General features: G+C 55.1%; 388 protein-coding genes, 2 tRNA genes, 1 other RNA gene and 1 CRISPR repeat array (1 of these 392 only partly in view). Of the genes, 194 read left to right on the forward strand and 197 right to left on the reverse strand.

What is annotated here, in order from left to right:
• The 4 genes from EQG79_RS09940 to EQG79_RS09955 form a co-directional block, all read left to right on the forward strand.
• Positions 1 to 2,736 carry the 3' portion of an Ig-like domain-containing protein gene (locus tag EQG79_RS09940; RefSeq protein ID WP_129601388.1) on the forward strand. Its footprint begins 798 nt before the window's first position, so the window shows 2,736 of its 3,534 coding nt (coding positions 799-3,534); the start codon falls outside the window, past its left edge; it ends in the stop codon at positions 2,734 to 2,736.
• 73 nt (positions 2,737 to 2,809) lie between these two features.
• A complete protein-coding gene (locus EQG79_RS09945) occupies positions 2,810 to 3,673 on the forward strand; it encodes a hypothetical protein (protein WP_077922650.1) in 864 nt (287 codons plus the stop codon).
• An 8-nt stretch (positions 3,674 to 3,681) separates the two neighbouring features.
• Positions 3,682 to 4,617 (forward strand): hypothetical protein, encoded by a 936-nt coding sequence (locus tag EQG79_RS09950; protein WP_129601389.1) that lies wholly within the window; start codon positions 3,682 to 3,684, stop codon positions 4,615 to 4,617.
• Positions 4,618 to 4,654: 37 nt separating this feature from the next.
• Positions 4,655 to 5,746 carry a type I restriction enzyme HsdR N-terminal domain-containing protein gene (locus EQG79_RS09955; RefSeq protein ID WP_129601390.1) on the forward strand — a complete coding sequence of 364 codons (1,092 nt, stop codon included), beginning with the start codon at positions 4,655 to 4,657 and terminating at the stop codon, positions 5,744 to 5,746.
• Between the two features lie 717 nt (positions 5,747 to 6,463).
• Here the strand turns inward: EQG79_RS09955 and EQG79_RS09960 are convergent.
• From EQG79_RS09960 to map, 4 genes are all read right to left on the reverse strand, one after another.
• Positions 6,464 to 6,685 carry a hypothetical protein gene (locus EQG79_RS09960; RefSeq protein WP_129601391.1) on the reverse strand — a complete coding sequence of 74 codons (222 nt, stop codon included), beginning with the start codon at positions 6,683 to 6,685 and terminating at the stop codon, positions 6,464 to 6,466.
• 356 nt (positions 6,686 to 7,041) lie between these two features.
• Positions 7,042 to 8,652, reverse strand: coding sequence for a serine hydrolase domain-containing protein (locus tag EQG79_RS09965; protein ID WP_240699324.1), 1,611 nt, complete (start codon positions 8,650 to 8,652; stop codon positions 7,042 to 7,044).
• 128 nt (positions 8,653 to 8,780) lie between these two features.
• Positions 8,781 to 9,590 (reverse strand): helix-turn-helix transcriptional regulator, encoded by an 810-nt coding sequence (locus EQG79_RS09970; RefSeq protein ID WP_129601393.1) that lies wholly within the window; start codon positions 9,588 to 9,590, stop codon positions 8,781 to 8,783.
• 223 nt (positions 9,591 to 9,813) lie between these two features.
• Positions 9,814 to 10,575 (reverse strand): type I methionyl aminopeptidase, encoded by a 762-nt coding sequence (map, locus tag EQG79_RS09975; protein WP_129601394.1) that lies wholly within the window; start codon positions 10,573 to 10,575, stop codon positions 9,814 to 9,816.
• A 648-nt stretch (positions 10,576 to 11,223) separates the two neighbouring features.
• Here map and EQG79_RS09980 point away from each other — a divergent pair.
• Positions 11,224 to 12,387: a hypothetical protein gene (locus EQG79_RS09980; RefSeq protein WP_129601395.1), complete on the forward strand. Its 1,164-nt coding sequence runs from the start codon at positions 11,224 to 11,226 to the stop codon at positions 12,385 to 12,387.
• The gene (locus tag EQG79_RS09985; RefSeq protein ID WP_129601396.1) at positions 12,380 to 12,784 is read left to right on the forward strand and encodes a hypothetical protein; all 405 of its coding nucleotides are present in this window, start codon (positions 12,380 to 12,382) and stop codon (positions 12,782 to 12,784) included. Before EQG79_RS09980 ends, EQG79_RS09985 begins: the two co-directional genes overlap by 8 nt.
• Before the next feature lie 98 nt (positions 12,785 to 12,882).
• Here EQG79_RS09985 and EQG79_RS09990 read toward each other — a convergent pair whose 3' ends face one another.
• The 5 genes from EQG79_RS09990 to rpoN all read right to left on the reverse strand — a co-directional run bounded on the left by EQG79_RS09990 (position 12,883) and on the right by rpoN (position 16,488).
• Positions 12,883 to 13,134: a site-specific integrase gene (locus tag EQG79_RS09990; RefSeq protein ID WP_206445582.1), complete on the reverse strand. Its 252-nt coding sequence runs from the start codon at positions 13,132 to 13,134 to the stop codon at positions 12,883 to 12,885.
• A gap of 190 nt (positions 13,135 to 13,324) precedes the next feature.
• A tRNA-Arg gene (locus tag EQG79_RS09995) sits at positions 13,325 to 13,401 on the reverse strand.
• 53 nt (positions 13,402 to 13,454) lie between these two features.
• Positions 13,455 to 14,252, reverse strand: coding sequence for an enoyl-CoA hydratase/isomerase family protein (locus EQG79_RS10000; RefSeq protein WP_077922660.1), 798 nt, complete (start codon positions 14,250 to 14,252; stop codon positions 13,455 to 13,457).
• Between the two features lie 27 nt (positions 14,253 to 14,279).
• On the reverse strand, positions 14,280 to 14,918 hold the full coding sequence (locus EQG79_RS10005) for a hypothetical protein (RefSeq protein ID WP_317126246.1): 639 nt from the start codon (positions 14,916 to 14,918) through the stop codon (positions 14,280 to 14,282).
• Between the two features lie 115 nt (positions 14,919 to 15,033).
• A complete protein-coding gene (rpoN, locus tag EQG79_RS10010) occupies positions 15,034 to 16,488 on the reverse strand; it encodes an RNA polymerase factor sigma-54 (RefSeq protein WP_077922661.1) in 1,455 nt (484 codons plus the stop codon).
• A 279-nt stretch (positions 16,489 to 16,767) separates the two neighbouring features.
• Here rpoN and EQG79_RS10015 point away from each other — a divergent pair, with 279 nt between their 5' ends.
• A complete protein-coding gene (locus EQG79_RS10015; RefSeq protein ID WP_129601398.1) occupies positions 16,768 to 18,237 on the forward strand; it encodes a nicotinate phosphoribosyltransferase in 1,470 nt (489 codons plus the stop codon).
• A gap of 20 nt (positions 18,238 to 18,257) precedes the next feature.
• On the opposite strand, the gene EQG79_RS10020 is transcribed toward EQG79_RS10015, so the two are convergent.
• The 4 genes from EQG79_RS10020 to EQG79_RS10035 all read right to left on the reverse strand — a co-directional run bounded on the left by EQG79_RS10020 (position 18,258) and on the right by EQG79_RS10035 (position 23,240).
• Entirely contained in the window at positions 18,258 to 19,340 is a 1,083-nt protein-coding gene (locus tag EQG79_RS10020) for a mevalonate kinase family protein (RefSeq protein ID WP_129601399.1), read from the reverse strand.
• A gap of 24 nt (positions 19,341 to 19,364) precedes the next feature.
• Positions 19,365 to 20,582, reverse strand: coding sequence for a sugar MFS transporter (locus tag EQG79_RS10025; protein ID WP_129601400.1), 1,218 nt, complete (start codon positions 20,580 to 20,582; stop codon positions 19,365 to 19,367).
• Between the two features lie 97 nt (positions 20,583 to 20,679).
• Positions 20,680 to 22,053, reverse strand: coding sequence for a Gfo/Idh/MocA family protein (locus EQG79_RS10030; RefSeq protein WP_129601401.1), 1,374 nt, complete (start codon positions 22,051 to 22,053; stop codon positions 20,680 to 20,682).
• An 80-nt stretch (positions 22,054 to 22,133) separates the two neighbouring features.
• Positions 22,134 to 23,240 (reverse strand): MBL fold metallo-hydrolase, encoded by a 1,107-nt coding sequence (locus EQG79_RS10035; RefSeq protein WP_129601402.1) that lies wholly within the window; start codon positions 23,238 to 23,240, stop codon positions 22,134 to 22,136.
• A 260-nt stretch (positions 23,241 to 23,500) separates the two neighbouring features.
• Here EQG79_RS10035 and EQG79_RS10040 point away from each other — a divergent pair, with 260 nt between their 5' ends.
• The 3 genes from EQG79_RS10040 (at position 23,501) to EQG79_RS10050 (ending at position 25,454) form a co-directional block, all read left to right on the forward strand.
• Complete coding sequence (locus EQG79_RS10040; RefSeq protein WP_129601403.1) at positions 23,501 to 23,932, forward strand: 6-pyruvoyl trahydropterin synthase family protein; 432 nt, start codon at positions 23,501 to 23,503, stop codon at positions 23,930 to 23,932.
• Positions 23,895 to 24,683 (forward strand): GTP cyclohydrolase I FolE, encoded by a 789-nt coding sequence (folE, locus tag EQG79_RS10045; protein ID WP_077922667.1) that lies wholly within the window; start codon positions 23,895 to 23,897, stop codon positions 24,681 to 24,683. The genes EQG79_RS10040 and folE overlap by 38 nt, the downstream gene beginning before the upstream one ends.
• A 69-nt stretch (positions 24,684 to 24,752) precedes the next feature.
• Positions 24,753 to 25,454 (forward strand): SDR family NAD(P)-dependent oxidoreductase, encoded by a 702-nt coding sequence (locus EQG79_RS10050; RefSeq protein ID WP_129601404.1) that lies wholly within the window; start codon positions 24,753 to 24,755, stop codon positions 25,452 to 25,454.
• Between the two features lie 65 nt (positions 25,455 to 25,519).
• Here the strand turns inward: EQG79_RS10050 and EQG79_RS10055 are convergent, their stop codons facing one another.
• The 11 genes from EQG79_RS10055 to EQG79_RS10105 form a co-directional block, all read right to left on the reverse strand.
• Positions 25,520 to 26,317, reverse strand: coding sequence for an MBL fold metallo-hydrolase (locus EQG79_RS10055; protein ID WP_077922669.1), 798 nt, complete (start codon positions 26,315 to 26,317; stop codon positions 25,520 to 25,522).
• Positions 26,318 to 26,463: 146 nt separating this feature from the next.
• The gene (locus EQG79_RS10060; protein WP_129601405.1) at positions 26,464 to 28,413 is read right to left on the reverse strand and encodes a heparinase II/III domain-containing protein; all 1,950 of its coding nucleotides are present in this window, start codon (positions 28,411 to 28,413) and stop codon (positions 26,464 to 26,466) included.
• 69 nt (positions 28,414 to 28,482) lie between these two features.
• On the reverse strand, positions 28,483 to 29,682 hold the full coding sequence (locus EQG79_RS10065) for an alginate lyase family protein (RefSeq protein WP_129601406.1): 1,200 nt from the start codon (positions 29,680 to 29,682) through the stop codon (positions 28,483 to 28,485).
• 66 nt (positions 29,683 to 29,748) lie between these two features.
• Positions 29,749 to 30,744, reverse strand: coding sequence for a DUF4466 family protein (locus EQG79_RS10070; protein WP_129601407.1), 996 nt, complete (start codon positions 30,742 to 30,744; stop codon positions 29,749 to 29,751).
• A gap of 6 nt (positions 30,745 to 30,750) precedes the next feature.
• Entirely contained in the window at positions 30,751 to 31,146 is a 396-nt protein-coding gene (locus tag EQG79_RS10075) for a hypothetical protein (RefSeq protein ID WP_077922673.1), read from the reverse strand.
• A 67-nt stretch (positions 31,147 to 31,213) separates the two neighbouring features.
• A complete protein-coding gene (locus EQG79_RS10080; RefSeq protein WP_129601408.1) occupies positions 31,214 to 32,962 on the reverse strand; it encodes a RagB/SusD family nutrient uptake outer membrane protein in 1,749 nt (582 codons plus the stop codon).
• Positions 32,963 to 32,982: 20 nt separating this feature from the next.
• The gene (locus EQG79_RS10085; RefSeq protein ID WP_129601409.1) at positions 32,983 to 36,135 is read right to left on the reverse strand and encodes a SusC/RagA family TonB-linked outer membrane protein; all 3,153 of its coding nucleotides are present in this window, start codon (positions 36,133 to 36,135) and stop codon (positions 32,983 to 32,985) included.
• 170 nt (positions 36,136 to 36,305) lie between these two features.
• On the reverse strand, positions 36,306 to 37,499 hold the full coding sequence (locus tag EQG79_RS10090; RefSeq protein ID WP_077922676.1) for a glycoside hydrolase family 88 protein: 1,194 nt from the start codon (positions 37,497 to 37,499) through the stop codon (positions 36,306 to 36,308).
• Entirely contained in the window at positions 37,496 to 38,347 is an 852-nt protein-coding gene (gene kduI / locus EQG79_RS10095) for a 5-dehydro-4-deoxy-D-glucuronate isomerase (protein WP_129601410.1), read from the reverse strand. The genes EQG79_RS10090 and kduI overlap by 4 nt, the downstream gene beginning before the upstream one ends.
• 506 nt (positions 38,348 to 38,853) lie before the next feature.
• Entirely contained in the window at positions 38,854 to 40,452 is a 1,599-nt protein-coding gene (locus tag EQG79_RS10100) for an aldehyde dehydrogenase (NADP(+)) (protein ID WP_129601411.1), read from the reverse strand.
• Between the two features lie 60 nt (positions 40,453 to 40,512).
• On the reverse strand, positions 40,513 to 41,454 hold the full coding sequence (locus EQG79_RS10105) for a sugar phosphate isomerase/epimerase family protein (RefSeq protein WP_129601412.1): 942 nt from the start codon (positions 41,452 to 41,454) through the stop codon (positions 40,513 to 40,515).
• Positions 41,455 to 41,569: 115 nt separating this feature from the next.
• Between EQG79_RS10105 and EQG79_RS10110 the strand changes: the two genes are divergently transcribed.
• The 3 genes from EQG79_RS10110 to EQG79_RS10120 all read left to right on the forward strand — a co-directional run bounded on the left by EQG79_RS10110 (position 41,570) and on the right by EQG79_RS10120 (position 44,495).
• Positions 41,570 to 42,517: a threonine ammonia-lyase gene (locus EQG79_RS10110; RefSeq protein ID WP_129601413.1), complete on the forward strand. Its 948-nt coding sequence runs from the start codon at positions 41,570 to 41,572 to the stop codon at positions 42,515 to 42,517.
• Entirely contained in the window at positions 42,517 to 42,957 is a 441-nt protein-coding gene (locus EQG79_RS10115; RefSeq protein ID WP_129601414.1) for a GNAT family N-acetyltransferase, read from the forward strand. The genes EQG79_RS10110 and EQG79_RS10115 overlap by 1 nt, the downstream gene beginning before the upstream one ends.
• A 215-nt stretch (positions 42,958 to 43,172) precedes the next feature.
• The gene (locus EQG79_RS10120) at positions 43,173 to 44,495 is read left to right on the forward strand and encodes a PQQ-dependent sugar dehydrogenase (RefSeq protein WP_129601415.1); all 1,323 of its coding nucleotides are present in this window, start codon (positions 43,173 to 43,175) and stop codon (positions 44,493 to 44,495) included.
• A 76-nt stretch (positions 44,496 to 44,571) separates the two neighbouring features.
• Here the strand turns inward: EQG79_RS10120 and EQG79_RS10125 are convergent, their stop codons facing one another.
• Together EQG79_RS10125 and EQG79_RS10130 are read right to left on the reverse strand one after the other, a co-directional pair.
• Positions 44,572 to 46,251 carry a hypothetical protein gene (locus tag EQG79_RS10125; protein ID WP_129601416.1) on the reverse strand — a complete coding sequence of 560 codons (1,680 nt, stop codon included), beginning with the start codon at positions 46,249 to 46,251 and terminating at the stop codon, positions 44,572 to 44,574.
• Positions 46,248 to 46,850, reverse strand: a complete 603-nt coding sequence (locus EQG79_RS10130; protein ID WP_077922684.1) for an RNA polymerase sigma factor — start codon at positions 46,848 to 46,850, stop codon at positions 46,248 to 46,250. Before EQG79_RS10130 ends, EQG79_RS10125 begins: the two co-directional genes overlap by 4 nt.
• Before the next feature lie 174 nt (positions 46,851 to 47,024).
• Between EQG79_RS10130 and EQG79_RS10135 the strand changes: the two genes are divergently transcribed.
• Entirely contained in the window at positions 47,025 to 47,741 is a 717-nt protein-coding gene (locus EQG79_RS10135) for an SGNH/GDSL hydrolase family protein (protein WP_129601417.1), read from the forward strand.
• A 75-nt stretch (positions 47,742 to 47,816) separates the two neighbouring features.
• Here the strand turns inward: EQG79_RS10135 and EQG79_RS10140 are convergent, their stop codons facing one another.
• Together EQG79_RS10140 and EQG79_RS10145 are read right to left on the reverse strand one after the other, a co-directional pair.
• Positions 47,817 to 50,963, reverse strand: a complete 3,147-nt coding sequence (locus tag EQG79_RS10140) for an efflux RND transporter permease subunit (protein WP_077922686.1) — start codon at positions 50,961 to 50,963, stop codon at positions 47,817 to 47,819.
• 66 nt (positions 50,964 to 51,029) lie between these two features.
• Entirely contained in the window at positions 51,030 to 52,199 is a 1,170-nt protein-coding gene (locus EQG79_RS10145; RefSeq protein WP_077922687.1) for an efflux RND transporter periplasmic adaptor subunit, read from the reverse strand.
• A gap of 74 nt (positions 52,200 to 52,273) precedes the next feature.
• Here EQG79_RS10145 and EQG79_RS10150 point away from each other — a divergent pair, with 74 nt between their 5' ends.
• Positions 52,274 to 52,654, forward strand: coding sequence for a DUF1801 domain-containing protein (locus EQG79_RS10150; RefSeq protein WP_129601418.1), 381 nt, complete (start codon positions 52,274 to 52,276; stop codon positions 52,652 to 52,654).
• Here the strand turns inward: EQG79_RS10150 and EQG79_RS10155 are convergent.
• Positions 52,628 to 53,314, reverse strand: a complete 687-nt coding sequence (locus tag EQG79_RS10155) for a TetR/AcrR family transcriptional regulator (protein WP_077922689.1) — start codon at positions 53,312 to 53,314, stop codon at positions 52,628 to 52,630. The genes EQG79_RS10150 and EQG79_RS10155 overlap by 27 nt on opposite strands.
• Before the next feature lie 151 nt (positions 53,315 to 53,465).
• Between EQG79_RS10155 and EQG79_RS10160 the strand changes: the two genes are divergently transcribed.
• The 4 genes from EQG79_RS10160 to EQG79_RS10175 all read left to right on the forward strand — a co-directional run bounded on the left by EQG79_RS10160 (position 53,466) and on the right by EQG79_RS10175 (position 58,231).
• Positions 53,466 to 54,284 carry a hypothetical protein gene (locus tag EQG79_RS10160; protein ID WP_129601419.1) on the forward strand — a complete coding sequence of 273 codons (819 nt, stop codon included), beginning with the start codon at positions 53,466 to 53,468 and terminating at the stop codon, positions 54,282 to 54,284.
• A gap of 20 nt (positions 54,285 to 54,304) precedes the next feature.
• Positions 54,305 to 55,306, forward strand: coding sequence for an ABC transporter transmembrane domain-containing protein (locus tag EQG79_RS10165; RefSeq protein WP_077922691.1), 1,002 nt, complete (start codon positions 54,305 to 54,307; stop codon positions 55,304 to 55,306).
• Positions 55,307 to 55,424: 118 nt separating this feature from the next.
• Entirely contained in the window at positions 55,425 to 56,783 is a 1,359-nt protein-coding gene (locus tag EQG79_RS10170) for an HlyD family secretion protein (protein WP_077922692.1), read from the forward strand.
• Entirely contained in the window at positions 56,780 to 58,231 is a 1,452-nt protein-coding gene (locus tag EQG79_RS10175; RefSeq protein WP_236648831.1) for a TolC family protein, read from the forward strand. Before EQG79_RS10170 ends, EQG79_RS10175 begins: the two co-directional genes overlap by 4 nt.
• On the opposite strand, the gene EQG79_RS10180 is transcribed toward EQG79_RS10175, so the two are convergent.
• The gene (locus EQG79_RS10180) at positions 58,232 to 58,861 is read right to left on the reverse strand and encodes an NUDIX hydrolase (RefSeq protein ID WP_077922694.1); all 630 of its coding nucleotides are present in this window, start codon (positions 58,859 to 58,861) and stop codon (positions 58,232 to 58,234) included.
• A 75-nt stretch (positions 58,862 to 58,936) separates the two neighbouring features.
• Positions 58,937 to 60,520, reverse strand: a complete 1,584-nt coding sequence (locus EQG79_RS10185; RefSeq protein ID WP_129601420.1) for an NAD(P)/FAD-dependent oxidoreductase — start codon at positions 60,518 to 60,520, stop codon at positions 58,937 to 58,939.
• Between the two features lie 217 nt (positions 60,521 to 60,737).
• Between EQG79_RS10185 and EQG79_RS10190 the strand changes: the two genes are divergently transcribed.
• The 3 genes from EQG79_RS10190 to EQG79_RS10200 all read left to right on the forward strand — a co-directional run bounded on the left by EQG79_RS10190 (position 60,738) and on the right by EQG79_RS10200 (position 63,614).
• The gene (locus tag EQG79_RS10190; RefSeq protein WP_129601421.1) at positions 60,738 to 61,166 is read left to right on the forward strand and encodes a hypothetical protein; all 429 of its coding nucleotides are present in this window, start codon (positions 60,738 to 60,740) and stop codon (positions 61,164 to 61,166) included.
• Between the two features lie 667 nt (positions 61,167 to 61,833).
• On the forward strand, positions 61,834 to 63,279 hold the full coding sequence (locus EQG79_RS10195; protein WP_129601422.1) for an NADP-dependent isocitrate dehydrogenase: 1,446 nt from the start codon (positions 61,834 to 61,836) through the stop codon (positions 63,277 to 63,279).
• Between the two features lie 53 nt (positions 63,280 to 63,332).
• Positions 63,333 to 63,614, forward strand: a complete 282-nt coding sequence (locus EQG79_RS10200; protein WP_077922698.1) for a hypothetical protein — start codon at positions 63,333 to 63,335, stop codon at positions 63,612 to 63,614.
• On the opposite strand, the gene EQG79_RS10205 is transcribed toward EQG79_RS10200, so the two are convergent.
• The 7 genes from EQG79_RS10205 to EQG79_RS10235 all read right to left on the reverse strand — a co-directional run bounded on the left by EQG79_RS10205 (position 63,564) and on the right by EQG79_RS10235 (position 72,786).
• Positions 63,564 to 64,955, reverse strand: coding sequence for a sensor histidine kinase (locus tag EQG79_RS10205; RefSeq protein ID WP_449448561.1), 1,392 nt, complete (start codon positions 64,953 to 64,955; stop codon positions 63,564 to 63,566). The two genes, EQG79_RS10200 and EQG79_RS10205, sit on opposite strands and share 51 nt — an antisense overlap.
• A gap of 115 nt (positions 64,956 to 65,070) precedes the next feature.
• Positions 65,071 to 65,748: a response regulator gene (locus EQG79_RS10210; protein WP_077922700.1), complete on the reverse strand. Its 678-nt coding sequence runs from the start codon at positions 65,746 to 65,748 to the stop codon at positions 65,071 to 65,073.
• A 357-nt stretch (positions 65,749 to 66,105) separates the two neighbouring features.
• Positions 66,106 to 69,219, reverse strand: coding sequence for an efflux RND transporter permease subunit (locus EQG79_RS10215; protein WP_129601424.1), 3,114 nt, complete (start codon positions 69,217 to 69,219; stop codon positions 66,106 to 66,108).
• A 42-nt stretch (positions 69,220 to 69,261) separates the two neighbouring features.
• Complete coding sequence (locus EQG79_RS10220; protein WP_077922701.1) at positions 69,262 to 70,509, reverse strand: efflux RND transporter periplasmic adaptor subunit; 1,248 nt, start codon at positions 70,507 to 70,509, stop codon at positions 69,262 to 69,264.
• 36 nt (positions 70,510 to 70,545) lie between these two features.
• Positions 70,546 to 71,886: a TolC family protein gene (locus tag EQG79_RS10225; protein WP_129601425.1), complete on the reverse strand. Its 1,341-nt coding sequence runs from the start codon at positions 71,884 to 71,886 to the stop codon at positions 70,546 to 70,548.
• A gap of 250 nt (positions 71,887 to 72,136) precedes the next feature.
• Positions 72,137 to 72,505, reverse strand: coding sequence for a YtxH domain-containing protein (locus tag EQG79_RS10230; RefSeq protein WP_077922703.1), 369 nt, complete (start codon positions 72,503 to 72,505; stop codon positions 72,137 to 72,139).
• Between the two features lie 32 nt (positions 72,506 to 72,537).
• On the reverse strand, positions 72,538 to 72,786 hold the full coding sequence (locus EQG79_RS10235; protein ID WP_077922704.1) for a YtxH domain-containing protein: 249 nt from the start codon (positions 72,784 to 72,786) through the stop codon (positions 72,538 to 72,540).
• A 215-nt stretch (positions 72,787 to 73,001) separates the two neighbouring features.
• Here EQG79_RS10235 and EQG79_RS10240 point away from each other — a divergent pair, with 215 nt between their 5' ends.
• Entirely contained in the window at positions 73,002 to 74,075 is a 1,074-nt protein-coding gene (locus tag EQG79_RS10240; protein WP_129601426.1) for an endonuclease/exonuclease/phosphatase family protein, read from the forward strand.
• A gap of 223 nt (positions 74,076 to 74,298) precedes the next feature.
• Here EQG79_RS10240 and EQG79_RS10245 read toward each other — a convergent pair whose 3' ends face one another.
• Complete coding sequence (locus EQG79_RS10245; protein WP_129601427.1) at positions 74,299 to 74,460, reverse strand: lmo0937 family membrane protein; 162 nt, start codon at positions 74,458 to 74,460, stop codon at positions 74,299 to 74,301.
• A 478-nt stretch (positions 74,461 to 74,938) separates the two neighbouring features.
• Between EQG79_RS10245 and EQG79_RS10250 the strand changes: the two genes are divergently transcribed.
• Both EQG79_RS10250 and EQG79_RS10255 read left to right on the forward strand, forming a co-directional pair.
• Positions 74,939 to 75,313 (forward strand): response regulator transcription factor, encoded by a 375-nt coding sequence (locus EQG79_RS10250; protein WP_077922706.1) that lies wholly within the window; start codon positions 74,939 to 74,941, stop codon positions 75,311 to 75,313.
• Positions 75,314 to 75,401: 88 nt separating this feature from the next.
• Positions 75,402 to 76,862, forward strand: coding sequence for a sigma-54-dependent transcriptional regulator (locus EQG79_RS10255; RefSeq protein ID WP_129601428.1), 1,461 nt, complete (start codon positions 75,402 to 75,404; stop codon positions 76,860 to 76,862).
• Between the two features lie 71 nt (positions 76,863 to 76,933).
• On the opposite strand, the gene EQG79_RS10260 is transcribed toward EQG79_RS10255, so the two are convergent.
• Positions 76,934 to 77,578, reverse strand: a complete 645-nt coding sequence (locus EQG79_RS10260; RefSeq protein ID WP_077922708.1) for a porin family protein — start codon at positions 77,576 to 77,578, stop codon at positions 76,934 to 76,936.
• Between the two features lie 570 nt (positions 77,579 to 78,148).
• Here EQG79_RS10260 and EQG79_RS10265 point away from each other — a divergent pair.
• Together EQG79_RS10265 and EQG79_RS10270 are read left to right on the forward strand one after the other, a co-directional pair.
• Complete coding sequence (locus EQG79_RS10265) at positions 78,149 to 78,568, forward strand: response regulator (RefSeq protein ID WP_077922867.1); 420 nt, start codon at positions 78,149 to 78,151, stop codon at positions 78,566 to 78,568.
• An 88-nt stretch (positions 78,569 to 78,656) separates the two neighbouring features.
• Positions 78,657 to 80,135 (forward strand): hybrid sensor histidine kinase/response regulator, encoded by a 1,479-nt coding sequence (locus EQG79_RS10270; protein ID WP_077922709.1) that lies wholly within the window; start codon positions 78,657 to 78,659, stop codon positions 80,133 to 80,135.
• A gap of 501 nt (positions 80,136 to 80,636) precedes the next feature.
• Here the strand turns inward: EQG79_RS10270 and EQG79_RS10275 are convergent.
• A complete protein-coding gene (locus EQG79_RS10275; RefSeq protein WP_099084981.1) occupies positions 80,637 to 81,353 on the reverse strand; it encodes a hypothetical protein in 717 nt (238 codons plus the stop codon).
• Between the two features lie 1,275 nt (positions 81,354 to 82,628).
• Here EQG79_RS10275 and EQG79_RS10280 point away from each other — a divergent pair.
• The 6 genes from EQG79_RS10280 to EQG79_RS10305 all read left to right on the forward strand — a co-directional run bounded on the left by EQG79_RS10280 (position 82,629) and on the right by EQG79_RS10305 (position 87,484).
• A complete protein-coding gene (locus EQG79_RS10280) occupies positions 82,629 to 82,844 on the forward strand; it encodes a DUF2188 domain-containing protein (protein WP_240699325.1) in 216 nt (71 codons plus the stop codon).
• Between the two features lie 30 nt (positions 82,845 to 82,874).
• A complete protein-coding gene (locus EQG79_RS10285; RefSeq protein WP_077922712.1) occupies positions 82,875 to 83,285 on the forward strand; it encodes a four-helix bundle copper-binding protein in 411 nt (136 codons plus the stop codon).
• Positions 83,286 to 83,381: 96 nt separating this feature from the next.
• Entirely contained in the window at positions 83,382 to 83,885 is a 504-nt protein-coding gene (locus tag EQG79_RS10290) for a pyridoxamine 5'-phosphate oxidase family protein (protein WP_077922713.1), read from the forward strand.
• A gap of 82 nt (positions 83,886 to 83,967) precedes the next feature.
• Positions 83,968 to 84,693, forward strand: a complete 726-nt coding sequence (locus EQG79_RS10295) for a DUF3891 family protein (RefSeq protein ID WP_077922714.1) — start codon at positions 83,968 to 83,970, stop codon at positions 84,691 to 84,693.
• A gap of 115 nt (positions 84,694 to 84,808) precedes the next feature.
• Positions 84,809 to 86,176, forward strand: coding sequence for a Gfo/Idh/MocA family protein (locus EQG79_RS10300; protein WP_077922715.1), 1,368 nt, complete (start codon positions 84,809 to 84,811; stop codon positions 86,174 to 86,176).
• Positions 86,177 to 86,329: 153 nt separating this feature from the next.
• The gene (locus EQG79_RS10305; protein WP_129601429.1) at positions 86,330 to 87,484 is read left to right on the forward strand and encodes a glycosyltransferase family 61 protein; all 1,155 of its coding nucleotides are present in this window, start codon (positions 86,330 to 86,332) and stop codon (positions 87,482 to 87,484) included.
• 54 nt (positions 87,485 to 87,538) lie between these two features.
• Here the strand turns inward: EQG79_RS10305 and glgX are convergent, their stop codons facing one another.
• The 5 genes from glgX to EQG79_RS10330 all read right to left on the reverse strand — a co-directional run bounded on the left by glgX (position 87,539) and on the right by EQG79_RS10330 (position 91,794).
• Positions 87,539 to 89,662: a glycogen debranching protein GlgX gene (gene glgX, locus EQG79_RS10310; RefSeq protein WP_129601430.1), complete on the reverse strand. Its 2,124-nt coding sequence runs from the start codon at positions 89,660 to 89,662 to the stop codon at positions 87,539 to 87,541.
• Positions 89,663 to 89,862: 200 nt separating this feature from the next.
• Positions 89,863 to 90,318, reverse strand: coding sequence for a ferritin-like domain-containing protein (locus EQG79_RS10315; RefSeq protein ID WP_077922718.1), 456 nt, complete (start codon positions 90,316 to 90,318; stop codon positions 89,863 to 89,865).
• A gap of 147 nt (positions 90,319 to 90,465) precedes the next feature.
• The gene (locus EQG79_RS10320) at positions 90,466 to 90,816 is read right to left on the reverse strand and encodes a DUF3140 domain-containing protein (RefSeq protein ID WP_077922719.1); all 351 of its coding nucleotides are present in this window, start codon (positions 90,814 to 90,816) and stop codon (positions 90,466 to 90,468) included.
• 3 nt (positions 90,817 to 90,819) lie between these two features.
• The gene (locus tag EQG79_RS10325) at positions 90,820 to 91,035 is read right to left on the reverse strand and encodes a hypervirulence associated TUDOR domain-containing protein (RefSeq protein WP_077922720.1); all 216 of its coding nucleotides are present in this window, start codon (positions 91,033 to 91,035) and stop codon (positions 90,820 to 90,822) included.
• 42 nt (positions 91,036 to 91,077) lie between these two features.
• Complete coding sequence (locus EQG79_RS10330) at positions 91,078 to 91,794, reverse strand: OmpA family protein (RefSeq protein ID WP_077922721.1); 717 nt, start codon at positions 91,792 to 91,794, stop codon at positions 91,078 to 91,080.
• 294 nt (positions 91,795 to 92,088) lie between these two features.
• Here EQG79_RS10330 and EQG79_RS10335 point away from each other — a divergent pair, with 294 nt between their 5' ends.
• Positions 92,089 to 93,264 (forward strand): alpha/beta hydrolase family protein, encoded by a 1,176-nt coding sequence (locus EQG79_RS10335; protein WP_240699343.1) that lies wholly within the window; start codon positions 92,089 to 92,091, stop codon positions 93,262 to 93,264.
• Here the strand turns inward: EQG79_RS10335 and EQG79_RS10340 are convergent.
• The 4 genes from EQG79_RS10340 to EQG79_RS10355 are packed head-to-tail and all read right to left on the reverse strand — an operon-like array spanning position 93,258 to position 97,336.
• Entirely contained in the window at positions 93,258 to 94,205 is a 948-nt protein-coding gene (locus tag EQG79_RS10340) for a TolB family protein (protein ID WP_129601432.1), read from the reverse strand. The genes EQG79_RS10335 and EQG79_RS10340 overlap by 7 nt on opposite strands.
• Before the next feature lie 33 nt (positions 94,206 to 94,238).
• Positions 94,239 to 95,333 carry a hypothetical protein gene (locus EQG79_RS10345; protein ID WP_129601433.1) on the reverse strand — a complete coding sequence of 365 codons (1,095 nt, stop codon included), beginning with the start codon at positions 95,331 to 95,333 and terminating at the stop codon, positions 94,239 to 94,241.
• A 33-nt stretch (positions 95,334 to 95,366) separates the two neighbouring features.
• Complete coding sequence (locus EQG79_RS10350) at positions 95,367 to 96,044, reverse strand: response regulator transcription factor (protein ID WP_077922725.1); 678 nt, start codon at positions 96,042 to 96,044, stop codon at positions 95,367 to 95,369.
• Positions 96,041 to 97,336: a sensor histidine kinase gene (locus tag EQG79_RS10355; protein ID WP_129601434.1), complete on the reverse strand. Its 1,296-nt coding sequence runs from the start codon at positions 97,334 to 97,336 to the stop codon at positions 96,041 to 96,043. The genes EQG79_RS10350 and EQG79_RS10355 overlap by 4 nt, the downstream gene beginning before the upstream one ends.
• A gap of 196 nt (positions 97,337 to 97,532) precedes the next feature.
• Here EQG79_RS10355 and EQG79_RS10360 point away from each other — a divergent pair, with 196 nt between their 5' ends.
• Complete coding sequence (locus tag EQG79_RS10360; RefSeq protein ID WP_129601435.1) at positions 97,533 to 97,919, forward strand: DUF1573 domain-containing protein; 387 nt, start codon at positions 97,533 to 97,535, stop codon at positions 97,917 to 97,919.
• Positions 97,920 to 98,010: 91 nt separating this feature from the next.
• Here EQG79_RS10360 and EQG79_RS10365 read toward each other — a convergent pair whose 3' ends face one another.
• On the reverse strand, positions 98,011 to 100,980 hold the full coding sequence (locus EQG79_RS10365; RefSeq protein WP_129601436.1) for a S9 family peptidase: 2,970 nt from the start codon (positions 100,978 to 100,980) through the stop codon (positions 98,011 to 98,013).
• Positions 100,981 to 101,040: 60 nt separating this feature from the next.
• Complete coding sequence (locus tag EQG79_RS10370; RefSeq protein ID WP_077922729.1) at positions 101,041 to 102,099, reverse strand: glycoside hydrolase family 130 protein; 1,059 nt, start codon at positions 102,097 to 102,099, stop codon at positions 101,041 to 101,043.
• Between the two features lie 208 nt (positions 102,100 to 102,307).
• Here EQG79_RS10370 and EQG79_RS10375 point away from each other — a divergent pair, with 208 nt between their 5' ends.
• Both EQG79_RS10375 and EQG79_RS10380 read left to right on the forward strand, forming a co-directional pair.
• Entirely contained in the window at positions 102,308 to 102,556 is a 249-nt protein-coding gene (locus tag EQG79_RS10375; RefSeq protein ID WP_077922730.1) for an adhesin, read from the forward strand.
• 35 nt (positions 102,557 to 102,591) lie between these two features.
• A complete protein-coding gene (locus EQG79_RS10380; RefSeq protein ID WP_077922731.1) occupies positions 102,592 to 102,774 on the forward strand; it encodes a hypothetical protein in 183 nt (60 codons plus the stop codon).
• Positions 102,775 to 102,825: 51 nt separating this feature from the next.
• Here the strand turns inward: EQG79_RS10380 and EQG79_RS10385 are convergent, their stop codons facing one another.
• Both EQG79_RS10385 and EQG79_RS10390 read right to left on the reverse strand, forming a co-directional pair.
• Positions 102,826 to 104,091 carry a chorismate-binding protein gene (locus EQG79_RS10385; RefSeq protein WP_077922732.1) on the reverse strand — a complete coding sequence of 422 codons (1,266 nt, stop codon included), beginning with the start codon at positions 104,089 to 104,091 and terminating at the stop codon, positions 102,826 to 102,828.
• 97 nt (positions 104,092 to 104,188) lie between these two features.
• Positions 104,189 to 104,605, reverse strand: coding sequence for a hotdog fold thioesterase (locus EQG79_RS10390; protein WP_077922733.1), 417 nt, complete (start codon positions 104,603 to 104,605; stop codon positions 104,189 to 104,191).
• 59 nt (positions 104,606 to 104,664) lie between these two features.
• On the opposite strand from EQG79_RS10390, the gene EQG79_RS10395 reads away from it, so the two are divergent.
• The 4 genes from EQG79_RS10395 (at position 104,665) to EQG79_RS10410 (ending at position 108,213) form a co-directional block, all read left to right on the forward strand.
• Positions 104,665 to 105,303: a histidine phosphatase family protein gene (locus EQG79_RS10395; RefSeq protein WP_077922734.1), complete on the forward strand. Its 639-nt coding sequence runs from the start codon at positions 104,665 to 104,667 to the stop codon at positions 105,301 to 105,303.
• Positions 105,304 to 105,440: 137 nt separating this feature from the next.
• Positions 105,441 to 106,538, forward strand: coding sequence for a sensor histidine kinase (locus EQG79_RS10400; protein WP_077922735.1), 1,098 nt, complete (start codon positions 105,441 to 105,443; stop codon positions 106,536 to 106,538).
• Positions 106,539 to 106,590: 52 nt separating this feature from the next.
• Positions 106,591 to 107,331, forward strand: a complete 741-nt coding sequence (locus tag EQG79_RS10405; protein WP_077922736.1) for a LytR/AlgR family response regulator transcription factor — start codon at positions 106,591 to 106,593, stop codon at positions 107,329 to 107,331.
• A gap of 84 nt (positions 107,332 to 107,415) precedes the next feature.
• Positions 107,416 to 108,213: a DUF3298 and DUF4163 domain-containing protein gene (locus EQG79_RS10410; protein ID WP_077922737.1), complete on the forward strand. Its 798-nt coding sequence runs from the start codon at positions 107,416 to 107,418 to the stop codon at positions 108,211 to 108,213.
• A gap of 70 nt (positions 108,214 to 108,283) precedes the next feature.
• Here EQG79_RS10410 and rho read toward each other — a convergent pair whose 3' ends face one another.
• Positions 108,284 to 110,527 (reverse strand): transcription termination factor Rho, encoded by a 2,244-nt coding sequence (gene rho / locus EQG79_RS10415; RefSeq protein WP_129601437.1) that lies wholly within the window; start codon positions 110,525 to 110,527, stop codon positions 108,284 to 108,286.
• A gap of 543 nt (positions 110,528 to 111,070) precedes the next feature.
• Between rho and EQG79_RS10420 the strand changes: the two genes are divergently transcribed.
• From EQG79_RS10420 to lptC, 3 genes are read left to right on the forward strand one after another with little or no spacing between them, the layout of a single operon-like run.
• Positions 111,071 to 111,820, forward strand: a complete 750-nt coding sequence (locus tag EQG79_RS10420) for a type III pantothenate kinase (RefSeq protein ID WP_129601438.1) — start codon at positions 111,071 to 111,073, stop codon at positions 111,818 to 111,820.
• Positions 111,804 to 113,120, forward strand: coding sequence for a hypothetical protein (locus EQG79_RS10425; protein WP_236648833.1), 1,317 nt, complete (start codon positions 111,804 to 111,806; stop codon positions 113,118 to 113,120). Before EQG79_RS10420 ends, EQG79_RS10425 begins: the two co-directional genes overlap by 17 nt.
• A gap of 6 nt (positions 113,121 to 113,126) precedes the next feature.
• Positions 113,127 to 113,741, forward strand: coding sequence for an LPS export ABC transporter periplasmic protein LptC (gene lptC, locus EQG79_RS10430; protein ID WP_236648834.1), 615 nt, complete (start codon positions 113,127 to 113,129; stop codon positions 113,739 to 113,741).
• Here lptC and EQG79_RS10435 read toward each other — a convergent pair.
• The 10 genes from EQG79_RS10435 to EQG79_RS10480 all read right to left on the reverse strand — a co-directional run bounded on the left by EQG79_RS10435 (position 113,738) and on the right by EQG79_RS10480 (position 123,554).
• Positions 113,738 to 114,193, reverse strand: a complete 456-nt coding sequence (locus EQG79_RS10435; protein ID WP_077922741.1) for a c-type cytochrome — start codon at positions 114,191 to 114,193, stop codon at positions 113,738 to 113,740. The genes lptC and EQG79_RS10435 overlap by 4 nt on opposite strands.
• Positions 114,190 to 114,819: an SCO family protein gene (locus tag EQG79_RS10440; RefSeq protein WP_129601439.1), complete on the reverse strand. Its 630-nt coding sequence runs from the start codon at positions 114,817 to 114,819 to the stop codon at positions 114,190 to 114,192. Before EQG79_RS10440 ends, EQG79_RS10435 begins: the two co-directional genes overlap by 4 nt.
• A gap of 4 nt (positions 114,820 to 114,823) precedes the next feature.
• Positions 114,824 to 115,279 (reverse strand): viral A-type inclusion protein, encoded by a 456-nt coding sequence (locus tag EQG79_RS10445; RefSeq protein WP_077922743.1) that lies wholly within the window; start codon positions 115,277 to 115,279, stop codon positions 114,824 to 114,826.
• A 93-nt stretch (positions 115,280 to 115,372) separates the two neighbouring features.
• Positions 115,373 to 117,046 carry a DNA repair protein RecN gene (recN, locus tag EQG79_RS10450; protein ID WP_129601440.1) on the reverse strand — a complete coding sequence of 558 codons (1,674 nt, stop codon included), beginning with the start codon at positions 117,044 to 117,046 and terminating at the stop codon, positions 115,373 to 115,375.
• A 152-nt stretch (positions 117,047 to 117,198) separates the two neighbouring features.
• Positions 117,199 to 118,113, reverse strand: coding sequence for a type IX secretion system protein PorD (porD, locus tag EQG79_RS10455; RefSeq protein ID WP_077922745.1), 915 nt, complete (start codon positions 118,111 to 118,113; stop codon positions 117,199 to 117,201).
• A gap of 61 nt (positions 118,114 to 118,174) precedes the next feature.
• Positions 118,175 to 119,404, reverse strand: coding sequence for a bifunctional phosphopantothenoylcysteine decarboxylase/phosphopantothenate--cysteine ligase CoaBC (gene coaBC / locus EQG79_RS10460; RefSeq protein WP_129601441.1), 1,230 nt, complete (start codon positions 119,402 to 119,404; stop codon positions 118,175 to 118,177).
• Positions 119,405 to 119,520: 116 nt separating this feature from the next.
• Positions 119,521 to 119,832, reverse strand: a complete 312-nt coding sequence (locus EQG79_RS10465) for a DNA-directed RNA polymerase subunit omega (RefSeq protein WP_077922747.1) — start codon at positions 119,830 to 119,832, stop codon at positions 119,521 to 119,523.
• Positions 119,833 to 119,921: 89 nt separating this feature from the next.
• On the reverse strand, positions 119,922 to 120,827 hold the full coding sequence (locus EQG79_RS10470) for an outer membrane protein assembly factor BamD (protein WP_077922748.1): 906 nt from the start codon (positions 120,825 to 120,827) through the stop codon (positions 119,922 to 119,924).
• A 154-nt stretch (positions 120,828 to 120,981) separates the two neighbouring features.
• Positions 120,982 to 121,638 (reverse strand): T9SS type A sorting domain-containing protein, encoded by a 657-nt coding sequence (locus EQG79_RS10475; protein ID WP_129601442.1) that lies wholly within the window; start codon positions 121,636 to 121,638, stop codon positions 120,982 to 120,984.
• Positions 121,639 to 121,733: 95 nt separating this feature from the next.
• The gene (locus EQG79_RS10480) at positions 121,734 to 123,554 is read right to left on the reverse strand and encodes an OstA-like protein (RefSeq protein ID WP_129601443.1); all 1,821 of its coding nucleotides are present in this window, start codon (positions 123,552 to 123,554) and stop codon (positions 121,734 to 121,736) included.
• A 42-nt stretch (positions 123,555 to 123,596) separates the two neighbouring features.
• Between EQG79_RS10480 and tilS the strand changes: the two genes are divergently transcribed.
• The 3 genes from tilS (at position 123,597) to EQG79_RS10495 (ending at position 128,278) form a co-directional block, all read left to right on the forward strand.
• Complete coding sequence (gene tilS, locus EQG79_RS10485) at positions 123,597 to 124,955, forward strand: tRNA lysidine(34) synthetase TilS (RefSeq protein ID WP_129601444.1); 1,359 nt, start codon at positions 123,597 to 123,599, stop codon at positions 124,953 to 124,955.
• Between the two features lie 156 nt (positions 124,956 to 125,111).
• Positions 125,112 to 127,403 (forward strand): OmpA family protein, encoded by a 2,292-nt coding sequence (locus EQG79_RS10490; RefSeq protein ID WP_129601445.1) that lies wholly within the window; start codon positions 125,112 to 125,114, stop codon positions 127,401 to 127,403.
• Between the two features lie 143 nt (positions 127,404 to 127,546).
• The gene (locus tag EQG79_RS10495; RefSeq protein ID WP_129601446.1) at positions 127,547 to 128,278 is read left to right on the forward strand and encodes an SDR family NAD(P)-dependent oxidoreductase; all 732 of its coding nucleotides are present in this window, start codon (positions 127,547 to 127,549) and stop codon (positions 128,276 to 128,278) included.
• Here the strand turns inward: EQG79_RS10495 and EQG79_RS10500 are convergent.
• From EQG79_RS10500 to EQG79_RS10520, 5 genes are all read right to left on the reverse strand, one after another.
• Positions 128,275 to 128,790, reverse strand: coding sequence for a DinB family protein (locus EQG79_RS10500; RefSeq protein ID WP_129601583.1), 516 nt, complete (start codon positions 128,788 to 128,790; stop codon positions 128,275 to 128,277). The genes EQG79_RS10495 and EQG79_RS10500 overlap by 4 nt on opposite strands.
• Before the next feature lie 33 nt (positions 128,791 to 128,823).
• Positions 128,824 to 129,609: a glucose 1-dehydrogenase gene (locus EQG79_RS10505; protein WP_129601447.1), complete on the reverse strand. Its 786-nt coding sequence runs from the start codon at positions 129,607 to 129,609 to the stop codon at positions 128,824 to 128,826.
• Between the two features lie 35 nt (positions 129,610 to 129,644).
• A complete protein-coding gene (locus EQG79_RS10510; protein WP_077922755.1) occupies positions 129,645 to 130,856 on the reverse strand; it encodes a hypothetical protein in 1,212 nt (403 codons plus the stop codon).
• 75 nt (positions 130,857 to 130,931) lie between these two features.
• Positions 130,932 to 131,756, reverse strand: coding sequence for a type 1 glutamine amidotransferase (locus EQG79_RS10515; RefSeq protein ID WP_129601448.1), 825 nt, complete (start codon positions 131,754 to 131,756; stop codon positions 130,932 to 130,934).
• A gap of 112 nt (positions 131,757 to 131,868) precedes the next feature.
• Entirely contained in the window at positions 131,869 to 132,969 is a 1,101-nt protein-coding gene (locus tag EQG79_RS10520; protein ID WP_077922757.1) for a carboxylate-amine ligase, read from the reverse strand.
• A gap of 120 nt (positions 132,970 to 133,089) precedes the next feature.
• Between EQG79_RS10520 and EQG79_RS10525 the strand changes: the two genes are divergently transcribed.
• Positions 133,090 to 133,353 carry a hypothetical protein gene (locus EQG79_RS10525; protein ID WP_077922758.1) on the forward strand — a complete coding sequence of 88 codons (264 nt, stop codon included), beginning with the start codon at positions 133,090 to 133,092 and terminating at the stop codon, positions 133,351 to 133,353.
• A gap of 92 nt (positions 133,354 to 133,445) precedes the next feature.
• On the opposite strand, the gene mtaB is transcribed toward EQG79_RS10525, so the two are convergent.
• Positions 133,446 to 134,774 carry a tRNA (N(6)-L-threonylcarbamoyladenosine(37)-C(2))-methylthiotransferase MtaB gene (gene mtaB / locus EQG79_RS10530; RefSeq protein WP_129601449.1) on the reverse strand — a complete coding sequence of 443 codons (1,329 nt, stop codon included), beginning with the start codon at positions 134,772 to 134,774 and terminating at the stop codon, positions 133,446 to 133,448.
• 391 nt (positions 134,775 to 135,165) lie between these two features.
• Here mtaB and EQG79_RS10535 point away from each other — a divergent pair, with 391 nt between their 5' ends.
• From EQG79_RS10535 to EQG79_RS10550, 4 genes are all read left to right on the forward strand, one after another.
• On the forward strand, positions 135,166 to 136,203 hold the full coding sequence (locus EQG79_RS10535; protein ID WP_077922759.1) for a glutamine synthetase beta-grasp domain-containing protein: 1,038 nt from the start codon (positions 135,166 to 135,168) through the stop codon (positions 136,201 to 136,203).
• A 132-nt stretch (positions 136,204 to 136,335) separates the two neighbouring features.
• Entirely contained in the window at positions 136,336 to 138,525 is a 2,190-nt protein-coding gene (locus tag EQG79_RS10540) for a glutamine synthetase III family protein (RefSeq protein WP_077922760.1), read from the forward strand.
• Between the two features lie 74 nt (positions 138,526 to 138,599).
• Positions 138,600 to 138,797: a hypothetical protein gene (locus EQG79_RS10545; protein ID WP_129601450.1), complete on the forward strand. Its 198-nt coding sequence runs from the start codon at positions 138,600 to 138,602 to the stop codon at positions 138,795 to 138,797.
• Positions 138,788 to 139,267 carry a DUF6036 family nucleotidyltransferase gene (locus EQG79_RS10550; protein WP_129601451.1) on the forward strand — a complete coding sequence of 160 codons (480 nt, stop codon included), beginning with the start codon at positions 138,788 to 138,790 and terminating at the stop codon, positions 139,265 to 139,267. The genes EQG79_RS10545 and EQG79_RS10550 overlap by 10 nt, the downstream gene beginning before the upstream one ends.
• Before the next feature lie 9 nt (positions 139,268 to 139,276).
• Here the strand turns inward: EQG79_RS10550 and EQG79_RS10555 are convergent, their stop codons facing one another.
• The 4 genes from EQG79_RS10555 to EQG79_RS10570 all read right to left on the reverse strand — a co-directional run bounded on the left by EQG79_RS10555 (position 139,277) and on the right by EQG79_RS10570 (position 142,659).
• Positions 139,277 to 140,596, reverse strand: coding sequence for a cation:dicarboxylate symporter family transporter (locus EQG79_RS10555; RefSeq protein WP_129601452.1), 1,320 nt, complete (start codon positions 140,594 to 140,596; stop codon positions 139,277 to 139,279).
• A gap of 112 nt (positions 140,597 to 140,708) precedes the next feature.
• Complete coding sequence (locus EQG79_RS10560) at positions 140,709 to 141,125, reverse strand: OsmC family protein (RefSeq protein ID WP_077922764.1); 417 nt, start codon at positions 141,123 to 141,125, stop codon at positions 140,709 to 140,711.
• 92 nt (positions 141,126 to 141,217) lie between these two features.
• Positions 141,218 to 141,838, reverse strand: a complete 621-nt coding sequence (locus EQG79_RS10565) for an NADPH-dependent F420 reductase (RefSeq protein WP_129601453.1) — start codon at positions 141,836 to 141,838, stop codon at positions 141,218 to 141,220.
• A gap of 50 nt (positions 141,839 to 141,888) precedes the next feature.
• Positions 141,889 to 142,659 carry a type 1 glutamine amidotransferase domain-containing protein gene (locus tag EQG79_RS10570; protein WP_129601454.1) on the reverse strand — a complete coding sequence of 257 codons (771 nt, stop codon included), beginning with the start codon at positions 142,657 to 142,659 and terminating at the stop codon, positions 141,889 to 141,891.
• A 333-nt stretch (positions 142,660 to 142,992) separates the two neighbouring features.
• On the opposite strand from EQG79_RS10570, the gene EQG79_RS10575 reads away from it, so the two are divergent.
• From EQG79_RS10575 to bioB, 20 genes are all read left to right on the forward strand, one after another.
• On the forward strand, positions 142,993 to 143,367 hold the full coding sequence (locus tag EQG79_RS10575) for a winged helix-turn-helix transcriptional regulator (protein ID WP_077922871.1): 375 nt from the start codon (positions 142,993 to 142,995) through the stop codon (positions 143,365 to 143,367).
• Positions 143,368 to 143,377: 10 nt separating this feature from the next.
• Positions 143,378 to 144,556 carry a M28 family metallopeptidase gene (locus EQG79_RS10580; RefSeq protein WP_129601455.1) on the forward strand — a complete coding sequence of 393 codons (1,179 nt, stop codon included), beginning with the start codon at positions 143,378 to 143,380 and terminating at the stop codon, positions 144,554 to 144,556.
• A gap of 102 nt (positions 144,557 to 144,658) precedes the next feature.
• Positions 144,659 to 145,219: a hypothetical protein gene (locus EQG79_RS10585; protein ID WP_129601456.1), complete on the forward strand. Its 561-nt coding sequence runs from the start codon at positions 144,659 to 144,661 to the stop codon at positions 145,217 to 145,219.
• Positions 145,220 to 145,302: 83 nt separating this feature from the next.
• Entirely contained in the window at positions 145,303 to 146,151 is an 849-nt protein-coding gene (locus tag EQG79_RS10590) for an AAA family ATPase (RefSeq protein WP_077922769.1), read from the forward strand.
• An 85-nt stretch (positions 146,152 to 146,236) separates the two neighbouring features.
• Positions 146,237 to 147,442, forward strand: coding sequence for a vWA domain-containing protein (locus EQG79_RS10595; RefSeq protein ID WP_129601457.1), 1,206 nt, complete (start codon positions 146,237 to 146,239; stop codon positions 147,440 to 147,442).
• A gap of 8 nt (positions 147,443 to 147,450) precedes the next feature.
• Positions 147,451 to 147,921 carry a pyrophosphohydrolase domain-containing protein gene (locus EQG79_RS10600; RefSeq protein ID WP_129601458.1) on the forward strand — a complete coding sequence of 157 codons (471 nt, stop codon included), beginning with the start codon at positions 147,451 to 147,453 and terminating at the stop codon, positions 147,919 to 147,921.
• Between the two features lie 48 nt (positions 147,922 to 147,969).
• Positions 147,970 to 149,232 (forward strand): peptidase T, encoded by a 1,263-nt coding sequence (gene pepT, locus EQG79_RS10605; protein WP_129601459.1) that lies wholly within the window; start codon positions 147,970 to 147,972, stop codon positions 149,230 to 149,232.
• 276 nt (positions 149,233 to 149,508) lie between these two features.
• Positions 149,509 to 151,938, forward strand: a complete 2,430-nt coding sequence (locus EQG79_RS10610; RefSeq protein ID WP_129601460.1) for a TonB-dependent receptor domain-containing protein — start codon at positions 149,509 to 149,511, stop codon at positions 151,936 to 151,938.
• A 136-nt stretch (positions 151,939 to 152,074) separates the two neighbouring features.
• On the forward strand, positions 152,075 to 152,419 hold the full coding sequence (locus EQG79_RS10615; protein ID WP_129601461.1) for a hypothetical protein: 345 nt from the start codon (positions 152,075 to 152,077) through the stop codon (positions 152,417 to 152,419).
• 14 nt (positions 152,420 to 152,433) lie between these two features.
• Positions 152,434 to 153,063, forward strand: coding sequence for a hypothetical protein (locus EQG79_RS10620; protein WP_077922775.1), 630 nt, complete (start codon positions 152,434 to 152,436; stop codon positions 153,061 to 153,063).
• Between the two features lie 112 nt (positions 153,064 to 153,175).
• On the forward strand, positions 153,176 to 154,399 hold the full coding sequence (locus EQG79_RS10625; RefSeq protein ID WP_129601462.1) for a helix-turn-helix domain-containing protein: 1,224 nt from the start codon (positions 153,176 to 153,178) through the stop codon (positions 154,397 to 154,399).
• 100 nt (positions 154,400 to 154,499) lie between these two features.
• Entirely contained in the window at positions 154,500 to 155,468 is a 969-nt protein-coding gene (locus tag EQG79_RS10630; RefSeq protein ID WP_129601463.1) for an MBL fold metallo-hydrolase, read from the forward strand.
• Between the two features lie 521 nt (positions 155,469 to 155,989).
• Positions 155,990 to 156,628 (forward strand): ribonuclease H1 domain-containing protein, encoded by a 639-nt coding sequence (locus tag EQG79_RS10635; protein WP_077922778.1) that lies wholly within the window; start codon positions 155,990 to 155,992, stop codon positions 156,626 to 156,628.
• Positions 156,628 to 157,332, forward strand: a complete 705-nt coding sequence (locus EQG79_RS10640; protein ID WP_129601464.1) for a tRNA1(Val) (adenine(37)-N6)-methyltransferase — start codon at positions 156,628 to 156,630, stop codon at positions 157,330 to 157,332. Before EQG79_RS10635 ends, EQG79_RS10640 begins: the two co-directional genes overlap by 1 nt.
• 52 nt (positions 157,333 to 157,384) lie before the next feature.
• Positions 157,385 to 158,365: a glycosyltransferase family 2 protein gene (locus EQG79_RS10645; RefSeq protein WP_129601465.1), complete on the forward strand. Its 981-nt coding sequence runs from the start codon at positions 157,385 to 157,387 to the stop codon at positions 158,363 to 158,365.
• Positions 158,366 to 158,624: 259 nt separating this feature from the next.
• Positions 158,625 to 159,236, forward strand: a complete 612-nt coding sequence (locus EQG79_RS10650) for an inorganic pyrophosphatase (RefSeq protein ID WP_077922781.1) — start codon at positions 158,625 to 158,627, stop codon at positions 159,234 to 159,236.
• Positions 159,237 to 159,430: 194 nt separating this feature from the next.
• The gene (sppA, locus tag EQG79_RS10655; RefSeq protein WP_129601466.1) at positions 159,431 to 161,197 is read left to right on the forward strand and encodes a signal peptide peptidase SppA; all 1,767 of its coding nucleotides are present in this window, start codon (positions 159,431 to 159,433) and stop codon (positions 161,195 to 161,197) included.
• A gap of 90 nt (positions 161,198 to 161,287) precedes the next feature.
• Positions 161,288 to 162,466 carry a helix-turn-helix transcriptional regulator gene (locus EQG79_RS10660; RefSeq protein WP_129601467.1) on the forward strand — a complete coding sequence of 393 codons (1,179 nt, stop codon included), beginning with the start codon at positions 161,288 to 161,290 and terminating at the stop codon, positions 162,464 to 162,466.
• A 109-nt stretch (positions 162,467 to 162,575) separates the two neighbouring features.
• The gene (locus EQG79_RS10665) at positions 162,576 to 163,769 is read left to right on the forward strand and encodes an acyltransferase family protein (protein WP_077922784.1); all 1,194 of its coding nucleotides are present in this window, start codon (positions 162,576 to 162,578) and stop codon (positions 163,767 to 163,769) included.
• A gap of 58 nt (positions 163,770 to 163,827) precedes the next feature.
• Positions 163,828 to 164,829, forward strand: coding sequence for a biotin synthase BioB (gene bioB / locus EQG79_RS10670; RefSeq protein ID WP_077922785.1), 1,002 nt, complete (start codon positions 163,828 to 163,830; stop codon positions 164,827 to 164,829).
• Between the two features lie 71 nt (positions 164,830 to 164,900).
• On the opposite strand, the gene EQG79_RS10675 is transcribed toward bioB, so the two are convergent.
• A complete protein-coding gene (locus tag EQG79_RS10675) occupies positions 164,901 to 165,701 on the reverse strand; it encodes a hypothetical protein (protein WP_077922786.1) in 801 nt (266 codons plus the stop codon).
• 154 nt (positions 165,702 to 165,855) lie between these two features.
• On the opposite strand from EQG79_RS10675, the gene EQG79_RS10680 reads away from it, so the two are divergent.
• Positions 165,856 to 166,632, forward strand: coding sequence for a UDP-2,3-diacylglucosamine diphosphatase (locus tag EQG79_RS10680; protein ID WP_077922787.1), 777 nt, complete (start codon positions 165,856 to 165,858; stop codon positions 166,630 to 166,632).
• 10 nt (positions 166,633 to 166,642) lie between these two features.
• On the opposite strand, the gene EQG79_RS10685 is transcribed toward EQG79_RS10680, so the two are convergent.
• The 4 genes from EQG79_RS10685 to EQG79_RS10700 all read right to left on the reverse strand — a co-directional run bounded on the left by EQG79_RS10685 (position 166,643) and on the right by EQG79_RS10700 (position 169,477).
• Positions 166,643 to 167,365: a carboxypeptidase-like regulatory domain-containing protein gene (locus EQG79_RS10685; RefSeq protein ID WP_077922872.1), complete on the reverse strand. Its 723-nt coding sequence runs from the start codon at positions 167,363 to 167,365 to the stop codon at positions 166,643 to 166,645.
• 85 nt (positions 167,366 to 167,450) lie between these two features.
• Complete coding sequence (locus EQG79_RS10690) at positions 167,451 to 168,284, reverse strand: phosphatidate cytidylyltransferase (RefSeq protein ID WP_129601468.1); 834 nt, start codon at positions 168,282 to 168,284, stop codon at positions 167,451 to 167,453.
• Positions 168,265 to 168,483, reverse strand: a complete 219-nt coding sequence (locus tag EQG79_RS10695; protein ID WP_077922789.1) for a putative signal transducing protein — start codon at positions 168,481 to 168,483, stop codon at positions 168,265 to 168,267. Before EQG79_RS10695 ends, EQG79_RS10690 begins: the two co-directional genes overlap by 20 nt.
• A 37-nt stretch (positions 168,484 to 168,520) precedes the next feature.
• Complete coding sequence (locus tag EQG79_RS10700) at positions 168,521 to 169,477, reverse strand: CPBP family intramembrane glutamic endopeptidase (RefSeq protein WP_394343303.1); 957 nt, start codon at positions 169,475 to 169,477, stop codon at positions 168,521 to 168,523.
• A gap of 139 nt (positions 169,478 to 169,616) precedes the next feature.
• Between EQG79_RS10700 and dusB the strand changes: the two genes are divergently transcribed.
• The 5 genes from dusB (at position 169,617) to frr (ending at position 173,676) form a co-directional block, all read left to right on the forward strand.
• The gene (dusB, locus tag EQG79_RS10705) at positions 169,617 to 170,606 is read left to right on the forward strand and encodes a tRNA dihydrouridine synthase DusB (RefSeq protein WP_077922791.1); all 990 of its coding nucleotides are present in this window, start codon (positions 169,617 to 169,619) and stop codon (positions 170,604 to 170,606) included.
• A gap of 73 nt (positions 170,607 to 170,679) precedes the next feature.
• Positions 170,680 to 171,588 carry a DMT family transporter gene (locus tag EQG79_RS10710; RefSeq protein WP_129601469.1) on the forward strand — a complete coding sequence of 303 codons (909 nt, stop codon included), beginning with the start codon at positions 170,680 to 170,682 and terminating at the stop codon, positions 171,586 to 171,588.
• A gap of 57 nt (positions 171,589 to 171,645) precedes the next feature.
• A complete protein-coding gene (locus tag EQG79_RS10715) occupies positions 171,646 to 172,143 on the forward strand; it encodes an acetyl-CoA carboxylase biotin carboxyl carrier protein subunit (protein ID WP_129601470.1) in 498 nt (165 codons plus the stop codon).
• A gap of 125 nt (positions 172,144 to 172,268) precedes the next feature.
• A complete protein-coding gene (gene pyrH / locus EQG79_RS10720; protein WP_077922794.1) occupies positions 172,269 to 172,991 on the forward strand; it encodes a UMP kinase in 723 nt (240 codons plus the stop codon).
• A gap of 124 nt (positions 172,992 to 173,115) precedes the next feature.
• Complete coding sequence (frr, locus tag EQG79_RS10725; protein WP_077922795.1) at positions 173,116 to 173,676, forward strand: ribosome recycling factor; 561 nt, start codon at positions 173,116 to 173,118, stop codon at positions 173,674 to 173,676.
• A gap of 111 nt (positions 173,677 to 173,787) precedes the next feature.
• On the opposite strand, the gene EQG79_RS10730 is transcribed toward frr, so the two are convergent.
• Positions 173,788 to 174,042 carry a hypothetical protein gene (locus EQG79_RS10730; protein ID WP_129601471.1) on the reverse strand — a complete coding sequence of 85 codons (255 nt, stop codon included), beginning with the start codon at positions 174,040 to 174,042 and terminating at the stop codon, positions 173,788 to 173,790.
• 136 nt (positions 174,043 to 174,178) lie between these two features.
• Between EQG79_RS10730 and EQG79_RS10735 the strand changes: the two genes are divergently transcribed.
• The gene (locus tag EQG79_RS10735; protein ID WP_129601472.1) at positions 174,179 to 176,767 is read left to right on the forward strand and encodes a hypothetical protein; all 2,589 of its coding nucleotides are present in this window, start codon (positions 174,179 to 174,181) and stop codon (positions 176,765 to 176,767) included.
• Positions 176,768 to 176,860: 93 nt separating this feature from the next.
• Here EQG79_RS10735 and EQG79_RS10740 read toward each other — a convergent pair whose 3' ends face one another.
• Complete coding sequence (locus EQG79_RS10740; RefSeq protein ID WP_077922798.1) at positions 176,861 to 176,983, reverse strand: 30S ribosomal protein THX; 123 nt, start codon at positions 176,981 to 176,983, stop codon at positions 176,861 to 176,863.
• Between the two features lie 114 nt (positions 176,984 to 177,097).
• Here EQG79_RS10740 and EQG79_RS10745 point away from each other — a divergent pair, with 114 nt between their 5' ends.
• A complete protein-coding gene (locus tag EQG79_RS10745; protein WP_129601473.1) occupies positions 177,098 to 178,471 on the forward strand; it encodes an ethanolamine ammonia-lyase subunit EutB in 1,374 nt (457 codons plus the stop codon).
• A gap of 7 nt (positions 178,472 to 178,478) precedes the next feature.
• Here EQG79_RS10745 and EQG79_RS10750 read toward each other — a convergent pair whose 3' ends face one another.
• Complete coding sequence (locus tag EQG79_RS10750; RefSeq protein ID WP_077922800.1) at positions 178,479 to 179,453, reverse strand: glycoside hydrolase family 43 protein; 975 nt, start codon at positions 179,451 to 179,453, stop codon at positions 178,479 to 178,481.
• Between the two features lie 271 nt (positions 179,454 to 179,724).
• Here EQG79_RS10750 and eutC point away from each other — a divergent pair, with 271 nt between their 5' ends.
• Positions 179,725 to 180,531, forward strand: a complete 807-nt coding sequence (gene eutC / locus EQG79_RS10755; protein ID WP_129601474.1) for an ethanolamine ammonia-lyase subunit EutC — start codon at positions 179,725 to 179,727, stop codon at positions 180,529 to 180,531.
• Here the strand turns inward: eutC and dprA are convergent.
• Positions 180,464 to 181,576 (reverse strand): DNA-processing protein DprA, encoded by a 1,113-nt coding sequence (gene dprA, locus EQG79_RS10760; protein WP_129601585.1) that lies wholly within the window; start codon positions 181,574 to 181,576, stop codon positions 180,464 to 180,466. The two genes, eutC and dprA, sit on opposite strands and share 68 nt — an antisense overlap.
• Before the next feature lie 265 nt (positions 181,577 to 181,841).
• Here dprA and EQG79_RS10765 point away from each other — a divergent pair, with 265 nt between their 5' ends.
• Both EQG79_RS10765 and EQG79_RS10770 read left to right on the forward strand, forming a co-directional pair.
• Positions 181,842 to 183,269 carry a hypothetical protein gene (locus EQG79_RS10765; protein WP_240699327.1) on the forward strand — a complete coding sequence of 476 codons (1,428 nt, stop codon included), beginning with the start codon at positions 181,842 to 181,844 and terminating at the stop codon, positions 183,267 to 183,269.
• Between the two features lie 87 nt (positions 183,270 to 183,356).
• Entirely contained in the window at positions 183,357 to 185,195 is a 1,839-nt protein-coding gene (locus EQG79_RS10770) for a cytochrome c peroxidase (RefSeq protein ID WP_129601476.1), read from the forward strand.
• A gap of 359 nt (positions 185,196 to 185,554) precedes the next feature.
• Here EQG79_RS10770 and EQG79_RS10775 read toward each other — a convergent pair whose 3' ends face one another.
• The gene (locus tag EQG79_RS10775) at positions 185,555 to 185,917 is read right to left on the reverse strand and encodes a MerR family transcriptional regulator (protein ID WP_077922805.1); all 363 of its coding nucleotides are present in this window, start codon (positions 185,915 to 185,917) and stop codon (positions 185,555 to 185,557) included.
• 135 nt (positions 185,918 to 186,052) lie between these two features.
• Here EQG79_RS10775 and alaS point away from each other — a divergent pair, with 135 nt between their 5' ends.
• From alaS to EQG79_RS10795, 4 genes are all read left to right on the forward strand, one after another.
• Positions 186,053 to 188,737, forward strand: a complete 2,685-nt coding sequence (gene alaS / locus EQG79_RS10780; protein ID WP_129601477.1) for an alanine--tRNA ligase — start codon at positions 186,053 to 186,055, stop codon at positions 188,735 to 188,737.
• Positions 188,738 to 188,857: 120 nt separating this feature from the next.
• Entirely contained in the window at positions 188,858 to 189,256 is a 399-nt protein-coding gene (locus EQG79_RS10785) for a Dabb family protein (RefSeq protein ID WP_077922806.1), read from the forward strand.
• Positions 189,257 to 189,270: 14 nt separating this feature from the next.
• Positions 189,271 to 190,089 (forward strand): glutamate racemase, encoded by an 819-nt coding sequence (murI, locus tag EQG79_RS10790; protein ID WP_077922807.1) that lies wholly within the window; start codon positions 189,271 to 189,273, stop codon positions 190,087 to 190,089.
• 39 nt (positions 190,090 to 190,128) lie between these two features.
• Positions 190,129 to 191,661, forward strand: coding sequence for a S10 family peptidase (locus EQG79_RS10795; protein ID WP_129601478.1), 1,533 nt, complete (start codon positions 190,129 to 190,131; stop codon positions 191,659 to 191,661).
• A gap of 10 nt (positions 191,662 to 191,671) precedes the next feature.
• Here EQG79_RS10795 and EQG79_RS10800 read toward each other — a convergent pair whose 3' ends face one another.
• Complete coding sequence (locus EQG79_RS10800; protein WP_240699328.1) at positions 191,672 to 192,352, reverse strand: DUF2461 domain-containing protein; 681 nt, start codon at positions 192,350 to 192,352, stop codon at positions 191,672 to 191,674.
• A gap of 189 nt (positions 192,353 to 192,541) precedes the next feature.
• Between EQG79_RS10800 and EQG79_RS10805 the strand changes: the two genes are divergently transcribed.
• Positions 192,542 to 194,173, forward strand: coding sequence for an ABC-F family ATP-binding cassette domain-containing protein (locus EQG79_RS10805; protein ID WP_077922810.1), 1,632 nt, complete (start codon positions 192,542 to 192,544; stop codon positions 194,171 to 194,173).
• 458 nt (positions 194,174 to 194,631) lie between these two features.
• Positions 194,632 to 195,120 carry a response regulator gene (locus EQG79_RS10810; protein ID WP_077922811.1) on the forward strand — a complete coding sequence of 163 codons (489 nt, stop codon included), beginning with the start codon at positions 194,632 to 194,634 and terminating at the stop codon, positions 195,118 to 195,120.
• Between the two features lie 32 nt (positions 195,121 to 195,152).
• Here the strand turns inward: EQG79_RS10810 and EQG79_RS10815 are convergent, their stop codons facing one another.
• The 4 genes from EQG79_RS10815 to pyrE form a co-directional block, all read right to left on the reverse strand.
• Positions 195,153 to 195,962 (reverse strand): response regulator transcription factor, encoded by an 810-nt coding sequence (locus EQG79_RS10815; protein ID WP_077922812.1) that lies wholly within the window; start codon positions 195,960 to 195,962, stop codon positions 195,153 to 195,155.
• A 94-nt stretch (positions 195,963 to 196,056) separates the two neighbouring features.
• Positions 196,057 to 196,491, reverse strand: coding sequence for a (4Fe-4S)-binding protein (locus EQG79_RS10820; protein WP_077922813.1), 435 nt, complete (start codon positions 196,489 to 196,491; stop codon positions 196,057 to 196,059).
• Positions 196,492 to 196,570: 79 nt separating this feature from the next.
• On the reverse strand, positions 196,571 to 196,969 hold the full coding sequence (locus EQG79_RS10825; protein WP_129601480.1) for an OsmC family protein: 399 nt from the start codon (positions 196,967 to 196,969) through the stop codon (positions 196,571 to 196,573).
• Between the two features lie 3 nt (positions 196,970 to 196,972).
• The gene (pyrE, locus tag EQG79_RS10830; RefSeq protein WP_077922873.1) at positions 196,973 to 197,611 is read right to left on the reverse strand and encodes an orotate phosphoribosyltransferase; all 639 of its coding nucleotides are present in this window, start codon (positions 197,609 to 197,611) and stop codon (positions 196,973 to 196,975) included.
• Positions 197,612 to 197,798: 187 nt separating this feature from the next.
• On the opposite strand from pyrE, the gene EQG79_RS10835 reads away from it, so the two are divergent.
• On the forward strand, positions 197,799 to 199,733 hold the full coding sequence (locus EQG79_RS10835) for a PAS domain-containing sensor histidine kinase (protein ID WP_077922815.1): 1,935 nt from the start codon (positions 197,799 to 197,801) through the stop codon (positions 199,731 to 199,733).
• A gap of 5 nt (positions 199,734 to 199,738) precedes the next feature.
• Here the strand turns inward: EQG79_RS10835 and EQG79_RS10840 are convergent, their stop codons facing one another.
• The 7 genes from EQG79_RS10840 to EQG79_RS10870 all read right to left on the reverse strand — a co-directional run bounded on the left by EQG79_RS10840 (position 199,739) and on the right by EQG79_RS10870 (position 206,292).
• Positions 199,739 to 201,016 carry a hemolysin family protein gene (locus tag EQG79_RS10840; protein WP_077922816.1) on the reverse strand — a complete coding sequence of 426 codons (1,278 nt, stop codon included), beginning with the start codon at positions 201,014 to 201,016 and terminating at the stop codon, positions 199,739 to 199,741.
• A 65-nt stretch (positions 201,017 to 201,081) separates the two neighbouring features.
• Positions 201,082 to 201,315, reverse strand: coding sequence for a hypothetical protein (locus tag EQG79_RS10845; RefSeq protein ID WP_077922817.1), 234 nt, complete (start codon positions 201,313 to 201,315; stop codon positions 201,082 to 201,084).
• A 1-nt stretch (position 201,316) separates the two neighbouring features.
• Positions 201,317 to 203,980, reverse strand: a complete 2,664-nt coding sequence (ccsA, locus tag EQG79_RS10850; protein WP_077922818.1) for a cytochrome c biogenesis protein CcsA — start codon at positions 203,978 to 203,980, stop codon at positions 201,317 to 201,319.
• A gap of 65 nt (positions 203,981 to 204,045) precedes the next feature.
• Positions 204,046 to 204,483 (reverse strand): cytochrome c maturation protein CcmE domain-containing protein, encoded by a 438-nt coding sequence (locus tag EQG79_RS10855; protein ID WP_077922819.1) that lies wholly within the window; start codon positions 204,481 to 204,483, stop codon positions 204,046 to 204,048.
• 53 nt (positions 204,484 to 204,536) lie between these two features.
• Positions 204,537 to 204,803 (reverse strand): CcmD family protein, encoded by a 267-nt coding sequence (locus EQG79_RS10860; RefSeq protein ID WP_129601481.1) that lies wholly within the window; start codon positions 204,801 to 204,803, stop codon positions 204,537 to 204,539.
• 68 nt (positions 204,804 to 204,871) lie between these two features.
• The gene (gene ccsA / locus EQG79_RS10865; RefSeq protein ID WP_077922821.1) at positions 204,872 to 205,531 is read right to left on the reverse strand and encodes a cytochrome c biogenesis protein CcsA; all 660 of its coding nucleotides are present in this window, start codon (positions 205,529 to 205,531) and stop codon (positions 204,872 to 204,874) included.
• Positions 205,532 to 205,617: 86 nt separating this feature from the next.
• The gene (locus EQG79_RS10870) at positions 205,618 to 206,292 is read right to left on the reverse strand and encodes a heme exporter protein CcmB (protein ID WP_077922822.1); all 675 of its coding nucleotides are present in this window, start codon (positions 206,290 to 206,292) and stop codon (positions 205,618 to 205,620) included.
• 121 nt (positions 206,293 to 206,413) lie between these two features.
• On the opposite strand from EQG79_RS10870, the gene EQG79_RS10875 reads away from it, so the two are divergent.
• The 3 genes from EQG79_RS10875 (at position 206,414) to feoB (ending at position 209,688) form a co-directional block, all read left to right on the forward strand.
• Positions 206,414 to 207,187, forward strand: coding sequence for a sulfite exporter TauE/SafE family protein (locus tag EQG79_RS10875; RefSeq protein WP_240699329.1), 774 nt, complete (start codon positions 206,414 to 206,416; stop codon positions 207,185 to 207,187).
• 78 nt (positions 207,188 to 207,265) lie between these two features.
• Positions 207,266 to 207,493, forward strand: a complete 228-nt coding sequence (locus tag EQG79_RS10880) for a FeoA family protein (RefSeq protein ID WP_077922823.1) — start codon at positions 207,266 to 207,268, stop codon at positions 207,491 to 207,493.
• A gap of 77 nt (positions 207,494 to 207,570) precedes the next feature.
• Positions 207,571 to 209,688 carry a ferrous iron transport protein B gene (feoB, locus tag EQG79_RS10885; protein WP_077922824.1) on the forward strand — a complete coding sequence of 706 codons (2,118 nt, stop codon included), beginning with the start codon at positions 207,571 to 207,573 and terminating at the stop codon, positions 209,686 to 209,688.
• Between the two features lie 71 nt (positions 209,689 to 209,759).
• On the opposite strand, the gene EQG79_RS30960 is transcribed toward feoB, so the two are convergent.
• Together EQG79_RS30960 and EQG79_RS10890 are read right to left on the reverse strand one after the other, a co-directional pair.
• Positions 209,760 to 209,924 carry a hypothetical protein gene (locus EQG79_RS30960; protein ID WP_165358875.1) on the reverse strand — a complete coding sequence of 55 codons (165 nt, stop codon included), beginning with the start codon at positions 209,922 to 209,924 and terminating at the stop codon, positions 209,760 to 209,762.
• A gap of 239 nt (positions 209,925 to 210,163) precedes the next feature.
• Positions 210,164 to 211,666 (reverse strand): NAD(P)H-hydrate dehydratase, encoded by a 1,503-nt coding sequence (locus EQG79_RS10890; RefSeq protein WP_077922825.1) that lies wholly within the window; start codon positions 211,664 to 211,666, stop codon positions 210,164 to 210,166.
• Between the two features lie 116 nt (positions 211,667 to 211,782).
• Between EQG79_RS10890 and rplS the strand changes: the two genes are divergently transcribed.
• A complete protein-coding gene (gene rplS, locus EQG79_RS10895) occupies positions 211,783 to 212,157 on the forward strand; it encodes a 50S ribosomal protein L19 (protein WP_077922826.1) in 375 nt (124 codons plus the stop codon).
• A 69-nt stretch (positions 212,158 to 212,226) separates the two neighbouring features.
• A complete protein-coding gene (dapF, locus tag EQG79_RS10900) occupies positions 212,227 to 213,000 on the forward strand; it encodes a diaminopimelate epimerase (protein ID WP_129601482.1) in 774 nt (257 codons plus the stop codon).
• Between the two features lie 4 nt (positions 213,001 to 213,004).
• Here the strand turns inward: dapF and EQG79_RS10905 are convergent, their stop codons facing one another.
• Positions 213,005 to 213,313, reverse strand: coding sequence for a rhodanese-like domain-containing protein (locus EQG79_RS10905; RefSeq protein WP_077922828.1), 309 nt, complete (start codon positions 213,311 to 213,313; stop codon positions 213,005 to 213,007).
• Between the two features lie 247 nt (positions 213,314 to 213,560).
• Here EQG79_RS10905 and htpG point away from each other — a divergent pair, with 247 nt between their 5' ends.
• On the forward strand, positions 213,561 to 215,390 hold the full coding sequence (gene htpG, locus EQG79_RS10910; protein WP_077922829.1) for a molecular chaperone HtpG: 1,830 nt from the start codon (positions 213,561 to 213,563) through the stop codon (positions 215,388 to 215,390).
• Between the two features lie 81 nt (positions 215,391 to 215,471).
• On the opposite strand, the gene EQG79_RS10915 is transcribed toward htpG, so the two are convergent.
• On the reverse strand, positions 215,472 to 216,050 hold the full coding sequence (locus EQG79_RS10915; protein ID WP_077922830.1) for a DUF4126 domain-containing protein: 579 nt from the start codon (positions 216,048 to 216,050) through the stop codon (positions 215,472 to 215,474).
• Positions 216,051 to 216,150: 100 nt separating this feature from the next.
• Positions 216,151 to 217,644 carry an ATP-dependent DNA helicase gene (locus tag EQG79_RS10920; RefSeq protein WP_077922831.1) on the reverse strand — a complete coding sequence of 498 codons (1,494 nt, stop codon included), beginning with the start codon at positions 217,642 to 217,644 and terminating at the stop codon, positions 216,151 to 216,153.
• Positions 217,645 to 217,702: 58 nt separating this feature from the next.
• Here EQG79_RS10920 and EQG79_RS10925 point away from each other — a divergent pair, with 58 nt between their 5' ends.
• From EQG79_RS10925 to coaD, 4 genes are all read left to right on the forward strand, one after another.
• Positions 217,703 to 218,140, forward strand: a complete 438-nt coding sequence (locus EQG79_RS10925; RefSeq protein ID WP_077922832.1) for a CBS domain-containing protein — start codon at positions 217,703 to 217,705, stop codon at positions 218,138 to 218,140.
• A 142-nt stretch (positions 218,141 to 218,282) separates the two neighbouring features.
• Entirely contained in the window at positions 218,283 to 218,813 is a 531-nt protein-coding gene (locus EQG79_RS10930; protein ID WP_077922833.1) for an NUDIX domain-containing protein, read from the forward strand.
• Positions 218,814 to 218,903: 90 nt separating this feature from the next.
• Complete coding sequence (locus EQG79_RS10935) at positions 218,904 to 219,782, forward strand: DUF3822 family protein (protein WP_129601587.1); 879 nt, start codon at positions 218,904 to 218,906, stop codon at positions 219,780 to 219,782.
• Between the two features lie 62 nt (positions 219,783 to 219,844).
• A complete protein-coding gene (gene coaD / locus EQG79_RS10940; protein WP_129601483.1) occupies positions 219,845 to 220,309 on the forward strand; it encodes a pantetheine-phosphate adenylyltransferase in 465 nt (154 codons plus the stop codon).
• Positions 220,310 to 220,317: 8 nt separating this feature from the next.
• Here coaD and EQG79_RS10945 read toward each other — a convergent pair whose 3' ends face one another.
• A complete protein-coding gene (locus tag EQG79_RS10945; RefSeq protein ID WP_129601484.1) occupies positions 220,318 to 221,052 on the reverse strand; it encodes an NUDIX hydrolase in 735 nt (244 codons plus the stop codon).
• A 115-nt stretch (positions 221,053 to 221,167) separates the two neighbouring features.
• Here EQG79_RS10945 and EQG79_RS10950 point away from each other — a divergent pair, with 115 nt between their 5' ends.
• Both EQG79_RS10950 and EQG79_RS10955 read left to right on the forward strand, forming a co-directional pair.
• Positions 221,168 to 222,457: a hemolysin family protein gene (locus EQG79_RS10950; RefSeq protein ID WP_077922837.1), complete on the forward strand. Its 1,290-nt coding sequence runs from the start codon at positions 221,168 to 221,170 to the stop codon at positions 222,455 to 222,457.
• Positions 222,458 to 222,521: 64 nt separating this feature from the next.
• Positions 222,522 to 222,851 (forward strand): hypothetical protein, encoded by a 330-nt coding sequence (locus tag EQG79_RS10955; protein WP_129601485.1) that lies wholly within the window; start codon positions 222,522 to 222,524, stop codon positions 222,849 to 222,851.
• 43 nt (positions 222,852 to 222,894) lie between these two features.
• On the opposite strand, the gene EQG79_RS10960 is transcribed toward EQG79_RS10955, so the two are convergent.
• A complete protein-coding gene (locus EQG79_RS10960; RefSeq protein WP_129601486.1) occupies positions 222,895 to 224,670 on the reverse strand; it encodes an ABC transporter ATP-binding protein in 1,776 nt (591 codons plus the stop codon).
• Between the two features lie 154 nt (positions 224,671 to 224,824).
• Between EQG79_RS10960 and EQG79_RS10965 the strand changes: the two genes are divergently transcribed.
• Positions 224,825 to 226,081: a DUF2264 domain-containing protein gene (locus EQG79_RS10965; RefSeq protein ID WP_129601487.1), complete on the forward strand. Its 1,257-nt coding sequence runs from the start codon at positions 224,825 to 224,827 to the stop codon at positions 226,079 to 226,081.
• 58 nt (positions 226,082 to 226,139) lie between these two features.
• Positions 226,140 to 226,601, forward strand: a complete 462-nt coding sequence (locus EQG79_RS10970) for a hypothetical protein (protein ID WP_129601488.1) — start codon at positions 226,140 to 226,142, stop codon at positions 226,599 to 226,601.
• A gap of 42 nt (positions 226,602 to 226,643) precedes the next feature.
• Here the strand turns inward: EQG79_RS10970 and metG are convergent, their stop codons facing one another.
• Complete coding sequence (gene metG / locus EQG79_RS10975; RefSeq protein WP_129601489.1) at positions 226,644 to 228,710, reverse strand: methionine--tRNA ligase; 2,067 nt, start codon at positions 228,708 to 228,710, stop codon at positions 226,644 to 226,646.
• Positions 228,711 to 228,856: 146 nt separating this feature from the next.
• On the opposite strand from metG, the gene EQG79_RS10980 reads away from it, so the two are divergent.
• The 4 genes from EQG79_RS10980 (at position 228,857) to EQG79_RS10995 (ending at position 232,989) form a co-directional block, all read left to right on the forward strand.
• Positions 228,857 to 229,921: an AAA family ATPase gene (locus EQG79_RS10980; RefSeq protein ID WP_129601490.1), complete on the forward strand. Its 1,065-nt coding sequence runs from the start codon at positions 228,857 to 228,859 to the stop codon at positions 229,919 to 229,921.
• A complete protein-coding gene (locus tag EQG79_RS10985; RefSeq protein ID WP_077922842.1) occupies positions 229,914 to 230,432 on the forward strand; it encodes a hypothetical protein in 519 nt (172 codons plus the stop codon). The genes EQG79_RS10980 and EQG79_RS10985 overlap by 8 nt, the downstream gene beginning before the upstream one ends.
• Positions 230,410 to 231,426 (forward strand): NAD-dependent epimerase/dehydratase family protein, encoded by a 1,017-nt coding sequence (locus EQG79_RS10990; RefSeq protein ID WP_129601491.1) that lies wholly within the window; start codon positions 230,410 to 230,412, stop codon positions 231,424 to 231,426. The genes EQG79_RS10985 and EQG79_RS10990 overlap by 23 nt, the downstream gene beginning before the upstream one ends.
• A 159-nt stretch (positions 231,427 to 231,585) precedes the next feature.
• Positions 231,586 to 232,989 carry a tetratricopeptide repeat protein gene (locus EQG79_RS10995; RefSeq protein WP_077922844.1) on the forward strand — a complete coding sequence of 468 codons (1,404 nt, stop codon included), beginning with the start codon at positions 231,586 to 231,588 and terminating at the stop codon, positions 232,987 to 232,989.
• Between the two features lie 53 nt (positions 232,990 to 233,042).
• Here the strand turns inward: EQG79_RS10995 and EQG79_RS11000 are convergent, their stop codons facing one another.
• On the reverse strand, positions 233,043 to 233,888 hold the full coding sequence (locus EQG79_RS11000) for a DUF2490 domain-containing protein (protein ID WP_077922845.1): 846 nt from the start codon (positions 233,886 to 233,888) through the stop codon (positions 233,043 to 233,045).
• Between the two features lie 113 nt (positions 233,889 to 234,001).
• Complete coding sequence (locus EQG79_RS11005) at positions 234,002 to 234,967, reverse strand: mechanosensitive ion channel family protein (RefSeq protein ID WP_394343304.1); 966 nt, start codon at positions 234,965 to 234,967, stop codon at positions 234,002 to 234,004.
• Positions 234,968 to 235,027: 60 nt separating this feature from the next.
• Between EQG79_RS11005 and EQG79_RS11010 the strand changes: the two genes are divergently transcribed.
• Positions 235,028 to 236,194: a cysteine desulfurase family protein gene (locus EQG79_RS11010; protein WP_077922847.1), complete on the forward strand. Its 1,167-nt coding sequence runs from the start codon at positions 235,028 to 235,030 to the stop codon at positions 236,192 to 236,194.
• 82 nt (positions 236,195 to 236,276) lie between these two features.
• Here the strand turns inward: EQG79_RS11010 and EQG79_RS11015 are convergent, their stop codons facing one another.
• Together EQG79_RS11015 and EQG79_RS11025 are read right to left on the reverse strand one after the other, a co-directional pair.
• On the reverse strand, positions 236,277 to 236,879 hold the full coding sequence (locus tag EQG79_RS11015; RefSeq protein WP_077922848.1) for an NAD(P)H-dependent oxidoreductase: 603 nt from the start codon (positions 236,877 to 236,879) through the stop codon (positions 236,277 to 236,279).
• A gap of 427 nt (positions 236,880 to 237,306) precedes the next feature.
• Positions 237,307 to 238,434: a trans-sulfuration enzyme family protein gene (locus EQG79_RS11025; RefSeq protein WP_077922850.1), complete on the reverse strand. Its 1,128-nt coding sequence runs from the start codon at positions 238,432 to 238,434 to the stop codon at positions 237,307 to 237,309.
• Between the two features lie 155 nt (positions 238,435 to 238,589).
• Here EQG79_RS11025 and EQG79_RS11030 point away from each other — a divergent pair, with 155 nt between their 5' ends.
• The 4 genes from EQG79_RS11030 (at position 238,590) to EQG79_RS11045 (ending at position 243,622) form a co-directional block, all read left to right on the forward strand.
• Complete coding sequence (locus tag EQG79_RS11030) at positions 238,590 to 240,236, forward strand: DUF1800 domain-containing protein (protein WP_129601492.1); 1,647 nt, start codon at positions 238,590 to 238,592, stop codon at positions 240,234 to 240,236.
• Positions 240,237 to 240,252: 16 nt separating this feature from the next.
• On the forward strand, positions 240,253 to 241,758 hold the full coding sequence (locus EQG79_RS11035; protein WP_077922852.1) for a DUF1501 domain-containing protein: 1,506 nt from the start codon (positions 240,253 to 240,255) through the stop codon (positions 241,756 to 241,758).
• Positions 241,759 to 241,812: 54 nt separating this feature from the next.
• Positions 241,813 to 242,652 (forward strand): crotonase/enoyl-CoA hydratase family protein, encoded by an 840-nt coding sequence (locus EQG79_RS11040; RefSeq protein ID WP_129601493.1) that lies wholly within the window; start codon positions 241,813 to 241,815, stop codon positions 242,650 to 242,652.
• Between the two features lie 70 nt (positions 242,653 to 242,722).
• Positions 242,723 to 243,622: an SDR family oxidoreductase gene (locus EQG79_RS11045; RefSeq protein ID WP_240699330.1), complete on the forward strand. Its 900-nt coding sequence runs from the start codon at positions 242,723 to 242,725 to the stop codon at positions 243,620 to 243,622.
• Between the two features lie 111 nt (positions 243,623 to 243,733).
• Here the strand turns inward: EQG79_RS11045 and EQG79_RS11050 are convergent, their stop codons facing one another.
• A complete protein-coding gene (locus tag EQG79_RS11050; protein ID WP_129601494.1) occupies positions 243,734 to 245,632 on the reverse strand; it encodes a TlpA disulfide reductase family protein in 1,899 nt (632 codons plus the stop codon).
• Between the two features lie 49 nt (positions 245,633 to 245,681).
• The gene (locus tag EQG79_RS11055) at positions 245,682 to 247,145 is read right to left on the reverse strand and encodes a sodium:solute symporter (protein WP_077922856.1); all 1,464 of its coding nucleotides are present in this window, start codon (positions 247,143 to 247,145) and stop codon (positions 245,682 to 245,684) included.
• A 170-nt stretch (positions 247,146 to 247,315) separates the two neighbouring features.
• Between EQG79_RS11055 and EQG79_RS11060 the strand changes: the two genes are divergently transcribed.
• The 3 genes from EQG79_RS11060 (at position 247,316) to EQG79_RS11070 (ending at position 249,139) form a co-directional block, all read left to right on the forward strand.
• Positions 247,316 to 247,594 carry an ATP-dependent Clp protease adaptor ClpS gene (locus tag EQG79_RS11060; RefSeq protein ID WP_077922857.1) on the forward strand — a complete coding sequence of 93 codons (279 nt, stop codon included), beginning with the start codon at positions 247,316 to 247,318 and terminating at the stop codon, positions 247,592 to 247,594.
• Between the two features lie 92 nt (positions 247,595 to 247,686).
• Positions 247,687 to 248,298, forward strand: a complete 612-nt coding sequence (recR, locus tag EQG79_RS11065; RefSeq protein WP_129601495.1) for a recombination mediator RecR — start codon at positions 247,687 to 247,689, stop codon at positions 248,296 to 248,298.
• Positions 248,299 to 248,437: 139 nt separating this feature from the next.
• A complete protein-coding gene (locus EQG79_RS11070) occupies positions 248,438 to 249,139 on the forward strand; it encodes a superoxide dismutase (protein ID WP_077922859.1) in 702 nt (233 codons plus the stop codon).
• Between the two features lie 62 nt (positions 249,140 to 249,201).
• Here the strand turns inward: EQG79_RS11070 and EQG79_RS11075 are convergent, their stop codons facing one another.
• Positions 249,202 to 250,776 carry a sensor histidine kinase gene (locus tag EQG79_RS11075; protein ID WP_077922860.1) on the reverse strand — a complete coding sequence of 525 codons (1,575 nt, stop codon included), beginning with the start codon at positions 250,774 to 250,776 and terminating at the stop codon, positions 249,202 to 249,204.
• 180 nt (positions 250,777 to 250,956) lie between these two features.
• Here EQG79_RS11075 and EQG79_RS11080 point away from each other — a divergent pair, with 180 nt between their 5' ends.
• Positions 250,957 to 251,913 (forward strand): isopenicillin N synthase family dioxygenase, encoded by a 957-nt coding sequence (locus tag EQG79_RS11080; RefSeq protein ID WP_129601496.1) that lies wholly within the window; start codon positions 250,957 to 250,959, stop codon positions 251,911 to 251,913.
• Positions 251,914 to 252,007: 94 nt separating this feature from the next.
• Positions 252,008 to 253,210, forward strand: a complete 1,203-nt coding sequence (gene chrA, locus EQG79_RS11085) for a chromate efflux transporter (protein WP_077922862.1) — start codon at positions 252,008 to 252,010, stop codon at positions 253,208 to 253,210.
• A 15-nt stretch (positions 253,211 to 253,225) separates the two neighbouring features.
• On the opposite strand, the gene EQG79_RS11090 is transcribed toward chrA, so the two are convergent.
• The 8 genes from EQG79_RS11090 to EQG79_RS11125 all read right to left on the reverse strand — a co-directional run bounded on the left by EQG79_RS11090 (position 253,226) and on the right by EQG79_RS11125 (position 266,103).
• The gene (locus EQG79_RS11090) at positions 253,226 to 256,714 is read right to left on the reverse strand and encodes a putative Ig domain-containing protein (RefSeq protein ID WP_129601497.1); all 3,489 of its coding nucleotides are present in this window, start codon (positions 256,712 to 256,714) and stop codon (positions 253,226 to 253,228) included.
• 733 nt (positions 256,715 to 257,447) lie between these two features.
• Entirely contained in the window at positions 257,448 to 258,803 is a 1,356-nt protein-coding gene (locus EQG79_RS11095; RefSeq protein WP_129601498.1) for an AAA family ATPase, read from the reverse strand.
• Positions 258,804 to 258,907: 104 nt separating this feature from the next.
• Positions 258,908 to 260,239, reverse strand: a complete 1,332-nt coding sequence (gene eat, locus EQG79_RS11100) for an ethanolamine permease (protein ID WP_129601499.1) — start codon at positions 260,237 to 260,239, stop codon at positions 258,908 to 258,910.
• A 4-nt stretch (positions 260,240 to 260,243) separates the two neighbouring features.
• Positions 260,244 to 260,969, reverse strand: coding sequence for a hypothetical protein (locus tag EQG79_RS11105; protein ID WP_077923450.1), 726 nt, complete (start codon positions 260,967 to 260,969; stop codon positions 260,244 to 260,246).
• A gap of 299 nt (positions 260,970 to 261,268) precedes the next feature.
• Positions 261,269 to 262,558 carry an adenylosuccinate synthase gene (locus tag EQG79_RS11110; protein ID WP_077923449.1) on the reverse strand — a complete coding sequence of 430 codons (1,290 nt, stop codon included), beginning with the start codon at positions 262,556 to 262,558 and terminating at the stop codon, positions 261,269 to 261,271.
• Between the two features lie 75 nt (positions 262,559 to 262,633).
• The gene (locus EQG79_RS11115; RefSeq protein WP_129601500.1) at positions 262,634 to 263,116 is read right to left on the reverse strand and encodes a DUF3291 domain-containing protein; all 483 of its coding nucleotides are present in this window, start codon (positions 263,114 to 263,116) and stop codon (positions 262,634 to 262,636) included.
• 49 nt (positions 263,117 to 263,165) lie between these two features.
• Positions 263,166 to 263,711 (reverse strand): Fur family transcriptional regulator, encoded by a 546-nt coding sequence (locus EQG79_RS11120; RefSeq protein WP_129601501.1) that lies wholly within the window; start codon positions 263,709 to 263,711, stop codon positions 263,166 to 263,168.
• Between the two features lie 121 nt (positions 263,712 to 263,832).
• The gene (locus EQG79_RS11125) at positions 263,833 to 266,103 is read right to left on the reverse strand and encodes a RelA/SpoT family protein (protein WP_077923446.1); all 2,271 of its coding nucleotides are present in this window, start codon (positions 266,101 to 266,103) and stop codon (positions 263,833 to 263,835) included.
• 222 nt (positions 266,104 to 266,325) lie between these two features.
• Between EQG79_RS11125 and EQG79_RS11130 the strand changes: the two genes are divergently transcribed.
• Positions 266,326 to 266,407: transfer RNA gene (locus tag EQG79_RS11130), tRNA-Leu, on the forward strand.
• Positions 266,408 to 266,510: 103 nt separating this feature from the next.
• Positions 266,511 to 267,872, forward strand: a complete 1,362-nt coding sequence (gene tig / locus EQG79_RS11135) for a trigger factor (RefSeq protein ID WP_129601502.1) — start codon at positions 266,511 to 266,513, stop codon at positions 267,870 to 267,872.
• Between the two features lie 90 nt (positions 267,873 to 267,962).
• On the opposite strand, the gene EQG79_RS11140 is transcribed toward tig, so the two are convergent.
• The 6 genes from EQG79_RS11140 to mltG all read right to left on the reverse strand — a co-directional run bounded on the left by EQG79_RS11140 (position 267,963) and on the right by mltG (position 273,690).
• Entirely contained in the window at positions 267,963 to 268,982 is a 1,020-nt protein-coding gene (locus tag EQG79_RS11140; protein WP_170315651.1) for a hypothetical protein, read from the reverse strand.
• 105 nt (positions 268,983 to 269,087) lie between these two features.
• A complete protein-coding gene (locus EQG79_RS11145; RefSeq protein ID WP_077923444.1) occupies positions 269,088 to 269,708 on the reverse strand; it encodes an L-threonylcarbamoyladenylate synthase in 621 nt (206 codons plus the stop codon).
• Positions 269,709 to 269,827: 119 nt separating this feature from the next.
• On the reverse strand, positions 269,828 to 270,853 hold the full coding sequence (locus EQG79_RS11150; protein WP_236648892.1) for a glycosyltransferase family 2 protein: 1,026 nt from the start codon (positions 270,851 to 270,853) through the stop codon (positions 269,828 to 269,830).
• Positions 270,854 to 271,109: 256 nt separating this feature from the next.
• Positions 271,110 to 272,063, reverse strand: a complete 954-nt coding sequence (locus tag EQG79_RS11155; protein WP_077923442.1) for a YihY/virulence factor BrkB family protein — start codon at positions 272,061 to 272,063, stop codon at positions 271,110 to 271,112.
• A 99-nt stretch (positions 272,064 to 272,162) separates the two neighbouring features.
• On the reverse strand, positions 272,163 to 272,576 hold the full coding sequence (locus EQG79_RS11160) for an acyl-CoA thioesterase (RefSeq protein WP_077923441.1): 414 nt from the start codon (positions 272,574 to 272,576) through the stop codon (positions 272,163 to 272,165).
• Positions 272,577 to 272,652: 76 nt separating this feature from the next.
• Positions 272,653 to 273,690 (reverse strand): endolytic transglycosylase MltG, encoded by a 1,038-nt coding sequence (mltG, locus tag EQG79_RS11165; protein ID WP_077923440.1) that lies wholly within the window; start codon positions 273,688 to 273,690, stop codon positions 272,653 to 272,655.
• Between the two features lie 61 nt (positions 273,691 to 273,751).
• Here mltG and EQG79_RS11170 point away from each other — a divergent pair, with 61 nt between their 5' ends.
• The 6 genes from EQG79_RS11170 (at position 273,752) to EQG79_RS11195 (ending at position 278,076) form a co-directional block, all read left to right on the forward strand.
• Positions 273,752 to 274,252, forward strand: a complete 501-nt coding sequence (locus EQG79_RS11170; RefSeq protein WP_236648891.1) for a YybH family protein — start codon at positions 273,752 to 273,754, stop codon at positions 274,250 to 274,252.
• A 110-nt stretch (positions 274,253 to 274,362) separates the two neighbouring features.
• A complete protein-coding gene (locus EQG79_RS11175) occupies positions 274,363 to 275,580 on the forward strand; it encodes an MFS transporter (RefSeq protein ID WP_129601503.1) in 1,218 nt (405 codons plus the stop codon).
• A complete protein-coding gene (locus EQG79_RS11180) occupies positions 275,580 to 275,984 on the forward strand; it encodes a hypothetical protein (protein WP_317126247.1) in 405 nt (134 codons plus the stop codon). Before EQG79_RS11175 ends, EQG79_RS11180 begins: the two co-directional genes overlap by 1 nt.
• Before the next feature lie 264 nt (positions 275,985 to 276,248).
• Positions 276,249 to 276,815, forward strand: a complete 567-nt coding sequence (locus tag EQG79_RS11185) for a carboxymuconolactone decarboxylase family protein (RefSeq protein WP_077923436.1) — start codon at positions 276,249 to 276,251, stop codon at positions 276,813 to 276,815.
• A gap of 9 nt (positions 276,816 to 276,824) precedes the next feature.
• Complete coding sequence (locus EQG79_RS11190; protein ID WP_077923435.1) at positions 276,825 to 277,682, forward strand: hypothetical protein; 858 nt, start codon at positions 276,825 to 276,827, stop codon at positions 277,680 to 277,682.
• Positions 277,683 to 277,698: 16 nt separating this feature from the next.
• Positions 277,699 to 278,076, forward strand: a complete 378-nt coding sequence (locus tag EQG79_RS11195; RefSeq protein WP_077923434.1) for a response regulator — start codon at positions 277,699 to 277,701, stop codon at positions 278,074 to 278,076.
• Between the two features lie 81 nt (positions 278,077 to 278,157).
• Here EQG79_RS11195 and hslU read toward each other — a convergent pair whose 3' ends face one another.
• Both hslU and EQG79_RS11205 read right to left on the reverse strand, forming a co-directional pair.
• On the reverse strand, positions 278,158 to 279,549 hold the full coding sequence (gene hslU, locus EQG79_RS11200; protein WP_077923433.1) for an ATP-dependent protease ATPase subunit HslU: 1,392 nt from the start codon (positions 279,547 to 279,549) through the stop codon (positions 278,158 to 278,160).
• Positions 279,550 to 279,718: 169 nt separating this feature from the next.
• On the reverse strand, positions 279,719 to 280,924 hold the full coding sequence (locus tag EQG79_RS11205) for an aminotransferase class V-fold PLP-dependent enzyme (RefSeq protein WP_129601505.1): 1,206 nt from the start codon (positions 280,922 to 280,924) through the stop codon (positions 279,719 to 279,721).
• Between the two features lie 106 nt (positions 280,925 to 281,030).
• Between EQG79_RS11205 and EQG79_RS11210 the strand changes: the two genes are divergently transcribed.
• Entirely contained in the window at positions 281,031 to 281,582 is a 552-nt protein-coding gene (locus tag EQG79_RS11210) for a hypothetical protein (RefSeq protein WP_129601506.1), read from the forward strand.
• An 88-nt stretch (positions 281,583 to 281,670) separates the two neighbouring features.
• Here EQG79_RS11210 and EQG79_RS11215 read toward each other — a convergent pair whose 3' ends face one another.
• Both EQG79_RS11215 and xerD read right to left on the reverse strand, forming a co-directional pair.
• Entirely contained in the window at positions 281,671 to 282,237 is a 567-nt protein-coding gene (locus EQG79_RS11215; RefSeq protein WP_129601507.1) for a pentapeptide repeat-containing protein, read from the reverse strand.
• A 69-nt stretch (positions 282,238 to 282,306) separates the two neighbouring features.
• Complete coding sequence (xerD, locus tag EQG79_RS11220; RefSeq protein WP_077923429.1) at positions 282,307 to 283,212, reverse strand: site-specific tyrosine recombinase XerD; 906 nt, start codon at positions 283,210 to 283,212, stop codon at positions 282,307 to 282,309.
• Positions 283,213 to 283,310: 98 nt separating this feature from the next.
• On the opposite strand from xerD, the gene aroQ reads away from it, so the two are divergent.
• Entirely contained in the window at positions 283,311 to 283,733 is a 423-nt protein-coding gene (aroQ, locus tag EQG79_RS11225) for a type II 3-dehydroquinate dehydratase (protein WP_077923428.1), read from the forward strand.
• Between the two features lie 26 nt (positions 283,734 to 283,759).
• Here the strand turns inward: aroQ and EQG79_RS11230 are convergent, their stop codons facing one another.
• The gene (locus EQG79_RS11230; RefSeq protein ID WP_077923427.1) at positions 283,760 to 284,092 is read right to left on the reverse strand and encodes a hypothetical protein; all 333 of its coding nucleotides are present in this window, start codon (positions 284,090 to 284,092) and stop codon (positions 283,760 to 283,762) included.
• A gap of 274 nt (positions 284,093 to 284,366) precedes the next feature.
• Between EQG79_RS11230 and ispG the strand changes: the two genes are divergently transcribed.
• The 4 genes from ispG to EQG79_RS11250 all read left to right on the forward strand — a co-directional run bounded on the left by ispG (position 284,367) and on the right by EQG79_RS11250 (position 287,656).
• The gene (ispG, locus tag EQG79_RS11235) at positions 284,367 to 286,400 is read left to right on the forward strand and encodes a (E)-4-hydroxy-3-methylbut-2-enyl-diphosphate synthase (RefSeq protein WP_129601589.1); all 2,034 of its coding nucleotides are present in this window, start codon (positions 284,367 to 284,369) and stop codon (positions 286,398 to 286,400) included.
• A 78-nt stretch (positions 286,401 to 286,478) separates the two neighbouring features.
• Positions 286,479 to 286,667 (forward strand): DUF6728 family protein, encoded by a 189-nt coding sequence (locus EQG79_RS11240; RefSeq protein WP_077923462.1) that lies wholly within the window; start codon positions 286,479 to 286,481, stop codon positions 286,665 to 286,667.
• An 18-nt stretch (positions 286,668 to 286,685) separates the two neighbouring features.
• Positions 286,686 to 287,036 (forward strand): MmcQ/YjbR family DNA-binding protein, encoded by a 351-nt coding sequence (locus tag EQG79_RS11245; protein WP_077923426.1) that lies wholly within the window; start codon positions 286,686 to 286,688, stop codon positions 287,034 to 287,036.
• A 65-nt stretch (positions 287,037 to 287,101) separates the two neighbouring features.
• The gene (locus tag EQG79_RS11250) at positions 287,102 to 287,656 is read left to right on the forward strand and encodes a tetratricopeptide repeat protein (protein WP_077923425.1); all 555 of its coding nucleotides are present in this window, start codon (positions 287,102 to 287,104) and stop codon (positions 287,654 to 287,656) included.
• Between the two features lie 11 nt (positions 287,657 to 287,667).
• Here the strand turns inward: EQG79_RS11250 and EQG79_RS11255 are convergent, their stop codons facing one another.
• The 8 genes from EQG79_RS11255 to EQG79_RS11290 form a co-directional block, all read right to left on the reverse strand.
• On the reverse strand, positions 287,668 to 289,329 hold the full coding sequence (locus tag EQG79_RS11255) for an FAD-dependent oxidoreductase (RefSeq protein ID WP_077923424.1): 1,662 nt from the start codon (positions 289,327 to 289,329) through the stop codon (positions 287,668 to 287,670).
• A gap of 24 nt (positions 289,330 to 289,353) precedes the next feature.
• Entirely contained in the window at positions 289,354 to 290,784 is a 1,431-nt protein-coding gene (locus tag EQG79_RS11260; RefSeq protein ID WP_129601508.1) for a RagB/SusD family nutrient uptake outer membrane protein, read from the reverse strand.
• Between the two features lie 20 nt (positions 290,785 to 290,804).
• A complete protein-coding gene (locus tag EQG79_RS11265) occupies positions 290,805 to 294,227 on the reverse strand; it encodes a TonB-dependent receptor (RefSeq protein WP_129601509.1) in 3,423 nt (1,140 codons plus the stop codon).
• A gap of 38 nt (positions 294,228 to 294,265) precedes the next feature.
• Entirely contained in the window at positions 294,266 to 295,267 is a 1,002-nt protein-coding gene (locus tag EQG79_RS11270) for a FecR family protein (protein WP_129601510.1), read from the reverse strand.
• A 12-nt stretch (positions 295,268 to 295,279) separates the two neighbouring features.
• Positions 295,280 to 295,837 (reverse strand): RNA polymerase sigma-70 factor, encoded by a 558-nt coding sequence (locus tag EQG79_RS11275; protein WP_129601511.1) that lies wholly within the window; start codon positions 295,835 to 295,837, stop codon positions 295,280 to 295,282.
• Between the two features lie 153 nt (positions 295,838 to 295,990).
• On the reverse strand, positions 295,991 to 297,148 hold the full coding sequence (locus EQG79_RS11280; protein WP_077923461.1) for a thioredoxin family protein: 1,158 nt from the start codon (positions 297,146 to 297,148) through the stop codon (positions 295,991 to 295,993).
• A gap of 72 nt (positions 297,149 to 297,220) precedes the next feature.
• Positions 297,221 to 297,571 carry a gliding motility protein GldC gene (gldC, locus tag EQG79_RS11285; RefSeq protein ID WP_077923419.1) on the reverse strand — a complete coding sequence of 117 codons (351 nt, stop codon included), beginning with the start codon at positions 297,569 to 297,571 and terminating at the stop codon, positions 297,221 to 297,223.
• Between the two features lie 20 nt (positions 297,572 to 297,591).
• Positions 297,592 to 298,362, reverse strand: a complete 771-nt coding sequence (locus EQG79_RS11290) for a DUF4197 domain-containing protein (protein WP_077923460.1) — start codon at positions 298,360 to 298,362, stop codon at positions 297,592 to 297,594.
• A 145-nt stretch (positions 298,363 to 298,507) separates the two neighbouring features.
• Between EQG79_RS11290 and EQG79_RS11295 the strand changes: the two genes are divergently transcribed.
• From EQG79_RS11295 to EQG79_RS11305, 3 genes are read left to right on the forward strand one after another with little or no spacing between them, the layout of a single operon-like run.
• Complete coding sequence (locus EQG79_RS11295) at positions 298,508 to 299,761, forward strand: competence/damage-inducible protein A (RefSeq protein ID WP_077923418.1); 1,254 nt, start codon at positions 298,508 to 298,510, stop codon at positions 299,759 to 299,761.
• 52 nt (positions 299,762 to 299,813) lie between these two features.
• A complete protein-coding gene (locus tag EQG79_RS11300) occupies positions 299,814 to 301,316 on the forward strand; it encodes a dihydrolipoamide acetyltransferase family protein (RefSeq protein ID WP_129601512.1) in 1,503 nt (500 codons plus the stop codon).
• A complete protein-coding gene (locus EQG79_RS11305; RefSeq protein ID WP_077923416.1) occupies positions 301,313 to 301,840 on the forward strand; it encodes a 5' nucleotidase, NT5C type in 528 nt (175 codons plus the stop codon). The genes EQG79_RS11300 and EQG79_RS11305 overlap by 4 nt, the downstream gene beginning before the upstream one ends.
• Positions 301,841 to 301,906: 66 nt before the next feature.
• Here the strand turns inward: EQG79_RS11305 and EQG79_RS11310 are convergent, their stop codons facing one another.
• The 6 genes from EQG79_RS11310 to EQG79_RS11335 all read right to left on the reverse strand — a co-directional run bounded on the left by EQG79_RS11310 (position 301,907) and on the right by EQG79_RS11335 (position 306,749).
• Positions 301,907 to 302,719, reverse strand: coding sequence for an acyl-CoA desaturase (locus tag EQG79_RS11310; protein ID WP_077923415.1), 813 nt, complete (start codon positions 302,717 to 302,719; stop codon positions 301,907 to 301,909).
• A 108-nt stretch (positions 302,720 to 302,827) separates the two neighbouring features.
• Entirely contained in the window at positions 302,828 to 303,487 is a 660-nt protein-coding gene (locus tag EQG79_RS11315) for a DUF4159 domain-containing protein (protein ID WP_077923414.1), read from the reverse strand.
• 36 nt (positions 303,488 to 303,523) lie between these two features.
• On the reverse strand, positions 303,524 to 304,216 hold the full coding sequence (locus EQG79_RS11320) for an RsmE family RNA methyltransferase (RefSeq protein WP_129601514.1): 693 nt from the start codon (positions 304,214 to 304,216) through the stop codon (positions 303,524 to 303,526).
• A gap of 8 nt (positions 304,217 to 304,224) precedes the next feature.
• Positions 304,225 to 304,800 (reverse strand): MarC family protein, encoded by a 576-nt coding sequence (locus tag EQG79_RS11325; protein ID WP_129601515.1) that lies wholly within the window; start codon positions 304,798 to 304,800, stop codon positions 304,225 to 304,227.
• A 22-nt stretch (positions 304,801 to 304,822) separates the two neighbouring features.
• The gene (locus EQG79_RS11330) at positions 304,823 to 305,848 is read right to left on the reverse strand and encodes an aminotransferase class V-fold PLP-dependent enzyme (protein ID WP_129601516.1); all 1,026 of its coding nucleotides are present in this window, start codon (positions 305,846 to 305,848) and stop codon (positions 304,823 to 304,825) included.
• Positions 305,849 to 305,876: 28 nt separating this feature from the next.
• Positions 305,877 to 306,749 carry a lysophospholipid acyltransferase family protein gene (locus tag EQG79_RS11335; protein ID WP_129601517.1) on the reverse strand — a complete coding sequence of 291 codons (873 nt, stop codon included), beginning with the start codon at positions 306,747 to 306,749 and terminating at the stop codon, positions 305,877 to 305,879.
• Positions 306,750 to 306,871: 122 nt separating this feature from the next.
• Here EQG79_RS11335 and EQG79_RS11340 point away from each other — a divergent pair, with 122 nt between their 5' ends.
• Positions 306,872 to 307,513 (forward strand): WbqC family protein, encoded by a 642-nt coding sequence (locus EQG79_RS11340; RefSeq protein WP_262708615.1) that lies wholly within the window; start codon positions 306,872 to 306,874, stop codon positions 307,511 to 307,513.
• 155 nt (positions 307,514 to 307,668) lie between these two features.
• Positions 307,669 to 310,200, forward strand: a complete 2,532-nt coding sequence (locus tag EQG79_RS11345) for an ATP-dependent Clp protease ATP-binding subunit (RefSeq protein ID WP_077923409.1) — start codon at positions 307,669 to 307,671, stop codon at positions 310,198 to 310,200.
• 63 nt (positions 310,201 to 310,263) lie between these two features.
• On the opposite strand, the gene EQG79_RS11350 is transcribed toward EQG79_RS11345, so the two are convergent.
• Positions 310,264 to 311,013, reverse strand: a complete 750-nt coding sequence (locus EQG79_RS11350) for a phosphatidylinositol-specific phospholipase C/glycerophosphodiester phosphodiesterase family protein (protein WP_129601518.1) — start codon at positions 311,011 to 311,013, stop codon at positions 310,264 to 310,266.
• Positions 311,014 to 311,231: 218 nt separating this feature from the next.
• Here EQG79_RS11350 and fabG point away from each other — a divergent pair, with 218 nt between their 5' ends.
• Together fabG and EQG79_RS11360 are read left to right on the forward strand one after the other, a co-directional pair.
• A complete protein-coding gene (gene fabG / locus EQG79_RS11355; protein WP_077923407.1) occupies positions 311,232 to 311,978 on the forward strand; it encodes a 3-oxoacyl-[acyl-carrier-protein] reductase in 747 nt (248 codons plus the stop codon).
• A gap of 75 nt (positions 311,979 to 312,053) precedes the next feature.
• A complete protein-coding gene (locus tag EQG79_RS11360; protein ID WP_129601519.1) occupies positions 312,054 to 314,183 on the forward strand; it encodes a VWA domain-containing protein in 2,130 nt (709 codons plus the stop codon).
• A gap of 60 nt (positions 314,184 to 314,243) precedes the next feature.
• Here the strand turns inward: EQG79_RS11360 and EQG79_RS11365 are convergent, their stop codons facing one another.
• The gene (locus EQG79_RS11365; protein ID WP_129601520.1) at positions 314,244 to 316,691 is read right to left on the reverse strand and encodes a helix-turn-helix domain-containing protein; all 2,448 of its coding nucleotides are present in this window, start codon (positions 316,689 to 316,691) and stop codon (positions 314,244 to 314,246) included.
• Between the two features lie 260 nt (positions 316,692 to 316,951).
• Between EQG79_RS11365 and EQG79_RS11370 the strand changes: the two genes are divergently transcribed.
• The 7 genes from EQG79_RS11370 to EQG79_RS11400 all read left to right on the forward strand — a co-directional run bounded on the left by EQG79_RS11370 (position 316,952) and on the right by EQG79_RS11400 (position 322,483).
• Positions 316,952 to 318,007: a Smr/MutS family protein gene (locus EQG79_RS11370; RefSeq protein WP_129601521.1), complete on the forward strand. Its 1,056-nt coding sequence runs from the start codon at positions 316,952 to 316,954 to the stop codon at positions 318,005 to 318,007.
• Positions 317,979 to 319,403: a DUF4403 family protein gene (locus tag EQG79_RS11375; protein WP_240699333.1), complete on the forward strand. Its 1,425-nt coding sequence runs from the start codon at positions 317,979 to 317,981 to the stop codon at positions 319,401 to 319,403. Before EQG79_RS11370 ends, EQG79_RS11375 begins: the two co-directional genes overlap by 29 nt.
• Positions 319,404 to 319,445: 42 nt before the next feature.
• An RNA gene (gene rnpB / locus EQG79_RS11380) (RNase P RNA component class A) lies at positions 319,446 to 319,829 on the forward strand.
• Between the two features lie 169 nt (positions 319,830 to 319,998).
• Positions 319,999 to 320,568, forward strand: a complete 570-nt coding sequence (locus EQG79_RS11385) for a 30S ribosomal protein S16 (RefSeq protein WP_077923402.1) — start codon at positions 319,999 to 320,001, stop codon at positions 320,566 to 320,568.
• Positions 320,569 to 320,678: 110 nt separating this feature from the next.
• Positions 320,679 to 321,263: a ribosome maturation factor RimM gene (gene rimM / locus EQG79_RS11390; protein WP_077923401.1), complete on the forward strand. Its 585-nt coding sequence runs from the start codon at positions 320,679 to 320,681 to the stop codon at positions 321,261 to 321,263.
• The gene (trmD, locus tag EQG79_RS11395) at positions 321,253 to 321,930 is read left to right on the forward strand and encodes a tRNA (guanosine(37)-N1)-methyltransferase TrmD (protein WP_077923400.1); all 678 of its coding nucleotides are present in this window, start codon (positions 321,253 to 321,255) and stop codon (positions 321,928 to 321,930) included. Before rimM ends, trmD begins: the two co-directional genes overlap by 11 nt.
• A gap of 136 nt (positions 321,931 to 322,066) precedes the next feature.
• Entirely contained in the window at positions 322,067 to 322,483 is a 417-nt protein-coding gene (locus tag EQG79_RS11400; protein ID WP_077923399.1) for a response regulator, read from the forward strand.
• Here the strand turns inward: EQG79_RS11400 and EQG79_RS11405 are convergent.
• From EQG79_RS11405 to EQG79_RS11415, 3 genes are all read right to left on the reverse strand, one after another.
• A complete protein-coding gene (locus tag EQG79_RS11405; protein WP_129601523.1) occupies positions 322,480 to 324,693 on the reverse strand; it encodes a transglycosylase domain-containing protein in 2,214 nt (737 codons plus the stop codon). The genes EQG79_RS11400 and EQG79_RS11405 overlap by 4 nt on opposite strands.
• Before the next feature lie 183 nt (positions 324,694 to 324,876).
• Positions 324,877 to 325,329 (reverse strand): GNAT family N-acetyltransferase, encoded by a 453-nt coding sequence (locus EQG79_RS11410; protein ID WP_129601524.1) that lies wholly within the window; start codon positions 325,327 to 325,329, stop codon positions 324,877 to 324,879.
• Positions 325,330 to 325,396: 67 nt separating this feature from the next.
• Positions 325,397 to 326,434, reverse strand: a complete 1,038-nt coding sequence (locus EQG79_RS11415) for an RluA family pseudouridine synthase (protein ID WP_129601525.1) — start codon at positions 326,432 to 326,434, stop codon at positions 325,397 to 325,399.
• A gap of 56 nt (positions 326,435 to 326,490) precedes the next feature.
• Here EQG79_RS11415 and EQG79_RS11420 point away from each other — a divergent pair, with 56 nt between their 5' ends.
• Positions 326,491 to 327,438, forward strand: a complete 948-nt coding sequence (locus EQG79_RS11420) for a 1-aminocyclopropane-1-carboxylate deaminase/D-cysteine desulfhydrase (RefSeq protein WP_129601526.1) — start codon at positions 326,491 to 326,493, stop codon at positions 327,436 to 327,438.
• A 25-nt stretch (positions 327,439 to 327,463) separates the two neighbouring features.
• Here the strand turns inward: EQG79_RS11420 and EQG79_RS11425 are convergent, their stop codons facing one another.
• Positions 327,464 to 329,551: a PAS domain-containing sensor histidine kinase gene (locus EQG79_RS11425; protein ID WP_129601527.1), complete on the reverse strand. Its 2,088-nt coding sequence runs from the start codon at positions 329,549 to 329,551 to the stop codon at positions 327,464 to 327,466.
• A gap of 344 nt (positions 329,552 to 329,895) precedes the next feature.
• Between EQG79_RS11425 and EQG79_RS11430 the strand changes: the two genes are divergently transcribed.
• Positions 329,896 to 331,308, forward strand: a complete 1,413-nt coding sequence (locus tag EQG79_RS11430) for a BNR-4 repeat-containing protein (RefSeq protein WP_240699334.1) — start codon at positions 329,896 to 329,898, stop codon at positions 331,306 to 331,308.
• A 462-nt stretch (positions 331,309 to 331,770) separates the two neighbouring features.
• Here the strand turns inward: EQG79_RS11430 and EQG79_RS11435 are convergent, their stop codons facing one another.
• Both EQG79_RS11435 and EQG79_RS11440 read right to left on the reverse strand, forming a co-directional pair.
• Positions 331,771 to 332,727 (reverse strand): L-threonylcarbamoyladenylate synthase, encoded by a 957-nt coding sequence (locus tag EQG79_RS11435; protein ID WP_129601529.1) that lies wholly within the window; start codon positions 332,725 to 332,727, stop codon positions 331,771 to 331,773.
• A gap of 92 nt (positions 332,728 to 332,819) precedes the next feature.
• Positions 332,820 to 333,287: an FKBP-type peptidyl-prolyl cis-trans isomerase gene (locus EQG79_RS11440; protein WP_077923392.1), complete on the reverse strand. Its 468-nt coding sequence runs from the start codon at positions 333,285 to 333,287 to the stop codon at positions 332,820 to 332,822.
• Between the two features lie 500 nt (positions 333,288 to 333,787).
• Between EQG79_RS11440 and EQG79_RS31470 the strand changes: the two genes are divergently transcribed.
• The 8 genes from EQG79_RS31470 to EQG79_RS11475 all read left to right on the forward strand — a co-directional run bounded on the left by EQG79_RS31470 (position 333,788) and on the right by EQG79_RS11475 (position 346,924).
• The gene (locus EQG79_RS31470) at positions 333,788 to 333,913 is read left to right on the forward strand and encodes a hypothetical protein (RefSeq protein ID WP_255376586.1); all 126 of its coding nucleotides are present in this window, start codon (positions 333,788 to 333,790) and stop codon (positions 333,911 to 333,913) included.
• A 139-nt stretch (positions 333,914 to 334,052) separates the two neighbouring features.
• Complete coding sequence (locus tag EQG79_RS11445) at positions 334,053 to 336,461, forward strand: gliding motility-associated C-terminal domain-containing protein (RefSeq protein ID WP_240699335.1); 2,409 nt, start codon at positions 334,053 to 334,055, stop codon at positions 336,459 to 336,461.
• Positions 336,462 to 336,686: 225 nt separating this feature from the next.
• On the forward strand, positions 336,687 to 337,292 hold the full coding sequence (locus EQG79_RS11450) for a fasciclin domain-containing protein (RefSeq protein WP_077923391.1): 606 nt from the start codon (positions 336,687 to 336,689) through the stop codon (positions 337,290 to 337,292).
• Positions 337,293 to 337,690: 398 nt separating this feature from the next.
• Positions 337,691 to 340,744, forward strand: coding sequence for a SusC/RagA family TonB-linked outer membrane protein (locus tag EQG79_RS11455; protein ID WP_129601530.1), 3,054 nt, complete (start codon positions 337,691 to 337,693; stop codon positions 340,742 to 340,744).
• An 82-nt stretch (positions 340,745 to 340,826) separates the two neighbouring features.
• Positions 340,827 to 342,503 (forward strand): RagB/SusD family nutrient uptake outer membrane protein, encoded by a 1,677-nt coding sequence (locus EQG79_RS11460; protein ID WP_077923389.1) that lies wholly within the window; start codon positions 340,827 to 340,829, stop codon positions 342,501 to 342,503.
• Between the two features lie 135 nt (positions 342,504 to 342,638).
• Complete coding sequence (locus tag EQG79_RS11465) at positions 342,639 to 345,290, forward strand: YncE family protein (RefSeq protein ID WP_129601531.1); 2,652 nt, start codon at positions 342,639 to 342,641, stop codon at positions 345,288 to 345,290.
• A gap of 59 nt (positions 345,291 to 345,349) precedes the next feature.
• The gene (locus EQG79_RS11470) at positions 345,350 to 345,589 is read left to right on the forward strand and encodes a hypothetical protein (RefSeq protein WP_077923387.1); all 240 of its coding nucleotides are present in this window, start codon (positions 345,350 to 345,352) and stop codon (positions 345,587 to 345,589) included.
• Between the two features lie 120 nt (positions 345,590 to 345,709).
• Positions 345,710 to 346,924, forward strand: coding sequence for a L,D-transpeptidase family protein (locus EQG79_RS11475; RefSeq protein ID WP_129601532.1), 1,215 nt, complete (start codon positions 345,710 to 345,712; stop codon positions 346,922 to 346,924).
• On the opposite strand, the gene EQG79_RS11480 is transcribed toward EQG79_RS11475, so the two are convergent.
• Positions 346,894 to 347,622: a murein L,D-transpeptidase catalytic domain family protein gene (locus EQG79_RS11480; protein ID WP_129601533.1), complete on the reverse strand. Its 729-nt coding sequence runs from the start codon at positions 347,620 to 347,622 to the stop codon at positions 346,894 to 346,896. The two genes, EQG79_RS11475 and EQG79_RS11480, sit on opposite strands and share 31 nt — an antisense overlap.
• Before the next feature lie 109 nt (positions 347,623 to 347,731).
• Between EQG79_RS11480 and EQG79_RS11485 the strand changes: the two genes are divergently transcribed.
• Positions 347,732 to 348,472: an EcsC family protein gene (locus tag EQG79_RS11485; RefSeq protein WP_077923385.1), complete on the forward strand. Its 741-nt coding sequence runs from the start codon at positions 347,732 to 347,734 to the stop codon at positions 348,470 to 348,472.
• A gap of 13 nt (positions 348,473 to 348,485) precedes the next feature.
• On the opposite strand, the gene EQG79_RS11490 is transcribed toward EQG79_RS11485, so the two are convergent.
• From EQG79_RS11490 to EQG79_RS11500, 3 genes are all read right to left on the reverse strand, one after another.
• Positions 348,486 to 350,663: a glycoside hydrolase family 20 zincin-like fold domain-containing protein gene (locus tag EQG79_RS11490; protein ID WP_129601534.1), complete on the reverse strand. Its 2,178-nt coding sequence runs from the start codon at positions 350,661 to 350,663 to the stop codon at positions 348,486 to 348,488.
• A gap of 134 nt (positions 350,664 to 350,797) precedes the next feature.
• Entirely contained in the window at positions 350,798 to 351,880 is a 1,083-nt protein-coding gene (locus tag EQG79_RS11495) for a serine hydrolase domain-containing protein (RefSeq protein ID WP_129601535.1), read from the reverse strand.
• Between the two features lie 38 nt (positions 351,881 to 351,918).
• On the reverse strand, positions 351,919 to 352,581 hold the full coding sequence (locus EQG79_RS11500) for an outer membrane beta-barrel protein (protein WP_165358876.1): 663 nt from the start codon (positions 352,579 to 352,581) through the stop codon (positions 351,919 to 351,921).
• Positions 352,582 to 352,678: 97 nt separating this feature from the next.
• Between EQG79_RS11500 and EQG79_RS11505 the strand changes: the two genes are divergently transcribed.
• Positions 352,679 to 353,590, forward strand: a complete 912-nt coding sequence (locus tag EQG79_RS11505; protein ID WP_129601537.1) for an EamA/RhaT family transporter — start codon at positions 352,679 to 352,681, stop codon at positions 353,588 to 353,590.
• Between the two features lie 3 nt (positions 353,591 to 353,593).
• Here EQG79_RS11505 and EQG79_RS11510 read toward each other — a convergent pair whose 3' ends face one another.
• The 5 genes from EQG79_RS11510 to EQG79_RS11530 form a co-directional block, all read right to left on the reverse strand.
• A complete protein-coding gene (locus EQG79_RS11510; protein ID WP_077923380.1) occupies positions 353,594 to 354,604 on the reverse strand; it encodes an MlaD family protein in 1,011 nt (336 codons plus the stop codon).
• Between the two features lie 118 nt (positions 354,605 to 354,722).
• Positions 354,723 to 355,469: an ABC transporter ATP-binding protein gene (locus EQG79_RS11515; RefSeq protein WP_077923379.1), complete on the reverse strand. Its 747-nt coding sequence runs from the start codon at positions 355,467 to 355,469 to the stop codon at positions 354,723 to 354,725.
• 92 nt (positions 355,470 to 355,561) lie between these two features.
• On the reverse strand, positions 355,562 to 356,374 hold the full coding sequence (locus tag EQG79_RS11520) for an MlaE family ABC transporter permease (RefSeq protein ID WP_077923378.1): 813 nt from the start codon (positions 356,372 to 356,374) through the stop codon (positions 355,562 to 355,564).
• 390 nt (positions 356,375 to 356,764) lie between these two features.
• A complete protein-coding gene (locus EQG79_RS11525) occupies positions 356,765 to 357,523 on the reverse strand; it encodes a lytic transglycosylase domain-containing protein (protein ID WP_077923377.1) in 759 nt (252 codons plus the stop codon).
• Between the two features lie 144 nt (positions 357,524 to 357,667).
• A complete protein-coding gene (locus tag EQG79_RS11530; RefSeq protein WP_129601538.1) occupies positions 357,668 to 358,597 on the reverse strand; it encodes a YEATS-associated helix-containing protein in 930 nt (309 codons plus the stop codon).
• Between the two features lie 155 nt (positions 358,598 to 358,752).
• Between EQG79_RS11530 and EQG79_RS11535 the strand changes: the two genes are divergently transcribed.
• Both EQG79_RS11535 and EQG79_RS11540 read left to right on the forward strand, forming a co-directional pair.
• On the forward strand, positions 358,753 to 359,595 hold the full coding sequence (locus EQG79_RS11535; RefSeq protein ID WP_129601539.1) for a CvfB family protein: 843 nt from the start codon (positions 358,753 to 358,755) through the stop codon (positions 359,593 to 359,595).
• A gap of 366 nt (positions 359,596 to 359,961) precedes the next feature.
• Positions 359,962 to 361,353, forward strand: a complete 1,392-nt coding sequence (locus EQG79_RS11540) for a DUF4932 domain-containing protein (protein ID WP_077923374.1) — start codon at positions 359,962 to 359,964, stop codon at positions 361,351 to 361,353.
• Between the two features lie 6 nt (positions 361,354 to 361,359).
• Here EQG79_RS11540 and EQG79_RS11545 read toward each other — a convergent pair whose 3' ends face one another.
• Together EQG79_RS11545 and EQG79_RS30965 are read right to left on the reverse strand one after the other, a co-directional pair.
• A complete protein-coding gene (locus tag EQG79_RS11545; protein WP_129601540.1) occupies positions 361,360 to 362,121 on the reverse strand; it encodes a hypothetical protein in 762 nt (253 codons plus the stop codon).
• Between the two features lie 22 nt (positions 362,122 to 362,143).
• Positions 362,144 to 362,302, reverse strand: a complete 159-nt coding sequence (locus tag EQG79_RS30965) for a hypothetical protein (RefSeq protein WP_161492805.1) — start codon at positions 362,300 to 362,302, stop codon at positions 362,144 to 362,146.
• A 289-nt stretch (positions 362,303 to 362,591) separates the two neighbouring features.
• Between EQG79_RS30965 and EQG79_RS11550 the strand changes: the two genes are divergently transcribed.
• Positions 362,592 to 363,224: an HAD-IA family hydrolase gene (locus EQG79_RS11550; RefSeq protein ID WP_077923371.1), complete on the forward strand. Its 633-nt coding sequence runs from the start codon at positions 362,592 to 362,594 to the stop codon at positions 363,222 to 363,224.
• A 30-nt stretch (positions 363,225 to 363,254) separates the two neighbouring features.
• On the opposite strand, the gene EQG79_RS11555 is transcribed toward EQG79_RS11550, so the two are convergent.
• Both EQG79_RS11555 and EQG79_RS11560 read right to left on the reverse strand, forming a co-directional pair.
• On the reverse strand, positions 363,255 to 363,548 hold the full coding sequence (locus EQG79_RS11555) for a zinc-binding dehydrogenase (protein WP_129601541.1): 294 nt from the start codon (positions 363,546 to 363,548) through the stop codon (positions 363,255 to 363,257).
• A gap of 157 nt (positions 363,549 to 363,705) precedes the next feature.
• Positions 363,706 to 364,065, reverse strand: coding sequence for a winged helix-turn-helix transcriptional regulator (locus EQG79_RS11560; protein WP_077923369.1), 360 nt, complete (start codon positions 364,063 to 364,065; stop codon positions 363,706 to 363,708).
• A 128-nt stretch (positions 364,066 to 364,193) separates the two neighbouring features.
• Here EQG79_RS11560 and EQG79_RS11565 point away from each other — a divergent pair, with 128 nt between their 5' ends.
• From EQG79_RS11565 to EQG79_RS11575, 3 genes are all read left to right on the forward strand, one after another.
• The gene (locus tag EQG79_RS11565) at positions 364,194 to 364,982 is read left to right on the forward strand and encodes an SDR family oxidoreductase (RefSeq protein WP_129601542.1); all 789 of its coding nucleotides are present in this window, start codon (positions 364,194 to 364,196) and stop codon (positions 364,980 to 364,982) included.
• Between the two features lie 63 nt (positions 364,983 to 365,045).
• Entirely contained in the window at positions 365,046 to 365,369 is a 324-nt protein-coding gene (locus EQG79_RS11570) for a nuclear transport factor 2 family protein (protein ID WP_129601543.1), read from the forward strand.
• 247 nt (positions 365,370 to 365,616) lie between these two features.
• On the forward strand, positions 365,617 to 366,399 hold the full coding sequence (locus EQG79_RS11575) for a hypothetical protein (protein WP_240699337.1): 783 nt from the start codon (positions 365,617 to 365,619) through the stop codon (positions 366,397 to 366,399).
• 67 nt (positions 366,400 to 366,466) lie between these two features.
• On the opposite strand, the gene EQG79_RS11580 is transcribed toward EQG79_RS11575, so the two are convergent.
• On the reverse strand, positions 366,467 to 367,312 hold the full coding sequence (locus tag EQG79_RS11580; protein ID WP_077923365.1) for a DUF1206 domain-containing protein: 846 nt from the start codon (positions 367,310 to 367,312) through the stop codon (positions 366,467 to 366,469).
• Positions 367,313 to 368,027: 715 nt separating this feature from the next.
• Between EQG79_RS11580 and EQG79_RS11585 the strand changes: the two genes are divergently transcribed.
• Together EQG79_RS11585 and EQG79_RS11590 are read left to right on the forward strand one after the other, a co-directional pair.
• On the forward strand, positions 368,028 to 368,363 hold the full coding sequence (locus tag EQG79_RS11585; RefSeq protein WP_077923364.1) for a PadR family transcriptional regulator: 336 nt from the start codon (positions 368,028 to 368,030) through the stop codon (positions 368,361 to 368,363).
• A gap of 3 nt (positions 368,364 to 368,366) precedes the next feature.
• On the forward strand, positions 368,367 to 371,042 hold the full coding sequence (locus EQG79_RS11590) for a permease prefix domain 2-containing transporter (RefSeq protein ID WP_240699338.1): 2,676 nt from the start codon (positions 368,367 to 368,369) through the stop codon (positions 371,040 to 371,042).
• 252 nt (positions 371,043 to 371,294) lie between these two features.
• On the opposite strand, the gene EQG79_RS11595 is transcribed toward EQG79_RS11590, so the two are convergent.
• The 11 genes from EQG79_RS11595 to EQG79_RS11645 all read right to left on the reverse strand — a co-directional run bounded on the left by EQG79_RS11595 (position 371,295) and on the right by EQG79_RS11645 (position 383,923).
• Positions 371,295 to 372,293: an ABC transporter substrate-binding protein gene (locus EQG79_RS11595; protein ID WP_129601545.1), complete on the reverse strand. Its 999-nt coding sequence runs from the start codon at positions 372,291 to 372,293 to the stop codon at positions 371,295 to 371,297.
• A gap of 42 nt (positions 372,294 to 372,335) precedes the next feature.
• The gene (locus EQG79_RS11600) at positions 372,336 to 373,655 is read right to left on the reverse strand and encodes a sulfatase-like hydrolase/transferase (protein ID WP_077923362.1); all 1,320 of its coding nucleotides are present in this window, start codon (positions 373,653 to 373,655) and stop codon (positions 372,336 to 372,338) included.
• 517 nt (positions 373,656 to 374,172) lie between these two features.
• Positions 374,173 to 374,685 carry an SgcJ/EcaC family oxidoreductase gene (locus EQG79_RS11605; RefSeq protein WP_161492803.1) on the reverse strand — a complete coding sequence of 171 codons (513 nt, stop codon included), beginning with the start codon at positions 374,683 to 374,685 and terminating at the stop codon, positions 374,173 to 374,175.
• 53 nt (positions 374,686 to 374,738) lie between these two features.
• A complete protein-coding gene (locus tag EQG79_RS11610) occupies positions 374,739 to 375,953 on the reverse strand; it encodes an amidohydrolase family protein (RefSeq protein WP_236648884.1) in 1,215 nt (404 codons plus the stop codon).
• 10 nt (positions 375,954 to 375,963) lie between these two features.
• On the reverse strand, positions 375,964 to 376,704 hold the full coding sequence (locus tag EQG79_RS11615; protein ID WP_077923360.1) for a LytR/AlgR family response regulator transcription factor: 741 nt from the start codon (positions 376,702 to 376,704) through the stop codon (positions 375,964 to 375,966).
• Positions 376,705 to 376,709: 5 nt separating this feature from the next.
• The gene (locus tag EQG79_RS11620) at positions 376,710 to 378,815 is read right to left on the reverse strand and encodes a sensor histidine kinase (protein WP_077923359.1); all 2,106 of its coding nucleotides are present in this window, start codon (positions 378,813 to 378,815) and stop codon (positions 376,710 to 376,712) included.
• A gap of 135 nt (positions 378,816 to 378,950) precedes the next feature.
• The gene (locus tag EQG79_RS11625; protein ID WP_129601546.1) at positions 378,951 to 379,436 is read right to left on the reverse strand and encodes a hypothetical protein; all 486 of its coding nucleotides are present in this window, start codon (positions 379,434 to 379,436) and stop codon (positions 378,951 to 378,953) included.
• Between the two features lie 409 nt (positions 379,437 to 379,845).
• Positions 379,846 to 381,444, reverse strand: coding sequence for a hydrolase (locus tag EQG79_RS11630; protein WP_077923357.1), 1,599 nt, complete (start codon positions 381,442 to 381,444; stop codon positions 379,846 to 379,848).
• Positions 381,445 to 381,584: 140 nt separating this feature from the next.
• A complete protein-coding gene (locus EQG79_RS11635; protein WP_077923356.1) occupies positions 381,585 to 382,205 on the reverse strand; it encodes a methyltransferase domain-containing protein in 621 nt (206 codons plus the stop codon).
• Between the two features lie 388 nt (positions 382,206 to 382,593).
• On the reverse strand, positions 382,594 to 382,947 hold the full coding sequence (locus EQG79_RS11640; RefSeq protein ID WP_206445583.1) for a SnoaL-like domain-containing protein: 354 nt from the start codon (positions 382,945 to 382,947) through the stop codon (positions 382,594 to 382,596).
• A 73-nt stretch (positions 382,948 to 383,020) separates the two neighbouring features.
• Positions 383,021 to 383,923, reverse strand: coding sequence for a helix-turn-helix domain-containing protein (locus tag EQG79_RS11645; RefSeq protein ID WP_236648883.1), 903 nt, complete (start codon positions 383,921 to 383,923; stop codon positions 383,021 to 383,023).
• 475 nt (positions 383,924 to 384,398) lie between these two features.
• Here EQG79_RS11645 and EQG79_RS11650 point away from each other — a divergent pair, with 475 nt between their 5' ends.
• Positions 384,399 to 386,105 carry an IlvD/Edd family dehydratase gene (locus EQG79_RS11650; RefSeq protein WP_077923355.1) on the forward strand — a complete coding sequence of 569 codons (1,707 nt, stop codon included), beginning with the start codon at positions 384,399 to 384,401 and terminating at the stop codon, positions 386,103 to 386,105.
• 7 nt (positions 386,106 to 386,112) lie between these two features.
• Positions 386,113 to 386,907, forward strand: a complete 795-nt coding sequence (locus EQG79_RS11655; protein WP_129601547.1) for an SDR family NAD(P)-dependent oxidoreductase — start codon at positions 386,113 to 386,115, stop codon at positions 386,905 to 386,907.
• Here EQG79_RS11655 and EQG79_RS11660 read toward each other — a convergent pair.
• The 5 genes from EQG79_RS11660 to EQG79_RS11680 form a co-directional block, all read right to left on the reverse strand.
• On the reverse strand, positions 386,904 to 387,509 hold the full coding sequence (locus EQG79_RS11660; protein ID WP_129601548.1) for a DJ-1/PfpI family protein: 606 nt from the start codon (positions 387,507 to 387,509) through the stop codon (positions 386,904 to 386,906). The genes EQG79_RS11655 and EQG79_RS11660 overlap by 4 nt on opposite strands.
• Positions 387,510 to 387,527: 18 nt before the next feature.
• Positions 387,528 to 388,451: an EamA family transporter gene (locus EQG79_RS11665; protein ID WP_077923352.1), complete on the reverse strand. Its 924-nt coding sequence runs from the start codon at positions 388,449 to 388,451 to the stop codon at positions 387,528 to 387,530.
• A 119-nt stretch (positions 388,452 to 388,570) separates the two neighbouring features.
• The gene (locus tag EQG79_RS11670; RefSeq protein ID WP_129601549.1) at positions 388,571 to 390,001 is read right to left on the reverse strand and encodes a leucine-rich repeat domain-containing protein; all 1,431 of its coding nucleotides are present in this window, start codon (positions 389,999 to 390,001) and stop codon (positions 388,571 to 388,573) included.
• A gap of 164 nt (positions 390,002 to 390,165) precedes the next feature.
• Positions 390,166 to 392,982: a M16 family metallopeptidase gene (locus tag EQG79_RS11675; RefSeq protein ID WP_129601550.1), complete on the reverse strand. Its 2,817-nt coding sequence runs from the start codon at positions 392,980 to 392,982 to the stop codon at positions 390,166 to 390,168.
• Positions 392,983 to 393,107: 125 nt separating this feature from the next.
• A complete protein-coding gene (locus EQG79_RS11680; protein ID WP_077923349.1) occupies positions 393,108 to 393,872 on the reverse strand; it encodes a LytR/AlgR family response regulator transcription factor in 765 nt (254 codons plus the stop codon).
• Positions 393,873 to 394,349: 477 nt separating this feature from the next.
• Here EQG79_RS11680 and EQG79_RS11685 point away from each other — a divergent pair, with 477 nt between their 5' ends.
• The 5 genes from EQG79_RS11685 (at position 394,350) to EQG79_RS11705 (ending at position 396,733) form a co-directional block, all read left to right on the forward strand.
• Entirely contained in the window at positions 394,350 to 394,583 is a 234-nt protein-coding gene (locus EQG79_RS11685) for a hypothetical protein (protein ID WP_129601551.1), read from the forward strand.
• A 124-nt stretch (positions 394,584 to 394,707) separates the two neighbouring features.
• Entirely contained in the window at positions 394,708 to 395,235 is a 528-nt protein-coding gene (locus tag EQG79_RS11690; protein ID WP_129601552.1) for a DUF2975 domain-containing protein, read from the forward strand.
• A gap of 3 nt (positions 395,236 to 395,238) precedes the next feature.
• The gene (locus tag EQG79_RS11695) at positions 395,239 to 395,487 is read left to right on the forward strand and encodes a helix-turn-helix domain-containing protein (RefSeq protein ID WP_129601553.1); all 249 of its coding nucleotides are present in this window, start codon (positions 395,239 to 395,241) and stop codon (positions 395,485 to 395,487) included.
• Positions 395,453 to 395,860, forward strand: coding sequence for a hypothetical protein (locus EQG79_RS11700; RefSeq protein ID WP_077923346.1), 408 nt, complete (start codon positions 395,453 to 395,455; stop codon positions 395,858 to 395,860). The genes EQG79_RS11695 and EQG79_RS11700 overlap by 35 nt, the downstream gene beginning before the upstream one ends.
• A gap of 642 nt (positions 395,861 to 396,502) precedes the next feature.
• Complete coding sequence (locus EQG79_RS11705) at positions 396,503 to 396,733, forward strand: Kazal-type serine protease inhibitor family protein (protein WP_129601554.1); 231 nt, start codon at positions 396,503 to 396,505, stop codon at positions 396,731 to 396,733.
• A 43-nt stretch (positions 396,734 to 396,776) separates the two neighbouring features.
• Positions 396,777 to 397,554: direct repeats of the CRISPR family, unit length 37 nt; unit sequence GTTTCAATCCTTCTTTAACTGGATCAACCTTTCGAAG.
• 300 nt (positions 397,555 to 397,854) lie between these two features.
• On the opposite strand, the gene EQG79_RS11710 is transcribed toward EQG79_RS11705, so the two are convergent.
• The 12 genes from EQG79_RS11710 to EQG79_RS11765 all read right to left on the reverse strand — a co-directional run bounded on the left by EQG79_RS11710 (position 397,855) and on the right by EQG79_RS11765 (position 410,153).
• A complete protein-coding gene (locus EQG79_RS11710; RefSeq protein ID WP_129601555.1) occupies positions 397,855 to 400,731 on the reverse strand; it encodes a TonB-dependent receptor in 2,877 nt (958 codons plus the stop codon).
• A 67-nt stretch (positions 400,732 to 400,798) separates the two neighbouring features.
• Complete coding sequence (locus EQG79_RS11715) at positions 400,799 to 401,188, reverse strand: hypothetical protein (RefSeq protein ID WP_129601556.1); 390 nt, start codon at positions 401,186 to 401,188, stop codon at positions 400,799 to 400,801.
• 168 nt (positions 401,189 to 401,356) lie between these two features.
• Entirely contained in the window at positions 401,357 to 401,878 is a 522-nt protein-coding gene (locus EQG79_RS11720; protein WP_077921148.1) for a Spy/CpxP family protein refolding chaperone, read from the reverse strand.
• On the reverse strand, positions 401,871 to 402,242 hold the full coding sequence (locus EQG79_RS31280) for a hypothetical protein (protein WP_240699339.1): 372 nt from the start codon (positions 402,240 to 402,242) through the stop codon (positions 401,871 to 401,873). The genes EQG79_RS11720 and EQG79_RS31280 overlap by 8 nt, the downstream gene beginning before the upstream one ends.
• Positions 402,239 to 402,817 (reverse strand): RNA polymerase sigma factor, encoded by a 579-nt coding sequence (locus tag EQG79_RS11730; RefSeq protein WP_077921147.1) that lies wholly within the window; start codon positions 402,815 to 402,817, stop codon positions 402,239 to 402,241. Before EQG79_RS11730 ends, EQG79_RS31280 begins: the two co-directional genes overlap by 4 nt.
• Before the next feature lie 168 nt (positions 402,818 to 402,985).
• Positions 402,986 to 404,005 (reverse strand): sensor histidine kinase, encoded by a 1,020-nt coding sequence (locus EQG79_RS11735; protein WP_129601557.1) that lies wholly within the window; start codon positions 404,003 to 404,005, stop codon positions 402,986 to 402,988.
• Positions 403,977 to 404,678 (reverse strand): ABC transporter ATP-binding protein, encoded by a 702-nt coding sequence (locus EQG79_RS11740; protein ID WP_129601558.1) that lies wholly within the window; start codon positions 404,676 to 404,678, stop codon positions 403,977 to 403,979. The genes EQG79_RS11735 and EQG79_RS11740 overlap by 29 nt, the downstream gene beginning before the upstream one ends.
• A gap of 108 nt (positions 404,679 to 404,786) precedes the next feature.
• On the reverse strand, positions 404,787 to 406,037 hold the full coding sequence (locus tag EQG79_RS11745; RefSeq protein ID WP_129601559.1) for an ABC transporter permease: 1,251 nt from the start codon (positions 406,035 to 406,037) through the stop codon (positions 404,787 to 404,789).
• Positions 406,038 to 406,111: 74 nt separating this feature from the next.
• Entirely contained in the window at positions 406,112 to 407,206 is a 1,095-nt protein-coding gene (locus EQG79_RS11750) for an efflux RND transporter periplasmic adaptor subunit (protein WP_129601560.1), read from the reverse strand.
• Positions 407,207 to 407,281: 75 nt separating this feature from the next.
• Positions 407,282 to 408,601 carry a TolC family protein gene (locus EQG79_RS11755; protein WP_129601561.1) on the reverse strand — a complete coding sequence of 440 codons (1,320 nt, stop codon included), beginning with the start codon at positions 408,599 to 408,601 and terminating at the stop codon, positions 407,282 to 407,284.
• 156 nt (positions 408,602 to 408,757) lie between these two features.
• Positions 408,758 to 408,943, reverse strand: coding sequence for a CsbD family protein (locus tag EQG79_RS11760; protein WP_077921142.1), 186 nt, complete (start codon positions 408,941 to 408,943; stop codon positions 408,758 to 408,760).
• Between the two features lie 58 nt (positions 408,944 to 409,001).
• Entirely contained in the window at positions 409,002 to 410,153 is a 1,152-nt protein-coding gene (locus EQG79_RS11765) for a flavin-containing monooxygenase (RefSeq protein ID WP_129601562.1), read from the reverse strand.
• Between the two features lie 308 nt (positions 410,154 to 410,461).
• Between EQG79_RS11765 and EQG79_RS11770 the strand changes: the two genes are divergently transcribed.
• The 11 genes from EQG79_RS11770 (at position 410,462) to EQG79_RS11820 (ending at position 426,621) form a co-directional block, all read left to right on the forward strand.
• Positions 410,462 to 411,499, forward strand: a complete 1,038-nt coding sequence (locus tag EQG79_RS11770) for a LacI family DNA-binding transcriptional regulator (protein WP_077921140.1) — start codon at positions 410,462 to 410,464, stop codon at positions 411,497 to 411,499.
• Between the two features lie 68 nt (positions 411,500 to 411,567).
• Complete coding sequence (locus EQG79_RS11775) at positions 411,568 to 412,812, forward strand: mandelate racemase/muconate lactonizing enzyme family protein (RefSeq protein WP_077921139.1); 1,245 nt, start codon at positions 411,568 to 411,570, stop codon at positions 412,810 to 412,812.
• A gap of 53 nt (positions 412,813 to 412,865) precedes the next feature.
• Positions 412,866 to 416,000, forward strand: a complete 3,135-nt coding sequence (locus EQG79_RS11780; protein ID WP_129601563.1) for a SusC/RagA family TonB-linked outer membrane protein — start codon at positions 412,866 to 412,868, stop codon at positions 415,998 to 416,000.
• 69 nt (positions 416,001 to 416,069) lie between these two features.
• Positions 416,070 to 417,605: a SusD/RagB family nutrient-binding outer membrane lipoprotein gene (locus EQG79_RS11785; protein WP_129601564.1), complete on the forward strand. Its 1,536-nt coding sequence runs from the start codon at positions 416,070 to 416,072 to the stop codon at positions 417,603 to 417,605.
• A gap of 108 nt (positions 417,606 to 417,713) precedes the next feature.
• Entirely contained in the window at positions 417,714 to 419,069 is a 1,356-nt protein-coding gene (locus EQG79_RS11790) for an enolase C-terminal domain-like protein (RefSeq protein WP_129601565.1), read from the forward strand.
• A gap of 26 nt (positions 419,070 to 419,095) precedes the next feature.
• Positions 419,096 to 420,343, forward strand: a complete 1,248-nt coding sequence (dgoD, locus tag EQG79_RS11795) for a galactonate dehydratase (RefSeq protein ID WP_129601566.1) — start codon at positions 419,096 to 419,098, stop codon at positions 420,341 to 420,343.
• Positions 420,343 to 421,338 (forward strand): hypothetical protein, encoded by a 996-nt coding sequence (locus EQG79_RS11800; RefSeq protein ID WP_236648715.1) that lies wholly within the window; start codon positions 420,343 to 420,345, stop codon positions 421,336 to 421,338. Before dgoD ends, EQG79_RS11800 begins: the two co-directional genes overlap by 1 nt.
• A complete protein-coding gene (locus EQG79_RS11805) occupies positions 421,335 to 423,572 on the forward strand; it encodes an outer membrane protein assembly factor BamB family protein (RefSeq protein ID WP_077921134.1) in 2,238 nt (745 codons plus the stop codon). The genes EQG79_RS11800 and EQG79_RS11805 overlap by 4 nt, the downstream gene beginning before the upstream one ends.
• 47 nt (positions 423,573 to 423,619) lie before the next feature.
• Positions 423,620 to 424,630 carry a 2-dehydro-3-deoxygalactonokinase gene (locus tag EQG79_RS11810; protein WP_129601567.1) on the forward strand — a complete coding sequence of 337 codons (1,011 nt, stop codon included), beginning with the start codon at positions 423,620 to 423,622 and terminating at the stop codon, positions 424,628 to 424,630.
• Complete coding sequence (locus EQG79_RS11815; RefSeq protein WP_129601568.1) at positions 424,627 to 425,271, forward strand: bifunctional 4-hydroxy-2-oxoglutarate aldolase/2-dehydro-3-deoxy-phosphogluconate aldolase; 645 nt, start codon at positions 424,627 to 424,629, stop codon at positions 425,269 to 425,271. Before EQG79_RS11810 ends, EQG79_RS11815 begins: the two co-directional genes overlap by 4 nt.
• A 27-nt stretch (positions 425,272 to 425,298) precedes the next feature.
• Positions 425,299 to 426,621: an MFS transporter gene (locus EQG79_RS11820; protein ID WP_129601569.1), complete on the forward strand. Its 1,323-nt coding sequence runs from the start codon at positions 425,299 to 425,301 to the stop codon at positions 426,619 to 426,621.
• 65 nt (positions 426,622 to 426,686) lie between these two features.
• On the opposite strand, the gene EQG79_RS11825 is transcribed toward EQG79_RS11820, so the two are convergent.
• Positions 426,687 to 427,136 carry a DUF2147 domain-containing protein gene (locus tag EQG79_RS11825; RefSeq protein WP_077921130.1) on the reverse strand — a complete coding sequence of 150 codons (450 nt, stop codon included), beginning with the start codon at positions 427,134 to 427,136 and terminating at the stop codon, positions 426,687 to 426,689.
• 209 nt (positions 427,137 to 427,345) lie between these two features.
• Between EQG79_RS11825 and EQG79_RS11830 the strand changes: the two genes are divergently transcribed.
• The 3 genes from EQG79_RS11830 (at position 427,346) to EQG79_RS11840 (ending at position 430,855) form a co-directional block, all read left to right on the forward strand.
• Positions 427,346 to 427,855, forward strand: a complete 510-nt coding sequence (locus EQG79_RS11830) for an acyl-CoA thioesterase (protein WP_129601570.1) — start codon at positions 427,346 to 427,348, stop codon at positions 427,853 to 427,855.
• A gap of 199 nt (positions 427,856 to 428,054) precedes the next feature.
• Positions 428,055 to 428,516 carry a hypothetical protein gene (locus EQG79_RS11835; RefSeq protein WP_077921170.1) on the forward strand — a complete coding sequence of 154 codons (462 nt, stop codon included), beginning with the start codon at positions 428,055 to 428,057 and terminating at the stop codon, positions 428,514 to 428,516.
• 299 nt (positions 428,517 to 428,815) lie between these two features.
• Entirely contained in the window at positions 428,816 to 430,855 is a 2,040-nt protein-coding gene (locus tag EQG79_RS11840) for a M3 family metallopeptidase (protein ID WP_240699344.1), read from the forward strand.
• A gap of 93 nt (positions 430,856 to 430,948) precedes the next feature.
• Here EQG79_RS11840 and EQG79_RS11845 read toward each other — a convergent pair whose 3' ends face one another.
• Positions 430,949 to 431,494, reverse strand: a complete 546-nt coding sequence (locus EQG79_RS11845) for a YceI family protein (RefSeq protein WP_077921128.1) — start codon at positions 431,492 to 431,494, stop codon at positions 430,949 to 430,951.
• A gap of 242 nt (positions 431,495 to 431,736) precedes the next feature.
• Between EQG79_RS11845 and EQG79_RS11850 the strand changes: the two genes are divergently transcribed.
• The 7 genes from EQG79_RS11850 to EQG79_RS11880 all read left to right on the forward strand — a co-directional run bounded on the left by EQG79_RS11850 (position 431,737) and on the right by EQG79_RS11880 (position 438,125).
• Entirely contained in the window at positions 431,737 to 432,252 is a 516-nt protein-coding gene (locus tag EQG79_RS11850) for a DUF4494 domain-containing protein (protein ID WP_129601572.1), read from the forward strand.
• A 122-nt stretch (positions 432,253 to 432,374) separates the two neighbouring features.
• A complete protein-coding gene (locus tag EQG79_RS11855; RefSeq protein ID WP_129601573.1) occupies positions 432,375 to 432,827 on the forward strand; it encodes an HYC_CC_PP family protein in 453 nt (150 codons plus the stop codon).
• 81 nt (positions 432,828 to 432,908) lie between these two features.
• Positions 432,909 to 435,179, forward strand: coding sequence for a TonB-dependent receptor (locus tag EQG79_RS11860; RefSeq protein WP_129601574.1), 2,271 nt, complete (start codon positions 432,909 to 432,911; stop codon positions 435,177 to 435,179).
• Between the two features lie 6 nt (positions 435,180 to 435,185).
• A complete protein-coding gene (locus tag EQG79_RS11865) occupies positions 435,186 to 435,752 on the forward strand; it encodes an AraC family transcriptional regulator (protein ID WP_077921124.1) in 567 nt (188 codons plus the stop codon).
• Between the two features lie 90 nt (positions 435,753 to 435,842).
• Entirely contained in the window at positions 435,843 to 436,199 is a 357-nt protein-coding gene (locus tag EQG79_RS11870; protein ID WP_077921123.1) for a four-helix bundle copper-binding protein, read from the forward strand.
• A gap of 59 nt (positions 436,200 to 436,258) precedes the next feature.
• Positions 436,259 to 437,719 carry a hypothetical protein gene (locus EQG79_RS11875; RefSeq protein WP_129601595.1) on the forward strand — a complete coding sequence of 487 codons (1,461 nt, stop codon included), beginning with the start codon at positions 436,259 to 436,261 and terminating at the stop codon, positions 437,717 to 437,719.
• A gap of 37 nt (positions 437,720 to 437,756) precedes the next feature.
• On the forward strand, positions 437,757 to 438,125 hold the full coding sequence (locus tag EQG79_RS11880) for a heavy-metal-associated domain-containing protein (protein ID WP_129601596.1): 369 nt from the start codon (positions 437,757 to 437,759) through the stop codon (positions 438,123 to 438,125).
• Positions 438,126 to 438,264 lie beyond the last annotated feature (139 nt).

A 438,264-nucleotide genomic window follows, 5' to 3' on the forward strand; every position in this document is an offset into this window, starting at 1 on the left:
TTTCCGCAGGGGAACCAGTTCAGGGTGCGGCTACTTACCTTGAATGGGACGCCTGTACAGGATTTCACCGAAACCAGTGCCACGTCGCCAATCCGGGTTACAATACCGGCTTCCCTGGCTGGTGGCGCGTATCAGCTTCTCGTTTTTAGCACGTCGACCTCTACTGTCAGTGCTCCCAATCTTATCAACATACGGGCCAGGCCAACGCTTATGCTATCGGGGGGCGGCAGCATCAACGCAGGTGCCAGAGCAACCGTGCAGATGACGTTTACAGGTACACCGCCCTGGTCCGTTGGCTTCGTTGATTACAGTCCTGACCTGGCACCCACCTATGTACGAACGCTTTCTTTTTCCAGCAGCAATGGTACCATCAACCCGACGCTTTTTTCCAGTTCGACAATTGACCGGCAATTCATAAAAGAGTTTAGCGATAACGGATGTGGTACCAGTGATGCCATAACCGGCTCGGCATTCGTTTCCGTAACACCCATAACGGTGACGACCAGCAGCCTGTCAGAAGCGTATTGTCCTGGTTCCGCTATATCCGTTCCGTTTACCGTAAGCAGCCCATTGCCAGCCGACGCGGTATACCGGCTACAGATTTCCGATAGCAATGGCAATTTTCAGAATGCCCAATTTATTAGTGTGGGCGCCCGCACCAGTCCCCTGAGTGCAACCATTCCTCAGTCGCTACCGGCTGGCACGGGGTATAAACTGCGTGTTGTGCTGCTGGAGCCGACAGTGCCAGGCGCTGTTGATTACACAAAAGCCACAAATCCAGTGCCCGGATCACTGATTGTCAGCCGACCCAATGCCCCCGGTGTGACGGATGTGTCGTTCTGTCAGGGGGCTTCGCTAAGTCAGCTCACAGCTACCGGTACGTCGTTGACCTGGTACAGCAGCGGAGGGACTTCACGGCTGGCAGGGGCGCCAATTCCACCCAATGACCGATCGAGTCAGTATCAGGTAAGCCAAACCATAAACGGATGCGAAAGTGCGTTGGCAACGATCACGGTATCGATCAAAGCGCTGCCTCCGGCGCCAACCGTAAGCAGTGTGGCCATATGCCAGGGCGGGTCGGGGCAATTTTCCACGTCGATTCCGGGGGCGCTGTGGTACACTTCCGGAACCGGTGGTACCCCAGCCCCGCAGCCCCCGCTGCTGAACAGCCAAAATCCCGGTAGTCAGACGGTCTATGTAAGTCAGACTATCAACGGGTGCGAAAGCCCCCGGACGGCTGTCGTGGCTATCGTTTACCCAATTCCGCCTGCACCCGCTGTTCAGAACCCAAAAGAGGTATGCCAGTATGCCACGGCGAGTCCACTCGCGGCTACCGGCCAGGACCTGACCTGGTATGATCAGTCCGGTAAGCTGGCCGGAGTACCCGTACCCGAAACCTCCACGGCTGGTAGTAAATCCTATTCGGTTACTCAGCGCATAAACGGTTGCGAAAGCCCCCGATCTCTCGTTGAGCAGGTGGTGCGGGCTGCGCCGGTCAATCCGGTTGCCAGTTCGATACGCCTTTGTGTTGGCGAAAATCCACGTTCGCTTACGGCTACTGGCACTGCCATCCGGTGGTACAGCAATGGCACGGGCGGCACGGGCTCGCCGGCTCCGCCAGGCTATTTTACGGACGTAGCCAATGTGTTTACGTTCTATGTAACCCAGACTGACAACAACGGCTGCGAAAGCCAGCGTCAGCCGGTATCGGTATCCGTGGTGGCACCGCCTTCGGCCCCGACTGTCACGGCCAACCAAACGGTATGTCAGTTTGCCAGGGTAAATCCACTGTCTGCCCTTCCTGCCAGCGACTTAATCTGGCAGGGGCCGGGTATTGCAGGAACAACCGGTGTGGCGCCTACTCCTTCTACAACTGAACCCGCCACCTTCACCTATTCAGTAGCCCAGCGGGCCGGGAGCTGCATAAGCGCCTATACCACCATCCTGTTTACCGTTCGGAAGACGCCCGAGGCTCCTAAGGTAAATTCACCGGCGGCCTTCTGTATCGGACAAAGCAGTGCAACCCTTTCGGCGACAGGAGAGGGGCAGCTCCGCTGGTATACCAACGCTGGACGCATTGGCCCATCCCTGCCACAGGTATTGGTAAACACCCAACAGGCCAGTACAACAACCTACTACGTCACCCAAACGGATGCTTTCAACTGCGAAAGCCCTGGTAGTGCCCTAACCGTTCGGGTGTCTGCCAAAGCCACCGCCCTCCTGACCGGCGACAGCGTAATCTATGCCGGTGACAGTACCGCAATCCGGGTGCGGCTTACGGGCGATGGTCCCTGGTCGTTCACGAACTGGAATAGCAACGCTATCAACAGCAGCGACTCTATCTACGTCAAGTGGGAAAAGCCAATGAGTACTCGTACGTACACGATCACCAACTTAACCAGTGCCTGCGGAAAGGGAGATATCCTGAACAGCTATCGGCTTTCGGTCATGACGCCCCTGTCGAATCAGGCTTCACTGGAGCCGCTGGACGTCAATGCGTACCCGAACCCAACTACGGGTAGTGTAACAGTAAGCTGGAGCGCGGCTATGAAACAGGAGATACGCCTGCAAATGATCAACGCCCAGGGTCAGCTGATCAGGCAGATAACGCGACAGGCTACCAGCGTATCGCAAACAGAACCGTTTCCGCTCGGGAGCCAGCCCGCCGGTACGTATATACTGCGCGTCATTACGCCCAAAAATGGGATAGTTACGCGGGTCATTGTCAAGCAATAAGAGCTCGACTGTTTTTAATGCTGCCTGATTGTCAATTTACCTGTAAATACCAATCAATAAAACCTCCACAAATATGTTAAGCTTTAAGCAATTTGACTTCCCACCTGGTCAGGATTTTGTGCCATCAAAAGAAACGAAAAATTTTTGGCTGTACACAAAGAAAAGTAAACGTACATTCAGTGGTGTCGTACTTCCGGGTTTGTTCGAAACAGTTGGGTATCCCACACAAATGCTGGCTTTTTTTGCTATACTTCTCCTGGAGATAGTGCCAACAATTTATGGAATAGATCAGGGGGTTTTGTGGCAGGCAATTCTTGCCGCTATTTTTATAGATATATTCCTCGCTGTAGTTTCCCATATATGGCATGATAGCATATGTCGCTATCGAAATGAATTGGTGAACACAGATGAGCCTGTACTCAAAGAAGCATTGAGAAGAAAGATAAATCGTTGTCTTTGGTATACATATTTTTTCTATGTTTTGATTTTAATATCAGGTATTCTGAAGTTCTATTTTTTTTATGACGCGTATATGACTCCAGATGCTATAGCTGGCGCAGTTCTGGTATGTTATTTTTTAGGCGCTTTACTTCACGTAGCCTATACGGGTTATTTTCTGTACACGTCCCGATTCAATTACAAAATTCAGTCGGAGTATAGCCGGTATGTAGAGTCGGGTGGTGTAAAATTTAAAGACCAAACTGGTAAAGTTCCACAACCCCTCTTTCAGGATGGTAATACATTTCAGGTAGAACCAACGTCCTCAGGCAATCATCATATTTTCCAGGATGAAAACGGACGTCCTTTCTTGGAGACCAGTGGGGTGCTGACTGATAACGAATTAGCGAACCTAATTGTCAGACAGTCATACAATGTACAGGGGCTGGTAGCCCGAGTCGGGTTGAAGCGTCAAATGGAAATTTTACAGACCAATTAACTTTCAATATGAAAAAATTTACGAATCTGTTGTTGCTATGCCTTGTCGTAATGTTCCTGTCCGATGGCTGTAAAGGTGATCGTACAGGGCAGGGACCAGATAGAAGTGGACTGAAAATAATAATGATGGATTCTCTGTCTGTGCAGGAAGAAGACGATGGCAGACGATTACCTGAAAATATCCGTGATTTATGTTCCGTGCTAATTTCGGAGACTAAAGACTGCGATCGAATTTTCATTCTCGATCCAGTGATTACACGCCTGGACTTGAATAAAACTCTCTCTCTCAAGACAGCTATAGAGAAGGGAGGGGCAAAGAATGTTGAAAATCCTAATGTAATTGGTAAACTCATACAAAAAAACTTTGACGAGATAGAGGTTCCGCGAGAGTTTACTATGCGTCAGGCTAGCAACATTAATGCGGGAGCATTGATCAAAAAACTTTCTACAACTGAGTCTGTCAACGACTCAATTCTGATAGTGAATGAAAATTCTTCTCTGGATAAATATGAGTTGAACGGAAAGCAGTATAAAGTATTTACGAGTATGGAAGAAGTACGAACTAAAATCAGTTCTCTCCTCTGCCAGAACGATAAGACTAATTTTACTATTTTTATTAATCCCCCAATATTAAATACTGGTAATTCAGTTGTAGTGGAACCTGTCGAACCGAGATTACATTCTCCCAAATCCGCGTCTCCTCGTTTTACAAAAAGACGAATCAGCTCAGGCGGAGGGGACCTGGTGATGGTAAAAGGTAGTGAAGGGTGTGATGTATGCACCCGTTACTACAGCGCGGTCGATAATGCAGGGCGCATCCGGCAGATTACAGAGAAGAATTCAACGAACTGCTGCCCCTGTGGGAAGGATATCGTACTGAGAGGAAGAACATACCGTATGAACTGCGATGATGCAGGTAGTAACAGGCTTGAATCTGTAGACTAAAACTTATAAGTAACTCCACACCAAAATCCTTATAAAAATGGATTTCAAAGATCAGATTAAACAGCTGGGCGACCGGGTTGCCCGGCTGAAAGACTCTATCCAGACCGAAGAAGCCACTAAAACAGCGTTGATTCTGCCCTTTTTGCAAACGCTGGGGTATGATGTATTTAACCCCCTGGAAATTGTACCGGAATTTATCAGTGATATCGGTACCAAAAAAGGCGAGAAAGTCGACTATGCGGTTATGCGGGAGAGTACCGACGGCAAACCAGCAGAGCCCTGTATGCTGATTGAATGTAAGCACTGGAAACAGGCGCTTACCCTGCATGATAATCAGCTACTACGTTATTTTCACGTTACGAAAGCCCGGTTCGGCGTGCTGACCAATGGCATCGTTTATCGGTTCTACACAGACCTGCAGGAGCCGAATAAAATGGACGAATCGCCATTTCTGGAAATTAATCTGCTGGATCTGCGCGACAATCAGATTGAGGAACTCAAGAAGTTTCATAAATCGTATTTCGACGTTGAAACGATTATCTCTACAGCCAGCGAACTGAAGTATACCGGCGAACTGAAAGGCCTTATTCAGCAGGAAATGGCCAGCCCCTCAGATGCTTTGGTGCGGCACCTGGCCAGACAGGTATATGGCGGTACACTTACGGCTAAAATGATGGAGTATTTTACGAATCTGGTTCGCAAATCATTTCAGCACACGTTTTCGGACCAGATCACCGACCGGTTAAAAACGGCTCTGGGTCAGGAGGAAATAGCGGTTTCGCAACCTGTTTCTCTCGAAGTTAGTAGTACGGTTGTTCCAGACGAAAAGAAAGGACCAATGGTCGTAACAACGCAGGAGGAACTGGAAGGATTTTATATCGTGAGAGCCATTCTCCGAAGTAATATCGATGCCAATCGAATCGTCCACCGCGATGCCCAGTCCTATTTTGCCATTCTGCTCGACGACAATAACCGAAAGCCGATCTGTCGGCTACACCTGAACGGAAGTAAGAAATCGATTACTCTGTTCGATGAAAACAAAGCTGAACAACGTCATGAGATCAGCAGCATAAATGATATTTTTCTACATAGCGATGCGCTGCTAAAGTCCCTGTCGGCCTATGAGTAGGCAATGACCTGATCTCTTAGTCTGATTTCCACACCAAAAATCGTCAGCCATGGTTCGATTAATTGTTGTTCTTGGCCTGCTTGTTTCTGGAAACCTGTCATTGGCACAGGTTCGCGTGCGTGGGTACTATCGGGAGAACGGCACTTACGTACCACCCCGTGAGCGTACCCGGCCAAATCATACTAGTACCGATAACTACAGCTATCCGGGTAATTACAATCCGAATACGGGGCGTATTACGGGAGGTCCGTCATCAACCTCCTACGCAACGGCTCCAGTCGTACCCGCCAGTCCCGGGTATTCTACCTCTGGTTCTACGAAAGAACCTATACCCGCGAGGCCAGTAGATGACGGTCAGCTATACGCCGAAACAGAAGCTAATGCTGCCTTAAGAGACAGGGCGAGTTATAAGGCTCAATCCATCTATGTGATCCCTAAAGGAGCCGTTGTTAAGATAGACCTGTACGACGACTATTATTATCGGGCCGAAGTCAATGGCCGTAGCGGTTATATCTGTATCTGTCAGGTAAAGAAAACGGTCAGGAAGTTATGACCAGAGTGGCTTAACCTTAGCTATAGTCTGTTTCAGAAGTGTCATAAAACAATGCATCCCGTAACCGATGCAACCACAGACTAAACACGCAGGCCGCCTGGTATAGCCAGCAAAAAAGCCGGTCCCAGCTGGGACCGGCTTTTGGCCATTCAGTATACAGACTATTACGCGAAACGCAGGAATCGTTTCATGCAGGAGTAGCAGATGTAGTATTTGGTGGGTAAGTAGCCGAGTAACGTTCGGACAAGGGCGGGTCTGGGAATACGCTCGATCGAATGCGTTTCGCCACAAGCCGGACAGCGGCTTTTGAAGACAGGGCGATAGTACAGCAACGGCAATACGAAGACCGCCAATGCGACCGCACCGGCTAAAAAGATAAGACTCATAAGGTGAATAGTGTTTGAGGAAGAACTAGACAAATATAAGTTTTATAATTAGCTGATATGCAATCTATTGGTTAATATTCTTTGAATATTATAAACATATTGGCTAATAATTCACATGTAGTTACATGCAAATCAAATCTTACTATTCTGTAGGTTATACTCAGCCTGTAATTTGGTTATTACTACTCAACTTAACACATATAGTATGTATTGATAGGGCAGGGCTGTATGTCAATCAGGCTAGCGAAACAGCTACAAAATGAGGCTGAAACAGACGCTCAATACGCTGGTTCATGAGCCAGTTTCCGGTCTATACCGACCATGTTATGTCCGGGCTGGCTGCGCATCTGCCGGCATCAGTGCAGCACAGCGGGTAGGATAAACTCTTCCATCATTCGGTCTACCTGCGGGTGCGCGTAGGGGGCGTTGTAGGCGGTGGCGGTGACGACCACGACCAGCGGCAGATCGGTGAACACGTAGATTTTGTTACCCCCGTTTCCGGTGCAGTAGTACGTCTCGTAGGCTTTACCCCCGACGGTGAAGGTCCGGTTCCAGAACAGATACCCGTAATACTCGTTGGTTCGACCGGGAATCGCTTTCCGCCGGGTAAAGGTTTTGGCGACCCACTCGGCGGGTATGAGCTGCTGGCCATTCCACCGGCCACCGTTTTTGTATAGCTGACCGTACTTGGCAAAGTCGAGGGTGTTCATCTGAATACCCCCTGCCGTATTAACCACCTGCTGGGGCGTGTATTGCCAGCTGTACTCCCGGATGCCCAGGGGCGAGAATAGCTTTTGCTTCGAATAACGATCCAGACCGCCCGGTACTACCTTGTGCAGCACATCGCCCAGAACCACTACCCCGGCCGTGAAATAGTGCCAGTCGCCCCGAAATTTCGATGGGGTAACAGGCAGGTCGAGCGCAAACGTCACCCAGTTGGGCGTTGGGTACATGTTCTCTTCGTTACCCGGTGAGTCCATCTCGTTATCGTTGCCGTCGAAAGCCGAACTCATCATCAGCAGGTCGGCGAGGGTGGTGCGGGCTTTATCGGTCGAATAATGTTGGTAGGCTTTCAGGTCGTAAAAGTTGGCCAGGGGCTGCTGCTCGTGTTTCAGGTGTCCCTCGGCGAGCGCCATTCCGGTCAGGGTCGATGCGAAAGATTTTCCCACCGAGCGGACATCGTGGCGGGTCGTTCGGCTGGCTCCGTTGAAGTACTCCTCGAGCAGGAGTTTCCCGTTCTTCACGACGACGACGCTGGTAATATGCCGGAATACGCCTGCCTCGATGTTTGCTTTCAGGGTTTTGATGCGACGCGTATCCAGCGAGTCGGTAGCTACCGGGAGCCCGGCATAGGGTTCGGGTACGGCCAGCCGGATACGGGTCAGGTCAATAACCGGCTTTCGTTTCACGAGCAGGGTCAGCTCGCCAGTGGCTATCGGCTGGCCTGTTTTCACGCCAGCCAGGTTTACGTACGGACGGATCACCAGCCGAAACTGGTGCCTGCCGTCGGACAAGGCACTGTCTCCGCCGTTCTGCATAAACCGGTTCCAGGCCGACTGGCTCCACCAGCGACCCTCGCGTTCGTTATCGACCAGGGGTTTGCTCAGGATCGTTTCCTCATTTTTTATCCGGGCATAGGGCGCGCCCGGGTGCAGGTTGGTCTGGTAGATGAGCCGGTTATCGACGTAGAAGGCAAACTGGTAGTTTCCCACTTTGGTGAGGGAGTCTGCGCTGAGGGTAGGGGCCAGCGGATGCAGGTAATTGGTCAGGGAGCTGGCCATGAAAACCGTCATGAACAGATTGCTCCGGTTGGTAAACTCGTGGGTTTTCAGAAAGTCCGCTGGCTTCAGGGCCGCGACCGGTATGTCGGTGGCTGTAAAAACGATCGTGCCCACCTGAGCCTGATGAAGCCCCGGGGCAATTCCCTGGTCGTTGACAAATGAACCCGGCTGGGCCTGTAAGCCCAAATATGTAAGCAGAAATAAAGGCAGCAGCCAACCGTATCGACCCGACATAATGCGTTGTGAGGATAAACAATGCCCCAAAGGTGGGCAAACCGGCCGTCTGGAAATAGAACAGAATTAACCTGCCCGGTCTAGCGTGCCAAAAGCTTTCGGTAATGGGAGGGCGTAAGCCTGTACTGCTGCCGGAACGACCGGATAAAATGACTCTGGTCGGAAAACCCGCAGGCTAGTGCTACGTCGGTCAGGGCAATGTCCGGCATGAGCAGTAGCGGCATCGCCTGCTGAAGCCGGATCGCACGCAGGTAGTCCCCAAAATGGCAGTGGAAATAACGGGGAAACTGGCGACAGAGGTAAACGGGATGCAGGCCCGTATGGGCTGCCAGCTGCGCCAGTGTCCACGGTTCATGGGGAGCGTCGTGGAGTAAATCCCGGAGCTGACCCACCCAGGCCGGTTTCTGGCGATCGAATCTGACCGGTGCTGACTCGATCTCGCTGAGAAGCTGTACCAGCAACGCATCGACAGCCAGCTTTTCATGGCCGTCCTGCAACTTCGTTTCGGTAACGATGGCGTACATGAGCGCTTTCAGCCCCGGATCGGGCAGGTTGAGGCTACCCTGTACACGGGACGTATCCAGCCCGTGGGCGTTGAACCAGTCGGGCGTGATTTCGACATGGAAGCCGCGCGTATATCCCTTAGGCTTGGTATTGTAGTGGGCCTCCTGCCAGTGGTGGAACAGCAGGCTACCGGCGGTGCAGTGGTACGTGTCGGTACGGTTGCCTTCCAGCACCCGACCCGCCAGAACAAAGGTAAAGTAGGCGTTTTCGTGGTAATGCCAGTCGACCCGATCGTGGGTGTATTCGGTATCGGTCAGCGTCAGGTCGCCCAGCGTCACCAGTTGGTTCGTCAGGCCGTAATACTGTCCATTCCGCAACGCGCTCATAGGAGGCTGACAGGGAAATAGGATCGAATACGCCCCATTGTCGCTGCTAAGGTACACGGAACGGACCAATAACCGCAGTTTAGGAAGACAACCCGACCGACCAACAACCCTATGCCGTACTCAGTAAGGCTGATAAGGTCGCTGCCCGCACAACGCTCCCTGTCGACAAACGCAGTTGGGGGTATTGTACGGGCAGTGGGGTAGCCCGAAGAAACCGCCGAACTCAATTCCACAACTGGTTGGCCGCCGTCAGGATGATTGGCTCTTTATCCGTCACGACGATGGTCTGCTCGTGCTGTACGGCCAGACTATTCCTGGCGATCAGGGTCCAGCCATCGCCTTTCTCGTGGGCATACGACGCTTTGGTAGACAAAAACGTCTCGATCGCCACCACGGAATGCTTTTTGAAATGTGCTTTATTGGCCCGGTCATAGTAGCACAGGATTTCGTGGGGCTCTTCGTGCAGGCTCCGGCCGATGCCGTGCCCGGACAGGTTCTTGATGACCCGGTATCCGCTTCGTTTCGCTTCCGTTTCGATCAAGCGACCGATCTCCGCGATCCGCACCCCACCCCGGATCCGGCTAATGGCTTTGGCCAGAATCCGTTTGGAGGCTTCGACCAGATGACCGTGCTGATGAATATCCCGCCCCAGCACAAACGAGCCACCGTTGTCGGACCAGTAGCCATTCAGCTCGGCCGATACATCGATATTGATCAGATCCCCTTCCCGAAGAATCCGTTTCGCGGAAGGGATACCGTGGCAAACTTCATCGTTTAAGCTGATACAGGTCCAGCCTGGAAAGCCATAGGTCAGTTTCGGTGCTGAACGCGCCCCGTACGATTCCAGCAGTTGCCGCCCGTACTGGTCCAGCTCCAGCGTCGACATGCCCGGTTGGGCGTATTCCTGCATGCGTTTAAGCGTTGAGCCAACCACCTGGCTAATCTGCTGCATGCCTATCCATTCTTCCTCGGAGGTCAATGACATAACGTTCGGTTAAAAAGTCAATTTCTGGCGAAAGTAAGCCCTGCAGCCCGTTTTCACACCAGGTAAAAAACGCCGACGCATCAGTAAGGCCGACCAGCCATAGTCAGGACAAAATGAGAGCGCCACTAAACGAACGCGACCATTGGCGTTAGAATTCCGTTGTCAGGTTCCTAGTGGCAGATCGTTGAAGGTCTTACACACCTGATGATTTTCGATTGGGAGTCGAAGTAGAAGCGATGTAAGGCGGGCAGCTAGTAGGTCAAAATAACGACCGGCCAGCTAATGAAATATGCATGCAGAACGGATCGTAGGCAGAGCTAACCATTCGAAGACGTGGAAAGTGGAAATTTTTAAAATGCTAAAGGGCGGGGTCGATAATGTAAAAAGGGGTGTTTTTAATTAAATATCTATACTTCAACCATTTATGCTAAATAGAGGGCGCAACCTCCTTGGATGGCTATTTACGAACTAATGATATGATAAACTAGTTAGAATGAGCACGGATTATACTTTGTTGAAATATAGAATGTCCTAGTGTCAACAGGGATGGAATGAGGGACAAATTGAAAATGGTTTCTTATTTCGTTTCATTAGTTATGCTAAAGAAATTAGTGATTATCTGTAATTTATTGCTGAAATAGCCCTTTCATGGATCATACAATAGATTTTTTATCTCCCAGATTAGAAGGCAAAAGGTTTGATGACCACACTCTTCCTGTAAATATATTGGAAGATTTTAGCGCTTTGGAGGAGCTGATTTTTGAACTGTCAAAAAAAATTTATTTAGAGGAGAATCCACATAGAAAGCGCGTACCCAAAGGATTCAATGATGAAGTTAGTTTGAAACTTGCAGGAGTTGGAGAAGGTAGTGCCATCCCAAGGCTTGTACTTGTCTATACCTTAGCTTATTCTTCTTTTTTTACTGAATTTTTTCCAAAAAGTGAGCAATATTCTGTTACTAATTTAGAATCTGTAAAATACTTGGAAAAGGCTAGGGATAGAGTAATTGAATTGATAAGTAATGCACAGTCAGGTGAAAAAAATAAAGATATATTGGATCAAAAATATTTGAACTATTTTAATAGGATTGGGAAAAATTTACAGGATGGTGAGACAATGGCTTTTCCAAAAGCCGTTGGTGGTAGTGCTGTTTTAGATAAAGAAATTCGTAAAAAAATTCTTTTATCTAGAAAGGAAAACATTGAATATTCTGACTACATTTCTGTAAATGCATATATTACAGAGTTTGATAAGAAACAAAATTCGTTTACTCTTGATATAGGCGGTAATAACGTCGTCTGTAATATAAATGAAGATTATTATGAGATAGTACATCAAGTATTTAATGAGTACGAAAAAAATACTCAGGTTGCAATTAAAGCGACTGGTATATATAATCAACAAGATAGGTTGATTAGGGTTGAAAACATCGAGTCTATGGATATTTTAGATCCATTTGATGTAAAAGTGAGAATCGCTCAATTAGTTAATTTGGGTGAAAATTGGTACAACGGTACTGGGAAAGCCCCTGATAAAGTGGCTCTTAAGCAGTTTGAGGAGTATTTTAGTAATTATTTTGGTAGTGATCTGCCATTACCATCAATATTCCCAACGATAGAAGGTAACATACAATTAGAGTGGACTAATAGTGATCGAGCTATTATATTGGAATTAGATCTAGATAATTTCCTTGCTAATCTGATTGTTACTCTTTTGAAATCCAATTCGTATATCGAAAGGGAGTTCTTTTTAAGTACATTGGCTGGATGGGAAGAATTAAACTCACTAATATCGAAGATTAACTATGAATAGGGACACACTATTGCACAGACAAGTTCATCCAAGTTGGGTACAGAATGATGTAGTTTCTGTGCAAGTCTTTACACAAGAAATGCAAGTATCGTCATTGGCATTTACACCATCTACTAAAGATGAAAATAAATTATCTGTTTATAATGGGGAGAAATTTACAGCAGAGCAATCATTCAACCATTATGTTGCGAATCACACATCTTTCGGTGTACTTTCTGTTACTAAGGGTGAATGCGAGTCTGTAGATTTATTATCTGTTACAGAAGATAATTTTCCATTTAATGGCCACTCATATATTGATTTTACAAGTGTAGAAAGTAAAAATCAAAAAAAAATCAGAGGACAAAAATTGAAAAGTCTAGCAGTGAGTAGAGGGTGGACTCACAGGAGAAGATGAATATAGCTTATAGAGCTATATATGCTTTTATAGTTAATATCTCTGTGCTATATGAAAAGGGTAGTACTGATTTAACTCAGCTACTACCCTTTTATTCTTTAGATGAAATCAACCTCTTTTGCTATTCTCTCCTCATTGGCTTTTCCGTAATAGCGAATGTGCTTAGTAGTTGTATAGCCGAGCATAGCGGCCACGCTTTCCTCAGATACACCCAGTTCATTAAGCATAAGGTTGGTGAAGGTTTTGCAGGCCACCTTAACGGTGAGTTTGGTTTTGAAAGCTGCCAGGTGCTGAATTTGCTTCAAACAGTCATTAAAGCTGGAGTTACTAGTTTTGGGCAGGTTCTCCACCCTGCCATGTTTGGCAATCAGCGCCAGCGCTTTATCCGATCCTGTGTTGGCTTCGTCACGCAGATAGACGTATGCGCTTATGAATTGATGGGGGAGATAGCTACTTGTCGTTGTTGGCTATTCTATTGGCTAGCCAAAACAAAAACGGGTTAAGCGTATGGCCTAACCCGTTGTAATGAAGTGTATTAACTGGTGCACTCGTAGGGATTCGAACCCCAAACCTCCTGATCCGTAGTCAGGTGCTCTATCCAATTGAGCTACGAATGCATTTCCCGTTGATTGGGAGTGCAAAAGTAGGGAGAAAAAAGGCGTCTGTCAACCTATCGGCCCGAAAAATTTGCTTTCCGCTTCATCAGAAAGGCACCAATCCCCTCGGCAGCATCGGCCGAGCGACCCAATGCGTCCTGATTTTCAGCTTCCTGCTCCAGCTGGTGGTCGAGGTCCGAATACAGCGATTGATTCAAAACTTTTTTTAACGCCCCGATCGCGCGGGTAGGGGCGGTGGCGTAATAGCCGACCACCTCCGCTACGGCTGCGTCGAGGCTGGCCGGGGGAACCGAGCGGCTGACCAGCCCGATCTGGGCCGCTTCGGGGCCGTAAACGCGTCGGCCGGTGCTGCTCAGTTCAAAAGCCCGCTGCGGGCCCACCAGACGCGGCAGAAAGAACGTAGAACCGGCGTCGGGCATGAGGCCTATGTTGATGAAGATCTGGCTGAAATAAGCCTCGTCGGTGCAGATAACGACGTCGCAGGCCAAGGCCAGCGAACAGCCCGCCCCGGCCGCTACGCCGTTGATACGCCCCACAACGGGTTTAGGCAGGTTGCGGATGGCCCGGATCATGGGATGATAGCCGTTCCGCAGCGACTCGCCCAGGTTCATCGTTCCGCCCGAGGCTGCCGCGCTGGCAAAGCCTTCTTTCAGGTCGGCGCCGGAGCAGAAGGCTTTGTCGCCCGCGCCGGTCAGCACCACGACCCGTACGCGGTCGTCGGCACCGGCGGCTTCCATGGCGCTAGTGATATCCCGGATCAGGCCGGGGCTAAGGGCGTTGTAGACCTGGGGCCGGTTGAGGGTAATGCGGCAAACGCCGTCGGCCAGTTCGTAGAGCAGTGTATCGTACATGATCGGTAAGGGTTAGTCAGGGCAACACTAGATAAACCAGAATACGGCCAGCAGGCTGATGGCTACTCCCAGCGCCAGCCCGGCCAGGATCTGCCCCGGCGTATGGGCGTTGAGCTTGAGCCGCGCACTGCCCACAAGGCCCGCCAGCAGCACCAGCAGCAGCAGCGGAAAAAACAGATCGGTCAGGCTGAACTTCAGCATCAGCCCGCCAATGCCGCCCAGTACGCCCCCCAGCCCGACGCCGTGGGCGCTGATTTGCCAGTACAGACTGATCAGCCCGACCAGCAGAATCGATACGGCAATACTGCCCAGCAGAATTGCTATTTCGGGCGCTACCGTCGAGACGAGCTGCATCCGGAAGGCAAACAGATAAGCGACAAAGGTGTAGATGAGCGCCGTCAGAAAATAGGGCAGCCGACGGTCGGCCAGGGTTTCGAGTTGCAGGCTGCTAACGTAACCCGTACGAACCAGATAAACGATCAGCAGCGAGGGCACCGCAAAGGTGCCGATGAAGATCAGCACCAGCAGGCTGAGCCGCAGGGCCGGAGAAAACGCATCCATACCGACTACACCGGGTGCCTGAAACAGCAACAGGCCGAACAGCAGTGTCGGCATGAGCAGGGGGTGCAGCAGAATCGAGAGGAAGCGGGCGAACGAGGTTGTCAATGAATAACGATGAATGATGGATGATGAATTCGTTTTGGGGAGCCTGCGGCTGGGTTGCAAAGTTAACCGTCCTGGCTGTTGTCACTCATCATCCATCCTCCATAATTCGGTGTTCCTATAACTGTTTTCGCAGGCGGGCTACGGGAATGTTGAGCTGCTCGCGGTATTTGGCCACGGTACGGCGGGCAATGTTGTAGCCGCGGTCGTTCAGAATCTTCTCGAGCTTATCGTCCGAGAGCGGGTTCATCTTGGGTTCGCTGTCGATGAGGTCTTTCAGGATGTTCTTCACCTCGCGGCTGCTGACATCCTCCCCCGTATCGGTCGAGATTCCTTCCGAGAAGAAATACTTGAGCGGATAAATGCCGAACTCGGTCTGTACGGCCTTGCTGTTGGCGACCCGCGACACGGTCGATACGTCCATGTCGATGAGGGTGGCAATATCTTTCAGGATCATGGGCCGCAGCTTCGACTCGTCGCCGGTCAGGAAGAAGTCGTACTGGAACCGCACGATGGCGTTCATGGTCTTGAGCAGGGTCTGCTGCCGCTGTTTGATGGCGTCGATGAACCACTTGGCCGCGTCGAGTTTCTGCTTCACGAACGAGACCGTTTCGCGCAGGGATTTGTTTTGCTTGCTGCTCTTGTCGTAGGTATCGAGCATGTCGGCAAACGACCGGCTGATGCGCAGTTCGGGCGCATTCTTGGAGTTCAGCGTCAGTTCGAGCTTGCCGTTGCTGTTGGTCAGGATAAAGTCCGGAATGAGGTACTGCACGTTGCCGGCTTCGCCTTCTACCGACCCCGGCTTGGGGTTGAGCTTGATGATTACATCGACGACCCGTTTCAGCGATTCGTCGCTGATGTTGAGCCGTCGCTGAATTTTGTCGTAGTGTTTCTTCGAGAACTCATCGAAAAAATCTTCGATGATGCGGATGGCCAGTACGTTGTAGGGGTCCGACTGATCTTTGCGCCGGAGTTGCAGCAGCAGACATTCCTGCAGCGAGCGGGCGGCAATACCCGGCGGGTCGAAGGTCTGGATCTTATGCAGCACTTCCTGAATTTCTTCGGCGTCGGTGAACACGTTCTGCGAAAAGGCCAGATCGTTCACGATGGCCTGCATAGATCGTCGGATGTAGCCGTCGGCCTCGATACTGCCAATCAGCTGCAGACCGATGATCCGCTGTTCCTCGCTGAGCGAGAGGTACCCGAACTGCTGAAGCAGCGAGTCGGTCAGGCTCGAGCTGGTGGCCAGCGGCATGTCGCGCTCTTCTTCGCTGTAGTTGCCGTCGCCCTGCATCTTGTAGCCGGCATAATCTTCACCCTGCAGGTAGCTGTCGATATCGAGATCGTCGGTGCGGTCTTTATACTCGTCGTCGCCGAAGTCATCGTCGAACGGATCGTCCTCTTTCTGATCGAATTCGTCGTCCATGCCCTCTTCCAGCGCCGGGTTGATTTCCAACTCCTCTTCGATGCGGGTATCCAGTTCGGCAGTAGGAATCTGCAACAGCTTTATGAACTGAATCTGCTGGGGCGATAACTTCTGCTGAAGAGACTGGGAAAGGCTTAACTTCTGCATGGTAGTGATGTTTCAAATCGGGTAGGGGTGTCAACAGGGATTGGCGGCTCCAGTCGGCAAAATGCCCCTCACAATTATCAGACCAATTTAGTTATGATTTTGTTTAGGGCCACAAAAAAAATACAATAACTCGTTCAGAATTAATGATTTGCCCAAAAAAAGTACTTCGTTAACGGCCCCGGAGAGTAGGTAAATTGTTGATAAATAGTTAGTTAGCCGGGCCCTTTCGGGGGCAGCCCGAGAGAATAAAACTGGTACCATTTTTTATACCTTAGCGGCATGACAAACAAGCTATACGACACCTCACTGAGTCTGCTTACCGATCTCTACCAGGTCACCATGGCCTATGGGTACTGGAAATCAGGCACTGCCGAAAAAGAAGCGGTCTTCAATCTGTACTTCCGGAAAAACCCGTTCGGCGGAGGCTATACGATAGCCTGTGGACTTAGTAATGTAATCGGCTACATCGAACAGTTCAGCTTTTCGCGCAAAGACCTGCGGTATCTCCGTACCCTCACCGGCAACGACGGGCAGCCCTTATTCGAGGAGGCTTTTATCGAGTACCTGGCCGCGCTGAAGCTGAGCTGCACCATCGATGCCATCCCCGAGGGAACGGTCGTATTTCCCAACGAGCCGCTGGTGCGGGTACGCGGGCCCATCCTGCAGTGTCAGCTGCTCGAAACGCCCCTCCTGAACCTAGTCAACTTCGAGTCGCTGATTGCTACCAAATCGGCACGGCTCCGGCTGGTTGCCGAGTCGGACACGCTGCTGGAGTTCGGCCTCCGCCGGGCACAGGGGATCGATGGTGGCATGACGGCCAGCCGGGCGGCCTATATCGGTGGCTGCGACGCTACCTCGAACGTGCTGGCGGGCAAACTCTACGACATTCCGGTTCGGGGTACCCACGCCCACAGCTGGGTCATGTCCTTCGACGATGAGCAGCAGGCGTTCGATACCTACGCGCAGGTGCTGCCCAACAACGTTACCCTGCTCGTTGACACCTACGATACCTTGGACGGGGTGCGGCTTGCCATCGAAACGGGGCATAAACTCCGGGCCCGGGGCTACCGGCTGGCCGGCATCCGGCTCGACTCCGGCGATCTGGCCTACCTCAGCATCGAAGCCCGCAAACTGCTCGATGAGGCTGGTTTTACCGATACCAGCATCGTGGCCAGCAACGACCTCGACGAGACGATCATCACCAGTCTGAAGCAGCAGGGGGCTAAAATTACGGTTTGGGGCGTCGGCACCAAACTGGTTACAGCCTTCGATCAGCCAGCGCTGGGGGGCGTCTATAAGCTGGCCGCGCTCCGCACGGGGGATGCCCACAAGCCCTGGGACTACAAGATCAAACTGTCGGAGCAGGCCATCAAAACCTCGACTCCGGGCATTCAGCAGGTGCGCCGGTACCGCGACGAGCGGGGCTTTCTGGCCGATATGATTTTCGATGAGACGCTGAACGGTACCCACCAGCCTACTACCATGATCGACCCGCTCGACTTCACCAAACGTCGGCGCTTCGACGCGCATGCGGCTTTCGAGGATCTGCTGGTGCCCATCTTTGCGGCCGGCCAGTGCGTGTACGATAAACCCGATATCCACGCCATCCGGGCGCGGGTGCAGGCGCAGCTGGCCGCGCTTCACCCCGGCGTTAAACGACTCGTCAACCCGCATACCTACCCCGTCGGACTGGAACGACACCTGCACGACCTCAAAACCGCGCTTATTCTCGAACGACGAGGGGAGTAAATGCCAGGTTTATTGAAGGGCTACAACGTATGATGCGTGCCGTTGTCGACGTGTACCACATAGGCCCGGCCACCGGCCTGCTCGATGGCGTCGGCTACCGCGATGGGGTTTTCGGGTGCGTAGGCAAACATGCAGCCACCACCGCCCGACCCGTTGATCTTGCCACCCAGCGCGCCGGCTGCGAGGGCAGCGTCGAGCATCCGGTCTATTTTAGGGGTGCTGATACGCTGGGCGTCGCGGAGGTTGGCGTGGTGGTCGGTCAGGAGCTGGCCGAACCGCCGGTGGTCGAGCGCATCGGCCTGTAACACCGTCAGCGCATCGCGCAGGATGTCGCGGTTGGAAAGGTTGCCTTTCAGCAGGATGTACTCGTCTTTGGTCAGGCTGTCTTTGAACTCGGTCGCGTCGGTCAGGGTCGAGTGGTGCAGCGAGAAGTCGGGGTTCACCGTTCTGATGCGGGCCAGGATGTCGAGCATACCGTACTTGACCCGGCTCAGAATCCCGATCGTATCTTTCGGCTCCTGCGAATCGCCCAGTACGAAGGTGCCGAGCTGGGACGCCGGGCTGCGGGGCTCCAGGCTGACCAGCCGGATCTGCGGCTGCGATTCGAGGTAGATCACCTGCCCAACGGCCGTGGCGAAATGGTCCATCATACCGCCGGGTTCACCGAATTCAAGCACTTCGGCTGCGTAGGCCAGCTCGGCCAGCTGCGTGGGCGGCAGGGAACGCGGCTGGTCGGCCAGCTGGGTCAGCACATCGAGCCAGGTCACCAGCAGCGCCGACGAACTCGACGTGCCGGCGTTGATGGGAATGGTACCGTGAACCTCGCCCAGAACCCCCCGCGAAAAGGTAAAACCCTCGCGCAGCAGCACGTTGACCGCCGACCGAAAATAATCCCGATCCTGCGGATACGTCAGCGGAGAGCCGTCGAACGGAATCGTTACCGTACTGCCGATGTCGGGCAGGTTGAGCCGGAACCCCGTTTCGGGGGTAGAGGTGGCCTCGATCTGAATCCGGCGCGAGATGGCGGCCGCTATGACGGGTAACCCTAGATAATCCTGATGTTCGCCGAACAGGCAGATACGGCCGGGGGTAGAACTGGTCATCGGAACAAAAAAGCAGACAGGGACTTACCAGCTCGTTTTTTTGTAGCCTGACACGGCATAGTACAGGATGAAGCCGAAGAGGGGCAGCAGCATGGCATAGGCCAGCTGCGGGCTGTACGTATCGGTCAGATACCCGTGGAGCAAAGGCAGCAGCGCCCCGCCCGAAATGCCCATGATCAGCAGGGCCGAGCCGAGTTTGGTGAAGCGGCCCAGGCGGTTGAGCGCCAGCGGCCAGAGCGCCGGCCAGATCGGGGCGAGACCAAAACCCAGCAGCGCTACGCACAGGACCGAGGTAAAACCGCTGGTCAGCAGGGTAGCTACCGTCAGCACCAGCCCGTAAGCGGCTCCGAACCGCAGTGCCGTTTGCTGCGAGATCACTTTGGGGATCAGCACGATACCCAGCACGTAGCCCGCCAGCAGGCCGTACAGCGTATAGGTCGTGAAATATTTGGCTTCGTCGTTATCAAAACCCAGCGCTTTACCGTAGTTGATGATGGTATCGCCCGCAATGACCTCGGCACCCACGTAACAGAACAGAGCCGCTACGCCCAGCACCAGGTTCGGGAACTGCCAGACGCTGGTATGCGCCACCGTATCGGCAGGCGCGTCGTCTTGCTCTTCCGATACGTCGGGCAGGTTCGAGAACCGAATCAGGCCCGCCAGCACTACCAGTACGCCCGTCAGAATCAGATAGGGCGACACCACTTTTTCGAGCGAAGCAGCCCCCGATACGGCATTGGCTCCCGTCAGCAGCAGCCCGCCAAACACGAACTGGCTGATGATACCGGCCAGCTTATTGGCAATACCCATGAAGCTGATGCGCTGGGCGGCACTTTCGCGCGGACCCAGAATGGTAGCGTAGGGGTTAGAGGCCGTTTGCAGCACCGTTAGCCCAATGCCGATCAGAAATAGACCGACCAGAAAAAGCGGGTACGATACGGCTTTGGCCGCCGGCACGAAAATAAGCGTACCGACCGCCATCACCAGCAAACCCAGCGACATGCCACTTTTAAAACCCGTTCGCTTCAACACCGCCGATGACGGAATGGCCATGAGCGTATAGGAGATAAAGAACGCAAAGGCAACCAGGTTGGAACCAACGGTGCTGAGGTCGAAGGCCTGCTTGAAAAACGCAATCAGGACGCTGTTGACCCAGGTCACGAAGCCGAATATGAAAAAGAGGGCACCGATGATGAGCAGGGGGCCGGTGTAATTCTGGGGTTTGGAAGGGGCAGTTACCATGTCTGGGAGAGCAACAAAAAACGATGGGCTAATGAACAGAAAACGACCGGTGTCGAAGAGACGGCAGGCATTCGCTAGCCAATATTATAAAATTTTTTCAAAAATTGTCGTTTAACCCGAAAATCGGTGGGTTGGTCTTCCATTTGCCCCGGGTGAAGTCGGGAATATCGACCGCTTTGCTGTTACCGGCAATGCTTTGTTCGGACAGGGGGCTGATGGCGCTCCAGACGGCCGCGTCATAGACGTCGATCGGAACGGGGCCTTTGGCTTTGACGGCTTCGATAAACGCCCGCAAGACGAAAAAGTCGATGCCGCCATGTCCGGCTTTGTCGGCGGTTTGGGCGTGCCGTTTCCAGAGGGGGTGGTCGTATTTCTCCTGATAGGCGGCAAAAGGCTCCCAGGTGTGGGCTTTGGGCGAGGTACCTTCGAGGTAGATCATATCGTTATCGTCCATCCAGATGCCCTGCGTGCCCTGCGCCCGGAAGCCGAGCGAGTAGGGGCGGGGTGAGTTGGTGTCGTGCATGATCACGATGTTTTCGCCGTTGGCGCACTCGATCATGGTCGTTACTACATCGCCGAGTTTGAAGTTGACTTTGGCGTTGGGGTGGTCGGCTCCGCCCTTGTCGACAACGTACTTATGCAGCCCGCGGCTTTTGGTCGCCATACTCGTTAGCCGGACAAAGCGGTTGCCCCGGTTGATGTTGAGCCAGTGGGCCACCGGACCGAGGCCGTGGGTTGGGTACAGATCCCCGTTGCGGTCTACGGAGTGCTGGGTGCGCCAGCGGGCTTCCGAAAAGCCTTTTTCGCCAAACTCGACCCCACCGCCATAGGCTTTTTTGCCGTCGTTGAACTTCACTTCGCGCAGGTCGTGCTGATAGCCGCAGTGGGCGTAGGTCATTTCACCGAACAGGCCCTGCCGGATCATGTTGAGTACCGCCAGCACGTCGCGCCGGTAGCAGACGTTCTCCAGAATCATGCAGGGCATCTTCGTTTTCTCGGAGGTGTTGACCAGATCCCACGATTCCTGAAGGGTTACCGTTGCCGACACTTCAACCGCTGCGTACTTCCCGGCTTTCATGGTCGCTACGGCCATGGGTACGTGCCATTCCCAGGGGGTGGCAATCACGACGCCGTCGAGGTCGTCGCGTTTGAGCATCTGCAGAAAGGCTTCGCTGCCTTTGGTATAAGCTTCGGGCAGCGGTCGGCCCGCTTTCTGGATCATGGCGTTGGTGCGGGCAATGCTGTCCGGGTCAACGTCGCAGATGGCCGGAATGACAACGTCGTCGCGATACAGTGCCTGTTCTACATGACTGCGTCCGCGCAGGCCTACGCCAATGAAGCCAAGCCGGACTTTGGTGTCGGCCGGCGCAGCCTGTCCGGCGCGGCTGGTCAGTACCGTCGGGAAAATAGATGCGGCTGTACCGGTGAGGGCGGCCGTACGGATAAACTGGCGTCGGGTGGTGGCGGTCATGGGGATTAGGTTAGGACTACTTCAGGAATCACGACCGGAAATATACGGATTATCACCAAACCGGATGCCGCTGCCGGTGACTAGAAATTCCACCAGACCTCGGTCGGGTAGGCCACACCCAGTACCACCGGCTCACCAATTCGGGGGGTCGTTACGGGAAGCCCCACCGCGCGGGCGCGTTCGGTAAACCGTTGTATGGGCTCGTTCCAGGGGTGGTAGGCCAGCGCGAACTTACTCCAGTGAACGGGTAAAACGGTTTTAGCCTTCAGATCCTGACCGGCCTTCACGACCTCTTCGGGAAACATGTGAATATTGGGCCAGTCGCGGCCGTACTGACCGCATTCCAGAATAGCCAGATCGAACGGGCCGTAGGTAGCGCCTATTTTGGCAAACTGCTCGTCGTAGCCCGAGTCGCCCCCCAGAAACAGCCGGTAGCCGTGCAGGTCGAGGACGAACGATGTCCAGAAGGTTTTGCCGCGGGTCAGGCCCCGTCCCGAGAAGTGCCGCGCCGGGGTAGACGTGAGCCGGATGCTATCGGCCACGGCCTGCGTTTCCCACCAGTCGAACTCAACGATGCGGTCGGCTGGCACGCCCCAGCGTTCGAGGTGGGCACCAACGCCCAGGGCGGTATAGAACCGTTTAACTTTTGGGATGAGCCGGGTAATGGTCTGGTAATCGAGGTGATCGTAATGATCGTGCGACAGCACCAGCATGTCGATGGCGGGCATATCGTCGGCGCTGTAGGCATCCGAACCCGGAAACGACCGGCCGAAATACCCGATGGGCGACGCGCTGCCGCTCAGGACCGGATCGACCAGAATCGTAACTCCTTTGGACTTGATGAGGTAGGACGAATGCCCGAACCAGACCAGGCTGGGGGTGTCGTCGGGTAAACTGGTCAGGGAGGTACGGACGGTAGGGATGGGCCGGGGCGGTTCGTTGGTGGCGGGCTTGTTCAGGAAGTCGCTCATCATGGCGATGTAGGAGGCTCCTTCGCGCATCATGGCCGTAGGGGCGATATTCTGGAAAGCACCGTCGCGGTAGTTGGGCGACTGGCTGATGCGCTCCAGCCGGGCGTCGGCTGGATTCAGGCCAAAAACGGGCTGCTGGAGAAAGATATACCCCCCGATGGCCAGGGTTGCCAGAATAATAAGGGTGATGAGCATGGTGGATTTAAGCGATTTCATGTTAGGCAAACCATGTGGGGTCGGCTTCCGTTCGGCACCCGGGGGAACAAACCGTTTAGAGCGGGCGTTATACAAATGAACCTGCCTATGCTTGTTTAGCTTTTTTAAAGAAAGGTTGAACAAGATCCGGTGAAAACGGGTTAAATAGGTATCATTCGCACACGAAAGAGCGGGTTTTCTTCAACGCTCTGCTGTCTGCCTGTGTTGTACACATACTTTGTAACGACAGGTTGATCGAACCATTTTTCGATTACTAGTTTATGGAAACCTCCCGGGCCGATGCCCTGCGGGTGGCTGTGTTTCGGAAAGAGCACTTTAACGCGGCCCATCGTCTGAATAACCCCAACTGGTCAGACGAAAAAAACGCCCGCGTTTACGGCAAGTGCAACAATCCCAATTATCACGGACACAATTACGAGCTGATTGTTCAGGTTACGGGGCCCATCGATCCCGAAACCGGCTATGTCATCGACATGAAAGTGCTCGGTGACCTGATCAAGACGCACGTTACCGACCGCTTCGATCACAAAAATCTCAACCTCGACACCGATGAGTTCGCCGACCTGAACCCGTCGGCCGAAAACATTGCCATCGTTATTTACACAATTTTACGCAACCAGCTGAGCCAGGACCTGGCCCTCAAAATCAGACTTTATGAAACGGAACGGAACTTCGTCGAGTACCCCGCTTAACGGACAGGCTATGAACGGCGTTTCGCTGAACGGAAACCCCATGAACGGTAAACACATGAACGGTAACGGCCTGAATGGTCATCATCACGACGAACTGATTGATGAAATCGGCGACGAACACGGCGCTGCTTCGATTGATACACCCATGCGGCCCGACGCCTTCGATCTGGACGACGATACCAAAATCGACCTGATTGAAGAGCACTTCCGCGAGATCATGAGTATTCTGGGCCTCGACCTGACCGACGACAGCCTCAAAGGATCGCCCCGGCGGGTGGCCAAGATGTACGTCAAGGAAATCTTCCGCGGCCTGGACCCGGCCAACAAACCCGCACCGACCCTGTTCGAGAACAAGTTCCGGTACAACGAGATGCTGGTCGAGAAAGACATTCTGGTGCAGACCTACTGCGAGCACCATTTCGTGCCGATCATTGGTAAGGCACACGTGGCCTATATCTCCAGCGGCAAGGTTATCGGCCTCTCCAAGCTGAACCGGATCGTAGAATATTACAGCAAGCGTCCCCAGGTGCAGGAGCGCCTGACGGTTCAGATCGCCGACGAGCTGAAGAAGGTGCTCGAGACCGAAGACGTAGCGGTCATCATCGACGCCAAACACCTCTGCGTGTCGACGCGGGGCGTACACGACGTCAATAGCTCGACCATCACGGCTGCCTACGGGGGCAAGTTCGATGAAGAGGCTACCCGTCAGGAATTGTTGCGCTACATTGGTACCTCGAACGTAACTATCTAACCGGTTTGCGGTTTTACAGGGTACAGTCTGGCGTCAGCCAGCGTAGCTGTAAAACCGCAACCTTTTTTTATGCAAGGCAAAAACATCCTCATTGTCGGGGCGAGTTCGGGCATCGGTCACGCGCTGGCCCGGCAGCTTCAGGAGCAGGGCGCAACCCTGTTCACCGCTGGCCGAACCCAGCCCGAAGGCATCCAGTCGACCCACATGACGTGGGACGTAACCCAGGCCCCGGCGACCGATGCGCTCAACCAGTTGCCCGATACCCTGCATGGGCTGGTCTACTGCCCCGGAACCATCAACCTGAAACCATTTCAGCGGCTCACCCTGGACGATTATTCCAATGATCTGCAGGTAAACGTGCTGGGCGCGGTGTCGGCCATTCATACGGCCTATGCCGCTATCAAGAAGTCGAAGTCGGCCAGTATCGTGCTGTTCAGTACGGTAGCGGCCAAGCTGGGGATGGGTATGCACTCGTCGGTTTCGGTCGCCAAATCGGCGGTGGAAGGACTGACCAAGTCGCTGGCGGCCGAACTGGCTCCGTTTAATGTTCGGGTCAATGCCGTAGCGCCTTCACTGACCGATACGCCGATGGCCAAATTTCTGCTCGCTGACGATACCAAGCGCGACGCGGCCAACAAACGGCATCCGCTCAACCGATACGGCTCTCCGGAGGATATTGCCACCATGGCCGCCTATCTGCTCACCGACCAGGCCAGCTGGATTACCGGGCAGATCATTGGGGTCGATGGCGGTATGGGCAGCCTGAAATAAACCTACTCCTCCATTGTAAAGCCGTCTTGCCGGGGCTGATGCCCGGCAAGACGGCTTTTTTGCGTTTAGGCAGGCACCTCCGTCTCGGCTGGAACGGGGGCTTTGATGGTATAAACGGGCGTAGCCGCATAGCGGGGCGCAACGATGACTTCAGTGCTATCCCGGTGCGGGGCAAACTGGGAGGCTACCAGGTCGGGACAGTTGTTTTCTTTGGAGAGGTGAGCCAGCAGGACGTGACTCATATGAGCCGGTTTATGCGCTCTGAACAACGCCAGCGCCTGCTGATTGGAGAGGTGCCCTTTGCCGCCCCGGATGCGCTGCTTCAGAAAATACGGGTATCGACCGTTTTCGAGCATCTCCTCGTCGTAATTGGCTTCCAGAAAAGCGGCATGACACTGGCTGAAATGCTCGATCAGCGACTCACAGGGGTACCCCAGATCCGTGAACACCCCCACGTTGGTCCCTTTATAGCGAACCAGGAAACTGTGCGGGTCGGCGGCATCGTGCAACTTCAGGAAGGCCGACACGCATAAATCGCCGATCCAGACCGGGCTGTCGCTGCGCAGCGGCCTGAGCGGATACGCCTGTGAAGCCAGCCGGGAGTTTTGCAGGGTTCTGGCGGTGATGTATACGGGAAGCTGGTACTTTTTAGCCAGTTGCGGAATGCCGCTGACGTGGTCGGTATGTTCGTGGGAAACGAAAATGGCCTTTACGGTATGTATGGATAAGCCCAGCTGGTCGAGCCGACGTTCGATCTGGCGGCAGGAAATGCCCACATCGATCAGGACGGCTTCGGTGTCGTTGCCAACGTAGTAGCAGTTTCCGTTACTGCCTGAATTAAGCGAGGTGATGTAAAGCGACATGCCGGTACGGAGGGATAAAACGAAACAACAAAAATAGGCAGGAAGAGGTTGCCGACGGCGGCAGTACCGGCCTAATTACGCAAAAATAAACCGGCCTGCATCGCTACAGGCCGGCTGGTCGGAAAAAATCGAGCTACGGAAGCGGGTTATCTGGCCGCCACGGTAAACAGGAAGGTGTCTGCGGGTTTGGGAGCCACCACGGTACAGTTGATCCGGTAAATGGTATCGCCCCATTTGCTGACAATACCCCGGTCTTCGGGCGCGTCGAGCTTTACTTTCTCGACGGCTACCTGCATCTGCTTCGGATTGTAGGTCACCACAAAGTCTTTGGCCGGCTGATCGTTGGGCTGGTAATGAACGAGCAACTCGCCGGGTTTCAGCACCTCCGCCGGGTAACAGGTCATCAGATGCTGGGTGAGTGAACTGGCTTTATCCAGGCTGATCACGTCTGTGATCTGAACGTTTTTACCCCGGTTGAGCCGAATCGTCCGCTGCCAGCTTTTCACCCCCGCATCGGCCGGGTAGGCCTTCGCAATATCGACGCCAAACTGGGTGGTGGCGTTACCGGCTTTGTAGGTTACCTGGCTGGCTTTGTAAGTCATGCCCGGCGGCTGGGTCTTGCCGTTGATGGTGGGCAGGTTGTGGTAGTCGGAGCAGTTGTACCAGATCTCATACCGCTTGTCGCTGAAGGTTTTGCGGGTGTAGGTACCCCGACCCACGTCGATCAGCAGCGGCTGACCGTTGTAATAGACCACGTAGTTGCCGATGTCGTTGTGGTTATGGCTTTCGTCGTTGTGCCCGCCTTTGGCCGCTACGTAGAACCCGTCGGTGGTGCCGGCTTTGTCGCGGGCGGCAAAGACCTGCAGGTCGGGTAACCAGACGTTCTGAGGCAGGGGCAATCCCTGGGCGGCTTTCTGAAACTCGTCCTGCATAAACAGGGAATAGAAGTGGCGGAAGTAATGAAACTTGCCGACAGCGCCCGTCTCCGGTTTGCGGTAGTAGGCACCGAACCGCATCATGTCGGGGTCGTTGATGGCTTTGCCGTATCGGTAAATCATCGTCGCGGCCATACCGGGCTGCGGATCGGCGTCGGCAAAGTTCAGGAAGTAGCGGTCGCTGATCTGGGCGCGGTAGATAAACCGGCCCATGTTTCTGACCTTCTCGTCGGCATAGACATAGGCAAAGGCATCGTTACTGGCAGTGTTCAGCAGCGCAATGTTATCATAGAGCGACGCGGCAGCGGCTCCCCAGTAGCTGGGCCCCTCGTCGCAGCCGCCATCCTGCGGATACGGGTTCAGGAATTCGTCCAGCACGTCGAGGAGCTTATGCACGGATGCCGCTCGTTTGTCGTCGTCTTTTTCCAGCAGCAGCACCGCGTTGAGCCAGTTGGAGCAGATCCAGGGGTTCCAGTTGTTGGGCGCGCGACCCGCAGCGGTCTTGGTCATCCAGCCGTGGGGCTGCGTCATCAGAGGCTGAAAAATCCGGTTATTGGTTTCCGTATAGATCCGTTTGCGGATCTGGGGCGAAACGGCATCCAGCTTGTCGCCGAGGTAATAGTCGACCCAGGCCAGGTAGGTGGCGGTTTCGGCCGCAAACAGGTCGACAAACGGTTTCGATACATCCATCAGCCCGGCATACGAGCGGGAGCGCGGCAGGTGGGCCGGCACGCCCCAGAACGACTCTTCACAAATGGACCAGACGCCGTCGATGATGGGGTCAACAAACCGGCCTTTGTTTTCGTAGATCTCGGCCAGCAGCAGTGTACCCAGCACCTCGCGCTTTTCAAAACTGACGTTCTGGTACTGATCCCGGTCGCCGGTGCGTTCGATGAGCAGCGATTTGGTGGCCGGAATATACGGCCAGGTGTAGGTCAGGTACGTTTCGGCTTTTTTGACATAGGCCTGCATCATGGCCTGATCGGCTTTGGCCCAGCCCGCCCGGTCGTCGCGTTTGGGAAAAGGGGTCCATCTGGCCTGCGGGATCAGGACGCTCTTCAACTGCTCTTTCGTGAATTTACCGCTCAGCAAATCAGCCTGCTGCCCGAAGGCCGCCAGACTGACGAGCAGGGCAACGCATACTCCAGCTACGTGTTTCATAGAATTGGGTCAGGGTGTGGCGGGTGGGTCATCCACCGGCCTAAGAAAAGGCAGCGACTATAGCCGCTGCTAGAATAACGAATGGGTCAGGGCAAACACGCTGGTGTCGCGGGCTGCAGCTGTTGATTGGCCGTACTTCTGACCGGCAACGGCCTGCAGGGGAGCAAACTCCTCTACGTGCAGGGCCTTGATCTGCTGAAAGGTCCAGGGCTTTTCCTGGCGGGCGTAGGGCACCAGCCATTCATACGCCTTTCGGATGCTTTTGCCGTCGGGGGTCTGGTAGTTCCAGAGGTCGACGCCTACGGTTTCGGCCAGTTGCGCCAGGGTGAAAAAGCCTTTCAGGTTCATGATCGAGTAGTTCCAGGACAGCGTACGGGCCAGTTCATGCGGCTGGCTACCGTCTGGTTTGAGCTGCGTCTGAATCCGCTTCATGGTCTTCTGTTCGAGCATCTGCCGGGCCAGCGCCCGGTTGTCCAGAAAAAGCGCGAACGCTACCGTCTGTACGTCATAATAAGTGCCGTGGTTGTTATGCTCATCTTCTTCATCCTTGCCGATGGGGCTGGTCAGCATCCAGTCCATGAACTGCTGCACCCAGCCCTGAAGCGCCCGATGATCTTGTTTTGACCAGGCTTTCGATCCCTGCAGCAGCTGAACGGCATCGGTCAGGTTGGCCAGCCCCCGGCTGTCGATCAGTCCGATGCCCCGGCCTTCGGTAATTCCCGGAATAGCCTGGCCGTAGTTCAGGTTCGGGTTCATTTTGGTAGCCGGGTCCAGGAACCAGATCCTCAGCCGCTCGGCCGCGCGACGGGCGTAAGTCTCATTGTCTGAATAATAGTACGCCAGTGCCAGCGTCTGCACGTCGTCGCAGAGGTTCTTGAGGTAGGTCTCGTCCACAATGGCCGACCGCTCCGGGTTGATCTGGCCGTCTTTGCGGATGTACGGTAATCCGTTGGGTTTGGTCGTGTCGGGCCACCAGTAGGGTCCCACGCTCATGTAATCGTGTTTGTTGCCGCTGGGGGGCGTTTTGCTCTTTTCCATGACCGAGTGAGCCGGTCGGGTCAGCACCTGGTCGGCAGCGGTCAGCAAGGCCTGCCGGGCCGCCGTCATCGCCGGGTCACCCTGCCGGATCTTCTGTTTGCTGGCCTGTAGCAGCGTAGCATCCAGCAGGAACGTGGCCGGTTTTCTGACGGGTTGCGCCACCGAGTCAAAAACCAGGGCTATACCAATCAGGCAGCCGCAAAGTGCCAGTCGTTGAGTCAGCTTGTTCATCGATTCGTGGGGGAGGGGAACCAGTACAACCCGTACCGTCTCGACAACGGTACGGGTGTAGGCCGGTTAGTTCAGCTTGAGCCGTTTGATGCTCACCGTCATGGTTTTGGCGGTGTTGTTGACCCCGTTTACATAGACGTAGGCCGCGTAGGCGCCGTCAGCCGTTTTCACGAAGGCGCCCTGATCCGCAGCCATGCCATAGGCGTAGTCTGCTACGTTGGTGAAGGTGGTCCGCTCCAGATCGATATCGTCGATATAGACGTCGAAACCGGCGGTGCCGCGCAGCTGGGCATCCTTCACGTCGACCCGCTTGTCGATGGCCGTACGGGGTTTAGCCAGTCCGGTTGGCAGGACGACGTCCTTGAGGTAATCGGCGTTCGAAGGCGCTACCAGCGCATGGCCGAAGGCATAGTTGCCCGCGCCGAGGGTTGGCCGGTAGATGTAGACCAGATCGATTTTGCTGGCCAGGTTGTTCTGCTCCACTTCGGCTTTGGTGTAGGCCGTCATATCGGCCAGCGAGATGTAGGCTTTGGCGCCGTCGGCCAGTACGATAGACCGTTTCATGTCCATGCGGCTGATGCGGTAGGTCGGCGACTGGATGCTGACTTCCTTGCCGGTGGAGGAGGTGACGCTGAACCGAAACGAAACATCCTTGCCCTGCGACGCTGCCGTAGGGTAGTAATAGTACCGCAGGGTGATGGCCTTGTTGGTAGCTACGTCCAGGATATTGGCGGTCGATACGGGGCCTTTGGTCGCGGTGTCGCCCGCCGTCGCCAGCGGTTCATCGACGCCGGTGCTGCGGTTGGTGTACCAGGAAAACCGGTCGAAACCGGTGCCGGTGCCGCCGGGCAGGGTCGCTTCGGCCCGAACGGTTTTCAGGTCACCTTCGAGGGTACCGATGGCGTAGGCAAACTCGATCCGGTCGCCCACCACGGCGGGTCCCGTCGTTTTTTTGAGCAGGTCGTTTCTTAGAGGCCCTTCGTCCGGGCTTACGCTAGGCTGGCAGCCAACCGTCAGTAAGGCAGCAACAACCGGGATCAGCGGAAATAGATAGTGGCGCATGGGCAGTTATTGTTGAAGGGTGACCGTTACTGTGTAGGTTTTGCGTACCTGCCGGTTGCCCGACACGACTGTATAGGTCTGCGGCTGGCGGAAGTCCGTCCAGATACCCATGGTGGGTTCTACGATGGCATCGGTCACGACACTGCAATACGGTTTGACGCGCTGCATGTTGGTGCCGAACCGCGCCACGGCCGTCACGGTCAGCGCCGTCGTGTCGATCTTGGTCTGGCCGCTGACCAGCACGGTCCGGTGGTCGGAGCCGAGCAGGTCGAAAAAGGTAACGTAGCACTGCGACCGGCCGGTAATCAGCAGACCGGTGTCATCAATGGGATCGTTGCTGCAGGAAAGCAGGCCTATAACGGCCAGCATACAGAGGAGTTTGGAAAACAAAGACTGGTTCATCGAACAGGGTATTTATGGGCCAAAGCCGGGTTGCCCAACCAGCAGATGGCGCTGGCAGGCCCGGGGCTTATAGCCAGGGTTCGTTCTGAATAATGTTCGGGTTTACTTCAATTTCGCTGGTCGGAATCTGGAAGATATAATACCGCTGGTAGGCGCGCAGGTCGGCATTCACAAATTCATCGCGGACGCGGGTGCCCTGGCTGTCGAAGAGGACCTGCCCGGCTGGCATCGGCCAGATTTCTTCGGCTTTTCTCCACCGGCGGATGTCGAAGAAGCGGTGACCTTCGCCCACCAGCTCAACGATCCGCTCCTGTTCGATGGCTTTGAAGAATTCGGCCTGGGTGGCAAACTTAGCCTGGTTCAGCGCGGGCAGGTTACCCCGTCGACGGATGCGGTTGAGCAGGGTAAAGAGCTCGGGCGTAGGGCCACCGTTGATCTCGTTAACGGCTTCGGCATACATCAGCCACACGTCGGGCAGGCGCATGAGGTAGATATCCTGCGGACCGTCGCTGCGGCCGATACCGCCCGTCTGGCGTACCCATTTCCGGAAGATATACCCGGCCGGGGCGCCGTCGTAGTTGATATACGTAACCCCGTCGCGGCTGCCGAAGCGGAACGGAATGCTGTCGAGCGCGTTGAGGCCGTCGGTCGAGAGCCGAACCATTTTCTGCTCGTCCCACAGCATCGTAGCCCGCATCCGGTAATCGCGACCAACGTAGGACCGGGGATTCGTGGCGCTATTGACGAGGGTAGTGTTGCGGCTCAGCACGAGCGGGGGCGCAAAGTCGCCGGTGCTCACCAGCTGATACCGGTTGGCCAGCCGGTAGGTGGGGGCTACCCAGCACTGGGCGTTGCCGGTGTTGCGGGTGCCGAAGTCGCGCATCAGCTCTTCGCCCTGCCCCAGCAGCGGCCCGCCAAACTGAACCGAGAAAAGAATCTCGGGATCGTATTCGTTGAAATACTGGAACAGGTGCCAGTAGTTGGGGTTATCGATCGGGCCGGGTTCGCCATTCCGGAACAGCGGAATATTCTTGTCGATAATCTTCTTGAACTCAGCCGCTGCCGCCGTGTAATGCTTCTGGGCTTCGGCGGTTTTTCCCTCGTTTTTCATCCAGCAGGCCCAGTACAGGTTGACTTTGCCGCTGAAGGCCAGAGCCGCCCGCTGCGAGGCCCGTCCCTGGTTATCGCCGGTGTAGGTTTCGGGCAGTACCGAAGCCGCATAGCTCAGGTCGGCCAGGATCGAATCTTTCACGGCCGCCCGCGGGGTGCGGGTGAGGGTATAGGCTTCGGCGTTGCCGTCGAGTCGCTTCGTGAAATACGGCACATCACCCCATAGATCGATCAGCCGGAAGTAGTTGAGCGCCCGGATGAAGCGTACCTCGCCCGTCAGCCGGTTCATCAGGGCCTGGTCTGTGGGCGACTGTAAGGTAGCCCGCAGGGTGCCGATGTTGGCCAGCACGTAGTTGGCCCGGTTAATGGCCCGGTAGCAGTCGCCCCACAAAAAGCCGAAGTTGCCACCGTTGGTGGCGTTGGTAGCCGAGCCGATGCCGCCGGGGTTAAACGCGCCCTGGTTGTTGCTGGTGCCGCGGGTATGCACAAATTCACCGGCTCCGTCGAAGTAATAATCGCGGTCAAACGTGGTTCGGTTGGCTTCGTAAACGCCGTTGACGGCAAAGATGGCGTCGTCGGCTGTTTTCCAGAACAGGTCAGACGACAGCTGCGTGGTAGGTACCTGGTCGAGCAGGTCTTCCGTGCAGGAGGCCGCCGTCATCAGGGCTACGCCCAGCAGACAATATAGTTTGGTAAGTCGTTTCATGAGAATGAGTCGGAGAGAGACTACAGATTAAGGTTCAGACCGAACGAGAACGAGCGCAGCAGCGGGAACGGATCGTCCTGGTTGTCGACGCCGGCTACGCTGGTGCTCTTCTCGGGATCGACACCCCGGTATTTGGTGAAGGTCAGCAGGTTCTCGGCCGTGGCGTAGATCCGCAGGCGGCTTACGCCGAAGCGGCTCGTTACCTTGGCCGGGATGTTGTAGCCAGCCTGGATGTTTTTCAGCCGCAGGTAGCTGAAACTATCCAGCCAGAACGTCGATTCGGCCTGGTTGTTGGCTCCTGAACCGCTGACCAGCCGCGGCAGCGAAGCCGACCGGTTATCCAGGTTCCAGGTGTCGTTCCAGTGGAAATCCTGGAAGGCGTTACGCGTAGAGGGTACGTTGACGTTGTTGAACGGCTCGAGCCAGAAGTCTTTCCGGCCCGTTGCGGCCTGCCACAGTACGCTGACGTCGAAGCCGCGCCAGTTGCCGAACAGGTTAAGCCCGTAGGTGCCGATGGGCTGGTCGCGGTTAAACTGCGGCTGTGCTTTGCGGTCTTCGTCGTTGACCTGACCATCGCCGTTGAGGTCTTTGTAGAGAATATCGCCCGGCGAGAAGTACTGGCCCTGGTAAGGAGCATTGGCGATGTCTTCCCAGCTCTGGGCAATGCCCGTCGCTACGCGGCTGTAGGCAAAGTGGTAGGGCATGTTGAGGTACGTAAAGCCCTTGCCCAGAAACTCGTTCCACTGGAGCAGCTTGTTGCGGTTGAACGCCAGGTTCAGGTTGGCGCCCACGTTGGCGTCGCGGACTTTGGCGCGGTAGGTCAGGTTCACCTCCAGACCGCGGTTGCGCAGCTCGCCAATGTTGACGCGGGGCGCTGCATACCCCGACAGAAACGCCGACAGGGTAGATGGCCGGATCATGCCGGTCGTAAGCTTCTGGTAAAAATCGATCTCACTCGACAGCCGTCCGCCGAAGAAAACCAGGTCGAGCCCCAGGTTGGTCACGTTCGTTTCCTCCCAGGAGAAGTCTTCGTTGATGATCTTGGCCGAGCTGAAACCCTTAACGATTTTGCCGTTCAGGATGTAGTTGGTCAGGTTGAAGATGTCGCGCTGCTCATACCGGCCCACGCCCGAGTTATTCCCGAGCTTACCGATCGAGGCCCGCACCTTACCCGATGAGAGGAAGTTGGAGAACCGCTTGAAAAACGGCTCTTCCGAAAAGCGCCATCCGGCCGAGGCCGACGGGAAGAAGCCGTACTGAAAACCCGGCAGAAACTTGCTGGAGCCGTCGTAACGCGCGTTGACTTCGAACAGATACCGATCGTTGACGACGTAGTTGACCCGGCCAATACCCGACCGCAGCCCTTCGGCATCGGAGTTGCCACCGGCGGCCTGGGTCGTGGTCAGGGCTGCGTCGATCTCGCTCAGCAGCGGGTTGATCCGGTCCTGACGGCTGGCCGACAGGTTGCGGTTGAACCAGTATTCTTCCGTATACGCGCCCAGCAGGCTGAGCTGGTGGTTGCCGAACAGGGTTTTGTTGTAAGTCACCCGACCCTGCAGCAGCGTTTTGTAGCCGGAGTTGACCGCATTGCTGATGCCGGCGCTGGGGGCTACCAGGTTCCGCGCAATCAGTCCCGTCTGGAAGTTATACTCGTCGGTGGGGTCAGAATAGCTCTTGACGAACTGGTTGTAGTACCGCAGGCCGTAGTCGCCCCGTACGGTCAGGCCCTCAATTGGGTTCCACTCGCCGTAGAGGTTGGCGTTCAGTTCCTGCCGGTCGTTCTGGTTGTGGTTCACCTCAAACTGAGAGAGCATATTCCGGGCAAAGGCATCTTCACCGTACGCCATGATACCGCCATACTGGCCGGTGTTCGGGTTCTTCGGCAGTATACCCGCCACCGCGTACCGGATGTCATAGCCGGCCGTTCCGTTGTAGGTGATAAATCCTTCCTGGTTGGCGTACTCCTGCTTGGACCACTGACCATCCATCCGGATACCGACTTTGATGTTGTCCCGGACTTTGTAGTCGAGGTTGAAACGGGTGTTATACCGGCGGTAGTTGTGGTTGATCAGCACCCCCAATTCATCGAAAATACCCGCCGACAGGTAGAAGTTAGCCCGGTCTGTACCGCCCGAGGCCGACAGGTTGTGGGTCTGAATCCGGCCGTTGTCGCGCAGAATGACGTCCCACCAGTTGGTGCTGGGGTATTTGATCGGATCGACCATACTCTTCGACAGCCAGTCTTCTACCGTGCCGTAGCGATAGGTCGTCGACGAGGCTCCGGCGCCGGACGCCCGCAGGTGCATGGTCAGCGACCGGGCGTAGTCGTCGAAGTAATTGTAGAAGTTGGTAGGCTGCGACAGGCCGTAGGTGCCCGTGTAGCTGATCTGCGCTTTCTTGTTCTGCGAACCGTTTTTGGTGGTGATCAGCACCACGCCATTGGCCGCCCGCGAGCCGTAGACCGAGGCCGAAGCCGCGTCTTTCAGTACCGAGATGCTGGCCACGTCGTTCATGTCGATCCGGTTGATGTCGACATCGGGAATACCGTCGACGACGATCAGCGGACCGGCGTTGTTGACCGTACCCAACCCCCGGATCACCAGTGCGGCTCCACTGCGACCCGCCTGCCCCGTCGACTGCTGAACGGCGAGGCCCGGAATCAGCCCCGAAAGGCCCGACGATACGTTGGCCAGCGAGCGGCTGGCGATTTTTTCATCGATGGTGATGGCGGCAACCGCCCCCGTCAGGTTCTCTTTTTTCTGGGTACCGTATCCAACAACGACTACCTCGTTCAGGGTCTTGATGTCGGGCGCCATGGCCACATCGAGGGTGGTTTCGCTGGTGATGGCTACCTCTTTGGGGAGGTACCCGATGGCCGACACCACGAGTGTACCGCCACCGGTAGGTACGTTGATCGTGAATTTGCCATCGGCATCGGATGTCGTTCCCGTTTTGGCGTCGTTTTTCAACACCACCGTTGCACCGGGGAGGCCGGTTCCTTTTTCGTCGAGCACCCGACCGCTGAACCGGTAGGAGCCCACGGGGCGGGTGGCAGGCGTTTGCCCGCTTCCCGGCGTCACGGCCTGCCCGAGGGCGGCTCCGGTGACCAGCGCTACGGCTAGCCAGCCGTGCATCATCGGCCGTATGACGTGAGTAGATAGAGGTTTATACATGAGCAAGAATCACAGGTTAATTGGTTTACAGGCAATGGGGTAATCAATCTAATCGGGAGCAGGCCGCTGGGAGAAGTCGTTTATAAGCGGGTGCCAACCCGTAAAACGGGCGGGCACCAACGTATGGCGGCTTACTGAATGAGTATCGATTCGTGTCTGGTTAGGCGGGGTTAACTGCGTTTTTTGCGCAGCGCATCGTAGCGCAGCAATGCTTCCAGGTAGTAGTAGTCGGCGTAGACCAGCGGCACGTCGATCTCGCTCTTGCCGGGTTTGTGACCCACACTGTGCTTCAGGATAAAATGGTTGTTCTCGCCCACTTTAGCCCGGTAGGCAGGTCCCGACAGGCTTTCCAGCATCTGCACCGCCGACTGGTAGTATTTTTTGGCCGAGGGGCCGCCATAGGTGCTTAGCTCCAGCAGGGCCGAAGACGCAATAGCGCCGGCCGATGCGTCGCGCTCTTCGTTCGGGATGCCCGGCGCGTTGAAGTCCCAATACGGAATTTTATCGGCGGGCAGGTTGGGGTGGTTCAGGAAAAAGTCGGCAATGCGCTGGGCCTGCTGCAGGTACGTTTTGTCTTTGGTTTCGCGGTACATGGTCGTATAGCCGTACAGCGCCCAGGCCTGGCCCCGCGCCCAGGCCGACTCGTCGGCATAGCCCTGGTGGGTTCGGCGGGCCAGCACCTTGCCACCGTCGCCGTAGCAGATGACGTGGTAGCTGCTGGCATCGGGCCGGAAGTGGTTTTTCAGGGTCTGGTTCGCATGGGTAACGCTGAGGTCCCGAAGTCGTTTGTCTCCCGACTCGCGGGCGGCCCAGAACAGGAACTCCAGGTTCATCATGTTATCGATGATGACGGGATAGTCGTACTTTTCGCCGGCCTTATCCTTGAAGCTGTTCCACGATTTGATGACCCCGTAATCGGGCCGGAACCGGGTCGAGAGCGACTGCGCACCCGTCAGCATGATGGTGCGGTACTGCGGATTTTTGGTGAGCCGGTACCCGTTTCCGAAGGGGCAGTAGAGCATGAAGCCCAGATCGTGGGTGCCGGTGTTGTGCTGCTCTTTGGCAACGGCCATGGTCCATTTGTGGGCCGCGTCTTTCCACTTCGGGTCGCCGGTCTGCTCGAACAGGTACCAGAGCGATCCGCCGAAGAAACCGCTGCACCACCAGCTCGATTTCATATCGCGCGGGCTGCCGTCGGGGTTGGTCGACTGCGGAAACTTGGTCGTGTCGGGATGCGACTGCAACATGCCCTCGTATTGCTGAGCCGCGAAGGCAAAAGCACCCTTGACGTCGATGGGCGTCTGGGCCGGCGCCAGTTGGGTCAGTAAAACCAGGCCAAGTATAGAAATAGAACGTTTGATCATCGTAGTGCTGAAATAGGTGAGAAGTCCATGTCGGCGAAGTCTTTGTTTTCGCCGGCCATACCCCAGATAAAGGAATAGGAAGAGGTGCCGCAACCCGAGTGAATGGACCAGGGCGGAGAAATAATGGCCTGGTGGTTGGCCACGACGAGATGGCGGGTCTGGTCGGGCGGACCCATAAGGTGAAAGACGCGATGGTCGGGGTGCAGGTCGAAATAGCAGTAGGCCTCCATACGCCGGTCGTGTACGTGCGCGGGCATCGTGTTCCAGACACTACCCGGTTCCAGGACCGTAAGGCCCATCACGAGCTGGCAGCTGGCTAGTCCGGCGGCATGGATGTATTTGTAGATGGTCCGTTCGTTGGCCGTTTCCCGGGCCCCGAGCCGGGTGGGGCTGGCGTCTTCTTTGGCCAGTTTAGCCGTCGGGTGGGCGTAATGGGCCGGGGCCGACATCAGAAAAAAGCGGGCCGGCTCACCGGCATCAAAGCTCTGGAACGTCACCGACCGGCTTCCCTGGCCCACGTACAAGGCGTCGAGCGCCGTCAGGGAATAGGAAGTACCATCGACTACAACCGAGCCGGGGCCGCCTACGTTGATGATGCCCAGTTCGCGACGCTCCAGGAAAAACGAGGTTTTAAGATTGTCGTAGGGAGGAAGCTCGATCGAATCGTAGATCGGTAGCACGCCACCAACGATCACCCGATCGTAATGAGTGTATACCGTCTGGATGCTGTCGGGCTCGAACAGGGATTCGACCAGAAAATGATCGCGCAATTTCTCCGTGGTGAAATGTTGCATTTCACCCAGGCCAACCGCGTGGAGAATGGGCATTACGGTAGTGTCTGTTATCATGCGAAAACGAGTACGTGTTTGAGATTAGCTGGAATAGATACGGACTGGAATGGTCTCTTTACAAGAAGCTTAATTAGGTATATGGCAGGCGTACTGTGTTGGAAAAGTGATAAATGAGCCTGGGTGGAGAGCGGTTGTTTCTAACAAAAAAGAAAGGTTGACTGTACAGGTCATTTAGCTTTTTCAAGGAAATTATACGCTTGAGGTAAGCTTGTCAATAGCCAACATATCCAGAAAGTGAACATTCTTCCCGCAAACGTTGCCGCAAACGTTTGCGGGAAGAATTATTTTTTGAAAACATTACACTTTACGGGTACAGGCTAAACGGAGTAGCCTAATCGCTTTTTTGGTATGGCAAGGAACGTTAGGGCGCTTTATATAAATTTAATACTATTTGGGGATCCGATAAAAAAGCCGCAGCGCCTGTCTGGTTGGGTAGACAGGCGCTGCGACTTTGGACGGAATAAGGTATAGATAAACCTGCTGCGAATGCAGACTGGCGACGTTTAATCTTTGGTCAAGACACCATCAACATTCCGCCAGATGCCGAGCGGATTGCCGTTTTGTAAGGCGGGCGGCAGGAGCGCATCCGGAAAACTCTGGTACGAGACCGGACGGACCCAGCGCAGAATGGCCGCGGTGCCCACCGACGTCGTACGACTGTCGCTGGTGGCCGGAAAGGGGCCTCCATGGGTCATGGCTTCGCAGACCTCTACGCCGGTAGGAAATCCGCCAAACAGCACCCGACCCGCCTTTTCCTGTAACCGGCCGATCCAGTCGTACGCCGACTGCTGTAACTCGTCGGGCGTAGCGTATAAGGTTGCTGTCAGCTGCCCTTCCAGCGAATCGATGCAATCGGCCAGTTCGGCTTCGGTCTGGCAAATAACCACCAGCGAGCTGGGTCCGAAAATCTCGTGGCTGAGGTCCGTATTCGACATGAACAGGGGAGCGGTGGTGGTCAGCACCGTAGGCCGGCCTTCGGTGCGGCTCTCATCGGCATCCGTTTCTGCTTCGGCCAGTAGATGAACGCCGGGCAACACCCGAATTTGCTGAACCCCTTTCTGATAGGCTTGCTGAATACCGGCGTTGAGCATGGTTGCGGGCGCAGTAGCCCGTATTTTCTCAGCTACGGTTTCCAGAAAGGCGTTGGTCAGGCTTTCTCCACCGTCGAGCATGAAAACCAGCCCCGGATTGGTGCAAAACTGCCCGACCCCCAGCGTGACGGAGGCTGCCAGCCCGGCTGCTACTTTCGTGGGGTCCTCGGCAATGGAGCCCGGCAGAACGATTAGCGGGTTGACTGCGCTCATTTCGGCATAGACCGGAATGGGTTCGGGGCGTTCCTGAGCTACCCGCAAAAGAGCTAAACCGCCCCGGCGCGATCCGGTGAAGCCAACGGCTTTTATGGCAGGGTGAGCAACCAGGCGCTGGGCTACTTCGTTGTCGGCATGGAGCAGCGAGAACACCCCGTCGGGCATACCGGTTTTCTGAGCTGCCGTAGCTATAGCTGACCCTACCATAGAGGAGGTACCCGGATGCGACGGGTGGGCTTTGCAGACAACCGGACAGCCAGCCGCCAGGGCCGATGCGGTATCGCCCCCGGCTACCGAAAAAGCCAGCGGGAAGTTACTCGCTCCAAACACGACCACCGGTCCGAGCGGCACCAGCATCCGGCGCAGGTCGGGCCGGGGAAGGGGTTGCCGGTCGGGAAGAGCCGGATTGATGCGGGCGTCGACCCAGGAGCCTTCCCGAAGCAGGTTGGCGAAGAGCCGGAGCTGGCCGGTGGTACGGCCGCGCTCGCCCGCAATCCGGCCGGTGGGCAGGCCGCTTTCCAGCACAGCCCGTTCGATCAGGGCATCGCCCAGGTTTTCGATTTCGGCTGCAATGGCGTCGAGGAAATCGGCCCGCTGCTGCGGACTGAGTTTCTGGTAGGGAGCAAAAGCGGCCTGTGCTTTCTGAACGGCGATGTCGGCCTGTTCAGCGGTCACGTTGGTGAACTCGTCGGGTAAGAGGTCGCCCTGGGCCGGGGCGTAGGCCTGGAATGAATCCCCTTCGCCAATGACGGATTCGTGGCCAATGAGGTTTGTGGTAAGCGGTTGCGCTATCATGGATTGGTTGTATCTGATTCGGGTGAACCGGCTGGCTGGGCTACCGGTCATTCAGTATGATCAGGCCAGTGGCCCGACGCGTTCCAGCAGGGCTTTGGATTTGCGGATGCCTTCGTATTCGTCGAGGTTTGCCCCTTCATACTCAATACCCACAATACCCCGGAAACCACTGTCTTTGACGATCTTCATCATCCGGGCAAAATCGACCAGGGTGTCATTGCCCTGCGCATCGAAGTCGTGGGTCTTGGCCGATACGCCTTTCGCAAACGGCATCATCTCTTTGGTTCCTTTGTAGCGGTCATATTCTTCAACGCAGGCGCCCCCCCATTCGGTGCCGTTATCGGCCCGGCGCAGGCAGAAATTGCCAAAATCGGGCAGCGTACCGACATTTTTCATGTTGACCTGCTTCATAACGGTGGTCAACCACTCACCGTTGGAGGAATGGCCGCCGTGATTCTCGACAATGACGTTGATATTCATGGTTTTGGCAAACTCACCCAGCTTGCCCAGTCCATCGACCGCGCTTTTCATCACATCGGCCGCTGAGCCAATGCCGTGGGCGTTGACTCGGATGGTCTTACAGCCGAGGTATTTGGCGCATTCGACCCATTTTTTGTGGTTGTCGACCGCCGTTTGCCGCTTGGCTGCGTCGAGGTCGCCCAGTCCACCCTCACCGTCGATCATGATGAGGTGATTGCTGACGCCGTTGTCTTTGCGGCGCGTCAGCAGATCGTTGAGATACGTTTTGTCCTGAGCCTTGTCCTTAAAGAACTGGTTCACGTACTCAACAATACTGATGTCGAATTCTTTACGGGCAATAGCCGGAAAATCGAGGTTGGTAATTTTCTTGGCGAAGAGGGTTTTATGCAGCGACCATTCGGCCAGCGAGATCTCGAAGAACATCTTTTTCTTCATGGGTCCAGCAACGAGTTCGGGCAGAAAAGCCATTCCGGCTGCGAATCCGGCGGCTTGCTGAATAAATTGACGGCGATTGGTAGTCATAACAGGCCAGGTTTGGAGATTAGCGTTTGAAGTCTGTAGTTCGTAGTTTACAGGACCAGGTTCGGCCGCTAAACTACAAACTTCAAACGTCAAACTACGAACAATATACCCATCTATGCTTTCCTTCGAGACGATTGCCGAGGCCCATGACCGCATCAGACCCTATATCCACCGCACGCCGGTGCTGACCAACCAGACCATTAATGAACGGGCCGGCGCCGACTTGTATTTCAAGTGCGAAAATTTCCAGAAAATAGGTGCTTTCAAGGCGCGTGGGGGCACAAACGCGGTGCTACAGGTAGCTCAAAACCGCGAAGGCACCGCCATCACCACCCATTCGTCGGGCAACCACGCCCAGGCTGTTGCCTACGCGGCCCGACAGGTTGGTCTGCCTGCCTACATCGTGATGCCCCGCAACGCTCCGCAGGTCAAAAAAGACGCGGTCCGGGGCTATGGCGCCGAAGTAATCGAGTGTGAGCCAACGCTCGATGCCCGCGAACAGGGCGTGCGGGATATCATAGCCCGTACCGGTGCCGTACTGGTGCATCCGTTCGACGACGATCGGGTTATTGCCGGGCAGGCTACGGCGGCCAAAGAGCTGATCGAAGATGCGGGGCAGACCACTCCGTTTCAGGTGATCATGGCGCCGGTGGGCGGGGGCGGGTTGCTGAGCGGCACGGCGCTGGCCACGCACTACCTGTCTCCGGGCAGCCGCGTTGTGGCGGGAGAGCCGGCCGGCGCTGCCGATGCGGTGCTGTCGTTTCAGTCCGGAAAGGTCGAGAAGGCTCCGTTTATCGATACGATTGCCGATGGGTTGCTGACCAGCCTAAGCGAGCGGACGTTATCCATTATACGTGCGCATGTATCGGAGATTCTGACCGTGTCCGACGCGGAGATTGTGGCAGCTATGCGGCTGGTCTGGGAGCGGATGAAGATCATCATCGAGCCCTCGTGTGCGGTGCCGCTGGCAGTCGTGCTAAAACACCCCGATCGGTTTGCAGGCCAGAAAATTGGCATCATCCTGACCGGTGGTAATGTGGACCTGGGTAAACTGCCTTTCTGATGCTTACGATCCAGTCCATAGCCTACGAGCAGACCTACCCGCTCCGCCACGAAGTGCTCTGGCCCGACAAACCCATCGAGTACGTTCAGATCGATAACGATGCCGACGGCTACCACTACGGGGCCTTTCTGGCCGATGAGCTGGTCGCGGTTATTTCGTTGTTTATCGAACCCGGCGAGGGCGGTCCCGTTCGGGCACGGTTTCGCAAATTTGCAACCCGGCCCGACCGGCAGCGGCAGGGAATCGGAACCCAGCTGATGAACCACGTCATTGCCGAAGCCCGGCGCCTGGGAGCAGAGACCCTCTGGTGCGACGCGCGACTCGATGCGGCCGACTTTTACCAGCGTTTTGGTATGGAACCCTACGGCGAAGGTTTTTACAAGGGTGCAATCCCGTACAACAAGTTTTCGCTGATGCTGTACCCGGCGCTCAACCCCTGAAACGGGAACAGGCTGACTTATCTGCCGAACAGCGCAGGATTCCCGGCCGAAAACGGGGGTAAAAACCCAGAATCCGTAACCGGGCCGCTGTATTAATGGTTACTATAGAATGAGTCGGGTAGCAGACATGCCGGTAACTGATCGCCTGCGGGCCCTGGTTAGTTGATCCTATGCTGTCACATGGCTCGTCATCCGTTAATACGTCTTGCTCAACAATGAAAACAACACCCATTTTAATGCTGGGGTTAGCCTCAGCCCTGCTGGCCTGTGGTCAGAAAAAAGAAGAAAACGCGGCTGCCGGGGCCGATACGGTATCCACGGCCAGCACGGACCTGAAACTTCCGGCGCCGTACGCCACTAAATCGGCGGCTCATTTCAGCAACGTGGTTGGCTGGTCGGAAGGCCAGATGCCCAAAGCACCCGCTGGCTTCACCGTGTTAGAATATGCTCGTGATTTCGATAGCCCACGCTGGATCTATGTGGCACCTAATGGCGACATCTTCGTGGCCGAGTCGAAGACGGAGCGTAAGGGAATCAAAACGAAGGTCGTAAACGCCGTTTCGGGGAAAAACAAGTCCGAGCCCGGTGGAGAAAGCCCCAACCGAATCACGATCCTGCGCGATACCAATAAAGATGGTAAGCCCGATCTGCGTCAGGCGTTCGTAACGGGCCTCAACCAGCCATTTGGTATGCTGGTGCTGGGCGACAAATTCTACGTAGCCAATACCGATGGGCTGCTGATGTTCCCGTACAAGGCCGGGCAAACTACCCTGACCGGTCAAGGCAAAAAGATACTGGAGCTACCCGCCGGCGGTTATAACAACCACTGGACGCGCAACCTGCTGGCCAGCCCCGATGGCAAGAAGATTTACATATCCGTCGGATCGGGTAGTAACGTAGGTGAAAACGGGATGGAACATGAGGTTCGGCGGGCCAATATTCTGGAGATCAACCCAGACGGCTCAGGGGAGCGTATCTACGCCAGCGGTCTGCGGAACCCGGTTGGTATGGACTGGCAGCCGGGCAACGGCAGTCCGGTACTGTTTACGGCCGTGAACGAGCGCGATGAACTGGGCGACGATCTGGTGCCTGATTACCTGACGAGCGTAAAAGCCGGTGCTTTTTATGGCTGGCCCTACAGTTACTTCGGCGCCAACGAAGACCCCCGCCGGAAAGGCGAACGGCCCGACCTGGTCGAGAAAACGGTCGTTCCCGATGTACCGCTGGGCTCGCACACAGCTTCATTGGGACTGGCATTCTATGACCAGAAAGCTTTCCCGGAACGCTATCACAACGGCGCTTTCATTGGGCAGCATGGCTCCTGGAACCGCTCTGAGTTTTCGGGTTACAAGGTTGTATTCGTTCCCTTCGAAAATGGGAAGCCGGGTAAGCCCGAAGATTTCCTGACGGGTTTCGTGGCCGGTAAAGACAAAGATGTATATGGCCGTCCGGTTGGGGTTAGTGTACTACCCGACGGGTCGATGCTCGTTGCCGACGATGCCGCCGGCCGCATCTGGCGGGTTGCCGCCGGCCAGTAGGTACTGGCTCATCAGACAAACAGACCGGCCTGTCGACATACTTAATGTCGACAGGCCGGTCTGTTTGTGGGGTATGTCAAAGCTGATAGAACAGGCGGAGCCGCGCGCCGAAGGCGGGTTCGCTGGTCCAGTTCATAGTAGCCTGCAACGGTTTGGTTAACAACAGCCCCCCTTGCGCTGCCCAGTGGCCCTGCTGCCATTCAAGGGTGGCGCTGGCCGTATAGGAGCTGATCAGATCGACGGGCAATTTCTTTGTGAACTCGACGGACTCGAAGCCATTGTAGCCCCCAAACATGGGTTTCGGATAGCTGAACGAAACGTGAGCTGTACTCGTCAGATTTAGATAGGTACCCAGCGCCGGGGTCAGCGACAGGTGCTGATTCAGCGGTACCCGATAGCCAATCTGCAATGGAATCTGATACCGGGTGGTTTTCAGGCTGATGCTGTAGATCTCGCGTTTAGGGTCAAAACCCGGCGGGGGAGCGTACTCGTACCGGAAATTACGGCGCGTCCGGTACTTGAAATCTTCGTCGTTGGCGTAGGAACCTACTTTGTAAGTAGACTGCGCCAAACCAAGGCTCAGGGCCCAGCGGTTGGCGAAGATAAACTCCGACACGGCCCCCAGACTGAAGAGCTGTGGCTGAAGATCCATCCCCACACCCAGCCGAACGTTGACCGCTATTGGATCGATGCGCTGGCTCTCCGGCGCCTGAGCCACTGCCGGTCCCGCTGGCTGGGTTATGGCCGGACGCGTACGCTTGAGCCGACGGCTGAGGAGCCCATTCCAGTCGACCGGTTCCTGTGTAAGAGGGCGGGTATTGACCGGCTGGTAGGCCGTCTCGACGGGAGCCACTGGATCCCCTTCGGCCGACTGGTTCGTGGCTAATGACCCGCCTGGTTCAGCCGTGTTTGTAGCCGCCACCCCGGTCGTGCCCGGTAGGTCGGTCCGGCTGCCGTCGGAGCCGTCGGCTGAAGAGGCAGGGTTTTGGGCTGGCGACGAGTTTGCCGACGGACGGGCAGACGCTCGTTCCTGGCTGTTTTTACGTTTGGTGGTTAACAGGGTACGTGTAGACGTTGGGTCATACGGGGGTAGGTTAGATTGATCGTTGGTTGACGGGGTCGGTCGATTTTCTGAGCCGCCTACTTCCTGCCGGGCAAGCGGGTCGGCAGACGGGGACTCGGGGGGCAGCGAAGGCGTCGATTGGGGCCGCGATCGGTCAATACCGGCATACCGCTCCGTACCCGGCTGGCTTCGGCCGGCGGGCAGTTCGGTGCCTGGCTGCGCAGGCACCGGCACGTAACGGGTAATGTATACCGTGTCGATCCGTGAGAGAACCGACGAGTGGGCAGACTCACGTTTCGATACAGTGGGGTCGGCGGGCTGGGACTGCGATGCGGTAGGGGGAGCCGCCAGTTTGTCTACAGGCAGGCCCGAGCCGGGTTGCGGCTGCCGGATAGCAGGGGTCGGCGACTGGCGCAGTTGCGAAACCGCCTGCCGAAGCTGATTAATTTCAGCATGTTGCCAGACACTCAGGGCCAGCAATACAATAGAGCTGATACTGGCCGCGGCTACCAGCCAGGGACGGGCATACCAGCCCGCGCCATGCAGGGGCTGAACGGTGCCGGAGCCGCCCGGGTCCGATAAGCCGGCCTGTTGCAGCGATGCCTGCATGCGCTGCCAGTCTTTATCTTGAAACTCCGGACGAATACTTTCCAGTTTTCGCCGGATTAGTTCGGTGAATCGGTCAGTTCTCATGAGATCGTATAAGGAGCCTGCGGATTGTTTTTTTCATGGAATGGATAAGCCTGCCGGATCATGTCCTGCAGTTTGTACCGGGCGCGGGCAAAATTGGAGCGCACCGTAGCTTCGTTCTGGTTCAGTATGCCAGCTATTTCGTGCAGGCTGTATCCATCTACTACGTGCATCATAAACACGGTTCGGTGGGTGGGGGTTAACTTCTGAACCAGGGCCAGAATCTCGTCGGCGGCCATCTGATCGACCACATCGTCGTCGAAGGCTACCTGTTCGCTGGTTTCGAGGGATGAATGCTGGTCAAAACGCTGGTTTTTGCGGTAATGGCTGATGGCCGTATTGACCATGATTGTACGAAGCCAGGCTTTGAAAGGCAGCGTCTCATCGAAATTGTCGAGGTGTTGAAAGGCCTTCAGGAAGCCTTCATTCAGCACATCTTCGGCTTCTTCCGTACTGGAGGTGTAGCGCAGGCAGATACTTTTAGCGTAGCCGAAGAACTGTTTAAAGAGCGTCCGCTGCGCCCGTGGATCTTTGGCGCGACAGGCCCGAATGACGCTCAGCAGGTCATTATCGGAGAACGAGGACGATTTTCTGAAGAACAAAGTCAAACCAGGTTATCGTGGACGCAAGGGGGATATCAACAGCAATACGCACCTGGCCGGTGAAGCGTTGCACGGTACTGAATTTTTGTCTTTTTTTTTTACCGGATGCCACGTTTTATCCGCTCATCACGTACGGGCGGGTAACGAAATTACTCACTTTGTTATTGTGCGCTAATGAATGTGTTGGTGATTGGTGATGAACACACCTACGGCTATGGACTGCGTTCGGGACAGCTCAGCTACATAAACCAGTTTATCCGGTTGATGGGGCGCTTGGGCAAAGGCGACTCTATATCGGTAGAGGCCTACGCGCATCTTACCATGCCCAGACTGCTGAATGCGCTGAGCCAGCTGCCACTCGGCCGGTATGATCTGATCATACTCCAGCTCGACGAATCGATGCGCCGGGCAGTCGTCGACGAGCCGGGTGAAGCGGGGCAGGCGACCTCCTGTCTGCCAACCTTATACCCACCTGCTTCCCGAAAGCGGTCGCGCTGGAAAAGTGAGCTTCGGGCGTTGGGTAGAAATTTACTGTCCGACGGGCTGAATCGGCTGCGTCGCAGACCGACGGGGCTTTCCAGGTTGCTGACGTTGCTGAAGCCTTACCGGCATACGGTTGTCTTACTGACCCCTTTTCCGCACCAGCAGAGGCTTGTCAACTGGGGGCGCCAGCGGCTGCGACACCGGATGGTTGAACAGGCCAGTCGGGCTGCGTTCAGCCTGTTCGATACAAGCCAGATACTAGGGACAGGAGATGAGTACTTTCTGACTGATGACCCGGAGCATCTGAACGCAGTCAGTCACGAACTGCTGGGCCAGGCCCTGTTCGATTTTTACCAGTCGGCCCCGGCTATCGTTACCATCCAGACGTTTCGGCGTAATAAGCAGTAACCAGGTAAACGGTTTGTACGAGCAAGGGCGCCGGACTGTGGAGTCCGGCGCCCTTGCTCGTATCGGAAGAAGGCACTAGAGCCGTACGGCCATTTCTTCTGGCTTCGTCGTATCGCCGGTTGGGCGACCTTCGGGCTGGGGTAGCGGCCGCTTTTCGCCGTCGGCACCCGTTCCGTCTTTCCGGCGCGAGAGATAGGTGTAAATAACCGGTACAACATACAGGGTCAGCACCAGCGAGAACAACAGCCCACCTACAATAACGATCCCGAGCGGTACCCGGCTTTTGGATGCGGAGCCGAGCGCCAGCGCGAGCGGCAAGGCGCCAAAGGCAGCCACGAGGGTTGTCATCAGAATGGGCCGCAGACGCATGGCCGCTGATTCTGTGGCAGCCTCAAACTTGTTCTTGCCGACTAGCCGCTGTTCGTTCGCGAACTCAACAATCAGGATACCGTTCTTGGTAACCAGCCCCACCAGCATAATGATACCGATCTGGCTGAAGATATTCAGCGTCTGGTTAAACATCCAGAGCGAGAACACGGCCCCGGCCAGCGCCAGCGGCACGGTGATCATGATGATAAACGGATCAACGAACGAGTCGAACTGGGCGGCCAGTACCAGATACACCAGCACCAGCGCCAGGGCAAAGGCGAAAAGGGTGTTGGACGAGCTCTCGGCATAATCGCGCGAAGGGCCTGACAGGGCCGTCTGGAAGCTCTCGTCGAGGGTGCGGGCCGCAATGGCCTGCATGGCCGCTACGCCATCGCCAACGGTTTTGCCGGGGGCGAGTCCGGCCGATACGGTCGCCGATTTGAAGCGGTTGTAGTGATATACCTGCGGGGGACTGCTGACTTCCTGGAACCGAACGAGGTTATCGAGCTGAATCAGCTCACCCTGATTGGTACGAACGTAGAACGAAGCCAGATCGACGGGGGCGTCGCGGTCAGCGCGGTCAACCTGCCCGATCACCTGATACTGTTTACCGTTCATCAGGAAGTAGGCCAGGCGCCGGTTGCTGAGCGCCAGCTGAAGCGTTTGCGCCACATCCTGAACCGAAACCCCCAGATTGGTCGCTTTTTCGCGGTCGATACTGATGTTCAGCTCGGGTTTGTTAAACTTCAGATCGACATCGGAGTTCTGGAACGTTGGGTCTTTCTGAACCTCATCGAGGAACGTGGGCAGTTTCTCACGCAGTTTCTCGAAGTTGAGGTTCTGAATAACGAACTGCACCGGTAAGCCACCACCCCGGCCTACCTGAATCGTCTGATCCTGGGTGGCAAAGATGCGGGCCTCGCTAAACCGTTTGGTTCCTTTGTTGAGGAAATCGACAATTTCCTGCTGGGAGCGTTTCCGCTCGGTAGGGTCGACCATGTTTACCATCACAAACGAGCTGTTGACGGCCCCGGCGCCTGAGAATCCAGGCGCTACCACGCTAAAGGCCAGTTTCGTTTCCGGCACCGAATCCAGCACGAACTGCATGATCCGGTCGGTGGTGTTGGCCTGAGCCTCGAAACTGGTTCCCTCGGGCGAGGTAATCGACAAGCGCGTGCGGCTACGGTCTTCCAGCGGAGCCAGCTCCGACTTCAGGAGAGAACCCAGCCCGAAGATGAGCAGCAGACAGGCGCCAATCATGACGAAGGCCCAGCCCCGTTTGCCCATAAACGTCGTCAGCGAGCTGCGGTACGACTGATCGAGCCACTGGAAGAAAGGTTCGGTCTTCTTATAGAACCAGGAATCTTTGCCGTGATTCTTGCTGGTCAGTTTCACGCTGAGAACGGGGGTGAGGGTCAGCGAGACGAAGGCCGAAATCAGAACGGCGCCGGCTACGACAATGCCGAACTCGCGGAAAAGCCGACCCACGAACCCTTCCAGGAAGATAATGGGCAGAAACACAATGGCCAGCGTAATCGACGTGGCCAGTACCGCGAAGAATATCTCGTTGGACCCTTCTTTGGCGGCCTGCTTGGTCTCCATACCATCTTCAATCTTCTTGAAGATGTTCTCCGTAACAACGATACCGTCATCCACCACCAGACCGGTGGCCAGAACGATGGCCAGCAACGTCAGTACGTTAATGCTGAAGTCGGCCATGTACATGATGAAGAAAGCCCCGATCAGTGATACCGGTATGTCGATCAGCGGACGGAACGCAATCAGCCAGTCGCGGAAAAAGAAGTAGATGACCAGAACGACCAGGACGAACGAGATCAGCAGGGTTTCGCCCACTTCTTCGATCGCGCGCCGGATAAACGTAGACCGGTCAATACCCAGGCTCACGATAATATCGTCGGGCAGGTCTTTCTTGATCTGGTCGAACCGCTTGTAAAACTCATCGGCAATGCTGACGTAGTTAGCACCCGGCTGCGGAATCAGCACGAGAATAACGCCGACAGCGCCGTTCTGCTTCGAGCTGGTTTCTTCGTTTTCGGCCCCGAGTGTAGCGTAACCCACGTCTTTGAAGCGAATGATCTGATTGCTGGTCTGCCGAAGGATGAGGTTATTGAAATCATCTTCCGAGACAAGGCGACCCACTGCTTTTACGGTTAGCTCGGTGCTGTTGCCGTATACTTTACCGCTGGGCAGCTCAACGTTCTGGGCGTTCAGAGCGGTCTGTATATCCTGGGTAGTCAGTCGATAGGCCGACAGTTTGATAGGGTCGATCCAGAGCCGCATCGCCTGGCGCTTGAGGCCGTAGATGTTGGCCTGGCTCACCCCGGGAATGGTCTGAAGCCGCTCCTGAAGTACGTTTTCGGCGTAGTCGGACAGCTGCGTCGGGTTGCGCGTCGTACTCTGCACCGTCATGAAAATGATCGGGTCGGAGTTGGCGTCGGCCTTGGTCACGACCGGGGGAGCGTCGATATCCTGAGGAAGCTGACGCTGCGCCTGGGCCACTTTGTCGCGAACATCGTTAGCGGCCTGTTCCAGATCGGCGTCCAGGTTGAACTCGACGGTGATGGTGCTGGCACCCAGGGCGGAGTTCGACGAGATGGTCCGTATGCCTTCGATGCTGTTCAGCGACTTCTCGATCGGCTCGGTAATCTGCGACTCGATGATATCGGGGTTGGCACCGGTATAGTTGGTCCGCACCGAAATAACGGGCGGGTCAATGGCCGGATATTCCCGAACGCCGAGAAACGTAAAGCCAATAATGCCGAACAGCACAATGACGATCGACATCACCATGGCAAAAACGGGCCGGTTCAGACTAAGTTCAGGAAGACTCATTTGTGGTTGAGATTATGGTTTTGGTCTTCTGGTTTTGAATTGGGTGCACTGGGTTCAGGGTCTGGTTTACCGCGTTGCCACTTTCGGAGCGGTATTGGCAGTCTTGGCCGAACTAGTACTAGGCAGGGTGATGACACGCCCGATCTTAACCGGCGTATCCTGCTTCAAAAACAACAAGCCGGTCGTTGCTACCGTATCGCCCGCCGACAGACCCGACAGAATCTGGATGGCCCCGGCCGTGCGTAATCCGGTCGTGACATCCTTAAACTGGGCTTTTCCATCTTTCACAACCACAACCTGGTTGGTTCGCGTTTGCGGGATGATGGCCTGCGTTGGTACGACCAGACTTTTCTCATTCTGAATGGTTAAGGTAACCCGGGCAAACGTTCCTGGTCGATACGCCAGCGTGGTATTGCTGACGCGGGCCCTAATACGCAGGTTCCGGGTTTGCTCTTCCACGCCTGGCTCAATGGCATATACGATGCCCTGGCTGGGTTGTCTGGCTCCGTCTACTAAAAACGAAATAGCGCTGCCAACCCGTACGGCAGAGCCGTATTTTTCAGGAATTGAAAAGTCAAGTTTCAGCGATGATACCTGCTGGAGACGGGCAATCAGGGTGTTGGGCGTAACCACCGCGCCGGAACTGACGTTCCGCAACCCGATCACGCCCGAAAAAGGCGCCCGAATCTCGGTCCGCTGCAGGTTGGCTTTGACCAGTTCAATATCGGCCAGCGACGACCGCAGGTTGGTGGTTACGATGTCGTACTCCTGCTGGCTGATGCCACCCCGGTCCAGTAACTGCTTGTTTCGTTCTTCAGTACGCCGGGCGTTGTCGGCCTGAGCCTGTAGTTTCTGTAGCTGGGCGCGCAGATCAGCGTCGAAGAGTTTTACCAGTAAGGCACCTTTGGCTACGGGTTGGCCCTCGCGGATGTTGAGCTGGGTAATACGGGCCGACAGTTCGGGGTAGATGTCAACCTGTTCGGCAGCGAGCAACGATCCGCTCGATACCACATCTTCGCGCAGGTTCTGGGCAACAACAATGAATCCATTTACGGCGGGGGTAGGGCCTCGTCCGGGGCCGCCCGGGCCGCCTTTGCCGCCATCTTTACCACCACCGGCTCCGCCACCCCCCGGCGCTCCCGATGTGGCTCCGGGAGCCGGGTGTAATACCTTGTTATACACGATAATCCCGCCGAGTACCAGGACGACGAGGCCGATAGCAATCCATCTTTTCACAGGCTAACGTTTTGCAGGGAGGAACTTGATTTTAACGGCACAATGCGCGTTTTTGTTTCTTAACCTACAAAGCTATGACCGTAGATGATTATATCAATCAACAGCCTGCCGATCTACAGCGAATTTTACGCTGGCTTCGGAAAATAATCGTGTCGTCAGACCCGTCTATCCGCGAAAAGATAGCCTGGCAGATCCCTGTCTTTACGTTCCGGCAGGTGAACGTAATGTACCTGAATGTAGTACGTGGCCGACGCGGCCTTCCGCCCGATGTCATTATCGAACTGGCCTTCATGGCCGGGCACCACCTGCCCGATGAGTTGGGTATGCTGATGAGCGCAGGCCGTAAACAGGTTAGGTCGCTGCCGATCCGTGGCGTTGACGACCCGGAGGCTGATATCGTACGGACCTATATACAGGAAGCCCTGCTGTTAATCGAGAATCGGCATGGCGAGTGATGAGAACAACAGGTGCCGCACAAAGGCCAGCAGTTTGCTTTGGTCTTTAGGCTGGCCGAAGTCGGTGAGGGAGGGCAGGTTTTCCATAAAGAACGCCTGGTGGTGGATAGTCTCGATCAGCGAACTGGCCCGCGACCGGGCGTAGGGGTAGCCGGGGCGTAGTTCGAGAATGATACCCGCAATACGACCGACCAGGTCTTTGTACGGTTTGAACAACTGCTGCCGGTTGTCTTCCGTGACGTGTCGGGTCAGGTAGGCTTTGCTGGCTTCGCAGATTACGATATTATGCAGCGCCCGCAGGTCGATGTCGTCGGTAAGGGGGTTTTCAAGATCGGTCAGCAGCAACAGATGCAGGAGTCGCTCCAGCTTTTCGTGAGGATCGGCCAGGTTATTGGTCCGGAAGACCAGCTGGAAGTCGAGCCACTGCCAGTACCAGGCAACCAGGTAAACCAGCAACCGATGTTTGTTCTCGAAATAGCGATAGATACTGGCTTCTTTGGTGCCCATGCGATCGGCCAGCTTCCGGAAGGTGGCATCTTCAAAGCCAATTTCGTCGAACAGTAAGATGCCCTGCCGGACAATCCGCCGACCTAATTCAGACCCTTCCGGATCACGCAAGAAAAGCCGCTCGTTCATGCGGACGTGTACTGAATACTCCATTGATCCGGCTATTTAACCACCTGGACTAAAAATTAAAAGCAAAGTAAGCAGATAACCCTGAATAAGAGTTATGTTTGCAAGGTAGATAGTAATACTATCAAAATAGATATAATTGCTATCTTTTTAAGTAGTTACATACACAAATCTAACCATGAACCGTTTAATTAATCGAACATATATTATCCTGTGTCAAATCAGAAACTGGATTGGTACCAGCCTGCTCTATATATTCTCGGATACGGCCGCAGAGGCCCAGTCGCTGATTGCCGGTATTCCGAGTGCCGATGTAGCTCGCAGAGGTCATGTTGAATATACGCACGAAAGTCAGTGGGCGTCTGAAGCTGGCAAGCTGAAATGGAACAGCTTCAACTTTCTGACCTACGGCATCGCCAAACGGACAGAACTAGCTGTTTCTGTTGTAAATGTGGGGTCGCCGGGAACCGAAAACGTAGCGGTAGGGATTGGTTATAAAACCATCATACCTTTGCAACAGGGAGAGGATGCCGGCATGTTTCGTGAACGAAAGCTGTCGATCGGGCAAATGGCTTATGTGGCGGTAGGACCTGAACGAAACATTGTTCGCGATCGGGTAGGTGGGTGGCTATACAGTCACGTCAGTACCCGTCTGTCACCGACGCGAACCCGTTTAACAGCGGGCATGAGTTATGGCTCATCGCACGTGTTCGGTTTCCGGAGAGCCAGGATGCAAGGGGTAGGTGGGTTGCCGGAAACCAGCCCCCAGCGGATTCCGTTGACACCCCTGAGCTTTATAGGCGGTATTGAACAGCCCATAACCCGCCACGTTGGTCTGCTGGCTGACTGGATTTCGGGGCGTCACGACATTGCCGCTCTCATCACCGGGGTGCAGCTCAACATTGGTCACCAGGTGCTGATTCTGGCTTACAAACGGGCTAACGATCAGGTTTCAGACACAAATGCATTAGTAACTGAAGTGATGATTCACTTCTAAAACCCAACAGAAATTAAACAATGGCAACTTCAACGTCATCTGATCCAACACCAACACCAACACAACGACTGATCCGGCTGCTCAGTAATGATAAAAAAGACATTGGCTACATCTACCTGTACGCGCTGGTTACGGGACTGATCAGTCTGTCGCTGCCGCTGGGTATCCAGGCCGTATTCAACCTGGTATCGGGCGGGTTAGTCTTCAGTTCGGTTTATTTGCTGATAGGCCTCGTTATTCTGGGGGTACTGTTGTCTGGTTTACTGCTCGTGAGCCAGATGATGCTGGTCGAAGTGCTGCAGCAGCGGGTGTTCGCCAAGGCGGCCTTCGAATTTACCTACCGACTGCCCCGCATCCAGCCCGACGCGTTTGCAGGGTATTATCCGCCCGAGCTGATGAACCGTTTTTTCGATGTGCTGACCATCCAGAAAGGGATGCCCAAGCTGTTGATCGACCTGACAGCTGCTGCGGTGCAGATTCTGTTCGGTATCATTCTGCTGTCGGCCTACCACCCGGTCTTTCTGGCTTTTGGTTTGTTCACCATGCTGGCTATCGTCGGCATTTGCTGGATATACGGGCCGGTCGGGTTGAAAACCAGCCTGAACGAGTCGAAATACAAGTACAAGGTAGTGGCCTGGCTCGAAGATGTAGCCCGTGATCTGCCCATTCACCGGCACCGGACCGATTCGCTGGAAACCATCGACCGGATGGATGAACTGGTGGCGAGCTACGTGACTTACCGGAATCAGCATTTTAGCGTACTGCGCCGGTTCTTTTACAGTGGTGTCGCATTCAAGACCATCGTAACCGGGGGGCTGCTGATTCTGGGGACTACCCTGGTAGTTGGCCGCGAAATGTCGCTTGGGCAGTTTGTTGCCGCCGAGTTGGTGATCGTTCTGATTACGAGCTCGGTCGATAAACTCATGTCAGGCATCGATACCGTATTCGACATGCTGACGGCCGTCGAAAAAATTGGTTACGTAACCGATCTTCCTTTATCTGATTTACACCTTACCGATTAATGAAAACGAAGCAGGGCCGCAGAACGGGGTCAATCAGGTCCCATGAAGTAGCTTGGGATTTTCCCACGACGATTATCGTTACTGGCTTGGTACTCATTATACACTACGTACAGACACTATGCTAAACATATCGAATCAACGGGTCGATGAAGAACTCTTCAACCACTATCCGCTCAAAACGCTGCGTACCCTGCCCCATACGGACGCCGGCCGCCGGTTAGGCCGTTGGATGGCGTTTATTCTGCTGGTCGGCCTGGCTGTCATGTTTCTGCCCTGGCAGCAGAATATCAACGGAGAAGGTAAGCTAACGGCCCTGACGCCAAAAGATCGTCCGCAGACGGTACAGAATGCCATTGCAGGCCGGATTGAACGCTGGAACGTGCAGGAAGGCCAGTACGTCAAGGCGGGGGATACGCTGCTGGTGATCTCCGAGATCAAGGACGAATACTTTGATCCCAACCTGCCCCAGCGGCTCGACGAGCAACTGGGTGCCAAACAGGGAACCAGTGATGCGACCGTCGCCAAAATTCAGGCGCTCGACAACCAGATTACAGCGCTTCGGGCGGGCCTGAAAGTGAAGCTGGAGGCTGCGCGCAACAAGGTCAAGCAAAGTGAGTTCAAGGTACAGGCCGATCGGGCCGACCTGACGGCCATTCGTAAAAACTACCAGATTGCGCTCGACCGGCTCGATCGTTTCGAGAAAGGGTATAAAAACGGGCTGTTTTCGCTGACCGATCTTGAGTCGCGCCGACTGAAGGTGCAGGAAGACTATGCTAAGGTTGTTTCGCAGGAGAACAAGCTAAATGTCTCGCAGCAGGAGCTCGTCAACGCGCGGCTGGACCTGACAACCATTGAGGCCGATTATCAGGAGAAGCTGGCCAAGGCCGAATCGGACCGAAGTTCGGCTGTGTCCTACCTGGCCGAAGCCGGGGGCGAAATATCCAAACTACGGAATAAAATCAGTAGTGTCGACGTACGCCGGGGACTGTACATTGTGCGGGCCCCGCAGAACGGCTACGTGGTGCGCTCACTGAAGGCTGGTATAGGCGAGACCATCAAAGAAGGCGAATCCATTGCTACCCTCCAGCCGGACAACCCGGCGCTGGCTGTTGAGCTATACGTGCGGGCTATGGACGTACCCCTGATTCAGCGGGGCCGCACCGTTCGGTTACAGTTCGATGGCTGGCCGGCGATTCAGTTCTCGGGCTGGCCGGCCGTAGCGGTTGGTACGTTTGGTGGCGAAGTGGTCGTGATTGATGCCGTCAGTAGTGTAGGCGGGAAATACCGACTGCTGGTCAGCCCCAAAGTACAGAAGGGCGATCAGCCCTGGCCAAGTCAGCTGCGGGTCGGATCGGGCGTGTATGGTTGGGTCATGCTCGACGACGTACCAGTCTGGTACGAACTCTGGCGTCAGTTAAACGGCTTCCCGCCCAGTTTGCAGGAAGAACCCACCGAGGAGAAAGGAGCTAAAAAATGATGCGTTTGACGTTTCGCTGGCAGTCTTCGGTATTCCGAAGGCTGATGCTGGTGGCCGGTGTCGTGTTCCTGTCAACGGTCCAGGCCGTCTGTCAGCCCGACACAACCGTTTTTCCGGCTCAGGCCTTTTACGAACTTATTCGGCTCCACCACCCCATTGTTAAACAGGCTGGCTTGTTTGGTCAGGAAGCCGAACAGGTACTGATGCAGGCCAGAGGGGCTTTTGACCCGAAATTGAGTACCTATTATGACCGGAAAGAATTTGCCCGGACCCTGTATTACGACCACTGGCAAAATAAGCTGTCGGTTCCCCTGTGGGTGAGCGGCATCGATCTGAACGTGTCGTATGATCGCAACAACGGGAAGTACATCAACCCGCAGGAAACCACCCCGCCATCGGGACTGGCGGGTGTAGGACTGGCGATGCCGATCGGGCAGGCGATGCTGATCGATGCCCGGCGCAACGCCGTTCGTCAGGCCCGGCTGCTCATAAACCTGGCCGAAGCCGATCGGGTCAAGCAGGTCAACAAAACCCTCTTCGACGCGGCTAAAACCTATTGGGAGTGGTTCCTGGCTCATCGGCAACGGCGGTTACTCGTTGAGGGCTATGACCTGGCCGACCGCCGGTTCCGGGCGTTGCGCGAACGGGCACTCCTGGGCGATGCGGCCATGATCGATACGACCGAAGCGCTGATTACCGTGCAGGACCGACTGGTGCAGCGGCAGCAGGCCGAACTGGACGAGCAGAATGCCCGCCTGCGCGTAAATACGTTTCTCTGGAATGCCGAAGGACAACCGGTCGAGTTGCCGGTTACGGCCATTCCGCAGGAGCCCTCGCTGGCCTCTCCGGACGAAAATCTACTCCAGGCGCTACTGGATCAGGCTGCGCAACGCCATCCGGAGCTGCTGAAACTTGACATCAAGAACCAGCAACTAACCCTGGAGGAGCGTTTCCGCCGGGCCATGATTCAGCCCCAGATTCAGCTGAACGCCATGCTGCTCAGCGAAACGCCCCGCATCGATCTGCCCTATAACTGGAGTAGCTATTACGCCTTGCGGCCTCAGAACTATAAAGTAGGCCTCGACTTCGTATTCCCGTTGTTTCTGCGGAAAGAGCGTGGTAAACTGCGCGAAGTGCAGGTGAAAAACCAGCAGGTTGTCCTGGAGCGCCAGCAGACCGGCCGCGATATTACCAATACGGTGCAGTCGGCGTATAACCAGCTGCAAACGCTGCAGCAGCAGATTGCCGTTCAGCAGCAGGTGATTGCCAACCAGCAGCGATTGCTGGAGGCTGAGCAGCAGAAATTCGAGATTGGCGAGAGCAGCCTTTTCCTGGTCAACTCCCGCGAGACCAAGCAGATCGACCTGCGCGTAAAGGGCGAGGAGTTGAAAACGAAGTATCAGAAAGCCATCGCCGAGCTGTATTTCGTAGCCGGAACGACCCAGTAATCAGGCACTCATGACGGTCAGCAGTTCGCTGATCATCATGGCCGTAGCGCCCCAAACCCGGTAGCCCTGTATCTGGTAGAAAGGCGCATCGACCAGCACCCCCCGAACTTCGATCTGGCTATCCCCGACAATGGTTTCGTCGAGAAGGGTAGCCAGATCAACTTCTACCACCGCTTCCACTTCCCGCGGGTCAGGGTAAAACTCGGGCCGGTGGGGGAGGATGCCTACAACGGGTTGTACGTAGAAGTTGCTGGGGGGGATAAACAGCTCGGTCAGCAACCCCAGCACTTTTACGTCCGAAACCCGGATACCAATCTCTTCCTGAGCTTCGCGCAGGGCCGTACGGGTCAGATTTTCGTCGATGCGCTCCATTCGACCACCCGGAAACGCCATCTGGCCGGCATGAACGCCATCGTACTGGGGGCGCAGGATGAGGGGTAAATAAATAGAATTCTGATAGGGATAAAAACAGATCAGCACCGCGCTCCGCCGGGTACGCTCGTTGGGTTTGATACCGAGCCGAAAGCGGGAGGATGACGCCATCTTGGCGTGAGCCGCTTCGCCGGGTAAAGGTTCCCGCAGTCGTTGCCGAAGGTGTTCGGTAAAGGTATGAAACGTGGTGTCGATCATGTATCTCTGCGGATTACAGCGTTTCGTATTCGGTGGATCAGCTGGCTAACCCACCGTAAACATAAGTCCGTAACCCTATTTATATAGCTTTACTAACTGCTCCGCACACCGTTCGCCATCCATAGCGGCCGAAACGATACCGCCTGCGTAGCCAGCGCCTTCGCCACACGGAAACAGGCGCCGGACATCGACGTGCTCGCAGGAGTCGCGATCGCGGGGAATCCGTACGGGCGACGATGTACGACTTTCAACACCAATAACCTGCCCGTTGTTACTCAGATAGCCGCGCATTTTCCGGCCAAAATCGCGTAGTCCCTGCCGAAGGGGCTGCGCAATATGATCGGGCAGCACGTCTGCCATATCGACCGAAGCCAGACCGGGCTGGTAACTCGTTGGTAGCAGCATGTCGGACACGTGCCCATCTACGAAGTCGGCTACCCGCTGAGCCGGTGCGGTTTGCGATGGTACTCCTTCCGACCGGCTACCCATCCGGCAGGCCCAGCGTTCGAGTTCCTGCTGCAGGGCCAGCCCGGCCAGCGGTCCTTCGTCGTCGTAGGGCTTCAGATCGGCTTCGGTGATGGCGACGACTAAGCCCGAATTGGCATATTTCGAGTCCCGGCGCGAGGGCGACATGCCGTTGACGACCAACTCGCCGGGGGCTGTGGCGGCCGGTACGATAAATCCACCCGGACACATACAAAACGAAAAAACGCCCCGTTCTACCCCGCCATAGCGCGTCTGGGTAACCAGGCTGTACGATGCTGCCGGCAGGTAGTCGCCCCGCTCGGGCCGGTGGTACTGGAACTGGTCGATCAGCGACTGCTGGTGTTCAATCCGCACGCCCATGGCAAATGGTTTGGCTTCGATCCGGACGTCACGCTGCTGCAACAGGTAAAAGATATCCCGGGCCGAATGCCCCGTTGCCAGAATAACCCCGATGCCGTGGAGGTCCTGTCCGTCGGCGGTCACCACGCCACGCAACTCGCCCCCGCTCAGCATGAGATCCGTTACTTTGGTGTCGAAGCGGACCTCGCCCCCGGCGCGGAGAATGGTTTCGCGCAGATCGGCCACCACGTTGGGTAGTTTGTTGGTACCAATGTGCGGATGCGCATCGACCAATATCTGATCCGTTGCGCCGTGCGCGACAAATATTTCGAGTATCCGCCGAACATCGCCCCGTTTGGTTGAGCGGGTGTATAGTTTGCCATCGGAATACGTACCGGCACCTCCTTCGCCAAAACAATAGTTCGACTCGGGGTTGACGATATGGTCTTTGTTGATAGCCGCCAGATCCCGACGGCGGGCGCGTACGTCGCTGCCCCGTTCCAGCACGATGGGTTTTATACCCAGCTCAATCAGGCGTAGCGCAGCGAACAAGCCGGCTGGTCCGGCCCCGACCACAATAGCCTGGGGTGCCTGGCTAACGTCGTGTTGAGGCTTCTGGTACTGAATCAGGGGAGGAGGAGTTACACCGACGTACACCTCGGCGTCGACGTGAACCCGAACCTGCCAGCCGCGGGCATCGACCGATTGCCGGCGTTTGCGCACATGGGCAGGTACATCGGCAGGAAGTCGAAGCGCCCGAAATGCCTGCTCCTGAAAAAGTTGATCGTCGAAAGCCTGTTCCGGATCGAGCGTTAGCGAAAGCTGATGAATCATACGATGAGAAGGCCGGTGTTTATCCGGCAGGAATTGACAAAACTACGCACAAAAAAGGCTGTTGACGGATAACAGGGGCCATTTTGTTTGGGTTCGTTACCGGTAAATTACTTATACAGCACTGGCTGTAAGAAGCGGCCAGGCAGGGCATTCGCGCACTTTTTTAAACTACTGTAAAATGGTAGAGTTATATACGTCAACACGATCGACTCAACGTATGAAACAGATACTTGCCACCTTCGCCTGCGCCTGGTTGATAACCGGGGCGGCTCTGGCCCAGCAGCGCACTAATTCTACCGCTACCCAATCATCAGGAACAACAACCAATGTCGGCACTGGCAATACGCTCGAGCAGAACAGCGCGGGCAGTGTAACCACCGGAGCAGCTACCAATGGCTCTGCCAACTCGACCCCGCCCAATTCGGCCAGTACGAACACCAGCAACGGGGCAACGGCGACATCGGGGCTAAATAACACCCTGGAGCAGAACAGTGCGGCAACCGTTACATCGGCCAACGGCCCTACAACAACCACGACGGATGCGCGCAGTAGCACCATGACGGGTGGTACGTCGACCAAAGCCCGCACTAAAAAAGAGAATCTGGTAAACCTGAAGCCTAATAAAGACCCGAAGAAAGACCAGTAAAACGGTTTTATAGGGCCATCAATCACGGAATCGACATGAACAACTCCTGATCATAGCCGTCTTAGCCGCCCTGCCAACGCTGGTCAACGCCCAGCGGGAAAGTGTAAAAAGCGGTAACAAATACAACAGCGCAGCGGCCCGGGTTCCTGACGCGGAGAAAGAGCGGGTTGCGGCCGAGAAGTTTAACGGTCAGAAACCCGATCGGCCGCAGAAGCCCAAACCCAAATCGGGCAAGCTGCCTGTACAAGGCCCTACGGAGAACGGAGGCCGGGTAAAGAATCCGACTACTAAAAGCGGGAATCGCTAGTTCCATGGCCTGATGCGAAACGGTATACAACAACCTCTCGGAAGACTGAGAGAAGGCCCCGCTTCCTTACCAAGTTGTAACAGCAGCAGAGAAATTGAGCGCACCTGACGATAAGCAAAGCTGCTAATTCTCTTGCGATAGGCCATATACCTAACGAAAAAGGCTTCTGCTATTTACAGAAGCCTTTTTCGTTGAGCCAGTGAGACGAATCAGCTGACTGGCGGCTAGCTTGGCAAGAGGGCACTAGGTGCTATAAGCAGACATTCTGTGCCAAGCTAGATTAGCTAAACAAATATTACTGATAGTATTACTATCATATTGGTTATTTTTGCTTTCCTTTGTGCGGTAATTTATACGCACATGGAAAAAACACCTATCACAGTTGCTTACGGGGACGGTATTGGTCCCGAAATCATGCAGGCTACCCTCGATATCTTACAGGCTGGCGGTGCTCAGCTCGATATCGAGACGATTGAGATTGGCGAGAAAGTGTATCTCAGCGGCAACTCCGCTGGTATAGCTCCTGAGGCCTGGGAGTCGCTTCGGCGCACGAAGGTTTTTTTGAAAGCACCGATTACAACACCCCAGGGCGGAGGCTTCAAAAGCCTGAACGTAACGACGCGTAAAGTGCTGGGTCTGTTTGCCAATGTTCGGCCCTGTGTGGCCTATTCCCCCTTTGTCAGCACCAAGCATCCGGCTATGGATGTGGTTATCGTGCGGGAAAACGAAGAAGATCTGTACGCGGGCATCGAACACCAGCAAACGCAGGAAGTGGTGCAGTGCCTGAAGCTCATCTCACGGCCCGGCACTGAAAAAATCATTCGTTATGCGTTCGAGTATGCCCGCGCCTACGGCCGTAAGAAGGTGACCTGTTTCAGCAAAGACAACATCATGAAGCAGACCGATGGCCTGTTCCATAAGGTTTTTGACGAAGTAGCGGCCGAGTATCCGGAGCTGGAAAACGAACACTGGATCGTTGACATCGGAGCGGCTAAACTGGCCGACACACCGGAAGTATTCGATGTGATTGTCATGCCGAATCTCTACGGGGATATACTATCAGACGTGGCTGCCCAGATTGCGGGCTCGGTCGGTCTGGCCGGTAGCGCGAACATTGGGCAGGAAGTGGCCATGTTCGAAGCTATACACGGATCGGCTCCCCGTCGGGCGGGTCAGAACCTGGCCAACCCATCGGGGCTGTTACTCGGCTCGATCATGATGCTGGTTCATATTGGCCAGAACGAAGCGGCTGAGCGCGTACATAACGCCTGGCTCAAAACGCTGGAAGATGGCATTCATACCTACGATATCTTCGACGCCAGCGTCAGCACCGAAAAAGTAGGTACCCGCGAATTTGCGCAGGCTGTTATTGCCCGGTTGGGCCAAAAACCCCAGCAGCTAACCCCGGTTAGTTACGCGCAGGCTAAAAACGTGAGTTTCAACGTGACGCCGAAACCCCAGGCGCCCGTAGCTATCGAAACGGTGGGCGTCGATATCTTCCTTCGCCATACGGATCGGGATCCGAACAAACTCGGTCAGGCCCTCAAAACACATAAAGCGGGCGCTATGAGCCTGTCGATGATCACCAACCGGGGGGTTAAAGTATGGCCGGATGGGTTTGCGGAGACGTTCTGTACGGACCACTGGCGGTGTCGTTTTAAATCGGAGGCTCTGGATCCGTCGTCGTATCAGGACATTCTGGCGCTGCAGCAATCCATCACGGAGGCTGGTTTCGAGATCATCAAAACCGAGAACCTCTGCACCTTCGATGGGCAACCCGTTTTCTCGGCCGGACAGGGAGCATAGCCAGCATCTGGCTGCTAATTAAATACCCAGGTACCCTAATAACAGACACGATCATGACAGATCAACACGATTTTCAGCTCATCAACGGCCGATTCAGTAGCAATGAGGCCGAGTTATTGATCAGTGAACTGGCTCAGGCCAAAATACAGCACCACATGCGTCGGATTGCCTGGCACGATTATGCCGAAGAGGACATCAAGGCCCTGGAGGTCCGCATCCGCGAAATAGAAACCGACCTGCGCGAAACAATCCGGCTTATCAAGACAACCGCCGGGCCTGAGGGGTCAGTGGATATCGAGGGAGTTATCCGAATGCGTTTCGTTCGTCAGGTGTAGTGCCGATTGGCGCAGGGCCGCGTTGGTCTGAGTCGGTAAACTGATCCGGAAGGTAGTCCCCTTATTTAAGGCAGACTCTACCTCGATCCGACCCTGATGGAGGTCAATGATGCGCCGGGTCAAGGCCAGTCCAATGCCGTGCCCACGGATGGTCAGTACGTTCTCAGAGCGGAAAAACGGCTCGAAGATATGTTGAATGTCGCCGGGTGGAATTCCCTGTCCATGATCACTGATGGTCAGGTGAATTTCGCCCGGCTCGAAAGCAATTCGTACCGATACCTGCTCGTCGGCTGAATACTTGCATCCGTTTTCGAGCAGGTTCTGAAGCGCCGTCTGTAGCAGCGACTCCTCGCCCATGATCACCAGGTCTTCTTCCTGATCGGGCAGGTTTTCGAAGTCGATGTCGATCTGATAGGAAGGCTTTTTCTGGGTCATCTGGCTCTGGGCCTGCCACAATAGCTCATCGATCCGGACGGGCTGGTAACGCAACATAACCGCGTCGGCGTTGGCCTGGGCCAGTTCAAGGAGGCCATTGACCAGCCGGATCATGTTCTGTACCTCGTCGAGCAAACCGTCCAGCGCGGCTTCATAATCCGGTGTGGTTCGGGGTTGCAGCCGGGTCACCTCAATCTGGCCCATCATGACCGTTAATGGAGTCCGGAGTTCGTGCGACGCATGTGAAACAAAACTTTTCTGGGTAACGAAGGCTACTTCAAGGCGACTCAGGAGGGCGTTGAAGGTACGGGCCAGCGCAGCAAGCTCATCTCGCTGACGACCAACGCGGAGCCGCTCATGAATGTTGGTGGCGGAGATGGAGTTGACCTGGGCAATAAGTTCAGCAACGGGTCGGAGCGCATCGGTAGCAAACAGATAACCGGCAATGCCGGCGATGATCAGGCTGAGCAGCCACCCTACCACCAGCAAATCGCGCAATCGGTCGAGTTTGCTAAAGCCGTAGCGATCATTGGCCGAGACAAAAATAACGAACGACTGACCTCGGCTATTCTGCGACCGTACGCCAACGGCTTCTATATCGCCCTGTCGGAGGTACTGGGGTTGTCGGGTCGTAATCCGGCGCAGGAGGCCGGGCGAAACCGGAAAACGGGGGCGCTGGGTACCTTTGCTGTATAGAACCAGACCCTGGTCGTTGTAAATAGTGATCTGCTCGTCGATCATGAACGATAGATCTGTACGGGGAATTTCGCCAACATCTTCCCGTAACTGTATGGTGGTAAATGCGCGTTCCTCGAGTCGCTGCTGAAACTCCTGTTGTCGAAACTGATCGTAGAAATAATAGACTGACCCCGTAAACAGCAGCATGATTAACGCGACCAGAAGCACGAAAAGCAGTGTTAGGCGAGTCCGTATATTCATGGGAATAAAGGCGGGGCAGGGGGAAGTAGCGAAAGAACTGGTGAGTAGACTGGTGCGGCTTTCCTACCCTGGTTCTCCTCTGTTACTCCTCTTTGAGCATGTAGCCCATACCAATTACAGTATGAATTAACTTATGGGGGAAGTCTTTGTCAACTTTTTTGCGTAAAAAGTTAACGTAAACATCGATTACATTCGTGCCGGTATCGAAATGGATATCCCAGACTTTCTCGGCAATATCGACTCTGGAAACCACCCGGCCCCGGTTCCGCATCAGGTAATCGAGTAGGCCAAATTCCTTAGCCGTCAGCTCAATACGTTTGTTGCCCCGGCGTGCTACCTTCTCGTTCAGGTCCAGCTCCAGATCCCCTACTTTCAACACGTTTGATTGGGTGCCGGGATCGGTAGCCCGTTTGGTCAGGGCGCGCAGGCGAGCCATCAGTTCCCGAAATTCGAACGGCTTGACCAGGTAGTCGTCGGCCCCGGACTCGAAGCCCGTCAATTTATCATCTACCGAACTCATGGCAGTCAGCATCAGAACCGGCGTCCTGACCTGCTCCTGCCGCAGGGCCTGAACAACGTCATACCCATTCATTTTGGGCAGGTTAACATCCATTACAATAACGTCATACGTATTGTTCAGGGCCATATTTCGACCTACTTGTCCGTCGTAGGCAATGTCTACCTCACAGGATTGCTCTTCCAGTCCTTTTTTTACGAACGAGGCCAACTTTGGCTCGTCCTCAACCATCAGAATCTTCATATCGGCAACATACGCACCTATTTTGTTATTTAAAAATGGCAAACGGTTTTATTTTGAGGTGACGAGTGCAAAAAAACAAATACCCCCAGAAACAAAAAAGCCGCTCCGAAAATCGGGGCGGCTTTCCGCTTCTATCCACACCATTTCAAGACAGGTAACCGATGGTCACCACGTCTTGATGTTCAACCTTCCCTTTGTAAAGGATTGTTATGCTAAAGTAAGCAAATTTCTTCGTAGCGCAAGATCGGTTTGGACATTTTGATTCTGCGTAATGCCCTCAACTACGTTGCGATTTAACTAGTAAACGCTACTACAGCGGTTAAAATTATCTAGCGTAGTAACTTTTGATTTCGGATCCTATAAAGGCTGAAACTGACGCCGGTAGAAGGCATAAAAAATCAGCGGAAAAACGAACAGCGTTAGCAGGGTAGCCGAAATAAGCCCGCCAATAACGACGATAGCGAGCGGTCGGGCCGTTTCTGAGCCGATTCCGTGCGATACGGCCGCTGGGATCAGACCAATGCCTGCCATCATGGCCGTCATTACAACGGGGCGTATCCGGGAAATAACCCCCTCCCGGATAGAGGTATTCAGCGACAGGTTGTTTCGGAGGTTCTTCTTGAAGACAGTGATCAAAATGACGCCATTCTGAATACAGATGCCAAACAAGGCAATGAAGCCGATACCGGCCGATATGCTGAAATTGACATGCGTCACGAGCAGCGCTGCAATACCACCGATAACCGCAAACGGTACGTTGACCAACACCAGTCCGGCGTCTTTCCCGTTGCCGAACAACACAAACAGGATCAGGAAGATACCCAGCAGGCTAATCGGTACTACCTGCTCCAGCCGGTTCGTAGCCCGCTGCTGGTTCTCAAAATCGCCCGCCCATTTAATCGTATAACCGGCTGGTAATGATACGTGGGCGGCTACTTTCTGACGGGCCTCGGCAACGGCGCTGCCCATGTCGCGTCCGCGCACCGAGAATTTAACGGCGCCGTACCGCTGGCCCCCTTCTCTGAAGATAAGGACGGGCCCTGTCTGGGTCGTTACCTTCCCAAGTTCCTGGATAGGAATCATGGCCGTCGACGCGCCCGAGCCGGACTGAGTCGGTACCATAAGCCGCCCAATTTCCTGTTCGTTGGAGCGGAACGGGCGGTCGTACCGGATGCGCAGATCGAACTTCCGCTCGCCCTCATAGATCTGGGTAGCTGCTTTCCCACCAATAGCCATCTCAATGACAGCTTCAGCCTCGGCTTTGTCGACCCCGTAGAGGGCCAGTTTACGTTCATCCAGCTCGACCCGCATTTCGGGCTGCCCAGTTGTCCGAATCACTCCCAGGTCTTCAATGCCCTGAACGGTGGCCAGCTGTTGCTGCACCTCCTGCGACTTACGTTCCAGGATGGTCTGATCCGGACCGAATATTTTAACGGCAATCGAGCCTTTCACGCCCGAAACAGCCTCTTCTACGTTGTCCATAATTGGCTGCGAAAAACCGAAATTAACGCCCGGAAAAACGCGCAGTTTTTCCTGCATCTTATCAATTAATTCTTCTTTGGTCAGCCCGCTTTTCCATTCATCCTGCGGGTAGATATCGACCAGAAACTCGATGTTGTAAAAGCCGGTGGGGTCGGTTCCGTCGTTGGGTCGGCCGGTCTGCGAAATCACCCCTTTCACTTCCGGAAACTGCTCGAATACATGCCGCATCTGAATACTTTGCTTCACCGACTCCGGCAGCGAAATACTCATGGGCATGGTGGCCCGCACGTAGATGGACCCTTCGTTCAGCTCGGGCAGAAACTCAGTACCCAGCAGGCTGAAACCCGACAAACCGATCACAACCACAAAAGCGGTAACCAGCAGGCTCAGCTTCTTGTGCGCAAAGGTGAAGCCGAACGCCTGGGTGGCATAACGGGTGACAAGATTGACGAACGGGTTGTGCTTCTCACGAACGTTTTTCTTCAGCAGCAGGCTGGCCAGCACCGGCACCAGGGTCAGGGTGAAAAAGAGCGCGCCGAGCAGCGCAAAGCCCAGGGTCCAGGCCAGCGGGCTGAACAGTTTACCTTCTACTTTCTGAAACGAAAAGATGGGGAGCAGGCAGGTTATGATGATAAGCTTGGAGAAAAATATGGCTTTCCCCATTTCGGTGCCCGTTTTGCGAAGCACGCCGAGTTTGGCCAGGCGGTTGAAGCGCGCCATGCCCTGCTCATGGGCCAGCTGATCCAGGGTAACAAAAATACCCTCGACCATGACCACCGCTCCGTCGACGATGATACCGAAGTCGATGGCGCCCATCGACAGCAGATTGGCCGACATACCCTTTAGCCGAAGACACACAAACGCAAACAGCAGCGCCAGCGGAATGACGATAGAAACGGTAATCGTAGTGCGCCAGTCGGCCATAAACAGGAAGACAATGACCGTAACGAATACAATGCCTTCGAGCAGGTTGTGCGTAACGGTATGGGTGGCAAAATGAATGAGCGACTCCCGATTATAGAATGTGTTAATTTGTACGTCGGAAGGCAGGATGCTGGTGTTGAGCTCGTTGATTTTGGCTTTTACCCGGTCAATGACTTCGCTGGGGTTCTCGCCCTTGCGCATGACCACGATACACTCTACCACATCGTCGCGTTTGTCGCGTCCGGCCTGACCCAGGCGGGGGAGGGCCGACTCCGATACCTGCGCTACGTTTCGTACGGTGATAGGGGTTCCGTTGACGTTTTTGATGGCAATGTTCTGGATATCATCCTGGTTTCGCAACAGACCAATACCCCGAACCACGTAGGCTTCGGCGTTTTTTTCGATGACATCTCCACCAACGTTGACGTTCGAGTTGGCCACGGCCTGATACAGCTCGAGAGGGGTAATGTGATAATCGATCAGCCGACGCGGGTCGACCGATATTTCGTAGGTTTTTACCTCGCCCCCAAAGCTGACCACATCGGCTACGCCCGGCACGCCCTTCAGCTGCCGGTCAATGACCCAGTCCTGAATGGTTTTTAGCTCGCGGGCGGTGCGGGTGGGTGACTGGAGCGTGTACCGGAAAATCTCACCGGTGGGGCCGTAGGGAGGCTGTACGTCGGGGCGGACGCCTTCGGGCAGGTCGACGCTACCGAGCAGGTTGTTGACCTGCTGGCGCGCAAAGGCATCATCGGCTCCGTCGTCGAACATGATCTTGACAACCGATAAGCCGAAAAGAGAAGTCGAGCGGATATCGGTGCGTTTCTGAACCGGGTTGAGCCCAATCTCGATCGGAATGGTTACGAATTTCTCGACCTCTTCGGCCGAGCGGCCGGGCCATTGAGTAATGAGGGTAATCTGCGTATTGGTAACGTCGGGGAAAGCCTCGATGGGCGTATTCTGATAGCTGATGATACCCGCTATCACCGCCAGGGCCGTCAGGAAAAAAACAAAGAATCTGTTTTTCAGCGAGAACGACAGGATGGATCGAATGAACGTATTCATAGCCAGTGGGCTAAGAGGTGGGAGGCAAGAAGAAAGGCTGGGTTAATTGCCCAGTGCGCTGTAAATCAGGAGTTGATTGGTAGTGACTACCCGATCGCCCACGGCCAGACCACCCGACAGGTAAGTGGTTGACCCGATGGTTTTGTAAATCGAAATCTCGCGCACGATTGGCTGATTATGCCGGTTGACGGCCACTACGAAATTGCGGTTTTTGTCGAACACCACGGCGCTTGCCGGAATAGCTACCCGCTGGTCATGACCGGCATAGGTAACGTTTACGTTGGCAAACATCTCGGGTTTAAGCGGATAAGGGTTCGGGCCTGTCGGCTGGTTATCGAGCGTGACCCGGATTTTCATCGTTTTGCTCTCCGGGTCGAGCATGTTGAAAATCTTGTCGATTCGCCCCCGAAACACTTTGTCAGGATAGGAGAGGGTCGTAATCGTTGCCCTGTCTCCTTCGTGCACGTTAGCCAGATCGGATTCGTAGACGTTGGCCAGTACCCAGACGTGGTCGAGGTTCGAAATGGTGAACAGGTTCTCGGGGTCATCGGACCGAATTTCCAGGCCGGGTGATGCTGTTTTTTCGACGATAAACCCGCTCATGGGCGCTTTCACGACGTATACTGACCCATTGCCACCCAGAATATGCCGTCGTTCGGCTACCCGGTTTACCTCGCCCCTGGCGGCCTGAAGCTGTTGCTGGCTGGCCACGAGTTCGCGCTGGGAGCTGAGGCCGGCCTGCGCCATATCTTCGGTTACCTGCAGGTTTTTCTGCGCCACTGATAACTGGCCACGAGCCGTAACGCCCTGCTGCTCCAGGTCGGCCAGGTCGCCGGATCGGATCACGGCCAGGGTTTGACCTTTTCGGACAAAATCGCCCAGATCTGCTTTGATCGCGTCAACGTGACCACCAACCAGTGGGAATACTTTGACGACCTGATCCTGATTGACCGTAACCTTACCGGTCAGGTTAAGTTCGTTCCGGGTGGTTTCGAGCTGGGCGGTATCGAAGGTGGCGCTGGCCAGCAGATTGGTTTTGGGGGTAACGGAGGTGGCTTGGGCCGGCGAATCGGAATGACCACAGCTGCTGAGGGCGCCTATGAGCAGGAGACCCGCCAGACTCGCCAGGCCTTTGGAGCCAGGTATCCGGTTCGTCTGATGAGCTAGCCGTACAATCAGGCCAAACGAAAAACGGGTAGCCATGGCCGATTTGGGATCGGCTGTTACGCCGAGCCGGTCAGACAGGCGTAGCGGTCGGCTACAGGGAAGAATAGTGGGGTGTCGTTTCATATCGAATGTCTGTCTTACCTATTCCTGTGTGTTCAGTCAATGCCGAAACGGATTGGTGCCGATGGCGTAGTCCAGTTCCTCGAGGCTTTGCATGCGGTCGTTCTGGAGCTGCGTAACCTGGATCTGGGTGTTTTTGTACGAATCGAAGAAGTCGAGAAACTCAACGACGTCAATATTCTGCTTGCGGTAGTTGATCGTCACGCCGTTGATCAGCCTGCCAAAGTCGCCGGTAAACTGGTTGTCGAAGGTGCGATAGAGCTGCTCGGTCTGTCTGGCTTTGTCGTAGGCCCGCTGTACCTCGCCGTCGACCTGGGCCCGGTAGGCGTTCGACAGGTACTGGCTGCTTTGCGTCCGGATCTGAGCGGCCTGAATATTTCCCTGGTTTCGGTTCAGGACGGGCAGTGAGATACCCACACCTACGCCAACGTAGTTGGGAATGTAGCCAGCGTTTCGGTCATACGTACCCTGTAGGGTCAGGTCCGGTACGGCCAGCGCTTTCTGAAGGGCCAGGTTCTGCTGCTCCTGCCTGGCCAGATCGCGGTAACTTTTCGCGTCGTAGCGATAATGCTCTGCCAGCTGATACAGGGTGTCCAGATTCAGCTGCGATACGTTGAACTGGCTCACCGAGTCGGTTGATACCACCGGGCGGATCACGGTAGCCGGTTTGATGTTTACCAGAATAGCCAGGTCAGACTGAGAGTCAGTAACCTGGCGGAGACGCTGCTGACGTTCGGTGGTCAGGTTGAAGAGGTAGGCTTTCAGGCGGGTCAGGTCCTTGAGCGGAACGTTCCCTTTGTCGAACTGCTGCTGGTAGAGCTGAACCGTTTGCTGCAGGGTGGCGATTTCTTCATCGTATACAGCCAGTAATTGCTGACCGTAGTACAGATCAAGGAAACTGGTATGCAGCTGATAGGTTAACGTACGGAGGAGGTCATAAAAACGGTCAGCAGCCAGGTCGGTACCGGTTTTGGCCAGAGCCAGCTGCTTATTCCGTTTCCCGGCCAGCCTGATCAGCTGCTGAACCTGGATTACCTGCTGGGAGTTTGCTTTGCCGAAGGGTAGTGCTTCATGCGTCAGCTGGTTGTACGGCATCGTCTCGACGTAGACCGACGGATTTACCCGCAGCTGAGCCTGTAACTCATACGCCTTGTTTTCGGGAATCCCCAGCTGGGCAGCCAGCAGGCTCAGATTATGGGCCCTAAACTGATCGTCGGCCTGTTGCAACGTGAGTTGTACTGTATCAGAAGCGGGGAGTTGAGGAGGAGCGATCGTCTGCGCCACGAGAACGTGGATGCTGCTGGCTGCAAACACCAGCCAGCAAGCTAGCCACTGTTTGCGCGCCCGAAGCCGGACATATAGGGATGATCTACAAAACATAGCGTTAGTGCTGGTGTGTTTCGTAGCAAATGTCACGGGGCTGTATTAAGGCCCTCTTAAACAAAAATTAAAAGGCTGTTAAATAATGTGACCCGCTGGGGGCCGCATTTGTCATGTCGGGCTATGGCTGCGACCGATCTGGTTCCCAGCGCCCGGTTCTGATAGCCAGAGGCTATAAAGCAAGCGGCCTGCCGGGAATTTCCCGGCAGGCCGCTTTTTCAATAACGTTGAGTAAATCAGGAAGGTGATATTAGTTCACCTTGAAAGAGTCTTTTGTATTCTCGATACCAGACTGAGCATCGTCGGCCAGTTCATCCACTTTGTCGTTGTACTGGCTTTTTACTTTCTCCTTGTTGTATTCTGCCTCAGCCTGACCTTTGTACTGGTTCAGTTGATCTTTGGCTTTATCGGCATACTGGTTTACCTGCGTCTTAGCCTGTTCGTAGCCTTCTTTTACCTGAGCTACGCCTTTTTCCCACTGGTCTTTCAGATCGCCACTGCGTTTGTTGGCTTCTTCGGTCAGTTTCTCGCGGGTTTCTTTACCGCTGCGGGGCGCTGTGAGGATACCGATAACTACGCCAGTAATGATGCCTGTTAAAAAATCACGTGTACTTCTCATTGCTTTATTTGTTTTAGGTGATTGGTAGATGATTACTTCGCTTTCCGTTTTGCCTGAGCGACCAGGTCCTGCGTTTTAGACGAAGCGGAGTCAACGTAATCGTTGTACTGCTCTTTGATACTGTCTAAGCCAGACTGAAGCTGATCCTGCAAATCCTTGAAGAAAGAATCTGACTCAGAAGAGATTTTCCGACGAGTATTCTTGCCACTCTCCGGCGCCAGCAGAATGCCTACTACAGCACCAACCGCGAGGCCTATCAGTATTCCGGGTAACGATTTCATTGGCTGTATCTTTAGTGAATGAAACAAATACGCTAAATCACTAGAAAATTTTGTACCACATTGCCGTAAATATAGTAAATAGCTCACTGACAGTATATTAAATAACTACCGTCGTTGAGTATACGGTAGGGTGTTTGAGGAGTATTTTCTACAAGGGCGTCCACGATTTACGCAATTTGGAAAACAACACCCCCATACTTGCCAGTTAGAGAACCATGACCACCACTACACTCGTCCTGCTTGTCTACACCGGTTTTTTGGTGCTGGCTTCATTCATCCACCTCATCCGGCTCGACTACTGGTGGGTTCGTATCTGGGACTTTCCTCACCTGCAGCTTACAGCCCTCACGGTGCTGGGTCTGGTTGCCTGGCTGCTGGCCGATCAGTCGACCCAGTGGCCTCTGACCATTGCCCCAGTGGGTCTGCTGGCCGCCAGCATTTACCAGGGCTGGCTGATTCGGCCATATACGCCCCTCGCTAAAAAGCAGGTCAGGGCGGTAAGGCGTAAGGGCGGGGGGAGCCAGGTGGAAGAAAATACGCTGCGGCTGCTGACGGCGAACGTGTTCATGGAGAACACACACGTACCAGATGTAAAGCGATTGATCGAGAAACACCAGCCTGATGTTGTGCTGTTACTGGAAACCAACGAAGCCTGGCGCCAGCAGCTGGAGGCTATTGAACAGAACTACCCGCATCGGCTGCTGTGTCCCCTCGAGAATACGTATGGTATGTTGCTGTATTCACGGCTGCCGCTGCATAACCCGCAGATCCGGTTTCTGATTCAGGACGATATTCCGTCCATGTACGTGCAGCTGGAGCTTCCGTCGGGGCAGCAAATTCATTTTTATGGTGTTCATCCCATGCCTCCCAGCCCTACGGAACACTACCGGTCTACCGAGCGGGATGCGGAGCTGCTGCTGGTGGGTAAAGAATGTCGTAAGCATACAGGGCCAATCGTCGTAGCCGGCGATCTGAACGACGTGGCCTGGTCACATACGACCCGGCTGTTTCAGCGCGTCAGCGGGCTGCTGGACCCGCGGGTAGGGCGAGGTCTGTATAGTACGTTTCATGCGCATTACTTTTTTCTGCGCTGGCCGCTCGATCACGTTTTCGTCTCGCATCATTTCCGGCTCAAGCAGTTGCGCCGGCTACCCAACTGTGGGTCCGACCATTTTCCCATCCTGGTATCGCTTACGTACCAGCCTGATCCGGCCACAGCTACCGAAGAACCGAAACCTGAGGGCGATGACCTGAAAGAAGCACGTGACATCATTGACCGCGCTACCTAATCTGGTCATTGATCATGCCGAGATTAGTTCACGTGGATTGCTCGGGCAGGGATAAAAAAAAATCCCTGCGCTCAACTTGGCGCAGGGATTCCGTACCCACCGTAACTTGTACTTAACCTAAAATGAAACCACCTAAACCTAAACGTTTCAACGTATTAGGAATTCTGTGACCCCAACCCGTAGCTGGCTACCAGGTCGGTATATTTTTAAGGAAACCAAATCTTCACACCCCTCGTCCCTGAATCAGGCGCAGAACAATTGCAATGATTGCAATTACCAGCAAAACGTGGATCAGATTGCCCAGACCAAAGCTGCCGAATCCGATAAAGCCAAGTAGCCAGATAATAATCAGGACTACGGCAATTGTATAAAGAAGGTTTCCCATAACGTTTCGTGAGTAAATCAGAAATTAATATCTCGCACTTGTCATTCCCTCTAGAAAATTCTGTGCCAGCACCGCCCGTTCGCAGCATAAAGTAGAGCCGAAATGGCCTACATGCTTGAAAATGAGTTACTAGGTAGTAAACTTAGCCGTTAACAAGGTCAAATGAGTATAATAATGTCTACCGAAGAAGTGTGGAAAAAAATACACACCTGTAGAACAATCGGGGAAAATAAGCGCACATTGCCACAGTGCGTTACCTCATATGTTATAAGTAGTATTACCTGAAAGAATAAGTTGCTGCAGGTAATAGGCTTGTTAATCAGCCATTAACGCAGAAATCGAATGAAATTAATGGGCGTGCTATCGTTTCGGCACTAAATTTTATATAAAGAGTAGCATAGAAGTTCATAAAATGCTACGTACCGTGGTAAGCACAATGACAGGAGCCAGTGTGGGCCAGCAATACCGACCAGCCGTAATGAATGCAGTGAGTAACGCCAAACGCGTGTTAATAGTCGACGACGAAGCCGACATCTGTTTGTTACTGTCCGGTTTACTTCGTCGGTTGGGTTACCAACCGACCTGTGCCCACTTCATAGAAGAAGGCAGACAGTGCCTGAGCGCACAGCAGTTTGACGCTGTGTTTTTAGACCTAAACCTGCCCGATGGGTTGGGGTTTGATCTGCTGCCGTCTATCAAGCAGGAGCAGGCTGACACCAAGATTATCATGATCAGCGCCTTTGACGGACAGGCCGAACGCAGACGCGCTACCGAGCAGGGAGCCGACTATTTTATAGGCAAACCGTTTACCAGAAGGTCGGTTGAAATGGCTTTGCAAACCATTCAGGTTTGAGTAACTTTGTTCAAGCAGCCAACAACGCTTCGTTATTTCCTGTTAACATAGTTAGCCTTGGGCTGTCTGAGTAAGCTACTGCCTCTTCATGGAGAAAATATTAATCATTGACGATAACAACGACATATGCCTGCTGCTGGAACGGTTTCTTGGCAAACAGGGATATAAAACAGCGTCGGTGCAACGGGGAGAGGACGGGCTCGTTCTGCTTCGTAAGGAATCGTTCGAACTAGTCATCTGCGATTTCAAGCTACCGGATATCGATGGACTGGAGATGCTGCGCCGAATCAAGGTCATGCACCCAACCACGGCCGTGATCATCATTACCGGTTATTCTGACGTACGGGTGGCTGTGCAGACGGTGAAGCACGGTGCCTATGATTACGTAACCAAGCCGCTCTACCCTGACGAAATTCTTTACACCATCAAAGGCGCGCTGGAACGTCGCAGTCAGTCGCTCACCCAGCCAGCTACAACAACCGCCAGTCCGGCAAAAGCTACTTCCACCAGAGCTGCTGGTAATAAAGGCTCGCTGGCCCCTGATGGTAAACGGTTCATCTTCGGCAAAAGCCGGGTAGCCGAACAACTCCAGAAACATATTGATCTCATTGCCCCCACAGACATGTCGGTTATTATTACCGGCGAGACAGGTACAGGCAAAGAGTTTGTAGCCAACGCCATTCACCTCAAAAGCAAACGGGCCGACAAATCCTTCGTGGCTATCGACTGCGGAGCGTTGAGCAAGGAACTGGCCGGCAGCGAATTGTTTGGCCACGTAAAGGGTGCGTTTACCGGGGCCATGTCCGATAAAGCCGGGAGCTTCGAGTTCGCCAACGGCGGAACCTTATTCCTCGATGAGATCGGCAACCTGTCCTACGACAACCAGATCAAGTTGCTTCGGGTGTTGCAGGAGCGTAAGATTCGGCGCATTGGTAGCAACCAGGATATTGCCGTCGATGTGCGGATTATCGTAGCCACGAATGAAGACCTGCGCGAAGCCGTTCGCCAGGGGCGCTTTCGCGAGGATATTTACCACCGGATCGACGAGTTCGAAATTCATCTGTCGCCCCTGCGCGAACGCAAGGCCGATATTATGATCTTTGCCGAACACTTTCTGGAACTGGCCAACCGGCAGCTCGAAAAGGATATTCTTGGCTTCGATGATGAAGCGAAGGAGAAACTGAAAGAGTACTACTGGCACGGAAACCTTCGCGAACTGCAGAACGTGGTAAAACGGGCTGTACTGCTGACATCGGGAGATTATGTGGAGGCCGATGTACTCCCCCATGAAATAATCACCCCTCAGTATTTTGCCCCCGACGATACCGCAGGCAACGTTCAGGTTTCGTTTGATCCGGCCCGACCGGGTGTGCCCGTTATGAGTCAGTCGGCCGCCAATCTGAAATCAGTGTCGGAAAACGCCGAGCGGGTCGCCATCCTGAAGGTACTTGAGAAAACCGGCTACAATAAAACCAAAGCCGCTGAAGTGCTCAACATCGATCGCAAAACGCTTTACAACAAACTCAAAGCATACGATATTCATCTCTAGCATATAGAGTGTATAAACATAAGAAAGGCCGCCTGAATCAGATTCAGGCGGCCTTTCTTATGGGCAGTTTCTTAGTTGATGCTTACACCTACCGACAGTAACCCTACGCTGTTTTTGGCATTACCCAGCAACGTACGGGCGGCTCCGCTGTTCGCAATCCGCTGTAACCCCTGCTCATAGCGAGCGCCGATAAAGGCTTTACCGAAGTAGATGTTGAGTCCGCCAGCGATACCGTAATCGACCTTGTTGAAGTTATCGCGGTTGATCGCGCTACTGCCGCTCCCGAAATCGCCGTTCGAGTTGATGTTCGAGTTCAGTAGATAGGCTGCGTAAGGGCCGGCCTGGAGTTCAACGGCCTGGCCCAGTTTGAACGTCAGTAATACGGGCAGCTCAGCGTAGTTAAGTCTGAATGTATTACGTCCGTTAAAACCCAGCAGGTTGTAATCGGCAGAAGCACCTTTGGTCGAGTAGAGCAATTCAGGCTGAATGGCCAGAAATTCGCCAAGGGGTGCCTGCGCAAACAAGCCTGCGTGGAATCCGATACGCTCATTTTTGTTGCTGACACCCTGGTTATCGTAAAAAAGTGAGCTTGCGTTCAGCCCCCCTTTGATACCTGTTCTGACCCGGCCCTGGGCGAGGGCGTCAGATGAAGGAAAAACAAGGCTGCCTACAGCCAGGGCTGCAGTAGCTACCAGTAGGTTCATCGACTTTTTCATAACGATCTAGTGATTTACGTGAAGAGCAGGTCCACCATTAACTCAGTTGCACCGACTCATGACGGCTAATATGTCAAAATCGTGCCAAAAGTCTTCTGAATGCATTTGAAGGGCCTATCGTGTTGCATTTTACCACTTTATCGGAGTAGATCGGAAAAAGAGCGGAGCGAAGTACTGACAGCTGTTGCGTAATAATCTCCCCATTTTGTAGAACATAGACAATCCTATTTTGAAATCAGAAAGCACACATCTGTTCATGAGTATCCCTATTCTATATACGTAAAAAGCTGTCAATCAGGCTAAGTCTGCTGATTCGGTATAAATACTATCCTATGGCAGGATAGGTTACGTTATTTTAATGGATAGTCACTGCCGGGAGTTGGGCAATTTTGCTTAGTTTTGACAAGTATAATGCCGATTGCCAGGCATTATGCGGTACATGTATTATACGTTATCTGGCTGTTGATAGCGCGTATGAAGCTGTTACATTTGTCTGGGCGTATTCTACCTCTTTTTAGAACTACCGTAACGAACTACTTTACCGAATCTATGCACCGTAAGCCTACCAGTATGACTATTCTGATTGCTGACGATGACCATGATGATCGCTTGTTTATGGAGCAGGCGCTGCGTCAGAATGGATTTTCTCAAACGATACAGTTTGTTGAGGACGGTGAAGAGTTGATGGAGTACCTGCGCCACGAAGGTCGCTTCCTCGACCAGAACGTACCCTGGCCCAATCTGCTCATTCTTGATCTGAATATGCCTCGTAAGAACGGATTTCAGGCGCTGGAAGAAATTAAAGACGATCCTAAATTACGTCGCCTGCCGGTAGTTGTGATGACTACTTCGTCGGCCGACGAGGATGTGGTGAAAACGTATAACCTGGGCGTTAACTCATTTGTCACCAAGCCCTTTAACTTCAGCCGCCTGGTTGAGATGGTTGGAGCGCTGAAGACGTACTGGATGGACACGGTTAAGCTACCCTGACAGCTTGGGGCTATCCAGGAGGTCAGCTATTTGGATTGTATATTGTATGAAATTAACACAAACTGGTTCCTGTTAACTACTCACTGTTATGATGCCGGTTGTTGCTCCCCTCGACGTTACCGAAAAGAAGAATGTGATCCGGGTTCTCCTGGTTGAAGATGATGAGGATGATTACATGCTGACCAAGGCCCTGGTTTCGGCCCGGGAAAATGCAAACATCAAACTCGACTGGGTAGAAAGTTATGACCGGGCACTGTTAGCTATAGAAGCCAATGAGCATGATGTGTATCTGGTCGATTACCGATTGGGCCATCATACGGGCATTGATCTCATCCAGGAAGCCTTTCGCGCCGGCTGCCGTGCCCCCATGATTCTGCTTACCGGGCAGGATGACCTGACGGTCGATCAGTCGGCTCTTGAGCTGGGTGCGGCCGATTACCTGGTAAAGGGACGCATCGACGCTCAGTTGTTGGGGCGTAGTATTCGATACGCCCTTCGCCAGGCCAGCGTTCTGGCCGAAGTAGCCCAGAAAGAAAACAAATACCGGTCGTTATTCGAACGGTCTATCGATGCCATCTTCGTGGCAAACAATGAGTTGCGCTTCCGGGATGCGAACCCGTCGGTAGAACGACTGCTGGGGTACAGCCGTGACGAACTGCGGCTGCTCAATCCCGCGCGGCTCTTTGCCGACCTGAACCACCTGCGCGAGCTGCGATTCAACGTTCGGGAGCATGGCCAGATCAAAGATTATGAAACAACCCTCATCAACCGAAACGGTCGTAAGCGCATCTGCCTGATTTCGGTCTGGGCGGTAGAAGATGTGGTTGGCAAACCCGAGTGGTATCAGGGTATAGTACGCGATATCACCGAGCAGAAGCGGGCGCAGCAGGATCTCATCCTGGCAGAAAAGCTTACCATGACGGGTAAGATTGCCCGGAGCATTGCCCACGAAGTTCGCAACCCGCTGACCAACCTGAGCCTGGCTCTGGAGCAGCTCAAAGATGAACTGGATACCGACAATGAGTACGTAACTATGTTCACCGATATCATCGGGCGTAACGTTGATCGGATTGGCCAGTTGATTACCGAGATGCTCAACTCCTCCAAACCCCGCGAGCTGGACCGTAAAAAGCAGGACTTCAACGCCGTTGTCAAAGCCACACTGCAGCTCATTGCCGACCGGATCAAGCTGAAACGGATGCGTCTGGAGGTATCGCTCGCCCCCGATGATTGCACAGCCCTGCTCGACCGGGATCAGGTAAAAACGGCGCTGCTCAACATACTCGTCAACGCCGTAGAGGCCATGGAAGAAGGCAAAGGTATTCTGTCCATCAAAACGAGTTGTATTGAAGACAACTGGGTTTGTGTGGAAGTGGCCGATAACGGGGGAGGCATCAGCGATGCTGACCGGCAGCGGCTCTTCGATCCGTTCTTTACGGGAAAGTCGGGCGGCATGGGGCTGGGCCTGACCGCTACGCAGAACATCATCAACAGTCACAAAGGCACCATAGAGGTAGATAGCCAGGTAGGGCAGGGAACCACCTTCCGACTGCTCTTCCCGAAGTAAACCGTCGGCAAACCGTTCTGAAGTAGATACTGATCTCTTCAACAGAAGCCGCCCGTCAATTCCCCCGGGCGGAGTCGGCTTGTGGCAGTAACCCAGCGATGATACTCGCGCCCGGTCCGGGGTATTCAGGCGATGATCTAATACTACAGTGTGCTATTCCCATTTGGGATACCAGTTGCGGTTCGACTGAGTCGGTGGGGGCTACCAACAACCTGGGAGGAGAGGGTGACGTGACTTAATCACGTTATAGCTGACTACAACCAATCCTGCCCCTTTATCAGCGAAGACGAAGGGGGGCGAGCCATGCTTAGTTATTGATTCTTGATGCGTTGGCGGGAGTGGGGTAGTGAAAACAGGGCCGGTGGTCTGTTACCAACCGATCGTTTAGCCGTAGACACAGAAAAAGGCCACTTCTCAGTTGGCCTCAGATCTGGTATTTTCCTCGTGTTCGTTGTGCGGAAAAAACTGTTTATGAGACGAAAGGTCAATTAACCGAAATTATTATTTGAAGTCAGATAACTCTCCTCCCATTTGGCTCATGCTCATTGGCTTACGCTTGGCATCTAGCCTGAATAAAGTATCTGATAACGCTTTTGCCGTTAAACTCGTTGCCGTGAGTTGAATCTTCCAGCCGCGTTCATCCAGCATAAATTGCAGGGGAGTACCCGGCAGTTTACTGACCGAATTAAAAAGGGTACCCAACGTAATATCAATTGCTCTGGTGATAACGGCCTCCGGCAATGTCTGATTCGAACCTCCTTTAAGTGCTACTTTTTCGGCCGGTAGATTAAGCCAGGTTGTCTTTTGAAGTACTCGATCAACCGTGTAGAACTCCATGCCCTGAAGAGCCTGCTCCGCTAAAAGCTGTTTTTCCTCCTCGTGAGTCATAAACAGGGCAATACTATCGAGCATCCTGTTGATGGGTTTGGTGGACTCGGTATATAGATAAGCCCCCTTATCATTACGGATATAAATATCTTTCATGATGTCAGTTGAATCGAATTTATTGACTCGCCAAATTTCGATCCGCAGGGCATTCCCCTTTTTGTACACAATCGTTTGAGTAGGAAAGAGGGGAGGGCCACCAGGTTCTGCCTGGGTAATCGTATCCGCTTTATAGCTGATTACTCCTTCCAGGAAGGGCCTTTGAGCCAACAGGCTGGACAAAAGGCAGAGAACAAGCAGGCAACTAAGGACGATACGTTTTACAAAATTCATGATCTGTTACTCGCTGGCTAAAAGAACTTATGGTAGAAGATTACACGGAGAGTTACCTGCAGGCGGTTTCTGAGATAGCGGTGATTGTTATAAAAGAAGGCGGGTGACAAAGAACATATGCCTTTTGAGGATAGCCTCCTTCCCGATATTGAAAGTAAAAGGTAGAATCGTTTTGAGTTAATACCGCGCCAGACGACCCCTTAAAAGTAAGGCTGTCAAGATTCGCTACCACACAATTCGGACGTAAACCATATAATGAACTTCGCCACTCTTGGCCAATAGGCGTGCCATCTACGATTTGAATCACTACCCCCTCGCAATAGCTGGTAATGTAACGGCCTCTAACGCATAACTGATTAACAGAGGAAGGGTCATGACAACTTAGTAAGGCAAGTAATGTGACACTGGCTACGATTCGCATAAGCTACGTTTTAGACGTAGACCTGAAGATGTAGTCGAGAGTTGGAAACATGCTTTTTTATTAATGAATGATCAAACATTCTTGTAAATGTAGTAACCAATTCCCAAAGTTGATACACTGTATATACACTAAATGGGAGCTACTCTGGGTTGGGCGAACAGTCGACTCAGCAGCGCCTTACTAAACCCTTTAAAGGTTGTTTGGGAAAGAGTGATTAAGACGCTAAAGCCATGAGGGCACCGGATCTTAAACCCCCACCCCCCTTAAGAGCTTGTTTGGGGAAGGAATTGATGTGAATTCCACTAGCCTGAGGGGCTACCGTTTCACCCCCCAGCCCCCTAAAGGGGGAGCCCATTCGGCGAAGCTAACTCCCCCTTTAGGGGGCTGGGGGGTGAAACGGTAGCCATTCGGGCCGACTAGCGTCCACAAGTATCTTTCCTAAACTCAGGGGCCAGGTGTAATCTGACATCCCTAAACAGGCTCTTAATGGTCAACTCGACAAACTAAGGCACACCGTTTTCGCCAGCGCCCTTGCTGACGGAGGGGCGGCAAATGGTTCTGCGCCGTTAAAACCAGTCCGGAATCACCCGCATGGCGCACCTGAGTGATGCCAGTATGCCTTCTGGACAGGTGGGTTTTCTGCTGATAAACATTGGGTAATTTAATACACACTGACCCGGCAGAATATACACAGTTACTATATCCCTGATACTGTCTGGAGCGAAAAATGAGTTAATCTATATTTTGTAAACTACTGACCTTTAATAGTTTGTATTGCTCTATTAAGCCTGAAGACCGGCTGGTTCATGTCGTGGCATGATATAGGCATTCTGTTCTGTGAAAAGGTAACTAACATGATGTGGACCGCTACTCACTTCCCAGCCGCAATGCGCTCGCTTAACCCCGGTACCCGGGCGAAAGCTATTGAGATTGCCAACCAGCTTTTGGAACAGGGACAGCTGGATAAACAACAGGTTATTCTGACCAGTGTGAGCGAGGCCCGTCGTCTGGCCCGCCGGCTGCACAGTGATAACGATTCACTGGTGCAGGGCACTCATTCATTCGTTTAGCGACCCTAACCTCAATATAGTCATTGCGTTATGATCTGGAAGAAGAACATCTACGACACCCTTACTGGCTGTGCTACCCTCTGTGATTCATTTGCAACCGAATGCTCACGGCATGAAGACATTGAAAACTGGTACCGGAGCATTTTCCTGAATCTTGATTGCGCCGACATGTGCCGTCAGCTGGCCATGCTTTACGTGCGCGGTTCAGAAAATACTCGTCTGCTGGCCAGCGCCTGCATTGAGGTTTGTGAGAAATGCGCCCAGGAAGTACTCCAGTTTGAAAACGATCGCTGCCAGCAGGTGTACGCCATGTGTCAGCAAACGATTCACTGCTGCGTGAGCATACTGGAGATGAGCGGCCAGACCAGTGCGGTACATCCGGCCACAACCCCCATGTCGCTCTTCTACGGAATCGACCTGCGCGAAACATTATATAACTAATTCGAGTCATATAGGGTAGATAGCAGGCGCTTTACCCGTCAACGCCGGACTCTGAGGAGCCGACGACGCTACCTGATATGACAACCTATTCGCGTTATGGAAACGAAACCACAGAAAAACGATCAACTGGAGAAAGTACGTAAGATGGTTGGCAACATTCGGATTGCCATGATGACAACCGTCGATGAAGAAGGTCATCTGCAAAGTAGGCCAATGGCTGTTTTACAAATGGATGAAGACGGCACACTCTGGTTCTTTACCCAAAAAACGTCGCCCAAAGTAGATCAGATCGAGCAGCACGACAAGCAGGTCAACATTGCCTTTGCCGACGTTAGTGATGCCGATTACGTATCTATCTCGGGTACAGCCGAAGAGCTTCACGACCAGGCCAAGATCGACGAGCTCTGGAATCCGCAGGCTAAAGCCTGGTTTCCCAACGGCAAAGACGATCCGAATCTGACGCTGCTCAAGGTGCATACCCGTATGGCCGAGTATTGGGATTCTAACGACAGCACCATGGTCCGGCTGTTTCAGCAAGCCTCGGCTGCGCTGACGGGAACGACACCCAAAATGGGCGAAAACGAAAAAGTATACAATTAACAGTAACAAAGCGAGCCGAACGGCTGGCCGAAGCAACTGCTTCAGTCGGTCGTTCGGCTCGCTTTGTGTTACTACCAGGAAGATGATCGTTACTCAGACTGACGAAGGTTGGCGAATTATTAACCAGCAGGCGCACGGGCTGCTGGCTGTACAGGCGGCTATGCACTGGCAGGACGCGAAACGCCCCATCTATTGGGTAGAGACCCTTATTGCCCTGACTGAGCACGACGACGGGCAGGACCCCTGGCAGGGCCGTAACCACCTGACCACGGCTGGCGCCCCTCTCCATTTTCAAATTCTCCAGTACTCGGTAGACCAGTGTCGGAGTATGATCCAGATTGGCCTGCAGAAGAGCCGCTGGAATGCCCTGATGCTGTCGATGCATACGTCTTTCCTGTACGAACCCAAACGGGGGACGGATGCTGCCCTGGACGAGTTCCTGGACCAGCAGGTTGATAACCAGAAAAAGTGGCGCAGGCAGTGCGGAGCCAGTAAAGACGAAGCCCGGTATGCCTACGATTTTGTGCAGTGGTGCGATGCGCTGTCGCTGGTGCTTTGTCTGGATCAGGTGCCGCCCGAAGGCCGACGTTTAGAGGTAAGCGTAGGCCCCGATGGCGTATCGTATTACATCTCACAGCGCCCCGACGAATCGCTTTGCCTCGATCCCTGGCCCTTCGATCAGCCGGAGCTAACGGTACACGTCGAAACCTTCCCGCTGAAGCAACTGGTATTCAGCTCGGACGAAGAGCTGTACAACGCTATTCAGGATGCGCCCGTGGCAGTGAAAACCTGGACGTTCAGGCAGTAATCGACCAATGCAGAGCGAGTCTGTCGTTTAAAGAGGACGTAAATCTGATATTTACCGGCCGATGCCTTAACTTGGGAACGCTATTCCTAAGTCACACTTTTACGTTCGTTCAATAATGCAAACGGTCACGATAAACCGCCGTCGTTTCCTGCAGGGTACGTCAGCGTCGCTTGCTCTTACTACACTGGGTGCCAATAGCCTGGCTTTCTCGACCCCTCCCAAAACGTACCGCGTAGGCCTGATCGGCACGGGCTGGTACGGTAAAAGCGATTTGTTCCGGCTAATCCAGGTCGCCCCGGTCGAGGTGGTGTCACTGTGCGACGTTGATAAAAATCAGCTTTCTCAGGCCGCAAAACTTGTCAGTCAGCGTCAGAAATCGGGACAGACACCCCGGCAGTATGAAGATTATCGGAAGATGCTGGCCGAAAACAAACTCGACATCGTTCTGATCGGCTCGCCTGACCACTGGCACGCGCTTCAGGCTATCGAAGCCATGAAGTCAGGGGCACACGTCTACGTGCAGAAACCCATCAGCGTGGATGTGCTGGAAGGGGAGGCTATGGTAGCCGCTGCGCGGAAATACAACCGGGTTGTACAGGTAGGCACCCAGCGCCGGAGTACCCCCCACCTAATCGATGCCAAGAAAAACGTAGTCGATGCGGGGTTGCTGGGAAAGATATCGCACGTGGAAATGTGCTGCTATTACCACATGAAGGCCAACGGGAACCCGCCGGTAGTGCCTGTCCCGGATTTCCTTAACTATGACCTGTGGACGGGCCCGGCTCCCCTTCGTCCGTACGATGGCCTGCCGCACATTCGCTGGTGGCGCACGTTCATGGAATACGGCAACGGTATCATGGGCGATATGTGCGTACATATGTTCGATGCCGTTCGCTGGATGCTGGGTCTGGGCTGGCCCAATAAGATCAGCTCAACCGGAGGCATCTATGTGCAGACAGAAGGTAAGTCGAACATTGCCGACACGCAAACGGCCGTTTTTGAGTATGACAACCTGAACTGTGTGTGGCAGCACCGGTCCTGGGGAACGCCCGCCAATCCTGACTATCCATGGGCGTTTACGCTCTACGGCGAAAAAGGTACGCTTATGGCCAGCACAATGAGCTACGACTTTGTGCCGCAGGGGAAAGAAGGGCCGGCCAAAATTCATAAAGACGTTGTGTTCGAGAAAGAAAAGTATCCGGAAGACCTTACCGAAGAGCGTATTGAACTGAACGCGGCCCCGGCTACCCGGCAACACATGCTTAATTTCCTGGAAGCGATCGAGACGAACGGCCGCCCCGTAGCCAACATTGACGAGGCTCATATATCGACCGCCAGCTGTATACTGGCCAACATCTCCATGAAGATCGGCCGACCGGTGGTATACGATCCTAAAAAGCACGTTGTCGTGGGCGACAAGGAGGCTACCGCCCTGCTGAAACGACCCTACCGGCAGCCCTGGAAACACCCGTATCAAAGCTAGTTATAACACGTTCGAGTCGATGGCCAGGGCCTGCAGAACAGCCAGGTCACATCAGCAAAAACACCGTTTATAAAATATTCAGCCCATTTTTTGACGGTTCAGCCCGAAAAGCGTCTAAATAGACAGGTTCTTCCACTACGCCTGTCTGTTTAGATGACTTCCTCTGCCCCTAAAAAAACATTTGTTGGTACGTTACGAGACCTACTGGCTCAGCAGGTTCCTGTTCTCCTCCGCTGGCTTGGCTTCAGACTACTGTCCCGCTCCGAAACCTACTCATTTCTGGCTAAGTACGTGGTTTCCGAGCAGGCGGGTAATCAGCTGAAGCTACGGAATGTATACGATGCCCTTGAGCCCGATAAACTCATTTTCGCCGAAACCGTAGCGACCAGCGAAACCAGCTTCGTCTGGGACTACCATTGCCCGAATAGCAAAGCCGTTGTGTTGCCTCTCGGCAGTGTCAGAACCCAGGGGCGGGTACTCTGTACCGATTTCGATGACCTGCGGGGTGTGGTCAAAGCGGCCCTGTTTCCGACCAGGCGAAAAACCGTCCGGGCTAAGGTGCTGATCGCGCCCTGGAGCCACCAGCTCGACGGGGTTCGCTATGGAGGGTATTACGATTTCATGATGCTGGTAGGGGCCAAGCTTTGCCGGATCAGGGAAACCATACCGGATCAGGTACTGGCCAATGCGGTGGTGGCTTACCCGCTGTTCAACACATCGTACGAACGGGAGCTGCTGACCCTGCTCGGGTTTCGACCGGATCAGATTATCGACAGCCGCCATACCGAAGTGATCGCCGACCGCTGTATTCTGGCTAACAACGGCGACTGGTCTTACCCCAACTCAGCCTCCATTCAGGCGTTGAAGAACCACGTTGAAAAAGCGGTATCGGCTAATGTCCAGCAACCCGAACGGATCTATATCCGCCGGGCGGGTCGCCGTCGGGTCAGCAACGAAGCGGAGCTGATAGCGTTGCTGAACGACTACCAGTTTATCATCATCAACGATGAGCCCCGAACCATAGCCGAACAGGTTGCGATCTATTCGAACGCGTCGTTCATCCTGGGCCCACACGGGGCCTCGTTTACGAACCTGATCTGGTGCAAGCCAGGAACCGCTCTCTTCGAGCTGTTTTCGCCCAAGTACGTGGTCGATTATTTCCTCTACCTGTCTGCCTGGGCAGGACTGCGGTACGCGGCTACGTATTCTGGTGCGCTGGACGACGATCGCGATCTCGAAGCTGACGTTCACGTATCTATACCGGCCTTACGAGCCGCCCTTGATCAGCTGTTCGAGCCAGCTTACTAAGAAAAAAGCGGACCGTCTGGTCCGCTTTTTTTGTGTGAAGATGATCACGCCTGGTTATTTCAACCGCAGCAGGATAGACGAGCGTGCTGGTACAACAAACTCCTTCCCGCCTTTGGTTGGCGTGGCATCGGGTTTAACCTGACCGGCGTTCGTATCGACCAGCACTTCCCAGGTGGCGGTTTTCCGCTCCAGCTTGGGCAGCAGGAACGGAATGTCTTCCCAGTAAGCGTTCAGAATCCAGATCAGTTGTTCGTCGCCAATATCCTGACCGTCTTCGGTCTGTTCGTCAACGCGTTTACCGTCGATGAACAGAGCCAGACAGTGGGTGCCCGGATTGTTCAGGTCGTCGCTGGTCATTTCCTGCCCGTCGGGACGGAGGTAGGAGACCTGCTCGCTACCGAAGAACTTACGGCGACTCAGCAGCGGAATATCCCGGCGCAGGTTTGTCAGCGCACTCGAGAAGTCGAACAGCGCCTGCTGCCGATCGTCCCAGTGCCAGTTCATCCAGCTGATTTCGCTGTCCTGGTTATAGCCGTTGTTATTTCCGTGTTGCGTGCGCCCACATTCGTCACCCATCACAATCATGGGGGTACCTTGGCTCAGAAGGAGGGTAGACAGGAAATTACGCTTCTGCCGCTCGCGCAGCTCAATAATGGCCGGATCGTCGGTTGGCCCTTCGGCTCCGCAGTTCCAGCTCAGGTTATCGTTCGAGCCGTCGCGGTTGTCTTCGCCGTTGGCCTCGTTGTGCTTATCGTTATAGCTGACAAGGTCGTTGAGGGTAAACCCGTCGTGGGCCGTAATCAGGTTGACACTATTGGCCGGCGACCGGCCGTCGTTGGCATAGAGGTCGGGGCTACCCAGCAACCGCAGGGCCGTTTCGGCCGCTTTGCCATCGTCGCCTTTCCAGAAACCACGCAGCGCATCGCGGTATTTACCGTTCCATTCTGACCAGCGCACCGGGAATCCTCCTACGTGGTATGAGCCGATGTCCCAGGGTTCGGCAATTAGCTTCACCTGAGTCAGAATAGGGTCCTGCGCCACGGTGTCGAGGAACGACGAAACCCGACCTACTTCTTCGTCTGTCCGGATCAGGGCCGATGCCAGGTCGAAGCGGAAACCGTCGACGTGCATTTCCGTTACCCAGTAACGCAGGCTATCCATGACCAGCTGCAGGGCACGGGGGTGGCTGAGGTTGAACGTATTGCCAGTGCCGGTATAGTCCATGTAATAATCCGGTCGGTCGCCAACCTGGTGATAGTAGGCCCGGTTATCGATACCCTGGAACGACAGCGTTGGCCCCAGCTGATTACCTTCGGCGGTATGGTTGTAAACAACGTCCAGAATGACCTCGATACCGGCGGCATGCAGGTCTTTGACCATCTGTTTGAATTCATTGACCTGCTCGCCGTTCATGCCGGCCGAAGAGTACGTGTTCTGGGGCGCAAAAAAGCCGATGCTGTTGTAGCCCCAGTAGCTCTCGTCGGTGAACTGATGAACGGGCAGCAGCTCGACCGCCGTAACGCCCAGGCGCTTCAGATAGTCGATGCTCTCGGGCGTGGCCAGACCGGCATAAGTACCGCGGAGGGTTTCGTTGATGGTCGGATGCTGGTAGGTGAACCCTTTCACGTGCATCTCGTAAATAACCGACCGATGCATGGGTATGGTTGGTGCGGTATCTTCACCCCAGTCGAAATCTTTATCGTCGACAACCACCGACTTGGGCATGCTCGGGCCGCTGTCTGTACTGCTCATGACCAGGTGCTTGCCTTCTTCGCCTTCGGTCTCTTCGTAATCGTAGCCGAGCCAGTCGTTGTTATGATTCACGGGGGCGTTGATAGCCCGCGCGTACGGATCGAGCAGCAGTTTGTTGGGGTTGAAAAAATGACCCGCCTGCGGATCGTAAGGGCCATCGACGCGGAAGCCGTAGAGCTGCCCGGGTTGCAGGCCGTCGATGTGAATATGCCAGACCAGTTCGGTGCGCTCAGTGAGCGGGATCATGGCCGTTTCCCGAGAGGGATCAGCTACGTCGTATAAACAGAGGTAAACGCCAGTGGCATTCTCGGAGAAAAGGGCAAAGTTGATACCTTCGCCGTCAAACGTGGCTCCCAGCGGATAGGGTTTACCGGGTTTGATTTGATCGGCTGTCGGAGCCGAAACGGTAGATTTATGCTTGCTCATAACGCGTGTAAAGCAGGAATGGTGATAGCGCTGTGTAAAACAGGCTCATCAAATAACTGCCTGATTGAATCGATTGTTTGAGGCCACCCAGTGCCTTTTTTCGGGGCTTCTCTACAAATATTGTTAATCAATTGAATTAGTAGACTATATACAAAAAAGCCTGCCCTCAACGAGGGCAGGCTTTCCGATCCCACCATTCACTACACTACCAAGGCCAATCGAGCCATTGAAGCATGGGCCGATTCGATGCTTTGCTTTTGACGCAGCAACAGTTCGCGGGTGCTGGCTACCAGATCCGTTTCCTGCAATACGGCGTTATAATTTTCCAGTGCTTCCTGATCGCCCCGCTGGCATTCCTGCACAGTGGCTTTATCGTCGTTGCTGGCAAATGTTGATTTAATATTGATCCAGGCCCGGTGCAGATCAGCGGCCAGACTGGTTGTGTTGTCCGGATCGCCACCCAGGGTGCGGATCTCGCGGTCCAGCTCCAGGGCAAACTCACCCCGCTGCCGCGACTGCGCCAGGAACAGGCTTTTCAGCTCCGTATCTTTTACGCTGTCAGCCGCTTCCTGGTAGCCTTTTTCTCCGTCGCGGGTATCTGTAAGGAGTCGATTCAGTTGGTCGAGGACTTCGCCCCGTGTTTCTTTAACATTCATAACGTTTGTGTTGTGTTGGTTGTGTTGAAATGAAAAGGATTCGTAACGTTCGTAGTGTTGAGTAAATCAGAAAGCAATGGGTTCCGTTTTGAGCCGGGTGGTGCCCGCTGAATGAACTGAATGCACCACCCGGCAACAAACCGAAATTTATTTTTTGTCAGGATCGTGGCCCCAGTTCTTCAGGGAATACGCCCAGTTGGAACCAGCTACCTGTTTGGGACGCTGTGCACTATGACGCCGGACATAACTGACCACTTTGCGCATGTGTGCATAATCACTTTCAGAGAGATCGGCCGACTTTTTACCGAGGATGTCGATGATTTTTTCGCCCGACTGGTGGCCGATCGATTCATCATCACCCTCTTTCGTTTGTCCGACCGACTTTGACTCCTCCGTTTTGAGCCACTTTTCGAGTTGTGAAGCCGACATATTGACGACTTCATCGAACTCGCTTTTGATCGCCTTTTTTTCGTCGGTGTCGAGCGTTGCAGTTGCCATGGCCTAGCTCTTTTTAGTGACCTCACTGGCCGATTTTACAATTTTCTTGCTGCCCTGCTCGATCACCAGCGCGGGCTCCTCGGCAGAACCTTTCCGTTTGGTAGTGGTTCCCTGCGTCTTGCGTTCGATGTCTTCCTTATGAACCTCGGCAACTTTTCCTTCGGCTGTGCCTTTGCCGTATTTCCACGTGACTTCGTCGCCTTTTTTTACCGTTGCCATAGCTTCATTCGGGTTAGTCGTTCCGCGTTGTATTACAATCTGTTAGTTGTCCAGCTTGCCGGCTTTGGCATCACGCTGCATCTGCTTGTTAGCAAATACGGCTATGTCAACCCGGCGGTTCTGCCGACGACCTGACTCGGTCGTGTTGTCGGCCACGGGCTGTGCTTCGCCGTAACCCAGTTCATCCAGACGTGACGATTTTACGCCCTGCGTGGCCAGGTAATCACCGACTGCCTTGGCCCGGCGATCAGACAGCTTTTTGTTATAGTCGTCCGAACCGGTTGCGTCGGCATGGCCTTCAATCCGGATGTCCGTGTCTTCGTATTTGTTGAGCGTCTGGGCAAACTCCGTAAGCTGCTGCTTGGTGGCGGCTTTCAACTGGTAAGAGTCAACATCGAACAGGATGTCCGAGCCAAAGGTAATTTTGATGCCTTCGCCCACCCGTTCAATCTGCGCATTGGGTAGTTCGCGTTTTAGCTCTTCAGCCTGTTTATCCATGCGACGACCAATCACTGCACCGGCGGCTCCACCAACGGTTGCACCGATAATAGCGCCAATGGCTGTGTTCCCTTTCGCGTATTTTTTACCGATAATACCGCCTACCAAAGCACCACCGCCTGCACCGACCGCAGCACCCTTCTGGGTTTTATTCAGGTTACCCTGTGATTTGCAACTCGTAAGCGTATTAGCGGACAAAAGACCAACCGCAGCGAATACAATCAGCGACTTTGTTCCTACTGTTTTAAATTGACGTTTCATTGTAGTGAATACTTGTTGGTACTGACTCCACAGGCCCAAAAGCTGTACCAAGATGCTCTATCGGCTGTGACGATCAGGGAATTAGTAGGATTAACTGGTTGCAGAACAAGTATTTAACCCGTATAAGGATTTTATTTCCAATCAAATGAGTTATATTAATACCAAGTAAAATAGTAGAGTAAACGGGAAGCCAGATGCCTATTCTTGTGGAGTCTGTTCTACACCCGCCCAGCGTTTCTTCTTTTCATTTTTTTCTGTTTTTAGATGGTAACCCTCAAATCAGTTTTGACGCTGATGCTTCTGGGCGTCATGCTTGTTTCAGCCCCTACCGGCTGCCAGACAACCGACCGGACCGACCCGGTAGTCCCTAACCCGCCCCCCGCCCGAACATTGGTCAGCAGTTCGCTGATCGGTGAGTATTCAGTGAGTCAGTTACAAAGCCGGTTTTCGGGGGGGAATGCGCTCTTCAAAGCCTTTATCGTACACGGAATTAAAGCCTACCGGCTCGAATACCAGACGACCAACACCGACGGAAAACCCATAACGGCATCGGGGGCGCTGCTGATCCCGGATGTGCAGACAGCAACTTCGCTGTTGAGCCTGCAGCATGGAACGATTCAGAATGATAGTGAGGCTCCATCCCGCTATGGGTCGAGTAGCGAAGCCTATACGTTTGGATCGGTGTTTGCCTCACAGGGCTATATCATTGCGGCTCCCGACTATATCGGCTATGGCGCATCGAATACGGTTCCGCACCCATACGAGCACAACAAAAGCCTGGCAACGGCTTCGCTCGACATGCTGCGGGCTACCCGCGACTTTCTGGCCGACCAGAAGGTGAACTGGGACAAACGGCTGTATGTGGCGGGCTATTCGGAAGGGGGTTACGCTACGCTGGCTCTGCAGAAGAAGCTGGAAGAAGAAACCGGATCGGAGTTTAATCTGGTAGCGTCCAGCTGCGGAGCGGGCGCTTACGATAAATTGTCGTTCATGCGGGAGATCATCAGCAAACCGACCAGCGGTGTCGATTACATAAACCGGTTATATCTGCGGGTTTTGCTCACCTATGACCGTATCTATGGCCTCAACCGACCCGCCAGCTATTACTTTAAAGAGCCCTACGCTTCGCGGATAGCCGCTAGTGGTGCTAATACCAGTATCAACGTCAGCATGAATCAGGCGTTTACCGATAGCTTCAAACAGGCTATTACCAACGGTACCGACAAAGAATTCATTGCCGCCGTGCAGGACAACGATATCTACGACTGGAAACCCCGCACCTCAACCCGGCTTTATCATGGCGATGCGGACGATACGGTGTTTTACCTGAACTCAAAGAATGCCTATGAGGCTATGCAGAAGCGGGGGGCTACCGCCGTACAACTGCGTACCATGCGCGGAGCCAACCACGGCACCGGCGTCGTAGAATTCATCACCGGCACCTACGAGTTTTTCCGGAACGTTCAGTAGCTCACGAAGGCGAACGATCGGCTGTCTGGCGACCAGCTTGCCACGTTGATCGTGCCCTGACCACCCCTGAACCGGGCCAGTTCCTGAACTGGTCCGGTCTTTTTTTGCCCCAGACTTTTTACCTCGATCAACCGCAGCACAACCTCTTTGTCGGCGGGGTGCGCTGCTTTCTGGTCTTCTACATAGCTAATGAACACAATCCAGCGGCCATCGGGTGAGGGATGCGGAAACCAGTTAGCGTAGGCATCGTCGGTGATCTGTTCGGGCTGGGATCCGTCGGGCCGCATTCGCCAGATCTGCATCCGGCCGGTCCGGTACGAGTTGAAATACAGGTATCGGCCATCGGGCGAATATTCGGGACCATCGTCGAGGCCGGGGCTGGTAGTGAGCCGGGTTTCGGGACCGCCGGTGATCGGAACGGTATAGATATCGAAATCCGCCTGCCCCGTTGGCCCAACAGCCCGTTCGCCGACATAGGCCAGCGTTTTCCCATCCGGCGAGACACCATGCCAGTACGACGGGCCCAGTGGGGTGATTTGGGTTGGCTCGCCACCGCTTATGGGTACCGTATATATTCTGGAGGGCGACTGGCCCGTAGCATCGGTGCGGGTGTTATCGCTGATGATAAGCGTTTTGCCATCGGGCGTCAGGCCATGATCGTTATTGCAGGCTCTGGCGCTGCCGGTGTCGATCCGTTCTTTTCGTCCGTCGCTCACGGTTACCCGGTACAGGCGCCCGCGCTCGTTGATGATCAGGTGCCTGCCGTCGGGCGTCCAGTTGGGCGCTTCGAACCGCACGCTGTCCTGCCGCACAACCCGTCGGCTTTTCGTGCCCAGGGTGTAGATCTCCAGTTTGCTCAGGACAGGCTGCCGGACCGACTGGGCCACAGCAGCCCCCACCAGACAGGCTGAAAGGCCGATCGTTATGATAAGTTTATGCATAACGGAATAAAGGCCTCAGCAGGGTAACTCTAATCAGTTTACTGTAACAATACTGTACGGAGCCTGGTGAGGCTGGCGCGTTTGGTTACCCACCGGAAGCTGAAAACGATCGTCGTCGTGGATGATCAGCAGCTGATTCCGGTCGAGGGGGGTGAGGTCTTCGGCTTTGTGGTTGAAGTGCAAAGGTTGGCCCTGCGCATCCCGAACCAGAGTGAACGGTTTGTTGCTAAACAGGTCATCGGCCGAAATGCTCCACAGATAAGCGTCCAGTTTGTTTTTGGTTTCCAGCGATGTCAGCAGCCAGAACCGGTTCCGGGCCGGGTCGTATTCCAGGCTCGACAGGCTCAGCGGCTGCGGCAGGGTGGGTTCGGCTTTAGCCGGGTCAAAATCGGCCACCACGCGCCAGTCGTCGGCAAGCCGGATACGATCGCCATTAACCGAATACGATACGGCTACCACCTTATCGACTGGTTTAAAGGAGTCGAACGCTTTGCCGGCTTCGCGAATTCCGAAAAGCAGAAACTGGCTGGTAGCTGCCAGTCCTTCAATCTTAAAGTAGGGAACACCATTGGGGAACTCATCGGTCGCCAGCACGCGTGACAGTTTCTGACGATAGGCGACCGAGGTCCGGCTGGTATCGTCGGGGGCAAGCACGCGGGGCGTCTGCTCGTTGCCCGTACGCCAGTAGAGGATCGTGTTATAGCTGTTCCAGTCGGGGCTACCTTCTTTAACCCGGTCAAAGGCGGTTGTGAGCAAGACAAACTTGCGGTCGGGTGTCTGGGCAAAGTCTTCATACTTCCGACCCGTCGGGTAAGCGGGAGCCATCAGGTAAGCAGGAGCCTGTGTCGAGTCGGACAGGGTAGTGGTGGCTTTTGAAAAGACCGGGCTCAGATTGGCGGGCATGTCTTTATCGTTGGCGACCAGCACGTGATTACCATCATAGGCCACGGCCGAGGCTTCGCACCAGACCGGTTTGCCCTCCAGGGAGGTACCCGGGCTGAAGCAGTTGAGCAACCCTTCGGCGGTTATGGCGGCAGAGGCAGGGGCTTGGGTGAGCGGGCGGCTTGTCTGGCAGGACAGACTGAAAAGCGTCAGGATCAGAAAGGTAGAGGAAAGCCGGTGGTTCATGGTGTGCGGGAGGTTTTGTGGCGCAAACTACGATTATTCCTGCCTGAACACAAAACCAACACCGTGGACGTTATCGATCCGGATGGTAGGAACTTCGGCGAGCCGTTTTCGCAGCCGGGAGATGAAAACATCGAGACTGCGGCCCATGAAATAGTCATCGTCGCCCCAGACCGCGCGTAGCAGTTCATCGCGCCGAATCAGGGTATTGGGGCGTATCAGCAGGTAGGTGAGCACATCAGCCTCGCGGTGGGTGAGGGACTGCTCTTTTCCGTTCACGCACAGCGTCAGGTTGGCGCGGTCGAACCGGAACGCCGGGGCCGAATCCGGTTGGGCGGGTACCGTTGCAGCCCGCTTCAGAAAAACCCTGATCTTCAGGATCAGCTCCTCGATACTGAAGGGTTTGGCGAGGTAGTCGTCGGCGCCCAGCCGAAGCCCTTCTAAGCGGCTGTCTTTGTCGCCCAGCGCACTAAGAAACAGAATTGGAATTTGTGTGTTCAGCGCCCTGATCTGCCGCGCCAGGGTGAAGCCGTCGCTCTGGGGGAGCATGACATCGAGCAGACACAGATCAAACGAGCCGGCCTGAAAAGCCGCCCAGGCATCTGAACCGTTGGTGCAGTGGGTAATGGCAAAGGGGACCATCGAAAGGGTATCCTTCACGACGAAGCCCAGGTTGACATCGTCTTCGACAAATAAAATACGGGCGGGTGTCAAGGCTGCGGAAGGGAAAGAGGGGCGGAGGCTGGGGCCGGGTGGCTGGTCGAACGGCTGCGGGTTCCGGCCCGTTCGCCGATGGTGAACGAGCTGCCCTGCCCCGGCGAACTGCTAAGCGACAGCTGCCAGCGATGAGCCCGCGCTACCTGCTGCACATAATACAACCCAAGGCCAAACCCGGTGGCTGTGGGCGTGTGCCCGGTCGGTACCCTGAAAAACTGGCGAAATACCGCTTTGTGGTAAACCGGATCTATACCGATCCCCGTATCGCTCACCGACCAGATCAGCCGACCCTTATCAATATGCGTATGCAACACAACCGCAGGGGTTGGCTGACTGTACTTGATGGCATTGTCGATCAGATTGGTCAATGCCGTTTCGAGGTGGTACGGATCGGCCCACACCCGCCCCTCGGCCGCCCTGAGATCGAGCGTGACATAGGGAGCAAAGGTGCTGGCGGCTGCGCGCATCAGGGCGTGCAGGTCAACGTCAGTGCAGCTAAGACGAAAGCCGGTGCGGTTGGTACGGGCTAACTGAAGCACGTTGCTCACCTGTTTCTGCAACCGGAGACTTTCTTCCATCACGATACGGGCGTATTGTTTCAGTCGCGCCGGTTGATCGATGATCAGGTCGGACTGTAGCACATCGGCCGCTATCCGGATGGTCGAGACGGGGGTTTGGAGCTCGTGGGTGATGTTATGGATGAAATCGCGCTGTACTTCCGTCAGTCGCCGTTGCCGGAGTACAACGATCAGCGTGTACCCGAAAAAGAGCACAACCAGCAACACCACCAGGGTTGACCACAGCCAGCCACTTAGTTGGCCGGCCACAAACGAGGACTGATTCGGAAAGCGGATACCGAAGTAGTAGGTATAACGGGGAAAGGTAGGCAGCACCCGCGAGGACTGACCGGCTTTGCCGTTGGTACTGACATAGGCGCCATATACCATCCGGTCTGTTTCGCAGTCGTAGATTCCGTACTCGTAATCCGTTATCAGATTATGCTGCTGCAGGGATCGCTGAATAAAGGTTTCAAGGGCGACCGGGTCGATGGGCGCGTCGGTATTGACAATAAAATAATCGGCCGACAGCTGCGTAACGGCATACCGGTTCAGGGTAAACTGGTTGAGCCGGGCTACTTCATCGGCCACATCCTGCAGGGCAATAAACGCCGACTGCCGGAACTGCCGCTCCCGCAGGGCATAGGCACTGCGTACCCAGACCGCCTGCATGACCAGGATGCCAATGATGCTTAAGACAGACAGGACAACAAGCAGTCGAAGCCGATTCATCGGATAAGGGGAAGGCTCGGGTAAAGGGATAAGGTTACCAGGCAAATATATCGATTCGTCAGGCTGTCGCCAATCCGTTAACAACTCATTAACACCTGTTAGGAAGGGCTTAACAGGAAGACAGAAAGACCTGATATAGGTTTGCATCGTCGCTCGGGTGAGCGGCTTTGCATCTATCACTTAATCACATTTCCCAATGAAACGCGTACTAGTTATTTTGGTAGGGCTACTGGCCCTGACGGCCTCTGTAGCCATGGTTAGCCGGGCGGCTCTGTTCAACTGGGTCAAAACGGCCCACGACTTCGGGCGTATCGAACAGGGTAAGCCCGTAACGGCTGAATTCCGGTTTACCAACCAGGGCGAACTACCGCTGCTGATCAGCCAGGCGAAAGGGTCCTGCGGCTGCACCGGGGTCGAGTTTCCCAAAGCGGCCGTCATGCCGGGAGCCTCGGGGGTAATTAAAGCGACCTTCAACGCAGCAACCGTAGGTCAGTTCAGCAAAAGCGTTTTTGTCGAGTCGAATGCCGAAGGCGGAACCATGACGCTGTACGTAAAAGGCGAAGTGCTGAAAACCGCTCCGTAAAAGCCGGAACGCGCGGACCGAACAAAGAACCAGCCCCGTTGGCTTGTCTCCTGTTCAGTCCGCGCGTTCCGGTATGGTAGCCGTCAGGCTGTTAATACTTCATTTCGCCCCGGTCTTTCTCAACGGCCGTCCGGCCTTCTTTCATCCAGACAGGCTCGGGTGCGTCCTTGAGATAATAGTCGAAGAACTGGTACATCCGGATGCTCAGATCCTTGGCGTTGTGGCGCTGGGTCAGGTTATGACCTTCGCCGTTATACACCACCATCCAGACGGGTTTGCTGAGTCGGCGCAGAGCCGTAAAGAATTCGATGCCCTGCTGCCAGGGAACGGCCCCGTCGGCGTCGTTATGCATCAGCAGGACCGGAGTCTGAATCCGGTTGGCGTAGAAAAGGGGCGAGTTTTCGAGGTAGTTCATGGGCTTGTCCCAGAGGGTACCACCAATCCGGCTTTGGGTCTTCTCGTACTGGAACTGCCGGACAACCCCCGTTTCGCCCCGTATCCCGCCGTAAGCTGAGGTCATGTTGGCCACCGCAGCACCGGCCATGGCCGCCCGGAACAGGTTGGTGCGGGTAATGATGTAGGCTGTCTGGTAGCCCCCCCAACTCTGCCCCTGAATACCCAGCCGGTCGCGGTCTACAAAGCCCCGGTCGAGCAGACTCAGCACCCCGGGAACGATACAGTCGTACGCGTTCGGACCCGGCTGGCCGGTCGTATATACGATGTCGGGTACAAAAACCAGGTAACCGTTCGATACGCAGTAGGGTATGTTGATGGTTGAGCGGCTGGGCGAAGGAACCCGGTAGTCGTTCAGGGTTTCGGCGTTACGTTCGTAGAAATACGTCAGCATCGGGTATTTCTTTTTCGGGTCGAAGCCTTCCGGTTTGAACAACAGCCCTTCCAGCCTGACGCCGTTGGTACCCAGCCAGCTGACCAGTTCTACACTACCCCAGCGAACGCTGTCCTGCTGCGGGTTGGTGCGGGTAAGCTGAACTGGTGCGGCAAAGGTGGTATCGGTCCTGTACAGATTGATCGGCTCCTGAAAGTTACCCCGGTAATACGTCATGGTTGGGGCTTGCTTGGCTTTCGACAGCCCGAAATACCGGTGCGGGCTATGGGCCAGCACCCGAATAGTTACCGATCCGGATGCGGGTGGTGTCGCCTGCAGTACGCCATTTTGTTTGTCGCTCTCCCAGATACCGGTTAGCCATAGCGTTTCTTTGGGATTGATGGCTTTCTCGTCGGGATTTGTATCGGCCCGGCGCAACCGGACTTTGTTGGTCCGGCCCCAGCCATTGGTCAAGGTGCGGGGCTTCTCGCGGCCGGTAGGGTCTATCTGCCAGATATCGTACCGGTCGTACAGCCATACGTAGCGGTCGTTGGTGGTCCAGCCCGCCGAGCCGTACGAACCGGGGAGGCTGGGCGTGTCGTGCTCTTCGTCGAAAAATTTGCTGGGTAAACCGCGCGTAAGGTCGATTCGTTTGCCATCGGCCACCGACCAGGCCCGCCAGAGCGAATCACGCTCATCGAACCAGTAGGCATAGGTTCCGCCCGGCGAGAGTCGGGGTTGGGAGGCCATAACGTCGTTGGCGATCCGCTTTTTGTCGCCGGTCTGGGTGTCGATCAGGTACAGATCCGTATGCCCGGGGTCCCAGGACGACTGAACCTGATAAGGCAGGTCGCTCAGACCGAGCAGGTAGCGGGTGTTTACTTTAGGGTCGAACGTAACCGTGGGTACTTCCCGACTGGCCAGCAGCGTGACCCGCGCCGGACCGGCAGGAGTCAGCTCCGCAACCGTCAGGAAACCCCGTTCTTTTTCTTCCTTGAGTCTCTTTTGCTGCATGGGCTGCAGGCGGCTGTCGGTCCAGCTCCAGACGTCCATCCGTACTTTCTCGTCGTCGGGGGTGAGGGTATCTTTGGTCGGTTTGGGCGCAATGGGGGAGGTCGAAAAATACAGCCGGCTCCCGTCGTCCGAGAACTTTGGTTCGCGGTACTCATTCACCGACCACCGGGATGGCAGGGCTTTGGTCAGGGTGTCGGCCAGCACGCGGTAGGGCACTTCGGCCGGGGCCGTTTTGGCGCGCTTTCCTTTCGCCACCGGAGCTGGCGTCAGATTCTTGTAGTAGAGCGAGAACACCCGTACGTCGGCACCGGCACTGTCGGCAGAGGCCATCCAGGCCAGTTGTTTACCGGTTTTGTCTACGGCCAGTCCTTTATACAGCTTGCGCTGCGAACTGCTGTCAACCAGTATGGTTTGGCCGTTCGTGGTGTTGATCATGAACACCCCCGGCGTAAGCGCTGCACCGGCTTTGAGGGAATCGGTAGCGGACTCACGGCTGTAAAAAATAGTCTGGCCATTATCCGACATAACCACGTTGGATACGTAGCGTACCGTTTTGCGGGTTCCGTCTGCCATGTTGAACAGCACCAGGTCGTCTCCTTTGGGCTTTTTGGCCGGGCCGCGCCGGGTCGCTACCGTGGTGGTTGATACGGGCGTAGTTGGCGTCAGCGTGTCTTTCCGGGGCGTTGTGCGGGCTTCGGCTACCAGTTTCGGGGCATTACCGTCCTGCAGGATGGCCAGCCACGACCCAGCGTCTTTCCCAAACATGAACGACTTCACGTTTGGCAGTCGGGTCGATTCGCCGGTCGCCAGATTAAGCACCAACAGGCTGTCCTTGGGCATGTCGTCGGGCTTTTTCTTTTTCAGTTTGGCTTTCCGGGTATCAGCCAGCGGGACTTTCAGTCGCATGATCAGGTACCTGCTGTCGGGGGTAAACTGGGCCATGTAGCCCCGGGCGAAGGCGTAGGCTGGCTTGGCTACTGCCTGGGCCGGTGCGGTAGGTTTCGCCCCGGCCGTCGCGTCTGTCCGGCTGACCTGCAAAAGGCCATCGCCTTCCTGCGGATCGATCTGATAGGCCACCCAGCGGCCGTCGTTACTGAGTTTTTCTGCTCGTATACTTTGCCATCGGTCGTAATCGCTGGCCTTGAGCGGTCGTTTGGGAGACTGTGCCCGGAGCGGAAGAGCCGCTGCCAGACAGAGAAAAGCCGTAATAATTCGATTCATGTTTTCAGGTTGCTAGAAAGAAAAAACGAATATAACGGATATAGGAAAATATGTACCACTTTATATGTGTATTAACTCGGCTAAACCAACGCCTGAGTCAGCTGCACCGTAATATACCCATATTTTATTTGGGTGCGCGCTCTGAGCCGGCCACTGGATCCAGCCGTTCGAAAAGACGACATTGGGGAAGAATCCTTCCTGCTCCCAGGGCAGATCAGGCGTAAGCAGCGGACCCGCCGAGCGGTCCAGCACCTGGGTGGGGTCGTCTTTGTCCAGCAGCGCCAGCGCCAGGGCGTAGGCATGGGTGGCGTCGGCGCCGTGGTAGCAGACCAGCCAGCCCTCGTCAGTCAGCAACGGCTCCGGGCCGGCTCCGATCTTGGCACCTTCCCAGGCAAAACGGGTGTCGGCCAGGCCCCGGCCCCCAAACAGGAACCGGTGATTGCCCCAGTTGACCCCATCCTCCGATTCGGCCATCCAAACCGAGGGTTTGCCTATTTCCGATACCATCGGGCGGTGGAGCATCACGTACTTACCGTTGATTTGTTTCGGAAACAGAGCCACGTCCTTGTTGGGGGGCGGGAGAATCAGGCCAAGCCGTTCTACGGTTGTAAAATCAGTGGTACGAGCCAGTCCGACGGCGGGTCCGTGCTCCGAAACGGCCGTGTAGGTGATCCAGTACTGATTGTCCAGAAACGTAATTCGGGCATCTTCAATGCCGAACGATTCGTCCATGCGGGCCGGAAACAGAAACGGTTTATCGTCGATATCGAAATGAATCCCGTCGCGGCTCCGGGCCAGCCGTAGGTGGCTGAGCGACGTCAGATACTGCTTGCCGTCGATGGTTACCACCCGGGGGTCATAGTCTCCTTCGGGTTCTTTAAAATGCCTGACAGTCAGGGTCGGAATGCCATCTTTTTCTTCGATGAGTGGTATGGACAGGTACCCTTCCCGGGCCAGGGGGGCTTCGGCCACCCGCAGGAGCATGATCACTTCATCGCCCAATAAACAGGTAGCCGGATTAAACGCGCCGAGAACTTCAAAGCCGTCAATAGCGGGTTTTACATCAATTGTTTGTAAAATTGGCTGATCGAAAAGCCGTTTGAGCTGGTAGTTTTTCATTCGTGAATATAAAGTAACGAGCCAGTAAAAAGACGCAGCCGGGGCCAAAAGCCAACGCTGCGTCCTAACTCGTTCGCTAATTACGGAGGATGCATTGCTATTTCGGGGCCATTTGGTCAAATACTTTTTGTGTCAGTAAAACCTTCCGGCAAAGAGTCGCGTTAAGGCTACTGCAAACCCCATTGACAACCCGCATATCTTTACAATCATGTTACACCATCCCAGTTTTGAACAGGACGACGTACTGATGTTAAATCCCGATCCCGAAACGGCCGCTTTGGACGACGACGACGACGATTTCGACGGAGGAGCCGAATTTGACGAGTTAGGTTCCGGTGCCACCAGTGGCTATGGCGAAGACGACCTCGAAGACATCGATGAGGACTTCGACGACGACCTTAGCGAAGAACTGGATGACGACATCGACGACGATCTCGACGATGACAGTATGGAATAGGGAATCACCTAAAGCACGCTAACTACTCAACACATATGAATCCACAGGAATCACTACAGGACTCAGAAGAAAACCGCGAGGCAGCGGGCAACGGAGGTCCCGACAACACCGCTCCCGATAGCGAAACGCAGTCTGGCGCTGCTAGTGCCGCTGGCGGACGTACCTCCGAAGAAGGCTCCCGGGCCACAAGCGATCCTGCTGAAGGTCGGGACGAATAGGAGACATTGGACAGCCGTAGGTAGCGCACCACCCTCCCGGAAAGGCGCTGCCTACGGCTTGCTCAACACAGCCAGCAAGGTCTGGCATTTCATTTCCGTTTCCTGCCACTCGCGTTCCGGCACCGAATCTTCGGTCAGGCCGGCTCCGGCAATGAGTGTAGCCACGCGACCTTCCAGCTTCATACAGCGGATGTGCACAAACAGATCCGTGGCTGGTTGTTCTTCCGTCGAACCGATATTGACCGGTCCCAGAAAACCAGCGTAGAACTCGCGGTCGTGGGTTTCGTGGCGCCGAATAAAATTGAAGGCCCGATCGCGCGGCATGCCGCAGACGGCCGAGGTCGGATGAAGTAGCCGCAGCATGACGGTGCCCAGCTGGGGGTAATGCACCGCCTGCGTATCGACCGTAAACTGGGTGCCCAGGTGCATCAGATTACCGGCTACAATGGTCTTTGGCCCCTCTTCCAGGTATTCGCGCAGTCGAATTTTCTTAAAGCATTCGATAATATACCGGCTTACCAGCGCCTGTTCCTCAATTTCTTTCTGCGACCACATAGCTTCTGCCGGTCGTTTGGCTACGCCGTTGGCATCGGTTGCCGACTGGGTACCCGCCAGCGAGAGGGTTCTGAAGAGGCCGTCGGCGTTCTGGCTAACCAGCCGTTCAGGGGTGGCGCTCATCCAGATCTGTCCACGTTCGGGTAACGACACGGCCGAAATAAAGGCGGTAGGATAGGTGTCGCACAGTGTATCGAACAGGGCTACCGCGTCGGGGGCCTCCGAGAACTCGACGCGCTTCGTTCGGGACAGCACCACTTTTCGGAATTCACCCCGCTGCATGGCCTCAACGGCCTGAGCAACACGGTGTATGTAGTCTGCCTGCGCGTTAGGGTCGGGGAGGTCGGTTAGCAACAGCGAAGCCGGGCGCTCTGCCGTTGGTTGTTCAGCTACTGCCTGCCAGAAGCGGTTTACGGCCGGATCGTTGGCTGTCTCCACGATTTTACCCCCCTGCTCACCAAACGTTGCGTGAATGTCGGCGCGCAGGAACAGCGTGCGGGCGGGGCTGTCGGGACCGAAGTCGAGGTTGTCGAAGGGACTAATGGCAAATCCGGCGGGTAGTTCTTCCAGATCGACCGATACACGCGGCAATACGGTATCCAGCGAAACGATCAGATGTTTGTCGGCCCGGTTGGGGAGCCGCCAGAGCGCAGCGGGATACCCGAGCGAGAGCGCCGTTTGCCAGAGGTCAGTGGCCGTGGGCTGACTGGTAAGCCAGGATTTTTCAGAAAGTACGGTGTTGATGAGCGGATCAGGTTGCATAGTCAACAGCCGACCGGGCAAAAGATCGGCTGTATGGGTAACAGTTTGTAGACAGGATTTGTGCGTAACCCGGGCAATAAGTTGACAGGTACGACCGCTAGGGGGTAATAATAGCTATAGTCAACCGACTGACGCAGACCGTACGTCCCTGCTCGTCTGTGATGCGGATGTCCCAGACGTGGGTCGAGCGCCCGACGTGAATGGGCGTACACCGACCGTAAACCCAGCCCTCGCGCACCGAGCGGATGTGGTTGGCATTCACTTCTACGCCCACAGCCCGCTGGGTGGCAGGATCATCCAGCATCATGAAGGAAGCCGTACTACCCATCGACTCCGCCAGCACGACCGAGGCTCCGCCGTGCAGGATGCCGAAGGGCTGGTGCGTGCGGGCATCCACCGGCATCCGGGCCAGCAAATAGCCTTCGCCGGCTTCTGTAAACTCAATACCAAGGTGTTTAACAATAGAGTCGGCGTGGGCAAAGGAAAGGTTACTCAGGTCGAAACCAGCTTTCATAATGCAGTGGTTTATTCTTAATTTTGTAGTTGAATACAACTTAAGACAAAGCTAAGGGCTTGCAGCAAAAAACCATTTATTTAATTCGCCACGGCGAAACGGACTACAACCGACGGGGCGTAGTTCAGGGCAGTGGTGTCGACTCGGACCTCAACGACATGGGTCGGGCGCAGGCGATGGCCTTTTTTCAGGCGTATCAGCACGTACCTTTCGACAAAATCTACATCTCCGCGCTGAAGCGTACGTACCAGACGGTTGAGTCGTTTATCGAACTGGGCCTGCCCTACGAAAAGCTACCGGGTCTGAACGAGATCAGCTGGGGCGTTATGGAAGGCCGGGTGCCGGGTAACATCGAAAACGAGTACTACAGCGCACTCATCACGGCCTGGGCGTCGGGTAATACCGCCCTGCCAACCGACGGCGGAGAAAGCCCCGACCAGGTGGTGGTTCGGCAACGGGTGGCTATAGAAGCTATTCTGTCGCATCCGGACGAGAGCACGGTGCTGGTGGCCATGCATGGTCGGGCTATGCGTATCCTGCTCTGCTGGCTTACCAATCAGCCACTGGCCCATATGGATCAGTTCGAGCACAGTAATCTCTGTCTCTATAAGCTTCAGTACAACTACGAGACCGCTGCGTTCACGATCGAACAGGCCAATGATACGGCGCATCTGCTGACGCTGGCCCTGGCGCACTAGGCCTGTTTGCCGATTCCGGTAGTACCAGTGTACGCGCCAGTAATCCGCCAATAGCTCCTTTGGTAATGGGTAGCTGGGTACAGATGCCTTCTTTCTCGTACATTCGCTCATAGTCCGGTAGTGGACGCGACTGACGCATGGGTTTTCCGAAACAGAAAATATATTGGTTTTGTCAGTTATTCGGCTGGACGCTGCTGATTCTGGTCGAATACCTGGCCTACGTGCTTGAAGACGGGTTCGATGCGGATACGCTATACCTGGCCGTTGCCAATATTTTTCTGGGCATCACCCTGACGCATCTGTACCGGCTCATGATCCGGCGCTGGAGCTGGGTACGCCTGCCGTTCGTGCAGCTGGCGCCCCGGGTGCTGCTGTCGGTCTTTGTGCTGGCCCTGATCATGACCATGGTCAACATGCCGTTCGACCAGATTATTATTCCGGATAAGCTGATCGATGAGCCCTGGCCCGTTATCGGCTATATACTGAGCTGGGGTAAGGCCATGCTGGCGTGGGTACTGAGCTATACGGTTTATCATTACGTAGAGCAAACCCGAAACGCCGAAATTGAGAAAATTCTGCTGAAAACAAGCATCCGCGAGACGGAGGCCAAAGTGCTGCGCTCTCAGCTGAATCCTCATTTTGTTTTCAACGCACTCAACAGCATTCGGGCGCTGGTTTACGAAAATCCGGACAAGGCCCAGCAGGGGATCACCCAGCTTTCCAACCTGCTCCGCAACTCATTACTGGCCGACCGCCGAAAAACGGTAGAACTCCGTGAGGAGATGAAAACCGTAGAAGACTACCTGGCGCTCGAAAAAGTACGCTACGAAGACCGGCTGCGCTCCCGCATCGAACTGGATGGCCGAACGCTGTTCTGGCAGGTGCCGCCCATGATGTTGCAGACGCTGGTCGAAAATGCCATCAAACACGGAGTGTCTCAGGCAGTAGGGGGCGGCTTCGTGTCGGTTAGCTCTACCATTAAGGCGGATAAACTTCATATCACGATCCGTAATACCGGCGTGCTGGGCGACCGAACGGCGTCGGGCGGGTTCGGTCTGGCCAATACCGCACAACGACTCGAACTCCTCTACGGGCCCGAAGCTTCGTTTGAGATTGATCAGGAAGACGATGATCCCAGCGAGGGCCCGGTCGTTTGTGCGCATATCAGCATTCCCGCTCAGTCGGAGGGGTTATTCCGGCGAGCCGCTACCGCCAAAATGATGAGCGGAGAGTGAGACGGGCTGCCCGTACGCCTAATTATCATGTGACGTTATATATCTATTCCCCATGAAGACCCTCATTATCGATGACGAGCGCCTGGCTCGTAACGAACTTCGTCGACTGCTTGACAACTTTCCCAAAATTCAGGTCATTGGCGAGGCCGCTGATGCCAATGAAGCGTTACCGATGATCGAAGAACTCGAGCCAGATCTGCTGTTTCTCGATATTCAGATGCCCGGTAAAAACGGATTTGAACTACTTCAGTCGATTGAAGGAAAAACGCCGGAGGTTATTTTTACCACTGCCTACGACGAGTATGCTATCAAAGCGTTTGAGTTCAATGCGCTCGACTACCTGCTTAAACCCGTTGAGCTGGCCCGCTTGTCCGATGCCATCAACCGCATAGAAGAAGAGCAGCACACCACCGACTCAACCGGCACAAACCCGACAAACGGTTCACTCTCCAAGGTACTGGGCGAAAATGATCAGGTGTTCGTGAAGGATGGCGAAAAGTGCTGGTTCGTAAAGCTGGGAAAGGTACGCCTGTTCGAGTCGATGGGTAACTATGTCCGACTGTACTTTGACGATCAGAAACCCCTGGTTCTGAAGTCGCTCAATGCGCTCGAAGATCGGCTAAACCCGAGCACTTTCTTCCGGGCCAACCGGAAACACATCATCAACCTGCAGTGGATCGAAAAGATTGAACCGTGGTTCAGCGGTGGGCTGCTGGTGACCCTGCGCGGGGGCGATAAAATTGAAATCAGCCGGCGTCAGGCTATTCGGTTCAAAGATTTGCTAAGTTTGTAGAGGGAGAGCCGATTCGTTCAATAGATGTACAGTGCTGTTGGCAAACCGCTCGTCAACAACCGGCAAACGCTCCCTGTTTAGTTCATGAAGTACCTGATTACAGCGTTATTCCTTGGATTGCTTTGCCTGTCGCAGGCGTGTCGTACTAAACCGTCTGGTCCTCCCAAACTGAAGCAGCAGCTTTATACGTTTTCGGGAGAAAGCCGCTGCGATACAACCAGTAACCGGGGGGTCAACGTGTCGGTATCCTACGTACTTCTCTCCGATGACGAACCCGGCGCCAGTACCATCAACGGTCAGCTGAGCGATATGGCTGTAAGCAGTGTGACGGACTGGCTCGATAGTGCAACGGTTGCCGCTAATCCGGGTTCTCGCTCTGATCTGAACAAAGCGGCTGCCCTGTTTGCGGCCGATTACCAGAATATGCTTACCGAAATGGGTAGCCTGGGCGGGTGCTGGGAGCTGAAAACGACGGCCGATACGGTTTTCTCGAATGAAAACGTGCTGACGGTCAAAATGGAAACCTACGCCTATACAGGGGGGGCTCATCCGAATTCGAACCAGTCATTTTTCACCTTTAACCGGGAAACAGGGCAGCCACTGAATCTGAGTGACATGGTATCCGATACGGTTGCTCTACTCGGCGTAGTCGAAAAAGCATTTCGGAAACAGCAGCAGCTACTACCTCAGTATAATCTGGAAGAACGGGGGTACTTTCTGCATGACGGTCGGTTTTTCCTGCCCGCTAACGTGGGCCTGAGTCCGAAGGGCATGATCTTCTATTACAACCCCTACGAAATTGCCGCGTACGCCGTGGGCCCGATCGAAGTAACGGTTCCCTACGAACAGCTGAACGGTATTCTGCGCGAAGGCTGGCTGTAACGATACACACGAAAACAGGAGCGCCCCGGTCGACCTATCGACCGGGGCGCTCCTGTATAAAAGAGGCCTGTTAACGATTCATCGAGATCAGGAATTCTTCGTTGTTCCGGGTGCCCTTCATCCGATCGAGGAGGAAGTCCATGCTTTCCATTGGGTTCATATCTGACATGTGCTTACGCAGAATCCAGACCCGTTGCAGGGTTTCCTTATCGAGCAGCAGATCTTCCCGGCGGGTTCCCGAGGCCATCACGTCAACAGCGGGGTAGATGCGTTTGTTAGCCAGTTTGCGGTCCAGCTGAAGCTCCATGTTACCCGTACCTTTAAATTCTTCGAAGATCACCTCGTCCATTTTCGAACCTGTATCGATCAGGGCCGTAGCGATGATCGTCAGCGATCCGCCATTCTCCACGTTCCGGGCTGCGCCGAAGAAACGCTTGGGCCGGTGCAGCGCGTTGGCATCTACACCACCTGACAGGATTTTACCCGACGACGGAACCACGGTGTTGTAAGCCCGCGCCAGACGCGTGATCGAATCGAGCAGGATAACCACATCGTGGCCACATTCAACCATCCGCTTCGCCTTTTCTAGTACCATACTCGACACTTTTACGTGGCGGTCGGCCTGCTCATCAAAGGTCGATGAAATAACTTCGGCATTGACGCTGCGGGCCATGTCGGTTACCTCCTCGGGCCGTTCGTCGATGAGCAGCACGATCAGGTAGACCTCCGGGTGATTCCGGGTAATGGCATTGGCAATCTCTTTCAGCAATACCGTCTTACCTGTTTTCGGCTGCGCGACGATCATACCACGCTGCCCTTTTCCGATAGGAGCAAACAGATCGAGCACCCGCGACGAATAATTCTCGGGCCGGTTGCTGAGGTGAAGCTGCTCCTCGGGGAAAAGCGGAGTCAGGTACTCGAACGGAATACGATCACGAATCTCCTCGGTGGTTTTCCCGTTGACGGTCGTTACCCGCAGCAGGGCAAAGTATTTTTCCCCCTCTTTGGGTGGGCGAATGGCTCCGCGCACCGTGTCGCCGGTTTTCAGGCCGAACAGCTTGATCTGCGAGGGCGATACATAAATATCATCCGGGCTGGCGAGGTAATTGTAGTCAGCCGACCGCAGGAACCCATAGCCACCATCGGACATAATTTCCAGTACCCCTTCGTTATCGATGATACCGTCAAACTCCCGGATGTGCTGGTTGTACTGCCGACGAATGCGATTCTGATACTCCTGCGCTTCGCGGGACGGCTGCGGAACCTGGGGCATCTGCGCCGAAGCAGGCTGATCTGCCTGTTGAACATCCGTAGGCTGGTCGTTGGACTCTTCCGTAACGGGGGCCGCCGTTGCCGACTGCATATTCCCGCTGTTGTCTTCAGAAACAACGGTAGGTGTGATAAACTCGTCTTCCGGTTGAGCGTTGTAGTTTATCGCTGTATCGTCGGCAACAGGTCTTGGTATCCGCGAACGGTGACCGGGGCCTCCTTCGCGCATATTGTCACGACGGCCGCCATCGCGCGGACGGACAGAGCGGTCGGCAGATAAATCGTCACCAGCGGGCCGGTCGCTCCGGTTTTCGAACCGCTGCCGACCGTTAGGATCACGCGGACCGGCGGGTTGTCCGTCGGGGCGTTGCATACGCTGCCGATTCTGGTCGCGCTGTCCACCATCCCGGGCTGCTCCGTCGCGCTGACCGCCATCCCGATTGTTTTCGGGGCGAGTCCGGGTAGGGTCGCCGTTCGCGTTACCAACCCGCTCCCGGGTACGGAGTGGTCGCTCCGACGATCGGGCTTCCGTTGGCGTGCTGGTTGCTGCACTGGTTTCAGCGGCCGTTTGTGGTGGTGCTGCATCGATGGCTGGCTGGGCGCTTTCCAACAATTCCGGCTGGGGTTGCTGTGCTGGCTGGGCATCGGCCGGGAACGTTCCCGGCTCGGCTTCGGCTACAGGGGCTTCGGCGGTTGAGATAGTGGTCTCGCCAGTTTCAGACGTTGGGGGAGGAGTAGGGGCTGCATCGGCATCGCGACGAGTCCGCTGGCGACTTCGGGCAGGTTCTGGCTTAGCTACTGGTTCAGCCGGCTCGGCTGGTGGAGTAGCTTCGGCCGCTGGTGCTGCCTTGGGGCGACGACCACGGCGTGGCGCTTCAATGGCGGCCTCCTCACTTTCCGAAACAGGCGTTTTCGACTGTTCGTCGATGATTCTATAAATTAGTTTTTCTTTGGTGTATCTCGCGATGTCGCGAATACCGAATTGCTCGGCAATGGGTTGAAGCTCAGAAAGAAGCTTCATACTCAATTCTTCTTTGTTGTACATACAGTTCAGGTTAACAGGGAACCTTGGCAGGACCGCCCGGGCGGTCAGAATAGAAAATGGGGGTTGCTGATACGGAGAAGTAAATGCCCGAAGGGCAGGTGCGCGGGTCGGACGAGTGCCGTGACGAGCTGATTCTTAAAGAACCGGACAAGGTAACCGCAATAAGTTGAGTTAACTGGGCAATGGGGTTAATCTAAAAAAGTGAACGGGAAGTACTCTTACTTTATCCAAACACAAAGGTCCGGTGAGGCCAGACGCGGTGGTTATAGAGACGTTTGGAAAACGGATGGTCTGCCGTAGTACGAGCTGTGCCTCCGAAAAGAGCTACCTGCCGACCAGATTGATGTGCGCAAAGGTAACAAACCGTTCCGATTTTGTCAAGATAACGTCAGCGATCTGAAAATGTTTCCCGATCGGGCTTATTAACTGGTATTTTCCTTAAAAATGCTTAAATCTCCATCCTGCTGTAACGATTGCCTGCATCTCCGTCGTTACCTTTCCCGAACACCTACCTCAAGACGCTGTTTCGACTGACTAATTTACATGAATCTGGTAATAGACTGGGGCAATTCAACCCTGAAGGCTGGTTGGTTTGAAAGCGCCGGGTTGATGGATGCGGGCCGTTACCACTCGGTCGATGACTTACTGGCCGACGTAGCCCAGCGCCCTTTCGATCACGGCATCGTATCGTCAACGAGCCGGCCTGCCAGCGACATTCGGGAGGGTTTGGGAGCCTTGAGTGACAAGCTGTTAGTGCTGGATGGGTACACACCCGTTCCTATTCGGAAACAGTACGATACACCCTATACGCTGGGAGCCGACCGAATAGCGGCTGCCGTAGGGGCGGTTACGCTTTTTCCGGATCAGCACTGCCTGGTTCTAGACCTGGGTACCTGCCTTACGGCCGATGTGGTCAGTAAAGAGGGTATTTTTGAGGGAGGGCTGATCTCGCCCGGGCTGCGCATGCGGTTTCGGGCTATGCACGAACAAACGGCGCGTTTGCCGTTGCTGGATCTGGAGCAGGGGCTCGTGCTGGATGATCAGCAATGGCCGGCGCTCACGGCAACTAATACGCGGCAGGCTATGATGAGTGGCGTACTGAACGGACTGTCTCTGGAAATGAACGGAATCATCGATTACTACCGGCGCGAACGTCCCGGTTTAGTGGTGGTGTTGTGCGGGGGAGACGGTCCAACCTTTGAAAGTCGTTTGAAACCCCCGATATTTGCAGTATCCGAACTGGTGCTGATTGGATTGAATCGTATTTTACAGTATAATGTTGAAAATTTATAAGCGGATACGCCAGACGTTAACGCATAGTTTGCTGGCCATTGCCGCGACCGCACCAGTGGTTCTGGCGCAGGGATTAGGAAATTCGCCATACTCCGCGCTGGGTCTTGGCGAACAATATACCTCTGGCAACGTCACGAACATGGGTATGGGGGGTATTGGCATCAGTAATGCCAGCCCGTTCTACCTGAATCTACAAAATCCGGCCCTGTTGGCCCGGCGTACACGGTTCACTGTTTTCGAAGTTGGGTTGATGGGCCAATCGAAGTCGCTCACCCAGAATCTGAACGGCAGTACGCAGAGCCAGCGCGATTTCGGTGGCAACCTGGGCTATCTGGCCCTGGCTTTTCCGGCCAACTCACGCTGGAATATGTCGCTGAGCCTGCGCCCGTATACCTACGTCGACTACAGCACCCGGCAGTACCGGCCCATTGGCAGTACGATCTACGAAGCCGAATACAACTATACTGGTCGGGGTGGTCTTAACAAAGCTGCTTTTGCCAGTGGGTTTCGCATCGGTAAAAACATTTATGCCGGTGCCGAAGCGGCCTTTGTATTTGGCAACATCACCAACACTTCGGATTCGCGCGTTCTCATCAACGAAACCAATGTGGGCGTACAGGATACCCGGGTCGCCCGCCTGAACCGGGCCAATTACAGCGATATCGTGTGGAAACTGGGAGCGGCCTGGCGCCCAAAACTCAGCACAAACTGGACCCTGAACCTGGGAGCTACGTACGATCCGCAGACGCGCATCAACGCTACCGAGACCGATATTTACCAGCAAACGACACTGACCGGGCTGGCCATCTCATCGCCCGATACCCTTCGGTACGGAGCCAATGGGCGGGCTACGCTGCCCCAGCAGTTGCATGTCGGGCTAAGTCTGGAGCGCAACAATACATTCCTGGTCGGTATCGACGTCGGATTTCAGAAATGGACCCAGTTCCGAACGGTCAGCGATCAGCCCGGAAACCTAACCGACGGCTTGACCGTAGCCACCGGGCTGGAGTACACCCCTAAAGCAAACTCTACTCGCTATCGGGATCTCATAACTTACCGGGCCGGTTTCCAGTATAATCAGATGCCTTACCGCGTGGCAGGTGAACAAATCAAAGACATCAATGGTAGTGTTGGCATCTCTTTACCCCTCGGCGCCTATTTGGTCAATCACATCACCGTTTCGGTTGTGGGTGGCCAGCGCGGGGTGCTGACGGGCAGTCAGATTCGTGAACAGTACGTCCGTATGGCGTTAGGCTTCTCGCTGAACGACTGGTGGTTCCGGAAGCAGGTAGTCGATTGATACAGCATGAATAGCGTGACAGGTAAAATGGATACCAGAAATGCAGACAAATGGTCTGGATGGACCAGACTGGCTTTCCGGTATCCATTTTACGTTTGCCTGCTGGGAGCCGTATTGCTGCTGGGCTGCGAAGACCCGAAGCCGACCAGGAAGGTATCCCCGTACAAAGGGCCAATCGAAGAGATTAACGACGTCAAACTACTGTATAGCGAAGCGGCCCTGTTGAAAGTCAAGCTGACCACGGCCAAACAGTATCGGTATGCCAACGATAACCGGACTTATCCTAAAGAGGTTAACATCGTTTTCTACGGCCCGGCTGGTGAAGAGGTGACTACCCTACGGTCTGATTCGGGACGGTACAGCAAAGAAAAGAACCTCTATACCGTTATGGGTCATGTTGTTGTAATCAACAAGCAGAAACAGGAAAAGCTGCTGACGCCCGAGCTGAACTGGAATCCGGCAACCAAAAAGGTGTACACCGAAAAGCGGGTGACAGTCATCAGCCAGCTTACCGGCGAAAACCTGTACGGGCTCGGGCTGGATGCCAATCAGGATTTTACGAACTACAGGATCCGTAAGCCAACCGGGGTCTTCAACGTAGAAACGAATCCTGCCTATTAGGGAGCGGACGCAGGAGCCGGGTTCTGCTGCGCGTTGGTTTCGCAGGCTTTTAGTATAGGCGTAACGGCCGTGACACTGGTTAGCCCGGTTTCTTTTCCCCACTCATTATAAATATAGGTGGTAATCTCGGCCACTTCCAGATCGCTGAGCTGTAGCTGAGCCGGCATCGGTCGGTTATACCGCTTTCCGTTCACAACGATTGGGCCATTCAGTCCATACTTGATGAGGCAGATAACTTTGTCCTTGTTGGCGAGATAATCGGACCCAGCAAGGGGCGGGTAGAGCGCTGCAACCCCTTTCCCGTCAGCCTGATGGCAGTTGGCGCAGTTGCTTTTGTACAGCAAGATCCCTTCGGTAATGTATTTCTGCCGCTTTATCTCTTCATCACTCTGGCACGATGCCAGGGTAAGCAGACCCGCCAGCGTAGCATATAAACCCAGCCGTATTGTCATGATTTGTATTCAGCCAATAGCCGGTTTATGTCATTCATCAGTTTATCAACGCCTTCCTGCGTGGTGCCGTCGTAAATACCGCGTATATGCCGTTGCTTATCGACAAGGATAAAAGCTCCGCTGTGTACAACACCACCCGGGGCCGATGAATCCTGTTGGGCGGTGACCATGTAGCTGTTCTGCCCGATGTCATAAATTGTTTCCCGATCGCCGGTTACGAAGAGCCATTGCCGGCCGCTTACGCCCAGGTTGTCGGCAAATTCGCGCAGTACGGCTACGGAATCGTGCGCCGGGTCAATTGTATGAGAAAGCAGCATAACATCCGGGTTGCCTTTAAACGTCTCATAAACCCGCTTCAGCTGTACTTTCATCTTGGGACAGATGGTAGGGCAGCTGGTAAAGAAAAAATCGGCCACGTAGATTTTGTTGGCAATGGCTTTCGCCGTGACCGTATCGCCATACTGGCTGACGAAGGCAAAATCGGGAATAGTCTGGTATACTGAATCGGTTACCGATTTCCCATCTACTACTTTGGTAACGGCTTCCCGCCTACTCAGGATGGGTAGTTTTTCATCCGACTGACTGCACGACAGCACCAGGCCGGCTGCGAGCAGCACCACAGCCATTCTGTTAATTCTTACCCAGAAACGAGCGGGCTTGCTCGATACTCGAATTGACTCTTGTTTTGACTTCATTGATCTGATCTTTTTGCTCCGCCAGGTAACGCAAAGCTTCTTCTGAGGAAAGTGTAGTGAGGGTGTCGCCGTTGTAATGGTTCATCCAGCTCATCATCGAGCTATCGGCATCTGAGAGGTTTTTACGCAGCCGCATGAGTTGTTCCCGGTCTTCGTCGGCCCGTAGCGTGGCCGCTGGTGAACCGGCCTCTCCCAGGCTGTCGATAGCCGTCAGGCGCTGGTTCAACTGTTTCTTCAGCCCCAGGATATCGCTCGTTTTGGGCATCACCTCGTCGTGAATCGCAAAAACTTCATTTTCGGCCTCCCGTACGGCATCGTCATTCGACTGGCAGCTTCCGAGAAAAAGGGTGGCAGTGAGCAGGCCGGTCAATAACACAACACGATTGTGCATAAATTAATTAAGCTAGGTATAATTAAGCTAGGTAGTAGAACTCAGGTAGATTGGCAGGAATTACTATAGACCGACATAACGGATACCGCCCTGTTATCTGACCGTAGCGGTGGCCCGTTGCTTCAACAGTTCGCGGGCGTTTTTGATTGCGCTGGCCGACGGGTTCTTGCCTCCTATCATCTGCGCAATTTCGCTCACTCGCTCATCAAATGACAATCTCCTGATTCGGCTGACGGTCTTGGCGGCTGTATTGTCTTTGTAAACAAAGTAGTGGGCTGTGCCTTGTCCGGCAATCTGGTGCAGGTGGGTAATGGCGATAATCTGGTGGCTGTGGGCCATGTCGCGCATCATATTACCCATCTTGATTGCAATTTCACCCGAGACACCCGTATCGATCTCGTCGAAAATAATGGTTGGCAACGAGCGCTTATTGGCCAGTATGTATTTGATGGCCATCATCAGCCGCGAGAATTCACCACCAGAAGCTACGTTTTTAAGCTGCTGGGGTTTTATACCCTTGTTGGCGCTGAACAGGAAAGTAATCACATCGATCCCCGTTGCGCTGGGCTTGCCAGTCTCGGCCTGGATTTTCAAGGATGCGTTAGGCATGCCCAGATCATGCAGCAAACCATCAATTTCTGCTTCGATCAACTCGAGTACGGCCAGGCGTGCCGCCGACAGGGCGTTAGCGCTCTCCAGCAGCTGGGCGCGGGCGGCTTCGGTCTGGGTTTTGGCTTCGGCCAGCTCATCGTCCAGATTCAGCACCTTGCTTACTTTCTGCCCCAGCTCATCACGCAGCCTGATCAAAGCGGTTACCTCGGTAGCCTGGTGCTTGGTTTGCAACTGATACAGTAGGTTCAGCCGCTCCCGAATGGTTTCGGCCCGGGCATCGTCAATTTCGACATTGTCCTGTTCGGTGCTGATTTCATCCGCCAGATCCCGCAGTTCAATCAGGCTACTCTGCGCCCGCTGCTGCAACTGTTCGTACTGATCGGAAAGCTTACTGATGTAGGATAGATTGCTGACGGTACTCTTGAGAAAATCGATGACCGACTGTTCCGCGTTGTCCAGGTATTCGTAGGCTAGCTGAAGTCTTTCTTTGATCTCTTCGGCATTCTCTAGGATGTTTAGTTCCTGCTCGAGGGCTTCCTGCTCGTCAGGGGTCAGTTGGGCTTTGACCAGTTCTTCGTACAGGAAATTGTTGTAGTCGAACTCTTTCCGCATGGCTGCAGCTTCTGCCTGTAGCTGATCGTAGATGCTCTTTTTGGCGCGGTAGGCCTGGTAGTCAGTGCGGTACTGCCGGAGTAACGTATCGTTCTGGGCGTAGGTGTCGACAATTTCCAGCTGGTAGTCGTTAGAGCCGAGCAATATGGAATCATGCTGGGAGTGAATATCCATGATCTGGCTCGTAACCCGACGCAGCGTTTCGAGGTTGACGGGGGTATCGTTAACAAAAGCCCTCGATTTGCCACTGACGCCGATTTCCCGACGCACAATACAGCTGTCCGAGAAGTCGAGTTCTTCTTCCTCGAAAATTCGTTCGATAGCATAACCGGCCACGCCGAACGTGCCTTCAATGACACATTTCAGCTCCGGGTTGTAGAGCACTCTGGTATCGGCCCGATTACCCAGCAGCAAGCCAATGGCGCCCAGCATGATAGACTTACCAGCGCCCGTTTCGCCTGTGATGATATTCAGCTCGCGGTCAGGGGCGAGTTCGAGCTCATCGATCAGGGCGTAATTTTTTATCAATAAGTGCGATAGCATAGGTGAGGTTCCTCAAATAGCTAACAATACCAGCCAGCACTCAGTTCTGAGGAAGCCGTACGTCTTGTGCCGATTCCGATGAAAAAATGTAAAGATAATACCCGTTCACTGGCTACTGTAACTCAGCCTGTCAGGTAGCCCGGCGGCTCCCATTACTGGCCGCTGGCAACCAGTTTACGATACACTTCGGTTTTACTGGGGTCGAGATAGGAAAGCAGCTCGAAGCTTCGCTGGCGCTCGGCGGGAGTACCTTCGTACAGAATGTTGAACAACTCCTGCGATTTGGCATCGAAGAACGAATTAATCAGCACCGAATTGGGAAGTTGCAGACCGATGGTCCGAATGGTACCGAGCAGGTCGAGCGTTTGCTTCCGGGCCTGTACGGGATTGGCGGCAAAGGTGTCCAGTCCCAGGCGGTGGTACGTATACAGCCCATCCCGGAACGGCAGCAGCTGCTGGTTCTGCAAGTTCTCGATAAGCCAGTAGCGGTTACGACGGTCACCTCCGGTTTGCCAGGCCGCGTTTGGTGAGCCCTGCTGAGCCAGGTTCGTGATGGCGTACGCGCGCTGAATGAACAGATTACCGCCCTGCCGACTAAATGTGTCGTAGTCAACGGCCAGTATGACGTTGGCGTAAAAGGCCAGCAGTGAGGTCAGGTCATCGGAAAACTGGTTCTCGCGAAAGAAGACGGGGGTGGTGGGCAGGTAAACGAAATTGAAAGCCCGATCCACGTAGTTGAAAATTGTGGTTTCGTAGCTGGTACCGTATACGGGTCGGGTAACGGTAATCTGGGCGGTAGCTTCAAAAACCCCCTGAGCCAGTGATTTCACCAGGTTTATATTCATGGAACAGTTGATCCGCTCGTTGGGGGCGAACTGGTCGTTTGTCCATCGGCGCGCATTCATGAACTCCGAGATAATCCCCTGTAACTGATTGACGTACGAAAAGTCCGTCTTCTGGGCTGCGAAAAGCTGATCGGAGTTAATCGTCACTGTACAGTTCAGCTCCTGAGCCCGGGCCGAATTGACCAGAACACCCACTAACAGCAAGGTTTTTAGCAATTTCATATAGACCTTTTTTTCTGACGACCGGAGTCTGATGCGCAATCGGGCTGAAACGGGAAACCTGTCAGACGGTGAGGGCCGGCTGCGAACCGAGCTTCTCAAGTACGATCTGTAACAAATCCTGCGCCACGTCTTCTTTGGATTTCAAGGCAAATTCACGCACTTGTTCGTCCCTGTCAATAACGGTAATTTTATTGGTATCGTGTCCAAAACCAGCCCCCGAATCCCGCAGTGAATTTAGCACAATCCAGTCGAGGTTTTTGGCATGGAGTTTCTTGAGCGCGTTCTCCCGCTCGTTATTCGTTTCCAGCGCGAACCCCATCATCAACTGACCTTCCCGTTTTTGCTGACCCAGGGAAGCGGCAATGTCAACGGTTTTAACGAGTTCAATGGCGAACTGAGCTTCCTTCTTTTTGATCTTCTGATCAGCGGGGTGGGCCGGCGTATAATCGGCCACGGCGGCATTGAGAATCGTGATATCAGCCTGGCTAAAAGCGGCCTGTGTGGCGCTGAACATATCCTGGGCCGACCGCACGTCGATGCGCCGAATGGCGGGGTGGGGCAGAGGCAGGCTGGTAGGGCCGCTGACCAGGGTAACCAGTGCCCCAGCCTGCGCAAAGGCCGCTGCAATCGCGTACCCCATTTTGCCGGTAGAATGGTTACTGATATACCGCACCGGGTCGATAGGCTCCTGCGTGGGGCCAGCCGTAATCAGCACCTGTTTCCCGGTCAGGCTAGCCGTGGTGCTTTTAGCCCAGAACGTTTCCAGGACCTGTACAATGGCTTCGGGTTCGGCCAGGCGCCCTTCGCCCACCAGGCCACTGGCCAGTTCACCGTATTCAGCTCGTATGATGTGATTGCCGAATGACTCGAGCCGATGCAGGTTCTCGACTGTAGCCGGATGCCGGTACATGTCGAGGTCCATAGCCGGAGCGAAGAAGACGGGGCATTTTGCCGACAGATACACTGCCGACAGCAGGTCGTTGCAAATCGCATAGGCACAGCGGGCCAGGGTGTGGGCCGAAGCGGGTGCAATCACTACGGCGTCGGCCCAGAGGCCAAGCTCCACGTGATTGTTCCACTGCCCGTCTTCTGTATGGGCGAAAGCCGACAGTACGGGACGCTTCGATAAAGTAGCCAGCGTCAGCGGTGTGATGAATGTTTTGGCCGACTCGGTCATGACGACCTGCACGTCGGCCCCGGCCTTGACCAGCAGGCGAACAAGAAGCGCCGATTTATAGGCCGAAATACTGCCCGAAACACCTAAAAGAACTCGTTTACCGGCTAATACCATAGTCGTGATTACGTTAGCTGAACCGCCAGAACCGGCGCGGTTCGGGGCATGCGTCCAAACCAAAAAAACCGCACGGCATCTGGACCGTGCGGTTACTTGTATAGACCAGACGAAGACTACTGCGCTTCTTCGTCGTTATAACGCCAGTATACTTTACCCTCCAGAAATTCGTCGGTAGCGATCGATGTTGGCTTGGGCATACGCTCGTAGAATTTCGAAATCTCGATCTGCTCACGGTTCTCGAATACCTCTTCCAAGTTATCGACGGCCGAAACGAATTCTGACAATTTGTTGCTCAGCTCTTCTTTGTTCTTAGACGAGATCTGCCGGGCGCGCTTCGAGATAATCGACACCGACTCGTACAGGTTCCCCGTCTGGGCGGCAATCTTGTCGTTGTCGCGGGTGATGATAGATTGATTGGTTGCCATAATTTTCAGTGTTACTGTTTTCTGCCTTCGGTTTGATCAGCAGGCCGTTTCAGCAAGGATCTGTAAACGGCTCGTGTGCCCGAAAGCAATTATTGATTAGCCGCCGTGACCTTAGCTGGCCGACTGGCATCGGGCTGCGCATTCTGTTTTTCTTTTTCGCGTTCCTGTTCCAGCTTCGTCAGGCGCTCCAACTCTTTTTGGCTGGTTTCATACATTTTTTCCGACTCTTTCAGGAAGCGGCTCTTGGGGTATTTGTCAACAAACTCCTGATAATAATTGATTGCTTCCTGATAACGTTCCTTCTGTTTGGTCTCCAGGCTGTTCTGAGCCAGGCTGAACTCCGCGTCAACTTTCAGAAAGGCGAGTTCTTCGTTGTATTGCGAATCCGGAAACTCTTTCTGGAAGTTGTTGATCGCAATGACCGACGATTTGTACGAAGCAATGTTGAAACCGCTGGTTTTGTAATACAGTTTGGCTTTCTCGTAGGCTTTACGTTCCAGCTTTTGCCGTAGCTCCAGAATCATGCGGGTACAGTCGTCGCGGTATTTGCTGTCAGGATAAGCATTGATAAAATCCTGCAGAGCCGAGGTAGCTGTCAGCGTGTTCGACTGGTCGAGGTTGAACTGGGGCGTATCTTTGTACAGGGAGAAAGCGTACATATACATCGCTTCCTGGGCGTACTCCGAGCGGGCAAAGGTTTCGTAGAATTTCTTGAACAGCGTAGCGCTAAGCAGATACTGCTGCTGATGATATTGGGTATAGGCGTAGTAGAACTGAGCCATCTCCGACTCGGTGCTTCCCTTCAGAACCGGAATGAGTTCTTCAAACAGCAGCCCCGCCCGGTACCAGTCTTCTTTCTTATAATATTCTACCGCTCCTTTGTACTTCTCGTCATCGGTCCCGTTCTTCTGTAGTTTCGAGAATGGACTACACGAACCCAGCACAAACACAATCCACGTTCCCAGCAGAACCTTTACAAAATGACTTTGTTGCATACGAAGGCAAAGATACAAAAAAAACAGAGGCTACACCGTTTTAACGACGATGCAGCCTGGATAGTGCCGTGCCGGTCAAGTCTGTTATGACGATTGACCGTTAATTTGTGTTAAAGAAATCTGGCTTCTTTCGGCTTCAATGTAAGCACGCTACTTATTGATGGCGAACCAGCAGGCGTTTGGTGGCCACTTTTCTGCCGTCTACCGATAGTTGATACAGATAATAACCGGTGGGTAGGTTGCGGGTGCCGATGCGTAGTTTACGTTCTCCCTGCTCCAGGTTGTACTCGCCAACCGGAGCCCCCAGCACGTTCATCATGACAAGGCGGGCATCGCCCGGCGCCGTAAACTGATAATCAATCTCGGCCGCATCATCAGCCGGGTTTGGATAAGCGTTGGAAACGGAAATTTTCTCGTTGGCAAACAACCGATCTTCTGCCTTGATTTCAGATCCTGCCAATGGCCGCGCATCCGCAGATGCAATCGATCCCATTTCTGACGCCGAAGAGCGACCATTCGCCGACTTGGTCATGGGTTTGGTCATCAGCAAGGTGCGGTAGTGCTCGTTGATCGGCGTATTTTTCTGGAGGTGTACGGACCGATCGAGGCCGACCGTTGCGGGGTTAGGCACGAGCGAGAAGCGCCGTGACAACACCGGTTTTGAGGCTATTCGTGATGTCGTCGGGGTTCGGCCCAGTTCAAGCCGGCTGCCTTTTCGGGCGTCCGAATCCCGCTGAGCGACCTGCGCTCTGAGCGGGACTGTAGCCAAAAGCAAGCCCGACAACACACTCATAAGTATAAATTGTTTCATCAAGTTCGAATTCAGGTATACTCCTATTCACCACAAACGTATTCACGGAAAAAGACAAAGTCAACGACGTACTGTCTAAAAAATTGTTAAAACCATTAATTTATACTCCTTTGAACGAGTTTCTTAGCTAAAGGTTTAGTTGGCGACTTTGTTTTTAGTGTTTTTCTAGCGGCTGGCTGCTCGGCAGGCGGAGTCTCCAGCCACAGGACCTGTGCCTTGGTCGGCTTTTCGGCATCGCGCCATCGGAAGCCATCGAGTTCTTTGGCATCGTCGGTAATTTCTTTCGGCGGAATCAGCTGAGCGTCGGGCTGGCCGTAAAATCGAATGCGCCCTACTTTGTTGTCGGCAAATTCAATGTTCATGCGGCTACACTCAACGTGGTTCAGCCCAATCATCCGGTTCTTTTCATCCACAGCGTAATAAATACTCTGCCCGTTGCCCTCAACAACGACTCGTTCCAGAGCGGTCTGTTCGCGTACGGGTGCCGTCGCTGACGCGGGTGCTGTGTTATTCGCTACTACGCGCTGCCCTACGGTTTTCGTTGCAGCGGGTGTACTGGTTCGGGTAGCGATGGCCGTAGCCAGCGCAGTCGTCGACTTACCGGCTGTTGTTACCGGCGGGGCATCGATAACAGGCTTGGTTGTAAAATAGGCCGTAATAGTGCGTCCTTTTACCTGGTTGAAATTCTGAAGTGTATCGAGCGAAACCACGAACGATTTCGTTTTCATAAACATGGTGCTGATGCGATTATCCTTTAGCAGGGCCCGCATGGAGTCGGCCTCCATCTGGTACTTATTCTGGCTCCAGACGATGGGCTTTTTGTAGAAATAGATGGTAGAGTCGGCGGTGTTGTAGATCAGCGAATCGCACTTGCTCTGCAGGTCTGACTTGTAAACGAACACATTTTTCTGCCCCATGAGCCGACGGGTGTTGGTGACTTTATCATCGAAGGAGAACAGCGTATCGGCCCGCAGATAGAGCGTATCTTTGGTTTCTTCGTTGGCCAGGCTTTTAGCCACTGGCTTGCCCGTTACCCGCGACACCCCGGCTTTGCCGTTATAGCGAACATGCTCGCCGGTAATTACCGCCTTCCGGTCTTTGGCTACCATGATGACATTTCCTTTGGCAATTCCCAGTTCAGACACGTTATCATAATAGAGCGAATCACCCGTGAGTCGGTATTTAGGCGTTTCGACGGTGGCCCGTCGCTGAAAGTTGGAGATGCCGGAGGTTGTATTGTACTGACCTTCCCTGGCTGTCAGAACACCATCCTTGTTCGTAATTCGGGTCGGTCCCTGAAACGTCGCGATCCGACTGAGCGAATTATAGAGCAGCGAGTCGGCCGTTAACGTACCTTTGGGGTTGACGAGCTTAACATTCTGTCGAAAGGTAAAAAGCTTGCTGCGGGTATCGTAATAGCCTTCGCGACTGGTCAGCACGTTCTCTTTATCAACAATCCGGCCGGGCGTGGGATAGTGAGCGATACCCGAAATCATATCGTAGTCGAGCTGACCCGTGGTGAGCGTCATCTTGCGGTCGCGCATGGTCACGCGGCCACGCAGATTCGCCTGTCGGGTATTGCCGTAGTAGAACATGGTATCACCCCGTACGCTGATAGTATCGCCCTGGATGAGCCGAACGTTACCGTACGCTTCGATAACGTTTGTAGTTACGTTCTGAATCGCCAGGTTGCAGTACATGAGAATGCCTTTCTGCCGAAAACGAACGTTGTTGTATATTTTTCGGACAACCTGGCCCGGAACGTTTACCCCAACCAGGCTGTCGGCACCGGGTAACAACTCAACCTTATCCGTTGCTCCGGTCGACACGGGAGGACGGCCCACCTGAGCCAGTGCATCCACTGAACTGAACAGGCCGATCACAATACCCAGAAGCAATAGACAATACGTACGCATACTTACCATAACGACAAAACTACGGCAACCAGCCGAAGCCGGATGTTTAGGGAGCGATTTTTAAAATTTATTAACGAAAACAAGCTCATTGCTCCGCCCAATGCCGTATTGCTGGCCGTGAGTGGTGGACTCGACTCGATGGTGATGGCTCATCTGTTTCACCAGTCGGGTTTGCCGTTTGCCGTGGCCCATGTCAATTTTGGTTTACGGGGGGCTGAGTCAGACGCTGATGCTGCTTTTGTAGAAAACAGTGCGCAGGCATACGGGGTTCCGTTCCATCTGACACGGGTCGATACCGCTACCATTGCGGCCGGGCGCGGTATGTCTATCCAGATGGCCGCCCGCGATCTTCGCTATAGCTGGTTTACGGAACTCGTTCGCCAGCATGGGTATACAGCCGTGGCTACCGCTCATCATCAGAACGATGTCCTGGAAACGATCCTGCTGAACCTGACGAGGGGTACCGGCCTAGCGGGGCTGCGCGGGATTTTGCCCCGACAGGGAGAGGTGATCCGGCCGTTGCTGTTTGCCACTCGCGATGAACTCGCTGCCTATGCCCACGAAGCGTCTACACCCTACCGGGAGGATAGCTCCAATGCCGATGATAAATATGCTCGTAATCGTATTCGGCATCGGGTGGTACCGGTTCTGACGGAGCTGAACCCGGCCTTGCTGACCGAGACCTTACCGCGCAGCCTGGAAAAACTCCGCGCTGCCGATCGTCTGCTGGAACACCAGCTGGCCCAAAGCTGGCAGGCCGTTGCTGAGCAGCAGGCTGGCCGGATCTGGCTTCCCGCTCATAAACTGATTGACGTACGCGAGTCTGCTTTCCAGTTGGGCGAATGGCTCAGCTCCTATGGATTCAGGGCTGATCAGGTAAACGCCATGCTGGCCTGCCTCAGCCAGGCTACGGGTCAGGTATTCCAGTCGGCTAGCCACCGGGTCGTTCACGATCGGTTAGCGTCAGGACAAACGGGTTTGTCACTGGAGCCGCTGAGCCAGCTGGACGAGTACGCGATTATACTGCATGACTGGCCCGTAGCCCCGATAGAGGTTGCCGAACAGTTTGAACTGGTAGTCGAACTCGTCGAGCGGACGGACGGATTTTCAATACCTGCCGACCCATCAGTAGCCTGCCTGGATGCCGACCAGCTGCGGTTTCCGCTGACCGTACGTCCCTGGCACCTCGGAGACCGGATTCAGCCATTGGGGATGAAGGGAACAAAACTAATTAGCGATCTCCTGAACAGTAATAAGCTGCCCCGCCTGGAGCGGGAACGCATCGCGGTGCTGGTATCAGATTCCGAAATAGCCTGGGTGATTGGGCATCGGATCAGTCACCGATTCCGGATAACGGAACAGACCCGGCGGATCGCACAATTTAATTGGCGTCAGAAGTGACGATTGCCCCGAATGATCGTTCTAAAAATTGTACTTTTAATGTTCGTTATGGGCTGGTTTCGCTAACAACCACTGCTCTTTATACCGTTTGGAAATTCTGGCATTTATTTTGATAGTATCAGTCAAAAGCCCATCTTAATTAACGAAAATATACTCATGAACCGATTTATACGGGTTTTGCTGTTTGCAGGACTGGCCTTTTGGAGCCTGAACAGTCAGGCGCAAAGCGCGCGGTTGCGGACAGCAAACAAGCAGTTCGATAACTATAGTTACGTCAGCGCAGTACGGGCCTATGAGGAGTTTTTACGGGCCGATAAGAAGAAAGAGCCTGCTGAAACCCGCGAGGCCATGACCAAGCTGGGCTACAGCTACCGCAAGCTGCAGGATATGCGTAATGCCGAACGCGTATACGGCGATCTGGTAAAAGAATATACCGACCTCGATAGTGAAGTGTACCTCTACTACGCACAGGCTCTGGCGGCCAACGGAAAATACCGCGATTCGCAGAAGATGTACAGCCAGTACGGCGAAAAACAGGCGCAGGACCTGCGTGGCCGTCGATTTACGGTGTCTTACATGGATATGGGGCGATTCTACCAGGACTCGTCGTCGTATCGTTTGTATGACTTGCCAATCAACTCCAGACAGGCCGATTTCAGTCCGATGTATTACAAGAACGGACTTGTTTTCGTGTCGGCGCGTGACGAGTCAGGGGCGGTGAAACGGGTGTTCAACTGGAACCAGACGCCCTTCCTGGATCTGTATTTTCATCCTGATACCAACCAGCTGCGTGTGCCGGGCTCGGTGGTAACCCGAACAACGGGGGCTGCCGTCCTGGGCGGAGGTGGAGACGGCAAAGCACCAACCACCGAGGTAATAGAAGAGCCGCAGAAACTGACCAAAGCTGAAATATTCAACAAGACCCTGAACACCAAGTACCATGAGGGGCCGATGACGTTCACCAAAGATCAGAACTTTATCGTCTTTACCCGGAACAATACCAGCAAAGGAAAATCCGGAAAAAGCTCAGACGGGGTAAAGAAACTGAAATTGTATTCTTCCGTGAACAAGGGTGGTAAGTGGGTTGATATTAAGGAGTTACCCTTTAACAGTAGCGAGTATTCCGTGGGCCACCCGGCATTCTCGCCAGACAATACAAAACTGTATTTCGTATCCGACATGCCCGGTGGATTCGGGGGTACTGACATCTACGTCGTTGAATTCAATCCCAGTAGTGGCGAGTGGGGCACCCCCGTCAATATGGGTAAGGAGATCAATACCGAGGGGAACGAGATGTTTCCGTTTGCCGACGAAGGCGGAAACCTTTATTTCTCATCAGACGGCCATGAAGGATTAGGTGGACTTGACGTATTCTATGCTGAGCTCCGCGATGGTGTGGCCTACAAAGGGGTTCAGAACGCCGGCGCACCGATCAACTCCGAAAAAGATGATTTTGGGTTCATTACAGACCGGACCCGGACCAGTGGCTATTTCAGCAGCAACCGTAAAAAAGGCGTTAGCGACGACGATATCTATGCGTTCCGCCGTACGTGTAAACAGCTGAACATCCTGGTCTTCGATGCTAAAACGGGATCCCCGCTCGAAAACGCGGATGTCCGTATCCTGCGCAATGGCGTCAACCAGGATCTGCGGATTACCAACATAGAAGGCCGCACGGATCTGTGCATCGATACGAACACCGAATACGAGTTTAAGGCCATCAAAGAAGGGTTCGCCATGAACAGTGCCCGGTATTCGACAATGACCCAGTCGCCCCGAGCCGTGATGGAAATCAAAATCTATCTCGAACGCTCTGAGAACACGATTGTGAAGGGGGTTGTCAAGACCGAGGTGAACCAGCAGCCGGCTCCCGGGGTGAAAGTAACGCTGCGTAACGACAAGGATAAGTCGGAGCAAACGGTCATTACCGGTCCTGACGGCGGATATGAGTTTAATACCAAGCCCAACGCTCCGTATACCATTACGGCCCAGAAAGAACGCTACGCTACCAAGAAAACGCAGTACACGACGAAAACGAAACGCAACGCAAAAGTCATTACCGATTCGCTCGGTCTGTATGGGGTTGGCGACGTGTTCCAGCTGAAAAACATCTATTATGATCTCAATAAGTTCTTCATCCGTCCTGATGCGGCTCGCGAGCTCGATCACGTACTGGCCATTCTGAAAGAGTATCCGCAGATGCAGATCGAGCTGCGGTCCCATACCGACGCCCGGGCTACCGATACCTACAACATTCGGTTGTCAGAGAACCGGGCGCGGGCGGCCATGGATTATCTGGTTGCGCGGGGTATAGCCGCCAGCCGGTTAATGGCCCGCGGCTATGGCGAAGCTGAAATTCTGAACGGCTGCGTCGATGGCGTGAACTGTACGGAAAGCGAGCACCAGCAAAACCGACGAACCGAGTTCAAAGTACTGGCCGTGCAATAACGCAGTAACCAGAGACAATCTATACACGGGGTCCGCAAGCCCATCAGCCGGTTCGTCTGATGGGCTTGCGGACCCCATCGCTATTGGCAGGCTCAGTAAACACTTCTTTCGCCTGAGCGGTTAGGTCTGGTAAACTCAACAGCATGCGATTCAGGGATAAAGTGTGTATTGTTACCGGGGCAACCTCGGGTATTGGCCGGGCCACGGCCGAACGAATGGGCGAAGAGGGTGGAAAAGTGCTGGTGATCGGGCGCGACGAAGCGGATGGTCAGCAAGTTGTCCATACGATTGCAGGCAAAGGGGGCGAAGCTCGATTCGTTGCGGCTGATGTATCCGATCCGGAGGCCGTTGAGTCGGCGGTTCAGCAGGCCGTTTCGGCCTGGGGGCGGGTAGACGTTCTGGTCAATAATGCCGCCATGATGACGTTTACGCCCATCGTAGATCTGTCGCTGGAAGACTGGGATAAGGTGATGAACACCAACCTGCGCTCGGTATTCCTGTTCTGCAAGTATTGCATTCCGCATATGCAGGGAGGGGCCATTGTTAACATCAGCTCGGTACATGCCCACGAGACCACACCCAACGTTATTCCTTACGCTACGAGCAAGGGAGGGATGGAGGCTTTCACCCAGGGTGTTTCCCAGGAGTACGACCGGACCAGGGTGCGGATAAACTGCATAGCGCCCGGAGCCATCGATACGCCCATGCTCTGGGACAACCCAAACGTGAAAAATGGCCAGGAGAAAGTAGACCGCGCCAACGTGGGTCAGCCCGAAGATATCGCATCGGCGGTATGCTATCTGGCCTCCGACGAAGCCCGGTTTATCCATGGCACTACGCTGGTCGTTGACGGAGGTACCCTTAAAAAACTTTAAGACCAGCGTATAATGCGCGCGGTAACGGAAAGCTGGCCGACATGCCTCATGGTATGCTCGGCCGCGTGTACGTATAGCCCGATGAGGGTAGACGGAAGCTGCGCCCGGCCAACGCCCCGTACTTCGGTCAGGGTGCTCTGATCGGTTTGCCTGAGTTGCAGCAGCGCTTCGTCAACCTGCTGGTTAAACCGACGGACCAGGTCGACAGTCGTCAGAAATGACCCGGTTGGCGTGCTCTCCATCGACAAATCATTCAACTGACTCGATGACAGCTGCTCCCCCCGTGCGTACGTAAACATGCGGTCGAGAACGCCCGAAAGGTGCTGTAGATGAAAGCCTACCGAAGCGACGTTTCCGGGCTGCTCGCGCAGGAGCGCATCCGGGAAGCCGTCCATAAGCGAGTTGACTTCTTCGCGGGCCTGCAGCAGGGCATGAGCAACGGGCTGCAACAGGGCTGGCATATCGGGTAGAGGCCCGCGGAGCCAGACTTCAAGGTGGTTGAGAGGAATCATGGTTTTCATAACGTAGAGGCCCGATGACCTGACTCAAATGACGGTGCCGCCATCGGCATAAAACAGACTACCGGTGCTATAAGAAGAAGCATCGGCGGCTAGAAATAAGGCCAGGGGGCTGATTTCATCGGTTGTTCCCATGCGGGCAATGGGTAACCGTTTGGTAAAGTGGTCCAGGATCTTTTCGTCCTGCCAGAGCGCCTGGCTGAATTTGGTCTTGATCAGGCCCGGACAAATGGCGTTGACGCGTATCCCATCCGGGCCCCATTCTTTGGCCAGCACCTTGGTCAGCATGTTGAGGCTGGCTTTGCTGACGCTGTACATACCCAGACCCGGATCGGGTGTGTGGCCGGCAATGCTGCTCATCATAATGATACTGCCCCCGCCCCGGGCTTTCATGCTCGGGTAACACAGCTTACTCAACTCGAAGGGGGCTTTGACGTTAGCCTGCATAATCTTGTCGAAGGCGGCTCCGTCGCAGTCGAGCGAGGGGCCGAAGACGGGGTTCGAGGCTGCGTTGTTTACCAGTATGTCTATGCCGCCGTAGGTAGATATGGTCTTTTCTACCAGTTGCCCCAGCTGACTCATGTCGCCGACATGGGCCGCCACGCCGGTGGCTTCGCCCCCCTGGGCTCTGATGTCCTCGGCAAGGACGTCGCAGGCGTCCTGCTTCCGGCTGCTGACGATGACGTGAGCGCCAAATCTGGCGTATAAACGGGCTATGTCTTCGCCGATTCCTTTGCTGGCTCCGGTAATGATGGCTACTTTACCGGTCAGGTCGAAGATGGCTTTTTCAGTAAGATGAGGTTGGGTTTGCATGGGTACCTAAGGTGAAGGGTTGGGTGGGACGTGCCCTATTTTTCGAAGAAACAGACTGTGCCGCCGACCCAGTCTTTGTTTTTGTTGAAATTGACCCCGATCATCTCACCCCGGCTCAGGCGGGCCAGGTTCGTGAGCAGGGTAGGACGTGCGTCGCCCTTAGGCCAGATAAAGAGCATCCGTATTTCGCATTTCACCAGCCCATCGGGCGATTGGATAACGGGGTCGTAGGTTACCTTGTGTTGCAGCAGGTACCCGGCACGCTGGTCGGCCGGTATAGACGCCAGATCGTCGGGGGTTATGTTGATCTTGACGCCACTGCCTGCAAAGGAGAATAGCGGTTTCAATACATAATTCTCCAGGTCTGCCGGATACTCATTTAAGTCTGACAGGTAATGGCTGGCCGGAATAAATGGACTTTTGAGCAGAGGTAGGGTGTACTTGCTGATCCGGAAGAACCAGTTGGGGTGGCCGACCCACTCAACATGGACGTCGTCAGTGAGCTTGAAATCCGTTTGAAGGTCCGGGAAATTGCGCAGGTCGTCGAAAATCAGTCTGTTATAGATGCGACGGATCGGGACCATCCGGCCGTCACGCTCGTAGAGAAGCTGTCGCCCTTCCTTGCGGATTTTGGTCAGACATACGGCCTTCACCCCAATCGCTTTTTCGGTCAGCGCAAAATCGACGCGTGTCTTTTGTTTTTCCGGGAATATTTCGAGCAGAATCACCTCCTCCGGGTTGCAGTTGCCCACGATCAGCTGCCGGAGCGCCTGCGTGTATTCGTCGTTTGTGGCAACCGAAAACAGGTGCGAGAGTTCGTCTGGTACGGGGTAATAGGCGCGGAACTGACTGGCCAGATAGGGCTGAAAAGCATACAGAGACGGAAAGCCCTGCAGTTCGATCAGCTGGGGAGTTAGTTCACCCTGCTCGTCACGGCAAACCGCAAAGTCGACCGCCAGAAACTGGGTGTGTGCGCCCGGACCATCGAGGGGCTCATGGGGAACCCGCGCTTCGTTCGGAATGGCTCCTTCGGTCTGTTCGCGAAAGCTGGGCTGAGTAATGCCATCGACGATGTCGTCACAAGCCCTAAGAAGCTTGTTGGTCAGTACCCGGGGAACGAAAATGGGCGTTTCGGCCACACGGAAGTCCAGCTGACCAGGAAAATCCGATTCGATTTGAGCTAAGAAAGCCCGGTATTTTTCCGGGCTGAAGGCTTGGTTAAAGGCTATACGGGCGGAGTGAATCATCGGTATGTCAATTCATGACAAAGTAGAGTAGCCAAAACAAGCCAGCTGGCTGGCTTGTTTTGAGCCTTGGTTCAGCTAGTTGATAACCAGTTCCTGAGTGGCTGCCTGCGAACGAACGGCCTGACGGATGAAGCCCGGCAGAATAACCGACTCGGTCAGGGCAATCTTGTTGGGATCCTGCAGGTAGGTCATCATTTCGTCGTACTTCGTCTGGCCGAAGTTGGCTACGATCTGCTTTCGCTTCTCGTCAGACAGGAAATACCGGAGCATCCCCTCGTCGTCGGCTTCGGGGTGAAACTGAGTTCCTACAATTTCGGGCGAGAACCGGATGCCCATCAGCGCCCGGGGAAGTTTTACATGGGGTCTGATTTTTTCCAGGCAGAGAATACTGGCGCCCATATCTTCGATACGCTCCAGATCGGGTTTCAGAACCTGGTAGTCGCGCGAGTCAACGGCGTAGAACGGTTCGGGCAACCCGGCAAAAACGGGATCGCTGATGCCTTCGTCGGTTTTATGGATCGGGAAAATTCCGAACGAGGTCGATTTACGGCGGCTCAGTTCGCCCAGATTCAGATGTCTGGTCACGAGCTGGAACGAATGACAGATCAGGAACACATGCTTTTTGCGTTCGTTCTGACGGTTCCAGTCGAAAAGCTGATCAATCAGTTGGAAGTAGGGCTGCTCCCAGGCTTCTTCAGACGGGAGTGGGCTACCCGGGCCGCCAGACGAGATGTACAGGTCGTAATCCAGACCCGGTATTTCGTTATTGCCCCGAACGTTAAAGATATCGAAGGCCAGTTCAGTATGATCGTTTCCCTGCACGGTACGGATCGCGTGCAAAATACAACGCATCCCCTCATTGGGATGGTTGTTATTCATGTCCAGAACGGCAATTTTCATCGGATAAACTGTAAAATGAAGACTGAATACTGGCGCCGGGCTACGGGCCAAAAAAAGGGGGTAAGCCGCTTCTCAGCCCGCTGGCCGGGAGCCTTGTACGTGTCAATATCAACTACCTGATTCCGTAAGAAGTTTCCGAGACAATGTAATCGACCACCTGTTTAAGATCGCCGGTTTCCTGGAAAACAGCCAGTTGACGGTCGGCTCCCGTACCCATCTCCAGGATTTTAAGCACGTATTCGCATTCGGCCCGGCTACCCAGTTCGTCGACCACGTCGTCAATAAAAGCGAGCAGTTCGTGGATCAGCTGATGAGTGGGTACTTCTTCCTGTTTGCCGAAATCAATCAGCTTTCCTTCGATGCCATACCGGGCTGCGCGCCATTTATTTTCGTTGATCAGAATGCGCCGGTAGGGCCGGAAATTCAGGTTCTGACCCATCAGCTTATGAATTTTGGCAACCAGCGCCTGCATGATAGCCGCCAGGCAGATGGTCTCATCGACCCGCATCGGCACGTCGCAGATCCGGAACTCGATGGTGTCGAAGAAAGGATGAAGCCGGATGTCCCACCAGATCTTTTTACCGTTGTCGATACAGCCGGTTTTGACCAGCAGGTTGATATACTCGTCGTACTCGGCGGCCGACGCGAAAAAGTCCGGAATGCCCGTGCGCGGAAACTTGTCGAATACTTTAGAGCGGTACGATTTGAAGCCGGTATTTCGCCCCCGCCAGAAAGGCGAACTGGTCGACAGGGCGTAGATATGAGGCAGAAAGTACCGCACGGCGTTCATGATCTGAATCCCCTCGTTCCGGCTTTGAATGCCTACGTGGACGTGGAGACCGAAAATCAGGTTGGAACGAGCCACGTCGCGCATTTCTTCGATAAGCCGGTCGTAGCGTTCATTAGGGGTAATGAGCTGACTTTGCCAGTCCGAAAACGGATGGGTGCCGGCCGCTGCTACCTTGAGGTTCTGCTTCTCGGCCAGTTCAATAATCTCCTGACGCAGATACGTTACTTCCTGCCGGGCCTCGTGGATGTTGTGACAGATGTTAGTGCCTACTTCTACCACGGCCTGGTGCATCTCTGCTTTTACGCGCTCCTGAAGTATGATTTTGCCACCCTCTACCAGCTTGGACATGTGTGACCGGAGCTCGCGGGTTTCTGGGTCTATCGTCTGAAATTCTTCTTCGATTCCAAGGGTAAATTCAGGCATTTGTGCGTTGGGTTTGAAAGGATCAGATTATCATGTAAGACTGGAAACGAAGAGGTAAGATAATAGTTTTTCAAAACCGAATCATACCGGCTGTGTTTTTATGATAAATAGAAATGGATTATGAAAACGGAGCGGGAAAAAAAACTGATCACCAAATACTGGCTCTACGGCGGAAGCGGGGCCATGCTACTGGGCACTGGTCTGGCGGTGCTGTTACATGGTTCAAAGATGAAAGAGGTAGGCGAAGATCCCTGGTTCTGGGTCAGTACCGGTGGTTTCGCCCTGATTATGTCGGGGCTGAGTTTTATTGGCGACGCCAACCGGTTCAGAACCATGGCTGATGTCCTGAAAGAGCTTGACCAGCGGGCCGCAGCTCAGCAATAGAGATCCGACGGGACCAGTTGCTCAAACACGGCTACATAAAAAGAGGACCGGTAGTCATGCCGGTCCTCTTTTTATGTAGCCGTGTCGACCGATCAGTGGTGTTCCAACAAGACGGTTTCTTCTACTTCTACCAGCCCGTTGTGGTTGATGGTTGTGAGCCGCACGGGCAGTATTTCGTTTATCCGGAGCGGGTCGTACCGGGCCACTACCCGAACGTAGTTCTCGGTGAAGCCCTGCATGAATCCATCTTCCACATCTTCTTCGAACAGGACCGTTGCCTCGCGGCCCAGCTGCGACTCGTAAAAGGCACGGCGCATCTTTTCGGAAAGGATGTGCAGCATCCGGCTGCGTTCAGCCCGAACGTGGCCAGGTACAACCGGTTTAATGCTCAGCGCGGTAGTATTGGGCCGTTCGGAGTAGGTAAACACGTGCAGGTAGGAAACCGGCAGTTCGGTCAGGAACTGATAGGTTTCCAGAAACAGCTCTTCCGTTTCGCCGGGGTGCCCCACAATAACGTCGACGCCAATACAGGCATGGGGCATGAGCTCTTTGATTCGCGCCACGCGGTCGGCGTACAGGTCGCGTTTGTAACGCCGGCGCATCAGGCCGAGTACCCGGTTGCTGCCCGACTGCAGCGGCACGTGAAAATGCGGCACAAATCGCTTCGACGAGGCAACAAAGGCAATTATATCGTCGGTCAGCAGGTTTGGTTCGATACTCGAAATGCGGAACCGCTCGATGCCGTCTACGTCATCGAGTGCCCGGATCAGATCCAGGAAGGTTTCCTGCCGATCGGGTCCGCCAGACAGGCCGAAATCGCCAATGTTTACCCCCGTCAGAACGATTTCTTTGACCCCCCGTGCGGCAATGTCGCGGGCCGATGCCACGACATTGGCAATTGTATCGGACCGGCTCCTGCCCCGCGCCAGTGGAATGGTACAGTACGAACAGGGGTAATCGCAGCCATCCTGCACCTTCAGAAACGTACGGGTGCGGTCGTTGAGCGAATAGCTGGCGTGGTAATCGATGGCGTGTTCGATCGGGGAGTTGAAGATCCGGGCCGACTGCCCGTCCGGTACTTTCACGAACGTAGGCATCAGTTCATGCAACCGAAATTTCTCGGCTGCGCCCAGTACCGCATCGACGCCCGGAATGGCAGCAATTTCCTGTGGCTTCAACTGAGCGTAACAACCCAGGATAGCTATGTAGCCATCGGGGTTGATTTTCTGAGCCTCGCGAACAATCTTCCGGCACTTCTTGTCGGCATTATCCGTAACGGAGCAGGTATTTACAATAAAGATGTCGGGCTGCTGATTAAACTCAACCCGTTGGTACCCCTGTTGCTCCATCATCCGGGCCAGGGTCGACGTTTCCGAGAAGTTCAGCTTGCAGCCAAGCGTATAGAAAGCTACTTTTTTCACGATCAGTGGTATATCCTGCAAAAGTACAAAAAAACGCCCGGACGGGTTCCGCGTCAGCCGCTAATGAATGGCGTCGAATGGCAGGTTGTTCGATCGGATATTTTTACCTGTATAGGTTACCGTGATACAGCAAACAGGGTTGAAAAATAGAGTTGTCTGCGCTGAAAAGTTGTAGGAACGGTAGAAAGAGGTTGTACTGATGGGCAAAGATTTTTAATGAAAAATATGGCTGTTTACTGCACTGAACGAATTAAAATTATAATATTTCCATAAAAACAGTTGAAAATATGGCTTTTGCCTCCGAGGGCTTTTATAATTTATGGTGAAGCGCGCTTATATTTGCTAAACGTATCGTAACAAAACCCAAACAATTCATTCCACCTGTACAATCATGGCAAAGTCGAAGTTAGAGTACATTTGGCTCGATGGCTATAAGCCCACCCAAAGTCTGCGTTCCAAAACAAAAATCGAAGGCGATTTCTCCGGCAAACTAGAAGATTGCCCGATGTGGTCGTTTGACGGTTCTTCGACCGAGCAGGCCGAAGGCGGTTCTTCAGACTGTCTGCTGAAACCGGTATTCATCTGCCCTGACCCACAACGTAAGAATGGTTATCTGGTGATGTGCGAAGTACTGAACGCCGACGGAACCCCCCACGTAACCAACGGTCGCGCTACGATCCAGGACGACGATAACGATTTCTGGTTCGGTTTCGAACAGGAGTATTTCCTGTGGGACATGGCCATCGATAAGCCGCTGGGTTTCCCGGCCGAGGGTTTCCCCAAACGGCCACAGGGTCCTTATTACTGCTCGGTAGGTGCACAAAACGCCTATGGTCGTAATATCGTCGAAGAACATCTCGACGCCTGCCTGGAAGCGGGTCTGAACGTAGAAGGTATCAACGCCGAAGTAGCAACGGGTCAGTGGGAATTCCAGATTTTTGCCAAAGGTGCCAAAGACGCCGGAGATCAGATCTGGGTAGCCCGTTACCTCCTGGAGCGTATCGGCGAAAAATATAACGTATCGATCAACTGGCACTGCAAGCCGCTGGGCGACACCGACTGGAACGGATCGGGTATGCACGCCAACTTCTCCAACACGACGCTTCGTACGGCGGGCAGCAAGGAAGTATACGACAAAATCTGTAGCGGATTCGGTCGTACGCCTGAGATCATCAAAGCCTGCATCGATGTATACGGTGCCGATAACCACCTGCGCCTGACCGGCAAGCACGAAACCCAGTCGATCGATCAGTTCTCGTTCGGGGTGTCGGACCGGGGTGCCTCGATTCGTATCCCTATCGCTACGGTAGAGCGCGGCTGGAAAGGCTGGCTCGAAGATCGCCGGCCCAACTCGGCTGCTGATCCGTACAAAGTGGCAGCGGTAATCATCAAAACCGTTAAGGCGGCCGACGTTCTGGAAACGGCTTAATTGGCTTTTGTGTAGTTTAGATAAGCCCGGCTGCTTTGGTAGCCGGGCTTTTTTATGGGCCAGGTTGTAATCTGGGCTGAACGCATGTATGTTTGATAAACCATTTCATTCCCAAACCGCCCTGACTGTACTATGTCCAATTATCGGTTCAAAGCCCTTGAAATTGCTCAGAGCCGCCAGGCCGTGGCTGTTGCCGCCCCGACCGAGCGCGTAGGTGATTTTTTTGGTTCCAATACATTTAACAATGAGGTGATGCGGGCGCTGCTGTCGCCCGAAGCTTATCTGAAAGTTACCGAAGCTATCCAGACCAACGGCGCTATCGACCGGGCCATTGCCGACGAAGTGGCCGGTGCTATGAAATCGTGGGCAACGTCGAAAGGGGCTACGCACTACACTCACTGGTTTCAGCCCCTGACGGGCGAAACGGCCGAAAAGCACGATGCTTTTTTCGATATAACCGCCGATGGCAAGGCGATGGAGAAGTTTAAAGGCAGTGCACTGGTGCAGCAGGAACCCGACGCGTCGTCGTTTCCGAGTGGTGGCCTGCGCAATACGTTCGAAGCGCGGGGCTATACCGGCTGGGACCCCAGCTCCCCGGCTTTTCTGATGGATAACGGCGCGGGTGGTAAAACGCTTTGTATTCCGTCAGTCTTCATCGCTTACACGGGTGAGGCCCTCGATTACAAAACCCCGCTGCTCAAAGCCTTGAATGCGCTCGATAAAGCGGCTACCGCCGTTTGCCAGTACTTTGACCGGAGCATTACCAAGGTGACACCAACGCTGGGGCCGGAACAGGAATACTTCGTTGTAGACCGCGCCCTTTTCTACGCCCGCCCGGATCTGGTGCTGGCCGGTCGTACCGTTTTTGGTCATCAGCCCGCCCGGGGGCAGCAGCTCGACGACCATTATTTCGGCTCGATACCGCCCCGGATCAACGCGTTCATGGTCGACTTCGAGTTTGAGTCCATGAAGCTGGGCATGCCCGTCCGGACGCGGCATAATGAAGTGGCACCGGGGCAGTTTGAGGTGGCCCCGACGTTTGAGGAAGTCAACCTGGCTGTCGACCATAACGCGCTGCTGATGGATCTGATGGAGAAAATTGCTGAGAAGCACAACCTGAAGGTCCTGTTCCATGAAAAGCCGTTTGCCGGCATCAACGGCTCGGGTAAGCACAACAACTGGTCGATGGGAACCAATACCGGCGTGAACCTGCTGTCACCCACTACCAAGCCGAAAGAAAACCTCCGCTTTCTGACGTTCCTGGTCAATGTGGTGAAAGCGGTTCATGACAATGCCGACCTGCTGCGGGCCAGCATTGCATCGGCGGGTAACGAGTATCGCCTGGGCGCTAACGAGGCTCCCCCGGCTATCGTCTCTATTTTTCTGGGCGAAACGCTGACCCGGGCGTTGGAAGATCTTGAGACAAAAAACGAAATCTCGCTCAACAAAGGCGACAACGTCTACTACAAACTGGGCCTGAACCGGATTCCGAGCCTGATGCGCGACAATACCGACCGTAACCGTACCTCGCCCTTTGCCTTTACCGGCAACAAATTCGAGTTTCGGGCGGTGGGCAGCTCGGCCAACTCAGCCTCAACCATGACAGTGCTGAACGCTATAGTAGCCGATCAGCTCAACCAGTTCAGAACCGAACTCGACGGTCGACTGGCGCGGGGTGAGAAGAAAGAGCTGGCTATCGTTGATATTCTGAAAGAGTATTACGCCAACGCCAAACGGATTCTGTTCGAAGGTAACGGCTATTCCGACGAGTGGGTAGCGGAGGCCGCCCGGCGGGGCCTGTCTAATATCAAATCATCGCCCGATGCGCTGGCCGTCTACGTTCAGCCCGAGTCGCTGGCGCTGTTTGAGCGTACGGGGGTGCTGAGCCATGCAGAAGTCGAATCGAGGTACGAGATCGAACTGGAAAAATACATCAAAACGGTTCAGATCGAGTCGCGGGTAATGGGCGACCTGGCCATGAACCACGTTGTGTCGACGGTCCTGAAATACCAGAACAAGCTGGCCGAAACGGCCCGTCATCTGACGGAGCTGGGCATGACCGCCGAAGCCGAGCCCATCAAGGACATACTGCGCGAACTGTCGGCGCGGGTTATCGTGATCAAGAAGGGCGTAGAGGCAATGATCGAAAGCCGTAAGAAAGCCAACAACATAGCCGATACCGTTGAACGCGCCCGGCTATACGGCACCGAGGTGAAAGACTATTTCGACCTTATCAGGTATGAAGTCGATAAACTCGAACAGGTCGTCGATGACGAAGACTGGCCCCTGGTGAAGTACCGGGAGTTGCTGTTTGTTAAATAAATCAGGAAAGCCAGCGCATGGCTACGGCGGCTCGCTGTACCAGCGTTTATACCATACCGTAAAGCCGGGTACTTATGAAAAAGAAACGGACGATTACCATCTACAATGATCTGGGCGAACCCTATGAGCGAATGCTCGAACAGGGATTACAAGAGACGCCCGAAGAGCGCTATCGGCGTTTTTTTGTCATGCAGTCACGGCTCTGGGCAATTAAAGGGCGTCCGTATAACGGTAAGAGGACTATCAGCGTGAGTAAACCAGCATGGATCTAGAAAATGAAGAGTTCAAGCTGTTCGTGGAGCAGGCTGAGCGAAATGAGCTTCGTTATCTGATCATTGGTGGATTTGCCATGTATCTCAACGGCTTATCCCGAAATACTGAAGATGTTGATGTGTGGATTGAGCCAACAGATATCAACGGACAACGATTTGTAAGCACATTACTGGATATGGGTTATACAAAGGAAGAGCTTGAGCAGGTTGAAGCGCTCGATTTTACCCAGCCCCAGGTATTCGGATTAAACAATTACATTGATATATTGACCGTAGTGCATCGAAAATTTGATTTTGAGGATTGCTTTTTACGTTCGCGAACCGTTAGAAATCAATATGGATATACCGTTCGGTTTCTCCATTTGAATGATTTACGAGAGCAGAAAGTAGTTGCCCAACGTCCGCAGGATCTACGGGATATTATTATGATCGATGATTTTCTGGAAAGGCTCAAACGCCGAACTGACTAGCTGGATTAGCTAGTCAGTTTTCTGGCGAACGGTCCCTGGCTGGGTGCTTTCCAGGCTGTCTACCTCGCTGAAGGCGTGGTGCATCTGGGTCCGGTCAAAGGCCCGTTCGTGGTTGGCCAGCCAGATCGTGGCTACCCCGTTGCCGATGAAGTTAGTGATACTGCGGGCTTCTGACATGAACCGGTCTACGCCCAGCAGCAGGGCCAGCCCTTCTACCGGTATAACCTGAATGGCGGTCAGGGTACTGGCCAGCACAACAAAGCCACTGCCGGTCACGCCGGCCGCCCCTTTCGAGGTTACCATCAGGATGCCGATAATGGTCAGCATCTGGTTCAGGGTCAGTTCAATACCGAAAACCTGCGCCAGAAAAATCGTTGCCATAGACAGGTAAATGGTCGTGCCATCGAGGTTGAACGAATAGCCGGCCGGCACGACCAGCCCCACTACGGACTTGGCACAGCCCATTCGCTCTAGCTTCTCCATCAGCGATGGCAGCGCGGCTTCCGATGAGGAGGTGCCGAGAACGATGAGCAGCTCCTGACGAACATACCGGAGGTAGTCGAGCAGGTTGACGCGGGCGGTGCGGAGTATGAACCAGAGCACCCCGAATATAAAGAGCGCCATGGTCGTATAAACGGTCAGCATCAGCTTGCCGAGGGGCAGGAGCGTAGCCAGTCCATATTTGCCGATCGTATAAGCCATTCCCCCGAACGCGCCGATGGGGGCTAGCTTCATGACCATATGGAGGGCTCTGAAGATGTATTTGGATAAGCGATTCATAGCGGCAACGATGGCATCCCGGCCCGAATAACGGCTTAGTACGACCCCCGTCAGTATGGCCAGTACCAGCACCTGAAGGGTAACGTTATCCAGGAAAAACTGCCACCAGCTGAACGCGCCGGCGCTTTTTGTGTATTTGCTGATGTCGCCACCCGCCACAGCCGAGGTCATAACCCCATCGCCCGGCCGGATGATATTGGCGACCAGCACCCCGATCAGGAGTGCTACGGTAGTAACAACCTCGAAGTACAACAGCGCTTTGGCGCCTACTTTGCCCACCTTCTTGAGGTCGCCCATGCTGACAATACCGAGCGTGATGGTCAGGAAAATAATCGGGCTGATGAAGAGCTTGACGGTACTGATAAACAACCCGCTCAGGAACTCGCTCAACGTAGCGCCCAGGGATAGTTCCTGTCCCATAAATCGACCTTTGATGGGGGCGTCGAGTACCGGCAGGAGGGCGATGTCGGGCCGGAAATGGCCAAGCAGAATACCGGCCGTAATAGCCGTCAGTACCCAAAACGTGAGGTTGGTCAGGAGCTTCTTCATACGATTGCAACAGCCAATATAAGAAGAAGCGCGGTAGGAAGGCGCGAAAGCGGGAATGAGTGCATGAACGAACAGGCAACTTCTCTCTGTTCATTCATGCACTCATTGCTCGTTAGTTCAGGGTAGCGTCAACGTTGATGGTTGTGTTGAACAGCTTGGAGATAGGGCAGTTTTTCTCGGCATGCTCAACCAACTCGTCGAATTTTTCTTTCTCAAGGCCCGGAACGCTGGCCGTGAGTTTCAGCGTAGAGCTGCTAATGCTACCGTCTTCGAGGGTTACGGTGCACTGGACGTCGAGCGAGTCTGCGGCAAAACCTGCCTGTTGAATATTGAAGGCCAGCTGCATGGCAAAACAGCCCGCATGAGCAGCCGCTACCAGTTCTTCCGGGTTGGTACCCACGCCATCGGCGAAGCGGGTGTTGAACGAGTACTGGGTCTGGTTCAGTACCGTGCTGGCGGTGCTGAGCGTGCCTTTTCCATCTTTGCCGGTGCCGGTCCAGTGGGCAGTGGCATTACGTTTGATCTGCATGTGGTAGCGTGTTTGGGTTACAGGCTAAATAACTCGCTAAGAGCGATGGTGTTTTTCGGCGGGTTTGTTTTTGCCGGAAAATGTCTGACTAATCAGCGTCTTACGATCTTAAAGCCAATGGCACGCCCATAGCCCGAACCCATGGCCAGTTTGATCCAGCACATGGCCAGCTGCTCCAATAAACCAATGGCATCGGTCCCGCCCAGATCATAGCAATCGGTAAAACCAATGTCGATAGCCAGCTGTCGGGCCGTGGCTTTGGCAGCGTCGCTGTTGCCGGCCATGAACATATCGATGCCCTGCTCCCCGTAAACCGGGTTGAGCATGTTTTCATAACCCGTCGTGTTGAAACACTTGACGACATCGGTGGTGGCGGTATGGGCTAGTATGGCCTCGGTCGTGGTGCTGAAGCCGGTGAGACCTGCCCCGCGACCCGTGTTCATGGCATCGATGATGACTTTGCCACTGGTGTCGCCGAGTTCGTTCACCACCTCCAGGGTCTTAGCCGCCGGGGTTGCCAGTACGACGACTTCGCTCTGCTGAACGGCCATCGGGATACTCATGAAGCGGTCGTGTCCAATCTGGTTAGCCAGATTGATCGATTTGTCGGAGAGCGGAAACTGGGCCCCGATCAGCACCGTGTGGCCGACCTGAACGAAGCGCTGGGCGAGGGCACCGCCAACATGACCGGCGCCGATAATTGCAATTCGCATATGGGAAACGATAAAGAGAAAAAATTAACAGGAAGAGCGGCCAGCTACTATCATTCTCCCAGTGCGGCAACGATAGCCCGGGCTGTTTCGGCCCCGCTGAAGTTCTGCTGACCGGTAATCAGGTTACCATCCCGGATGGCGAATCCACGCCATAAACCCGCCTGTACGTAGTTGGCGCCGATTTTCTTTAACTCGTCTTCTATGCGCCACGGCATCAGGTGGGTGCCCCGCGGAAGAAGGCCATACGCCCAGACCGCCTGATCGGCATAATCTTCTTCCACGTTGGCAAAGCCCGTTACGGTTTTGCCGGTAGCCAGGTAGGCACCATTGCTGAGCCTGGCGTAGCGCAGCACCGCCACCCCGTGGCAGAGTGCCGCTGTTACCTTGCCGCTTTCATAAAACGCAACAAACTTCTGATGCAGGTCGGTAGCGGTTTCGAAGGAGAACATAGGGGCCTGCCCACCCGCCACGACGAGGGCATCAAAATCGGCTACGTCCAGGTCGCTAACGGGCCGGGTCGAATCGATTAATGCCCGCAGCTTGGGGGTGTGTATAAATCCCTGCGAAATGAGGTCGCCGGCCGAGTAGCCACTCGGGTCGTTGGGATCGCTCATGGCGTCAGCCTGGCAGGGGCCGCCATTTGGACTGAATACCTCCACGGTGTAGCCTTTCTCCGTAAATTCGTGGTAGGGGTGGGCCAGCTCGCTCCACCAGAAACCGACGGGCCAGCCGGTAGTGGTCGATACGGCCGGATTGGCAATGACGATGGCAACGCGCTTCGGGCGTTCGGCATAAACACGGTTGGGATCTTTTAAGCTCATGACAGAGGATCTGGTTGTTGCTTCGGTTAAAACGTACCACAAATGTGCTGGCAAACAGGAGGATTGTCCAGTTAGGTACTTTTTTGTGCCATACTCTCTTTTTGGAGAGTGACTAACTAAGCTGACACAACATCTGCCGTACGGACAGCGCGGTAATCTGGTAACAGGCAGTGGTGCGGAGTTGATGGTTGCAGGTGAACTGATATACCACGTCAGCCCGGATCGTTTACCGGCGTACATTCGGCACCGAATCCGCTGGTGTCCTCCTCCATGACGGACCCGGCAGCGTTCAGGTTTTAAGCAGATAACGTTGATACTCAAATTAGTACCGATATGCCCGACTTTGTTGACGATGGACGTGTGTATTACAATCCGGTCGAATACGCCATGCACCAGATTGGCGGAACCTGGAAAATGCCGATTTTGTGGCGGCTCAGCAAAAAAGCAGTGTTGCGGTATGGTGATCTGAAAAAATATTTGCCCCATATCTCCCACAAGATGCTGACCACGCAACTGCGGGAGCTGGAGACGCATGGCTTCGTAACGCGGACAGTATACCCGGTGGTGCCGCCAAAGGTGGAGTACCGGCTTACCGAAAAAGGCCAGCGTGCCATTCCGGTTATCGACACCATTCGTCAGTACGGTATGGGCCTTATGCGTGAGGCCGGGATCGACCCCGATCTGGTGTTTCAAAAACCTGAGCATTAACCGAATTCATATGATTCAGATCGACGCTTTTCTGCGCGACCTTACGCGCTTACCCCATCGGGGCGCGGCTACCCACTACGAAACCGAAGCGGCCCGGCTGTTACAGGATCAGTTGACCGAGATGGGAGCCAGCGTCCGCACCGAAGCGTTTCAGACACCCCGTACGTATGTCACGGTCGTATACTGGATTATTGGCGGTATCCTGACCGGGCTGGCGCTGGTACCGGTAACCGGCGTAGCGGTGGGTTTGGTCTGGTATTTTGTATGGATGGCCTATCGGTATTTCAACTGGCGCTACTCGTTCATAACGCGCTTCCCGGGGCAGGGTACGGCGCGTAATGTGATAGGCCACTGGCCCGCCCAGACCGACCCGGCCGATACGAAAAAGGTGATTTTGATGGCCCATTACGATACCGCGCCGGTCTCGCTGCTCTACGGACCCAAACAGCAGGCCGGTTTCCGAACGTCGCTGATCGTCTCGCTGGGGCTGATGGTCATAGCCGCTATGCTGGCCACCGCCGAGGCAATGGGTACCGGGCTGCCCTATGTTACTTACCTACGCTATGCACTTATGGCTTATTTTGTCACACAGGCTGGGGTCGGTACGGCGGGGTACTGGCTGAAAGGATACACCAACGGAGCCAGCGATAACGCAACAGGTGTGGCTGCGGCCCTTGTTACCGCCGAACAGCTTCGACAGCAGAACCTGCCCAATCTGGCTATTGAAGTCGTTCTGACCAGTGCCGAAGAAGCCGGTATGATTGGAGCTTATCACTACGTGGAGGCTCACAAACGTACCTGGAATCGGAAGCAGACGCTGGCCATCAATTTTGATACGCTGGGGGCCGGGCAGTTAACCGTCGTGGAGCAGACGGGAACGGTAGAGGTTATCCGGTACGACAACCCGGCTACAGAACGGGCCCGCGAGCTGATCAACACCGATGCCTTTCGGGAGCGGGTGCAGGTGGGCGAGTGGCATACCGCCGACTTCGACAGCGTCTGGTTCGTCAGAAACCGGATACCGGTCGTGGCACTGTGCGCGCTGGACCCGTCGGGACAAATGCCCCGGATTCATCAACCCGAAGATACCGTCGAGGCCGTCGACCTGAAGCCCGTTTACCAGGCAATCGATTTTGCGGGAGCGCTCGTCACGGGTTGGGCAACTGAAACGGGGCCGTTGCCAGCCTGATGCATTCACTCGCTCAGGCCAGTGGCTGGTTTATTGACGGCCGGGTTGCTTCTGCTACCGTCAATTCATCCATTACTCACTATTAAGTTTTACTTTTGCCGCATGGCTAACTACAAGAACGAAGGGTACGACCCCGAAGAAATCAGTGCGCTGAAAGAGGAGTGCCGACAGGAAGGTAAATCATTTATTTACGTTGAAGACGACGATCTGGACGTGCTGGAATCCGGCGAATGCGTTCATATTCAGTTTCCTGGTCAATATCAGGCCCAGGAGGTGATTTACGACGCACTGGTCTACACGCTGCGGCTGCACCATAGCAGCCTGGTGTACGAAATGGCCGTAGAGCAGGTGCGGAAGACCTATCCGGAATACGTACCACCCGAAGATCGGAGTGCTGGCTACACGATCTCGCCCGAGATGGAGGAAGAGGCTGAAACGGCGCTTACCGAAATCATCGAGGAAATCGAAGAAACCGAAACGGTGAAAGTTCAGGAGCACGTGGAGATCGATACCGAGACGGATTATGGTATCGCGCTGGACGTTTGTCTGAACGTAGAAGAAATCACCGACGAGGTCATCGAAGAGTTCGTACGGAACTATAAAGCCAACGCCTTGCATCTGGACAACACCCTGTACTCCTTCACGAGCGAGGGCGAAGAATAACCTGACGGACAGGTATCGGTTCGCCGTTTTCAGGCCTGCTGACTAGGGTGAACCGATACCTGTACACCGAAACCTCTATACTCATGGCCTTTTCCGGTACAGCTACTTACGTTGCCACCCGCGAGTTGAGCATGGCGGTCAATGCAGCTGTTCAACTTCAGAAGCCATTGCTCATCAAAGGCGAACCGGGCACGGGCAAAACCCTGCTGGCCTATGAGATTGCGCAGTCGCTGGGTAAGCCGCTGTACACCTGGCACGTCAAGTCGACCACCTCGGCTCAGCAGGGGCTGTATGAGTACGATGCGGTATCGCGGTTGCGCGATTCACAGCTCGGCGACGGATCGAACCGGGTAGGGGACCTCGCCCATTACATCCGGAAAGGAAAGCTCTGGCAGGCTTTCGAGTCGGAAGAGCAGGCGGTACTGCTGATTGACGAAATCGACAAGGCCGATATTGAGTTTCCCAACGATCTGCTGCTGGAACTGGACCGCATGGAGTTTTACTGCTACGAACTGCAGCAGACCATCAAAGCCCGGCACCGGCCTATCGTTATCATCACCTCCAACAATGAGAAAGAGCTACCCGATGCGTTTCTGCGCCGGTGTTTCTTCCACTTTATCCGGTTTCCGGATCGCGAAACGATGGAGCAGATTGTAGGAGTTCATTATCCCGACCTGCCTCAGGAGCTGATGACCAAAGCGATGTCGGTATTCTACAGCATTCGGGATGTGAGAGCGCTGAAAAAGAAACCATCGACGAGTGAGCTGATCGACTGGATACGGCTGCTGCTGGTGGCGGGCGTTACCCACGATGATTTGAACGACCTCGACGCCCTGAACGAACTGCCGCCGTATCTGGGAGCCCTGCTGAAAAACGAACAGGATACCGATCTGATGACCGCCCTTCGCCGAAAAGGGGGGCGGCCTTATTGATCCGGGAATTTATTGGTATGCCGGTAGCGACCGAAAAACCAGTGTGCCCACCAGCCCGTTACGGGAGCCTATTCAAGACAACCGCATGTTTCTGGACTTCTTTCTACTCCTTCGTCGTCACGCATTGCCGGTAACCCTGCCGGAGTACCTGACGCTGTTGTCGGTGATGCGGAGCCAGGTGGGCGGTACTTCGATCGAAGAGTTTTACTACCTGAGCAAAACCACCCTGATTAAACACGAACAGCACCTCGACCTGTTCGACCGGCTTTTTGGCGAGTACGTAACGGCTAAGCCATCGGCTCCGGCTGACAGCCTCCCTCCGTCACCACCCGACTGGCTGCGCGACAGTCTGGACAGTCAGCTAACCGACGAAGATCGGCAGGCGCTCGAAATGGCGGGTGGCATCGATGCACTCTGGCAGCAGCTGCGCGAACGGATGGACCAGCCCGGCGAATCCGGTACGCCCTGGGCGCAACCCGGACAGAGCGGGATAGGGGGCGATGCGAACAGGGGCCTGCCGGGAAACGGCGCTCCCCAATCGCCCGATCAGAAGAATCCATCGGGAGGTAACCGAACCGCGCCCAAGGTATGGGAGCAGCGCGCGTATAAAAATCTCGATGACCAGATCGAGCTCAATACCCGCAACCTGAAAATGGCGCTCCGCCGGCTGCGCATTCTGACCCGCGAGGGCCTGGACGACGAGCTGGACATTGACGGCACCATCAGCGGGACGAGCCGCAACGGCGGATATCTGGACATCCGGATGCAGCCCTCGCGCAAAAACCAGGTTAAAGTGCTGATGTTGTTCGATGTGGGCGGATCGATGGATGAGCACATCGACCTGTGTTCGCAGCTTTTCTCGGCTGCCCGTTACCAGTTCAAACACCTGGAGTTTCTGTATTTTCACAACTGCGTTTACGAAACGCTCTGGACAGATAACCAGCGCCGTCGTGAGCGGGTGCCGACCTGGGAGGTGCTTCATAAATACAACCGGCAGTATAAAGTGATTTTTGTAGGCGATGCGGCCATGGCACCCTACGAACTAACAACCCCCAGGGGGAGCGTGGAGCATTATAACGAAGAAGCCGGTATCGTCTGGCTCGATCGGTTCAAGGCTCAATATCCGCATCTGGTCTGGCTCAACCCCAATCTAGCCGCTTACTGGAAGTACAGTCATAGTACGGCCCTGATTCGGGAATGGTCGGGCAACCGAATGTTTCCGCTTTCACTCAACGGGCTTGAACAAGCTATGAAAAGCCTGAAAAATCCTAAGATTACGTTTACTGATTAACTACGTTCATGCAACAACCCGATTCGCTGAATCAGGTGGCCGAGTTCCACCGTACTTTTCATGCCCCCGTTTTAGAAACCCCCCAGATTCCGTCGCCCGCCCGCTGCCAGCTGCGCGTGTCGCTGCTGGCCGAAGAACTCGATGAACTCCGGGAAGCAATCGACGCCAATGACATCGTGGCGGTAGCCGATGCACTCTGCGATTTGCAGTATGTGCTGTCGGGAGCGGTGCTGGAGTTTGGGCTGGGTCATTCGTTCAAAACCCTGTTCGACGAAGTACAACGATCGAATATGAGTAAAGCCTGCCTGACGGTAGAGGAAGCCGAAGCCACCGTGGCTCAGTACACCGCCAAAGGAGTCGCCTGTCATTACGTGGAGTCTGACGGCAAGTTTCTGGTCTACCGCGACGCCGACCACAAGACGTTGAAAAGTGTCAATTATTCACCCGCCGATCTGTTGTCAATCGTTAACGCGCACTAAGTCCGGCAGGCGTCTCCAGCCGGTTTAGGGTAAGACGCCCGATGTTTTATGGAAAACTACACCTTTACTGCCGTTGACCGGTTTCTGCGATACGTCCGGATCGATACCCAGTCGGACCCGCAATCGACAACGAATCCCAGTACCGAAAAACAGAAGGACCTGAGCCGGTTGCTGGTTCAGGAGTTGCTGGATATGGGCGTTACCGATGTCGAGCTGGATGAATGGGGCTATGTATACGCGACCATCCCGGCTACTACCGACAAAGCAAACGTGCCGACGATCTGCTTCTGCTCGCACGTCGATACGTCGCCTGATGTGACGGGGGCTGGTGTGAAGCCGATTATCCACGAACGCTGGAACGGCGCCGACATTAGCCTGCCCGACCGGACAAACCCCGCCGATCCGGCGCAGGTTATCCGGGTCGCCGATCATCCGGATCTCCTGGATCAGATCGGGAACGATATCATTACCGCCAGCGGCACGACCCTGCTGGGGGCCGACAATAAAGCGGGCGTGGCCGAGATCATGGATGCCGCCCACTACCTGCTTACCCACCCCGGGGTCAAACACGGGCGAATCCGGCTGCTGTTCACGCCTGACGAAGAAGTGGGACGGGGCACCGAAAAAGTTGACATTCAGAAGCTGGGCGCTGATTTTGGCTATACCATCGATGGGGAGAGCCTGGGTACGCTGGAAGATGAGACGTTCTCGGCCGATGCGGTCCGGATTCAGATTCAGGGTGTCAGTACGCACCCCGGCTTTGCGAAGGGCAAACTCGAAAATGCCCTGAAGATTGCGGCCGACCTGCTGGCCAGCCTGCCCAAAGAAGCCCTGTCGCCCGAAACGACCGACGAGAAGGACGGGTTTGTTCATCCCACCCGGCTGGAGGGCAACCAGGATCAGGCGGTGCTGGAGTTCATTATCCGCGACTTCACCGAAGCGGGTCTGCACGAGAAGGAAACGTATCTGCAAAACCAGCTCAACGATGTGCTGGCCGGTTATCCCGGCTCCAAAGCCGATTTTGTCGTAAAGCAGCAATACCGGAATATGAAAGAAGTGCTGGATCAGCATCCGGCGGTTGTCGATAACGCGCTCGAAGCTATCCGCCGGGCGGGCTTATCGGCCAGGCGCCGAAGCATCCGGGGTGGCACGGATGGCTCGCGACTGTCATTCATGGGGCTGCCCTGTCCGAACATCTTCGCCGGTGAACATGCGTTTCATTCGCGGCAGGAGTGGGTATCGGTTCAGGATATGCAGAAGGCGGTAGAGGTGATTGTCAACGTGGCCCGGGTTTGGGAAGAACGGGCCTGATTCGGTCATCGTTAAACGGGCAAGCTATCGGGCAGGAATAACCAACTGCCGGGATAGCTTGCCCCGTTTGTTAGCAGTAGTGCCGCCATCGCATAAACCTGTTGCCGAACTACAGACTACGGGCCATAAACCCGCCTGACGCGTCTCAAATTATAACCTGACGCGTCTCAAATTATTCCTGAGTCGATACGGAGCCTGCCACCAGCCACCTTTGAGCCATCGTTCAGCGCAGTACGTCGGTCAACGTCGACCCCCAACCGCTGAGCCCCCAAGCTCATGGCACGCTATCTCTATCTTATTGTTCTGGCCGTTCTGTCCGTACCGGCCGTTGCCCAGACCTTAACGGGTGTCATTCGGGAGTCGAATGCCCAGCCGGCTTCCTTTGCCGCCCTGAAACTCATGCGTACTGCCGATTCCAGCTTTGCAGGGGGAACGATGGCTGACGAAAAAGGGCTGTACGCGTTTAAAAATGTAGCCGACGGCAGCTACCGTATTCAGGCGTCGCTGGTTGGCATGAACACCGTAACGAGCCGGGTCATACAGGTGCAGGCGGGCCAGTCGGCAGTTGTCGACACGCTTACGTTTCGGCCGCTCAGCCAGACCCTGACGACCGTAACGGTGCGGGCTCAGAAACCGTATATCGAACAGCAGACCGACAAAACGGTACTCAACGTAGCGGCTGACGCTACGGCTCAGGGAAAAACGGCCTATGAGTTATTGCAACAGGCCCCCGGGGTCGTGATCGATCCGAACGATAATGTCAGAATGGCGGGCAAGCAGGGGGCTACCGTCTTCATCGACGGGAAGCCGACGAACCTATCGGCCACGGATCTGGCTAACCTGCTCAAGTCAACGCCCGCGTCGACCATCGAAAAAATTGAGTTGATCACCAATCCGTCGGCGCGCTACGATGCGCAGGGTGGGGCCGGCATCATCAATATCAAATTTCGGCGCGACAAAAGCCTGGGGCTGAACGGAAATGCATCGGGTGGCTATGGGCAAAGCGACCACCACCGGGCCAACGCAGCCGTCGATCTGAACTACCGGGCCAAACGGCTGAACCTGTTCGGAAACCTCTCGGGAACCGACAACTTTCAGATTACGAATGTTCGGCTGGATCGGACGGCGGGCGGGCTCCAGTTTCGGCAGCGGGGGTACGACTCAGACGGAACCCGGGCGCTTGTCTATAAAACCGGTGCCGATTATTTTATCGGTAGTCGTCACACGCTGGGGCTGATTATTTCGGGCAATACAGCCTCGAACCGGTTCGGCACCTACACGACAACCGATATAGTCAGCAACCAGAGTCGCCCGGATTCCAGCGTGGCCAACCAGGTCAACAACCCGAGCCGGTTTAGCCGGGTCAATGGCGCCTTCAATTACCGCTATACCGATACGCTGGGCCTGGTTGTCAATCTGGACGCCGACCTGACCCGCTTCAGTAACGTATCGCCCAGTACCATCATCAGCGATTACGTCAACGCCAATCGGGAGCCGCTGTTTCGCCGGCAGAACCGCTTCGATGCCAGTACCGGCATTACGATTGTTACGTTGAAAGGGGATCTGGAGAAAGAATGGAAAGCCCAGCGCCTGAAACTGGAAACCGGCTTCAAGCATACCGACGTAGCCACGGATAACGAACTGCTGGTCTTCTCAGGACCGGAGAATACGCCCGATATCAACCGCACGAATCGCTTTACCTATCGAGAGATCGTCAGCGCGGTGTACACATCGCTGAACCGGTCGTTCGGCAAGAAATGGACGGTACAGACGGGTCTGCGCGCTGAACACGCCACGGTGCGGGGGCGGTCTACGGATTTACGCTCGTCGGGCAGTCTGGAGCGGCCCGATACCACCTACCTGAATCTGTTTCCAACGGCTTTTGTGCAGTACCAGGCAACGGAGAAGAGCCTCTTTGCGGCCAATTACGGCCGGCGGATCGGTCGGCCCAACTACCAGGACCTGAACCCGTTCATCTACCAGCTGGACCCGTATACCAGCCAGCGCGGTAATCCCTATCTCCGTCCGTCCTATACGCATAATGCCGAGCTGAGTTACACGTACAAGTGGGCGACGACGGTAAAAATCGCCTACAGCCAGACTAACGATTTCGCGACGGATGTGATTCGTCAGGAGGGCATCACGGGTTATCAGACCGTTGCCAACGTGGGCCGGACGGATGCGCTGAACGTCTCGTTCAGTACCCCGCTGCCCATTACCAAGTGGTGGAATGGGTACGTCTACGCCGGGGCTACCTGGAATCGCTTTCGGGGCAATCTGTCGGTCAGTGAACCGTTTGATCAGCGCGCTTTTGCCTTCGATGGCTACATGCAACACGCGTTCACGCTATCACCGGTCTGGTCGACCCAGGTGTCAGGTTTCTGGAGTGCACCCACCACGCAGACGGTGTACCAGATTGGAGGACTCGGGGCAATTAACCTAAGCGTTCAGAAAAAAGTCTGGGAAGGCCGGGGTAAGCTGACCCTCAGCCTGGACGATGTACTGAACACCATGCGCTGGAAACAATCGGCCAACTTTAGCCTGGACCCGGCGAGTCCCCAGCAGTTTGTGATCGACAGGAAGTGGGAAAGTCGGCGGGTAAGTCTCCGGTTTGCCTACCGTTTCGGGAGTAACGACATCAAATCGGCCCGTGAGCGCGAAACCGGCACCGACGCCAACCGCATCAAAACGAAGGGCAACCTGTAGAGACGCGACCCGTCGCGTCTCGCGGCCCGACCCGTCGTGTCTCACCCCTCGCCACCCATTCCCCGCGTCTCACACACCATCCCCAATTCCATCCCCCGCCAATCTCATTCTATCAGACTTTAAAAAAATAAACCCCATGAAGACAATTGCCCTGTTCGTTATGCTAAGCCTGTCGGGTGGTGTAACCCGATCGCAAACGGCATCTGTCGTGACCTTATCATTCAAAAACAACGGTGTGCTACCCCGGGAGTTCCGGTTTCTGGAGCGGCATCCGGCCAATAAGTACCCTAATGTCTTTACCGCTTATCTGTTGCCGGGTCAGTTGCATACCGTCAGGCTGAGGGTCGGTACCACGTTATCGCTGGTAACCCAGGCCGAGATCAACGCCACCATGCAGGGGCAAGTTGTTCCGGGCAAACCGCTGCTGGTGGTACAGCCCGACGATGCGGGCAAGACAGTAAAGCTGATTCAAAACCAATAAAACCCCTATACACCATGAAAACGCTACCATTCCTGCTTATTATCTGTTGCCTGGCTAAATGCCCCGTTTCCGCACAACAGTCGTCGGTGCTGCCTGCGGCAACCGGATCGACCGAACGGGTATCCTTCGTCCTTAAAAATACCCTGGGTTATCATCGGATGTTCAGGGCGGAGGGGCCGGGCATTGCCTATGGCTTTACCATGAACCGGAACGAGTCGACACCCAAAAACTGGCCGGTGGGAACTAGTTTATATTACAGCCAGGATGGCGAGACTAACGGCAGCTACATCCTGACGGTGACGGCCAGCGATGCAGGCAAAACGCTGGGTACCGGTCCGGTGGGTGGGCGAAAAGCAATTGATCGGGGCAAAAGCGGTATTACCTTTCAACTGCGAAACAGCAGCCTGCTGCCCCGAAAGATAACCCTGGTCAGTTATAGCCCCGGCGACCCTGGAAACGGAACTACCGGCTTTGTCATAGGGCCCCGGGGGAGTCGGACGGTAACGTTTCCGGCCGGTACCCGGCTGTACCTGGCCACCAGCCAGCAGGTGGATCGGGTGATGGGTGGCAACCGGATCGACACCGATAAGCCGTTTCTGGTGGTTGACAAAGAGTATGCCGGTAAGACGTTCCAGCTCGAGTAGGCGTGGCAGCTAAGTACGTTCCGCCCAGCCCACAGAGTATTACAAAACAGCCGGAAACACTGTATATTGGTCACGTCGGCTACCGAACGCTAGCCCCAACCTATTCCCGTCAATGACTTTTTACTTTTCTGCCTATTCAACCCCCTTGCTGTTTGGATTTGTCCAGGGATGGGTATACGCCATCCTGTTATGGATACGGGGCCGACGCGAAGAACGCCTGTCCGACATCCTGCTCGGATGGGTGCTGGTTGGGTGCAGCCTTAATATCTGGGAATACATGCTGGGCTTTGGCGGCATTGAGGTGCTATGGCGTGAACTGGAGTTTTTTCCGCGCACGCTGGGTTATCTGTTCCCTGTGTTGTGTTATTTCTATCTGAAGAGTCAGGTAAATGCCGAGTTTCGGTTTAGCCGCCGGGATCTCTGGCACGCCGTTCCCTTTTTGGTCTTCGTCGTCTATCATGTCAGCGTCTTTGCCATGGGCCCCGCGTTCGTAAGCGAGTGGGAGAAGACAGTACATTACCCGTACCATCTGGATACGGCAGAGTTTGTCATCGGTATCGGTATCGACATTCTTTATCTCTACTGGGCGCTGCAACTGTACCGGCAGTACCACTCGTGGATCAGGAACCAGTTTTCGGAAATCGATACGATCAGCTTTCGGTGGTTTCGCAACTTTATGATCGCCATGGCCGTCACGTCGCTGTTTAACCTGGTCATGACGCTGATCAGCCTGGCGTTCAATCTGAATTTCTGGCAGGACTGGTGGGATGAACTGGCCGGTGTCGCGCTGATCTATTATGTAAGTATAGAAGGCTACGCCCAGGTGCAGGTGGCTCGGCGGCTCAGGTTTCACAACGAAACCGTACCGGTACAAACCCCCGATGCCGTTTTGCTACCCGCCAATGCAATGCCAGTGGCCGTGTCGACAACCGATTCGGCCGCGCCGGACACCGACGAGGACCGAAATGCAACGCTGCTGCCGCCCGATTTGTCGGATCGCCTGACTAAGCTGCTGGACTACATGGCGGCTGAGAAACCCTACCTCGACCCCGACCTGTCGCTGGCCGATCTGGCCCGTCGGCTGCATACCAACCCCGTCATACTCTCGCAGGTAATTAACACGGGGACGGGAAAAAACTTCAATGATTTTATCAACGAATACCGCGTCGATGAGTTCAAGCGCCAGGTTCGTGACCCCGCCACTACGCATCTGAGTTTTCTCGGACTGGCTCTCAACTGTGGATTTAATTCCAAAGCCACCTTCAATCGGGCCTTCCGAAAGTTTACGGGTACCTCACCGGGCGAGTTTCTGAACGAGCTGAAAAAGGTGGCCTAGCCGACGCTATGGTCGACCTGCGCCGATATGGCCGTTGACGATGATTGGAAAACAATCTACTAAATTGGTAGGTTGATCTAGGACATCAAACTCAACGCGCATGGAATCTCAAGTTGAACTCGACGGACCAGTCGGAACCAGTGCAGGATCGCCTTACGACCTAACGCACGACGTAGCGGGGCTCAAGACGCTCATGGTCAACGTATATTTTATTGGCGAGCCGGGGCCGGGCAATCCCTGGGTACTTGTCGACGCTGGTTTGCCGGGTTATACGGGTCAAATCAAAAAGAAAGCCGAGCGCTTATTCGGGGTTGGTACCCAGCCCGACGCGATTGTGCTTACCCACGGCCACTTCGATCATACGGGCTCATTAAAAAGCTTGCTGAAGATATGGAACGTACCGGTGTACGCGCACAAGCTTGAACTACCGTACCTGACAGGAAAATCGAGCTACCCACCACCCGATCCGGCTATTGGCGGGGGCTTCATGTCCTACAGTTCATTTATTTTTCCGATCGGTCCCGATGATTTTGGCGATCGGGTCAGCGCTATTCCCGACAATGGCCTGCTTCCGGAGTTGCCCGGCTGGCGGGTCATTCATACACCCGGTCACGCGCCCGGTCATGTTTCGCTCTTCCGCGACAGCGATCGTACGCTCATCGTGGGTGATGCTTTCGTGACTACCAATCAGAACTCGGCTGTTGCGGTGGCGCAGCAGAAAAAGGAAATACATGGTCCACCTGCCTACTTCACCTGCGACTGGGAAGCGGCCCGGCAGTCGGTTCAGAAGCTGGTGGCGCTGAACCCGCGGGCGGTGGGTACGGGGCATGGCGTTGCCGTGAGCGGCCTTGATCTGGAGTTGGGCCTCAGCCGCCTGTCTCATAATTTCGATGAGTTGTCGATCCCGTCAGAAGGCCGATACGTCCGTCAGGCCGCGGTGACTGATGAATCGGGCATTCGTGATATGCCTGCGCCAACGTCTTACACCGTGGCCAAAGCCATCGGCTGGGGTATGCTAGCCGGTATTCTCCTGGTCGCCTTATGGCCCAGCGAGTCATCAGACGATTGATATTGATTGCCCCGGCCTTCAGGCCGGGGTTGTTTGTATTTCTCGTCTCCCGGTCTAAAGACCGGGGCTAGCCATTGGTGGAACACATTAGGCTTTTGCATTGAGCTAAGCACATGATTAGCCCCGGTCTTCAGGCCGGGGTTGTTTGTATTTCTCGTCCCCCGGTCTAAAGACCGGGGCTAGTCATTGGTGGAACACATCAGGGTTTTGCATTGAGCTAAGCACATGATTAGCCCCGGCCTTCAGGCCGGGGTTGTTTGTATTTCTCGTCCCCCAGCCTGAAGGCCGGGGCAAGCCATTGGTGGAACACATTAGGCTTTTGCATTGAGCTAAGCACATGATTAGCCCCGGCCTTCAGGCTGGGGTTGTTTTATATCCTATTGCCCCGGCCAGGGTTGTGTGTATTTGTTCTTCAGGCCGGCAAAATCAATTTCAACCGGGGTTTCGATGGGCAGGCCTGGCGGGGGAAGGCTGACGATCCGGGATAGAATGTTTAGTTTTGCGGATTAGCATACGCAGGAATGTCCCAGAAGAAACCTAAATTTTATGTAGTCTGGCAGGGCCGGAAACCCGGTGTATATGACAGCTGGGACGAGGCCAAAGTGCAGACAGACGGGTTCGCCAAGCCATTGTTCAAATCGTTTGACAGCAAAGCTGCCGCCCTCAAGGCATTTGGTGATAAACCCCACAAACATATAGGACAGGGTCCCAAACCCGCTGGAAAACAGGGGAAACTGGATGGGCTCGTGGGGTTGCCTATTGAGGATAGTCTGGTTGTCGATGCCGCCTGGAACACGGCCACCGGCGATATGGAATATCAGGGCATCTACCTGGCTACGCGCCAGAAGCTGTTTTTGAAAGGACCTTACCCTGACGGCACCAACAATATTGGTGAGTTTTTGGCCATTGTACATGCCCTGGCGCTGTTGCACCAGAAGAACAGCAACATACCGGTCTATTCCGATTCCAGAACGGCGATCAGCTGGGTGAAAAAGAAAAAGGCCAATACAAAGCTGGATGAAACAGCCCGCAACGCCGAACTCTTTGATCTGATCGACCGGGCCGAGACCTGGCTACAGACCCATCGGTATGCCAACCCGGTATTAAAGTGGGAAACAACGGTTTGGGGAGAAAACCCGGCGGATTTCGGCCGCAAATAATGTTTGCCTTCAAGCAGTTCACTATCCACCAGGAGCGGGCAGCTATGAAAGTCTGCACCGATGCCTGCGTGCTGGGCGCTTACGCGGATGTCGACACGGGAGACACCCGGGTGCTGGATATTGGCACCGGTACTGGCCTGCTGGCCCTCATGGCCGCCCAGCGGAACCCGGCCGCCAGCGTCGATGCGGTAGAAATCGACGATAAGGCGTTCGGTCAGGCCAGCGATAACGCCGAAGCCAGTCCCTTTGCTGACCGGGTACACGTATGGCACGACCGCATCCAGCACTTTTCACATCCGTCGGGACCGTATGACCGTATCCTGACCAACCCGCCCTTTTACACCAATCACCTACGGTCGCCCGATGCGGCTGTGAACCGGGCCCTGCATACCGACGACCTGCCCTTCCAGGAACTGGTGACGGCTGTTGTCCGATTGCTGAAACCTGCCGGGCAGTGGTGGGTGCTGCTGCCTCCGTATGAGATGAGTTTGATCCGTACTGTAGCGCAGGAAGCAGGGCTGGGGGTTTTCCGGCAGCTTCAGCTCCGGCACCGGGCCGACAAACCCGTTTTTCGGCTGATCAGCGGTTTTTCGTTTGGTGCAACGAACCCTAACGAGGAGTTGTTAACGATATATGAGCCGGACAGCCGGACCTATACCCCCGCGTTCCGGACGTTGCTCCGCGATTTTTATCTGATATTCTGAAAACTCTGCGACCTTTGCACCGTCGCTGCGCGCCTGGCGTTTAGATACCCCCATGACTGAATTGCTTCAACTGACCGTTCTGATTCCACTCTATAATGAAGAAGAGTCGCTGCCCGAGCTGCACGACTGGATTGTGCGGGTCGTCAACGAACACGCTTACTCGTACGAAATCCTGTTTGTGGATGATGGAAGCACCGATGAGTCGTGGCCGGTGATAGAACGGCTCTCGGCGCAGAATCCGGCCGTACGTGGCATTCGATTCAACCGAAACTACGGCAAAACGATGGCACTCCAGACGGGCTTTCAGGCCGCGCGGGGCCAGGTCGTTATTACCATGGATGCCGATTTGCAGGACAGTCCTGACGAAATACCGGAACTGTATCGAATGATTGTTGAGGATCGGTACGATCTGGTATCGGGCTGGAAACAGAAGCGGTACGATCCCCTTACCAAAACGCTGCCCACCAAACTTTTCAACGCCGTCTCGCGCTGGATCTCGGGGGTTCAGCTGCACGATTTTAACTGTGGCCTGAAAGCCTACCGGCAGAAGGTAGTCAAAACCATTGCACCGGCCCTCTACGGCGACATGCACCGGAACCTGCCCATCGTGGCCAACTGGAACGGATTTTCGAAGATAGGCGAGAAAGTGGTCCAGCACCGGGCGCGTAAATACGGTACGACCAAATTTGGGCTCGAGCGGTTCGTCAACGGCTTCCTCGATGTGCTGGTCATCGGGTTTGTACACCGGTTCAGCAAACGGCCTATGCACTTCTTCGGCACGCTGGGTACTTTATCGTTCTTCATTGGTAGTGTATTGGCAGTCTGGATCATAGCCGAAAAGCTGATCAACATAGCACAGGGCGTCAAGTTCCGTAATGCTACGGATAACCCGCTTTTTTACTTTGGTCTGGTTGCCATCATTCTCGGGGTACAGCTCTTTCTGGCTGGCTTTCTGGGGGAGATGCTGGTGAGGCAGAGCCTGAATAAAAGCGGTGAACTGCTCGTTGCCGAACGGGTTGGGTTTGAGAGCTAAACAAAAACAAGACGTTTGCACCCCGCAGCTGCGCCCTGACTTCTTGTTGTATTCCAGGCCCGTTCGCACAGAAAATCACGATAATTGGGTTTTTAGACGTATTTTTGCCTCTATAGACATCATTCCGCCCGCTGCTGGTCAGGCTTTGCCACCAATAGCGGGCGGAATGTTTGTTTGGGCCAATTGACGAACTCGATTTATTCTTATTTTTTCTCGAAATTGTATGCAAGCTTTTCTAGAGCCGACACAACTTGATCCAATGGCAAAAACCCCTTCCAAAGCACACCCCTGGCATGGCATCTCGCCGGGCGAAAATGCCCCCCACGTCATTACGGCCTTCATTGAGATAGTACCCACCGATACCGTGAAGTATGAGATCGATAAAGAGTCTGGCTATCTGAAAATTGACCGGCCGCAGCAGTATTCCAACATCATTCCGGCGCTGTACGGGTTCGTTCCCAGAACGTTCTGCGGAGAGCGGATCGCCAAACTGGCTTCAGAGCGGTCGGGCCATATCATCAGCGAAGGCGATGGCGACCCGCTGGACATCTGCGTACTGACCGAACGCGAAATTACCCACGGTGACATTCTGTTGCAGGCTATCCCGATCGGGGGCTTCCGGCTGATCGACAAAGGAGAAGCTGACGATAAAATAATTGCTGTTCTGAAAGGCGATGCAATGTACGGTCAGTACAAAGACCTGAGCGAACTGCCCGAAGCCGTGGTGAAACGCCTGCGTCACTACTTTCTAACCTATAAGAACCTGCCAGGTGAGCCTGCTGTCATGGAACTGGCCAATATTTACGGCCGCGATGAAGCGCTGGAGGTCATCCAGACGTCTATGGACGACTATGCTGAGATGCCTTCGTAAGCAGCAGCACACGTAGATTTTACATCCAGAGGAGCCGGGGGAAATGAAATCCCTTTGGTTCCTTTTTTTGTTTAAAGCCCGGCATAACCATTTATCCGATAATTGTCGCACTTGACATTTTTTCGGGTTTAGTCGCCGAATGTGTCATTATTTTTGTTCAATAGGTAAGTATAACCCAATTCGTAAACTGATTCATGCTCCAGTTTTTTAAATACGTGCTCGCCACGATAGTCGGCCTGCTTCTGTTTTCGATCGTCGGATTTATTCTGCTGGTCGGTATCGGAGCTGCACTCTCGTCTTCGGCCGATACAAAAGTCAGTGTAAAGGAGAATACAGTCCTGAAATTAGACCTGGATAAACCTATTGAAGAACGCAGTGTCGAGAATCCGTTCAGCGGGTTCGGAGCAGGTGGCACCAGCGATGCCATTGGCCTCATTGAGCTGAAAGAAGCGCTGGCCAAGGCTAAGAACGATGACAACATTGAAGGCATCTATCTGCAAAGCGAGAATCCGCAGGCAGGCTGGGCTTCGCTCGAAGAAGTACGCAACGCCCTGATCGATTTCAAAAAATCGAAGAAGTTCGTGTACGCTTATGCCGAGACGATGAGCGAAAAAGGCTACTACCTGGCCTCCGTAGCGGATAAAATCTACCTCAATCCGGCGGGCGAACTGGAATGGAACGGCCTCAATGCCGAACTGTCTTTTTTCAAAGGCACGCTGGACAAACTGGGCCTGAAACCCGAAATTTTCCGCGTGGGCGAATTCAAGAGCGCTATCGAGCCGTTCACCCGCGAGAACATGAGCGAGCCGAACAAGCTGCAGGTTACGTCGTTCCTGAATTCGGTCAATGATCACATGCTGGTTAAGATTGCCGGCAGCCGTGGCGTGCGGGTCGACTCGCTCAAGCGTTATGCCGATCAGTTGACCATCCGCGAGCCGGGCGACGCGCTGCGCACGAAACTGATTACCAACGTCGGGTATCAGGATGAACTCGAAAGCCTGATCAAAAAACAGCTTAAGATCGAGGATAAGAAAAAAATCGATTACATCAGCCTCAGCAAGTACGAAGATGCCGAAGCCGCCGACTCGGACGAAGGATCCAGCAAAAACCGGATTGCGGTCATTATTGCCTCGGGCGATATCAACTCGGGCAAAAGCAATCAGAATAGTATCGGTTCAGAAACGATCGTCGAAGAGCTGCGTAAAGCCCGGCTCGATGATAAAGTAAAAGCCATTGTGCTGCGGGTCAACTCGGGTGGCGGTAGTGCGCTGGCGTCGGATGTCATGTACCGCGAGGTTGAACTGGCCAAACGCACCAAACCGGTAATCGGGTCAATGTCTGACTATGCCGCTTCGGGAGGCTATTACATGCTGATGGGATGCAACCAGATTGTTGCCCAGCCTAACACCATTACGGGGTCGATTGGGGTGTTTTCGCTGTTATTCAACACCGAATCATTCTTCAAAGACAAGCTTGGCGTGACGTATGACCGGGTTAAGACCAACGAGAACGCTGACTTCCCCGCCATTACCCATGAGATGAGCCCGTTTCAGAAGCAGGCCCTGCAACGCAGCACCGAACGGATTTACAATGACTTCACATCGAAGGCCGCCCGGGGACGTAAATTAACCGTCGACAGTCTGCGGGCTATTGCGGGCGGGCGCGTCTGGACCGGCACCCAGGGTAAAGCGATTGGACTGGTTGATCAGCTCGGTGGTCTCGACGACGCTATCAAGCTGGCGGCCCGGTCGGCCAAGCTTAAGGAAGGCGATTACCGGCTCAAGTACCAGCCGCGTAAGAAAGATTTCTTCGAGCAGCTTATGTTTTCGTTCAGCAATGATGAAGAAGCTCGCATCAGCGCCCAGCTCGGTGAATTAGCTCCTTACGTAAAATACCTTCAGAAGCTGAAAACGATGGAAGGCATACAAATGCGCATGCCGTTCGAGCTGGAGATTCGATAAAAATTAAGTTGGTTTGCAGTAGTTAGACCTAAACGATACACTGGAATCGTTTAGGTCTTTTTATGTAACAGCCCTCTACCCGAAACGACTATGCAGACTCTGCCGGTACACCTCGACCTGTTTGCGCTGATCATCCTGCTGGGTGTAGCGCAGGGCCTGTTTCTGGGGGTTTTCTTCCTGACGGGTGAGCGGGCCAAACAGGTAGCGAACCGTTGTCTGGGCTGGTTTACCCTGGCCCTGTCGGGCGTGAGTGGCGAAATATTTCTGAACTATACCAATTATACGTTTCAGCTATTGTGGGCGGTCGACTTTGCCGAACCGTTGAATTTTGTGCTGGGGCCACTGTTTTTCTTTTACGTATGTAGCCGGCTTCATCAACGACTGCCCCGGCACTGGGGCTGGCATCTGCTGCCGTTCGGGATCTGGCTGCTCAATTCAGCAACCTGGTTCTACCAGCCTGTCGAGTTTAAATACAATTCGTACGTGAACTCGCTGCATCCGGAGCTGCCGTACATACCGGCTCAGCCCTACTGGGATGAGGACTTTACGGGATTGCGGGATTGGATCAACGAAATGACGCTGGTGAGCTGTCTGGTCTACGCGTTTTTATCGCTCATGACCATTCGGTCGGTAAGCCGGCAGCGCCCCGCAATCTGGGCAGCGGCCCAGTTGAACTCGCTCCGTTTCCTGAGCTGGCTGGTTGCGCTGGTACCTTTGCTGATCGTGCTCGTCAAGCCCCGGTTCTATCATGATGTGGGCGATTATCTGCTGGCTACCTACATGGCGGCTACGATCTACAGCATCAGCTTTCTGGTCATGCGCGGGTCCAGTTTTTTCCGCGAAGTGCCTGCCGAACCTGATCCGCCTGTTGAACTGAAAAAAAAGTACGAAAAGTCGACCCTGTCAGAAGAAGTCGAGGATGCCGTCCTTACCCGACTGACCCGCCTGCTCGAAACCGACAAGCCGTATCTGAACAGTGGGCTGTCGCTGTCCAGACTGGCCGAGCAACTGGATACCAGTCCCCATCACCTGTCTCAGCTCCTGAACGACCGCCTGGGACTGACGTTCTTCGACTGGCTGGCTACCTATCGAACGGCCGAAGCCCGGCAGCTGCTGAGTAACCCAGCGCTGGCACACCTTAAGATTGATGAGGTTGCTGAGCGGGTGGGCTACAATTCCACCTCCGCCTTTCATACGGCCTTTAAGCGGCTGACGAATCAGACACCGGCCCAGTATCGCGCCAATAGGCTTGGCACGCAGGTAGAATAACGCGCCGGGTTTGTTCGTCCCGATCGGCGCGAACTTCATCATTACCGGGACATAGTGCGTTTGGAGCCGTTGGCGCCACTTTTGGGCTGTCAACCAAACACCGATTATCATGCAACCAACTGACCCGGCCGCTCCTCCGATGGACACTTTGCCCACGCTCACTACCCGTCGATACGACCTCGACTGGCTTCGCATTATTGCTATTCTGACGTTGCTGTTCTATCATACCGGTATGATGTATGTCTCCTGGGGCTGGCATATTCAGAGTACGGAAACCAGCCGACCCTTCGAGGAGGTGATGCGGTGGCTGCACCGCTGGCGTATGCCGCTGCTGTTCTTCATTTCAGGGGCAGGTACCTATTTCGCCCTGCGCACGCGAACGGTCGGGAGTTACGCGGGAGAGCGGGTCCGGCGGTTATTTCTGCCGCTTGTCTTCGGTATGTTCGTCATCGTGCCGCCCCAGATTTACGCCGAATGGCTGTTTAGAGGTCGATTTAGCGGGAGTTATGCCGAGTTTTACCCGTATGTGTTCGAGTTTCAGCCGTACAGAGATGGTGGGTCCGGCGGAGCGTTCAGCTGGCACCACCTGTGGTTTATTGCCTATCTGTTTCTCTATGCGCTGATCAGCATTCCCGTGTTTCGGTGGCTGAAGAGCCCGGTCGGCCAGCGGTTTACGGATCGGTTCGGGCGGCTGATTAATCGGCCTGGCGGAGCTTTGTGGCTGATGGTGGGGGTTATTGCGGTTAGTCAGTACATGACCCGCCCGTTCTACCCCGATGAGACCCACGCGCTGATCGACGACTGGGCTTATTTTGTCGAGAACCTGCTGTTGTTCTGGTTTGGCTATCTGCTCATCAGCCGTCGGGAGTTCTGGTCAGTATTGACCAACCAGCGCCGAATTTTTCTGGTAGCTACCCTCGTGTTTACCGCCGTGCTGTACGGTATGCGGATGGTATTCACGAACGAGGAGATTGACACGATTTTCTGGATTGACTTCTGGTACTTTACCAACGGCATGGCCCTGATGGTAGCGTCTGTACTGGCCACGATTGCGTATGGCTACCGGTACCTAAACGTCAATAAGCCGATACTCCCCCGACTGAACGAAGCCGTTTATCCATTTTATATTCTCCACCAGACCGTAATAGTAGGAATTGGTTATTATGTGCTGACAGAAACTACACTCGGCTTGTACGATGGATTTTTGGCAATAAGTCTCTCATCATTAGTAGTTTGTCTGGTTGTATATGGGCTGCTCATTCGACCGTTCAGGCTGACCCGACTGTTGTTTGGCGTTAAATAAATTGCCCTGAACGCCCCCATCTACTACTTTTGACTACGACATAACGATTACTACCTGTATGAATGACTTCCGTACTGACTGGACACGCGCCGAAATAGCCGATATATACAATTCACCCGTGCTGGATCTGATTTACCGGGCCGCCACCGTGCATCGGCAGCATCACGATCCGCAGGAAGTACAGGTTTGCACGCTGCTGTCCGTCAAGACGGGTGGCTGCCCTGAAGATTGTGCGTATTGCCCACAGGCCGCCCGCTATCACACGAACGTGAAGGTACACAAGCTGATGGAGGTCGACGAGGTGCTGACGGCGGCTCAGCGGGCCAAAGATACGGGCAGTACCCGCTTCTGCATGGGGGCTGCCTGGCGCGAAGTACGCGACAACCGCGACTTCGATAAAGTGCTGGAAATGGTACAGGGCGTCAACCAGATGGGGTTGGAAGTATGCTGCACGCTGGGTATGCTAACCGAAACCCAGGCCCAGAAGCTGAAAGATGCCGGTCTTTACGCCTATAACCATAACCTCGATACCAGCGAAGAATTTTACGGCGACATTATCAGCACCCGTACCTACGACGATCGGCTCGATACGCTCGGTCATGCCCGTAAAGCCGGTATTTCGGTTTGTTCCGGTGGGATCATCGGCATGGGTGAGTCGCACACGGACCGGATCGGTATGCTGCATACGCTGGCCACCCTGCCCCAGCACCCCGAGTCCGTTCCGGTCAACGCGCTGGTGCCCGTAGAAGGCACACCCCTGGAAGACCAGCCCCGCGTGTCGGTTTGGGAAATGGTGCGGATGATTGCTACCGCCCGGATCATCATGCCAAAAGCCATGGTTCGTCTGTCGGCCGGCCGGGTTCGCATGACTACCGAAGAGCAGGCGCTGTGCTTCCTGGCAGGGGCCAACTCGATCTTTGCCGGCGATAAGCTGCTCACTACTCCCAACCCGGACGAAGATGCCGATCAGCAACTGTTTCAGACGCTGAACATCCGCCCGCGCAAAGCCTTCAAGGACGCATCGCAGCCGGCGGTTGTGTTCGAGCAGATTCCCGTATAAGTTAAACGGCCTATCAACAAAAAGCCCGCTACGAACTAGCGGGCTTTTTGTTGATAGGCCGTCGGCAACGGTTAGTTCGAGGAGGCTTCGACGAAGTGACTCAACACGACTTCTGCCAGTGAGGTCGCTTTCTGCTGCGAGGTAGCGGCATTGGCTTTAGTCTGCACCGTTACATTGACGATATGATTGTTGTACAGCACATGCATTGCTTTCCTGGCAGGGTCCCAAACGGCTTTGTCGCCAACACCGGGTACGGCTACGAACCGCCCCGTGCTCACGGCTGGTTTCGTGAACTGAGCGGCTACCGAAGTCACCCCCGATGTCGAGTTTGAGGAGTCGTTGCTGGCTGTCGAATCGTCGTCCATGTCGGCTTCCGCACCGCCCGCTGGCTCAGTGGCTGGCCGTTCGGCTCCCGTGCCCCGGGTTTCAGGGCCGCTGATCGGTTCCTTTTCGGCCGCCATGCCCATTTGCCCCGATACCTGGCCCGCGCCACCCTGGTACATTTTGTCGAAGATGTATTCGGCGTGGTACATGGATGGATACGGCTTTGGCCCGCCAAAGGCGACGCTAACCGTTCCGTCTTTCCACTTGAACTGACAGCCGTTCGGATAATCGAGGGTGGTCATTTCTTCGGTAAGCCCAATGTCAAACATGCCTTCGATCAGGCCCTGGTCCAGCATATTGCAGGGTTCGTCGTACCCGAACCGCTGATCGGTACTAAGCTGCCATACGCCCACTACTTCTTTAGCCAGGTTGGGGCTGCCGGTTCCGGCGGCATCATTGGCACCATCTGTATTGGATGCGTTGTCACCCTGGAAACAGGACGTCAGCAGCAAGGCCGGTAGAGACAGCCATAATAATTTCGTGCTCATAAAACGTGAGTGTAGGTTTGTTGTAAGACTAAAATTGGCTGTCCGTTGTTTACCGGTTCAAACAATTTCATGGAATCAAGCCATTGGCTCATCGGCAGCGGGTCGGTGCCGAAATGCGCCGAGTTGCGTACTTTTGTTGCCGAATTACGCCACCATGACTGACGTCGAAACGATTTTGTTGCCCCCGAACCGCTCGGTTTTTTTTGCCTCGGATTTTCACCTCGGTACCCCATCGCCCGAAAAAAGCCGGGATCGTGAACGGGCCGTCGTAACCTGGCTCGACACCATCCGCCCCCATGCCGACGTGATTTTTCTGGTAGGCGACATCTTTGATTTCTGGTTCGAGTACAAGCGCAGCATTCCGAAAGGATTTATCCGGTTGCAGGGAAAACTGGCCGAACTGACCGATGCCGGTACCCGTATCATCCTGTTTACCGGCAACCATGACATGTGGATGCAGGATTATTTTACCCAGGAAATGGGTATCCCGGTTTATCGGCAGCCGCGCCGGTACGACATCGGCGACAAACGCTTCCTGATCGGCCACGGCGACGGCCTCGGCCCCGGCGACTATACCTACAAACGACTGAAGGTGCTTTTCGAGAGCGGACTGGCCCGGCGGCTATTCCGGTACCTGCATCCCGATGTGGGCATTGGTCTGGCCCAGGCCTGGTCGCGCCGGAGCCGCATCAGCAACCAGGAGAAAGGGGAGGAGTTTATGGGTGAAGATCGCGAATGGCTGATGCACTACTGCCGCGAGGTAGAAGCGGTGCATCACCACGACTACTACATTTTTGGTCATCGGCACATACCCATGAACCTGGCCGTCAATGACCGGAGCCGCTACGTGAATCTGGGCGAATGGGTATCGGCGCGCACCTACGCCGAATTTGACGGAAACGACCTGCAACTGAAGACCTGGGCAAGCTAACAGCGGACAGTTAGTTGCCTTCCAGCAGGTCTTTCCGGGTCATGTTTTCGCGCGGAGCTTTGTTGAGCTCACTGCGCCACTCCTTGTTCTTCAGGTCTCCCCGTTTGACCGACCGGATAAAATTGGCCCAGGCAAAGGGGTTGGTAAACGAGAAGGTCGTCATGTTGTTACGTCCGTAGACCGACTCTCGCCCAAAAAATTGCTGGTTCACAAAGTTCTGGTGGTTGGCGATGGCACCCATCGGCATCGTAGCCGCCTGCCGCATAATGGCGGCCGGGTCGGTGTTGCGGGCCAGGTTGTCACGCTCCTGCTGATCGGGCAGCTTCAGGTTGACGAACGCTTCTTTAAACAGCTCTTCGGTAGCGTAGGGGTAGACCTTTACCTCGGCCAGGGTTTTGACGTCTTCCTGCAACGCTACCACCGCCGAATAGGTAAGGTCGGTCAGTCGGCGCGGAATGATGTGGTACTGGGTTTTAAAGCCAACGTAGCTGAAAATGATACTGTCGCCCGGAAAAACCGGCAGCGCAAAATAGCCGTTGGTCGCCGACAATACGCCCCGCCCGGCTTTGGGAATATAGATATAGGCACCCGGCAGCGGCTCATTGGTTTTACCGCCCGTCAGGAAGCCCGTGAATGTCACCTGGCGGTCCTGACCCTGCGCAAAGAGCGTCGTCGACGCGCCTGCAACCAGCAGCATCAGTCCAATCAGCAATACCGTCAATGACTTATTCATAGGCAAATCAGCGAAACTACAAAGTAAACGCCCAAACAGCTGGATTAGGTTTCGGACGGGTATTTTTTAAGAAAGATTAAGTTGATTAGGCAAACAGTTTCAGAAAGCTGATAATGAACGGAGCGGCCAGCAGTAGCCCGTCGAACCGATCCAGAAAGCCGCCATGACCGGGAATACTACTGCCTGAGTCTTTAATGGCAATACTGCGTTTAAACAGCGACTCGACCAGGTCGCCGTACGTACCGGTTACGACGATGATGCCACCAACGCAGTACCACTGCCAGGGTTGTAGTTCGGGGGCGTAGATGGCCAGTCCCTGCGCTACCAGAGCCGCAGCGGCAGCTCCGCCAATGGCACCCTCCCACGATTTCTTGGGTGATACGCGCTCGAACAGTTTGCGCCGACCAAAGTAGGTACCCGCGAAGTAAGCGCCGATGTCAGTGGCCCACAGCAGAAACAGACAACCCAGAATGATGGCCGGGTGGTAGGCATTACCCCGCAGCGCCAGCACAATCAGCAAGGCGAACGGCATGGCTACATAAATGATACCCAGAAAGGTGAAGCCGATGTTGGTGAACGGCTTCATATCCCGCTTTTTGTAGAGTTTGATCAAAAAGATCATCGACGAAGCCGGGCAGATCAGGAAGTAGCTGTCAGTGCCGAGCATGCCTTTCTCGATGAAATAAGCCAGCACACAGACCAGACAGCCCACTACGGTTCCGTAGGCCGTTAGGGGCTCGAATCCGTCGAGGCCGAGCAATTTATAGAACTCCCGCTGGGTAAGCGCGCTGATCAGTGTAAACAACAGAGCAAACGTCCAGTCGTCGTACCAGATCATGAAAATAATAAACGGTACCGCCACTACAGCTGCAACAACCCGCTGCTGTAGGTTCGTCAACTTAGCTAAACGTTGCTTCATTCTCGATAATTACTTTGGCCAGCGTAGCGTGCTGGAGCGGCACGTGTACTTCACTTTTTCCCCAGCCAATGGATGGGTAGGAACTGCTCTGACGATTGACAACGACCGCCGGAATGTCGTGTTCAGTCAGGAGCGCCTTGGCCAGTTCGGCCCGGTGGGGCAGCGGGGTACTGTATATGGATTCCCAGGTTTCGTTCATAAGATGAAGGCAGGCAGACCGCCGTATGCATGAGTAACTAGGTGTTGGGCGAAGGATGTCCCGCATTACTTCGTTTAAAGTAAGCCAATAACCCCGCCGACAGCACCAGCGACAGGATGGCGCCGATGATCGGGACGGACTGGGTACTTTCAATATCGACGGCAACGACCCGGCGCTGGTAAAGGTACACCATCAGCACCGTAAAGCCGTTATTGACAAAATGAGCCAGTATGGGCACCCACAGATTGCCCGACCAGACGTACAGATAGCCAAAGAGGGCGCCCAGCAACATGCGGGGGAAGAATCCCAGAAACTGGACGTGAATGGCGCTGAACAGGGCCGCGGCTACCCAAATGCTCAGGTGTACGTTACCCGTCCAGACGGTGAGGTTGCGCTGTAAGATGCCCCGGAAGAGTGCTTCTTCGCCAATGGCCGGAATCACGCCGATGACCAGCAGGGCAATAGCAAGTTGTAGCGGGGTGTCGAACGTAGTGATGTATTTGGTGACGCCAGCCAGACTTTTCTCCTTGTCACGAATCCACTGTTCGAGCGGGGCCAGGGTTTGCGGCAGGTGCAGATTCTGGTTCCACTCGATGATGAGTCCGTTGCCAGGCATGAAGGCTATGACAATCAGAACGACGATACCCAGCCCCGTAACGGTTGCCAGCGGACGTTGGCTGAACTGGGGCCAGGTCCGGCGCTCGATCACGTACCAGTAGAGCAGGGCAGGTAGTAAAAACGTACCCAGGTGATTGACCGCCTGGAGAGCCATGATCTCGTACCAGCCGTTCGCTACCGAGGTTGGATTACCCGATAGCCGGAGCAGATACGCCTGGGCTTCGGCCGGATCAAGTCCCTTGCCCACCAGTAGCACAACGAACAGCAGCAAGGTGCTGATGACGCCCCCCAGCAGCACAAAACCAACGAGCATAATAAGCCCACCAAGGGTTGGCGATCGGGATGACGGATGGTTGGGCGAGACAATAGGTTGCATAATTCCCGTAAATTTACAGACAGAACACGGATTTACGAGGTGTCAGCTGCTATTTACCCAGGAACCAAACAAGGCTGCAAATCGTAATTCTAACCAGAAAAGGGTATCTATAGCCTTGTGGCTGAAATCAATACGTACTGTGGTTAAGATTGGTAATATAGAACTTCCGGACTTCCCGTTGCTGCTGGCCCCGATGGAAGATGTGAGCGATCCGCCGTTTCGGGCGGTATGTAAGGCCAACGGCGCCGACCTGATGTATACCGAGTTCATCTCCTCGGAAGGGCTCATTCGGGATGCGGCCAAGAGCGTGCAGAAACTGGATATTTTCGAATACGAACGGCCCATTGGTATCCAGCTGTTCGGCTCCGACATCGAAACGATGGGCGAGTGTGCCCGCATTGCTACCCGCGCCAACCCCGATCTGATCGACATCAACTACGGGTGCCCGGTCAAGAATGTTGCCTGCCGGGGCGCCGGGGCTGCGCTGCTTCAGGATATTCCGAAAATGGTGAAAATGACCGAAGCTGTTGTCAAAGCTACTCACCTGCCCGTAACGGTGAAAACCCGGCTCGGCTGGGACGATAACACCCGCAATGTAGAGGAAGTAGCCGAACGATTGCAGGATATCGGCATCCAGGCGCTGACCATTCACGGGCGTACGCGGGTGCAGATGTACAAAGGAAGCGCCGACTGGACGCTCATCGGCCGCATCAAAGATAACGACCGTATCAAAATTCCGATCTTCGGCAATGGCGATATCGACACCCCCGAAAAAGCGCTCGAGTATAAGAATCGGTACGGAGTTGACGGGGTTATGATTGGGCGGGCCAGCATCGGATACCCCTGGATATTCGACGAAATCAAGCACTTTGTCCGGACCGGAGAACACCGTACCCCACCCACCATTGCGGATCGGGTAGCGGTATGTCGTCAGCACCTCGACTTCTCGATCCGCTGGAAAGGCGAGATTACGGGCCTGTTCGAGATGCGCCGGCACTACACCAATTATTTCAAGGGGCTTCCTGATTTCAAGCCTTACCGGCAGCGGCTCGTTACGACCAATACCTATCTAGAAACCCGGGCCGTACTCGACGAAGTAGCCGATCGCTACGCCGAAGCCTATGTATAACCCTCAGCGCCAGCGGGTAACCAGCCGACAAGGCTGATGCCCGCTGGCGCTGAGGCTCCTTTCCCTTACGTTCATGCCCACCGAAGAGTCTATTGTAGTAAACCAGAAACGCCCGGTTATGGCGTGGGTGTTGCTTTGTACCCTGGCGCTGGTGTGGGGCAGCTCGTTTATCCTCATCAAACGGAGTCTGGGTGCGTTTTCGCCCACGCAGGTTGCGGCTGGCCGACTGCTGTTTGCCCTGCTTTTTTTTGTGCCCTTCCTGGCCCGGCAGGCCCAGCAACCGGCCGTCAGGGCAGCTGTTCGGCCCCGGTGGTGGGCGCTGCTGGTGGCGGGAATAGTGGGGTTCGTTATTCCCGCTTTTCTGTTTGCCGAAGCGGGCGCGCATCTGAGCAGTTCGCTGTCGGGCGCGCTCAACTCGCTGAGTCCGCTGTTTACACTTATTCTGGGTGCTCTCTTCTTTGGGCAGGCGCTTCAAGTCAGGCAGGTAACCGGTATTCTGCTGGGGCTGGCCGGGTCGCTGTTACTGGTCTTTTTCAGCGCCACTGGCTCCTTTCAGATCAACGGTTACGCGCTCATGGTCATGCTGGCAACGGTCTGCTACGGCTTCAACACCAACTTTATCGGGCGTTACATCAGCCAGTTACCCGCGCTGGTCTCTACGGCCTGGCTGTTTGCGTTCATCGGGCCGATTGCGGTGCTGATCCTGTTGCCGACCGACTTCCTGTCGCGCGCGTTCGATCCCACTCATACCACCTCGCTGGTAGCCCTGATTATTCTCGGGGTGCTCGGGTCGGGCCTGATGTCGGTGTTTTTTAACCGCATCATGCAGCTGGCTTCCCCTTTGTTTGCGGCCTCGGTAACCTACCTGATCCCGATCGTGGCGCTGCTGTGGGGCGTACTCGACGGCGAGCGAATCTATGCCGTACAGTTTGCTGGCATGGGGATCTGCCTGCTCGGAATTTGGTTGGTGAATCGAAACTGAGTTACTTGTGATCGATTTTCGTTCGGGTTATCCAACGCCCTTACCAAACCATAACCCATGTACCAGACAACCCTCGATCAACAACCGGCTACCATCGATTTTTCAGCAACGGGCCCGGTGCTCAACGGCGAGCCTTTCAGCTGGGACCTGGTCCGACTTACGGATCGTACCCTGCATATCCTCTACCAGGACCGTTCCTACAATGCCGAAGTGCTGGAGCTGAACGCGGCTGCTAAAACCGTTGTCCTGAAAATAAACGGGCGTATTCATACCATTCAGCTGAAAGACCGCTTCGACCTCCTGCTCGAAAAAATGGGCATGAGCAGCGCAGTCGCGGCCAAAATCGGCGACCTGAAAGCACCGATGCCGGGTCTGATCGTAGGCATCACGGTAGCGGTGGGGGCCACTGTGCAGAAAGGAGATACGGTGCTGATTCTGGAAGCCATGAAGATGGAAAACACAATAAAAGCGCCCGCCGAGGCCACCGTGAAAGCCATTCGTGTTCAGAAAGGAGACCGCGTCGAAAAAGGACAGGTACTGATCGAGTTCGGTTAGCCAAAGCGGGTTTTCGGCCGGGCTTTTGACGGGTTTACCGACTTTTCGTTTGCTGCTTTCCTCGGCTCCATCCTTCCTGCCTTCTCCTTTTTTCCCTATCTTTGCCCCCGCAAAAATCACCCCGCATGACATCAACGAAGTACAAACGAATTCTGCTCAAATTAAGCGGAGAGGCTTTGGCCGGTCCCAGCGGTTACAACATCGACCCTGCCGTACTGGAGCAATACAGTAAAGAAATCAAACAGGTTGTCGATCTGGGTGTGCAGGTCGCCATAGTCATCGGCGGAGGCAACATCTTCCGGGGCGTATCGGGCGAGCGGTCTGGTATCGACCGGGTGCAGGGCGACTACATGGGTATGCTGGCTACGGTTATCAATGCCATGGCTATCCAGAGCTCCCTCGAAAAACACGGGATGTATACCCGCGTCATGTCGGCGATCAAGATGGAGCAGGTGTGCGAACCCTACGTACGTCGGCGCGCTGTGCGGCATCTCGAAAAAGGGCGGGTTGTGATCTTCGGGGCCGGTACCGGAAGTCCGTACTTCACTACCGATACCACCGCCAGCCTGCGGGCTATCGAGGTAGAGGCAGACGTGGTGCTGAAGGGAACCAAGGTAGACGGTGTCTATACGGCCGACCCGATGAAAGACAAAACGGCTACCCGGTATACCACCATTTCGTTCGAGGACGTTTACGAGAAGAAACTGAACGTCATGGACCTGACCGCTTTCACCCTCTGTCAGGAGAATAACCTGCCCATCATTGTTTTCAACATGAATGAGGCCGGTAGTCTGCTCCGGGTCATCCAGGGCGATAGCGATACGGGCACGCTGGTGACGTCGAACTAAGTAGCCCGGGGTTTGTTTTGCCGGTTCTGGTGAGCCAATGCCTGCATACATAGCGGCTGCGTTAGCCCTGCGTTATCGCTGCTGGTTAAAACGGTACACTGAATACAGTAAACTGTAAAAAAGAATGGAAGAGATCGAGCTATTTCTCGACGATGCAAAAGACACGATGGAGAAGGCGCTGAAGCACCTGGCCATTGAACTGACAAAAATTCGTGCCGGTAAGGCCAGTGCTCAGATGCTCGACGGTATACAGGTCGAGTACTACGGGATGATGTCGCCCCTGAATCAGGTGGCCTCCGTCAATACGCCCGACGCGCGAACCATCGTGGTGAAGCCGTTCGAGCGGAAACTCATCGGTGAAGTAGAAAAAGCAATCCGGAACTCGAACGTAGGCCTGGCCCCCAACAACGACGGGGAAATGATCCGGCTCAACGTGCCCCCCCTGACCGAAGAACGTCGGCGCGACCTGGTGAAGAAAGTAAAACAGGAGGTGGAAGTGGCCAAGGTGAACGTACGTAACATCCGCAAAGACACCAACGATGACATCCGTAAGCTGGTCAAAGAAGGCGTTTCGGAAGATGCCGTCAAGCAGGGCGAAGAGCGGGTTCAGAAACTCACCGACGCGTTTATCGCCCGCATCGAAGAGGTATTCGCGGCTAAGGAAAAAGATATTCTGATGGTATAAGCTGCCGGATGATAACCAACTGTAACCCGGTTCTACCCGTTAGAACCGGGTTTTTTTGTGCCTTGCGGAGCCAGTTGACGGAGAGGCCGGGCGGGTTCGTAGGCAATCGGGTCAGTAAATCCGGCGGATGGCTGATCGGAGGTAGTCGAGCGCGGTGCGGCTGATTAGTTGTTCATCGACATCGGCTACCCGTTCGCCCCGGTGCTGGTAGGGCCATACTTCACCCGTGAGGGCGTCGAAGGTCCCGTAGGGAATCAGCTGGTACTCCTCGTATCCCCAGTATAAAAAATCGGTCGCGTCGGCGTAGGTATCGAAACCGACCGCGTAACCAATTTCCTGTTGAGCGAAAACAACGATGTAGCGCATACCCCCCGTACGCAAAAAAGACCCGTTCGGTTGCGTGTTTGTCGGCGGAGATACCGGTTCCCCGTAACAATCCGGCGGGTGCGCCGTCCGTTTTCTGGTAAACCTGTATCTTTGGGCAGTGTACTGACTGCATTGTATGAAACAACCTACATTTTTCCAACGTTTGCGCCCACACCTGATCGCTGTGGTGGGTCTGCTGGTGCTGGCTATCATTTATTTCTCGCCGGTCATGTCGGGCAAGACCTTAAGCATGAGCGATGTACAGCAGGCGGTTGCCTCAGCCCGCGAAATTCGTGAGATCGGCCAGCAATCGGGCGAGAAACCACTCTGGACCGATGCGGTTTTCAGCGGTATGCCCGCCTATATGATCGACTTTAACTATCCCTACATATTTGTTTACAAAGCCGTTATGGGGGTTGTGGGCCTGTTGCCCAACACAGCCTCGGTTGTCTTTGTGGTCATGTTTTGCGCGTACCTGCTGCTGGTTGTGCTGGGGGCTAATGCGTGGCTGTCGGCGCTGGGGGCTATTGCCTACGGGTTCGGCACCTTCGGCATCGTCAGCCTCGAGGCCGGGCATATTTCCAAACTGTTTGCTATGGGGTTTGGGGCTGGCCTGCTGGCCGGGGTGGTACTGGCGCTTCGCGGACGATACTGGCTCGGGGCCGCCCTGACCGGACTGTTTGGCTGTATGGAGCTGGGGGCCAACCACATTCAGATTACGTACTACCTGTTCATGACCATCGGCCTGTACATACTCGTTGAAGGAATTGCCCTGGTGCAGGCGGGTAAAGGCCGGCAACTGGCTATGGGCCTGGCCACGCTGGCCCTGGCGGGTGTTCTGGCCGGTGGCAGCTTTGGCAAGCGCCTGCTCGTGCTGAATCAATACACGAAGGAAACCATTCGGGGCACGTCGGAGCTGACGGCCAAAACAACCAATCCGGACGGGAAATCGGCCGAAAGCGGAGCCCGAAACGGGCTCGACAAAGAATACGCGTTCAGCTACAGCTACGGCAAGGCCGAAACCCTCACGCTGCTGGTGCCAAATGCCTTCGGGGGCGCGTCGGGGGGCGGTCTCGGTACCGGTTCTGACTTTTACAAGGCACTCGTGAATCGGGGGCTCGACCCCGCCCAGGCGCAGCAGTTTGTGGAGCTGGGTACGCCAACCTACTGGGGCGATCAGCCGATGGTAGGAGGCCCGGCCTATGCGGGGGCGGCACTGCTGTTTCTGTTCGTGCTGGGAATGTTCGTGATCCGCAACCCCATCCGGTGGTGGCTGCTGAGTGCGGCTGGGCTTATGATTGTGCTGGCCTGGGGTAAAAACCTGGCGGCCATCAACTACCTGCTGTTCGACTACCTGCCGTACCTGAACAAATTCCGGGCTATGACCATGGCGCTTTGCCTGGCGCAGCTGTTTATCGGGATTGGAGCGGCCATGGCCCTGCAGAGCCTCGTAAGCCAGAAATGGACGTTTGCGCAACTCCGACAGCCGCTGCTGATCAGCTTTGGCCTGACCGGTGGCCTGGCGTTGATCCTGGCGCTGCTGGGCGGTACCCTGTTCAGCTTTCAGACGCCGACCGATGCCGACATGATGGCGCGCTATTTCGGCGAAGCGGGCAAAGAGTTTCTGCCCGCCCTCATCAGCGACCGGCAGGGGCTGCTCCGGAGCGATGCCTTCCGGTCGTTCATCCTGATCCTGCTGACGGCGGGTGCTGTCTGGGCGCTGATCACCGATAAAATCAAGCCCATTGTCTTTTATCCGGTGCTGCTGGCGCTGGTGATATTCGACCTGTTCGGTGTCGATAAACGCTACCTGAACAATGCCGATTTTGTGACGAAAGCACAGGCCAGTCAGGTGTTTGAACCAACACCCGCCGACGAGCAGATTTTGCAGGATAAGACGCCCGGCTTCCGGGTGTTCGACCAGACCTCCGATTTTATGAACAGCAACCGCGCGTCCTACTTCCACCGGTCCATCGGTGGGTATCACGCGGCTAAACTTCGGCGGTATCAGGAGTTGATTACGTATGCTTTCCAGCCCAATACGCTCAACATACTGAATATGCTGAACGTCAAGTACGTCATTCGGCAGGCCGAGCAGGACCCCAACAACCCGCAACAGGCGCCAACGGGGCCGGTTGTACTACCTAATCCGGAGGTGCTCGGAGCCGCCTGGTTCGTCAAAACAGTACAGACGGTAGAAGGCGCCGATGCGGAGATTGCGGCCATGAAGACCCTGAATCCACGCGACACGGCCGTGGTCGATAAGCGATTCGCTGCGCAGCTGTCGGGCCTGCCTGCCACCCTCGACCCGACCGGCAGTACAATCCGGCTTTCGAACTACCGGCCCGACAAGATGATCTACGAGGTCAATGCCGCCCGCGACGGGGTTGCCGTCTTCTCGGAAATCTACTACCGGGGTAACGAAGACTGGCAGACACTGATCGACGGGAAACCCGTTCAGCAGCTACGGGCCAACTATGTGCTGCGGGCGCTGCGCATACCGGCGGGTAAACATACGGTCGAGTTTCGGTTCGATCCGCCCGCTGCCAAAACCGGCGATACCATCGATCTCATTGCCAACGTGCTGCTGATTGCGCTGATTGGGTTTGTCATCTTCCGGGAAGGTCGCAACCGGCAGTCTGCACCGATGTCTGAACCTGAGCCAGTTGGCCCTCCGACCCCGGAGCCCGCAGCGACAAAGCCAACGAAGGCAAAAACCCGGTAGCTGCCGGACATACCCGGCCGGTAAGGTATTAAAACGATGGGTTCCGACTGTCACTACAGCGCGTAGTAACAGTCGGAACCCATTTTTCGCGTGTTAATCGACCGGTTTGGGAGCCGGTTTAGGGGCGGTCCACTTTTTGGGATGCTGCGGACGAGTGTTGCCATACGACCCCATCGAAATTTTGCCTTTCCGTGACTTCTTGTCGCCTTTTCCCATAATAATTAATTGATTTAATGTATATTACTAGTGTATGAAGCCTGGAGAAAGGTAATCCTACCCGCTGCTAATTTTGTCATCTTTACGTCCTTCGTTTTCAACCGCTGATTGCCCATGCCGTACCGACATACAGTTCGTCAGACCAGGTATGTATTCGATGATTTGCGGACGCTGCTGGCCCGCGCCACCCCCCGGCGGTCGGGCGATGAACTGGCGGGTGTAGCGGCCCGGTCGGCAGAAGAACGGGTGGCGGCTCAGATGGCCCTGGCCGACCTGCCGCTCACCACCTTTCTGGCCGAAGCTGTCGTGCCCTACGAGCAGGACGAAGTGACCCGGCTCATCATCGACTCGCACGATGCCGGGGCGTTTCAGCCGATCCGGCACCTGACCGTGGGCGGCCTGCGCGATTACCTGTTGAGCCTGACCACCGATACCGATACGCTTCGCCAGCTGCAACCGGGGTTAACCCCCGAAATGGTAGCGGCCGTCTCGAAACTGATGCGGAACCAGGATCTGATTACAGTGGCGGCCAAATGTGAGGTCATCACCCGGTTTCGGAATACCATCGGCCTGAACGGTCGACTCAGCACCCGGCTCCAGCCTAATCACCCCACCGATGATGTGCGGGGCATTGCGGCCAGCCTAGTCGATGGGCTGCTCTACGGAGCCGGAGATGCCGTAATCGGTATCAACCCCGCTACGGATCATGTGCAGACAACCATCCGGCTGCTGGATATGCTCGACAGCGTTCGGGAGCGGTTTTCTATTCCGGCACAGACCTGTGTGCTGAGCCACCTGACCACGACCCTGCAGGCGGTGGAGCAGGGCGCTCCCGTCGATCTGGCGTTTCAGAGTATTGGCGGCACCGAAGGCGTGAACGCATCCTTCGGGGTGAACCTCGGCTTATTACAGGAAGGGCTGGAGGCAACCCGTTCGCTGAAGCGCGGTACGCTCGGTCAACATGTTATGTATTTTGAAACAGGGCAGGGGAGTGCGCTATCGGCCAACGCCCACTGTGGTTTGGATCAGCAAACCGCCGAAGTCCGGGCCTATGCCGTAGCGAGGGCGTTTGAGCCGCTGCTGGTCAATTCGGTCGTTGGGTTCATTGGGCCTGAATACCTGTATGACGGCAAACAGATTATTCGCGCCGGGCTGGAGGATCATTGCTGCGGCAAACTGCTGGGCTTGCCGATGGGTGTCGATATCTGCTACACCAACCACGCGGAGGCCGACCAGGACGATATGGACACCCTGCTCACGGTACTCGGCACCGCCGGGGTAACGTTCATCATGGGCATTCCGGGCGCCGATGATGTGATGCTGCACTACCAGAGTACGAGTTTCCACGATGCGCTGTACATCCGAAAGCTGCTCAACCGCCGACCCTCGCCCGAGTTTGAACACTGGCTTATGAGCATGGGCCTGCTGAACGACCAGGGTCAACTACTACCCGCCGGCACGGGGCATCGGCTGCTGAGCGGTATGTAGCGGGGTTCTACAAACGCCGGGCTTCAACCCCTTCTTTGGTGATCCGAACCGGTTTAATGGCGCCTTTCTCGTCGAAATACAGTTTGTCGATGCAGGTTTCGCGGTGGTTGCCATCGGTTTCGGTAAGCGGACGGCGGTGGTAGATGATGTACCAGTCGTCGGTGCCGGGTACGTTGATGACCGAATGATGGCCAGCGCCGGTCGCTACGGTCGGGTCCTGCTGCAACACTTTGCCAACGCGCTCGAATGGGCCGAACGGAGAGGACCCCACCGCATACGCTACCGAATAGTTGGGACCCGTCCAGCCGCCCTCCGACCACATAAAATAGTAGCGTCCGTTTCGTACGAACATGATTGGCCCTTCTACGTAATCTTTGGGGGTAATCTCGCGGAACGTGGTGCCGTCGGCGAAGGGAATGAACCCCTTATAATCGCCTGTCAGCTGGGCAATGTTGCAATGGCCCCAGCCGCCGTAGATGAGATACTCTTTACCGTCGGTATCGCGGAAAACAAACTGATCGATGGGCTGGGCACCGTTATGAACTTCACCGACCAGCGGTTTCCCGAGGTAATCGCGGAAAGGGCCGGCGGGGTTGTTGGCTACGGCAACCCCAATACCTCCTACTTCGCCGGGGTGGACATCGTTAGCGCCGAAAAAGAGGAAATACTGGCGCCCTTTCTGCACGATAGCGGGCGCCCACATCGCTTTTTTGGCCCACTTCACCGCCGACGAGTCGAGAATACGCGGGTGCTTGGTCCAGGTGACGAGATCGGGCGATGAGAAGGCATCAAAATGAACCTGCTTCTCATACTTGTCAGAGTACGTAGGGTAGATCCAGTACCGATTGCCAAAAATGGCTCCTTCCGGATCCGCATACCAGCCCGGAAATACCGGATTGCCCGAGCGTTTGGCCGACTGGGCGGTAGCAGACAGTGTGCCGAGTAGTAAAAAGAACAGAGAAAGGCGTGTGAGACTAGTCATTCGGAAACGTGTTGAGGTGTTGTCAGGCGCCGGCTGTAAACGCCAGCGGGGTTTTGCTCCGCCTTGGTTCGGCGGCATTGACGGGCAATATAGGCCGAACGGTGTTTCCGTGTATGTAGCCCAGCCGAAAATTGCCGTACGCACTGGACCGGGGTACGCCGGCTGTGAGCAAGCGAATAGATCGAGAATGGACCAACAGTGACTACAGGCCTGTACCCGGTCGCCTGTCGCACCGCTTGTGTACCAGCTGTTGTTTTCGTAGGTTGCCTGTATGAACGCAGATCCGTGGTCTTTTCTACAGGCACATACCCGAGCGCGCATTGCACAGGGGCGGGTAGGCAACAGTCTGCCTACCCGGGCGCTGCTGGATTTTCAACTTGACCACGCCCGGGCCCGCGATGCCGTTTATTCGGTACTCGATGAAGAGCAACTGCTGAGCGACATTCGGGCGCTGGGTGCCGAAGCCTACTCGTTCCAGAGTCAGGCCGCTGATCGCGCCATGTATCTGAAACGGCCAGATCTGGGTCGCAGACTGCACGAAACATCGGTCGCCAACCTGACCCGTTTAGCCAGCGACAACGAAGGAGCGAACGGCATCGAACTGGCTATCGTCATCGTCGACGGCTTGTCGGCTACGGCGGTCAATACACATGCGGTACCCGTTGTGTCGGCCTTGCTTCGGTTGATACGCAGCCTGAACTGGTCGGTGGCGCCGATCTGTCTGGTGCAGCAGGGGCGAGTAGCTATCGGCGACGAGATTGCACACGCGCTGGGGGCTAGTATGGTACTGGTCCTGATTGGCGAACGGCCGGGCCTGTCATCGCCCGATAGTCTGGGCGCTTACCTCACCTACAAACCCCGCCCGGGTCTGACCGACGAGTCGCGCAATTGCGTGTCCAACATCCGACCCGAAGGGTTGCCGTACGAGCCTGCCGCCCAGAAACTTGCGTACCTGCTGACCGAAATGAAAACGCGGCAGCTATCGGGCGTGGGGCTGAAAGACGAAATGCCTACACATACACTACCGAATACTTCTTACCCGGTAGGGATCGAACAAACCCCCGAAACTCCAGATTGAGCAGAAGCGAGGCCAGCCGGCCCATCGGAATCTGCGACTGCCAGCTCAGCTCGTCGATGTGCAGGTCGGTCGATTGCCGCAACAGGGCCAGGACTTGACTTTCTTCATCGGTTACGTCTACGGGCAGGGCCGGGGCTGCATTGCCGCGCGGATGCTGACCCACTGGCTGATCCCAGTTGAGGGCTTCGATCAGATCCGCCGGGCTGGTATAAATCTGCGCTTTGTTTTCCCGGATGAGTTTGTTACAACCCGCCGAAAAGGTCTGGTTCAGCTGGCCCGGCACCGCAAAAACGTCGCGGTGGTAGTTGTTGGCGTACTCGGCCGTAATGAGGGCGCCCCCTTTGGCGGCTGCTTCTACCACAACAATAGCATCGCTCAGACCGGCAATGATCCGGTTGCGGGCCGGAAACAGATGGGCGTCGGGTTTGGTACCCGGAATACTCTCGGTCAACAGGCCGCCCTGGGCCAGCATCTCCTGCGCTGTTCGCCGATGGACCGATGGGTAAACCACGTCTAGTCCGCTGGCCATGACGCCTATGGTTGGCAGTCCGTTGGTCAGGCTGGCCCGGTGGGCGGCAATGTCGATGCCATAGGCGAGGCCGCTGATGACGGTGACATTGTAGGGCGCTAGTGCATCGATTATATCGGTAGTGATTCGCCGGCCATAGTCAGTGGCCTGCCGGGTGCCAACCAGCCCAATCGTGCGGGGGGCGTTCGGGTCACCAGCGCCCTGCCAGTACAACAGGGCCGGGGCATCGTAGAAGGTTTTCAGTCGGGCCGGGTAGGCTTTGTCGGTGTAGAAAAGGGGCGTAGCGCCGAGGGTTTCGAGTCGTTTCAGTACCCGCTCGGCAGCCGTCAGCGCGTCGGAAGTACGAATGGCCCGGGCGGTTATGTCGCCAATGCCGGGTACTTTCAGCAGGCGGGCCAGGGGCGACCGGAAGACCTCCGGGGCCGATCCGCAGTAGCTGATCAGTTGTCGAATCAGAATACTGCCCAGGCCCGGAACGAGGGTGAGGGCAACTTGAGAATGAGCGTCGGTAGACACGTTTGGATAAAGCAAAGAAGTTACGGAAATGAGAGGGCTGGCGAGCAGCCTCTGCAAGCTTACTGCTTTTCAGGCGTAAACCCAACAGAAGTAGCTTGTCAAAGAATGGTATGTAAACTATGTATTAAATTGGTTAGTAAAAAGGTAGCGGTGAGATAATTACCGAAGCACTGTTCGGAAAAATCGCGGGAGTATTTTTGTGAACAGTTTCCTGTACAAAAAACACTAGCCAATGCTTTCTAACAGACTTTTACTATCCTCTACTGTGCTGCTTTCATTGTTCGTGGCTGTGGCCTGCAGTAATGAAGAAAACCCAAGCACACAGTCAGCTAACGAGGTAGTACTGAAAAACCAATCCGTTACGCCTGCTCTGGCCAAAGCTATGCCGGGCGTCAACAACGTAGAGATTTTTTCGCTCGTTGGCAGCGATGATAAGCTGGATCAGTCACCTAACTTTGTTTTTGGGGGTTCGGCCGATGGAGCAGGCATGCTGAAAAATGCGGACGGCACCTTTACGCTGCTCGTAAACCACGAAGACAACTTCGCCGTATCGCGCATTACCCTCGACAAAACCTTTAAGCCGGTCAAGGGAGAATATATCCTGAACTCCGACGGGGGCGTATGGCGCCTTTGTTCGGCCACGATGGCCACGGCCGAAGAACACGGATTTGGGCCCTTGTATCTGACCTGTGGCGAAAGTGGCCAGGAGTCGCGCACGCACGGGGTGAACCCCTTTGGCGACGTAGGAACCGCGAGCGTATCTAAAGAAATCGCCGGGCTGGGCCGCTGGAGTGCCGAGAACGCAGTGCCGCTGCCCAAGCAGGCCTATGCCGGTAAAACAGCCATCCTGATCGGCGACGACGATTCGGACGTGAACGGGGGACAGCTGGCCCTGTATCTCTCCAATACCGTGGGAGACCTGGATAACGGCTCGCTCTACATGCTGAAGCGCACCGACGGCAACCAGCGCGAAATGGATATGAAAGTGGGGGCCAGGTTCCCGGTTGAGTTCGTCAGGATCGACAACCACAAAACCCTGACGGGCGCGCAGATCAACGCCAAAGTAAACGACCTCAAGGCCATCAAATTTGGGCGGGTCGAAGACATCGACTACCGCAAGAAAAGCACGGGCCGCGAAGTGTATTTCAACGTTACAGGCCAGGCTACGTCGGGACCCAACGCCGATTATGCGCGCTCAAAATACGGTCGGGTATACCGCCTGACGATGGATGCCGCCGATCCACTCAAAGCAACACTCGAAGTAGTGCTGGATGGCGACGACCGCGCGGGTAATGCCAAAACGTTTCAGAATGTGGATAATATCGTAGTGACGGAGAATTACCTCTACACCCAGGAAGACCCGAATAGCTATGGCGACGAAACCCACGATTCGTACATCTACCAGCTGAACCTGAAAACGAACGAGTTTAAGCCGGTTATCGAACTGGATCACCGCCGGACGGCTTCCGATGCCGCAAAATACAATGTAGGGGGTGCATCGCGGTTCGGCGCCTGGGAGTATGGTGCAATGATCGACGTATCGGATCAGGTCGGATTTGCCGATACCTTCATCATTGCCGTTCAGCCGCACACCTGGCGAGGGGATAAGTACAAGGCTGTTGACGGGGGAACCAAACGACCCGACGAAAACCAGGCCAGTCAGCTTATCGTCGTAAAAGGGCTGCCCCGCTAGATCGACAGACGTATAGTACGTGCCTGACCAACCCCGGGTTGGTCAGGCTTTTTACTTCTCATAAAGCTGATTTTGCCGTTTGTAAAAATGGTTACCCAACAAACTACGTCGACAGTAGCGCGTCAACAGCCCCGATACGCATTCCGGATAGGTATTGTCCTGATTGCCTGTCTGGCGTTTTTGAGCCTGTATAGGGTATGGACGTCCCGGCAAACGCCACTACAACAGGTTAAGAGTAAATACCTGCATGATATTGCGCAGCTTGACTCAGCCGTGCGGCACCTGAATCGAGCCGTTGATGCGCAGTGGTCGGAGATCCGGATTCAGGCTGCATTTGATTCCGCTCGTCTGGCTTACAAACAGGTTGAGTTTCTGGTCGAGCTGTACAATCCCGAAACGGCCAAAAGCCTGAATGGGCCTGCCTTGCCCGAGGTGGAAGAAGATGATGGGTTACAGCGGGAAATCAAGCCGGAGGGCTTTCAGGTAATCGAAGAACTAGTATTTCCTTACGACCCGGCCAACCGGGGCGAATTGCGCGGGCAGCTGGCGCTGTTACAGGCCAATGTGGGGCGGTTGACCCGGGTCGCCACGGATAACGAGATGACCGACAGTCACGTCTTTGATGCCATACGGCTCGAAGTATTTCGGCTCGTTTCGCTCGGCATCACCGGGTTCGACTCGCCCGTTGCCAATCATTCGCTGCCGGAAGCTGTAGCCTCGTTGCAAAGTTTACACCAACACCTCCGCTTCTACGACCTGGCTGACCAGCAACCCGACCTGGCCGAGCGGCTCGACGGGGCCTTTGCCGGTGCCATCGGCGCTTTACAAAAAGAGCAGAGTTTTACCGACTTCGACCGGTTTGGCTACATCACCCAACACGCCAATGTGCTGAGTGGCTTACTGCTCGACGCGCAACAGGCCCTTGGCATTCCAGTGTTTCAGGAAAGTCGTCTCCTGTCCGCTTCGGCCCGGACGCTCAATGATCGGGACGCCTTCGACCCAAACTATTTTGTGAACAGTCGTGACGATCGGGCCACGCCCAGCCGGATTGCGCTGGGGAAAATGCTGTTTTACGACCCCATTCTGTCGGGTGATGCCAACCGCAGCTGTGCCACCTGCCACCAACCCGATAAAGCGTTTACGGATGGCGAGCCGAAAAGTCTGGCCGTCGGTTTCGGTGGTCGGCGTATTGCCCGTAATGCGCCCACATTGGTAAACGCGGCTTTACAGGCCGCTCAGTTTGCCGATTCGAGGGTAACCTTCCTCGAAGACCAGGCCAGCGACGTGATCGAAAACGCCGATGAGATGCACGGCTCACTACCCGACGCGGTAAAGGCACTCCGGGCCAGCCAAGTGTATCAGACTACATTTAGCAAGACCTACCGCGACGGGGTGACCGAACAAAATCTGAAGAACGCCATTGCGAGTTATGTCCGGTCGCTGACCAGCCTGAACTCGCGGGTAGATAGGGCGTTACGGAACGAAAAGCAGGCTGCGCTATCGGCTGAAGAGAAGCATGGCTTCAATCTGTTCATGGGTAAAGCAAAATGTGCCACCTGCCACTTTTACCCCTTATTCAACGGCACGGTGCCGCCCGCTTATCAGAAAACCGAAAGTGAGGTGCTGGGTACACCCGCTACAGCCGACAATAACCAGCTTGATCCGGATCTGGGTAAATTTCGGACCACCGGGATTACCCTTCAGAAACACGCGTTCAAAACGCCGACCGTTCGCAACGTAGCCCAAACCGCTCCCTACATGCACAATGGCGTGTATCAAACGCTCGATCAGGTTATCGATTTTTATAACAAAGGCGGAGGCAACGGCCTGGGCCTTCGTGTCGACAACCAGACGTTACTAAATGACAAACTGAATCTGACGCCCGGCGAAAAGAAGGCTCTAATCGCTTTTCTGAACGCGCTGTAATTTGGTGCACCGGCCTGAAGGCCAGTGCTAGTCATGAGTCGTACCGAGCTGGATTCTACAAGGCGGGTAAACATGACTAGCACCGGTTTTTAAACCGGTGTATCAGGTGCCGGTCAATTCAATGCACCGGCCTAAAGGCCAGTGCTAGTCATGGGTCGTACCGAGCGGGATTCTACAAGGCGGGTAAACATGACTAGCACCGGTTTTTAAACCGGTGTACCGGGTGCCGGTCAATTCAATGCACCGGCCTGAAGGCCTACGCTATTCATGGGTCGTACCGAGCGGGATTTTACAAGGCGGGTAAACATGACTAGCACCGGTTTTTAAACCGGTGTACCGGGGTCGTACGACCCTGATTTTCAAACCGGCGAATCATCGATAGCATTGTCGACCGGCGTGTTCAGGTCGTCGCGGATTTTCTCCAGGAAGGATTTGATCTCACGGAGTTTGGCGATGTAGCGGGCATTCTGCTGGCGGTTGACATCCCGACTTTTCAGGAATTCGCGGGCACCGGCCAGGGTGTAGCCTTTAGCCTGCGTCAGGTCCAGAATGTCGCGGAGCAGGTCGAGGTCAGCCTGCGTATAAACCCGATCGCCGGAGCGATTTTTTCGGGGCTGGAGCATGGGGAACTCCTTTTCATAGAACCGTAACTTCGACGCGTTGATCCCGAATAACTCGGCTACTTCCTTGATGCCGTAATACAGTTTGCCCTCGCTTTCCATCTGACAAACCTGCCACGCAGACCCGAAAAACGCAAGTTTTCGTGTAAATTTGCCGACGCCCCGCCTGGTGGATCGACCGGTAGCCCTGGTTGAGCCCGAAATAAATGATTGAGCGGGCAACTGATTGATTCTATTATGACTTCCCACGAAATACGTCGACATTTTCTCGACTTCTTCCGCTCCAAACAACACCTGATTGTGCCCTCAGCCCCGCTGGTCGCCAAGAACGACCCTACGCTGATGTTCAATAACTCCGGGATGGCGCAGTTCAAGGATTTCTTTCTCGGCAATGGCACGCCACCGTCGCCCCGCGTGGCCGATACGCAGAAGTGCCTGCGGGTGTCCGGGAAGCACAACGACCTCGAAGACGTTGGTTTCGATACCTATCACCACACCATGTTCGAGATGCTCGGTAACTGGTCGTTTGGCGATTATTTCAAGAAAGAAGCACTGGCCTGGTCGTGGGAACTGCTGACCGAAGTGTACAAACTTCCCAAAGACCGGATCTACGTGTCGGTTTTCAAAGGAGATGAGCGGGATAACGTACCCTTCGATCAGGAGTCGTGGGACATCTGGAGAGAAATCCTCGGTCGCGACGGCGAACCGGACGAGTCGCGGATCATTCTGGGTAATAAAAAAGATAACTTCTGGGAAATGGGTGATACGGGGCCATGCGGTCCCTGTTCGGAGATTCACATCGACCTGCGCTCCCCCGACGAGGTGGCAGCTACGCCGGGTAAAGAACTGGTAAACGCCGACCATCCGCAGGTGGTCGAAATCTGGAACAACGTATTTATGCAGTTCAACCGCAAAGCCGACGGCTCGCTGGAAGAACTGCCCGCCCGCCATGTCGATACGGGTATGGGCTTCGAACGCCTGTGCATGGCCATTCAGGGCAAACAATCGAACTACGATACCGATGTTTTCTCGGGCACCATTCAGGTGATCGAAGAACTGTCGGGCCGGAAATACGAGGCCGGCAAAGGCATGGCTGACGTAGCGATGCGCGTCATTGCCGACCACATCCGGGCCGTGTCGTTCGCCATTGCCGACGGGCTGGTACCGAGCAACGCCAAAGCGGGCTACGTCATTCGGCGGATTCTGCGCCGGGCCATTCGGTACGGCTACTCATACCTGAATCTGACCGAGCCGTTCATGACCAAACTCGTACCGACGCTGGCCATGCAGTTTGCCGATGTGTTCCCTGAATTGAACGCCCAGCGCGATTTTGTGGCTACCGTCATTCGCGAAGAAGAAATAGCGTTCCTGCGAACGCTCGGAACCGGACTGGGGCGTCTGGACCAGATCATTGGTCAGTTAGCGAGCGAAGGAAAGTCGGAGATACCCGGCGAAACGGTCTTCGAACTGAACGATACCTTCGGTTTCCCGGCCGACCTGACGGCGCTGATTGCCCGCGAAAAAGGGCTTAGCATCGATGAAGCGGGTTTCCAGAAAGCCCTACAGGAACAGAAAGCCCGTTCGCGCAAGGACGCTACCTCCTCAGCCGGCGACTGGATTGAACTAAATGATGTCGATCGGACTGAGTTTGTAGGCTACGATCAGACAGAGATCGAAACGTTCATTGTCAAATATCGTAAGGTACAGAACAAGCAGGGAACGCAGTATCAGATAGTATTGGGACAAACGCCTTTCTATGCTGAATCAGGCGGTCAGATCGGGGACACTGGTATGCTGGTTGTGAGTCAGGGCGATGCGCAGAAAACCATACAGATAATTGACACAAAGAAGGAAAACGATCTGTCTATCCTGATTGCTAACGAGGCTGATCTTGACGAAACGCTGGAGTCGGCAGTCTCCGTTCGGGCCATCGTGAACGCTGATCGCCGGATGCTGACCTCCAGCAACCACTCGGCTACTCACCTGCTCCATGCGGCTCTGCGCGATGTGCTGGGTACGCATGTGGCTCAGAAAGGGTCGTACGTAGGCCCGGATGCCCTTCGATTCGACTTCTCCCACTTCAGCAAGGTTACCGACGAGCAACTGGCCGACGTGGAGCGGATCGTGAACGAGAAAATCAGAGAGGACATCCAACTCGACGAAAAGCGTAACGTACCCATCGATCAGGCGAAAAATATGGGCGCCACTGCCCTGTTCGGCGAGAAATACGGTGACTTCGTGCGGGTTATCACGTTCGATCCCAACTACTCGGTCGAGCTCTGCGGAGGTACGCACGTACCGGCTACCGGGCATATTGGTTTATTTAAATTTACCGGCGAAGGCTCTGTATCGACGGGCATTCGGCGCGTAGAGGCTAAGACGTCGGTTGGCGCCGAAGAACTTGTCAACGAACAGATGGGGGTTGTCAGCGAGTTGAAAGAACTGCTCAAAGCCCCGAAAGATGTCGTAAAGGCGGTACAGGCGCTGCTCGATGAGCGGGCGGCATTGCAAAAGCAGGTCGAAGCGCTGCAGAATGAAAAAGTTCAACAGCTGAAGAACCAGCTGCTCGATAAAATTGAAAACCTTACCGGCAGCGACGGAGCTGGCCATGCGCGGCTGGTAGAACGTGTTGACGTGCCCTCGGCCGACGCGCTGAAGCAACTCGCCTATGACCTAAAAGCGAAAGTCGACAATCTGGCGCTGGTATTGGGGGCCGACATCAACGGAAAGCCCCAACTGGCCGTCATGCTACCCGATTCGCTCATTCAGGGAAGAAATCTGAATGCCGGTCAGGTGGTAAAAGAGCTGGCTAAAAACATCCGAGGGGGCGGGGGCGGCCAGCCATTCTTTGCTACGGCGGGTGGGTCAGACGCATCGGGTCTGGATGCGGCTCTGGCACAGGGCAAAGCGTTGCTGGCGTAAACCGAAATCGAGCTTCGGCGCAGGGGCCGAAGCTCGATGCTTATTCCCCAGCCGGGCGCTGGCATCGTTTGTCAACACCCCTTCCCGGCATCTGTACCAAAACCAGTAACCAAAAAGTATATGAGTCATCAATCGCGCAGAGCATTTGTTAAAGGGGGGGTAGCAGCCGGTCTGGGTGTCAGCCTGCCCGAGGTATCGGCTCCCAAAGAGTTGTTTATACACCACGTTATGTTCTACCTGAAAAACCCCGGTAGCGAAGCCGATAAGGCCAAACTACTGGAAGGGCTGAACAAGCTGGCCAAGTGTCCAACCATTAAAATGGTGCATATCGGTACCCCGGCGGCTACTAACCGCGCCGTGATTGAGCGGACCTACACCTATTCGTGGCTGTGCTTTTTCGACAGCCCCGCCGACGAAGAAGCGTACCAGAAGCACCCCATCCACGACGAGTTCCGCAACAACTACGCATCGCTCTGGGAGAAGGTGGTTATCTACGATGCTGTAGGCCCGAAGCGATAGTTGTTAGCGTGTTAATGAATCAACCCATTGGTGTATTTGACTCGGGCTACGGTGGCCTGACCGTCTTGCGGGAAATTGTCCGGACGTTACCCCAGTACGACTATGTCTATCTGGGCGATAACGCCCGGACACCCTACGGTACCCGCTCCTTCGACACCGTTTATCAATATACCCTCGAGTGTGTGCGGCACCTGTTCGACCGGGGGTGCCGGCTCGTGATCCTGGCCTGTAATACCGCATCGGCCAAAGCACTGCGAAACATTCAGCAACTCGACCTGCCCCGGCTGGCGCCTGACCGGCGGGTATTGGGTGTGATTCGACCGACCACCGAAGTGATCGGCACGTATTCGCAAACCGGAGAGGTCGGAATATTGGCTACCCGCGGAACGGTAACCTCCGAGTCGTACGTGGTCGAGATCGAAAAGTTTTTCCCAGAATTACGCGTCTTTCAGGAAGCCTGTCCCATGTGGGTGCCGCTGGTCGAAAACGGCGAGTACAACAGCCCAGGGGCCGACTATTTCGTGAAGCAGCATATTGACCGGGTGATGGCGCATTCGTCCCGGATCGATACGCTGCTGCTGGCCTGCACGCATTACCCACTGCTTCTCGAAAAAATTCGCCAGTTTGTGCCGCCCGGCATGACCGTACTGAGCCAGGGCCATATCGTAGCCGACAGCCTGGTCAATTACCTGCAGCGGCATCCGGAATTGGAAGCCCAGTGCAGCCGGGGCGGGCAGCGCACCTTCCTGACGACCGACTCGACCGCTGATTTCGACCGGCAGGCTACTGTCTTCTATGGCGAGTCGGTCCAATCGGCTCATCTGGCGCTGTAAAGGGGCTTTTGCTACATTTGTTTCTTACCACCGAAACAAATGAAAATAAGTCTACTGACGCTCTCCCTCTGCTTACTTCTCGTCTATACAGGCATCGCCCAAAAGGCCGATCCGTCGGTTACCCTGGCTACCCGAACCAGTTCTTTCCCAGACCCGGAATTATCCGTTACCAAACATAGCATCACCCTAACCGGTGCGGGTGGAGTGGTGCAGAAGATTAACTACACAGCTACGGCCGGCTACCTGCCGCAACGCGACGAGAGCGGTAAAATCCGGGCTAACATTTTCTTTGTTGCTTATACCCGGGATGGCGTGACGAACCCGGGCAGTCGTCCCATTACGTATACGTACAACGGTGGACCGGGTTCGGCCTCGGTCTGGCTGCATATGGGCGCGCTCGGCCCCAAACGGATTCTGATGGGCGATGATGGCACCATGCTGGCCCCGCCCTACACGGTGTCCGATAACGAGTTTACCTGGCTGGCGTTTACGGATCTTGTCTTTATTGACCCCGTCATGACCGGCTATAGTCGCCCGGCCGAGGGGGTCGATAAAAAAGAGTTTACGGGCTACGTAGAAGATCTGCAGTCTGTTGGTGATTTTATCCGGTTGTATACTACCCGTTACGATCGCTGGGGATCGCCCAAGTTTCTGGCCGGCGAGAGCTACGGTACTACCCGGTCGGCTGGCCTGTCGGGGTACCTGCAGGATCGGCACGGCCTGTTCCTGAACGGGATCGTGCTGATCTCGGCCGTACTCGACTTCACGACCATTCAATTTGCCATCGGCGGCAACGAATTACCCTACAGCCTGTTTCTGCCGACCTATGCCGCCATGGCCTGGTACCACAAGCAGGTGCCGGCCTATAAAGAGCTGAAAACCCTCCTGAAGGAGGTTGAAGCCTACGCAGCCGGCGATTACACCCTGGCGCTGATGAAAGGGGATAAGCTGACGCCGGCCGAGCGGCAGACCATAGCTGCGCAGCTAAACAAGTTTACCGGCCTTTCGGTAGATTACCTGCTGGGCAGCAACCTACGCATCCGCGATAGTCGATTCACCAAAGAACTGCTCCGCAAACAGGGCCGTACCGTAGGGCGGCTCGACGGTCGGTTTACGGCCTCCGACTATGACCGCGCGGGTGAGTCTACCGAGTTTGACCCCAGTTACAACGCCACCATCTACGGCCCGTTTACCACGGCCGTCAACGACCACCTGCATCGGGTACTGAACGTCAAAAACGACCTGCCCTATGAGATCCTGACCGGGCGCGTACGGCCCTGGAACTACAGTAACGTGCAGAACCAGTTTCTGAACACCGCCGAAACGCTACGGAATGCCATGACCAAGAACCCCTACCTGAAGGTTCATGTCTGCAACGGTTATTACGACATGGCAACGCCTTATTTCGCTACCGAGTATACCTTCAGCCACATGATGCTCGACCCCGCGCTGAAGAGCAATGTAACCATGTCGTATTACGAAGCGGGCCATATGATGTACATCGACCGGCCGGCGCTGATCGATATGACCCGCCACGTCGCCGACTTTTACAAAACGGCCCTGCCTAAATAGACGCCGATGTTCAGGAAACGGCGCGGTTCAGGTAATGCACGAGTGGCTGCAGGGCAGCAAACGCATCCAGAACCCGCTTCGTGAGTGTCGGTTTGGTCAGGTCGGTATCGGATAAGGGGTGCGAAACGGTGAAACTCTTCAGCTTCAGGTACTCGACCGCCGGGTTGTCGGCGGTGTAGCCTTTGGGCGGGCGTTGCAGCGCATCGCTGCGGTCGAGGCCCTTGAAATGCCGGGCAAATGCAGGCTGGTTAAGCAGTCCCTCAAATTCGTCGAGGCTGTAGTCGATTTCCTGACGAACAGCGGATAGCGCGGCCGGATCGGGCATATACAGTCCACCCGCCACGAAGCTGCCGCCCGGCTGCACGTTCAGGTAATAGCCTGCCGACTCCGATTTTTTACCACCGGGGTTCAGCCAGGCGCCGAAGTTGGTTTTGTAGGGCGACTTGTTGGGCGAAAACCGAATGTCGCGGTTGATTCTGAATAGGCAGTTTTTGGCCTGTAAGCCGGATTCGGCAATAGCGGGATCAATCGGGCTGAGGCCGTCGATGAGTGCCGTCACGAGCTGGATAAAATCGCCTTTGGCGGCTTCGTAGGTTGCCCGGTTGGCATCGAGCCAGGGTTTGTTATTGTTTTCTTTCAGATCGCTCAGAAACATGAGCGTAGACGGATGCAGCATAATCAGACTAATCAAAAGTTGCGCAAGTCTACTACCGGCGCACCAATTGCCCAAACCGTTGGGGCCCTACTTAGTAAGCTGCTGCCGGCCCGGGCCGGATTCCGGGAAGCGACAAGTCCCATTGGTCAGCTCGCCTGAGGGAGACGCCCGTTTCCCGCCAGAATTTCGTATCTTTGCCCGGTATTTCAAGCACGAATCAACCTCATGATCACGGTACAAAACGTCTCACTCCGCTACGGGAAGCGGGTCCTGTTCGACGACGTCAACATAAAATTTACTTCGGGCAACTGTTACGGTGTCATTGGCGCCAACGGGGCCGGGAAGTCGACGTTCCTTAAAATTTTATCCGGCGAAATCGAACCACAAACCGGCAATGTCAGTATCTCGCCCGGCGAGCGGATGTCGGTGCTGAATCAGAACCAGTCGGCCTACGATGAGTATCCGGTCCTGCAAACGGTCATCATGGGTAATAAGCGCCTGTATGATATTTCGCAGGAAAAAGATGCCCTGTACGCCAAGACCGATTTTACCGACGCCGATGGGGAACGGGCGGCTGAACTGGAGTCCGAATTTGCTGAGATGAACGGCTGGGATGCCGAATCCGATGCGGCTGCGCTGTTGTCGGGACTGGGCATCAAAGAAGATCAGCATTACGCGCAGATGAGCGACCTGAACGGCTCCGAAAAAGTGCGGGTGCTGCTGGCCCAGGCGCTATTCGGTAACCCCGATATTCTGCTCCTCGACGAGCCGACCAACAACCTTGATGTCGAGTCGAGCCTGTGGCTGGAGAACTTCCTGGCCAACTTCAACAACACAGTCATCGTTGTCTCGCACGACCGCCACTTCCTGGATCAGGTATGCACTCAGATCGTAGACGTTGATTTTGCCAAGGTGAAGCTTTTTGCGGGGAACTACTCGTTCTGGTACGAATCGAGCCAGCTTGCACTGCGGCAGCGTCAGGACCAGAACAAGAAGACCGAAGACAAACGGAAAGAACTGGAAGAGTTTATCCGGCGGTTCTCGGCCAACGCGTCGAAATCGAAGCAGGCTACCAGCCGGGCCAAACTGCTCGAGAAACTTACGATCGAAGATATTCAGCCATCGTCGCGAAAATATCCCTACGTTAACTTCAAACCCGAGCGCGAACCCGGTGATCAGATCCTGACCGTCGAGAACCTGACCTATACGGCGGAGGACGGCCAGAAGCTGTTCGAAAATATGTCGTTTACGGTAAACCGGCAGGATAAACTGTTCCTCTTTAGCCGCGACGGACTGGCCGTATCGGCCCTGATGGATATTCTGGCCGGCGAACGCAAAGCCGATTCGGGTACGTTCCGGTGGGGCGTTACGATTACCATGTCGTATTTCCCGACCGACGCCGAGAAAGATAAATTCTTCCAGACCGACCTGAACCTGGTCGACTGGCTGCGGCAGTACTCGGTCGAGAAAGACGAGAGCTTTATCCGTGGGTTCCTGGGCCGGATGCTCTTCTCCGGCGAGGAGTCGCTCAAGAAAGCCACGGTTTTGAGCGGGGGCGAGAAAGTACGCTGTATGCTGTCGAAGATGATGCTCTCCGGCGCCAACGTACTCATGCTGGACGAACCCACCAACCACCTCGACCTCGAATCGATCGAGTCGTTGAACAACGGGCTGATCGACTTCAAAGGCCCGGTTCTGTTTACCAGCCACGACCACCAGTTCGCGCAGACGGTCGCCAACCGGATCATTGAAATAACCCCGGCGGGTATCCTCGACAAGCTAATGACCTACGACGAGTACATCTCCGATGCCCGCGTAAAGCAGCAGCGTGAAGAACTCTACGAAGCCGTAGCTTAACCGGGTAAACCTGGATGAAAAGCGTCTGGCAAATTGCTGTCAGGCGCTTTTTTCATGGAGTCGCTCCAGCAGGTCGAACAGGCAGAGAGCTTCCAAACGCCCCTGATCGACAATGGATCTTTTTGAGATTGGCTGACCAAAAAGCCAGTGTGTCTACGTCAGGAGGGCCGTTGCCTCATTAATCAGGTGTACTTACCACTATACTAATGGTAAAATAAGTTTACATGCCACTGACGAAGGGATGAGACAGGCAACTAAGCGGGTACATGGCGCCCTGGTGGCGACCATGCCGGCTGAAGAATTTTCTTTTTTAACCCTAAACGCGTCCCGGCGGCTTCAATCGTGAGGTCGCCGGGACTTTGTTTATAAGGGAGTTGTTCGATAGTTAAACGCTGATTTATAATATAGATATAAACTATAGACTTTATATTTGTAAACAAACCATCCTACAGAAACGTATGGGCACACGTCAGCCTGGAGATACTATTGTACAAAAGAATTATAAGAACGCGAAGCTATTGATTATAGAAGATAACCCGGACCATGGGATGATTATCAACCGGGTTGTCGGGCAATGTCTACCCCAGGTGAAAGCCACGTTAGCGGCCAGCGAAGCCGAAGCCATACAATACCTGGAGCAATGCTGCGAAGCGGAGTGGGAGTTGCCCAAGCTAATCCTGCTCGATTTATACATGCCAGAGCGGCAGAGCGGCTGGCGGCTCCTGGACAAGATCAAATCCATGCCTGCTGGTATGGCAAAAGTTCCGGTTGTTCTGCTGAGTCACTCAAACAGTCCGGCCGATGTGGCGGAAGCCTACCAGCGGGGGTGTGCGTCGTATCTGATCAAGCCGGCCACCGCTGAAGAGTGGTCCCGTTATTTTAATCAGTTACGCCTGTTCTGGTGGGAGACGGCTACGCTGCCCAGAACCGAGATATCCCTTCTCTAACCAAAATCCTGGTACCTTTTTTCACTCAGGCGCTACTGGCTCAGGACGGCAACCGACGGCGGGAGCTGTACGATCATGAGCCAGTACTGGCACACCTGCTCGATGGCCCGGGTAAACGAAGCGTCGTCGTCGGAGACAACAATCACCGAGTTGGCGTCCAGCTCGTAAGCCTGGGTTGTATCGGCATCGCGGGCGGCCAGCCAGATGACGGGTATGGCCCGCAGGCGCTTATGTCGCTTCAGGCCGCTTAGCGTGAGCACCCGGTCAGCTTTGTTGGCTCGGGCATCGAGGATAATCAGCGTGGGTTGCTCATCGGGCGGGGCCAGCTGCAGGGCCGATGCCAGTTCTGCGCCACGTTCCAGATGGTGGAGCGCACAGGTCAGCCCCAGACCGTCCATACACTGACGAATAACCGACAGGCCATCGGCAGACGTAATCGCCAGCACCATACAGGCGGCAGAAACAGCCGGTGTGGTCGCGTTTGTCTCTATCTGTCCCTTGGTTTCATCGGCCGCGGCTGTTGAAGACCGGATCGGATGGAGTTCCAGCAAAACCTGTTCCCACCGTCGGCGGCTTACGGGTAGTTTAATGCCGTCTTCCATCAGTACCGCACCCGCCATCTTGGCGCGCAGGGGCGGAAATACCTGACTTACGTACATCGGATTGATCAGGGCCGTTTTGTGGATACGCACGAAGCCCGGTAGCCGTTGCTCAAAGTAGGTCAACGGCTTGGCCAGCAGCTGCCGGTCGCCGTTACGTAGTTGAAGCCAGGTATAATTGCTGGCTCCCGAGAAGTAAGCAATCTGCGATGTCTGGCCTATAAGTTGATCAATAAGCTGCACGTATTCGTTGGTTTGGGTCCTTAGGGGACCGGGCTATGCTCTGCTAACCGGCAGGCAAATCCCGGCATTTACTTTGTCGTTACTACCTGTCTGATTACCCGACGAAACCGGCCTTAACGTGCGAACCGTCGCAGTACGGTTTGTTGCTGCTGGCACCACAGCGGCAGAAGGCGGTCACTTTATTCTTCTGGGTTTCGTGTCCGCTGGCATCTTTGACGCGCAGATTACCGTACACCAGTAAGGGGCCATTCGGGAGTGGTTCTACAACGCTTTCGGCCTGGATCTGGTCAGGCTGGATGGCCTCCTCGTTTCTGAAGTAGCTAAGCGCCTTTGACGGGCACCGGTCTACCTGTTCGGCAATACGGGCTGTAGGGGCTCCGTCCATCGTTACCCAGGGGCGGGCGCGTGGGTTAAAAACCTCGATCAACTGGGTCCAGCACAGCTTCGAGTGAATACAAACACTCGGCTTCCAGACGATGGTAATATCGCCGTTGGTGTAGGTCTTGGTAATGTCGGGCGCGTCGTTCATGGTAGCAACCAGAAGGGGTTGTCAAATATAAACAGTTTGCCGGAAACGCTGTTGCCCCGTACCTCATTCCTATCGTAGGCTAGGGCTCGACCAGAGTGGTGTCAAAATCGACCGGGTTGTCGAGGGTTCGGTGAATGGGGCAGCGGTCTGCCATTTCCAGAAGCCGGGCCCGCTGGCTGTCATCCAGGTTACCGGTTAAGACCAGTTTTGTGGCAAATAACGAACGGCTCGTTTCGGGGTCGAAGGTATAGGTCATGTGAGCCACGATGGTATCGAGGGGCCAGCCTTTCCGATCCGCATACATCCGTAGCGTAATGACGGTGCAGGAGGCCAGCGAACCGGCCAGTAGTTCGCCCGGCCGCATACCCCGGTCTTGCCCGCCCACATCGGCAGGCTCATCAACAATAATAACCTGCGACCCGGTCGACAGGTGCGTCTCGTAGGGGGTTCGCTCAATGCGGGCGGTGATCGTTGCCATAGCTTACAGGCCCCACTCGGCCGGATTTTGGCGCCAGGCTGCCAGGGAGGTCATGGCATCGGCTGTGATGTAGTTCATCGCCTGGGCTTCGGCAAGAAGCGCATCGTAGGTACTCAGGCACACCAACGACACGTTCCGATCCTGGAAGTTCTGATCGGCTACGGGAAATCCGTAGGTAAAGATGGCTGCCATCCCCAGCACGTCGGCCCCGTTTGCCCGGAGGGCATCAACCACCTTGAGTGAGCTGCCTCCGGTAGAGATCAAATCTTCGATGACAACGACCCGCTGACCGGCCTCCAGCCGTCCTTCGATCTGTTTTCCCATCCCGTGGGCTTTAGGTTCGGGCCGAACGTAGCAATAGGGAAGGTCGAGCGCATCGGCTACCAGGGCGCCCTGTGGGATGCCCGCCGTGGCCACACCCGCAATGACTTCAGCGGTGGGGAAGTGCTGACGGATGGCCTCGGCCAGGGCCTGCTTGAGGTAGGTTCGAACTTCGGGATACGCCAGGGTAACCCGATTGTCGCAGTAAATAGGTGATAACCAGCCCGAACTCCATCGAAACGGGGCATCGGGCTGCAACCGAACGGCCTGTACGGTGAGTAACTGACGGGCAACGGTTTGAGAAATGGTTGTTGTTGTCACAGGATTGCAGAAAAATAACTCGGTCAAAAGTAAGAAATGACCTGTGTTCTTCTTTCATTTTTTCGACGGCCTGGCCGATAAATAAAATTATTTGTAACTGATGAATTAGTACTTCCAAAAACAGGGTAGCCATCAGACTATCTTGTTACCTTAAGCGGCTCTTTTGCCTTCCTCTCTTCAATCAGCTATGACGAACGTGGCCCCCAACCTACCACCCGATCCGCTACTGGAACGCGTGATGGAGACGTCGCTCGACGCTATCGTGCTGTGTCAGGCCATTCGGAACCAGGCTGGCTTGATCACCGACTTTCAGGTTATCAGATGTAACGACCGGGCGTCTGTAATGACCGGCATTCCGCGGGCCACGATGCTTTCGGTATCCATGGTTACCCTCGACCCCGATTGCTTTCGGAGTGGTATTTTCGACACTTACAGGCAGGTTGTTGACACCGGATTGCCGGCCTATGTTATTCATCATTTTGCGGGTCCCGATATCTGGATGGCTCAATCGCTGGCCCGTTTCGATGATGGCGTGCTGGGCTCCTGGTCTGACATCACGGCGCTCAAAGAGGCCGAACAGGCCCGGCAACAGGAAACCGAACTGTTGCAGGCCATTCTGGACCACACCCAAACCGGGATTGCCGTCATGCAGTCGGTTCGGAATGAGTGCGGCCAGGTTATTGATTTCCGGTTTACTCACCTCAATCCAGACGCGGAACGAATTACCCAGCGTCGTCGCGGAGACCTGATCGGGCAGCGGTATTCAGTAGCCTGGCCCGAAGCGCGTACCAACGGCGTACTGGGCTGGCATATCCGGGTCGCCCAAACGGGTGAACCCGCTAAAATCAACGGCGTCCCCATAACGGTCGGGCCCTATACCGGCTGGTACAACATCCGCATCCGCCCTTTTAACGACGGAGTCATTGCCACCTTTGTCGACGTTACAGCCCTGAAGAAAGCCGAACTGGCTACGCAGCAGCAGACCGATCTGCTGCGTTCGGTGCTCGACAGTTCATCGAACGCGATCATTGCCTTCAGCGCGGTTCGGGACGTTATGAGCGGGGCGGTTATCGATTTTCGGTACGTGGCGCATAACGAAGCCAACCGCCGGAACACGAACCGGTCGGACGAAGACATTCTTGGGCATACGATGCTGGAGTTTTTCCCTGATATGCGGCAGATGGGTCTCTTCGACCGATTTGTTGAGGTGGTCATGTCGGGCGAAGGCGTACAGTTCGAGCAGGAGTTTAGGGCGGGTGGCTGGCAGGGCTGGTATGAACTTTCGGCCCGCAAGTGGGGAGATGGTATCGTGCTGACGCTGGTCGATATTACCGGTAGTAAAGGGAATCTGCAAAAAATGGAGCAGACAAATCGCGACCTGCGTCATGCCAACGACAACCTCCGGCAGTTTGCCCACGTGGCCAGTCACGATCTGCAGGAGCCTTTGCGTAAAATTCTGGCTTTCAGCGATATGCTTCAGCTTAAATTTGGCGAGGCCCTGACCGAAGAAGGTCATGAAATGATTGGCCGGATGCAGTCGGCGGCCCGTCGGATGTCGATCCTGATCAAAGACGTGCTGGCCTATTCCCGCATCAGCACCCACCGGGAAGTATTTCAGCCAGTGTCGCTGACTGAGGTGATGGCTGATCTCGGGCAGGAGTTACAGCAGCAGCTGGTCCGGCACAATGCCCGTTTGCAGATAGACAGCCTCCCTACGGTATGGGGTGACCGCTCGCAGCTTCGGCAGCTGTTCGACAACCTGTTGACCAACGCGTTGAAATTCAGGTCGGCCGATCGGCAGCTGGTAGTGCACATGAACCATCAAACCGTTTCGGGGCCGCAGCTACCGGAGGGCCTCGATCCGGAGGTGACTTACTATGAGATCAGCTTCAGCGATAACGGCATCGGTTTCGAGGAGCGATATGCCGACCGTATTTTTCAGGTGTTCCAGCGACTGCATGCCCGACAGTCGTATGAGGGTACGGGCGTCGGCTTAGCCATCTGCAAGCGGGTAGTCGAAAACCACCGGGGGGCCATCACGGCGCTTGGCAAGCCGGGCGAAGGAGCCACGTTCCGGATTTATCTGCCTCAGCAGCAACAGCCGCCATCGCCCCAGGGGTGACGGCCTTACTCGTCGTTCAACTGCACTTTTACCGTATCGATCCGGGTGCCGTCCATCGAGATAATGGTGAAGGAAAAGGGCGCGTACCGGATGACATCGCCAACGTGGGGCAAGTCCTCGTTAGTGGCCAGAATCAGGCCGCCGAGGGTGTCGTAATCGCCTTCCGGAATGGACCAGCCGTACTTCTCGTTCAGGTCGTCAATCTCATGGCGGGCACTCAGCAGCCAGGTGGTTTCGTCGAGTTGCCGTTCTGTCCAGTCTTCGTTGGTATCATATTCATCCTGGATCTCGCCGAAGATCTGCTCCACCATATCTTCTACACTGACGATACCGGCTGTGCCACCAAATTCATCAACGACCAGCGCCAGGCTTTTCCGCTCCGACAAAAACCGCAACAGCAGATCCTGAGCCGGCATGGTTTCTGGTACGGTAATGATCGGGGTAATAATTTCTTCGACCGTAGCTGGCTTACGGAACAGCGCCAGCGCATGGCAGTAGCCAATTACATCGTCGATAGTATCGCGATAAACTACAATTTTGGAGTGGCCACTTTCCTGAAACGCCTGCCGGAGATCATCGACCGAGTCATCGACTGCCACAGCGGTGATCTCGGTTCGGGGCACGAGGCAGTCGCGAACGCGCACGTCCCGAAATTCAATGGCGTTGTTGAAGATCCGGGTGTCGACTTCCACATCTTCGGGGGTATCCGCTTTCTGGTTCAGCTGTTGCAGATAATGGTTCAGGTCCGTCAGTCCGAAGACCGGGCGAATTTCGGGATTCCGTTTGCGGAAGACGTACCGGATAAAGAAACGCGCCAGGCCGACCAGCACGCGAACAACCGGCGCGATTGCCTGATAGATGATCCAGAGCGGCACCGCCAGCCACTCCAGAAAGCGGTCCGGATGAATGAGGGCCAGGCTCTTGGGCAGGTAATCGGCAAGGGGTAAAAAGACGATCGTCAGCAGCAGCGTTTCGAGCGCAATGAGCAGAAACGCATTGTCGTAGGCGTCGGGAAGCAACGCCATCAGCAGGGGATTCAGAAACGTAACCCCTAGTACTGCGTAGAGCACCAGAAACAGCGTGTTACCCGTCAGGGTGGTGCCGACGAAAAGAATAGGATTTTTAAGAAAGCCCGATACCAGTTTCTCGCCGAGTGGTCCCTGCTTGCTGTGCAGCTCGAAGTAGAGCCGGTTTACGGATACATAGGCCATTTCGACGGCCGAAAAAAAGCCAGCCAGCACAAGCGCCAGCAAGGCGCCAAAAAGCAGTGCGTACGATTCCATAGTAATCTGTTCTCTGTGCGTCGTAATAGGTTGGGCAGGGGCGCCCAAACACAACAAACAGAAGGCTATTTCTTCTTCTTTTTTCGGGTTTCTACCATCTGTTTGATGGTAGGGGAGACCGCTTTCTCCCGGTCGAGCCGGCGGTTCTTGGTAAACTGAAAGGCAAGCAGACAGCCCAGAAAGAGCATCAGCAACCAGTAGCTTTCGGCAAACGAGGTGCGCATGTACTCGGCAATCCAGATAATGAGGAAGCCGGCTCCGGCTGCTAAAATAAGAATCTCAGAGAGTTTAAGCTTCATATCAGGCCACCTTACGCTGCATTTTGCCAGCCTCCCGGTAACGCCGAACCGTAGAGATCAGGAAACCTAGTACCACGACCAGCGTACCGATCCAGAGTACGTTGATCAGCGGTTTTTCGAAGGCTTTCATCACAATATAATCGCGCTGGGTGCGATTGACGGCGAAGGTAAACTTACCCGTCCGCGGATCGATCTCGTTCAGCTGAATCCGTACGCCCAGCTCGTCGCTGGTTTCGGCCCGACGGCCAACCATGCGATCTTTGATAATGAATGCGGGGCTCAGGATCTGCTCTCCGTTTTTGCTCAGCACCCGCACCCGTGCCCGTACAGCCGCGTCGTTGGGACCGATATCCATTCCTTCTACGTCGGTCGTCCGGACAACGTCGTCCAGTATAGCCACGTAGTCATTCAGAAAGAACGTGTCTTTGATCGCTACGCTGTAGGTTTCTGTTTTCTCCCACTTGTTGTCGGCCGTTGGGTCCGGTACCGAGTTTACGTAGGTGTAGATATCGCGGTCGGCTTCGTGGCGGGTGTCCGGCGAGGCCAGCAGTCCCATCCGTTCGTTCACCTGCGCGCGCGGGTACAGGCTGAATACCTTGCCGTTTGGCTCCCGGTATTCAACCTGGTAATACGTGTTCTCGGGGTAGAGGGCCAGCGTGTCACCCCGCTTGTAATACACTTTCCCGTTCTGCTCGATGTCGCGCTGGGCAATACCCCGGAAGTCGCCTTCGATGACCGTCACATCCCGGCGCGGGATATAGCCGGGCACGTCGCGGGCCTCGATGTACTGGCCGCGGTAGGTTAGCTGGTAGGGACCCATGCGCTCGGGCTGATTGAGCCAGAGCAGCGTATTTTCCTTGTTTTCTTTGTTATCGTTCTTAGTGAACACATCCTGTTTCGAGATCAGCAGCCCCGAGGTGTTCAGCGAAATCACCTTTGAGAAGCCAGCCGAGTACAGAATCCCGATCAGCATAAGCGCCATACCGATGTGCGCTATGGCACCACCCGACAGCCGGTAATTGCCCCGGATTACACCCAGCAATACGGTACCATTGGTCATCAGGGCAAAGACCGAGGCTACCAGCAGCGCCATATACACCGGATTCTTGATCGAGCCAAACGCGATCAGGCCAGCGCTGATGAGCAGCGTCAGGATAGCAGGGGTCATCAGCGCATCCCATTTCTTATTTTCTACTTTACGCCACCAGAGGTATTGACCAACCCCCGTCAGCAGCGCAATCACGACGAAAAACCAGACCTGGAATTTGTTGTAGTGCGCAATCTGATCGGCAGGCAGGGCCAGGTTCGATACTTTACCGAACGACTCCATAATCTTGTTATAAACAGGAATCGACGTGGTCGCGATCACCTGAAAGGCCGACAGGCAAAGCACCGTAGCGCCGATGAAGAGCCAGAATTCTTTGGTATACACCGAGGCTTCTTTCTCGTCGCTCGGGATGTGTTTCCACTTCACCACCGCCAGTACGATAGCTAACACTACGAACGCCATCAGATACAGCAGCAGTTGCCCCGACAGGCCCAGATCCGTAAACGAGTGCACCGACGCATTGCCCAGTATACCGCTCCGGGTCAGGAACGTAGAATACAGGATGAGCAGAAAGGTCGTTATCGAGAGAATGATAGCTGTCTTGAGTCCGGTCGAGGAGCGCTTGGCGATCAGCATGGCGTGCAGGGCCGCTACCATCACCAGCCAGGGTACATAGACGGCGTTTTCGACGGGGTCCCAGTTCCAGTAGCCACCGAAGTTCAGGGTTTCGTAGGCCCAGTAGCCACCCATCATGATGCCAATACCCAGGATACCCGCTCCCAGCAGCGTCCAGGGCTGAGCGGGCCGAATCCAGTTGTAGGGTTCGTTACGCCACAAGCCCGCAATGCAGTAGGCAAAAGGAATCAGCGTAAAAGCAAAGCCAAGGAAGAGGGTCGGCGGGTGAATCACCATCCAGTAGTTCTGAAGCAGGGGATTCAGGCCGTTACCGTCTTTGGGTACAAAGGTGGGGTCGGCCGTAAAAATCGGCGCGTCGGGCATAGCCTCGCTCAGCAGCAGAAAGGGCGATGAACCGATTTTAAACGTATCGCCAAAAACAACGCCGAGGATCATCGAAGCCAGGAACGCCTGTACCAGCGCGAAGATGGTCATCACCGGCGCTTCCCAGGTTTTGCCGCTGGTTCGGATCAGCATAGCCCCCAGCAGGGCATTCCAAAACAGCCAGAGCAGGAACGACCCTTCCTGACCTTCCCAGAAACAGGAGATCACGTACTGGAGGGGCAGCGCCCGCGACGAGTGACTCCAGGCGTAATGGTACTCGAAATAGTGATTGTTGATAATCCAGTACAGACAAACGCCCACTCCCGTTACGGCCAGGCCATGGATGTAAAACGCCCACCGGGCCAGTCTCCGCCAGTCGTCGCGTGGGGCGGCTTCCGGGCTTGCGGTGGCCTTGTTCGATACGGCTCGTCGGCTGGTTTTGCCACCAAACGAGGCACCGCCCGCATAGGCTAGCTGGGGTTCTTCAACAACGACGGGCTGTGCCACCGCACGACGGCCCAGCGCCGATATGAAATAAGCCACCGTTGCTACCAGTGCCGTTACGAACGACAGGATAACAAAAAAATGGCCAAGTTGTCCGACTGTGGTATGTATCATGGATAATGGGCGAATGGCGCAGGCTTGGCTGAGAACAGCTTTTCTCAGTCAAGCCTGCGCTTACATTATAATTTGGCTGTGGCTTCGTGTTCGGTGGTCTCCAGTTTACCGTCCTGGTATTTGGAGGGGCACTTGAGTAAAATCTTGTTACACTGAAAATGATTGCCCTGCATGGCGCCAATCACCACGATCTGCTCTGAGCGATCGAAGTCCTGTGGTTTAGGACTGTTATAGACTACTTTCTGAGCCTGGTTATCGTTGTCGACCAGCGTGAACTCGAAGTGGTTGGGGTCAATGGCCGGATCGTACAGCATATCGACAATCTTTCCCTGCTCATTCTTCTTTACTTTACCGACTACGTGAATCAGCTTGTCGTCGCCATCCTGAGCGAGTTCAGTGGCTTGCTTGAAGGTAACGTATGAACTGGCATCGCCGGCGGTGGCAACGATAATGCCGATGGCCAGCGCAATGACTATAATACCGAAAATGTGAGAGAGTTTCATGGTCTACTGTGTGAATTCGTGTTGTACGGCTACGGATAATCTGGGGTACCTGTTCAGGACAGCGGAACGTCCGATTTTTTCAGGGCGGCTCCCCTGACGTCTTTTTCAAGCTGGCTCACCTGCCGGTCGAGCCGAATCAGGTACACGATGATGCCGGCAAATACAGCCGCAATAACGGCTACGACAACCCATATTTTGCCGTCGGCCCGGAGTTGGTCGGCCATATCAACCCCGTCTGTGCCAGGTTGTTGGGCCATACTGAGTTGACTGAGTAAGAGCAGGGCTGCCAGCGGAAGTTTGGACAGAGTCAGTAATCGCATAGAATTTGTCGACAGATGTAAAATTAACGCAAAAATACACCAAATCATTCGGGTGTGAGCGTCAGGATTTATTCCTCCAGCACCGCTTTAACCCGACGCAGGCGAACGCGCAGTTCCGTAATCCAGACACCCAGCAGGGTGAACCCGATTACCGCCGGGTAAAACACCATCCGCATCTGGCTGTCCATGTCGTATTTACCGAAAGCCGGGTTACCGCCGTTGCCGGGGTGCAGCGAATCGGTCAGGCGGGGCACAACGAAAATCAGCGGCACGAACACGGCAAAGGCGAAGATGTTATAGACGGCCGAGATGCGCGCCCGGCGCTGCTCATCGTCGAACGAGCCCCGCAGAATCAGGTAGGCCAGGTACATCAGCATACCGACGGCTACGCTGTTCAGTTTGGGATCATTGGGCCAGGGTTCGCCCCAGGTAAAATTGGCCCAGAGCGCGCCGGTCAGGCAACCCAGGAAACCGAACAGAATAGCGGTGTTGGCAAACTCGACCGCTACGCCATCATCGTCGAAGCGCCCATTACGCAGGTAGCGAATCGAATAAACGGCCGATGTCAGCAGCATGATAATCATGCCGAACCAGAGCGGTACGTGGAAGTAAACGTTCCGGATACTTTCGTTCAGGATCGGCTGTCGGGGCACCCCGCCGACCAGGCCCTGCAGAATAACATAGGTCAGAATCAGGACAGCAAGGCCTTTCCACCAATTTTTTTTCATAGTTTTTTCGTTTTCAGTCAAGGGCTTTCTGGATACGGCTTTGGCCTGAACAGACCAAAGCCGGGATCTGAAAACCAGAGACGGCACTAGCTACGCCACAGAAACGGAAACAGCAGCCAGGAGAGCGTCAGCACGATGGCATCAATGGCCAGAATAGTACCAACTTCGCTCCAGCTCACACTGCGGTCGAGTCCGTCCATGGCGTTTTTCGAGACTTTCAGCAGCAACAGGAGTAAAGGCAAAATAATTGGGAAACTGAGCACCGCCATCAGGGTAGCCGGATTCTCGGCTTTGCTGGCAATGCCCGACACCAGCGTCAGCGAAGCCGAAAACCCAACTGCCCCCAGGGCCAGCGTGAGCAGGTACAGGGGAATGTCGGCAATGGGGCTCCCCAGCACAAACGCATACGTACAAAAGCCTAACACCGCCAGCACACCCATCAGTGCCGTATTGTACCCGATTTTTGCCAGAATTATCTGTTGCGGGCTGGCCAGGGTGTAGTAGTAGAGCTGCCGCCCGGCCCGTTCCTGAACAAAGCTTTTGGCAATGGCATTAATGGCCGTAAACAACTGAATAATCCAGAACAGCGTGTTCCAGACAATCGGCGTGAGCTGACCGCGCCGGGCGTTAAAACTCAGGTAGCAGACAAAAACGGCCCCGACGATGTAGAGCAACATGCCATTGAGCGCATACCGTTGCCGCCATTCGAGGAGGAACTCTTTACGCATCAAAGCGCCCAACTGCCGTACCGACTCTGTCATACCTGCTCAATCAATTCGGCAAATTTACGGTGCAAACCTGAATTGTTTCCGTTTTAGCCGATTGGTTTTGACAAGACAACTTTCTGCCCCAATTTGCCTGTCTTATGCTTTTGCTGATTGCGTGAATCCCGAACAACTGTACACGATTGCAACGCTCTGTGCGTTTTCGTTTCTGGCTGGTTTTGTCGATGCCATCATCGGAGGAGGGGGCCTCATCCAGACACCCGCCCTGTTAGTTACGCTGCCGCAATACCCCGTTCCGGTGCTGATCGGAACAACCAAGCTGCCGTCGCTGGCGGGTAGTTTGATGGGCGCCTTTCAATACAGCCGCCGGGTTGCCGTGGCCGGGCGGTTCATTGGACCCATGATGGCCATTGCGTTCGGGGCGTCCTGGCTTGGCTCCTGGACACTGACCCGTATGCCTAACCAGTTCATGAAGCCGGTGGCACTGGTTATCCTGATCGCCGTCTTCCTGTACACGCTGCTCAAAAAAGGGTTTGGCCAGATGTCCCAGCGAACCATATCGGCCCAGCAGCAGCGCATTCGGATGTGGGCGATGGGCGCCGTTATCGGCTTCTACGATGGTTTCTTCGGACCCGGCACGGGTAGTTTTCTGGTACTGGGCTTTATAGCGCTGATCGGATTTGATTTTTTGCGGGCCAGTGCCCACGCCAAGCTGGTCAATGCGGCTACTAATCTGGCCAGTGTGAGTCTGTTTGTTCAGAAAGGCGGCATACTGTATGCCGTAGCGTTGCCTATGGCTGTAGCTAATTTATCCGGCGCTTTTCTGGGCGCCCGGCTGGCTATATTGAAAGGAAATCAGTTCATTCGTCTCTTTTTTTTACTCATCATTGCGGTCATGATTATTCGATTCGGCTGGGATTTGCGCTCCTGAATTTGCAACAACAAACTTTAGGTTGTAATCTTGCGTTAATTAAACTGAATCTAAATAAAGAGTAACGGCACTGACACCATGAGCAAGCGAAGCGTAGCCGATCTGAAAATAGGCGAACGGGCCACCATCCAGTCGTTCAACGATGCGGTGATGTCGCTGAAACTGCTCGAAATGGGCTGCCTGCCGGGCGCTGAAGTATGCCTTCATTGCAAGGCTCCCCTGGGCGACCCGATCTGTCTGAACGTATCGGGCTACTGCCTGTCGATGCGTCGGTCAGAGGCCGCCACTATATTGATTGAAAATTAACGGTTTACGGTTGGTACGGTTGTCTGTCTGTTAAGCGGGCGGGCCCGTAAACGATAAACCGTAAACCGTACTGTACATTGGATGCCTCCCTTACAATTGCCCTTATTGGCAACCCGAATGCGGGTAAATCATCGCTCTTCAACCAACTGACCGGCCTTCGTCAGAAGACCGGAAATTTCCCCGGTGTAACGGTCGATAAGAAGTCCGGCACCTGGCCCATCGATACCCAGACTACGGCTACCGTAGTTGACCTGCCGGGTGTCTATTCCATATATCCCAAATCGCTGGACGAGCAGCTTGTCACGGACATTCTGGCCAATCCGGCTCATCCTGATTATCCGGATGTGGCGGTTGTGGTGGTCGATGCATCGAACCTGCACCGGAACCTGCTGCTGTTTACCCAGGTTGCCGATCTGGGTGTGCCGACGGTGCTGGCGCTGAATATGCTCGACGTAGCCAAGAGCCAGGGCAAGGAAGTGAACAGCGTACGGCTGGCCATGCGCCTGGGTGTACCCGTCGTGCGGATCAACGCCCGTACCGGCGAAGGGGTCGATCAGATCAAAAAGGCGGTGCTGGGGCAGCTGGAGAACCCGACCCTGCCGGGTAAACTGTTTTTCGATCCGGCCGACGAAGCGGCCGACCTCATTGCCGATACCCGAACCCAATACGCGCTTCAGAATAATTACCTCGCGCTGCAGTACATCATTCAGCATGATGGGTTTTCGTTTCTGAATCGGGTACAGCAGCTGGCGCTGGATGCCATCATTGACCGGTACGAGTTCAACGAAACGGCTTTCCAGGCAAACGAGACCATTACCCGCTACAAGCGCATCGCAACCGTCGTTGCCGAATCGGTAACCGATCACCGGCCAATTGGCGAACCGACCTGGAGTCAGAAGCTGGATCGGGTATTGCTGCACCCGGTTTGGGGCTACGCCATCTTTGCGTTTATACTGCTGCTTATCTTTCAGGCCATCTTTGCCTGGGCACAACCGTTCATGGATGCCATCGACTCGGGGGTGGCCTGGCTCAACGGTCAGCTCAAGGAGGGCCTGCCGGCGGGCCCGCTCACCGATCTGCTCACCGATGGAATCCTGGCGGGTATCGGCGGCATCCTGGTGTTCATTCCGCAGATTGCCTTTCTCTTTCTGCTGGTTGCGCTGCTCGAAGAGTCGGGGTATATGTCGAGAGTCATGGTCATCATGGACCGTATCATGCGCAAATTCGGGCTCAACGGCCGGAGCGTCGTTCCCCTTATTTCCGGCGTAGCCTGCGCGGTACCGGCCATTATGGCGACCCGAAGCATTGGTACCCGTCGCGACCGGCTCATCACCATCCTGGTAACTCCCCTGATGAGCTGTTCGGCCCGACTGCCCATTTATACCATTCTGATTGCCCTGGTTGTGCCTAACCAGCGGGTGCTGGGCGTGTTCAACCTACAGGGGCTGGCGCTTATGTTTCTGTACCTGATGGGGCTCGTCAGTGCGTTACTGGCTGCTTACGTGTTAAAACTGGTGCTGCGTACCAAAGAGCGGGGCTTCTTCATTATGGAACTGCCAACGTTTAAATTACCGCGCTGGAACCACGTGGGGCTGTCGGTCTGGGAGAGTGTGCGTGCCTTCGTTTGGGAAGCGGGTCGGGTTATTCTGGCCATCTCGATTGTGCTGTGGGTGCTGGCCAGCTATGGACCCGGTAACGCCATGCAGGAGGCCGAAACCCGGGTTAAGCAGGAACTAGCCAACGCGCCAGCCGATGAGCTGCAGAACAAGCTGGCGTCAGAGCGGCTCGAAGCGTCGTATGCCGGCCATTTTGGGCACCTGATCGAACCCGCCATCCGCCCGCTGGGCTACGACTGGAAAATAGGTATTGCCCTGCTGAGCTCGTTTGCGGCCCGGGAGGTATTTGTGGGTACTATGGCTACCATCTACAGCATTGGCGATGGGGGCGATGAGGCAGGAGTCACCGTTCGGGAACGGCTTCGGCAGGAGCGCAATCCGCTGACGGGTGGGCCTATGTATACACCGGCGCTGGCCTGGTCGCTGCTGGTCTTCTACGTATTCGCTATGATGTGTATGAGTACACTGGCGGCCACTCAGCGCGAAACCAAATCCTGGACCTGGCCAGCCGTACAACTGGCTTATATGATGATTCTGGCCTACGTAGCCGCGTTCGTCACCTATCAGTGTATGGCCTGAAGCCACAAAAAAGCCCGGTAACGAAAACGTACCGGGCAATACTAATCAAGCTATACTGAGTCCGCCAGAGTCTACCAGAGTAGGCCCTTGGAGATGAGCGGATAAATAAAATGATACACAATGTACGTCAGTAAGGCGATGGTGAGTCCGCCTAAAGCCGTTGTCTGATCGACCGATACCCGGGACTTTCGCGAGGGGCGACTCATTCGCCAGTCTCGCTGCGCTGCATGTTTCATGGTATGTGTGCGGTATGAGGCTAAAATACCGGTACAAATTTGAGACCGCTTCCGTCAGGAGAACAGCGCGAAAACCCTTAATTCATAGAATACGTATAAATACTTGATTAACACCAGTCAGGTCTGAGTCAGTATATACGTTTTAGAGAAGTTTGGTGATAAACTAGTGTCGTCTTTGTGGTCTATTGTATAAATAGTGTGGTGTGATTTCTACACTTAAGTTACCATATTTCTACACGTCAGGCCCACCGGAGGGCGTCTACCACATCGGTAGCGGTCATTCCGATCTGACCACGCTGCTCGGCTACCTGATCGCCCGCCAGGCCGTGGGCATATACGCCCAATACAGCGGCTTCTACCGGATCGTATCGTTGAGCCAGCAGGGCGGTTAATACACCGGTCAGTACGTCGCCGGTGCCGCCCGTACTTAAGCCGGGGTTGCCCGTGGCGTTGAAATGAATATCTCCCTCGGGTGTGGCCACGGCGGTATGGGCGCCCTTCAGCACGACAACAACCCGATACTTGCGGGCAAACTCACGGAGTCGATCCAGCTTTTCGTAATCGTTCTGCCAGGGCGCAGTCAGTCGCTCAAACTCTTTTGGGTGGGGAGTCAGAATACTGCCGGCAGGAAGCTGGTCGAGGAGTTCCCGATTTTCGCCCAGCAGGTTGAGCGCATCGGCGTCAATGACCATTGGTTTGGTGAGGGTCGGCAGCAGCGCTTTCAGCATCGCCAGGGTTTCGGAAGCCTTGCCAATGCCAGGACCTATCCCTACGGTTGTGAAGTCGGCCGGGCTGGTCGTCTCGACCTCCGTGGTGCCGCTCAGTACGTGCTCGTGCGTATCCGGGCGACACATAGCCTCTGGTACGGCCGTCTGCAATACCGGATACCCGCAACCAGGCACCTGAACCGTTAAAAGACCTACGCCCGACCGCAGGCAAGCCCGGGCGGACAGCACAGCCGCTCCTATTTTTCCGTAGCTGCCGGCCAGTAGCAGCGCATGCCCGAAGGTACCTTTGTGCGCATAGCGGTCGCGCTTGTGCAGCAACAGACGGGCTTCGTCGGGGCGGGTGTAGTAGTAGGGGGTGGGCGCTTTATCGATGAAGCGTTTGTGCAGCTGGATGTCGACTGTCTGCCAGTCGCCGGTATAGCGGGCGTTGCCGGGTAGCAGGAAGGCCAGTTTGGGCAGCTGAAACGCGACGGTATAGTCGGGCTCAACGATAACGTCTTCGGGCGCATTGGGCTGATCTGCATACAAGCCACTGGCTATGTCGACCGACACGACCGTGGCCGGGCTGCGGTTGATCGCTTCGATGGCGCTTTTTACGATGCCTTCGGCGGGTCGTGAGAGGCCTGACCCCAGGATCGCATCGATAACGACCTCGTTGTGGGGCATGGGCGGAATATCGTGCGAAAGCTCAACGTACCGGATGTTGTCCGTTACCAGTTTGAGCCGTCTGTGATTATGCATGAAATCGTCTGACTCGCGGGGGGCGTAGCGCACGACAAATACCTCGAGCGGATAGTCGCGTTCCAGCAGCAGGCGGGCAATGGCCAGCCCATCGCCCCCGTTATTACCCAGGCCACAAAAGATCTTCAGCGGGGTAGTAGCCGGAAAGCGATCGACAAACCAGTCGACGAAAGCCAGGGCAGCCCGCTCCATGAGATTGATAGGAGCAATGGGTTCGTGTTGGATGGTTGCCTGATCGAGCGCGCGAATCTGGTCGACATTCAGTATTTTCATGAAGCTTGGGGTCAGAAGACGTTGGGTAATTTCGCAAAAGTATTTTCTAACCGCTAAAAGATTACTATCTTTGCGGCTCATTTCGCAAATAGTTATCTGGCGATTTATATACGGTCATGAGCGAGTTAATCAAATTAGTGGAGGCAGACAACGCGCAGCGTCGCGCCGAGTTGCCCACGTTCCGGGCAGGCGATACGGTGAACGTACACGTCAAAATCCGCGAAGGAAATAAGGAGCGTATTCAGGTATTTACGGGAACGGTCATTCAGCGCCGGAACCCAAGCAGCGGTGGCGAAACGTTCACCGTTCGTAAAGTATCAAACGGCGTAGGTGTAGAGCGGATCTTCCCGGTTCTGTCGCCTAACATTGACAAAATCGAGGTGGTCCGCCTGGGCAAAGTGCGTCGTGCACGCTTGTTCTATCTGCGTGGTCGCCAGGGTAAAGCAGCTCGTGTTAAAGAGCGCAAGCCCAAAGCGAAAGTAGCCGCTTAATTTACCGCGCTTCTTACCTACATAAAAGCTGCCTGTACAGGGTGGCTTTTTTCGTATCTTCAAAACGCTATGCAGTTTTATAAATACCAGGGCACCGGTAATGATTTCATCCTGATTGATGACCGGACCGGCACGTTCCCGGCCGCCGATCAGGCCCTCATCGAGCAGTTATGTCACCGGCGGTTCGGCATCGGGGCCGATGGGCTTATTTTGCTGCAAAACGACCCCGAATACGATTTTCGGATGGTGTACTTCAACGCCGATGGAGCCGAAGGCAGCATGTGCGGAAATGGCGGTCGCTGCATTGTCCGGTTTGCGCATGACCTGGGTCTGTTCGAGTCCGAAACACGGTTCATAGCGGTCGACGGGGAACACGTGGCCGTGGTGCGCGAAGACGAGGTGTTTCTGAAGATGATCGATGTGAACGGGCTGGATCAGCAGCCCCAACTGACATTCCTGAATACCGGTTCGCCCCATGTCGTGCGGTTTGTCGACGAGCTGGAGTCATTCGATGTGCTGGCCGAAGGGCGTGCCATTCGGTATGCCGACGCATTTCGGCCGGGCGGAACAAACGCTAACTTCGCCCAGCGCCTTACCAATAATACCCTGTTTGTACGCACCTACGAGCGGGGCGTTGAAGACGAAACCTACTCCTGCGGAACGGGCGTGACGGCGGTAGCGCTGGTAGCCCACCAGCAGCTGCAGATGCCGGCCCCGGTAGCAATTCAGACAATCGGCGGCAATCTGCGGGTGTCGTTCGAAACCCAATCCGACGGGCGCTTCGAGAACATCTATCTGATTGGTCCCGCCAAACGGGTATTTACGGGAGAAATCGACCTGTAACCGCTTAGTCTACGTCGTCAATCAGACCTCCGTGCAGGTGATAGATGACTTTTGTCTGGAAAACGGGTTGCCGCTGTAGATCTTTGGCCGCTATCCGGCTTCGTACGCCGTTGGTACAGACCAGAATCAACGTATCGTAGGCCAGCAGCTCATCCCGACGCGCCCGTATGTCGGCCAGGGGCACGTTTATACCACCCAGGTTGAACTCCTCAAACTCCCACTCATCCCGAACATCGATCACCGCCGTGCGAGGCTGCTGGCGCAAGGTGTCAAGTTCAGATAAGGAGATGTCGATGTAGGCCGGGGTTGTCATGCCGACATAACACCAGAATCATACTGGCTGTTCGCCTGGATAATATAAGCCTGATCGGAGGCCGCTTGCTCCGGCGACTGCCGGTGTATGCTTGTCCATTTGTTGACTTCTTTGCTGGACTAATCCGTCAGCAACGCGCCTTGCAGTAAGTTAAAACTGTCAATGTGGCAGGCAACGAGGCTCTGGAACAGGATTTGACGCCCGCCCAATCAGCAAGTCAATTCTATCAACAACCCATTAGCTGTCTATGGAAGCCGTACAGAATGAAAAAGGGCAGATCTCGATCCATACCGAGAATATCTTCCCCATCATCAAAAAATTCCTGTATTCCGATCATGAAATTTTTCTGCGCGAACTCGTATCCAACGCGGTCGATGCTACGCAGAAGCTTCGTCAGTTGTCCTCCTTTGGTGAGTTCGGGGGCGAGCTGGGCGAATTAAAGGTAACCGTTGCGCTCAACGAAGAGGCCAAAACGATTACGATCAGTGACAATGGCATCGGTATGACGGCCGATGAAATTAAGAAATACATCAACCAGATTGCATTCTCCGGCGCGTCAGACTTTCTGGAAAAATACAAGGATAAGACGGACGAAAAAGGACAGATTATCGGCCATTTCGGTCTGGGCTTCTACTCGGCCTTCATGGTAGCTGAAAAGGTAGAGATCATTACCCGCTCGTATCGTGATAACGCCGAACCGGCCCGCTGGGTATGTGACGGCTCGACCGAGTTTGAACTGACCCCCGCCGAACGGGCTGAACGCGGTACCGATGTGGTGCTGCATATTGCACCCGATTCCGAAGAGTTCCTGGACAAAACCCGGCTGCGGGGTATACTCGACAAATACGCCCGGTTCCTGCCGGTAGCGATCGAGTTCGACGGGCAGACGATCAATAATACCGCACCCATCTGGACAAAAGCGCCCGCCGACCTGACCGACGAGGACTATAAGTCGTTCTACCGGGAGCTGTACCCGATGAGCGAAGAGCCCCTGTTCTGGATTCACCTCAACGTCGACTACCCGTTTAACCTCACCGGTATTCTATATTTCCCGCGGGTGAAAAACGAACTGCGGTTCCAGCGGGAGAAAATCCAGCTCTACAGCCGGCAGGTGTTTATTACCGACGAGGTAAAAGACGTGGTGCCCGATTTCCTGATGATGCTGCACGGCGTAATCGACTCGCCCGATATCCCGCTGAACGTGTCGCGCTCCTTCCTGCAGGCCGACTCGAACGTGAAGAAAATCAACGGCTACATCACCCGTAAAGTGGCCGACAAGCTGAACGACCTGTTCAATGCCGATCGAACAGCTTTCGAAGAAAAATTCGATGATATCGGACTCTTCATCAAGTACGGTATTCTGTCCGATGACAAGTTCTGGGAGAAGGCAAAAAACTTCGTTCTGCTCAAAAATACCGACGGCCAGTACGCGACACCCGATGAGTATCGCGAGAAAATTCAGGCGAACCAGACCGATAAGAACGATACGCTGGTGTTGCTCTATACCAGCGACCGCAAGCAGCAGGACGCTTATGTGGCTTCGGCCGTTCGGCGGGGATACGATGTGCTGCTGATGGATAATGTGATTGATCCTCACTTCATCAACGCGCTCGAATACAAGCTGGAGAAAGTACATTTCGTACGCGTCGACGCCGACACGCTCGACAAGCTCATCGACAAAGGGCTTAGCAACGAGAGCGTGCTGTCTGAAGACGATCGTACAAAAGTGAAAGAAGTATTCGAGCAGGTTCTTGACAACAAAACGCTGACGGTTAGTGTAGAAGCGCAGCCAACGGATGAGCTGCCCGTAACGATCACCCTGCCGGAGTTCCTGCGTCGGATGAAAGATATGTCGGCGCTGTCGGGCGAACAGTCGTTTTACGGAAACATGCCGCTGGGCTATAATGTGGTCGTGAATGCCAACCACCCCCTCATCGGAAAGCTGCTGGCCCAAACCGATGCCGACGCGCAGAAGTCATTGGCCAAGCAGGTGTACGACCTGGCTCTGCTGTCGCAGAATATGCTGACTGGAGCTGACCTGACCGCTTTTGTTAAGCGTACCGTCGAGACGCTGTAATTAGCCATAGGGTCAGAAAGCCAAACGAGAGCTGGGACCGATGTCCCAGCTCTCGTTTTGTATAGGGCACTCTCGTTGGAGTTACTCCCGTCGGGTGAACCACACTTTCCGCCGGGTGGTCATCCGCTTGATGACGTAGATAAGCACCAGCGCGACGAAAATGATGGCCACCAGCGGTAAAAGAACCGTCAAAAGTGACAGAACGAACGACGCGATATTCTCGCCGGTGGCTACGACCGGGTTGGCGGCCCCGCCGGTTGTGGTGGTAGAACCGAGCCGGAGCAAACTCGTACCCGCCTGAATAATGCCAGCCGAGCCTCCGCCCAGCATTAACCCCAGCCCCCAGTGCAGAATCGGATTCTCGATCTGAAGAAACGAGGTGCTGAGCAGCGTACCGGCAATGATGGAAGCCGGGGTGGCGATGCCATCGAGCAGGTTGTCGAGCCACGGAATGTAGTAGGCACCCACTTCAACGATGGTGGCCACCGTCAGGCCTGCCAGCGCGGGCCAGCTGCTGAGCCACTCAAAGCCCTCAAACGTACCAACGATGCCCAGCTTAGTGGCCACGCTGGCAATCAGCATTGGTACAAAGACCCTGAAACCGCAGCAGGCAGCCAGGCCAAGGCCGACACAGGCACTCACAATCCAGTCGTAGGTCATAGGGCAAAAAAAATAATGGTTTACGCTTATTGATTTCGGGCTTCTGGCCTCAGCGGAGACCATAGACCGTATAGCAAAACCGAACTAGGGCCTGGGTTGTTTAGCCGAAGAACTGCGGGTTGAAGTTCATCAGAAACGCTTCATCCGTGGCGCGGGTGAGTGCCGTATAGAGCCAGCGGACAAACTCCTGGTTCACCTGGCCGTCTGGCAGGTAGCCCTGATCAACGAATACGGCGCTCCACTGGCCGCCCTGGGCTTTATGGCAGGTGAGGGCGTAGGCAAACTTAACCTGTAAGGCATTCAGGTACGGGTCGCGCCGGATGGCTTCGGTTCGCTCTTTCTTGCTAGTGATGTAGAAATAGTCACGCTGAACGCTCTCATACAGCGCTTTATGCTGCTCGGACGAGAGCGAAGGCGTAGGCGAGTGCAGCGTATCCAGAATGATTTTGGCTTCAAAATCGGGTTGCTCCTCGTAGTCGACCAGCCGCAGCGTGACGGTAGCAAACCGGAAGCCGTGAATCTCTTCGTGGTTGCGGATTTTAAGCACTTCGGCAAACTCGCCGTTGGCCAGAAAGCCTGCCGGCGAGTCCTCTTCCAGGGTCGTGTAGTTGTTGCGGGCAATCATCAGCATATCGCCCGCGTCGAGTTCTTCTTCACATTGGTCAATCATCCGCCTGACAAACTGGTTATACTGCACCGCTGTCTTGTTCGACCGACAAAGGATCACCGTATTTTCGCGGCCATATTTGTTGTAGGCGTACTGAATCCCGTCTTCCAGCTTGTTGGCCGGCATTTTATAGATGTCACTGAATGAGCGTACATTGAGCTGAATAGGGGGGGCATCGGTGGCTGATTCGGCACTATCTGTGCCAAGCAGGGTTTCGAACGAGACGGCTTTGGGAGCCGGACTGAAGGTACCCGACAGCAGGGTGCGCAGATTGGTGGCGTTATAAAGAATACCCGACTCTTCGTCCTGCCGCATAACTTCTGTCAGCTCCTGTTCATAGACCGTCATGTCGAACTGGGCGGCCAGGAATCCCCGGTCGAGCGCCGGACTCAGCTCGCGGCCCACGGGGGGCAGCTGGGCCGTATCGCCAACGAGCAGCAGTTTGTTGCCCTGGTTCTCGAAAACAAAATCGATCAGGTCAGTCAGCAGGCCTTTACCCCCAAAATCAGCTTCGTCGGAGATCATGGAGGCCTCGTCAACGATAAAGAGGGTGTCTTCGTGGTAATTTTTTTGCCGTTGAAAACTCAGCGTACCCGACGCCGGGTCGGCCACCTGCCGATAAATTTTGCGGTGGATGGTCTGAGCTGGCTTCTTGGCGTAGCTCGACATCACCTTCGCAGCCCGGCCGGTAGGGGCCAGCAGCACCGATTTGTAGCCAAAACGGGGAAGCACTTTGATGAGCGTACCAACCAGGGTTGTCTTACCGGTACCGGCATATCCCCTGAGCAAGAAGCAGTCGCGATAGTGTTCAAACTCTTCGTGGGTGATGAACGCGCCGATCTGTTCGAAGAATTGTTCCTGACCGGATGTGGGCTTGTAAGGGAAACGTTTGGCCAGCAATTGGGCGGCCGTATGGGTTTCGTTCATGGTTCTAATTTACGAAATATTTCGCTAACTTCACCCCCATACTAAACCCTTCTATGTCATGAAAATACGCCAGATTTTGCAAGGAAAGGCCGTCAACGCGCTCTACTCGGTATCGTCCCATCAATCCGTGCTGGATGCCCTGAAACTGATGGCCGAAAAAAATATCGGCGCGGTGCTGGTGATCGATGAGGGTGTGCTGACGGGTATTTTCTCGGAGCGGGATTACGCCCGCAAGGTTATCCTGAAAGGGCGTCACTCCGACGATACGCCGGTAGCTGATGTTATGACCCCCAATGTCATTACCATCGAGCCAGACCAGCGGCTGGACGAGTGTATGCTGATCATGTCTGAGCGGCACATTCGCCACCTGCCCGTCATGAGCGGGGGGGAGCTGACGGGTATTATCTCGATCAATGACGTGGTAGCGGCCATCATCCGCGACCAGAAGACCCGGATCGACTCGCTGGAAAGTTATATATCGGGCAGCCCCTACTAAGCCCGGAGCCAACTATAGGTTTCGCTCTGAACTACCCGAATCTGGACGTAACTCCCCACGTATCTTACCATAAACCAGAAACGGTAACCTAAATTCTTCTACCTTTGCGTCCCAAAATTAGCTGTGACTTGTGACGCATGTAATGGATCGACCCGGGGTGGATACATCCCGTCAGGAAGTGTTGAAGTTATACGGAAACCGGCTGCGACTGCGCGTTTGCGGACTTTATCGGGAAGACGACCGGCTCCTGATGGTACGACATCGGGGTATTGGCCCCACCGATACGTTCTGGTGCCCGCCGGGTGGGGGCGCTCAGTTTGGTGAGACCGCCCCCGACGCGCTGACCCGTGAGTTTATCGAAGAAACCGGTTTGTCGATCAGCGTCGGAGAGCTGCTGTTCGTCAATGAGTTTATGCTGCCGCCCCTGCACGCTATGGAGCTTTTTTTCGATGTGCGCGCAACGGGCGGCTCGATCCGGCAGGGTATTGATCCCGAAATGGGGCTCGATGAACAGATTATCTCGGACGTTCGGATGATGAGCTTCGACGAAATCAAGCGGTATCCGCCCGAGGAAGTACACGACCTGTTCCGGTATTGCCAGTCGATGGACGATGTTTTCCACCTGCGTGGCTACCTGCCCAATCGGGACCGAATGGTAGGTTCGGGCCGCTAAGTTTGGGGTAGGCCGCGCCAATGTGCTATTTTTTTGTAAACTTAGCGTTCTGCTAAACCGTTATCCTTTCTCTGAATCGTGCAAATTGCTGTGACATCCGCACCTACCGTAACGATCCGTTCTGATTCGTTCGACCCCAGCCAGACAGCCCAATCCGTGCTGTGTCTGGAAGTGGGGCGCGATCGGTTTCGGTTTCTGGTGCAGAACGCCTTGCAGCAGGTCTGTTATCTCGAAGATTACACGTTTCCGTCGCTCCTGACCGATCGGCCCCTGGTTGGTCTGCTGCCTGATGTGATCCGTGGGCACTCGGTTTTGTCGGCCGGTAACTGGCAGGAGATTCGGGTGGGCGTTAATTCGTCATCGTTTACGTTTGTACCGCAGCCGCTGTTCCGGAAGGAATACGCCAGCAGTTACCTTACCCTGATGCGGGGTAGCACCTTACCCGCCCATGAGTTTGCCCAGGCCCACCTTCACGAAGCGGAAGGTTTTTTGTCGGTCTTCAACCTGGAGCACCCGGTAGCCGATTATTTTGCAGAAACGTATCCGCTTCAGCCACTGACCTTTATTCATCAGACGGGCTCGCTGATACAGGCCACGGCCGCGCTGGCCCGCCATTCGCTGCTGTCACAGCAGGTGTGGCTGTATTTCGAAGATGAATTTGTAACCATTATCTACCGGCAGAACAGGCAGCTTCGGTACTGCAACCGCTTTGGCTACAAGAATGCCAGTGATCTGACTTATTACGTGCTATATGTGCTGGATGAGCAGCAGATCAAGGCCGATGAGGTGCATATAGCTCTGTACGGAGAGATAACCCCCTTTGCCGACACATACAGCGCGCTCAGCCGGTTCCTGCCCAATCTGACCTTTGGCCGGGCTCCGCAGCCGATGACCCTGACGGCTGAATTTGACGAACTACCCGAACATCGGTATTTAAGTTTATACGGACTTTCTTTACTTAATGAGTAAGAAGGACCAGCGGGCATAAACACGTTTCTGTTCGTGCCAGCGGCCCTGTCTACTCGCTCGCTATGAAGCGTACTGCTCTGTTTCCCGGCTCATTCGATCCATTCACTAAAGGCCACGAAGACATTGTGCGGAGGGGACTGAAGTTATTTGATGAAATAATCATCGGTATTGGCCGGAATGTACGCAAGGAACGCTACTTTCCGCTGGAGCAAATGATTCAGCTGATTGAAGAAGCGTTTTCTGACGAGCCCGCTGTGCGTATCATCAGCTATGAAGACCTAACGGCCAGCGTCGCCCGGTCCGAGGGGGCCCGCTTCCTGCTGCGGGGCCTGCGCAACACCACCGATTTCGAATACGAAAACGGCATTTCTCAGGTAAACCGATTTGTCTACGAAGAAGTAGAGACCGTCTTTCTGATCACCTCTCCGCATCTGGCACCCATCAGTTCGAGTATCATTCGGGATCTGCACCGCTACGGCCAGAACGTAGACGAGTTCCTGCCGTATAAGCTGGTTCAGCCATCGTAAGCAGGCAGTTACTTCCGAACGGTAAGTTCCTGCAGTTGTTCAATTACGTACCGGATCGAACTGAACGAGTTGGTCAGGGCCAGCTGGGTTTCGCGCCAGTCGAGCCAGGCCAGCTTTTCGATGTCCTCGTCTTCCTGTGGCGCCATATGCGAATCGTCGACGACGCTCATCCGGTACCATTTGGTGCGTTTGAGAATGCGGCTTCCATTCAAGGTGTAGGTGTGCCAGGTGGTGCAGATCCGGTCGCCGACGTCAACCGCTACCCCCGTTTCTTCTTCTACCTCACGGGCCGCGCCCTGCCTCGACGATTCACCATCGTCGAGTTTGCCTTTGGGTAAATCCCAGACGCCCCGGCGAAACATCAGCAGTTGTTTACTGTCTTTAAGAACGACCCCACCAGCTGCTTTGATGATTTTGAATGGTTTTTTGATCGCTTCTTCGCAGTCATTTTTGTTCAAACAGCCTAGTGTGATCGATAAAAGTCGACTGGGATTGGCTTTTTGAAGCAACGACAGCAACCGGTCTACGGTAGCGGGTGTGGCGTTGAGTACGAGCAGATGACCATGCAGCGCATCCACTTTCAGCACTTCGAGCCGGGCGTCGACAATCTGGTCAAAGTCGGCAAATGAATTGTCAGACAGCGAGTTAGACTCGGACGGGCGAGTGGGCCTGGCACCCGTTAGTTGGGTGGTAGTTTTGGGGCCAACCAGCCGGATGGGGCGGTCGTTGATAAAAACAATCATCAGAGCGGGGCGATAAAGGCCTCAAAAGTACTAAAAGCCTGCCTGATCGCCCAGATGAATCGAGTGGAAACAAACCTGCTTTCGTTATTTTTGCAACCAGCCAACCCGCTCCTTTGTGGAAATTTTAATCATTTTATTACTGACCATTCTGAATGGGGTGTTCTCCATGTCAGAAATTGCCCTAGTTTCCTCGCGTAAATCCAAGTTAGAAACGGCTGCTAAAAATGGCGATCGTCGGGCACAGGTCGCTCTTGACCTGGCCAGTTCTCCCAACCGGTTCCTGTCAACGGTACAGATTGGCATTACGCTGATCGGTATTTTACTCGGTATATTTTCGGGCGATAAGCTAACTACCGATGTGCAGCAGGCGGTGGCCCAGGTAGAGGTGCTCCAGCCGTATGCTCATTCGATCGCCGTTGTGCTGGTGCTGCTGTTGCTTACCTACCTGTCGCTGGTGCTGGGCGAGCTGGTACCCAAACGCATCGGACTGTCCAATCCTGAAGGCATAGCCAAGACCATGGCTGCGCCCATGATTCTGCTGTCGCGCGTTACCTCGCCTTTTATCGCTTTGCTAACCTTTTCCAGCGATTTACTCATTAAACTCCTGCGCATTACCCCAAACGAGAGCGCCGTAACGGAAGAAGAGATCAAAAGTCTGATTCAGGAAGGAACAACGGGCGGGGCCATTGAAGAAATTGAGCAGGAAATCGTACAGAACGTTTTTCAGCTGGGCGACCGCCGGATCACATCGCTGATGACGAACCGGCAGGAAATTGTTTATCTCGATCTCGACGATGAGCTCGAAGAAAACCGGGCCAAAATTCTCGAATACCGGCATTCGGTATTTCCACTCTGCAACGGCGGGGTCGATGAAGTCGTAGGGCTTATCTACACCAAAGATTTTTTGGGGAAGGACCTGGATACGGAGTTAACCCGCCTGGCGGATATCAAGCGGGATGTGCTGTTCGTGCCCGAAAACAACCGCGCCTATCAGGTGCTGGAGCGGTTTCGCGAGCGCAAGCAATACGTAGGCATCATCGTCGACGAATACGGCGGGGTGCTTGGTGTCGTTACCCTCAACGATATTCTGGACGTGCTGGTGGGCGATATCAACGACGAGGCTGATTCCGATTACGAGATCCGGGCGCGGGAAGATGGGAGCTACCTCATCGATGCCCAGCTGCCATTCGAGGATTTTCTGTCTTATTTCGATATCAACATCACCGCTCAGAACCGGCGCGACCTGACGGGCTTCGATACGCTGGGCGGTTTTGCGCTCCATATCTTGAAAGACATACCCAAGACCGGCGAAACCTTTGTTTGGCAGGCTTACCGGTTCGAGATTGTTGACATGGACAAAAGCCGCATCGACAAGATGCTGGTTCAGAAGCTGGACGAGGAGTAAAAGCCGGTTCAAACAGCAGCCCCGGTGTTTTAGTTAAGGTTGTATACCAAACGCGATGAAACCTATGCGTTACTACAGCCCAGACTCCAGCGATTCATCAACCGGTACTACCGACTCCAGTCGGATACCTTCTGTGATGGACAATGATCCCGGTGCCGACGAGCAGGTTATCAACCAGCAGGCGGGTGAGCAGTATCCGAAAGACGTTGAAACCCCGGCCGATACGCCAGCGCGGATTGCGCCAGACGAACTGGCCGATTCCATAGCCTATGCCATTGACGGAAGCGGCCCCGGCCCGACCAATGACAAGCCAAATGTATCGGAACATAAAACCGTGTCGGAAGGGATAACCGGCGCGGGACCGGACGAGGAGGAAGACGCCCTGCGGGACTGATAGTATTTGGCCAAGCTTGGCTGGCAGTCCTTGTTTTGCCCGACTAGACCACTTCTTTGTACTGCATCCGATACAGGTTCGCGTAGAAGCCTTCCTGCTGCAGAAGCTCCTCGTGTTTACCCTGTTCAACAATACGGCCTTTGTCTACTACGATGATCTTATCGGCTTTCTGAATGGTCGAGAGCCGGTGCGCAATGACAATGGCCGTACGTCCTTTCATGAGCTTGTCGATAGCATTCTGAATCATTTCCTCCGTTTCGGTATCGACCGACGACGTGGCTTCATCGAGCACAATTATCTTGGGGTCCTGCACCATAGCCCGAACGAAGGAGATCAACTGGCGCTGGCCAACCGACAAGGTAGAGCCGCGCTCCATAACGTTATAATCATAGCCGTCGGGCAGACGGTCGATGAACTCATGTACGCCAACGAGCCTGGCCGCTTCGATCATTTTTTCACGGCTGATCCGGGTGTCGCCCAGCGTGATGTTGTTTTGTATCGTGTCGGAGAAGAGAAAAACATCCTGCAAAACAACCCCTATATTTCGGCGCAGCTGACCGAGTTCGTACTCGTGAACGTCAACGCCGTCGATATTGATGTGGCCCTTGTTGATGTCGTAGAAGCGGCTTAACAGGTTAATGATCGACGATTTTCCCGCTCCGGTTGCTCCGACGAATGCAACCGTTTCGCCAGCCCGTACCCGAAAGCTGATGTCGCGCAATACCCAATCTTCATTGTTGTAGGCAAACCATACATTTTTAAACTCCACTTCGCCTTTGAACGTAGCGGGTGCATAGGTGCCATCGTTGACCGTAAACTCGTCGCTGTCGAGAAGTTTGATGATCCGGTCGGTGCTGACAATGCCCATCTGTAAGGTATTGAACCGATCGGCCAGCATCCGGATCGGCCGGAAAAAAAGGTTGATAAACATCACGAAGGCCGTAACGGTCCCGAACGAGACATCGGCGTGGATGATCTGGCGGGCACCGTACCACACGACCAGCCCTACCGCAACCGCCGAAATAATGTCAGCTACCGGATAGTAAACGGAATAATACCAGATAGACCGGATGTTGGCCTGCCGGTGTTCATCATTGATGACCCGGAATTTTTCGGCCTCTATTTTTTCGCTGCCGAAGATCTGGACGATGTTCATGCCGGTAATGTGCTCCTGCACGAACGAATTCAGGTTGGCTACGGCCGTACGAACCTCGTTAAACGACGATTTTATTTTTTCCTTGAATACGTACGTACTGAACAGCATCAGTGGAATGGTCGACAGGCTGATGGCCGCCAGCCGCCAGTCGGTATAAAACATGACCCCAATGATCAGTATCAGCTGCAGAATGTCGCCCGCAATGGCAGCCATGCCTTCGCTGAAGACATCGGCCAGGGTTTCAACGTCTGAGATAGATCGAGTAACCAGTCGGCCAATGGGCGTGTTGTCGAAAAACTTGAGCCGAAGCTGCAGAATCTTTCGGTACAGCTGCACCCGGATGTCGCGGATAACGTGCTGGCCCAGCCAGCCAGACAGGTAGGTATTGGAAAACTGAACGATAGCCTGAACCACGAGCACCCCGATCATGAGCATGAGCATAACCGTCAGGCGGCTTCCATCGCCGGTGGCAATTACGTTATCGATGGTATAGCGAATGAGCAGGGGCGTCAGCGGGGCCAGACAGGCGGCCAGCATGATAATGCCAATCAGGAGGTAGAAGCGTGTCTGGTACGGTTTAACAAAACCATAGAGCCGTCGGAGAATGACCAGGTCGAAAATTCGGCCCGAAGGAGATCCGGTGCTTTTTGTGTCTGCGTTCACAGGGGAGTGTCAATAGGGGGCGTATAGTCGGGTAACAGCGTTGGTGGGTCGAACGTTTCAGCCCGCGCCGGATTTGGCCGTTAGCAACGGCCCAAAACAGTAAGAAATCGGCCGGTCTGCTTTACTTCTGAAACATCTGACTGAAATCTGATTTATGAAACGGCGGTTATTTACCCGGCTCGTCACGGCGCTACCAGTAAGTTGGCAGATTGACAATGAACGCCCGGGCGACCCTGCGGCTCAGTCCGGCCATGCGCTGACAACCGGCCAGGAGGACCGCGCGTACTGGTTAAAAACAATACTGGCTGTGGCCGACCCGGTCTTGTCGGCGCTGGCCCAGAACCGGCTGAAGGCAACGATGCCCGTCGAATCGGCAGCCGGGCAGGAGGTGGGGCGCCGGGCCGTGTCGCATCTCGAAGCGCTCGGTCGCACAATGGCGGGGCTGGCTCCCTGGCTGGAGTTAAACACCCCAGACGGGGCCGAGAGTCAGTTGCGCCAGCGATACCTGTTACTCGCCCGGCAGGCAATTGCCAATGGGGTAGACCCCAATTCGCCCGATTACCTGAACTTCACCAAAAACGGCCAGCCGCTGGTCGACGCTGCTTTTCTGGCCCACGGCCTGATTCGGTCGCCCCGGCTATGGCAGGCCCTGAGTCCGACTGAACAGGCCAATCTGGTGCGGGCCCTGCAAGCCAGTCGGGTTATCAAGCCGGGCTACAACAACTGGCTGCTGTTCAGTGCCATGGTAGAAGCGGCTCTGCTGAAGTATACCGGCTCGGGCGATGAGATGCGTATGGATTACGCTATTCGTCAGCACCAGGCCTGGTACAAGGGCGATGGCGTGTATGGCGACGGTCCCGATTTTCACTGGGATTATTACAACAGCTACGTCATTCAGCCTATGTTACTGGATGTGGTTCGGACGCTGGTCGATGCTGGTAAAGCGGATAAAAATCTGCTGGAGACGTTGCTGGGCCGCGCCCAGCGGTACGCCATCGTACAGGAGCGGCTCATCCATACCGATGGGTCGTTTGCCGCCTTTGGCCGGTCGCTGGCCTATCGGTGCGGGGCGTTTCAGCTGCTGGCCCAGGTGGCGCTGCAACAGAGCCTGCCGCCCGAATTACCACCCGCTCAGGTCCGCTCGGCCCTGACGGCGGTTATGCACCGGACTATGGATGCGCCCGGCACCTTTGACGCCAAAGGCTGGCTGCGAATCGGGCTGTGTGGCCATCAGCCGTCCATCGGTGAAACCTATATTTCTACAGGCAGTTTGTACCTGTGTTCGGTCGCTTTCCTGCCGTTGGGGCTACCCGCAACCGACCCGTTCTGGGCGGCCCCGGCAACCGACTGGACGGCCCGAAAAATCTGGTCAGGTCAGGACGTTAAAGCCGATCACGCTATCAAAGGATAAACCGCCAATACCGATTTGACTTACTTGTTATTGCCCAACCTCTATAACCAACAGGCTCATGAAAAGGTACGTCGCTTTCGCGTTCATTCTACTGGCTGGGTGCTCGCCTAAAGCCGGGCCAACACTTACCCTACAGCCCAATCGGCTGCTGTATGCCAGCTCGGATATCAACCGGGTTAGTCTTGTCGACTCGATACGCCGGATAAGGTCGGGCGGTTTATTGTTAGGGAGAAACGTAAAATTTACCCTGCGTGATGGGACGCAAAAGAAAATACTCCAGCACGAAATCTGGGGTTACTCTGATGGGAAGGGAAACGTATGGCGCCATTTCCGTAAATCGCTCTATCAGGTGGTACGCGTAAGTGACGTGGTCGAGTATGTCAGTACGCGGAGTCGATTCGTTGGGCAGGGCGTTACTGTACACGAACCTGTTTGGCTGTATAGTCAGACGCTGGACAGCCGGATTGTTGGCAGTCGGAAGCGAGCGCTTAAGATCAATGGCGAACCCCTGTCAGACTAGAAAAAGAGGAGCCCGCTTACAAGCTGGCTCCTCTCAGGTTACTCAGGAGACCGTACCGCCGTTCCAGACGGCATCGCCGGGTGCGATGAGGGCCAGCTTGCCGTCCCGGTCTTCGGCCATCAGAATCATTCCCTGCGACTCGAAGCCCATCATTTTGCGCGGAGCCAGGTTAGCCAGAAAGGTTACCTGTTTGCCAATGATCTCTTCGGGTGAAAAATGTTTGGCGATGCCGCTCAGAATCTGCCGTCCGCCCATACCGTCGTCTACTTTCAGCTTCAGCAGCTTATCACTTTTAGGAACCCGTTCGGCCTCGGTGATGGTACCGATGCGGATATCCATTTTGGCGAAATCGTCGTAGGTGATTTCGTCGCGCAGGGGCGGTACAGTTTTGGTTTCTAATTCATTCATGCGTTTGGCATTCTGTAATTTCTGAATCTGTTTGTTGATCTCCTCATCTTCGATCTTGGCGAACAGCAGCTCGCTTTGGCCCAGTTCATGACCGGCTACCAGCAGGTCGGCCCGGCCCGCGTTCTGCCAGTCGAGCCGGTCCTGAATCCGGAGCTGATCACAAAGCTTACGGGCCGTAAACGGCAGGAAAGGCTCGGAGACGATAGCCAGGTTGGCCGCAATCTGCAGCGCCAGGTTCAGGATGGTGTGTACCCGACCCGGATCGGTCTTGATTACTTTCCAGGGCTCGGTTTCGGCCAGGTATTTGTTCCCGAGCCGGGCCAGATCGATCAGGTGGCCCAGTGCCTCGCGGAACCGGTACTGCTCAATCGATTGCCCGATGCGGTCAGGAAACTGAGCCAGTTCGTCCAGCACGCTCCGGTCATAGTCGGTCAGGTCGCCCCGAACCGGCACCCGGTTGTCGCAGAACTTCTGGGTCAGCACCACGGCGCGATTGACGAAGTTGCCGAAAATACCCACCAGCTCGGCATTATTGCGCGTCTGAAAGTCTTTCCAGGTGAACTCAGAATCTTTGGTCTCGGGGGCATTGGCAGCCAGCACGTAGCGTAGCACGTCCTGCTTGCCAGGCAACTCGTCGAGGTATTCGTGCAGCCAGACGGCCCAGTTCCGGGAGGTGCTGATTTTGTCGCCCTCCAGATTCATGAATTCGTTGGCAGGCACATTGTCAGGCAGGATAAACGAACCCTCCGCCATCAGCATGGCCGGGAAAATAATGCAGTGGAAAACGATATTGTCCTTGCCGATAAAATGCACCAGCTTGGTCCGTCCGTCCTGGGTATGATCATTGCGCCAGTACAGCTCCCAGTCGCGCCCCTGCTGGGCGGCCCATTCCTTGGTCATCGAGATATAGCCGATCGGGGCGTCGAACCAGACGTACAGTACTTTACCTTCGGCATCGGGCAGGGGAACGCTGACGCCCCAATCGAGGTCGCGGGTCATGGCGCGGGGACGCAGGCCTTCTTTCAGCCACGACTGGCATTGGCCCAGCACGTTCGTTTTCCACTCGGGGTGGCTGTTGACGAAGTTCTCAATGGCCGGCTGCATCCGGTCGAGTGGCAGGTTCCAGTTCCGGGTCTGGCGCAGCACCGGTTTTGATCCCGAGAGGGTAGAGTGGGGGTCTATCAGCTCGAGTGGGCTCAGGGCGGTGCCGCAGCGTTCGCACTGATCGCCGTACGCACCGGGATTACCGCAAACGGGGCAGGTACCTACAATGTACCGATCGGCTAGAAACTGGTTGGCTACCTCATCGTAGTACTGTTCCGTCACTTCTTCGTCGAAATCGCCTTTGTCGTATAAGGTCGTGAAAAACGCCTGCGACGTCTGGTGGTGAATCGGGTTCGACGTTCGTGAGTAAATATCGAACGAGATACCAAAGTCAGCAAAGGCCTGTTTGATCTGTCCGTAGTATTTGTCGACCACCTGCTGGGGTGTCAGTCCTTCTTTTTTGGCCCGGATCGTGATCGGTACGCCATGTTCGTCGGTGCCGCTGATGAACGCCACGTCTTTACCCGTGGCCCGGAGGTAGCGTACGTAGATGTCAGCTGGCAGGTAACAGCCGGCCAGGTGGCCAATATGAATGGGCCCGTTGGCGTAGATTAGAGCCGCTGTGACGGTGTATCGTTGGGGATTTTCGAGTGACATGTGTAAAGGGTATACGGCCGTTAAGTACGAGGTAGCGGATCGGCGCCCGACCGTAACCGGAGCGTCGTAAACCGTTTTGGCCCGCAAAATTAGCAATTCAGGGCCGAACGTTGTTATGTTTACGCACACAGCAATGCCAGACCGCGATGGAGAACACCAGCCAAGAGTCGAATAATTTCCTAAACTGGGTTGAAATCAAAAACTTCAAGTCGATTAATGATCTTCGCTTCGACTGCAAGCGGGTGAATGTTTTTATTGGCAAACCAAACGTAGGAAAGTCAAATATTCTGGAGGGGTTAGGGTTACTGGGTGCGGGGTACAGCGTTGGGAAAATCCTGAATGGATTCGTTCGGTATAGAGACATAAAGCAGCTATATCGGGATAATGATAAGCGGGCTAAAATAGAAGTAGTTACTGACAAGCAACAAATCCAAATTAATGCCCTTCCATCCTTATTCGCAATCGGTGCACAGGGTACTACTAGTATCAATAAAGAAAATTACAGCATAGGCGGACGCGATGGAATCAGCCGTATCATCAGCGCTTCTGGTGCTCCGTCGCGAGAGATCAGTGTTGGCAATGAAGATCATGAAGAGCGGTTCCAGCGCTATTTTCGGGCCGTTAAGAAATATGACTATGGTAACCTTGTAGATTTTACTGACTCACTGGAAACCTATTTAAGTCCTCCCAACGGCTCAAATTTGTATTCCTTAGTTCGGAGTGACAACGTCTTGTGGGCTGAGTTTGCCAAGCTCTTTACCGAGCAACAGCTAGAACTTGTTCTCTATGATGAAAAACAGGAGTTTATTCTGCAAAAAAAGAATGGCCCGTTTGTTACGCAGTATCCTTACTTTTCCATTGCCGATACGTTCAGGCGGTTTATGTTTTACATCACGGCCATTGAATCGAACAGGAACTCCATTCTAGTTTTTGAGGAGCCGGAAGTGCATTCATTTCCTCCTTATGTAAAAGCTATGGCGCATCGAATTGTAGGAAGTGAATCCAACCAATTTTTCGTGTCTACGCACAGCCCTTACTTACTGCAGACGTTGATTAGCGAATTAGATGAGTCAGAATTAGCCGTGTTTATTACGTTTTACAAAGATTACCAAACACAGGTACGCCAGCTAACTGTTGATGAATTACAGGAAGCGCAGGATTTGAGTATCGACTTGTTTTACAACCTTAGTCGCTACGAACCCAATGCCTGATCGCCCAGTTCAATTTCTGCCCGAGTGCCATGCCGACACTGCGCTGATTCGTTTCCTTTTTCCTGACCCATTATTGAGCATTCACACACTGGGTTGCACTGAAGTGGCGAGAACCATGATGTCGCCCCGTGCTCAGCAGTATATGTTGGTTGGTATTGTTGACAACGATAAGAAGCTTGATATTCACTGCAAAGGATTTTTTAGAGACTTTGTTCTGACTGAAGAACGTGATCGGCTTTTAGTGAAAAGATATGTTCAAGCCAACCAGCACATCATAGTTATCGATAAAGCAATCGAAAGCTTCCTGTTGTGGAATGCAGAAACGGTAGATATTGATGTGAGTCAGTACGGGTTTGAGAAGTCGGTCAAGCGGTTGGGTCTTCAACTTAAAACGCCAACGATAGAAACGGATGTTGGCTATCACCAGTTACTAACTGACATTTACAACCGCCAAGCTCCTGGCCTCATCACCCTCGAACGTATTTTGAATGACCTCACCGCTACGCACTAATTCGGTTTTTATCACGGGGGCTACCGGATTTATTGGCTCTCACATGGCCCGTCAGTACCTGCAGGCGGGGTATACGGTCTCGGCCCTGATCAGACCCGGAAAGGGATACGGTATGCTGGCCGACGTTGCCGATCAGATTACCTGGGTCGAAGGGGATGTACTTGACATTCCGGCCCTGGAGACCGCAATTACTCCCGGTATAGACGTCATTCACGCGGCTGCAGTTGTGTCATTCATTCCGAAAGACCGACGCCTGATGGACCAGATCAATGTGGAGGGTACGGCTAATGTGGTCAATGTATGCCTGAAGGCAGGCGTGCGTAAGCTGGGCTATGTAAGCTCCGTAGCCGCCCTGGGCCGACCAACGGCGAAAGGAGCAAAACCGGGCGAGGCCGTAGTCGTTAACGAGACGCAGAAGTGGGAAGAGTCACCGAATAATTCGGCATACGCCAAGTCGAAATACCGGGCCGAACTGGAAGTCTGGCGCGGGGTGGCAGAGGGACTAAACGCCGTCATGGTTTGTCCCAGTATCGTGCTGGGGGTCGGCGACTGGAGCCGGAGCAGCCTGCAACTGGTCAACTACGTCAATAACGAACGACCCTTTTACCCGGCGGGGCTTGTCAACTATGTTGATGTGCTGGACGTGGTCGAATCGCTGTTCTGGCTCATGCAGGCTGAGGTAACGGCCCAGCGCTATATCCTGAATGCAGGCACCATTCCGTACCGATCTTTGTTAGAACAATTGGCAGGTTCATTGGGCAAACGGCCACCTACGCTACGAATAGCCCCTGTACTGACGCAATGGCTATGGCCGCTGGAAGCAGTTCGCGCGTGGGTTACGGGCAAACCCCCGTTGATCACCCGCGAAACAGCCCGGTCGGCCAGTTCGTTATACCGGTACGAAGGTCAGAAAATAGAGCAGGTGGCTGGGTTTCAGTACCGTCCGTTAAACCAGACGCTGCAACGCATTGCCCGCTCCATTTCAGGGGGCTGAACAAGCCGAAAAGAGGCTTAATCGGGCAAGGGAAACGGTTCGTAATTTTTTGAATCGCGGTGTTGCAGTTTCGTTTTTTTGGTTTAAATTTCACTGCCAAAGGATAAACCGCGCCAATGGCTGCGGCCCCTATCCGCCCCACAATTTTAAGGCAATAGCATGGAGCAAGAGTTCGAGGAACGAGAAGGTGACATAAAAGAATCAATCCGGCGTTTTGAGCAAATGCTGGATCAGCAACAGAGTCAGTTTTTCGATCTGGACGTCTATGAGCAAATGGTTGAACATTATCTCAACCAGGGCGATTTAGACAAGGCGTTTAAAGCCGCCGAAGCCGGTTTGGAAAACTTTCCGTACGCGCTGGAACTAATGCTCGATAAAGCCCAGATTCTGGCCAACTACCAACGGTTCGATGAATCGCTGGAGTTACTGGAACGGGCTTCGTTGTTTAATCCGGGTGATCTCGACGTACCCTTTATGCAGGGATCCGTTCTGAACATGGCCGGTCGGTATGAAGAATCAATTTCAGTGCTGGAAGATCTGCTCGACCGCGCTGATGAAAAAGAAGATATCTTATTTCAACTCGGTCAGAGTTATCAGAACTGGGGTAAATACGACGAAGCCATCACCCAGTATAAAAAGTCGATAGCGCTGAATATCAACAACGAAAACGCGCTATACGAACTGGCTTTCTGCCTCGACGTTACGGGCGAGCTGGAGAATAGTCTGGCCTATTATCAGCAGCTGATCGATGCGGATCCGTACTCCTACAATGCCTGGTACAACATCGGGATAGCGTATAGCAAACTGGCCCGCTATCCGGAAGCGGCCGAAGCCTACGATTACGCGGTTATTATCAAGAGCGATTTTGCGTCGGCTCACTTTAACCTGGGTAATACGTACATGAACCTGAGCCTGTTCGAGAAGGCGGAGAGCTGTTACCGCGAAACGCTCAAGTACGAAGAGCCCACCGCCGACACTTACTGTCATCTGGGGGCCAGCCTCGAAAAGCAGGACCGGTTGCCGGAAGCCATCAAAGAATACCGCGAGGCCCTCAAGCTGGACCCTATGTGGGATGAAGCCTGGTACGGAATTGGCGTGTGCCTGAGCGAAACCGGGAAATGGTACGAAGCGCTGCCGTTTTTGCAGAAGGCCGTTAAACTCAACGACAACAACGGAGAGTATCTGCTGGCCGTAGCCGAAACAGAGTATAAAATAGGCAACGTGCTGTCGAGCCTCGAAGCGTTCGAGAAAGCCGCCGAAGTTGACGCCGAAAACCCGGATGTGTACCTGACCTGGTCGCTGGTACCGTTCGATCAGGGCGATTTCCTGCGGGCTAACGAGATCATACAGAATGGGATCGAAGACATGCCGCGCGAAGCCGACCTGTACTACCGGTCAGCCGTTTACCTGATTCATGCCGGTCATTACCGCGAAGCGCTGATCCAGCTTGAAGCCGCCTTGTCGCTCGATTACGATTCTCATGTTCAGCTGTTCGAGTTTTTTCCGGAGCTGGAGAAGCAGAAGGCGCTCTACAAGATCATTCAACAGTACAAGCCCAGTTAAACCGGGTATTTCTGAAACAAACAAGCCGCTGACTGATCAGCGGCTTGTTTGTTTTATTCAGGTCCAACGGGTGATTTCGTTTTCGTTCGGCGTCGGTTTTCCAGATACAGGTACGCGTGCAGGGCGTGATTGAAGCGGAACGTCCGTCGTTGTTGAATGGGGTCTGTTTGCAGGGTGAACTGATTCAGGTACCCGAGTTCGACCCGCAGATTGTCGCGCAGCCGCTTTCCCAAAGCCAGATAAATTCGGCTCTGGTCAAAGCGCCGGGCTGTCCTGGAAACGACCACCATGGGTTCAGCGCTGGTTTGTATGTACCAGGTTTTATCATCTTTATTTTTCTGGAAAACGGGCTTAATCCACCGGATCATAGCCCGCAGCCGAACGTTGAACCGATCGGCCAGCACATCATCAGACTCGCCATCCGACAAAAAAACGTATTCGCTGGTGAGCGTGTCGGTGCGGGAGGGCCAGCGCAGCTCGGAGCGAAACCGGTAAACCAGCTCACTCTTCGGAAGCGGTTTGGTGATGGTTAGTTGCGGAATGATTCGGACTTCCTGAAAAAAGGTGTAAGGCTGAAAGTCATTCGGGCGGCTCCAGGTCCACCACAGACCGATAGGCGAGATCGAAAGACGGACAGGGTCGGTTAACTGGTAGTTGATCCAGGGGCGAAACACCTGCTGAAGGGGATACCGAAACACATTCAGGTCGCGCCCATTCTCGTCTCTCGATTGCCGCCGGTACTGGTGATCCATCTGAAAGCTCCACTTACCGGCGGTCTTGTAAACCAGATTCAGTTCAGACCAGAAAACCGGTCGGTGGCGCACCACATTCTGGTAAGTCTGCGCTATACCAGCCGTCCCGGACAAGCTTATGAGTACGCTAAAAAAAACAGTTCGCATGCAGGGTTATTCCTTATCAGGCCGCAAACTTAAGCAAAGTGCGTCAGGTGCGGCCCATCGAGTGACGGTTCTCTTCGTTAATGAGCTGACATGTAGTGATTTAAGGGGGTTGGTTATTTTTCTTTCTCCGGCTGGAGTACCGAGATGATCCGGTCTGCTTCGGCCTCGTGCTGGCTGGCGAGCTTCTGCTTGAGGTCGAACGTATGGCCGGCAAAAACAATCAGTATATCCTGTTGATCGAAGGCTTGCTTTACGGCTTTGATCGCTTCACTCAGGGCCGCCGGGGCGCTGGTCCTGGCGGGGTTGATCCAGAACCAGAGCATGAACTGGATGGTGTTATCACCAAAGTTCCGATAATGCAGATCGACCGGCCGCTCGGGTAGCACGAAAGGAAGTTGGCGGACGGCCTGTTGCGCCACCTGCTGCGCTTTGGCCAGATCGTCGAGGTACGACACGCCGGCGGTCAGCTCGATCCGGCGGAGGCCGATTCGGGAAAAGTTGGTAATTGGCTTCTGAAATACGTCTTTGCTTGGAATCTCTACGGTCTGTCCCTGGCCATTGTTAAGCACAATGGAGCGGAGTTTGACATCCAGTACCTCGCCGGTGAAGCCGTTGGTTTCGACGACGTCGCCTACCTGAATAGGCCGGGCCAGCGCAATCATGGTACCTGAAATAAAGTTGGTTGTCAGGTCTTGGAAGGCAAACCCCACGGCCAGCGCAATAACACCGGCCCCGGCCAGCAGAGACGTCAGTGCTTTGTCGAGGCCCAGCACCCCCAGGGCAACGAATAACCCAATGGCCATGACGGCTACGCGCGCTACCGCTCCTGTCAGGTTGATTAACGACTGGTTGTTGCTGAACCGGTCAACACCTCTGGATACCCACCGGCTGATCCAGCGCGACAGAAAGGTAAATACCAGCAGCAACAGAATAGCAACGGCTACTTTGGGAATGAATCGGATAGCCGCCCGGGTCCAGTTGGCCAGATCGGTATAAAGGATGTTATAGGTCTGCGAAAAGTCCATAGAAACGGGGTTGGTGGTCTTAGCAGAACGTCCGTCGCTTGTATAGTGTTTCATTGGTAGGCCTATACGCCGTACCTTTGCCGCGGTACGTACTACCATCCGATCTGACTGACAATGACAACTGTTGCCCCCGTTTATCTCGATAATGCCGCTACCACCCGGCTCGATCCTGAAGTACTGGACGCCATGCTGCCGCTGATGACGGAGCAGTTTGGCAATCCATCATCCATTCATAGCCACGGTCGCCAGGTTCGTACGGCAATCGAGAAAGCCCGGAAGTCGGTGGCATCGCTGCTGAATACCTCACCGGCTGAGATTTTTTTTACCTCGGGTGGTACGGAGGCCGACAATACCGCTATCCGCAGCAGTCTGGAAACGTTTGGCATCACGCACGCCATCACCTCGCCAGTTGAGCATCATGCCGTACTGCACACCCTCGAGCATCTGCAGAAGCAGGGACTGGTTCGGCTGAGTCTGGTCAACGTCGACGATCGGGGGCATGTTGATCTGGAACACCTCGAAAAGCTGCTCCGCAGTTTTCCCCGCTCGTTTGTGTCGCTCATGCACGGTAATAATGAAATCGGTAACCTGCTCGATCTGGACCAGGTGGGCCGGTTGTGTCGGCAGTACGACGCCATCTTTCATTCGGACACGGTGCAGACCATGGGCCATTTTCGACATGATCTGCAAAGCCTGCCAGTCGATTTCATCGTAGGCGCAGGTCATAAATTTCACGGGCCCAAAGGGGTTGGATTTCTGTATGTGAACGCCGAGCGCGCAAAAATTCACCCGTTCATCTATGGCGGAGCCCAGGAGCGAAACATGAGGGGCGGTACAGAAAACGTATACGGTATTGTCGGGCTGGCCAAAGCACTGGAAATTGCGTACCGCGATATGGATGCGCACCGACAGCATATTACCGCGCTGAAACAACGGATGATTGAGCAACTGGCCGAAAAAATGCCTGACGTCCGCTTTAACGGTGATTCGGCTGCCATAGGTAGCAGTCTGTATACGGTGCTGAATGTAAGTCTGCCCGCTTCTGACATGAGCGATATGCTGCTGTTCAACCTGGATATTGCTAAAATATCGGCGTCGGGCGGCTCGGCCTGTTCGAGTGGATCAAGCATCGGGTCACACGTGCTGGCGGCACTGCCAGGTCTTGACTCGGAGCGGGGCTATGTCAGATTCTCATTTGGTAAGTACAATACCGCAGCCGAGATCGACTACACGGTCGATACCCTGGTCGGGCTGTATCGGAAAGAGGCCCGGCTCGTTTAGGAAGGACGGTAAGGGATATAAACAGCAGAGCCCGGAGCGCAAACTCCGGGCTCTGCTGTTTATGAGATCTTGGGTGGCTGGCTTATTTGGTTTCGGCCAGTTGCTCGCTGCCAATCCACCGATGCGCTACATTCAGGGTGTAGTCGATAAAGGCGCGGGCGGTACGGTCGTATACTTCGTGGCCAATGAAACGGCCCGCTTCGTCGAGGTTCTTGTCCGTCTCGTGCGATTCGTAGAGTTTGGGCGAGATAATCGAATAGCTGTTGGTGAAGCTGATGATCTTGTTCATGACCGTGGTCATGTCCAGCGCGGGTTGGCGGCCACCACGACCGTTCGAAATGCCGACCATGGCAAAGACCTTGTTTTCGAACAGGTGCTTGAAGGCGGGCCCTCCTAACTGGTGAATGGTATTGCTGGCCTGCGGGGGCGCGGTCCAGTTGTATTCAGGCATGGCAAAGATGACCAGGTCAGCGGCTGCCCAGCTGCTGATAAGCTCCTGCTGAAACGGCGTTAGGGTCTCCTGCTTTACGGAGCCCTGGCCTACATAAGGAATGTCATAGTGTTCAAACGTAACCACCGATACGTCGTGCTGGCCGGTTTCGTTCAGTACGTTACGTACAAAATTTATGAAGCGTAGCGAATTGCCATTCTTACGCGATGAAGTAGAAATCAGGGCGATATTCATAGAGTCGGTTGTGCAAATACAGGGGTGTAACGGTCGGTACAAGGCTTTAGTTTCCCGAAAAAAAGGGGGCTGTCAGGCAACGGTTATGGATTCATATTCCTCTTTGCATCATCCGTCGTTGGGAAACTACAATCAGCAGTTATCATGTACAGCATCCTGGCCATCTGCCTTATCTCCCTACCGATTGGTACGACCCCTGCTCCGACAATTGCCCGGCACGATTCCATTCCCGGGTCTGCGCAACCCGGTATGCCAATAGTCCGGCCCAGGAACGAGTTCTACCGGGATCCGCATGACCCGAAACGGGTTACAAGAGCCACGCTGGATAACATGCCCGCCAGGCAACCCGATACGTCGGAAACCTATTTGATCCAGAAAAAGGTACCGGGCTACAAGCCCCGATTACAACTGCCCCCTAAGCCCTGAATCAGTGCAGCCGATCCAGCGCCTGGGCTAGGTCGGCAATGAGGTCTTCGGCATGTTCAAGCCCAACCGACAGGCGAACCAGGTTCTGCGGGGTCTTCGTGGCCGGCCCTTCAACGCTGGCCCGGTGCTCGATCAGACTTTCTACCCCGCCCAGGCTGGTGGCACGGGTAATGAGTTTCAGCTGCCCGATAAACCGAATAGCATCGTCGGCGCCCCCGTGTACCTGTACGGACAGCATAGCGCCAGGGCCGTTCATCTGCTGATGGATGAGGGCACGATCGGGATGATTGGCCAGGCCTGGGTAATGGACACGTTGTATGGCCGGGTGCCCATCCAGAAAATCAGCTACGGCCTGTGCGGTAGCCATCTGCGCCCGCACGCGTACCCCCAGGGTCTTCAGCCCCCGGCTCACCAGCCAGCAATCAAAGGGCGACGGCACCGCGCCAGACAACCCCTGAATCTGACGAACGCGTTTAGTGAATTCATCGTCCCGCTTAAAAATCAGGGCGCCCCCCAGCACATCGGAATGGCCACTGAGGTACTTGGTGGTCGAGTGCATGACAATGTCGCAGTTCAGGTCGATGGGCCGCTGTAAAACAGGGGTAGCCCAGGTATTGTCGCATACAACCAGCGCCCCGGCTTCGTGGGCCAGGCGGCTAATGGTCAGCAGATCGGTGATGCTAAGCATGGGATTCGACGGCGTTTCGCACCAGACCACCCGCGTATTTTCGTGGAGGGAGGCCTGAACGGCATCGAAGTTGCTCATATCCACGCGGGTATAGGTCAGACCCCAGGGGTGAAATACCTCTTCGAGCAGCGCCGGGGTGCCGTAATACGCATCCGTACCGACAAGCACGTGATCGCCGGGGCGCAGCGCCTGGAAGAGCGCCATGGTAGCCGCCTGCCCCGAGCCAAATGCCAGGCTGGCAGCTCCCCCCTCCAGCGTAATAAGGGCTTTTTCGAGCGCTTCGCGCGTGGGGTTGTTGACCCGCGCGTAACCGTACGGGCCCGGAAGCTCGTTGGCTGCGTTGCGGGCAAAAGTCGTTGCCAGATGAATAGGCTGGACCACGGCCCCGGTAATCGGGTCAGGCTGGTGAGTAGCCAATATGGCCATTGTATCGAATTGCATAAACGTAGCTGGGAAGTCAATCCTGAATCCAGGATCGGGTTAATGAATTGTCAAATAGCAGTACCTACTTGATGAGAAAATGATCGGTTTGTAAAACTCAACGTAGTTAATTTTCTAAATTTGGTGGCTTCGCCCGCTCGAATCCGGCTTCTGAAATGCCCTCTCCTCTGGACCCGTATACTCAGCCGCTCACCGCCCAGACAGCCGCGCATCTGCTGCGACGGGCTACCTTTGGCCCTACAAAGGCCGAAATAACAGCTTTTACGGGATTAACAGCGCAGCAGGCCGTATTTCAACTGATCACGAATGCGAATTATACCCTGCCCGAACCCCTCGACCTGGACGAAAACCTGCCCACAACGGCTCAGCCGTACCTGAACCTGCCCTTTAACGCCGATCGCAATTTTATCCTGGGTCATTACGCCCGGTTCCGATGGCTCGAGATGATGACTACGCAGGCGACTCCGCCCAGTCTGCTGGATAAGCTGGCGCTGTTCTGGCAGAATCATTTCGTAGCGACGCGCAACGTAGTCGGGGATTACCGGTTCATGTTCCAGTACATTAAGTTAGTCCGGAACAGCGCCCTCGGTAATTTTCGCACGTTCGTCATCAACATGACCAAAGAACCGGCCATGCTGCGATTTCTGAACGGAGACGAGAACCAGGTTGGCCATCCGAACGAAAACTACGCCCGCGAACTACAGGAGATCTTCACCGTTGGTGTAACCGATTTTGCCGGGAACCGGAATTATACCGAAGACGATGTCAAGGCAGCGGCAAAGGTGCTGACGGGCTGGAGCCATACCAACTACAACGAACCGGGTTCCACTACCATCTCGACAACGTTTACAGACAGTTTACACGACGCTACGGACAAGGTATTTTCGGCTCATTACGCCAATACGGTTATCAGGGGACGTGCCGTATCGCAGCCGGGTACCCACTCGGCGGGCGATGCCGAACTGAGCGACCTGGTCGATATGCTGTTGCGGCATCCCCAATGCCCCCGGTTCATCTGCCGCAAGCTGTACCGCTGGTATGTGAATCCGAACGTTACCCCAACCGTTGAGACGACTATTATCGAACCACTGGCCGATTTCTTTGCCAGCCCGGCCAATAACTTCGCCATCCGGCCGGTAATTGAAAAACTGCTGACCAGCCAGGCCTTTTTCGATACCGCTAACCTGGGGGCCATGATTAAGTCACCCGCCGACCTTATAATCGGCGCGATGCGTTTTTTCGAACAACCCGTGCCGGCATTGCCCACCGACTACGTCGCCTACCGAAAATACTTCGACTTCATCTATTACCAGATGGATAGTATGCAGATGGGCGTGCTCGAACAGCCTACCGTGTTTGGCTACGACCCATATTACCAGACGGGCTTTTCTAAACTATGGATCAATACAACCACAATTGGGCTGCGGGGAAACCTGACCGATGCGTTTATCTGGCGGTGGCTGGAGCTGAAGCCGGGCTATACGGTCGGCATCGACCTGCTCGGCTGGGTAACGCGGTTACAGCCTAACTTCACCGACGTGGGCGGTACGCCATCCATCACCTGCGTCGACATTCTGGCTGAATTTACCAGGCATCTCTATGCGACCGGCTTATCGATGGCTCAGCAGGATTTTGTCATCGATACGATTATGATGCAGGGTATACCCCGCCTGTCCTGGACATTCGAGTGGAACAATTACCGACGTAATCCCGCCGATCCCGGAAGCCGCTACGGCGTATTGTGGCGGCTGCAGAACCTGATGAAATTTCTGCTCCGTATGGCGGAGTACCATGTCTGCTGAGCTATGACTAGTTAATATGAAACGTAGAGACTTTATCTCCGCCGTATCGGCCAGTATGGCACCGGTCATGCTCGACGGGTTTGGGCTGAAAGCCATGAACCGGCAGTCGGCCCTGGTGCAGTCGCTGCTCCAAACATCGGCCGTCAATACGGATCGGGTGCTGGTCATTGTTTACCTGAACGGGGGCAACGACGGGCTCAATACGGTCATTCCGCTCGATCAGCTATCGCTCTATAACTCCCTCCGGAGCAATATCGCCATCCCGCAGAATCGGGTGCTGACCCTCGACGGAAATCCGACAACGGGATTTCATCCGGCCATGACGGGCATGCGGGATCTGTATAACGACGGAAAACTAACGGTAATCCACTCGGTGGCATACCCCAACCCGGACCAGTCGCACGCGCGATCGACCGATATCTGGATGACAGCCGCCGATTCTCAACAACTGTTAACGTCGGGCTGGGCGGGCCGCTATCTGGACAACCGATTCCCGGACTATCCGGCCAGCTACCCCAATCCCCAGATGGACGACCCGCTGGCTATTCAGATCGGGTACGTAACCTCGACGGCTTTGCTGGGCAGCCAGCAGTCGATGGCTATTGCGCTGAACGACCCCGACAATTTTTACGCCCTGGTCGGAACGGATCCACCGGCGCCGGGTGAACAGCAACCCGGCGATGCGGGCGAGCTGATTACGTTTATCCGCAAACAGCAGACCCTGGCCGTTGGCTACGCCGACAAGATCCGGCGGGCGGCTGAGGCCGGCCGGAACCTGGCTGTTTATCCCGAGTCGTACGAAAAAAATTACCTGGCCGATCAGCTCAAAATCGTGGCCCGTCTTATTCACGGGGGCATGAAATCAAAAATTTACTATGTGTCGCTGAACGGGTTCGACACCCATTCGGGGCAGGTCGACAGTACCGACGTGACCCAGGGAGAACACGCCATGTTACTGGGGAAAGTCGCCAAAGCCATCGCCACCTTTCAGCGCGACCTGGCCCTGCAGGGTACCGAAGACCGGGTCATCGGGATGACCTTCTCTGAATTTGGCCGGCGGGCTAATTCCAACAACTCGAAGGGGACAGATCATGGCGTAGCCGCGCCCATGTTCGTTTTCGGCTCGGGGGTTAAACACCAGACCATTGGCCAAAATCCTGACCTGGCTAACCTGAGCGGACAGTTTGGCAACAAAGAAGTGACCATGCAGATCGATTTCCGGCGCGTTTATGCCGACATCCTGAACGACTGGTTTGGTACGGCTCCGGCTACCACCAATACGATACTCGCACGCAGCTTCCCGACCGTATCCCTGTTTTCGAACGTGGTAGAAACCCTGTCGTCGGGAAGCTGGCAGGAGCCGGGCCGCTGGACGGTAGGGCGGGTGCCGTTTGCCAGTGAATACGTAAAAATCAACGCCGGCCATACCCTGATCGTGGATCGCAATATTACCGTCCGACGGATGCAGGTGGCCGGCCAGCTGAAGTTTACGGGGCCGTATTCGATCCGCATGACGGGCTAATGCCTAAATCTGTTACCTTTACGCCTAACCGTATGCAAGCATACTATTCGCGAAATGGAACAGACCTATCAATCGCTCCAACTAACCGAAGCCGACGGCGTCATGACCGTTGTGCTGCTTGGCCCTGGCAAAGGCAACGCCATGGGACCCGAATTCTGGGAAGAATTACCCCGGGCTATGGATGAGATAAACCAGATGCCCACCGTGCGCTGTATCCTGTTTAGGGGTAGCGGAGATCATTTCAGTTATGGGCTCGACGTAGCCCGAATGCTGCCCCGAATTGCCAGCATGGCTACCGGCAACCCCATGGCCGACGAACGTCGGAAGCTGATGGGACAGATTCGATTCATGCAGTCGGGCTTCGTAAAGATGCACGAGTCTCCCAAGCCGGTCATTGCCGCTGTGCATGGCTGGTGTATCGGGGGGGGGCTGAACATGATTGCCGCGGCCGACATTCGGCTTTGCTCACGGGATGCGCGCTTCAGCCTGCGTGAAGCCAAATTGGCCATTACCCCGGATATTGGTGGTCTTCAGTTTCTGCCGCATCTGATTGGGCAGGGCTTCACCCGCGAAATGGCCTTCACCGGGGGCGACTACGATGCCGCTTTTGCCGAACGAACCGGTTTGGTCAATCACGTGTACGATACGCCCGAGGCCCTGTTCGATGCGGCTCAGGCGCTGGCCCGTCAAATTGCGGACAATCCTGCTCCGGCCGTACAGGGTGCCAAAGAGGTCTTAAACTATGGCATCGGAAAAGATCTGGAAGACGGCATGCAGTACGTAGCCGTCTGGAACTCGAGCCAGATGCAGTCGGCCGATTTTAGCGAAGCCATGCAGGCTACCCTGGATCGGCGCAAGGCCGAGTTCAACAAAAAAGTAAACCGAGGGTATTAACGAGTGCGTTGGTCTGGGGTTTCTCAGCGACAACCACTCACTTTTTTCTTTACGCCTAGACTGTTAAACCATGACCACAGGAATGCTGCGCGATGGAGCGCTGAACGGAAAAACCATCATTGTTACGGGCGGGGGCACCGGCCTCGGTAAGTCGATTAGCCGGTACCTGATTCAGTTGGGTGCTAACGTCACCATTTGTAGCCGGCGGCAGGCTGTGATCGATGAAACGGCCCGCGAGCTTACCGAAGAAGCGAGCCAGTTGACCGGGGCGGGGCAGGTACTGGCGGTGGCCTGCGACGTCAGAAATCCCGAACAGATCGAGAACGTAATGGCCGAGACCATTGCCCGATTCGGTCAGATCGATGGGTTGCTCAATAACTCGGCCGGTAACTTTATTAGCCCTACCGAGCGGCTTTCCTACAAAGCGTTTGATACCATTGTCGACATCGTACTGCGCGGGACGTATTACTTCACGCTGGCCGTCGGGAAATACTGGATCGATAACAACATCAAAGGCACTGTACTGAATATATCAACGACCTACGCCACGACCGGTTCTGGTTATGTGGTGCCGAGTGCGGTTGCCAAAGGCGGAGCCCTCATCATGACCAAGTCGCTGGCCGCTGAGTGGGGGAAATACGGCATTCGTCTCAACGCCATTGCTCCGGGGCCGTTTCCGACGAAGGGGGCCTGGGATCGTTTGTTTCCCGAGCCGCTGGCCAGCATGATGGACCCGACCAGCCGTATTCCGTTAAAACGCGTTGGGGAACACGGTGAACTGGCCAATCTGGCCGCTTTCCTGCTTTCGGACTATTCGGGTTATATCACGGGCGAGAGCATCACCATCGACGGGGGTGAAGTGCTAGCTGCCGGTGAGTTCAGCCACCTCGAAAAAGTGACCAATGACCAGTGGGATATGATCGAGCAGACCATCAAGCAGGCCAACAAAGCCAGCAAAGGCCAGGCCTAAAAACACCCCCGGGTCTCGATACGCCTATAGGCTACGTGTCCTGCTCGCTGGTTTGCTGGTAGAGTCAACCGTCAGTGAGCAGGACACGTAGAAAAATCAGTCGCCGGCCGGTTATTTCCCTTCTTTAAGCAGCTCGACAACTAGGGTTACTTCATTTACGGTAGCTTCGGGCGTGCCGGTATAGCCTATTGCCCGGTAGCGGATTCGGCCATCGGGTCCGATCACCACTTTGGTCGGTATTCCCAGGACGCCATAGGCCGTTGACACTTTCTGCTGAAGATCGAGCGGAACAACGAACGGGTAGGGGTTCTTGCTCATATACTCCCGAACCCGCTGCACCCGGCCACCCTCGCGGGTATTCACAAACAGGAACCGAACGGCCGGGTCGTTCTGAAAACGGGCCTGCGCCTGCTGCATGGCCGGAAACGACGCAATACAGGGCGCGCACCAGGTAGCCCAGAAATCGAGCACGATCACCTTGCCCCGCAGGGCTGCCGATGAGATCGTTCGACCCTGCAGGTCGGTCAGTGAAAAAGCCGGAGCGGGTTCGTTGATCAGCCGTTCGCGCAGTTCGTCCCGCTGGTCGGCGCGCAGGTCGGCTTCCAGTTCGGTCAGGTAGGCATCGGCTTTGGCCGCGTTCTGACCGGGTTGTTTGGCATACCAGTCGTGCAGGGCTGCTTTAAGCCGGGGCGTTGCTTTTCCTACGCTGACAGCCGCTTCGGCCAGGGGACGGGCTTCGGTAGCGTGGTTCGTCCGCAGGGCACACAGATAGTAACGCTCGTTGGTACGCGGGTCGCTGGTTTCGGCCTCTTCCGGATTGATAACCCGCTGATAGGCAGCATAGGCCTCGGCATCTTTACCCTGTTGTTCGAGCGCGCGGGCCAGGGTATTATGGAGAGCCCGTTGCCGGTTTTGCCGCTCCTGATTCCAGTCGCCCCGGAAGGTGGCGGGTTTTCCCTGGGCGTCCAGCAGGGCCATTGCTTTTCTGACCAGCTTTTCTGCTTCGGGGAGCGACCGGCGCTCGTCGGCGAGCTGGAAAGCCATGGTATTCAGCATCAGTACATCGGTATGAGCGGGCGGCTGCGTCTCCACAAAGGTCAGCAGGCCGGGGAGATCGTTGTTTTTGAAGTAGCCATCAGTAATTAAAACCGTCAGGCCGGGGGCATAGGGCGAGTTAGGGAACTCTCGTATGTAGGCCTGATACAGCGCCCGCCGACGAGTCCAGTTCGGCTCATTTCGGATGGTGGCTGCCCGGTCTTTCTGCGCCAGCGACCCCGCTGGGTCGACCGTTTTCATGCGTTCCCGTTGCAGGTTGGCGCTTTTAAAGTCGCCCAGACTTTCGTAGAGTAGGGCGGCAGCCGTCAGGTCGGCCGTAGATGGCGCTGGTACAGACTTCAGATAAGCCCCAATGGCAGTCTTGACTTTGGGGCCGTAGCCCGGTTTTTTCTGCTTGACCAGGGCGGCCAGGTAATCGGACCAGTACTGTGGGTAAACATCCGGATACTGGGCCAGCTCCTGTTCATAAAGCGCGATGATGCGGTTGAGATCGGGTTTGCTGGCTGGCGCTGTCTCGTATACAAAGTGGGTTCGTGTAAACACAGAGGCCTGACCGCCGATGGCGTGCGGAAGCGGTTGCCCGGTGCTGTCGCAGACGGGGATGACGTACAGCTGACCGTTGTTCAGATCGGCCCGCTGGGGCTGGCGGCTGTTTCGAAACAAAAGCATTACCCCCGCCACATCCTTTTTCGGTAACCGGAATTCGCCTACGAAGACGTCGCCCCGTCGCGTGAGCACCAGGGGCGTAGGCCGGCTCAGCTGCATAACGGCCGGGGCTCCGTACCGAACGTACCGGCCTTCGATCAGACTGTCGGCCGCGAGGCCCGTACTCTGTGGCGAATAGGTGAGGGAAACGACCTGATCGACTTGCGGACTAGCCGGCAGGAACCGAACCTGGGCCGTTGCCGCAAACGAGAGCAATACCAGTATGACCAGGCAACGTAAAGCGTTCATAACGAAGTTAGAGTAGACACGGATGAATTGTAAAGCCAGCGCTGTTTAATTAAGCGGTTACCGGCTCCGCTTCTTTAACGGGGCGTGACACGGCCCACAGACCGACAAATGTGAACAGGCCGTTCAGCAGCAGCCGTTCGAAACCAAACTGGTAGCCGTTGAACCAGGCCGCCGAGTTTTCGTTGACAATGTAGGTCAGTACGGGCGACGCCAGACAGATAAACGGTACAACCCAATCCAGCACGGGCCGTTTGCTGAAGATACCGAATGCGTACAGCCCCAGCAGCGGTCCATACGTGTATCCTGCAATATCAAAAACGGCCGTAATCACTTCTTTACTGTTAAGCTGCCGGAAAACAATGATTACCACATAGAACAACAGCGAAAACCCAATGTGTACAATGTGCTTGATGCGGGACCGCTCGGCTTCGGGTCGCGCTTCAACATTCATGAAGTCGACGCAGAACGAGGTAGTCAACGCGGTCAGGGCCGAATCGGCGCTGGCGTAGGTAGCTGCTGTGATGCCGAGCAGAAACGTAATACCTACCACCAGCCCAAGGTGGTTCAGGGCCAGTTGCGGGTAAAGGTCATCGGTCCGGGTCGGTATGGCGATTCCTTCGCGCTGGGCATACTGGTAGAGGAGCACGCCCAGCGACAGGAACAGAAAGTTCACGATCACCATCGTAAAGGTGAACCAGAACATGTTTTTCTGCGCTTCGCCAATGTTTTTGCAGGTCAGGTTTTTCTGCATCAGATCCTGATCCAGACCCGTCATCACGATGGCAATGAAAATACCCGAAATAAACTGCTTGAAGAAGTTCTTCGGATCATTGGCATCCCAGTAAAAAACCTGCGACATGCTGCTATCCTGAACGGTTTGTACCAGTCCCCCAAACGACAGCCCCAGTTCCCGGGAGATCAGGTAAATGGTCAGGATAACGGCGGTGACCAGAAAAATGGTCTGCAATGAATCGGTCAGGATGATAGTTTTTACGCCCCCTTTAAAGGTGTAGACCCAGATCAGACCGATCGTGATCAGCACCGACACCCCGAACGGGATGCCCAGTCCGTCGAACAGCGCGATCTGCAGCACCCCAGCCGCTACGTACAGCCGAACGGCCGACCCCACCGTACGGGCCAGCAGAAAGAAACCGGCTCCGGTCTTGTAGGACCAGAATCCGAATCGTTTTTCGAGATAGCCGTAGATAGAAATCAGATTGAGCCGGTAATAGAGCGGCATCAGAACGGTTCCGATGACCAGATAGCCGATGATATAGCCCAGAACGACCTGAAAATAGGAGAACCCGATCTTGCCCACAGCGCCGGGAACCGAGATAAAGGTAACGCCGGACAAGGACGTGCCGATCATGCCGAACGCAACCAGCCACCAGGGCGACTGCCGGTTTGCGGTAAAAAAAGTAGTGGTGTCAGCACCCCGGGCGGTATAGAACGAGACGGCAATCAGCATGCCGAAATAAGCAACCAGAATGACAAGAGCAATGGTGGTATTCATAGGCGGTTGTTACGCAAGACGCAGTGAAGTAAACGAGCGTTCAGGCTATTGATAAACAGCAGAAAGAGCAACTTTTTAGCCTGAAACGAGGTTGTTTATACGGTGGCCTTCGGCTTTCAAAAGTGCCAAATCTGCCGTAAATTTGCTAAATAATCAGCATTTCATTGCCCATGCAACCTTTTGAAGAAACATACACCGACGTGCTCGACGAGGTGGTCGATACCGACGTGCACAACCTTGTTGTCTTCAATGATGACGTAAATACCTTTGATCACGTGATCGAAACCCTGATCGACGTTTGTAAGCATACGCCCGAGCAGGCCGAGCAGTGTACGCTGCTGATTCATTACAAAGGAAAATGCAGCGTCAAAAACGGCTCCTGGGAGGAGTTGGTGCCCATGCGCAATGAAATTTGCCGACGCGGAATTTCAGCAGAGGTACTGAAGTAGTGAGGAGGGATGGATTGTGAATGCCGACGTTCATGAGTTCATCGTTGTACCGGCCACCCGGTCATAGTTCACATTCATAATTCAATATACCCTTGGAGTATCCGTCTAAACTGATAGAAGATGCGGTGAACGAGGTGTCGAAACTGCCGGGTATCGGGAAGAAAACCGCACTCCGGTTAGTACTGCATCTGCTCAAACGTGACGAAGAACAAACCGAATCGCTGGCCCAGAGCCTGACGGCCATGCGCACCCAGGTAAAATACTGCCAGAAGTGCCATAACCTCTCCGACCATGACCTCTGTGGCATCTGCGCCAGTACCAAGCGTGATCAGACGCTGATCTGCGTGGTTGAAGATACACGCGATGTGCTGGCTATTGAGAATACCGCGCAGTACAAAGGACTTTATCATGTGCTCGGTGGCATTATCTCGCCGGTAGAAGGTATCGGTCCCAGCGATCTGCAGATCGATTCGCTCGTGAACCGGCTGCGGGGCGACGAAGGGGAGCAGGTGCGGGAAATTATCCTGGCGATCAGCCCGACCATGGAGGGCGACACCACGGCCTTCTATCTGCAGAAGAAACTGAAGCCCTTCAACCTGAAAATCTCGACCATTGCCCGTGGCATTCCCATCGGGGGCGATCTGGAATATGCCGATGAAGTTACACTGGGTCGTAGTATCCTCAGCCGTATCGCCTACGACTAATGGTGCCCTGGGGCCGGCCGTGGCGGGCGGTTACTCGCTTTATTGGTAAAACTGCCTTTCTTTGCGCTTATTGAAACATCTGGCCCGCTGGCCCGTTCGTTCAGTAAGCGCATTATTTTTTCTACAAACCAACATTCGCATGAACCGTACTGAGTTTCTGAAGCTGGCTTTGGGGGCGTCGGCAGGCCTCGTGGCTACCCGTTCCTTTGGTTTTTTACCCTCGCAGGCCGAAGGTCCGTTTAAACTGGCTCCTTTGCCTTTTGACGCCGGTGCGCTCGAACCCCATATCGACAAAACAACGATGGAGATTCACCACGGCAAACACCATAAAGCCTATGTCGATAATCTCAACAAAGCCGTGGCTATGCCCGAAAATGCCAGCATGGCCAAAATGAGCATCGACGATCTGGTGAAAAGTATCGATAGCAAAACGCCGGCTGCGGTTCGGAACAATGCGGGTGGCCACTGGAATCATACGTTTTTCTGGAATACCATCGGCCCCAACGCCGGAGGTGCGCCAAAAGGAGCACTGGCAGCTGCCATCAACAAGAAGTTCGGCTCGTTCGATAATTTTAAAACAGAGTGGGGTAAAGCGGCTACCGCCCGTTTCGGTTCAGGCTGGGTATGGCTTATCAAAACCGGCGACGGGGTTGACATTACCACCACACCGAATCAGGACAATCCGTTAATGGCCCTGGCTGAGAAAAAGGGCACCCCGCTTATGGGACTTGACGTCTGGGAACATGCCTACTACCTCAAGTACCAGAACCGCCGGCCCGAATACGTTACGGCCGCCTGGAACGTGTTCGACTGGAACAAGATCGGAAAGAACTTCGGCTAACAGACTGAAAAAAAAGATCAATCCCTGGTAACCCGCTTCTCGGCTTGCCAGGGATTTCATTTTCAGGGTATAATCTGTTCGGGTACGTGCATGGGCAGATAGACCTGAAACGTGGTTCCCTGATCAGGCTGGCTATCGACCACGATTGTTCCGCCGTGATTTTCAACGACGCGCTTGCAGGTGGCTAGCCCGATTCCGGACCCCGCGTACTGCTGCCGCCCGTGCAGCCGGTTGAATAAACCGAAGATCTTATCAAAGTTCTCGGGCGCTATGCCAATGCCGTTGTCCTGAACACTGATCTGGGCATATTCATTAGTCCGGTCGATGCCGATAAACTCAGGCACCTCTTTACCACGAACCAGCTGCCCGTTTATCTGAACGTCGGGACGCTGGTCAGGCCGGGTAAATTTGATGGCATTGGTCAGCAGATTCTGGAACAGCTGCCGTAGTTGGGTAGCATCGCCCGGAACCATAGGGAGCGTCAGATTACTTCTGATGCGGGCGTTTCGTTCTTGAATGATCACATCCAGATCAGCCAGAATATCGTTGAGAATGTCCTGGGTGCTGATCAGATCCTGCTTTTGCTGATGGGCAAGACCGGCCGGGGTTGTGATCCGGGCGTACGTAAGCAGATTTCGTATGAGCGCGTTCATCCGGTCGGCCGCCGACTGCATGCGGTGAACAATATCCTGGCCAGCTTCGTCGAGCTGACCCGCGTACTGATGACTCAACAAATCGCCGAACGACTTGATCTTACGAAGGGGCTCCTGCAGGTCGTGGCTGGCCACGTAGGCAAATTGCTCCAGACTACGGTTCGATTGCTGGAGATCGTTATTCATGCGTTGTAGGGTCTGCTGCTGCCGAAACGCTTCGCTTATATCCCGGTACACACAAATGACCATGACCACATCGCCCCGTTCGTTCCGAACCGGACCCACGTAACATTCGCACCGCCAGCCGCCCCAGTGGTCGTTGAATGTATGCTGCTCGCCGTCGAGGGCCGAACTGATGTATTGTTTCCAGTCTGGCTGATACTCAGGTAATATTGTATCGTAGATGCGTTTTCCCAGCACCTCGTCGGCGCTTCGGCTGACGTACAGACCTGGCAGTTCGCCGTTGGCAAAGAGTATTTTCTGAAAATAATTGACGACCACAACGCTCATGTCGGGCACCTTGGACGATATCGTTTTGAATAGAATCGACTCGCCGAGCAGGGCCTGCTGTGCATTTTTGAGAGCGGTAATGTCGGTAGAGGATACAACGGCAGACTGCCCATCGCCGAGAGGCTCAATACCCAGATCGAACCAGGCACCGGAGTGGGTAGGGTCGGGGCTGAAAAACAGCTCACGGTGCAGGGCCTGTCCCTGCTCCACGACTGTAGCAATATCAGTCGTGAACGTTTTGAGCTGGTTAGGAAAGGGAAATAGCTGGTCGAGGGTTTTTTCAAGCACCGCCTGACTGCTAACCCCGAAAAACTGTTCGGCCCGCCGATTGGCGAGTTTTACCCGAAACGTCTGAATACGGCCATTTATATCCCGAACGGCCGTGTAGACGGTAATTCCACTGGCTGACTGATTTAAGGCAGCCTGCCAGAGCGAAACCGGCACATCGGTCGAGCCGGTATCTTGTATGCTCATAACGCTGAAAACTTACACAGGCGAACAACATGAGTCCCCTTAATCTATAGTCAACAAGGCCCGGACTTGACTTGTTTAAAAGGTTTGGGTGTAATTGACTAATTCTATAGATTCATACAGGGGTGGCTGTGAGCCCTGCGGTATGCCAAAGTTTCTTAATTTTGTGGAAACAGTACATCTATGTCATCTCAAGAACTTTATGACGAAATCCCCTCGCTGGATTTAGCTGATTTCACATCGGGCGACCCCGTGCGGAAAGAGCAGTTTGTGCAGGATCTGGGCCGGGCTTTCAATCAGATAGGATTCGTTGCCATTAAGAATCACGGCCTTACCGACGACCTGACTCGTGCGTTATACGACTCAGCTCAAGCGTTTTTCTCGGCACCTGACGAACTCAAACAGAAATACGAACATCCCGAACTTCACGGGCAGCGCGGGTATATCGGTAAGGGTAAAGAAACCGCAAAAGGCTTTAAGGTAGCTGACCTTAAGGAGTTTTACCACATTGGTCAGCCCGAACCCGAAGACGGCATGCCTGCCAATGTGCTGCCTGCTGAATTTCCGGCGTTTGGCGAGGCTACCCTAACGGCGTATCGAACCCTGGAGAACGCTGGTAAACAGCTGTTGCGGGCCATTGCGCTGTATCTGAAACTGCCCGAAACCTATTTTGACGACAAAGTTAGAAATGGGGATAGCATCCTGCGAGCGCTCCATTACTTTCCGCTCGATCCGGATACAACCCCCGACGGCGCCGTTCGGGCGGCTGCGCATGGCGACATCAACCTGATTACGCTGTTGATGGGGGCTTCGGCCGATGGTCTGGAAGTGCTCCGGCGCGATGGTAAATGGATCGGTATTACGGCCCTGCCCGACCAGGTTATTGTCAATGTGGGCGATATGCTGGATCGACTGACCAATCACAAGCTTAAGTCGACCATTCACCAGGTGGTTAATCCCCCGCGGGAAAAAATGAACCAGTCCCGTTACTCGATACCATTCTTCATGCATCCGCGTGCCGAGATGGATCTGACCAGCCTCGAAAGCTGTATTGATGCTGAGCATCCCAAGCTGTACGTCGATATGACCGCCGGCGAGTTTCTGGATGAGCGACTTCGTGAACTGGGGTTGAAGAAATAAGAGATGTCGATCAGCCCGGGCGTCCGAAAGGTTATGGGCCCGGGCTGATCGAACGTAATAACTACTGCCTGCTGACCGCCACTGTCTACCCCTCATGACTGGCTACCTTCCCCAACTAAAGCCTGTCCGTAAGATTCGCTACATCATTTTTCTGAAAGATGTGGCTTTTCTGGCCTTAACAACCTTTGGCGGTCCACAGGTGCACCTGGCTATGTTTTACGATCGTTTCGTGAAGCTGCGTCGATATCTGACCGAAGATGAGTTGATGGAGCTGAATGCCCTCTGTCAGATACTGCCGGGACCTACTTCTACCCAGACCATAACGGCGCTGGGTTTTAAAATTGGCGGCCCCAATCTGGCTTATCTAACCCTTCTGATCTGGGTTTTGCCCGGGGTGTGTATCATGACAGCGGCTGGTATGGGCGTTTATTACCTCGAACAACATAACCTGTCGATGCATTTTGCCCGGTTCGTTCAACCCATGGCGGTGGGCTTTCTGATCGTGGCCGGCTATCGAATCGGGCAGAAGGTCATAAAAAACCAGGTTAGTCTGGCGCTGGCGCTTACGGCGGCTCTGGTGGCTTACGTATTTCGTTCACCCGTCATGACGCCCATCGTAATAGCCATCGGGGGGCTGACAACGGCGTTAACATACGAAAAGCAGGAACGGATGGAAAAACAGCCACTTCGCATAGAGTGGGCTAATTTTTTCTTGTGGCTGGGTGTATTTCTGGCTGCTGCGGGGCTGGGTGCTATTACGCAGTCACTGCCAGTTCGGTTGTTCGAGAACTTTTACCGGAACGGCAGCCTGGTGTTTGGAGGGGGTCAGGTGCTGACGCCCATGTTGTATAACGAGTTCGTCGCGTTCAAGCATTACCTGTCTCGGGAAGAGTTTTTGTCGGGCCTGGGGCTGGCGCAGGCTATACCCGGACCTGTCTTCGCGTTTGCTTCGTATATAGGGGCGTTATCGATGCGAGCCGATGGTCCGAACGCCCAGTTTTGGGGTAGTTTTGTTGCAACAGCCGGGATATTCCTCCCGGGTATGTTTCTGATCTTTTTCGTCTATCGGTTCTGGGATCAGCTAAAGCGCTACCGGGTCGTGCGGGCCTCACTCGACGGGATCAACGCGGCCAGTACGGGGTTAACGGCGGCTGCTGCCGTCGCCCTGTTTGAGCCGATGGCTCCTCACTGGCCTTCGGTCGTCATTGTGATAGGAACGATGATCGTGCTGCTTTACACCCGGCTGCCTCCCTTCGCGCTCATTGGGATTGGGTTGGTGGCAGGGCTGATACTTTGACGAGATAAGCTCCCGTTACTGACTAAAATAAACCAGCGCGTTTTGCCCCATTTGAAGGGTTATACCGGTTGCGAACGTTATTCTCAGCGCCGAAGCCGCGTAGTTATCGGGTAGGTTGACCGGGTGCTCAAGCCGTACGGCATCGGCACTGTTGGGAACCCGATTGCAGGACCATACCGAGGGGTCGTTCCAGCTACCGTTTTTCACGGTAACCATACTGCAAAAGCCTGCGTTAATCACCACCCGAACCGAAGCCGACAAGCTGCGCGGATCCGTAGCTTTTACAGTAACGGAATAGCTGCCCGCCTGGGTGGGCGTTCCGGTTAATACCCGGGTTGTGTTTGTAAACGTCAGCCAGTTTGGTACGTCACTGGCGCTATAGGAAAGGAGTTGCCCATCCGGGTCTGTAAAGGCGGGTACAGTATAACTAAATGGATAGCCTAGTTCTGCCGTCTGAGCGTTTACTGCCGGTGGTACCGGTGGCTGATTAACAAAGGCTCTGATGCCCACTATAACCGTAGAGAACAAACTCAACGGATCGGTAGCCCGGATGGAGACGCTGTGAAAGCCGGCCTGGGTAGGGGTACCGTAGAGCTGGCGGGTCGAGGTGTTGAAATTGAGCCAGCCAGGTAATCCGGAAGCGCTATAGGTCAGTAGCTTTCCCTCGGGATCGGTGAAGGCGGGTACGGTATAGCTGAAAAACTGGGTTGTCTCTGCGGGTTGGGTAGTAGAGGCAGGGGCTACGGGCGCCTGATTTGGACCGGCAACGATAACTACCGGCACCGAAGTGGTCAAACTCCCCGGATCTGTAGCACTGACGGTAATCGTGTGACTGGCAGACTGGGTAGGTGTTCCCGTCAGAATACGGCTTGTGCTGTTGAAACTCAGCCAGGCAGGTAAACCACTGGCTGTATAGGCCAGGGTTTGACTTTCAGGGTCAGTAAATGCTGGTATGGCATACGAATATACCTGACCGGTAGCTGCAGCAGGTGGTTGTATGGTAGAGGCAACCGGCGGCAGGTTAGGTATTGAACTGACCTCTACGCCCCCGTTCCAGGTATTTCCTACCCGTGTGTAAACCCTGAAATAGTACTGAACTAACGGGTTCAGATTCGTGATGGTTACGTTTGTACCGATCCCTCTGTAAACAACCTTACCGCCTTCGATCGGGGTGCCGTTTCCTGTAAAACTGGTGTTGGCAGTATAGGCAGTGCCAGTAGGTCTATCCGTGAATCCAATCTCGGCCCGGGCCGCTACAAGCACTTCATCAAAGGTAGCGGTAGGGTTAACCCAGTTGACCCGCACCGCATTCAGCTCGGGCACGGCGGAGACATTGGTGACCAGCGAGCTGGCCGAATTGCAATCTGGGTAGAGTGTAACGGACTGGGTCGCTTTGAGGCCGCCATTATCGGTAACCGTAACTGAAATCAGGTAATAATAGGTTTCGTTGGGACTACAGCCAACCGGAGAAATATAGATAGTCGGGCTGGCACTAGTTAATACGGGTTCTGGGTGAGTGTGATTGTTGTGTTCAAGCGAGACACGCCACTCGTACGACATATTGCTCGGGTCGGTGTCAGTCACACTGGCCTGCAACTGGTAGGGGGTTTCCTGATTCATGGGATACAGGGTACCGGCTACTGGATTTATAATCTCGACCGTCGGGGGCGTGTTATTGACCGAGACCGTAATCTGCTTGGGGGTTGAAACCTGATTCTGGTTGTCTTTTACGGTCAGCGTTACGGTATAGGCCCGCACGTTGGGATCGGAGAACACATGTACCGGGTTGGCGGCCGTTGAGGTCGTACCATCGCCAAAATCCCATAAATAAGTGAGTGGCAAGCCTTCGGGGTCGATCGAGTTTGAGCCGGTAAACGAGACACTCAACGGTGAGGTGCCGTAAGGTGTAGTAGAGGAAGCATTGGCAACCGGTGGCTGGTTACCGCCATAGCTAATCCTTGAAATGACTCCCTGCACCCGAACGTAAAAAAGAGATCCGTCGCGGGGGTTCATCTTCAAATCGACAATGCCAACGTCAAAATTGTTGGCGGCAAAGTTTTTTACTTCGTGTACGACATGGTCGCCCTCGTCGTGCATCTCGAGGCTCTTGATCCAGTTCTGCCCATGATCGGCAAAGAAGTAGGTATTGCGGTATGGCTCAGGAAACTGAGTACCGGTATAATATAGACCACCGATAATGCAGTTGCCGTAAAACGATGTTCCTGCGGGAGCTCCCGTAGTGCCAATAAGACGGGTTATAGGCGTAGTGCCGCTAAAGGCGGGTACCCTCGTCTGAGCCGTGCTGTGGCTGTAGTCGAGCGCCGGTCGCGAATGGGTAAAACGGCGCAGCGTTGGATCGGGGTTGTCGACAAAAGAGGTAGGCGGCACGCAAAGGCTTTCAAAGGTTGGTTGTCCCGGTTCGTCCAGATTAAGGACGTTGGTTCCATAATAGGATATAGTGCGATCAAGGCCTTCGTAGAGGGGCCAGCCGCAGTTCAGACCAGCTTTATCGACAACGTGGAAATCTTCAATTTTGTACCAGCAGACATCGCCAATCAGCAGGGTGCCGGGGTTACCTTCGGCGGGGTCAATGCTACCGGTATTTGGTTTGAGGCTCATTCGGTACGGGTTTCGAAGGCCGAGGGTCCAGACGCGTGATTGGGGAGAACGTGGATTCGCGGCATCATAAAATGGGTTGCTCGGTACGCCGTTTCCCGTTGCAGGGTCTAACCGAAGTACTTTACCACATAGCGAATTGACCAGTTGAGACCGGAGCGCACCGACATTTTCGTTGGCTCTCATCATCCCATAATTAAGTGAAGCCTGAAAGTAGGTCTCTGATCGACTACCCACGTCAACCCCTTCATGATGAGCACCATCGCCAGTTGAGACCAACAGGGTGCCATCTTTTCCGAACAGAATAGTACCGCCCGCGTGCGACTCGTATGTAACCGGAATACCGGTGGTTTTCGATTCACCAAGGAGTACGGTCCGGCTGGCGTAGTTAGTGGTCAGCAGGCCAGCTGTATTTTGTAGTTGATAGCGGGTTACCCGGCTGATTGTGGCGTTGTGGTATTGATTGCTGGAGCTACTGTATTGCGGGGTGCCGTAATATAATACGTGATGAAGATCAACGGTGTAGAATAGGTAGACCAGGCCGTTGGTCTCAAAATTAGGGTCAAAACAAAGGCTATGCAGGCCAAAGTCGTTCCATTCGCCAACTTCTTCGCTGATGTCTAAAACAGGCGTGCTCTGCCGTACATAAGACGATCCATTCCAGGTTGAGACCCAGACCCGGCCGCTTTTCTCCCAAACGTAAAACCGGTTGCCGTCATTGGAAAATAGTATACCAACTGACCCTGTATAGTTGTCCTGAACAATACTTTTAGAAAATCCGGAAGGTAATTGGGCAAATAGTGTATAATCAGTACAGGAAAAAAGGGTTAATAAATACAGAGCTAACCTGATCAGGCGGGTGTAGGGAGCAGTATGAATAGTACGCATAGGAAAAGGATATGGACATGCGTCAGAAGTAGCCTACAGGTTCTGTATGATAGATTGTTATTTTTATATAAAAACCTGAAGAAAAGACGGCAGTGAATCCTATACGATTCATGCTGACAAAAGTCACACTAGTAGATGGATAATGAATAGTATATGATGTCTAATGGATTGATTTTTAGGTGATAATTTTTAAAATAGTAATTCGTCATAACAGAAAACAGATAAAAATATATACTTAAAATATGGGAGTTAATACTCCTATATATATAATATTGCAATTGAAAGGGCGGAGGGAGGAATGAAGCAAATATTGTTCTAAAATTTTCGTGCACTATTCTGGATTTTATAACTGAAAAAACTAGTAATTGATTGAATTTTCGGTGAATTAAAAGAGAAATATTATGAATGTTATCGTTTCATTTTTATGAATTTCTAAAGTGACAGTAAAGGCGAGGTATCATTCTGAATTATGAATTAATATATTGGAACGTGCTATTTAGTGCGTGGTTTATTTTCTAATACAATTGACGATTTATGGCCAAGCGATGTGTAAAAAAAATGAATCTACTAGGCGTTTTTTGGGAATTTTATTTAGAAATTCTTCATGTGAGTTTTGGCCAAACTGCCGGCCTCACTTCGACGTTTCTGCATGAAAAAGCCTTAGTCGGCCCGGCACGATATGTACCTAGACTGACTAAGGCGATAGGGCTGGCGAACCGTCCGAAAGGATGGGCTACAAACCTTCGGAAGGAAGGGTCTCGGCTGGCTGGTACGATTTGGGAAGCGATGCTTTTCCGTTCGTGCCGTTTGCGTGTTCGGCCGGATGGCTCCCGTTTACCCGATTGCGCACAACCAGTCGGTCTTTACGCAGCTGACGTTGTTCATCGTCGTTGAGTACGGTTCGGATAGCTTCGCCCTGGCCGTAACCATCGTTGAAATTACTGATGCGGCTGTCCGTCTGGGCCAATTTTAGCTCAGAGAGCAGCTCAGTAAGTTCGGTGGTCAGCGCGCGTCGTTGGTCGCGTAGCTCGTTCAGATCGGCGAGCAGGTCAAGATTATGCTGCAACACATTTTGCCGACTGTTCTGCTCGGCCAGTTGGGCCTCCAGCGGGCTGAGTTCTTTCTCTACCCGTTTTAGTCGACGCCGAAGCTTGCCCAGTTTGATATCAGCCTGCAACCAGCGGAACCAGAAGGCCGACAGTACCGGTAGGGCGATACCGAGACATACCGCGCCAGCCAGCGCAAACAAAATACCGCTGAGTACAAACGATAGCAAGGCCCATGGACTATTGACAAGAGCCAGGTTCAACTCACTCGACTCAGATAGTTGCTTTTCTATTTTAGCCAGTGTGGCCGCATCAAGAGTCTGTGTGGCGGCTGTGGGGTCGCTGCTTAGCTGAAGCTGTCGAATCGATTTATTGATGGCTGATTTGAGCTGATCAGTCCGATAAGCTTCGTACCTGAACCAGCCCAGTACGGCCAGTGTCAGCACGGCAAACAAAGCCAGCGCAATCTTGAATCGTTCATATTTACGCTGATTTTGCTCGGGATTCTCCTGGTAGGGCTTCTCGATCAGTCGATCATAAGCAGGTTTGAGCAGAATCGACACCATGGCCAGACCAATAGCAAACGCCCAGGCTTCGTTGGGGTTTCTGATGTTGAGCGCATAAGCAACGATTTCGTGCGAGATGATCAGGTCGCCCGCCAGGAATGAAATGCCAGCTACCAGAAACAGTAGCCCGGCCAGCAGTGAGTAATCGGGCGTGTTTTTGACCCGTCGTTCGCGTAAGGCATCGCGCTCGGCTTCTATAGCCTCCCGATTTGATTCGTGTTGTCTGACCTGTCTGGACAGGCGCTCGACCTGTACGGTATGGTTCTGCAACTCAGCATAGGCCGCGCGGTTATCTTCGGTAGTCTGGGCGATATGTCGATCCAGATTGACAAGTTCGTTTCGTTTCTCATTTATTCGGTCCGTCAGCCAGTTGGTATTTACCTGACTGGACAGGTAGCCTTCGTAATTCGTTCGTTCGACCCCCTCTAGACCGCTGGCATAGCCGTGCTGAAAGTCAGGATGATTGGTTGGTTCCATGCGTTCTGGGTTCACATTTTCTGTCCGGTTATTCATTACCGGTTAAGGGTGCGTTTATAGAAAACGCCCTCAAATACGTGAATAGTGCCCCATCGAAGCAAATGTTAGTCGGAAATAGGTGTCGAAACCGGGGGGTTATTTCGGAAATAGAGCCAGCGGAACAAGCTGTACCCTACCAGCAGCAGCCCTACAAACAACAGGCTCAATCCGGGATTATACCAGAAAATAGCCAGCAGGCAAACCACCGACAGCAGGAGAGCTATTAAGGGAACAGCGGGGTAAAACGGCGTACGAAATGGGCGCTCCAGGCCCGGCTCTGAACGTCTCAACCTGAACAGACTGAGCAGGCTGACCAGGTACATAACCAGCGCACCGATTACTGACAGGGTGATGATTTCACCGGTTGTGCCCGAAAATAAAGCGGCCAATCCAATCAGGCCACCACCAATCAACGACCAGTGCGGGGTTCGGAAACGACCATTGACCGTTGCCAGAAACCGGGGCAGGTAGCCAGCCCGCGCCAGGGCAAATAGTTGCCTCGAGTAGCCCAGCGTATTGGCATGAAACGAAGCGATCAACCCAAACAGGCCCAGTCCGGCAAAAACCTTGGCCCAGGAATTCTGTCGGCCCAGCACCATGGCCAGGGTTTCGGGCAACGGATAATCGATCTGACTGAGCTGCCGCCAGTCACCCACCCCAGCGCACAAAATCATGGTCCCGAGCGCGAGCAGGACCAGGGTGCCGATACTGAGCAGATAACCGCGCGGAATGGTACGGACAGGGTCTTTCACTTCTTCGGCAACCATGGCCACCCCCTCGATGGCGAGATAGAACCAGATAGCAAACGGCAGGGCCGCAAACACCCCGCCAATGCCAAAGCCGTCGTTGTGAGCCAGCAGGTTCTCCGTTTTGTAAGCGGGGGCCACCAGTGCCATAAATACCAGCAACTCGACCACTGACAGCACTGTCACGATAACGGAAAAGTTGGCCGACTCCCGCACGCCCAGGATATTCACACCAATAAAGACCACATAGGAAGCTACGGCCACCCCCAGAACGGGCAATGCCGGATTGAGAAAATGGGCATAGGCGCCCAGGGCAGCCGCAATGGCGGGTGGCGCCATCAGAAAATCGACCAGGGTAGCAAAACCCGCCACAAAGCCTCCTGTGGGGCCAAACGCCCGGAAAGCGTAGGCGAAGGGACCACCCGCATCCGGAATGGCCGCTGTCAGTTCGGTATAGCTGAAGATAAATGTCAGATACAGTACGGTTACGATCAGCGTAGCAATCAGGAAGCCTACCGTGCCTGCCACGGCCCAGCCGTAGTTCCAGCCAAAATACTCGCCCGAGATCACCATGCCAACGGCAATCGCCCAGAGCTGGGTGGTCGATAGGACTCGGCGAAGGGAGGCCGGTGGCGCAGCGGGTTCAGGCATAGCGTTACCGTTGTATGAAAATGTGTTGGAGGGCTGCCCACAACCGCTTTTTCAGTTGCTGATCGGCTTCGATAGTTGGCAGCGAATCAGCCATCAAAAACGTGATGCCGAAGAAACGAACAGGCTGGTACCGGTCCATGGCAATATCGAGGTGAATTCGGCTGAAGGGTACGCCAAACGTTATAAAATGATGGATCTTCTTGCCGTGAACCAGCTCCGCGAAGTCTATATCTCGTACCCCGTGTAGGTTGAGCAGGTCAACCCCATCGATGTTCAGGTTAACCGCTTTCAGTATTTTCTCCAGAAACAGCAGGTTGCTGGGGTCCAGCTCTTCGTCGGCCAGCAGAAGCACTTTATGATTGATGGGCGACATGCGAGCCTGGTTTTGAGCGGGGGGGTGAACAGACGGAACAGTAGGGCGGGGTGCCTGAGGAGGCAGCGGCTCGGGAGTTATTAGTAACGGCACCGACGGTGTATCGACTGGCAGGGGCGACACGATCAGGTTGGCCGAATCGACCAGGATGGCTTCGTGCTCCGGGGCAGGCGCGTGGGCCGCCAGTTCATCCAGGGCGCTGATCAGATCAATCGTTGGGGTAAGGGCCGGGGCGGGTTCAGGAACCGGAATGTCTGCCAGAACGCTCGCCAGCGGTCCGGGACTCCAGCGTTCGTTCGGTATTCGGAAGAGCTGATCGGACTGATAGAGGGTCTGGTAAAGGGCTTTCGCTGACATAAGGAAACAAAACAGGACCTGCTTACTACCAAAAGTACGTAAAAAAGCCGAGCGAGCCCCGGGCGCCGGCGTCAACAGCTATTGCCTTTTCAAGGGCGTATGAGAATTCAGGGTGACAATCAAACGCCTGACACGGGGTAAACAAACGGGATACCAATTCGAAAAACGATAGGCTGCACCGAACTGGCAGTCCAGAAAACTAAAGTGCCCGGCTGCAGCTGGCTTTGACGCTGCAACCGGGCACTTTTAGAGAAACGTATTATCACGGAACCGATCAGGCTCCCAGTTGATGGATCGACTTACAGGACTCCCGCCGTCTGCCGATGAATGATGGCTTCGCGGTCGGGGCTCGTAGATATGAAGCTGATCGGCAGGCCCAGCGACTCTTCCAGATAATGGACATAGTTAGCCAGGGCTTCCGGCATGTCATCGAAGGAGTGAATATCGGTCAGGTCGGTTTGCCAGCCTTTAAACGATTTGTAGATGGGCTTCAGCTCAACATCGGTCATATCGTAAGGCAGGTGTTCAGTGACGGTACCGTCTGGCATCTGGTAGTGCGTACACACCAAAATTTCGCTGAAAATATTCAACACGTCGACCTTCATCATCACCAGCTGCGTTACACCGTTGATCATGATGGCATACTTGAGCGCCGGTAGGTCGAGCCAGCCGCACCGACGCGGCCGACCGGTTGTGGCGCCGAATTCACGACCTTCCTGGCGAATCTGCTCACCGGTGGCGTCCGACAGTTCGGTAGGAAAGGGGCCACTGCCGACCCGGGTGCAGTAGGCTTTAAAAATGCCATATACCTCCCCAATACGCCCGGGTGCTACCCCCAGACCCGTGCAGGCGCCTGCTGTCATGGTGTTGGAGGAGGTAACGAACGGATAGGAACCAAAATCGATGTCGAGCAGGGAGCCCTGAGCGCCTTCGGCCAGCACCTTCCGGCCGGATTGCAGAGCTTCGTTTACGGCGTATTCGCTGTCGGTGAGCTGAAACTGCTTCATGAAGTCAACAGCCGCAAAGAATTCCTCTTCGGACTGGGGTAATACGGAAGCAAAGTCAAAGTTGTTCTGCTCCAGAATCACTTTATGAATAGCGACCAGACGGCTGTATTTATCGGCGAAGTTAGGAGACAGGATGTCGCCAACCCGTAGACCCTGACGGGCTACTTTATCCTGATAAGTAGGACCAATGCCGCGCAGGGTCGACCCTATTTTCGATTCTCCCTTTGCCTGTTCATAGGCTGCATCGAGCAGGCGGTGGGTAGGTAGAATGATCGATGCCTTCTTCGAGATCTGCAGGTTTTGGGTGAGGGGCAGGTTGAATTTGGCCAGCCCGTCAATTTCACGTTTGAAAACGATCGGGTCCAGTACAACGCCATTGCCGATGATGTTCAGAATGTCGTTGCGAAAAATTCCGGAAGGAATCTGGTGCAATACGTGCTTGAAACCGTCGAACTCTAACGTATGTCCGGCATTGGGACCACCCTGAAACCGGGCTACAACCTGATACTGTGGAGCCAGTACGTCCACAATTTTACCTTTTCCTTCGTCGCCCCACTGGAGGCCTAATAAAACATCTACCATTACACCTGAAATAAAATTAACGCGTTTATATCGTTCGTTATCGCTGTGAAACCGTGCTGCATAGTGGAGCGACGGTTATGAGAAGGTACGACCTGATGACTCGTCCAAGGGAGCCAGATCGGTTGCTGGCCATGTGTTTCGGAATGTGAACGCCCTGGGGCTGGGGCCAAAAGCGTTGAGGTGTTCCAGTCGGGCTCTCGCTTCCTCGATCGTAGGCTGGTGGCCGGTCGGTACCCACCAGAGCACCGTCATCGACTCTTTAGGTTTCTCGAACCATTTGCCTCGGTTTTTCATGACGGCCGTATGCATACTTCGGAAAACAAAAGCCTGCAGGTGCTCCAGGGATTGCCATACCGACATGTTGACGATAATGCGATCGTCGTCAAACGGGCGGAGGCTGGTGGCATCGTTTCCTTCACCAGTAAGTCGCCAGATAAACCCCTCACTCTGCTCGGCCAGCGCATTGATGGTTGCCAGTTGTGCCACAAAATCGGCCATGATCGGGTGTTCGATCGTTGGCGCCAGCATACGGGATATATTTAACTGGGCGAGATGCATTTGGCTTAAACGAACATGGCTTCTCTAATCAAACGGTTGTGCTTATGCCTTACTGCCTGCTGCTGACCGATACCTCTTCATCCGCGCGTTCCATACCGGCCGCTTCGATCCCAGCCGCATCTTTATTGGACTCATGCCGGTTTTCGCAGGGATCGCGCTGGCATGAGCCGTAAAAAATCAGCGAGTGGTGCATGACGTTGAATTTCAGCATGTCGCCGACCATGTTCTGAATATTCTGCACGCGGGGGTCGCAGAACTCCATCACCTTGTGGCAGTCGGTGCAGATAAGGTGGTCGTGCTGGCGGTAGCCATACGACTTTTCGTACTGAGCCAGGTTACGGCCAAACTGGTGTTTGGTAACCAGGTCGCAGTCGACCAGAACATCCAGGGTGTTGTATACGGTTGCCCGGCTGACCTGGTATTTTTTGTTCTTCATCGAGATATACAGCTCGTCGACATCGAAGTGGTCCTGACGGTTGTAGATCTCTTCGAGTATGGCAAATCGTTCCGGGGTTTTACGGAGGCCTTTCCGTTCAAGGTAGGCCGTAAAAATCATCCGGGCGGATTCTAAGTTAGATTGAGTCGGCGCAGTCATGTCTGTTCCGGTTGGTTGAAAGTGCAAAGGTAAGTAAGGTTTACGGGATTCGGTTTACGGAAGTTGTCGCAGGATATGATCTGCCCGACTGCCGCACCCCAAATCCCGTAAGTAAAGCTGATCAGGAGTCAAAACGGACTACTTCAAAAACGCCCTGTACCCGCTCCAGCTTACGCATGAGGGTTTCGAGGTGGGCGGTATCGTGAACGTAGAGCCGGATATTCCCCTCGAAGATACCGTCTTTAGAATCGATGGTGACGGAGCGCATATTAATGTGCAGCTCGTTACTGATGATTCGAGTCACGTCGTTGACCAGGCCCACCCGGTCGGTACCGGTAATGCGCAGACCCGATAAGAAGGCCAGTTCTTTCTGGCTGGTCCATTTAGCCTTGATGATCCGATTGCCATGATTCGACATTAACTCGACTGCGTTCGGACAGGTAACGCGGTGAATTTTGATGCCGTCGTTGATGGTTACGAACCCAAATACGTCGTCGCCCGAAATGGGGTTGCAGCATTTGGAGAGCGTGTAGTCGATGCGGTCCATATCCTCGCCGATCAGCAGCATGTCGGCGTCGGCCCGTTCGCCATGGATTTTCTTCAGTTCTTTTACGAAGGCCTTGGCATCGGGCAGCGCATCGGTGTTGAGTTTGTTGGCGCGGTTTTCCCGGGCTTCCTTGTCGGCCTTGAACTTCTTCAGCTCGCTGACATCGATATGCCCCTTGCCAACCCGGTAAAAGAAATCGTCGGTGGTTTTAGAGCCGAAATAGGCCCGCAACTGGTTGATGACCTCGTTAGACATCTCTACCCGCAGCACCCGCAGCTTTTTATTGACCAGCTCGCGCCCGTCGGTCACGTAGCGTTTGTTCTCCTCTTTGATGAGGTCTTTGATCTTCGTCTTGGCTTTGGACGTCACTACGAACCGCAGCCAGTCTTCCGAGGGCTTCTGCCGGTTGGAGGTAATGACTTCGACCTGATCGCCATTCTGAAGTACGTGGCTCAGCGGTACCAGCGTGTTGTTCACCTTCGCGGCCATACAGCGGGCACCAATCTGCGTGTGAATGTCGAACGCGAAATCCAGGGCCGTAGAGCCACGCTGCAGAACCTTCAGATCTCCCTTGGGGGTAAAGACAAAAACCTCTTCGCTGTAAAGATTGCTTCTGAAGTCATCGACAAATTCAATGGCGGCTTTTTTGTCACCGTTACTGGCCGACTCGATCATGTCGCGCACCTGGCTGATCCAGGCTTCGATCCCAGCCCCGGTCTGGGTATCATTTCCTTTATATTTCCAGTGAGCTGCGTAGCCTTTCTCGGCAATCTCGTTCATCCGTTCGGTACGGATCTGCACCTCTACCCACTGTCCCGACTTACTCATTACCGTGGTATGTAATGACTCGTAGCCATTGGTGCGGGGGGTGCTGATCCAGTCTTTCAACCGGTCCGGGTTAGGTTTATAATGATCGGTAACGATCGAATACGCCCGCCAGCAGGCCGCTTTCTCCTCTTCGGGGGGTACGTTCAGGATAATCCGAACCGCAAACAGGTCGTAAATCTCCTCGAACGGCTTCTTCGACTTGTTAAGTTTGGTCCAGATCGAGTAGATGGATTTCGGCCGACCTTTGATCACGAATTTGATGTTGGTATCGGTCAGGTCAGTTTCAATTGGTTCGATGAACCGGCCAATAAACCGGTCGCGGGCAATCTTGGTCTCGCGCAGCTTGCGGGCAATGTCTTTATAGGCTTCCGGCTCTACGTGCTTGAGGTAGAGGTCTTCGAGCTCCGATTTGATGGCGTACAAGCCCAGTCGGTGGGCGAGGGGGGCATAGATATAGATCGTCTCAGCCGCAATTTTCAACTGCTTGTCGCGGGGCATCGAGTCGAGCGTCCGCATGTTATGCAGCCGGTCGGCGAGCTTGATCAAAATGACCCGAACATCGTCCGAAAGGGTGAGCAGCATTTTCCGGAAATTCTCGGCCTGCTGCGACGTGCCATACTCGAAGATACCCGAAATCTTGGTCAGACCGTCTATAATGCGGGCTACTTTGGGCCCGAATGCCCGGTCTATATCGTCAATGGTAGTATCCGTATCTTCAACGACATCGTGAAGTAGCGCGGCTACGATACTTGTAGTACCCAGGCCGATCTCATCAACGGCAATCTGAGCAACGGCCAGCGGGTGGTAGATGTAAGGTTCGCCCGACCGCCGGCGCATGTTTTTATGGGCTTCGGCCGAGGTGTTAAACGCTTTTTTGATCAGCTTGGCGTCGTTGTCTTTCAACATCGGTTTGGCTGAGCGCAGCAGTCGTCGGTACCGTTTTAAAATTTCCTGTCGTTCCTGCTCCAGGTCGATAACGGGTTCGACACTGGGCCGGGACTCAATTGCATGGATCATAGTTGGCGTCTATTCAGGAATGGCCTTTGGTTGTACTCGTACTACCAAGATAACAAATTAATAATCTAAAATCGACGGGCTATCTTATAAAAATAAAACATGGAGGTAGGCGCTTGGCGATTTGCAGATTCTTCGTACTTTTGCGGGCCGAAACAGTTAAACAGCGCGGTTGGCTTGGCCTGAAAAGGCCGTTAATCAGACTGGGTCAACTGTTCACCACCTGCGGGCGTGGCGAAATTGGTAGACGTGCCAGACTTAGGATCTGGTGCCGCAAGGCATGGGGGTTCGAGTCCCTCCGCCCGTACAAAGTACGTTGAGCGATTGAGTAATTGAGTGATTGAGCGATTCCTACCAGAAGCCACTCTCACCCAATCGCTCAATCGCTCAATCACTAAATAGCAATCATCATGGACATTACGCTCGAAAAAGCCAGCGACACCAACGCTTCGCTGAAAATTACGCTTACCCCGGCTGACTATAAGCCCGAAGTCGATAAGAAACTGAAAGATTACGGCCGTAAGGTTCAGTTGAAAGGATTCCGTCCTGGTCACGTACCTGCGTCGCTGGTGCAGAAAATGTACGGCAAAAGCATTCTGGTCGACGAGATCAACTCGATGCTTAGCCGGACCGTGAGCCAGTACATCCGCGAAAACAAACTTCAGGTCGTTGGCGATCCCGTTCCGAACCGCGAACAGGCAGATGCCATCGACTGGGATAACCAAACCGATTTTGCCTTCAGTTATACACTGGGCCTGGCATCGGAATTCAACATCGATTTTGCCGAACTGCCCAGCGTAACCCGCTACGAGATTCAGGCTGGTGAAACCGAAGTAAGTAACACTATTGCTGACCTGCAGCAGCGTTTCCATGGTCACGCTCATGGCGAAGAAGTAGGCGAAACCGATACGATTTACGGCGAACTGGTTCAGACCAGCACGCCCGAGTCAGGTGAGCCGTTCTCGGCCAAAACCGCTTTCCCAATGGACAAAATGGCTGAAGACGCTAAAGGTCAGTTTGTGGGTAAGAAAAAAGGTGACGTTATCAGCTTCGTACTGGAGCAGGCATTCCCCGACGAGAAGGCTCGGGCCAACGCTACCGGCGTGAAGAAAGAAGAAGCCGCTGCCCTGACGGGTGAGTTCAACTTCACGATCGACGACATTACCCGGCATGAGCCGGCCGAACTGAACCAGGAGTTTTTCGACAAGGTGCTGGGTGCCGGTGCGGTCGAGGACGAAGCGCAGTTCCGCACGAAAGTAGCCGAAGTCATTCGGGGTAACTACGCCCGCGAAGCCGATCAGCTCCTGCGGCTCGACATCGAAAAAAACCTGATCGATAACACGCCGATTCTGCTACCCGACGAGTTCCTGAAAAACTGGTTGCTCGAAGTGAACGAAGGCAAGTTTACCCCCGAGCAGATCGACGAGCAGTACGACGACTTCACCAAATCGGTAAAGCTGCAGCTGATCAAAAACAAGATCGCTGAAAACGCGGATATAAAAGTTGAGTTTGACGAGGTACTGGACGCAACCCGCCAGATGGTACGGGAACAGTTCGGCTTTATGGGCAGCGAAAACGAAGAAATGGATAAAACCATTGATCGGATTGCCCGTAACTACCTCATGGATGAGAAGAATAACGGCCAGAACTACACCAGCACGTTTAACCGGGTCTATGACGATAAGGTAATCGAGTACGCCAAAACCCAGCTGACCATTGTGTCGCAGGAAGTAACGGTCGATGAGTTCAAAGCATTGGTCGAGAATCGGTAGGTCGGACAGCTGACTACTGATTGCCCATATATAGAACAGAAAAGGCCCGTCAATTGCTGACGGGCCTTTTCTGTTTGGCTACTACCGGGTCTACTGGTACTGGATATACATCGGCTTGGGCGTCAGGGCCAGCACTTCGGCGGGGGTCATGATGCGCGAACCGGGCTTGCGGAAGTCGTTTTCGTAGAACAGTTTGAAGCCGGTGTACTGAACCGGTTCTTTCTGAATGTAGTCATGATACGAATCTTTCTTCAGTACCGGCGGGCCCCAGCCATCCATATCCATAACGATCTGTACGTTTGGGTCGAGCTTGATGTTTTTGTAGTTCTTGACCATGCCCTGCGTAAAGCGGTGAACGACCAGTACTTTGGGAGGTAGGTTGTTCTCTTTCACGATACGGCTCAGAAACTGTACGGCCTGGTTGATATCCGCAGCATCGTAGCTTCCGATTTTGGTGCCGGGCTTTGCGCCGGTTACCATCGAAAATTCAGGGTCGATGCCTAGATGAACGAAGGGGAGTTTCAGGTATTTTTCCATGTAGGCCATCTCGGGACCCAGTGGCGCATGGCCCCGCTGAATATCCAGAAAGACAATAGCTTTGTGCTCATTCCCCCACTTCAGCACTTTCTTGATGGTTTTGTCCGACATGCGCATGCGATAGCCGCCGTCTTTGCCCGGGGCGCCCTGGGCCGAGGTGGCTACCAGATGCAGGGCTGGCTGGATGGGTGTAGCTGGGTCGGCTTTCTGCCAGTTCTTGATCTCTTCGTCCAGCCGGCGCAACATCTCCTCTTTAGGGTACTTACCCAGAATCCCCATTTTTTTGGAATGAGGATTACCGTAATAGGCAAAGATGCGTTTGTTAGGCAAAAGAGCACCGGTCGGCGCGTAGGTCAACGAATCGAGGGTAGAGTCGCCGGTCGAAACGGCATTGGCGGGCCGGGAGGCCGTTGCTGGTTTAGGGGCTGGTGTGCCCGATGAGTCGGAGGAGGCAGTTGGTTTGGCCGAGGCTTCGGCGGTCAACTGCCCGGACGTTGCCTGTTTTGATTCGGAAGAACAGCCAGTCAGGTGACTGAGGGCCAGTATAGTACTAGCGGCCAGTAAAAAACGCATGCTATAAAAAGAAAGTTGATTGCCTGTAGACACAAAAAAAGGGTTAATCGCCAGTTAAGAGTGCGTTAACCCTATCATGCAAGTATAGAATCTTGTGGTAACTTTTCAAAGAATAAATTCACCAAGCCCCTGACGGATGATAGAAAATTCGTCGTCGGTAGCGTCAATTATAGTCGAGGCCACATTGCCACCGTAGCCGCCATCGATCACGATATCGACCTGATTCCTGAATTTCTCGTAGATCAGTTCCGGATCGGTCGAGTATTCGATGACTTCATCTTCGTCGCGGATGGAGGTGGTAATGATGGGGTTTTCGAGCTGGTGAACAATCTGTCTGGGTATATCGTGATCGGGTACCCGTATGCCCACGGTTTTCTTGTTGGTGTTGAGCAGCTTCGGTACGTTGTTCGTGGCTTCCAGCAGAAACGTGAACGGACCGGGTAATAGCCGTTTCATCACTTTGAAGGCCTGATTGCTTACCCGCGCGTAATCGGCGATGTGGCTTAGGTCGTAACAGATGAATGAGAAGTCGTTTTTGGCTGGCTTGATCCCTTTGATGCGGGCCACCCGCTCAACAGCACGCGCATTATGAATATCACACCCCATGCCGTAAACGGTATCGGTGGGGTATATGACGACGGCTCCGTTGCGCAGGGCTTTGACAACCTGTTCAATCCGGCGCAGGTCAGGGTTTTTAGGATATAATTTCAAAAATTCAGCAGCCATATTCGTTCGGGATAGGGAGCAGCAGGTGGTGTTGTGGTAACGACAGATAACACCCTTGTGTTTCTGACCCTACTGACCTCGCGGGAGTAAGACTACATCCTGACCTGCAAGGAACGAATTTACTGTCGGCTGGGCAACGCAAAGGCCTGCCGGGCGTAGTGCCGATATAAGCTGTTAACGGGCACCTGTAAGCAACTGAGTGCCAGGACAACTTTGGTGAGCAGTCCCGGCTGTTCGATCCGGTTCAGGAGACGGCCAAACTGCCGAACGAGCCCGTACTGTTCAGCGTAATAGGCTTTGCGAATAAATTTCCGAATCCGGCTGGCCAGGGCCTGGTACTCATCCGCCGTGTGGCACCGCTCCAGGGCTTTCTGGCAAACGATCAGCGACGAATGGAGTAAGGCGTTATCGGGCTTGACAACCTGAGCCGCGAGTGAATCGGGTAGCTGCCGTTTCAGCGTCAGTACTTCATCGAGATAGGCATAGTGATACAGCCGTGCTGACCGAACCCAGAAGTCAAAATCTTCGTAGGCGAGTGATTCGTCATAGCCGCCCAGCTCGTTCAGCACATCGCGCCGGATCATCATCGTCGGGGTGCAGATGAAATAAGACTCCAGCACATTACGAAAAACGTTGCCGGAGGGGACTACCGTACTGGACCGCCCCCGTGGGTCTGTCGGGTAGTGGGACGAAAGCCGTCGGCCCTGTTCGTCGATATAGTCCGCATTGGAAAAGACGACGGCGTAGGGCCCCGACAGCCGTTCGAACAGCTCAACCTGCTTCGAGATGCGGCCGGGCAGAAGCACATCGTCGGCGGACAGGTCAATAATATACCGGCCCCGCGCCAGTGACAGGCCCTGGTTGAACGCGCGGTTCAGGCCTACGTTCGTTGTGTTTTGAAGAAACTGCAGATTGGGGTGTTGCCGGGCAAACCGACTGATACACCCGGACGTCGCGTCTGTACTGGCATTGTCGATAACGATCAGCTCTACGTTCGGATAATCCTGTTCTACAACCGATTGAAGGGCCTCTTCTACGTAACGCTGATGATTATAAGCCGTACAGATAACCGTCACCCAGGGTTTGATCCGATTCAGATACGGACCCATTGGCAATGGAGTAAACTGACCAGTAACAGAAGTCATCTACAGGGAAAAGTTTACAAACACCGTTCGGTATAACCGGCGGAGTTGAGTTGTTAATCTAAAATTACACACCTGTTGTAACCCAGCTGCCTATATTTTTAGTAAACGGAAAAAGGTTTTTTAATACCCTTTGCATCCGCGAAAGTTGGCACGGTTTTTACCAATGTCTGTATGAACCTGTTTTGGTGTCGTGCCAGAAATGGCTCACGCAAAAGGGTGCTTTTACATTTATGGGTTAGGGTTCACAAACGCCACTTCAGCTATTGGAGGTGGCGTTTGTTGTTTTCTCGGCAACACTGGGGTTTTTATCTCCCTCAAGGTTATACAGCGCCACGTTCATTTCAAAACCCAGAATGAGCAGGAGTGAAATAAGGTTGATCCAGATCATAAGCGCGATGAGCGTGCCTATCGAGCCATATACCTTGTTGTACGACCCGAAGTTGGAGACGTAGTAGGAGAAGCCAAGGGTTGTCAGAACGATCAGGACCGATGCGATGATAGACCCCGGGGTGACAAAGGCCCATTTCATGTCGACGTCGGGTCCGAACCGATAAATCACCGAAACGGCTCCCACAAAAACAGCAAAAACCAGTAGATAACGGGCTACGGCCAGCAAGTTGACAAACACCACATTATTCAGAATACCGAAGCGGAGCAGATACTCACTGACTACCCCACCGATAATTAGTACAACAATGGCCAGAATCAGGGCTACGGCCAGCGTGAAGGTGAGCCCCACAGCCACGCCCCGAACTTTGAAGAAGCCACGACTGTCTTCCGACTCGTGCGACGAGTTAAAGGCATTCATAAGCGCTACCAGACCGCTTGTGGCCGAATAGAGCGCCAGCAAAAAACCGAACGACAGCACACCACTCCTGGGCCGACTAATGATGTCACGGATGGTCGTAGCCACCGAACTGAAGGTGTCTCCCGGCAGTACCCGCTGGAAGAACGCCATAATCTGCTCCTCCAGATTGGGAATTGGGATGTAGGGAATGAGCGTGAACAGGAAGATGATCGTTGGAAATACGGCCAGTATCAGGCTGTACGCAACGGAAGCCGCCCGCTCGCTGGTGTCGTTTTCAATTACTTTGTTCGTCATCTTATTCAAAAACTCGTACCAGGAGGTTTTTGAATCGAACGGACGATGATCGTGCAGCCAGATGCGGGCACCTGACAGCGCGTCAAAGCTCATTAATTTGTCGAACATAACGTCAGAAGTTGGTAATGGCTGGTCAGGTTCTTTAGATGTTGTGAACCGATCTTGGTAACAACCCTCTTTGCATTGACAACCAGCCACGATTTTAACCTACTCCTGAAAAAAAGGTTTGGCAAGCTCGATCAAATCGTCAGGAGCCAGACAGGGACGCCCGGTATCGGACCGGATGAAGACAAGGGTTGTCTGGCCGGTGTTGAGCAGTACGCCATGCTGATTGAAGATTTCGTACGTGAAGAGAAAGCGGGTTTTGGGAAGCTGGGGCACCGTTACCCGAACCGTCAGCAGATCATCGTACCGGGCCGGCCGAATGAACCGGGAGCTGAGGTCATACACCGGCATCGAAATACCCCGTTCTTCAAGCTCTTTGTAGTTCAGCCCCAGCTGGCGGAGGGCTTCTACCCGGCCTATCTCGTAAAACCGGGCGTAATTGCCGTAATAGACGACCCCCATCTGATCGGTGTCGTAATAACGTACGCGAATGTCAGTAACGTCGTAAACAAACATGGAGACTAATGGATAGACAACGGCCTGTTTCTCTACTGCAGTACCGTTGCCTCATTCGTTGTAAACGGGTGTTCTCTTATTTCATGATTTTCATCCGGGTCAGCGCCTGCTGATAAAGCCGGGCGTTGGCCAGATGTTCTGAAAGAGTTTTGGAGAAGGTATGGTAGCCGTTGAACCGCGCGTCGACGACGAAATACAGGTAGTCGTGCTGTTCTGCATTCAGGACCGCGTCGATCGTGGCCGGGGCGGGGAGGTTGATGGGCCCCGGGGGCAGGCCAGCGTATCGATAGGTGTTATAAGGCGAATCGACTGTGAGCTGCCGGTTCAGCAGCCGCCGGATGCTGAAGTCGCGCAGGGCAAAAATGACCGTGGGGTCGGCTTCCAGCTTGATGCCCCGTTTGAGCCGGTTCAGGTAAACACCAGCCACACGGGGCTGCTCGTCACGTTTGTTGGTTTCGGCCGCAACGATCGATGCCAGCACCTGAGTCTGGGTCTGGCTCAGACCCAGCGCCTGTGCCTTGGCCTTCCGCTCGGGGGTCCAGAACTTTTTATATTCGGAGCCCATACGCTCCAGGAAGGCGTCGGGTTTGATTGTCCAGAAGAATTCGTAGGTGTTGGGCAGAAACAGACAAACTATGGTGGTGGTGTCGAAACCATACTTCTGGCAGACGGCCGGATCGTTAAGCCGTTCGGCCAGCGATTCCGGGCCAAAGGCAAACTTGCTGCCCAGCCGCTGGATCAAATCGCTTTTCTGACGCATGCTGTTAAAGGTCACCGTCATGGGGTCCTGGCTGCCGCTCCGCAGTTTGACCAGCGCAGCCCGGTTGCTCATACGGGGTTCGATCTCGTACCGCCCTTCTTTTACCCGCTCGGGGTACTTCATAAGCTTGGCCAGAAACCGGAACGACATCTCGTCATTGATGACTTTATGCTTCTGGAGGGTATCCATGACCGACTCGAACGTAGCGCCTTTCGGAATCAGCAGGGCAAAGGTCGGATCGTTCTCACGGACCTGAAGATTAGGGCTTTTGAATATCTGCCAGAAATAAAACGTGAACGTCGTTAGCAGGATAGAGACGGTGAGGAAGATACCAATTTTAAGGTTACGCGACATAACGAGGGGACGGTATTATTCCGCAAATTTACGCCAAAACTGTACCAAACACCTACCACTTGTGAAGAACACCTTACTTCTTCTTGTACTGACTGGCTTATTGACGGATTCGTGCCGCTCGCGGGTAGAGAGTCCACGGGCTATGAACCCGGCAGCTGCTACCCGTCAGCGGGCCATCGATGAAATTCGGGAAGCCGATCTGAACTTTAGTATGCTATCCGAAAAACAGGGTATGGCCAAGGCCTTTACTACTTACGCTGCTGACGACGCGATCAAACTCAACGAGGGCGCTCCGCCCACCATTGGGTTTGATTCGCTGCGGGCCCAGATGGCCCGGCTGCCCCGAACCGGGACCACCCTGACCTGGCAGGTTCTCAAGGCAGATGCGGCTCAGTCGGGCGAACTGGGCTACACCTTTGGGCAGTGGCTCCTGACCAGCAAGGGCGAGTCGGGCGTAGCCAAACGGGCAGAAGGGGTATACATGACCGTCTGGAAACGACAGCGCAACGGCCAATGGCGGTTCGTGCTCGACGGCGGTAACACCACCACGCCAACGGAATAAATCAGCCTTTCTGGTGGCCAGCTCGGTGGGAGCCCACAATAAATCCTGCTGATTCCAGTAAGCCATGTCCTGAAAAAGGCGTAAATTTGGGCGAACTAAATCAACTCGTTTTGGTCGTTCGCCCATTCTCATTTCCTCGTCAGGCCGACGGTACAGCCCTCTACACGTTCTCGTTCTGGTTGCTCTGTATCAGCAACTTTCTATTCTCGGCAAGTTTCTCCATGATGATTCCGGAGCTGCCCGATTACCTGACCAGGCTGGGCGGACGGGAATATGTCGGTCTGATCATCGCCCTGTTTACCCTCACGGCCGGGGTGTCGAGGCCTTTCAGCGGTAAAATTACGGATACGGTCGGGCGGGTGCCGGTAATGGCCTTTGGTTCGCTGGTTTGTTTCGTGTGCGGATTCCTGTACCCGTATTTGCTGACGGTATGGGGGTTTCTGACGCTGCGGCTGATTCACGGCTTCTCGACCGGCACGAAACCAACCGCTACGGCAGCCTACGTGGCCGACGTGGTGCCGGCTACGCGTCGGGGCGAAGCCATGGGGATGCTGGGTCTCTTCACGGCCATGGGTATGTCGCTGGGGCCGGCCATTGGGAGCTGGCTGGCCGATGATTTTTCGATGAACGTCATGTTCTGGACCTCTTCGGCGTTTGCGCTGCTATCGATCGGTATTCTGCTCCGTATGCCCGAGACGCTGGTTAATCCCGAACCGTTCCGGTTTGGGTTGCTGAAGCTGCGCAAAGACGAACTCTTCGACTGGCAGGCCTGGCCTCCGTTTGTGGTCCTGCTGCTGCAGTCCGTGTCTTACGGTACGGTGCTGACGGTGGTATCGACCCTGAGTGGGCTGCTGGGCATAGCGAATAAAGGCTTATTTTTTACGGTTTATACGGTGGCCTCGCTGGTAGTTCGGATGGTATTCAGCCGTACTTCCGACCGGTATGGGCGGGTACCGGTACTCCTGGTGTCGACAACGGCGCTGGCTCTGTCGATGGGGCTGCTGATGCTGGTTGATCCAGCCAACGCCAACGCCAGGGTGTATTTCTGGACGGCTGCCGTTGGGTTTGGGCTGGCCTCGGGAATGAACTCGCCGACCGTACAGGCCTGGACGGCCGACCTCGCCGATGAGCACACCCGCGGGCGGGCTATGGCGACCATGTACATTGCGCTGGAAGCTGGTATCGGCCTGGGGGCGGTTGCCGCGGGCTGGATGCTGAACCACGTTCCCGGAGTGGCGGGCATCGACGCATCGTTCGGTTTTTCGGGGGTGCTGGCGCTGGGTGCTGTCGCTTATCTGGCCTGGTACCAACGTCGGCGAACTGCCTGATGGAAATCGAAGCCCGTATCCGCCCGCTGGTCGACGCCCTGAATGCTACCGGGCTGGTGCAGACGTTCAGCAGCTGCGAAGGGCATTTTGCCCCGGAAGAGCAAACCCTGGTAGACCGTAACCAGGCTGAAGTTCGGTTCATACCGGCATCCGGAATCCAGTCACCGCAGGTCGAGAGGCTGCTGGCCTCCGTGCTCATCCGCTTTAAACAGAGCCATGGCCTGGTTCCTACGACAGTAACCGGCTTCAAGCTATTCACCCCCCTTGACGAGGTGGAGGTAGAGGAGACGTTCGTACTGCAGCTACGGCCGTTCAACCGATTCGATTCGCCGAACCATAAGCGGGCCGACACCGATCGGGCAATCCAACAGATCGTCGCTATTCTCGGTCAGATGAAAAGATAAGCAGCCGAAAAACGGTCTTTTACTGGTAAGTGTCTATATCTGGTTAATGAATACGACCTGGAAATGGCCTTATTTCACGACTATTTGTAAAATATACCTTGAAGTATGCTATTTTGTTAACCATAAATATATATTTGTAAGTTATCGGTGGCCAATACACTGCAGGCAAGGTCTTTACCGCCTGGAGCGAAAACATCGATCTGCTCAAACCGTAGATTTCTTCATTACTCTTTACGCCAACTCATTCCTGTTCGCTCACAATTCATGAACCAACTTTCTCTTTTCAAAACTATACACTACAACGAAGCCTCTCCCGAAGTACAGCAGATTTACGACGAAACGAAGCGGGAATTGGGCTTGCCTTTTGTGCTGAACTGGTTTAAGTGTCAGGGAAGTAACCCGGTATTGCTGCGGGGAAACTGGGCCAAACTACGCGCTACGCTCATTCAGGGGTCGGTACCGAATGTGCTCAAGCAGCTGATCATTTACAATGTATCGGCCCAGCGGGGGTGCCAGTATTGTGCAAAAGCGCACTCAATTTTTGCCAACTCGATGGGCAAATCGTTCGGAAGTGATTTTGTTATCACGGAGAACCTGGATAGCGATCTGATTCCACTCAGTTATCGCATAGCGGTTAAGGTCGTAACGAACGCTGCCCTTAATTCGGCCTCGGTAACGGCCAACGATTTTCAGCAGCTTTTCGACGCTGGATTTGACGAACAGGAGATTCAGGAGCTGATGGCCCAGGCCGATCTGGTCAATATGCTCAATACAATTGCCAATATATCCGGTATCAGAATCGACAACGAACTATTGGAAATAGACGCTTAACACTGCGCTTTGTCTACCAGCCTGGAGTTTAAATACCGTATCATCTACGAATCCTTATCGCGATTTTCGAGCACGCTAAGCCGCTCGATGACGCTGGAGGAGGTGAGGTCCTGTCTACAGCGGCAGGTGAAGTACCTGTTCGACTACCAGCTGATCCGGTTCTGCTTCTATCAGCAGGAGTACGTTATCGTCTGCTCACTCACCCCGGTCAGTAGTCAGATCCGGTCTGGCGGGCTTGATCTGATGTGGGCGTATGAGCAGAGGCTTCTCGCGGATAATGTGCCGGTCATCACCGAAGATCAGGCTCTGATCTCGGAAAACGTACGTCAGCTATCTCTGCAACTACCCTGTACACCATCGGAGCTGTGGGGCTGGAATAACGTTTTCTCAGCCGACTCCGGCATTATCGTGTCGGTTTATTCGGGGCTTGACCGCCAGTTTCAGTCCACCGACGTGCCGGTTCTAAAAATTACCCTGGAGAACTTATACGCCAAGCTCCTATCGATTCAGCTGATCGAAGAATTGGGTAAGAGTAAAAAAGAGATTGAACAGGCGCTGCTGGGAGTACAGGAAAAAAACGCGGTCATTGCCCGGCTGGTAGCTACGCAGGATGAAATTATCCGTAGTCGTACGCAGGAACTTGAGGAGAAAAATACGAAGCTGCTCCAGTTATCTCGGCAACACGCCCACATCATTCGCGAGCCTCTTACGCGCATCCTGAGCCTGACCTACATGGTCGAAATATTACCCGCCGACGAGGTGGTTACGGAAATACTTCCGTTGCTCGTCACAACATCAACTGACCTGGACACGGCCTTGCAGCAGGTCATAAAAAGCATTGATTCAGAGCTTGGCTACCCGGGCTGAATACCCGCAACAGATTATGGTTACTATTATGCTGGTCGACGATAGCAGTATCTGCAATCTTCTGATGAAGAAAGTACTGAGTCGCTTACCCATTTCAATCGGGATACAGGACTTTACGGATCCTGTAGAGGCTTTCGCTCAACTGCCACAACTTAACCCAGGCCTTATCTTTCTCGATCTGAACATGCCGGAACTGGATGGCTGGGGATTTCTGGAAAAAATGAAGGAAGCAGGATTGACCAACCGGGTCATCATTCTTTCCTCCTCCACCAGCGATCGGGACCGGATGCGCTGCGATGAATTTCCGAATGTGCTGGCCTACCATACCAAGCCGCTAACCCACGCGATGGTGACGGCCCTGATGAGCACCCTTCAGATTGAGTTATTGATTTGAACCCGCATCTCGCGGATACTGGCGAGGACTGGTTGCTGCCGGTTCAGCCGGATGGCGTCAGCCACCACCCGGCTGACAATGCTAGAGAATAAACTGGCTCAGATCCCGGTTCTTGACCAATCCGTTCAGCTTCTCGCCGACCAGTTCTTTGGTTACCACTACCTGCGCGTTGGCACCGATCACGTCGGGAATGTCGAACATAAAGTCGTTCATTAGATGGCTGAGTACGGTCTGCAACCGGCGGGCGCCGATATTCTCAACGTCCTGATTGACCTCAAACGCAATACGAGCCAGTTCGCGCAGGGCGTCGTCCTGAAAATTCAGGCTTACGTTTTCGGCCTGTAGCATGGCTTCGTACTGTTTGGTCAGCGCGTTCTTGGGTTCTTTCAGAATCTGGTAAAAATCGTCTTCCGACAGGCTCTGTAGTTCGACCCGGATCGGGAAGCGGCCCTGCAACTCCGGAATCAGATCGCTCGGCTTGGCAACATGGAAAGCCCCCGCAGCAATGAACAGAATGTGGTCGGTATGAATAACGCCGTACTTGGTGTTTACCGCACTGCCTTCCACAATGGGTAACAGGTCGCGCTGTACGCCTTCACGACTCACGTCAGGGCCTCCACCGCCATTGCCTGACCGGGCCGAGGCTACCTTATCGATCTCATCGATGAAAATAATGCCGGCATCTTCGGCTTTTCGGATGGCTTCTTCCTTGACCTCATCCATATCGATGAGTTTGGCCGCTTCTTCTTCCAGCAGGATGGTGCGGGCTTCGGCAATGGTCACCTTGCGCTTTTTGCCCCGTTTAGGCATCATGCCGCTCAGCATCTCCTGAATGTTCATCATCGACAGGTCGTCAACGGCTCCGCCCATAACGCCGATGTTGGGCATCTGGGTCTGCTGCACGTCGATGTCGATTTTCCGGTCATCCATCTCGCCGGAGCGGATCTTATCGCGGAAGCGCTCGCGGGTCCGTTCGTTCAGCTCGGCGTCCGGGTCCGACTTCTCATTCTCGAAACCAAGGTGAGGTTGCCCATTGACGGGCTTGACGGGCGGAATCAGAATGTCTAGAATGGCATCTTCAACGGCCTGCTGAGCCCGGACCTGTACGGCCTCTTTCTTAGCCGCCCGCACCATATTGACCGACTGCTCGACCAGGTCGCGTACCATACTCTCTACGTCACGGCCTACGTAACCGACTTCGGTAAATTTAGACGCTTCGACTTTGATAAACGGCGCGTCGGCAATTTTAGCCAGCCGCCGGGCAATCTCGGTTTTCCCGACACCCGTAGCACCGATCATCAGGATATTGTTGGGCGTGATTTCACGCTGCATGTCCGCAACGCTGTTCATCCGGCGCCACCGGTTACGAAGGGCAATCGCAACGTTTCGTTTGGCGTCGTGCTGCCCTATGATATATTGATCGAGCTCGGCAACGATCTGCCGGGGGGTAAGGTCTTTAATTGAAGTTGTCATTGAAAAATGAGGGCAAAGTTGGCCCTCTCCCTGAAGAAGAAACACGCTAACGGGTAAAATGTGCGATTTAATGCCCGGAATTTTGTAAAGCCATGAGCTTCTGTCGAGTTAGCCCGCCCCGTGCTGCCGATCAGCCGGGGCAGGGCGCTGAAGCAGCCAACAGGTAGATTTACCGAAGTACCTCCTGCAAGACATCCGTCAGCACGGTTACGTCGTCCGGCGTATTGTACACGTGCGGGGCAATGCGCAACACGCGGGCGCGGGCCGATACCGACACATTTCTGGCCTGGAGCGCCTGGGATACCGCCATCGGATCGGCCTGTTCGGGCAGCCATACCCCAACCAGGTGGTGACTCCGGCCGCGGGCACCATTAACGGGCTCGACCCGGCAGCCGAGCGTTTCCAGAATAGGCCAGGCGTTGGCTAGTAGCATGCTTGTATAGGCCTGAATCCGCTCGGGCTTCCAGTCGTTGAGTTGCGTTAAGGCGGCTTCGAGCATGGGCATCTGAATAAAATGGGTCGATTCGCCCACGTTGTATCGGTACGCCTTAGGGCGGTAGGCGGGCTGATACTCGGTGAGCCGATGAAACTGATTGCTGTCCAGTCTGTTTGCCCAGCCTTCTTCGAGCGGAATGCCGTCATCGAAGGCGGGGCCGTAATAGGCCAGTCCCAGCGAGTAGGGGCCCATCAGCCATTTGTATCCCACGCAGATCAGCGCATCGGGCTGTACAGCCTGCAGATCGAACTGCAGCGCGCCCACCGACTGGGTTCCGTCAACGGCCAGCCAGGCACCCACCGAACGGGCTCGCTCCCCAATGGCTTCCAGATCGAACCGAGTGCCATACATCCAGTGAACAGGAGGTACCACAACCAGGGCTGTATCGGGCCCGATGGCGTTCAGCAGCCGTTCGTTCCAGCGTTCGCCCAGCGGCTGGGAAGCATCTTCAGATCGGCTGGGCATACTGACGACGTCAATGGATAGCCCCAATTCTTTCGATACCCGGTCCCAGGCATACACATCGCTCGGAAACTCGTCACCAATGAGAACGATCCGCTGGCCAGCCTGCAGGCCCGGTTTGCGGGATAGGTTTCTCGCAACTACCCCCATCCCGTACGACACCGACGGAATAACCGCAATTCGGTCCGGATCAGGATTGTTAATCAGCGCTGAAAACAACGCCCGAACCCGGACAGCCCCGCTGAAAAAATCGTCGGGGTGCAGGCCGAACGGATTCGCCTGCTGGGTCAGGGCATCGTGGCCAGCCTGTTCGACCCGCAGGCTGAACGGCGAACGAGTGGCACAGTTGAGATAATGAATGTTGTTAGGTAATCGGAAGAGGTGCTTCTGACAGGTAAGCGCAAGGGTATCAGACATAAAGAAAAAAAACAGTCAGGAATATTTTACGGAAGAGTCACTGATTAGAGTAATTCTGGCACGAGGTTTGTTTTAAGTTATGTGGTTGAAAAATACTGTAACTTGTATGTTAACAATACTAGGTATTGGGTCACGTGTTTGCCATGATGAGTTTGGCGATGGCGTCGTGATTAATGTCAAACCGACGGCCTACGTCATTACGTTTCAGAAAGACGGCGTGAAGGTACTCAAATTCGATACGCCACTGACCGTTGTGGAGGCTATCGAGCCCGACAGTGATCTGGTGAGTTTGCTCGATGTCGAGCAGGCCATGATGCGGGTGCTGATGCGCTGGTCGGCGCAAACCGGAGCCGAGTCGATGGAAACCGTACCGATGGGAGACAAATGGAAAGGCGGCAAACTTATTCTGAAACCGGGACGAGCAGACCTGGCATCAAAAGAGATGCCAATAGACGGATTTTTTCACAAAATCGTGCTGATCCGGGATCGGTTGCGGGTGCTTGAGCAGCGCGTCAACGCCAGCGAACTGGACGACGAACAGAAGATTAATATTCAACAATATATCACCAAAATATACGGCAGTCTGACCTCGTTCAATCTGCTGTTCAAACATCAACACCAGCAGTTCGTGGGCGATAAAGCCACGGCTGAGGCCTAGTATTTCATGTAGTTTTGGGTTAGTTAGGTTGGGAGATCCCTGCTATCGATTCGATGGCAGGGACTTTTTTTGAATGATGAATGATTTGTTACTCGATGATGGTGAGGTTGTACTGGGCGAGGAGGCCCGGCAGGTTGTGGAGCGAAAACCTGGCTTTCTTCACCGTATTGTCGTCCAGGTTCATGCGCAGGTTGTAGGAGGTTGAAAAATCGGCCTGAGTCAGGTTGTTCTCGCCAAACTTAGCCAGTTCCAGATTGCAGTGTTTAAAGACCGCGCCCGTCAGGTCACACTTGAGAAAATGCGCTTCTTTCAGCGAGCAGTCCACGAAGCGCGTCTTTTTCAGGTTGCGGCTTAGAAAAACCGTGTAGTCGAGCTGACACTCCTCAAAATCGACGTGGAAGGCAAAGGCGTTACAAAAGCTGAAGTCGACCTGGCTCAACCGGCAGTGGGCAAAATGAACATCGTCGAATTTGGTGTTCTTCACCTGGCACCCGGCCAGATTGCAGGTGTCGAACTGGCAATTGGTGAAATTTGACCGGGCCAGCACCTGCTGCGATAGATCAAGTTTCCTGAACGTACACTGCTCAAATTCGTGATCGTACCAATGGACTGGCAACTGGTCGGGCTGGTCGAAAAGCTGGTTGAAGTATTCCATGTGTAGCTAAAAGACTAGGAACAGGTTTACGAATGATAGCCGGTAGAACTGGATGGCCTGCCGGGTTTTTCAATGTCGGCGGCTCCGGGGGTGGTATTCGCGCAGCGTCTGCTGAAGGTAATCACGGTCGAGGTGGGTGTAGATTTCGGTGGTCGTGATGGATTCGTGGCCGAGCATCTGCTGTACGGCCCGCAGATCGGCACCGCCTTCGATCAGGTGGGTGGCAAACGAGTGCCGGAAGGTATGGGGGCCTATCGTTTTCTGAATACCTACGTCGGCGGTGAGTTTCTTGATCGTTGTAAACACGGTGATGCGTGAGAGTTGCCGGCCCCGCAGGTTCAAAAAAATGGTGTCTTCATCTCCTTTCTGAATGGGCAGCTGCGAACGAACGTGGTCCACATAAATACGGGTATAGTGCATCGCATCCTGACCAATAGGTACGAGCCTGACCTTATCGCCCTTGCCCAGCACCCGGATGAACCCTTCCGTAAAGTAGCAGTTCGTAAGCCGCAGGTTCAGGAGTTCCGAGACCCGCAATCCCGAACTGTAGAGCACTTCGAGCATGGCCCGGTCGCGGGTGCCGCCGGGTGTCGACAGGTCGATTGCGTCCAGAATGGACTCGATTTCGGGGAAGCTAAGCGTGTCGGGCAGTTTGCGGCCAAGCTTGGGCGACTGCAGCAGCTGCGTCGGGTCGTGCTGGATGAGGTTTTCGAGCAGCAGGTATTTGAAAAAGGATTTGAGCCCCGACAGCATCCGCGCCTGGCTGTGTGCCGACAGACCAAGCTCACCCAGATACTTCAGGAAGTTCATTAGCTGCTTCTCCGACACCTGCATGGGCGACAGCGCGGGGTCGGTCAGTAAAATGTACTCATGTAGTTTTTCGGCGTCGTGCAGATACGCTTCTATTGAGTTTTCGGCCAGGGAGCGTTCAAGCTTGAGGTAGTTCTTAAAGGCGTTTATATAACTTTGCCACACAGGAAACGATCGGTTAACAGCCGCACCAGCGACTCCGTCACGAAGTACGCAGTATTCGGCGAAACCGCCAACCAAACGCCCAGACCCGTAAAATCAGTATGAAATCGATTTTAATCATTAATGGCCCCAACCTGAACCTCTTAGGCAAACGGGAGCCGGATATCTACGGTAATCGCTCGTTTGTCGATTACCTGAAAAGTATTGAGCCGCTGTTTCCTGATGTACAGCTGCGCTATTTTCAATCAAATCATGAGGGTGAACTGCTCGACAAAATTCACGAGCTGGGCTTTGATATCCATGGCATTGTGATCAATGCGGGAGCATATACGCACACCTCGATTGCCCTGGCGGACGCTTTATCGGCAGTAACGGCACCGGCGGTAGAGGTGCATATATCCAATGTACACGCCCGGGAGTCGTTCCGGCATCACAGCTACCTGTCGGCCAAGTGTAAAGGGGTAATTGCCGGATTAGGCCTCACTGGCTACGAACTGGCCATCCGGTATCTGCTGACGCTGTAGGCACAGCGTCAGCAGGCGTAAAAGACTTACAGGGTATCCCGTTTGGCGGCCCGTTTGGCTTCGCGCCGGGCTTTCACTTTGTCGGCCTCGCTTTCGATGGCGTTACCGGCTTTGTCGACGCCCCGGTTGATGGCATCGCCAGCATCTTTGGCGGTTTCTTTGGCACCACGGCCTACTTCGGTAGCGGCATCGCCCAAATTACGGCCGGTTTCTTTCATCGAGCCTTTAACCCGGGCTTTACGCTCCATGCGTTCCTGTTTGCGGAGTTCACGGCGGGTCATGCCGGTGCTGTCCTGGGCGTAGGCACCTGCCGACATCAGAAGCACCAGAACCAGTGCTGAAAATACGTTGGTTTTCATAATGTGTTGAGTTGATTGACTTTGGTAGCGTTCCCAACCAGAAATACGAATCATAGTCGGGGACATCCTGTTTACGTTTTAACCGATGCCGTTTGGCAATTGTTTGTCCAAACCCCTGCAACGGCTTAATCGACAGCCTTATATCCGGGTTTAGCCGTATTGCCTGAACCGAACATTTCAGAAAAGCTTACTGTTGTTCTGGCAGATGGGCAACGAAACGGAAACCACCCTTTTCCGTACCTTTGCCCTGACAAACGGCCCTGCCGACACTCGTATGCTCGATTCGCTGCTTACTCCCTCCATTGCCACGGCCACGCCCGATGCGCCGGTGCTTTACACGCCTTCGCTGACTCAATACACCCGTCGGAAAACCATTCCGGTTACCATCGGCAACGTGCCCATGGGGTCCGATTATCCGATACGGGTGCAGTCGATGACCACCATCGATACGATGGATACTGCCGGATCAGTTGAACAGACGATTCGAATGATCGAGGCTGGCTGCGAATACGTACGGATTACGGCCCCATCGGTTAAAGAAGCGCAGAACCTGGAGAATATTCGCAAAGAGCTGCGGGCCCGCGGCTATACCACCCCGCTGATTGCCGATATCCACTTTACCCCGAACGCAGCCGAGCTGGCCGCCCGGATCGTTGAGAAAGTGCGTATCAACCCGGGCAACTATGCCGACCGGAAGCGCTTCGAATTCATTGAGTACACGGATGCTACGTACGCGGCCGAGCTGGATCGTATTCGGGAAAAATTTCTACCGCTGGTGCGTATCTGCAAGGAGTACGGCACGGCCATGCGCATCGGAACAAACCATGGTTCGCTATCGGACCGGATCCTGAGCCGCTACGGCGATACGCCCGTTGGGATGGTTGAGTCGGCGCTCGAATTCCTGCGGATCTGCGAAGACGAGAACTATTATAACATCGTTCTGTCGATGAAGTCCAGCAACCCGCAGGTGATGGTACAGGCGTATCGGTTGCTGGTGCAGCGGCTGGACGAAGAAGGGCTGAAGCCGTACCCGCTCCACCTGGGCGTAACCGAAGCCGGCGAAGCCGAAGACGGACGGATCAAGTCGGCTCTCGGCATCGGCACCCTGCTCGAAGATGGCATCGGCGATACGGTTCGGGTGTCACTGACCGAAGAGCCGGAGCGCGAAGCCCCCGTAGCCAAAGCCCTGATCGACCGGTATACCAGCCGGGTATCGCAGGATCCGTCGACGGGTGTCCGGCCCATTCAACCGGTAACGACCTACCCAATCAACCCGTTTCAGTACGCCCGCCGAATCACCCACGATGTGTCTAACTTCGGTGGTCAGCACGTGCCGCGGGTTATTGCCGATTTCAGCCATACGCCGGTTCAGGAACATGACGTGCTGCATCCCATCGGTCATTTTTACCTGCCCGTTCCGGACAAGTGGCGCATGAACGACCTGGGTGCCGATTACGTCTACACCGGTTCACGACCCGCCGGATTTATGCTGCCCAATGGCCTGAAAGAAATTCAGGACTATACCATCTGGCAGTCGGCAGGCGACCGGCTTAACATAGTACCCCTGCTGACCGTTGCGCAGTACCAGGCCGCCCGGCAGGGGTCAGGCCCTTTGCACAACCGGCTCAACATCGTGCGGCTGACCCTGGCTGAGCTGTCGCCGTCGCTGCTGGCTCAGCTGCGCGACGATAAAACGGTAGTCCTGCTCATTCATACAGACAATACCCAGGCTATGCCTGAGCTGCGCCGGCTGTTCGTCGAGCTGATGAACCAGGGTATAACAGTGCCGGTCGTCATCGAGCGGGGCTATGCTGACGTAGCCGAAGAAAACGTACCCCTGTACGCAGCTACGGATGTAGGCGGGCTATTGATTGACGGACTTGGCGATGGGCTGATGCTGTCGGTGGCTGCTCAGCCCGAGGCCGATACCCTCAAACGCCTGAACGGACTGGCCTTTGGTATTTTACAGGCCGCCCGGACGCGCATTACCAAGACAGAATACATCTCATGCCCATCCTGTGGCCGAACGCTGTTCGATCTGCAGGAGACAACGGCCATGATCCGGCAGCGGACCGATCACCTCAAGGGGGTGAAGATTGGGATTATGGGCTGTATCGTAAACGGCCCCGGCGAGATGGCCGATGCCGACTACGGCTACGTAGGCATCGGGCGCGATAAGATTGCGCTTTATAGGGGGCAGCAGGTCATCAAGAAGTCGGTGCCGGCCGACCGCGCCGTAGATGAACTGATTGAGCTGATCCGGGAAGATAGTCGGTGGATAGAGCCCGAAAAAGTTGAAACATTTTGATCGAACAGACCGTAAAGTTTGTTCTTCTACAGGGCGGGTTCGTGACCGATGCGTGCCGGGACCCGACTGCGACAACCTATGAACCGTATCTTAGATTACCTCAAAATTGGTCCTGTTTTCGCGTATTTCCTTCGGGTATTCCGGAAGCCTGATCCCAGCCACCCGACCAACGTCAATCTGCGCATGATGCATGGCATCAACCGGATTTCCATCATCATGTTTCTGTTCTGCGTAGGCGTCATGATTTTTCGGGCCTGCACCCGGTAGTCTGCTTTTCACTGGGTTATGAATACCGAAACACTGCGCGACTACTGTCTGGCCAAACCCGGTACTACAGAGTCATTTCCGTTTGATGAGGCAACGCTCGTTTTTAAAGTAGGCAACAAAATATTTGCTCTGCTTGATACCGAAAGCCGCCCCACCACGCTGAACCTGAAATGCGACCCGGAGCGGGCCGTTCAGCTCCGCGAAACCTATGAGTCAGTGCAGCCCGGCTATCATATGAATAAGGTGCACTGGAATACGATAACGGTAGACGGACGGGTTCGGAGCAGTGACATCCAGGAGTGGATTGATCATTCGTACGAGCTGGTCCGAAAAAGCCTGCCGAAGGCTGTTCGGGAGCAGTTAATGTGAGCAGGCGGCTTGCCCGTACGGGCCTAACTTTTTAAATTCGCAGGGTGTAAAAATCGGACTGTGTTATGGAAGTTGCACTGGTTAGTGTTTTGTTCGTGCTGTATCTGACCATCCGGTATTATCTGGTAGACCATGACACGCCTACCGATAAAGACCGTAAGCGGTTTCAAAAAGGCATTGATCTGATCCTGAAGCGAGAGATTGAAGAAGCACACCGGTATTTCGACGACGCCGTTCGACAGTATCCGAAGTCGGCGCTGGCCTACGCCTGCCGGGGCAAATGCCAGCTGGCCCAGCAAAACTACTACTCGGCGATTTACGACCTGACCCAGGCCGTAAATCGCGACAATACCCTGGCCGACTGTTACCTCGACCGGGGTATTGCCTTTTATCAAATTGAGCAGTATACCGACGCTTTCCGGGAGTTTGACAAAGCCGTCTGGCATTTTCGCGACGAGAAAGCCGATGCCTATCGCTGGCGGGCTCTGGCCCGAATCCAGGTTCGTCAGTTGCCCCAGGCCGAAAGCGATTTACGCCGGGCTGTCTCCATGGGCGATGAGAATTCCTTCCATCTCCTGCGCCAGCCGCCCTTTACGCGGCCGGTCTATCAGGATAAATAAGCCTCACTAGATTACAGGGTGAGTTTCTGCCCGTCTTTCTCCAGCACTGGTCTCAGCGTAGCGTACGGGAGCCGCTGCGGAGATACCTTGTTGTTGATTGCCAGCACCGCGGCTGTAGCGGCCGACTGTCCCAGAATCATAAACACGGGTTCCATCCGAATAGACCCGTAGGCAATGTGTGAGGCCGACATGCAGACCGGCACCAGCAGGTTATTGCACTCCGCTTCTTTAGGCACAATAGAGCCGTACGCAATGGAATAGGGCTTATCCGGATGAACGCCAATATCGCCTTCGTCCTGCACAAAACCGTCTGCTTTCACGTAACGCTGGGCGTTGTGGGCATCGAGGGAGTACGAACCCATGCCCACCGAGTTGGGCACATTGGTTTTGCCGAGGGCATCGGCTTCTTTCATCACGAACTCGCCAATCATCCGGCGGGCCTCGCGGATATACAGCTGATGCGGCCAGCCACCGTTGTCGGTAAACTCATCTTTGGGCAGACCCCACTGCTGCATCTTCTCATGTACATCGGCCGGCACCCGGGGGTCGTTCTGCAGGAAGTACATGAGCCCTTTCTGGTACAGTTCGTGATCCTTGATAATGGCCTGCCGGCGCTCGTAGCTGGCTTCGGGGTAGTCGTAGTTTTTGCCGATATAATCGGTGCTGAACGGGCCGTGGTTGTTAGTGTCGGTTTTCCGGTTGGGAATAGGATCGTACTTATTGAAGGTTTCTGTCCAGCCGTTCGCGTATACGCGCGCCAGCAGCTCGTAGCGTTTGGGGTCGTAGCCGGCGGGTTTGGGAAAAGGCACCCGGTTGTCGGGATGGTTACTCAGACACATCCGGAAGCAGTAGGCCTGGATCTTGGTATCGCCCGAGCCTTTGGCCGCGATAGGCTCTGCCGAGACTTCGGGCAGGAGGCCGCTTTTAGGATCGCCGGGTACTACGTAGGGGCTTACATTGGTTTTGAAGTGATGGCCGTGTTGAAAAACCTCGGGCTGTACGCCGTTCCAGGTTTCGCCGTAAACGCTGTTGGCCTCGCGTCCTACGTGGTATTTTACCCCGGCCAGCGCCATCAGGTCGCCCTCGTAGGTGGCGTCGATAAACATCCTGCCTTCGTAGATCGCACCGCTCAGCGTCCTGAATGACTGAATGGAGCTGCCTTTTTTCTGGATACCTCTGGCCGTGCGGTCGAGCCATTCGTCGCGGTAGATGGTGAGTTTATTTTCGCGGACATACTCCTCGAAAACACGTTCGGCTGCGTGCGGTTCAAAAATCCACATCGTTCGGGCGGCCCCGTCGATAGCGGGTGTTCCCTGTCCTTTGTTGCCGTATTCGCTCCGCTTCTGCCAGTTCCAGGATTTGTCGTTCTGGTAGTGGTCATACAGCCGCTGGTAGAAGTTGCGGGCCAGACCACCAATGACCGACTTATCGCCGGTATCGGTAAAGCCAAGCCCGCCCGACGAAAGCCCGCCGAGGTGTTTATCGGGCGAAACGACCAGAACGGATTTCCCCATTTTTTTGACCTGCACGGCGGCTATAACCGCTGCCGACGTACCGCCATAGATAATAACGTCGGCGCGCCGGACGGCGGTGGGCCGATGGGCAGGCGGGGTGTTGCTGGTCAGTAAAACCAGTCCGAGAAAGGCAGTGAAAAAGGAGTTTAGGGTAGTCATACGAACGAATCTATAACTGATTAATCAATAACCCGGATTCTGGTCCAGCGCGGGATTTACGTCACGCTCTGTCTGCGGAATGGGAAACAGGTAATGCCGCTCCTGCACGTTGATGCTCGGGTTCTGCGCTTTTATGGCAGTGATGAGCCGTTTGGTCCGCACCAGATCGTACCAGCGATGCCCCTCAAAAGCCAGTTCGAGCCGCCGTTCGAGCAGGACCGCATCCCGAAACTGATCCTGGCTCAGCCCCGTCAGGTCGGTCAGTCCAGCCCGCCGTCGCAGCCGGTTAACAGCCGCGTAAGCCTCGGCATTCCCAGCTGCCTGTTCATTGAGGGCTTCGGCATACATCAGCAGCACATCGGCATAGCGGACAATGGGAAAGTTATTACTCCCGTCGCCGTTAGCGGTTGCGGCAGGGTCCAGGTATTTATACACATAACCGGGAAACTGCACACTGGCCGGGGCGGCTGGCGTAGAGGTAGATGAGTAAAGCCGGATGGTAACGTCGCGCCGTTTGTCGGTCGGGCTGAAGGTCCGGTACAGGTTTTCCGTAACCGGATCATCGCCGAAACCAGCTACCCCGTTGACCCGGTCAAAATTGGGGCGCATGTAGCCCTGCATCCAGCTGCCTTCGTTAAAACCACCGCCCAGGGCCTGCATCTCAAATACCGACTCTTTCCCGTTTTTGTTGGCAATCAGAAACGCTTCATTATAAGTAGCCCACAGGTCATATATACCCAGATCGATTACTTCTTTTGCTTTGGCCGCAGCCCGGGGCCAGTCCTGGCGGGTGAGGTATACTTTGGCCAGAAAGGCTTTGGCCGCTCCCTTCGTGGCCCGGCCCCGGTCTATACCCGTGTACGTAGCTGGCAAAGTAGTCTCGGCCTCGGTGAAATCCTGAACGATGAAGCGGTACACCTCATCCACCGGCGCCCGCGAAACGGTCAGGTTGTTCAGGGAGGTGGTTTCGGTGGTGATCAGCGGCACTCCTCCGAACAGGCGAACCAGCGTGAAGTAATAAAAGCCGCGCATGAACCGGGCTTCGGCAATGTAGCGGGCTTTCAGCGCTTCGTCCATCGGGATGGCAGGTAGTCGGCTTATTACCGTGTTGGCCCGGTTGATGCCCTGGTACAATGTAGTCCATACGGACTGAAAGGTACTGGTGGCGGGTGTAAAGGTGTATTTGTCGAGATCGTTTTTAGGCTGGTTGGCCGTTGACCGTCCTCCGCCCCATTCGGCGTCGTCGGTAGCCTGATCCTGAATGATCCACATGACCTGGGCGTAGAGGTTGGGCGACGCCAGCGGGTCGTAAACCGTGCTGACGGCGGCTTTGGCATCGTCGGCGTTCCGGTAAAAATTGGTAGGGGTAAAGTTAGACTCAGGGGTTTGTTCCAGGACGTTGCAGGCACTCAGACCCGCCATCAGCAGGATGCCCAGTAGTATGTTCTTTTTCATGGTTCTGTCAGGATTAGGAATTAGAAACCAACGTTCAGACCAAACAGGACGGTTTTGGCCGCCGGGTAGCTGGCGTAATCAAAACCCTGGCTCCGGCTGTCCTGCCCGAACCGGTTCACCTCCGGATCGTAGCCCGAGTAGTTGGTAAACGTGAGAATGTTTTGCGCGCTGGCATAGACCCGCAGCGATTGAATCTTCAACGTTCGCAGCACAGACTGGGGCAGGTTATAGGCCAGCTGAATGTTCTTGAGCCGCAGGTAGGAGCCGTCTTCGATCTGCCGGGTTGAGATCCGGTTGGCGGGGCGGGTAGTCGATGCTCTGGGGATATCGGTGTTCGTATTGGTGGGCGTCCAGCGGTTCAGCACATCGCGCGACTGGTTGTTGGTGCCGTTCAGATACTCCAGCTCGAAGCGGTTGGCATTCATGATGTCATTGCCGTAGACACCCTGGAAAAATACCGTTAACTCCAGGCCGCTATAGGAGAAGGTGTTGTTGAGGCCGCCCAGCAGTTTGGGTTGAGCGCGTCCAATGATGGTTCGGTCATTATCATCAATTTTCTTGTCGCCGTTCAGATCGGCATACCGACGATCGCCGGGTCGGCGGGCCTGCGGGTCGGCGATGGCCGCCAGTTCATCCGGGTTTTGATAGAGCCCGTCGGTCACGTAGCCATAAAACGAGCCCAGCGGTTCGCCCACCCGGATAATACCCGAGCTGAGATTCTGACCGATGTTGGCCACCTGCCCGGCAAAAATCTGCGGTACACCGCCAATGTCCAGCACCTTGTTCTGATTCGTAGCCAGGTTGAGGTCGGTCGACCACTTAAAGGCTTTAGTAAGGTTCCGCGAGGTGATGCTCAGTTCAAAGCCCCGGTTCTCGACCCGCCCCAGGTTACGGATTGCGCTCGAATAGCCCGATGTGCTGGGAATCGTCACGCTCAGCAGCAGATCCTTCGTCCGTTTGAGATAGGCATCGGCCGTAATGATAATCCGGTTGTTGAACAGCCCCAGATCAATACCCATGTCGGCCTGGGTGGTCGTTTCCCAGGAGAGGTCAGGATTGGCAATCTGCGACGGACCGATACCCGTCGATACGCCGTTTCCGAACACATAATTCTGCGTGCCGAGCAGGGAGTAGGCCGGGTAGTTGCCAATACCGTCCTGGTTGCCCGTGGAGCCGTAGGTAGCCCGCACCTTCAGATCGTTGATAACGGCGTTGTTGCGCAGAAACGCTTCTTCGCTGGCCCGCCAGGCCAGAGCTACCGACGGAAAATAGCCGTACCGTTTGTTGGCGCCGAAGCGACTCGACCCGTCGACCCGGAACGAGGCCGTGAGCAGGTATTTGTCTTTATAGCCGTAATTAACCCTCGACAGATAGGACTCCAGCCCCCAGGTGCCTATGCCCGACGAAGGCGTAAGCGGTACCGAACCCGCCCCCAGATTGCCTGTTCCGAGATTATCGTTGACGAAGTTGCGGGCCGAAGCATTGTTGCTTTCGCTACGGCTGGCCTGCTGTGTATAGCCAACCAGCGCCCCAACGCTGTGTACACTGGCAAACGTTCGGTTATAGGTCAGCAGGTTTTCGTTAAGCCAGGTTACGGCCTGGCTGTTGAACAGCGACGCCACACCACCCTGGGCCAGGCCGCTGGCTACCGAACGGGGCAGGTACGAGTCCTGCTTTTGCAGAATGGCATCGATCCCCAGCAGAACGCGCAGGCTCAGTCCTTCAATAATCTGGTAGTCGCCGAACACGTTCCCGAATGTCCGGAAAGCGGTGTTTCGGTTTTTGCTGTCCCGGGCCAGCGCCACCGGGTTGTCGGCGGTGAAGTTCAGCGCGGGACTTGTAAGCAGGTACGTACCGTCGGGGTTCGTTACGGGCAGGATGGGCGGAAACTGCAGGGCGGCTATGGTGACCAGACCCGCACTGCCCAGGTCGCCGTCGGTACGGGACTGGTTGGTGACCGTGCGGTTTACGGTCAGACTGTTGCCTATTTTGAGCCGATCGGTGAGCCTGCGATCCAGATTGATGCGGAACGAGTACCGGTCGAAATCCGAGTTGACCACGATGCCACCCTGTTTGAAATACCCACCCGCTATGGCGTACTGCGTCCGTTCATCGCCCCCGCTGATCGAAAGCTGATAGTTCTGAATCGGAGCGTCCTGATAGATCTGATTCTGCCAGTCGGTTCCTTCGCCAAAAGCGTTGACCTGATCCGGTGTGTAGACCGGGTTCCGGCCCTCGTTGGTGTTGGCATCGTTTACAAACTGTGCATATTCCCGACCGTTGAGAACCGGGTACTTGCGACGAACCGACTGGATGCCGTAGTAACTGTCGAAGTTAATGACTGATCGGCCGGCTTTGCCGCGCTTGGTCGTGATGATTACCACGCCATTGGCACCCCGCGACCCATAGATGGCGGTTGAACTGGCGTCTTTCAGCACGGAGATCGACTCTATATCGCTGGGGTTGAGCGTACTCAACACGTTGAAGCTGGACCCGCTGCCTGCCCCGTCGTTTTTGAACGGAATTCCGTCGATGACGTACAGCGGTTCATTGTCGCCCTGGATCGAGTTGCCACCCCGAATCCGGATGGTGGTTGCGCTGCCCGGAGCTCCCGAGTTCTGGGTAATCTGTACGCCCGCAGCCCGACCCTGCAACGACTGGTCGAGCGACGTGACCGCCACCTTACGAATTTCTTCTACCGGCACCGTAGCGACCGAACCAGTCAGGTCGCTCTTTTTCACCTGCCCATACCCGACCACCACAACTTCGTTCAGGGTCTTATCGCCGACCGTCAGGACCACATCGACGGTGGTTCGATTACCAGCCGCGACCTCCTGCCGTTCGTAGCCGACAAAGCTGAACACCAGGGTAGTGCTGCTGCCTTCCGGTACGGACAGCTGATAGTTGCCGTTGACGTCGGTTGTGGTGCCACGGGTGCTGCCTTTTACCACAACGCTGACGCCGGGCAGTGCTTCGCCTTTTTCGGCATCGGTTACCCGCCCCCGGATGGTTACGTCGGCGGGGGCCGTGATTGAACGCGTCTGGAGCCGATCAGGTACCGGCACCGACGACTGCCCGGCTTCGGTCCGACGCAGCAGAATACGCGTGCCCACCACCTCGTAGGCAATGTTAAGGGGGCCCAGCAGCGTGTTCAGCACGTTAATCAGTTTCTCGTTGGTAGCGCGTACGGTTACCAGCTGTCGGGCCGGAATGGTGTTGGAGCTGTAAACAAACCGGATGTCGGCCTGTTTCTCCAGCTCACTGAGTACGCTGCGAACCTGCGCCGACTCCCGCTGTATTGTCACGCCCCGGTTTAGTATGTCCTGGGCGCGGGCACCGTCGGCCAGCGAGAGACCCGCAAAGAGACCGGATAAAAACAACTGAATGAACGTCTGCCGGAGCGTTCTCGACAGCAGCCGAAGAAGTAGCCATTTTGATTGCATAATAAATCAGGTAAGGAGTTGGGTAAGGGGCGGGGTGCTCAGCGGCAGCCGTCGCCATTGATAAAAATGACCGTGCCGCGCTGCTCGTACGAAGCCCCAACCGACCGGCATAACAAGTCGAGTTGGGTATGAAGGGCAAGCTCGTTTAGGTCGGCCGTTAATCGACAGCGCATCAGTTGGCTGTTTTCAAGGACGATCTCAATACCGTAGGCACTTTGGAGGGCACTGATCACATCGTTGAGCGGGGTATCGTCAAACACCATCGTTTGCCGGTGGGCAGGCGGATTGACGGGCGTCGGTGCGTCGGTAAGCCCCGGCAGCAGCTTTTTCGTTGACTTGTCGAACGTGACCTTCTGGTTCGGCGTCAGAATGACCCCGTTGCGTCGGCGGGGGGCGTTCCGTTCGGCTTCGTAAACCGACACGCGCCCGGTCCGGACCAGCACCTCGATGGCGGGGGCATCATCGTACGACTTAATCGTGAAGCTTGTGCCCAGCACCTCGGTTACCAGATCGCCGGTATGGACCAGGAACGGCTTGGTCAGATTCCGCTTTACGGCAAAAAACGCTTCGCCCCGCAGCAGAATGCTCCGGGTTTTATTGCCGAAATGCTCCGGGTAGCTCACGCTGCTGTTCGGTTTCAGCACCACGAGGCTACCGTCTTCGAGCGTAATGGTCTGGGGTTTGGCCGAGGTGTTTTTAACGTCGATCACCCCGCGCAGATGAGCAGGCTGATCGGCCAGGGCCGACCCGGAGTAGGCCGACCATCGCCACCAGCTGCCCACCGCCAGCAGCAGAACCGTAGCGGCCATACCGGCCCACAGCCGGCGATTATAAAGGATGCGAACAGGCGGACGGGTCGTCCTGGCCGCTATCCGTTGCCAGAGGTGCTGACTCGTGGCCGACTCTTCGGCGGCAGACAGGGCGGGGGGGGCGTGGGTCAGGGTTTGATCGGCCCATTCCTGCATCAGTCGCTCTTCTTCGGGCGTACAATCGCCCTGCAGGTATTTTCGGGCCAGTTCCTGAAAGTCGTGCTGGGTCATAACGAGAGTGGGTTAGTTGTTGGTGTGATAGGCTTTCAGCTGCTCCTTGAGAACTTTGAGCGATTTGGTGATGTGGTACTCAACGGCCTTCTCCGACAGGTTTAACCGGTCGGCGATGGCTTTGACCGACTGCCCGTCGAACCGGCTCATGCGGAAGATCTCCCCTGATTTTTCGGGCAGTTTTTTCATGGCGTCGTCAACGGCCCTGGCCAGATCGGTAAACTGAACCTGATCGTCGGTGCCGAACGACTGCCGGATCTCGTGCAAAATCAGGTACTCCTGAAATTTGCGGTGTGTGATTTGATCTTTAAGGTAGTTGGTCGATGCGTAGCGGATCGCCACGATCAGGTAGGAGCTCAGGTGCCGGATGGTCAGCTGGTCGCGCCGGTGCCATAGGTTTTCGAAGAGGTTCTGCACCAGCTCTTCGGCTTCTTCGCGCGTTCCCGTTTGCTGGAAGGCCACATTGTACAGCTTGTACCAGTACCGCCGGTATATTTCTTCGAAGGCCCGGGCATGACCCTTCTGGAGCCAGCTGACCAACTCGTCATCGCTGCTTTGACTACTAATCATACGAGAGGTAGGGTAGGAGATACGCTGCGTTTACATAGAGTCAATCTAGCGCGGAAAATCCCTAAATGATTGTAAGAAAAAATTGATAAATGCAAAAAGCCCTCCGCTATCGGGTAGCAGAGGGCTTTTGTCAGGGGTGTGTCAGACTGTCTACTAGCGGGATACGCCGAGTCCTCTGGCTTTCTGAGCCGCTTTCTGGGCGTCGTCGGTTTTGCCGCTTCGGCGGTAGGCGGTGGCCAGTTCGGTATACAAGTCGGCCTGCTCTTTGGCGCTGGGCTTCAGCGCCAGCGCTTTGTTGATCCACTTAACAACCGTTGGCGCATCGGTAGCGTCGGGGCTCGACCGGTTAAAAAGACGCGAGATGTACAGATACTCGGGTACCGACAACTGATTGGCGCTTACCTGGTCGTCCATGCGATCTACGGCTTTTGCCGTCTGCTTAGCCCGGAAATAGGCGTTGACTTCGGGCAGCAGGGTGCGATTAGCAGCCACCTTCGGGTCGATACCTATCTTGACCAGCCCCTGGCGAACATCCAGAATTTTGCCGATTGGGAACTGGGCTCCGCGTCCGCTATACAGCGACGACATCAGGATGTTTTCGGCTACCTGTCGGGTTGGTTCAGCGCCGTAGGCCTTCCGGTACTGGTCGAGGTGACTCAGCATGTACTGAAACATCGGATTCTCATGGTCGAGGACCAGCTTCTGCAGCGCCAGCCAGTTCGTCTGGTTCGCAAAGGTGGACGGCGATTGCTGGCGGGCGTAGTCGTTCATAGCGGCTATGTTGGCCACCGTATCTTTGGTTACCCGGCCAAGCATGGCGTAGTCGATCAGGAAATTAGGCGACTGTTCGCCCTGCTGATACCTCGACTTCATGGTCTGGCTGCGTACCTGCGGATTCAGGGCGTTGGTACCATGCCGGATTACCTCGTCGGTCGAGTTATTGCTGAGCGCGAAGTGCATCAGGTTCTGCTGCGGATCGAAATACAGGAATAGCGGCAGCGATGGCACAAACAGTCGGCGGCTATCCAGGAAGGCCCGCGTTGAAGGCAGACCGATGTCCAGCTTGGTACTGATGAACTTGCCGTTATAGAACTTACCCACCCGGGCGTCGGCCAGCGTCGGTATGAAACTTTCGCAGACATGGCAGGTCGGCGAAAAAATCTCGACGAACACCGGCTTGCCCGTACGGCGGGCTTCCTGAAAGACAGCAGCAATCGGTGAGGTCCGGAACTGAATTCCTGCTTTTTGAGCCGTAGCGACAGAAACCAGCAGGGCCTGAGCCGCCAGAAGAACGACTAAAATCTTTTTCATGAAGAACGAAATCATGTCTGTTACAGACAGTTTCTAGCAAATTAACGACCAGATTATCCGGATCGGTACCTTCTACTGCTGCTTCTGTTGTTCTTTGATTTCTTCTTCGAGTCGTTTGCTCAGAACCCGGCAGGTATTCTCGATGTCAGTTGCCATTTTCTTATCGCCCGTGGCACTGATGGCTGTGTCGGCAATGCCGCTCATGATTTCGATCAGGAACCGCTTCATGTCGACTACCTCCATGTCCTTGGTCCACAGGTCGATTTTGAGGGTGCTGTTATGGTAATGATCCCAAAGCGCAATGGCAATGGCCCGGGTGTCGCTCAGGCCTTCATTTGGATTGTCGGTAGCGTCCCAGAAAATCTTTTCGGGAACGTTCTGCCCATCTAACTCAACTGAGAAATGAATATCAGACTTTTTCATGGGCGCAAAGTTACGCAGCCCTACCGACTCCCAAACACTCGTTTTAAAATCTCCGACACCCGGGCAGCCGGATTTTCGCGGATTCGCTTCTCTTCCTGAGCTACCAGGATGAATAGTCCGTCAACGGCTTTATTGGTGGCATACTGGGTCAGGTTCGGGTTTACTTTCTGCACAAACGGAAGCTTGTTGTAGGTCGTTACCAGATCGCTGTAGTAGCGGGTTGCCTGGTTTTTCTTCAGCGTGCTGTCGATAATAGGCGTGAACTCGGTCACCAGCTGCTGGCCCGATGTTCGGCGCAGATACTGAGTAGCGGCATCGTTCTGGCCGCGCAGAATGGTAACGGCATCGCCAATGCTCATGGAGGTGATGGCCTTCAAGAAAATGGGTTTGGCTACTTTGGCTCCGTCTTCTGCCGCCCGGTTCAGCGATAGCTCAAACTGGTCGACCTGCTTGTTGAAACCCAGCTGCCGCAGCCGGGCTGCCACTTTCTGCGCTTCGGGCGGGAACGCGATCCGGAGGAGGGGATTCCTGAAATAGCCGTCGGTAGCCGAGGCCTGATCGGCACCTTTGCTGATGCCGACCCGCAGGGCCTCGCGCAGACCCGTGGCGATATCGCTGTTGGTCAGGCTCCCTCCCGATGTGCCGGGCGTCAGCACCTGATCGAGTACCTGTCCAAATATTGTTTTGCGTGGCTTCTGTGGCTGCGACTGCTGACCAGTTGTATCCTGGGCCGACGCAGGCTGGATAAATAAGGGGGCCAGGCAAACCCCCAGCCAGATCATCTTGTTCATGCAATGGATCGTTTTTATGTACTTTTGACCATCAAGAATGAATAATGTAAAGTGGACGGTGATGAAATTTTTCAGGCTGGCTGCTTCAGCGCCCTGACCAGTCATCACGAACCCCATTATTCATTACGTATTTATTCATTACTCTATGACCAACACCATCCGTGCCGAAGTGGTTACGATCGGCGACGAAATTCTGTTCGGACAAATCACCGATACCAATACCCAGTGGATAGGCACCGAGCTGACGAACATCGGCATCCGGATCGTACGGAAGTCGTCGGTTGGCGATCAGGCCAAGGCCATTCTCGAGGTGCTGCACGAAGCCCACCAGCGCGCCGATGTTATTCTGATTACCGGCGGTCTGGGACCTACCAAAGATGATATCACCAAGAAAACCCTCTGCGATTATTTTGGCGTAAACCTGGTCCGGAACCCCGAGGCCCTGGCGCTGGTCACGGGCTTCTTTGAGAAGCGGGGCCGCGAAATGACCGATCTGAACCGGGGGCAGGCCGATCTGCCCGCCAACGCGGTTTATCTTCAGAACGACTGGGGTACCGCCCCGGGCATGTGGTTCGAGCACGAAGGCCGGGTGTACGTCTCCCTGCCGGGCGTTCCGTTCGAGATGAAGCACCTGATGACGAACCGGGTGTTACCTCGGCTGCTCAGCCATTTTCAGACGCCAATTATCAGGCATAAGATGATCCTGACGGCTGGTATCGGTGAGTCGTTCCTGGCCGAACGGATTGCCAGCTGGGAAGACTCGTTGCCCCCGCATATCCGACTGGCCTATTTGCCGAGCTTCGGCGGGGTCCGGCTCCGGCTGACGGCAACCGGCGTCGACAATGATACGCTGGGCCGGGAACTCGACGAACAGGTAGCGCTAGTGCTGCCCCAGATACAACAGCACGTGTACGGCTATGACGACGAAACCCTCGAAAGCGTGGTTGGCCGAATACTGACCGAGAGGCAGCTCACGCTGGCCACGGCCGAGAGTTGTACCGGTGGCTACGTAGCTTCGCGCATTACCAGTGTGCCGGGGTCTTCAGCCTATTTCCTGGGCAGTATCGTAAGCTACAGCAATGAGGTGAAAATAAACCAGCTGGGCGTAAAACCGGAAACCCTGCAACAGGTCGGTGCGGTCAGTGAAGAAACCATCCGGCAAATGGCGGAGGGCGTTCGACAGGCGTTGCAGGCAAACGTAGGCATAGCCACCAGCGGTATAGCCGGCCCCGACGGAGGCACCCCCGACAAACCCGTCGGCACGGTCTGGATTGCGGTCGCCACCGGGCAGCGCATCACGACCCGCCTGCTCAAACTGGGGCAATACCGCGATCAGAATATTCAACTAACCACAACCTATCTGCTAAATTTGCTGCGGGAAGAATTACTTAACCAGTAGTGAATGATGAGTAGCTACCCGCCCTCATCATTCATGGTTTATCATTATTTGTATGGCACTCATCGACATGGTCATGCCCAAAATGGGCGAAAGTATAATGGAATGTACGGTCATCGGCTGGCTCAAGCAGCCCGGCGATCGGGTAGAGGCAGACGAATCTGTACTGGAAGTAGCCACCGATAAGGTGGATACCGAAGTGCCCGCTCCGCAAAACGGTATTCTGAAGGAGATCCTCGTCAAGGATGGCGATGTGGTGGCAGTAGGAGCACCCATTGCCCGCCTGGAAGTCGACGAAGCGGTTAGCGGGAGCGCCACGCCCTCGTCCGGGACCCCTGAAAACGCCGAAGCCACCGAACCGGACAATCTGCCCGTCGGTATTGGCGATGTGGCCCAGCCAGGATTGGCCCAGCCAGGATTGGTCCAGCCCGAAGAAGTTTCCGAATCTGCCCGTGAACTGGAAACCAGCATTCAGGCGATGAGCAGTCGATCCGCTCCGGCAAAGGCCGTAGCTACATCGGCTACGAGTCTGGCCGATATGCCGACAGCGCCCGCCTACGAAACCGTGTTTGCTGATCGTTTTTATTCACCCCTGGTGCTGAACATTGCCAAAGAAGAAAACATCAGCCGCGACGAACTGGATCGGATTCCGGGCTCGGGCGCCGACAATCGAGTTACCAAAAAAGACATCCTGGCTTACGTGATCGATCGGGCCGAGGGCCAGATAGCTCAGTCGAAACCGGCACCAGCTGCTGCGTCTGTTCCGGCCACGCCCTCCCGACCTGCCACTACACCAACCCCGTCATCCGCCCCTGCCGTCAACGGGAAAGCCAGTGCCTCGATCAACGGGCAGGCCGACATCGTTCAGATGGACCGGATGCGAAAAATGATTGCGCAACGCATGGTGGAATCGAAGCAGATTTCGCCACACGTTAGCTCCTTTGTTGAAGCCGACCTGACCGATGTGGTGGCCTGGCGTACCCGTATCAAGGACCAGTTTAAGCAGCAGACCGGCGAAAACCTGACCTATACGCCCATCCTGGTCGAAGCAATTGTAAAAGCCATCAAGGATTTTCCGATGATCAACGTGTCGGTCGATGGCGATTCGATTCTGGTCAAGAAATCGATCAACGTCGGTATGGCGGTGGCGTTGCCCTCCGGAAACCTGATTGTGCCCGTTATTCACGATGCCGATCAGTATAACCTGGTCGGGCTTACCAAACGGGTCAATGACCTGACCAAACGCGCCCGCGAAAACAAACTGACTGCCGATGATCTGGCCGGTGGAACCTACACCATCTCAAACATCGGTACGTTCGGCAACCTGATGGGAACCCCGATTATTCTCCAGCCGCAGGTGGCCATCATGGCCTTCGGCGCTATCGTGAAGAAACCCGCCGTGGTCGAAACACCCCAGGGCGACTTCATCGGCATCCGGCAACTCATGTTCCTCTCGCACTCCTACGACCACCGCGTTGTAGACGGGTCGCTGGGCGGGCAGTTTGTCCGGCGCGTGGCCGATTATCTGGAACAGTTTGATGTAAACCGATCGATATGAAACAACGAATAGCCATCGACATGGACGATGTCATGGCCGATACCCATAGTAAGTTTATTCAGCTTTATCTGGCCGGGGAGATGCCCCGCTATACGCTCGAAGAGTTAAAGGAAAAGTCGTTTCATGAACTGTTCGATGAAGATGAATACCGCGCCCTGTCGCAGCGGGTCTACGAGCCCGGCTTCTTCAGCGATATTCCGGTCATGGAAGGCGCGCAGGACGTCATTGCGGATCTGATGACGAAGTACGATGTATTCATAGCCTCGGCTGCGCAGGAGTTCCCTAACTCGCTGCGCGAAAAATGGGACTGGCTGCAAACCCACTTCCCGGCTATCTCCTGGCGCAACTACATCTTCATGGGCGACAAGAGCGTACTCAATACAGACTACCTGATCGATGATCTGCCCCGCAATCTACGCACGTTCCAGGGCGAAGGCCTGTTGTTCGATGCGCTCCATAACCGCGAAGATACCCAGTTTCGGCGGATGAAATCCTGGCAGGATATCGCTGACATGCTCCTGTAGACCAGCCTTGATATCAACAAAAAAGTCCCGACTCACTGCCGGGACTTTTTTGTTGATATGGTTTTTCTACGCTTCTATCTCGCGTTCCCGCTCAACCAGGCGATCGTGGCCGACTTCCTGTTGGGCTTTCTTCGCTTCGGCGGCCGGTCTTAACCGGACGATGTGTAGTTTGTGCAGCACACCGATGATCGGGAAGGTAGGATCAAATTCGAACCACTTGGCACCGAAGTTAGCCGCATTTGGCCGCTTGTGGTGGTTGTTCTGAAACAGTTCGCCCATCATGACGACATCCAGAATCAGCGAGTTTTTCGACTTATCCTGATTGTCAAAGTTGGCGTATCCGTATTTGTGGCCGCTCCAGTTGATGATGGCGCCGTGAACGGGACCCATTACAAAATGGACGGGCAGCAGAAAGAAAAACGCCCAGTGCATATCCAGATAGAGGAACGCAAAAATGTAGAACAGGCTGTAAAGAACTCCCCAGCCGGCGCGTGAGACCCAGGAGTCGCCTACTTTCTCAATGAAGCTCCACTCGGGGTAGTTTCTGTCGAACTGGCGTTCGATGGGCTGCGTCCGGTGCAGAACGGCATTGTAAATGTTTTTGGTTTGCCACATCATCGTAAAGATGTTCTGCGTATGGTGGGGCGAGTGCGGATCGCGGGGGGTGTCGCTGAAGGCGTGGTGCATCCGGTGCAACACGGCATAAGCTCGTGGACTCAGGTATGAAGACCCCTGCGAGATGTAGGTCAGGGCGTAAAAGAACCGCTCCCAGAATTTGCTCATCGAGAACATTTTGTGGGCCGAGTAACGGTGCAGGAAAAAAGTTTGGCAGAACAGGGACAGATACCAATGTCCGATGAATGCGGCCAGTACAATCACAATGGAGAGTGATTAAAGGGTGAACAACTTAAGCAGAACTATAAATACTTCTACAAAACTAACGAAAAACAAGCCGGTTTGGCTTGCGTTCCCTAAATAATACCGGAATTAATTTGTGGTGGTCGCATACTGCAACAGATTGGCGCCCATGCGCAAGGCCTGCTGCCTGACCGGTTCCGGATCGTTGTAGATGCTCTGATCTTCCCAGCCGTTACCCAGGTCACATTCGTAGCTGTAAAAGCAGACCAGCCGACCCTGGTAAATCAGGCCGAAGCCCTGCGGGGCTTTGCCGTCGTGTTCGTGTACTTTGGGCAGGCCGCCGGCAAATTTGAACCGCTGCTGGTAAACAGGATGATTGAAGGGTAGTTCGACAAAATTCAGCTCGGGAAAGACTTTCTTCATCTCCCGCCGGATAAACTTATCCATACCGTAGTTATCGTCGACGTGCAGGAACCCACCCGACATGAGGTACCGGCGCAGATTCTGAACGTCGGTCGCGCTGAAGGTTACGTTGCCATGCCCGGTCATGTGAACGAACGGATAACTGAAAATGTCGGGGCTGCCTGGTTCCACAATGTCTTCTTCGGGGAAGATATTCATCCGCAGGTTGGCGTTCGCAAATTTGATCAGGTTGGGCAGCGCCGTCTTGTTGGCGTACCAGTCTCCTCCGCCATTGTATTTCAGCTTGGCGATTTTGTAGGCATACTGCGCCGATACCAGCTGACAGCAGGCGACCAGCAACAGGCCGGTAAACATGATTTTTTTCATCGTAGTTTAGACGTCGATCTGGGTTTTCCCCGGCTGTTAATAGTTAACGAAATTAAGCAACTGACAGGCCGTCAACGCTGCGGTTTCAGTTCGCAGCCGGTTGGGTCCGAGGGTTGCCAGCGTCCACCCGGCCGCCTGTGCCTGTTGGATTTCGGAAGCAGAAAAGTCGCCCTCCGGTCCGATCAGTACCGCATAATGCCCGCCCGGATCAACGGCACTGGCCAGATTGGCGGGCGACGCGTTGGCTGGCAGGTGGGCAATAAATCGCTGTTCTTCGGCTACGGTTTTAAGCAAATCAGTAAACGAAGTCGCTTCATCGAACCGGGGCAGATAAGACTGCAACGATTGCTTCATGGCGGCTATGCCAATTTTCTCGATTCGCTCCAGTTTCAGCACGCGCCGTTCTGAATGCTGGCCGATAAAAAAGCTGATGCGTTCGATCCCAATTTCGACTGCTTTCTCGACAAACCATTCGATTCGATCCAGATTTTTGGTGGGTGCTACACAAATCCGGACCGAAAACGGGCGTGGGGGCGTGGTTTGCGTATCGGTTACCCGAAAGGCACACCGGCGCGCATCGGCCGAGGTAATAACGGCCAGATGACGGTTTCCGTGTCCGTCGGTAACGGCTATGCTGTCGCCAGCGCTCAGCCGCAGCGTTTTAACCGCATGGCGAGAGTCGTCTTCGGTGAGTTGAGTGATTGGTTCGGGCTGGTAGAAAAGGTGCATGAGACGAACTAAAAACCAGCAATCAGATTGGTCTTGAACAGCTTGATCGAGATGGCCAGCAGGATAATGCCGAAGATCTTTCGCAGTACATCGAGTCCGCCCGGACCCAGTCGGGTTTCGAGCCATTCTGACGACTTCAGGACGGCGTAGATCAGAATCAGGTTGATAACGATGCCGACAATGATATTAGCGGTCTGGTATTCGGCCCGCAGGGAGATAATGGTCGTCAGGGTACCGGCCCCGGCAATGAGTGGAAAGGCAATCGGTACGATATGCGTAGCTCCGCCGGCGCTGACTTCAGACTTGAAAATGGTTCGGCCCAGTATCATCTCGAGCCCAATCAGGAAAATAATCAGTGCGCCCGCAATCGCGAACGAGGCAACGTCGACCCCGAACAGGTTTAGAATTCGCTCGCCGACGAACAGAAACGACACCATCAGCACGCCCGAAATGACCGTGGCCTGCTCGGACTCGATCTTGCCGACTTTCTTGCGTAGATCAATCAAGACCGGCAACGAGCCAACCACGTCGATGACCGAGAACAAGATAAGCGTTACCGAAATAATTTCCTTGATGTTGAACATAGTAAATGATAAAGAGACAGACCTACTGGCCGGTCCGATAGGTGTGTAAAAACCGCCTGAGCTGATCGACCTCATCGTCGGTAATGGCGGGAAAGTTAGCAATGCGGAAGGTGGTGTTTTTCCAGTCTCCATAGCCGTTGCCGAGGGTGATGCCAGCCTGTTGAGCCGCCAGCTTCAGCGCTTTGATGTCCGTCTCGGAACCCTCAATGGCAATCACTGTGTCAGACCGTTTGGCGCTATCGTTGATCAGAGGCCGGAACGCGCCCGGTGCGCCTGGTAAACCCTGGTCGAAAAAACCGTACCAGTCGGCGGCCCTGCGCCTGGTACGGGCGTCTATTTCGGCAATAGGAGCCACCTGCTGCAGAACCCGCATCAGACAATAAATGCCCAAACCATTGGGGGTGTAGGGCGTCTGGTAGGCCGAGAAGTTTTCGTGAATGAACAGCAGGCTGTTGTAATGATTACGTTCGCCAATGGCCTGGGCTCGCTTCAGAGCAGCGGGCGAATAGACCAGCACCGCCAGTCCCGCCGGCAGGCCAAAGCATTTCTGAACGGAAGCAAACCAGACGTCGGCCCGTTGCCAGTCGAGCCGTATGCCGGCCATTGACGACACCGCGTCGACCGCTATCAATCCCTCGAACGTTTGCCGGTAGTCTGCCAGGTCATCCATCGGAATCTGCGCACCGGTCGATGTTTCGTTCTGCACCAGGCAAAGTGTGTCGGCAGGGGCTGACGTGGGGGAAATGATCCGGTGGGCGTACTCCATCCATTTTTTGCCGAACGCACCGGTATATGGATGGGTACTGCCGGCGGCTGTCAGCGATTGGGCGACAATTTCCCAACACTCCGTAGCCGACGACACGAACGCCATGTGGTAGTCGGCTGGGATATCCAGTTTCTGGTGCAGGAGGTGTATCGTCTCGCGTACAATCTCCATAAACCCCGGGCTACGGTGGTTCAGGCTTGTCAGGCCCGTCCGAATCGCTTCGGCTGCGTAGTCGGCTACCTGCGGATAAACTTTAGATGGACCGGGATAAAAGGTAATCATGCGGGTAAAGGTAAGAGGGGGAATGCGTTCATTCCAGTTTTGCACCTACTTTGGCGTATTTCCCACGCCAGTGTTTCCAACGTTTGTGTGACCAGAGCCAATCGGACGGATGCCGGCGGATCGTGTCTTCGAGCTGATCGCGGTAGCGTTCCAGAATCGCGCCCGCCGGCAGATCTGTATAGGGTGGATCGCCGATCAGCGTAAACGTTACCTCATACCGACCGCGCCCCACCCGAACCAGTTCCGTGTAGAAAACCGGCAGATTGCGGCTGCGGGCCAGTCGTTCGGTACCCGGATAAAACGGGGTATCGCGATGCAGGAAGTCGGTCCAGTAGGCCTGCTCCGGCACGTCCGGAACCTGATCGGCTACGAGCGCAATGATCCGGGGTACGTTTTTGCGGGCCACCATCTGGCGGGGCAGCAGGTTCATAGGCGTGGGTACGGCCCCGAAGCTGGACCGGACTTCGCGCATCAGCTCCTCAAAAAATGGGTTGGTAAGGGGTTTGTAGACACTATCGACCGGCATGTCATTCAGCACCGAGGCCGACGGTATCCACTCCCAGTTGCTCTGGTGTGAAGCCATGCCGATAACCGTTTGCCCGGCTTTGAGCCGATCCTGAACCAGTTCGGGGTTCGTGAACCGAACACGCCGGCGCAGCTCGTCGGCCGTGAGGTCGGGCATCTTAATAGTCTCCACGATGAGGTCCGTTAAATTACGGTAGAAGCCTCTGGCAATGAGCCGGATCGCCTGTGGTGACTTTTCGGGGAAAGAAAGACGCAGGTTTTCGATCACCACCCGACGTCGGTACCGTATTACGTGCAGCAATAAAAAATACAATATAGTAGCCAGAACATACAGGAACCGGAGGGGCAAACGTGACAGCAAACGAAAAAAGAACATTTGGCAAAGGAGTGACAAACAGCGGGCGCAACCGACGTTTTATCCGAAAAATTAAAAAATGCTAAAACCAATAGGTGATATTGATTTTTTGCTTTACTTGTGAACAGTTACAGTTGATACTATTGGAAAAGTACCAGTCTAAGCTGCTTACCGACGAATTGCTCATTGAGTTGCACTATTTACCCTGTCTGGATTATATGGCGGGTTTGCTGCAGGTTGGTCGGGTGCGTTTAGAGGCTCACGAGCATTACCAGAAGCAAAGTTACAGAAATCGTTGCTACGTCCTGACGGCGAATAAGGTTGATGTGCTGACGGTACCGGTTCAACAGGGAACTCGTCACCAGCCGATTCGGGAGCTGCGGATTGATAATGATCAGGCCTGGTCCGCTCATCATCAACGATGCCTGCAGGCCGCCTATGGAAAGGCTCCTTTTTTCGAGTACTATTGGCCTGAGCTGGTGTCGGTATACCGAAGGGACTGGACCTTCCTCTTTGACCTGAACGTTGAACTGCTGACAATTTGTCTGAAACTACTGGGGGCTAAGCCCGTCATAAACCTGACAGATTGCTATGAAAAAATACCCGAATCCGGCCTAATTGACGCCCGGTCCAGGGTAAATCCGCGTGGGGGGGCTGAATCGTATGTATTTTACTCACCAACACCCTATACGCAGAATTTTGGCGTTGATTTTGTACCAAACCTTAGCATTATAGACCTGTTGTTTTGCCAGGGACCAGCTGCGAGCGAGTACTTGAACCGGTAAAGAACGAAACCATAGACAGTCGTTTATTCTGTCGTTCTCCACGCTGATTTTCTTACCCTGACTCGATCCGCTCTTTACCGTCGGCAGGCGAACAAATCCTTAAAACTCTTCGTTAAGCCTATATTACGCTTACCTAAGGAGACCCCCTAAATCGAATGGAAGCAAAATTCTCAAACCGCGTCAAGGAAGTTATCTCGCTGAGCCGAGAAGAAGCCTTGCGCCTAGGCCACGACTACATCGGCACGGAGCATCTGCTGCTGGGTATGATTCGTGAAGGTGAAGGTGTGGCGATCGGGTTGCTGAAGAAATTCGGCGTATCACTCGATGAACTCCGGGTTACTATTGAGCAGGCAACCAAGGGAACGGCTACCAACAATGTGAAAAATCTGGCTAACATTCCGCTGACCCGTCAGTCGGAGAAGACGCTGAAAATCACGTATCTGGAAGCCAAAATCTTCAAGAGCCCGCTCATCGGTACCGAGCACCTGCTGCTGTCGATTCTGCGCGACGAGGATAACGTCGCTACGCAGATTCTCAATAAGTTTAATGTCAATTACGAAGTCATTAAGGAGATGCTGGAATATCAATCTTCGGGAAGCCGTCCGGTGATGGGCCCCGAAACCGATGATGATGACAATGATCGGGGGATGTTCGGCGGTGGTGGCAGCGGTACTGGCCAGGGTAAAGACAAAGGCTCCGAAAAATCGCGGACGCCGGTTCTTGACAACTTTGGCCGTGACCTGACCAAACTCGCTGAAGTCGGCAAACTTGATCCAATTGTTGGTCGTGAAAAAGAAATCGAGCGTGTTGCTCAGATTCTGAGCCGCCGTAAGAAAAACAACCCGATTCTGATTGGTGAACCAGGCGTTGGTAAAACAGCTATTGCCGAAGGACTGGCCCTGCGTATCGTGCAGAAGAAAGTATCGCGGGTCCTGTTCGGCAAGCGTGTAGTAACGCTTGATCTGGCATCGCTGGTAGCGGGTACCAAATACCGCGGCCAGTTCGAAGAACGGATGAAAGCCGTTATGAACGAGCTTGAAAAGTCGCCCGAGGTGATTCTGTTCATCGATGAGCTGCACACAATCGTTGGTGCCGGTGGCGCATCGGGTTCGCTCGACGCATCGAACATGTTCAAGCCAGCGCTGGCCCGGGGCGATATCCAATGCATCGGTGCTACGACGCTCGACGAATACCGCCAGTACATTGAGAAAGATGGTGCGCTAGCCCGTCGTTTCCAGATGGTAATGGTCGATGCTACCTCCATCGATGAAACCATCGAGATTCTCAACAACATCAAGGACAAGTACGAAGATCACCACCACGTCAACTACACCAAGGAAGCCATCGAGGCTGCCGTGAAGCTGTCGGAGCGGTATATCTCGGACCGGTTCCTGCCCGATAAAGCGATCGACGTCCTCGACGAAGTGGGCGCCCGGGTTCACATCTCGAACATTACAGTTCCGGAAGATATTCTGAAACTGGAAGAGCAAATCGAGAACATTAAGAAAGAAAAGAACCAGGTCGTTAAAAGCCAGAAGTACGAAGAAGCTGCTCAGCTCCGCGACAAGGAAAAGCGACTGATCGATCAGCTCGATCGTGCCAAGCAGGCTTGGGAAGAAGATACCAAGAAGCGCCGGTACACGGTTAACGAAGAAAACGTTGCCGAGGTAGTCGCCATGATGACGGGTATTCCGGTCACGAGCGTGTCGAACGACGAAGGCAAGAAACTGGTGAACATGGGCGAAGAGCTGAAAGGTCGGGTGATCGGTCAGCAGTCGGCTATCGACAAACTGGTGAAAGCCATTCAACGGACGCGTGTCGGTCTGAAAGATCCGAAGAAACCAATCGGTTCGTTCATCTTCCTCGGCCCGACCGGGGTTGGTAAAACCGAACTGGCGAAAGTACTGGCTACCTATCTCTTCGACAAAGACGATGCGCTGGTGCGGATCGATATGTCGGAGTACATGGAGAAGTTCAGCGTAAGCCGGCTGGTCGGCGCCCCTCCGGGCTACGTAGGCTATGAAGAAGGCGGTCAGCTGACCGAGAAGATTCGCCGGAAGCCGTACAGTGTCGTGTTGCTTGACGAGATCGAGAAAGCCCACCCGGATGTGTTCAATATCCTGCTGCAGGTGCTGGACGATGGTATCCTGACCGACGGTCTGGGTCGCCGGGTCGATTTCCGGAACACGATCATCATCATGACCTCGAACATTGGGGTGCGTGACCTGAAAGATTTCGGAGCCGGTATCGGGTTTGCTACCAAGCGTTCGAGCGAAAGCCAGGACGAGCTGATGAAGAGCACTATTCAGAGCGCCCTTCGCAAAGCGTTCTCGCCGGAGTTCCTGAACCGTCTGGACGATGTGATCGTGTTTAATTCGCTCCAGCGCGAAGACATTCACAAGATCATCGATCTGATGCTGGGCAAACTGCTGGGCCGGGTAACCAATCTGGGTTATACCGTAGAGCTGACCGAAAAAGCGAAAGACTTCCTGTCGGAGAAAGGGTATGACCCACAATACGGTGCCCGTCCGCTGAGCCGCGCCATTCAGCGTTACCTCGAAGACCCCGTTGCCGAGGAAATCCTGAAGGGTGAACTCAAAGAAGGCGATGTAATCCAGGCCGACTACCCGGGCGAAGGCGAAACCCTGACCATTACGGTGAAGAAGCCAGAGGCCGTTGTCGAGTAAACGATCAATGCCTATATAAAAAAAGCCGGACGGAAACGCCCGGCTTTTTTTGTGTCTTTATGCTTACTTCAGCTCGCGGGAGGCCTCGGCAACTTTGTCGGTATTGATGATATCTACGCCTAACTTTTTCAGCTGTTTCCAGGCTGAAGGGTTGTCGGGAATGGCCCAGAACCGGATGGGCTTGTTGTCATTATGAGCGCGTTTGATAACCCGCTTAAGCTTCTCGCGGTCGAGGTCAGACAGGTCGCTGACCCCATCCCATCGTGAGTAAGCCCGAAAATTATCGCTGATCATGGCTACCCGTTGCAGCGTTTCCTGGTCGTGCACTTCGCTGGGCCGTCCGTCGAACTGAATAAGCAGGGGATAGTCGAGGTAGGTGTCGAGTTTAGGGCGGTTGCCGCTGATGACAACCTGGACGGCGTAGGGATTGGCGGCCCGGTTGAAGCAGGTCAGATTCTGTTGCAGACGGGCAATCAGTTTGGGCAGCACCTCGGCGTAATTGTCTTTCACATCGATCACCAGCGCAAAGGTATACGTCCGATCGGGACTTACTTTGTCTTTATACTGAGCGAAAAGTCGTGCGATAGGAGCCAGGTACAGCGAGTCGAGCGTAGGAGCGGCCGTCTGTGGCTTGTCATGTGCTACCACCAGCTCGCCATTCTGCAACCATACGTCGGCTTCGATGAAATCAGCCCGTTGTTCGTAGGCAGTCACAAACGGACGAGGTTGGGCATAATCATTGTGGGCGTGAATCTTTTGCGCCAGGGCGGCCGAGCTGGTCAGACCGAGCGCAAGTAATATCCGATACAACATAGTCCGTTTTAATTTCTGACAAAGTAACGCAGGCTTATGGGGAAACCAAACTGCTATCAACCTTGTCGTTTGCTGCCAAACTCCTATTTTTGGCCACTTAACAATGAGCCAGGCATAATGACCGCGGGGCAGTAGGGTAATGTAGGTGGATAAGGCCTTCGGGCCTGTTCGATACTGTTACGCTGGTTGTATACATGGCTTATTTTATATTACACAGAATGGACTTGTTAACAGGAAAAGTAGTGCTGATTACCGGTGCCTCACGTGGGATCGGGCGGGCCATGGCTCAAAAATTTGCTCAGGAAGGTGCAGCCGTAGCCTTCACCTATTTGTCGAGCGTTGAAAAAGGACAGGCCCTGGAAGATGAACTCCGGTCTTTTGGCGGACAGGTAAAAGGGTACCGGTCCGACGCGTCGAACTACCAGGCCGCCGACGATCTGGTTACGCAGGTGATTGCTGACTTTGGCAAACTTGACGTGCTGGTGAACAACGCAGGTATTACCAAAGACGGACTGCTGATGCGGATGTCGGAAGAACAATGGGACACCGTTATTAACGTTAACTTAAAGTCGGTCTTCAACCTCACAAAAGCCGCCACGAAGCCTATGATGAAAGCCCGAGCCGGGTCTATCATCAACCTGACATCGGTAGTGGGTATTCGGGGAAACGCGGGTCAGGCCAACTACGCAGCCTCCAAGGCGGGCATTATTGGCTTTACGAAGTCGGTCGCGCTGGAGCTTGGTTCGCGGAACATTCGCTCCAACGCCATTGCCCCCGGGTTCATCGAGACAGAAATGACCGGCGAAATCAATGAAAAAGCCATTGACGAATGGAAGCAGCAGATCCCGATGAAACGGGGTGGTCAGCCCGACGAGGTAGCCGACTGTGCCGTTTTTCTGGCTTCTGACCTGTCTCGCTACATCACCGGACAGGTGTTGCAGGTAGACGGGGGTATGCTTACCTAGCAAGTGATCATGAGCGATAGGGTATGAGACATAGCTATCGCTCATGACCTGTCGCTCTTAACTTATTGCGCAAGAATGAACGTCATTTTTCAGTCGTCTCCCTGGTGGATTCTGGTTTGTCTGCTCGTGGGGGCAGTGTACGCATTGGCCATGTATCAGCCGTTACCGCGCCTGGCCGGAAACGGAGGAACGATAGGAGGCTTCGACAAACGAATGACGTATGGGCTGGCAGCGCTGCGGTTTGTGGTGGTGAGCCTGCTTTGCTTTCTCCTGCTCAACCCGCTCATCAGAAGCCTGCGCACGCTGACCGAAAAACCAACCGTCGTGCTGGCCATCGATAATTCCGAGTCGGTAGCCGCTGCCGGTCGGCCAGCGCTCAGCCAGTCGCTCGAAAAACTTCAGCAACTCCGGAACGGGCTCACCGAACGGGGGCTGGAGGTGGCCGTACGCCGACTGGGCGATACGATCAGCAATACGCCGTCGGGCGAGCTGGACCTGACACAAATTGCGTTCTCACAGCGCACTACCGATTTGTCGGGCCTCCTGTCCGGCATCCGGTCTGACTACGAAGGCCGAAACCTCACCGACGTCATTCTGGTCTCTGACGGCATTTTCAACCAGGGCGTCTCCCCAACGTTTGGGCAGTATCCGTTTGCCGTACAGACCATCGGGCTTGGTGATACAACCGCCAAACGTGATATTCAGCTAAAAGGCATCGTAGCCAACCGGATCGCGTACCTGGGTAATCAGTTTCCCATTCAGGCCGAGATCGTTAGCAGTGGATTTCAGGGCCGAAGCGGCACCGTTGTACTCCGGCAGAATGGGAAGGAACTAGCCCGGCAGTCCGTTTCGTTCAATCAGGCAGAGACCTTCAATCAACTTACTTTCCAAACTACCGCTACGCAGAAGGGCGTGCAGCATTATGTCGTTGATGTGCTGCCCCAGCCCGGCGAATTCAGTACGCGCAACAACCGCCAGGATGTCTATATCGATGTGATCGACGGCAAAGAGAAGGTGCTGCTGCTCGCCCTGACTCCCCATCCCGACATCAAGGCTCTGCGCAGCATTCTGGAGAAAAACCAGAACTACGAACTGGATATTCGTATCCTGACGGGCTCTACGGATCCGACTCCACCGGCGGATAAAGTTTATGATCTGGTTATCCTGCACCAGATTCCCGACAATGGGGGCGTTGGCAATGCGCTCGCCCAAAAGTATCTGGCCAAAAACACACCCGTTCTGTTTGTGCTGGGTAACCAGTCGTCGCTGGGCCCCTTCAACACGTCGAACCCGGTTATGCAGATTGCCGGCGCTCCCAATCAGAGCGATAAGGTGCTGGGCGTATTCAACGCAGATTTCAAGCAACTGAACTTTGATCCTGCCCGGCTCGAACTGCTTAGTAAACTACCGCCTATGCTGGCCCCGTATGGCGACTTCCGGCTGCAGCCTGGTAGTGAAGTGGTGTTGTACCAGCAGGTAGGCAGTGTCCGAACTACCAAGCCACTCCTGGCGCTAAACGTTACAAGCCCGCGGAAAACCGCCGTCCTGGCCGGGGAAGGCCTATGGCAGTGGCGGCTGGAAGAGTACGCCCTGACGGATAAGCAGGAGGTAGTCGATGAACTGATACAGAAGATAATACAACTCATTTCGGTGAAAGAAGACCGGCGTAAGCTGCGGGTGTACCCCATCCGAAACGAATTTATTGCGGGGGAGAAAGTTATTTTCGAAACGGAGTTGTACAACGATATTTTCGAGCGCGTGTATGACCGGCCCGTGCGGCTCGAGATCAGCGATGAGAAAGGAATTACGCGGTCATTCACCTACACCCCAACGGCTGCCAACAGCCGCTTCGAGATAAGCCGCCTGCCCGATGGCGCCTATCGGTTCAGAGCCAGTGTGAACGTGAACAACCGGACCGAGCAGTCATCGGGGCAGTTTGTGGTGCGCGACCTGCAACTCGAGGCTGTTAACACCACGGCCGATCACGGACTGCTTCGGCAGCTATCCCAGCAAACCGGCGGGCAGTTCTACAGCCCAGCCAGGCTCGATGACCTGGTGAAAAATCTGGTCGATCGGCCGCGCCAGGCCCGGCTAACCAGTACCGAAGAGATGAACGAGATCATCAACTGGCGCTGGCTCTTCTTCGTGATCCTCACCCTGGCCTCGATCGAGTGGGGCCTGCGGAAGTTTTACGGCGGCTACTAATCGCTTCGTCAACATCGTTTACATCCGGCAGCACCCGAGTACGGACAACCGGATGTTGGTTTAATCGTCTACAGTGCCCTGGGCAACGCGCATGGCATTATAAACAAACCGGATTTCGCTGTAGGTAACGCTGTCGCCCAGGCCCGTTCTCGATTCGCTGAGCGTTTGTGAGGGGTTGTTTTCCAGATACGACTGAATCAGGACCAGCCGGTCAGGGGGCAGAACGGCTTCGACCGATAAGTCGCCGGTTCGGATGCATTCGGCCAGGTGGCTTTCTATCGTGGTTGTCGCCAGGTTACGTTCGGTCGCAATGTCCTGTACGGATTTGCCCGCCTGAAACAGCATCAGCGTCACCGTGGCCGATGGTGTTTTTACCTCTTTCGGTGGCTTGGGTTCTTTCGCTTTTTTTACTTTAGCCGGTGCTTTGCGGGGCTGCTCCGTATAGGTCTGAATAAGGGCCAGCAGATCGGCTCCAATCTGTTTTACTTTCGTTTTGCCGAAACCTTTTATCGCCAGGAGCTCTGCAGTTGTTTTGGGGCGTAGCCGGGCCAGCTCAACAATCGTTTTCTGGGGGAGAACCATATAGGCCGATGTATTGTATTCGCCGGCCAGGTCGTTGCGCCACTTCATCAACGCGCCATATAAACCACCTTTCGGCGTATCGTCACTGCTGGCGGTCTCGATCTGTTTGCGGGCCGGTTTGAAATCCAGTTCAGCCCGGTTGCGGGCCTGCAGGTACGCCAACGCGTCGAAACCCGTACGAACGCTCTCGAACGATCGGAGTTTGCTGAACAGCTCTTTCTCCAGTTCATCGAGGGCCTCCAGCAGTGCCTCGCGAACCTGCTTATTATCGCAGTCGGTGGGGCAGCGTTGCAGCAGCGGCAGGAGGTCGTCGGCCAGTAGGGTCTGAAAATAGGCCCCCGCTTTCCGGATCCGTTCCTGCAGGGCTTCGTTGGCTTCGGGGAGCTGCTCTGACCCGAAGTAGGTCGGCAGCTGGGCCACAAACCGGCGAGACACATCCCGAGCTTTTTCGATCAGGCTGTCGGCAAGCTGGCTCAGCAGAGGGCCGACTTCGCCATCCAGACTGCCGGCATGTTCATTGGCTACCCGCCGGCAGCGGTACACGAGCGAATGCGCCTGCTCGAACGAGAAGAGTTCGGCAATCAGCCATTCCTGATTGATTCGTTTAGCTTCGTGCAGGTGCTGTTCGTTGGGCGTTTGGAGCTGCACCTGTTCGTGGAAGTCCTCAAGGGTCTGCTCGGTTTTGATACTATGCGATGGAATCGGAGTTCGCAGAACGAGCCCATCCAGCGTCTTGCAGCGGCTGAGGGCTACATAAACCTGCCCGTGTGCAAAGGCCGAAGAGGCATCGATGATGGCTTTTTCGAAGGTAAGTCCCTGGCTTTTATGAATCGTTATGGCCCACGCCAGCCGGAGCGGATACTGGGCAAACGTACCAATTATTTCACCTTTGATTTCTTTGGTTTCCGCATCGAGCGAGTAGCGGATATTCTCCCAGGTGGCCATGCCAACCGGAATGGCTTCGCCCTCGCTCAGTACCGTAATGCCGTCTTCGTCAATGTCGGTAATGCGCCCGATCTTGCCGTTATAGTACAGTTTATCCCGCGAGATATCGTTCTTGATGAACATGACCTGCGCCCCTTTTTTGAGTTCAAGACTCGCTTCGGTCGGGTAGGCGTGGGCCGGGAAGTCGCCGGTTACGGTGGCTTCGAACCGGTATAATTTGGGTTTAAGGGCCTGCAGCTTCTGGTTGTTGATGGCCAGCGCCGTATGGTTATGTGTAGACAGGGTAATGTACCCTTCGTTATCGTCGGGGTTGAAGTCGGGCACGTACCGCTGATTGAGGTCGGCAAGCTGCTCCCGGGTGATAGTTTTTTCGCGAATGCCGTTCAGCAGGCTGATAAACCGTGCATCGGACTGGCGGTAGATATGTGACAGTTCGATCGAGACATACGGGGTCTGCCGCAGGGCGTGGCTACCAAAAAAATAGCCTGTATCGTAGTGAGGCCGGAGCAGTGCCCATTCTTCATCTTTGATAACCGGAGGTAGTTGCTGCATATCGCCGATCATCAGCAGCTGTACCCCACCAAAGGGAGCGCTATTGCCCCGGTAGCGCCGGAGAACCTCATCGATGCCATCGAGCACATCGGCCCGAACCATACTGATCTCATCAATCACGAGCAGGTCCAGCGTACGAACCAGTCTGATTTTATCCCGGTTGAAATGACGACCTTCGCGCTGCACCACTCCCGGCGCCAGTGGACCGAAGGGGAGTTGGAAAAGCGAGTGGATGGTGACACCACCGGCGTTAATGGCCGCCACTCCCGTTGGCGCAACAACCGCCAGACGCTTGGCGCTCAGCTGCCTGATCTGGTGCAGAAAGGTAGTCTTGCCCGTTCCGGCCTTTCCCGTCAGAAAAACATTCCGGTTGGTATGTAGAACAAACTGGTGGGCCAGTTCAAGTTTTTCGTTAATTACGGCAGGCATACGGATAAGGCGAGAGTGAAACGGACAAAGCTAATCGTTGTACTTTTGAAAACGAAAGTCGTTTTAGAACCGTTCGACTGACAAAGCCAGGAAAAACTTGTTACATAGGTACGGGCGGAATCCGAAACGGGTTGTCCGGCCGAAGTAAGGCTAGAAACGTGTACAGTCGGGCGTTTTCTGGCGAGCTTTTGCTGTTGGTAGCCGTTTCGCCTTGCCCAGTCGGAGCCTAAACAGCCGCCTAATCTTTTATTAGTAAGACTATGAATATCGGTGATAAAGTCCGTTTACTGCGGGCTAAAGAACAGGGCGTCGTGTCGCGCTTTCTGCCTGGCGACATGATTGAAATTGAAATCGAGGACGGGTTCCGGATTCCGGTCATGCGGTCTGAAATAGTGCCTGTATCGCCCCTGGAGGCTGAGCGGTTGCTGAAAACCAATACCTATGCGCCCCAGAAGCCAGCCGCGTCTGCGTCGTCATTGGCCATACTGTCCAATCAGGGCATCTACCTGGCTTTTTTGCCGGTAAACGATCGGGAGTATACCCTGCATCTGATCAATAACACGGATTGGGAATTTGCGTATGCGCTGGGCGAAGAGTCGGCCGCCCCCGCCGGTGGCGTTCAGTTTCGGGGGGTTCACAGCGGATTGCTGAAGCCGAAGTCGCAGCAGAAAATGAACGACCTCTATACCCACGCCACCTTCGAGAACTGGCCGACCTTCGTGGTGCAGGGCTTGTGGTTTCGGGCGGGCAAGTCGTCATTGCGGCCTCCGCTGGTGAAGCGGTTCAAGGCCCGGGCCAGCACGTTCTTCAAAAACAAGGTTACGGTGCCTGTCCTGAGCCAACCCGGTTTCCAGACCCAGCTCGATGCCGAGGCCGAATCGACCGCACCGGCGCCGGCTGGAACCCGCCCCCAGCCCGCGGGTGCTGTACCCCAGCGGCCATCGGCTCGCCCCACTACCATCCGGCCAGACGAGCTGAAAGCCGAAATGCTGAAGGCTAAAACCGACCTGGGAGCGCTGTCTGTTGAAAAGCCATCGTCGGTAGTAGACCTACATGTCGAAGCGCTATTGCCTAACGGGCCCGGCAACCGGACGCCGAGTGACCTGCTCACAGTGCAGCTCCACCATTTTGAGAAAAACCTGGAAAACGCAATCGCCAGTGGTATGAACGACATCACATTCATCCACGGAGTCGGTAGCGGTGCCCTGAAGACAGAAATTCACCGGCGGCTGGGGCAGCATCCCAACGTTCGTTTTTTTGAAGATGCCCAGAAACAGAAGTTTGGCTATGGAGCCACCAAGGTTACGATTAAGTAGTTTCGTTTTTCTTTGCTGGATCAGTTTGCTCGTCGGTTGTCAGCCCCCCACCACCAACCGACTGAACCCGAAGGCGCCCAAAGAAGCCTACACCACTACCGAAATGGAAGTTCGTAACGAACGCTTTTTGTCTACCGTTCATGTGCCGGTCTCGATAGCGCTGAACGACGTGGAACGGCAGATCAACAGCCAGGTAAACGGCCTGATCTACGAGGACAACAGTCTGACCGACAACGGCAACGACCAGTTCATGGCGAAAGTCTGGAAACGGGGCACTATCCTCGTGTCGGCTGCCGATAGTTTATTCCACTTTACCGTTCCCCTAAAAATCTGGGTGAAGGCAGGCGTATCGGTGCTGGGTTTTACGACCTATAAAGAAACCGAGTTTGACATCGATCTGCGGTTCAAAACCCGCTTCGATCTGGAGCGTGACTGGTCGGTTCACACCCAGACTACCGCCGATGGGTACGGCTGGGTTCGTCGGCCGACCGTTAGCGTAATCGGCGTCAACATCCCGATTACCAGCTTTGTGGGACGCATGATCGATAAAAATCTGGGCAGCATAACCAAAGCGATCGATCAGCAGGTTAGACGGAATGTGGACTTGAAGACCCCGGTTCTTCGCGCCTGGAACACGCTGAGAGAGCCGTATCTGGTGTCGGAAAAATACCGAACCTATATTCAGGTGGTACCTAAACGGATCCTGATCACACCGTTGCGGTTCGAAGAGCGGGTCATTCGGTCCACGATCGGTATCGAAGGGTTTACCCTCACCACCACCGGTGCCCGGCCCGACGTTCGACCCGCCGTGGTCCTGCCCGATCTAAACGTCGTTGCCCAGGTCAACGATGATTTTAAGATAGGCCTGCTGAGTGAAGTAATCTACCCCGAAGCCGCCCGGATCGCTACAGAGGAGTTTGTCGGAAAAACGTTTCGGTTCAGTGATGACCGCTACGCCATTACCGTAACGAACATCGATCTTTACGGGCAGAACGAGAGCCTGATCATCAAAGCCGGGCTGACCGGTACCATCACGGGCGATATTTATCTGCGGGGCCGCCCGTATTACGACGCCCAGACGCAGACGATTTCGCTCCGCGACCTCAAGTACGATCTGGACACCCGGAATATACTGCAACGGTCGGCCAGCTGGTTATTGCAGGGTACCTTCGCGCGGACGCTCGAGAAACAGCTCACCTTTCCGGTCGGGTCGTACATTGCCGATATACAAAAGCAACTACAGCAGCAGCTCCGGAACAACCAGCTCGCCAAAGGAGTGGTTATCAACGGCCGAATCGATGAAATACGACCCGATCAGGTCTATCTGACACCGACAGCCTTACTGGCGGTGGTCCACGCCCAGGGTCGTCTGGACGTCAAAGTAGACGGCCTGTAGGCGCGATCGCTGACAAAATCCGTACCTTTGCTGTCCCCAACCAATTCAGGCCAGCTTATCGCGTCCGGGAGATCGGGCGAGGAAAGTCCGGGCAGCACAGAGCACCCTACTTCCTAACGGGAAGGCGGACGGCTGGGAACGGCCGTTCGACAGCCAGTGTCACAGAAAATATACCGCCGAAAGGTAAGGGTGAAATGGTGGAGTAAGAGCCCACCGCCCGGCGGGCGACCGACGGGGCAGGATAAACCTTAGGGGCTGAAAGACCAAATATGCGCTGGACGTGCGGCTGCTCGTCGCCAGCGGCCCGAAAGGGCCAACACCAGCGCGGGTAGGTCGAACGAGGTGTCGGGTGACCGGCATCCCAGATAAATGATAAGCATCCGGCCCGTCCGGAGACAGAACCCGGCTTATCGGTCTGGGTTGATTGGGATTTTTAACGAGTTCATCGGGCTCACCCCTCCGCAACAGGCATGATGGGTGAGCCCGATTGTTTATTATTTATGGCCAGCAGGGAGGATAGTGGCTATAATTTCGTACCTTTGCGGCCACGTTTTACGCGGGGGGTTCGTCCTCCCATCAAAACTTACAAGCACAAATGGCTGTTAAAATTCGTTTAGCGCGTCGTGGACGCAAAAAGATGGCGATGTACGACATCGTAGTGGCTGAATCTACTTCGCCCCGCGATGGCCGGTTTATCGAGAAAATCGGTTCGTACAACCCCAACACCGACCCTTCGACGGTCGTACTGAAGTCGGAACGGGCCGTTTACTGGCTTATGGTAGGTGCTCAGCCGACGGATACCGCTCGTTCGGTATTGTCGCACGAAGGCATCATGTACAAGAAACACCTGCAGGTAGGCGTCAACAAAGGCGCCATCAGCCAGGATCAGGCCGACGAGAAATTCTCGACCTGGAAAGAAGACAAAGAGAACCGGAAAGCCGGTGCTGCTGACACCAAGACGCAAACCAAAGAGCAGGCTCGTGCTGCTCGTCTGGAAGCTGAGCGTAAGGTGAACGAAGCCCGCGCCGAGGCTATCGCGAAGAAAAACAAAGTAGAAGAGCCAGTAGCTGAAGAAGCTCCGGCTGCCGATACGACCGAAGAAGTAACCGCTGAAGCTCCGGCTACAGAAGCGGCTGCTCCGGAAGAAACTCCCGCTGCGGAATAGATTTTCGTAAGAAATAGTTAGTAAAGAGCCTGCTCTACACCGAGCAGGCTCTTTCTGTACATAATGCGGCCGGTAAGCCGCTCAGTGGCGGTGCTGAGCCGCGTTCTATCATGACTAAAGACGATTGTTATCAGTTGGGCCACATCACCAAAACGCACGGCGTCAGTGGTGAGCTGGTCCTGTACCTGGATGTCGACAACCCCGCCGAATACGCTGACCTGGAAACGGTGCTGCTGGAAGTGAAGGGGGAGTTGATTCCATATTTCATCGAATCGATTGCCATCGTGAAGGGCAGCCGCGCTATTGTGGCCTTTGAAGACGTGGACACCATCGAGCAGGCTGAACGGCTGATCAACTGCGGAGCGTATCTGCCGTTAGACGAGCTGGAGCCCATAACCGATGAAACCCGGTTTTATTTCCATGAGATCGTTGGCTATCAGGTGGTCGATGCTGAAGCGGGTGAACTAGGGATTGTACAGGGCGTGTATGCCATGAATGCCCAGGATCTGATCGCTATGGATTATCAGGGTAAAGAGGTCCTGATCCCGATCAACAGCGACATCGTTCGCACCGTAAACCGGGAGGCTCGCAAGTTGAATGTGGTGTTGCCCGCTGGTCTGCTCGATATCTACATGGAAGAAGATAAAGCCGACGCCAAACCCGAGGCTGATGACGACGATACCGATGAGGATTGATATTATTACCTGCCTGCCTCGGCTGCTGGACAGTTTCTTTGCCCACTCGATCCTGCAACGGGCGCAGACGGGCGGGTACGTGGAGGTGGTGGTGCACGATCTGCGGGATTATACCGCCGATAAACACCGGCGCGTCGACGATTATGCGTTTGGTGGGGGCGCGGGCATGGTGATGCAGATCGAGCCCATTGCCCGCTGTATCCGCGCGCTACAGGCCGACCGGACGTATGATGAAGTTATTTATATGACGCCCGACGGCGAACGGCTTAACCAGCAGACGACCAACTCGCTGTCGCTACGCCGGAACCTGATCATTCTCTGCGGCCACTACAAGGGGGTCGACGAGCGGGTGCGTGAGCTGTTCGTAACGAAAGAGATCAGCATTGGCGACTACGTGCTGAGCGGTGGCGAGCTGGCGGCCTGCGTACTCGCCGATGCCATTATCCGGCTGTTGCCCGGCGTGCTCAACGATGAGACCTCGGCCCTGACCGACTCGTTCCAGGATAATCTGCTGGCTCCGCCGGTGTATACGCGTCCGGCCGAGTTTGAAGGGCACCGCGTTCCGGCTATCCTTTTGAGCGGCCACGAAGCCAAAATTGACGAATGGAGGCATGAACAGGCGCTGGAACGTACCCGAGCCCGCCGGCCCGATTTACTCGAATCCTGACCTGATTCATTAAAATTTCGGTCTGTACACGAGGGGCAGCTGATCGGCTCATTGGCTATTCTGTTTAATATTTCTTAAACAGAAGGTATAAATTCTGGTTTTTTATTGATGTAGCAGTAAAAAACTCAGCGATTTCGTGAGCAAAACAGTGCACATTTTACTGATCGAAGATGATCAGGACGACGTGGAGTTATTCCAGTACGCCTTACATTCGAACCGGGTCATCTGTCAGCTGGAGGTGATCATGGATGGCGATCGGGTGGAGTCGCACCTACAGACGAGCACCAAACGCCCCGACGTCATTGTCATGGATCTGAACCTGCCCCGGATTTCGGGTCGGGACCTTCTGCAGCAGATACGGACCATTGATGGGTTTAGTCAGGTTCCGCTGATCGTCATGACTACCTCATCGGCCGACGACGATCGCAACTTCTGCCTGGCCAAAGGGGCCAACCAGTTTATCATCAAGCCCAGTTCGCTGGATGCCTTTGCCCAGACAGTGGCGGCTATTGTTGAGTTGGCTCTAACCGGGAACCAACCGTCCCCGCGTTAATTAACGCCTTCTTCCAGCGCCCGTTGTTCCCGTTCCCGTCGTTTGCGTTCCCGACGTTCCTGGCGCAGCTGCCGACGTGTTTTTACCGTATCGGCCGGAGCTACCTCACCCGTTGCTGCATCGGGCTGTACCGTTGCGGGGGGCGATTCGTTCCGGCGTTCGTCTTCGCGCCGACCCCGGAAGATACGCCGGAGGAAATCATCGATTCCTTCGCTCTCTTCTACTTCGCCCTCCATCGGATCGGTCATGAGGCTGTCGGGCTGGTAAAGACTGTCTACGGGTGCAATCTGACGGCGCAGTCCTTCGCGCAGCCGGACACCGTAGAAGCCATAAGCGCCTGAATCGGGCTCGGTCAGCCCCCGCTTGGCCATGAGTCGGCCGATGATCCGGAAATACCCACGCACGTTGCGCACCTGAAGCGATCCATCGGGCAGGAACCAGTCCAGCGCCCGTTTGGGGCGGGGGACTACGAACGCCAGAAAGATACTCTCGCCCAGATCCAGTTGGGCCGGTGATTTACCGAAATAGTAACGGGCTGCCTCGCCGATACCATAGATGTTGCGACCCCATTCGATGATGTTCAGATACACCTCATACATGCGGTCTTTCGGAATCAGGCGCTCGTTCTCGATCAGCCACACAATCAGTATTTCCTCGACTTTGCGGGAAAGGGTCTTGTTCCGGCTCAGGAACGCGTTCTTGACCAGCTGCATGGAAACCGTACTGGCACCGCGCTTGAACGACTTTTCTTTGAAGTTGGTCGCGATCGATACCCGAAACGCCTTTTCGTTAAAGCCTTTGTGGGTAAAGAAGTTATAATCTTCTGAAGTGAGGAGCGCGTTTCGCAGGTCGGGGGCGATCTGGTTCAGGGGGGTATAATCCGGATTTTCTGGCCCGACAGTTATGGGGCGCATCGGCTTCCCCTGTTCGTAAGGTGTATAGACAAACGGCTGGTTGATGGCCGCAAAATCGGTTCGGCCCATTTTCAGAATACGGAATCCCTGCGGAGTTAAGCCCGAGTTGAACTTAACGGAGTCGGGGAGGGAGGTATCGAGCTGAAAGGCCAGGTCGTATTTTAGCTTGCCCGTCACCTGCATACCCTCCAGCGACTCGAATAGTCCCTGCGGAAACGAGTTGAACACGGCCTGCGCATCCATCGCATCGGTATGCAGCTGCAGTTCATAAATTTTGCTGGGCGAGAGCGTGTATTTGACAAACGGGCGGGCGCTAACCTGCCCCAGCTGCAGGGTAGAGGAGCTGTCGATGCCCACGTAGTTTTCGCCGACAAACACGTTGGCTTTCATCGATGCGGTCGGTACGAGTACATCCGTACGGGCAATGGCTGGGTGGTTGATGCGCAGGTTCCGGACCGAGCCCGTACCTTCGAGCCGGAACTCGCCCCGTTCGCGATCAACGTCGCGGAGTTCAAAGCGAACGGTGTCTGTTTGCAGTTTGAGCTCGTATTTCTTCTGAATGTACGGGAGTTCGAGCGGTTTCGGCCGACCTCCGGGACCTTCGGCAAACAGCGCCAGGTTATACTCGCGGTCGGCGGGGTCGGCGGTTCCAGTGATGTGCCAGGTGGCCAGGTTCCGGTTCAGCAGCAGCGTAGAGTTAACGACCTCATCACGAATCGTAGCCGTCTGGGTCAGCAGGCTAAGGGTGTCGTTATTGTCCATACCCCGAAACTCAACATTCCGTACGCTGAGATTATCGGGAATCTTGGACAGCAGGTTGTCGATGAGGTTCTCGGCAACGTCGGCCAGGTCGGTCCGGCGCGTGGTTTGGGTCTCGGTAGAGTCGCGCTTTTTCTGGCGTAGCAAGAAGTCGATATTGGTAAGCGAGTCCCGTTTGACAACCTGAATCAGGCCGTTATCCATCGTCATAGCCGAGAGCCCGATTTTACCAGCCAGCAGCGGCCAGAAACGAACGCTCAACGCAACCGTGCCGATGCGGGCCAGACTATCCCGCTCTTCAGGGACGACCGAAATGTTGGTAAAGGCGATTGAAGTCAGACCTGTAAAACGGGCTGAGCCTATACGAACGTTGAGATTGTAGTCGCGTTTGGCTTTACGAACTGCCCGGTCGAGGGCGGTTTGCAACAGGCTTTCACGCCGGGAGTAGGCGTAACCAGCCCCAATGCCAGCTACAACAAAAAGACCTAAGAAAACCCAGCCGACAATACGGAGGGCTTTACGTTGACGATACGTCATGCTGAGAAACAAATGCTCGGAAGCGCAAAGATAGGAATTTGGGGGGAAGGTCAAGGGATTTATGGCAGGGGTATGGGGACAGGCCCGCCCGTACAGCGGCCCAGGATAGCCGTTTTCATGGGTCATCCGGTCAGGGTCTGATCCCCGTCCCTATACGTCCGGCGCTGCGCCCCTGCCCCTTACTCAAAAGTCGAGGTGGCAATTGGTCCAGCCATCGTCGAAACGGGTACCGAACTGCTGGTAGAAACCAATGGCGGGCTGGTTCCAGTCCAGCACCTGCCACATCATGCCGGTGCAGTTAGTCTCATGGGCCATCTCGATGGTGGCATCAAGCAGTAGTTTACCAACGCCATAGCCCCGAAAGGCTTCAGTCACGATGATGTCTTCCAGGTAAAGCCGCTTGCCTTTCCAGGTTGAATAGCGAAAGTAATAGACCGACATGCCCACGATCTTCTGGCTGTCGGAGTCTTCGGCAATGAGTAAGCCAAAAAGCGGGTTGGGACCAAAACCGTCTTCAGCCATTTGCTCAACGGAGTTGGTTACCTGGTCGGCTGCTTTTTCGTACACAGCTAGTTCAACGACCAGATCAAAGGCTTGCGGAATGTCGGCCCGCGTGCCGGGGCGAATGGAAATCATGCAGGGAATAATGAATGATGATAGAGATAAAACAAATGGGGGCTAGTGGGCGAACGAAATTAACGGTTCATCGCTCATCATTCACTATTTTATTCCGCCATTTGTCCAAAGCAGCCTGAAAATCATCGGGTAAGTCGGAGTCGAACTGCAGCCAGGCGCGGGTTCGCGGATGAATAAACCCCAGCGATTTAGCATGGAGAGCCTGTCGGGGAAGGAGTTTGAAGGCATTTTCGACGAAGGCTTTGTAGCTGCCGACCGGGTTGCCCCGCAGGATCCGGTCGCCACCGTAGGTAGCGTCGTTGAAAAGCGGATGGCCGATGTGTTTCAGGTGCGCCCGGATCTGGTGCGTACGGCCCGTTTCCAGGTTACACTGCAGCAACGATACGTAGCGAAGGGATTCGAGGGTTTTGTAATGCGTAACGGCCCATTTGCCTTTGGTCTCGTCGCTGTAGATGGCCTGCACTTTCCGGTCTTTCACCGAACGGCCAATGTAGCCGGTAATCGTACCCTCGGCGGGGTCGGGCAGTCCCCAGACCAGCGCATTGTAGGTACGTTCGATGCTGTGTTCAAAAAATTGCCGGGCCAGATGCGTCATGGCATATTCGGTTTTGGCAATCACCATCAGCCCGGAGGTGTCTTTATCGATGCGGTGAACCAGTCCTGGCCGGATGGTGCCGTTGCGGGTAGTCGGCAGGTTCTGAAAGTGATACACCAGGGCATTGACCAGGGTACCGCTCCAGTTGCCATGAGCGGGGTGTACAACCAGACCCGCCGGCTTATTCAGCACTAGTAGGTCATCATCCTCGAAAACGATGGTAAGCGGAATGTTCTCGGGCAGGATGTCGGTATCGCGGGGCGGGTGGGGGAGCGATACCGTGATGACATCGAGCGGTTTGATCTTGTAACTGGCCTTGGTGGGTTTGTCATTGACCCGTACCGATTCGGTGTCGATACCGGCCTGAATTTTGGTTCGCGAAGCATTGGGGAGCCGGTCCATCAGGAACCGGTCAACCCGCAACAGGCTCTGGCCTTTGTCCACCACAATGCGGTGATGCTCGTAGAGTTCGTCCTCGTCTTCTAAAATTTCTTCGCGGTCGTTGGTCACCCGTATCGCTGATTAACGCAGTTTTGAGCCGTTAACCAAGCCACGAAGATACGACGATGAGCGATATTTTGGCGCAACTGGCCACGTTTGCAGCCGACTCACCCCTGCAACGGCTCGCCCATCCATGGGCCGGCAGCGGGTTGGATGAGCCGGTTAACACGATTCAAATGTACCTGAAACGGGATGATCTGCTGCACCCCCAGGTATCGGGTAATAAGTGGCGAAAGCTGAAATACAACCTGCTGGCGGCTCGCGAGCAGGGCCACGATACGCTGCTTACATTTGGCGGAGCCTATTCCAATCACCTCTACGCGACGGCCGCGGCCGGGCGGGCGTTTGGGTTTCGGACCGTCGGTATCGTTCGGGGCGACGAACTGGCCAGCCAGCCGCGTAATCCGACGCTTTCTTTCTGCGAGTCGTGCGGTATGCAGCTGCATTTCGTCAGCCGGGCCGCGTATCGGGATAAGGACAAGCCGGCTTGGCAGGCAGAACTGATCAGTCAGTTTGGGAGCTGCTATATACTGCCCGAGGGGGGCTCCAATGAACTGGCACAACAGGGAGTGACTGAGATTATACCGGAAATTCAGGCACAGTTGGGCCGTGATCCTGACTTTGTAGTGTGTCCAGTGGGTACGGGTAGTACCTGGGCCGGGTTGGTGGCTGCCGCACCCCTCCAGACTCGCGTGCTCGGAATCGGGGTGCTGATGGGGGCGGCTCGGCTGCCGACGGTCCAGGCTGCGGTCAAGGCGCGACCGGCCGCTGCTGACGCGGTACTCGACTATGCGCTCGGAGGCTACGCTAAAACGACACCGCTATTGCTCGACTTCATCCAGGCGTTTGAAAGCAGCACGGGGGTGCCGATCGAACCCGTATACACTGCAAAAATGCTGTACGCGCTATCTGACCTGGTTAAAAGTGGGTATTTCCCGGATGATGCCACTGTTGTGGCTTTACATACCGGCGGGTTGCAGGGCCGCAATGATCGAATCATGAAAGGGCGATGAACAAGGTTAGCCAGCTTTTTTAGGCTCAGGCGGGCAGATAGATACAAAACCGCGCTCCCTGGCCGGGTTGGCTGACGGCCTGGATGGCGCCCCCGTGGTTATCTACGACTTTCTGAACGATAGCAAGCCCAATGCCGGTACCGCCGTACTGACTTCGGCCGTGTAGCCGCTGGAACATCTGAAAAATACGATCGGCGTATTTCTCATCGAATCCGATGCCGTTGTCGGTAACCGTGATGAGGTAGAAGCGACTGGCGGTGCTGATGGGATGGAGTTCTTCGGGCAGGTCGGCCGAAGAAACGGTTTCACAACTGATCCTGATATGCGGGGCCACGCCGGGCTGACGGAACTTGATAGCGTTTGTAATCAGGTTCTGAAACAGCTGGCGCAACTGCGGACCGTCGCCTTCGATGGTCGGCAGTGGCCCGGCGTCGATAGTGGCGCCTGACTCCTGTATCGACAACTCCAGATCGTTGAGTACGCCGTTGATAATATGTGAGATGGACACAGACCGAAAGGCGCCGGGCTGGTTCCGGATGCGGGAAAAAGCCAGCAGGTCTTTGATCAGCATCGACATCCGGTCGGCTGCCGACTGCATACGCTCCAGAAAGTCGACCCCATCGCCCAGTTGGCTGGCGTAGTTGGTTTTCAGCAGATCGCCGAACGACTGAATCTTGCGGAGTGGCTCCTGCAGGTCGTGGGATGAGACGTAGGCAAAGCGTTCCAGGTTTTCGTTTGAGCGTTGCAGGTCGAGGTTGGCAATCTGCAAGGCCCGAGTCCGTTGAGCTACCTGCTGTTCCAGATCGGTAGCAAACGATTTCTGATCGTGTATGTCCGTGCAGGTACCAAACCAGCGCAGAATCGGGCCGGGCTGTCCATCGGGTCCAGCGTCGCGCATGGGCAGGGCCCGGGCCAGGAGCCAGCGATAGGCACCATCGTGCCGACGCATCCGATACTCGATTTCGTAGGGGGCGCCCGTTTCCAAACTGTGCTGCCAGATGGCCTGCGTGCGGGCTATATCGTCGGGGTGCAGCACCGTTGACCAGCCTTCGCCCATCGACTGGTCGGGGGTTAGGCCGGTAAAGGCGTACCACTGCCGGTTGTAAAAATCGTGGGTTCCGTCCGGCTGGGTAGCCCAGACCATCTGGGGCATAAAATCCGTTACGAAGGTAAACTGCCGGATACTGTCGACCAGTTCTTCGTTGGTTGCAATCAGTTGCTGCTGAATCGTTACCTCGTGGGTAATATCCTGCAGGGTGCCGTTGAGCCGGTATGGGGTTTGGTCGGGGTTGAAATAGGCTTTTCCCTTGGCCCGAACGATCCGTTCGATCCCGGTCTGGGGGTTGGTAATGGTGTAGACCGCATCATACAGGCCGCCCGACGCATACTGCATGGCTTCCCAGATGGCATCCGTCACCCGCTGGCGATCCCGGTCAATAATGACATCGAGAGCGGTTTGTAATGGTATTTCGGCATGTGGGGGTAGACCGAACCATTCTTTCAACCGGTCGTTGCCCACAAAGCGGTTGGTGATGGGGTTCAGGTCAAAGGTCCCCAGCTCGGCTGCGTCGATAGCGAAACGAAGCTGCTCTTCGCTTTCTTCGGCTTTGCGGAGTACCGTAATCGCCTGGGTCGTTTCGGTGCAAACGACCAGCACGCCCCCTACCTGACCCGATTCGTCCCGGACAGGGCTGTAGCTAAACGTCCAGTACACGTTCTCCAGCCTGCCGTTGCGGAAAATCGGGATGAGCTGATCTTCGCTCCAGGTGGCTTCTCCGCCAGCCAGTACCTGATCGATGAGGGGTTTTATGATGGGCCAGGTTTCGGGCCAGCACTCCTCAGCGCGCTGGCCCAGCGCCGTAGGATGTTTGCCGTCATTGCCCAGGCTGGGCCGGTACGCATCGTTATAGAACTGAATCAGGGATGGCCCCCAGAACAGAAACATGGGAAACCGGGAGGCTAGCAGGATACTAACCGTTGTGCGCAGGCTCTGCGGCCACTCGTCGGGAGATCCTATTTCGGTTTTCGACCAATCAAAAGAACGGGTCAACGTACCCATTTCGCCCCCACCGGCCAGAAAGGGGTACGAATCAAGAGCATCACTAGTATTCATACATTACGTTGAGCAAATCACGACAGACATGATCTGATACCACCCGAATTATCTTGTTGAAGAGAGGAAAAAAAAGAGATAGCGCCCCAAATATACGCCCTGTCGGGTTTGTCAGAAATGGCTCACCGCGATGTACTATACTCTTTATCGACAGGATTTGTTTGTAACACGGTATTGTGAGGCAACGGCCTGGGGTGTACGTCCCGTAAAACGCAGCCGGTACTGAGTAAATTGACCAGTCTGTAGACTTAGCAATTTAGATGGTCTGGGGTCGTTTCCGGATGTAATAAGTACTACGTATGCGCTGGTTGGTTGTTTGGGTAATGGTGGGGGTCATAAACAGAATGGATGCCCAGCCGGTTGGTCAGAAAGCTGACGGTTACCGGGGCATCTGGTACTTTATCGGGAAAACCGGCAACGCCTATGCACATAAATACAGTGGCGGGCTGGGCACCTATCCGGCCAATCATTATCCGTTCTCGGTTTATGCGCCGGCCGTACAGAAAACGTTCTTCTGCTACGGCGGGGTTACCGATTCGACTTCGACCGAGTTAGGGCACTTTGTTGGCGTCTACGATCATCGGACCAAACTGGTGTCGAAACCAACGTGGCTGCTCAACAAACAAACCGACGACGCCCACGACAATCCGATCATTCAACTGGATGACAACGGATACATCTGGATTTTTTCGACCTCACACGGTACCGAACGGCCATCCTATATTCACCGGAGCCGGAAACCGTACGACATTGCGGCTTTTGAGCGGATACCCGCCACCCGGCAGAACGAAGTCGGGCAGCGGGTACCGTTTGACAATTTCTCGTACGTACAAAGCTATTACCAGCCGGGGCATGGCTTCCTGAACCTGATGACCCACTACGACCGGGGCGTCCTCCGTTACGGAGCCAGCAAGCCGCGCCGGACGATGAGCTTTATTACCAGTCCCGACGGCATCAGCTGGTCAGCCTGGCAGGACATCGGCCAGATTCAGGAGGGGCATTACCAGACCAGTGGTCAGCGTGGCGGTACCATTGGTACATCGTTCAATTTTCATCCGGATACCGAAAAGGGAAGCGGGCTCGATTACCGGACCAACCTGTACTACGTTGAAACCACCGACTTCGGCAAAAGCTGGCATACGGCCGGGCAGGAACCCGTATCGCTGCCCCTCACCGAGCCCAAAAACAAGGCGCTGGTCAACGATTACCAGCAGGCGGGCCTGAACGTGTACATCAGTGATCTCAACTTCGACGCCGATGGTCATCCGGTTATCCTGTACATAACCAGCAAAGGACCCGAACCCGGTCCTGGGCAGGGCCCTCACCAATGGCACGTTGCCCACTGGACTGGCGCCGACTGGGTGATTCATGACGTAGCGCAGTCGGACCACAATTACGATATGGGTTCGTTGTACATAAACGGGAACAACTGGCAGATTATAGGCCCTGTTGAGCCGGGGCCGCAGTCGTATGGTACGGGCGGGAGTCTGGTCCGGCTCGAGAGCCGCGACGCGGGGAAAACCTGGCGCCCAAGTCGTCAGTTAACGCCCGGCAGTACCCGTAACCATGCCTATCCGCGTCGGCCGGTTGCGTATCAGCCCGGCTTCGTGGCGTTCTGGGCAGATGGCAATGCCCGCCAGCAATCCGCTTCCTATCTGTATTTCTGCGATGAAACGGGGCAGGTATTCCAGTTGCCTCCTACGATGAAAACCGATCAGGAAAAGCCAGTTCCTGTTTTCGGCAGACCCAACAAGTAGGCCCCGAAGAGGTTGGCTACAGCGTTTATTCGTCAGGTTTCGGCTTCGACCAGGGCTGTTTGCCTAGAATAAACTTGACGGAATCGGCGCGGAGAATGTGGCCAATGCCTGTTTTGAACGGCATATCCTTTATTATCGATAATCAGGCTGTCTGTGCGTATGGCCCAGGTAAAGGGCATATCTCTGGAGAGCATACCCATCTGAATCTGATTGGTTCCCTAGCTGCCCGTATAGTCAGGTTGTTCAGCGAATACACCGAGTAAGTAATACCACCATCAGCGGGGACTAACGGCAGACAACTGGACAATCGACACCGCTGTTGGTACGACAAAAAATGGCCCATATGGTGGTAAAATTCCGAGCCCGCAAGCGGGCTACGGTCCACCGCGACAGCTATTGGTACGTTGATCGAACAGGCAGCCAGGATTTACATATTGTTTAAAACGCCGAAGGGAGGCAGGTTTATTCCCGAACGCTGGCCCGTCGTAACCGGTCGTTCATGGCGAAGCCCAGCCCCTGGTTCGGCAGTGGTTCCGCGTACAGCATATCGACGGGTAAGCTGTCGAGGGCGCGGAGGTGGGCAAACAGGTTTTTGGCCGCTTCGTTCAGGTTACCGCCGGGCGATAAGACCCGCTGCCGGTCGGCCGGTATACCCCCAAAAGGTTCTCGAAAAACCAGTGCACCCACCCGGTCGGCAGGGGGCGGAGACTGGCCGGGCGGCAGTAAGATAAGTGGTTTGCGGGGCGCGTAGTGGCTGCTGAGCATGCCCGGTGCGGCCGGGTTCGAGGTCGAGTGGGTACGGACTGATACGGGACCGATGATGGCTTCGATCTGATCCAGAGCCAGACCACCGAGCCGGTAAACGGTAGGCCCCTGTTCATCGAATCCGACGATGGTCGACTCAAGCCCAACCTGGGCGGGGCCACCGTCGAGAATATACGGAATCTGCTCGCCCAGCTGATCGGCAACGTGATGGGCGGTTGTGGGGCTGATGTAGCCGAACGGATTGGCACTCGGAGCCGCCAGCGGAAACGGGAGCGCGCGTAAAAGGGCCAGCGTGAGCGGATGATGGGGAATGCGGACGGCTACCGATGGCAGGCCCGACGTAACCAGATCGGGAATGACAGACCGGCGCGGCAGGAGTAACGTCAGCGGACCGGGCCAGAATGCCTGGGCCAGTTGCCGGGCGGGGGCGGGAATGGTACTGACAAACTGAGAAACTTTCTCGAGCGAATCAGTATGGACGATGAGGGGGTCGAACGCCGGTCGGTTTTTAACCCGGAAAATGGTCAGCACCGCATCGGCGTCCAGGGCGTTGCCCGCCAGACCATACACGGTTTCGGTCGGAATGCCGACTACCTGTCCCGCCTGAAGAAAAGCCGCTACCCGACCAATGTCTGTACCAATTTCTGCCGTCATAATCGACAAAGATACAAGAAGAGCGGCTCCTGATGGTAACAGCTGGCCCGCTGACCTGTACGGTTGACTGGAGGTCAGCGGGCTGGGGGAGATTAGTGAACGCCACCGGGGCCATGAACGTGGCCGTGGGCCAGCTCGTCGGGGGTAGCGTTGCGAACCTCAACGACTTCAACATCGAAGTGCAGGTTCTGATCGGCGAGGGGGTGGTTCGCATCGACCGTAACCGTTTCCGGACCAACGCTGGTGATCGTAATGACCTGGCCATCGTTGGCTTCAAACTGCATTCCGACTTCCACTTCCTGGCCACCAAAAGCCCGGCGTGGTACTTCTTCAATAAGCTGCGGGTCGCGCAGACCGTACCCTTTTTCGGGGGGCACATCCAGGCTGAGTTTATCGCCCTTCACGCGGCCTTCCAGCCCTTCTTCCATACCCGGTATCAGGTTGTTTTCGCCGTGTAGATAATACAGGGGGGCCCGGCCTTCGCTCGAATCGAGTACATTCCCGGCATCGTCGCGCAGGGTATAATGGATGGCCGCTACCTTGTGTTTTGTAATGTTCATGACTGTCTTCTGTATGCGCTGGTTGGTCTTGTATTCACAACTACTGAACGAATAAATTGGCTTTTTTTGCCTTCTTTTTTTTGGCAGATCTGCTGGGCGGTGTTGCCCCGCAGGCAGGAAATTGCCTGCCAGATCGGGCCAGATCGTTCAGCTTAGCGGTGTAAATGAACGCAATTCTCCTTTAAATTAACCCATTATCATAGAAAAAGACAGCGTCTGGCCGGGTCGAAAAGTCGATTGGTTGATCATCCGGACCGTTCAGACCGGCTGTATGACCTGCCCGGCCGACCGATCAGTGAACCGGCTTTTTGCCGAACAGACAAGCCGCCAGACACCGGGCCGACCTGATCGGATTCGGGCTCGGCAACGACCTGCAGAGGCTGGTTGGGACCGACGCAAAGAATAACCCGACTCCGCTGACTAGAACAACACTATGGTTCGTTTAGAAAGCGTTTGGCATCTGCTTTGTTGACCAGCCACGGAACAGTATCTTTGTCTATATGAATGAAAAATTCAGAATGTGGCTCAAACGGGTCGGCTGGGCAGGGTTTCTGTTTTTCCTGATCAAAGGATTACTCTGGCTGATCATTCCGTATCTGATTGCGAAAGGTATTTTGTCGAAATAACAGGCCGTTCTGCCGACGTTGACCACTAATGCCGAACTGATTCCCAAGCCTTTGTTGAGTACTTGGTATACAGCATCAGTCGGTCGGGTTCGACTTCTGGTAGAGAGGTGGCTTAACAAGCTCTTTTGTCCGGTTGCTTATGCGACAACTTTCCGTGTGGAGTGCCCTTCGTTTGCCGATGGGTTTTTTATGGCTGATTTCATTTTTTCTGCTGCCCAAAGCGGCTGAAGCATCCCACATCATTGGGGGCGACGTCAGTATGCAGCAGCAGGGGGGAGAGCCCGGGCTGTTTCGGCTACAGCTCAATCAGTACTGGGATGAGAAGCAGACCGGCAAGGATACGCGCGATGCGTCGGTCCGCCTGCTGATCTATCGGAAAAACAATCCGGTATTTGTCGAAGCCATTACGCTTAAGCTTCAGGAAACGCTGCCGCTCGAATTTGCCAATTCTGCCTGCGCGGAATTTCGGGAACTCGAGTTTACCGAAGCGCGCTATTACGACGTCGTTCAGTTTGACCCCCAGAAGTATACCGACCCCGGCGGGTATTACATTGTCTGGGAGCGCTGCTGCCGCAACGACGACCTGACTAACACCAATTCGGCCATTGCTGCCGGTGTAGGAATGGTATTTTACCTCGAGTTTCCACCCATGGTTCGCGGAGGGCGCCCGTTTGTTAACTCATCACCGGACTTCAAATTACCCAACGGGGATTACATCTGCCTGAATAAACCGTTTACGTACGACGTCAGCGCGACCGATGCGGATGGCGATCTGCTGCTGTACACCATAGTACAGCCTTTTAACGGGTACACCACCCGTTCGGTACCGTTTAGTGTGTCCGATGCCCCCCGGGCCAGCTACCCACCTATCACCTGGAATCGGGGGTATAGTCTGGCCAACGTCATACCGGGTAATCCTCCGCTGAATATCAACACCACGACCGGGATCGTTAACGTGCGGGCCAATCGGGAAGGGCTTTTTCTGTTCACCGTGCAGTGCGAAGAGTATCGGAACGGGCAACGCATTGGCGTGGTCCGGCGCGATATACAGCTGCCCGTTGTCGACTGTTCTAAAAATACACCCACGCCCGCCATCATTTCGGTCAACAATAGGCCCGTGAGCGGAGACCTGGTCTGGTGTGGCAGTCAGCCCCTGGTGTTCAGGGTCGACAAAAATGAAAACTACCGCTACCAGTGGCAACGCGATGGGGTGAATATTACGGGTGCCAACGCCGATACCCTCGACGTCAAAATCGTTGGGAAATATACGGTGGTGACCAGTCAGGCAAAGATCTGCGCTAACGATACCGTGTCAAAACAGGTGACTGTCTCGTTCGTTACGCCCCCAACCGTAAAGCTACGGCTGGAGGGAACGAAACCGTTTTGCTCAGGCGATACGATTGTGCTCCAGGCGGAGGGACAGCCCGGCTATCAGTACCAATGGCGTCGGAACGGGACCGTGCTGGCGGCTCAGGAAACGGCCTCTCTACGGGTAACCCAGTCGGGGCGTTACGAAGTGCTGGCCCGACCGGGTGCGGCCGTTTGTGAAGGGCTTGATTCGCTTAGCCTGACGTTTTTCCCCCGTCCCGAAGCGCGCATCAGCGCGGCCAGACCTGACCTATGCCCCGGCGACTCGGTGCTGCTGACCGCCACGAATCAACCCGGTAGCCGGTTCGACTGGCGACGGGATGGCACCCCGTTTGGCGATACAATCAACCGCGTGCAAACCCGACTGGGTGGAACGTTTCGGGTGAAAGTAACCAACCCGAGTGGGTGCTCGGCCGAATCGGCCCTGCTGACCATCCGGCAGAACGAACAACCTACGGCCCTGCTGGACTCGATCCCCCCTCTGTGCGGCTCGCCCGAATCGGTCGTTACCCTGAATGGGCAGCCGGTCGGAGGGGTGTACAGCGGCCCGGGGGTGAATGGCAACCGGTTCGATCCAACCCAGGCAGGCACCGGGCGTCACCCGATTACGTACCGGGTCACCTCCGCCCAGGGCTGCCGGGCCGAGCAGACTCGTATAGCCGTCGTGTCGCCTGGCCCCAGAGTAACGGGCCCTCCCTCGTACATACTGTTCAAAGGAAACAGCGTACAGATAAAAACCCAGGCTACCGAAGAAATCGGGCAGTATATATGGAGCCCGCCCGTGTCGCTCAGCCGTCCCGACGTGCCCAACCCAATAGCGAGTCCACTCGTGACAACACCGTACCAGCTCACTGCGATCAGTACCGTAGGCTGTCCCACCAGTTTTTCCATTGTGGTTGAAGTCGTGGAGCCCATGTATATTCCGTCAGCCTTCTCGCCCAACGGCGACGGCCTGAACGATGTGTGGGTAATTCCGAACGCCGGTCAGTTTCCCAACTGCGACGTTGCGGTCTATAACCGCTGGGGCGAGGTGGTTTTTCAGTCGAAAGGATACACCATACCCTGGGATGGCACGTCCCGGCAGGAGCGGGTCAGCCCAGGGGTCTATACGTATCGAATCAACACCGGCGAGGGCCCTTATTCGACCACCTATCGGGGGCAACTGACGGTCATCTACTGACAATCGGCTGTCCCACTCGCTCATTTTTTGACTTTCAGGCAATTTTTAGTGATCGGTATACCGTTTACTCAACAATCGGGAGCTTTTTCCTGAACTGTACTGCCATTCGGTACGATTTTCAGAACCATCGGGGCCGGTTCAGGGTAAACGCTCTTTGTAGTCGGAGTGCGTAGCTCCGGGTCTGCCGCGGCAGACTGGTTGTTTCAACGTTTAACATAACCCAAGATGACTAAGAAAACGTATTTAGGATGGGCACTGGCCCTGTCACTGTTTGTAGGATCGACAGCGCTGGTGTCGGCCCAAACCCAGAATGCCGTCGGTCGGGCTGATTCCTCGGGCACCATGACCACAACATCCACTACGTCTGAAGGTACCATGAAAGCGGGGGGCGCAACCGGCCGTGATCTGACCATCAGCGCGGCCAAATCAGCCGATCATACCGTTCTGTTCCGGGCTCTGCGCGTATCGGGGCTGACGGAGCAGGCTAGCGGCAAAGGTCCCTATACCGTATTTGCGCCTACTAACGAAGCGTTCAGCAAACTGCCGGAGGGATCGCTGGACGCCCTGCTGAAACCGGCAGGCAAGCAAAAACTGGTGAAGCTGCTGGCCTATCATGTCGTTAAAGGTAAATTTTCGGCAGAACAGCTGCAGGACGGCCAGAAACTGAAAACAGTAACGGGAGGCACCCTGACGGTTAGCAAGCAGGGCGATGCGATCACGATTACCGACGGCCAGGGCAGCGTAGCCACTATCAACCAGGCCGATATTGAAGCGACCAATGGCATGATTCATTCGGTCGATACCGTGCTGATGCCCGCCGGCGCGAAATAGTCAACTGACCAGGCTTTACAGGCCTGCAACCCCTTGCTGTACTCAACGGCAAGGGGTTTTTTATTGGCTCTGGTATAATCGGCTAGGTGACCGATGGCGCTGACGTAAGTATAATTACGCAGGCAGTTTCTCTTTTACGCAGGCGTTGTGTCCGTCAATGGCCCAATAACATACGCATAATATAAAATTATGGTTATTTAGGGAGATTTTTTAACTATTACTGCTTGGGGTTCGTCCGGATATGTAAGAGTTGTATTTACCGGAGCGATAATTGATTCGCCGGAAAAGGGGTCAGGGGGCGCTGCTCAGGGTTTATTATTATTCCTTTAAATACACAATTACTCAATTCTCTAACGGGCCGTAAGCAGAACTTTGCATCACCAATTAATCAATCAACTATGACTTATTTCTATCATCCCAATTCACTCGTTTCGTTGTCAACCCGGTGGCGATTGCTGTTCGTTCTCTTGGCGGGCTGTAGTCTGATCGGTTCAGCGCAGGCTCAGCAACTGGCCCGGCTGTCGGGTGAGCGTTCGGGCCAGTCGGCCCCTGCCGAGATAACCGTAAGCGGACGGGTTACTGACGCATCTACCAACGAGTCGCTGGCTGGTTGTACGGTTTTGGTAAAGGGCACGCAGAAAGGAACCACCACCGATGCCAACGGCGCCTTTCGGATTGTGGTGCCCAACGAAGAGGCTGTGCTGGTCATCGGCTTCATTGGTTTCGTGTCGCAGGAAGAACGGGTCGGCAACCGCACAACCATAAACGTGGCGCTTAAGCCGTCGGCTTCCGAGCTGGCACAGGTCGTTGTTATCGGCTATGGTACAACGACCAAAAAAGACGCTACCGGCGCGCTGAAGACGGTGAAAAGCACCGAATTTAACCGCGGCATCATCAACTCGCCCGAGCAGTTGCTACAGGGCAAAGTGGCCGGCGTCAACGTGACCTCGGTCAGTGGCGAACCGGGCGCGCGGCAAAGCATCACCGTTCGCGGCCCCGGCGGAGTGCGGACCGGTAGCACCCCCCTGTTCGTGCTGGACGGTATTCCGCTCGATAACTCCAGCACCGGAGGGGCCACCAACCCACTCAGCTTTCTGAATCCGCAGGATATTGAATCCATCGATGTGCTGAAAGACGCATCGGCAACGGCCATCTACGGAGCGCGGGGCGCTAACGGCGTTATTCTGATCACGACCAAGAAAGGCAAAGCCGGGGCTACGAACCTAACCGTTTCGGCCAATGTGGGCGTATCGAACATGGCCCGGCCCATACCGCTTTTTACCGCCGACGAGTTTCGGCAGCAGGTGACGGCCATAGGGGGCGTTGTTGACGACCAGAAAGCATCTACCGACTGGCTGAAGGAAATCAGCCGGACGGCCATCACCCAGGATTACAATCTGTCGTTCGGCGGAGGAGCCGATCGGCTGACCTATTACGGTTCGTTCAGTATGCAGAACCAGGAGGGAGTGCTCAAAAACAGCAAACTCAACCGGTTTACCGGGCGGTTCAACGCCACCCAGAAATTCCTGGACGACCGGCTGGTGCTGGACGTGAACCTGACGGCGTCGCGCCTGTTCAACGAGCGGCCCCCGATCGAGGGTGTACTGGGCGCGGCCCTCTCGGCCAATCCTACGTTCCCGGCCTATGACGCCACGGGGGCACCAGCCCGCTACCAGGCCTTTACCAATCCGCTGGTTTCGCTCGATCTGCAAAAGGATATCACCACGACCAACCGGGTGGTGGCTTCGATATCACCTTCCTACAAAATCACCAAAGACCTCGTCTATAAACTCAATCTGGGTGTCGATAATGCCTCCTCGACGCGTGACCAGCAGTCGCTGGCCAGTCTGGTTCCTCAGCAGGACGGACGGCTCGAAAGTATTTACACGACCAACCAGAACGTCTTGATCGAGAACTACTTCACCTATACGCTGGCCAGGGGGCAGCATAGCATGTCGGCTTTGCTGGGGCACTCGTTCCAGAAATTTACGCTGGGTGGCCGCAACTGGAGCGTCAACAAGTTTCCGATCGGCCCCATCGAACCCATTAACAACCCCGGACTGGGCCAGGATCTGACGCTGGCCAATAACCGGCCGGGTGGTTTTGCGGTAGAGAATGAGCTGCAGTCGTTTTTTGGCCGGTTAAATTACCAGTTCCGCGATCGCTACCTGCTGACGGCTACTGTACGGGCCGACGGGTCGAGCAAGTTCGGCGCCAACAACAAGTACGGTGTGTTCCCGTCGTTCTCGGCCGGATGGCGGTTGTCGGAAGAGGAATTCCTGAAAAACGGACCCTTCTCCGACCTGAAACTGCGGGCGGGCTGGGGCCGGACCGGTAACCAGGAAATCCCCTCGAAGATTACCCAGGCCCTGTTTACCTCGAGCGTATCGAATACGACCAGCTATCCCCTCGATAACTCGACGACCTACCCGGCCGGTACGACCTACACCCGACTGGCTAACCCAGATATTCAGTGGGAAGTATCGACCCAAACGGACCTGGGTCTGGATTTCGGCCTGCTGAAAGGTGCCCTGACGGGTTCTGTCGATTATTTCCGGAAGGTTTCCGGCAAAATCCTGCTCGAAGTCATCCCGGCTGACCCCATTCAGCCGGCGGCTACCTACTGGACCAACGTGCCCGATATGACCATTACCAACCAGGGTGTGGAACTGGATCTGAATTATCGGTACGTGAGCCAGGGCGGCTTCCGGTTCGATCTGGGTGGAAATATTACGTTCATAAAGAACCGGGTCGAGGGTTCGCCCTACTCGGTCATCACGTCGGGGTCGGCAACCGGCCCGGGCCTGACGTCCGCTACCGTCAACGGCTACGTGAATGGGCAGCCCATCGGTACGTTCTTCCTTCGGGAGTACATCGGTATCGATGATAAGGGCCTGAGCAAGTACACCGACCGCGATGGCGACGGCCAGGGCGGCACCGACAAAGACCGGATTGCAGCGGGCAGCGCTTTGCCTACGCGTCAGTATAACATCAACACCAGCATGGCGTATAAGGGCTTTGACCTGACCGCCAACTTCAACGGAGTCGCCGGCAATAAAGTATATGACAACACCGCCAACGCCCTATTCTACAAAGCCCGTCTGGTGAAAGGCCTGAACGGACCCGCCGAAGCCATTGGCGAACCCAACGAGTCGATCAACAACGCGGCACCGGTGTCGACCCGATTCCTGAAAGACGGTTCTTTTTTCCGGTTGAACAACCTGACCCTGGGGTATAACCTCGATCCGAGTCGAATCGGCATGAAGCGCTGGTTTGCTAACGCCCGGCTATCCGTTACGGGGCAAAACCTGTTCGTGATTACCAAATACAATGGCTTCGATCCGGAGGTAAATACCGATCGTACCGTGAACGGCATTTCGTCATACGGGATCGATTACCTCAGCTATCCGAAAGCGCGCTCGTTCGTTTTTGGTCTGAACTTAACCTTTTAGTCAATGGTCAACGTCAGCCGGACCGTGCCGGATCGTCCGGTCCGAACCCCGGCTGCTGTTGGCCCGTAACTCAAGATATAGTATGAAAAAGATAGTTATTTCATCGTTGATGCTGTTCGGCCTGCTGGTTTTGAATAGCTGTACCGATCTGACAGAAAATGTACTGGACGAGTCGTCGGTGACGGGTCTGACCGACCGACAGGCCGCGGACGGGAACCTGGCGCCGGTATACGCCCGCCTGCCGGATCTGTTTACCCATACCAACTACTTCGCCGTTCAGGAAATCTCGACCGACGAAGCGATTCTGCCCTACCGGGGCGGCACAGACTGGGGCGACAACGGCATCTACCTGGCGCTGCACCAGCACCTGCCAACCAGTACCGATCCCAACCTTCGCAATACCTGGCTGATCCTGGCGCAGGGCATTTCGCGCTCGATTACCGCGCTGAATACCCTTCCGACCATCAATGACTCCAACACGAAGGTGTACCTGGCCGAGGCCCGGGGTATGCGGGCGTACTACAACATGATGCTGCTCGATCTGTTCGGGCTGGTATTCAAAAAAGATGACCCGCAGGCCACCTCGGAAATCCTGCGGGGTGAGCAGGCGCTTGAGTACGTCAAAAGCGAATTGCTCGCGGCCGAGCCCGACCTGCTGACCACCGTCGGTCCCGGTCGTCTGACCAAGGGGGGCGCCTGGGGCCTGCTGGCTCGCCTGTATCTGAACGCAGCTGTATACCGCGATCCCTACGCAGCCCAGTTCGCTTTCAAAACCGAAGACATGGACAAGGTGATCGAATACACCGATAAGATTATCAGCTCGGGTCAGTATCAGCTGGCGCCTGATTATTTCTCGGTTTTCAATGCCGACAACCATACGAATAAAGAGCTGATTTTTGCGGTCGATCAACGGGCGGAGCTGAACGGACACAATCGTCTGGCGTACTTCTCCCTCTCGGGCGATCAGTTTCCGCTGCCCGCCTTCACGGGGGCAAACGGCACCGACGGCCCGGCCATTACGCCTGATTTCTACCGGACGTGGGTAAACGCCTACGCTCCGCAGGACCCGGCTGGCATCGACCCGCGTTTCTATCGGAAGAACCTGAATATTCCGGCCGACTCCTGCATGACGGCGGGTAGCGTTGTGATGGATCGGGGTATCCTGCGCGGGCAGCAATATGGCCTGCTGCGGGTAAACGGTGCGTTTGTTCGCTGCGGCAGTAACTACCGGGTTGGCCGATTAGTCCACATCACCCGCAACCGGCCAACCCTGCCGGTCAATTTCACCGAGCAGATCGACTTCAGCGTGGCGGGTAGCAACTACAACACCGGGTACCGGGTACTGAAGTATGAGTTTAGCCCGAAATCGCAGTCGGGTCGTAACCTGGGCGATGTCGACATCCCCATTGTACGCCTGGCCGATGTGTATCTGATGCGGGCCGAAGCCAAACTGCGTAAGAGCAGCGACGCGGCCGGGGCGCTGGCTGATGTTAACGCGGTTCGGGCTTCCCGTACGGCCAGCACACCGGCTCCGGCGCTGACCAGTATGAACCTGGACCTGTTGTTCCGGGAGCGCGGGTTTGAACTGTACTGGGAATGCCAGCGCCGTACCGACATGATCCGTTTCGGCAAGTACGAAGGTACCTGGACGGAGAAGACAAATGCCGACCGGCAGAAGCGCCTTTTCCCCATTCCGCAAACGGCCATCGATGGCGCTTCGAACCTGCCGGGCTATCTGACTCAGAACGCCAGTTATTAATTCCGCGTAACGTCTGCTTTAGCGTGTATAGTCATCAGGTGGCCAGGGCTGCCTGATGACTATTTGCTATACGCCATGCCTACCGGGCTGGGGGGTGAAATTCACCCTTCCCCAAACACCGCTACCTGATTTTTTATGAAAACACCTGTTCTTTTCGTTTGTCTGTGCCTGCTCAGTTTCCTGTCGGCCGCGCAGCCGCGAGCCTATAGACACCGGTCGGATAAGCAACGTCTCGATGACCGCTCGCCAGCCATTATGCCGTATAACCGGCTTACCCAGTCGGCCGGAACCGTGTTGAGTTACGGCGACCCGAAACTCGAGAACCATACGCTGGACATGGCGCTGCTGCCGGGCCAGACGCAGCTGGTCATTGAGGATCGCTACGGCATTGCGGTGCTGGACCGGCCGAGCCGGCGGATCGTGCACCGGTGGACGTTCCGTGATGTGCCGGCCTACAAAGCGCTGATGAGTACGTACTCCGGTATAGAGGTGTTCAGCCACCAGAATCAGACCTATATCGTCTGGGGCGCGTCGGAGCGCGAAAAAGGCCAGTCCGGACTCATGATTGCTTCCTGGGCCGATGGTACCATAGGGAAGGTGGAGCTGCTGCCGTTCGTGCCAGTTGCGCCGGCTCCCATTGCGCTGGCCAACGACGTAGCCGTGCGGGCCGAAGGCGGGGAGACATATCTGTACGTGGTGCTGAACGGGAATAATCAGCTGGCCAAGGTTCGGTTTTCGGATCGATCGGTGGTCTGGACGGCCCAAACGGGCGTTGCTCCTTTTGGGGTGGCGCTGGCGGGTGATCAGGCCTACGTAACGAACTGGGCCGGACCCGTGCCCGACTCGACCAGTACCCACGAAACGGCCGGTGTACCCTGGGGCGCTGCCTATATCGATCCCCGTACCGGTGCCATGGCCCGGGGGTCGGTAACGGTAATCGACCTGAAAACGGGAAAGCCAGAAACCAGCATCGAGGTAGGGCTGCACCCGAATGCCATCATCAGTCGTCGCGATGGTCGGGTGCTTTACGTGGCAAATGGCAACAGCGATAACATTTCAGTCATCGATGCGCAAACCCGGCGGGTAACCGATTCGATCGCCGTAGGTTTGTTTCGCGGTCAGACGGCCTACATTGGCAGCACCCCCAACGCCCTGGCGCTCGACCCCACCGAAACGACACTTTATGTGGCCAACGGTCTCGACAATGCCCTGGCTGTCGTGTCGCTGGCCGACAGCAGCCGGGTTCGGGGCTATGTGCCGACGCAGGCTTACCCGGCCGGGGTTCTGTGTCTGGGTAACGAGCTGTACGTGGCCAACCTCGAAGGAAATGGGGCTCGGATTGCTACCGCCGTCGAGCTGGGAACGAGCCAGACTGCTCAGCCACAAAAGCCCGGTCAGCAGGCGTATACAGCGCATCGGCAGCTGGCAACGCTCTCCTGCATTGCCGTGCCGACGGAGGCCCAGCTGGTGAACTATACGGCGGATGTCCGCAGGATGAGTCTCCAGTTTCGGCTGGCCCTGGCGGAGCAGTTGCCCAGACCCAACCGGGCTCCCCGTCCGGTACCCGAGCGGATCGGCGAGCCATCGGTCTTCAAACACGTAGTGTACATCATCAAGGAAAACCGAACCTACGATCAGGTGCTGGGCGACATGCGCGAGGGAAAAGGCATGCCGTCGCTCTGTGTCTTCGGCGACAGCGTAACGCCTAACCAGCACCAGCTGGCCCGCGAGTTTATGCTGCTGGACAACTATTACGTATCGGGCAAGTCGTCGGCCGAGGGGCATCACTGGGCCGATGCGGCTATGGTTACCGACTATACCGAGAAAAGCGTACGGGCCTGGTTCCGGTCCTATCCGCACGTGCTGTACGACGCGCTGGTCTACAACAAAAAAGGAATGATCTGGAACAACGCCCTCGATCACGGCAAAACCGTCCGGATCTACGGCGAAGCCTGCACCTGCGAATTCGATAAGAAACAGTACGACTGGCAAAAGCTCTACCAGATGCGACAGGCCGGACAGCCGTTTTCGTTTACCAATACCACCACCATTTCGCGGGTAAGGCCTATTCTGGCGATGGACTTCCCCGGCTGCGATGACGAAACGATCAATGACCAGATGCGGGCCGATGCGTTTATCCGGGAACTGAACGAAGCCAGTGCCCGCCCCGGCGACGAATGGCCAAACCTGATGGTCATGTCGCTGCCCAACGATCACACGGCCGGTATGAGCCCCGAATTTCCGACCCCCCGCGCCATGGTAGCCGACAATGACCTGGCCGTGGGGCGGATTGTCGAAGCCATCAGCAAGAGCCGATTCGCGGCCAATACGGTTATTTTCATTACCGAAGATGACTCGCAGTCCGGCTGGGATCACGTGTCGGCCTACCGTACGACCGGCTTCGTGATCAGTCCGTATTCACGCCTTCGACGCACCGTCAGAACCAATTATAACCAGACATCCATGATCCGGACGATCGAACAGATTCTGGGCCTGCCGCCCATGAACGTGATCGACGCAACGGCGCTACCCATGTTCGACTGCTTTATCGACCAGCCCAATCCGGTGCCCTTTACCGCCCTGCCTAACCGCGTCCGGCTCGACGAGATGAATAAACCCCTGTCGAGCCTGCGCGGCCGGGCGCTGCACTACGCCCGCGAATCGGTTGAACAGGCCGAGGAAGGTATCGACACGGGCGAGGACGAGCTGATGAACGAAATTCTGTGGTTTGCCACGAAAGGCAACGCTCCTTACCCTCGCTTTCGGATGGCTGCCGACAAACAATAGCGGTCGGTGAGTGTTCTATCGGTGTAGTAGATTAATAGAAACCCGAAACGAACAACGGTATGGAAGATCCCGAAAAAGAAGATATCCTGCGTGCCAAACAGGCAATTTCGCCCGCTGGCTTAGGCGACCGCTCCGACAAAGCGACCCAACTACCCGGTAATGACTCTCCGGAAGACACGCCGGTGAGCGGCCTGGATACAACCCCGGCCGACGATGCCGAAGAGGATGATGTGGCGACCACCCATCCCAACCGGAACCGCGATGGTAAAGTAGATATCGATAAACCGCCCTACAGTTAAGGGCAAATGGGTACTGAAGAAGGCGTTTCGAGAGGAACGCCTTCGTTCGTTTAGTGCGTCTGTATAACCAATACCCGGTCCGACGCGTTATCAATAGACGAGCAGAGTCAACGTATGAACATGAATAAAAATAAAATTGGACTGGTAATCGGCGTCATTGCCGGGATTGTTATTGTGTTTTTTGTGGGTCGTTACCTGCTTACTCAGCGGGCCGCCGACCGGGAAAAGCAGGCTCAGGTTGAGCAGGAGAACGAAAAACTGGCAGCGGCTACCCAAAGTCTGCATCAGGTTTGCCGCTATGCCGATTCTGTCGGGATCGATACCAGTCGCTTTGCCGCCGGCGCACAGCCATCCCTGGCCCAGCTTGACGATAAGCGGGCGAGGCTGTTGCTTGAGGTTCGTTACGGCAAGAAGCCATCGCGCATGGAGTTCAACGGGTTGAGAGAAGCCGTAGATTCGTCCTGGGCGCGCCAGGCCGATGCTGCGTCGGTCGATGATATGCTGGCCCGTGCCGCTACGTTCGGCCCCTACAAGCAGCTGGTAGGCCATTATAACCGACTTCGGAAACAGGCCGGTAGCCGCCCCGCCATGGCCGATTCACTGCGAATTATCCGGCAGTCGCTCAACTTCTACCGATACACCAACCGGTTTGCGGGCGATCGGTTTGTTGTGGTCAACATACCGGCGGGCGAGCTCAATGTATTTGACCGGAGCGGTCGGCGTCTGCTGCCGATGCAGGTCATTGCCGGTAAGGCCGACAAGCGGACTCCCTGCATGACAACGGCCATCCAGAACATCGTGGCTTACCCGTACTGGAACGTGCCGAAGAGTATCGCTACCAAAGAAATGCTGCCCAAGATCCAGCGCGATGTGGCCTTTCTGTACAACCAGAATCTGGAGGTGCTGGACGAACGGGATAAGGTTGTCGATCCCGAGGATGTCGATTGGGCCAGCCTGTCAGAAACCAACTTTCCGTACCGCATCCGGCAGGCGTCGGGTTGCGAGAATGCGCTGGGACTGATCAAGTTCGACCTGATCAATCCGCTGGCTATCTATCTGCACGATACGAACGGGCGGGATATGTTTACCCTCACCGCCGACCGCTGGCGGAGTCATGGCTGCGTACGGGTACAGAAGCCCGTCGAGCTGGCCAACTTCGTGCTGGGCAAAGAAACGTTCGACAAAGGGTTTATGAACCGATGCCTGATCGATCAGAAACCGCAGACGATGGCCGTGGCTAAACCGTTTCCGGTGTTCATCGCCTACAACACGGCCGATGTAGACGCGGCCGGGCGGCTCCGGTTCTACAAAGACGTGTACGGATTCGACAAGTAAGCCGACTGTTTCAGGTAGTCCTGATTGGGGGCGTAAACAAACAGACAGGTACCGCCTTTGACGGCCTGTATGATGTTTTTCGAGTCGGCATAGGGTACGGCCGGGCAACCCTGGCTGCGACCCAGCCGGCCGGTTTTCTTAATAAAGTCCTCGCAGGCATAATCGGCGCCGTGCAGAACAATGTTGCGGTTATAGACTTGGTCGTTGAAGCCTTTCTCGAGCCCTTTTAGCTGAAGAGACAGACCATGTTTCCCCATATAGGTATTCAGCGTCTGGTAGAAACCCAGGCTGCTCTGGAACGAGGCATTGATGTTCGAGAAACGGCTGGCCATCAGGTCACCCGAGTGCTGACCGTGGGCCACGTAGGTGTTGAATAGCAGTTTTTTGTTGAGCAGATCAACGACATAAAACCGTTTTTTGGTAGAGGGCTGACTCAGATCTACTATAGACAGGATTGGCCTGGAAGCTCCCATTTTCTGCCAGCCACGCAGGGCGTATTCGAATACCTCTTTCTGAAGACCCGACTGGCCCAGATTGAGCAGGTCATACACAGCAAGATGACCGAAGGATTTGCCGGAAGCGGCCGTTTTTACAGACGATGTGGGCGTGGCAGAAGCAACTGTACGGGTAGCGCTGGGGGCGGTGCTGGCTACATTCAGCAAGGCAATCAGAGACAACGACACGACAATTCTCTTCATAAGGACAAGCGGCTGTTAGAAGGTTGGGTATAACAAAGATGTAAAGAAAAAACGCACCGGAGTCGGCAAAGATTCGTTTAAGATACGAAAAAGTCTGAATTTTCCTGCCATGACCCCCTACGAAACCGCCGTCCGAACTGAGCTAACCCGCTGGCAGCTAGCGATGCAGCGCCCGCCATCCGGCTTCGGAAAACTATCAGCCCAGTGGCAGCGCCGAATCAACCGAATGATTCCGCAGCGTGTGCATGATGTCATCACGACCGCTATCAAACAAATGACCCGGGGCGTTCTGTTTGGCGCCGGATTTCTAACCAGCAAACCCGCCGAGGGGCTCACGTTGACCGAGCGGGACGCGGCTGTTGCCGGGCGAATCCGGTTTTATCGGAATGCCAGTGCCGCCGAAGGGGGCGTAACGGGGGCAGGTGGCCTGCTGCTCGGGCTGGCCGACTTCCCGCTGCTACTCACGTTGAAAATGAAAATGCTCTTCGAGATCGCAGCCCTCTACGGGTATCAGGTCAGCGACTACCGCGAGCGGGTATATATGCTGTACATTTTTCAGCTGGCCTTCTCGAGTCAGGAACGGCGGCAGGCGGTCTACAAACACCTGGCCGACTGGCCCCGACACAGCCGTGAACTGCCGGAGGATATCAACCAGTTCGACTGGCAGACCTTCCAGCAGGAATACCGCGATTACATCGACCTAGCTAAAATGGCGCAGCTTGTTCCCGGCATCGGAGCCGCTGTCGGTATCGTGGTCAATTACCGGCTGGTCAATCAGCTCGGTCGTACGGCCATGAACGCGTATCGGATGCGGTTGCTCACCGAAGACCGAACGCTGCTGGCCGACTGAACCTACCCGTAGCTTAGTCTGCCCGAATGGGTGTGGCCTGCTCGGCAATGGTGATGTCGGCGGCTACGGCGGGTCTTAGCTTCGCCCAGTGAAACTGGAGTTTGTCGTTTTCGGCCCAGGTGCTGCCTTTCTGTTCGCTCAGGTGTACCAGCGGCATGTCGTTGTAGAGCGGACGAGTAATGGCAATTACCGCATCCCAGTAGCGAAGGGCGGCCTTCAGGTGCTGAACCGCGGCCTGCTTGCTGGTCTCGTTGCCGGTAGTGCGGTAGGTTTGCAGCGCAACGGCACCCCGCAGCTTCTCGGCCAAATGCAAACCCAGATTGGCCCATGCCTGCACGTCGGCCACTTCGTACCGCAGCGATCGGCTGGCGGCAGTCGGGATGGGCTTCACCAGTTGCAGCGCTTTCTGGCAGTCCTGCTCCAGCAAACGGGCCAGTCGGGCCGGGGTCATTTTGTCAAGGTCGAACGTGCCACCCGCGTTGGAAGTCTTTACATAGTCGCTGACCGACACATAGGATGGGTCGAGGGTAGGCTGGGTGATCTGCTGGTTAACAGAGATGTATGATACGTTTTTGTCGGCGTCGTGCGCCATCATCCCTTCGCTGTAGAGCGAGAAATCCCAGGTAAAGTCGAAGGCCGAGGCCAGCCGGAGTGGCGTTGTCGACGCCAGCGCGTAGGCCTCCAGCAATGGGCCGGCCTTGGGTCCATACCGACGCACGAACTCGGCCCGGAACACCGCATCGGCGGTGGCCGGATTGTACAGCAGCCGTCCCCACAGTTTGTAAAATAGCCATTGCCGCTCAAACGCGTACCGCCAGTCGACCGGTCCGCCGGGGGCTGTAAAATAGTCGCGGGCCGGAATGTAGGTTTCGGAACCCAGGAAATACCCACCGACATAGGGCTGACTGTTGGCTTTGACGTGCGCCCGTACAAACTCGGGCACGCCCCAGCGCAGGCAGAAAAAATCCTCGTTACGGGCGGTCCAGGTCACTTTATAGGCCGACGGAACGGGGTTGAAGTAGGTGTCGTATAGTTTGCCGCCATGCACTTTGACCAGCGTCGGTGTGGAGTGGGCGTGTGACCAGTTGTATTTCAGATCGGCCCAGATTGGCCCTTCGATAAAGTCCAGTGCCCCTTCGCGCTCGATGGATTTTCGGGTCAGTTTTTCGGTCTCGACACTCGTAATACCCAGCGAACCGGTTGTGCTGGAGAACGGAATGCGGTGGACCAGTTTCGTTTTCCGGCCTGCCTGGCGCATGCCCTCAATAATGGTCTGGTTCATCCAGTCTTCGCGCTGCTGGGGTGTCATGCCGCCCATTCCTTCGCCCAGGGTCAGCCCGAACCCGGTCAGTTCGGGGTACTCCTGCAGTACCTGCGTAACGCACTCGCGCGTGTAACGCTTCACAATGGCCGAGGTATCTCCATCGACGAAGTGCTTATGGTCGAGGTTATTCAGGGCGGGGTTGGGGTTATAGGCTTTGGAAAATTCGGGGCTGGTGAAGATATTGAATGGAATCAGATACGTCTCGATAGCCCGTTCACTGGCCATGCGGAAGATAGCTTTGAAGAGCCGCTGCCAGTCGGCCATCTGCGTCTCGCTGAAGGGGGTAGCCGCCGGGAAGTTGGTTGGCCGGATCATGAACGGGTAGGGGTGCAGGTTCCAGAGGCTGAGTGCGTTGAACCGATTGGCCACCATCATGTCCAGAAACGCCTGCCAGTAGAGCGTATCCCGGCATGTTTCATAGTGCAGGTCGAGCGCGTAACTATGTCGGTACGTATCCCAGGGAAGGTCGAATTTAATGGCGCGGAGGGGCAGATGTGGCCGTTCGCTGCGGGGTTTAAGCTGCGGCAGGGCCATCCCGTTTGTCAGGTCTTCGACAACCGACAGTGCTCCGTAAATCATCCCTCTTGCATCGCCACCGGTAATGGTAAGCTGTTTCTGACGCCAGTCGAGCGAATAGGCTTCGGCACCCAGCCCGGCATTGGCCGGTGCCAGCCGGATGCTGAAGTCGGCCGGCTGGTTACCGCTCTGTACGCTGTATGACCGGCTGCTGAGGGCCTTTGTCAGCTGCGCTACCGCGTACCGGCTTTGGGGCGACTGGTCAGTCTGCCGGATGGCAACCCGCTGCGCTGTGCTGGCCGGGGCGTACCCGATGAGCAGCCATAGCAGCACAAGGACGTGTTTGTTCATGGCGTAGTTTTGAGTTAAGGCAGGCCCTGAGCCGACAACCTGAATGAGAAAGACGAAAACCGAACGCGGCTACCGACGCTGCGCTATCAGGCACCCGGCTGGCAACACGCTCGCCGGGTATTATCGACTGGTCGTTAATCGATACCCAGAAACGCAGGAGCCGGATGTTCCCCGCCAATGAACTGCTGAACCATGTCGTCGGCAATATCCAGCCCGTTGAAGCTATTGGTGAAGTAAACGATACCATCGCCCCGTTTGCGGTCGGCAGTTACATAACACCGAAACGTACCGTTGTCGCCCCAGTGCCAGAAATAGTCGCCGGTCGGGGTACTCTCGATGCCAATCCCCAGCCCCCAGAATAAACCCGGCGACAGCGGTTCCGTACCCGAAAACGTTTTGGGCAGCTGGCGCTGGTGCGAGAGCATCTGATCGATCGTAGCAGGTTTCAGCCCTTTTGCATTTAGGATCGCCAGCACGAACCGGGCATAATCGTCGGCGGTTGTCTGCAGCGAGTACGCCATGTTGGGCTGCGTAAATCGGCCTTTGTCCTCTGGCTGGGATTCTTTGTCGTGAGGGTAGGCAAAGTCAGCCTCGAAAGCGGGTTGCCAGACATAGCTGCTCCGGGTCATCTGCAAGGGCTTGAACACCCGCTCGATCATCAGTTCATTGATCGGCTTCCCCGTAATTTTTTCGACGACTTTCTGCAAATAAACAAAGCCTTCGCCCGAGTAGCCGAACCGCTCGCCGGGATTGTATCGCATTGCCAGCTGGTTCGATTGTCGATTTTTTCGCCAGTTGGGCAGGCCTGAAGCATGACTAAGCACGAGCCGGGCCGTGATTTTTTTGTATCGCTCGTCGGCTGCTACGTCGGCATAGGGCAGGTATTCGTAGAGTGGCTTGTCGAGGTCGAGCTTACCCGCTTCAACCAGTTGCAGTACGGCGTAGGCAAAGACCGGCTTGCTCAGCGAAGCCGCGTCGAAAACAGTGGCCGGGGTCACCCGCTGGGTCGAGTCGGCTTTGGTTAAGCCATATCCCTGGCTGTAGGCTATCGTATTGTGGCGAATGAGGGCGAGGGACAGGCCCGGAATGCCCGCTTTATCCATCAGCCGGGTGACGAACCGGTCGGTGGCCGCCGGCGTGGAGAGGGGCTGATTTTGGGCGATAACAGCGGGCTCCAAAACTGACAGACACAGCAGGATCAGGAAAGATGATTTCATCGGGATGGGGTGTAAGAGGAAGCGTTAGGGGCTGCGGATCAGAACGAATAGGTGAGCTGGGTCAGCAGGCCCAGGTCAGTGGAAGGATTATGGGTCCGGATACCACCGAAGCGGCCGAGGTTGTAGGTAATCAGGGGCTGCACGATGAGCGCATACTGCCTGTTGAGCTGATAATGGCCACCGGCTCCGGCCAGCAGGTGAAAATAGGGCCCCGGTTCGGTGTCGAGCCGCAGCCGCTGGATAGGTTCGTCGGTCCGGTTCACGATGATCCTGGCCTGCATGGGCACGTCGATCAGAGTGCCGATCGACAGGTAGGGCGACAACCGGCGGGTCGACGTACGGGCGTTCAGCAGGAGCGGGAGCCTCAGGCTACGCTGTCTGACCGTAGTGGTGCCATCGTTGGCAAGCCGGCTCTGACGCAGGGTCGATGACCGGAACCACCCACCCGTACTGACCGACCAGCCGGGTGCCCAACTATACTGAATCGACGCGCCCACCATCACCCCCGATGACCAGAACCCTCCGTTCAGATAGACGGGTTCTACCAGCTGACCGTCGCTGTTCGGGTACAGCACCCGCTGTACGAACTGGGTACGGGTAAACACAGGCGCAACCGTGGGGGAGACGGACCAGGAGGCTTGAGCAACGGCAATCAGGGGAAGCAGGAAAGCGAGGACGGAAGCATACAGAAACCGATTCATAACGAAAGGCATTTTTCGGGTCGAGCCGTTAAAGATACACGTGCAACCGTCGGTCGGTGTAACTTCGCCCGAAAAATACCTCTTCGCAGGCGTTCCCATGCTTCTTCTGTTTCTGAGTATTCTGCTTTCGGTGGTGCTGCTGCTGAACTTCCGGCTCTTCCCGCGCTATGACATTAACACCTTCCAGGCCATTGTTTTCAACTATACCGTTTGTTTTCTGACCGGGTACGCCCTGCTTCCGGCGGGCCAGACCTTTTCGGTCGATTTCAGCCAGACCTGGACCTGGCTGGCGCTGGCGCTGGGAGTCGGTTTCATCCTGACATTTCTGCTTTCCGGCGTCAGTACGCAGCGTATGGGTATTACCGCTACCTCACTGGCTAACAACCTGTCGCTGGTCATTCCGGTCTGTTTCAGCCTGTTTGTCTTCGGTACGGGAAGCAAGCAGTTCGACGCGCTGAACTACGTAGGTCTGGTACTGGCCCTGGTAGCGGTCGGGCTGAGTACGTACAAAAAGAGCGCTGAACCCGTCGAGGGTCAGCCATCAACCCGTCGGCTAGGGGCCGGGGTACTGTTGCCGGTAGCGGTGTTCCTGTGTTACGGCACCACCAACACCATGATCAACTACATGAACCTGCGCTACATACCCACCACCGATAAAACCGTGCAGGTTACCCTGACTATGGTTCTGGGGGCTATCGTAGCCGGTTATATCATGCTGGTGGTTCGGCTGGTGCAGGGTCGGGAAACGTTTCAGGCCAAAAGCCTGGTTGGGGCGGTTACGCTGGGGGTGCCTAACTTCTTAAGTTTCTACACGCTGCTGCTGGCGCTGTCGGCTTTTGGCGGTAACGGGGCGCTGGTCTATCCGCTCTATAATATCGGAGTCATTTTGGTAGCCGCGCTGGTAGCCGCCCTGTTTTTTCAGGAGCGGCTATCAACGGCTAATAAGATTGGACTGGCTCTGGCCGTGCTGGCCATCGGGCTGATCTCCTGGCAGGAGTTGATCGGGTAAGCCTTAGGGCTGGGGGGTAGCCGCGGCTGTGCTGTCGGCTTTGCGTTTGGCTTCTTCTTTGGCACGCTTCTTGAAAAAGCCGCGCAGCAGGAAGTTGTTCTGAGCCGCTTTCAGATCTTCGTTCAGCAGCTGGGAGCCCGTGTTCAGGTTGCGCAGGGTAGTCCGCAGGTTGTTGGCCGTTTCCTGATCGGTCAGTAACACCCCCAGCGGACTGTTGGTATTGTTCAGCTTCTGCGAGGCCTGGTTCAGGTTAGCCACCGTCTGGTCGGCTGAACCGGCCGCGCTTTCGAGCCGACCGGCCGACCGGCTCAGGCGCCGGAAAATAGTGGTGTCGGTAACCAGCTCGTTGGCCAGCGACCCTTTGGTGTTGAGTTTGTTGGCAAACTGGGTTACGGCCCCCGTTACCTTGACGGCATTGGCCGAAGCCTGGCTCAGGTTGACCATCGTGGAGCGGAACCGGTCGGCCAGCGCCGAGTCGGTCAGAACCGCACCTACGGTACCTTTCCCCCGTTTGATGTTGCCAATCAGTTCCTTAACGTCATTGGTGACTTTCAGCAGGTTCTGGTTGTTTTCCTGCAGGGTCTCCATCAGCTTGTCAGAACTCATAGCGGCCAGCGTCTTCAGCCGGTCTCCTTCTTCAACGGGTTCCGATCGGGTAGAACCGCCTACGATCTGTACTATCTTGTTGCCAATCAGTCCGTCGGTGCTGATGGTGGCGCTGGCGTCTTTCCGGATATACTGCCGCGAGGTCTCCTCAATGTTCATATCGACCTCGACCTGCGAGGTGCCGAAGAAGCTAATGCGCTTCACGGTGCCGATCTTTACCCCCGAGAACCAGACGTTATTCCCGGCTTTCAGGCCTCCAACATCGTCGAAGACCGCGATGATTTTTATGCTGCTGGAAAAGCGTTTCTGCTGGCCGCCCAGAACGAACACCCCGGCAACGAAAATCAGGATACCGAGGGCGACGAAGATTCCGACAATGACAGAACGTTTATTCGATTCAGTTGGCATTGGTGTTATTGGTAGTGGTTGTGGTATACGTTGAGTGTAACTGGGTTCGCTTTCCGGGCGGGACATCCGGCTTGTCTGACAAGGCCACGAACATCAAACACGAATCGACGGCGTCTGTTCAATTCACGAAGTTGTAATTATAAAACTGCTGTACACGTTCATCGGGGTCGGCAAAGACTTCGTCGAACGTACCGACCCGTTCAAAGGTGCCATCGAGGAGCATGGCCACCCGATCGCCGGTAGTTTTGGCGCAGGTCAGGTCGTGGGTAATGATGATCGACGAAGCGCCGGTACGCTGCCGTACTTCGTTGATCAGGTTGTTGATCTCGATGCTGGTGATGGGGTCGAGACCGGCGGTTGGTTCATCGTATAACATAATTTCGGGCTTCAGCATCAGCGTTCGGGCAATTCCGATCCGTTTGCGCTGACCACCCGACAATTCAGACGGCATCTGGTTGATGGTCTGCGACAGCCCCACGTCATCGAGCGCTTCTTCGACCGCGCGGTTGATATCGGCCCGGCTCAGGTTGCGAATGTTGCGCACCAGCGGAAATTCCAGGTTTTCGCGGATGCTCATGCTGTCGTAGAGGGCACTGCTCTGAAACGAGAACCCTACTTTCTGGCGGAAGTCGTCCAGTTCGCGGCCCCGTAACAGGGTCACGTCCTGGCCCAGCACGCGCACCTCGCCGGCATCGGGCTTCAGCAGTCCGACAATGATCTTGATCAACACCGACTTACCCGTACCCGACCGGCCCAGCACCACCACGTTTTCGCCCCGGTGTACCTGCAGGTCAACGCCCCGCAGCACGTGCAGATCGCCAAACGACTTTTTCAGTCCCTGTATGTCAATTACTAACTCATCCATAAACCTGTAAAAGAGAAATCAGAAACGCCGGAGCAACAGATACGGCAGGGCTTCCGATCAATCAGACGTTGGCCCCTATGCTCGTACGCTTCCTAGCTGCCGCGGATCGCGTTGGCGATCTGGAGCGAGAGAAGCTCTTCAATGAATACTAAAAACATGGCGGTTACCACCGACGAGTTGGCGGCTTTACCCACGCCTTCGGTGCCTTTCGACGAGTGGTAGCCTTTGTAGCAGCCCACCATCCCGATTGTGAATCCAAACGCAATGGATTTGATCAGCGACATGAAAATGTCGAGGTAGGTAATGGCCCCGAAGACCTCCTGAATATATGAGGTGAAGCTGGTCTGCTCGTTCTGGTTTACGTTTATATACGCACCAATCAGGGCCACGAAGATCGTATACATCGTCAGCAGCGGAATAGTGAACGAAGTAGCCAGCACCCGCGTAACGACCAGAAATTTAAACGGGTCGGTTCCGGAAACTTCCATGGCGTCGATCTGCTCGGTAACGTTCATGGAGCCGAGCTCGGCTCCGATACTCGATCCTACCTTGCCGGCTGCAATCAGTGCCGTAACCAGTGGGCCCAGGGCCCGCACGACCGCAATGGCAATCAGCGACGGTAACCAGGAGGTAGCCCCGAATTCGGTCAGCGACGGTCTCGACTGGTTCGTGAAGACGATACCCGTTATAAAACCGGTCGTAGAGATCAGCAGTAACGACCGGTATCCGACTTCGTAGCATTGCCGGATAATTTCTTTGAATTCGTAGGGGGGAAGGAGGGCTTCGCGAAAAAATCGACCTACAAAAGCCGCCACATCGGCCAGATTAATGAAAAACCGCTCAAACCGCCGGGGAATAGAAGGGCGGGAGGGTGGGGAGTCCGTTGATTTGGTGTCAGCTTGCATTCAAACGCTACGTGTAGTGCCCGCAAATGGCGGGGCGAATGTATGCTAATAACTGATTTAGACCAACAGGGTTTATTTATTAAAGCTATGAGCGGACTACGGTCCGGCATAAACCCGGAATGGGAGGCCTTTCCCGTAACGATGACTATGGGTTGTGTAGGGAATCTGGTTTCGTCATTGTTACCGCCAGTCTCCCAGGAGCTTGTTTGGGGAAGGGTGGTTTTCCCCCCCAGCCCCCTAAATGGGGAGCCCATTCGGCGGAGCTATCTCCCCCTTTAGGGGGCTGGGGGGGAAAAAGGGCGGCCCCTCGAGCCGACTAAAGTCCGCAGATACCTTCCCCAAATAAACTCTAAAGGGGCGGGGGTAAATTGGCCTGGGGCATATCGTGCGTTACGACAAAAAGGACAGGTAATCGTCGGGACGCGACAGAACTTCTTTATATACCAGTACCCGAAACAGGTAATAACGGGTTTCGCGGGGGAGATTCATCCGGTAGTAGTCGCGGTGGGCGTCGCGCCGGAGCTGGTTTTTCAGATAGCCGGGCCCCGCGTTGTAGGCGGCCGCTACCAGCGACCAGGATCCCAGCTGATCGTATAATTTACGCAGATATTTGCAGGCAGCTACGGTTGCTTTATGAACGTTGAACCGTTCGTCAACCCCTTTTCCCACTTTCAGGCCCAGCTCGCGGGCCGTGCCCGGCATGAGTTGCCAGTAACCCGCAGCGCCCATCGGCGACACGGCTTTTGCCTTCAGCCCACTCTCGGCCAGCGGCACGTAGCGGAAGTCCTGCGGGATGTCATACTGCTCCAGAATAGGGTCGATGATCGGGAAAAACGCATCGGCTCGTTTCTGGAGGCTGCCCAGATCGCTGGTATTGTTCCGGAAGAGGGTGAAAACGTGTTTCCAGCGGTCAGCAACGGCACTCTGGTCAAGTGGAAGACATTCTCCGCAAAAATTGACGTCGAGCATAGGAAGCTCGTTGCCAGCCGATATCGCCGACGACCCCGCGGGCATTGAGGAGTTAATGAACAGACTGGTACGGGTTGCGTCGGCCTGTAGCAAAACCGGGCTGGTGGCCGTTTGAAATGAGGTGATAGGCGATTGAGTAAACTTGGCTGCTACCGAGACGGCCGGACGAAAAGCAGCCATCAACAGAGAGAATCCTACGCGTTTGATCAAGACTAAACTCAGATGGTTATGAGTCTATAACGTAAGTAGGCTTTATAATCGTCTATTGATAATCAACATTTTGCACGAAGGTTTCTTTATATGACGGAAAACCGACGGCTACAATCAGCGATTTCTGAAGCTTTGAGGAGCGGTTGGAACCTGGTTCGGATCGGCCAGATCGAGCTCCAGATGAATGCCGCCCGGGGCTTCGGCGCCCACCGTAAACGCCCCCCAGGCGTACAGGGCGAGCGTGGCTGCCCGCTGCTGAAACATGACCCGGTGCTCGTCGGGTGTGAAGCTATCGTGCAGGTGGAAGACCACAATCGCGTCGGCGGGGAGCTGAACCGAGTCGGGTGCGGTTACCTGAAGATGTACCGCGAAAAAATCGTTGTCGTTGTCCACCGCTTCGACCGTTGCCGACAGTTGGTAACCCTCCCGAACGGCCAGCCCGCCCCAGCGTCCTTTCTGCGGATCGTCGGGATGAGATGCGGACGTGGGCTGATTCAGGACTTCGAGGGTGCTGGCAGACGCGGCCGACCGACGTGCGGGGGCCAGGGTTCGCGCTTTCTGCACTTCCTTGAGGCCCCGGAGCGTGGCGGTATTTTCCTGTATTTTCTGGTTGGCCTCGGCGGCTGTCTGCCGGGTGGCCTGCACATCCTTTCGGGTCTGGTCGATTTCCTCTTTAGCCTCTTTGACCTCTTCTTTCAACTGGGCGATGACCCGGTCGCTGACCGATGCAATGAAGCGCGACGAGGAGATGGCTGCCAGTAAGCAAAGGCTGATAAAAACCAGGAGATTGATGGCCTTGTCGGCGGCTGACAGCTCTGGCCCGGCGGGGTAAAACAGTTTATCGAGAATTTTGCTCTGGGTAACGAACAAAAAGACGGGCACCAGCGCCGAGGCTCCAATGCCCAGAATAACGCAGCGACCCAGCGAGTTCGGCTGTCCATTGGGCAGGGGGGCGTAGAAAAAATTAACGATGCCGCCAATAATGCCGCCGGTAAGCATCACCAGCAGCACAGTCCAGAGGTCGGGAGTGAAGGGTATAGTCATGGGTGGGGTTGATAGTCAATTGATTTTGTAAATAAAAGAAGATGCCGGCGCCGAACCAATGAGGGAATCGCCCTATTTCAGATGGGTTTCTACCGGTATGTCGTGTATCAGCGCAAAAACGCCGACCTTTGCCCCCGGTACGTGATTTATGCCCCATGCTCAAACTCGGACGATTCAACACATTAACCGCCCTGCGTGAAACCAGCGTTGGCTTTTTCCTGAACGATACGCCCACTGGTGATCCCAAAGACGACATTCTGTTACCCAACAAGTATGTGCCCCGCGATCTGGCCGTGGGCGACACCATCGATGTGTTTGTGTATAACGACTCCCTCGAGCGACCCGTGGCAACTACGCTCGTTCCGGCCGTGCAGCGCGATGAGTTTGCGACCCTGCAGGTAATGGCCGTAACCGATGCGGGGGCGTTTCTGGACTGGGGGCTGGAAAAAGATCTGTTTGTGCCGTTTCGGGAGCAGAGCCGCCCCATGCAGGTCGGGCGGTGGTACGTCGTGTTTGTCTATCTCGATGAAGAAACGAACCGGCTGGTTGCATCGAGCCGGGTCAACCGCTTCCTCGACCCCGACGTGAGCGATCTGTACGTGGGCGAAGAGGTGCAGCTGCTGGCCTACGAAGCCACCGAGCTGGGTATGAACGTTATCATCAATAACCGCTACAAGGGACTGGTTTACCATAACGAGATTTTCCGGACGGTGCGCCCCGGTGACCCACTCATCGGCTACATCAAACATATCCGCGACGACAACCGGGTCGACGTTAGCCTCCAGCGCCCGGGCTATGAAAACGTAGAGCCGAACGCCCGGCGCATCCTGGCCGAACTCCGGTCGGAGGGTGGTTTCCTGCCGCTAACGGACAGCAGCGCGCCCGAGGAGATCTACCGGCGACTCGAAATGAGCAAAAAAACGTTCAAGAAAGCCATCGGTACACTCTACAAAGACCGGAAAATCACCATCGAGGATGCCGGCATCAGGCTGGTATAGAGCCGGTTGTTGGCTGGTCTTTGCGCAGAAAGGATGAGTCGGTCGTGATAATACGGCAGCTAAAGCGGCACATAACCGATGAAATCGATTCGTGAGATAACCATTGGGCCATGAACATGGCTTAACTGAACGCAAACCATATCGGTTTAGAGTCATCGATTAACCATGCCGTTTTTCGAAAAACGGCATGGTTGCATTGTTTGGAGCCATATTCGGCTTATTAATCCCCCCATTTGTAGTACTTTACACCACTCAGATTAATCACACCACCGCCAGGAAGCTTATAAGTAGACAGCTCCTTTCGTTTTCGTTGAGTTACTAGTCACTATTTCACCCAGCCCTACCTTGAAAGCCAACGATTGCGGTATGAGAACTGCGTTAATGAGCAGCCTGCTCGCTGTTTCCTTATTCAGCTTCGCACAGGTGCCCATTACCCATCGACTTCAGATTCGGGGCGACACCCTTCGCTATACAATCAATGGCTTCAACTTAACTGATGTGTTCCATTTCTCGAAAATGGACTCGGTAAACAACTTCAACTCGCCCCAGAAATACGAAGGAAAACTCATCTCATTTGTGCTTGCTACGGGTGATCAACAAATTACTGTTGACCACAACGAGGGTAAGCTGCTCACCCAGCGAATCGCTTTGACCAACGGCTCCCTCACCAAATACATTCAGATTCGATTTTTTGGCGATATATCCGCTCAGTTTTCCGCTGACTACCAACGGCGGTTTGGCGGTACGGTTAGCTACGAAATTCCGGAAACGTTCGAGTTGGCCAATATCGCTATGGCCTTAACAGAAGCAGGTCAGAAAGACCCCAATATGATCGATCAGACTGGCGGTTATTTCACCCGCCTGAAGGCGTATTTTACTCCCCAGCTCAACCATCCGCTTATTCGGCGACTGAATGAACAGCTAAAGACGGGTGGTTATAATGTCTATCAGGGCGTTCGCCAGAATGCGTATATCATGGTCCTGAATCGGCAAGGAATACCAACTCAGGGAGGTGTTTATAAGGCTATGTGGCCGGCAGCGAACGACATGGCCGAATACCCATACCAGTGGGCTGATTTCGTACAGAAATCCGGTTTCCGAAAATTCTACCAGAACAATCAACCGTTTTATCAGCAGAACATAGCCCGGGTTAAACAACTCTTGCCGGTTAAACAAATGCAGACGTGGCTGGAACGACAATTCCCGGGCATTCATTACAATAGTCAGCGTATTGTTTTCTCGCCCCTGATTGGTGGCGCTCACGCAACCCAGAAATTTGCCGATCGGGGGTATCAGGAGAGCTTGATGTTTATTTGTGATGCGAAAGCGTACAATCAGAGCACCCTTTCTGACGCCGAGATTGCCGGGTTGTACTCCAGCATCGTCTTCACCGAGGTTGATCATAACTTTGTGAACCCCACCAGTGACAAGCATCTGACGGCAATCAACACTGTATTTAATGATCGGCCAAAGTGGACCCGAAAAGGCGATTCGGATCACTACGGCAATGCTTATGAGATCTTTAATGAATACATGACGCATGGCGTACATTTGCTTTACATCAAAGACAACTACCCGCTGAATGTATACGAACTGGTGCGCAAAGAGCGGGTAGACTTGAATGCCAGCCAGCGTGGCTTTTATCGATTTGAGGCTTTCGTGAATGAACTACAGCGGCTTTATGCCTCTAAAGAAGCCACCCAAACGATTGCTGATTTATATGGCCCGCTGTTAGACTGGGCAAAGCGTGTACCGTGAAGGAATTTAATAGTGTTGCCATGAGCCAGTCCTTCTTTGGTGGTAAAATGATGAAAGGATTTGCCATCGTAGCGATAAACACCGGCGCCGGCAGAAGCAAGCCAACGGTTGCCGCGTCTTGACCTGACTCTGCAGGGCACGCATCTGCGCTTCTGTATGTTGCTGGTTGAGTTGCTGACGGGCCAGGTCGGACTGAAGTTGCTGGCGCAGCCGGTGTTCCCGTTCGCGCAGCAGTTCCTGCTCGGCCAGTATCTGTCGGCGGGTTTCGCGTCGCTGGCGGTACGATAGCCCCAGCGATACGCAGGCCATGTCGAGCAACAGCCCTAACTGGCCGATAAACCCTGGATGAATAGGTAGGGGCAGGTTGAACAGTCCAGCTCGTATACCAGCCTGGCCGTGCTGGACAATAACCAGAATACCCAGCAGTTCGCTGATCAACAGGCCCAGCGTTGCGACGACGAAAAAACGGGCCAGCACATCCGTTTTCCGGAGCGTGACATAGACGGTATACGCTATGGTCAGGTAAGTTGCCAGGATAATGAGGACTCGAATCAGGTTGAGCTGCGTTTCGTGCCAGTCGGTTTGCCAGGCCGATGAAAACAGGTTGAAATACACTTCCGGTAGTGCTACGATAGCTATACCCCATTGAACCCGCCGGTAGCAGACCAGCAAACCAGGCCGGTCTGCTACCGGCAGAAAGGTGAGGGCTATCTCTAAATAAACCAGCGAAAACAGGTATAGCGGAATGGTTTGTATGAAGGCGAGCACGTGGGGCGGTAAGCGGACATAGTCAACGCCGAACCCGGTCGAACCCGGTCATCCAAAGTAGAATATAAAGCGTGTACTGACCGTAGATGCGCTCCTGATAAACGGCCCACTGAATCAGGTTAGCGATCAGCATAACCAGCACGGCTCCCGTAAAAAGCAGGAACCACTGGTCATAAGTCATTGCGAAAGAAGGTATTGGGTGGAGTAGGTAGAGTCAGCGAAAATAAACAATTAGCGTTTCATCGGCTAGTTTACCGCTTCATAACAGGACGGTTTGAATCCAGCCGGGCGGGTAGCAACTTTGGGTATGCCTGTAAACAACCCAACCGCATGAAAGCCCGACGGACCCTTCTGGCCACCGTACCCTTTGCTGGACTAGTGGCAGCTCAGTACATCAACCACCTCCTGAAACAGCCCAGCCGCCGGTTAACCGACGTGGACCAGACTAACTTGACAAACCCATCCTTACCATGAACTTCAAGCTGATTATCTTCGATTTTGACGGTACCCTCGCCGATTCATTCCCGTATTTTCTGCGGACCATGAATGCGCTCGCCACCACCTATAATTTTCCGGTTATCCAGCCTCAGGACGTAGATCAGCTGCGGGGACTCGATGCCCGCCAGATGATCAAACGAGCCCGGTTGCCCGCCTGGAAGATTCCGCTTATTGTCAGTTCATTCATCCGACGCATGGGCCAGGATATCGACCAGATTCACTTATTCGACGGTGTGCCTCAGCTGTTGAGCCAGTTGGCCGGTCAGGGGGTTAAGCTGGCGATCGTCAGCTCTAACAGTGAGGAGAACATACGGCGGGTACTTGGCCCGGTAAACGCGTCGCTGATCAGCCATTACGGGTGCGGCTCGTCGCTTTTCAGCAAGCAGCGCAAATTCAAACGCGCCATGGAAAAGATGGGCGCCAGTCGGCAGGAGACGCTTTGCGTTGGCGATGAAGTGCGCGACATAGAAGCCGCTCGGGAAGCCACCGTGGCCTTTGGCGCAGTGACCTGGGGCTATACCCGCCCGGATGCGCTGGCCGCTTACCCCGGAATCAGCCTGTTTCATACGCCGGCCGATATTGCCAGAACCGTGCTTGAGCCGTAGCCGCAGTAGCCATACGATTCCTGTACGCGGTCAATCAGGAACAATCACCGACTTTCCAATCGTTTTGCCAAGACGGGCTTCGCGGTAGGCTTCCCTGACGTTACTGAGCGTATAGGTCTTATCCAGCACAACCTGCAGGTCGGCTTCGGCTAGCTTTGTTAACGTAGTGAGCCCTTCAGAGCTTGTTTGGGGAAGGAATCTGCTGACTTTAGTCGGTTTGAGGGGCTGGGGGGGTGTAAGATTCGGTCTCTGCATAGCTTTTCCTACTTGACCACACTGCCCCAAACAATTCCTCTGAAGGGACTGGGGGGTACAGGTAGCCATTCCGGCCAGCGAGAATTCATAAAATTCCTTCCCGAAACACCCTCTGAAGCCCACACTGCATGGCTGATCTGTACGAAGCAGATACCAGGCCGTTACAACGATATGCCCGATGGCTTCGGCAAGCGGTAGAACCTGCCTATGGCAGCCATACGGGTGGTTAGGGGTGGATGCTCTTCAGAATGAGCGTCCGTAATCGCTGATCATGCTGGTCGCCCCACTGCCCGATGGCCCCAATAATGGGTATGAGCGATTGGCCCAAATCGGTCAGATAATAATCGACTTTGGGTGGTACAACCGGGTAGATTACCTTTCCCACCAGTTCGTGGCTTTCCAACTCCTTTAGCTGTACGTTCAGCACGCGCCGGGAAGCACCCGGAATTTTTCGCTGTAGCTCGCTGGGGCGCTGAAAGCCTTCGTGGATGAACCACAAAAGCCGCATCTTCCATTTTCCATACAATACTTCGCCAATCAGGTCGAGGCCGCAGTTCAGCTCGGGCAGTGTTTTCCGTTCGTACATATGACAAAGATAACCAGGTGTCCGGGCTAGGTCAATAGGGATAAATTTGTCCCTATCTGATTCGTAAGTCCGTACTTGTCAGCGCCTGTCGTACGCCCGAAATTTGTCCTGAACAAAACAACCGCGTTATGAAGGTTACCATTGACAACGAACTGGCGGGCAAAATTGCCCTGGTTACCGGCGGCAGCAAGGGAACGGGTAAGGCCATCGCCGATCGCCTGTTAGAAGCAGGTGCCACGGTAATCAGTACGGCCCGAAACAAGCCCGAAGACCAGCCGGATGACATCCATTTCATCGCTGCCGATTTGAGCAAACCGGACGGCACTCAACAGGTAATCGATGAAGTACTCAGTACATTCGGCCATCTGGACATCCTGGTTAATAATATGGGCGGCTCCGAAACGCCGGGTGGTGGGTATGCCGTACTGTCCGATGCGGATTGGCTGTCATCGTTACAAACGAATCTGCTGGCACCCGTGCGACTGGACCGCGGGTTTCTGCCCGGCATGATCAGGCGCGGGCAGGGAGTTATTGTCCACATCGCGTCGATCCAGGCCAAATTGCCTCTGTATGACGCCACGCTGCCGTATGCCGCTGCGAAAGCGGCCCTGGTCAATTATAGCAAAAGCCTGTCTAACGAAGTGGCTCCGAAAGGGGTACGCGTGCTCACCGTATCGCCGGGCTGGATTATGACCACAGCGTCGAGCCGAATGATGGAGCGTATTGCCGAAAGCGCAGACGTCACCGCCGAACAGGCGGCTCAGGGGGTAATGGCTGCGCTGGGCGGCATTCCGGTCGGCCGACCCGCCTGGCCGGAAGAGGTGGCCGAGCTGGTGGGCTTCCTGGTATCGCCCCGGGCGGCCTACCTGACCGGCACCGACTTTGTCATTGACGGCGGCACCATACCCACCATATAGTCCGGAATGCTCCAAACCGACATCCCTGTTGAATCTGCTTACTCAACCATAAACAGTATATCAATGAACCTCCCTGACAACATAGCAGGCCTTATCAAGGCTCAGAACGACCTGAACAGCACCGCCTTTGCCGGGTTTTTTACCGCCGAAGCGCAGGTCTCTGACGAAGGATCATCCTACTCGGGCCGGGATGAAATTAAGCAGTGGATACAGCAGGCGTCCGAAAAGTACCAGATGCAGCTAAAACCACTTGACTATACTCAAAACGGCCCCGCGGCCGAGCTGACCGTCGAAGTGAGCGGCACGTTCCCCGGAAGTCCGGCGGTTTTGCAATACCACCTTGAACTGGATGGCCCGCTTATCCGTTCCTTACGAATTTCAGGGTAAAAGGAGCCCGCAAAAATTGACTCCCAATGGCTCAGGGTATTGCAGTTGGCTCATGTAGTGAGCCAACTGCAATACCCTGAGTTAAACGAATGACGATACAATGATTGGCAAATCGGTTTTTGTACGGGCCGCTTCGGCTTTGGGAATGCTGGTGTGTTCAGGGCTTACCCTGGCGCAAACAGTAAGCCCCAGGTACGATAATGACCCATCTCAGCGAATAAAAATTGCCCCCGAAAGCGTTTTTACTATGTTTCGCGAGGCTGGCCTGAAGCCCATTAACCACGAGTTGACACCTGCCCAAAACGAAAAGGTGAGCAGGGCTTTTTCCCGGTTGCCTCCGTTACATCAGCAACTGTTGAGGCAGCATCTGCACAGCATCAGCTTCATGGACAACATGCCCAACACGGCATTGACGTCGCTGCTCGATTCAGGCGACGGGCCGAAACGGTTCAACATTACGTTTCGGGCGGGCTTGCTGAATGAGACCATCTCCGAATGGGCATCGTGGAAAGAAAATACCTGCTTCAACCGGACCGCTGATTCCAGCTATGCTGTGCGGGTCGAAGGGGGGAGCCTGGACGCCATCCTTTACGTAATGCTCCATGAGGCTACGCACGTCGTCGATGCGGTGATGGGCATTACCCCGCCAACTTCGCAGAGACACGCACTCGTTGAACCGACACCATTTACCAAAGAGGTTTGGCGCACGATGAACGCGCCTGTTGAGGAATACGTCAATCCGCTGCTGGAGCAGACCCGTTTCCGGAGTGGTCGGCCGATGGTAATCAGCATGGCTCCGGACGTGTATCGGAAACTTGCGCAAACACCTTTTCCGTCCTTGTATGGTATGGCGGCCTGGACTGAAGACATTGCCGAGCTGGTGACGATCTATCACCTCACTACCCGCCTGAAGCAGCCGTTTTATGTGGTTGTCACAAAAGATAATGTTGAAGTGGCTCGATTCGAACCCATGAAAAACCCGTTGGTCAAGCCGCGTTTAAAGCAGCTAGCGGCTTTCTATGTACCCTGAGCGGTTGTCTGCTGAGGCTGAAAACTACTTTATTTCGAACAGCCTCTTACAAACTCATCTGCGTTTTTTAGTTACTCGTGTTGATAACTTCGTACCGGGCGCGTACGAACATGAATACGCCGTAGCAAAACAAACCCACCGCTACGGCGCCGAGCAGATACGAGCCGTAACTGGATTTTTCCAGGAAGGCAAACGCATGGCTACTGCCGCCGGCTTCGCTGGCATTAGCCGCCATGGCCGCTTTTATGAACAAGTAGCCGATAATTCCCCAGACGACACCCCGCGCGATGTATCCCAGTTTACCGGACCGGATGATCATCTCCTTCAGTTCCGTTTTGATGGAAGAGGTCTGAACATTTTTCAGATATTTACCCGACAGGGCCCGGTAGATCTGGTACAGCCCGACGCCAATGATACTCAGGCCAATCAGGCCGACGAGCCACTGGCCAAACGGTTTCTGCAGTAGTTCCCGAACGAGGGTCTGGCGCGTGTCTCCGCCCTGACTTGCCTGGCTACCCAGTACCATCCGGAACGATCCATAAGCCAGGAATCCATAGACCAACCCGCTGAAGGCATAACCTACCCGACGACCAATGCCTTTGGCGTCGGTTCCTTTGTTCTCGTTATCCAGGAAAGCCTGAGTTAGCCGCCAGAGGGCGTAGCAGACCAGACCAATGGCCACCAGTGCCAGTAGAATCTGTCCAAACGGTTGTTCCAGTATGAATCGAAATATCCCCTGTTTGTTGAGGTTACGTTCCGAACGACCGCCTATTTCGAAGGCCGCCATAAACGCGAGTATACCTACCAGGCAGTAAACAACTCCTTTGGCCGCCAGGCCAAACTTAGCAAAACGCTTAACCCATTGGGGCTGAGTGGAAGGTATGTGGGAAGAGAGGCTGGATAAGGTTGTCATCTATATCGTTCGGTTTACTGGGCGCTCACACAAATTCACTGAAATTGACCAGCCCACGTCTTGAACAACATAATTTGTCCACAAAAAGACGGAGAGAGTTTTTAATTCTATTTAGTGGTAAATGCAATTTGATCGCTGATTTAGACTGGCTATTGACTCGTAATTTGTACCACTGTTCACCAGTTAGCTCATTTAAAAATTAGCTCCCAACAGCGACCTATGATGGGCCAGAACAAGGTAGAGTGAGTCGTCTGTAATCTTGGGTGGAGCATGCTGTCTACAGAGGAAGGCAGATTAGTAGCCGGTGTATTTGGAGAGCTATTGATCACGGTCCATCAATCGGATCAATCGCTATCTCAGGAAAGCCCGCTGTCAGGGGCTTCATAGCCAGGTCTCGACGGCCTACAGCCAGTGCAAAAGTGAGTGGATCGAGCAGGTAGAAGCCGAAGCGGTAGCCCATTATGCTAAATCCTACAGGTTCGCCTAAGAAGGGGCTTCGTCTCAAGGGGGAGCCATTTAGAAGAATGTGCTCATGCGCAAATCAGAGTTTCTGTAAACGGCCCAGGCATACCTACTACCGGACAGCATTTGTACGGTTTCGGACATGTATAAACTAATTTACAGGATATATTGCTGAAAAATAGGTAGTTATATAGTTGGCACTCTATTTGTTCAACAAGTACTAAAGAAATATAACTTTTCTAGTCCATTTGGTATGAGTAGAACCTACCTGGGCGAGTTTGAAGAGTTGGTCTTACTCGCTGTGGCCCTGCTTCAACAACATCCCACAGGAGCCTATGGCGTCACCATTGCCGACGAACTCCAGCAACGAACCCACCGAACCACGTCCGTGACGGGAGTGCATGTGGTTTTGTATCGCCTGGAGGAAAAAGGCCTCGTTGGCTCGGCCTTAGGGGGAGCTACCCTGGTCCGGGGTGGACGGCGCAAACGTTTTTTTACCTTGACGGCGGCTGGGCATCAGGTACTGCGGGAGATGCGTCAACTCCGGATGGGATTTTGGGAGGCTTTACCCACCCCTTTTTTTTCCTAACCGATGGACAAGTCTTTCTCCGACCCGACACCTCAGCACCCGTCGTCCCGGCAGCCGCCCCGCTGGGCCGACCGCCTGCTCAGTTGGTTGACGCCCCCTGATCTGCTGGAAGAGTTGCAGGGGGATCTGCACGAGCAATTTGTCCAGCGAGTTGACCAGGTCGGTTCCCGCCGAGCCCGTTGGTGGTATGGCCTGGAAGCGCTGAAGGTCATTCGACCCTATTACCTACGGCGTCGAGTAGCCAGGCTGGCCAACCGGCAACAGGAGCTCTTCGCGAAGCGACGGGCAACCACCCGTCCTTACTTTACCCCTGAATACCCCTCGCCATCTCTACTTAATCCGGATATGATTCGCAACTATGTTAAAATCGCCTGGCGCACCCTGTGGAAAAACAAACTTTTTTCATTGGTCAATATACTCAGTTTGTCACTCAGTATGGCCGTTGGTGTTATTCTGTTTACCGGCCTGAAAGCCACGTTTGATACCGACCATTTTCATCCAAAATTAAATCAACTCGTACGCATACTCACCCAGGAAACAACCGAAGGGGTACAAACCAACTGGGCAACCGCTCCTTTGCCCCTGGCGACTCAACTGGACAGCGTCTCCTTTGTTGAGAGAACGGTAAAACTACGCCTGGCCGGAAAATATAATTTGCAAACCGACAAGGGTGATATACCTATTGACATAAAATTTACAGAACCTTCTTTTTTTGATGTTTTTGGCTTTACCCTGTTGTCAGGGAATGCACAAAGTCTTGGCAACAATTCTTCCACACTTTTTTTAACCCAAAAAACAGCAGAGAAATTATTTGGCAGCACCAATGTCTTAGGGCATACAGTTCTAGTTGAAAATTTAGGCTATTATACCGTTGGGGGAATAATCCAGGACCCGCCTTTAGAAACCCATCTGCCCATTGAGGCCATGTTGTCAATTCGTTCTGCTGAGCTGCTTGAAAAAAAAGGAGTAATAAGTAGTGCTTCACACGATTGGGGAGGGTTCAAGAGTTCAGCCATTTATGCTCGTTTACAATCAAACAGTAATGCAGAGCAACTTAATACAACGCTCCAGAACTATACCCAGAAATTGCATAAGAGCCAACTTCAATTTTTGGCCCAACCCCTGGAAAATATTACCCCTGGAAAAATTGATCTTAAAAATAACCCTAATGCAGGTACTAGTTGGGAAGACGTAAAAACGCAGCTATTCATAATTCTATCGTTAACCCTTTTAGCTGCTTTCAATTACATCAGTTTGGCATTGGCGCGTGCTTTCTCCCGGGCGCAGGAAGTAGGTGTTCGCAAAACCATAGGCGCAACAAGAGGACAGGTTATCGGTCAATTTTTAATGGAATCGACCCTTGTTGCTCTATTTGCTTTGTTGTTTACCGTGCCCTGTGTTACTATTTTAGCCAACTATATACCCGACATGGATGATGTGATATTCTCCTGGGATATAGCCCTGATAGTAGGCTTGATCACCTACGCCGTTATCACAGGCTTAGTCGCAGGGGCTTTTCCGGCCTGGCTATTGTCGGCGTTTCAGCCGATACAGGTTTTGCGTAAAATGAAGAATATAAAGCTGTTCCGGGGTGTTGCTGTTTACAAAGGTTTGATCGTCGTTCAATTTTCTGTGACCATCCTGTTTATGATACTGGTTGTCATAGTAGCCGATTATGATCGAAAAAACAATGCTATTATTAACTCAACCGTGCCATCCAATGTACTGACACTGGATTTAAAAGGTGAAAAATATCAGAACCTGCAAAACGAAATAACTAAGTTAAGTCAGGTAGAAACGACTTTGGCCACGAACTGGTACTATGAGCCCCTTAAAATGGGTAAGGATTCTGTAACGATAAACAATAAAACGCTGGCAATAAATTACGTAAGTATCGACCCGCGAACCCTTGAAACAGAAGGTGTCCGCTTACTAGCCGGGCAGAATTTTCCTGAACACATGCCCCAAAGTACGGAGCAATATGTGTTGGTAAATGAAGCTGCCGCAACATTACTGGCATCTAAATCGGTGAGCCTGGTGGGGCAAAATCTCTTACTGGACTCTGCCTTTGTACAAGTCATTGGCATCCTACCCAATGAGATTATTGGCCAGCAACGCCCGTTACTCTATCGGTATTTGCCCAATGAGATAACCACCTTGACTATAAAAATAAAGCCATTTACAGAAATAGAAGCGACCAAGGCCATTCAAGCCGTATGGAAAGATTATTTTCCTGAGAAAACAGCCAATCTTTATAATGTAAAAGCGTATCGCTATTCAGGAGAAATCAGTGGAGAAATGGAAATTTTGGGAGGCTCTGCCCTGATTGTCCTAATAATCGCTGCGTTAGGCATTTTAGGCATAGCCAGCTACTCCGTAGAAACGCGCACGAAAGAACTGGGTATACGAAAAATATTAGGCGCAAACAATCTGAAATTGGTGTGGATACTTACCAGAAATTTTGGTGTTCTCATGCTTATTGCCGGCCTTATTGGTGTTCCAGCGGGCTTATTTTGTGGTGATTTACTCAGAAAAGAGATGGGCAGTTATCTGGATTTTGGTCTCGTACATGTAAGCATAGCCTTTGGTTTTGTTGCCCTAGTCGGACTACTGACTGTTCTATCCCAAACCATTCGAGCGGGGCAAATTGAACCGGTAAAGGTTTTAAAAGTCGAGTGAAAATGGTAAACCATTCATTAGTCGGTTTTGACGATGGCCAAACAATGAATCCTGTACCACGACACCATGACGACCGACCCTGCAACGACTGATTAAGAGTTGCGAAAAACCAGGGTACATGTCGCTAGCACATGTACAATTCAATGATTATTTATCCTAGTAACCAGAGCGGGGGATCCATACCCGAAAGCTGACGAGGGGCTGCCGGATATGTTTATATATGGGAAAGTCAGTAATTGTGTAGATGCTTGTTCAACGGTCCATAACCTGGTTTGCCTGTGCCAGTAACTCGTTGGGAAAGCTGACGCCTATCTGGTTAGCGGCCTTTTTATTCAGCGTCAGGTAGTACTTCTCCGGATGCTTGGCCGGGAGCTCGCCCGGCTTGGCGCCTTTCAGTATGTTGTCTACGTAGCGGGCGGCTTCGCGGAACTGCTGCGGTAGGTCAGGTGCCCACGACATGAGCCCGCCAACTTCCACAAAGGCGGTTGCCTGATAGATGGCGGGCAGTCGGTGCTGCGTAGCGAAGTCGACAAGGAGCTGGCGGTTCGCAAGGGACACGGCGCCCTGAAAACTCAACAGGCCGTTCATACCATCGGTCAGTATCTCGCTTAATGCGTTTTGTAAAGCCGGCAATGAAGCTGCCCGGTAGACGCTGACTTGTAGGCCCAGACCGGCCGCTGCTTGCCGGGCGTCGGCTTCCTGGGTTTCGTGGCCACCAACGCCCGGTGTAGTCGACAGCAGGGCAATGCGTTTGGCATCTGGCACCACGGCGTGCAACAGCTGAAGCCGCTTTGCAGTAAGGCCCGGGGGCAGTTCATCCAGGCCTGTATAAAGGCCGCCGGGATGGTCCAGTGTTTTGGCGAAACCGTTGCTGACCAGGCCCGGACAAGTGGTAATCACCATGGGCATCGCTGGATTCGCTTTTCGTATTTCCAGCGCGAAAGGAAGGGAAGCCGCAACGATCAGGGATAAATCCATTTGCGCCAGCTCAGCCGCCATAGCTGCGGCATCGGTCGTGTTGGGTCGGGCCAGCCTCTGCTCAATATGAATGTTTTTACCTTCGGAATATCCCAGTGTCGTCATCTCCTGCCGAAAAACGTCTTCCAGGGCCAAAACCCCCGCTCCACCCAGATACCCAATGCGGGGAGCGGCCTGCTGTCTAAAATAGGGGATAACAGGGGCTACGGTCGGCAGCACCGTCAGCCGCGAAAGCTCCTGTAGAAACCGCCGTCTTGTTAGTAGGGTATTCATGCATCAGGCGTCTTATAGTTCAGGGAGTACCTGACCCTGGTTTTAGTCTGCTACCAGCAGCGTCTTTTCCCAGTCCGCGTATTTTCGTTTCAGCCGGGCAAAAATGGCCTGATGCCTTTCTTTCAGATCGTTTTTTTCGGGTTGGTCATTCGCCAGGTCAAACAGGTACTCTCCCTGCTGATCCTGTAGATATTTCCAGTGGCCATCTTTAATCGCCTGCTGTTTGTTGCCATGAAATTGCTTCCAGTAAAAGGTTCGGTCGACGGTTTTCTGGACACCTCTGCAAACTGGCATCAAATCGATCCCATCCAACGGGAAAGCTGCCGGGGCTTTGGCGCCCCCTGCCGATAAAATGGTCGCTGTCCAGTCCATCGTAATGGCAGCCTGTTGGGTAACAGTACCCGCTTTAATCTGGCCTGGCCATCGAACGAATGCCGGTACCCTGATACCTCCTTCCCATAAGGTCATCTTCCCTTCAGATAGCCCGCCGTTATCCGAGAATCGTTCGCCCCCGTTATCGTTGGTGAAGATGATAAGGGTTTGCTCCGACAAGTGGGCCGCATCGAGGCTCTTCATCAGCTCTCCAATTCCTTCATCAAGCCTTTTGACCATGGTTGCATACGTTGAGCGGGAGCCATTTTTTGTAAAGTCAATGGTATCGGCATAAGCCTTGTCGGAAGGTCCTTGCCAGGGCCAATGGGGGGCATTGAACATAATGGCCAGAAAGAAAGGCTTGTCATGGGGTTTCCTGATAAAGGCAGCTGCTTTCTGTGTAAATAGATTGGTGAGGTACCCCTCGGGATAAACAGGGGTATCATTTTCATACAGATCATGGGCCCGCTGTCCAGGGGGGCCACTCTTGTGAGCTGTATAATCGGCCGCGCCAGCGAGTATGCCAAAAAAGTAGTCAAACCCATTTTTTGTCGGGTTATGTTCAGGCCGAAAACCCAGGTGCCATTTGCCGATCAAAGCGGTTTCGTAATTAGCCGCTTTCAATAACGAGGCTACCGAAGGATAGGCCTGGGTTAATCCAACGGCACTATCCTTTTTGCTTTTAGTCAGGGGTTCTTTCAGCCCAACCGGCGTTCGGGCCGGATACCGGCCCGTCATAAAAGCGGTGCGGGTTGGCGTGCAGACCGGAGCCGCCGAATAGGCATTGACAAACTTTATCCCCTGAGAAGCTAGTTTGTCCAGATTAGGCGTTGGGTAGTCTTTGTTTCCATAACAACTCAAATCGCCATAGCCCATATCATCCGACATGATGTAAATAATATGGGGCCGCTGAGCATACGTATTACCAGAAGCTGTAACCAGCAGTAATACGACAACCTTTCTGAAATACGCATGAGCCAAACGAAACATACCGCATTGGTTAACATGTGATCGATACTAAGCGGACTACCACGGGTTATACTAACCCCTAGGTCAGTTATACAGACCTTTACGAACCGGGCCTTGCCTTATTGGTAATCTCCATAGCTGGCCGGATCCGAAACCGAAGAAGTACGGAACGACCATGCCTGTCTTCACCATAAACTGTCCCCTTGTAGTTGGCATGCTACACGTTGAATGGCTGCAATCGAATCCGCGAGTAACCTGGAGCGATCGGTTCACGCGGTCAGGTCGAATGGGCCGCCAGGCAGTAGTACAAGAGCTTGTCCATGACCTTCCATCAATGGCTGTTTCGGTCTGGATTGAGCCATACGTAGAGCAAAGGAAGAGTATGCATCGATGGCTACTGACCCTTTTATCTGCACGTCTTAACGAAGAAAAGAATAATACCTTTACGCATATACACTTACTGTGTAAGCGGTACTAGTTTGTAAGTCAGCTAAATACCTGATCTGCCGGTACGCTGCGTAGGGGGCTATTTCGTTCCCTACCTGAGTGCCGGAACGGGCGTGTCTGGCTTTAGGTCGACATTGTGGTAGACGACAATTTTCCAGTTGCCTGTTTGCTTTTGGAAAACCTGAAGCAGCCGGGTATGCAGGCGTCCCTTATCGTCGACGTGAATAGCTTTTGGCCCACCGCCTTTCGGAAATCCGGCAACCTGAGTGAGTGTTTCAACAACGGCGACATCGGGACCGAGAAACCGGAACGAGACTACCTGCTGCTGTAAAACCGTATTGGCAAACATGCCTTTGAAGATCTCCACATGCCTGTCTAAAAACTGCTGGTGCCCGGTGAAAAACATACCCCGAATATTGGTAAACGTTCCGGTTTCGGCGAACCGTTTAGAGTAGGTAACCGCATCTCCGCTGTTCCAGGACGTGACTTCTTCCTGAAGAATAGTTTGGATAGCCAACGAATCGGCATTTTGTTGGGCTTGCATCGGCGTCGCAAAAAGCAGAACCAGACTTGTCAGGGTACTGATGAGGATTAGAGATTTCATCGTTGTGCGATTCATATAGCTTATGGTTTAATGTTTACATAAATGCCGTTCGCTTAGGCGCTAATCCGGAAGATGCGCTCGGCGTTTCTATGCGCTACTTTGGCCCGTTCATCATCCGTGAGCGTTGCCGATTCGATAAAGGAAACGGCTGGCGTTGTGGGTTGGTAGGGGTAATCAATGGCCCACATAACCGAGTCGAGGCCGAGCTTGTCGATGCTGAACCGAAGCGCCAGCGGGTCTTCAACACCACTGGTGGTGATCGAGAAGTTACGTTTGAAGTATTCGCTCGGTTTGAGCTGGTTTCCCCGACCGGCCCGGGCGCCGGGTGCGCCCATGAAGTCGAGCCGCCACAGCCAGAACGGTAGTGCTTCGCCCATATGGCCCAGAACAATCTGCAGGCGGGGAAAGCGATCCAGAACCCCACTCAGCATTAACCGAAGAGCGTGCGTACCGGCTTCAATACCATAGCCCCAGATAGCCCCTTCGATGCGGTAGTCACGGAAAGGGGCAGCCATGCCATCTGACGGAGCGCGGGGATGAATGTAAAGTGGGGCGCCCAGGGCTTCGGCGGCTTCCAGGATAGGCCAGAACCGTTGTTCATCCAGGTAGCCGTTGCCGGTATGGGAGTTGACCAGAAACCCGTTCAGCCTGAGAGCATGAATCGACCGTTCCATTTCCCGGGCAGCCTCGGACGGGTTCTGGGGCGCAAAGCAGGCCAGCCCCGCGAAACGAGTCGGATGACGGCGAATGGCCTCGGCCAGCCGGTCGTTGGCCAGCCGGGCCAGGCCCACCGCCTGATCGGGTTCAAACATCTGCACACCCGGTAGTCCCAGCGAGAGCAGGTGCATATCGACCCCGTTCGCGTCCATATCGGCCAGGCGACCGGCATCCAGGTCCAGCAACTTGGGCAGCATCAATCGAGAACTGGCGTCCCGGTTCGACACCGGAGGGGGCGCCTGCGTCTGATCTTTGGAGGCCATCAGGTCGGGGGTGCCGTAAATTGCGCTGAGGAGTTTCAGATCCAGGTTCGAGCCACCCCGTTTGGCCAGGTCGCGCACGGCCGTAGCTATTTCGGGAATCATGAACGCTTCTTCGGTAGCAATCTTTCGTACCCGCTTTTCGACAACCGGGACCGCTCTTCGTTGGGCACCAGAGGGACGATCCCCGGCCGGTTCGGGCCACCCGCCAGCGGTAGCAAGCGCCGACAGCTGAGCCAGTACGGTCCGGCGATTGACCGGCGCACTCCCTTCGTTTGGTTTGGTAGACATAGTCGTTTGGTTAAAAACTGATGGCCTGTAGAAACTCCGCTTTTTTTCGTTTAGCCACGTCGAGCGTTACTCCGTTGCTCATCACCACCTGACCGCCATCGCCCCGGATGTATCGCTCCACGAACGACTTGTTAATCATGTGGGCGTGGTGAATACGCAGGAATGTTTCGGTGGGCAGTAACTCGTCAAACTCTTTCAGGGTGCGGCTCACCAGAAACGTAAGGGAGCCTGTCAGGTGGATGTACGTATAGTTTGCGCTGGCTTCGAGGTAAATAATGTCATCGATGTTGACGAATTGCAGACCCTCGAAGGTAGGAATGCCGATACGCCGGGGTTGTTTCTTCTGTACGTATTCCAGCAGCAGTTGTACCTGCGATTCGGCCGACTGGTTTGTCCGGTTTGCTTCGGCTTTAGCGACGGCCGCCTTTAGCTCGTCGATGTCCACCGGTTTTACCAGGTAATCCAGGGCACTGTACCGAATGGCTTTGATGGCGTAGTGGTCATAGGCCGTGACGAAGATGAGCGCGAACTGTCGGTACGATACGTGCTGAAGCATCAAAAAGCCGTTCATCACCGGCATCTCGATGTCCAGAAACACCACATCCGGCTGCAGGCGATCAATAGCCTGCTGCCCATCCCGGGCGTTATCGCAACGGGCTACGATTCGGATCTGCGGACAATGTCGACCCAGCTTTTCACCCAGCGAACTCAGGTTGCTCTGGTCGTCGTCAATCAGTATGGCGTTCAGCATAGCCTTTAGGGTTCAGCACTACTAATCCTTACGACTGCTTTGGTACCTGCTGGTCTACCGTTTTCTTCCAGGTCGGTGATCTGAACATCGGCCAAACGGCTGTGCCGGTTGTGAAGCTGAATGCGCTCCCGCGTAATCTGGATGCCATACGACTGGTGACCGGGTCGGTTCAGCTCCCTCAGCCGGGCGGCCTGGGTGCGGCCAATACCATTATCGACTACCGAATAAATGATGTATTCATCCCTCAGTTGCGCGGCAATATCCAGCTGGCGACAATTGTCATGCTTATTGAGCAGACCGTGATGGATCGCGTTTTCCACGAAAGGCTGGATAAGTAACGGCGGCACGTTGTAATCGCCTTCCATCAGCTCCGGATCAGCCGTCAGCGAATAGCTGAATTTATGGTTGCACCGGAACTGTTCCAGCTCCAGGTACAGGCGCAGCGTATCGAAATCTTTTTGAAAGTGAACCCGATTATTCTTGGAGCTGTCGAGCACCAGCCGAATCAGTTTGGCGAACCGGGCCAGGTAGGTAGTGGCCCGGTCAGGCTGTCCGGTCTGGATGAGGTTATCGATGGCGCTCAGGCAATTGAAAATAAAATGAGGGTTCATCTGGGTGCGCAAAGCCTGCATCTCCAGCTCAAGGGCTTTGCGTTTGAGGCTCGACTGGGCCTGCTCGTAGCGCAGGGCTTCGTTTTTTCGCTTAAGGGTTATCGTTCGAATCACCAGCAGCGAACACACAAACAGCGCCAGTAACCCGCCCGCCAGCATAGTCGTTGACTGCGTTTGCCGCTGCAACTCCTGTTGCTTTACCACCAGTTGCTGCTCCTTCAGGGCCTTGTCCTGTTTTAACAGCCGGATGCGATTTTCGGCCTGCCCAGCCGCCAGGTACAAAGCCGTCCGCTGAGCAAACTGACGGGTAGCCAGCGAATCGTTGATGATCGTATACTGCTTGAAGTACACGTAGGCGCTGTCGGGTCGCTTTAGCCGCTCGAACAGGGACGCCATAAGTCCATTGGCATCTTTGAGGTACTGTTGATTGGCCGTCTGGGAAGCGGTTTGGCGTAGTTCGCGGGCGTAACGCAGGGCAATCGGATACTTCTGTTTCCCCTCGTATACGCGGGCTACCGTCAGCAACGATTGCATCAGCGGTATCACATCCCGCTTCTGGCGCAGGCCATCCAGCAGGGGCAACACATCGGCCAGGACCTGCTCATATTGATGACGGGCCAGCTGCACCTCCACCGAATAGCCCCACACGTAGGCCCTGAACTTGTTCCGAACGGCCTCGTCGGTGGTCAGTACTGCCAGGTTCCGCAGGTGTTTCTGCTGATAATACAGCACCGAGTCGTAGTTACGGAGTTGCAGGTGGGCGTAGGCCATGTCTTCCAGATGGGGCCAGAGCAACAGAAACGGCGTGAAGTAGGGCAAACTCTGGTGGTAATAATCCAGCGCCTTCTGCGGGTCGCCTACCCGGTTGAACGACCGCCCGATGAACGCCAGCGAAACCGCCGTCAGCGCCGAGTCTTTCAGCTCTTTGCCTATTTTCTGGGATTCAATCAGGTTTTCAAAGCCTTTCCAGTATTGACCCCGTTTGCAGTACTGATAGCCCGTTGCCTGTATGGCCCAGCCCAAAGCCGATTTATCCTGAGCGGCCAGGGCCAGCTGCCGGGCGTGAAAGGCGGCTTGCAGGCCCTGCTTATACTGTCCGAGGCTCCCCCGCGCAATGGCCAGCAGGTAATACGCTCTCGACAGCGTGGTCGGTTCGTTCTTGTTGTTCAGTAACCTGATGACCTGTTCGCTCCGGCGAACCATGCGCTTATAATCGGCCAGCAAGCGACCTGCTACGTCGCCCTGCGTAAGTAAGGCGACGCCCTGCCCTTTCAGATAGTCAGTACGTACAGACTGCTCATAAGCCAGCCGCGCATATGTAAGCGCCGAGTCGGCATGTACGGCGTAAAAGGTAAAGGCCCAGCCCATGGCGTTGAGGCTGTCGGCCCGCGCCCGGCCTTCCAGGGTTGGCAGCGCCCGCCGTAGCCGATCGATGCCGGCTGTTTGCGACCAGCCCCGTATCGTCAGTATCAGCAGCAGCAGGGTCAGGCTAGTTCGCATACATAGTCGTAGTTAGAGGAACAGTTAGGGAACTACTCGATCAGCTGCGCGAAAATCGTATCTAGTTTACTGTAATAATTGGTAATAACCTACTGATTGCGAGTTTATTATTGTCTGGTCAAGGGCGGTGTCTGTTCAGTAGGTTATCATTCCCTTATACGTAATTTCGCCCGCCGGTTTAGCCGGGTTGGCTATGGCATTGCCGACAAAAGAGCCACTGGCTTTCCGGAATTTGCCGGTTCCGCCGGCAATGGTGTGGGTTACGGCAACGGTTGATGTGCCGTCAGAATTGGGAGTAGATGTGCCCTTGAATGTGGTTGTGAACGTATCGCCGTTGTCGGCATAAAAGGTAGCTTCCCCCCCTACGGCGAAGGGAGGAGGGGGCGTGATGGTAATCGTAGCCGTAGCGACAAACCGGGCAATGTCGAGCGGCCTGGCGGGCGAGGTTCCGGTTGTTCGCTGCTTCAGCATTGGCGCCGGATTGAGCAACTCGTTCGTCGTGGTGTATGTCCCTTCGTAGGTGACCGATACGGGGGTGTCTTCCTTTTCGCAGCTAACCAGGATGAACAGCAATGCACATACGCCTGGCAGGAGCAGTTGGCCTGTGAATCTGTTTTTCATGATGCTTTCGTTGACGTGATAAAAAGAATGACTCGTTGCGGCCCGACGCTTTGCGTTGAGCGTTTGTTAACCCCAAAGTAAAGGCACCTGACAAGCCTGGAAAAGCCGCATCGAGCCGCTGGGGGCGTTCGTTTACTAAGTGGGCCTGTTTGCCGGTTAACTGATAGTCAGGTAATTGCTGCCAAACCCGATACGGTACCAGAAGCGCTCACCGTGCCGGAAACGCACATTGATCAGCCGGGGGTAACTGATCGATGGTGGCGGGTCCAGGCTTTTTCGGCGCGTTTGAACGCAAGAAAACCTTCCGGTTAGTCGCGCGCGGCTCAGGCCGTACGGTACTAAACGCGAAAGGTTTTCGCTGTCCAGCCAGTCCTGTCAAATGCCGGACCGGCTCAGGTATGGTGTATGTTTATTGCAGTTTTGCCAGCCAGAGCGACGCGTTGATGTGGAGCGCGGGGTGGGAGGTGTAGCCGGAGGGGGCATCACCCGACCAGCCGTTGAACAGATTATCGGCCGTATCGCCGGTACCATCGTCAGACGGAGAGCTGTCTCCTACGAATACGATCCGGCCACTGCCGTAGGTCGAGAGCAGGGCCATGGCGCCCGTGGTGCTGCCTACGGTACGGCTCATCCGCCAGAAGAGCCCCTGAACGGTGGCATTGTTAGTTGGGTAGAGGGTGGCGGTGGTTCCGGCATAAAAAGCCAGCTTCGAGGCCGTTCCGGCTACCCCTGCCAGTACTTTCTGGGCGTTGGCGTTGCTGCCGGTATAAACCCGGGTCGTTGGCTGTTCGTCAATGTCAACGTAGTCGACGGTGAAGCCGAATGGCCGGTTGTTGTTGATGCCATTGTTGGTCATCAGATCATTCCAGACGCGGGGTGAATCGTAGCCGTCGCCATCGCGGTCGGAGGGGAGGTACCCGTTGGGGTCGGTTCCGGTCAGCGACGGAGCCGTATGATCCGCTACCATCATCAGCCCACCGCCGTTGGCTACGAAATTCATGATGGCCGTTTTCTCGCTGGCCGTAAACAGCCGGTTCGGCTCGACCACGACGAACACATCGTAGTTGCTCAGGTCCTGCGCATTGCTGGTGTTGTTATAGGTAATGGCCGTGCCGTTCGGCAGCGATTCGACCAGGTTGCCCCGTTTGACCAGCTCTACCGCCCAGGCCGACATACCGCCTTTCCAGTACGTTTCGGGCGTCGACGAGGTAATGCCGGTATAGGAAGGCGTGGGGAAGCGCTGGGCTTTGGTCTCGACGGTGGTACCACCCGTATAGGTCGGTACCGATTCAGTGCCGTCGGCGTCGATCTGCCAGTCGGCATTCCCGGCGTTTTCGCGTTTGCTGGCGTCGAACAGGAATTTTTTGCCCGTGCCCGGTTGAGGGGTTCCGCCCCCGCTATAGTCATTGATGACGATGTCGTCGAGATTGATACGGTTCGTTGACCCCGACAGTTTCCTGAATTCGATCCGAACCGTTCCCGACACGTTCAGGGTAAACGTCTGGGTCTGTAACGAAGCGGTTGTAGTAATAGCCCCACCGGCCTGGGTCCAGCTGCTTCCGCCATTGGTGGAGTACCAGAGTCCCCACTGGCTGGCCGCATCGGTGCCGTAGGTCGCGTGTTTGACACTGACCGTACTGATGCCCGATGACTGATCGAAGAGCATGGTTAGCCTGCCGGTGTTGCGCAGACGGGCCGACCACGAGCCCACCCGCTTGTCGGCACTCAGGTTGCCGATAACCCCATCGTACAAATTCCAGGATTTAGCCTGAAGCGTCACGTTATCGCCACTGGCCGAGCCGGCTGGCGACACGTCATAGGCCGTTTTGGGGCTGGTCGTGCCCACGTCAAACCCTTCCGTGAGAGAAACGGCCAGCGCTCTGGCGCCACTGAGCGGATGGCTGGCCGGTAGCAGCGAAGGGTCCTGAACCGGCTGGCAACCCAAAATAAAGGCACTCGTAAGGCCACCCGTTAACAGCAGATGTTTTAATTTTAGTAATTGAAGCATAAAAAGGGGTGTATTGGGTAAAGTGTAAACTTTTGCAAATAGCCCAAAACCCCCCAATTATGCTACAAAGTCATCGTTACCTTTCTATTACGTTAACGACAGGCCGTCGCCGGTTCCAATGCACTGGCTCCGCTGCCTGCTTATTTGGGCTCGATCCGGAAAATAGACGAGGTTTCGATCGTAGTGTCTTTCTCGGTGGTGGCTTCGCAATAACCGACCACCGGAAAAGGTACGTAGTCGATGAACTCGCGCAGGTTGGTAAAGTACTCGGTTCCGTAGCGCTGGGTATTTTTATAGAAGACCAGGTTGTTGATAAAGTATTTGCCGGGGAAGTGTTCGGCCATGATGGCGAAAAGGTCCGATAACTGCGGCAGCACGTACCAGGTCAGTTCGGCAAACAGGATAGCGTCGACCTGAGGGTACCGGGCCAGGTTCTCGACCCGATCAGCCGTAAACGAAAGGTGCGGAAACAGGCTCTTTGCCCGGCTGACGGCCGTTTCTGACAGTTCGATCCCTTGCGGAATAATGCCCGTTTGCCGGTAAATCTCCTGGGAGTAGTACCCCAGGCCGCTGCCACACTCCAGCACCGACTGAATCCCGAACTGTTTGAGGTGCAGAATGCCAGCCTGCCGCGAATAGGGGTTGGGCTGTTTATCCTGCATCCAGGGCTGGTCGAACTGCTGATACATCTCGTCAAATCGTCCGATAAACTGACCGTCTTTGATGACATAGTCGTGATACGTCTCCTTCTGCTGGCTCATGGTATAACGTTTCTTACTAGTTTGTAAACTAGGTGTACCATGTGTCTAGTATAGTTGTTCAGGAAAAATCATCGGTTTGGGTTCGTCGTGAAATCGGATTCAGCCTGGTTCTTCAAGTCGTTCACCGTTTCGGTGCAGGAGCCGGATTGAACACCTCATTCGTCGTAAAAAATGACGGTGGCCAGCCCAAATCCAGCACTGACGACGTTGGTTCGGAAAGGCTCCGGTTCCACGAATCGTTGCCCGGATGCCCGGCGGGTTCACGTCCTGCGCCAGCGCCTGACCGCTGGACATTCCGGTGATGAACCATGCCTTCTGTTCCATAGGCAGTCGGGGCTGTACCCGTCGGTGGCCGCCCTCCAACAAGCGGCCGCCGACGGGTAATGACTTAGGCGAAATACCGCTCCCGAATAATTTTACCATCCTGCCAGTCCTGAATGGCCACTTCCACCACCTTTAGCAGCCCGCTGGTGTTGTCGAGGTCGACCGACCAGACGATAAAGCTACGATTGCCCTTAACGATCCGGCCAACGGCGCTGAAATCCCGTACCATAACAATGTCGGCAAGTTGTTGGTGGCCCATTTTATCAATCCGGGTTTTTCCCTGGTGAGTTACCCCATCCAGATCGGTCTTTTCGATGTCGTCGTGGTAAAACTTGGCAAAGGCTTCCATGGGTTTGCCCTCAGCTACCAGCGCAATGAGTTCATCAACGGCGGTTGTAATTTGTGATTCCGTCATCATCCTGTTTATGCGGTTAAATGTATGCTACAAAGGTGCAGCAGGGTGGGGCGGACCAGGTAACACAAAACCGCACTTATTGAGTAGGATTCGGAGATTTTCCCCGGGCAATGGCCTGTGCTGAGGCTTTGAACGCCGTGGGCGACAGACCCACTTCAGCTTTGAAGAGTTTGGCGAAGTAGGAACCATCGAAGTAGTTAAGCCTGGCGGCTACCTCGGCAACGGACTGATCGGTAAAGGTTAATAACCGCTTGGCTTCCAGAATGCTGCGTGACCGAATGACTTCGGTGGCGGTTTTGCCGGTTATGCGTTTAGTGACCTCGTTGAGGTGGTGCGGGGTGATGTTGAGCCGGGCTGCATACGTGCTGGCGGTGCTATTTTCCAGAAAATGCGCATCGACCAGATTTCTGAAGTTTTTATAGATGACAAAGTATCTTTTAGAAACGGCCTGTCCGGTCTGGGTATTGATCGACCGTTGAACCTGATGCAACAGCACGTGTAGCAGCGACTGGCAAATGGGCAGCGACCGGTCGGCCCGGCGGTGTTCGGCCACGAGCAGGTCAATGGTGTGTTTAATTTCGGCGTAGCTATCCGGGTCGGGCAGCAAGCAGGGGTTGGCGTAAAAATTATCCAGGAAACTCAACTCAAAAAGCCGGTCGGGATTGCTATGATTGAGCAGGAAAAAATCGGCCGTAAACATAATCGTGCCGCCGGTCACGGGTTTCCACTCCTCAAACGAATGAAGCTGGCCTGGGGAGATAAAAAATAGCGAATTGGCGCGCATCGCGTATTCCTGGTAGTCGATCACCTGTCGGCTTTCGCCACGTTCAATCCAGATTATTTCGTAGAAGGTGTGCTTATGAATGTCGTCCACGTCCGGCTCGTCCATCGTGTCGAACCGGGTAATTTCAAACTGGGTCGGGTTGGCGGGCTGATTGATAAAATGGCCAATGGCGTAAAAAGGGAAAAGCGCATTCACGGGTTTGTCGGTTGCAGGTTGACTGGTTCGATACAGGAGCAGACTAACGCCTACAACCAGCCGGATAGCCAATGCGTTCGATACGAGCGGATTAGCGAGACCATATATTCTGCCTTGACGCGTGAATTAGTATGCCCCGGTCGGTCGGCCGTTTCTGACAGGTCAATTCCCTAAGACATACTATCCGCTTGCCGCGGATAGGGACCGCGCTGTTTGCCCAGCCTTCAGGGTTGGTTGAGCCCCTCATACGTCTCCTCGAACCGCCCGATAAACTGACCGTCTTTGCGGCCATAGTCATGATACGTTTCCTGCTGCTGGCTCATGCGATGGTGTTTCTTAATCTGGTTGTCAAACTATGGGTACTACGTCCATAGTATAGTTGTTTAGGAAAAATCATCGGTTCGGGTTCGTAGTAAAACCGGATTCATCTTAGCTTTACCCACCAACAGTACACTGCAACTTACCTAGTCAACTCATGCCGCTTCGTTCGCAAGACTGGTTTGGCCGTACCGGTAAAGACGGCTTTATATATCGTGCCTGGATGAAAAACCAGGGTTTTCCGCACCATGAGTTTGAGGGGAAACCCGTTATAGGAATCTGTAACACCTGGTCTGAATTGACCCCCTGCAACGCCCATTTCCGGGAGCTGGCCGAAGCCATCAAACGGGGGGTGTGGGAGGCTGGCGGGTTTCCGCTCGAGTTTCCGGTGATGTCGCTGGGCGAGTGCCAGATCAAGCCGACTGCCATGCTGTTCCGCAACCTGGCCAGCATGGACGTTGAAGAAAGCATCCGGGGCAACTCGCTCGATGCGGTCATTCTCATGTGCGGCTGCGACAAAACGACACCCTCGCTGGTGATGGGAGCCTGTTCGGTCGATATTCCAACAATGGTCGTGTCGGGCGGGCCGATGCTGGCCGGGCGGTTCCGGGGTCAGAAGATTGGTACCAGCGACCTCTGGCGGTTTGCCGAAGCCTACAAAATGGGCGAGATGAGCCAGAGCGACTTCATCGCAGCCGAGGCCAGCATGGCCCGCAGCCAGGGCCACTGTGCCGTTATGGGTACCGCCAGCACGATGGCCGCCATGGTCGAGTCGCTGGGGTTGGCCCTGCCCGACAATGCCACGATTCCGGCCGCCGACTCGCGCCGGAAGGTACTGGCCCACATGACCGGTGTACGGGCGGTAGAACTGGCCCGCGAGAATATCAAACCATCCGATATCCTGACGCGCCAGGCGTTCGAGAATGCCATTGTCGTCAACGCGGCCCTTGGCGGATCGACCAACTTTATTCTGCATCTGCTGGCCATTGCCGGCCGGGTAGGGGTCGACCTGACGGTCGACGACTTCGACCGGCTGTCGGCCAAAATTCCGCTGCTGACCAACCTGCAACCCTCGGGCGAGCACTTTGTCGAGGATCTGTTCTATGCCGGTGGGTTGCCCGCGGTGATGCACGAACTTCGTCAGTACCTGCATACCGACGCTATCACGGTCAACGGCCACACAATCGGGGAGAACTGTGCCGATGCGCAGTGTTACGACCCGGCCGTTATCGCCACCATCGACCAGCCTTTCAAACCCGAATCGGGGGTAGCCGTGCTGCGCGGCAACCTCTGTCCCAACGGCGCTGTGCTGAAGCCCTCGGCGGCCTCGCCCCACCTGATGCAGCATACGGGCCGGGCCGTGGTGTTCGAAGATATCGACGACTACAAAGCCCGCATCGACGACCCCGACCTGGACGTCGATCCTGACAGTGTGCTGGTGCTCAAAAACGTGGGGCCCCGTGGGTATCCGGGTATGCCCGAAGTAGGGAACATGCAGCTGCCGGCAAAAATTCTGGCGCTGGGCGTACACGATATGGTTCGGATTTCGGACGGGCGGATGAGCGGAACGGGCTTCGGTACGGTTGTACTGCATGTCTCGCCCGAAGCGGCCGTGGGAGGTAACCTGGCGCTGGTCCAGCAGGGGGATCTGATCACCCTCGATGTGCCCAACCGAAGCCTGCACCTGCACGTCTCCGACCAGGAGCTGGCAGCCCGGCTGGTTCATTTCAAGCCCATCAATCTTGGCTACGACCGGGGCTACGTAAACCTCTACATTCGCCACGTGACCCAGGCGCACGAAGGCGCCGATTTTGACTTTTTACGGGGCGGTTCGGGTAGCGAGGTTCGTCGCGATTCGCATTAACGGGCCTATGCTTTTTTCTGGACAAACCGCCGTAATTACCGGTGCCGGTACGGGCATCGGTTTTGCCATTGCCCGGGCGCTGGTTAGCCAGGGGGCCAACGTGGTGCTGAACGATTTCGATGAAGCGCTGGCCCGGCAGGCCGCCGAAGCACTTACCGAAGTCAGCCGCCGGGATCAGGCCCGGGCCGGACGGTGTATAGCCTGCGCCGGCGATGCATCGGAGGTCGGGTTTATCCATCAACTGGTCGAGACGGCCGTGGCTACGTTTGGGCGGCTCGATATCGCCATTGCCAATGCTGGCATTACTGTCTTCGGCGACATTTTTACCACCACGCCCGATGCTTTTCAGACGATTGTAAACCTGAACCTGCGGGGTAGTTTTTTCCTGGCGCAGGCGGCTGCCAGCCAGATGCGTCGGCAGCCCGACGGCGTTCGGGGCCCGGGGGGCAGTATCCTGTTCATGTCGTCGGTGGTTGGGCATCTGGGGCACCCGGGCCTGCCGGTGTACAGCATGACCAAGGCCGGCCTCGAAATGCTGGCCCGACAACTCGTCATCGACCTGTCGCCCCTGGGCATTACAGTCAACGCGATTGCCCCCGGCGCAACCCTGACCGAACGGACCCTCGACGATCCGACCTACGTCCCGATCTGGTCACGGATTACCCCCATGGGGCGGCCGGCCACGGTCGAGGATATTGCCCAGGCGGCTTTGTTTCTGGTTTCGCCGATGTCGCGCCATATTACGGGCCAGAGTCTGGTGGTCGATGGTGGCTGGACGAGTGTCGGTATCCCGCCGGTTTAGACCCAGTGGTCGTACTGCATATACCGGGCGGTTTCGTCGGCGACGTCTTTACCTAGTAGACGGCCAACTACGTACAGCGACATGTCGATGCCTGCCGATATGCCTGCCGACGTGATAATACGGCCCGTATCGACCCAGCGGTCGGCGGGTTGTACCGTAGTCGTAGGAGATAACTGCGCCAGACTATCCAGAGCCAGGTAGTGCGTCGTCGCGGAGAGGCCGTCGAGTAAACCCGCTTTGGCGAGGAGCAGGGAGCCCGTACAGACCGAAAGGACCAGCTCGGCCCTGGCAGCCTGCCGCCGGATCCAGTTCACAACCGCCGGGTTATCGACTTCCCGCCGGGTACCGAAGGGCGTACCGTCGGTCTGGTAGCCACCCCCGCCCGGAATGATCAGCAGGTCGGGTTTGGGGTGGTCATTGAGCAGATAGGACGGGTTAATGGACAGGCCATTGCGGGCGTAAACGGGGCCCCGCTCCGCCACAGTGTATACCTGGAATGGTTTCGGGTCGGCTTTACGATCGGCGACACCGAACACTTCGAAGGGGCCCGCGAAGTCGAGTACCTCGATTTCATTAAAGAGAAGGATAGCTACATTACGCATAGTGGGTGGGCTGACGGGTTATTTTTTTCCAAGTGTAATCAGAACGACACCGGCCACAATAACGGCCGCCCCCATCAGCGACTGCGAGGAGATCGCTTCCCCGGCAAACGCTGCGCCGAGCAACATGGCCACGATGGGGTTCACATAGGCGTAGGTCGAGGCCAGCGTAGGCGGAGCGTTACGCGCCAGCCACGAAAAGGTCGAAAAGCCAACGATCGACCCGAATATGATCAGATAAACCAGCGAGTAAAGGGCCTTGGGCGGGGCGTCGAGAATGCTGAGCAACGATATCGGTTCAACGACCAGGGCTGCCAGAATCAGCACCGTTCCGCCCGTCAGCATCTGCATGCCGCTGGATAGGGCCGACGAGGCCGGCATGTTGACCCGCGGGGTCAGCAGGGTACCGAACGCCCAGCCGGTGTTGGCAATCATGGTCATACACAGCCCGATCAGCAGCCCGTCAGAGCCTCCGGGAATAACCAGTTTGCCCGGCTGAAACAGGATGACCACCCCCAATAGACCCAGCGCCGAACCCGCCAGCGCCTGCCTGGTGGGCCGTGCCCGCGCATAAAACAACCAGTTCAGGACCAGCACAAAGACGGGCAATGTGGCTACCAGCAGGGCGGTCAGGCCCGTTGGCAGGTAGTGAAGCGCCGTTCCGATGGCGCCGTTGGCTACGGTCAGGAAAAGGAGTCCCAACAGGCCGGTGGCCCGCCAGTTCGACAGGGTAGGGCGGGGCGCGCCTGACAGTCGGGCGTAGCCATAGAGTAAGGTGCCCGCTGCTACAAACCGCATACCGGCCATGTAGAGCGGGGGCATACGCTCCGTCATGAAATGAACAAAGAGGTAGGTCGACCCCCAGAGGATATAAACGGTAACGAGCGCAATCCAGAGGGTGGTTCGATTCGAGGCAGCAGGTACTGGCGTTGTAGAAACTTGCATAATGGGGCGGCTTACTGCAGGTGTAACAGCCAGCGCCCGTTTTTTTTATCCCCGTCGGCTCAATTATTCATGATTTCTTCATTCCGTCTAATAAAATCAGGATAAGGTCTAATTGAGGTTTAGTAAAAAACTTCTTTGTTTTTGGCCTGGAGCTCCCGGATCTGCCCCGCGTACGGGCTTTTCATCGCTTCCGTCCCAAACATCGGGTTACTGCTTAAATACACTTTCCGAAGCGACCTGATCTGCGTGAGTACCGTTGGGAATTCCTGTAGGTTATTGTTACTGAGATCGAGCTCTTCCAGCGCGGGGAGCGCGGCCAGCACGGGCGGAGCCACTGTTATCCAGTTGTAACTCAGGTCCAGTACGCGCAGCCTGTCCAGCCGGGCAAAGTCGGCGGGGAGCTGGCTGATGCGGTTATGGTGCGCAAACAGCACCTGCAGCCGTCGGAGTCGGGCCAGCGAGGCCGGCAGCTCGGTCAGGTCGTTATGCGATAGAGCGAGCTGTTCGAGTCGTTTCATCCGGCTGATCTGGCGGGGGAGTTGGGTGAACTTGTTGTAGTACAGATCCAGTACCCGGATGTGTTTCAGCCGACGAATCTGTTTGGGCAGCCGAGTCAGGCCGGCGTTATACAGGTTCAGGTCGTTGAGCCGGCGCAGGCTTTTCAGCAGCCGCACGTCCAGGCTGGCCAGCTGGTTGTTGCCCATCCACAGGCTTTCGAGTCGTTTGTTCTGGCGCACGGAGGCTGGTATACGCGTCAGCTTGTTCCCCTGCAGGTTCAGCGAAATCAGGTGTTTATTGGGCGTCATGAACACGCTATCGTCCGGAATGGCATTATACAGTACACTCAGCCGCTGCAGGCTGGGAATGTCGGCCGTCAGGCGGGCGGGCAGTGCGGTCAGGCTATTTTTCGACAGGTCCAGCTCCTTCAGTTTCGGGAAGCGGTACACCACCACCGGAATCGTCTTCAGGTTCAGCTGGTTGAACGCCAGCATGGTTACCGTGTCGGGGCGGGTTGTCTGCCCGGCGGCTTCGAGTGTGCTGATGATACCGGCCCCCCGGCGAACCGTGCGCCTGTCCGGTACCTGTCCTACCTGCAGTACGCTCTCCCAGCGAAACCCGGTCGATGTCCGGAGCGGAAATCGATTTTTACTGTAATACTCCTGCAGAACGTCAAGTAGCTGTTCTTCCTGCCGGGCGGTCAGCTCCGGAGTCGGAAATGAACAGAACACCCAGGCATAGGTGCCGTCGGGGTTAACGAACTCGCGGGTTTGCAATATGACGCCCGGCACCGGTAAGCGCTTTTTATTGGTTTCTCCAAACTGGAACAGTAGTCTCGTTGCCCGGGTAAGCGAGTCGATGAACCGTTTGGGTTGCTGCGCAAATAAGCCTTTCTCGCCGGGTTTTCGGGCCAGGGCAGGTGGGTATTTCATCGTCAGCTCGGTTAGGGGCAGGCCCAGCCGGGTGGTGTCGCGGAGTAAAACAACCCGGGTTTGCGCCTGCCCGGTCAGCGTCAGCCAGCAGAAAAGAGCAATCAGCAAAACGGTTTTCATGTAGCAACGGAAAGTTTAGGTCTATAACGATATTTTTAGTTTGTTTGATGTAAAAAGAGACCGGATTCCACACCATCTACTTTGTATTCGCGTTTCTGGTCAGGAATCCGGTCTTTACTGAACCCCCACCGGCTGTTGAGACCAGGGGGGCTGGAAGCTATCGGTTAGTTTTTCTTGCCGCTGCCTACCGACGATGCTGGCTGTTGTTCGGCAATCTTTTTAGCGGCCTTGGCAAAATCACCGGCCTTGATGATGGATATTTTAGCCGGGTCGATGTGCTTTTTCATGGCTGCGTTCACCTGCTCAGGCGTCAGTGATTCCATTTTCTTTTCGAAATCGGCATCCCAGGCCATGGTGCGGTTGAGGTACAGGTAGTTGTTGAGCGTGCCCACCAGCGATGGGTCCTGCGCCCGCGACACCACCCGCGACTGGAGCAGACCCGACCGGGCCGCCTGAATCTCATCGGCGGTAAAGCCGTCTTTAACCACCTTGTCCAGCTCTTCGCGGAAGGCCTTTTCGAGCCGTTCGGCGTTTTCCGGGTTGTAGATGGCGTAGGTCATGAACATGCCGGTTTTATCGAGCGGGTTGGCCTGCAGCTGCGAACCAACGCCGTAGCTGATCCCTTCTTTCTGCCGGATCCGAACGGCCAGCCGGGAGTTCAGGAAACCCCCGCCCAGGATGTGATTACCCAGTACCAGCGCCGGGTAGTCGGGATCGTCGTCGCGCAGCGGGATGTTAACCCCGGCCACCATCAGGGCATTTGCCTTGTCGGGTGCTTCGATGGTCTGGGGCGTTGGTTTGATGTCGTTATAAGGCGATACCAGCCGGCTGAAGGTCTTCTTCGCTTTCCAGGTGCCCAGTTCACTGTTGACCATCTTCTTCACCGCAGCCTCGTCGAAGTCGCCAACAACGGCCATGGTGGCGTTCTGAGCCCCGTAGAAGTCTTTGTGAAACTGCTTCAGATCATCGAGTTTGGTGGCGTTGATAGCGGCTACCTCTTCGTCGGGTGTCATCGTGTAGCGGACGTCATCTTTGGCGTAGGGGTTCATCTGCCGCTGGAAAGCGGTGAAAGCCAGCGCCTGGGGTTCGGACCGCTGCGACTCGATGCCGGCCAGCTGTTCCTGCTTGAGCTTTTCGAACTCGTTGGCATCGAAGACCGGGTTCTTCAGCACATCGCTGACCAGTTTCACTACGGCGGGCAGGTTTTCTTTGGTGGTCTTGATGACCACGTTAACCTGGTTGCCGCCCCCGAACACATTCACCTGAGCCTTCAGTTTGTCGAGCTCGTCTTTGATCTGCTGACGGCTGCGGGTGGTGGTGCCTTTGTCGAGCATGGAGGCTGTCAGGGCCGAAATCGTGCCTTTGTTGGCCAGGCTTTTCTGGTCGCCGTAGCGCAGTGTGAGCCGGGCGTTCACTTCATTGCCACGGGTTGATTTGGGCAGCAGGGCCAGCTCGATCGTGTTGGGCTGCTCGGACCGGCGCGTCCGCCCGTCGATGTTGGTCGGAGAGGGATCGAAGGCTTCGCCCTGGGCCACCAGTGCCCGACCTTTGTATTCCTTGACCATGGCCGCAATATCCGGCGCGTTGGGTACCTCGACCCGATCCGGATTGGGTTCCGGAATAAACAGGCCGATGGTGCGGTTGGATGGTTTGAAATAGAACTTGGCCACCCGCTGTACGTCGGCAGGCGTCACTTTCTCAAGGGCGTCGCGGTAGAGGAAGCCCAGCCGCCAGTCGCCGGTAGCGATGTATTCGCTCATCGCCAGCCCTACGCGTTCGGCGCTTTTGAAGCTCAGCTCAACGTCTTTCAGAAGTTTGGCCTTGGCCCGCTCCACCTCTTCTTTGGTGGGCGCTTTGATCGTTACCGAATCGAGGGTGCTGAGCAGCGCGGCCTGGGCGTCTTCGATCGACTTCTCCTTCAGCATCTCGACGGCGAAATACACGTAGCCGGGGTCTTTGGTCGTAAACGAATAGCCGTACTGCTGCGACGCTTTTTTGGTTTCGATGAGGGCTTTGTACAGACGCCCCGATGGCTCGTTGGTCAGCAGATCGGTCAGCACGTCCATGGCCGGGTAGTCGGGGTGCGAGCCAGGCATGATGTGGTAGAGGGCCGACACAACTTTGGTATCGCCCACGCGCCGGAGGGTTACCGCCCGTTCGCCGTCCTGCACCGGTTCGATGCTATAGGTTGGCTGCAGCACCCGGGTTGGGCGCGGAATAGGGCCAAAGTACTCGTTGACCAGCGCCAGGGTCTTGCCTTCATCGATCTTACCCGCTACCACCAGTACGGCATTATCGGGCTGGTAAAACTTCTTGTAAAAAGCCTGGAGGTTCTCGATGGGTACTTTTTCAATATCGGAGCGGTTACCGATGGTCGAGTTGCCGTAGGTGTGCCAGAGGTAGGCCGAGGAGACCACCCGCTCGTTCAGCACGTTTTGCGGAGAGTTTTCGCCCATCTCGAATTCGTTACGAACCACCGAGAACTCGGTAGCCAGGTCTTCTTTCTTGATAAACGAGTTGACCATCCGATCGCTTTCGAGGTCCAGCGCCCACTTCAGGTTCTCGTCGGTAGCCGAAAACGTTTCGAAGTAGTTGGTTCGGTCGAGCCAGGTGGTGCCGTTGGGGCGGGCGCCGTGGGCCGTCAGCTCCTGCGGAATGTTGGGGTGTTTGGTCGATCCTTTGAAGACCATATGTTCCAGCAGGTGAGCCATACCGGTTTCGCCCAGGCCTTCGTGTCGGGAGCCCACGAGATAGGTAATGTTTACCGTAATTGTCGGCTTCGACGGGTCCGGAAAGAGCAGCACCCTGAGGCCATTTTTGAGCGTATACTCGGTAATGCCTTCCACGGAAGCGCCTTTGGTAACCCCGGCAGGCAGGGCTACAGCGGCCGGTTTGTCCTGAGCCGATGCGGGCAACAGGCTACCGGCCAGCAGGGTGGCCGAGAGGAGCCCCCGGTAAACCCGTTTAGTAAGCGTAGTCATAGAGAAAACCAGTTAGTTGGGTAGTGTGAAAACTACCTGTATAGTTACGATGATGTTACACCCTTGTCAACGGTTTTGTGCTGGTTTTTCCAAAAAGTGGATGAACGGTAAGGCTGAAGCGACAATCAGCCCTCAAACCATTGGCGGAAGCTGGCAGCCCGCTCTTTACTGACCTGCAGTTCGAGCTGATCGCCCGGTTTCTTCAGCATGATTTCGATGCGGCCGGTATGGTGGGGCCGGTAGCCAGCCACGGCCTGCAGGCTCACCAGGAACTGCCGGTTGGCCCGAAAAAAACAGGCGGGGTCGACCAGGTCGGTCAGTTCGTCCAGCGTGCGGTAGTCGGTTACCAGTTTCTGGCCGTCGGTTGTGTAGAGGTAAATCAGCTCGTCGCGGGTGAAGCAGATGACCCGTTCTTCCGGTATCGATATGATCTGCCGCAGGTAGTGGGCCGTGAACCGGCGTTTGAAGGTGGGCTGGGCGGGGGCGTTGAGCTGGCTCAGGAACGACTGAAAATGGGTCGCAAAATCGGCCCCTGTCGGTTGCCAGCGGTGGTATTTGGCCAGCGCGTTCGCCAGCTCGTCGGGATCGATGGGTTTGAGCAGGTAATCGAGGCTGTTGAGCTTAAAGGCGCGGATGGCGTATTCGTCATACGCGGTGGTGAAGATGACGGGCACGCTCAAGTTCACCTGCTGAAAGGCGTCGAAACTGACCCCATCCGACAACTGAATATCGGCAATGATCAGGTCGGGCCGGTGCTGGCTGAGGTAATCTACCACGCTGGCTACGCTGCCCAGGGGCCCATCGATTCGGGCGGCTGGCTCGGCCTGGCTAACCAGCTTCAGCAGCTGGCGGGCTACCAGTGGTTCGTCTTCAATGAGGAGGATTGTCATACCGTTTCGAGCGGCTTCGGGGGCGTGATTCTGGCTGCAAAACTAACCGGTTTCTGGGAAGAGCGTCGCTCCGCGTACATCCGCCGAGTAACGTGTACTCCTGAAGAAAGGCACAGGCAATGATATTAAGTTTAAATGAGTTATGTATAATTCTACAACCTTCAGTGTACTCAGTTTTATCTTTCAAATAGCCCTTTGCCGTTGCCAAACTACATAATAGCGATTGATTGGTTCAGACTCTTGAACTTTTTTGTGGGCATCGCCTTATTAGAATGAGCACCTGAAACGGCCTTGGACTGTATCCTCTACGCACGTCGGGTGCTTATGTTATACTATCTGATACGGTGTTTTCAGTTCTTATACGCATGGTCTTGACGTGAAATCGTTAATGCAGCTTTTCGGGTCATCTTATCGATTGGTGCCCGGCCGGGGGTTGCAACTATGGGTTATCACCCAGACTGCAAGTGACCTTAGTTTGTGGTTGTCTTCATTCCCTTTATCTTCCAGGTAGGTTTCCGAAAAGGTCCGGCTGATGCTGTTGTTCTGATTAAGCAGGTCGAAGACCGACCGCTTCAGCTCGCCGTTCTGACGCTTGAACAGCCGCTGGGCAAGGCTGGCGTTTCAGAGCGCATACGGCTGGTTGAACCCGCCCGACAAACCGGCGTATCGCTGGTAATTGATATCCGACCGCACCACCAGTCCTTTCCATAAATTCCCAGTCAGATTACCACCTTCAAATAAAACGCCTATCTAAATTAATTGCCATTCATCAAATTTTTATTGTTTATCAATAAATAATTAGTGATACTTGCTGCCTAATCAACCATAAGCGCAAATGTCAACCACGAACATAACGGTTCTGAAAATCATGAATGTGCTTTTCTGGATCATCTTCATTGGTCTCTGTATCAAAACCGGTGCCCTCCTGTTTTCGTTTTCCGTTAGCCTCTTCGTGAGTCCGGCCGGGACCCGCGACCTCTACATGGGCCTGAATTTATCGGAACTCTATAACTACAACCTGTGGTATTACGTCCATATGGCCTCGCTGATTATCGCGTTGAATGGCCTGAAAGCCTACATCGCTTATCTGGTGGTCAACATCTTTATGAAGTTCGACCTCGCCAAACCGTTCAACCCCGACATTAGCACGCTAATTGCAGCCATCAGTCATACGGCTTTGGGCGCTGGTATTCTGGCTATGATTGCCAACGGAAGCAGCGACTGGCTGATGAAACGGGGTGTTGACATACCTGCCAATTATGGGGCGGGCGAGATACTGTTTTTTGCCGGGGTCATCTACATCATTGCCATCGTCTTCAGGAAAGGCACCGAGTTGCAAACCGAAAACGACCTGACTGTATAGTACATGCCAATCAATATAAACCTCGACGTCATGATGGCTAAACGGAAGATGTCGCTCAACGAACTGTCTGCCAAGGTCGATCTGACGGTATCAAACCTGTCTATCCTGAAAACAGGCAAGGCCAAAGCCATCCGGTTCAGCACACTCGAAGCCATCTGTCATGCCCTGAACTGCCAGCCGGGTGATATTCTGGAGTTTCAGAAAGATGAGCAGCCGCATGCAACCATTCCGCAAACGTATCCGAAACCCTAAGCGGCTGTTTCTGTTTGACAGCCTGGGAGCGTGCCTGACGGTATGTACGCTGCTGGCCGTCCTGATACCCCTCGAAAAATACATCGGGATGCCAGCGTCTATCCTGCGGGGGCTGGCTGCACCAGCCTCTGGCCTGGCACTGTACTCGGCCTGTTGCTTCTGGTTCGCCGGCCTGCGCTGGCGGCTCCTGATGGCTATTCTATCGGTAGCGAACGGGGTGTACTGCTGCGTTACGGCGGGCCTGGTTATCTGGCGTTACGGCGACCTGACGGGGCTGGGTCTCGCGTATTTCGCGCTGGAGATACTGGTGATTGGTGGCCTGGTCTGGTTGGAACGACAAGCCGTCATAGGGCCTGCCGACAGGATGTACTAATCTGGAGGCAGAACGGCCACTAATCTGGCGTGTGCTGGTAGCCAGCACAAATGCCCCACAGTACAAGACAAACAAGACAACCTGACGAGTCGATGAACACGCTGACTACATTCAGAAACGGCCCCGCCGAGCTCAGGAGCTGAGTTTGACGACCTCAGGTCGCAACTCACCAAGGGGAAGGACAGGAAACATCAGTTTTTAGCGCAGGCTGGGCAGGCATTTTCTGACTTTCATTGGCTCGACAAACTAACCCCGGTCTCCCAGAGGTGTTTGGGCAAGTCGGTTAAGCCGTTAAAACCACTCAGACAGCCAATTTTACACCCCCCAGCCCCTAAAGGGGGATCCCATTCGGCGGGGTAAACTCCGGCAGCGGCCGACCACCCCTTTAAGGGGCTAGGGGGCAAAATCGGGTCTTATCACGGCTTTACCTTCTCAACTGACTTCCCCAAACAACCTCTTAGGCCGGGCCGCCGTCGCGGGGCTGGGAGTGAAAGAGCTCTCTCACTCGAGCCAGGTAAAGTCGGCTACTACCTTTCTCCGACAACTCTGAAGCACGGCTGGCAGCATCATCACTAAAAAATAACGCCAACTACAACCCTTTTGGTTAGTTATGGATCATTATCCAAAAACTGCTGTAACCGTATGAAAACGTTCTTCACGGTATTTGTGCTGCTGGCTGGATTTGGCTGTGAATCCCGAACCGTAGCGGTAGAGGCTGATTGCGTAGAAAAAATCAACCCGGATATTGGTTGCACCATGCAGTACGACCCGGTTTGCGGCTGCAACGGTAAAACCTATGGCAATGCCTGTGTGGCTATGGCGTCGGGAATTCGGACCGTTGCAAAAGGGGAGTGCCCGGGCACTGGAGACTAATCGAAGAGCGTATGTTGGTCAACGTGCCTGGTCAGGTGAACGCGTTTCAATCCTTCTTTAACTGGATCAACCTTTCGAAGGACATAGCCGCGAAAGGGGCCGGTATCCCGCTGAACAGTTTCAATCCTTCTTTAACTGGATCAACCTTTCGAAGAGCGCAGGAGATCATTGACAAGACCCCGTCGGCGAAGTTTCAATCCTTCTTTAACTGGATCAACCTTTCGAAGCTAACGTTAGATAGCCCTGATAGCGAACAACCGTACCGGGTTTCAATCCTTCTTTAACTGGATCAACCTTTCGAAGACCGACCCTGACCCGCTGCAATCGGATCGGCATGGAGTTTCAATCCTTCTTTAACTGGATCAACCTTTCGAAGACCGACCCTGACCCGCTGCAATCGGATCGGCATGGAGTTTCAATCCTTCTTTAACTGGATCAACCTTTCGAAGGACAAGCTCACCGTCGTCCTCGTCCCGCTCGGGTTTCGTTTCAATCCTTCTTTAACTGGATCAACCTTTCGAAGGATGGCGAGGAGCTGAGCGAGGAGCAAATCAAGAAGTAGTTTCAATCCTTCTTTAACTGGATCAACCTTTCGAAGGACAAGCTCACCGTCGTCCTCGTCCCGCTCGGGTTTCGTTTCAATCCTTCTTTAACTGGATCAACCTTTCGAAGCCTGCGCAAAACGTGGCTCATTGAAGAGCAGGCGAACATGTTTCAATCCTTCTTTAACTGGATCAACCTTTCGAAGACAGACCGCCGTTGGGCTTGCCATCAAGCAGGCTCGGTTTCAATCCTTCTTTAACTGGATCAACCTTTCGAAGTGGTTTGGGTGCATAAATAATTCATTGTCAGGGAGGTATGCCTGATTTGCTGGTTGTTTTTTTACCCCTTTCAATACGTCAAAGACCATTGTTGATCGACATTTTTATCTACTTTTCCGTACGCGTAAAAAGCTGAAAATAAGGCAGATGGCGCATGTTTTGCCGGGCCTGCCAATAGATTGGTGCCCGGCAGTGGTCTGCCAACCTGGGTTAGTACCCAGCCTGCAAGTTACCCAATGGGCGCTTGTCTCCGTGACCTTTACCTAAATACACACTGTTGGCCACACAGCCCGTTCCGGCTCAGGATTTGAACTGGCGGAGGTTGTAGGTGAATGTCAGCATGAAATACCGGTTCAGCACCAGCGAGCGGTTATCTTCCAGGTAGGTTTCCGAAAAGGTCCGGCTGATGCTGTTGTTCTGATTAAGCAGGTCGAAGACCGACAGCTTCAGCTCGCCGTTCTGACTCTTGAACAGCCGTTGGGCAAGGCTGGCGTTCCAGAGCGCAAACTGCTGGTTAAACCCGCCTGACAAACCGGCATATTGCTGGTAATTGATATCCGACCGCACCACCAGCCCCTTCCACGGATTCCAGGTCAGGTTACCACCGGCGGTCTGGGTCGTGAAATTGTTGTTCAGCTGGGGTTGCAGCGTATTGACCACTTTGTTGTACCCATACGAGTAAGAGAGGGTAAAGTCAATTTTCTCGCTGATGTTGCTGCTCAGTACGAGTCCCTGACTGAAGGCGTAGGTGTTGGCCCGGTTCACCTCGTTGTTGATCAGGCTGGGGGTTTTGTTATAACTCAGCGAGGTATTCAGGTTGAGGTTGCTTTTCATGAACGTCAGCGGTGTCCCATACGAAAAGAAGGTTCTCAGGTTCAGCGCGTCTTCTGTATTAACGGGGCGGGTCAGCTGCGTACCTTTTTGCAGAAACACGCCCTGACCCGTTGACGAGACAACCCCCGGCACAAACCGCGACGTATCGGCAATGAACAGCGACGACCCGATGGGGTTCTGGGTATAATTCAGGTTCACCAGCGCCACGAGGCTGTTGGCTTTCGACACCGACGTTTTCGTAAAGCGCGTCATCAGCATGTGGCTGTAGCTCTGGTCAAGATCGGGGTTACCGATGGTCTGGAGCAGGGGGTTGGTGTTGTTCAGCACATTCTGCAGCTGATTGATGCTGGGCGCCTGCGTACTGGTTCGGTAGGTGAAGCGCAGCCGCAGGTCGTCGGTAAAGCGGTAGTCGGCCGTAACGGTGGGCAGCAGGTTGGTGAAGTCGCGCGTGACCCGGTCTACCCGCGGAAAGAGCTGGTCGCTGATGAGGTCGGCCCGTTGCAGGTTCAGCGCGGCCGACAGTCGCCATGTTTTGGTATTCAGGTTGTAGCCAACGCCCGCCCGCTGGGTCAGGTAGTCGTTATCGAAGCGGTTACTGAGCAGTGAGTCGAGGGCGTCGTACCGTTCCGACAGCGGGTTGAGCCGGTAGGTGAACCGGTCGGCGTTGCTGTGGTTAAGGCCGGCGTTATAGGATAGCTGCAAAATACCCTGTCCCAGCGGCTCGGTATAGTTGAGCCCGGCCGAGAGCTGGTAGCTGTTGGAGCGGGTGTTGGTTTGCTGATTAATAACCTGCCGTACGGTATCGACCTCGAAAAATTCGTTCAGCGAAGAGAGGTTGCTAAGCCCCGTACGGTCGTTGAAGGTGGTGCCCAGATTCACCGAGAAAGTCCGACCCCGTTTCTCGAAGCGGTGGCGGAACAGCAGGGAGTTGTTGAACGAATAGCCCTGGTTCCGGGACGAGAACAGGTTTTCGGACTGGTTGAGTAGCCCGGCCCCGAGTCGGGTTTCGCTGTTGGTGGCTGAGCCCGACTCGTTGGTCTGAAAGCTGAGCCGGGGTGTCAGCAGCAGAGAGTTCTTTTTGTCGAAGGTGTATTCGAGCCGGAAATTGAGCCGGTGGTTGAGGTTCATGCCGTTGTCGGCCGACTGCTCCCGGTAGGTCTGGGTCGAGTCGCCGGTGGTCTGGTAATATTCCCGCAGCGACGACTGCTCGTTCCGGTTGCGGCTCTGGTTCAGAAAATAACTCCCCCGAACGGTCAGTTTAGGACCCCAGCTGTCGCTGTAGTTGATACCCAGTGAGTTGGTTGTGTTGATGCCGCTCTGCTGACCCACCAGGAAGTTGTCGGTGCTGCCGCCGTTGCCGGGATTACCACCTCCGCCACCCCGCCCCCCCCGGCCGCCACCGGCGCGTCCACCTCCGCCCCGCTGACCACCCCCGCTGCCCAGCACGCCCAGCAGATCCTGACTCGAGAAGTTCTGCTGGTTCACGTTGTTGGTCTGCCCGATGATGGAGATGCGCCGGTCGCCTTTGAACAAATTTACGCTTCCTCCGGCTGCGTAGGTCGCATCGGTACCCGCCACGGGCGTGCCCAGACCGGCGTATACTTTGCCAAACTGCCCGTTTCGGCGGTCGGGCCGGGTAACGATGTTGATGGTCTTGAGCGTATTACCGTCATTGACTCCCGTAAACTGCGACTGATCGCTGAGCCGGTCGAACACTTCGATTTTATCGATGACCTCGGCGGGGAGGTTCCGGAGCGCAATGGCCGGGTCGTCGCCGAAAAAGGGTTTGCCGTCTACGAGGATTTCACGCACGTCTTCGCCCTGTACTTTGATGCCTCCGCCACTCAGATCGACTCCCGGCAGTTTGCGCACCAGGTCTTCGGCCTGGGCATCGCGGTTTACCTTGAAGGCATTGGCGTTGAACTGGATGGTGTCTCCTTTCTGCTCGGCGGAAACCGTCTTGCCTTTTACCACCACTTCGTTCAGTTGGCGGGCGGTTTCGCGCAGCTGGATCGTTGGCAGCTGAGTCTGCCCTGAGTCGATGCGTACGGTCTCAAACGCGGGCGTAAACCCCACAAACGAAGCCTGGAGCCGGTACGAACCGGCCGGCAGATTGTCGAAGGTGAAGCGTCCGGAGAGATCGGTAACGACCCCGCGCCGGAGGGCACTGTCGGGCTGACTGGCGAGTTGAACGGTTACGCCGATCAGCGGTTCGCCTTTGGTGTCGGTAACCGAACCGTCGACCGAGCCGACCGACTGGCCGTGGGCAACCGAAGCCAGTAGCCAGAGAACGAACAGGCAGCCACCAAACCGGGCCGCACGATACAGGGGGAAGATGTTCATAACGTCGAAAGAAAAAGGGCGGAGTCAGACGACTCCGCCCGTGTGGATATGCTGCTGAACAGGATGCTTAGGAGCGGTTGGGACGGCGACCCGCCCCGCGTCCGTTACGAATCGGCATCTCGCGGTTTTCAACGATCTCGCCTTTGCTATCGACAATCAGCAGCCGCCGGGGTTTGTCGGTCTCTGCCAGTACAACATAAAACCTGCCCTCCTTGCTTTTGGCAATGCGCTTCATGTCCGCATTGGGATAGGTTTGTTTAACGAACGGGGCTACCGTGGCGGGTAGCTCGGCTGCGGTTACCGGCTCCATCTGGCGGAACCGGCCGCCGGGACCCCGGGTACTATCCTGTTGGGTACGGGCCTGCTGGCCATCACGCCCGTGCCGGCGTTGCTGGGCGGTGGCGTCAGATAAATAGAACAGGAATACGAATACGGTGGCAATGAGTGTTTTTTGCATGGGTGTTTATTGGATTTGTTGTTATCTATTCAGTCATCGTTCAGATGCCTTTCGTACCCTTAGGCCCCGGTACGCAGCTGAACTTGCGGTCCGGCTCAACTTTTTTTTTGCGTGACCCGCTCCGACCCGCGTCTGCCCGCACTCCCGACACTCGGCAGGGCGACTGACTCAGCGAATCGAATCTGACGGTGGCCGGGTTTCGGTACGCCCGTCGCGGTTGCTCCGGCGGGAGCGGGGCATCCGGAAAGCGCGTTCGGGTAGTTTGCTCATGAGCTGGTTGAGCAACGTCCGCTGATCGGGCGTGCAGATAGCCGCAATCCGGTCAAAATGGGCCAGGGTCAGGAGGTCAATGTCGATGGCCTGTTTATGGAAGGCATGCAGCCGGTCGCGACGCTGGACCTCGGTCAGCGAGGAGTCGGTTAGCCGGAAATACGCGCGCCGGGCCTGCCGCAGGGTCTGTACCCGGGGTTTCATCTGCTGAAAATACGTGCGTTGCAGGGCCGTGAGCTGCTGCCGCTGCCCGGGCGAAAACCGTAGGGTGTCGGCCAGGAAGGTGCGTTCGCGGAGCCGGTTGCCCCGAACGTCGGGGCGGGCAGGCCGTAGCCAAAGCCAGCTGAGCAGGCCGATGTTGAGCAACACCAGCGCCACAACCAGGCCCGTAAGTAGACGGATGCGCCGTTGATCATTCATAAGCAATCGTAATCGGGTCTATGTCGTAGTCGTCCAGGATGGGATCGGTATCGGCCGTGGCCTGGTCAGGCCTGTTTGGTTCAGACAAGGCCAGGTCTGGCCCCGCCGGTTCTTCGGTGATCCAGTTCGACCGGATCACCGCGCCAGCGTTCAGCACAATCAGCAGACTCAGGGCCGCATAGGCGTAGGCCGGGCGACGAAGCCACCACGGCAGCCAGCCAGCCGACTCGCCAGACTGGGCCAGCCGGGCCTGCAAACGGGTATAGAAAAAGGGGCGGGGTTCGGGCAGGGAACGTTTTCCCCAGCGCTGGAAGTCGGTTTCCCAGTCGTCTGACCCGGTTGGTTTCTTCGTTGAATCGTTCATGAGTTCCTGTAAGGGGTTAATCGTTTCCGGAGGGTCTGGCGCGCCCGAAACAGCAGCGACTCGACGGCCGAAACCGAGGTCTGCATCACGGCCGCAATCTCCTGATACGACAGTTCTTCCTGATAATGCAGCGTGAACGCTATCTGCTGCGACTCGGCCAGCTGCTGCACGGCCCGGTTGATGAGCCCGGTGCGTTCGCGGTCTTCGAGGCTGGTTTCGGGTGTCTGAAAGTCGGGTGGGTCGTAGGTGGCCGACTCGTCGGGACCGAACAGACTGGTCAGAAACGCGAATCGTTTTTTGCGCTTCCGATCCCGTTCTTTTTTCAGTGCCCGCGACGTCGTGAGCCGGTAAAGCCAGGTCGACAGGCTGGCCTCCCCGCGAAATTGCCCCACTGTTCGATACACTTCTTCAAAAACTTCCTGGGCTACATCTTCAGCTTCTTCGGGCGTTGGAACGATGGCCAGGGCCGTGCGAAAGACCCGGGTCTGGTAGGTGTCTACCAGCCAGCGGAAGGTGGGTTCGTCGCCCTTCCGAAGGAGTTCGAGTCGGTGTAGCTCATCGGCCTGTTCGTTCACTAGCGCACGGTTGTTTCTGATTCAGGTCCCGAATGACGGCTAAACTTGCGGTCGGTGGCAAAAAAAGTTTTCCAGCCGATGCCAAAGCACCAAAAGGATGGGCGCAGAAGGCTACCCATCCCCGGCTTATGACCTGGACATATAAGAACCATAGTGTGGTCGGAATACTCAACCAACCAGCGGAACCCGCACCCGAAACTGGTTGTCGGTGTCCTGTATCTCAACCGGTTTGGGCGTCAGAAACTGGTAGAGCAGGGTCAGGTTTTGAAGCCCCAGCCCGTTGGAGGTGCCGATCTGTTTTTTGCGTTGAACCGGATTCGAAACCGTCAGGTACTCGTGATCGGTCGTGATCAGTACCGGTAGCGGCTGGGCTTCGCTAATGACGTTATGCTTGATGGCGTTTTCGATCAGGATCTGGAGCGTAACGGGTACGATCAGTCGCTCGGTATCGTCGGGCTCGATCTGGCAGCGGATCGACAGGGTGCCGTCGAAACGGGTTTGCAGGAGTGATACGTAGTTTTTGATGAACGTCAGCTCGGTCTCCAGCGGCACCAACTCCCGGTCTTTGTGCTGCAACACGTACCGGAACACCCTGGAGAGCTGCTGCAGAAACCGCCGGGCCAGTGCCGGATCGTCGTCGATCAGGTTATCGAGCGACGACAGGCTGTTGAAGAGAAAATGGGGGTTCAGCTGATTGCGGAGGTTGTCGTACTGGACCTGCGCTTTTTCTTTTTCGAGTTGGGCGGCCCGGAGCTGGTCGGCCTGCCAGCGCTGAAACAGCTGGTTGGCAATAAACCCCAGGCTGATGACGACGTTGGCCAGAAAAATGCCGACGCCCAGCGCCATGAGAGTCAGTCGGTTGAAGGACTCCGACAGCGACGGAACAATGCGGTGAATAACCAGCATACTACAGATAATCAGCACGGTTTTGACCACCGACCAGCTGCCGATCAGCTGAATAACGATACGTTTGGTTACGCTACGCTCGAACGGAAAACGCCCGTTCAGCCAGTGGTTGAATACGTAATGAAAGATCCAGACGGCGTTCAGCATTATCATCGTGACGATAAACAACAGGGCCTGCTGCCACCATCGGATGTCGGGCAGCACCCAGTACCGCACCGCGATGCCCATGATCGAGATGTACAGAAACGCTAGTTCAATGCGTTTGTCGATGTGAATTTTCATGCCCGCTGATGATTTTGCCGTCGCTCATTTCAATGATGCGGTCAGTGCCTGCCGCAAAATCGGGGTCGTGCGTAACAGTGATGATGGTTTGCCCCTTAGCCGCCAGCTCCTGGAAGATACGGAACACGTTCTCGGAATTGGCCCGGTCCAGATTACCGGTCGGTTCGTCGCCCATGATGATGGTCGGGTCATTGATCAGGGCGCGCGCAATCGCTACCCGCTGCTGTTGCCCACCCGACAGTTTGCTGGCCGGTTTGCGGGCATAATCGGCCATGCCGATCAGTCGCAGTTTTTCCATAGCTCGCTCTTCGATTTCTTTCTCGGGATACCTGCCCAGTTTGAGTCCTGGTAACATAACGTTTTGCAGGGCCGAAAATTCGGGGAGCAGAAAGTGAAACTGGAAGACAAACCCCAGGTGCTCGTTGCGGAACTGGGCCAGGAAGTTCTGACTCCGGCCGGTGAGGGTCGTACCAGCCATGTCGATCTCCCCGTCGTAGTCGGTGTCCATCGTCGAGAGCAGATACAGCAGAGTACTTTTCCCACAGCCCGACTTGCCCACTATCGCCAGAAATTCGCCCGTCTGCACCTCAAACGTGACGTCTTTCAGCACCTGAAATGTATCAGGATCATAAAAAAACTTGTTCAGGTGCCGAGCCGAAAGAACCGTAGACATTTTTTGAGTGATGAGTGATGAGTGATGAGTGATGAATGATGAGTGATGCGCGTAGATGACCCGTAAGAACTCATCGCTCATCGTTCATCACTCATCACTCGAAAAAAGCTATCCTCGTAAAATCGAGACCGGGTCTACCTGGGCGGCTTTGCGGGACGGGAAATACCCCGCCAGCACCGTCGTGATGATCCCGAACAGCAGGCCCAAGCCGTAGTACGTACCGTCGAAAATGACCGGGAAGGTTTTGATGCTCAGGAAATCACCCGCGTCGAAGGGCGTAATCGAGAGCAGATAACTCAGCCCGAAACCGATGGCCAGCCCCAGGAGGCCGCCCGTAAAGCCGATAAAAACAGCCTGCAACAGAAAGATAGCGACCACATCGCGCCCGTCGAAGCCGGTGGCTTTGAGGATGGCGATGTCCTTGATTTTGTTGATGACGGTCATGTTCATGATGTTATAGATGCCGAACCCGGCCACGACGAGCAGCGTGATGGACACCACGTAGGTGAGCATATTCCGGATCTTTTCGCCGGCCAGGATGGCGGTGTTGGCCGTGGCCCAGTCTTCGGTGTAGTAGCCGTAGACAGCCCGTATCTTCTGACCGAAGGGAAGCGCCTGCAGCGGGTCGAACATCTTGACGTGAATGTCGGTGATGTAGCTGGGGTCGCGCTGGAGAATCTCCTGCACCGTAGCCAGGTTGGCGTAACTCTTGGTATTGTCGACCGTGCCGACGCCGAACCCGAAGGTGCCTACCACGCGCAGAATCCGGGTGCTGCCGGTGGGAGTCGTTACCGTGACCTTGTCGCCGATCCGAACGTTCAGCTTGCGGGCCAGTACCGTTCCCATGATCAGGCCGTCTGGATTGGTTTTCAGGGTGTTGAGGTTGCCCGATTTGAGCCGGTTTGTCAATTTGTAGAGCCGGTTCTCGCGGTCGATGTCTACACCCGAGATGGTGCCGGAGAGCTGAATGGGGCCGTTGTTGTAGAAGGCCTGGGTCGCTACCTGGGGCGATACCCCCAGCACCCCCGCTTCTCGCCCGATGCGTTCGGCAATCTGAAGTCCGTTCTTGAGTCGCGCCGATTCGTCTTTCGGCTTCTGGTGGTAGACCACGTTGAACCCGCCGGGCTTCTGTTCGTCGATCAGGCTCGGGCGCTGCGTGTTCACCTCGTTATAGACCCGGATGTGCGGGCTGGCGTCGAGCGCCGAATCTTCCAGAAACTGGTTGACGCCCTGCATGAACGAGATCATGGTGATGAACATGGCAATGCCGAAGGTCACGCCGAGCATGGCAACCAGTGTCTGGCGTTTCTTGGCCAGCAAATGCGTCCGGGCAATCTGAGCCGCTATGTTGATGTTCATGGGGAGCGAGAAATTGAGTGATTGAGTGAATGGGTGATTGAGTGTGAACTACTGAAAACCACGCAATCGCTCACTTAGTCAATCGAAATCAGTTTGGAAGCCTCCGTCAGGCCGCTTTTTACCTCAACCAGGTCGAAGTTTTCGGCGCCTTTTCGGAAGCGTACTTTCTGCCGGTTACCACCCTGCTCGATCCAGACGCTGTCGGAGCCAACGACGTAGGATTTCGGAATGGTCAGCACGCGCCGGTTCTGGCTGATGATGATGTTGGCTTCGACCGTCAGGCCGTAATAGGACGCGGGGCTGGCGTCGGTAAATTCAGCGTCGACCCGAAACGACTGATCGGAGCGGTTCAGCTTCGGATAGATTTTGGCGATGCGCGCCCTGAACACTTTGTCGGGATACACGTCGGCCTTCAGCATGACCGACTGCCCAACCCGTATCCGGCCGAAGTCGCTCTCGTCGACGGCCAGCTGAGCGTACAATTGGTGGCTGCTGCCTACCAGGGCCAGCTGGTCACCCACCCGCACTACCTCACCGGGATCTTTGTAGACTTCGTACACCTTGCCATCCACAAAACTGCGGACCCGCGTGCTCCGGCCTGCCTCTTCCGAAGATACCAGCTGACTGCGGTTGTTTTCAACATCGACCTGAATCTGATTACGGCTCCGCTGGAGGGTGTTCAGCTGCGCCCGCAGGTTGTTGCGGGCCAGGGTGTAGTTCAGCTCGGCCCGTTCCAGCTCCGCGCGGGAGGTGGCATTCTGGGCATACAGCTCCCGGAAGCGGCTGTAGTTGACTGAGTCGTTGGCCAGTCGGGTGCGGGCGTTCCGGACCTGAGCTTCCAGTTCGGCCAGTACCGGCGAGTTGGCGCCCAGGTTGGCCCGGGACTGCCGGTAGGCGCTGGCAGCCGCCCGCTGACGCGCATCTTCGGCCGCGCTTTCGAGCACAAACAGCAACTGGTTCCGGCGGATGGTATCGCCTTCGTTGATCAGCCGCTGCTGCAACAGGCCCGTGGCGTCGGCCGTGACGGTATACTCATTTCGTGGGTAGATGCTGCCCGAAGCGTAGACCGCTTCGGTGAGGTCGCGGTAGGTGGGTGACACCCCCTCGCTGCCCCGGTTGCAGGCAGACAATATGCCCAGGAGGCCTAACAGGTATGGAGTCGTTTTCATGTGTGCAGTTAATTGTCGGGGTGCGGGCTAGGGTGTACGGTACTGTGTCAGCCGTAACGCCTGGCCCGGACGGGTTTATCGGCCGCTGCGGATCTGCAGGATGGTCTGGTTGATGAATACGTTCGAGAGGTTGGTCAGGAACCGGTTTTGCGCGCTGAGGGCTTCGTTAAATACGTTCAGGTACTGGTCGTAGGCGAACAGGCCCGAGCGGTATTTTATCAGGGCAATCTGAACGTTCTGATTGCTGAGGTCGTAATTCTGCCGGTTCAGCCCCAGCGACCGGACGGCCTGGTTGTAGGTGTTCCGGACGTCGTCAGTATCGGTTGTCTGGCGGTCGCTTTCATAGGCCAGTTCAGCCTCGGCCACTTTCAGCAGCTGCCGCGCACGGGCGATGTTGCTGGTTCGCAGGCCGCCCGAGTAAAGGGGGTAGTTGAACTGCAAACCCGCCACGCCAATGGTGAACCAGCATTCATTCGGGTTCAGAAAATTGATCTGGTCTCGCTGGGCCTGCTGCGTATAGCGTCCGTAGGCCGAGAGCGTTGGCCAGCGCAGGAGTCGTTCACGGTCGAGCTGCAGCCGCGACAGGGCCACCCGCGATTGCTGAAGGGTTACCTGCGGTCGGTCGGCCGGTCCGACTGCCGGTGCGCTGGCCAGGTTGTCGATCGGGCGGTTGGCCAGCTCTTCAGAAAGGACCAGGCTATCGGCGGGGGGCAGGCCCAGCAGGAGTTTGAGCTGGCCGAGATTACGCGCGTAGGTCAGTTCGTTCTGGTAAAGAATGTCGGTTGTGGTCAGCTGTACCGACCGGATCCGGTTGTATTCGAGCGGTTCGATCTGACCTTTGTCGAGCCGCTGGGCAGCAATCTGCGCCAGCGTATCGGCCGCCGAACGATTACGCTGGTAGATGCCGATGGCGGCCCGGGTCATCAGGGTGGCGTGGTACAGGCGTGCGGTCTGGGTCGATACTTCGTCCTGCAACACCAGCGTCTGGTCATCGATAATACGCAGGTTCTGCTCAACGATGGTTCGGTCGGCGCGGGCCGGGCGGTTCAGGATCGGCGCGTTGACCTCAACGCCGGCCGTCAGGAAAAAAGGAAGGCCAAACCGAAACTCCCGAAACTCACCGACCCGCCCGCCCACAAATTCGGCCGGCACGAGCTGCACGGGTAAGGCGTAGTTGTAATCGAAGTTGGTAAAGAGCCGGGCCGAAGGGAGCAGGCTGGCCCGAACGGCCGTGCGTTGCTGTTCCTGGGCCGTACGATTGAGCCGGGCGTTGACCAGGTCCGGGTTGTTCCGGCGGGCCAGGGCCAGCGCGTCCTGCACGGAGGTAACAACGGTCTGCGCCTGGAGGGTATGGGCGGTTATGAGCAGACCGGCGATTAAAAAACGGTTCTTCATGAGCGGTGTCAATGGACGCCCAAAAGAAGACGAATCCGACGACAGGGGGGCATTAATTCCGATGAACCAGAAAAAATACACCGCGAAGTTGCCGTTTCAGGCCATAAAAAAAGCCGGACCTGATCAGGCCCGGCTGTATGCAGACATCACCGTGGTTTACAGATCGGCAATGGCCTTCGTAATCTCATCTTTCGTCTTACCGGTTTTCTGCTGGATCTTGCCGTACATTTCGTCGGCCTGTCCTTCTTCGTAGGCCAGATCATCGTCGGTCAAATCGCCATACGCTTGTTTGATTTTACCTTTCAGTTCGTTCCAGCCTCCTTTTATCGTTGTCTCGTTCATGATAGTAGTGATTATAACGTTGAATACATCCGTAGCCACCGTGACTACATAAATAGAACTATGCCGTGACAGAATTGTTTTGGGAAACGTGCTTCGCGATTTTTTCCGAGTCGATGGTCAGGTTGTAGATGACTCCGGTCAGCGGGGTTGTAAAGCCCAGAAAATAGAGTCCGCGCAAGCCCGGATCGTCGAACCAGAGCTGCCTGGGATAGCCCCGTTCGTTCAGGGTCTGGCCAGCCAGGGTGTCGCCGAGCAGGGGGAGCAGACCCGGCCGGTAACCAGTGGCGAGAATGATAGCGTCGAAAGGGCGTTCGCTGCCGTCGGCAAAAGTGACGGTTTTAGGGTTGACCTGCTGAATAGCCGGGGCGACAGCAATGGCGCCCGCTTTGATCTGATCGAGGGTGCCGATGTCGATGACGGGAATCTTTCCCCGCCGGGTGTCGTAGGAAGCAGGATGGTCGGGCTTCCCCAGTCCGTAAGCCGTCAGGTCGCCCACCGTCAATCGCTGCGACAGCCCCGTCATGAGGTCGTAGAACCAGTGCGGAAACCTGCTCAGGAAGATAGCGGTAGGCTGCGCCGGTCGCCCGAACACATCCCGGCGGACAATATTGATAGGGCGACGAACCGAAATAACAGGTCGGGCGCCGTGTTCGAGCAGGTCGAGCGCCAGCTCAGCGCCGGTGTTACCCATGCCAACGACCAGTACGTCTTCGTCCCGAAACGGCGCGCCGTTGCGATACTCTCGACTGTGCCAGATGATGCCTCTGAACGCCGACTGTCCGGGTAGTTCCGGAACGTTTGGTACCCGGTTGTAGCCCGTGGCGACGATGACCCGATCGGCCAGAAACAGGTCCGTTTCCGTTTGGACTTCCCACCGACCGGCTGTCTGGCCAGTACGGATAGCCGTCACTTTCTGGTTGAAAAGCGGCTTGATGCCGGTCTGTTCGGTATACTGTTCGAGGTACTCGACCAACTGGAGCCGGGATACGTAAGTCGGGTAACTGGCTGGGTAGGGCAGATAAGGCAGGGACGAATGTTCCTTAACCGTATGCAGGTGCAGACGGTCATAGTGGTTACGCCAGGAGAACCCTACGTAGTCGCTGGCTTCCAGCACGGTGCTCGAAATACCCAGGTGGGCCAGCTGACCAGCCATAGCCAGCCCCGCCGGACCGGCCCCGATGATCAGTGTCGTTACGGAATGAGGCTGCATGGATTCGCGATAGTCGGTTTGGAGTACGGATAAACAAGGGTTGAAACTACTAAATAAACGGATTATACCGGCATATGCCAGCCCACGCAGCTACCTCCCGCACTGACTTGTGGCGGACCAACAACAACCCGGGTGCAGGGTCGGTCACGAACCATCATGGATTTTTAGAAACAACGAATAATGAAAATAAATAAAAAATTATTGATACTATTGTTTGTATTTAAACGATTAAGCTTAGCTTTGACAGCCGTTACGTCAGACCTGGCTCAGCCGGGTGCTGCCTGACCGGACCAGCCTTGCCTGCCCGTATGAACAAGAAGAAAACCTCCCTGAAAGACATTGCTCAGAAAGCGGGTGTATCGACGGCGCTGGTGTCTTACGTGCTCAATGGCAAGGAGAAGGAAAGTCGGGTAGGGGAAGAAATCGCGGCCCGGGTCAGACAGATTGCCAGTGAGCTGAACTACCAGCCAAATTACCTGGCCAAAAGCCTCCGGAGCGGACGAACCCGGACGCTGGGCCTGATCATCGCCGATATATCGAACCCATTCTTCGCCAATATCGCCCGGATCGTAGAGGATGAAGCCAAGAAAAACGATTATACCGTCATTATCGGAAGCTCGGACGAAGACGCCGACAAGTCGTGGGATCTGATCAACGTGCTGATAAACCGTCAGGTAGATGGGTTCATCATCGTGTCGTCTGAACATACGGAAGAGCAGATTCAGTACCTGAAAAACAGAAACATTGCGTTCGTATTACTGGACCGCTACTTTCCGGATATCGATACGGATTACGTAGCGCTGGACAATTACCAGGCTGCCTACCAGGCGGGTCTGCATCTGGTAGAGGGCGGTTACCGGCATGTCGGGTTTGTGGCCTACCGGTCGCAGTTGTTTCATATGCGGGAGCGGATTCGGGGGTATGTAGATGCGCTCAGAGGTAGCGAGGCCGGGTTTTGCCCCGAGTGGCTGACCGAGGTTGAGTTTACCAACGTCGATCTGGAAGTGCGGGCCGGTATCGACCTGATGCTGGCCGCTGAGAAGCCCATCGATGCGCTGATCTTTGCCACCTACCGGCTGGCTATCAGCGGGTTAAAATACATCAACGAACTAGGCCTGAACGTGCCGGACGATCTGGCTATTGTGAGTTTTGGCCAGGCCGAAGCATTCGATTTGTACTACTGCCCCGTTACTTACCTGCAACAGCCCATGGAGGCACTTGGCAAAACATCGGTCGACGTACTGATCAACAAACTCAAAGATTCTCAGCAGGAACGAAAACAAATCCTGATGGAAGCTACTCTGATTGCCCGCAACTCGTCGAAAATAAAAGTACTCGTTGACTGAGCTTACATTTTTAGCTCTTTGCTTAAACGATTAAGCAATCTTTCTCTGTAATTCCTGAACCTACTTATATGCAACGACGAACCTTTATCAGATCATCGCTACTCGGCTCAACGGCAGCGCTGGCCGGTCTGCCTCTGCTCTCCCCGGAGGCTGCCGTGCCTAAGCTGAAGATTACCAAAATTCGCTATTACGCAGCCCCCGGCTACACCAAGCCGCTGTTCAACCAGGCGCGGGGCATTGTAGAGATTGAGACCGACGGGGGGATCGTCGGTATTGGCGAGGGTGGTTCCAAAGACATGATCGAGCAGTGTGCGCAGATGATGATCGGCGAGAATCCGTTCCGCATCGAGCACATCTGGCAGAATCTGTACCGGGGCATGTTCTACCCGCCGGGTCGCGAAAAACTCCATGCGCAGGGTGCTCTCGACATGGCCTTGTGGGACATCAAGGGGAAGGCGCTGGGCGTGCCGGTCTACGAACTGCTGGGCGGAGCCACCCGCGATTATGTCGAGTGTTATGCCACGGGGTTCCGGGCTTCTAAAGCCAAAACCGAAGAAGAGCGCGCCCGCGACTGCATCGAAGCCGGCTTACGGGCCTACCGCATCGGGCCCACTGGCGGGAATGGCACCGAGCCGTTCGACTTTTACGATAACGCCCGAAAAACGATCGACCTCTGCAAACGAATCGATGCGGCCGTGGGCGGTGGCGGTAAATGGGCCATCGACCTGCATACCCGTTTCGATACGACCGAAGGGGTGAAAATCTGCAAAGCGCTGGAGAACCTCGAGCCCTACTTTGTCGAGGATATTATCCGCTCCGAAAATCCGGAGGTTTACAAAACGGTGCGGCAGATGACCACCGTACCCATTGCCGTTGGCGAGCAGTTTGGCGACCGCTGGGATAGCAACAACCTCATCGAGCAGCGGCTCATCGACTATACCCGGTTTACCCTGCCCAATACGGGTGGCCTGTCTGAATTCAAAAAGCTGGCCTCCATGTGCGAAACCCATTATGTGGGCATGATTCCGCACTTCACCGGCCCGCTGGCCGTGGCCGCCCTGGTTCACGTGCTGGGATCGAGCAGTCCGACGCGCTGTCTGATGGAGCTGGCCGGTGGCGAGCCCGAGCGCCCCGAGTATTTCAACGAAGACCTGGTGAACTTCAAAAACGGCAAGCTCTACCTCAAACCCGACCCGGGGCTGGGCGTAACGTTCAACCCGAAGAAAGCCACCTTCGTGCTGGAAGTAACGGCCAATACGAAATACCCGCATCCGATTCTGAAGAGTCCGGATGGGGCCATTCACAACTGGTGATCAGTCCAGATTCGCTTTGAGTGCCTTTCTATATACCTATAATCCCTTGCCCCATGAAAAAACCTATAAACGTACTTGTGGTGCTTGTCCTGCTGTGTCAGGGTTACGGCTTCGCACAAAGCAACCGGGTAACCGGGCGCGTAACCGGCGCCGATAACCAGGGGTTGCCCGGTGTGAACGTGGTAGTGGGTGGTACCTCGCTCGGTACCGCGACCGATGCGTCGGGTAATTATTCGATCAATGTGGCGTCAGATGCCTCGCTGGTATTTTCCTACATCAGCTACGTCAGCCAGACGGTTCCGGTCAACAATCGGTCCATCATCAACGTGCAGCTGGTCGAAGATGCGAAAGCCATCGACGAGGTAATCGTTACGGCCCTGGGTATCAAGCGCGAATCGAAAACGCTGGGCTATGCTACCGCCACGGTCAATGCCGAGCAGATCAACGTGAACCGTACGCCCAATTTCGTGAACGGCCTCCAGGGGAAACTGGCCGGCGTTAACATCACCTCCATGGGTACCGGCCCCGCCGGAACGTCCAAGATCCGGATTCGGGGCCAGTCGTCGTTCAGTGGGCAGAACAACCCGCTGATCGTGGTGAACGGGGTACCCATCGACAACTCGAACTATTCGCTGGGGGGCGATTTTGGCAACCGGGCTTCCAACAGCTCCGACGGGGGCGACGGGCTGAGTAGTATCAACCCCGACGATATCGAGGAGATGACGGTCCTCAAAGGGGCAACGGCGGCTGCTCTCTACGGCTCCCGTGCCAAAGACGGGGTCGTGATGATCACGACCAAAAGCAAAGGGTCGGCCAAGGGGTTCGGCGTCACCTACAACACCAACTTTACGACCGATACGCCCCTCGACTTCACCGATTTTCAGTACGAATACGGGCAGGGCGAAGGCGGCAAACGACCCACCACGCCCAACCCTACCTCGGGCGTCTGGAGCTTCGGCGAGAAGTTTCAGCCCGGCATGACCCAGACCCTGTTCGATAACGAAACCTGGCCCTACGAGCCGGTATTCGACCGGGTGAAGAAGTTTTACCGGGTCGGAACCAACTTCACCAATACGGTGACCGTAGCCAATAACGGGCCCTCGGGTGGGTTCAGCCTGTCGTTCGGTAATACTGACAACAAAGGCATCATGGAGAACAACACCTTCAACCGGAAGGTGATCAACCTGGGCTTCACGCAGAACATTACCAGCAAACTAACGGCGCTGGGAAACATCAACTACTCGCTGGAAAACAACATAAACCCGCCCCAGCTCAATACGCAGGATCTGTCGGTCTCGACAGTCATTTTCACCCTGGCCAACTCCATGCCGTTTGAGGCCCTGCGCCAGAACCAGACCCTGCCCAATGGCGACGAGTTCGTGTTTTCGCGGTTCCTGGTCCGGAATAACCCGTATTATTCCATGAACAACAAGTTCGAGAACGTTCGGCGGAGCCGGCTGTTCGGGAACCTGGCCCTCAAATACCAGTTCACCGACTGGCTCTACGTGCAGGGGCGGCTGGCGCAGGATTCGTACGTCCGCAATCAGGATTACAACATTCCGAACGGCTACGCGCCTATTGCCCGCGCACCGGTGGGCTTCGTCAACGGTTCCTACACCCAGGATGTGCGGCAGAACCTGGAGCGGAACCTCGACCTGATCATCGGTATGAACAAAACCTTTGGCGCCATCGGGGTCGACCTGACGCTCGGCGGCAACGCCCGCTACGCCCGCAACGATTACAACAGCGTAACGGTGCAGGACTTTGTGCAGCCCGGCCTGTATACCGTTATGAACGGTCGGATCAAAGATCCCCTGTACGCCCTGGCCGAGAAAAAAATCAACTCCGTCTTCGGGGCCGCTACCATTTCGTACAAGGAGTTTCTGTTCCTGAACGCCACGGCTCGCAACGACTGGTTCTCGACCCTGGCCCCGTCGAACCGGAGCATCCTGTACCCCTCCGTAACGGGGAGTTTCGTGTTCTCGCAGGCTTTCGACAACCTGCCGGGCTGGCTGACCTTCGGAAAACTGCGGGCGGCCTACGCCCAGGTGGGATCGGACAACGTGGACCCGTATTCGAACGCCCTGTACTTTGCCGTCGACAATAACTCGTTCCCGAACCCATCGGGCGCGCTGGTGCCGGTCGGGGGGATCAACGCAACCGTGGTGCCGAATAAAAACCTGCGGCCGCTTCGTATTCAGGAGGCCGAAGTGGGGCTTGAACTGAAGCTGTTCCAGAACAAGATTGGCTTCGACTTTACCTATTACCACAAAACAACCGACGATCAGATTCTGGCCGCGCAGGTGTCCGATGCGTCGTCGTATACGAGCAAGCTGATTAACGTAGGGCGCAGCATGAACCAGGGGCTGGAGATGCTGCTGTCGTTCTCGCCGGTGTCGACGCGCGCGTTTCGGTGGGACGTTAGTGCAAACGTATCGTACAACACGTCCAAGGTACTGCGGCTCGGTCTGTCGCCCAACGACACGGTCATTACGGTCAGCAGTGGTGGAGGCCGGGTGCTGAACCAGGTGGTGGGCAAACCGATCGGGCAACTGTACACGTTCACCTACCTGCGCGATGCCCAGGGTCGGCAGGTATTCGATGCCAACAGCGGCATGCCCCTGCGTAACAACGTACTCCGCAACGTTGGCAGCGCCCTGCCCCGCTACTTCGGCGGCATCACCAACACATTTACCTACCAGGGGATTGTACTGTCGGCGCTGATCGACTTCAAACTGGGCCACAAGATGATCGCGGGTCGTAATATCAACTACGTCCGCCACGGGCTGTCGAAGCGGACCCTGCCCGGCCGGGCCGAAGGGTATGTGATCGGCGATGGGGTGAATCCGAACGGCGAGGTGAACAAGACCCGAGCCGCCGTACAGCCGTTCTATGAGTCGATCAACCCGCTGGGTATCAACGAGGATTTTGTGTCGAATGCCGGGTTCTGGAAGCTGCGGCAGCTTACCCTGGGGTATGACTTTAGCAAGCTGTTACCGGCCAGTTTCTTCATCAAGGGGCTGCGGCTGAATGCGGTGGCCAACAACGTGCTGGTACTCAAAAAATGGACCGAGAACATGGACCCCGAAGAAGTGCTGGTGTCGTCGGATAACGCCGTTGGACTTGACTTCTGGCCGGGTCTGCCGCTGACCCGCAGCATCGGCTTCAACCTGAACGTGCGGTTCTGAAGCCCGGGCCGGCTTTCTGTTTCGCCCATCTGCAAACGGCATCGATTCTAAAACCCTATCAAAGACATCATGAAACGGCAAAAAACATACATACTGGCCCTCGTACTCTCGCTGGGGCTGTTTACGGGTTGCGACGACGGGTTCACCGAGCTCAACACCAACCGGGTCAATCCAACGTCGCTGGCGCCCTCGCTGGTGCTCAACAAAGCCATCATCAGCACCACCTACCTCGACGGGTTTGGTACGCTGGGGATGCTCACCTACAACTTCGGGATTGTACAGCAGATCATCACGCCCTACGGTAGTTCGTTATCCGGGGCCAATTATGATCAGATCAATAACAGCAACACCCCCCTGGTCTGGACCAATTTCTACCGCAATGTGCTGAAACAGCTCGTTGCGGTGCTCGACCAGACAAAAAGCGACCCGCTGCAGGTGAACACCTATAACGCAGCCCGCATCTGGAAGGCGTATGTGTTCATGATCCTGAGCGATACCTACGGCGACATTCCGTATTTCGAAGCCGGACAGGGCTACACGCAGGAGATCATCACGCCCAAGTATGATGCCCAGCAGGTTATCTACAAGGATATTCTGAAGGAGCTGGACGAAGCGTCGGCTGCGCTGACCACGACCCAGGCCGCGGTTACGACCGATATTCTCTACGGGGGCGACGTGGCCAAATGGAAGAAACTGGGCTATTCGTTCATGCTGCGGGCGGCCATGCGGCTCACCAAAGTCGATCCGGCAACGGCGCAGGCCTACGTAGCCAAAGCCGTGGCGGGCGGGCTGTTCCAGTCCAACGCCGACAACTCCATTATCCGGCATACGGCCATTTACAACAACTACATTGCCAACCACCTGGCGGCCCGCGAAAAAACGAATTTTTACCTGGCCGCTCCGTTTGTCAACTACCTCAAAGACAATAACGACCCCCGGCTACCGGTCTTTGCCGTTCGTTATGTTGGAGCCAAAGGGGGGCAGGAGCAGGTAGCCGCGCGGGCCTCGTCGGACCCCAAAGTCCAGATCGGTATGCCGATGGGCTATAATGACGTCACGATTACGTCTACGCTGGCGCAGAACGGGGTGGCCAGCCTCTGGGATTATTCGCAGGTAAATCTGAACACGGTGCTGAAGCTCGACGCGCCCGAGTTTCACATCACCTACGCGCAGGTACAGCTGCTGCTGGCCGAAGCCGCCGTTCGCGGGTGGGTAACGGGGTCGGCGGCCGACTATTTTGCGCGGGGTGTCCGGGCTAATCTGGAGCAGATGGCCTCGTACGGAGCCGCTATCCCCGAAGCGTCCATCAAAGCGTATCTGGATGCGCAGCCGCTGGATGCGGGCCGGGCGCTGGAGCAGATCAACACCCAGTACTGGGTCGCTACCTTCCTCGACGGCAACGAGTCATTCGCCAATTTCCGGCGCAGCGGTTTCCCGGCGCTGAAGAAAAATCCTTATCCCGGCTCGGAAGTGAAAGGCGATTTTATCCGGCGGCTGCCCTATCCTGACAGCGAGATCGTTGTCAACTCGGGCAACCTCAACGAAGCCATTACCCGCCAGGGGCCTAACAACCTCGACACACGGGTATGGTGGGATAAAAAATAGTCTTTTATTCCACATTCGATTTGCCGGCCGGCTTCGGCTTTCCGGTCCCCCGCCTGCCAACAGGCGGGGGATTACTCCCAACAATCACCTAAACCTTAACAAACGTTCATGAATACATTGGATCAACGTCGCCGGGACACGCTGAAAATGCTGGGGATGGGCTCTTCGGCCGGTTTGCTGGGGCTCTTCGGAGGCCCTTCTACTGCCGAAGCCCGCGAACAGAAACCGGTGGCCCGCTATGTAGTAGGGGCCGCGCCGGTAAAAATCAAAAGTGTAAAAGCCATCGCTACGGCTCCGCAGGGGTCGAACCTGATTGTAGTGAAAGTGGAAACGACGGAGCCGGGGCTGTATGGACTGGGTTGCGCTACGTTTACCCAGCGGGCCGCGGCCGTGGTCGTTGCCATCAACTCCTACCTGAATGATTTCTGCGTTGGTAAAGACGTCGATAACATCGAAGACATGTGGCAGGCGGCTTACGTCAGTTCCTACTGGCGAAACGGCCCTGTGCTCAACAACGCCCTCTCGGGGCTGGATCAGGCGCTGTGGGACATCAAGGGGAAACGCGCCGGTATGCCGGTCTACCAGCTGCTGGGCGGCAAGGTTCGGTTTGCCATTCCGTGCTATACCCATGCCGGTGGCAATACGCCCGAAGCAGCTGCCGAGAGCGTGACCAAATTCATGGAGCAGGGGTTCCGGTACATCCGGATTCAGCAGGGCGGCTACGGCGCGGTAGGCGCAACGGCCGACAAGCCCGATTTCAAAGCGGCCAACTTCGGGGGCGAAACCGACAACTACATGAACGAGCGACTGTACCTGAAGTCGGTTCCGAAAATGTTTGAGGTAGTGCGCAAGCGATGCGGAGACGAGGTCGAGCTGCTGCATGACATCCACGAGCGGGTACAGCCCATCGATGCCATCAACATGATCAAGCAGGTCGAAGAATACCGCCCGTTCTTTATCGAAGACCCTTTCTCGCCCGAAAACATGAAGTGGTTTGCCAACCTGCGGCAGGCAACGTCGGTGCCGATCGCGATGGGCGAGCTGTTCAACAACATCAACGAGTTCAAGGAGCCCATGGTGAACCAGTGGTTCGATTTCATCCGGATTCACGTCTCGCAGATCGGCGGAATTACCCCGGCCATGAAAGTAGCGCGGCTGGGCGAGTGGTTCAATATCCGAACCGCCTGGCACGGCCCGGGCGATGTGTCGCCGGTAGGGCATGCCGCCCATGCGCATATCGATCTGGCCGTCTGGAACTTCGGTATTCAGGAAGCCGTCCAGTTCTCCGACAAGATGAAAGAGGTTTTCAGCGGCTGCCCGACCATGAACAAAGGGTATATGTCGGTCAATGAGGTGCCGGGGCTGGGGGTGGATATCAACGAAAAAGAAGCCGCCAAATACCCCATCACGACCAAATCGAACTGGCAGGTCCGCAAAATGGACGGCACTATCATTCGCCCCTGATCACTCCGCAAACTCCCTGAACCTGTATGAAATCATCCCCAAAAACCAATGCCGTTTCCCGTCGGTCGATTATCCAGTCGGTGCTGGGTGTGGCCGGCATGAGCACCATGGTCCTGCCCGAGCGGTCGTATGCCGCCAGCCCGCCCCCGTTCCAGGGCTACGGGAAAGTGAAAATTACCCGTTTGGAAACCTTTCTGGTAAAGCCCCGCTGGATCTTCCTCAAAGTACATACCGATGCCGGGGTGACCGGCCTGGGCGAGCCCCTGCTCGAAGGGCGCGCGCTGACCATCCAGACGGCTATCAAAGAGATCGAGCCGTACCTGATCGGTAAAGATCCGCGGCAGGTCGTGCACCACTGGCAGGCCATTTACCGGCATGCGTTCTACCGGGGCGGGCCCATCCTGACCAGCGCGCTGAGTGGAATCGACCATGCGCTCTGGGATATCAAAGGCAAGCTGTTGAACGTGCCCGTCTACGAACTGCTCGGCGGACCCACCCGCGACCGGGTTCGGGTATACGGCCGCGCCAGTACTCCCGACGATATGAAGAAGCGCAAGGCCGAGGGCTACACCGTTATCAAAACCGGCGTTGCCAAACAGAACCCAGCCAACATTGTCGAGAACCCCAAATTCATCAAGTACGCGGTCGATAATTTTGCGTCGCTGCGCGAAGCCGGGGGCGACGATATGGACATCGCCATCGACTTTCACGGGTCCATCTCGCCCCAGCTGGCCAAGGTGCTGATCAAAGAACTGGAGCCGTTTAAGCCCATGTTCATCGAAGAACCCTGTCAGGCGCAGAATGTCGACACCATGGTCGATATTGCCCGCGGCACTCACCTGCCCATCGCTACCGGCGAGCGGATCTTTACAAAATGGGGCTTCCGTGAAATTCTGGAAAAAGGAGCGGCCAGTATCGTCCAGCCCGATTTGTGCCATGCCGGGGGCATCACCGAAGGGCGCATCATTGCAGGCATGGCCGAGGCTTATTACGTGCCCATAGCGCCCCACAACCCCATGGGCCCCATCTCGCTGGCAGTGGGCCTGAATCTGGCGGCCAGCGTGCCCAATTTTCTGGTGCAGGAGCAGGTCACGCTGGGTGAAGGTTATCTGAAAAATCCCTTCAAACTGCAAAAAGACGGCACCGTCATGATTCCGCAGGGGCCGGGGCTGGGAATCGAACTGGACGAAGCCCAGCTGAAAGACAAAATAGGCCACGACTGGAAAAACCCCGAAACGTATAATGCCCTCGACGGGTCGGTTGTCGACTGGTGATGATGAGACCAACTGCTTTTGCGAAAATTACGGTACTGGCTGGCGGCCTGCTGGTGCTGGGCATCGGCGCCCGCATTCCCGACGATGCGCCCCAGGTGCCCATCTCGAACGGCATCATTCGGGCGTCGCTGTACCTGCCCGATACGGCCCGGGGCTACTACCGGGGTACCCGCTTCGACTGGTCGGGGGCGTTCGGGTACCTCGACTACAAAGGCCACCGGTTCGTGGAGCCGTGGTACGATGCCTATGACCCCAAAACCCACGACGCCATCAACGGGCCAGTGGAGGAGTTTACCCCACTGGGTTTTACCGAGGCCGAACCGGGGGCGACGTTCGTTAAAATCGGGGTAGGGGCCCTTCGCAGGCCCGACGCCAAAGCGTACTCGTTTGCTACGTACTACGACGTGGTCGACTACGGAAAGCGGAGCGTCAGGACCTATGCCGACCGGGTGGTTTTCCGGCACGAGCTGACCGACGCTGCCGGCTACGGCTATCAGTACACCAAAACAGTCCGGCTCACCAGAGGTAAGCCGGAACTGGTGCTGGAGCATAGCCTGAAAAACACCGGACCACGGCGGATCGAAACCAGCGTCTATAACCACAACTTTTTCGTGATCGACAAACAGCCGACGGGGCCGGGGGTGGAAATCCGTTTCCCGTTTGCGGTGACGGCCGAAGGCAAAGGGTTTGGCAGTGCCATTCTGGCGCAGGGGAACCGGCTGGTTTACGCCCGCCCGCTCGAAAAACGGGAGCAGGTGTTCAGCGCCGGGTTGCAGGGGTTCGGCCCGTCGGCAGGCGACTACGACGTTCGGATCGAGAATCGGAAAACGGGCGCGTCGGTGCGGATGACCGCCGACCAGCCGCTGGAGAAACTGGTGTTCTGGGCCTGCGCCACTACGTCCTGCCCCGAACCCTACATCCGCCTGCGGGCCGAACCCGGCCAGGACGTGACGTGGAAAATAACCTACACGTTTTATGAGAACCCAGTCCCATGAAACTAGTCAATACCCTTTTTATCGGTTGTGTGCTGCTCTTGTCCGGCAGTATGCGGGTAAGCGACACCCAGCGGACTGCCGACCCACCGGCCGGGGCAGACTGGCCCGCCTATGGAGGAAACAAAGCCGGTAACCGGTATTCTCCCCTGGCGCAGATCAATACCCGTACGGTGAAGCAACTGCAACTGGCCTGGACGTTCGACACGGGCGAAAATAACAACCCGGCCGAGCGGGGGATGGACATCCAGTGCCAGCCGATTGTGGTGAACGGCATCCTGTACGGAACGACCCCGCGGATGAAACTCTTTGCCGTCGATGCTGCTACGGGGCAGAAGCGCTGGCTTTTCGATCCATTTGCCAACCCGGAAAAGAAACCCCAGTTTCATCCGCTCCGTGGGGTTGTCTATTGGGCCGACGGAGCCGATCAGCGGATTCTGTACTCGGTGGGCTCGTCGCTGTACGCTATCAACGCGCAGACGGGAGCCCCCATCCCCAATTTCGGTACCAACGGGATCGTAGACCTGCACGACGGGGTGGGCGACCGGGAAACGCTGGGTCATGACCTGCAGAACCTGTCGGTCCGGGCCACGACCCCCGGGGTTATTTATCAGGATCTGCTGGTGATGGGGTCGGGGGTGTCAGAAGGGGGCGATGCTGCGCCGGGTACGATCCGGGCCTACAATGTCCGAACGGGGAAGCTGACCTGGGCCTTCCATACCGTTCCGCTGCCGGGCGAGTATGGCTACGAAACCTGGCCAAAAGATGCCTACCGTAAACTAGGCGGTGCCAACTGCTGGGCAGGTATGGTTGTCGATGACAAACGGGGCATTGTCTATGCCGGCACCGGTTCGCCCTCGGTCGATTTTTACGGGGGCGCGCGGGCCGGTCAGAATCTGTTTGCCAACTGCATACTGGCCCTGAACGCCCGGACCGGCGAACGGATCTGGCATTTTCAGACTATTCATCACGATCTCTGGGACCGCGACCTGCCCTGTCCGCCCAACCTGCTCACCGTCCGGCAGAACGGTCGGCTTGTCGATGCGGTGGCGCAGGCTACGAAAGATGGCTATGTCTTCGTGCTGGACCGGGAAACGGGCAAACCCCTGTTTCCGGTGAAGGAAGTACCGGTACCTACCGCACCCGCTTTGCCCGGTGAGCAGCCCTGGCCCACGCAGCCCGTGCCGACAAAACCTGCGCCCTTTGCGCTTCAGGACGTAACCGAGGCCACGCTGACCAATCGCACGCCCGCAGCCCGTGCCTATGTGCTGGAGCGCTTCCGGAACAGCCGGCGGGGTAGCAAATACATGCCACCCAGCGAAGAAGGGTCGTTGTTTCTGGGGTTCGGGGGCGGTGCCGAATGGGGCGGTACTGCGGCTGACCCGGATGGCGTGCTCTACGTCAATGGAAACAATATGCTCTGGTGGCTTAAGATGCGCGACAGCCGAATCCAGCCAGCTGGCGTGGCCGTGGGCCGGGGCGCATCACTGTTCAACAACAACTGTTCGGTGTGCCACGGTCTGGGCGGGAAGAGTAAGGCATCGACCACGACGGCCCAGGCTTATCCCGACCTGACTGAGGTAGGCAAACGGCTCGACAAACAACAGATTCTTGAGCTGCTGGCTTCGGGCCGGGGGCGCATGCCCTCGTTTCAGCACATACCCCGGGAAGACCGGGAGGCTATCGTGCAGTTTCTGCTGAATCTGAACGCCAAACCCGCCCTGACGGCTTCGGCTGCGGTCGACGTCCATGCCGTGGCGGCACCGGCGAGTCCGGTTGGGGGCCGTGATTTCCCGTACGTGCCTCCCTACCTGAACAACGGAACCACCCAGTTTCGGGATCAGGACAACTACCCGGCGGTTAAACCACCCTGGGGTACGCTGAACGCGATCGACCTCAACACGGGCGAGTACCGCTGGAAGGTAACGCTGGGTGAGTATCCCGAGCTGACCCGCCAGGGCATTGCCCCGACCGGTACTGAAAACCACGGTGGACCGCTCGTGACGGCGGGTGGCCTGCTGTTTATCGCGGCTACCTACGACGAAAACCTCCGGGCCTTTGACAAACAGACCGGTCGTGTGCTGTGGCGCTACCGGCTACCGGCGGGCGGCTTCGCAACCCCCATCACCTACCAGATCAACGGTCGGCAGTACGTGGCGATTGCTGCTGGCGGAACCCGGTACGGATTGAAGTCGGGGGGCTCGTATGTGGCTTTCGCGCTACCGAAGCGTCCATGACCCGAAGAATAGCCGGCATTCATTCAGTACTCTCAACAACTCGCCTGATGTCAAATTATCTCCTGTGTTGTGATTGGGGAACCTCGTTTTTTCGGTTACAACTGCTGCGGTATAGCGATGATCAATGTGTCGGTGAACTCATAGCCAGAGAGGGCATAGCCGGGACGTTTGACGCCTGGCGCAAAACCGGGGCGATCAACGGCCTGACCAGAGAACATTTCTTTCGCCGGCAGCTCCGGCAGCAGATTCAGGTGCTGGCTCAGCAGGTATCGGTCGATCTGACGAAGGTACCCCTTGTCATATCGGGCATGGCGTCATCATCGATCGGTATGGAAGAGGTGCCCTACGCGACCCTGCCGTTTGCGCTTGACGGTAGTCAGGCCAGTGTGCGGTATTACGAGGCTCAACCCGATTTTCCGCATGAGATGCTGCTGATATCGGGCGTGAGGAGCCAGCAGGACGTGATGCGGGGCGAAGAAACGCAGCTGATTGGGCTCATTGCGCTCCTCAGCCAGGCCGGCGTCGGGACTACCGAAGCTATCTTCGTCTTTCCCGGTACCCACTCCAAACACCTGTACGTGCAGAACGGGCGACTGCTGAATTTCACGACCTACATGACCGGCGAGCTGTTCGACCTGATGGCGCATCAGAGTTTGTTGCGGGAGTCCGTTGAGGTGAGCAGCCTGACGACCTTTTCGGCGTCCAACAAATCGGCGTTCCGGCGCGGGGTTCGACAGGCAACTACGTCCGGGCTGCTGAACGGGTTGTTCACGACCCGAACCAATCAGCTGTTCGAGACGCTCACCAAAAGTCAGAACGCGTTCTACCTGAGCGGGCTGATTATTGGGGCTGAACTGTATCCGCTGCTCACCCAAACCGACTGGCCGCTGGTCATTTGCAGTGGCAGCCGGCTAACCGCTTTCTACGAGCTGGCCATCGATGAACTCACCCTCTCGGCCCGTACCACCATTCTGCCGGCCGAATTAATTGACAAAGCCGCCAGCAAGGGGCAGATGCTCCTGTTCCGGAATCAGACTGTAAAAGAAACGACCCGATGACTACTTCCGCTTTTTCCTGGACACGATTTGACCAGGCTCCTCTCGTAGGCATAATCCGAAACGTGTCTGCCGACGATGTGGCGCAGGTGTTGCCCGTTTACCGGGACGCCGGCCTGACAACCATCGAAATTACGCTCAACACCCCCGGCGCCGAAGATATGATCCGGCAGGCTGTTGAGCAGTACGGAACGGACCTGAACATAGGGGCCGGTACCGTGTGCACGGCTGAGGAGCTGGAAAAAGCGCTGGCAGCCGGTGCCCGGTTCATCGTAACCCCCATCATCGACGAAGCGGTGATCCGGCGCTGTACCGAGCGGGGTGTTCCCATTTTTCCGGGGGCGTTTACCCCCTCGGAAGTATACAAAGCCTGGACCCTGGGGGCATCGATGGTGAAGGTGTTTCCGACAACCACGCTCGGTCCTGCCTACATCAGCGATCTGAAAGGCCCCCTGCCGCAGATCAAACTATTGCCCACGGGGGGCGTCAACCTGGCTAACCTGGATCAGTTCTTCCGGGCCGGCGCCAGTGGAGTAGGCGTGGGCAGCCACCTCTTCGATAAAACGCTCATCCGGGATAAGCAGTGGTCGTTGCTGAAGACCCACTTCCAGACGTTTCTGCACAAGCTGCCCCACACTGTCTGATCCGATACCGTCCTAACCCTTATTCCTATGATCACGCCCGAAAAAACTCTGTTGGCCCCTGTTACATCGGGCACTAGTTACCGCTGGTTTATCGTCGTGCTGCTGTTCACAGCCACTACCATCAACTACCTCGACCGGCAGATCATTGGGTTGCTCAAACCCATTCTGGAGGTGGAGTTCAGCTGGACCGAGACCGATTTTGCCCGTATCGTGATTGCCTTTACGGCGGCCTATGCGGTTGGGCTGCTGGCCTTTGGCTGGTTCATCGATAAGGTCGGTACCAAAATCGGGTACGCTGTCACGATTGTCTGGTGGAGCGTAGCGGGGATGCTGCACGCACTGGCCCGGAGTGCGTTCGGGTTCGGGGTGGCCCGCGTTGGGCTGGGACTGGGCGAAGCGGGTAACTACCCGGCGGCCGTCAAGACCGTAGCCGAATGGTTTCCGCAACGCGAGCGGGCGCTGGCCACGGGGCTGTTCAACGCCGGTACCAGCGTAGGGGTTGTGGTCGCGCTGATTATTGTGCCGCAGATCCTGAGCCGGTACGGCTGGCAGGAAGTGTTCTGGATAACCGGCGCCCTGGGGTTCGTGTGGCTGCTGTTCTGGCTGATCTTCTACGAGGTGCCGGCCCGGCAGAAGCGGCTGTCGGCACGCGAATACGACTACATCATGAGCGGGCAGGAAGCCGGTTCGACTGACAAGCAGCCGATCAACTGGTTTAAACTGTTTACCCTGCCGCAGACCTGGGCGCTTATCACCGGCAAAGGACTCATCGACCCGATTTACTGGTTTTTCCTGTTCTGGTTGCCCTCGTATTTTTCGTCCACCTTCGAGCTGGATCTGAAAAAGCCCAGCCCTGAACTGATGCTGATTTACGGGGCCACAACCGTGGGGAGCATTGGCGGAGGCTACCTGTCGTCGTGGCTGATCCGGCGGGGCTGGCCCACGCTGAAGGCCCGAAAAACGGTACTGCTGGTCTTTGCGGGGCTGGAACTATCCATCATCATGGCTCAGTTTGCAACGGATGTGTGGGTCGCGGTGGGCCTGATCAGTCTGGCGGTCGCGGTTCACCAGGCCTGGGCAACCAATGTGTTTACCCTGGCTTCTGACCTGTTTCCGAAGCAGGCCGTCAGTTCGGCCGCCGGCATTGCGGGTATGGCAGGCGCCACGGGTGGTATTTTCTTTCCGATGCTGGTGGGGAGCCTGCTGGACAGCTACAAAGCCGCCGGAAATCTGGCCGGGGGGTACAACGTGCTGTTTACGATCTGCGGCTGTACCTACCTGGTGGCCTGGCTCATCATTCATATGTTGACCAGAAACCCCAAGCTGGTGAGCATCGAGCAGCTCCGGTAGCGCTACAAAACAAGAGCAGGTCCGGATAGTCCGGACCTGCTCTTGTTTGCCGTATGGCTGAGGTATTATTTGACCCGTGTCCAGGTCTGGGTTTTGCCGAGCAGCGAGATGCCGACGTAGCCGCGGACGTCGAGCGTGTTGGGGTCTTTCAGGGTCATCTTGCAGTTGTACTCTTTGCCATCTTCCGGATTATAGATTTTGCCGTCAGTCCAGACGTTATCCCCGTCGTACTTGAAATTGTACATCAGCATCAGGTTCTGGAGGGGGCGCGACCGTTTCGACTCGTCGGCGTTGCGGAAGTCGGTTTTGGGTTTCCCCGTTTTCGGGTCGTTGGGTTCACTGATCCAGATCAGTTTGCCAAAATAAGTGCCGCCCTGCTTATAAATCTGAATATGACCACGTTTGGTGCCGTTCAGCCAGGTGCCCACTACGGCGTCGGGATTCTCGGCAGGCGCGAAGGAAGTCAGTGAGGTGAAGAGCAACAACAGGGGTACGATGAAGCGAATGGATTTCATAGGTGATCGGAAATGGACAATTATTATTTTACTGTGATTTTGCTGTACTAACGCAAAAATGGTGCAAAAAGTCTGGACCAGCATTTACCGGGTAAAAATGATTGGCGTGATTTGCACCCATGATGCCGGCCTGCGGGTTTATAGACCAGCTGGTTTTTCGGTCCGTCCGACAGCGCAGGGCATCCTTCAGTATAAATCCAGGCTTGACTATGTTTCATCGTGACCCCAATCGCCATTACCCAACCGAAACCGAATCGCGGGTGATTATTCGTTTCCAGGACTGCGACCCGCTCCAGCACCTCAACAACGCCAAGTACTTCGATTATTATTTCAACGCGCGCGAAGACCAGGTAGCCAAGCTGTATGATTTCAACCCGGGGCAGCTGTTCCATGAGTTGAAAACGAGCTGGGTCATTTACCAGCATCAGATCGCCTACGTACGCCCGGCCCAGGTCAGTGAATGGGTGCGCATCATGTCGCGGCTGATCTTTTACGACGAAGACACCACGGTTACCGAATATTACATGACCGACGATGCCAAAACGCAACTTAAAAACGTGCTGTGGGTAACGGCTAAATACGTAAGCGTCGCGACTGGTCGCCGGATTCCGCACGATGACCTGGTAACGGGCTATCTGGAAGCAACGCTGGTGCCGAACATCAATTTCCCGAGTCTGAACTTCAACGACCGGATCAGAGCCATCAAGCAGGATTTATAAACCCCTTCAGCGGCTGCGGATCGCCGGTTGAGTGGAGGCAGAACAGGTTCTGTTGCCTCTGCTCAACCGGCGATTTATGTTGAGCCGGGCGTTCGGGCGAGTTGGATGCGGGTGCATGTAAAAAATAAATTGAGACCGATTAAACGCTAAGCCGGTGGTTTGTTCAAAGAGACAAATGCAACAAAAACCAATGACCACCATGAAAAATGCACTGCTTACGGCCGCAACCCTCGTTGTTCTTCTCTCGACCAGCGCCCTGGCGCAACGTTACGGGTACCCGGCTCCTCCGCCGGCTAATTACCCCTCGCAGCCCGGTTACGGCCAGCCGAACTACAACTACGACTACGATGATTACCGGTTCGACCGTCACCTCGACTGGTGGGACCGGGAGTTGAACCTGACCCGCCGGCAGGAGCGCGAAATCCGCCGGATTCGCGAGCGGTTCGAGCAACAGACCCGGCGAGTCGACCCGCGCGATCCCCGGCAGCGCGACACCTACCGGCAGCTGCGGCAACGGGAGTTCTTCGATATGATGGCCGTTCTGGGCCCCGAACAGCGGGATCGGGTTATTGAGCGGATGCGCCCTTACGAACGGTCGGCAAACCGCTGGCCCGATCGCCGGAACAGCCGGGGCCGGGGTTACGAGCCCTACGGATACTAAAAGACATTAAGTTGGATAAAGCAAGAGGATGCCTAAACAGCCGGTCATATTGGCCGGCTGTTTTTTGTTGTCTGGCCAGTGGGCGAGGGCCAAATTCGCAGCAGGGGGTAACCACTTAGCCGATTTGGCGACCGTCGATGCAACACCGTATTGGTGACTTTGTCTTTGTTTCGTATTTTTCAAGGAAACTCAATACCCACAAGCCCATGTTTACACATCAACATCTTAGGAAAACCGGCCTGTTGCTGGCTGTGGTGACCACCACCGCTTTGGCGCAGCCGTCGGTACAACAACCCAAAATGAATCAGAATCCTTTCTTAGCCCCGTACACGACTCCGCACCAGACGGCTCCTTTTGACAAGATCAGGAACGCTGATTTCCTGCCCGCCTTGCAGGAAGGACTGGCGCAGGGCCGCAAAGACGTAGATGCTATCGTAAACAATCCGGCCAAACCGACCTTCGAAAACACGATCGTAGCCCTCGAACGGTCGGGCGATCTGCTGGGTAAGGTAACGTCGGTCCTCTTCAATCTGAACAGCGCCGAAACGACCCCTGAGCTGCAGAAAATTGTCAAAGAAGCGTCGCCCCTGCTGAGCGAATATGGCAACGATATTACGCTGAACGAGAAACTGTTTGCCCGTATCAAAGCCGTTTATGAACAGCGGGCCAGCCTGAAGCTCGATACCGAAAGTGCCATGCTGCTGGAAAAGGCCTACAAACGGTTTGCCCGCAACGGCGCCAATCTCGATGCCAAAGGCAAAGAGCGGCTGCGCGCCATCGATAAGGAGATGTCGCAGTTGTCGCTGCAGTTCGGCGAGAACGTGCTCAACGAAACCAACGAGTATTCCATGCTTGTGACGGATGAAAAAGAGCTGGCCGGCCTGCCCGATTACGTACGCGAACTAGCCAGGTCTACGGCTAAGCAGAAAGGCAAAGACGGGTATATGTTCACCCTGCAGGCCCCCAGCTATGGTCCGTTTATGCAGTATGCCGACAACCGGGAGCTGCGTAAGAAACTATATATGGCCTTCAACGGACGCGGTTTTCACGGCGATAAAAACGACAACTCCGACATTATCCAGAAGATGGTAGCCCTGCGGTACGAACGGGCTAACCTGCTGGGCTACAAAACCCACGCCGACTTCGTACTTGAAGAAAGCATGGCGGGCTCGCGCGATAAGGTGCAGAGCTTCCTTGATGAACTCGTTACTTACGCCCGTCCGGCGGCTGAGCGCCAGCTGGCCGAGCTGACTACCTACGCCAAAGCCCACGGCTTTACCGAGGACAAACTCCAGGCCTGGGATAACAGCTACTACGCCGAGAAGCTAAAGAAAGAAAAATACGACCTCGACGATGAGACCCTCAAGCCGTATTTCAAACTCGAAAACGTCCTGAATGGCGCCTTCACCGTGGCTAACAAGCTGTACGGCATCACCTTCAAGGAGCGTAAAGACATCCCGGTCTATAACCCGGAGGTGAAAACCTACGATGTGTTCGATAAAGACGGTAAGTTTCTGGCTGTTTTCTACGGCGACTACTTCCCCCGGCCTGGCAAACGATCGGGCGCGTGGATGAACGATGTGCAGGGTCAGAAAGTTGAGAATGGGCAGAACGTACGGCCCCATATCGTCAACGTCTGCAACTTCACCCGACCGACTGATACCAAGCCGTCGCTGCTGACCTTCTACGAGGTAACCACCCTCTTCCACGAGTTTGGCCACGGCCTGCATGGGATGCTCGCCAACGGGAAGTACGAAAGCCTGAGCGGCACGAGCGTTCCGCGCGACTTTGTTGAGCTGCCCTCGCAGGTGATGGAAAACTGGTGCTACGACCCCGAAGCGCTGAAACTGTTCGCCAAACATTATCAGACCGGCGAGGTAATTCCGAACGAGCTGATCGAAAAGATTCGCGCGAGCCAGAACTTCCTGGCCGGACTGGCTAACCTGCGCCAGCTACGCTTCGGCCTGGTCGATATGTACTACCATGGCCAAAAGCCAACCGGCGAAACCGTCACCCAGGTAGAGAACAAAGTTGATTCGGTGGCCAACCTGTTTCCGCGGGTGGAGGGCGTTGCGTTCAGCCCGGCGTTCTCGCACATTTTTGCGGGTGGCTACTCGGCTGGCTACTACAGCTACAAATGGAGCGAGGTACTGGATGCCGATGCATTCGAATTCTTCAAGGAGAAGGGCGGACTCGATAACAAGACTGCGGCCGACAGCTTCCGCAAAAACGTGCTCGAAAAGGGAGGCAGTGAGAAACCCATGGAATTGTACAAAAAATTCCGGGGCCGCGAGCCATCGCCGAAAGCCATGCTCCGCCGGAGTGGCCTGATACTGTAACGATCCGACTCGCTATTCATAAAAAGACCCCGCCAGAATTGATCTGGCGGGGTCTTTTTATGGTGTTGGGGGGTAACCAGCCAGGCCGTGGAATTAAGCCTGTTTGGTAACCTGAATGTTCATGATCAGCCGGACGTCATCGCTGACAACCACGCCACCGGCTTCGGTAACGCCATCCCAGGTCAGGCCAAACTCTTTCCGTTTCAGCACGCCGACAACTTCGAAACCGGCTTTGGTCTGGCCGTAGAAGTCCTGCATCTGCCCGCCGTATTCAGCTTTCAGGCTTACGGGTTTGGTAACGCCATGCATGGTCAGGTCGCCGTTCAACTCGTAGGTATCCGTGCCGGTTTTCTTCATACCGGTTGAGGTAAAGGTCAGTTTGGGAAACTGCTCAGCGTCGAAGAAGTCGGCTGATTTCAGGTGGCCGTCCCGCTGTTCGTTACCGGTGCTGATGCTGGCCACATCGGCGGAGAAAGTAATGGTTGCATCTTCAAAATCATCGCCTGCCATCTCGAGCTGGCCTTCGTACTGGCTGAAGAGACCGGTCACTGTTGACACCATCAGGTGTTTCACTTTGAACTGAACTTCTGAGTGAGTCGGGTCAATAACCCAGGTGGTGGTTGAGGTTTGCGTTTCCATGGTGATTATCGTGTTTGATGTAATTGCATTTAATGTACATACATGTAAATAAGGGAAAACGTTTCCTGACGTCAAATTTTTTTTTCAATGTTGTTTTGCAGGGCGGAAACAAGGCTCTTGGGGCTCGGGAAGAGCCGGGCGGTATACCGTCGAAAGTAGGGTTCAGCGCTTGGAATTATCTACTTTTTAGGCACTTTTGCGCCCCATTTCATGTTTACTTATTGTACTAAATCAGGTAAAAAATGCCCAACTGGTTTCTCGGAAAAATCCGCTATCAGCAACCCATTGACGACGCGACTGTTGGTACGCGGAACGAAGAATTCATCAAGCAGAAGACGGTAACAGAAGCCTATCTGGTTGATGCCGTCAGCTATACCGATGCCGAAGCCCGGCTCTATCAGGAGATTGCTGCCAACACTCCCGACTTCGATATCACGAATATTTCGCGGATGAAACTGGCCGATGTCTTCTTCAACGAAGATGGGGGCGATATCTGGTTCAAGGTGAAAGCGATGTTTATCACCGACGATGAAAAAACCGGTAAACAGAAAAAGTCGCCCAGTCTGATGCTGGTCAACGCCGAAACGCCCAAGCAGGCCTACGAGCGCGTTGAGCTGAGCCTGCGTACGTCGCTCGACCCGTTTGAAATTACGGACGTTAATACAACTAAGATTCTGGACATCTTCCCGTTCAACGAAGAGCAGCGAAATCTGCGGCCCCTGAGCGAGGTAGCCGAACGGGAAACCGAAGTGGCTTAACCCCCTTTTTTGACGTATTCCGAATGCCATTCTTTACAGGATGGCATTCTGCATGTATAGAATTACGATTTTATCATCCGAAAACTTGCACCGAATGAGGTGGCTTCGGATATTTGCCCAGTATGAAACGCGCTCTGTTCCAGTTTTTCAACCTCCTGATGGCCTGCGTCGTGCTGCTGAGCAGCACGGGTTTTGGGCTGGTTGAACACTCGTGCCAGATGCGTGGTAAGAAAAAGACGATGATCGTCGCCTTCAGCGATGCCCACGTCAAGAAAGGCTGTTCAGCCGACGGTAAGCCGATGCCCGAACAGGGGACGGTTGTCCGGAAAACAGATTGCTGCCAGGATGACAATCACTACGAAAACGTAGATGCCACCTCGTCACTGACGCAACTGGTCGCCAAATTTGTCAAATCCATCACAGAGACGGTGCTGGCCGGCGTCACGGCGCTGCTGGCCTGGGTGATCGACTGGATTTTTGACCGTGAGATGGCAATCAGCTCACGTAGTATCCCGGCTCCACCCTCCATATCCGGGCGGGAGATCCTTACCCTCTTGCGTTCCCTGCTGATTTGATGAACTGATTGAAACAATTAGGCCGTACCCACACATGGGTACCGGTCTGCTGTATTCATTCCTTCATCAATCCGTATATCCATGCGTTTCTTTCTGCTGGGAATGGCCCTATGGGCGGGCGTTCTGCCGTCCCGGGCTCAAACTGATACCCTTACTTCACAACCACCCCTAACCGATTCGATTCCGGCGAAACCGGTACCGGTTATCCGGGGCACCGTTGGCGAGCTGGTCAACGGACAGCGTGTGCCTCTGGTGGGGGCAACCGTTCGCTGGCTTACGACGGGCGTGGGCACCGTCACCGATTCGGTTGGTCGGTTTTCACTGGCCGGGCCGTCGATCCCGGCCCGGCTGCTGATTAGTTATGTCGGCTACCGTACGGATACGGTGGCGGTAACGGACCCGGCTGCGCTGGTCGTGGCAAGCCTGCGGGCCGAACAAACCCTGCAGGAGGTGACGGTATCGGGCGCGCCGGGGCAAATTGACCGGATGAACCCCATCCAGACCGAACTCATCACGCAGCGAACCCTGGCCAAGGCGGCCTGCTGTAATCTGTCAGAAAGCTTCGAAACGAATGCGTCGGTCAGTGTTTCCTACGCCGATGCCGTAACGGGCGCGCGTCAGATTCAGTTTCTGGGGTTGGGCGGTCAGTACGTCCAGACCAATGTCGAGAACATCCCGACGGTGCGGGGCCTGGCTACTACGTTCGGGCTGAACTACATTCCGGGTACCTGGATTACGAGCATCGACGTCGGTAAAGGCGCCGGTTCGGTCGTGAATGGGTACGAGTCGATGAGCGGTCAGATGAACATTGAACTGCAGAAGCCCGATGATCCGAACCGACTTTTCCTGAATGGCTACGTAAACAGTTTCGGCCGTCTCGAAGGCAACGTGAACTGGTCACAACCCCTCAGCCCGAAGTGGAGCGTTGGCGTGCTGGGCCATGCCAGCACCCTGCGTACCGAGATCGATCAGAATAACGACGGCTTCCGGGATCTGCCGTTCTATACGCAGCTGAACGGCGTTAACCGCTTTAAATACACCTCCGACCGGTTTATGACCCAGTTCGGGGTCAAAGCGCTGTACGAAGACCGGGAAGGGGGGCAGCTGTCGCGCCTGGGTTCTTCCCGCTACCGGTTTGGTAACACGACCCGACGGCTGGAGTTTTTCTCCAAAACGGCCAAACTCTATCCGGAAAAACCGTACAAAGGCCTCGGGTTGATCCTGAACGCTCTTCATCACGACCAGACGGCCAATTTTGGGTTCCGCCCCTATACAGGTCAGCAGCGAACCGTTTATGCCAACCTGATTTATCAGAGTATCATCGGCAACACCAACCATACTTATAAAACGGGGGTAAGCTACCTGCTCGATGACTACCGCGAGCAGCTGGGCGCTACGCCCATGAACCGTACCGAGTCGGTGCCTGGCCTGTTTGCCGAGTACACCTATACTGATCCGGAGCGGCTGGTGCTGGTACTGGGCGGGCGGTTCGATTACCACAACCTGTTCGGAGCGCAGTGGACTCCGAGGGCGCACCTCAAGTATTCGTTCAGTCCGGACCTGACGCTGCGGGCCTCGGCGGGGCGGGGCTTCCGGGTACCCAACCTCTTTGCCGAAAACTTCGGGTATCTGGTCAGCTCGCGGGTTATCATCAATGATGCGCAGCTACGGCCCGAGGTGTCGTGGAATTACGGGGTCAGTCTGTCGCAGGATTTTCAGCTCTTCGGTAAAAAGGCCTCGCTGGTGCTGGATTACCACCGTACCGACTTCCGCGAACAGCTGGTGGTCGATGTGGAGCACCCGCGCGAACTGCACTTCCACAACCTGTACGGGAAGTCGTTTGCCAATAGTGTTCAGGCCGAGCTGAACTACCAGCCGTTCCGACGGACCGAGGTTAAGCTGGCTTACCGGCTGTTCGACGTAAGGCAGAGCATGACCGTTCCTTCCGAAGATACGCTGCTGCTGCCCAAGATGATGATTCCCCGCGATCGGGTGCTGCTGAACGTTGGCTACGCGCTTCCGTATGACAAATGGAAGGTCGATGCAACCCTGCAATGGAACGGCCGTCGGCGGATTCCGTACCTGCGCGAGGGGCTTGATGCTGACTACAGCGATGTGCCGATCGAGTACGCGCCGAGCTACGTGAACCTGAATGCTCAGCTAAGCCGGGCGTTTCGGTCAGGCTGGGAGATTTACCTGGGCGGAGAGAACCTGACCGGATTTCGTCAGCTTTCGCCCATTGTGGCAGCCTCTGACCCGTTCGGGCCCGACTTCGATGCCAGTGCGCGCGTATGGGGGCCTATTACGGGGCGCATGGTTTATCTGGGCTTTCGATTCAAACCTCAACGATAACATACAATGATACTGACCATCCGAAACATGGTGTGCGACCGTTGTAAGCGGGTCGTGCGGGAAGAACTCGAGAAACTGGGACTGACCCTTACGCGCGTCGATCTGGGTGAAGCAGAACTTGATAATCTGCCGCCGGCGGTTTCGCTCGGTGAGGTCCGGCAGGCCCTGCTGGCGAACGGATTCGACCTGATCGACGATCGCAAACAATTGCTGGTCGAGCATATCAAGGTGCTGCTCATCAACGAAATCCAGTATCTGAAAGGCGAGCGGCATGCCAACGAGAACGTCTCGACATTTCTGGAGCGGAAACTCGGGTATGATTACTCGTACCTGAGCGGCTTGTTTTCGGCCAGTGAGGGCCAGACGGTCGAGAAGTACATCATTGCGCTCAAGATCGAAAAGGTAAAAGAGTGGCTGCGGTACGACGAGCTGACACTGACAGAAATGGCCTGGCGACTGAGCTACAGCAGCGTTCACCACCTGTCCAATCAGTTCAGGCAGGTGACGGGACAGACGCCGGGTCAGTTCAGGAAAGCGACGCAGGTTGACCGGCGGGCGCTGGATAGGCTGTAAGTGGGTCGGTAATTATGTAAAATCGGTAAGCACTCTGGCGAGTTATGCAGAAGAGACCAACGGTGGTCTCCCAACTCTCAACTGACGCCCATGGAAACGATGCACCACGACCACAAACACACCGACACCTGCTTTGAATGCGCCGAAGCCTGCGAACGCTGCGTCACCGCCTGTATCGAAATGGGCGACCGCGATAGCAAAGGGCATGACATGACGGCCTGTATCAAGCTCTGCCGCGACTGCGCCGATATATGCACCCTCTGCGGTCGGCTGGAAGCGCGTGGCTCTGAGTTCATGCGCGACTTTATGGTACTCTGCGCCGAAGTCTGCGAAGCCTGCGCCGACGAGTGCGAAAAACATGCGGCCCACCATGCCCACTGCAAAGCCTGCGCCGAAGCCTGCCGCAAATGCGCCGATGAATGCCGGGCTATGTCGGCCAATGCCTGATCGGTCGGATGGCCCTGCCCGTCGGGGCCATTCATGTTCTTACTTCGTTCACCAACGTAATGAAATACGCTTTTTATCTGTTTACTTTTTTACTGGCAGGCCGTAGCCTGGCTCAGCACCAGCACCACGAAGGAATGACCATGCCCACTCCGTCGTCGGCGGTCCAGGCCGATTCGGGCCGTACCGACCACTCCATGCACCAGACCGGTCAGCCTGGCATGGACGCGTCGATGAGCATGAGCCATTCCTTTTCGCGAAACCTGCCCATGAATCGAAACGGATCGGGTACCAGCTGGCACCCCGATCAGACGCCCCTGTATGCGTACATGAAACATACCGGCCCGGAGAACCGCCCCGGCTGGATGTATATGCTGCATTACAGCATCTTTCTGCGGCATACCAATCAGAACATCAACAACCCCGACGGCCGCGGCCGCGACAGCCAGTTCGATGCCCCGAACTGGTTTATGGGAATGGCCCAGCGAACTGTTGGCAAGCGGGGCCTGTTTCTGGCCCGTGCCATGCTGTCGCTGGACCCCGTTACGGTCGGCGCCGACGGGTACCCGTTACTTTTTCAGTCGGGCGAGAGCTACCGGGGGCAGCGGCTGGTAGACCGGCAGCACCAGCACGATCTGTTTTCGGAGTTGTCGGTTGCGTATAGCTACGCCTTCAGCCCGAAGTCCGACGCCTTCATTTACGTGGGTTTTCCGGGTGAACCGGCACTGGGGCCGCCGGCGTTCATGCACCGGATTTCATCGTTCAACAACCCCGATTCACCCCTGGGTCACCACTGGCACGACGCGACTCATATCACCTTCGGTGTGGTGACGGCGGGTTACCGGCTGGGTATTGCCAAGCTGGAAGCGTCTTCGTTTACGGGCCGTGAACCCGACGAAAAGCGGCTTGGGTTCGACCGACCACGGTTTGACAGCTACGCGTTTCGGTTTTCGGTCAATCCTTCGCCCACACTCGCCCTGCAGGTGTCGCGTGGGTTTATAAAAAGCCCCGAAGCCGTCGAGCCCGACGAGGACGTTAACCGAACCACCGCTTCGGTACTGCACAGTAAACCGCTGGGCGGCCCCGATCGGTACGTAACCTCGGCACTGGTCTGGGGGTTGAACTCACACGATGGCGTCAACGAAAATGCGTATCTGGCCGAAACAAGCCTGCAACTGAATCGGGTGGCGCTATACGGTCGCTACGAGAACGTGACCAAATCGCAGGAGGAGCTGGGCATCAGCCACGACGAAACCCCCAACGGCGCCGGGGCGCATCGGCTGGTGAACGTCAACAACCTGACGCTCGGCATGAACTACCGGCTGATTCGACATCTGAACACCGATCTGGTGGCCGGGGCGCAGCTGACTGCCAGTATGCCGGATCAATTTTTGCAGTCGTACTACGGGAAGCTACCCTTGTCCGGCCAGATCTACCTCCGGCTTACGCCCGCCGTGCTGCTGATGGGAGGTCGATCATCAACCGGGTCGATGAACCACGGCAACGGGCACCATTCTCACTAAATTATCGTTATTTATTCACCATAAACCAATGACAATCATGTTGCGTAACCTGTTTCTAACTGCCTTAACTACACTTGTGCTGGCCAGTGCCAGCTTCGCCGGGACGTCTGTCCGCGACGACAAGGAAAAAGAAGTCAAGATCAAAACATCGGCTATCTGCGGCATGTGCAAAGCCCGCATCGAGCGGAACCTGGCGTTCGAGAAAGGCGTGAAAGATGCCAGTCTCGATGTAAAGTCGAAAGTAGTTACGATCCGGTATAATCCCGGCAAGACCGACGTTGCCCGGCTCAAGGCCAACATCAGCAAATCGGGCTACGACGCCGAGGACCTGCCGGCCGATCAGGCCAGCTACGATAAGTTGCCCAGCTGCTGTAAAAAAGGCACCGCTACCCACGACGATCACTAAACCGCAGGCTGCGTCAAACATGAGTCATCCCGAATTTTGAGTGATGGCAAAGACTACCATCAAGGCATTCGAGATAGCTACCCGTAACCGATAAATCGGCACTGAAGCAGTTCGGTGCCGATTGCCGGTTCTGGGTACC

This window comes from Spirosoma sordidisoli (assembly GCF_004138325.1).
Lineage (GTDB): Bacteria > Bacteroidota > Bacteroidia > Cytophagales > Spirosomataceae > Spirosoma > Spirosoma sordidisoli.

What these genes read in the sequence shown, in the direction of transcription:
- EQG79_RS09945 (WP_077922650.1), top strand. Translation starts at nt 2,810, where the DNA reads ATGTTAAGCTTTAAGCAATTTGACTTCCCACCTGGTCAGGATTTTGTG.
- EQG79_RS09950 (WP_129601389.1), top strand. Translation starts at nt 3,682, where the DNA reads ATGAAAAAATTTACGAATCTGTTGTTGCTATGCCTTGTCGTAATGTTC.
- EQG79_RS09955 (WP_129601390.1), top strand. Translation starts at nt 4,655, where the DNA reads ATGGATTTCAAAGATCAGATTAAACAGCTGGGCGACCGGGTTGCCCGG.
- EQG79_RS09960 (WP_129601391.1), bottom strand. Translation starts at nt 6,685, where the DNA reads ATGAGTCTTATCTTTTTAGCCGGTGCGGTCGCATTGGCGGTCTTCGTA.
- EQG79_RS09970 (WP_129601393.1), bottom strand. Translation starts at nt 9,590, where the DNA reads ATGAGCGCGTTGCGGAATGGACAGTATTACGGCCTGACGAACCAACTG.
- map (WP_129601394.1), bottom strand. Translation starts at nt 10,575, where the DNA reads ATGTCATTGACCTCCGAGGAAGAATGGATAGGCATGCAGCAGATTAGC.
- EQG79_RS09980 (WP_129601395.1), top strand. Translation starts at nt 11,224, where the DNA reads ATGGATCATACAATAGATTTTTTATCTCCCAGATTAGAAGGCAAAAGG.
- EQG79_RS09985 (WP_129601396.1), top strand. Translation starts at nt 12,380, where the DNA reads ATGAATAGGGACACACTATTGCACAGACAAGTTCATCCAAGTTGGGTA.
- EQG79_RS10000 (WP_077922660.1), bottom strand. Translation starts at nt 14,252, where the DNA reads ATGTACGATACACTGCTCTACGAACTGGCCGACGGCGTTTGCCGCATT.
- rpoN (WP_077922661.1), bottom strand. Translation starts at nt 16,488, where the DNA reads ATGCAGAAGTTAAGCCTTTCCCAGTCTCTTCAGCAGAAGTTATCGCCC.
- EQG79_RS10015 (WP_129601398.1), top strand. Translation starts at nt 16,768, where the DNA reads ATGACAAACAAGCTATACGACACCTCACTGAGTCTGCTTACCGATCTC.
- EQG79_RS10020 (WP_129601399.1), bottom strand. Translation starts at nt 19,340, where the DNA reads ATGACCAGTTCTACCCCCGGCCGTATCTGCCTGTTCGGCGAACATCAG.
- EQG79_RS10025 (WP_129601400.1), bottom strand. Translation starts at nt 20,582, where the DNA reads ATGGTAACTGCCCCTTCCAAACCCCAGAATTACACCGGCCCCCTGCTC.
- EQG79_RS10030 (WP_129601401.1), bottom strand. Translation starts at nt 22,053, where the DNA reads ATGACCGCCACCACCCGACGCCAGTTTATCCGTACGGCCGCCCTCACC.
- EQG79_RS10035 (WP_129601402.1), bottom strand. Translation starts at nt 23,240, where the DNA reads ATGAAATCGCTTAAATCCACCATGCTCATCACCCTTATTATTCTGGCA.
- EQG79_RS10040 (WP_129601403.1), top strand. Translation starts at nt 23,501, where the DNA reads ATGGAAACCTCCCGGGCCGATGCCCTGCGGGTGGCTGTGTTTCGGAAA.
- folE (WP_077922667.1), top strand. Translation starts at nt 23,895, where the DNA reads ATGAAACGGAACGGAACTTCGTCGAGTACCCCGCTTAACGGACAGGCT.
- EQG79_RS10050 (WP_129601404.1), top strand. Translation starts at nt 24,753, where the DNA reads ATGCAAGGCAAAAACATCCTCATTGTCGGGGCGAGTTCGGGCATCGGT.
- EQG79_RS10055 (WP_077922669.1), bottom strand. Translation starts at nt 26,317, where the DNA reads ATGTCGCTTTACATCACCTCGCTTAATTCAGGCAGTAACGGAAACTGC.
- EQG79_RS10060 (WP_129601405.1), bottom strand. Translation starts at nt 28,413, where the DNA reads ATGAAACACGTAGCTGGAGTATGCGTTGCCCTGCTCGTCAGTCTGGCG.
- EQG79_RS10065 (WP_129601406.1), bottom strand. Translation starts at nt 29,682, where the DNA reads ATGAACAAGCTGACTCAACGACTGGCACTTTGCGGCTGCCTGATTGGT.
- EQG79_RS10070 (WP_129601407.1), bottom strand. Translation starts at nt 30,744, where the DNA reads ATGCGCCACTATCTATTTCCGCTGATCCCGGTTGTTGCTGCCTTACTG.
- EQG79_RS10075 (WP_077922673.1), bottom strand. Translation starts at nt 31,146, where the DNA reads ATGAACCAGTCTTTGTTTTCCAAACTCCTCTGTATGCTGGCCGTTATA.
- EQG79_RS10080 (WP_129601408.1), bottom strand. Translation starts at nt 32,962, where the DNA reads ATGAAACGACTTACCAAACTATATTGTCTGCTGGGCGTAGCCCTGATG.
- EQG79_RS10085 (WP_129601409.1), bottom strand. Translation starts at nt 36,135, where the DNA reads ATGTATAAACCTCTATCTACTCACGTCATACGGCCGATGATGCACGGC.
- EQG79_RS10090 (WP_077922676.1), bottom strand. Translation starts at nt 37,499, where the DNA reads ATGATCAAACGTTCTATTTCTATACTTGGCCTGGTTTTACTGACCCAA.
- kduI (WP_129601410.1), bottom strand. Translation starts at nt 38,347, where the DNA reads ATGATAACAGACACTACCGTAATGCCCATTCTCCACGCGGTTGGCCTG.
- EQG79_RS10100 (WP_129601411.1), bottom strand. Translation starts at nt 40,452, where the DNA reads ATGATAGCGCAACCGCTTACCACAAACCTCATTGGCCACGAATCCGTC.
- EQG79_RS10105 (WP_129601412.1), bottom strand. Translation starts at nt 41,454, where the DNA reads ATGACTACCAATCGCCGTCAATTTATTCAGCAAGCCGCCGGATTCGCA.
- EQG79_RS10110 (WP_129601413.1), top strand. Translation starts at nt 41,570, where the DNA reads ATGCTTTCCTTCGAGACGATTGCCGAGGCCCATGACCGCATCAGACCC.
- EQG79_RS10115 (WP_129601414.1), top strand. Translation starts at nt 42,517, where the DNA reads ATGCTTACGATCCAGTCCATAGCCTACGAGCAGACCTACCCGCTCCGC.
- EQG79_RS10120 (WP_129601415.1), top strand. Translation starts at nt 43,173, where the DNA reads ATGAAAACAACACCCATTTTAATGCTGGGGTTAGCCTCAGCCCTGCTG.
- EQG79_RS10125 (WP_129601416.1), bottom strand. Translation starts at nt 46,251, where the DNA reads ATGAGAACTGACCGATTCACCGAACTAATCCGGCGAAAACTGGAAAGT.
- EQG79_RS10135 (WP_129601417.1), top strand. Translation starts at nt 47,025, where the DNA reads ATGAATGTGTTGGTGATTGGTGATGAACACACCTACGGCTATGGACTG.
- EQG79_RS10140 (WP_077922686.1), bottom strand. Translation starts at nt 50,963, where the DNA reads ATGAGTCTTCCTGAACTTAGTCTGAACCGGCCCGTTTTTGCCATGGTG.
- EQG79_RS10150 (WP_129601418.1), top strand. Translation starts at nt 52,274, where the DNA reads ATGACCGTAGATGATTATATCAATCAACAGCCTGCCGATCTACAGCGA.
- EQG79_RS10155 (WP_077922689.1), bottom strand. Translation starts at nt 53,314, where the DNA reads ATGGAGTATTCAGTACACGTCCGCATGAACGAGCGGCTTTTCTTGCGT.
- EQG79_RS10160 (WP_129601419.1), top strand. Translation starts at nt 53,466, where the DNA reads ATGAACCGTTTAATTAATCGAACATATATTATCCTGTGTCAAATCAGA.
- EQG79_RS10165 (WP_077922691.1), top strand. Translation starts at nt 54,305, where the DNA reads ATGGCAACTTCAACGTCATCTGATCCAACACCAACACCAACACAACGA.
- EQG79_RS10170 (WP_077922692.1), top strand. Translation starts at nt 55,425, where the DNA reads ATGCTAAACATATCGAATCAACGGGTCGATGAAGAACTCTTCAACCAC.
- EQG79_RS10175 (WP_236648831.1), top strand. Translation starts at nt 56,780, where the DNA reads ATGATGCGTTTGACGTTTCGCTGGCAGTCTTCGGTATTCCGAAGGCTG.
- EQG79_RS10180 (WP_077922694.1), bottom strand. Translation starts at nt 58,861, where the DNA reads ATGATCGACACCACGTTTCATACCTTTACCGAACACCTTCGGCAACGA.
- EQG79_RS10185 (WP_129601420.1), bottom strand. Translation starts at nt 60,520, where the DNA reads ATGATTCATCAGCTTTCGCTAACGCTCGATCCGGAACAGGCTTTCGAC.
- EQG79_RS10190 (WP_129601421.1), top strand. Translation starts at nt 60,738, where the DNA reads ATGAAACAGATACTTGCCACCTTCGCCTGCGCCTGGTTGATAACCGGG.
- EQG79_RS10195 (WP_129601422.1), top strand. Translation starts at nt 61,834, where the DNA reads ATGGAAAAAACACCTATCACAGTTGCTTACGGGGACGGTATTGGTCCC.
- EQG79_RS10200 (WP_077922698.1), top strand. Translation starts at nt 63,333, where the DNA reads ATGACAGATCAACACGATTTTCAGCTCATCAACGGCCGATTCAGTAGC.
- EQG79_RS10210 (WP_077922700.1), bottom strand. Translation starts at nt 65,748, where the DNA reads ATGAAGATTCTGATGGTTGAGGACGAGCCAAAGTTGGCCTCGTTCGTA.
- EQG79_RS10215 (WP_129601424.1), bottom strand. Translation starts at nt 69,219, where the DNA reads ATGAATACGTTCATTCGATCCATCCTGTCGTTCTCGCTGAAAAACAGA.
- EQG79_RS10220 (WP_077922701.1), bottom strand. Translation starts at nt 70,509, where the DNA reads ATGAAACGACACCCCACTATTCTTCCCTGTAGCCGACCGCTACGCCTG.
- EQG79_RS10225 (WP_129601425.1), bottom strand. Translation starts at nt 71,886, where the DNA reads ATGTTTTGTAGATCATCCCTATATGTCCGGCTTCGGGCGCGCAAACAG.
- EQG79_RS10230 (WP_077922703.1), bottom strand. Translation starts at nt 72,505, where the DNA reads ATGAGAAGTACACGTGATTTTTTAACAGGCATCATTACTGGCGTAGTT.
- EQG79_RS10235 (WP_077922704.1), bottom strand. Translation starts at nt 72,786, where the DNA reads ATGAAATCGTTACCCGGAATACTGATAGGCCTCGCGGTTGGTGCTGTA.
- EQG79_RS10240 (WP_129601426.1), top strand. Translation starts at nt 73,002, where the DNA reads ATGACCACCACTACACTCGTCCTGCTTGTCTACACCGGTTTTTTGGTG.
- EQG79_RS10245 (WP_129601427.1), bottom strand. Translation starts at nt 74,460, where the DNA reads ATGGGAAACCTTCTTTATACAATTGCCGTAGTCCTGATTATTATCTGG.
- EQG79_RS10250 (WP_077922706.1), top strand. Translation starts at nt 74,939, where the DNA reads ATGAATGCAGTGAGTAACGCCAAACGCGTGTTAATAGTCGACGACGAA.
- EQG79_RS10255 (WP_129601428.1), top strand. Translation starts at nt 75,402, where the DNA reads ATGGAGAAAATATTAATCATTGACGATAACAACGACATATGCCTGCTG.
- EQG79_RS10260 (WP_077922708.1), bottom strand. Translation starts at nt 77,578, where the DNA reads ATGAAAAAGTCGATGAACCTACTGGTAGCTACTGCAGCCCTGGCTGTA.
- EQG79_RS10265 (WP_077922867.1), top strand. Translation starts at nt 78,149, where the DNA reads ATGACTATTCTGATTGCTGACGATGACCATGATGATCGCTTGTTTATG.
- EQG79_RS10270 (WP_077922709.1), top strand. Translation starts at nt 78,657, where the DNA reads ATGATGCCGGTTGTTGCTCCCCTCGACGTTACCGAAAAGAAGAATGTG.
- EQG79_RS10275 (WP_099084981.1), bottom strand. Translation starts at nt 81,353, where the DNA reads ATGAATTTTGTAAAACGTATCGTCCTTAGTTGCCTGCTTGTTCTCTGC.
- EQG79_RS10280 (WP_240699325.1), top strand. Translation starts at nt 82,629, where the DNA reads ATGATGTGGACCGCTACTCACTTCCCAGCCGCAATGCGCTCGCTTAAC.
- EQG79_RS10285 (WP_077922712.1), top strand. Translation starts at nt 82,875, where the DNA reads ATGATCTGGAAGAAGAACATCTACGACACCCTTACTGGCTGTGCTACC.
- EQG79_RS10290 (WP_077922713.1), top strand. Translation starts at nt 83,382, where the DNA reads ATGGAAACGAAACCACAGAAAAACGATCAACTGGAGAAAGTACGTAAG.
- EQG79_RS10295 (WP_077922714.1), top strand. Translation starts at nt 83,968, where the DNA reads ATGATCGTTACTCAGACTGACGAAGGTTGGCGAATTATTAACCAGCAG.
- EQG79_RS10300 (WP_077922715.1), top strand. Translation starts at nt 84,809, where the DNA reads ATGCAAACGGTCACGATAAACCGCCGTCGTTTCCTGCAGGGTACGTCA.
- EQG79_RS10305 (WP_129601429.1), top strand. Translation starts at nt 86,330, where the DNA reads ATGACTTCCTCTGCCCCTAAAAAAACATTTGTTGGTACGTTACGAGAC.
- glgX (WP_129601430.1), bottom strand. Translation starts at nt 89,662, where the DNA reads ATGAGCAAGCATAAATCTACCGTTTCGGCTCCGACAGCCGATCAAATC.
- EQG79_RS10315 (WP_077922718.1), bottom strand. Translation starts at nt 90,318, where the DNA reads ATGAATGTTAAAGAAACACGGGGCGAAGTCCTCGACCAACTGAATCGA.
- EQG79_RS10320 (WP_077922719.1), bottom strand. Translation starts at nt 90,816, where the DNA reads ATGGCAACTGCAACGCTCGACACCGACGAAAAAAAGGCGATCAAAAGC.
- EQG79_RS10325 (WP_077922720.1), bottom strand. Translation starts at nt 91,035, where the DNA reads ATGGCAACGGTAAAAAAAGGCGACGAAGTCACGTGGAAATACGGCAAA.
- EQG79_RS10330 (WP_077922721.1), bottom strand. Translation starts at nt 91,794, where the DNA reads ATGAAACGTCAATTTAAAACAGTAGGAACAAAGTCGCTGATTGTATTC.
- EQG79_RS10335 (WP_240699343.1), top strand. Translation starts at nt 92,089, where the DNA reads ATGCTTCTGGGCGTCATGCTTGTTTCAGCCCCTACCGGCTGCCAGACA.
- EQG79_RS10340 (WP_129601432.1), bottom strand. Translation starts at nt 94,205, where the DNA reads ATGCATAAACTTATCATAACGATCGGCCTTTCAGCCTGTCTGGTGGGG.
- EQG79_RS10345 (WP_129601433.1), bottom strand. Translation starts at nt 95,333, where the DNA reads ATGAACCACCGGCTTTCCTCTACCTTTCTGATCCTGACGCTTTTCAGT.
- EQG79_RS10355 (WP_129601434.1), bottom strand. Translation starts at nt 97,336, where the DNA reads ATGAATCGGCTTCGACTGCTTGTTGTCCTGTCTGTCTTAAGCATCATT.
- EQG79_RS10360 (WP_129601435.1), top strand. Translation starts at nt 97,533, where the DNA reads ATGAAACGCGTACTAGTTATTTTGGTAGGGCTACTGGCCCTGACGGCC.
- EQG79_RS10365 (WP_129601436.1), bottom strand. Translation starts at nt 100,980, where the DNA reads ATGAATCGAATTATTACGGCTTTTCTCTGTCTGGCAGCGGCTCTTCCG.
- EQG79_RS10370 (WP_077922729.1), bottom strand. Translation starts at nt 102,099, where the DNA reads ATGAAAAACTACCAGCTCAAACGGCTTTTCGATCAGCCAATTTTACAA.
- EQG79_RS10375 (WP_077922730.1), top strand. Translation starts at nt 102,308, where the DNA reads ATGTTACACCATCCCAGTTTTGAACAGGACGACGTACTGATGTTAAAT.
- EQG79_RS10380 (WP_077922731.1), top strand. Translation starts at nt 102,592, where the DNA reads ATGAATCCACAGGAATCACTACAGGACTCAGAAGAAAACCGCGAGGCA.
- EQG79_RS10385 (WP_077922732.1), bottom strand. Translation starts at nt 104,091, where the DNA reads ATGCAACCTGATCCGCTCATCAACACCGTACTTTCTGAAAAATCCTGG.
- EQG79_RS10390 (WP_077922733.1), bottom strand. Translation starts at nt 104,605, where the DNA reads ATGAAAGCTGGTTTCGACCTGAGTAACCTTTCCTTTGCCCACGCCGAC.
- EQG79_RS10400 (WP_077922735.1), top strand. Translation starts at nt 105,441, where the DNA reads ATGGGTTTTCCGAAACAGAAAATATATTGGTTTTGTCAGTTATTCGGC.
- EQG79_RS10405 (WP_077922736.1), top strand. Translation starts at nt 106,591, where the DNA reads ATGAAGACCCTCATTATCGATGACGAGCGCCTGGCTCGTAACGAACTT.
- EQG79_RS10410 (WP_077922737.1), top strand. Translation starts at nt 107,416, where the DNA reads ATGAAGTACCTGATTACAGCGTTATTCCTTGGATTGCTTTGCCTGTCG.
- rho (WP_129601437.1), bottom strand. Translation starts at nt 110,527, where the DNA reads ATGTACAACAAAGAAGAATTGAGTATGAAGCTTCTTTCTGAGCTTCAA.
- EQG79_RS10420 (WP_129601438.1), top strand. Translation starts at nt 111,071, where the DNA reads ATGAATCTGGTAATAGACTGGGGCAATTCAACCCTGAAGGCTGGTTGG.
- EQG79_RS10425 (WP_236648833.1), top strand. Translation starts at nt 111,804, where the DNA reads ATGTTGAAAATTTATAAGCGGATACGCCAGACGTTAACGCATAGTTTG.
- lptC (WP_236648834.1), top strand. Translation starts at nt 113,127, where the DNA reads ATGAATAGCGTGACAGGTAAAATGGATACCAGAAATGCAGACAAATGG.
- EQG79_RS10435 (WP_077922741.1), bottom strand. Translation starts at nt 114,193, where the DNA reads ATGACAATACGGCTGGGTTTATATGCTACGCTGGCGGGTCTGCTTACC.
- EQG79_RS10440 (WP_129601439.1), bottom strand. Translation starts at nt 114,819, where the DNA reads ATGGCTGTGGTGCTGCTCGCAGCCGGCCTGGTGCTGTCGTGCAGTCAG.
- EQG79_RS10445 (WP_077922743.1), bottom strand. Translation starts at nt 115,279, where the DNA reads ATGCACAATCGTGTTGTGTTATTGACCGGCCTGCTCACTGCCACCCTT.
- recN (WP_129601440.1), bottom strand. Translation starts at nt 117,046, where the DNA reads ATGCTATCGCACTTATTGATAAAAAATTACGCCCTGATCGATGAGCTC.
- porD (WP_077922745.1), bottom strand. Translation starts at nt 118,113, where the DNA reads ATGAAATTGCTAAAAACCTTGCTGTTAGTGGGTGTTCTGGTCAATTCG.
- coaBC (WP_129601441.1), bottom strand. Translation starts at nt 119,404, where the DNA reads ATGGTATTAGCCGGTAAACGAGTTCTTTTAGGTGTTTCGGGCAGTATT.
- EQG79_RS10465 (WP_077922747.1), bottom strand. Translation starts at nt 119,832, where the DNA reads ATGGCAACCAATCAATCTATCATCACCCGCGACAACGACAAGATTGCC.
- EQG79_RS10470 (WP_077922748.1), bottom strand. Translation starts at nt 120,827, where the DNA reads ATGCAACAAAGTCATTTTGTAAAGGTTCTGCTGGGAACGTGGATTGTG.
- EQG79_RS10475 (WP_129601442.1), bottom strand. Translation starts at nt 121,638, where the DNA reads ATGAAACAATTTATACTTATGAGTGTGTTGTCGGGCTTGCTTTTGGCT.
- EQG79_RS10480 (WP_129601443.1), bottom strand. Translation starts at nt 123,554, where the DNA reads ATGCGTACGTATTGTCTATTGCTTCTGGGTATTGTGATCGGCCTGTTC.
- tilS (WP_129601444.1), top strand. Translation starts at nt 123,597, where the DNA reads ATGTTTAGGGAGCGATTTTTAAAATTTATTAACGAAAACAAGCTCATT.
- EQG79_RS10490 (WP_129601445.1), top strand. Translation starts at nt 125,112, where the DNA reads ATGAACCGATTTATACGGGTTTTGCTGTTTGCAGGACTGGCCTTTTGG.
- EQG79_RS10495 (WP_129601446.1), top strand. Translation starts at nt 127,547, where the DNA reads ATGCGATTCAGGGATAAAGTGTGTATTGTTACCGGGGCAACCTCGGGT.
- EQG79_RS10500 (WP_129601583.1), bottom strand. Translation starts at nt 128,790, where the DNA reads ATGATTCCTCTCAACCACCTTGAAGTCTGGCTCCGCGGGCCTCTACCC.
- EQG79_RS10505 (WP_129601447.1), bottom strand. Translation starts at nt 129,609, where the DNA reads ATGCAAACCCAACCTCATCTTACTGAAAAAGCCATCTTCGACCTGACC.
- EQG79_RS10510 (WP_077922755.1), bottom strand. Translation starts at nt 130,856, where the DNA reads ATGATTCACTCCGCCCGTATAGCCTTTAACCAAGCCTTCAGCCCGGAA.
- EQG79_RS10515 (WP_129601448.1), bottom strand. Translation starts at nt 131,756, where the DNA reads ATGAAAATTGCCGTTCTGGACATGAATAACAACCATCCCAATGAGGGG.
- EQG79_RS10520 (WP_077922757.1), bottom strand. Translation starts at nt 132,969, where the DNA reads ATGCCTGAATTTACCCTTGGAATCGAAGAAGAATTTCAGACGATAGAC.
- EQG79_RS10525 (WP_077922758.1), top strand. Translation starts at nt 133,090, where the DNA reads ATGAAAACGGAGCGGGAAAAAAAACTGATCACCAAATACTGGCTCTAC.
- EQG79_RS10535 (WP_077922759.1), top strand. Translation starts at nt 135,166, where the DNA reads ATGGCAAAGTCGAAGTTAGAGTACATTTGGCTCGATGGCTATAAGCCC.
- EQG79_RS10540 (WP_077922760.1), top strand. Translation starts at nt 136,336, where the DNA reads ATGTCCAATTATCGGTTCAAAGCCCTTGAAATTGCTCAGAGCCGCCAG.
- EQG79_RS10545 (WP_129601450.1), top strand. Translation starts at nt 138,600, where the DNA reads ATGAAAAAGAAACGGACGATTACCATCTACAATGATCTGGGCGAACCC.
- EQG79_RS10550 (WP_129601451.1), top strand. Translation starts at nt 138,788, where the DNA reads ATGGATCTAGAAAATGAAGAGTTCAAGCTGTTCGTGGAGCAGGCTGAG.
- EQG79_RS10555 (WP_129601452.1), bottom strand. Translation starts at nt 140,596, where the DNA reads ATGAAGAAGCTCCTGACCAACCTCACGTTTTGGGTACTGACGGCTATT.
- EQG79_RS10560 (WP_077922764.1), bottom strand. Translation starts at nt 141,125, where the DNA reads ATGCAGATCAAACGTAATGCCACTGCCCACTGGACCGGCACCGGCAAA.
- EQG79_RS10565 (WP_129601453.1), bottom strand. Translation starts at nt 141,838, where the DNA reads ATGCGAATTGCAATTATCGGCGCCGGTCATGTTGGCGGTGCCCTCGCC.
- EQG79_RS10570 (WP_129601454.1), bottom strand. Translation starts at nt 142,659, where the DNA reads ATGAGCTTAAAAGATCCCAACCGTGTTTATGCCGAACGCCCGAAGCGC.
- EQG79_RS10575 (WP_077922871.1), top strand. Translation starts at nt 142,993, where the DNA reads ATGCCCGACTTTGTTGACGATGGACGTGTGTATTACAATCCGGTCGAA.
- EQG79_RS10580 (WP_129601455.1), top strand. Translation starts at nt 143,378, where the DNA reads ATGATTCAGATCGACGCTTTTCTGCGCGACCTTACGCGCTTACCCCAT.
- EQG79_RS10585 (WP_129601456.1), top strand. Translation starts at nt 144,659, where the DNA reads ATGGCTAACTACAAGAACGAAGGGTACGACCCCGAAGAAATCAGTGCG.
- EQG79_RS10590 (WP_077922769.1), top strand. Translation starts at nt 145,303, where the DNA reads ATGGCCTTTTCCGGTACAGCTACTTACGTTGCCACCCGCGAGTTGAGC.
- EQG79_RS10595 (WP_129601457.1), top strand. Translation starts at nt 146,237, where the DNA reads ATGTTTCTGGACTTCTTTCTACTCCTTCGTCGTCACGCATTGCCGGTA.
- EQG79_RS10600 (WP_129601458.1), top strand. Translation starts at nt 147,451, where the DNA reads ATGCAACAACCCGATTCGCTGAATCAGGTGGCCGAGTTCCACCGTACT.
- pepT (WP_129601459.1), top strand. Translation starts at nt 147,970, where the DNA reads ATGGAAAACTACACCTTTACTGCCGTTGACCGGTTTCTGCGATACGTC.
- EQG79_RS10610 (WP_129601460.1), top strand. Translation starts at nt 149,509, where the DNA reads ATGGCACGCTATCTCTATCTTATTGTTCTGGCCGTTCTGTCCGTACCG.
- EQG79_RS10615 (WP_129601461.1), top strand. Translation starts at nt 152,075, where the DNA reads ATGAAGACAATTGCCCTGTTCGTTATGCTAAGCCTGTCGGGTGGTGTA.
- EQG79_RS10620 (WP_077922775.1), top strand. Translation starts at nt 152,434, where the DNA reads ATGAAAACGCTACCATTCCTGCTTATTATCTGTTGCCTGGCTAAATGC.
- EQG79_RS10625 (WP_129601462.1), top strand. Translation starts at nt 153,176, where the DNA reads ATGACTTTTTACTTTTCTGCCTATTCAACCCCCTTGCTGTTTGGATTT.
- EQG79_RS10630 (WP_129601463.1), top strand. Translation starts at nt 154,500, where the DNA reads ATGGAATCTCAAGTTGAACTCGACGGACCAGTCGGAACCAGTGCAGGA.
- EQG79_RS10635 (WP_077922778.1), top strand. Translation starts at nt 155,990, where the DNA reads ATGTCCCAGAAGAAACCTAAATTTTATGTAGTCTGGCAGGGCCGGAAA.
- EQG79_RS10640 (WP_129601464.1), top strand. Translation starts at nt 156,628, where the DNA reads ATGTTTGCCTTCAAGCAGTTCACTATCCACCAGGAGCGGGCAGCTATG.
- EQG79_RS10645 (WP_129601465.1), top strand. Translation starts at nt 157,385, where the DNA reads ATGACTGAATTGCTTCAACTGACCGTTCTGATTCCACTCTATAATGAA.
- EQG79_RS10650 (WP_077922781.1), top strand. Translation starts at nt 158,625, where the DNA reads ATGGCAAAAACCCCTTCCAAAGCACACCCCTGGCATGGCATCTCGCCG.
- sppA (WP_129601466.1), top strand. Translation starts at nt 159,431, where the DNA reads ATGCTCCAGTTTTTTAAATACGTGCTCGCCACGATAGTCGGCCTGCTT.
- EQG79_RS10660 (WP_129601467.1), top strand. Translation starts at nt 161,288, where the DNA reads ATGCAGACTCTGCCGGTACACCTCGACCTGTTTGCGCTGATCATCCTG.
- EQG79_RS10665 (WP_077922784.1), top strand. Translation starts at nt 162,576, where the DNA reads ATGCAACCAACTGACCCGGCCGCTCCTCCGATGGACACTTTGCCCACG.
- bioB (WP_077922785.1), top strand. Translation starts at nt 163,828, where the DNA reads ATGAATGACTTCCGTACTGACTGGACACGCGCCGAAATAGCCGATATA.
- EQG79_RS10675 (WP_077922786.1), bottom strand. Translation starts at nt 165,701, where the DNA reads ATGAGCACGAAATTATTATGGCTGTCTCTACCGGCCTTGCTGCTGACG.
- EQG79_RS10680 (WP_077922787.1), top strand. Translation starts at nt 165,856, where the DNA reads ATGACTGACGTCGAAACGATTTTGTTGCCCCCGAACCGCTCGGTTTTT.
- EQG79_RS10685 (WP_077922872.1), bottom strand. Translation starts at nt 167,365, where the DNA reads ATGAATAAGTCATTGACGGTATTGCTGATTGGACTGATGCTGCTGGTT.
- EQG79_RS10690 (WP_129601468.1), bottom strand. Translation starts at nt 168,284, where the DNA reads ATGAAGCAACGTTTAGCTAAGTTGACGAACCTACAGCAGCGGGTTGTT.
- EQG79_RS10695 (WP_077922789.1), bottom strand. Translation starts at nt 168,483, where the DNA reads ATGAACGAAACCTGGGAATCCATATACAGTACCCCGCTGCCCCACCGG.
- EQG79_RS10700 (WP_394343303.1), bottom strand. Translation starts at nt 169,477, where the DNA reads ATGCAACCTATTGTCTCGCCCAACCATCCGTCATCCCGATCGCCAACC.
- EQG79_RS10710 (WP_129601469.1), top strand. Translation starts at nt 170,680, where the DNA reads ATGCCCACCGAAGAGTCTATTGTAGTAAACCAGAAACGCCCGGTTATG.
- EQG79_RS10715 (WP_129601470.1), top strand. Translation starts at nt 171,646, where the DNA reads ATGTACCAGACAACCCTCGATCAACAACCGGCTACCATCGATTTTTCA.
- pyrH (WP_077922794.1), top strand. Translation starts at nt 172,269, where the DNA reads ATGACATCAACGAAGTACAAACGAATTCTGCTCAAATTAAGCGGAGAG.
- frr (WP_077922795.1), top strand. Translation starts at nt 173,116, where the DNA reads ATGGAAGAGATCGAGCTATTTCTCGACGATGCAAAAGACACGATGGAG.
- EQG79_RS10730 (WP_129601471.1), bottom strand. Translation starts at nt 174,042, where the DNA reads ATGCGCTACATCGTTGTTTTCGCTCAACAGGAAATTGGTTACGCGGTC.
- EQG79_RS10735 (WP_129601472.1), top strand. Translation starts at nt 174,179, where the DNA reads ATGAAACAACCTACATTTTTCCAACGTTTGCGCCCACACCTGATCGCT.
- EQG79_RS10740 (WP_077922798.1), bottom strand. Translation starts at nt 176,983, where the DNA reads ATGGGAAAAGGCGACAAGAAGTCACGGAAAGGCAAAATTTCGATGGGG.
- EQG79_RS10745 (WP_129601473.1), top strand. Translation starts at nt 177,098, where the DNA reads ATGCCGTACCGACATACAGTTCGTCAGACCAGGTATGTATTCGATGAT.
- EQG79_RS10750 (WP_077922800.1), bottom strand. Translation starts at nt 179,453, where the DNA reads ATGACTAGTCTCACACGCCTTTCTCTGTTCTTTTTACTACTCGGCACA.
- eutC (WP_129601474.1), top strand. Translation starts at nt 179,725, where the DNA reads ATGAACGCAGATCCGTGGTCTTTTCTACAGGCACATACCCGAGCGCGC.
- EQG79_RS10770 (WP_129601476.1), top strand. Translation starts at nt 183,357, where the DNA reads ATGGTTACCCAACAAACTACGTCGACAGTAGCGCGTCAACAGCCCCGA.
- EQG79_RS10775 (WP_077922805.1), bottom strand. Translation starts at nt 185,917, where the DNA reads ATGGAAAGCGAGGGCAAACTGTATTACGGCATCAAGGAAGTAGCCGAG.
- alaS (WP_129601477.1), top strand. Translation starts at nt 186,053, where the DNA reads ATGACTTCCCACGAAATACGTCGACATTTTCTCGACTTCTTCCGCTCC.
- EQG79_RS10785 (WP_077922806.1), top strand. Translation starts at nt 188,858, where the DNA reads ATGAGTCATCAATCGCGCAGAGCATTTGTTAAAGGGGGGGTAGCAGCC.
- murI (WP_077922807.1), top strand. Translation starts at nt 189,271, where the DNA reads ATGAATCAACCCATTGGTGTATTTGACTCGGGCTACGGTGGCCTGACC.
- EQG79_RS10795 (WP_129601478.1), top strand. Translation starts at nt 190,129, where the DNA reads ATGAAAATAAGTCTACTGACGCTCTCCCTCTGCTTACTTCTCGTCTAT.
- EQG79_RS10805 (WP_077922810.1), top strand. Translation starts at nt 192,542, where the DNA reads ATGATCACGGTACAAAACGTCTCACTCCGCTACGGGAAGCGGGTCCTG.
- EQG79_RS10810 (WP_077922811.1), top strand. Translation starts at nt 194,632, where the DNA reads ATGGGCACACGTCAGCCTGGAGATACTATTGTACAAAAGAATTATAAG.
- EQG79_RS10820 (WP_077922813.1), bottom strand. Translation starts at nt 196,491, where the DNA reads ATGAACGACGCGCCCGACATTACCAAGACCTACACCAACGGCGATATT.
- EQG79_RS10825 (WP_129601480.1), bottom strand. Translation starts at nt 196,969, where the DNA reads ATGGCAACGATCACCGCCCGCATTGAGCGAACCCCCTACGAGACGCAC.
- EQG79_RS10835 (WP_077922815.1), top strand. Translation starts at nt 197,799, where the DNA reads ATGACGAACGTGGCCCCCAACCTACCACCCGATCCGCTACTGGAACGC.
- EQG79_RS10840 (WP_077922816.1), bottom strand. Translation starts at nt 201,016, where the DNA reads ATGGAATCGTACGCACTGCTTTTTGGCGCCTTGCTGGCGCTTGTGCTG.
- EQG79_RS10845 (WP_077922817.1), bottom strand. Translation starts at nt 201,315, where the DNA reads ATGAAGCTTAAACTCTCTGAGATTCTTATTTTAGCAGCCGGAGCCGGC.
- ccsA (WP_077922818.1), bottom strand. Translation starts at nt 203,980, where the DNA reads ATGATACATACCACAGTCGGACAACTTGGCCATTTTTTTGTTATCCTG.
- EQG79_RS10855 (WP_077922819.1), bottom strand. Translation starts at nt 204,483, where the DNA reads ATGAAACTCTCTCACATTTTCGGTATTATAGTCATTGCGCTGGCCATC.
- EQG79_RS10860 (WP_129601481.1), bottom strand. Translation starts at nt 204,803, where the DNA reads ATGCGATTACTGACTCTGTCCAAACTTCCGCTGGCAGCCCTGCTCTTA.
- ccsA (WP_077922821.1), bottom strand. Translation starts at nt 205,531, where the DNA reads ATGAAAAAAAATTGGTGGAAAGGCCTTGCTGTCCTGATTCTGACCTAT.
- EQG79_RS10870 (WP_077922822.1), bottom strand. Translation starts at nt 206,292, where the DNA reads ATGACAGAGTCGGTACGGCAGTTGGGCGCTTTGATGCGTAAAGAGTTC.
- EQG79_RS10880 (WP_077922823.1), top strand. Translation starts at nt 207,266, where the DNA reads ATGAGCAAGCGAAGCGTAGCCGATCTGAAAATAGGCGAACGGGCCACC.
- EQG79_RS30960 (WP_165358875.1), bottom strand. Translation starts at nt 209,924, where the DNA reads ATGAAACATGCAGCGCAGCGAGACTGGCGAATGAGTCGCCCCTCGCGA.
- EQG79_RS10890 (WP_077922825.1), bottom strand. Translation starts at nt 211,666, where the DNA reads ATGAAAATACTGAATGTCGACCAGATTCGCGCGCTCGATCAGGCAACC.
- rplS (WP_077922826.1), top strand. Translation starts at nt 211,783, where the DNA reads ATGAGCGAGTTAATCAAATTAGTGGAGGCAGACAACGCGCAGCGTCGC.
- dapF (WP_129601482.1), top strand. Translation starts at nt 212,227, where the DNA reads ATGCAGTTTTATAAATACCAGGGCACCGGTAATGATTTCATCCTGATT.
- EQG79_RS10905 (WP_077922828.1), bottom strand. Translation starts at nt 213,313, where the DNA reads ATGACAACCCCGGCCTACATCGACATCTCCTTATCTGAACTTGACACC.
- htpG (WP_077922829.1), top strand. Translation starts at nt 213,561, where the DNA reads ATGGAAGCCGTACAGAATGAAAAAGGGCAGATCTCGATCCATACCGAG.
- EQG79_RS10915 (WP_077922830.1), bottom strand. Translation starts at nt 216,050, where the DNA reads ATGACCTACGACTGGATTGTGAGTGCCTGTGTCGGCCTTGGCCTGGCT.
- EQG79_RS10920 (WP_077922831.1), bottom strand. Translation starts at nt 217,644, where the DNA reads ATGAACGAAACCCATACGGCCGCCCAATTGCTGGCCAAACGTTTCCCT.
- EQG79_RS10925 (WP_077922832.1), top strand. Translation starts at nt 217,703, where the DNA reads ATGAAAATACGCCAGATTTTGCAAGGAAAGGCCGTCAACGCGCTCTAC.
- EQG79_RS10930 (WP_077922833.1), top strand. Translation starts at nt 218,283, where the DNA reads ATGGATCGACCCGGGGTGGATACATCCCGTCAGGAAGTGTTGAAGTTA.
- coaD (WP_129601483.1), top strand. Translation starts at nt 219,845, where the DNA reads ATGAAGCGTACTGCTCTGTTTCCCGGCTCATTCGATCCATTCACTAAA.
- EQG79_RS10945 (WP_129601484.1), bottom strand. Translation starts at nt 221,052, where the DNA reads ATGATTGTTTTTATCAACGACCGCCCCATCCGGCTGGTTGGCCCCAAA.
- EQG79_RS10955 (WP_129601485.1), top strand. Translation starts at nt 222,522, where the DNA reads ATGCGTTACTACAGCCCAGACTCCAGCGATTCATCAACCGGTACTACC.
- EQG79_RS10965 (WP_129601487.1), top strand. Translation starts at nt 224,825, where the DNA reads ATGAAACGGCGGTTATTTACCCGGCTCGTCACGGCGCTACCAGTAAGT.
- EQG79_RS10970 (WP_129601488.1), top strand. Translation starts at nt 226,140, where the DNA reads ATGAAAAGGTACGTCGCTTTCGCGTTCATTCTACTGGCTGGGTGCTCG.
- metG (WP_129601489.1), bottom strand. Translation starts at nt 228,710, where the DNA reads ATGTCACTCGAAAATCCCCAACGATACACCGTCACAGCGGCTCTAATC.
- EQG79_RS10980 (WP_129601490.1), top strand. Translation starts at nt 228,857, where the DNA reads ATGGAGAACACCAGCCAAGAGTCGAATAATTTCCTAAACTGGGTTGAA.
- EQG79_RS10985 (WP_077922842.1), top strand. Translation starts at nt 229,914, where the DNA reads ATGCCTGATCGCCCAGTTCAATTTCTGCCCGAGTGCCATGCCGACACT.
- EQG79_RS10990 (WP_129601491.1), top strand. Translation starts at nt 230,410, where the DNA reads ATGACCTCACCGCTACGCACTAATTCGGTTTTTATCACGGGGGCTACC.
- EQG79_RS10995 (WP_077922844.1), top strand. Translation starts at nt 231,586, where the DNA reads ATGGAGCAAGAGTTCGAGGAACGAGAAGGTGACATAAAAGAATCAATC.
- EQG79_RS11000 (WP_077922845.1), bottom strand. Translation starts at nt 233,888, where the DNA reads ATGCGAACTGTTTTTTTTAGCGTACTCATAAGCTTGTCCGGGACGGCT.
- EQG79_RS11005 (WP_394343304.1), bottom strand. Translation starts at nt 234,967, where the DNA reads ATGAAACACTATACAAGCGACGGACGTTCTGCTAAGACCACCAACCCC.
- EQG79_RS11010 (WP_077922847.1), top strand. Translation starts at nt 235,028, where the DNA reads ATGACAACTGTTGCCCCCGTTTATCTCGATAATGCCGCTACCACCCGG.
- EQG79_RS11015 (WP_077922848.1), bottom strand. Translation starts at nt 236,879, where the DNA reads ATGAATATCGCCCTGATTTCTACTTCATCGCGTAAGAATGGCAATTCG.
- EQG79_RS11025 (WP_077922850.1), bottom strand. Translation starts at nt 238,434, where the DNA reads ATGCAATTCGATACAATGGCCATATTGGCTACTCACCAGCCTGACCCG.
- EQG79_RS11030 (WP_129601492.1), top strand. Translation starts at nt 238,590, where the DNA reads ATGCCCTCTCCTCTGGACCCGTATACTCAGCCGCTCACCGCCCAGACA.
- EQG79_RS11035 (WP_077922852.1), top strand. Translation starts at nt 240,253, where the DNA reads ATGAAACGTAGAGACTTTATCTCCGCCGTATCGGCCAGTATGGCACCG.
- EQG79_RS11040 (WP_129601493.1), top strand. Translation starts at nt 241,813, where the DNA reads ATGGAACAGACCTATCAATCGCTCCAACTAACCGAAGCCGACGGCGTC.
- EQG79_RS11045 (WP_240699330.1), top strand. Translation starts at nt 242,723, where the DNA reads ATGACCACAGGAATGCTGCGCGATGGAGCGCTGAACGGAAAAACCATC.
- EQG79_RS11050 (WP_129601494.1), bottom strand. Translation starts at nt 245,632, where the DNA reads ATGAACGCTTTACGTTGCCTGGTCATACTGGTATTGCTCTCGTTTGCG.
- EQG79_RS11055 (WP_077922856.1), bottom strand. Translation starts at nt 247,145, where the DNA reads ATGAATACCACCATTGCTCTTGTCATTCTGGTTGCTTATTTCGGCATG.
- EQG79_RS11060 (WP_077922857.1), top strand. Translation starts at nt 247,316, where the DNA reads ATGCAACCTTTTGAAGAAACATACACCGACGTGCTCGACGAGGTGGTC.
- EQG79_RS11070 (WP_077922859.1), top strand. Translation starts at nt 248,438, where the DNA reads ATGAACCGTACTGAGTTTCTGAAGCTGGCTTTGGGGGCGTCGGCAGGC.
- EQG79_RS11075 (WP_077922860.1), bottom strand. Translation starts at nt 250,776, where the DNA reads ATGAGCATACAAGATACCGGCTCGACCGATGTGCCGGTTTCGCTCTGG.
- EQG79_RS11080 (WP_129601496.1), top strand. Translation starts at nt 250,957, where the DNA reads ATGTCATCTCAAGAACTTTATGACGAAATCCCCTCGCTGGATTTAGCT.
- chrA (WP_077922862.1), top strand. Translation starts at nt 252,008, where the DNA reads ATGACTGGCTACCTTCCCCAACTAAAGCCTGTCCGTAAGATTCGCTAC.
- EQG79_RS11090 (WP_129601497.1), bottom strand. Translation starts at nt 256,714, where the DNA reads ATGCGTACTATTCATACTGCTCCCTACACCCGCCTGATCAGGTTAGCT.
- EQG79_RS11095 (WP_129601498.1), bottom strand. Translation starts at nt 258,803, where the DNA reads ATGGAACCAACCAATCATCCTGACTTTCAGCACGGCTATGCCAGCGGT.
- eat (WP_129601499.1), bottom strand. Translation starts at nt 260,239, where the DNA reads ATGCCTGAACCCGCTGCGCCACCGGCCTCCCTTCGCCGAGTCCTATCG.
- EQG79_RS11105 (WP_077923450.1), bottom strand. Translation starts at nt 260,969, where the DNA reads ATGTCAGCGAAAGCCCTTTACCAGACCCTCTATCAGTCCGATCAGCTC.
- EQG79_RS11110 (WP_077923449.1), bottom strand. Translation starts at nt 262,558, where the DNA reads ATGGTAGATGTTTTATTAGGCCTCCAGTGGGGCGACGAAGGAAAAGGT.
- EQG79_RS11115 (WP_129601500.1), bottom strand. Translation starts at nt 263,116, where the DNA reads ATGCATCTCGCCCAGTTAAATATATCCCGTATGCTGGCGCCAACGATC.
- EQG79_RS11120 (WP_129601501.1), bottom strand. Translation starts at nt 263,711, where the DNA reads ATGACTGCGCCGACTCAATCTAACTTAGAATCCGCCCGGATGATTTTT.
- EQG79_RS11125 (WP_077923446.1), bottom strand. Translation starts at nt 266,103, where the DNA reads ATGATCCATGCAATTGAGTCCCGGCCCAGTGTCGAACCCGTTATCGAC.
- tig (WP_129601502.1), top strand. Translation starts at nt 266,511, where the DNA reads ATGGACATTACGCTCGAAAAAGCCAGCGACACCAACGCTTCGCTGAAA.
- EQG79_RS11140 (WP_170315651.1), bottom strand. Translation starts at nt 268,982, where the DNA reads ATGCGTTTTTTACTGGCCGCTAGTACTATACTGGCCCTCAGTCACCTG.
- EQG79_RS11145 (WP_077923444.1), bottom strand. Translation starts at nt 269,708, where the DNA reads ATGGCTGCTGAATTTTTGAAATTATATCCTAAAAACCCTGACCTGCGC.
- EQG79_RS11150 (WP_236648892.1), bottom strand. Translation starts at nt 270,853, where the DNA reads ATGACTTCTGTTACTGGTCAGTTTACTCCATTGCCAATGGGTCCGTAT.
- EQG79_RS11155 (WP_077923442.1), bottom strand. Translation starts at nt 272,063, where the DNA reads ATGTTCGACAAATTAATGAGCTTTGACGCGCTGTCAGGTGCCCGCATC.
- EQG79_RS11160 (WP_077923441.1), bottom strand. Translation starts at nt 272,576, where the DNA reads ATGTTTGTTTACGACGTTACTGACATTCGCGTACGTTATTACGACACC.
- mltG (WP_077923440.1), bottom strand. Translation starts at nt 273,690, where the DNA reads ATGTCGCGTAACCTTAAAATTGGTATCTTCCTCACCGTCTCTATCCTG.
- EQG79_RS11180 (WP_317126247.1), top strand. Translation starts at nt 275,580, where the DNA reads ATGGAAATCGAAGCCCGTATCCGCCCGCTGGTCGACGCCCTGAATGCT.
- EQG79_RS11185 (WP_077923436.1), top strand. Translation starts at nt 276,249, where the DNA reads ATGAACCAACTTTCTCTTTTCAAAACTATACACTACAACGAAGCCTCT.
- EQG79_RS11195 (WP_077923434.1), top strand. Translation starts at nt 277,699, where the DNA reads ATGGTTACTATTATGCTGGTCGACGATAGCAGTATCTGCAATCTTCTG.
- hslU (WP_077923433.1), bottom strand. Translation starts at nt 279,549, where the DNA reads ATGACAACTTCAATTAAAGACCTTACCCCCCGGCAGATCGTTGCCGAG.
- EQG79_RS11205 (WP_129601505.1), bottom strand. Translation starts at nt 280,924, where the DNA reads ATGTCTGATACCCTTGCGCTTACCTGTCAGAAGCACCTCTTCCGATTA.
- EQG79_RS11210 (WP_129601506.1), top strand. Translation starts at nt 281,031, where the DNA reads ATGTTAACAATACTAGGTATTGGGTCACGTGTTTGCCATGATGAGTTT.
- EQG79_RS11215 (WP_129601507.1), bottom strand. Translation starts at nt 282,237, where the DNA reads ATGGAATACTTCAACCAGCTTTTCGACCAGCCCGACCAGTTGCCAGTC.
- aroQ (WP_077923428.1), top strand. Translation starts at nt 283,311, where the DNA reads ATGAAATCGATTTTAATCATTAATGGCCCCAACCTGAACCTCTTAGGC.
- EQG79_RS11230 (WP_077923427.1), bottom strand. Translation starts at nt 284,092, where the DNA reads ATGAAAACCAACGTATTTTCAGCACTGGTTCTGGTGCTTCTGATGTCG.
- ispG (WP_129601589.1), top strand. Translation starts at nt 284,367, where the DNA reads ATGCTCGATTCGCTGCTTACTCCCTCCATTGCCACGGCCACGCCCGAT.
- EQG79_RS11240 (WP_077923462.1), top strand. Translation starts at nt 286,479, where the DNA reads ATGAACCGTATCTTAGATTACCTCAAAATTGGTCCTGTTTTCGCGTAT.
- EQG79_RS11245 (WP_077923426.1), top strand. Translation starts at nt 286,686, where the DNA reads ATGAATACCGAAACACTGCGCGACTACTGTCTGGCCAAACCCGGTACT.
- EQG79_RS11250 (WP_077923425.1), top strand. Translation starts at nt 287,102, where the DNA reads ATGGAAGTTGCACTGGTTAGTGTTTTGTTCGTGCTGTATCTGACCATC.
- EQG79_RS11255 (WP_077923424.1), bottom strand. Translation starts at nt 289,329, where the DNA reads ATGACTACCCTAAACTCCTTTTTCACTGCCTTTCTCGGACTGGTTTTA.
- EQG79_RS11260 (WP_129601508.1), bottom strand. Translation starts at nt 290,784, where the DNA reads ATGAAAAAGAACATACTACTGGGCATCCTGCTGATGGCGGGTCTGAGT.
- EQG79_RS11265 (WP_129601509.1), bottom strand. Translation starts at nt 294,227, where the DNA reads ATGCAATCAAAATGGCTACTTCTTCGGCTGCTGTCGAGAACGCTCCGG.
- EQG79_RS11270 (WP_129601510.1), bottom strand. Translation starts at nt 295,267, where the DNA reads ATGACCCAGCACGACTTTCAGGAACTGGCCCGAAAATACCTGCAGGGC.
- EQG79_RS11275 (WP_129601511.1), bottom strand. Translation starts at nt 295,837, where the DNA reads ATGATTAGTAGTCAAAGCAGCGATGACGAGTTGGTCAGCTGGCTCCAG.
- EQG79_RS11280 (WP_077923461.1), bottom strand. Translation starts at nt 297,148, where the DNA reads ATGAAAAAGATTTTAGTCGTTCTTCTGGCGGCTCAGGCCCTGCTGGTT.
- gldC (WP_077923419.1), bottom strand. Translation starts at nt 297,571, where the DNA reads ATGAAAAAGTCTGATATTCATTTCTCAGTTGAGTTAGATGGGCAGAAC.
- EQG79_RS11290 (WP_077923460.1), bottom strand. Translation starts at nt 298,362, where the DNA reads ATGAACAAGATGATCTGGCTGGGGGTTTGCCTGGCCCCCTTATTTATC.
- EQG79_RS11295 (WP_077923418.1), top strand. Translation starts at nt 298,508, where the DNA reads ATGACCAACACCATCCGTGCCGAAGTGGTTACGATCGGCGACGAAATT.
- EQG79_RS11300 (WP_129601512.1), top strand. Translation starts at nt 299,814, where the DNA reads ATGGCACTCATCGACATGGTCATGCCCAAAATGGGCGAAAGTATAATG.
- EQG79_RS11305 (WP_077923416.1), top strand. Translation starts at nt 301,313, where the DNA reads ATGAAACAACGAATAGCCATCGACATGGACGATGTCATGGCCGATACC.
- EQG79_RS11315 (WP_077923414.1), bottom strand. Translation starts at nt 303,487, where the DNA reads ATGAAAAAAATCATGTTTACCGGCCTGTTGCTGGTCGCCTGCTGTCAG.
- EQG79_RS11320 (WP_129601514.1), bottom strand. Translation starts at nt 304,216, where the DNA reads ATGCACCTTTTCTACCAGCCCGAACCAATCACTCAACTCACCGAAGAC.
- EQG79_RS11325 (WP_129601515.1), bottom strand. Translation starts at nt 304,800, where the DNA reads ATGTTCAACATCAAGGAAATTATTTCGGTAACGCTTATCTTGTTCTCG.
- EQG79_RS11330 (WP_129601516.1), bottom strand. Translation starts at nt 305,848, where the DNA reads ATGATTACCTTTTATCCCGGTCCATCTAAAGTTTATCCGCAGGTAGCC.
- EQG79_RS11335 (WP_129601517.1), bottom strand. Translation starts at nt 306,749, where the DNA reads ATGTTCTTTTTTCGTTTGCTGTCACGTTTGCCCCTCCGGTTCCTGTAT.
- EQG79_RS11345 (WP_077923409.1), top strand. Translation starts at nt 307,669, where the DNA reads ATGGAAGCAAAATTCTCAAACCGCGTCAAGGAAGTTATCTCGCTGAGC.
- EQG79_RS11350 (WP_129601518.1), bottom strand. Translation starts at nt 311,013, where the DNA reads ATGTTGTATCGGATATTACTTGCGCTCGGTCTGACCAGCTCGGCCGCC.
- fabG (WP_077923407.1), top strand. Translation starts at nt 311,232, where the DNA reads ATGGACTTGTTAACAGGAAAAGTAGTGCTGATTACCGGTGCCTCACGT.
- EQG79_RS11360 (WP_129601519.1), top strand. Translation starts at nt 312,054, where the DNA reads ATGAACGTCATTTTTCAGTCGTCTCCCTGGTGGATTCTGGTTTGTCTG.
- EQG79_RS11365 (WP_129601520.1), bottom strand. Translation starts at nt 316,691, where the DNA reads ATGCCTGCCGTAATTAACGAAAAACTTGAACTGGCCCACCAGTTTGTT.
- EQG79_RS11370 (WP_129601521.1), top strand. Translation starts at nt 316,952, where the DNA reads ATGAATATCGGTGATAAAGTCCGTTTACTGCGGGCTAAAGAACAGGGC.
- EQG79_RS11375 (WP_240699333.1), top strand. Translation starts at nt 317,979, where the DNA reads ATGGAGCCACCAAGGTTACGATTAAGTAGTTTCGTTTTTCTTTGCTGG.
- EQG79_RS11385 (WP_077923402.1), top strand. Translation starts at nt 319,999, where the DNA reads ATGGCTGTTAAAATTCGTTTAGCGCGTCGTGGACGCAAAAAGATGGCG.
- rimM (WP_077923401.1), top strand. Translation starts at nt 320,679, where the DNA reads ATGACTAAAGACGATTGTTATCAGTTGGGCCACATCACCAAAACGCAC.
- trmD (WP_077923400.1), top strand. Translation starts at nt 321,253, where the DNA reads ATGAGGATTGATATTATTACCTGCCTGCCTCGGCTGCTGGACAGTTTC.
- EQG79_RS11405 (WP_129601523.1), bottom strand. Translation starts at nt 324,693, where the DNA reads ATGACGTATCGTCAACGTAAAGCCCTCCGTATTGTCGGCTGGGTTTTC.
- EQG79_RS11410 (WP_129601524.1), bottom strand. Translation starts at nt 325,329, where the DNA reads ATGATTTCCATTCGCCCCGGCACGCGGGCCGACATTCCGCAAGCCTTT.
- EQG79_RS11420 (WP_129601526.1), top strand. Translation starts at nt 326,491, where the DNA reads ATGAGCGATATTTTGGCGCAACTGGCCACGTTTGCAGCCGACTCACCC.
- EQG79_RS11425 (WP_129601527.1), bottom strand. Translation starts at nt 329,551, where the DNA reads ATGAATACTAGTGATGCTCTTGATTCGTACCCCTTTCTGGCCGGTGGG.
- EQG79_RS11430 (WP_240699334.1), top strand. Translation starts at nt 329,896, where the DNA reads ATGGATGCCCAGCCGGTTGGTCAGAAAGCTGACGGTTACCGGGGCATC.
- EQG79_RS11435 (WP_129601529.1), bottom strand. Translation starts at nt 332,727, where the DNA reads ATGACGGCAGAAATTGGTACAGACATTGGTCGGGTAGCGGCTTTTCTT.
- EQG79_RS11440 (WP_077923392.1), bottom strand. Translation starts at nt 333,287, where the DNA reads ATGAACATTACAAAACACAAGGTAGCGGCCATCCATTATACCCTGCGC.
- EQG79_RS31470 (WP_255376586.1), top strand. Translation starts at nt 333,788, where the DNA reads ATGAATGAAAAATTCAGAATGTGGCTCAAACGGGTCGGCTGGGCAGGG.
- EQG79_RS11445 (WP_240699335.1), top strand. Translation starts at nt 334,053, where the DNA reads ATGCGACAACTTTCCGTGTGGAGTGCCCTTCGTTTGCCGATGGGTTTT.
- EQG79_RS11450 (WP_077923391.1), top strand. Translation starts at nt 336,687, where the DNA reads ATGACTAAGAAAACGTATTTAGGATGGGCACTGGCCCTGTCACTGTTT.
- EQG79_RS11455 (WP_129601530.1), top strand. Translation starts at nt 337,691, where the DNA reads ATGACTTATTTCTATCATCCCAATTCACTCGTTTCGTTGTCAACCCGG.
- EQG79_RS11460 (WP_077923389.1), top strand. Translation starts at nt 340,827, where the DNA reads ATGAAAAAGATAGTTATTTCATCGTTGATGCTGTTCGGCCTGCTGGTT.
- EQG79_RS11465 (WP_129601531.1), top strand. Translation starts at nt 342,639, where the DNA reads ATGAAAACACCTGTTCTTTTCGTTTGTCTGTGCCTGCTCAGTTTCCTG.
- EQG79_RS11470 (WP_077923387.1), top strand. Translation starts at nt 345,350, where the DNA reads ATGGAAGATCCCGAAAAAGAAGATATCCTGCGTGCCAAACAGGCAATT.
- EQG79_RS11475 (WP_129601532.1), top strand. Translation starts at nt 345,710, where the DNA reads ATGAATAAAAATAAAATTGGACTGGTAATCGGCGTCATTGCCGGGATT.
- EQG79_RS11480 (WP_129601533.1), bottom strand. Translation starts at nt 347,622, where the DNA reads ATGAAGAGAATTGTCGTGTCGTTGTCTCTGATTGCCTTGCTGAATGTA.
- EQG79_RS11485 (WP_077923385.1), top strand. Translation starts at nt 347,732, where the DNA reads ATGACCCCCTACGAAACCGCCGTCCGAACTGAGCTAACCCGCTGGCAG.
- EQG79_RS11490 (WP_129601534.1), bottom strand. Translation starts at nt 350,663, where the DNA reads ATGAACAAACACGTCCTTGTGCTGCTATGGCTGCTCATCGGGTACGCC.
- EQG79_RS11495 (WP_129601535.1), bottom strand. Translation starts at nt 351,880, where the DNA reads ATGAAATCATCTTTCCTGATCCTGCTGTGTCTGTCAGTTTTGGAGCCC.
- EQG79_RS11500 (WP_165358876.1), bottom strand. Translation starts at nt 352,581, where the DNA reads ATGAATCGGTTTCTGTATGCTTCCGTCCTCGCTTTCCTGCTTCCCCTG.
- EQG79_RS11505 (WP_129601537.1), top strand. Translation starts at nt 352,679, where the DNA reads ATGCTTCTTCTGTTTCTGAGTATTCTGCTTTCGGTGGTGCTGCTGCTG.
- EQG79_RS11510 (WP_077923380.1), bottom strand. Translation starts at nt 354,604, where the DNA reads ATGCCAACTGAATCGAATAAACGTTCTGTCATTGTCGGAATCTTCGTC.
- EQG79_RS11515 (WP_077923379.1), bottom strand. Translation starts at nt 355,469, where the DNA reads ATGGATGAGTTAGTAATTGACATACAGGGACTGAAAAAGTCGTTTGGC.
- EQG79_RS11520 (WP_077923378.1), bottom strand. Translation starts at nt 356,374, where the DNA reads ATGCAAGCTGACACCAAATCAACGGACTCCCCACCCTCCCGCCCTTCT.
- EQG79_RS11525 (WP_077923377.1), bottom strand. Translation starts at nt 357,523, where the DNA reads ATGGCTGCTTTTCGTCCGGCCGTCTCGGTAGCAGCCAAGTTTACTCAA.
- EQG79_RS11530 (WP_129601538.1), bottom strand. Translation starts at nt 358,597, where the DNA reads ATGACTATACCCTTCACTCCCGACCTCTGGACTGTGCTGCTGGTGATG.
- EQG79_RS11535 (WP_129601539.1), top strand. Translation starts at nt 358,753, where the DNA reads ATGCTCAAACTCGGACGATTCAACACATTAACCGCCCTGCGTGAAACC.
- EQG79_RS11540 (WP_077923374.1), top strand. Translation starts at nt 359,962, where the DNA reads ATGAGAACTGCGTTAATGAGCAGCCTGCTCGCTGTTTCCTTATTCAGC.
- EQG79_RS30965 (WP_161492805.1), bottom strand. Translation starts at nt 362,302, where the DNA reads ATGACTTATGACCAGTGGTTCCTGCTTTTTACGGGAGCCGTGCTGGTT.
- EQG79_RS11550 (WP_077923371.1), top strand. Translation starts at nt 362,592, where the DNA reads ATGAACTTCAAGCTGATTATCTTCGATTTTGACGGTACCCTCGCCGAT.
- EQG79_RS11555 (WP_129601541.1), bottom strand. Translation starts at nt 363,548, where the DNA reads ATGGCTACCTGTACCCCCCAGTCCCTTCAGAGGAATTGTTTGGGGCAG.
- EQG79_RS11560 (WP_077923369.1), bottom strand. Translation starts at nt 364,065, where the DNA reads ATGTACGAACGGAAAACACTGCCCGAGCTGAACTGCGGCCTCGACCTG.
- EQG79_RS11565 (WP_129601542.1), top strand. Translation starts at nt 364,194, where the DNA reads ATGAAGGTTACCATTGACAACGAACTGGCGGGCAAAATTGCCCTGGTT.
- EQG79_RS11570 (WP_129601543.1), top strand. Translation starts at nt 365,046, where the DNA reads ATGAACCTCCCTGACAACATAGCAGGCCTTATCAAGGCTCAGAACGAC.
- EQG79_RS11575 (WP_240699337.1), top strand. Translation starts at nt 365,617, where the DNA reads ATGTTTCGCGAGGCTGGCCTGAAGCCCATTAACCACGAGTTGACACCT.
- EQG79_RS11580 (WP_077923365.1), bottom strand. Translation starts at nt 367,312, where the DNA reads ATGACAACCTTATCCAGCCTCTCTTCCCACATACCTTCCACTCAGCCC.
- EQG79_RS11585 (WP_077923364.1), top strand. Translation starts at nt 368,028, where the DNA reads ATGAGTAGAACCTACCTGGGCGAGTTTGAAGAGTTGGTCTTACTCGCT.
- EQG79_RS11590 (WP_240699338.1), top strand. Translation starts at nt 368,367, where the DNA reads ATGGACAAGTCTTTCTCCGACCCGACACCTCAGCACCCGTCGTCCCGG.
- EQG79_RS11595 (WP_129601545.1), bottom strand. Translation starts at nt 372,293, where the DNA reads ATGAATACCCTACTAACAAGACGGCGGTTTCTACAGGAGCTTTCGCGG.
- EQG79_RS11600 (WP_077923362.1), bottom strand. Translation starts at nt 373,655, where the DNA reads ATGTTTCGTTTGGCTCATGCGTATTTCAGAAAGGTTGTCGTATTACTG.
- EQG79_RS11605 (WP_161492803.1), bottom strand. Translation starts at nt 374,685, where the DNA reads ATGAAATCTCTAATCCTCATCAGTACCCTGACAAGTCTGGTTCTGCTT.
- EQG79_RS11610 (WP_236648884.1), bottom strand. Translation starts at nt 375,953, where the DNA reads ATGTCTACCAAACCAAACGAAGGGAGTGCGCCGGTCAATCGCCGGACC.
- EQG79_RS11615 (WP_077923360.1), bottom strand. Translation starts at nt 376,704, where the DNA reads ATGCTGAACGCCATACTGATTGACGACGACCAGAGCAACCTGAGTTCG.
- EQG79_RS11620 (WP_077923359.1), bottom strand. Translation starts at nt 378,815, where the DNA reads ATGCGAACTAGCCTGACCCTGCTGCTGCTGATACTGACGATACGGGGC.
- EQG79_RS11625 (WP_129601546.1), bottom strand. Translation starts at nt 379,436, where the DNA reads ATGAAAAACAGATTCACAGGCCAACTGCTCCTGCCAGGCGTATGTGCA.
- EQG79_RS11630 (WP_077923357.1), bottom strand. Translation starts at nt 381,444, where the DNA reads ATGCTTCAATTACTAAAATTAAAACATCTGCTGTTAACGGGTGGCCTT.
- EQG79_RS11635 (WP_077923356.1), bottom strand. Translation starts at nt 382,205, where the DNA reads ATGAGCCAGCAGAAGGAGACGTATCACGACTATGTCATCAAAGACGGT.
- EQG79_RS11640 (WP_206445583.1), bottom strand. Translation starts at nt 382,947, where the DNA reads ATGATGACGGAATCACAAATTACAACCGCCGTTGATGAACTCATTGCG.
- EQG79_RS11650 (WP_077923355.1), top strand. Translation starts at nt 384,399, where the DNA reads ATGCCGCTTCGTTCGCAAGACTGGTTTGGCCGTACCGGTAAAGACGGC.
- EQG79_RS11655 (WP_129601547.1), top strand. Translation starts at nt 386,113, where the DNA reads ATGCTTTTTTCTGGACAAACCGCCGTAATTACCGGTGCCGGTACGGGC.
- EQG79_RS11660 (WP_129601548.1), bottom strand. Translation starts at nt 387,509, where the DNA reads ATGCGTAATGTAGCTATCCTTCTCTTTAATGAAATCGAGGTACTCGAC.
- EQG79_RS11665 (WP_077923352.1), bottom strand. Translation starts at nt 388,451, where the DNA reads ATGCAAGTTTCTACAACGCCAGTACCTGCTGCCTCGAATCGAACCACC.
- EQG79_RS11670 (WP_129601549.1), bottom strand. Translation starts at nt 390,001, where the DNA reads ATGAAAACCGTTTTGCTGATTGCTCTTTTCTGCTGGCTGACGCTGACC.
- EQG79_RS11675 (WP_129601550.1), bottom strand. Translation starts at nt 392,982, where the DNA reads ATGACTACGCTTACTAAACGGGTTTACCGGGGGCTCCTCTCGGCCACC.
- EQG79_RS11680 (WP_077923349.1), bottom strand. Translation starts at nt 393,872, where the DNA reads ATGACAATCCTCCTCATTGAAGACGAACCACTGGTAGCCCGCCAGCTG.
- EQG79_RS11690 (WP_129601552.1), top strand. Translation starts at nt 394,708, where the DNA reads ATGTCAACCACGAACATAACGGTTCTGAAAATCATGAATGTGCTTTTC.
- EQG79_RS11695 (WP_129601553.1), top strand. Translation starts at nt 395,239, where the DNA reads ATGCCAATCAATATAAACCTCGACGTCATGATGGCTAAACGGAAGATG.
- EQG79_RS11700 (WP_077923346.1), top strand. Translation starts at nt 395,453, where the DNA reads ATGCAACCATTCCGCAAACGTATCCGAAACCCTAAGCGGCTGTTTCTG.
- EQG79_RS11705 (WP_129601554.1), top strand. Translation starts at nt 396,503, where the DNA reads ATGAAAACGTTCTTCACGGTATTTGTGCTGCTGGCTGGATTTGGCTGT.
- EQG79_RS11710 (WP_129601555.1), bottom strand. Translation starts at nt 400,731, where the DNA reads ATGAACATCTTCCCCCTGTATCGTGCGGCCCGGTTTGGTGGCTGCCTG.
- EQG79_RS11715 (WP_129601556.1), bottom strand. Translation starts at nt 401,188, where the DNA reads ATGCAAAAAACACTCATTGCCACCGTATTCGTATTCCTGTTCTATTTA.
- EQG79_RS11720 (WP_077921148.1), bottom strand. Translation starts at nt 401,878, where the DNA reads ATGAATGATCAACGGCGCATCCGTCTACTTACGGGCCTGGTTGTGGCG.
- EQG79_RS31280 (WP_240699339.1), bottom strand. Translation starts at nt 402,242, where the DNA reads ATGAACGATTCAACGAAGAAACCAACCGGGTCAGACGACTGGGAAACC.
- EQG79_RS11735 (WP_129601557.1), bottom strand. Translation starts at nt 404,005, where the DNA reads ATGAAAATTCACATCGACAAACGCATTGAACTAGCGTTTCTGTACATC.
- EQG79_RS11740 (WP_129601558.1), bottom strand. Translation starts at nt 404,678, where the DNA reads ATGTCTACGGTTCTTTCGGCTCGGCACCTGAACAAGTTTTTTTATGAT.
- EQG79_RS11745 (WP_129601559.1), bottom strand. Translation starts at nt 406,037, where the DNA reads ATGAACATCAACATAGCGGCTCAGATTGCCCGGACGCATTTGCTGGCC.
- EQG79_RS11750 (WP_129601560.1), bottom strand. Translation starts at nt 407,206, where the DNA reads ATGAAAACGACTCCATACCTGTTAGGCCTCCTGGGCATATTGTCTGCC.
- EQG79_RS11755 (WP_129601561.1), bottom strand. Translation starts at nt 408,601, where the DNA reads ATGAAGAACCGTTTTTTAATCGCCGGTCTGCTCATAACCGCCCATACC.
- EQG79_RS11760 (WP_077921142.1), bottom strand. Translation starts at nt 408,943, where the DNA reads ATGAACGAGACAACGATAAAAGGAGGCTGGAACGAACTGAAAGGTAAA.
- EQG79_RS11765 (WP_129601562.1), bottom strand. Translation starts at nt 410,153, where the DNA reads ATGCAGCCTCATTCCGTAACGACACTGATCATCGGGGCCGGTCCGGCG.
- EQG79_RS11770 (WP_077921140.1), top strand. Translation starts at nt 410,462, where the DNA reads ATGAACAAGAAGAAAACCTCCCTGAAAGACATTGCTCAGAAAGCGGGT.
- EQG79_RS11775 (WP_077921139.1), top strand. Translation starts at nt 411,568, where the DNA reads ATGCAACGACGAACCTTTATCAGATCATCGCTACTCGGCTCAACGGCA.
- EQG79_RS11780 (WP_129601563.1), top strand. Translation starts at nt 412,866, where the DNA reads ATGAAAAAACCTATAAACGTACTTGTGGTGCTTGTCCTGCTGTGTCAG.
- EQG79_RS11785 (WP_129601564.1), top strand. Translation starts at nt 416,070, where the DNA reads ATGAAACGGCAAAAAACATACATACTGGCCCTCGTACTCTCGCTGGGG.
- EQG79_RS11790 (WP_129601565.1), top strand. Translation starts at nt 417,714, where the DNA reads ATGAATACATTGGATCAACGTCGCCGGGACACGCTGAAAATGCTGGGG.
- dgoD (WP_129601566.1), top strand. Translation starts at nt 419,096, where the DNA reads ATGAAATCATCCCCAAAAACCAATGCCGTTTCCCGTCGGTCGATTATC.
- EQG79_RS11800 (WP_236648715.1), top strand. Translation starts at nt 420,343, where the DNA reads ATGATGAGACCAACTGCTTTTGCGAAAATTACGGTACTGGCTGGCGGC.
- EQG79_RS11805 (WP_077921134.1), top strand. Translation starts at nt 421,335, where the DNA reads ATGAAACTAGTCAATACCCTTTTTATCGGTTGTGTGCTGCTCTTGTCC.
- EQG79_RS11810 (WP_129601567.1), top strand. Translation starts at nt 423,620, where the DNA reads ATGTCAAATTATCTCCTGTGTTGTGATTGGGGAACCTCGTTTTTTCGG.
- EQG79_RS11815 (WP_129601568.1), top strand. Translation starts at nt 424,627, where the DNA reads ATGACTACTTCCGCTTTTTCCTGGACACGATTTGACCAGGCTCCTCTC.
- EQG79_RS11820 (WP_129601569.1), top strand. Translation starts at nt 425,299, where the DNA reads ATGATCACGCCCGAAAAAACTCTGTTGGCCCCTGTTACATCGGGCACT.
- EQG79_RS11825 (WP_077921130.1), bottom strand. Translation starts at nt 427,136, where the DNA reads ATGAAATCCATTCGCTTCATCGTACCCCTGTTGTTGCTCTTCACCTCA.
- EQG79_RS11830 (WP_129601570.1), top strand. Translation starts at nt 427,346, where the DNA reads ATGTTTCATCGTGACCCCAATCGCCATTACCCAACCGAAACCGAATCG.
- EQG79_RS11835 (WP_077921170.1), top strand. Translation starts at nt 428,055, where the DNA reads ATGAAAAATGCACTGCTTACGGCCGCAACCCTCGTTGTTCTTCTCTCG.
- EQG79_RS11840 (WP_240699344.1), top strand. Translation starts at nt 428,816, where the DNA reads ATGAATCAGAATCCTTTCTTAGCCCCGTACACGACTCCGCACCAGACG.
- EQG79_RS11845 (WP_077921128.1), bottom strand. Translation starts at nt 431,494, where the DNA reads ATGGAAACGCAAACCTCAACCACCACCTGGGTTATTGACCCGACTCAC.
- EQG79_RS11850 (WP_129601572.1), top strand. Translation starts at nt 431,737, where the DNA reads ATGCCCAACTGGTTTCTCGGAAAAATCCGCTATCAGCAACCCATTGAC.
- EQG79_RS11855 (WP_129601573.1), top strand. Translation starts at nt 432,375, where the DNA reads ATGAAACGCGCTCTGTTCCAGTTTTTCAACCTCCTGATGGCCTGCGTC.
- EQG79_RS11860 (WP_129601574.1), top strand. Translation starts at nt 432,909, where the DNA reads ATGCGTTTCTTTCTGCTGGGAATGGCCCTATGGGCGGGCGTTCTGCCG.
- EQG79_RS11865 (WP_077921124.1), top strand. Translation starts at nt 435,186, where the DNA reads ATGATACTGACCATCCGAAACATGGTGTGCGACCGTTGTAAGCGGGTC.
- EQG79_RS11870 (WP_077921123.1), top strand. Translation starts at nt 435,843, where the DNA reads ATGGAAACGATGCACCACGACCACAAACACACCGACACCTGCTTTGAA.
- EQG79_RS11875 (WP_129601595.1), top strand. Translation starts at nt 436,259, where the DNA reads ATGAAATACGCTTTTTATCTGTTTACTTTTTTACTGGCAGGCCGTAGC.
- EQG79_RS11880 (WP_129601596.1), top strand. Translation starts at nt 437,757, where the DNA reads ATGTTGCGTAACCTGTTTCTAACTGCCTTAACTACACTTGTGCTGGCC.